Raw genomic sequence first — 449628 nt, 5'->3', positions numbered from 1 at the left:
AGAGGTAGTAAACCTGGCCGCCGCGCAGCACTTCGCGCAGGATCGCCTCGCGCACCACCAGACTGTCGTATTCGCGCACGAAGGTCTTCACCGCCAGCCGGCGCGCCGGCGGAGTGGCGATGATCGACAGATCGCGCATGCCGCTCATCGCCATGTTCAGCGTACGCGGGATCGGCGTGGCGGTCAGCGTCAGGATATCGACGTCGGCGCGCATCGCTTTGATGCGCTCCTTGTGGCGCACGCCAAAGCGGTGTTCTTCATCGACGATCAGCAGCCCCAAATCCTTCCAGCGCAGATCGCTCTGCAGCAGTTTGTGGGTGCCGATGATGATGTCCACTTTGCCCTCAGCCGCGTCGTCCAGCACCTGCTGCTGCTCTTTGGCGCTGCGGAAGCGCGACATCATCTCGATGCGGATCGGCCAGGTGGCGAAGCGATCGCGGAAGTTGTCGAAGTGCTGCTGCGCCAGCAGGGTGGTCGGCACCAGCACCGCCACCTGCTTGCCGTTTTCCACCGCCAGGAAGGCGGCGCGCATCGCCACTTCGGTTTTGCCGAAGCCGACGTCGCCGCACACCAGGCGGTCCATCGCCAGCGGCTGGCACATGTCGCTCAGCACCGCGTTGATCGCCTGTTCCTGATCCGGCGTGGTTTCGAACGGGAAGCTCTGGCAGAACAGCTGGTATTGTTCGCGGTTATGCTTGAAGGCGAAACCGGCCTTGGCGGCGCGCTGGGCGTAAATATCCAGCAGCTCCGCCGCGACGTCGCGCACCCGTTCGGCCGCTTTTTGCCGCGCGCGTGTCCAGGCGTCGCCGCCCAGTTTGTGCAACGGAGCGTTTTCATCCGCGCCGCCGGCGTAGCGGCTGATCAGATGCAGCGAAGACACCGGTACGTACAGCTTGTCCTCACCGGCGTAGGAGAGGATCAGGTATTCAGCCTTGATGCCGCCGGCTTCCAGCGTGGTCAGGCCGACATAGCGGCCAACGCCGTGCTCCAGGTGCACCACCGGCTGGCCGGGATGCAGCTCCGCCAGGTTGCGGATCAGAGTATCGGTGTTGATGGTGCGCCGGTTGTCCTGCCGGCGGCGGCTGACGCGCTCGCCGAGCAGATCGCTTTCGCAGATCAGTGCACGCTGGCGCAGGCCGTCGAGGAAGCCGTGTTCGGCGGCGCCGACCATCATGTAACGGCCCGCGGTTTCCGCCTGATCGAGACGCTGGATCAGCGCCGGCGCCAGCTTGATGCGGCCGAGCAGATCCTGCAGCGTTTCACGCCGCCCCTCGCTCTCGACGGAGAAAATCACGCTGCCGTCGAAGCCTTCGATAAAGCGCCGCAGATTATCCAGCGGGGATTTATGCTGCGCCTGCACCGCCAGATCGGGCAGGGCATGGTAATCCAGATTGGTATTGCCGGCCTTGGCCGGCAGCTCATCGGTTTTCAGCGCGATGCGCGGCCAGGCTTTCAGCTCGCCGAACAGCGCGTCAACGCGCAGCCATAGCGTATCCGGCGCCAGCAGCGGGCGCATCGGATCGACGCGGCGGCTTTCGTAACGCTGGTTGACGTCCTGCCAGAAGCGCTCGGCGGCGCCCTCCAGATCGCCGGTATTGACGATCAGCGTATTGGCCGGCAGGTAGCTGAACAGCGACGGCAGCGGCTGGCTGAAGAACAGCGGCTGCCAGTATTCGATACCGGCGGGCCAGGCGCTTTTGCTGACCTGCTGATAGATGTGCTCGGCGTCGCGACGCACCTCAAACTGCTCGCGCCACTGGCTGCGGAACAGCTCGATGGCGTTCTTGTCGGTGGGAAACTCGTGGGCCGGCAACAGATTGATGGCCTCGACTTCGCTCAGCGTGCGCTGGGTATCGACGTCGAAGATGCGCAGGCTGTCGATTTCGTCATCGAAGAAGTCGATGCGGTAAGGCTCATCGCTGCCCATCGGATAAAGATCGAGCAATGCGCCGCGGGTGGCGAATTCGCCGTGCTCCATCACCTGATCGACGCTGCGGTAACCGGCCTGTTCCAGCTGCGTGCGCAGCTTGTCGCGCGACAGGCGCTGGCCTTTCTTCATCACCAGCGCGTGGCCGTGCAGGAATTCGTGCGGGCAGACGCGCTGCATCAGGGTGTTGACCGGCAGAATGATCACGCCGCGCGCCATGGTCGGCAGGTGATACAGGCTCGACAAACGATCCGAGATGATTTCCTGATGCGGCGAGAAGCTGTCGTACGGCAGGGTTTCCCAGTCGGACAGTGTGGTCACCATCTGATCGGTGAACTGCTGGATCTCGTCGCGCAGCCGCAGGGCGTTTTGCATATCCGGCGCGATCAGCATCACCGGGCCAGGGTGGCGCTCGACGATCTCGGCGCACTCCACGGCGCAGGCCGCGCCGGTCAGTTGCCCCAGCTGGCGCAGATCGCCCGCGCGTTCGGGCAGAGAATAACGGGGGGATGAGGAACGGTTACGGCTATCGGAAGTGCTCATTCAGGTATCTTTAATCAATGTGTTAGAGGGCGTCCCGGCACGGATAACCCAGTGCTTTTATGCTGTTTATAGTAGCCCAGCGGCCGGCAAACTGACACCGATAAAAGTGCCCTATCTCGTTAGTTATCGGGGCGACGATGCACGCAAGCGCGACGCCAACAAGGCGTCGCCGGGAGGAAAGATAGAACGCCAGTCAGCGCAAGATTAGCGCTTTTGATATTCGTCAAAGGACAAGTAATCCGTATTCAGCACAATTGACTCTTTGCGCGAAATAATCTTGGCCGGCATGCCTGCCACGATGCAGTTTGGCTCAATGTCACTGGTGACAACGGAGTTGGCGCCAATCGTAACATTGTCACCGATAGTGACCGGACCAACGATCTTGGCTCCGGCAGCAATGGTGACGTTATCGCCGATAGTGGCGACGTCTTCACGGCTTTTGAAGAGGTTGTTGCCGATGGTCACACCTTGCAGGATGGTGCAATTTTTACCAATCTTCACGTTGGGATGGATAACGATGCCGCCGAAGTGCGGAATAAGCAGGCCTTCACCGATACTGGCCTGATGGGGAATTTCGATGCCATATTTTATCTGCAGGCGCTTGAGATTTTTCACCAGTAGACGAAAACAAATTCTCTCAAAGATATTGCGTTTTTTGGCGTGAAAATCACTGTGCAGCCGCAAGGTGAAAATGTAGTTAAAGCCGACGTAGTTCTGTTGGAAAAGGGACTTGATTAGCCTTGCGATGCCGGACTTTCTGCTCGCGCGAAAGAAGTCGGCATAGATTTTATATTTTGTTTCCGTTCTCATTGATTGCCCTTGCGTTTAACCGATAACTATCATCAACTTTGTCAATGTTGGCAGATAGTAGCATAGGGTGAAATCGCTGGCGATCCTGCGCGCAGAACCTTGAGTGAAACCCGCTTGGCCGGCGGCGTGTTGCAACGGTGGGAAACGGCAATGTGGCCAGTGCCTGGTGAGTTACAGAGGCAAACGCGATATCGCAGGTCTCACTATCATTTTCAGAAGAAACTGAGGCGGAACGCCGCAAGTATTTTGCCGATTCACTAAAAACAGTTAAGTGTAAACAAGGGGTTATCCGAGATGGGAAGGCCGGATTCGTACTGCTGTAAGAATCGTAAAAATCTTTATTTTTCATTTAATTGTTTTCAGGGCGACGATATAATCCATGGTCACTTTGCTTAAGCCACGGCTATCAAACGGATTTCATGTATCAACCTGTCGCGTTATTCATTGGCCTGCGCTACATGCGCGGGCGAGCCTCAGACCGCTTCGGGCGGTTTGTTTCCTGGCTTTCCACCATCGGCATTACGCTGGGGGTGATGGCGTTGGTCACCGTGCTGTCGGTGATGAACGGATTCGAAAAGGATCTGGAAAACAACATTCTCGGCCTGATGCCGCAGGCGTTGGTCACCAGTCCGCAAGGATCGGTCAACCCGCAGCAGTTGCCGGCCTCCGAGGTGCAGAAGCTGCAGGGCGTCACGCGCGTCGCGCCGCTGACCACCGGTGACGTGGTGCTGCAAAGCGCCCGCAGCGTGGCGGTCGGGGTGATGCTCGGCGTCAATCCCGACGAGGCCGATCCGCTGACCCCATATCTGGTCAACGTCAAGCAACAGCAACTGCAGCCGGGCCAGTACAACATCATCATCGGCGAACAGCTGGCGGGGCAACTTGGCGTCAAGCGCGGCGATTCGCTGCGCGTGATGGTGCCGAGCGCCAGCCAGTTTACGCCAATGGGCCGTATTCCCAGCCAGCGCCTGTTCACTCTCATCGGCACCTTCCACGCCAACAGCGAGGTGGACGGCTATCAGCTGCTGGTCAACCAACAGGACGCTTCGCGCCTGATGCGTTACCCGGCCGGCAACATCACCGGCTGGCGCCTGTTCCTGCAACAGCCGCTGACGGTCGATACCCTCAGCCAACAGGCGCTGCCGGCGGGCACCGTCTGGAAAGACTGGCGCGATCGCAAGGGCGAGCTGTTCCAGGCGGTGCGCATGGAGAAGAACATGATGGGGCTGCTGCTCAGTCTGATCGTGGCGGTGGCGGCGTTTAACATCATCACCTCGCTCGGCCTGCTGGTGATGGAGAAGCAGGGCGAAGTCGCCATTCTGCAGACTCAGGGGCTGACCCGCCGCCAGATCATGTCGGTATTTATGGTGCAGGGCGCCAGCGCCGGCATCATCGGTTCGCTGCTCGGCACGCTGCTCGGCGTGCTGCTGGCTACCAATCTGAACAATCTGATGCCGATCCTCGGCGCCTTGATCGACGGCGCTTCGCTGCCGGTGGCGGTCGATCCGCTGCAGGTGACGATCATCGCCGTGGTGGCGATGGCGGTTTCTCTGTTGTCCACGCTTTATCCTTCATGGCGCGCTGCCGCCGTACAACCCGCTGAGGCTTTACGTTATGAGTAACCATCTTTTGCTGCAGTGTGACAACCTGTGCAAGACCTACCAGGAAGGCAATCTGCACACCGACGTGCTGCGCAATGTTAGCTTTGCCATGCAGCAGGGCGAGATGATGGCGATCGTCGGCAGCTCGGGTTCCGGCAAGAGCACCCTATTGCACCTGCTGGGCGGGCTGGACTCGCCGACCTCCGGCGAGGTGATCTTCAAGGGCGAATCGCTGAACGCCATGTCTTCGGCGGCCAAGGCCGAGCTGCGCAACCGCCAGCTGGGCTTCATCTATCAGTTCCACCATCTGTTGCCGGACTTCACCGCGCTGGAAAACGCCGCCATGCCGCTCTTGATCGGCGGCGCCAAGCCGGCGCAGGCGCAGGAGAAGGCGCGGGAGATGCTGGCGGCGGTCGGGCTGGAAAAACGCAGCAAGCACCGCCCGTCCGAGCTCTCCGGCGGCGAACGTCAGCGCGTGGCGATCGCGCGCGCGTTGGTCAACAACCCGGCGTTGGTGCTGGCGGACGAACCGACCGGTAACCTGGATAAACGCACCGCGGACAGCATCTTCGATCTGCTGGGCGAGCTGAACGTGCGCCAGGGCACCGCTTTCCTGGTGGTGACGCACGATCTGCAGCTGGCCAAGCGCCTGAGCCGCCAGCTGGAAATGGCCGACGGCCACCTGCAGGCGCAACTGACCCTGATGGGGGCCGAGTAATGGCGGGAGCCTCACTGTCCTTCCTGACGGCCCTGCGTTTCAGCCGCGGCCGTAAACGCGGCGGCATGGTGTCGCTGATCTCGGTCATCTCCACCATCGGCATTGCGCTGGGGGTGGCGGTGCTGATCGTCGGGCTGAGCGCGATGAACGGCTTTGAGCGTGAGCTGAAGAACCGCATTCTGGCGGTGGTGCCGCACGGCGAGCTTGAGCCGGTCAATCAGCCGTTCAGCGGCTGGCCGTCAATTCTGCAGCGGGTGGAAAAGGTGCCGGGCATCTTGGCCGCCGCGCCGTACATTAACTTTACCGGCCTGATGGAAAACGGCGCGCAGCTGCGCGCGGTGGAAGTCAAAGGCGTGGATCCGCAGCAGGAGAGCCGGCTGAGCGCGCTGCCGCAGTATGTGCAGGGCGACGCCTGGGCCAACTTCAAGCCCGGCGAGCAGCAGGTGATCCTCGGCAAGGGCGTGGCCGACGCGCTGGGCGTCAAGCAGGGCGCCTATGTCACGGTGATGATCCCCAACAGCGACCCGGAAATGAAGCTGCTGCAGCCGAAGCGCATTCGCCTGCACGTGACCGGCATTTTGCAGCTCAGCGGCCAGCTCGATCACAGCCTGGCGCTGGTGCCGCTGGCCGATGCGCAGCAGTATCTCGACATGGGTGACAGCGTCACGGGCATCGCTCTCAAGATGAACGACGTGTTCGCCGCCAACAAGCTGGTGCGCGACGCCGGCGAAGTGACCAACGCTTACATCTACATCAAGAGCTGGATCGGCAAGTACGGCTATATGTACCGCGACATCCAGATGATCCGCGCCATCATGTATCTGGCGATGGTGCTGGTGATCGGCGTGGCCTGCTTCAACATCGTCTCCACGCTGGTGATGGCGGTGAAAGACAAAAGCGCCGACATCGCGGTGCTGCGCACCCTGGGCGCTAAAGACGGCTTTATTCGCGCCATCTTCATCTGGTACGGGCTGTTGGCCGGGCTGCTGGGCAGCCTGAGCGGCGTGGTGATCGGGGTGATCGCTTCGCTGCAGCTGACCAACATCATCCGCGGCATCGAGAAACTGGTCGGTCATTCCTTCCTGTCGGGCGATATCTACTTCATCGACTTCCTGCCTTCCGAGCTGCACTGGCTGGACGTGCTGATCGTACTGGCGACCGCCATCGTGCTGAGCCTGTTGGCCAGTTGGTATCCGGCGAGGCGCGCCAGCCGCATCGATCCGGCGCGGGTGCTGAGCGGACAATAACACCGACGGGGAGGCAGCGATGCCGCCCCGTTTTTTTAGCCTGGGGATGGGTTATGTACTACGGTTTCGATATGGGCGGCACCAAGATTGAGCTGGGGGTGTTCGACGGCAACCTGCAGCGCATTTGGCAAAAGCGGGTGCCGACGCCGCGTGAAGACTACCGGCAACTGCTGGCCACGCTGTGCGATCTGACCCTTGAGGCGGATGCGTTTTGCGGCCGGCGCGGCAGCGTCGGCATCGGCATACCGGGCCTGCCCAACGACGATGACGGCACGTTGTTTACCGCCAACGTGCCGGCGGCGATGGGGCGGCCGCTGCCGCGCGATCTGGCGGCGCTGATCGGGCGCGAGGTGCGCGTCGATAACGACGCCAACTGCTTTGCGCTGTCGGAAGCCTGGGACGACGAGTTCCGCCGCTACCCGACGGTGCTGGGCATCATCCTCGGCACCGGCGTGGGCGGCGGCCTGATCGTCGATGGCAAGACGGTGCCTGGGCGCAACTATATCGCCGGCGAGTTCGGCCATTTGCGCCTGCCGGTGGACGCGCTCGAGGTGCTGGGGCGTGATGTGCCTCGCGTTGCCTGCGGGTGCGGCCATCAGGGTTGCATTGAAAATTACATATCGGGCCGCGGTTTCGAATGGATGTACGCCCATTTCTATGGCCGGCGCTTGCCTGCCACCGAGATCATTGCGCATTATCAGGCGGGCGAGCCGCAGGCCGTGGCGCATGTCGATCGCTTTATGGACGTGCTGGCGATCTGCCTGGGTAACCTGCTGACGGTGCTGGATCCGCACCTGGTGGTGATCGGCGGCGGGCTGTCGAACTTCGACGCTATTTACCAGGCGTTGCCGCAGCGGCTGCCGGCGCACCTGCTGCGGGTGGCTCGGCTGCCGCGCATCGAGAAGGCGCGCTATGGCGACGCCGGCGGCGTGCGCGGCGCAGCGTTCCTCAATTTGGCGCGCCCAACGTAATGGGCGTTGAGGCAAGGCGTGAATGTATGCGGCCAACAACGCCGCAACGTCCAGTAAGAAGGGTAAACAGGGAAAAGTAAGGAGAGAGTTAATGCACACTCGCCATCGGCTGTGTCAGTTTCGCAAGAGTAAGCATGTGCTGCATCAGCGCTTTCGTTCACGCATTTTTCACCGTGACACCATGGCGGCGGCCGAGCTGAAAAAGCCGTTTGTGGTGGTGTTGACCGGGGCCGGCATTTCGGCCGAGTCGGGTATTCGCACCTTCCGCGCCGCGGATGGGCTGTGGGAAGATCACCGGGTGGAGGACGTCGCCACGCCGGAAGGTTTTCAGCGCGATCCGGCGCTGGTGCAGGCGTTTTACAACGAACGCCGCCGCCAGCTGCAGACGGAGGACATTGCCCCGAACGCCGCGCACCGCGCGTTGGCGGATTTGGAAGAGTGGTTGGGGGACAACTTCCTGCTGATCACGCAAAACATTGATAACCTGCATGAGCGCGCCGGCAGCAAGCGGGTGCTGCACATGCACGGCGAACTGCTGAAGGTGCGTTGCACCCAGTCGGGGCAGGTGTTCGAATGGCCCGGCGATCTCAGCGTTGACGATCGTTGCCATTGCTGCCAGTTCCCGGCGTCGCTGCGGCCGCACGTGGTGTGGTTCGGTGAGATGCCGCTGGGCATGGACGACATCTACCAGGCGCTGAGCAAGGCCGATTTCTTCGTCGCCATCGGCACCTCCGGCCATGTCTACCCGGCGGCCGGCTTCGTGCATGAGGCGCGGCTGGGCGGCGCTTACGCCATGGAGCTGAACCTGGAACCGAGCCAGGTAGAGAGCCAGTTCGATGAGAAACACTACGGTCTGGCCAGCGAAGTGGTGCCGCGTTTTGTGCACAAGTTCCTGGTGGGCAAGGTGGCGCGGGCCGACCGGCCCTGAGAAAGGCATCAGGGCGCAATGCGCCCTGATGGGATGGCGGGCGTATTAGCGCCCGGCTTTCAGCTTTTGGAAGTAGCTTTCGTACAGCGTGCTGGCGTCGCCGACGTCGTTTTGCCACTCGCCGTGCTCAATCACCGCCTTATCCGGGTAGAGCGACTTGTCGTTGGCGATCTCCGGCGACAGCAGCTTCTTCGCCGCCAGGTTCGGCGTCGGGTAACCGATGGTTTCCGCCACCTGCACCGCGATTTCCGGCCGCAGCAGGAAGTCGATCAGCTTCAGCGCCCCTTCGACGTTGCGCGCGTTGGCCGGAATGGCCAGGCTGTCCATCCAGAAGATCCCGCCTTCCTTCGGCCAGACGATCTCCAGCGGCGTGCCGGCCTGGCGCGCCACAAAGGCCGAGCCGTTCCACACCATGCCGACGTTGACTTCCCCTTCCATAAACGGGTTGCCCGGGTTGTCGGAGTTGAAGGCCAGCACGTTCGGCATCAATTTCTGCAGTTCGTGATAGGCGGCTTCGATCTCTTTCGGGTCAGTGGTGTTGCCGGAATAGCCCAGCTTGAGCAGCGCCATCTGGAACACTTCACGCGCGTCGTCGGTCAGCAGCAGGCGGCCTTTGTACTGCGGTTGCCACAGATCGGCCCAGGCGGTGACGGTGGACGGATCCTGCGCGTCGCTGTTGACGCCGATGGCGGTGGCACCCCAGATATAAGGAATGGAGTAGTCGTTGTTGGGATCGAACGGCTTGTTCAGCAGGGTGGGATCGAGATCCTTGAAGTGGCTGAGCTTGCTCTTGTCGATTTTTTGCAGCATGCCTTCCTTGCTCATCTTGGCGATGAAGTAGGTGGAAGGCACCACCAGATCGTACGCGCCGTCTTTGTAGGTCTTCAGCTTGGCGTACATGCTTTCGTTGGATTCATAGGTGGAATAGATCACCTTGATGCCGGTTTCTTTAGTGAACTGCTCCAGCAGCCCCGGCGGGACATATTCAGTCCAGTTATAGAAATACAGCGTTTTGCCGTCAGAGGCGTTTGCAGAGCAGAAACTCAGCGCCATCATCCCGGCTGCGAGCAGATGTGACCACTTTTTCATGCAGCGTATCCTTCAGCAGTAGTGAGCCGAACCCGTATGGGCTGCCGTTTTCGGCCGCGCCATACCCCAGAAAGGGGCCATTATAGGGGGCGGGGCGGGGTGGGTAAAGGCGGTTATCCCGCTGGCAAATCAAGGGGTTCAGCGCCTTAAAGCGCATCACAATTTGTGTGTCTCGCGCTGGACAGGCGGTGAAGCGCGTGCGAAACAATAATTTTGTCGAATAAACGAGGGCAGCGATGAATTTCAAACAGGTCTTCAGCCAGGCTGAGCTCAGCAAGACGGATCTGACGATTTTGCACTGCATTCTCGACAACCCGGACGCCTGCATCGACGACGGCATCCGTGCGGTGTCCGCACGCTGCTACAGTTCCCCCTCGACGCTGGTGCGGCTGGCTAAAAAGCTGGGCTTTCGCGGCTATCTCGAACTGGTCTATTTCATCAAATTCAACCTGACGATGGCGCCGGCTTACCAGGCGGAACGCGCTACGTCGGCGGCACCGCCGGCCCAGCAGGCGCAGTTTCTCGATCTGCTCGACAACGGCAAGATCCTGATCCACGGCAGCGGTTTTTCGCAGCTGGTGGCTCAATATATGTACAACAAGTTTATGACGCTGGGTGTAGACAGTTATCTGTCGCTGTGGCCGGATTTCGACATTCTTGACCGTGAGACGCGCTTTCGCTTCGACATGGTGATCGTGATTTCAAAGTCGGGCAACAGCGGCTCGGCGCTGAGCTGGAGCGAGGCGGTGAAGCGTAACCGCATCCTGCTGGCGGCCTTCTGCGGCGACGGCGACAGCCCGCTGGCGCAGCAGGCCGACATGACCTTTCTGTTTGAGGACCGGCAAAAATACGATCACGATATCTACTATCCCAACCCGTTTTTCGGCCACTGTCTGTTGGGATTCGAGAATGTGATCACCGCCTGGTTTGAACGACGCGGCCGCTGACGGCCGCACCGTTTAGCGCCAGTGCCCGGCATACGCGCGGTGGGCCTGCAGGTACTCCTCCACCAGCGTTTTCGCCAGCGAGTAGGAGTTGACCAGCGGGTGCACCATCAGCGCCTTGATGGCCAGTTGGCGGTTGCCGGTCAGGATCGCCGCCACCGCCAGCCGTTCGTACTCTTTCACCTGCGAAATCAGGTTTTTCTGGGTGTCGGGAATATCGCGCATTTTGACCGGCTGAATGCCGGCGCTGCTCAATTCGCAGCTGATTTCGATCACGTCTTCCGGGTGCAGAAAATCGAGCGTGTCGCGGTTTTGCATCGACACCACCACGCGTTTTTGCCGGCCGCTGTTGACCGCCTCCAGAATGTCGATCGCCACCCCGGCATAGCCGCCGCTGTCCGGCTGCTCGATAAACTGTTGCAGCGTCAGCATCTCGCGCGTTTTCACCTTACCCTGGTTGGACTCGCGCTGCATGTAGGAGTTTTCGCGCTGCAGATAATGGCTGAAATAGACAGAGAAGGCGTGTTCCAACTGGTGGGGGATGTCCAGCTCGCCTAACTCTGACAGCATTTGGCGGTTGATCGCCGCGATTTGTTCGCCGCGGGTCTCGCCGCCCGCGACGATGGCGGCGATCGCCTGCTCACGATAGTAGTAATAATAGAGATACTCGTTGAGCATCAAATTGTCCGACAGCGCCACCAACTCCGGCGAGAAGTATTTCATGCAGGTATCACGATACAGGCGCGGATCCGCCAGCAACCGTTCCGTGACCGGTTCGCCGTTGACGCGCGCATTGCGGAACCAGGAAAGATGGTTGAGGCCGAAGCAGTCGACGCTCAGTTGGTCTTCGCGGCAGCCCAGCAGCTCGGCCAGTTCGCGGATAAACTCGCTGGGGGCGTCGCAGATGCCATAGACCCGGCGCTGGAAGCCGGATTTGATGATCGCCTCGGTCACCATGCCGGAAGGATTGGTGAAGTTGAACAGGACCGCGTCCGGTGAGGAAACCTGTTCGATCAGGCGGCAATAGTCGAGGATCGCCGGAATCGAACGCATCGCCATGGCGAAGCCGCCGGCGCCGGTGGTTTCTTGCCCGAGCAACTGGTGATTGAGTGCGATGCGCTCGTCATGGATGCGGCCTTCCTCGCCGCCGATGCGCAGGGTGGTGATGATGTAGTCGGCGCCTTGCAGCGCCTGGCGCGGATCGCTGCTGAGGCTGAAAGCAATGTCGCCGCGAATGCGCTGGAATACGCCCTGCGCGAGGGCGCCGTAGATCGCCAGATGGCGCTCATCGGTATCCATAAACACCACTTCGGTAATGCCGATGCGATGGGCGTTATAGGCGATGGATTTGGCGAGGAACGGGGAACGCACGCCGCCGCCGCCGAGAACGGTTAATTTCATTCGATATCTCCCATTAATAAAGCGTTAGAGTGTCGCTAAATATTTTTCTACCTGATTTTTGACCTTGCCGACCGTGACGCCGTAAATTACCTGCACTTCACGGCGATTCTTCACTACGCCTTTGGCGCCGGTGCTTTTTAACGCGGCTTCATCCACCCGCGTCATATCCTTTAATTCCACCCGCAGTCGGGTAAAACAGTTATCGACGGAAATAATGTTTTCCTTGCCGCCCAGCGCGCGAATAATGATGCCGCTCGGCTCGTCCGGGGTATTTTTGCGGTTCCGGTAATCCTGTTTGGAATAGAGTCTGACGTCCTGATCATCTTCACGGCCCGGCGTCTTCAGATTGAGCTTCAGCACCAGCGTTTTGAACACCAGGTAATACACCGCAAACTGCACCAGGCCGATGACCACGTACAGCGGCCAGCGGGTGAGGGAAACCGGCAGCGGCAGGTTATAGGCCAGGAACTCGACCAGCCCGCTGGCGCCCCAGGGGCGCACCTGGAACAGGTTGCAGACCACCTGCGACAGCGCGGTCAACACGGCGTGGATCACCCACAGCAGCGGAGAGATAAACAGGAAGGTGAACTCTATCGGCTCGGTGATGCCGACCAGGATCGAGGTGGTGATGGCCGGGATTAGAATCGCCTTGGCCAGCATTTTCTTTTCCGGCTTGGCGGTGTGATAGAAAGCCAATGCCGCGCCCGACAGGCCGAAGATGGTCACCATCCCTTGCTGCGAGAAGCGCAGCGCTTCGTTCATCAGCGGCGAGATGCTCGGGTCGCGCATATAGGCCAGGAAAATCGCCTGCGAGCCGGAGACGGTCTGGCCGTCCTGCACGATCGAACCGCCGATGCTGGTGAGCTGGAACGGCGACCAGATAAAGTGGTGCAGCCCGGTAGGGATCAGGAATTTCTCAAAGAAGCCGTAGACGAATACCCCGAGCGAGCCGGCGCTTTTCATAAAGCCGGTCAGCGCGATCAGGCCCTGTGAGATCGCCGGCCACAGGTAGCTGAAGGCGACGGCGTACAGCATGATGATCGGCGTCATGGCAATCAGCACCAGCTTGGCGCCGCCGTAGACCGAGAACACGCCGTTGAGTTCGACGTTGCACAGGCGGTTATGCACCCAGGCGATGGTGACGCCGAGGATAAGACCGAGGAAAATGCCCATATCCACCACGGTAAAACCCAGCAACTCCGTCTGCCCGGTGCCGTAATATTCGCCGTTGATCTTGGCCGCGACATGGCCGCTGAATTGCAGATAAGAGGCGTTGGCGCCGAGGAACATGATAAAGCACATCACGGCGACCAGCGCCGCTTCGCTTTTCTTGTCTTTGGCCAGGCCGTAGGTAATGCCGATGCAGAAAATCAGCCCGAGGTTGCCGAATAATGGCCAGAAGGTATCGCCGATCATTTTACCGATAGAGAAGACGGCGGAATGTTCATTGATTAATGTGGCATTGGTGAGAATAGAACTGAGCGCCAGGATCAGACCGATTACCGGCAGGAAAAATATCGGCCCCATCATGGCTTTGGAGAAAAGCTGCAGCTTGCTTAAGATATTATCGATAATACCTTTCATGGCAGTTCCTTTTTATATTTTAATGGATGACGACGTTGCTGAATAAACTCCCTGGAAGCGAGAAAAAAATAAGGCACCTTGCCTGAGTTCAGTTATAGGGGGAAGTTTTCGCCGCTGCAATCGGCGGGGCGGAAATAGGCACCGATGGTCAGGGAGTGACAACCGGTGCCGGTTGTGAAGGGGATCACAACCGGGCGCCGCAGCGCCCGGCGGGAAGGGTTACTCGGCCTTGGGCGAGCGATCGCGCATCACCCACTGGCTGGCGATCACCAGCACCAGCGACAGCAGCAGCAAAATGGTGGCCAGCGCGTTGACCTCCGGCGAGACGCCGACTTTCACCATCGAGTAGATCTTCAGCGGCAAAATCTCGTAGCTCGGCCCGGTGACGAAGGAGGAGACCACCACGTCGTCCATCGACAGGGTGAAGCTCAGCAGCCAACCGGCCGCCACCGCCGGCAATGCCAGCGGCAGGATGATTTTGCGCAGGATGGTGAACTCGCTTGCGCCGAGATCGCGCGCGGCTTCCAGCATCTTCACGTCGAAGCCTTTCAGGCGCGCGTAGACGGTCACCACCACGAACGGCAGGCAGAAGGTGATGTGCGAGAACAGCAGCGACCAGAAGCCGAGCGAAATGCCCAGCAGCATGAACAGCACCAGCAGCGAGATGGCCATCACGATATCCGGCGACATCATCACCACGAACAGCATGCCGCCGACAAACGGTTTGCCGCGGAAGCGGTAGCGGTACAGCGCCACCGCGGTCAGCGAGCCGATCAGCGTGGCGAAGGTGGCGGAGAGCACCGCCATGGTCAGCGAGTGGCCCGCGGCCTGCAGCAGGCTGTCGTTATTCAGCAGGGTGCTGTACCACTTGGTGGTAAACCCTTGCCAATTGATGCCGAAGCGCGAGGCGTTGAAGGAGTTGACGATCAGGATGACGATCGGGATATACAGATAGGCGTATACCAGCGTCATAAAGCCGCCGCGCAGCAGACGTCCGATCATGCCAGATCCTCCTTCTTGTTCAGCAGGCGTGCGGCCCGGTAATAAACCAGCAGCAACAGCCCCATCACCAGCGTCAGGCAGATGCTGGTGGCCGCGCCGAACGGCCAGTCGCGGATATTGAGGAACTGGCTTTTAATCACGTTGCCGATCAGCAGGTTTTTGGCGCCGCCCATCAGATCGGCGACGAAGAACAGCCCCATCGCCGGCAGCACCACCAGCAGACAGCCGGCGATAATGCCCGGCATGGTCAGCGGCACGATGATGCGGATAAAGGTTTGCAGCTTGCTGGCACCGAGGTCGCGCGCCGCCTCCAGGCAGGACTTATCGAGCTTTTCGATGCTGGAGTAGAGCGGCATCACCATAAACGGCAACAGGATATACACCAGGCCGAGGACGACCGCTTCCGAGGTGTACATGATGCGCAGCGGCTTGTCGATGACGCCGATCCACAGCAGCGCGTCGTTGAGATAGCCGCGGGTGCTGAGAAACAGCTTCAGGCCGTAGATGCGGATCAGCGAGTTGGTCCAGAAGGGCACGATCAGCAGAAACAGCAGCAGCGGCCGCACTTTCTGCGGCAACCGCGCCAGGATAAAGGCGAACGGATAGCCGATCGCCAGGCAGCACAGGGTGGCGATCAGCGCCATGTTCAGCGAGTGCAGCAGCACCTGGGCGTACAACGGATCGAACAAGCGCCGGTAGTTGTCCAGCGTGAACACCATCTGCACCAGGTTGGCGTCGTCGCGGGTCAGGAAGCTGGCGCCGATGATCATCAGGTTCGGCATGAACACGAACAGCAACAGCCAGGCGACGACGCCGACGATCACCACATTCTGGAAGACTTTACGCGATTTCTTCATCGGCCAGCACCACCTCCCAGCTTTCAACCCAGGTTACCGCCATCTTCTGATTGAGCGAGTGATCGACGTCCGGATCGTCTTCGTTGAAGAACTCGCTGACCATCACCGTTTTGCCGCTCTCCAGCTCGACCACCGATTCCAGCGTCATGCCTTTGTAGTTGCGCTCGCGCACGTAGCCGATCAGCCCGTCGTGCTGCGCGCTGTCGTTCACTTCTTCCACCCGCAGATCCTCCGGGCGCAGCAGCACCTTCAGCTTTTGGCCCGGTTCCACCGGCAGATCGGCGTAGATGTCGCACTCGCGGCCCTCGACGTTGGCGCGCACCCGCTGCGGATCGAGGCGTTGCAGGACCACCGCGTCGAAGATGTTGATCTCGCCGATGAAGCTGGCGACGAACAGGTTCTTCGGCTCTTCGTAGATCTCACGCGGCGTGCCGTCCTGCTCAATGCGGCCTTCGCGCATCACCACGATGCGATCCGACATGGTGAGCGCTTCTTCCTGATCGTGGGTGACGAACACGAAGGTGATGCCCAGTTTGCGCTGCAGCGCCTTGAGTTCGTTCTGCATCTGCTTGCGCAGCTTGTAGTCCAGCGCCGACAGCGATTCGTCCAGCAGCAGCACTTTCGGCTTGTTGACCACCGCGCGGGCGATGGCCACGCGCTGCTGTTGGCCGCCGGAGAGCTGGCCTGGCCGCCGCTTGGCAAAGTCGTCCAGCTGCACCATGCGCAGCGCCTCTTCGACGCGCGGCGTCAGTTCCGCCGCCGGCACCTTTTGCATGCGCAAGCCGAAGGCGACGTTGTCGAACACCGACATGTGCGGAAACAGAGCGTAGCTTTGAAACACGGTGTTGACGTGGCGATGTTCGGCCGGAATGGCGGTGATGTCCTGGCCGTCGAGCACGATACGGCCCACATCGGCGTCTTCCAGACCGGCGATCAGGCGCAGCACCGTGGTTTTGCCACAGCCGGAGGGGCCGAGAATGGTGAGGAATTCGCCGTGGTTAATCGTCAGATCCAGATCGGCAATGATGGTTTTGCCATCGAACGCTTTGCTCAGGGCATGCAGTTCAACAAGGGGGGGCGGAGAGGATGTCTCAGTCATTTATCGTATTACTCTATCCCGTGGGCTAATGCAGATAGAACCGCAACTGGAAAAGACTGCCGGAGCTTGCGGGAATGCCCGCTGATCAAATGAAGCTCAAACCAGTTACGCCAATGGAAATTTTTCGAGCGCGCATGATAGACGCTGAATGCCGGAATTGAAAGCCGATCCGGCCCAGATGCCGCGTTTTTCATCATGATAGCGACAAATGACCCTGTGATGACAGCATTATTCCCCTCAGAAATCATCACAAAGATTAATGATATTGGCGAATTCTGGTTAAAAATGACCTGACGCAATATTTGATCCTGATCGGTTCCGCATAATGAAACGCGATATTCTGAGGGGCCGCTACCATGGACAAATTACTTGACCGCTTTTTCAACTACGTCTCTTTCGACACCCAGTCCAAAGCGAACGTAAAGCATGTGCCGAGCACCGACGGGCAGTTGAAGCTGGCACGTGCATTGCAGCAGGAAATGATCGCGCTCGGCTTCGAGCGGGTGTCGCTCAGCGAACACGGCTGCGTGATGGGCACCTGGCCGGGTAACGTCGCCTGGCCGGTGCCGGCGGTCGGTTTCATCGCCCATCTGGATACTTCGCCGGATTTCAGCGGTAAACACGTCAATCCGCAGATCGTCGAGAACTATCGCGGCGGCGACATTGCGCTCGGCATCGGTGATGAAGTGCTGTCGCCGGTGATGTTCCCGATCCTGCACCAGATGCTGGGGCAGACGCTGATCACCACCGACGGCAAAACGCTGCTGGGCGCCGACGACAAGGCGGGCATCGCCGAGATCCTCACCGCCATGGTGCGCCTGCGCGCGCGCAAGATCCCGCACGGCGACATCCGCGTGGCCTTCACTCCGGACGAGGAGGTGGGCAAGGGGGCGCAGCTGTTCGACGTGGCGGCCTTCAATGCGGAATGGGCCTACACGGTGGACGGCGGCGGCGTCGGCGAGCTGGAGTGCGAAAACTTCAACGCCGCCTCGGTGACGATCAAAATCCTCGGCAACAGCGTACACCCCGGCAGCGCCAAGGGGGTGATGGTCAACGCGCTGTCGCTGGCGACCCGCATTCATCAGGCGCTGCCGGCGGACGAAGCGCCGGAGACCACCGAAGGCTACCAGGGCTTTTATCATCTCAGCAGCATCAAGGGCAGCGTAGAGCGAGCCGAAATGCACTATATCCTGCGCGACTTCGAGCGCGAAGGGTTCGAGGCGCGCAAGCGCAAGATGGTGGACATCGCCCGTGAGGTCGGCAAAGGCCTGCCGCGCGATTGCTATATCGAAGTCAGCATCGAAGACAGCTATTACAACATGCGCGAACAGGTGGCGGAGCACCCGCACGTGATCGCGCTGGCGCAGCAGGCGATGCGCGATTGCGACATCGAACCGGTGATGAAGCCGATCCGCGGCGGCACCGACGGCGCGCAGCTGTCGTTCCGCGGCCTGCCGTGCCCGAACCTGTTCACCGGCGGCTACAACTACCACGGCAAGCACGAGTTTGTGACGCTGGAAGGCATGGAGCAAGCGGTGGCGGTGATCATGCGCATCGCGGCGCTGGCCGCCGAGCGGGCGCGGTAAACACTTTCGTTCCTCTGCCGGCTAGCGCCGGCCCGACTATCCTTTTCTGAGCCGCCCGGCGGGGCCCAGCGCGCCCGCCGTTATCTTCTTCTTCTGTTCTCTTTATGGTTCCCAGTCTCATGGTTGTTTCGTTCACTACACAACCCGCGGTGAGGGAATCCCATTATCCTTCGAGATAAAGTGCTGTTTATGCATACAGTGTGGCTGTGTGCTTAACCGGTTTTACAGCTTCGGTGCGGTGAGCCCAGTCGCCAGGGGATGCTGGGGGAATGAGCGCTGTTAACCGCCATCAAACAGGACGTAAGAGGGTAACAATCATGGCAGAAGAAAAGAAAAATGCTCAGGTGATTAACGGCGTTAACGACGATATTACCGAACTGAAATCGCTGTCTACGCTGCGCCAGCGCGTGGTCAGCGACGGTGAAATCGTCTCCAAATCGGCCAATGGTTTTCGGCTGGCAAATGGCAATACCGGCGTGATGCTGCGTAATGATGGCCGCGATTTTTACGCGCTGGCGACGCCGGGCGGCCAAGCGCTTAACGGGCAGTGGAACACCTTGCGCCCGTTCTCATTCAATTTGGCGTCTGGCCGGGTTGCGATGCGCAATGGAGTGGATATTTCCGGCGGTGCGGTGGTGTCGCACAACGCGGGTATCTCCACTTCGACCACCGGCCCGACTCCGCTTATCAATGGTCAGGTTTATGATGCGGCTGCCATGCATACTAATTTTACCAGCGGCAACGTCACTACGGTGATGTTAATGGGCTCGCGGATTGTCGCTGGTAAAGAAAATTATGGATTGCTCTCTTATCGAGACTGGCAGGGTAACTGGAACGAACTGCAGGTAAGGCCCAACGCCGAGCTTTCTGTAGGGCAATTGACTAAACGCAACCCCGATGGATGGATTTGGGCTGCTGGGAACCGTAGTGTTGACAATGATAAGGGACGTATTACCAATGGATTGCATTTGCAGGGGCGATACGACCTGTATGCCAACCTTTATCATCATGAATTTGTCGGCTCTCACCATTCGCTGGTGCTGAATGTCGCCAACGGTGGTGGGCAAGGCTGGTACGAATTCCGTAATGATGGTAACGCCTACACCAACGGCGCCTGGCACAGCAGCTCCGATGCCCGCATGAAAACGGACATCACCCAAATTGCCGGTGCATTGGACAAGCTGGCCAATATTGGCGGCTACACCTACCTCAAACAGGGCGTGCCGGAGGCCGGGGTGATCGCTCAGGAAGTGGAGAGCGTATTGCCGCAGTCGGTGACCCAAACCGAATTGAAACTTAATGACGGCAGCGTGCTGAAAGATGCGCGGGGCATCAATATCAACGGCGTGGTGGCGTTGCTGGTTGAAGCGCTTAAGGAAGAGCGAGCGGCCCGAGAAACGCTGGAATCGCGGTTGGCAGCGTTGGAAAAAGCGATTACGTGCGCCTGAGTAATAACAATTTTTGTGGGTAGCGCAGAGTATTAACCGATAGTGCTGCTGGCGATAAGCACTTAAGAATTTACTCTGCTGCCACATCAACGAAATAAAAGGACTGGCATATGAGTGGCGGAGATGGAAAAGACAGCCGTGGCCCAACTGGTGGAATTAAAGGGGGGGCTTCAGGCCAGGGACCCAATGTAGGGCACGGTGGATCTATGGATATAAATATTCCTGGCATGGGGGATGTGCATATCGATGGAGTACATGGTTTAAATCCCGGTAAAGATAACAGTACCAACTGGGATGATGGTAAAGGGAACGGTAATGGCGGCAGGGACAGTAGCAGCAGTGGAGATTCCCAGGGGGCAGCGATACGGCGGCAGGTTAACGCTATCAAAAATGACCCTAAAGTTAATAATATACTGAAAGATTTACAAAAAAAGGTACGTGCGGTTACAACTTATGCAAAGGTAGCTTTGAAAAGTGTTGAGGCTGACGGAAAAATACAGGTGCAGGTTGGTGAAATTCGTACAACCGATGAAGCCGCCGTCAGCAAGGCTATTACCTCTGTCTCACAAGTTAAAAATGTACTTGGCGGGGGGTTGCCTGCTCAAGGCGGGATCGTGTTCGCCGGTAATATCGATACCCATCATAGAATCGGTAATTATCAGAACATACCCAACGGCAACAATAACGGCAACAATTCTGCCGCAGAGGATAAGGCGTCATTAGCCACCTATTCCGAGGTGCTTAATGGAAAAATCCCACCGGGTTTCTGGCTTGATAATAATAGGGTGATGACTGAAATTACGGAGCAATATGAAATCAACGGCGGCGGCAAAGGGAGCGATCGCACAGGTTACCGGCAACGTAACGCCGAAGTGCCTTCTTTGACATCGGCCTATCAACAATTTAAGCAGGTAGAACGAGAAGTGGCCGAAGAGGCCCGTAAAGCTGAAGAGGCCCGAAAGGCGGAAGAGGCTCGCAGAGCCGAAGAAGCTCGTAAGGCCGAAGAGGCTCGCAAAGCCGAGGAAGCCCGAAAGGCGGAAGATGCACGCAAGGTAGAAGCAGCCAGAAAAGCGTTGTTCGCCAAAGCGGGTATTATGGACGCTCCGGCGTATACGCCGGAAAAGCTAAAAGCGGCCAATGCGGCGCTGGCGGCAGCAGGTGCCATGGTGCTCAACCGTGCGCCCGCGATGCTGCAGACGTCGGTAATCGGGCAAGGCGTGATGACGACCACGAGCGAACTGGCCGGTTGGGCAGCGAGCGCGTCGTGGCGGGCAGCCTCCGAAGTCGGCAGTATACGCGCCGGCACTGTGGTCGCTGCCGGATCGGTGCTGGGGGGCTTTTGCCCTTGGTTTCTACCCGACGGAGGCCGGTGCAGGGAGCGACCGGGTACCCGGGCGGGATGTCAATTTGTTTGCCCTCCAGGCGAGCCTGGCGGCGGCGGGCCGGGCGACCATCCAGCCCGGCATGACCTCGGTCGATTTGCCGGTGCGCGGGTTTATCACCACCGACGACGACGGGAGACAGAGCGTCAACTTCGTCAGAACGGGGGTTGGCGGCGTATCGCCGAGTGTGCCGGTATTCAGACCCGTTCGCGATGAGCTGACAGGACTGGACAAAATCACGCTGCCCGCAATGGCGGGGGTACCGGCCAGGACGATACTGATCAACCCGGTACCGACCGGGCCGGCAGCGCCGGCGCATACCGGCAACGGCTCACCGGGGCCCAAATCGCCAGTGCATACCGGCACCGGCATCAGGCAGGCGGACAGCATCGTGGTCACCACCTTCCCGGCGGATGTGGTGCAGGATCTGCAAGACTTTATCCTGTGGCAGCCGGATGCGCTGGAAACCGGGGTTGAAGCTGTCTATGTGATGGTCAGTGATCCGCTGGACTCGGGGCGTTTTACGCGTCAGCAACTGGATAAAAAGTACAAGCACGCGAGTGATTTTGGTGTTGCGGACACCAGAAAAAACAGAGAGACTCTGACTCAATATCGCGATGCGCTCGAGGCCCATTTGAATGATAAAGATACGGTAGAGAGGGGGACTTACATAAGAGAAAAAGACTCCAAAGTCTTTTTTAACTCAAGGACCAATAATGTTGTTGTAATTAGACGTGATGGATATTTCTCGACGGGAATGAAATTAAGCCTTGGGACGCCACAGTATAAAAACTATATGGAAAAAGGAGTACTGTTATGAGTATGAGGTTGATTGAAATCGCGCAGGAATTACTCGACTCTAAATTAACCGCTGATGAGTATGAGTCACAGTATCTTCATGTGTGGAGAAAAGAACGCGATGACGGGACATTAAGAAATGATAGTAATGATGTTGGGTATTGTGCAGCAGAGCTTTTCAGCTTGGCGGATTGCTATACATCTTCCCCAAATCGGGATGGTAGCGATTTGGATGAGAATGAACTCAAGATAGAGGTAAAAAAAACGCTCGAGAAGTATAATTTTCTCAAAAAAGAGTAAGTTCTATATGTTTTATAAATGAATACGCACACTCTGCCATCACGATGATGAGAAAGAGGGGGTTCTTCGCACCCAGTAAAGAAAGTTTATTGGGTGTTTTTACCTACTCATGTTTGCCTATGGTGAGCATCAGTATTGTAGTCAGATATTCTAATATTGCTGATTTAGATGTGTCGAGACGTTAGCTTATCTGGAAATCTGCTGCGATAGATGCTGTCAGGCCGGAAAGAATGCCCTTTTAACATAGCGCATTTTTTTGCACTAATACCCCCAGTGCATACTGGGGAGGTAGTGACATCACATATCGATAAGGTACAGCGATGCAGACGGCCAGCATCACCTGGTTATTCACACGATGGAGTTTTTTTAGGATACACTTGGCCTTACTTATAACCACTCGAATTTAATGGGGTGGTTAACCGCCTGCTATACAAAATGCAGTAACCAGGTCTGCAACGCTCCACTCTTTGGTATCTGATACCTGGCCATCGCCTATTTCGATTAGGCGCAATTCGCCATTGGCATTTTTGGCGATATCGATCGAATAAAAAGGCGTTTTAATACGCGATGCGATCTGATGAACGATGTCAGGTATTTCACCGTCGGCGGAAAAAACCTGGCCGTTAATCGAAAAGTATCGGCGCTCACTGTCGTCAAACAAGTTTTCAAAGCGTCTTAAGCTAACGCCGCCTTCAAGCTCCCCTCTGTAATGCATAATCAGTTTAAGAACCTCTCTGATTTCAGCGGCATTGTGAGCTACCGAGCCTCGGGATGTGGTCAGCGATTTCACATAATCCTTAACAAAGTAGGCGGGCCAACAAAGTTGGGTGACCAGAGTGTCGAAATCTGTATCAGCCGTGGTAAGCACGGTCTCTGCGGTATATGACTTACATGGCTCATACCAGCCGGTTATATGGTGATTACGCAAATACTCATCCGGGGACTCAAGCATTTCCCCTCCATTAGCCGTTACCGCACGGTGCAACTGGCGATATTCCTCTGCATTCAACATCCAACCACGCCAGATTACCGGTACGCCTGGTTCAAAGCGGCCCGAAAAACGGGTTTTTCCTAATGCTGCGGCTTCTGAGGAAAGTAGAAAACAGCGTATTCCTCTATTTTTGGCGCAGGTAAATTCTTCGGCAAAATTTTCATCCGGTCTGCCTTGGTTTGAATAATCATCAGGATAAATAATTTGCATGGATAACACCTTGTATTAATTAGTATTGTAAGTAATTCAGTGAATGGCCTTAAAAATAACGTCAGTGGGACTGAGAAGCAATGGTTTGTTTGATTTCATGTGGTATGCATTACTTTCAAAATAATAATGATAGGGGCATTTGTGTGGTGGATAAATTGAGGTCTCGATAGAAACATATTGTTGAGGGCGGGCCAGCTTTTTCCACCCTAAAGAAAAGGCCCGCATAAGCGGGCCGGTAGACATGTTCAACAGAGGCCACAGCCCCGAGAACTCAGTCGTTAAAGTACCAATAGCCGCTGTTGACCAGCGCGGTCAGCAGCGCCAGGAACGACGGATCGTCCACCGCGTCGCCGAGCAAAGTGGCATCGACGCTGAAGTGCTGGCACAGGGCGTCTGCGGCCTGCAGCTGGTCGGTGTCGATCAGTTCACCGTTGACGAAGCAGCGATCGCCGATGCGCAGCACGCGCAACCCACCCAGGCGCTGCAGCGCTTCACCCTGTTGCAGCAGTTCGTAGATTTCCCCGGCCTGATACGGCGGCTCCGGCGGCGCCAGATCCAGCTCGTGGCGCGACTGGGAGATAAACTCGCCGAACCAGTGCTGGAAGTGTTCCGGCTGTTGCACCAGATCCAGCATCATCTGCCGTAAGGCGTCCACTTCCTGCGGCAGGATCTCCGCCGGGTGTTCGCGCAGTTTAACGTCCGGATCGCCGTAGCGTTTGCTGCCGAGCTCGCGCGCCAGCACGTAATCGGCGAAGCCGCTCACCAGCTCGCGGCCGTTCGGCGCGCGGAAGCCCACCGAGTAGTTGAGCGCGTTTTCCAGCGCGTAGCCTTCATGCGGGAAGCCCGGCGGAATATAGAGAATGTCGCCCGGCTCCATCTCTTCGTCGATGATGGCGTCGAACGGTTCGACCTGCAGCAGATCCGGGTGCGGGCAGTGCTGTTTCAGCGGCGTTTTTTCCCCAACGCGCCAGCGACGGCGGCCGGTGCCCTGAATGATGAACACGTCGTACTGATCGAGGTGCGGGCCGACGCCGCCGCCCGGCACCGAGAAGGAGATCATCAGGTCATCCATCCGCCAGTCCGGCAGTTGGCGGAACGGGCGCATCAGCGCGGCGGAAGGCTCATGCCAGTGGTCCACTGCCTGCACCAGCAGCGACCAGTTGTTTTCGCTCAGGTGGTCGAAGCTCTCGAAGGGGCCGTGCGCAACCTGCCAACGGCCGTCCTGGTGGCTGACCAGACGGCTGTCCACTTCGTTTTCCATCGCCAGCCCGGCCAGCTCATCCGGGGAGATCGGATCGATAAAGTTTTTGAAGCCGCGCTTCAGAATCACCGGACGCTTTTGCCAATAACGTTGCAAAAAATCGTTCCAGTCCAGATCTAATTGATAATCCATGTTCTATTCCAGGATAGGGGAGTGAGCCTGAGTGCGATTATAACGGAAGTTTGGCCCCGTGGATCGGGGCCGCAGCGGCATAATTTACTCGTTGTGGTGGGTGTCGTGCTGGCGGGCGAAGGTGACCTGCATGCGCGCGCCGCCGAGCGGGCTGTCGCTGATGACGATTTCGCCGTCGTATTGCTCGATGATCTCCGCCGCCACCGACAGGCCAAGGCCCTGACCGGGACGCAGGGTATCCACCCGCTGGCCGCGCTGGAAGATCAGCTGGCGCTTGCTTTCCGGGATGCCCGGGCCGTCGTCGTCGATAACGATGGTGAGGTTTTTCTCGGAGTGCAGCGAGGTGATTTCCACGAACTCGAGGCAGTATTTGCAGGCGTTTTCCAACACGTTGCCCATCACTTCCATAAAGTCGTTCTTCTCGCCCATAAAGGTCACTTCCGGCGAGATGTCCAGCGTGATCACCACCCCTTTGCGCTGGTAAACCTTGTTCAGCGCCACCACCAGGCTGTCGAGCAGCGCCGGCACCGAGTGGATCTCGCGCGTCAACACCGTCTGGCCGGAGTTGATGCTGGCCCGGTGCAGGTAGTAACCGATCTGCTGCGAGATGCGCCCGATCTGATCCAGCATGATCGGCTCGGCTTCTTCGATGGTGGTTTGCTTGCCGCTGCGCAGCGAGCGCAGGGTGCTTTGCAGCACCGCCAGCGGCGTTTTCAGGCTGTGGGTCAGATCCGACAGGGTGGTGCGATATTTGGTGTAGCGCTGGCGCTCGTTGCGCACCAGAATGTTCAGATTGCGCACCAGCCCGCGCAGCTCGCTGGGTGGATTTTCGTCGAGCTGATCGCGCTCGCCGTTCTCCAGCTCGCCCACCTGATTGACCAGCGCCTTGATCGGCCGCAGGCTCCAGTAGGCCGCCAGCCACAGCAGCGGCACCACCAGCAGCAGGTTGGCCAACAGCACGTAGCTGAACCACTCCCACACCACGTCGGAGCGCTGCAGCTCCTGCGGAATGCTGTCGACCACCACGATGGTCAGCGCCGGCAGGCGAGGCGTGGCGGCATAGGTGTTGACCGCCACCGAGTGGGTCAGCGCGTTCTGATCGGTATCGTCGTAATTCTTCAGCTGATCCTGCGCTTTGGGGTTGTCCCCCAGCACTTCGCTACTGACGCGGGTGTCGGTGTCGATTTCGTAGAAGCCGGACTCCTCCAGCCATTCCTTGTTGATCAGCTTCTCGAGCTCCGGCACCTTGCGCTGGCTCCACAGCAGATTGCCTTTATCGTCGTAGATAAATACCAGCGTCGGGAAGTTGAGATCGAGATCGGGGGGAATGGCGATGGTGAGCTTGTTGTCTTTCCACTGCGCCAGGCTGAAGAACAGGTTGCTCTCGCCGCGCAGCAAACGGAAGGCGGTTTTGTCGAAGCTGACGATATAGCCGACGACCGCCACCAAACCGTAAGAGAGCGACAGCGCCAGGATCACCCCGGCGGTCGCCATCAGGAAGCGGGCACGCAGCGAAAACGGTTTTTTATTCTTGTTGAACATCATGTTCACTTCGCGTCAAAACGATAGCCCTGGCCACGTACCGTGGTGATCACTTCATGCGGGTATTCCGCCTGCACTTTCTTGCGCAAGCGGCCCATCAGCACGTCGATGGTGTGGCTTTCACGCAGTTCGGCGTCCGGGTAGAGCTGCAGCATCAACGAATCCTTGCTCACCACCTTGCCGGCGTTGCGGATCAGGGTCTCGATGATGGTGTATTCAAAGGCGGTCAGCTTGATCTGTTGATCGTTGACGCTCAGTTCGCGGCGCGACAGATCGATCTGGAACGGCGGCAGCACGATCACTTGCGAAGCCAGGCCGCTGTTGCGGCGCATCAGCGCCTGCATGCGGGCGATCACTTCTTCCAGGTGGAACGGCTTGGTGACATAGTCGTCGGCGCCGGCTTCCAGCACCGCCACTTTGTCCTGCCAGCTTTCGCGGGCGGTCAGCACCAGGATCGGCAGCTTGGTCTGATGGGCGCGCCAGCGGCGGATCAGGCTCAGGCCGTCTTCACCCGGCAGGCCGAGATCGACGATGGCGATATCCGGCGCGTGTTCCTGCAGGAAATAATCGGCTTCCTTGGCGTCTTCGGCCGCGTCGACCTGATGGCCCATCTCGCGCATCTGAACGGAAAGGTGGTGACGCAGCAAACCATTATCTTCAACAACCAGTACTCGCATGGCGAACTCCTGTGACTATGCGGGTGAACGTCCTGTCACCCACGCGATAAAAGGGAACACGCTCTGCGGCGTGTCAGGGAATAACGCGGCCACCTGAACCATTTTGACAAAAAGTGCTGAGGCTATGGTAGGTATAACCCGCCCGGCTCGCAAGAGAGCCGAAGCAATGTATTAAAATAAGCGTTATCAATTTGTTCGCCGACATTATCGACAAGCTCTGATAAACGTCGGATAAACAGCGGCGGGGCAACATTAAACGCAACTTAAACGCCCCGGGCATTGCCCGCGAAAGGGAAGTGTGAGCCGGGGCGCTTGATAAGCTTTAAAGGTACTAATAAGGTATTATTGAGGCAACGGTACATTTTCTCAGGAGCGACGGATGAAGCAGTTAACCCAGGCAGAACGCATAGCGGGCGCACTTTACGGACAGATGCTGGGCGACGCGCTCGGCATGCCTTCCGAGCTGTGGCCGCGCGAGCGGGTTAAGCGCCATTTCGGCTGGATAGACGGCTTTCTCGATGGGCCGGCGGAGAACACCGCCGCCTGTTACTTCAAGGCCGGGCAATATACCGACGATACCGCGATGGCGTTAGCGCTGGCCGATGCGCTGCGGGAAGCGGAAGGCGAGGTGGTGCCGGAACTGATCGCCCGCAACGTGATCCGCTGGGTGGACAGTTTTGACGCCTTCAACAAGAACATTCTCGGCCCCAGTTCCAAACTGGCGTTGAGCGAGCAGAAAGCGGGCACGCCGATCGCCGAGTTAGAAAACAACGGCATCACCAATGGCGCGGCGATGCGCATTTCGCCTTTGGGCTGCGTGCTGCCGTCCGCGCCGCTGGAGGATTTCTGCCAGCAGGTGTGGCTGGCCTCCAGCCCGACGCACAAATCCGACATCGCCGTCGCCGGTGCGGTGGCGATCGCCTGGGCCGTCGCGCGGGCGGTAGAGGGCGCGGACTGGGCCTCGATTCGTCTGGCGCTGCCGGGCGTGGCGGAGTATGCCCAGCGCCGGCAGGAGACGACGTTCAGCCCCTCGCTGGCGGCGCGCATCGAGTTGGCGTTTCAGGTGGTGGATGAGGCCGCCGATCCCGAGCAGGCCTCTGAGCGGATATATCAACTGATCGGCGCCGGGGTGAGCACCATCGAGTCGGTGCCGGCGGCGCTGGCGATGGTGCAGCTGGCGCAAACCGATCCTACCCGTTGCGCGGTGCTGTGCGCCAACCTGGGCGGCGATACTGACACCATCGGCGCGATGGCCACCGCTGTCTGCGGTGCGCTGCACGGTGCAGAAGCGATCGAACCCGGATTGCTGGCGGAGTTAAAACGGGTGAATCCGCTGGACGTTGAGGCGTATGCCCAGGCGTTCGTGCGTTTTCGCCGCCGCCGGCAGGGCGAGGCGTGAGCCGCCGCAAGGTGCAACGGGTCAGCTTTCGCTGGTAAATTCGTACATGTCGCTGCGGCAGAAGCTTTCGCTGTATTCGACAGGCTTCTTGCGGTGGTCGAACAGCGTCTGGCGCACGATCAGCAGCGGCATCGGTTCTGATAGCTGCAGCGCCTGGCGGATATCGTCGTCGGCCATCGCCGCGCTGACCTGGCTGCGCAGCGAGCCCATCTCCACATTATTGCGCCGGAAGTAATCGTAGAGCGAGATGCCAATCTCGTCGATGTTGGCAATCGCCGCCGCCACCACGTAGGACACCGCCACCGACATCGGCCGCCGATCGATAAAGTGAATGCGTTTGAGTTGGTAGATCGGCGCTCCAACCGCCAGCTGGAGCCTTTCCGCCAGTTCGGCGCTGGCCGGCACCCGCTCGCGGCTGATCCATTGCGTGTCCGGCTGACGCCCCTGTTGCGCCGCCTCGCGCGAGAACCCTTTGATGTCCGCTAAGGAATAGCGCAGCTTCGGCGCGGGCCGTTGCGGCTGGATGAAGGTGCCGTAGCCGCGTGAACGGCCAATGATGCCGTCTTGCTCAAGGCAGGCCAGCGCTTTGCGCACCGTGATGCGCGAGATGCCGAGCCGTTCGGTGAACAGGCGCTCGCTGGGCAGGAAATCCCCCGCGCTCAGCAATCCTTGCTCGATAGCCTGGCGCACCGAGGCGTTAAAGCGCAGATACAACGGCATCGCGCCCGCGCTGGCCAGATCCTGCAGCAGTTTTTCCAGCAGACGCTGGTTGATCTCCTTGCTCATAGCTGACGGAAGTCCTGTAGCCGCAATGCGATGGCTTATTTAAGGGGATTTCGCCGGGCAGCGCAACTGCCGCCGCCGCTGGGAGAAAATGAGGTAGAGTAGTGTGCAATCGCCCCAGGCTCGGAGAAACAGACTGCCCATGAGTGACACCCCACGACACGCGGACGACGCGGCAATCCTGGCAGCCTTCACCCAGCAGCGTCAGCAGGGGCTGACCCGACGTTCGGCGCTGCACCAGGCCCTGTTGCGGCTCATCACCGCCGGGGAACTGCCGTGGCGGGCGAAGCTGCCGCCGAGCCGCGCGTTGGCGGCCCGGCTGGCGGTGGCGCGTGACACGGTGGAACAGACCTACGCGCGGCTGGAGGCGGAGGGGTTCATCAGCCGAACGGTGGGGCGCGGCAGCTTTGTGCGTTATCGCTGCGATACGCTGCTCGGCCGTGAACTGCTGGCGACGCAGGCAGGCCAGGAGGCGCGGCTGGCGGAACGCGAGTTAAGCGATCGCGGCCGGGCGTTGCTGGCGGTCAGCCATACGCCGCACACCAGCCGCCAGGCCTCGTTGACGCCCTCGCTGGCGGATCTGCGGGCGTTTCCCATCGATTCATGGCTGCAGTGGGAAAAGCAGGCGCTGCGGCGGCACGGCGAGCGGCTGTTGGGGTATGCCGATCCGCAGGGCTTGCCGGAGCTGCGTGCGGAGATCGCGCACTATTTGCAGCGGGAGCGGGGCGTCAAGGCGACGGCGGAGCAGGTGATCGTGGTCACCAGCTCTCAGCAGGCGCTGGCGCTGTGCACGCAGGTGCTGTTCGATCCCGGCGATGCGGTATTCGTCGAAGAACCGGGTTACCAGGGGGCGAAAAAGCTGGTGCAGTCGGCGGGGCTGCAGGCGCGGCCGATCGGCATCGATGAACAAGGGCTGGACGTCGGGCAGCTGATGCAGGCTGCGGGCGGCGGGCGGGGCGTTTACATCACGCCGTCCCATCACTACCCGCTGGGATACTCGCTGAGCCTCGAGCGGCGTCTGGCGCTGTTGCAGTGGGCCCAGCGTCGGCGGGCCTGGATCATCGAAGACGATTATGACGCCGAGTTTAACTACGATCGACAAACCAAGGCGGCGCTGCAGGGGCTGGACAGCGGCGGGCGCACGCTGTACATCGGCACCTTCAGCAAGACGCTGTTTCCGGGGCTGCGCATCGGCTTCATGATTGCGCCGCCGCAGCTGGTGCGGCCATTGGTCGCCGCCAGGCAGTTTCAGGACGGCTACACGTCGGCGCTGGCGCAGATGACGCTGTTCCACTGCCTGCACGAGGGCGGCTACGCCGAGCATCTGCGCAATATGCGCACGCTTTACAAGGCGCGGTTGGATGTGCTGTACGACGCGGTGCAACGCCATCTTGCGCCCTGGACGCGCCCGGCCTTGCCGCAGGGCGGGCTGCAGCTGGTTTGCCCGCTGGCGGATGCGGCGACGGAGCGGCGGCTGGTGGTGGCGGCGGCCGAACGGGGCATCCGGCTGTACGGCCTGGCGGACTTCTACACCGGCGCGCCTCAGCGCGGGGCGCTGGTGCTCGGTTTCTCGGCCTATACGCCGGACGAGATCGTGCGCTTTATCGCCACGCTGGCTCAGGTGTTCAGCGCGCTGCCGCAGGAAAACGGCGGTTAAAATTGGTCTGCCCGGCGTTTTGAATTGGTCCGTATTACGCCGTCGCTGCGCGGTGTATTCTGCCGCTATTCGGTTATTTCCCTAATGGAAATAATATCTTAACCCCGTGAGGCGCTATGAACCCATCAAATCGTGAAGTGACCATCCGCAGAATCAATGGCGACGACAGAGCGCAATGGCTGGCGTTGTGGCAGGGCTATCTCGACTTCTACCGCGCCGAGGTGGCGCCGCAGGTGACCGATCGCACCTTCGAACGCTTGGGGCAGGATGAACAGGTGTACGGGCTGGTGGCGGAGGATGCCGACGGCCGGCTGCTGGGGCTGATGAACCTGGTATTCCATCCGTCCACCTGGAGCGCGGTGGGCTATTGTTATATCGAAGATCTCTATGTGTCGCCGCAGGCGCGCGGCCATAAAGTGTCGGAAAAACTGTTCGAACAGGCGTATCGGCTGGCGGAGGCGCGCGGCAGCGATCGGGTCTATTGGATGACCCAGGAGTACAACGCGCCGGCGCGTTCGCTGTACGACAAAATCGGCAGAAGAAGCTCGTTTATCGTGTATACCCGTTAACCGCAGGAGGCGCGTATGGCAATGAATCGTTATGGTCAGCCGATTGGCGAACCGATGCCGGATTGGCAGCCGGCTCGCCGCCCGGGCGGCGCAACGCTCGGCGGGCGTTTCTGTTCACTGGCGCCGCTCGATCCGCAGCGGGATTACGCCGCGCTGTATGACGCTTTCCAGCTGGCGCCGGACGGCCGCGACTGGACCTATCTGTCTATCGAACGGCCCGACACGCCGGCGGCGATGTTGCAGCACCTGGAGACGCTGCAGGCCAACCCGACGCTGGTCAATCTGACGGTGTTCGACGCCGCCAGCGACGCGCCGGTGGGGACGGTGGCGCTGATGCGCATCGACGAGGCCAACGGCGTGCTGGAGATCGGCCACGTCAGCTGGTCGCCGTTGATGAAACAGCGCTCCAGCGCCACCGAAGCCATTGCGCTGCTGCTGCGTTATGCCTTCGACACGCTGGGCTATCGCCGCTGCGAGTGGAAGTGCGACAGCCATAACGCGCCATCGCGCCAGGCCGCGCTGCGCTTCGGCTTCCGTTACGAGGGCAACTTCCGCTTTGCGGTGATCGTCAAGGGGCGCAGCCGGGATACCGACTGGTTCGCCATCACCATTGACCGTTGGCCGGCGGTGCGGCAGGCGCTGGCGCGTTGGCTGAGTGCGGACAACTTCGATGCGCAGGGGCGGCAGATTGCCCGGCTGCAGGTGTTGCGCGGCGAATAATAAGCAAAAAGGCGGCCCGTGGGCCGCCTTGTCGTTGTGGGTCTAACGCGCTTACTTCAGCTCGTCGACCATGGTGGTGGCGCGGCCGATATAGTTGGCCGGGGTCATCGCCTTCAGACGGGTTTTCTCTTCTTCCGGCAGCGCCAGGCCATCGATGAACGCCTGCATGCCGGCAGCGTCTACGCGCTTGCCGCGGGTCAGCTCTTTCAGCTTCTCGTAAGGCTTCTCGATGCCGTAGCGGCGCATCACGGTCTGGATCGGCTCGGCCAGCACTTCCCAGTTGTGATCCAGTTCGTCCAGCAGGTGCGCCTGGTTGACTTCCAGCTTGCTGATGCCCTTCAGGGTGGCCTGATAGGCGATCAGCGCGTAACCCAGGCCCACGCCCAGGTTACGCAGCACGGTGGAGTCGGTCAGGTCGCGCTGCCAGCGGGAAACCGGCAGTTTGCCCGCCAGGTGGCCCAGCACGGCGTTGGCCAGCCCCAGGTTGCCTTCGGAGTTTTCGAAGTCGATCGGGTTGACCTTGTGCGGCATGGTGGAAGAACCGATTTCGCCGGCGATGGTCTTCTGCTTGAAGTGGTTCAGGGCGATGTAGCCCCAGATGTCGCGGTCGAAGTCGATCAGAATGGTGTTGAAACGCGCTACGCAGTCGAACAGTTCGGCGATGTAGTCATGCGGTTCGATCTGGGTGGTGTACGGGTTCCAGGTGATGCCGAGCGAGGTGACGAACGCTTCGCTGAACTGATGCCAGTCCACTTCCGGGTAGGCGACGATGTGGGCGTTGTAGTTGCCGACCGCACCGTTGATTTTACCCATGATCTCCACGCGCTCCAGTTGGCGGTACTGGCGCTCCATGCGGTAAGCCACGTTGGCGAACTCTTTGCCGACGGTCGACGGGGTCGCCGGCTGGCCGTGGGTGCGCGACAGCAGCGGGATATCGCGGTATTCCTGCGCCAGCCCTTTCAGCGCGTCGATGATCTTGCGCCAGTAAGGCAGCACCACGTCCTGACGGGCGCTTTGCAGCATCAGCGCGTGCGACAGGTTGTTGATGTCTTCGGAGGTGCAGGCGAAGTGGATGAACTCGGACACCGCGTGCAGCGCAGGCACCGCCGCCACTTTTTCCTTCAGGAAATACTCGACCGCTTTCACGTCGTGGTTGGTGGTGCGCTCGATGGTTTTGATGCGCTGTGCGTCTTCTTCATTGAATTCCGCGACGATTTTGTCGAGGAAAGCGTTTGCGTCGGCGTCAAAAGCGGGAACTTCCTTGATTTCTGCGCAGGCGGCCAGTTTTTGCAGCCAACGTACTTCAACCTGTACGCGGAATTTCAGCAGACCGTATTCGCTGAAAATGGGGCGCAGTGCGCTGACTTTATCACCGTAGCGTCCATCAACGGGGGAAATGGCGGTCAGTGAGGATAATTCCATCGGTAGCAACTCCTGGGATCGATTAACAATGAGCAACGATATTTTGCGCCTGCTTGAACAGACGATTACGGGAAAACATTAACTGCAGGCGGCTGCCGCCGACCTGTTGCCACAGCACGGCGGCGCGAATGCCGGCCAGCAGCGTGGCGCGAACCTTGGCCTGCACCTGTGGGTTCTGCAGGATGGCCGGCGAGCCGGTCACCTGGATGCGCGGCCCGAGCGGGCTGACCACGTCGACGTAAATGCCGGCCAGCGCGCTGATGATGGTGTCCGATTCAAGATCGAAGTGCGCCAGCTGGCGTTCGAGCTGGCCGAGGCGTTCGCCGAGCGTGTTCATCGCCTGTTTGTTGGCGTTGAGCTTGCGCTCCAGCACCATCAGGCTGATGGTGTAGCGGGTCAGTTCCGCGCCCGGCCCTTTGTTGTTGGCATTCAGCACGCCCATCAGGGTTTCGAGGCCGACCATCAAATTGCGTTCCTCGCCGCCGAACACCGCCAGCGTGGAGGGCGGATCCATCTGCAGCAGGCTTTTCAGCGAGGTCTGAAACGCTTCGCGGTTGCATTGCCCTTCATGGGCCAACTGCTGAACCAAACGCGCCGACTGGCTGATGCCCGCCATGGCCAGCGTGATGTCATAATAATTCTTCGCCACGATGACTCCTGTAAACGCGGTGAACGGTACATGGCTTACTGCATAAGGTTGTGTGTATCGCAGGGGTAACGGCGGCGGCCGCGAACGGTAACGATCGGGCGTGGCTGTAACAACGATGACAACGAATGCCGCGGATCATGCCACAAAATCGAGGGTAAACCCAGCGTCTAATACGTCTGCGGTGAGGCGGAGGCGCCGTGCGGCGCAGAACTGCGCAAATAGGCGACGAAAATCGCCGGCGCGGCGGCGCGAACTTATTGTTGCTGCGGCAAATAAAGTGCGGCGGCTGCATCTATACTGCCAACGTGAACCCTCAAATAAAGACCTTTATATGCACGTAAAAAACAAGCAGCCACTGCCGGCGGTGACGCTGGCGGCCATCGGCGTGGTGTACGGCGATATCGGCACCAGCCCGCTGTATACCCTGCGCGAATGCCTGACGGCGGAGGAGGGCATCACCCTGACGCCGGCCTCGATTTACGGCTTTTTATCGCTGATTTTCTGGCTGCTGACGCTGGTGGTGTCGATTAAATACATTTGTTTCGTGATGCGCGCCGACAACGACGGCGAGGGAGGCATTCTGACGCTGATGTCGCTGGCGATCCGCAAGCTGGATGCGCGCTGGGTGCCGGCGGCGGTGCTGATCGGGCTGGTGGGCGGCAGCTTCTTTTACGGCGATGGGGTGATCACCCCGGCCATTTCGGTGCTCTCGGCCATCGAGGGGCTGCAGATTATCGCCCCCGAGCTGGACAGCTTTATCGTACCGCTGTCGCTGCTGGTGCTGACCGCATTGTTCGCGATCCAAAAACGCGGCACCGGCAGCGTCGGCAAACTGTTCGCCCCGGCGATGGTTATCTGGTTCCTGACGCTGGCGCTGCTGGGCCTCGGCGGCATTTTGCATCACCCCGGCGTGCTGCGGGCGCTGAACCCTTACTGGGCGGTGAATTTCTTCCTCGAATACAAGGCCGTGTCGTTCTTTGCGCTGGGCATGGTGGTGCTGTCGGTCACCGGCGCCGAAGCGCTGTACGCCGATATGGGCCACTTCGGTAAAAAACCGATCCGTCTGGCGTGGTTTACGCTGGTGGCGCCGGCGCTGGTGTTGAACTACTTCGGCCAGGGGGCGCTGCTGCTGGCCAACCCGGCGGCGATCAATAACCCGTTCTTCCTGCTGGCGCCGACCTGGGCGCTGATCCCGCTGCTGGTGATCGCTACGCTGGCGACGGTGATCGCCTCGCAGGCGGTGATCTCCGGCGTGTTCTCGCTGACGCGGCAGGCGGTGCGGCTGGGCTACCTGCCGCCGATGCGTATTATCTATACCTCCGATCAGGAGTCCGGGCAGATCTACATTCCGGTGGTGAACTGGCTGCTGTTCGCGGCGGTACTGATCGTGATCGTCAGCTTCAAACACTCCAGCAACCTGGCCTCGGCCTACGGCATCGTGGTAACCGGCACCATGCTGCTGTCGTCGATTCTGCTGAGCATCGTGGCGGTGAAAAACTGGGGCTGGCCGCGCTATCTGGGCGGGCTGATGCTGCTGGTCATGCTGTGCATCGACGTGCCGCTGTTCGGCGCCAACCTGATCAAGCTGGCGACCGGCGGCTGGCTGCCGGTGGCGCTCGGGCTAATCATTCTGCTGATCATGCTGACCTGGAAGACCGAGCGTTCGCGCCTGATCCGCCGATTGCGCGACAACCAGGAAGGGCTGAGCGCGCTGATCGAGTCGCTGGAGAAGGCGCCGCCGAAGCGGGTGCCGGGCACCGCGGTGTTTATGGAGCGCACGCCGCATGCGGTGCCGCTGGTGCTGTTGCATAACCTGAAGCACAACAAGGTGCTGCACGAGCGCGTGGTGCTGCTGACCATCGTCACCACTGACATGCCGTACGTGCACAACGTGCAGCGGGTGGCGATCGAACAGCTGTCGGCGAGTTTCTGGCGGGTGGTGGCGAGCTACGGCTGGCGCGAGACGCCCAACGTGACGGACATTCTTTACCGTTGCGGGCTGGAGGGGATGAGCTTCACCATGAATGAGACCTCGTTCTTCATGTCGCGCGATACGCTGGTGCTGGGCAAACGGCCCTGGTATCTGCGCGTGCGCGGCAAGGTGTTCCAGCTGTTGCAGCGCAACGCGCTGCGGGCGCCGGACCTGTTCGAAATCCCGCCGAACCGGGTGATCGAGCTGGGGGCGCAGGTGGAATTTTGAATAAAAAACGCTGCGGTAAACGCAGCGTTTTTCTTGGGCGGCAGGCGAATTACGCCAGGCGCTGTTCGATGATGCCGCCGCCGAGGCAGATTTCGCCCTGGTAGAATACCGCCGACTGACCGGGGGTGACGGCGGAGACCGGCTCGTCGAAACGCACTTCGATGCGTTCGTCGTCGAGCGGGGTCACGGTGCAAGGGATATCCTGCTGGCGATAGCGGGTCTTCACCGTGCAGCGGAACGGGCCGCTCAGCGGCAGGCGATCCACCCAGTGCAGCTGCTGCGCGATAAGGCCTACGGACATCAGGCGCGGATGATCGTGCCCCTGCGCGACGACCAGCACGTTGTTGGCCACGTCTTTATCCACCACGTACCACGGATCTTCGCTGCTGTCTTTCAGGCCGCCGATGCCCAGCCCTTTGCGCTGGCCCAGGGTGTGATACATCAGGCCCTGGTGTTCGCCGACGGTCTGGCCGTCAACGCTGACGATCGGGCCCGGCTGCGCCGGCAAGTAGCGGCCGAGGAAGTCGCGGAACTTGCGCTCGCCGATAAAGCAGATGCCGGTAGAGTCTTTCTTCTTGGCGGTGACCAGCTCCAGTTGCTCGGCGATGCGGCGCACCTCCGGCTTCTCCAGCTCGCCGACCGGGAACAGGCTCTGCGCCACCTGCTCGTGGCTCAGGGTGTAGAGGAAGTAGCTCTGATCTTTGTTGCCGTCGACGCCGCGCAGCAGGCGGCTTTTGCCGTCCACGTCCTGGCGGCGCACGTAGTGGCCGGTGGCGATAAAATCGGCCCCCAGATCTTCGGCGGCGAACTCCAGGAAGGCTTTGAATTTGATCTCTTTATTGCACAGGATGTCCGGGTTCGGCGTGCGGCCGGCCTTGTACTCTTCCAGGAACAGCTCAAACACGTTGTCCCAGTATTCCGCCGCAAAGTTCACCGTGTGAAGTTCGATGCCCAGCTTGTCGCAGACCGCTTGCGCGTCGGCCAGATCGGTCGCGGCGGAGCAGTACTCTTCGTCGTCGTCTTCTTCCCAGTTCTTCATGAACAGCCCAGCGACCTGATAGCCCTGTTGCTGTAACAGATAGGCGGTAACGGAAGAGTCGACGCCGCCGGACATACCGACGATTACTTTTTTCTGGCTGTTGTCTGACATGGGGATCTCACGAACTTGAACACGAACCGTGCTGATAAAAACAAGCGCAGGATTTTACCACGTTGGCCGCGCCGGCGCACTGTTCATCTTGTGCTGCCCGGCGCGCTTAATGCGGCCAGGCGAAGCTGCCGACCAGCGACAGCGGGTAACGTTCCGGCTGCTGATAGCTGCGAATGCTCTCCGCCACCAGCGCGGAACGCAGGTTGGGCGCCTGCAAAATCTCGTCGGCGCTCAGCCACAGGCAGCGATCGATGTCGCTGTCGTGCGGCTCGGTCGGCAGCGGCTCTTCCAGCTCGATAACGAAGCAGAAGCGCAGAAACGGCGTGCGATCCGGCGCGATCCACTGGTGCAGGCGCAGGAACGCCTGCGGCGTGGCGCGGATGCCGGTCTCTTCCCACAGCTCGCGCTCGGCGGCCTGCACCAGCGTCTCGTCGGCCTCCAGATGGCCGGCCGGCTGATTCCACAGCGCTTTGCCGTTGATGGTTTCTTCGACAATTAAAAATTTGCCGGCGGCGTGCACCACGCAGGCGACGGTGACGTGCGGTTTGAACATGCGGTCTCCTTACAGCGGTTTGTCGATGCGCCGATAGATATCGTCCAGCTCGGCGATGCGGGTACGGTAGCTTTTGAGCAGACAGGCGGTGTCACCGCCGCACCGCTGGCGTTTTGCCAGCCAGGCCTGCTGGCTGTCCTGCATCGCGCCGCGCGCGCCCATGGCGAACAGGCCGCGCAGGAACTGGTATTTGGTGGCCATTTGCACGTCCAGATCGTTCAGCGTGCGGTCGGCGCAGATGGCGCGTTCATCGCTGCCTGCCGCCTTGGCGCAGTCGAAGCTGGCGGCAGGGGCGGCGAACGGGGCCGCCAGAGCGGCGAGCAGCAGCGCGATCGGGGTAGATTTCATGGCGCCTCCATCAGTTATCGGTCTACAGGGAATCGATGATTTTCCATTCACCGGGCTGCAGTGAACCCAGCGAAAGATTACCCATACTGTAGCGAATCAGGCGCAGGGTAGGGAACCCGATATGCGCCGTCATGCGACGCACCTGGCGGTTTCGCCCTTCGAACAGGGTGATTTTCAACCAGCTGGTGGGGATGGATTTACGCTCGCGGATCGGTGGGTTGCGCGGCCACAGCCACTGCGGCTCGGCGACCAACTCCACCCCGGCGGGCAGCGTGGGCCCGTCTTTCAGCGTGACGCCGCTGCGCAGCGGCGCCAAATCGCTCTCCTGCGGCGCGCCCTCGACCTGCACATAGTAGATTTTGCCGGTGCGCTTGCCCGGCTGGGTGAGCTGCGCCTGCAGCTGGCCGTCGTTGGTCAGCACCAGCAGCCCCTCGCTGTCGCGATCCAGGCGCCCGGCGGCGTAAACGTCGGGGAAGGGGATGTACTCTTTCAGCGTGGCGCGGCCGGCTTCGTCGGTGAATTGCGGCAACACGTCGAAGGGCTTGTTGAATAACACAATGCGGCGCGGCCCCTTCGGCGCGGCGGGTTTGGCGGCATTCGGCTTGCTGAATCGTTTAACTTTGTGATTTCTAACAGAGAATTTTTTCATAACGGTTGAGATTACGGATGATAAGCGCATTATAACCGAATCCGTTTCGGATTGGCGCGGACCGAATATTCAAGTAGTATCTACACGCATCTTACAAAGCATTAACAAAATTGCGCTTGAAGGAGAGGTTGATGGAAAGCAAAGTAGTTGTTCCGGCAGAAGGTAAAAAAATCACGGTTGACGCCCAGGGTAAACTGGTTGTTCCTCATAACCCGATCATTCCGTTCATCGAAGGCGACGGCATCGGCGTTGACGTGACTCCTGCCATGATCCACGTGGTTGATGCGGCCGTTAAAAAGGCTTACCACGGCGAACGTAAAATCTCCTGGATGGAAATCTACACCGGCGAAAAATCTACCCACGTTTACGGTAAAGACGTGTGGCTGCCGGACGAAACTCTGGACCTGATCCGCGACTACCGCGTCGCCATCAAAGGCCCTCTGACCACCCCGGTCGGCGGCGGCATCCGTTCTCTGAACGTGGCCCTGCGCCAGCAGCTGGACCTGTACGTGTGCCTGCGCCCGGTGCGTTACTACCAGGGCACCCCAAGCCCGGTGAAACAGCCTGAGCTGACCGACATGGTGATCTTCCGCGAAAACGCCGAAGACATCTACGCCGGCATCGAGTGGAAAGCCGGCTCCGCCGAAGCGGACAAAGTGATCAAATTCCTGCGCGACGAAATGGGCGTGAAGAAAATCCGCTTCCCGGAGCAGTGCGGTATCGGCGTGAAGCCATGCTCCGAAGAAGGGACCAAGCGTCTGGTGCGTGCGGCGATCGAATACGCCATCACCAACGACCGTGACTCCGTGACCCTGGTTCACAAAGGCAACATCATGAAGTTCACCGAAGGTGCCTTCAAGGATTGGGGCTATGAGCTGGCGCGCGAAGAGTTCGGCGGCGAGCTGATCGACGGCGGCCCATGGCTGAAGATCAAGAACCCGAACACCGGCAAAGAGATCGTGGTTAAAGACGTGATCGCCGACGCCTTCCTGCAGCAGATCCTGCTGCGCCCGGCGGAATACGACGTGATCGCCTGTATGAACCTGAACGGCGACTACATCTCCGACGCCCTGGCGGCCCAGGTCGGCGGCATCGGCATCGCGCCGGGCGCCAACATCGGCTCCGACTGCGCCCTGTTCGAAGCGACTCACGGCACCGCGCCGAAGTACGCCGGCCAGGACAAAGTGAACCCAGGCTCCATCATCCTGTCTGCAGAGATGATGCTGCGCCACATGGGCTGGTTCGAAGCGGCTGACCTGATTGTTAAGGGCATGGAAGGCGCCATCGCTGCCAAGACCGTGACCTATGACTTCGAACGCCTGATGGAAGGCGCTAAGCTGCTGAAATGTTCAGAGTTTGGCGACGCTATCGTTAAACACATGTAAGTGTGTTTTAGCGCTTGAATGAGAGCGGGAGCCTAAGGGCTCCCGTTTTTTATTGTTCCAATTGCATGGGTTATTGCGCTGCCGCAATCCGGCGCCGGAGCCAACAGAGCAGGGCTGTTATGCAATTGCGCGAGATTGATATCAGCTCGAACAAGGGGAGAGTTACCTCATTATTCCCGGACAGACGGCTGATGGAATCGTGGTGAAAACCTCTACATGGCACGCTGTGCGAAGGCTGGATTTGTACTGATCTCAGGAAAGTTGCTGATCGGCGACGTCATCATAATGTCAGTGAGAGCGGATGAACTGAACCATGCCGGTGCGTACTCTCTGGGGGCGTGATGCTCCATCACATGTACGGTCAGCTAAGTAATCGTGTCCCTTACGAGTGATATTGGCAGGAACGAACAATCACGATTTTGCGTTTTAACGGGTGAACTTCTTGACTTCAACTGTTAACATTAAAGGGGATTATTATTCTATAGGAAAAGGATTAAATGAGAGAGTTTGGGTTTTTATTGCTGGCAGTAGGTGTCGTTTGGCTGCTGATAGCTTTTAACATGGACACCTATGTTTTTACTGGGTATGGTGAACGTGTCAATAACATTGGTTTGATCGCATCTAAACAGAATCACTTGCTGATATCATCAGTTATTTCTATTTGCGCCATTTTGATGATCATCTTTGGGAAATCGTCGTCTAAGGCAACCAATGTATATGTAAAATGCCCGTTCTGTGCTGAAGAAATAAATCCTGAAGCAATAAAATGCAAGCATTGTGGTAGTGATGTATCGGTTCAGTTGAAAGTACAGAAAGAAAACAAGTTCTCATTTTATGGATTTGATCATAATTTATTGCTATCAGAAGATGATAGTCCAACACTAAATGACAGTGAGGTGATGGAGTTAGCTAATAAAATCAAGTCAATATCAAAGTCAAGTCGTGATTCTTATATTTTTGGTGAGCATCAATCAGATATCACATACATTAAATACAAACTCCCTAAAGCTGTTCAAGATGAGTTTGTAAAAAGGTTAAAATACTGGCTTGCTAAATAAAAATTATTCGTCAAGAAAGCCGCGCTATGCGCGGTTTTTTTATGGGGCGAGTATGCCTTTTAAGATTCCTGAAATTAAATGTATTTGCCTCTAAGGTATTCTGAAAGCGGGGGCTGGGAGAGTTTGCCGTTTATTCTCCGGAAGTCCAATTTAAACATTAAAAGCCCTTGCTGCAATTCTACCTGATTTACAAAAATTTATGCTGGAAAGCTGGGGGGCAATTATTCTTGGGAGGCTATAGTCTGAAGGAAACCCATGCCGGTATATTCCAGCTTACTCACCACAAGTAAGCTGGAAATTACCTATATGGGTTTATACAAGAGTTCATCACATGTGTTCTGTCGTTGCAAATACCACCAAGTCTGGACACCGAAGTATCGACTTCAAATAATTTGCGACAAGGTGGGGAAAGAGCTCTATTGAACAATTTCCATCCTCTGCAACATGAAGGTCTGTGAGGTTTTGGATCTAAATATTCACCAACTCACGAGCATTTGTCCCACCGAAGTTATCGACTTATACGTTGATGGACGTCCTAAAAGGATGCAGTGCAATCCGCCTTTACAGTCGTTTTCCGCACATACGCAAGAAGCTGTGAGGCAACCATTTTGGGGCAAGGGAATACGGTAAGGATAAACGAGGAAATTATCAGAGATACGTAAAGCATCAGGATGAGAGAGACCAGGAGATCGAACAGCAGATGGAGTTGTAGCAGGATTAACTCGAATATTGCCCCCTTTTAAGGGGCTTCATGTAAAGCCACCTCCTCAGGAGGTGGTCTTTGACTGTCTACTGTCCGAATGCATAAGGTATCGGACAAGATCACCGCGCGGCGTTAGCCGATTCACGCACCACCAGCACCGGGCAATTTGCGTGGCGGACGACGGCGGTGGCATTGGAGCCGAGGAGATAAGTGATCGCAGAAGGGCGGTTGGAACCCATCACGATAATCTCCGCGTTGAGCGCATCGGCGAGCTCCAGGATCTGATCTTTAGGATCGCCGACGGCAACGTGCGTGGTCACTCTATCTTCAGGCACGCTGAATTCTTTGGCCGCTTTTGCCAGCCCCTCGGTTGCTACCGCAATGATTTCGTCTTTGGTTTCTATCGCCGCCGTGGCGGCAAAGCCGAAAGCGGCATAGGTGGCGCGCGACGGGATCACCGCCAGGAAATGGACGTGGGAGTCTTCGAGCCTGGCGAGCGCGTTGACATGCGGGATGACCTGCTGTGTTAATTCCGGTTCGGTAATATCCACGGGAACCAAAATAGTTTTGTACATACTCCCTCCTTATCGTTTTCAAAAAACTCCACTTTTTGGATTATAGCTGCTTAACGCAGGGAAAGGGGAGATCCAGGTGGCAGAACTAAAGAAATTGGCCGCCAACAATCGGAGATAATCGCTACCTTGGTTATAGAGTATAAACAGAGAATATCAGATGAACTAAGGGATAAACAGCAAGAAAAACTAAATAATTATTTTTATTCAATGGGTTATGAGTGCGTCTGGATAGTCAATACAAAAACAGTTTTGCTAAATTAGCAATACTAATCGAAAGCTTGCTACTGGACGATTAGTCTAACACTCTACTACCTGGGGGTGAGGTTTACCTGGACGTTAGAGGCATAGAAGGTGCTAATTTGCTGAAATGTTCAGAGCTTCGTGGTGCTACCTTTAGGCATATTTAATACGTTCGGTGTTTTAATGGAAGACAAATCTCAGCGTGTTCGTCTTGATGCATATGTAATAATCATTGACATAATTCCGTAAGGTGACTTTTTAATGATTCGGAAAAATAATGTACCTGAATATAGGCATTTTTCGGTTGTATTATTTTAACGTTTTTATGATTTTTATTAGTATTGAGGAATCTATTTTTAGGTCAAAATAGACTATCGATCTTCTATGGGTTATGGCTTGCCGATATGGTTTCTATGGCTTTTTTTTGATATAGGTATAGATGATTATGCAGGAACTTAACCCACCATGTTTTTACATTTTCTAATAATACCTAATTGAACTGTTTTGTTTGAAATAATTTGATGGTTTAGTGTTATAGATAATAGTTGCCTTTAACATAAATTTTTAATGACGATCAAGAGGTGCATAATGAATTTTAGTTTGATACTTTACAGATATAATACTGCTCTGGATAGAGGCAGAAAAACAGTACAATTATCAATTGCAATAATGACTATTTGGATGGCGTTATGTGTATTCGTTTTTAAAATTGTTGATCTTTCATTCAATAAGGGTGACTTAAACGCCAGTATTCATGTTGACTTTGACTGGGATGTGTTTTCTTCATGGGGGATCGTGATATTTATTACATTGATTGGTGCCGTGTTCCATGGATTCCATGCGTCTAATGCTGAATTAAAAAATGCGAATGCAATAATAGACGACTTATTTATATCCGAAGATAAAGATATGGACAAAAAGTTAACCAGTCTGAACAATATCGCCAGCGAGCTTGAGCGTTATTGTATCAAAGCATCTGCGCTGAATTTGATTTCATTTATGCTTATTTTCTTCAGTTTCCTTCATGGTTATCTATCAATTGGAGAAATAATCCAAGGGCTTAGGGAGAGTAATTACCTGGCTTTGATAGTCGTGTCTGTATTTATATTGGCTTTTGTTGCATATTATCATGATGTGATTGTTTTTCTTAATGACCGAAAACGAAAACGCAACAAAGAAAAGGTATGAATTATTAATGATTTCAGTATGTTGATTGTTAATGGGGATTGATGTGCCTTATCGCTATATACATTTTTTTCATTTTTTTAAATTGAGAGTGTATTTGACATGTGAAGAAAATATGCGTTTAACCTTAAGGGAGAGGGCTGTTTCATCGAAACTCTCGTCTTCTACGCTGACGGCTGCTTTTTATGAGTCTTACATCACTTTTCGATTGTGAATATTGAGCTGCTATTGTTATTGTTTTTCAACTGACAACATCCATAAGGACAGGGATATGAAAATAACGCATTCAGGCTATAAAACCGGCGTTGCTACAGTATTGGCGGCGATGACCGCGCTGGCATTAACGGGGTGTGCCAAGAGCACGGCCCCCAGCCAAACCGATCCGGTAAATAAAGAGGTTGACGATCTTTTCACCAACCTTGGCGACCCAAAGACGCCGGCACCGGGAAAAGAGAAAGAACACTATATCGCCCAGTTGCAGGCCGCGATTCAAAGCCATTTGAAAGATGCCGAAGCCTACTCAGGCAAGCGTTGCACATTGAGCATCAAGCTGGCGCCGGACGGTATGCTGATCAGCATTCAGGCTGAACAAGGGGAACCGGAACTTTGCCAGGCCGCGATCAAAGCAATCGCCAATGCGCGTCTGCCTAAGCCGCCAACGGCCGCGGTTTACGAAGCGGTCAAAAACAGCACGTTGGAATTTCGCCCGCAGTGAATAAACAATGCTGTTTCCGTGCAACGCTATCCCGGTCAAGGCCGGGATTTTTTATTGCCGTCACCCTGCGTTAATGGGTGAAAATCACTAAAGCCTTTGATGAATGGTGACGATAACCCTTAAAACTCCTGATTATAAAAGAGTGGCCATGCGTTTTTTCTGGGTCAACATCGGTGGCAGCGTCGCGGAAGTTTTGAAGGGCGAATTCTTGTGGGCGCCGCAATATGGAATAAATAAGACTGGGAACATGTTTAAACCTGCCGGGTGGGAAACGGTCAAAAAAGTCAAAGAGGGTGACCTGATTTTTTGCCACAAGGGTAGGAAGATTATCGGCGTGGCGACAGCGGTACGCGATGCTTACTCTGCACCGCGGCCTGAGCATCGGGTCGCGGGACCGCCGCATATTGCGGGTACCCAAGTCGATTTGGAACTGACGCGTCTTGAACTCCCTATTGATGTTTCCCTTTTTAATCAGGCGTTCATACGCATGCACAACCAGGCTTGCCTTCCGCGCGTTTTTAATAAGAAAGGCGGATGCACCGAAAACTATATGTGCGAGATCCCCGTGCCGGCAGCCGCGTTGATCGCCGGTTTTATCTCGGAAAATCTCTCTATCAACCTCCATGCGGATACCGTCGAAATCACCAGAGAGGTCGGTGGTGAGCAAGAAAGGGTGATTCAGGCGCGGATTGGGCATGGTCCCTATCGCGATAAAATGTTTAAGCGGTGGGGAAATCGGTGTGCGGTCACGGGGATTGCTGAGCCGTCCATTCTCATTGCCTCTCACATCGTTGCCTGGTCGATTGCGACCCCAGAAGAGAAAGTGGATCCGCACAATGGTCTGCCGTTAATCCCCAATCTGGACAAGCTGTTCGATCGCGGCACGATCAGTTTTGCCGATGACGGACGTTTGCTGTATCCACAGACGAAGAGCAGCTTGTTAGATGAGTTAAAGATCCCGCTGGATGCGAACATTAGCGGGTTGTCTGAAAAGAACAGAGCTTACCTACGGCGGCATCGAGCGAGATGGGGTTTTGAAGTAGAGCCCTGATGCAGGTTTGCCAAATCAGGACAGGGGCTCTTACCGATACATCATCGCGCTCACGCGCTCGCTTCGGTCTTTAAAACCGTTGCTGCGCATCGTGACCACATAGTAGCGATAGTGATGTTTCTGTGCGTATTCGCGCACCAGATCTTCGGCGAACAGGCCGCTGAAGGTGACGGTGGTGACAAACGTCAGCCCTTTCACTTCGTAGGTGCTGATCTCTTGCGGGGTGCCGATATACGGCGGCGGGAACACGGTTTTGTGGAACTGGCAGCCCGCCAGCAGCAGGGTAAACAGCAGGGCGGCGGGTATTTGCGGTATGCTCATCGGGAAAAGCTTTCCTTCCTTGGCGTGTGTTTTAGTAACTCTATAATAGGATTACAAAATTCGGCGGGGATGTAAAAATTATCCCGCTTCGGTTGCCGTTTCGTTGAAGCGGTGTCGCCGCCCCTCATCAGAATGAAGGGATAAACATGTTTGTTCGTCTTGCCACTGAAACCGATGTCGCAGCCCTGATCGCCCTCGACAGCGTCGCCAAACACGAACCGCAGCGCGCGGCGCAGATCCGGGCCTGGTGCGGGCAGGGGGATTGCTATCTTGCCGAGGAACAGGACGTGGTGATGGGCTATGGCGTACTGCACTATCACTTCTTCGGCTGCGGTTTTATCGAGATGCTAATGGTCGGCGAGCGCTATCGCCGCCGGGGCGTCGGGCAGGCGTTGATTACGGCATTGAAGTCCCATTGCCGACACCCGAAGCTGTTCACTTCCACCAATCGTTCCAACCTGCCGATGCAGCGGCTGCTGCTGAACGCCGGATTTGTCGCCAGCGGCCAGATTGACAATCTCGATGACGGCGATCCGGAGCAGGTCTTTTTTATCCCGCTGCGCTAATACAGTCGGACATCGACCGCCTGCTGTTGCAGCCAGGTGCTGACGTAGCCATAAGCGGCATAGAAGGCCAGCAGCGCGAAGATCAGCACCGAAAGCGAGGCCAAAAATTTGACGTCGCCGTGCTTCGAAAGCTGGTAAGCGCAAGAGATAAAGGCCAGCAGGCACAGCAGGGTGAAGGCGATGGCCAGCGTGGCGTAGAAAATAAGCATAACGAAACCCGTTCTTCCTTGTGAACCTGGCAAGGATACCACAGACAAAAAAAGGGGCCCAAACGGGCCCCTGCGTGATTCGCTGCGGGAGGTTTACTCCACCGCGTCGGGATGGTTTTTGCCTTCCTCGATAAATTCTTCGTCGATCTCTTCGATATTCTCCTCGCTGTCGCGGCCGGACAGGATGTTCCAGCAGGCGATGAACAGCGCGGCGATCAAGGGGCCGATAACGAAGCCGTTGATGCCGTAGATCTCCATGCCACCCAGGGTGGAGATCAGGATCAGGTAGTCCGGCATTTTGGTGTCTTTGCCCACCAGCAGCGGGCGCAGGATGTTGTCCACCAGGCCGATCACCACCACGAAGAACACTACCAGGAAAATGGCTTTCCACAGCATGCCGGTGGCGAAGAAGTAGATCACCGCCGGCACCCAGATGATGGCGGAGCCCACGGCCGGGATGATCGACAGGAACGCCATCAGCGCGCCCCACAGCAGGCTGCCGTCGATGCCGGTAAAGTAAAACGCCAGCCCGCCGAGCGCACCTTGCACCACGGCGACCACCACCGTGCCCTTGACGGTGGCGCGGGAGACGGCGGCGAACTTGACGAACAGATGGTGTTTCACGTGCTGGGAGAGCGGCAGCGCTTCGAGCGCCAGGTTCACCAGATAGGGGCCGTCTTTCAGCAGGAAGAACAGCAGATAGAGCATCACGCCGAAGCCGACGACGAAGTTGAAGGTGCCCTTGCCGATCAGGAACACGCTGCCCGCCAGATATTGCCCGCCCTTGAGCGCCACCTCGGAAAGCTGCTTTTGGATCTCGGCGGCGCTGTTGAGGTTATGCTCCGCCAGGAAGCGCTGCGCCCAGCCGGGCAGGTGGCGCATAAAGTCCGCCAGCATGGTCGGCAATTGGCTGTTGTTGGTCTGCAGCTTGGTGTAGATCACGTTGAATTCCATCGCCAGCGACGAGGCGATGATCGCCAACGGCGTGAACACGATCAGGCAAATCAGCGCCACCGTCAGCAGCGACACCACGCCGTTGCGTTCGCCGACGTACTGCTTCAACTTCTTTTTCACCGGATGGAAAATCACCGCCAGAATAACCGCCCACAGCACCGAGGAGTAATAAGGCCCCAGCACGTCGAGAAAAGCGGCGGTAACGATGAACAGGATCAGAATAAAGAATCCCTTGGAAATGCCTTTAGACATCATAGTCGTCCCTCAAAAGATGAATTTTCAGCATAGATGAACTGAATGAAAACAACACTATCATCACCTTTGCTTAACCGGTAGGGGATTTTTAGTGGCGTATTCCATAGGGTTATTAAGGGCAAGGCGGGCGCCGCACGGTGAACAGGTGGCGGCGTGAGAAAAGAAAGAGGGCTAAATAATTAACAAAATTTATTGATTGTGTTTCATTTTGTGAGCCGCGCTTGCCGCCTGCGCCAGGCTTTCCTAGTTTTTAGGAGGGCGGCCGTTCGCCCGATACCACGAAGGAGTATGCAAATGACTGAACACAAACGACTTGCCGTTATCGAAAAGGTGCTGCTGATCGCTTTCGCCGGTGTGCTGGTTTATCTTGCCGCGACCGGCGCCTTGTCATTATCGGGTCTGGACCATCACTGGCCTTATCCTTCGCGCTGAGCGTGATTGATCTCACCACGCAGACCCGATAACGATAACTAGCAGCTGTACCCTACGACACTGGATCCCCAGAATAAATCGCCCGTCATTCGCCTCGTTCTTTGGCGCGCAGGGCGGTGACGCTCTCTCCGCCGACGCCCCAGTTGTCGGTGGCTACCTCGTCAATCACCACGAAAGTGGTGTGGCGTGGCTTATTCAGCACCTGCTCCAGCAGCGCGGTGGCTCCCTCGATCAGCATGCGCTTTTGCGCGGCGCTGACCCCTTCGTCGGTCACTTTAATGTTGACGTATGGCATGGCGTTTCTCCCCGGTTTCACCAGACGCCGGCGGTGGCGCCGCCGTCAACCGCGAGCGCCGCGCCGGTAACGAAATTGGCGTCGGTCAGATACAGCACCGCATCGACGATGTCCTGCGGCTGGCCGACGCGGCCGGTTGGCGCCAGTTGCCGCATCTGCGCCAGGCTCTGTTCATCATTTTGATGCATCGGCGTGGCGATGATGCCGGGCGCCACGGCGTTGACCATCACGTTGTACGGCGCTAACTCCAATGCCAGCTCGCGCACGGCGTGGTTAAGGCCGCCTTTAATCAGCACCGGCAGCAAAGCGGGCACTTTGCTGTTGGGCTGCATGGCGATCGACGCGGTGATGGCGACGATGTGGCCGGCACCGCGTTGCTGCATATGCCGGGCGGCGGCCTGCGCCGGGTAGAAGAAGCCTTTCAGATTGGTTGCCACCATCGCGTCGACCTCCTCCGGCGTATAGTCGGCGATCGGCTTGGCGATAAATATGCCGGCGTTATTGATGAGAATATCTACCTGACCAAAAGCCTGTATCGCCAGGCTGAACAACCGTTCGGCGGTTTCCGGCAGCGCGATGTCTCCCGGCGCCAGCAGCAGATTGGCCGGGCGGCCGAGTTTGTCCGCCGCCGCCTGCAGCCGTTCAAGCGAACGGGCGTTTGCGACAACCTGATAGCCGCGCGCCAGGTAGGCTTGCGCGATGGCGAAGCCCAAGCCGCTCGATGCGCCCGTGACGATGACCGTTTTTACTTTGCTCATTTTCTCTCCTCGACAGGATAGGGATTGATCGTACGTGAACGGTAATCCATACCTGATGATTGAAAAATGAGGGGGAAAGAACTTTAATTTATACCTTATGTAATGAATTAGCAGGGAGAGACATGCAACGCCATTTTGACGACGTTCAGGTGGGCAGAATCGAGCTGTTTTGCCTGACGGTAGAAACCGGCAGCTTCACCGCAGCGGCCAATGCCGCCGGGATAACCCCTGCGGCGGTCAGCCGCTCGGTCGCGCGTCTGGAGACGCGATTGCAGGCGAAGCTGTTTATCCGCACCACACGCCAGATGCGCGTCACGGATGCCGGCCAGCGTTATTACCTGGAATGTCGCCGGGCGCTGAGCCAGCTGATGGAGGCCGAGGCGAGCATTTCCGGCGAACGGGACAAACCGGTGGGCACGCTCAGCATCAGCGCGCCGACGCTGTACGCGCATTTTAGGTTGTTGCCGCGTTTGCCCGAGTTTGCGCAACGCTATCCCGATCTCAAGCTGAATCTGCACGTCAGCAATCAGAATATCGATTTCTCCGAAGATAAATTCGACGTCGCCATTCGCGGCAGCGAGCTGAACGACTCCGGCCTGGCGGCGCGGCGTCTGGAGGAGGCTGAACTGATCGTGGTGGCGACGCCGGGCTATTTGCAACGCCACCCTGCGCCGCTCACGCCGGCGGATCTGGCCCGGCACGATTGCATTCAGTATGCGTTGCCCAGCACCGGCAGAAAAACCGCCTGGACGTTTAAGGTTCAGGGCGAAAACAGCAAAGTGGAAACTGCCGGGCGCTGGCTTTGCCAGGAAGATTACCTCGCTACGCTGACGCTGGTGAAAAGCGGCGCCGGACTGATGCAGGTGTATCGCTTTACCGTCGAACAAGAGTTGAGCAGCGGGGCGCTGGTCGAGGTATTGAAAGATTACGCCGGCGCCTCGCGTCCCTTCATCCTGCTTTACCCCTATGCGCGCTTTGTCCCGCTGAAGGTGCGGAAATTCATCGACTTCCTGACGGAAGCGTAGCCGCCAGCGCCAATACCGCTCCAGACACCGCCGCCGCCAGCACCAGCCACGCCGGGGCCGCCCAGCCGGCTGCGGCCACGATGGCGCTCAGCGCGACCGGGCCGATCACCTGGCCGAGGTAGTTTCCCTGCATCACCAGCCCGAGGCTCAGCGGCAGCAGCGTCGGTTCCGGCGTCGCCGCCGGCGTGGCGGCCAGAATGGTGGCGGGCAGTATGCCGGCGATGGCGCAGAACAGGAAACACAGCGGGATCAGCAAGCCGTTGGGCGTCATCGGCAGGAAAATTCCGACGCCGAAGACCCCGATCAACAGGCTGGTGGCGGCGAGCAGCGTTCTGGCGGGCAGCCCGCGCGACAGCAGCACGCCGGCGGCGAGGTTGCCGATGATGTTGGCCGCCACCGCCGCCGCGCTGATGCCGCCGGCGGCCGCCAGCGACAGGCCGATGCGCTGCATCAGAAAGATCGGCAAAAAGGTCATTACCGAGAAAAACTGCAGGTTGTAAGCGGTGAACATCAGCGCCAGCAACAGCGGCTGGCGCGCCCGCAGCATCGCGCCCAGCGCTTGTCGCAGCGGCAACGGCGGAACGTGCGCCTTGGCGGCGCGGCGGGACGTGGTCAGCGGCAGCAGCAGGGCGGCCAGCAGCGTCAACGCCGCACCGGCCTGCCAGCTCTGCTGCCAGTCGGCCAGATGCGGGCCGAAAAACAGCGAAATGGCGATGCCCGCCGGCATGAAGGTGCTCCAGATGCCAAAAACCAGGCTGCGCTGCGCCGGGGCGACGATGCGGTTCAGCACCGCCGGCGAGGCAACCACCACGATCACGAAGCCGAGGCCTTCGACAAAGCGGCTGACGATCAGCCCGCTGAAGTCGTGCAGCGTGGCGCCGGCGAAGCTGGCGGCGCTGATGATCAGCAATCCCAGCGCCAGCAGGCGCCGGTCGCCCCAGCGGCGCACCAGCAGCCCGGCGGCGATGCCGCCGAACACCCCGACGAAAGGAAACGCCGAGATGACCCAGCTTAGCGTCTCCAGCGAGCGGCCAAACTCGGCCTGCAGCGCCGGCAAGGCAATGGTGGCCTTGCCCACGTGCAGCGCCGCGGCGATGCCGGCGAACAGCACATTGATGACGGCCAGCCAGGGCGTGGCGGCGGGGGAAACGCGGTCAATGGCGTCCGGTTTAATCGCAGTCATAACACTCTCCAGTGGCGGTAACGCCCTCACTATGCGTCTGCGCTACGACAGAAGTCGTTCAAATGCTGCGCTGTCACGCGGGGAAATTATTCATTTCGAGCTTTATTTTGCGCGCCTCGTTGTTTGGTTCGCCAGCGTGCCGCCCTGCGTGGACGCGGGTGCCCCTGCAACGGTTTACTGTTCCGGCACGCAGCGAGCGTGTCCGATCAATTTTATTTATAAGGAGCAGTGTATGTCAGAGATGATGAATGAAAACGGAGCGCCGGTGATGGAGTGGAGCTACGGTGGCCGTGGTGACGATATCAGCAGCAGCCTGACCTTCGACACGGTTGAGGAGCAGCCGCAGGGTTTCCTGATGACGGTCGATCGGCCGGTGCAGATCTTTACAGAGGCGCTGTCGCCGCTGATGGCCTTTGTCACGCTGCTGCGCCCGCTGTATGCGAAGACGGGCGAGGGATTCCAGTTCGTGCCGGTTTCCAACCCCTGGACCGATGTGCAGCGCCTGCCGCCAAGTGCGGGCTATCTGGGCGTGCAGGTCAACGCCGGGTTGTTCTTCCACGGGGCCAAACCGACGCACTATAAAGATCGCGACGGCCAGATGAAGCCTATCGACGGCGGCACTCTTTTGCAGAACATCACCGTGCTGCATCAGGTGGCCCAGCCGCTGGGGCCTGGCGAAGGCGCGGTCTGAGCCGGCCGTGCTATCACGGGGCCGGACGCGGCCCCTTATCGCGCCTTGAAACCGTGCGCCGGTTGGGTAAAACTGGCTGTCTATTCAAGGAGAAGAGTATGTACAGCGACAACGAGAAAAAGTTTTATATCATCCTCAACCGCAATCACGAACCGGCCACGCTGTTTAACGCCTCTTGCCATCTGACGGCGGGCATCACCGATCTGATCGAGCAGCGCGAGTTTCACCACTATCCGAGCAGCCTCGACGGCGTCAGCGCCAATATGAGCCACTACCCGATCGTCATCCTGCAGGCTAAAAACAGCAGCCAGCTCAGCAACCTGATCCTCAAATGCAAGGAGGAGGGCGTGCTGTCCAACTTCTTCACCACCACCATGCTGTCGCACTCCGCCGAGCAGCAGATCGCCGACACTGCCAATACCCCTTACGAGCAGCTGGATTTCGTGGCGGTGGCGCTCTACGGTGACACCGAGCAGCTTAAGCCGCTGACCAAGAAGTTCTCCGTCTACCGTTAATCGCGAACGGCATCACATCAGGGGCGGCAACGGCTATGATATTTTTCCATCAAATCGTTGATGGAGATGAACATGAGCGGCAAGAAAACCACCATGGCGGCCATCGCCAGAGAGGCGCGGGTCGGCATCGCCACCGTCGATCGGGTAATCAACCAACGCGCGTCGGTGCGGCCCGCCACCCAGCGCCGGGTGATTGAGGCGGCGAAAAAGTTGGGGTTCGCGTTGGAGAAGTCCCACTGCCTGTCGGCGGTGCTGGGCAGGCCGGAACGCCGCCTGAGAATGGGGTTCATCCTGCTGCGGCGCGAACACTCTTTCTATGCGCAACTGGCTGATGAACTGATGGCGCAAGCGGCGCCGTATCATGAGCCGGGTCAGCCGCCGCAGTTCATCTTCCACTCTCTCAATGCCATCGGCGACACCGCAGCCGCCATTAGCCAATTGAGCCGCCAGGTGGAAGCGATCGGCGTGCTGACGCTGGATCACCCCCTGATCCACTATGCCGTAGAAGAAGCCGCCCAGGCGGGCATCAACGTTTTCGCGCTGCTGTCGGATTTATCGGTACCCAGCCGCGCCGGCTACATCGGTCTGGATAATCAAAAAGCGGGCCGCACTGCCGGCTGGGCAGTGGATCGTCTGTGCCGGCGGCAGGGCGACGTCGGCGTGATCATCGGCGACAACCGTTTTACGTGTCAGGAGGCCTGCGAGATCGGTTTCCGCTCTTATCTGCGTGAGCAGATGAGCGGTCAGCGCGTGCTGGAGCCGGTGCGCAGTCATGAGGACGCGGAAACGGCGCGCCGGGTCACGCGTGAACTGCTGGCGAGCCACCCGGAGCTGGCGGCGCTTTACGCGCCGAGCGGCGGTGTGGAAGGCATTATTCAGGCGTTGCGAGAGAGCGGCCGGCAGCATGACATTACGCTGGTGTGCCACGGCCCGGTGCAGGGCGGTGAAATGGCGCTGCTCGACGGCACGGTGGATCTGCTGCTGTGCCACCGCATTCCCGAATTGGCCGCCACGATCGTCGAGACGTTACTCGCCGCCGATGAACAACCGGGATTACGCCACATCATTAATCGCTTCGATGTGATCACCAAAGAAAACCTCTGACGGCCGCTGAGTGGTGTTTGCCGAGGTCAGGGCGCAGCCAGGCGCCGCCTGTATTTGATTAAAAACCATCAAATATTTTATCAAAAATAGCGCGATCTCTATCAAAAAATAAAATTTTCATTATTGATGGTTTTGGAATTTTTGTTTGATACTGCCGGCATTCCCTGCAAAAAAGGAGCCGTCGCCATGACTTTGCCTATCGCCAATGCGCCCTGCAGTTGGGGCGTGGATGATCCGAACAACCCCCATTTGCCGCCCTATGCCACGGTTCTGCAAGAAGCGTCGGCGGCCGGTTACCGCAGCATCGAGCTGGGGCCGTGGGGCTATCTGCCGACGCAGAACGAGGCGCTGTGCGCCGCGCTGGAGCAGCATCGCCTTTCGCTGGTGGCCGGCACGATTTTTGACGATCTGGTCAGCGAGGCCAACATTGAGCGCCTGCTGGATCTGACGCATCGGATATGCCGCAACCTCTCGCGGGCGCCCAGGGCGGGGCCGAGCGAGGGCGATCGCGCCGCGCCGCCGTTCCTGGTGATTATCGATTTCGGCAATCCGCAACGCGCCAGGTTCGCCGGGCGTTCAGATTTAGCGCCGCGTTTGTCGCAGGCGGAGTGGCAGAGGATGATCGGGCACATTACGCGCATCAGCGAACTGGCCTGGCGGGAATACGGCGTGCGGCCGGTGGTGCATCCGCACGCCGGCGGCTGCATCGAGTTCGCCGACGAAATCGACCGGTTGGCGGCGGACATTCCGCATCACACCGCCGGATTGTGTCTGGATACCGGCCATCTGTATTACGCCGGGCTGGACCCGGCTGCCTGGCTGAGCAAGCACTTTGAGCGCCTCGATTATCTGCACTTCAAAGACGTCGATCCGCAGGTGTTCCGCGAGGTGCTGGCGCGCGGCGTCGATTTCTTCACCGCCTGCGCTGAGGGCGTCATGTGCCCGTTGGGCAGCGGGGCGATCGATTATCCGCAACTGCGCGCGCTGTTGGCCGAGCGCGGATACCGGGGCTGGATCACTATCGAGCAGGAGCGCGATCCGCGCAATGTGCAGGGCAGCCTGCAGGACGTCACCGCCAGCTTGCGCTACTTGCGCGGCCTCGGCTTTTAATCAGGAGAAACACGATGATCAACGGCAGCAAACCTTTGGCGAGATCGTTGCGCTGGGGCATGGTCGGCGGCGGCGGCACCAGCCAGATCGGTTACATCCACCGTTCGGCGGCCTTGCGCGACGGCGCGTTTACTCTGTTGGCCGGCGCGTTCGACATTGACGCCGAACGCGGGCGTGATTTTGGCCGGAGTCTGGGCGTGGCGGCGGCGCGCTGTTATGCGGATTATGCCGAGATGTTCCGCGCCGAAGCCGCGCGGGCGGACGGCATCGAAGCGGTCTCGATCGCCACGCCGAACAACACCCATTACGCCATTTGCCGGGCGGCGCTGGAGGCGGGATTGCACGTGGTGTGCGAGAAGCCGCTGTGTTTCAGCGTCGAAGAGGCGCAGGCGCTGGCGGCGCTGTGCGAGCGGCAGCGCAAAGTCATCGGCGTGACCTACGGCTATGCCGGGCACCAGATGATTTTGCAGGCGCGACAGATGATTGCCGATGGCCGGCTGGGGGAAATTCGGCTGGTGAATATGCAGTTCGCCCACGGCTTTCACGCCGCGCCGGTGGAGCAGGATAATCCCAGCACTCGCTGGCGGGTTGATCCTCGCTTTGTCGGCCCCAGCTATGTGCTGGGCGATCTGGCGACCCACACGCTGTTCCTGGCGGAAACCATGGCGCCGCAGCTGAAGATCCGGCGGCTACTCTGCAGCCGACAAAGCTTTGTGCCGTCGCGCGCGCCGTTGGAGGACAACGCCTATGTGCTGATGGAGTATCACAACGGCGCCATCGGCTCCGTGTGGGCTTCGGCGGTCAACTGCGGTTCGATGCACGGCCAAAAGGTGCGCATTGTCGGTGAAAAGGCCAGCCTGGAGTGGTGGGATGAACAACCCAATCAGCTGCGCTTCGAAGTGCAGGGCGAGCCGGTGCGGATCCTGGAGCGCGGCATGCCGTATCTCGCCGCGTCGGCGCTGGCGGACGATCGCATCGGCGGCGGCCATGCGGAGGGGCTGTTTGAAGCCTGGTCGAATCTCTACCGCCGCTTCGCGCTGGCGATGGACGCCACCGATCGGCGCGACGCGGCCTTCCTGGCCGACTTCTGGTACCCGGACGTGCAGGCCGGCGCGCTGGGCGTGAAGTGGGTGGAGCGCTGCGTGCAATCCGCCGAAACCGACGCCGGCTGGGTCGCCTTCGACTGAGCGCGCGATTCGCTCAGACGCTGGCCCCGTCGTAGCTGTGGATCTGTAACGCATCGAGCGCGACGTCAGGCACGCAGCGCAGGTTGACGGCGCACATCGCGGCGCCGTCCGGCGCGGTGCCGTAGGCAAAGGGCTGGGCGCCGCAGACTCGGCAGAACTGATGGCGGATCTTGTGCTGATTGAAGGTGTAGGTGCTGAGCCGGTCTTGGCCGCTGCTGAGCGTGAACGCGCTGATGGGAAAGAACGACAGCAACAGCCCCTTGCGGCGGCAGATCGAGCAGTTGCAGCTGAGGGCTTCGGTCGGCAGTTCGGCGTCTACGGAGAAGGTGACGGCGCCGCAGTGGCAGCTTCCCTGGAATGACATGGCGATGATCCTGTAACAGGGGAGAGTGTTTGCCCAGTATAGTGCAATTTATCGCCATTCGGCCGCACCGGGCGGGGTTTCCTTAATAAATGCGCGGTTTTCTGGTAGGTTAAGGTTTAACGTCATCAAAAGGAGATCGCGATGTTAGAACATTACTATCCGGCCAATATGGGCGCTGAACCGGTCACGGACGAACAGCACAAACGGCTGGTGGCGGTGCAGGCGGCGCTGGAACTTATCAAGGCTACGCTGTCAGACACCAACGATGGCAACGGCGTGGACTTCCAGCTGAAGGCGGCGGAGAAGCACATCGGCCCGATGGCCGATGCCATTCAGGAAGCCCTGAAGTAACGGTTCGCCGTCACGTCAACCGCCCGTCTCGGGCGGTTTTTTTTTGCGCCGATTACTGCGATTTTTTTAGTGGCGCATTGCCTTTTTCCCGGCTGGTGCCATGAGCGGCGCGATCCTACTCTAGCGATCCGAGTCCTCATCAGGGTCATGCTCATGTTCCGCTTCAGCTTCTTTTCTTTCTTATTGCCGTGCCGCCGATGCGTCACCCAGTTGGCCGGCGCTGCGCTGTTGCTCTGCGGCGTTATGCAGGCGCAGGCCACGCAACGCATCGAGTTTTCACCGGACCCCGCCGGCGCCTACCCTGAGGGCATTGCCTGGAATGCACGCGCCGGTGCGTTCCTGATCTCCTCCCTGCGCGGCGGGCAGCTTGGCCTGGTCTACCCGGATGGCCGCTATCGGCGGTTTTCCACCGGCACGGGGCTTATCACCACCTCCGGCATGCTGGTGGACGCCGAGCGCAACCGGGTGCTGGTGTGCAACGAAGACGTGGGCGTGTCCCGCAACTCTGCCGCCGGCACGCGCAATCGCGTGGCGCAGGTGCTGGAGTTCAATCTCGATACCGGCGTGCTGCAGCAGACGTACGACCTTTCATCGCTAAGCCATGGGCCGACGCTGGCCAACGATCTGACGCTCGACGCGCAGGGCAATATCTACGTCACCGACAGCTTCCAGCCGCAGATTTACAAGATCGACCGGGCAACGCACCAGGTATCGATTCTGGTGCGCTCAGCGCGCTTGATGCCGGCCGACGCACCCGCCGCTGCGCAGGGCACGCGGCCCTATCTCAATGGCGTCGTGTATCACCCGGACGGCTTCCTGATTGCGGCGGACTACACCCGCGGGCTGCTGTGGAAGGTGACGCTGGATAACGCGCCTGCGGTAAGTGCAATCAGGTTGCCGCAACGCTTAAAAGGGCCGGACGGGTTGCGGCTCAAAAACGCCCATGAATTGGTGATCGTACAGTCTTTTCCGGGTGAAAAGGGGAGCATGTCCGGTGACGTGACGCTGCTCTCCTCGACCGACGGCTGGGCGAGTGCGCGTATCGCCGCGGTCGCCGCGCCGCCGGGATTGGATGGGCCGACCGGCGCCGCGCTGCGCGATGGCGAGGTGTGGGTCGTCAACTCCCGTTACCCCCGGCTGTTTGCCGACGTCGCTCAGGCGGAAAGTACCAAGACGTTCAGTATCGTCAAGGTAGCGTTCGAACCGGTCGCAGCGGATGGCCGCTGATCGACGGCGATTGCCATCCCTGCCGGAATAGGATTAAATGCGCACTGACTGTATAAATAAACAGGTGCGCTGCGATGAGTCTGATGTTGAAGGGTGAAAAGATTGACCGTAACCGCTTTACCGGCGAGAAGATTGAAAACGGCAGTTTTATGCTGTGCGATTTTTCGGGCGCCGATTTGACCGGCACCGAGTTTATCGGCTGCCAGTTTTACGATCGCGACAGCCGACAGGGCGGCAATTTCAGCCGCGCGATACTGAAAGACGCCAGCTTCAGAAGCTGCGATTTGTCGATGGCCGATTTCCGCCATGCCAGCGCGCTGGGGGTGGAGATCCGCGAATGCCGCGCGCAAGGCGCCGATTTTCGCGGCGCCAGCTTTATGAACATGATCACCAGCCGCACCTGGTTTTGCAGCGCCTATATCACCAAAAGCAACCTGAGCTATGCCAACTTCGCCAAGGTGGTGCTGGAGAAATGCGAGCTGTGGGAAAACCGCTGGCACGGGGCGCAGGTGCTCGGCGCCAGCTTCAGCGGCTCCGATCTGTCCGGCGGCGAATTCTCCGGTTTTGACTGGCGCGCCGCCGATGTCACCCAGTGCGATCTGAGCAACGCGGAACTGGGTGAGTTGGATTTACGCACCACCGATCTGCAGGGCGTTAAAATGGACAGTCACCAGGCCGCTCAACTGCTGGAGCGGCTGGGGATCGCGATCATCGGCTGAGTAACTGCCGCAGTCCCAGTGCGATGATCAAGGTGCCGCAGGCGCGATCGATCCAAGCCTTGCTGCGGCGGTAGGCGCCGGCGACAGGCGCGTGCGACAATACCAGCGCCACCAGCCCGTACCACAAGCTGGCTATCACCGCGACTTCCAGCAGCATGGCGAGAAAAGTCGGTGTAGAAACATGGGCGGGCGCCGCTGATGAGAAGACGGCGGCGTAAAACGCAATGGATTTGGGGTTGGCGATGTTGGTGGCGATACCCTGTAGAAAGGCGGCGCGAAAACCGCTTTTTCCGGTGGCCGCTGGGGTGCCGGAAGAGGGCGCCGCCTGGGCGATAAGCCGATAGCCGAACCACATTAAATAGCCAGCGCCGGCGACTTTAATCGCCATAGCCAACCAGGGGAACAGGGCGAAAACCACGCCGATGCCAAGAAGGGCGCTGCTCGCCCAGAACAGATTGACCAGCACGATGCCGGCCACCAAGGCAAACGCCTCTGTCCGGCGTGCTGAAACGGCTTTGTGAGCGACAGCGACGAAATTGGGGCCGGGGATCACCACGCCGACAATATACACGGTGAAAACGGCGAGTACGGCGGACATATCGATCATGGAAGATTGCCTGTTACAACAAGAGTACCGTTAGTTTTATAACGAATCCCGCACAGAATCCACCCGACCGATCGCGCCGCCGCTCCGATGACGGCCGGGAAGAATTACGCATGCGGCACATTCCGGTGAATGTCTGGGACACCGAGGCGATGGCGCTCGTCGACCGTTTGCCGAGGGGGCAGGCGAGCGGCCCGGCGCTGGGCTAAACTTAAGATGCATAAGAAACATGCGGCAAGGAGCGCCATCCTGTTTACGGATCTGACGAGGAGGGCCGCCATCATGGCTTACCGGCATATCGTTGTCGCCACGGATCTCAGCGAAGACGCCGAGTTCCTGCTGGGCAAGGGCGCCAGACTGGCCGCCGCGCTCAATGCCAAACTTTCCCTGATCTATATCGACATCCACCGCGCCGGCTATTACGTCGATCTGGGCGTGGGCGATTACAACTACACCGATCGCACCTTTTCGGAGCGGGTGAGGAATATGCTCAATGCGATCAAAGGGCAGTCGTCGTATCCGGTGGAAGAGGTGATCGTCAGCCGCGGCGCGTTGACAGAAGAGCTGAACCGGGTGGCGAAGGAAAAAGGGTTCGATCTGGTGATCTTCGGCCATCATCATGATGTCTGGAGCCGACTGGTCTCTTCGGCGCGTCAGGCGATCAACGAGCTGAACGTTGATCTACTGGTTGTTCCCATCGAGAAAAAATAGTCGCGGCCGCCTGCGGGCGGCTGCCGTTTTCCATTCGCATCGCTTATCTCTGGGTGAAGATAACTGCATACCTGCAATAATTCCGCTTGCTGACAATCCGCCCGAAAAATAGTGACTGCCTGGAATTTTATTTTCTCCATCAATATGTTGGCCAAAACCCGATAAAGGTTAATCCAGCGCATTGAAATCACTGTCATACCTCCTTTTGGTTAATAAACCGCACGTTTTGACTGGCTCTCAGGGAGCCTGAGTCTTATCCTCGGAGCAATGAGATTTGTATGACTTATATAAATGCGTTTACATGGAGGAGGTCTCATGCGTTTTGACAATAAAGTCGTGGTTATCACCGGTGCGGGCAATGGCATGGGGGAAGCGGCGGCGCGGCGTTTCTCCGCCGAGGGTGCTATCGTGGTGCTGGCCGACTGGGCCAAGGAAGCGGTGGACAAGGTCGCCGCTTCGCTGCCGAAGGGCCGGGCGATGGCGGTGCATATCGATGTGTCCGATCACGTCGCGGTTGAAAAAATGATGAACGAGGTGGCGGAAAAACTGGGCCGCATCGACGTCCTGCTGAACAACGCCGGCGTACACGTGGCGGGCAGCGTGCTGGAAACCAGCGTCGACGACTGGCGTCGCATCGCCGGGGTTGATATTGACGGCGTGGTGTTCTGCTCCAAATTCGCCTTGCCGCACCTGCTGAAGACCAAGGGCTGCATCGTCAATACCGCGTCAGTGTCCGGCCTGGGCGGTGACTGGGGCGCGGCCTATTACTGCGCGGCGAAAGGCGCGGTGGTCAACCTGACGCGCGCCATGGCGCTCGATCACGGCGGTGACGGCGTGCGCATCAACTCGGTCTGCCCGAGCCTGGTCAAAACCAACATGACCAACGGCTGGCCGCAGGAGATCCGCGATAAGTTCAATGAGCGCATCGCGCTGGGGCGCGCGGCGGAGCCGGAAGAAGTGGCGGCGGTGATGGCGTTCCTGGCCAGCGATGATGCCAGCTTTATCAATGGCGCCAATATTCCGGTCGATGGCGGGGCGACCGCCTCGGACGGCCAACCGAAGATCGTTTAAGCGTTAACGCACAGGCCCGGCCATCATGACCGGGCCTGTTGTTTTAGACGCCGATGCGGTCGCGCAGCGTGTAGTAGGCCGCGCCGATGGCGGTGAACGGGATCTGCAGGTTGCGTCCGCCGAAGAACGGCAGGTGCGGCAGCTTGGCGAAGGCGTCGAAGCGTTCGGCGTCGCCGCGCATCAGCTCGGCGATCAGCTTGCCCGCCAGATGGGTGCAGGTCACGCCGTGGCCGCTGTAGCCCTGCATGTAGTACACGTTATTCTCCAGCCGGCCGAACTGCGGCATGCGCGACAGCGTCAGCAGGAAGTTGCCGGTCCAGCGATAGTCGATACGCACCCCTTTCAGCTGCGGGAAGGTCTTCAGCAGCTTTGGCCGGATCAGGTTGTCGATGTCGTCCGGATCGCGCGCGCCGTACACCACGCCGCCGCCGTACAGCAGGCGATGATCGGCGGTGATGCGGTAGTAATCCAGCAGGTAATTGCAGTCTTCCACGCAGTAGTTCTGCGGGATCAGCGCCTGCGCGATCTCCGGCGCCAGCGGTTCGGTGGTCACCACCTGAGTGCCGCACGGCATGCTGCGCTTGGCCAGCCGCGGCTCCAGCTTGTCGCCCAGGTAGGCGTTGCCGGCGACGATGACGAAGCGCGCCTTCACCTGGCCGTTGGCGGTGCTGATGAGCGCCGGTTCGCCGTGGCGGATGTTCGTCACCGCCGATTGCTCGAAGATGCGTCCGCCCTGCAGGCGAATCGCCTCGGCCTCGCCCAGCGCCAGATTGAGCGGATGGATGTGGCCGCCGCTGTGATCGAGCAGCGCGCCGACATAGCGATCGCTGGCGACCTCCTGGCGCACCCGGTCTGCGTCGAGCAGCTCAAGCTGGGTATTGCCGTAGCGCTCCCAGTTGCGTTTTTGCTCGATCAGGGCATGGAACTGCTTGTTGTTCAGGGCGGCGAAGATGCCGCCGGGGCGGTAGTCGCAGTCGATGGCGTAGCGGCTGATGCGGCTGCGAATGATCTCCGCGCCTTCGAACATCATGCTGCCGAGCAGGCGGGCGCTTTCCGCGCCGTAGCGCTCTTCAATCACATCGATGTCGCGGCTGTAAGAGTTGACCAACTGGCCGCCGTTGCGGCCGCTGGCGCCGAAACCGATGCGCGCCGCTTCCAGCACCACCACGTCGTAACCGGCTTCCACCAGGAACAGCGCGGAGGAGAGGCCGGTATAGCCGCCGCCGATCACGCAGACGTCGCACTCGAGAGATTCATTCAATTGCGGATAGGGCTGATGTGCATTGGCCGTGGCCGCATAATAGCTTTTTACGTGTTCAGTCATGATGTAAGCCCTTATTCCAGCGAGATCCAGGTGGTTTTCAATTCGGTGAATTTGTCCAGCGCGTGCAGCGATTTGTCGCGGCCGTTGCCGCTCTGCTTATAGCCGCCGAACGGCACGGTCATGTCGCCGTCGTTGTAGTTGTTGACGAACACCGTGCCGGCTTTCAGCTGGCGCGCCATGCGGTGCGCCCGCGCCAGATCGCGGGTCCAGACCGCAGCGCCGAGGCCGTAGTCGCTGTCGTTGGCCAGCTGCAGCGCCTGTTGCTCGTCGTCGAAGGCGGTCACCGCCAGCACCGGGCCGAAGATTTCATCGCGCGCCACGCTCATGGCATTGTCCACCTGGGTGAGGATGGTCGGCCCCAGATAGCCTGCGTGGTCGCCCTGTGGATGGTCGCGCCCGTCGAGGAACAGCGCGGCGCCCTGGCTCAGCCCCCGATCGATATAGCCGGCCACTTTCTCGCAGTGGCCGCTGTCGATCAGCGTGCCCATCACCGTGTCGGGATCGAGCGGATCGCCGGGCACGAAAGCCGCCGCGTGTTTGCGCAGCGCCTGCAGGAACGCTTGCTCAATGCTCGCTTCGACCAAAAGGCGAGTGCCGGCGATGCACACCTGACCCTGATTGTAGAAGATGCCGGCGGCGGCGCTGCGGGCGGCCTGATCCAGATCCGGGCAGTCGGCGAAGACGATGTTGGCGCTTTTGCCGCCGGCCTCCAGCCAGACGCGCTTCATGTTCGATTCGCCGGCGTAAATCATCAGCTGTTTCGCCACCAGCGTAGAGCCGGTAAAGGTGAGGGCGTCGACGTCGCGGTGCAGCGCCAGCGCCTTGCCGGCGTCGTGGCCGTAGCCGGGCACCACGTTCAGCACGCCGTCCGGCAGCCCGGCCTGTTGCGCCAGTTTGCCGAGCAGGATGGCGCTCAGCGGCGACTTTTCGGAGGGTTTGAGCAGCACGCTGTTGCCGGCGGCCAGCGCCGGGCCGAGCTTCCAGCAGGCCAGCAGCAACGGGAAGTTCCAGGGCACGATGGCGCCGACCACGCCGATCGGCTCGCGTTCGATCAGCGCCAGCGCCTCGCGACCGGTGGGGGCGATTTCGCCGTACACCTTATCGATCGCTTCGGCGTACCAGCGGATGCAGCGGATAGCGCCCGGCACGTCGTCGCGCAGGCTGTGACGAATCGGTTTGCCGGTGTCCAGCGTTTCCAGCAGCGCCAGCTCTTCGTGATGCTGTTCCATCAGATCGGCGAAGCGCAGCAGCGTGGCTTTGCGCTGCGCCGGCGCGGCCTGCGCCCAGTCGCCGCGTTCAAAGGCGGCGCGCGCCGCGCTGACCGCCCGATCGATGTCGGCGGCTTCACCGCGCGCGACCTGCGCCAGCTCACGGCGGCCGGCGGGATCTTCCACGGCGAAACGCTTCCCCGCGGCGGCCGGTTGGTAGCGGCCGTCGATAAACAGCTGGTGCTCAATCTTCAGGGCCTGCGCCCGTTGTTGCCAATACTGCAAATGGTGAAAGTTCATGCCTGGCTCCGTTGATCAGAATGTCGTCGGCGTATGGGCGCTGATAATCCGGCAAATGCGCGCCGACGTGTTGCTGAAGCTGTGGGGAATGCCGGTATTGATGGCGTAGCTCTGCCCGGCCAGCAGGTGATAGCTCTGGCCGTTGACCTGCAGCACCACTTCGCCCTCCAGCAGCGTGCCGATCTCTTCCCCTTGGTGTTTGATGCGCTCGCCGGTGGTGGTGCCCGGTTCGTAGGTCTCGATCATCATTGCCAGCGTGCGGTTCGGATCGCCGTTGTGGATCAGCTTCATCGAAACGCCCTGGCTGCCGATTTCGATCAGATCGTCACTGCCTATCACGATCTGCGGTTCTGCCGGTTTTTCCGGCTCGGCGAAAAACGCCGACAGCGACAGACCGTATACCGTCAGCAGCTTTTGCAGCGTGCTGATGGCCGGGCTGACCTTGTCCTGCTCGATAGTACTGATGGCGCTGTGGGTTAACCCAGACAGTTCGGCGACCCGGCGCTGCGACAACCCCAATTGTTGACGGATCTGCGACAGACGTTTTCCCGGTGCCAAGCTGACGTCGCTCATGGGCGTTTTTCCTTTTGATAGTTCCGACAGGCGGTGATGAAACCATCAAACAACAGGCGCGACAGGGCGTACTCGTCGCTGTTCCACTCCGGGTGCCACTGCACGCCGAGCGCGAAGGGCTGATCGCGCACGCTGATCGCCTCCACCAGCCCGTCGGCGGCGTGCGCCTCGACGCGAACGCTCGCGCCCAGAGTTTTGGCGCCCTGGCCGTGCAGCGAGTTCACCCAGAATCTGTTGCAATCCGGTATCAGTTGCGAAAGTAGCCCCCCTTCCTGAACGATGACTTCATGGGCGGGGGCGTATTGCTGTTCCAGCGGCAGGTCGTGATCTTCACGATGCTCCAGCAGCTCGGGCAGTTCGTACAGGCGGCGATGCAGGGTGCCTTGGGTGGCGACCACCATCTCCTGCATGCCGCGGCAAATGGCGAAAAGGGGAATGCGCCTGTCGAACGCCTGGCGGAGCAGCGCCAGGCTCAACGCGTCTCGGCCAGGATCGGCGTCAGGCTCATCGCCGTTTTCACCATAAAGGTGCGGCTGCACATTACTGGGGCTGCCCGGCAGCAAAATGCCGTCGAGGCGCGGCAACAGTTCCGCCAGCATTTCCGGCTCCGCCAGCGCGTGCGGCAGGGCGATCGGCAAGCCGCCGGCGGTGATAACGGCATTCAGGTACTTTTCTTGCAAGGTCTGTGTGAGGTGCCCGTTTAACCTATACCTGCACATGACGACGCCGATGACTGGTCTGTTAAATATATTGTCCATGCTATCCCCTTGGTACGTTCGAAATTATGAACGATAAGCTTCTCCACCGCCGATTTCGTTCAATATTCTATAAATCTAGCAGTCGATTGGGCAATATTCAAACCAAAAGTAACACTTGCAAAACAAATTTGTTTCATCTACGTTTCATTTGTGGGCATTATATTGAACAAGACGGTCAATAAGCATCGACGACAGCAAAACACAAACGGCGGGTGAACCATGCAGACCAACATCGTAGAAGTGGAAAACTTTGTTCAGCACAGTGAAGAGAGACGAAGTAGCGCGTTCCAGCGCGAAGTGAAGAAGTATTTGGAACGTTATCCGTTAACCCAACATGTCGACGTACTGCTGACCGATCTGAACGGCAGCTTCCGCGGCAAACGCATCCCGGTCGGCGGCCTGAACAAACTGGAGAAGGGCTGTTATTTCCCTGCGTCGGTATTTGCAATGGATATTCTCGGCAACGTCGTAGAAGAGGCCGGGCTGGGGCAGGAGTTGGGCGAGCCGGATCACGTGTGCGTGCCGGTGCCGGGCACGCTGACGCCGTCGGCGGCGGACCCGCAATATATCGCGCAGGTGCTGCTCACCATGCTGGATGAAGATGGCACTCCCTTTGACGTTGAACCGCGCAATGTGCTGAACCGAGTGTGGCAGCGTTTGCGTCAGCGCGGGCTTTCCCCCGTGGTAGCGGTAGAGTTGGAGTTCTATCTCATCGATCGTCAACGCGATGCGGAGGGCTATCTGCAGCCGCCTTGCGCGCCGGGAACCCAGGAGCGCAACACCCAAAGCCAGGTGTACTCCGTCGATAACCTGAACCATTTCGCCGATGTGCTGAGCGAAATCGACGAGCTGGCCCGTTTGCAGGGCATTCCGGCGGACGGCGCGGTGGCGGAAGCGTCGCCGGGGCAGTTCGAAGTCAACCTGCACCATACCGATGATGTGCTGCAGGCCTGCGACCATGCGCTGGCGCTGAAACGGTTGGTGCGCATGGTGGCCGAGAACCACAACATGCAGGCCACCTTTATGGCCAAGCCGTATGAGGAACACGCCGGCAGCGGCATGCACGTGCACATCAGCATGCTGAATGCGCAAGGCGACAATGTGTTCGCCGATGACGACGGCGAAGATTCGGCGCTGCTGAAACAGGCGCTGGCGGGCATGATCGCCCTGATGCCGTCCTCGATGGCGCTGCTGGCGCCGAACGTCAACGCCTATCGCCGTTTCCAGCCCGGCATGTATGTGCCGACCCAGGCTTCCTGGGGGCATAACAACCGCACCGTGGCGCTGCGCATTCCCTGCGGCGATCGCGACAACCACCGCGTGGAGTATCGCGTGGCGGGCGCCGACGCCAACCCTTATCTGGTGATGGCGACCATTCTGGCCGGCATTGTCTACGGCCTGGAAACCGCATTGCCGCTGCCTGAGCCGGTGACCGGCAACGGGCTGGAGCAGGACGGGCTGCCGTTCCCAATCCGCCAGAGCGACGCGCTGTACGAGTTTGAGCATCAGCCGGTGCTCAATGCATTGCTGGGCGAACGCTTCAGCCATGTCTACCTGGCCTGCAAAACCGACGAGCTGGTGCAGTTCGAGCGCCTGATCACCGAAACCGAAATCGAGTGGATGCTGAAAAACGCCTGATCCCGCTCACCTAACGACTACCGCGCGCGTCCGGCGCATTTCATCGGCTCTCCTGTGGCCGGTGAGGCTGCGCGCTGCGGTACAGAATTTCTTCTATCACGGCGTACAGGACGCCGACGAGGAAATAACCATGACTCAGTCATCCCCATGCGCAGGCGTCTGCCTGTGCCGCAGTGCCTACGGGCCGGTCGCCGGCCGCCCGACAGTGACCCAAAATCGTTTTTCCCGCCGCCTGAACAGCAGTTTCCCCGCGGCCTCTCTGAATGACGTTGCACGGTTGACAGCAGAGGACCAAAAGGGGAACTGCCATGACGATTAAAGCCATCGACAGCGGCCCGGCGGGCAAACCGCAGCTGCGCAAATCCCTCAAGCTGTGGCAGGTGGTGATGATGGGCCTGGCCTATCTGACCCCGATGACAGTGTTCGACACCTTCGGCATTGTCTCCGGCCTCACCGACGGCCATGTGCCGACCTCCTATTTGCTGGCGCTGGCCGGCGTGTTGTTCACCGCCATCAGCTACGGCAAACTGGTGCGCCAGTTTCCTACCGCCGGCTCTGCCTACACCTATGCGCAGAAGGCGATCAACCCGCACGTCGGTTTTCTGGTGGGGTGGTCGTCGCTGCTGGATTATCTGTTCCTGCCGATGATCAACACGCTGCTGGCGAAGATTTACCTGACCGCGCTGTTCCCGGAAGTGCCGCCCTGGGTGTGGGTGGTGGGCTTCGTTATCCTGATCACCGCCATCAACCTGAAAAGCGTCAATCTGGTGGCCAACTTCAATACCCTGTTCGTGCTGGCGCAGGTGGCGATCATTCTGGTATTTATCTACCTGGTGGTGCGCGGCCTGCACAACGGCGAGGGGATGGGCACGGTGTGGAGCCTGCGGCCGTTCCTCAGCGAGAATGCCCACCTGCTGCCGATCATTACCGGCGCGACTATCCTGTGCTTCTCGTTCCTCGGTTTTGACGCGGTCACCACGCTGTGCGAGGAGACGCCCGACGCCGCCAAGGTTATTCCGCGCGCCATCTTCCTGACTGCGCTGTACGGCGGGGTGATCTTTATTAGCGTTTCGTTCTTTATCCAGCTGTTTTTCCCGACCATTCAACGCTTTCACCAACCCGACGCCGCGCTGCCGGAGATCGCGCTGTACGTCGGCGGCAAGCTGTTCCAGTCGATCTTCCTGTGCGTGACCTTTATCAACACGTTGGCCTCCGGCCTGGCGTCGCACGCCAGCGTGTCGCGCTTGCTGTATGTGATGGGGCGTGACAACGTGTTCCCGGAGAAATTCTTCGGCTATATCCACCCCAAATGGCGCACGCCGGCGCTGAACGTACTGATGGTCGGGCTGGTGGCGTTGTCGGCGCTGTCGTTCGATCTGGTGACCGCTACGGCGCTGATCAACTTTGGCGCGCTGGTGGCCTTTACCTTCGTTAACCTGTCGGTGATCAGCCACTTCTTTATTCGCGAAGGGCGCAACAAAAGCTGGAAGGATCGCTTCAACTTCCTGTTCCTGCCGCTGGTGGGGGCGTTGACGGTGGGGGTGCTGTGGCTGAACCTGGAGAAGAGCTCGCTGACCATGGGGCTTATCTGGGCGACGCTGGGTTTCGGCTATTTGGCCTGGCTGACCCGACGTTTTCGTCAGCCGCCGCCGCAGCTGGAGCGGCAACCGCAGCAATAAATTCACAGGCGGGAGTTTCCCGCCTTTCTTTTTAGCGCGTGCGGCAGTAGAGTGAAAAACCTGATAAAAAATAACCTATTGGACCTGCCTTATGCCCGCTTTGCCCTCGCGCACCCGCGCCACGCTGTTCGGTTTGTTGGCCATCGTGCTGTGGAGCAGCGTCGTCGGCCTGATCAGAAGCGTCAGCGAAGGGCTGGGGCCTGTCGGCGGCGCGGCGATGATCTACAGCGTCAGCGCGGCGTTCTTGCTGGTGGCGCTCGGCGTGCCGAAATGGCGCAGCTTTCCGCGGCCTTATCTCATCGTCGGCAGCCTGCTGTTCGTCAGCTACGAGATCTGCCTGTCGCTGTCGCTCGGCTACGCCAATAACCGCCTGCAGGCGATAGAAGTGGGCATGATCAACTACCTGTGGCCCTGTTTCACCGTGCTGATGGCGCTGGCGCTCAACGGGCAAAAGGCGAAATGGTGGCTGCTGCCGGGGCTGTTGCTGTCGCTGTTCGGCATCGGCTGGATCATGAGCGGCGAGGGGGGCTGGTCGCCGGCGCAGATGGTAGCCAACGTGCGCAGCAATCCGCTCAGCTATACGCTGGCGTTCAGCGGCGCGGTGATTTGGGCGCTGTATTGCAACCTGACCAAGAAGATCGCCCGGGGCAGCAACGGCGTGGTGCTGTTTATCGTGCTGACCGCGCTGGCGCTGTGGCTGAAGTATGCCTTCAGCGCGGAAAACGGCATGCAGTTCAGCGTCGGCGTGACCGTGACGCTGCTGTGCGCCGGGGTGGCTATGGGGGCGGGGTATGCCGGCTGGAACGTCGGCATCTTGCACGGCAACATGACGCTGCTGGCCACCGTCTCCTATTTTACCCCGGTGCTGTCGGCGGTGTTCGCCGCGTTGGTGTTGCACACCTCGCTGACCGTCAATTTCTGGCAGGGCGTGGCGATGGTCACTCTCGGTTCGCTGATCTGTTGGCGGGCAACTCGCGGAAATTAACGGAAATTATCCGCTGTCGTCGCAATGTTGAACTAGAATTTAACTAGCCATGTTGCCTGAAGGAACGACGACGATGAGAAGCGACATTCAATTTATTCAACAGCCTGAAATCGACGTGCATCACTATGAGCGCGGCGATACCGTTCGCCTGACCACGGCGAATTTGCGACATGAATATCAGCTCGACGTTTATATTTTGCGTCGCGACGACAAGCTGATTTACGGCTCGGTCGTCGCGGCTGCGCCCAAGACCGATATTCCGGTCGCCAGTTGGGAGGTGAAAAACGGTGAAGAGGTGGCGTTCCGCCAGGAAAACATCGCCAAAGCGGTGCCGGCGGTGAACTGATTTCACGTTCCGTACTTTCTCCTGATGCTGATGAAGGCCGGCGCTGGCGCGTCGGCTTTTTCTTTTCCACCTCGCGATGACGCCCTGATGTCATTTGGCTCAAAAACTGCGCTAAAAAACGCGGTGCATGACAAAAATCACAGCGAATGTGAATTTGCATGAAACATAATTTGACAAATGTGAACGCAATCGATTACCTATTCGCGAAATGCGTAACTGGATCACAGATTCTTACAGTCAGTGGTTTCTATAATGCGCGCGTCATCCGAGTTTCTGTGTGAAGACAACGCCAGGTGTCGGCAGACTCATTGTCATCTTTTCTAAACGGGCAGGAAATGGCCCTTTAAGCATGTGGTAATAAAATGAAAAAAATAGCTCTCGCAGCAGGTGTACTGCTCGCAGCGTCTTACAGTGCATCATCAATGGCTGATAGCAAAGACAGTCAATATGTCTCCGACTGGTGGCACCAGAGCGTTAACGTGGTGGGCAGCTACCACACCCGTTTCGGGCCGCAGCTGAATAACGATGTGTATCTCGAATACGAAGCCTTCGCCAAGAAAGACTGGTTCGATTTCTACGGTTACGTTGACGTGCCGAAGTTCTTCGGCGTAGGCAACACCCCGGATCGCGGTATCTGGGACAAAGGCTCCCCACTGTTTATGGAGATTGAACCACGTTTCTCCATCGACAAACTGACCGGCACCGATCTGAGCTTCGGTCCGTTCAAAGAGTGGTACTTCGCCAACAACTACATCTATGATCTGGGCCACAACGCCGACGGCCGTCAAAACACCTGGTACATGGGTCTGGGCACCGATATCGACACCGGCCTGCCGATGAGCCTGTCGATGAACATCTATGCCAAATACCAGTGGGAAAACTACCAGGCTGCCAACGAGAACAGCTGGGACGGTTACCGCTTCAAGGTGAAATACTTCGTACCGCTGACCCAGGTGTGGGGCGGCAACCTGAGCTACATCGGCTTCACCAACTTCGACTTCGGTTCCGATCTGGGCAAGGACAGTGGTAACGCGATCAACGGCAAACAGGTGCGCACCGGCAACTCTATCGCCTCCAGCCATATTTTGGCGCTGAACTACGATCACTGGCACTATTCTTTCGTGGCGCGTTATTTCCATAACGGCGGTCAGTGGCAGGATGGCGCGGATATCGGCACCCCGCAGGGCCCGATCAAGTCTACCGGTTGGGGTTATTACCTCGTGGTCGGCTATAACTTCTGATTTTCCGTGCTATCAGAAACAGAAAACCCCGCCTGGCGGGGTTTTTTTTTCGTCATCACTGGGCTTGTTCAACCGGGAGATGCTTCACCGGCATAAACAGTCTGCCTTTGATCACGTGACATTCATTATTTATCCAACTAATGATTTGTTCACGGCTGACGCCTTCCGACTGCGCGTACTGATGAAGATCGCCGTTAAAGTGCCGAGTGATGTATTCCATGAGGGTCATTTGCACGTCTTTTGCTCCTGAACGCCCACCCGTTGCCAGCCTGGCCACCGCGGGAGGTTGAGGTTTCTCAGACAGCGAATGTAAATTATCGGCAACGAAATCTCAACATAAAGCACCAGATTGGGGCGACAGCGGCGGGAAAAAGAATCCCGCACGGAGAGGCGGGAAATGTTCGCTATTATCATTATGGATGATAAGAATAAGATTTGAGGTGCGACGAAAAAGAGCACACTAACTCTTTTTTGTTACCTTCCCACGCTAGCGTAAGGCTTATTTTTCTTCAAGAAAAATCTGAGACAAGCATCGGCATTTTCGAGGCGTTTTGCGTTAAAACAAGAGAGTGGCGCGAATGCCGTAAAACCGCACTGTCATCTCGGAGTTTTCCTTATACTTTGTCTGGAAAAGGCCAGCTATAGTCAACAGAGTCATCCACGCAGGAATACACAACATGAACAAACGTCGTACGACTCTCACGGTGTTGGCGCTGATTGCATCGCTGGGGTTGTCATCCGCCCCGGCCTTGGCCGACAAAGGCGGCAATGGTAACGGCAACGGAAACGGCCATGGCAACAGCGGCAATCACGGCAATAACGGTAACCATGGCAACAACGGTAACAACGGCAATCACGGCAACAAAGGCAATAAAGATAAAGGCGGCTATAGGAACGACGATAATCTGGTATCCGTCAGCCTCTCGCGCGACCGCGCCCGTTCGCTGGCGCACAACTATGGCCTGACCGGCTACAGCTCGCTGCCACCGGGCATCGCCAAAAATCTGGCGCGCGGTAAACCGCTGCCGCCGGGCATCGCCAAAAAAGTGGTGCCTTACTCGATGCTGCGTGAGTTGCCGCAGTACCCGGGTTATGAGTGGCGTATCGCCGGCGACGATCTGGTGCTGGTCGCACTCAGCACCGCGATTGTGGCCTCCGTGATCAATGGCGTTTTCGACTAACGTTTGTCGAGCGTTATCGGGCCTCGCTGCGGCGGGGCCTTTTTATTTGCCAGCGCGGGGCGGACGTGATGAACTTTGGGCCTTACGTTTTCACTGCATCATAAGGGAGGCGCCATGTTCAGGGCGTTATTGATAGCCTGCTGTTTGACCAGTTTTCCCGCGTTGGCGGGCGGCGCCGCCGCCATCGGCGAGCTGGTGAACCAACGGCTGTCGTTGATGAAAGACGTTGCCGGTTACAAGGCGCAGCAGCATTTACCGATCGAAGATCTGGCGCAGGAGGCGAAGGTGTTGGCCAGCGCGCAGGCGGAGGCGGGGCGTTTGGGGCTGGAGCCGGCGTCGGTACGGCCTTTTATCACCGCGCAGATGGACGCCGCCAAGGCGATTCAGTACCGCTATCGTGCCGACTGGTTGGCGAACCCGGGATCCGGCTGGAAGCCGCGCCCGTTGGCGCAGGTGCGCCCGCAGATCGCGCAACTGAGCAGCCAGATATTGCAACGGTTGGCGGAGCGGCTGCGTGCCGGCCCGCTCGGCGAGGCGGATCGGGCGGCGTTTATGGCGTCGGTGGATCAGGTGAATCTCAGCGACGCCGACAAACGGCGGCTGGCGGATGCGCTGCTGGCGGTCAAAACCGGCAGCGCACGCTGAGCGTCAGTCGCGGCCGACGGTGCTGCGGCGGAAGGTCAGCATCCGGCTGCGGTTGGCGATGAGATCCACGTTGTAACCGCGGAAATAGAGGCAAAAGCGTTTTAACCACGGGCCGTCCTGGCACTCCACCAGCATGCGGCCCTGGCCGAGCGGGCTGAGTGTGCCGGTCTGCGCCGCCGGGCCGACGCCGATATGCACCCGATTGCCGCGAATTTCAAAGGCAGTGCGATAGTGCGGGTGATACCACAGCCCCTGCACATGCTTCAGGCAGTCGCCGTTGGCCGTCACCGGCAGGAAACGGCGCGCCACATGCCCGACTTCGCCCTCGATCGCTTCACCGGTCCATTTCAATTTGATCGGCATATGGGCGGACAGCGACACCGCGTACCCATCCTCGCCCTGATACAGCGGCTCACCGCTGCCCAGATAGGCCAGATTGCCGTCTTTGACCTCCAGCCAGTGCGGCTCCGCCAGGGTGGCGTAGAGGCCATCGGGGATCGCCGCGCTGCGCTGCGGCAACGGTTCGCCCAGCAGCGTCGCCATCACCTGTAAGACCATGCCGAAGCTGTCGCAGTCTTCGCGGTTGGCCACCAGCGCGACGCCGGCCTGACGGTCGGGCGCCAGCAGGAAATAGGTTTTGTAACCGGCGTGGGAACCGCCGTGGCCGAGCAAGCGGCGGCGGCCCAGCGGGGTTTGCGCCAGACCCAGGCCATAGGCGCTGAGCTGGCCCTGATTAAGGCGGCGCGGTGCGCCGAGTTGCGCCAGCACGCCTTGGCCGGGGCCCTCGTCGGCCAGCAGCGTCTGCAGCCAGCGGGTGAGGGCGTTGAGGCTGCCGGTCAGGCTGCCGGAGGCGGAAAGGTGCAGGCCGGCGCTGGCGTGTTGCCAGCCCTGCGGCGCACGCCAGTAACCCGGCACCAACCCCGGCACTACGTCGAACCAGCTTTCCGGCGCCCGCATCTGCACCTGCAGCGGCCGGGCGATGTGCTGTTGCACCAGTTGGTCGAAATCATACCCTTTGCTGCGCAGCGCGGCCTCCAGCAGCCGATAGCCGGTATTGCTGTAGGCGATCTCGCTGCCGGCTTCGTAGTTCAATTTCTCCAGCCCCTCGACGAACTGCATCACCGGCTGCGCCTCGCTGACGGCGTGCAGCGAGATGCCCAGCAGGCCGAGCGTCTCGCGCACGTCGGGCAGGCCGCCGGTCATGTCCAGCGCCTGGCCGACGGTAACGTCCGCCAACGCGGGCTGCAGGGCGGGGAGCAGTTCACCCAGGCGTTGCTCCAGCCGAATGGCGCGCTCGGTGGCGTTCAGCGCCAGCGCGGCGAAGATATGCTTGGTCACTGAGGCATAACGCACCACGCTGTCGGCGGTGAAGGGGGTGTTCTGCGCCAGATCGGCCAGGCCGGCGCAGGCGGTGGCGCGGCGTTGTTGGGCGTCAAACAGGGTGATGGCGCCGCCGGGTTCGCCATGCCGTTGCCAGCCGGCCAGCAGTTGTTCGGCCAAGGCGCCGGCAGCGCGCCAGTTTAACGGTGTTACAGACATAGGGCCTCCAGAGAGTATTCGAAACGGGCCAGCTCGGCCACACGCGCCCGGCGCTGAGCGCGGGCTTTTGGGCTGATTGTGGCGCAGTGCGTTTTTCGTCGGCCGCCGTTTTGTGCGCTGTTTAGACCAGTTAGCGGGGAATCACGCGAAACTTTGATATAGCGCGCAGATTGCTGCTGGCGTTGCGGTTAGAGGCAGGAGAAAAACAGGCGCCCGGCGGCGCCTGTAAAGGGGGATCAATTCAGTCTGGCGGCACCCTCCAACAGGCTTTCAATCATCTGCTTGAGCAGGCGCTGCAGCGAGGCGGCGCGCTGGGGCTCGAACGCAAAAGGATACTGTTCGGACATGTAGTTGACCTGCGCCAGTTCGAGCTGGATCGCATGCTGTTGCTGCTGCGGTTGACCATAGGCGCGGGTGATATAACCGCCCTTGAAGCGGCCATTCAGCACGTGGGTGTACTGCTGTTGCTGCTCGCAGCAGGCGACCAGCCGATCGCTCAGCGCCTGGGCGCAGCTTTCACCGCCGTTGGTGCCGAGATTGAGATCCGGCAGCTGGCCGTCGAACAGCCGTGGGATCACCGAGGCGATCGAGTGCGCGTCGAACAGCAGCGCATAGCCGTGGCGCGCTTTGAGGCGCGCCAGTTCGTTCTGCAGCTGCTGATGATAAGGTTGCCAAATTTGCTGCAGGTAGAGGGCGCGTTCTTCGTCCGTAGGCGCTTTGCCCGGCAGGAAGCTTGGGCGACCGTCGAACAGCACGTCGGGATACAGGCCGGTGGTGGCGGTGGTGTACAGCGGCTTGTCGTCCGCCGGGCGGTTCAAATCGATGACGAAGCGCGAGTAGTTGCCGACCAGTACGCTGGCGCCCATCGCCCGGGCGAAGTCGTACAGCTGCGGAATGTGCCAGTCGGTATCGGGCAGCGGGCGAGCGTCGTCGGTCAGCCCGGCTTCGACCGCCGGCGTCAGTTGTGTGCCGGCGTGCGGGATGCTGATCAGCAGCGGCAGGCTGCCGGTCTGGAAGCTAAAAGGATCGCGAATGGTCATTGACGTACTTCTCCTCGGAAAATCACCGTACAGGGCAGCTGGCCGCCCAACCAATAAGCCAGTTCCGCCGGCCGCGACAGCGGCCAGTGAACGAAGTCCGCCACCTTGCCGGTTTCCAGCGTGCCGTGGCTGTGCTGCAGCCCCAGCGCTTTGGCGGCGTGGGTGGTGACGCCCGCGAGCGCCTCTTCCGGCGTCAGGCGGAACAGCGTGCAGGCCATGTTGATCATCAGGCGCAGCGACAGTGCCGGCGACGTGCCGGGGTTGGCGTCGCTGGCGATCGCCATCGCCACGTGGTGTTTGCGGAACAGCTCTACCGGCGGGCATTGGGTTTCACGCAGCAGGTAGTAAGCGCCCGGCAGCAGCACCGCCACGGTGCCGGCGTCGCCCATGGCGCGGGCGTCTTGCTCGGTAGCGTATTCGAGATGGTCGGCGGAGAGCGCGTGATGGCGCGCCGCCAGCGTGCTGCCGCCGAGGGCGGAGAGCTGTTCGGCGTGCAGTTTGACCGGCAGACCGGCGGCTTCGGCGGCGGCGAAGACGCGCTCCACCTGCGCCGGTGAGAACGCCAGATGCTCGCAGAAGGCGTCGACCGCATCCGCCAGACCGGCGGCCGCCGCCTGCGGGATGATGGTGTCGCAGACCAGATTGATGTAGTCGTCGGCGCGGTTGGCGTATTCCGGCGGCAGCGCATGGGCCGCCAGACAGGTGGTTTTCACCTCGACCGGCAGCAGCTCGCCCAACTTGCGCGCCACCCGCAGCATTTTCAGTTCGCTCTCCGGGCTGAGGCCATAGCCGGATTTGATCTCCACGCAGGTGACGCCTTCCGCCAGCAGCGGCCGCAGGCGGAACAGCGCCTGCTCCAGCAGCAACGCTTCGTCGGCCTCGCGGGTGGCTTTCACGGTGGAGATGATGCCGCCGCCCTGCGCGGCGATGTCGGCGTAGCTTACGCCGTTCAGCCGCTGTTCGAACTCGCCGCTGCGATTGCCGCCGAACACCAGGTGCGTGTGGCAGTCAACAAAGCCGGGGGTGATGATGCCGCCGTCGAATTTCACCGTTTCGTCCGCGATAAGATCGGGCGGCAGCGCCGCATGTTCGCCAATCCAGACAATCTTGCCGTCGCGTACGGCGATCGCGCCGTCGGTCAGGGTGTGATATTTACCGTCGCGCATGGTGACGATATCGGCGCCGTGCCACAGGCTGTCACAGTGGATCTCAGACGTCATTGCTTTCCTCCGCCGGAGCCGCAGCTCCCACATGGTTGTATATACAATTAAAAATAACCTAACGCATTCACCGGGATGTCACAAGAGGCGGGCGAGATTTTGTTATCAGGATGTGATCGACAGCGGAGATGCGGGCGCAGGGCGCGCCCGCCGGGGTTCAGACTTCGCTGGTGAAGCGGCCGAACAGCTGATAGCGGCTGCCGGGGTACAGCAACCGCGCCGAGGTCACCACGGTTTTGCCGGACCAGGTGCGGCGATGGATCAGCAGGCCGGGTTCGTGATCCTCCAGCTGCAGCAGCTCGCGCTCCCGCCGGGTGGGGATCACCGCTTCGACGATGTGTTCGCCGGCGGTCAGCGGCGCGGCCTGCGTCAGGTAGGTGTAAGGGGTGACGCGGTCGAAATCCTGCTTCAGGTAATCCGGCGCCACCAGCGGGTTGACGCAGCGGTCTTCCACCTGCACCGGCACGTCGTTTTCGTAATGCACGATCTGGGAGTAGAACAGCCGTTGGCCGGGCTGAATGCCCAGCGCCGTCGCTTCTTCCTCGCTGGCCGGGCGGGCCTTCAGCTCGAGGATTTTACTGCTGTGGCGATGGCCGCGCGCGGCGATCTCATCGGCGATGTTGTGCACTTCCAGCAGTGCGGTATGCGCCTTGGCTTCGGCGACGAAGGTGCCGACGCCCTGCATGCGGATCAAAAAACCTTCGCTGGTCAGCTCGCGCAGCGCGCGGTTGATGGTCATGCGGCTGACGCCCAGTTCCGCCACCAGTTCACTTTCGGAGGGCACGCGCTGGTGCGGTTGCCAATGCCCCGCACGGATTTGATTCACGATCGCCTGTTTGACCCGTTGGTAGATCGGGGCGGGGGCATCGCTCATTGCAGCCGCCAGTTGTAACACGGTCTGTTGTTCAGCCACGACGTTAACCTCGTCAAATAAAAAATAATAACACCAGTTTACTGTTGATGTCGGCGTATGTATATGTATATACAACTAGTGGCCGTCGCGCCAGAAACTTGCCGGCGGCCGCCAAAAAATTCCTGAATGCGCGCCATCGCCGCGCCTCATTCACCGTTACATCAACCGTGGAATACTGCCATGCCTGCTTATTTTGCCCCACGCGCTTTGCTCCCTGAGGGCTGGGCGCATAACGTCCGGCTGGACGTCGATGCGCAAGGTTACCTGACTCAAGTTACCGCCGACGCTGAACCGCAAGGCTGCACCCGGCTGCACGGCGACGCGGTGCCGGGCATGCCGAACCTGCACTCCCACGCTTTCCAGCGCGCGATGGCGGGGCTGGCGGAAGTGGCGGGCAACCCGCAGGACAGTTTCTGGACCTGGCGCGATCTGATGTACCGCCTGGTGCAGCGTCTGACGCCGGAGCAGGTGGAGGTGGTCGCCCGTCAACTGTATATCGAAATGCTCAAGGGCGGATACACCCAGGTGGCCGAATTCCACTACCTGCATCACGACGCCGACGGCAAGCCTTACGCCGATCGCGGTGAGATGACCGGCCGGCTCAGCGAGGCGGCGCATCAGGCCGGCATCGGCATGACGATGCTGCCGGTGCTGTACAGCTACGCCGGTTTCGGCGCGCAGCCGGCCCAGCCGGGGCAGAAACGTTTTATCCAGGACACCGAAAGCTATCTGCATCAGCAGCAGGTGATTGCCCGCCAGCTGGCGGATCGCCCGTTGCAGAATCAGGGGCTGTGCTTCCACTCGCTGCGTGCGGTGGAGCTAGGGCAGATGCAGCAGATTTTGGCCGCGTCGGATCGCACCTTGCCGGTGCATATTCATATCGCCGAGCAGCAAAAAGAGGTGAACGATTGCCTGGCGTGGAGCGGGCAGCGCCCGGTGGCCTGGCTGTATGACCATCTGCCGGTGGATCAGCGCTGGTGTCTGGTGCACGCCACCCATCTGGATCGCGACGAGCTGGAAGCGCTGGCGCGCAGCCGCGCGGTGGCCGGCCTGTGTCTGACCACCGAAGCCAACCTCGGCGACGGTATTTTCCCCGGCGACGCGTACCTGCAGCAGCAGGGGCGCTGGGGCATCGGTTCCGACAGCCACGTTTCGCTCAACGTGGTGGAAGAGCTGCGCTGGTTTGAATACGGCCAGCGGCTGCGCGATCAGCGTCGCAATCGCCTGACGACGCCGGAACAGTCGGCGGTGGGCGATGTGCTGTACTCGCAGGCGCTGCAGGGCGGCGCGCAGGCATGCGGCGCGCCGATCGGTCGGCTGCAGAGCGGCTATCGCGCCGACTGGCTGGTGCTGGACGGGGACGATCCGTATCTGGCGGCGGCGCCGGACGCCTCGATCCTTAACCGCTGGCTGTTCGCCGGCGGCAAAGAGCAAATTCGCGACGTATTCGTCGGCGGCCAGCAGGTGATCGAGCAGGGACGGCACGCGCTGCAGCAGCAGAGCAGCGCCGAGTTCCTGCAGGTGCTGAAAGCCTTTCAGCAGGAGGCGTAATGGGCCTGACCCGTTTTAACTTTGCCGCGCTGCCGGTCAGCCCGTGGCGCAACGGCGGTGGGGAAACCCGTGAAATCGTCAGCTGGCCGCCGGGCGCGCAGGATTTTGACTGGCGCGCCAGCATCGCCACCATCGCGCAGGACGGGCCGTTTTCCGCCTTTGCGGGCATCGATCGTTCGATCACCCTGCTGGAAGGCGACGGCGTGCGGCTGTTCAGCGCTGGGCATATCGACCATCAGTTGGCGCGCGTCGGGGAGCCGTTCGCGTTTTCCGGCGACGTGGCGCTGGAAGCGACGCTGCTGGGCGGCGCCAGTCAGGATTTCAACATCATGACGCGCCGCGGTCGGCAGGCGGCCGAGGTGCGGCGCAGCACGGCGCCCGTCACCCTGCTACCCAACCGGGCGGGCGTGCTGTATGTGCTGAGCGGGGTCTGGTCGCTGCCGGGGGGCGGCGAGCTGTGGGCGCGCGAAGGCGTCTGGTGGGCGGCGCAGGCGGTGAGCGGCGAGGTGAAGCCGCTGACGGCCGACGGCGCTATTCTGTGGGCGGACATCACAGCCTGCTAACGCGGAGTAGAGTCCTGCGCCTGGTTATGGGATTATTCACTTTTCCTCATTAATCATAAAGAAGGGCGCATGGCTTCGCTGAAAGACGTCGCAAAACTTGCCGGAGTCTCGTTGATGACGGTGTCCCGCGCCATCAATGAGCCCGGCAAGCTGCGGCCGGAAACCTATCGGCGCGTCAAACAGGCTATCGACCAGTTGGACTATGTGCCGGATCTGTCGGCGCGGCGTATTCGTGGTGACGGAAATCGCGTACAGACGCTCGGCGTGCTGGCGCTGGACACCGCCACGACGCCGTTCTCGGTGGACATGATCCTGTCGATTGAGAAAACCGCCCGCGAGCGCGGCTGGAACAGCTTCGTCGTCAATCTGTTTGCCGACGACAACGCCGAACAGACCGTCGATCTGCTGCTGGCGCATCGCCCGGACGGCGTGATCTTCACCACCATGGGGCTGCGTCAGGTGGATGTGCCGGCCAAACTGTTGGACAAAAGGCTGGTGCTGGCCAACTGCGTCAGCCCGGCGCATGCGATCGCCAGCTACATTCCTGATGACGAGCAAGGTCAGTATGACGCGATACGCACGCTGATCGCCAAAGGCTATCGTACGCCGCTGTGCATTCATTTACCGGCGGATACGCTGGCGGCGGGGCTGCGCCGCCGCGGTCTGGAGCGCGCCTGGCGCGATGCAGGGCGCGATGTTGAACAGCTGCGGCAGTATCATCTCGATCTGAGCGGCGGCGATCAAGGCTATCGCGACTGCGTCGCGCTGCTGGCGCGGCATTTCTCTGCCGGCCGGCGCGATTGCGATGTCGTGGTATGCGGGAACGATCGGATAGCCTTTTTGGTGTATCAGGTGTTGCTGGCGCAAGGATGGCGGATACCGCAACAGGTGGCGGTACTGGGCTACGACAACATGGTTGGCATCGGCGAGCTGTTCCTGCCGGCGTTGACGACGGTGCAATTGCCGCACTACGAGCTGGGCCGCCTTGCGGCGCTGCATGCGATCGAGCAGCGGGAACAGCGTGATACGGTGAAAGTGCCTTGCCCGCTGTTGGAGCGTGGTTCGCTGTAACCGCACCGGGTGCGTCGCTGCGCGCCCGGTGCTCATTCCCACTATCCCCAGATGCTAGCCAACTGCCATCCTGTGATGGGTTCGAACTCTGCCCGTCCGCCCTCGGCAAACAGGCTGAGGCGGCGATCCTCCTCCGTCGGATAAATGCGGCTGGTCAGGCAGGCCAATCCCTGATTAACGAAAATCTCCAGCGATGAACGGTCGATAAAGATCCGCAGCGACAGGATGTCACCCTCCGGCAGCGGCACGCTGCGGCAGGTGCTCAGGGCGGGGTTTTCATGAAAACGTTCCAGTACCAGTCGGTGCGCCTGATTATCGACGAACAGCCGCGCTGCACTCCCGATGGCCAGCCCGTAACGCTCGGCGTCGTTGTCGGCCGGTCTCAATGTCAGAGTGAGTTCCTGCACATCGTTCGCCAGCGGCAAATGCTGATTGGTGAGCGTCTGCGCCAAAAACGAGTGCGATTCTCGGCGCAGCGCCGCCAGTTCACGCGCCGGGTTCATGCGAACGCTGCCGTCGGCGGCCAGCGTCAGCTCGCGCGGTAGGGTGAGGGCGCCGGCCCAACGGTGCGCTTTGCTGGGCATCGGTGATTCCCACATATCCATCCAGGCAAACAGCAGCCGGCGGCCATCGGCGGCGGTGAAGGTCTGCGGCGCATAGAAATCGTGGCCGGCATCCAGCTCGCAGAAGGGCTGCGTTACCGTAAAGTCGCCGTCCGGCCGCCAATGGCCGAGCAGATAGCCGCTCTGGAAGCGATTGCGGTAGCGGTAGCCCTGCGCCGCCAGGCCCTGCGGCGAGAACAGCAGCAGGTGTTGTTCCCCCAACGGGAAGAAATCCGGGCATTCCCACATATACCCTTGATGCGCCGTTTGCGCGCCAGCCAGCACCCGATCGAAGCGCCAGGCGCGCAGGTCTGCAGAACGGTACAGGCGTACCTGGCCCAGGCCGTTTTCTTTAGCGCCGACCACCAGCCACCATTCGCCGTTCTCGCGCCAGACTTTCGGATCGCGGAAATGCTGAATGCCGTCCGGCGGGGCCAGCACCGGCCCGTGCTTGACGAAGCGTAAGCCGTCTTCGCTGGTGGCCAGACATTGCACTTCCCGCACCTGGCTGTCGTCGCCGGGCTCGCCCAGCCACACGTGGCCGGTGTAAATCAGCGTCAGCACGCCGTTGTCATCCACGGCGCAGCCGGAAAAACAACCGTCTTGGTCATAGGACGCATCGGGTGCCAGGGCGATGGGCTGGTGCTGCCAGCGGATCAGATCGCGGCTGGTCGCGTGCCCCCAGTGCATGGGCCCCCAGTGTTCGCTGTAGGGGTGATGCTGGAAGAACGCATGATAGACGCCGTCAATACAGATCAGGCCGTTGGGATCGTTGATCCAGCCGGCGGGCGGCGCGAGATGGAACTGCGGGTAGTAATCATCTCGGCGCTCTGCGCGCAGGGCCTCGACCGCATGGTCGGCTTGAGCTAAGGCAGTGTTCATTGGACAGACTCACTTGATTTAATGGCGGGTGGAAAGGGCACTGCCGTGGCGGAACGTTCGCCGCGCAGCAGGAAACAGGAAACAAGCGTGGTGGCGGCGACCGCGCAGCCCATCAGCAGATAGGTGTCGGCAAAACCGATGCGGTCATAACCGTAGCCCGCCAGCGGCGACAGGAAGCTGGCCATCACCTGGGTGATGAACTGAAAGCCCACCAGGTACAGCGTGGAGGAGAGGCGGCTGTCGAAGCGGCTGGCGATGTATTTGAAGATAGCGATCAGCAGGATCGGCAACTCTACGGCGTGCAGCAGTTTCATGGCGGAGATCATCAAGGCGCCGCTGACCAAGCCGGAGCCGAACATGCGCAGCGCCATCACGCTGCCCGCCAGCAACAGCCCCCGCTTGGCGCCGATGCGGTTCACCAGCAGCGGAGCCAGAAACATACCGCCGGCTTCGAGGAAGACCTGCAGCGAGTTGAGAAAACCGTACATCTCGTTGCCCTGTTCGCGTGACGCGAACTGTGAGGCGAAGTAGACCGAAAATTGCTGATCGAAAACGTTGTATACGCTGATGCCGAGCACAAACACCACCAACGCCCAGAAGCCCGGCATGCGCAGCAGCGCCAGCGCGTCCTGCAGCCGCAGGTTCTCCGGTTTGCCAAACGCCAGGCCGGCCATGGCGTTCGGTTTCAGCTCGCGCACCTGGCTGAGCAGCAACAGAAACACCACGGCGGCGGCGGAGGCCAGCCAGAAATTGATGTTCGGATCGATATTGAAGATAAAACCGGCCAGAAAGGTGGCGCTGGCCCAGCCGAGCGAGCCCCACATGCGGGCGCGGCCGAATTCGAAACCGCTGATGCGGCTGACGCGCTCGGTATAAGATTCCAGCGCGCCGATGCCGGCGAAGAAAGTGGCACCGATGAACAGCCCGCCGACCAACGCACCCAGCGGCAGGCTGCTCGCCAGCAGCGGGGCGTAAACGTAGATAAAGAACGGGCCGGTCAGCAGCAGCATCACGCCGAGAAACTGCAGCAGGTGCTTGCGCAGCCCAAGTTTGTCCTGAATAAACCCGTACAGCGGCTGTGCGCACAGCGCCACCAGCGAGATAGCGGAGAAGATCAGGCCGGTCTCGGCGCCTTTAAGACCGATCTTCTGATTCAGCCAGAGTGAGATCAGTGAAAAGCTGGAAGACCAGGTGAAGAAAAAGAAGAACAGCAGGCCGCTGAGCAGCACGTAATATTTTTTCGTTTCGCGGTTCATGGATAAGGTCCCGGTGAGTGAAATCAGCTTTATTGTTAACGTTAACTCGCGAAGGGATGAAGCTGTCCGATATCACACATGCGATGTTAATCACAAAAGTTAACGTTAACATTACTGATTTGTGATGTTTCTCACGCAGAGACGCGGATTAACGAGCGTGGTTACTCATCCTGCGGGGGGACATGAAACGGCGGCGATTGGCTGGCGGCCGCAAAGCGGGCGATCAAGAAATCCAACAGCAGGCGCACGCGCGGCGGCTGATAGGGCGAGCGGCGAAACACGGCGTAGATCCCGGCTTCATGCGGGGTGAAGTCGGGAAGAATGACGTTCAGACGCCCGCTGCGGATATCGTCCGCCGCATCCCAGATGGTTTTACGCGCGATGCCGTGCCCCGCTAAAGCCCACTGGCGTGCCAGCGCGCCGTCATTGGTCTCCCAGGCGCTCTCCAGCGGCACCGTGTGGCTCCAGGCCTGGCCGTTCAGGGAGAAATGGAACGTATTCAGCGGGCCGGCTGCGGTCACCAGTACGATAAAACGATGGCCGGTGAGATCGGCCGGCGTGCGCGGCTCGCCATATTGCGCCAGATACGCCGGAGAGGCGCACAGCACGCGTCGGCTGGCGGCCAGGCGCCGCGCGATGAGCGTTTCTTCGCGCGGCGCGCCGAAACGAATGGCGATATCCAGATCGTCCTGCAGCAGGTTGGATAGGGAGTCCGACAGTGTCAGCGCGATCTGCAGCCGGGGGTGTTCGGCGCAAAATTCTTCAATCCACTGATTGAGAAGGTTGCGCCCGAAATCGGCGGAGGCCGAGAGGCGAAGTTTACCGCACACGCCGCTTTGGCTGGCCTGCAGAGCCGCCTCGCCGTCGGCAATCGCCTGCAACGCGAGGGTGCAGTGTTGCAGATAAATGCGCCCTTCTTCAGTGAGACGCAGGCGGCGAGTGGTGCGATCGAAGAGTTTACTGTGCAGCGCCGCTTCCAGCTTGAACAACCGCGCGCTGGCGGCGGCGGGGGAAAGGCCGAGTTTGCGGCCGGCGGCAGAAAGGCTGCCCGATACCGCCGCTTCGGCAAATAAACGCATGTCACCCAGTCTGTCCGTTGCCATTTTTATCAATCTGGATTTGAAAATAATTCAAATGGTAGGCCAATTATCAATCCGTATGCAAGGTGAGACGCTGATGACTCTGCAATTGACCATGGGAGTTGTTGGTAATGAATGTTCACTCTGTTTCCACCGATAGCGATAATGCGCATGGCGCGCTGCCGCCGCTGAAAGCATTGCTGGCGCTGACGATGAGCAGCTTCATCGCGACCGCTAATGAGACTGTGCCGGCCGGCATGCTGCCGCAGATAGCCCGAGGCATGAGCATCAGCGAGGCGTGGGCGGGGCAAATGGTGACGTTGTGCGCGCTGGGCGCCGGGGCGGCGGCGATCCCGCTGACGTTGGCGCTGGGCGGGTGGCCGCGTCGCCGACTGCTGCTGTTGGCGATCGGCATCTTTTTGATCTGCAACGCGGTGACGGCGTTGTCACCCTGTTTTGGCGTGACGCTGGGGGCGCGCTTTTTGGTCGGCATCGCTACCGGGGTGACGTGGAGTCTGCTCGCGGGTTACGCGCGCCGCCTGGCCATCGTCTCATTGCAAGGGCGGGCGATGGCAATCGCCATGCTGGGGATCCCGCTGGCGTTGGCCTTGGGCGTACCGATGAGCGCCTGGCTTGGCGAACTGTTGGATTGGCGCTGGATTTTTGCCGTGCTGGCGAGCTTGAGCGCGTTGCTGCTAGTGTGGATCCGGCTGACGCTGCCCGAATTTTACGGTTGCCGAACGCCAGGCAATGCGCGTTTGCGCGAGGTTTTCTGTCTTCCCGGCGTGCGGCCGATCCTTGCCGTATTGGCGTGTTGGATCCTGGCTCATTACACGCTGTATACCTATCTTGCGCCCTATCTTGCCGCGCGCGGCCTGGCGGCCAGGGTGGATTTGGCGCTGTTGGCGTTCGGCATCGCCGCCGTTGCGGGCATTGCGCTGACCGGCTTATGGGTGGATCGCTGGCTGCGTGCGCTGGTGCTGTTCAGCCTGGCGGGCTTCGCGTTGGTGGCGCTGGCGTTTGGCGTGAACGGTTTGCCCGTCGGGGCGGTTTACGTTGGCATGGCGGCATGGGGATTGAGTTTCGGCGGTGCGCCAACGCTGTTGCAGACATCACTGGCGGATGCAGCGGGTGAGTATGCCGATCTCGCCCAGTCGCTGCTGGTCACTTTCTTTAATCTGGCTTTTGCCGTCAGCGGCGCGTTGGGCGGAATTTTGCTGGCAAACGTCGGCGCTAACGCCATACCGTGGATGGCTTTTGTCCTGTTGCTGGTGGGGTGGAGCATTGCCTGGGGCAGTGCAAAGCGCGGCTTCAGCGCCGAACGCCGCGCCGCGGCGCGCTGAGGGGGCGGCGTCGCCCCCTGTAGCGAGATTAACGTTCGTTCAGCGAACGCAGGTGATCGTCACGGCGCAGCGTCATCAGCGCAAACAGGCTGACCACCGACGTGGCGACCACGTAGTAGGCGGGAATATCGATATTGCCGGTCTGTTTGATGAGGCCGGTGATAATCAACCCGGCCGAGCCGGAAAACACCGCATTGGAAAGTGAGTAAGCCAGCCCCAAACCGGTATAACGCACCCGGGTCGGGAACATCTCCGCCAGCATCGCCGGGCCGGGACCGGCCAGCAGGCCGACTACGGCGCCGGCGATCAGCACCGCCAGCCCTTTGACCCACAGTGAACTCTGCGCATCCTGCAACAGGTGCAGCAGCGGAAAGGTGAACAGGATCACCGCCGCCACCGCCGTCAGCATCACCGTTTTTCGTCCCAGCCTGTCGCTGATGATGCCCGCCGGCAGAATGGTCAGGGCGAAACCGACGTTGGCCAGCACCGTCGCCACCAGCGCCTGTTGGAAGGTGGCGTGCAGCGAGGTTTGCAAATAGGAAGGCATCACCACCAGGAAGGTATAACCGGCGGCCGACCAACCCATCATGCGGCCGATGCCGATCAGAATGGTTTTCACCACGCCGCCCAGCTTCGCTTCCGGCGGTGGGGCGGCGTGTTCCGCACGTTGCTGCGCCTGGGTGAACGTGGGCGTTTCCTCGAGCTTGAGCCGCAGCCACAGCGCCACGGCGCCCATCGGCAGCGCCAGCAGGAAGGGAATACGCCAGCCCCAGTCATGCAATTGCTGTGCGCTGAGCAGCGCGGCCAGCAGCGCCACCAGTCCGGCCCCGGCCAGCAGGCCGAGCGCGACGGTCAGCGATTGCCAGGCGCCGAACAGCCCGCGCTTGCCCTTGGGAGCAAACTCGGTCATCAGCGATACCGCGCCGCCGAATTCACCGCCGGCGAACAACCCCTGAAACATGCGCAGCAGCGTCAGCAGCAGTGGGGCGGCGACGCCGATCGAGGCGTAGGTCGGCATGACGCCGATCAGCGCGGTGGCCAGCGTCATCAGCAGCAGAACCGCAATCAGCGTCGGCCGGCGGCCGATGCGATCGCCGATGCGGCCGAAGATCACCGCGCCGATCGGTCGGCAGAAAAACGCCAGCGCAAAGGCGGCGTAGGTGAGGATCAGGCTGGTGATTTCATTTTCACCCTGCAGGGTGAAAAAATTGGCGGCGATAACGGTGGCCAGGAACCCGTATACGCCGAACTCATACCATTCGATAAAGTTGCCGACCGAGCCGGCCAGCAACGCCTGACGCGAGCGGCGCGCGTCTAGAGTCTGTTGAGTCATCCCCGTTCCCATACATTTGAATTATTGTTCGTCAGTTCTAAATTTATACGACAAAACAATCAATTGATTTCAGCGGGAACTGTGAGGCGCGATTCACCAGAGCAACGGCGCCGGCTCACGGCCATTTTCGGCGTAGTACAGCGACGGCAGGAACTGCGCCAGATAGCTGAACTCGTTGTAGCAGTGGCGCATCAGGTTAAACCCGATGTCGTCCGCCAGTTCGTCGTGGGCGTTGGCGCAGGCTTTACCCAGCAGGAAGCGGCTGCGCAGCACGCACCCATAGGGCGTATCACGTACCAGATGCAGCATCTCGCCGTCACAGGGATCGCCGTTGTCATCCAACGCCACCTGGTCGCCGAAGCCGATGCGCGCGCACACGGCGGCGGAGAGCGCCTGCGCATCGCGCGCCTGGCGCAGCGGCTGCGGTGCGAAGAAGTCCTCGGCGGCGTGAAACTTGAGGCGCGCCGCAACCGGCGGCAGCTCCGCCAGCCATTCGACCGCTTCGATGCTGGCGCCGACGTAGCTTTCCCCTTTTTTCCAATGGCGGTCCCAGCCGCGATGTTCGACGTGATCGTGCGGGTGCCACCAGTTGATGTGCTGGGTGTTCTCGAAGAAGGTGAACCACCAGTCCAGCATGCGCCCTTTACAACCGTGCAGATCGGTTCGAACCGCTACGGTGAGCAGGCCGTCGGCGCTGCGGCTCAGCCCCATTTCCAGCCGCAGCGGCTCGGGCCTGAGCAACTCGTTGATATCGTTGACGCCCCAGGGCGCCAGCAGGGAAGGATGTGTCATAATGGGTTCCTGTTTTATTTTGGAAACGAAATTCGTTTCAAAAATAAAGCTATGCCGTTATGCTGAGTCTGTCAACGCTTGTGAGGAACAATTATGGCGAACCCGAATGAAGAACCGCTGCGCGCTCGCGGCCGGCCGGCCACGCCGGAAACGGCGCTGCGCGCCGCGCTGACGCAGGCGACGCTGGCGCTGCTGCTCGACGGCGGATACGCCGCGGCAACGGTGGATGCGGTGGCGAAACGCGCCGGGGTAGCTAAAAAAACCCCTGTATCGCTTTGCCGCCAATCGTGATGAGCTGGTGGCGCAGGCGGTGAGCGGCTGGACCGAGGCGTTTCAGCCGGCCTTCGCACAGGATGCCGGGCGGCGGGAGGCGGTTGCGCCGCTGTTGGAAAAAGGGCTGAAGGCGGTGGCGCAGCAGGTGCTGAGCGCCGAAGCGGTGGGCATGTTTCGGCTGCTGCAGAGCGATTTCCCGGGGCGCGAGGCGCTGCTGGACAGCTATCAGCGCAACGGCATTCAGCGCGGACGGGCGACGGTGGCGGACTGGCTGCGGCGCCAGCAGCAGTGCGGGTGGCTGCGTGAGCGCGACTGGGCGCAAACCAGCGATCTGCTGCTGGCGATGGCCATCGCCGAACCGCTGCGCCAGATGACGTTGGGGCTGCTGCCGCCGGGCAGCGCGATCGACGAACGCATCGCGGCGGCGGTGGCGCTGGTGATGCAGGGGCTGCTGCGCGGCGAAAACGCGGAGTGCGCCACATTGTGAGCCGTGTTCATCTGTGGCATGTTGATTGTTCAATCCATATCACTTTTTCGCGATGCCCACATGAATGCTGCTTACCCGTTCAAGCAGGGCGATCTGTTCGCCTTGACCGTTTTTCTTGCCGTTGCCAGCCATCGCAGCTTTCACGCGGCGGCGGTGGAGCTGGAGGTGACGCCGTCGGCGGTCAGCCACTCGATAAAAAACCTGGAACAGCGGCTCGGGGTGAGGCTGTTCAACCGCACCACGCGCAGCGTGGCGCCGACCGAAGCGGGTGAGCGTTTGGCGGCGCAGCTGCGCCCGGCGCTGTCGTCTATTTCGCAGGCGCTGCATGAAGTGGATGAATGGCGCGCCACGCCGAGCGGCACCGTACGCATCAACGCCAGCGAAGGGGCAGTCAGGCTGGTATTGCGTCCGTTGCTGGCCGATTTCCTGCGCGAGTACCCCCATATCCACCTGGATATCGTCTGCGACGGCAAGCTGAGCGATATCGTCGCCGAGGGGTTTGATGCCGGCATTCGGCTGGCGGAAGCCGTACCGCAGGACATGATCGCGATGCGCGTCAGCCCGCCCGTGCGTTTCGCCGCCATCGCCGCGCCCGGCTATTTCGCCGTCCATGGGCGCCCGGCGACGCCGCAGGATTTGCTGCGTCATAACTGCATCCGCTTTCGCTTCGACAGCGGCACGATTTACCGCTGGGAATTCGAACGTGATGGCGTGAGCGAGTCGATCGGCGTTACCGGCTCGCTGACGCTGACCGATCAGCCTCTGATGGTGGACGCCGCCATCGACGGTATCGGCATCGCTTTCGTTCCTGAACATTTGGCGCTGGAAGCGCTGCACGATGGGCGCCTGGAGCGCGCGCTGGACGCGTGGTGTCCGGCTTATCCGGGGCTGTGCCTCTACTACTCCGGCCATCGCCACGTGTCGGGCGCGCTGAAGGCGTTGATCGAGTATCTGCGCGCGGCGCAGTCCTGATGCGTTCGCGTTCTGCTTTTGGCTACGCCAATTAGTGAGCCGCCTTCATCTCCACAGTGAGGTTCGCCTGCATTGTTGCGGCGTGGAGCCTGCCTTACGCTCATGAGGAGACGCCGGGCAACCGCCGGGCGCCACCCTGCTGCGAGGAGTTGATGATGGAAAAGAAGATGAAAGCGGTGGTTATGACCGGCGCCAATCGGCCCTGGGAAGTCAGGCAGGTGCCGATGCCCCGGGCGGAACCGGGGCAGGTCCTGGTCAAAGTGCACGCCTCGGGCATGTGTTATACCGACGTATGGGCGACGCAAGGATATGGCGGCGATATTTATCCGCAAACGCCCGGCCATGAAGTGGTGGGGGAAGTGGTTGAGGTGGGGGCCGGCGTGCATACGCGGCAGATTGGCGATCGCGTCGGCACCACCTGGGTGCAATCGGCCTGCGGCCGCTGCCCGTACTGCCGCGAGAATCGGCCGCTAACCGGGCAAACGGCGATGAACTGCCCGGCGCCGCGCACCACCGGTTTTGCCGCCCAGGGCGGCCACGCCGAGTATATCGCCATCGCCGCTGAAGGCACGGTGTTGCTGCCGGACGGGCTGTCTTACATCGACGCCGCTCCGATGATGTGTGCGGGGTATACCACCTGGAGCGGCCTGCGCGACGCGGCGCCGCTGCCGCATGAGACGGTGGCGGTGTTAGGCATTGGCGGGCTGGGGCACGTCGCGTTGCAACTGTCGAAAGCCTGCGGTTTCGATACCGTTGCCATCACCCATTCGCCGGACAAGCACGCGCTGGCGAAGCAACTGGGCGCCGATCGCATCGTCGCCTCCGGGCAGGCGCTGCGGGAGAACGGCGGCGCGGACATTCTGCTGGTGACCACCAATGACTTCGACGCCGCGCAGGAGGCGATGAGCGGCTTGCGGGTAGATGGCCGCGTGGTGCTGTGCGGGCTGGACTTCAGTAAACCGTTCGCGATCTCTTCGGAAGGGGTGCCGTTCCATATGATGCGTCAGCGGGTGATCGGATCGACCCACGGCGGGCAGCACTACCTGAGTGAGGTGCTGAACCTGGCGGCGAAAGGCAAAGTGAAGCCGATGGTCGAGACTTTCACGCTGGATCAAGCCACGGAGGCTTATGAGCGGCTTGCCTCCGGCAACATGCGTTTTCGCGGCGTTTTCGTGCCGTCGGCGGCGTGAGAAAAGGGCCGAGGGTTCGGCCCTTGCAGACAGGTATGAAGGGCGCTGCGGCGCCCTGGTTGCTTTACAGCTTAGGCCCGGCCTTCACCAACTTTTCGCCCGCCGGGGTGACGGTATATTTGGCGAAGTTGTCGATAAAGCGCTGCGCCAGATCCTGCGCCTTCTCCTGCCACAGCGATTCGTCGGCGTAGGTTTTGCGCGGATCGAGGATCGACGGATCGACGCCCGGCAGTGCGGTCGGCACGTTCAGCCCGAAGATCGGCAGCGTGAAGGTCTCGGCCTGCTCAATATCGCCATTCAAGATGGCGTCGATGATGCCGCGCGTATCTTTGATCGAGATACGCTTGCCGCTGCCGTTCCAGCCGGTGTTCACCAGGTAAGCCTGGGCGCCGGCGGCCTCCATGCGTTTCACCAGCACTTCGGCGTACTGCGTCGGGTGCAGCGTCAGGAACGCGGCGCCGAAGCAGGCGGAGAAGGTCGGCGTCGGCGCGGTGATGCCGCGTTCGGTGCCGGCCAGCTTGGCGGTGAAGCCGGACAGGAAGTGGTATTGAGTCTGCTCCGGCGTCAGGCGCGATACCGGTGGCAGCACGCCGAAGGCGTCGGCGGTCAGGAAGATGATTTTGCGCGCGTGGCCGGCTTTGGACACCGGCTTGACGATGTTCTCGATGTGATAAATCGGGTAAGAGACGCGGGTGTTCTCGGTTTTGCTGGCGTCGTCGAAGTCGATGCTGCCGTCGGCCAGCACGGTGACGTTTTCGAGCAGCGCATCGCGGCGGATCGCCTGATAGATTTCCGGCTCCGCCTGCGGCGACAGCTTGATGGTTTTGGCGTAGCAGCCGCCTTCGAAGTTGAACACGCCGTCGTCGTCCCAGCCGTGCTCGTCATCGCCGATCAGCTGACGCTTAGGATCGGTGGAGAGGGTGGTTTTGCCGGTGCCGGACAGGCCGAAGAATACCGCCACGTCGCCTTGCTCGCCGACGTTGGCCGAGCAGTGCATCGACGCGATGCCCTGCAGCGGCAGCAGATAGTTCATGATCGAGAACAGGCCTTTCTTCATTTCGCCGCCGTACCAGGTGCCGCCGATCAACTGCATGCGCTCGCTCAGATTGAAGGCGACGAAGTTCTCCGAGTGCAGCCCTTGCTGCTGCCAGTCCGGGTTGGTGCATTTGGCGCCGTTCATCACCACGAAGTCCGGCTCGAAGTCAGCCAGCTCTTCGTCGCTCGGGCGGATAAACATGTTTTTCACGAAGTGCGCCTGCCAAGCCACCTCGGTGATGAAGCGCACTTTCAGACGCGTGTCGGCGTTGGCGCCGCAGAACGCGTCCACCACGAACAGACGCTTGCCGGAGAGCTGATTGCCCACCAGCGTCTTCAGATGCTGCCAGACTTCCGGCGAGAGCGGCTGGTTGTCGTTCTTGCCGGTGCCGTTGTCCGACCACCAGACGGTATCGCGCGTGGTGTCGTCGCGCACGATGTATTTGTCCTTCGGCGAACGGCCGGTAAATTCACCGGTCGCGACGTTGACCGCGCCCAGTTGGGTGAGGGTGCCGCGCTCCAGCGGCGGCAGGTCGGCGCGGGTCTCTTCGGCGAACAGCAATTCATAACTGGGGTTATAGACGATGTCGGCGGCCTGATGGATGCCGTAGCGAGCGAGGGTTTGTGGGGTAACAGCGCGTGAAGACATATTCTACTTCCTTATGAGTCATATTATGCCTCTTTCCCGTGCGGTGCCGCGCGCAGGATTGAGATTCGGATCAAGCTGACCGGATTCAGCTAATGCGTTTCCGGTTCTTTATTAATAAAACAGGGGGCTTTTTCGCCCTCCTATAGCATAGCAGCGAATTTAAGCCTGCTTACTTTAATTACAAAATGCTGACGATAATTAATTAAAACCAACCTTGGCGGAGGGTCACAATATTGAATTTCGCCGGCGTAATTTAGTTTTGCATTTTTATTTTTTATCATATTGTCAGGGCTGTCTACTGTTTTATTTCTTATTAGAAAAAGCGAAATCCACAATAGGATTTTTCGTAATCATTTGTTTTTGCTTGGCTATGGCAGAGTTTTTGCGCCAGGTGAATCTAACCGTACTGTACGCTTGTCAGCAGGGTGAATAATGAAACAGATAAATGCAGAACTGGCCTGTGATAAAAATACGGCATCGTCCGAATCCTCAGGGTTAATTAATCAACTTCGTCAAATGGATATCGGCGCGGTACCGATCGCCTTGTTTATCACGATTTGCGCGATCGTAGCGATTTCCGCCTACGCCAACTTCCTGCCGAAGAATATGATCGGCGGCCTGGCGGTGATAATGACGCTGGGCTTTGCGCTGGCGCAGTTGGGAAAAAGTATTCCCGTGCTGCGCGATATCGGCGGGCCGGCCATTCTGTGTTTGATGGTGCCGTCGGTGCTGGTCTATTTCAATGTCTTCCAGCCTAACGTCATGGGCACCGTCCATCTGCTGATGAAAGACGCCAACCTGCTCTATTTCGTCATCGCCAGTCTGGTGGTCGGCAGCATTCTCGGCATGAACCGGGTGATCCTGATCCAGGGGATGATTCGCATGTTCGTGCCGCTGGTGGTGGGCACGATCACGGCGGTGATCACCGGGCTGCTGGTGGGCAAGCTGTTTGGCTTTACCTTCTATCACACCTTCTTCTTCATCATCGTGCCGATCATCGGCGGCGGCATCGGCGAGGGGATTTTACCGCTGTCGCTGGCCTATTCGGCGATCCTGGGCTCAACGCCGGACGTCTATGTCGCGCAGCTGGCGCCGGCGGCAGTGCTGGGCAACATCTTCGCCATCGTGACCGCCGGGGTGCTGGCGCGCATCGGTATGCAGCGCAAGGCGCTGAGCGGCGACGGCATGCTGATCCGTTCGGCGCAGGAGAACGCGATGTTCGCCATCAAGGAGCAAGGCGGCAACGTCGATTTTCAACTGATGGGCGGCGGGCTGCTGGTGATCTGCGCCTTCTTTATCGTCGGCGGCCTGTTCGAACACATCGTGCATATTCCCGGCCCGGTGCTGATGATTCTGTTCGCGGTGCTGTGCAAGTACTGCCGGGTGATCCCTGCTTCGATGGAAACCGGTGCGCACAGTTTCTACAAGTTCGTTTCCACCGCGCTGGTGTGGCCGCTGATGATCGGTCTGGGCATGCTGTACGTGCCGCTGGAAAGCGTGGTGGCGGTGTTCTCGGTCGGTTATGTGGTGGTCTGCGGCTCGGTAGTGCTGTCGATGGGGCTGGTCAGTTTCCTGATTGCGCCTTACCTGAAGATGTTTCCGGTGGAAGCGGCGATTGTCACCTGTTGTCACAGTGGCCTGGGCGGCACCGGTGACGTGGCGATCCTGTCGGCGTCGAACCGCATGGGGCTGATGCCGTTCGCCCAAATCGCCACGCGCATCGGCGGCGCTTCCACGGTCATCGGCGCGACGCTGCTGCTTGGTTGGTTAGTCTGAGTCCAGAGTATCTTATGGATAACCGGGGTTGGATTGCCCCGGTTTTTTTATGCGTTTTTTTCGCTTATCGTGATAGTGCTGATTATTGCCTTGAAAATCATTCGTGTGGCGCAAATGCATAGCCGTACTTTATCTAAGAAAATTCTGTAATCGGTGAAAATGTGTCTATTCTTTTCTCTTAAGGGATTATCGTTCTCATTCAGAGTGCCGAGGGAAGGCGCCATCGCATTACCGATATCCCCGTATTGATTCAACACCGGGCCGCTGCCGTTCAGGCAATCCGCCAGTTGGGGCATCCCCCCGATTGAATTGACGAATATGGAGATAAGGTTATGTCATCAAGCAATGCTTCCGTTAAGGCCGAAGGCGTATTAGCCCTGCTGGGCGCTTATAAACCCGATGAAGACGACACCATTACCGTGCTTCATCCGTCGAAAACGTTCGAAAACGCCGGCCTGGAGCTGGTGCGCGGCGATCGCAGTTGGCACGACAAGGGCGTGACCGACACGCCGGTCTCTCTGACCTACAGCTTCTGGGAAAAGGCGCCGGGCAACATGTCGAGCATGGGCATCAGCGGCTTCAGCAGCTTTAACCCCGAACAGCGCGAGCAGGCTAAACTGTCGCTGCAGTCATGGTCAGACGTGGCTAACATCACCTTCACTGAAACCAGCAACACCGCCGCCGCCAACATCAAATTCGGCCTGTTCGACTACAGCTCGCGCGGCTCCTATGCCTTCGCGTATAACCCGGACACCTCGCCTTCGGTCGCCGGGCAGACCTGGTATAACGCCAAGAACCACACCTTCGTCAACAACCAGATCCATGAGAACGAGTACGGTCGCCAGACCTTCACCCATGAAATCGGCCATGCGTTGGGGCTGCAGCACCCGGGCGACTATAACGCCGCACCGGGCGTCAGCATCACCTACGCTAAAGACGCGACCTACTTTGAGGACAGCCGCGCGCACAGCCTGATGAGCTATTTCAGCGAAAGCAACACCGGGCAGGACTTTAAAGGCGCGTACTCTTCCGGGCCGTTGCTCAATGACATCACGGCGATCCAGCATTTCTACGGCGCCAACATGACCACCCGCACCGGTGATACGGTTTACGGTTTCAATTCCAACACCGATCGCGACTTCCTCACCGCCACCGGCGCGCAGGACAAAATAATCTTCACCGCCTGGGACGCCGGCGGCAACGACACCTTCGATTTCTCCGGCTTTGGCCAGAATCAGCGCATCAACCTGAATGAAAAGGCGTTCTCGGACGTCGGCGGCCTGAAAGGCAACGTGTCTATCGCTGCAGGCGTAACGATTGAAAACGCCATCGGCGGGTCGGGTAACGATGTGCTGGTGGGCAACGCCGCTGATAACGTGCTCAAGGGCGGCGCGGGCGATGACGTGCTGTACGGCGGTAAGGGGGCGGATCAGCTGTGGGGAGGCGCCGGCAAGGACACCTTCGTCTATTTCGCGGCGGAAGAGTCAACGGCGGCGGCGCCGGATTGGATCCGTGACTTCGTGCGTGGCGAGGACAAGATCGATCTGACGCTGTTCAACACCGGCAGCGCCGACGGCATCCGCTTCGTCGATCAGTTCAGCGGCAAGGCGGGCGAGGCGACGCTGAGCTACGATGCGCAAAATCACGTCAGTGACGTGGCGATCAACCTGGGCGGCGCCTTTGACGGCAGCGATTTCCTGGTGAAAGTGGTGGGACAGCCGCTGGATACGGGTGATTTCGTGCTGGCCTGATGCAGGCAACAAAAATAGGGCACTTTGGGCAAAAACCCGACAATTCCTATTAATTACGTCATATTAGCGTGACATAGTAGCGCGCAGAAGGCCGGGCTTGCATACCTCGGGCTTCTGTCGGATCGCCAACCTTCTTCGGTTGGCGATTCATTTTCCGCCTTTCAGCATGTTGATGGCGGCGCCGAGCAGGATGCGCCGTTCGATATCGTTACTGTCCGCCAGCTGCCGCGCCAGATGTTTTTCCAGCGTTTCCACCGACAGCGCTTCGCCGCGATGACGCAGCTGCATCACGCCGTCGCCGATCAGGCGTGCGACCTCATCCCATACGGGTTTAATCTCCTGTTCCGAGAACGTCATGGTCTACCTCGGCTGGTTGATTTTTGCTCAATGTAGCAGCTGAGCTGCGGCTTCGCTACCCGCCGCCTAAAACAGGAAGCATAAAAAACAAGCCATCAGTATTTCTTCTGGTTTTTACGCTCAATACTTGCGGTGTCGAAAAGCAGGAGAAAACATCATGAACTGGGCCGAAACCTTGGCGGAGTACTACCGCCTGAGCCGCACGGGTGAAACGCAGCATTGGTTGTGTCGCCGCTGGTTGCTTCAGGGGGAGGCGCGTTTGGCCTATTTGCGGGAGTTGCTGGAGCCGACCGCGCCACGGCGGCGGTGAACAGGGCGCCGGCGTTGCCGGCGTCATTTCGCGGGATCAACCGAAGGCGATCGCCGCCCAACGCAACAGCAGCAGCGCCAGGCAGATCAGCAGCAGCACCACCACCATTTTACCGAGCTTGTTGCCCATGCGTTTTGTTGCCACGCTGCCCTCCCTTTTAGCTGAAATACCACCCGCCGGCGAGGAGGATGAGGAAAAGCGTCACTAACGCGACGCCGTTGAGTAAGTCGCTGAACGTATCGTCAGCATCGATGTCATTTTGCCGCATGTTACCGCCTGGCGGACGCCATTGGGTGAATAATGTTCACAGTATGCGCCCCGCAGCGCGACAGGCACAGCGAAGAACGGTAAAAACGCGTAAAGGTGGCGGTGGCGGAACGCGCAGTCGCGCCTGCGACGGATGCAGACGGCCGGCAATACGTTGTACTATCCTGTCTGCATTGAGGCATTTTTCCAAAAGGTATAATCATGGCGACGGCAATTCCACAGAAATACGAACACCTTGAGCGTTGGGCATTCGGCGATACCGAGCAGCAGGCCGATGAAGTGGTGCAATTGATCCTCAATGGCACCAAAACGGCCACCTGTTCCAACCTGGACGGCGAGGGGATCCCGCAGGCCGGCGATCTGTTCCTGGTGGTGGACGGCAAGGGGGAGCCGGTCTGCGCGGTCGAGCTGACCGCGGTGGAAATGAAAACTTACGATCAGGTCGATGAAGCGCACGCCTTTGCCGAAGGCGAGGGCGATCGCTCGCTGGCGCATTGGCGCAAAGAGCTGCAGCGCTTCTTCGAAGCGTACGATCTGTTCTCGCCGGACATGACGCTGGTGTTGATGAATTTCAAAGTCGTCGACAAATTCTAATCTTATGCGCGCCGTTCCCTACGAGTGCCAGTGGGCGAGCCCGGAGTTGGCCGCCGATCTGATAGCCGGCCGCGCGACGCTGGCGCAAGACGAAAATTGGGCGCGCAGCGGCGCCCGCGATCGGGCAGAGTACATCGAGTGGGCCAACCACGTGTGCGGCATGGCCTGCCTGAAAATGGTGCTGGGCCATCGCGACGGCGAAACGCCGCCGCTGCTGGAACTGGCGCGCCGCAGCCTGCCCTACGGCGCCTATGTGCGCGAGGGTGAACGGATAAAGGGCCTGATTTACGCGCCGTTCGTCGAGTACGTGCGCGAGCAGTTCGCGCTGCAAGCGGAGGTGAAGGTGGGGCTGGAAGCTGCCGACGTGCCGGCGCTGCTTAGCGAATGCCGCTACTTTATCGCTTCGGTGCATCCCGCCATTCGCCGGCCGGAGAGCACGCCGCCGCACAGGGGCGGGCATCTGGTGCTGATCACCGCCGCCGATGCGCAAAGCGTGACCTTCCACAACCCTTCGGGCGACAGTCCGGCGACGCGCGAGCGGGTATGCCTGCCGCTCAGCCGCTTCGCCCCTTTCTTTGCCGGCCGCGGCATCGCCATCGCATAAAAAAACGCGCTGTTTCCGATGAAAACAGCGCGTCGTCAGCCGTTCTGATGCACTATCATGCCAGCCGCATCACCCAGGCGTCCGCCTGCCGATCGTAGTGTTGCTTGTACAGCAGCGACTGTTTGCCGTCGAGGATCGCCGGGATGCTGGTGTGTTCATCCCAGCCGTCCAGCTGCATGCACAGATCCGGATCGGACTTGCAGGGAATGCTCAGGGTGCCGGCACGGTCGGCGCCGGCGTGAAGATGCGCGTCATCGACCTCGAAGCTGCCAATTTTTACGACGGTTTTGCTCATGGGAACTCCTTGCTCAATGGTGTGGTAGGAGGTTAGACCAGTTTGGTCATCGGTAAGAGCATAGCCAAATGAGCAAAAAATGCCACATAAAAATTACATTTTGGAAACAATTTCCACGCCGGCAAAACACAACGCCTAGTACTCCACCACAAAACTGAGGTTGTCTTGATAGCTGCCGACCGCCACTTCCGTCTGCGCCGCATTGACCGCCGCCTTATACGGGATGCTTTGCGCCAGCCCGGTGCCGGCGCCGCTCTGTTTGTTGGTGCTATCCCAAACGGTCGTCGTGTTAGGCAAGTAAATCTGGTACTGCATGAAGTTGCTGGTGCCGCTTTTCATGCGCCGCCAACCGGTGACCGGGTTATTGCCGTTGGTGAAATAGGTGTTGTATCCCTCGGTTTTGGTGCAGGTCAAGGTGATGCTTTGATTGACGGGATTGAACTGCCCGACCAACGCCATGCTGCCGAAGTTGACGTTGGGCGCGGTGCCGATCAGGCAATCTTTGGTGATGGTGACGCTGACGCTGACCGTGCTGGGTTTGTCGACGCCGTCCCACCAAACGCACAGGCCGAGCACGCCCAGACCGCAAATATGGTAATTCCAGATCAGGTTGATGCTGTCGGTATAGGTTCCTGCGCGCACGTTGGCGCCGGCGGTGGTTTTGATATACAGCGGAAAGTTGACGTTGGAGGAAATCAGGATCAGCGACAGCAGGTTGAGCGAGCTGTAGTCGATGGTTTGGCCGATGCTGTAAGGATATTGGTAGTTGGCGTCGGGGTAGATCAGGTAAGCGATTTTATCGCCGGAACCGTCGGTGTTGGCAACCGCCATATTGTTGGTGGTGGAGGCGATTTTGACCGTGACGGTGTTTTGCGACAGCAAACTGAGCCCGAGCCCGGTGCAGTTGAGGCCGGCAGTGCCCTGGGCGTTAATCTGCCCGTTGTAGACCACGAAAGAGCTGCTTCCCGGTAAGGTGACGGTGCCGTTGGTGGTGGCGCAGTCGGCGAATGCGCGCTGACAGAGCAGCAGCGAGAGGGTTAGCAATAAGGCTTTCAATCCCCGAAACATAGTGACTCTCCGTCGTTGAATTAGCGGCAGACAACCGGGCCGACGCGCTGGATGCCCTGAGGCTTCGCCAGACTGAATTCCGCCTGACACGGCGGGCCGCCGTCGGCCGGGATCACGCTCAGACGATTGTGTTGTTGCACCGGGTCGATATAGGTCATGCCGTCCCAACCGACATAGCTTTGCTGATTGCCGCCAACCACCGCCACCTGGCTGCCGTTGGCCAGCGGTTTGCCTTGCTCGTCAACCAGTTCGATGTCGGCGGCGGAGATGGGTTGGATGGGGAACTCAACCAGAAAACCGCTGTGATCGCGAATGGCGACGGTTTTTTCGACCGTCGGCAGCGCAACGTCGGCGGGCAGGCTAAGCGGATCAATCTGGAATTTCGCATGGTAGTAAGAGGTGACGGTCGGCACCAGTAAATAGCCCTGGGCATCGGTCTTGCCGATCGGCTGGTTCTCATAGCTCACCGGAATGTCGGCGTATCCTTGCGTGGACACCAGCGCAAAGGCATCGTTGATGGTGTTGGTGGCGTATACGCCGCCGTTCATCGCCACCAGCGAACCGCTGATTTCGCCCCAGTGGTTGGTTTCATCGCGGGTGCCGTATACGCCCGCTCGGGCTTCGAGTCTGCGGGTTCGCCAGGTCAGATCCGCCTGGCGGTAATCGCCGCCGCTCGGGTTATTGGCGTAGGCCAGATTCCAGCCGAAACCGCCATCGGTCGGCGCGGCGCGGCTGTAGCTGACGCGTTCGCTCCAGCGGTTATTGTTGTCGCGCGCGGCGCTGAGGCTGGCCGTGCCCCAGCTGTCAAACGGAATGGAGAGCTGCAGTTGGGCGCTGTAACCGCTGCTGCCGATTTCCCGGTTGAGGGAGGCGTACAGGCTGCTGTTGCGCCAAAGCGACACACTGTAGGACAGGTTCACCAGGCGGGTCCGTTGAGCGATGGCGTCGCGAACGTCAAAATAACCGGCGCCGAGGCTGCCTAGCCGGCCCAGGCTGACGCTGCCGGTCAACTGATCGGTGCGACGGCTCAGACGGTAGTCGCTTTTATACACGGAAATGTCGCCAAAATCGGCGCTGCGCAGGATGCGTTGCGCGTTGAGGCTGAAACGTGGGTTGCTGTAGGTATAGCCAAAGCTGCTTTGATCGCCGTGGTTGCCGGTGTAGCGATAGACGGGCTGAGGATCTGGCTGCTGCAACGGCCTGCCGGTCAGCGGGTCATAATAGGCGGGGGATGGTATCGGCCGGCCGCCGTTAAACGCGTCGTCGCCGGCCTGGCTGACGCTGTAGGACGCGTTGAGAACCCCCCATTGTCCGACGCGAATGTCGGCGCCGCCGCCGCCGACCGCCAACTCGGCTGCGCCTTCGGCGCGTCCTTCCAGGGTTAACCAATCAGTGACGCCGTAACGTAAACTGGCGCTGCCTACCCATTGCCCGTAATCGGCAGAATTCAACCCGTAGTTGCGTCGCAGCAAGCCGGTGGAAATGCTGAAATCGCTCATGCCGGTCTGCAGCAGGTTGCTGGCCACGTAGAACGGTACCGTGGTGCTGACCTGGCGGCCGAGGGCGTCGGTGGTGACGACGGTGGCCTGACCCGCGCCGTTAATGTAGGGCACGCTGTTGAGGGTAAACGGGCCGGGATTAATGTTGGTGGTGCTGTTTTTATAGCTGTTGATGTATAAATCGACGCTGCTGGGCAATGCCGCCTGGCCGGAAAACTGCGGCAACGGGTAGGTGATAAGATCCGGGCGCACCGCGAAATTGCGCGCCAATTGCAAGCCGCCGATGCGCACGGCGCTGCTCCAGGGGAGCGAGCCGGTGGTAAGGTCACCGGCGATCACACTCAGCATCCGTTGATCATCGTTGAAACGCCAGTAGCTGTCGTACCGAATATAGCGGCCGCCATCGTCGTTTGGCCCGCCGTTAAACCCGCTGCGGTAGATGCCGGTGTTGGCGACGACGCCGAACCCGTCGAACAGGCGCTGTTCGCTCCACGCTGACAGGTAGCCCGGCCGGCCATTGCCGTTGCTTTGGCTGGCGTAGATGTCGTAGTTGAACAGCAAACCGAGGCTGCTTTGCGCCGGCAAGCGCTGCAACGGTGAACGGGCGCCGATGGTTTGCTGTGGCAACCAGTCGTTGGGCACGTTGATCAGCAACTGCTGGCTCTCGCCGCTGTAGCTGACATCCACCTTCTCCAGCCGATCGACGGCGATTTCTTTCGCCTGTTTATCCGCTACCGGCAGCCCGGCGTCGAGCAGTTGTTGGGGTGTCATGTAGTAATGGCCGCCGCGGTAGTTGACCGGCACGACGTTGCCGGTTTGGCGCCCGTTGACGACCGGCTCCAGATACAGCGTGGTGTCCGGCATGCTGACGGCACTAGGCGGCGGCGGTAGATCGTCGCCGAGCGCAAACGGCAGCCAGCCGCCGGCCGCCATGCTCAGCATGGCAAACGCCAGCGGCTTAAGGCTGAAGCGCCGCGTCGATAGCCTCCCTGTCGGCTGCACCTGGGCCTCAATAAGACGGAATGGCTATGGGCTGTTTGTTGTCATTGACCGTGGCCATCAGCTTGCCGCTGCTGAAAGCGCCTGCGGGCGGCAAGGCGAAGCGCATCTGTGAACCGGGCAGCACGTATCCCATCAGGCCGGGATTCAGGCTGCGGCCTTGCAGCGTCACTTTCGAGATACGGGCATGCACTGCGCCTTGGTTTCGCACCTCCAGCCAGCGTTCGCTGCTTTGCTGCTGTAGACGATAGCTGAGCTGGGGTTGGCTGGCGGTCGCGTAATCGCGCGGTTTTTCGCTGTCCTGTTTGGTCCAAATGCCTTTGCCGCTGACGAACAGCGGCACTGAGTAGCGCATCTGGAATTTCAGCCCCATCTCCGCGCCGCCGGGAGCGGCGCTCGACGCGGGTTCTTTCACCGGCACTTCATCGACCAAAATGCGGTAGGCGCGCTCCTGTCCCGCCGCCGGGGCCGACTGTTTGATCAGGCGTATCAGTTGGCGTTTGCCTGGCGCGATCGACGCCACCGGCGGGCTGGCGATCACGTCGCTTTGGTTGCTGTAATCGTCTTTGCCGGCGGTTTGCTGCCAACCCAGCACGCGAATTTGCATATAGACCGGTTTGCTGTCGCGATTTTCCAGCCACAGCGCGGTGGCCTGCTGTTGATCTTCAATCACCGGATCGATCGGCCAAATGAGAATGGAAGCCGCGGCCAGGGCGTGCTGTTGGCTTGCCAGGAGCAAGGCTGCCGTTAACGGCAGTCGGAAGGGTATGCGCATAACTCAATCCTTATTGCAAAAAACTTAATAAGTGACCGTCAACAAGACCGTATCGCTGTAAACGCCACTGGTGGGCAGGGTACTGGTCGAAAACAGACGGGCGTAAACCTTGATTTCTTGCGTGCTGCCGGTGGCGGCGACGGTCTGCGCCGCGCCGCCGTTGGCACCATCTCCCCAAAGGGTGGCGTAGTTGCTGTCTTGATAAAGTTGATACAGCAGCGTTTCCGACGTGACGGCATTTTGTAATTTTCTGCCGCCGGCGATGGATCCGGTCACGTTATTGCCGACGCCGAGGGCCAGCGTAACGCTCAGCCCCGGGTTGCAGCGAAACAGCACCGAACCGGCACCGCTGCTGGAGACGATGCTGACTGCGTTGCTCAGCGAGGACAACTGGCCGAAGTTCAGGGTGCCGAAGGTGGTCACGTCACTGACGCCGCTGCCCAATACGCAGCCTTTTACCACGGTTGCATTGACGGTGAACGGCTGGCTTTTGGTCAAATCGTTGACGCCGGTATCGCTTTGGGCCGGGAAAAGCGGCAGGCAGAACAGCAAACCGCAAATGGAAGCGCGCATCGTCATTACCAATTGATCGTGACCTGTACCGTATCAGTGTAGCTGCCTGTCGGGGGTGTGGACTGCGCCGGGATCATGCCATAGACCGGCAGCCAGTTGTCCGTACCGTTGGCGGTTTGTGACACGCCCGTCAGATTATCCCAAATGGTGCTGTGGGCGGCGTTGGTGTACAGGTTGTAATTCACCCGTTGGCCTGCCGCGCTTTGCAGGTAGCGGGCAGCGGTATTGCCGCTTTGCCCGCCGCCAAGCAGAACGCTGTAGCTGGTGCCATTGGTGCATTTCACCCGAATGGCGCCGGCGTTTTGCTGCCCGGCGACGCTGGTTGCGGTGCTGAGAAAATACAGCGTGCCGAAATTCAGCGTGCCGAAGCTGACGTTGCCACCTGAGCTGCTGCCAGCCTCACAGGCGCTGAGCAAGGTCGCGCTGACGCCGAGGGTCGCGGTTTTACTGTCGGCCTGCGCCAACAGACTGCACGCCCATAATCCGCAGCAGCAAAGCGCGCACCGCACCGTTACCAGGTGACCGTCATCGTGACGGTGTCGTTATAGGTGTCCGCCGCCGGGGTAGATCCGGCCGCCGGTACGCGGCCATAGACGATCAGCGGAACGGCGGCGCCGGTGCCGGTGCCGGTCCGCGCGTTGGCGCCGCTGCCCCAGGCGGTGGTGCGTGCGGCATCCTGGTACAGGTTATAACTGATGAATGCGCCTGCCGTGCTGGCCATGCGGCGTTGGGTGCCTGAAGTGACGTGGAGCCCGTTGTCCAGCGCCACCGTGTAGTCTGTGCCGGTGGTGCAGGTCAATGACAGCGTACCGGCCCCCCCTGCGCCGGTGGCGCTGGCGTCGATGATGTTGGCCAGTGAAGAGTAAGTGCCGAAGCTGATGGAGCCGAAGTCGTTGACGGAACCGCTGCTGTTGCCGCCTCCCACGACGCAACCGGCGCCGATGGTCAGCGTCACGCCTAACGTGCCTTGAATGGTGCCTGCTGCGTTAGCCGCGCCGTTGGCGCACAGCAGGGTTGCTACCGAGGTCAATGCCATCAGAGTTTTTTTCATCTTATATTCCTTGCCGTATGAGAGAAAGCCCGCAAAGACGCCACCCAGAGGTGGGTTGAACGTATTCATTTAGCTGCACTTTAATTAATAGAATAAGAATCGGGAATTGTCTTGATGAAAACGAGAAACTTTTTACTCTCATTCCGCGGCTGGCGGGCCTTTCAGGCGAGGTATACCGATAAAGTGAAATGATTAGAATAATAACGAACGGCGATGGGAATATTATTAGCGTTATTTTATCGCCGGGGAGTTTCATTCCCCGGCGCGGTATTGTTTACAGGTGGAAATCCAGGGCGCCATCCCGCACCAGCTCGCGCGGCAGGTTATTCTTGATACGGCTGCCAATGCGTTTGGCGATGCCCAGAGGTTGCCCCTGATAGGTGACGATGCACTCGTCGCCCGCCGGCGGCTGCTCAGGGTAGAGATCGCGGCCGTGATACCACTCTTGGGCCAGCGCGGCGTCCAGCTCGAAATGCTGTTTGCCGTCGGCGCCCGCGAGGGCGATCGCCGCTTCGTGCTGCCAACGGAACCCTTTCGGGAAGCGCTCCGCCAGCTTGAGACCGATACGCGAGAAGCGCACTTTGCCGAACAGCGGCTCCAGCTCGGCCGGGAACAGCCAGATTTCCTTATCGCGCTCCCACAGCCGGCTGTCATCGCCCCAGGTTAAGCCGGATGCGGCGGCGGCTTGGGCGACCAGCGCCGCCTCTTTGCCGGACAGTTGGCTGAACGGAAACTTACCGACTTTATAGGTCGGTTTCGGCAACGGTGCCACGGCGTGCTGTTTGCGCAGACGGGCGACGAAAAACCCTTCGCTGTCGTAAATCTGCGGGAAGACGTGCAGAAAACCTTCGGCGGTCAATGCCTTGTCAGCGCCGGGAAACAGCTCGCCCAGCGGTTCGACGCTGACCGCGTCGCCGTAGCTGTCCAGCAGCCAACGCACCACCTGCTGATTTTCCTGCGCATTGAGGGTACAGGTGGAGTAAACCATCACGCCGCCTGGCGCCAGCGCATGAAACGCGCTGTCGATCAGCTCGCGTTGGGTGGCGGCGATTTCGGTCACGCTTTCCGGCGACCAGTTGCTCATGGCGTCCGGATCCTTGCGTACCACGCCTTCGCCGGAGCAGGGGGCATCGAGCAGAATGGCGTCGAAGCTCTCCGGCAGCGCGGCGCCGAACACCCGGCCGTCGAAGTGGGTCAGTGCGGTGTTCTTCACGCCGCAGCGGCTGATATTGGCGTGCAGCACTTTCACCCGGCTGGCGGAGTATTCGTTGGCGACGATGCCGCCCTGGTTGCCCATCAACGCGGCGATCTGGGTGGTTTTGGATCCCGGCGCCGCCGCCACGTCCAGCACGCGATTCGGTGCCGCGTCGCCGGCGAACAGCGCGCTGACCGGCAACATCGAACTGGCCTCCTGAATGTAGAACAGACCGCTCAGGTGTTCGGCGGCGCTGCCTAATCGCAGCTCTTCATCGTCGCGTTCGATCCAGAACCCTTCCGCGCACCAGGGAATGGGCTCCAGTCGCCAGTCGTAATCCTGCACCAGCGCCAGGAAGTCGGCGACGCTGATTTTCAGCGTGTTGACGCGCAGACTGCGGCGCAGCGGGCGCTGACAGGCGGCGATAAAATCTTCCATCGCCAGCTCGGCGGGCATGATGGCGCGGGTGGCGTCAAGGAAAGCGGGGGGCAGAAAAACGGCGGTGGATTTGGCCACGGGGCGAACTCTCAGGGTGCAATAAAGACAAGGGCGAGAGTTTATCACAAAGCGGAAAAAAACAGGGCCCGGCATTGCCGGGCCCTGAGGGAAACGCGAAAGTTAATCGCGCGGAATGGCGGTGCCCCAGGTTTTCCAGTCCTTCGGCTCTTCCGGATTCAGCAGGAAGTGCTTGTTCGGCGTCGCTTTCGGCGCCAGCGGAATAGTCGGCGGGGTGGCGAAGGCGATACCGCCGCGGATGAACTGCTGGAAGGTGCCGCTCTTGATCACGCCGCCGGTCAGGCCGAACTGCAGGTTGTAACCCGACGCCAGCCAGAACACGCTGTTGTTGCGCACCAGATGCTGATACTTCTTGCTGATGCGCAGCGCGACGTGCACCCGGTCGGACATGGCGCCAAGGTAGAAACCGGTGATGGTGCCGACCTCCACGCCGCGGAACAGCACCGGCGTGCCGATCTGCAGCGAGCCGGTTTCGGCGGCGTCGAGCACCACGCTCAGGCCGTCCAGATAGCGCGAGTCGGTGATGCTGGCCTGCTGCAGCTCGAAGGTGCGCAGCTCGCGGCCGCGCCCCGGCTCCACGTTGATATAAGGCTGGAGCAGGGTATCGAGGTTGCTGACGCCGGCGGCGGAGATCTCCGGCGAGACGATCGAGAAGCGGCTGCCGAGGCGCGCGAAGGTCTGCACGTATTCCGGATACAGCACCGCCTTGGCCAACACTTCGTTGCGCTCCGGCGCCAGCTGCAGCGACTCCACCTGGCCGACGTCGATGCCGAGGTAGCGCAGCGGCATACCCGCCGACAGCTTGCTGGCGTCGTAGGTTTTCAGCGTGATTTGGCTGCCCACCGCGCGGGCGGCGGTTTCGCTGGCGTACAGCACGCGGTTGGCGCCCTTGTTCAGCGTCACGCCCTGTAGATTATCGAAGCTGATGGCACCTTTCAGCGCGCGGTTGAGCGGCGAAGCCTGCACCGTCAGGCCGCTGCCGTTGAGCTGCACCTTGGCGCCGCCTTCGGCCCAGAAGATGCTTTCGCGGGTGAGCAGCTTGCGGTATTCCGGGCTGATGTAGACGTCCACCTCAAACTCGTTGGCCTTCGGCCGAACGTTGACTATCTCGCCCACCTGGAATTTGCGATACAGCACTACCGAGCCGGCCTGCACGTCCGGCAGGCTGGTGGCGCTGAGGGTCAGGGTGGTGGCGGGGGCGTTGCCGACGATGCCTTCCTCGGCTTTTTCGCTGTTGGCGTACAGCGGGTATTGGCCGCCAGGTTCCCCCTTGCTGCCGGGAATAATGCGCACGCCGCCGTCTACCCACTCCTGCGCGCTGGCACCGAGCACTTCCATGCCGTCGATGCCTAGCTTGACGTCGAGGCGGCTGTTGACCACGAATTTGCTGTCTTTGTGCAGCAGGCCGCGATATTGCGCATCAACGGCGGCGGTGAACACCACGCCGCCGGCGGTTAAGGTGCGGCTCAGGATTTGGCCGACTTTCACGCCGTGCACCACCAGCGGCTGCCCGACGTCGATGCCGTAGCTTTGCGGCGCCGTCAGCGTGACGGTCAACACGCCCGGCTGTTGCAACAGCGTTTCGCTGCTGTCCAGCACGTTGAAGCGCTGCTGCGGCTCGCCTTCGCCCGGTACCAGCTCCAGCGTGGTGCCGGTCAGCAACTGGCTAAGCTTGGCGTCGTTGAGGCTGATGCGCGGGCTGCGCATCACGATGCGGGTGCCGCTGCGCATCAGATCGACCACCGAAGGATCGATGGTCAGTTCACCGACCACTTTGCTGTCCTGTTGCAACGTCAGCTTGGTCAGGGTGCCGACCTGCAGCCCCTGGTACATCAGCGGCGTGCGGTTTTCGCTCAGGCTGTTGCCGCTCGGCAGATCCAGCAGGATATTGACGCCGCGCTGGCTGTGGGCCAGATCAGGATACAGGGTATAGCTCTGATCGCCCTTGGCCTGCTGGCCATCGGCCGGAGAATCGAAGGCAATGGCGCCGTTGACCAGCGCCGCCAGGCTCTCCATCTGCACCGTGGCACCGGACAGGCTGAAATCGCCCTTGAAGCCGGAAACGTTCCAGAAGCGGCTGTTGCTCTTCACCAGGTTGGCGAAGCGGCGGTCGATCAGCACGTCGATGGTTACGCCCTTGTTGCCTTCGCTGATGGTGTAGTCATACACCTTGCCGACCGGGATTTTACGGTAATAGACCAGCGAGCCGCTGTTGAGCGAGCCGAGATCGTCGGCGTGCAGGTGAATCATCAGCTCGCCGGTGTTCAGGTGGTACTTCGGCTGGGTATCGAGCGCGGTGAAGTGGGTTTGCTCCTTGCCGCTGCCGGGCATCATGCCGATATAGTTGCCGCCGACCAGCGCATCGAGCCCGGATACCCCGGCCAGCGAGGCCTTGGGCGTCACCAGCCAGAACTGGGTGCCTTCGCGCAGCGAGTCTTCCAGATCGCTCTTGATGCTGGCTTCCACCACGATGCTGCGCAGATCTTTGCTCAGACTGATTTTTTGCACCGTGCCGACCTCCACGCCCTGGTAGCGCACCGGCGTGCGGCCGGCGACGATGCCCGCCGCCGATTGGAAATCGATGGTGACGGTGGTGCCGCGTTCCTGGAAATTGTTATAGACCAGCCACCCGGCGATAAGCAGGGCGATGAACGGCAGTAACCAGAACGGTGAAATGCGGCGCTTGTTCTTGACCCGCGCTTCAGTCGGTGTAGTCGGCGTTTCCTGTTGCATGTGCATCCCAAATCAATCGGCTATCCAGCCACTCTACGGCAAGAATAGTCAAAATGACCGCCGCGCCAAAGTAAAACGCGGCCGGCCCCATAGTAAAAGATAACAGTTGGTCGCGGTTTACCAGCGACATCATCAAGGCGATAACGAACAGATCGAGCATCGACCAGCGACCGATCCAGGTGACCAGGCGCAGCAGGCGAATGCGAGTCTTCAGGCTGTGCGAAGTTTTGAAGTGGATGCTCAGCAACAGCGTGATCAGCACGATCACCTTGGTGAAGGGCACCAGCACGCTGGCAATGAATACGATGGCGGCGATCGGCACGTTGCCGGAGGTGGCCAATGAGACCACGCCGGAGAAAATGGTGTCTTCCAGCCGCGTGCCGTTGGCGTAAATGATGGAAATCGGCAGCAGGTTGGCCGGTATCAGCAGGATCATCGCCGCGATCAGCGCCGCCCAGGTTTTCTGCAGGCTGTAAGGCTGGCGGTGGCACATCGGCACATGGCAACGCGGGCAGCGGCCGCGCGCGTCAGGGTAGCCGGTATAGTGGCAGGACAGGCAAATATGCAGCGCCGTCGGCGGGCCTTCCGGCTGTTCCTGCGGATAGTAACGCTCCCACAGCTGCTCCAGGTTAGCGTGGATCAGCGTCAGGATGCTCAGCACCGTCAGCGACAGGTAAGCGATCAGCGCGCTGCCGGGCTGAATGTCGGCGTAATCCTGCACTTTGATCGCCGCCACCGCCATGCCGATCAGATAAATGTCCAGCATCACCCACTCTTTTAGCCGCTCCAGCATCAGCAACACCGGGCGCAGGTTCATGCCGAGCGCATGGCCGAAGCGCAGGTACAGCAGCGACAGCACCAGCGTCAGCGGGGCGCCGATGGTGCAGAATGCCACCATGCTGGCGGTGAGCGGATCGCCCTGGCGGCTCATCTGCCAGATGCCCTCCAGCAAACTGGCGTCGATGCGCGTGCCGAGCAGGCGGATGCTGATCAGCGGTTCGGTGAAGGCGAACGGCATCAGCAGCAGCATGGTGATCGCCATGGCGGTCAGACGCGTCATCGACCAGTCGCGGCCGTGCACCACCTTGGCGTTGCAGCGCGGACAATAAGCGGCCTGATTGCCGCTGAGCGGCGGCAGCACGAACAATAGATCGCACTCGCAGCAGCGTTGGTGGCGCGCTTTGGAAAGGGGGGCGGTGATCGCGTGTATTTTCATCTTTGACAAGTAGCTGCCCTTGAGCCCGCCGGAACTGTCAGCGTAGCTGAAAAATAAACCGGCCGCGTCACCGGCGGTCGGGCGCCGGACGGTAAAACGAGGTAAACCGGGATTCTGAGCGGCAAACATACCCCGAGCGACGGGGTTTTGTGAAGCAACAGATGATTAACCTTGTGGCTATACGCATTTAATGCTTATTTTATAGGGCCTAAGCTTTGGGCTTCTGGCCATCTTCACTGTTTCAATGGTTATCACATGACAAAAGAACAATTCTACGCGGAATTAAAACGTGACCTGAGCGCGTTGCTCGGCGGGGAGACCAACTTTATCGCGGCGCTGTCCAACGCCAGCGCCTTGCTCAACGAGCGTCTGGATGACGTGAACTGGGTCGGTTTCTATCTGATGGATGGCGACCAACTGGTGCTGGGGCCGTTCCAGGGCAAGATCGCCTGCGTGCGCATTCCGGTGGGCAAGGGCGTGTGCGGCACGGCGGTGGCGGAAAATCGCGTGCAGCGCGTCGGCGACGTGCATGCGTTCCCGGGCCATATCGCCTGCGATGCGGCCAGCAACGCGGAAATCGTGCTGCCGCTGGCGGTTGGCGGCCGAGCGATCGGCGTTTTGGATATCGATAGCACGGTTTATCAACGCTTCGACGAACAGGACGAAGCGGGCCTGAAAGCAGTGGTGGCGGGGCTTTGTGAGCAACTGGAACAGTGTGACAGTGCGAAATATGTGACTGTGGCGGCAAGTTGATCGACGGTTAACGTGGCAATTACCGATGGCGTCATTATAATGACGCCTGTTCATGCCTGTGGCTTGTTGGCAATACCGTTGTAATCAGGAAATTTCATGGAAAATCAACCTAAGTTGAACTCTAGTAAAGAAGTCATTGCTTTTCTTGCCGAGCGTTTTCCGCTCTGCTTTAGCGCCGAAGGCGAAGCTCGTCCGCTGAAAATCGGTATTTTTCAGGATTTGGTAGAGCGCGTGCAGGGGGAAGAGAATCTCAGCAAAACGCAATTGCGTTCTGCCCTGCGCCTGTACACCTCAAGCTGGCGTTATCTGTACGGCGTTAAAGTCGGCGCGCAGCGCGTCGATCTGGACGGCAATCCGTGCGGTGAACTGGAACAGCAGCATGTCGATCATGCTCGCCAGCAGCTTGAAGAAGCCAAAGCGCGCGTTCAGGCACAGCGTGCCGAACAAAACGCCAAAAAACGTGAAGCCGCCGGTGAATCCGCCGATGCCGCTCCTCGCCGTCCGCGTCCAGCCGGTAAAAAGCCCGCTGCGCGTCGCGAAGGCGGAGCCGCGCCGGAAAACCGCAAGCCGCGCCCACAAACTCGCCCACAGCCCGCTCGCCAACCTCGTGCAGCCAAAGAGGAAAGCCAGCCGCGTTATGCGCCAGTCACGGATATCTCTAAACTGCAAATTGGCCAGGAAATCAAAGTCAGAGCAGGCAAGAGCGCGATGGATGCTACCGTACTCGAAATCGCTAAAGATGGCGTACGTGTGCAGCTCTCTTCCGGTCTGGCGATGATTGTGCGCGCAGAACACTTGCAGTTCTGATACGGAGGCCAACCCAGGCATGAACAAATTCGTCAGATTAACAGCGATTGCAGGGCTGCTGTGGGCGGGTGTCAGTTACGGCGCGGAAACAGCCAACATCCGCATCGGCCAACTGCCCCAACTGCAACAGGAACCCCAGCACGCTACGGTGAGTGAGCGCGTTACCTCGCGCTTCACTCGCTCTCATTACCGCCAGTTCGCCCTTGACGCGGAGTTTTCAGGCAAGATCTTCGATCGCTACCTGAACATGCTGGACTACAACCATAACGTATTGCTGGCTGCCGACGTGGCGCAGTTCGCCGGCAAACGCAATCAGGTTGGCGAAGAGCTGAAAACCGGCAAGCTGGACACCTTCTACGCGCTGTTCAATCTGGCGCAGAAACGCCGTTTCGAGCGTTATACCTATGCGTTGTCGTTGCTGGACAAGCCGATGAACTTCACCGGCAACGGCACTATCGATCTCGACCGCAGCAAAGCGCCGTGGCCGAAAGACAAGGCCGAGCTGGATAGCCTGTGGGATGCGAAAGTCACCTATGACGAGCTGAACCTCAAGTTGACCGGCAAGACCGACAAAGAAATCCACGACACGCTGACCAAACGCTATCAGTTCGCCATCAAGCGCCTGACGCAAAGCAACAGCGAAGACGTCTTCCAGCTGGCGATGAATGCCTTTGCGCATGAAATCGATCCGCACACCAACTATCTGTCTCCGCGCAATACCGAGCAGTTCAACACCGAGATGAGCCTGTCGCTGGAAGGCATCGGCGCGGTGCTGCAGATGGATGATGACTACACCCTGATCAACTCGATGGTGCCGGGCGGCCCGGCGGCGAAGAGCAAGGCGATCACCGTAGGCGATCGCATCGTCGGCGTCGGCCAGGCCGGCAAACCGATGGTGGACGTGATCGGCTGGCGTCTGGACGACGTGGTGTCGCTGATCAAAGGGCCGAAGGGCAGCAAGGTGCGCCTGGAGATCCTGCCGGCCGGCAAGGGCACCAAAACCCGCGTGGTCACCTTGACCCGCGAGCGCATCCGCCTGGAAGACCGCGCGGTGAAAATGACCATCAAGACCGTCGGCAAAGAGAAGGTGGCGGTGTTCGACATCCCTGGCTTCTACGTCGGCCTGACCGATGACGTGAAAGTGCAGCTGCAGAAGATGGCCAAGCAGAACGTCAAGAGCGTGATCATCGATCTGCGCACCAACGGCGGCGGCGCGCTGACTGAAGCGGTGTCGCTGTCCGGCCTGTTCATTCCGAGCGGCCCGGTGGTGCAGGTGCGCGACAACAACGGCAAAGTGCGTGAAGACGCCGACACCGACGGCGTGACCTACTACAAAGGCCCGCTGGTGGTGCTGGTCGATCGCTTCAGCGCCTCCGCCTCCGAGATCTTCGCGGCGGCGATGCAGGATTACGGCCGCGCGCTGATCGTCGGCGAACCGACCTTCGGTAAAGGTACCGTGCAGCAGTACCGTTCGCTGAACCGCATCTACGACCAGATGCTGCGCCCTGAGTGGCCGGCGCTGGGGTCGGTGCAGTACACCATACAGAAGTTCTACCGCGTCAACGGCGGCAGCACCCAGCGCAAGGGCGTGACGCCGGATATTCTGATGCCGACCGGCGTCGATCCGGCGGAAACCGGCGAAGCGTTTGAAGACAACGCCATGCCGTGGGACAGCATCAATGCGGCGACCTACAGCAAGACCGGCGATATGGCGCCGTTCGAGCCGGAACTGCTGAAAGATCACCAGCAGCGCATCGCGCAGAATCCGGAGTTCCAGTACATCGCGCAGGATATCGCGCATTACAAGGCGCTGAAGGATAAACGCAACATTGTGTCCCTCAATCTGGCGGTGCGCGAGAAAGAGAACCACGATGACGATGCGACCCGTCTGAAACGCATCAACGAGCGTCTGGAGCGCGCGGGTAAGAAGCCGCTGAAATCGCTCGACGATCTGCCGAAGGATTACCAGGAACCGGATCCGTACCTGGATGAAACCGTGCATATCGCGCTGGACCTGGCTCATCTGGAAAAGGATCAGCCTGCTCAGCAGCCAACGCCGGCTAAGTAAGGCCACGGCTTTGCCTGTGAAAAACGCACCCTCGGGTGCGTTTTTTTTTGGTTGCGGCAAGCCCGGCTTAAGCCGGTTTCTTGCGGTGACGCAGCCCGAGCTGAATGCAGGAAACCACCACCAGCAGGCAGCCGAACAGCGACAGCAGCAGCGGGATCTCATGCCAGAACAGCCAGCCCCAGGCGATGTTGAATACGATGCCGATATAGCGCACCACCGAGACCACGATCAGGTTATCGGAAGAGAAGGCCTGGGTTAAGACGACCTGCCCCAACAGCGACACCAGGGCGATGGCGAGCAGAATGGCGAACTGATAGGCGTTGGGCCAAACGAACGCGTTCCACATCAGCGGCAGCGAGATCAGCGTTGCGATGAACAGGAAGTAGAACACGATCTCGTAGTTGTGGTGGCGCTTGCTGAGTTTGTTGACCGACAGATAGGCGATCGAGGCGAACACCGCGCTCATCACGCCGACCAGCGACGCCAGGGTATAGGCCGAAAAGTGCCACGGCCGCACCAGCAGCACCGCGCCGATGATGACCATCGCCAGCCAAAACGCGGTATTGGCGTTGACCCGTTCACGCAGCACCAGCAAGGAGAGCAAAATGGAGAAAAACGGCGACAGATAGGCCAGCATGCTGGCGTCGGCCAGCGTCAGATGGGCGATGCTGTAAAAATAACAAATGAGATACAGCCCGCCCATGGTGCCGCGCAACACCAGCAGCGGCCGGTCTACGCGGCTGAAGGCGATGCGGTGGCGGTACATCAGCAGCAGAACCAGCAGACAGCCGATGCTGCTGCGAAAAAACACGATTTCACCGGTGGGAATAGCGTCGGAGATGGTTTTAACCAGCGCGTTCATGACGCTGAAAATCAACGAGGCAAAAATGGCCAGTAACGCACCCTGATTCATGCTTGCCTCCGCCATTGTCGGTAAATGATGTCCGCCTGCTCGTCGCAGGTATCGTCCAGCAACGAACGATGGCAATGCTCGGCGCCGTTCCGGGTGACGAAGCGCTGCAGCGCCTGCTGAAAGCGCGCCAACAGACGCTGGGCGGCGGGCATCTCGACGTCAAGCCGCTGCGCCAGCAAGACCAGGACGCGCAGTTTGCGCACGTCCTCTTGCGGCACGCGCGGCAGGCGCCAGCGCCCCTGGGCATCCTGGAAGACGCGGGCGACCCTGACGGCGGAAAAATCATAGTAGCGGCCCTGCGCGTCCGGCTCGGAATAGGGATCGACCAGCAGCGCGGTATAACGCGTAAACAGCGCATAGCATTGCTCCGTCGGCGCGAGCTGCGGGAATTGGTCAATCCAGCGGCGGCTCACCATGCGGGGCGGAACCGGGTAGTTGTCGTCATTCAAAAAGCGCAGCAGGTTAATGGCCTCGATGCCGAGCCGGTTGAGCAACTGCTGGTAATCCTGCGAGAGCGCCAGCATGTCGGCGATCGCCTCGGGACAGATGGGGCCCTCGGGGTGGGTTTTATACAGGTACTGGATCGGCGCCTGCGGCTGGAATATCGCCTGCAGCGTGGTTTCGGCCAGCGCCAGCGGAGGATGAACATAATTGGTGATGCTGAAGCGCTCGGCGGCGAGCAGGCTGTTGCAGCGTTGGGCGTCAATGCCGTGACGCGCCAGCAGCGAGCAAAGCCAGTCGAGTTCGGCGCAGTCTGACCTTGCGCCTGCGCCGGCCAGATAAATCCGCTGCTTGAACGCCTTGGTGTAGGCGCGGTAAGGCTGTTCGGCGTTCTGGTACTTGGTGTCGGCGTAGTAGCTCGACAGGCTGATGACCTCGACGTGGGATTGCCCGGCGTCCTGCAGCAGGCTTTGCGCCATCAGGCCGGAGCCGATGGAGGGAGAGAGCAGGATCAGTGAGCGCAGTTGGGGCAACGCCGCCCATGGCACCTGTCGCAGCACGTCATGGTATTGATCGGCGGGGACGGCAAGGATCAGTCGGTGCCAGTCGCCGCCGACCAGTGACAGATCATCGTAATAGCGATCAATCGTCACTTGCGCATCGTCTTGGGTGCGCTGCGCCTTACCGGCGCCCGTCAGCCACAGGCTGGGCGTGTGCGCCAGATGTTGCTCCAGGCGGCGCCCTTTTTCGCTGGGGCGGTTGTACAGGCCGATGCGCGCATTGGCCGCGGCCTTGATGTCCGCAGCCAGTTGGATCGCCGCCGGGCCGGCGCCGAGGATCAGGGTGGGAAAGGCATTATTCATGGCGGTGGGGCTCCAAAATCAACAGATCGTACAGCGGGGTGGCGAGCGGTTTACCGCTGACACGCCAGGGCGAGCCGGCGGCCTGGTGGTGGTAAGGGCAGTTGAAGATCGACTTGAGGCCGTTGCCATAGCGCACCAGCAATTTGCCGCACTGGGGCAGCAAAGGCCGCAGCGCCTTCAGCAAACCCTGCTTGTCCGCCACCAGAGAGGCGATGATGATGTGATCGATATCGTTGCGCGTCAGGCCGTTCAGCTTGTCGATGCAGGGCATCTGCTGCACCAGCCCCAGGTGGCGCGTGAGCCGGCGGGCAAAACGCTGGGCCGCCGGATCGCAATCGTAGCAAATGACGGTGGCGGAGAGCCTGGCGACCAGCGCCAGCGCCGTGGTGGGTAATGCGCCGCTGCCCACCAGCAGCACCCGTTCGCCGGGTTTAATGTCGGCGGCCGCGATCTCCAGCTGCAGCGCGCGGTCGAAACTGTTCAGGTAGGCGTTGGTTTGCGCCGGTTCCCGGCACAGCGCCGAGACGCGATGTTTCTCGTAGTCGCACAACGCGGCGTTGGCTGTCGCCCGCAGTTGGGCGATCTGCGCCGTGATCAAACGGTCGTTTTCCAGCTTTTGACGATAGGCCTGCAGCTGCGGTTCGTCGTTAAAGGCCTGCAGGCGGCTGAAACGACGTTCCAGCAGGGAAAAATGGCGCCGATCTTGCCGGGCGGAACGGTGAAGCTGGTGAATTTCCTGTTGCAAGCCGGCGAGTTGCGCCAGCATGTCCGCCTTGGTCAGAGTGTACATGGGGATTCTCCGTGTGCGTGTAACAGCTGTGTCGGCAGCAGATAGGGGTAGCCCTGCGGGCTGACGCCGTTTTCGATGCCGATGCCAAATACGCGAGACACCATCGGATGTCCCATCATCTGATGGGTATCGCCGTGGCAAATGACGCGTCCGTGCGCGAGCAGCGTGAGTGAGTGGCAATAGCGCAGCGCCAGCCCCAGATCGTGGATCACCAGCAGCGTGATGCAGCGATGACGCCGGCCGTAGTCGGCGATCTGATTGAGCACGCGCAGCTGGTGGTGGATATCCAGCGCGCTGGTGGGCTCGTCGAGCAAAATGAGCTGCGGCTGAGAGACGAAGGCCTGAGCCAGCATCACCAACTGTCGCTGGCCGCCGCTGAGACGGTTGAAGGGGCGATCGGCGAGCGCGGAAATGCCGCATTCCGCCAGCGCCTGTTCGACCGCATCGGCCTGGGCGGCGCTGACGCGCCAGCTCAACTGCCGTACCTTGCCCAGCAGCACCATGTCAAAAGCGGTCAATGCCGAATCGCAGCGATTAAGCTGCGGCACATAGGCGATACGGCTGGTTTTCGGATCGAGAGGGCGTTCGCGGTAAGCGATCTCGCCGCTGCACGGCACCATGCGGTTAATCGCTTTGAGCAGCGTCGATTTGCCGGCGCCGTTGGGGCCGATGATGCCGCCGAGCTGCGCCTCCGGCCAGCTCAATGAAACGTCTGTCAACAGCGAGCGGCGATGCAGCGAGACGCCGACGCGGGTGAGGGTCAGTTGAGTCATGGGCGTTTAACCTGTCGAGTGACGAAGTAAAACAGCACCGGCACGCCGATCAGGGCGATAACGATGCCGATGGGCACCACGCCGTTCGGCATCACCAGCTTGGCGACGATCGAGGCGCACAGCAGCAGCAGGCTGCCGCAGAGGGCGGAAATGCAGATCAGGTAGCGCTGATCCTCACCCACCAGAAAGCGGGCGAAATGCGGGGCGATCAGCCCGACGAACCCGATGGTGCCGACAAACGAGACCGAGGCGGCCGTCAGCAAGGTCGCCAGCAGAAAGGCCAGCTTGCGCAAGGCGCTGACATTGATGCCCAGCCCCTGGGCCTGCTCTTCGCCGGCGGACAGCACCGTCAGCCGCCAGGCGAGCCGCAGACTGACGAACAGCGCGCACAGCAACACGACGCCGGTGATCGCCACGCCGTGCATATTGGCTTTGAGCAGGCTGCCAAACAGCCAAAAGACAATTTGCTGCATGGCTTCCGGCGAGGCCAGAAACAGCAGCAGCGATTGCAGCGACTGAAAGAAAAACAGCACCACGATGCCGCTCAACACCAATATTTGCGGCGTCATGCCGCGGCGTTGTCCCAGCAGATAGATAGGCACGCAGGCGAGCAACGCCATCAGCGAAGCCAGCAGCGGCGTGCCCAGCGCCAACGCGCCGCCCAGGCTGAAGCCGGTGAGGATCGCCAGCGCCGCGCCGAACCCCGCCGCGGCAGAGATCCCCAGCGTATAGGGGCTGGCGAGGGGATTGGCCAGCACGGTCTGCATCAGCAGGCCCGCCAGCGCCAGGCTGGCGCCGACCACCAGGGCGGTGAGCGTCATCGGCAAGCGAATCGACCAGAAAACCACCTGATGCAGCTCGTTGCCAGGCGCAGAGCCAGGCCAAAGCATCCGCACGATATCCGTGAGGCCAAGTTGCGCGGCGCCGACGGTGAGGTCGATGGCGGTCGCCGCCAGCAGCGCGCCGAGCAGCGCCAGCGTCAATAGCCCGCGGCGCAGCCTGCGCCGTCGCAAAAACGCACGTCCTGTGTGGGTCACGGTTATTCTCCTTGCCAGCGTTGCAAGAAGACGCCGTCCGCCTCTATCGGCAAATATTGATGGTAGAACTGCGCCAGATTGCGCGCGGGATCAACATCGGCAAACGCGGCGGGATAGAGCGCTTTCGCCAGATACTGGACAAAGATAAAATCGTATATCGTGCGCGCGCCGCCATGGTAAAGCGCATAAAGACGCTGATTTTTTACCGCCGGCAGCTGCGGCCATCCCGCCCGCCGGGCGTATTGCGTCAGGCGCGCCTGTAGGGGGGCTGCCTGCGTGCCGTAGCCCATTGGCACGGCGTTCGGCATGTTTTCCCAGTCGCCACCGGCGAGAAAAATCACCTCGGGCCGTTGGGTCAGGACATAGTCGGCGCGCAAGGGGGAAGGGCTGCCGACGACGCCGGCGGCGATATTGTCGGCGCCGGCCAGCTGCAGCAGCGGCCCCCAGATCGAGGCGCCATAGCTGCTGCCGTACTCGCCGGGGCCCTTGTCCCCCAGCTCAATGTAGGTGACCGGCGGCGGCAGCTGCGCCTGGCGGATGCGCCGCCGGGTATCCTCGAGGCTTTGGCGATATTCTTCGGCCAGCCGTTCCGCTCGCTCGGCGTGGCCCATCGCCTGGCCCATCAACCGGATGCTGGCGAGCTTGACTTCAACGCCCTGATTGAAGTCGACGACGATGTAAGGAATGTTGAGCTGTTGCAGCACCGGCAGGAAGTTGGCGAAGCCGTCGAGCTGCCACTTCGCCAGGATCAGTAGGTCTGGTCGCGTGGTCAGCAGGCGTTCAAAATCGAAGCTCTGGTTATAGAGCGAACCGACATCGACCAGCTGAGCGAGCCGTGGCAGCGCCGCCTGATAGCGCGCCCATTGGCTGGCGCGCAACGCCCAGTCGCTTTTGGAGAAGGCGACGACCTGTTGATAACTCTCCGGGCCGTTCACCGCCAGAAAATCTTCGTAGTAAAAGCCGATATAGGCGCGCTGTGCGGGGGCGGCCAGGGTAACCTGGCGTCCTTCAACGTCGGTGAGGTGAATTTCCGCGTGCGCGACCTGGCAGCAAAGCAGCCACGTCGCCAGCATCCAGACGATACGCGATAACATGATTGACATCCCTTTACGATTAATTGTGATGTTATAATGTAACAATTAATCGCGAGATTCAAACTTTCGTCGCCGCTGAATCAGGCGGGGCATGATGAAGCGCGCCGAGCGAATATTGGCCTATAAAGCGTGAGGATAACGTTTCTCGTTGTCATGGCGTGCGGGCAAAGAATTTTTTGTGAGAAATCCCTCCGCCTTGCGCAACAATCGTTTACAATTTGCCAAATCCCGGTCGCGCGCCGTTTTTGTAAAGTTTCGTATTTTTAGTAGGTTAATGACGCGCGACTCTTGAAACTGTGACGAATGCCCATACGATCCAGGGTATCTGGACAGTGTTTTGTTAACATTTATGAGGAAGTAAACATTTTATGATGCGTATAGCTCTGTTCCTGCTCACCAACCTGGCGGTGATGTTGGTTTTCGGGCTGGTGCTCAGCCTGACAGGAATCCAATCCAGTAGCGTTCAGGGCCTGATGATCATGGCCGGTCTGTTCGGCTTCGGCGGCGCTTTCGTGTCGTTGCTGATGTCCAAGTGGATGGCGCTGCGCTCCGTCGGCGGGGAAGTGATTGAACAACCGCGTAACGAAACCGAAAACTGGCTGCTGGAAACGGTGCGCCGTCAGTCGCAGCAGGCGGGCATCGCCATGCCGCAGGTCGCTATCTACCACGCGCCGGACATCAACGCCTTCGCCACCGGCGCACGCCGCGACGCCTCGCTGGTCGCCGTCAGCACCGGCCTGCTGCAGAGCATGAGCCGTGACGAAGCGGAAGCGGTCATCGCGCACGAAATCAGCCACGTCGCCAATGGCGATATGGTGACCATGACCCTGATTCAGGGCATCGTGAACACCTTCGTGATCTTCATTTCGCGCCTCATTGCGCAGGTCGCTGCCGGTTTCCTCGGCAACCGCGACGGTGATGGCGAAGGGGAAGGCAACGGCAACCCGATGATTTACTTCGCCGTGTCGATGGTGCTGGAACTGGTGTTCGGCATCCTGGCGAGCATCATCACCATGTGGTTCTCGCGTCACCGCGAGTTCTATGCCGACGCCGGCTCCGCCAAACTGGTGGGCCGCGAGAAGATGATCGCCGCCTTGCAGCGTCTGAAAACCAGCTATGAACCGCAGGAAGCGGGCAGCATGATGGCGTTCTGCATCAACGGTAAATCCAAGTCGTTCAGCGAGCTGTTCATGTCGCACCCGCCGCTCGACAAGCGTATCGAAGCGCTGCGTACCGGCCAGTACCTGAAGTAATCGGCTGAATGAAATGAAAAACCCCGGCTTGCCGGGGTTTTTTTATGGCATGCCTGAACCGCTTTTTCAGCGTCGGCGGGGGTTAACGCGGTGCAAGAGCCCCCCGAAGTCCATAAAGCCCGCCTTCGAATAACGTCTGTCGGCCTCTCTGTGCGTTTACCGCCGCGGAGCGAGACGACCATGAAAGAGGGTAAGCCGCATCCTGGCTGAGTGACGACCGGCTGTTTGGCTTTGGAAGCGCATGTTATATGCTTTGGCGCAATGACATTTGTCCCTGAGGCCCTATGAAAATCAACCACCTTCCCTTGCTCAACGGTGATGAGCTACCGGCGCGCCTGGCGGAATTGACAGGCGGTATCGCCGATGCGGTTGCGGAACTGTTCAACCGGCATGATGACGATGCTGAACGGCCAGCGATTCGCTGGCATTCAGGCGATCTTCACCTCCCGGCATTTTTCCCCGACGAGCACGACAGCCACGATTACGATTACCTGATCGTGGACGGCGATATGATCGTGGAAGGGTGCCTGGCGGTATCGCCGCAGTGCGAGGACGGCGGCATTGTTGTGCTGGGGCGGCTGCAGGCGGATACGCTGATTTGCTGGGGCGGACTGGTCGTGCGTGATGATGTCCGCATACGCCATGCCTATTGCAGCTCAGGAAACGACGGTGCGTTCGTGGTGGGGGGAGATCTGACCGCGCTCACCCTGGTAGAGACGGGGGAGTTTATCCATGTCCATGGCGATCTCGATGCGCGGTGTCTCGCTTCGTTGCAGAACTTCGTTCAGGTTGACGGAAACACGCGCTGCGATTGCCGCATCGACAGCGCTCAGGCCGAAGATCTGATCAAGCGCATGTTCGCCCCTGGCTTACTGAAGGGCTTCGAGGGGGTGGATAACGACGGCCAACGCATTGTTGGCTGGTATCCGGATGACGACGCCTATTTAGCGTGTCTACGACAGGGCCGCAGCCCTTTGAGGAGCGGCGACTGACGCCAGGCCTGCATCGCACTCGACGTGGCCCGGCTCAGGCAGGCCACATCGGATTGGGGCCCGGCTCTTTCTATGCCCTCTATTTCACCTCGCGGCTGGGCTGCGCCGTTTGCGTCGTCGGTTGAGTGATGCGCAGGCTGCTGACCGCCGCCGCCAGGGTGGCGAACACCCCAGCCAGGATCAGTGAAGCGTGGGTGCCGGAGGCCGGGAACAGGTTGAACATCAGCGCCACCAGCGCGGCTCCCGAGGTTTGCCCCAGCAGGCGAGCGGTGCCCAGCATGCCGCTGGCGCCGCCGCTGCGGTTGCGCGGTGCGGCGGAGATGATGGTGTGGTTGTTGGGCGACTGGAACAGACCGAAACCGGCGCCGCACAGCACCATGCGCCAGATGATGTCCATATTCGACGGCGCCGCGGGCAGCAGCGCCAGCGAGAACAGCCCGAGCGCGAACACCGCCAGGCCAATGCAGCCCAGCAGGCCGGCGTGCACGCGCTCCACCAGCCGGCCGGCGATCGGCGCCATCACCACGATCGCCAGCGGCCACGGCGTCAGCAGCAGCCCGGTCGCCACTTCGTCGCGGCCCAACGCGCTTTGCAGGAAGAACGGCAGCGACACCATCGCCAGCATTTGCGCGGCGAACGAGCAGATTGAGGTGCCCATCGACAGGGCGAAGATCGGGATGCGCAGCAGATCGACCGGCAGCAACGGAAATTCCTGGCGCAGCTGGCGGCGCACGAACACCGCGCCAATCGCCAGCAGCGCGGCAATCTCGCTGAAGATCAGCGTCAGGCTCTGGCCCTGGGCGAAGCCGCTGATGGCGGTGATCAGCAGGCCGAAGGTCAGCGCGTTCAGCACGGCGCTGGTGGGATCGAAACGGCGGTTATCGCTTTTTTGGCCGTTGGCCGGCAGGAACTTCATCCCCAGCAGCAGCGCGACGATGCCGATCGGCAGGTTGATGGCGAACAGCCACTGCCAGGACGCGACCGACAGGATAGCGGCCGCCACCGTCGGCCCGGCCGCCGAGGAGCAGGCGACGATCAGCGAGTTGATGCCCATGCCGCGGCCGAGAAAACGCTGCGGGTAGATGATGCGGATCAGCGCGGTGTTGACGCTCATAATGGCGGCGGCGCCAAAGCCTTGCAATACGCGGGCGATGGTCAGCGTGAGCAGCGAGTCGGACAGGGCGCAAAACAGCGAGGTGATGCTGAACACCAGCAACCCGGCCTGATAGATGCGGCGATAGCCGACCAGATCGCCGAGCGAGGCCAGCGACAGCAGAGAGACGGTGATCGCCAACTGATAGGCGTTGACCACCCAAATGGAGCTGGCCGGGCTGGCGTTAAGATCGCGCGCGATGGTGGGCAGCGCCACGTTGGCTATCGCGCCGTCGAGCACCGATACGGTAATGCCGAGGGCGATGGCGAGGATCGCCCCATAGCGTTGCGGGACGGGGAGGCCGTCGGAACAAGGACGCATGTTGGTCTCAGCGGTATTTATTCAGGGGAGTATTATCATGCTAATCATATTCGCCCGTGATTGCATGCCCGTTGCCCGCTTAATTGTAAATAGCGGTGAGCAGGCCGGGGTTATCCATTTGGCTTCAATCGCTTAGCGTTCAGCCGCGTTGCGCGCCGCGATCTGTTCCGATTATACTGAAACCCTTGTTTAAATTTCCTGAAACAAAACCGTTAAGTAGGGCATTCACCATGGCTAACGCAGATTCAGACAAGCAACCGGATGCCGTCTCATCCGTGATGAAGGTGTTCGGCATTTTGCAGGCGCTTGGCGATGAGCGCGAGATTGGCATTACCGAACTTTCCCAGCGAGTGATGATGTCCAAAAGCACCGTCTACCGTTTTCTGCAAACCATGAAAGCGTTGGGCTACGTCTCGCAGGAAGGCGAGACGGAAAAGTATGCGCTGACGCTCAAGCTGTTCGAACTGGGCGCCAAATCGTTGCAGAACGTCGATCTGATCCGCAGCGCCGACGTGCAGATGCGTGAACTGTCGAACCGCACCCGCGAAACCATCCACCTCGGCGCTCTGGATGAGGACGGCATTGTCTATATCCACAAGATCGACGCGATGTACAACCTGCGCATGTATTCGCGCATCGGTCGCCGCAACCCGCTGCACAGCACCGCCATCGGTAAAGTGCTGCTGGCCTGGCGCGATCGGGAGGAGGTGGCGCAGATCCTGTCGCAGATTGAATTTACCCGCAGCACCGAGCATACCCTGACCAGCGCCGCCGAACTGTTGCCGGTGCTGGAGCGGGTGCGTGAGCAGGGATTCGGCGAAGATGTCGAAGAGCAGGAGGCGGGGATCCGCTGCATCGCGGTGCCGGTCTTTGACAGGTTCGGGGTGGCGATCGCCGGGCTGAGCATCTCTTTCCCGACGCTGCGCTTTTCCGACGCGGCGCGGGAGGAGTACGTGGCGTTGCTGCACGTCGCCGCCCGACGCATTTCCGAACAGCAGGGCTATCACGACTACCCGTTCTGACCGTGGTATCGATGAGCGAGGCGCTGCCATGGCAGCGCCTTGTTGTTATTTCGCGCCGGGCGTCAGCCGCTGAGAAATCCGCTCCAGCACCAACATCAGCAACAGCGTGGCCGCCACCAGGATCATGGTCAGCGTCGCGCCGTTGGCGATGCTGCCGCGATCGGTCAGGCTGAAGATCGTGACCGGCAGCGTCGCCCAGCTCGGTGGGTAGATCATCATGGTCGCGCCCAGCTCCCCCATCGACAGCGACAGGCTGAGTGCGAAGGCGGAGATCATGTAGGGGGCGATCATCGGCAGGGTGACGTGACGCAGGCGGAACAGCGGCGAAGCGCCCAGGCTGGCGGCGACGTTCTCGTAGTCGCCAGGTAGCCGGGTCAGCCCGGCCATCACGTTGCCGAAGGTAAAGGCGGAAATCAGCACGAAGTGGGCGGCGGGCACGATCAGGAAGGTGCCGTTCATCTGCAGCGGCCCCTGGCTGAACGCCACCAGCATCCCCAAACCGATAGAGACCGAAGGCACCGCGCTGGGAATGAAAAACAGCGTGCCCAGCAGCCGCTGGCCGCGCCCCTGATGGTGGCGCAGCGCCAGCGCCGCCCAGGTGCCGCACAGCAGCGCGAACAGGCTGGCGCTGAAACCGATAGCCAGACTGGCGACCAGTGCGTCCCAGGAGGCGCCGCTGAACGCCTGGCGGAAGTGGTTGAGGGTGAAGCCGCTCGGCAGCACGCCGTTCCACTGTTCACTGAGGCTGGACATCAGGATCACCGCCAGCGGCAGGCAGAAGAACAGGGCGAACAGCGTGACCGCCAGCGTGCAGGTCAGGGTGCGGCTGGTGCGAGACCAAATCAACATCGTCAGTTCCTCAGCCCGGCGCGCGCCGCGGCGTAGCGGTAAAGGGAGAACAGCCCGAGCGACAGCGCGATATTCACCACGGCGATGGTGCAGGCGACGGCGTAATCCGCCTCCAGAATCGCTTTGGCGTAGACCATCATCGGCAGCGTGGTGACGCCCTTGGCGCCGATAAACAGCACGATGCCGAACTCATTGGTGGTCAACAGCAGGCACAGGCTGCCGCCGGCCAGCAAGGCCGGCAGCGCGGCCGGTAAAATCACCTGGCGCACCACGCGCCCCGGTCGGGCGCCGAGGATGCTGGCGGCCTCGAGCTGGCTGCGGTCGATCTGCGCCAGCGCCGCCATCAGCGGGCGCATCACCAGCGGCGTAAACACGGTGATTTCCGCCAGGATCACCCCCCAGATGGAGTAAAGAAAGTCCACCGGCGGCAGGGTGAAACCAAAGGTCGCCATCAGCGTGCCGTTCAGCAGGCCGGCGGAGCCGTAGATAAAGGTGAAGGCCAGCGTGATGAGGAAGGTCGGCATGGCGATAAAGGTATCGATCACCCGGGCGATCAGTCGGCTGCCGGGGAACGGCGTGAATACCAGCAGCAGCGACAGCAGGGTGCCGAGCACCAGGCAGCCCAGCGTCGCCAGCAGCGCAATCTGCAGCGTGTTGAGCAGAGCGCCGACAAAGCGGCGGGATTCGAACACCTGTTGCAGCGCGGCGGCGCTGAATAGCCCCTGATCGTCGGTAAACGCCTGTTTGACGATCAGCGCCAACGGGTAGAAAAACAGCGTCGCCAGCACCAGCAGCGGCAACAGGATCCACAGGCGGCGCGGCAAACGCAGCCGCAGGGCCGGGCGAATAAGCGTAGAGTCGGTCATGTCAGTCCTCGATCAGTACCGCATCGTCGGGGGCGAAGTAGAGCGGCACGCGCTCGCCGATCTGTGGCATCCGGCTGCGATGAGTGGTGACCACGCGCAGCGGATGGCCTTCCGCGTCGAACTGCAGGTGCGTCAACTCTCCCTGCCAATGAATATCATGCAGCGTGCCGATGATGCAGTTGCTGCGCTGGGCATCGGCATCGAGCGCAATGTGCTGTGGCCTGATGCACAGCAGCTTGTCGAAGCCGCGTTGTGCGCCGTAAGTGAAACAGCCGATCACTTTGCCGGCGCAGCTGACGGTGGTCATGCCTTGCTGCGCGGTAGTTTCCAGGGCGGTAGCCGGCAGCAGGTTGGCGCGGCCGAGGAACTCGGCGGCGAAGCGGTTCGTCGGATGGTGGTACAGCGCGCGGGTTTCGCCGTGGGCGATGAGATGGCCGTCGCGCATGATGCCGATCTTGTCCGCCAGCGTCAGCGCTTCACCCTGATCGTGGGTGACGTACAGGATGGTCAGATCCGGCAGCTCGCGGTGCAGGCGGGCGATCTCTTCCACCATGCTGTGGCGGATTTGCGCGTCCAGCGCCGACAGCGGCTCATCCAGCAGCAATACTTTGGGGCGCACCGCGATGGCGCGAGCGATCGCCACCCGCTGTTGCTGGCCGCCGGAAAGCTGGTTGGGATAGCGCTTGGCGTAGGCGGACATGCCGACGATGGCCAACGCCTCTTCGACGCGTTCGGCGGTCAGGCCGCTCGGCTTGCCCTGCGCGCGCAGGCCGAACGCCACATTGTCCTCGACGCGCATATGCGGAAACAGCGCGTAGTTCTGTACCACCATGCCCAGGCCGCGCTCATAGGGCGGCACGTCGGTGACATCGACGTCACCGATGGCAATACGCCCGGCGGAGGGCTGCACGAAGCCGGCGATCGCTCGCAGCACGGTGGTTTTACCCGAGCCGGAGGGGCCGATCAGCGCCAGCACTTCGCCGGGGGCGATGGTGAGCGTCAGGGGTTTCAGCACCTCGGTGCCGCGATACGACACGCTGACGCGGTCGAGCTGAATGCCCGACGGCCCGGCGATGTCGAGGCTGCTATCCCGCGCCTCGGCGCGGGAAGTGAGGGTAGAAGGCATGGTCAGCGTCATTCTGTCACCTTGTGCCAGCGGGAGATATCGGCGGACAGGCTGCTCACCACCTGGTTCCAGTCCGGCGCCCAGATCTCTACACCCTGCAGCGCGGCCTGCGACTGCCTGAAGTTATCGTCGGTCGGGGTGACATCCTTACGCACCGGCATGCCGTAGGAAATGGCGCTGACGCTGCTCTGGGCTTCTTTGCTCAGCAGGAAATCGATCAGTTTTTTGCCGTTGGCGCTTTGCGGCGCGCCTTGCACCAGGCCGATGTAGTAAGGCAGCACCAGCGTGCTGCGTTTGCCGTCCGGCCCGGCCGGCCAGAACACCTTCACGTTCGGGTTGCTGCGCATCTGCGCCAGGTTCATCTGCAGATCGCCGTTGGCCACCAGCAGCTCCCCCTTATTGACCAGCGCGGTCAGCTTGCCGGTGGAGGCCGAAGGGCCGACGTTGTTGCTTTGCAGCTTGCCGAGGTAGTCGAAACCGGCATCTTTGCTGCCGAAGCTGTGAAACGCCTGCAGCATCACTGCGGTGCCGTCACCCGCCTGGCCCGGCGTGGAGTACTGCAGCTTATTGCGGAACTGCGCGTCCAGCAGCTGTTGATAGCTGGCAGGCGCCTGCGGCAGCAGTTTGGCGTTATAGATGAAGCTCAGGTAGTTGTTCACCAGTGGCACGAACTGCGGCTGGGCGTCGGCGATCTGCGCCGCATCCTGCGGGGTGAAATCCTGCAGCAGTTTTTCCGCGGCGGCGCGCTGGATGAACGGCGGCAGCGTCACCAGCACGTCGGCCTGCGGGTTGCTGCGCTCCTTCGACAGGCGCTCCACGATGGCGCCGGAGCCGCCTTCGACGTACTGAACTTTGACGCCGGTCGCCTGGGTGAAGGCGTCGAACTGGGTTTGATACCAGCTGTGATCGCCGTCGTGCAGACCATCGGCGGAGTAGACGGTCACCACCGCATCGGCGGCCCAGGCCGGCGCGGCGCCGAGTGCGATGGCGGTCATCACGACCAGACGAGAAAATTTCATAGCTTCAGCCTCACTGTTGCGGGTTAATGCGAAACTGGTATACACCAGATATGCGGCCAAGCTAATCGGCAAATATGACAAAAAAATGAAAGCGGCAAAATATATTTGCCTTAAAAGGGGGATCGAGCGTGGGTGAGGAAGGCGGGGCGGCGGGCGCCGGCCCCGTGATAATCGAGGTTAGAGCGTATCGACTTCGATGCGCAGGCTGTCGTGGCGCCAGTATTCAATATCGAAATCGAGGATGCGGCCGTGTTGATCGTAATTCAGTCGACGCAGCAGCAACGCGGGCAGGCCGACCATGGCACCGAGCGCGTTGGCGGCGCGGTAAGGCAGGGCGGTCGGGTAGAACGACAGGTGCATGTTGCTGTAAATCAAATCGTAATGCTGTTGATAAACCTCGGTCAGGCTGCCGTTGAGATCGTGACTGAGCAGTTCCGGCACCCGCTGCGGCAGGCAGTGGTTCTCGCAATAGCAGATGGCGCGGCCGTCGGCATAGCGCACGCGGCGCAGCAGATACACCTGATCGAACGGTTCGAGCGCCAGCGGCTGCATGACGTCGAGCGGCACCGTGGTTTTTTCGCCGGACAGCAGCGCGGTGCGCGGCGTGCGCCCTTGCTCCTGACAGAGACGGTGGAAGTTGGTGTTCTGCGTCGGATCCAGCCACAGCCGTTCCGGCGTGACGAACCAGCCGCGGCGATCGGCGCGGTAGATGGCACCGGTGGCTTCCAATTGCGCCAGGCTTTCGCGAATGGTGACGCGGGTGGTGGAGAAGATTGCGCACAGCTCGCGCTCCGAAGGCAGCTTATCGCCGGCCTGCAGCGCGCCGCGGGTGATGCGCGCCTGGAGCTGATCCTTGATCTGCAGGTAGTGAGGCATATCGCCCTGATGTTCTTTCATTTCATCTCGCTATGGCATCGGCCCGACATTCCGGCACGCGCTTATTATACATAGCCAGATGAATTTTTTGTTTCACCGCGCTTTGTCGTTTGACCGGGGCAGGAATTTGCCGCCACAATGATCGCAATCTGGTATAGACCAATAGGTGAATAACATGTCCGATCGTAACTACCTGCTGTTGACCCCCGGCCCATTGACCACGTCGAAAACGGTGAAAGAGGCGATGCTGTATGACAGCTGCACCTGGGATGAAGATTACAACCTCGGCGTGGTGCAGCGCATTCGCCAACGGTTGGTGGCGCTGGCGACGCCGTCTGCCGGTTATACCTCGGTGCTGCTGCAAGGCAGCGGCAGCTTCGCGGTAGAGGGCGTGCTGGGCACGGTCATCGGCCCGCACGACAAGCTGCTGATCGTCAACAACGGCGCCTACGGGGCGCGGATGATCGAAATGGCGCGGCTGATGGATATCGACCACCATGCTTTCGACTGCGGTGAGGTGAATGAACCGGACGTGGCGGCGATGGAGGCGGTGCTGAAAAGCGATGCGCGTATCAGCCATATCGCCATGGTGCACTGTGAAACCACCACCGGCATGCTCAATCCGCTGCAGAAGGTCGCCGGTCTGGCGGCGCGCAATGGCAAGACCTTTATCGTCGACGCCATGAGCAGCTTTGGCGGCATCCCGTTGGATGTGGACGCGCTGGGCATCGATTTTCTGATCAGCTCCGCCAACAAATGCATTCAGGGCGTGCCGGGCTTCGCGTTCGTCATCGCCCGCCGCAGCGAACTGGAAAAATGCGCCGGCCGTTCACGCTCGCTGTCGCTGGATCTGTACGCCCAGTGGCGCTGTATGGAAGACCAGGCCGGCAAATGGCGCTTTACGTCGCCGACCCACACCGTGCTGGCCTTCGCGCAGGCGCTGAAAGAGCTGGAACAAGAGGGCGGCATTGCCGCGCGCCACCACCGCTATCAAACCAATCAGCGGCGGCTGGTGGCGGGTATGCGCGAGCTGGGTTTTGAGACCCTGCTGGACGATGCGCTGCACTCGCCGATCATCACCGCGTTCTATTCGCCAAAGGCCGACACATACCGCTTCGCCGAGTTTTATCAGCGTCTCAAGCAACAAGGCTTCGTGATTTATCCCGGTAAAGTGTCGCAAAGCGACTGCTTCCGTATCGGCAACATCGGCGAAATCTATCCGCAAGATATCGAACGTTTGCTGGCGGCCGTCGGGCAGGCGATGTACTGGAATCAATAAGGATTGACCATGAAACAGATCAACGCAGTGATCCTCGACTGGGCGGGCACCACGGTGGACTTCGGCTCCTTTGCGCCAACGCAGATTTTCGTCGAGGCGTTCAAGCAAACCTTCGATATCGACATCAGCCTGGCGGAGGCGCGCATTCCGATGGGGCTGGGCAAATGGCAGCACATCGAGGCGCTGGGCAAGCTGCCGGCGGTTGACGCGCGCTGGCGGCAGAAGCTGGGACGCTCGATGAGCCATCAGGACATTGACGCGCTGTATCAGGCGTTTATGCCGCTGCAAATCGCCAAAGTGATCGACTTCGCCGATCCCATCGAGGGTGTGCCGCAGGTGATTGCCGGGCTGCGCGAACAGGGCATTAAAATCGGTTCCTGCTCCGGCTATCCGCGCGCGGTGATGGAGGTGCTGGTGCCCGCCGCCGCGCAGCGCGGCTACGCGCCGGATTACTGGGTCGCCACCGACGATCTTGCAGCCGGCGGCCGACCGGGGCCGTGGATGGCGTTGCAGAACGCGATCGCGCTGGGCATCGATGCGGTGGCGCATTGCGTGAAGGTGGATGACGCGGTGCCGGGCATTGCCGAAGGGCTGAACGCCGGGATGTGGAGCGTCGGGCTGGCGCTGTCCGGCAACGAGTTCGGCGCCACCTGGCAGGAGTATCGCCGGATGACGGCGGGCGAGATAGAGCGCCGCCGCGCGGCGGCCGCCGATAAGCTGTACGCGGCGGGCGCGCACTATGTGATAGACACGCTGGCGCAATTGCCGGCAGCGATCGCCGACATCAACCGGCGGTTGGCCAACGGCGAGCGGCCGTAACGACCGAACGCGGGGCATAAAAAAACCGGGGATCATCCCCGGTTTTTTCGTTCGCGGAAGGCGTTAACGGTGAGCCAATTCGACTTCGTCTTCGCTGTCCATCACGGCTTTGTCGGTTTGCTTCATCAGCTGGCTGGTGATGGTGCCCGCCGCCATGGAACCGTTGACGTTCAGCGCAGTACGGCCCATGTCGATCAGCGGTTCGACCGAGATCAGCAGCGCGACCAGCGTCACCGGCAGGCCCATCGCCGGCAGCACGATCAGCGCAGCGAAGGTGGCGCCACCGCCCACGCCCGCCACGCCGGCGGAGCTGATGGTGACGATGCCGACCAGGGTGGCGATCCACAGCGGATCCAGCGGGTTGATGCCGACGGTCGGCGCCACCATCACCGCCAGCATCGCCGGGTAGAGGCCCGCACAGCCGTTCTGGCCGATGGTGGCGCCGAACGATGCCGAGAAGCTGGCGATGGATTCCGGCACGCCCAGGCGACGGGTCTGCGCTTCCACGTTCAGCGGAATGCTGGCGGCGCTGGAGCGGCTGGTGAACGCGAAGGTGATCACCGGCCACACCTTGCGGAAGAACCTCATCGGGTTAACGCCGGTGAAGGCCAGCAGGACAGCGTGAACCACAAACATGATGGCCAGGCCGATGTACGAGGCCACCACGAAGCTGCCGAGCTTGACGATATCGTGAATGTTGGAACCGGCGACCACTTTGGTCATCAGCGCCAGCACGCCGTACGGCGTCAGCTTCATGACCAGACGCACCAGCTTCATCACCCAGGCCTGCAGGGTGTCGATAGCCACCAGCACGCGCTCGCCTTTCGGCTTGTCGTCTTTCAGCAGCTGCAGCGCCGCCACGCCGAGGAAGGTGGCGAAAATCACCACGCTGATGATCGAGGTCGGGCTGGCGCCGGTCAGATCGGCGAACGGGTTTTTCGGGATGAACGACAGCACCATCTGCGGCACGGTCAGATCGGCCAGTTTACCCACGTAGTTGGTCTGGATCGCCGTCAGGCGCGCGCTTTCCTGCGCGCCCTGCACCAGGCCTTCGGCGGTCAGGCCGAACAGGTTGGTGACCAGCACGCCCACCAGCGCCGAGATCAGCGTGGTGAACAGCAGCGTGCCGATAGTGAGGACGCTGATTTTGCCCAGCGAAGAGGCGTTATGCAGCTTGGCCACCGCGCTCAGGATCGAGGCGAACACCAGCGGCATGACGATCATTTGCAGCAGTTGCACATAGCCGTTACCGACGATGTTGAACCAGCTGATGGATTCTTTCAGTACCGGGTTATCGGAGCCGTACACCAGCTGCAGGCCCAGACCGAACACCACGCCGACCACCAGGCCGACCAGCACTTTTTTCGCCAGGCTCCATTGCTTGTGGCGGGTTTGCGCCAGCAGCAAAAGGAGCGCGACAAACACCAGCACGTTAATCACGAGCGGAAGATTCATCCCCAATGTCTCCAATAATCTTTCTTATAAAAACGACTACGCATCACGTATGTCGCGATGTAAATATCGTAACAGTTTGCTGAGTGGCCTACTTATATCCAAATGGAATTTGATATAGCTTTTTGTGTGTTTTTGTTCGTTTTATATACTTCAAGGTGATAGGTTAGGCGGTTTTTTGTGATCAGAGTCTGATATTTCTGATTTGCTCGACATAGGATTGCACCGGCAGGGTGAAATCACCTTGCCAGCAGATGGCAAACGCCACCAGGCACAGACACAGCACCCGCTCCAGCTGGTTGCCTTTTTGCGAGTTGAGCAGCGGCAGGCGAAAACGCCAGCGGCATGGCCACAACAGCGGCACGCCGGCGGGGGTGAGCATATCGGCCAACAGATGGCTGAAGTAGCCGATGATCATGGCGTGCAGCGCATCGGCCGGGATCGGCCAGCTGCGCGGTACGTCCAGTTGGAACAGCGCCATGCCGCCGGCGATCGCCAGCAGGCTGTGGGTGAAACCACGGTGGCCGAAGGCGCGGGCGATGGGCAGGGCAATCCAGCGCAGGCGCTGGCCCAGCACCGACTTGGGGTGATCGATGTCCGGCAGCAGCGAGGTCAGCAGCGCGGCGGGTATGATGTGCCACCAGTCGCCGGTAGCCAGCTCTGGCGTCACTTCCGCCTTCTTGGCGAAGATCGCGCAAGCGACAGAGAATATAAGGTGTCCTTCCGCGGTCATGCTGTTGCGATTCCGGCTGGTAAACTGTTAATTTATCCAGTATATGGGAAAATTCCCAGTAGTGGAAGCAGTTACCCTGTAACCAATTGTTTATTTTCCCCTGTTTTACAACGGCTTGTTACGGCAATGGGTAACAAATCATCGATTTTGACGGGCGAGAACAAAAAGCGGGCAATGGGGGGAGTGAAACGGAAAGCAACGAGCGCGGTTTTACGGTGTGTGGCGGGAGGAAGCGGCGGCCTTGAATCGCGCTGCGTGGCAGTGACAACGCGCCGCGGGCCGTCGCTTTCCCTGCCATGCAGCATAATGAGAACGTCACGCCAATTCAATAAAATGAAACGGTGTTTCGTTTATTCCGCGGTGCGGATCCCTTTTATGACGCAGAGCGGCAAACCCAGGGCGCCGATGGCCGGCGCCGCAGGTCAGGCAAAGTGGGCGGCGGTGAGCTGTTCCAGGGTGTCCAGCTTGTGGTCCGCCAGCGCCCAGCGCGGATCGTGGCGGTATTCGGCGGCCGGGATCACGATGGAACGCATGCGTGCGGCCTTGGTAGCGATCATGCCGTTAAACGAGTCTTCCAGCGTGATGCAGCGCAGCGGATCGCTGCCCAGTCGTTCGGCGGCGATCAGGTAGACCTCCGGGTGCGGCTTGCTGTACGGCAGGTATTCGGCGGAAACCAATTGATCGAAGTAGCCTTCAAGATCGAACATCTTCAGCACCTGCCGTTGCATGTGCAGCGGCGAGGCGGAGGCGAGACCGATGTTCAGTCCCTGGCTGCGGCACAGCTCCAGCGCCTGCCGGACGCCAGGCAGCAGCGGGCGCGTCTCGTGCACCAGCTCGATGGCGCGCTCGATAATCCGCGCCGACACCTCTTCAAGCGTAACCCCTTGCCACGGCATCGCCTGGTACCACATTTTCACCACCAGATCGATGCGCAGCCCCAGCGTGTCCGGCAGCTTGTGACGGTCGGACAGATCCAAGCCCAGCGCGCCGAAGATATCCAGCTCGGCCTGCAGCCACAGCGGTTCTGAGTCGATCAACAAGCCGTCCATATCAAAAATTGCGGTTTCAATGCGTTGCGAATAAGCCATTAGCGGTTAACTCCTGCCGGCGCGGGTGAATGTGCCCGACACTTTATCATCGCCGGTGACGAGACTAAAACCTTTGCCTGCGCGTTTGGCTTTTGCCAAAACGCAGGATATTCCACACTTCGCGCAGTTTTAGCCACCAACGCTGGTGTTGACGCTCGGTGACCTGTTGCAACATGCGCGCATAGTCCAGCACCAACCCCGGCGTCCAGGTCATGCTTTCACCGCGGCTGCGCAGTACCGCCAGCATCCACAGGTTGGGATCCAGCACCAGCAGCAGAAAACGGCGCCACAGATGTTTATCGCCCAGCACGCCTTCCAACGCGCTGTCGAGCGCGCCGATGACCGTGGTGGAGCAGTTGCGCCGGGTCAGATTGTAGGTGGCGTCCTGCCGATAACGCAGCCAGAATGCGCGCAGCGCCGCCGGGTTATAGCGGTAGAATTGAATTTTCTTGTCCGGTGGGCACCAGGCGGCGATCTCGCCCGCCAGGTCGGGCAGGAAACGCCCGTCGACGTTGTTCTGTTCGCCTGCATGCAGCAACTGACGGAAATCCTGAACGGAATGGCTGATGTCGTTGAGCGGGTAGTGGCTGATATACACGTCCGGCGCGAGCGCCAGGGCGGCGTGACCGGTGGAGATATTGCCGCCGCCGTCGACCGCCGCGATGTATCGGTCGACGATGTAACGCCGGCGCGGATCTTTAGCCGCGCCAATCGGTGTCCAGACATACACCGTGAGCGGCGTGGTTTCATCCGCCGTGGAGGATGGCTGCCGCGCGGGGTGCTGATTCAGAGAGAAGTTTGTCAGTCTGCGGGCGATACGCAATAGAGCCCAGCCGGAAAGCACCATCATCACGCCGAGGCAAAAGGGCACCGTCATCCGGTGCGGCGCCGGCCAGCCGACAAAAATCATCAACGAAAGCAGGATCTCGCCGCCGCCCGCCAGCGCTACGGCTTTCCATCGACTGTGCTGAATCACCGTGGAGGAGGCGATGCGCACGGCGCCGTCAAGCAGCAGCGCGCTGCCAAACACCACGGTGGCGACGATGTTATCGTCTGCGGGCACGTCCAACGTTAAAAAGGCCATAAACACGAAGCCCAGCCCCTTCAGCAGCACCGGCCTGCTGGCCGAAGAGCCGATCACCAGCGCGGCGGATATCGCCACCAGCCCCTCCAGCGCCAGGATGACCGCCAGCGCATCCAGCGCCAGCACGGACCGGCCATCCTGCAGTATGTCGAACAGCATCAGCGCCCCTGCGGCTATCCACAGCCAACCGAACAGCACCAGCAGGCGGCGCTGGCCGTGCAGCGCCTGCGCGCCCAGCAATAAGATAATCAGTCGAATCATGGCGGCCTCTGGCTAAACGGATAACGTTATCTCTTCAATGATAGTGCCCGGATGTCGTTAAGCAGTTGATTTCGGCGAATTCGGCTAAGCTTGTAGCACAGCGGGAATGAAGAAAACGGTGGGCGAGTTTCGCCAACTGCAGGTAGACTTAGCCGATTCGGTTACGTCGCTAACAAGGGGAACACATGACGTATCAACAGGCCGGGCGTATCGCCATTTTGAAACGCATTCTCGGATGGGTGGTTTTTATCCCGGCGTTGCTGTCGACGCTGATTTCCGTGCTGGGCTTTATCTATCAGCACAGTGAAAAAACCAAGGGCATCAACGCAGTGATGCTGGATTTTGTCCACGTGATGGTGGACATGGTGCGTTTCAATACGCCGTTCCTGAACCTTTTCTGGTACAACTCGCCGGTGCCGGACGTGGATAAAAGCCTGTTCAGCGGCGCCAATTTGATGTTCATCATCATCTATATATTGATCTTCGTCGGGCTGGCATTGCAGGCTTCCGGCGCGCGCATGTCGCGTCAGGTCAAGTTCATTCGCGAAGGGCTGGAAGATCAGATGATCCTGGAGCAGGCCAAAGGCAGCGAAGGGCACACGCGTCAGCAACTGGAGGAACGCATCACGCTGCCGCACCACACCATTTTCCTGCAGTACTTTCCGCTGTACATCCTGCCGATCGTGATTGCGGTGATCGCCTGGTTCGTGATCCGCCTGTTGGGGCAGTTGGCCGGCGCGGCCTGAACCATGAACGGGGCGCCGAGCGGCGCCCCGGAACGTTATGACGCTTCCGGCTGCAACAGCGCCTCCACCGCACGTTGCGCAGCCACCAAATGCTGGCCGCCGAACAGGTTGCTGCGGTTGAGCAGGTAGTACAGCTGATACAGCGGCTGGCGCTCGATAAATCCGGCCCCCAGCGGCCACACGCTCTGATAGCCGTCGTAGATCTGCGGCGGCAGCTCCGGATACAGCGGCAGCATCGCCAAATCGCACTCTCGGTCGCCCCAGTAGCTGGCCGGATCGAACAGTATCGGCCCGTGGGCGGTCATCGCGCAGTTGCCCGGCCACAGGTTGCCGTGCAGCAGGGAAGGCTGCGGTTGGTGGTGCTGCAAGCGCAGATACACCCGATCGACGATGTCGTCGATGTCGCCGAAGGTCATGCCTTTTTCCGCCGCCAGCTGCAGCTGCCAGCCGATGCGCTGCTCGGCGAAGAATTCCGACCAGCGGCGTTGCCAGGCGTTGGGTTGCGGGGTGGTGGTCAGATCGCTGTCGAAGTCGAGACCGAACTGCGGTTGCTCGCTCCACTGGTGCAAATGCGCCAGCTGCTGGCCCAGGCAGTAGGCGCCGTGAGCATCGAGGGGTTTCAGCTGCTGATACTCCAGCAGCAGGAAGCTGTAATCGCGATCGCTGCCGACGCCGTACACTTCCGGCACCCGCACGCTTTTGCTGCGCGCCAGCAACGCCAGCTGATCGGCCTCGGCGGTGAATATCGGCAGTTGTTCACGGGCGTCGCATTTCACGAACACCTCGTTGTCACCGTAACTCACGCGCCACGCCGGGTGAATGTCGCCCCCGGGCAGTTCAATCCTTTCGCGTATCTCTGCGCTGCCAAGATGTTCACTTAACAGACGGCTAACGGCTTGCCACATGGTATGTCCCCCTCTGTGCTGCCTGATAATTCATTAGGTTAGCGTCTTTCCCGTGGTGAAAACACGACGCGGCGCACAGCCGGCGTCAAAGGCGGCGATTTTTTCAGCGCCTCGCCAGCTCAAAGTATATACCCTATTGATTAATTTAAGCGCAATACCGATTGCAACTTGATGACAACGACGGAATGAGCGGGGGGAATGTGATGCGGCGAGTAAAAGGCTTCGCCGCATCGGGGGAATTAACCGCCGGTGAGCGCGCTTTGGTTACGCTGTAACGGGCGTAATTTACTGTACAACAAGGCGATCACGAACAGCACGGCCTGCACGATGACGATGCAGGGCCCGGTGGCGCCGTCGATGTGGAAGCTGATCAGGGTGCCGAGCACGCAGGAGAACACCGACACCACCGTCGCCACCATCAGCATGCGGTCGAAGCGGCGGCACAGCATAAAGGCGATGATGCCGGGGGCGATCAGCATGGCGATCACCAGGATCACCCCCACGGCCTGCAGCGAGGCGACGATGGTCATCGCCAGCAGGCACAGCAATCCGTAGTGCAGCAGCTTGACCGGCAGGCCAATCACCCGCGCATGGTGCGGATCGAAGCAGTACAGCATGAAGTCTTTGCGCTTGAGCAGCACCACCGCCAGGGTGATGCCGGCGATCAGCAGGGTTTGCTTCAGTTCGCCGTCGGTAATGCCCAGCATGTTGCCGAACAGAATGTGGCTCAGGTGCTGGTCGGTATCGATGCGCGAGAACAGCACCAGGCCGAAGGCGAACATGCCGGAAAAGACGATGCCCATCACCGTGTCCTCTTTCACCCGGCTGTTCTCTTTCAGGTAGCCGGTGGCTACCGCGCAAAAGATGCCGGAGAGGAAGGCGCCGATCGCCAGCGGGATGCCGACCACGAACGCCACTACGATGCCGGGCAAGACGGCGTGCGAGATGGCGTCGCCCATCAGCGACCAGCCCTTGAGCACCAGATAGCAGGAGAGCACGGCGCACACCACGCCGGTAACGATGGCGGCGACGATCGCCCGCTGCATGAACGGGTAGGCGAAGGGTTCGCTGAGCAGTTGATACAGGGTGTCCATCAGCGGCCTCCGGTTTGCGAATGTGCCACGCGGCGCCGGGATGCCAGCAGGCCGTGTTTCGGCGCGAAGAAGAACGCAGCCAGGAATACCAGCGTTTGCAGGGTGACGATCACCCCGCCGGTGGCGCCGTCGAGGAAGAAACTCAGGTAGGCGCCGATGCCGCTGGTCAATGCGCCGATGATGATGGCGATGATCACCAGCCGGCTGAAGCGGTCGGTCAGCAGGTAGGCGGTGGCGCCCGGCGTGATCACCATGGCGATCACCAGAATGGCGCCGACGGTTTGCAGCGCGGCGACGGTGCAGGCGCTGAGCAGGGTGAAGAACAGGATCTTCAGCTTCAGCGGCGACAGGCCGATCGACACCGCGTGGCTTTCGTCGAAGAACACCGCCAGCAGATCTTTCCACACCAGGCACAGGATCAGCAGCGAAACGCCGATGATGATTTCCACCTGCAGAACGTCTTCGTCGGCGATGCCGAGGATATTGCCGAAGATGATCGACTGTACGTTGACCGAGGTGGGGTTGAGCGACACGATCAGCAGGCCGACGGCGAAGAAGGTGGAGAAGATAAAGCCGATGATGGCGTCTTCGCGCAGCCGGGTGATGTGGCGCACCAGCGTCATCGCCAGCGCCGCCAGCATGCCGGTGAAGAAGGCACCGGCGGCGTAGGGCAGGCCGAGGGCGTAGGCGCCGGCCACGCCGGGCACCACCGAGTGCGACAGCGCATCGCCCATCAGCGACCACCCTTTCAGCATCAGGTAGGCGGACAGGAACGCGCAGGCGGCGCCGACGATGGCGCTGACCCAGATGGCCTTCACCATGTAGTTGTAACTGAAAGGTTGCAGCAGAAGGTCCAGCATCAGGATTGTTTCTCCCTGGCCTGGCTGTTGGCCGGCGGATCGCTTTTGGTGTGGCCGTAGAACACCGCCGGGCGTTCATCGTCGGTCAACACCGTGACGGTGCGCGGATCGTTGTCGTCGTGCAGATCCGGGCCGGAAAGGTTGATATGGCGCAGCACGCCGCCGAACGCCTGCTCCAGGTTGCTCTGGGTGAAGGTGGTCTCGGTCGGGCCGGCGGCCAGCACCGTGCGGTTGATGAGGATCACCCGATCGCAAAATTCCGGCACGCTGCCGAGGTTGTGGGTGGAGACCAAAATGAGATGGCCCTCGTCGCGCAGCGCGCGCAGCAGCTCGATAATCGCATTCTCGGTTTTCACATCCACGCCGGTGAAAGGCTCATCCAGCAGCAGCACCGTGCCCTGTTGCGCCAGCGCGCGCGCCAGAAATACGCGCTTCTTCTGGCCGCCGGACAGCTCGCCGATCTGCCGGCCGCGCAGCTCGCTCAGGCCGACGCGCTCCAGCGCCTTGTCGACCCGCAACCTGTCCACACGCGACGGAATGCGCAGGAAGTTCATCTTGCCGTAGCGGCCCATCATCACCACGTCTTCCACCAGCACCGGGAAGTTCCAGTCGACGTCTTCGGTCTGCGGCACGTAGGCGATCAGGTTCTTTTTCAGCGCGTCCGCCACCGGCTTGTCGCTCAGCGACACCTGGCCGGCGGTGGGCCTGACCAGGCCCATGATGCTTTTGAACAGCGTCGATTTGCCGCTGCCGTTGACGCCGACCAATGCGCAGATCGAACCGCCGCTCAGGGTGAAGCTGGCGTTGTGAATGGCGGTGTGCCCGTTGTTGTAGGTTACGGTGACGTCGTCCACGTTCAATTCAGGGCGGACAAACGGTTCATGGGTCATTGATCGAATCCTTTGGCGATGGTTTGCACGGTGGTGTTAAGCAGGTCGATGTAGGTTGGCACCGGGCCATCGCGGGTGGACAGCGAGTCCACGTACAGCACGCCGCCGTATTTGGCGCCGGTTTCTTTCGCCACCTGCCTGGCCGGCTTGTCGGAAATGGTGCTCTCGCTGAACACCACCGGAATATGGTGGGCGCGCACGGCGTCGATCACCCGGCGCACCTGCTGCGGCGAGCCTTGCTCATCGGCGTTGATCGGCCACAGATAAACCTCTTTCAACTGATAGTCCTGCGCCAGGTAGCTGAAGGCACCTTCACTGGTCACCAGCCAGCGCTGTGCGGCCGGAATGCGCGCCAGGCGTTCGCGCAGCGGGGCGTCCAGCGCGCCGATTTTCTCTGCGTAGGCCTTGGCGTTGCGGTTATAGGTTTCCGCATTGGCCGGATCGTGCTCCACCAGCGCCTTGCGGATATTCTCGATATACACCAGCGCGTTGCTTGGCGACATCCAGGCATGCGGGTTCGGGTTGCCGTTATATGGCCCTTCGCGGATCGGCAGCGGGGTAATGCCTTCGGTGACTACCGCCGCCGGCACCTGTTTGATGTTTTCGAAGAAACGCTGGAACCAGCGCTCCAGGTTCATGCCGTTCCACAGGATCAGGTCGGCGTGCTGTGCCTTGACGATGTCGCGCGGAGTCGGTTGATAGTCGTGGATCTCGGCGCCCGGCTTGGTGATGGATTCCACCACGGCGGCGTCACCGGCCACGTTCTGGGCGATATCCTGAATGATGGTGAAGGTGGTCACCACGCGCAGCTTTTTTTCCGCCAGCGCGTTTTGGCTGACCAAGGCGGCGCCGAGCAGCAGGCAGGCGAGCATGAAAGGGCGTAACAATGCGGCAGAGCGGGAAGGGCGACTGCGACGAAAAGCGCAACTTATCAATGGCATGATGACGTCTCCTGGTTCAAATGAAAATGATTATCAATATCAATTGAAGCGAAGTCAAGCGCCACTTGCCCACCGCCGGCGGGGTATTTCTCCAACTGAAAAAATAATACCGTCCGGGGAGTTATAGCATTTTATGTATCAGTATGTAACCGCTGAAGGTAGTCCTCACAGCTGCATATCGCCACCTCCGGCTGTTTTCCCAATGCCAACTGCCCGAACCCCTGCGCCAGGCGCAGTACATCCTCTTGATCCAGCACGGTTATGAACGCAAAACTGTTGCTGCCGAGTTCGTGGTGAACGCCATTTTCGTCTGTCACCGACGTGACAAAACCCTCGCGCGTCAATTGCCCGGTCAGCTTCGCCAGGTCGGTTAATCCCTCTTCCTGATAGCGAAAAGTCACCACAAAGCAGCTTGTTGCAGATTGACTCATAAATCACCTCTTGGTATATGGATAGCTTGAGATTAGCCCAAAAAATTACTGCAGGTGTCCTTACAAGTTGTATATGCTACGCAACTCATTGAAAGGAGTGAGGGATTCTGTGAAAACAAAAATAGGTTGCCTTACGGCAATTTTACTTTTGTCGGGGTGCGCCAAAGACCCGCAAACGGCAAGCAATATTTCAGGCAGTGGCACAACGCGCGGCGGTTGGTTAAAACCCCCTCCGCAGGCACCGGTAAACCGCACGGGCACCCCGGTTGCTTATAACGATTACATTCGTCAGGCGGCCAGCAACTATGGTGTTGACGAAACGCTGATTAAAGCGATTATTCAGGTGGAGTCCGGGTTTAACCCGAACGTGGTCAGCACCTCGAACGCAGTGGGATTGATGCAGCTTAAGGCTTCTACCGCCGGCCGCGACGCCTATCGCATGAAGGGACGAAGCGGGCAACCCAGCTCGCGTGAGCTGAAGGATCCGGCGGTCAATATTGATCTGGGAACGGCCTATATCAATATTCTTCAAAGCCAGCAGCTAGCCGGGATCAACAATCCACAGACTTTGCGTTACGCCACTATCGTTTCGTACGTGAATGGGGCGGGCGCCATGTTGCGCACTTTCTCCTCGGACAAGCGCGTGGCGGTTAATCGCATCAATCAGATGAGCCCGGATGAGTTTTATCAGCACATCCAGAAAAAACACCCGGCACCGCAGGCGCCGCGCTATTTATGGAAAGTGACCACCGCCTATCAGGCGATGTCGCAGTAATCCTCTCTTTTGTCGAATCGGCCGCTGAACGCGGCCGATTTTGTTTTCGGCACCGTTCCAGCGCGCGACCCACCTCTCATTTTTCGTTATTTCCTCACCGCTTATCGGAAAAACCGCACAAAAAGTTAAATTTACGTTAGCAGATAAATCTTTACGTTCATTCAATAAGTTACCGGTAACATTTTTGCTTTTGTACGCATTCTGGCCTTCAATAAATATACAAATAAGTAACAAATTATTTTAAAAACCCGTATCGAACGCAAGGTTGCGGTTAAATAGTTGTGACTATCTTTGGATGGAATGTGACATGTCGAATCATAAAACCAACAATTCGCGGCGCGATTTCTTGTTGAAATCGATGACCTTAATTCCTGCGGCGGTAATTGGTGGCAGCGGCGTTGGCGCGCTGACGGCACCGACACCGGCGGTCGCAGCCTCGAACACCTCAACGCAGAACGATTACCAACCGAGCTTTTTCACCCCGGAAGAGTGGGCCTTCATCAAGGCCGCCGTCGCGCGCCTGATCCCGGCCGACGATCGCGGCCCCGGCGCGCTGGAAGCCGGCGTGCCGGAGTTTATCGATCGCCAGATGAATACCCCGTACGCCACCGGCTCCATCTGGTACATGCAGGGGCCGTTCAACCCCGATGTGCCGAAGGAGATGGGCTATCAGCTGCCGCTGGTGCCCAAGCAAATCTACAACCTCGGCATCGCAGACGCCGACGCCTACAGCAAGAAAACCGCCGGCAAACCCTTCGCTGAACTGGATGGCGCGCAGCAGGACGCTCTGCTGCAAAAGTTCGAGTCCGGCGAGGCGGAGTTCCAGCAGCTGCCGTCGAAACTGTTCTTCTCCTATCTGCTGCAAAACACCCGCGAAGGTTTCTTCAGCGATCCTATCCATGGCGGCAACAAAGACATGGTGGGTTGGAAGCTGATTAATTTTCCGGGCGCGCGCGCCGATTTTATGGACTGGGTTGAGCGAGGGGAGCGTTATCCCTTCCCGCCGGTCTCGATTCGTGGGGAGAGGGGCTAACCATGGCAACGGTAATGAAAAAAGTAGACGCGGTGATCGTCGGCTTCGGCTGGGTGGGCGCGATCATGGCCAAAGAGCTGACCGAGGCCGGCCTCAACGTGGTGGCGCTGGAGCGCGGCCCGATGCGCGACACCTATCCGGACGGTTCTTACCCGCAGGTGATCGACGAGCTGACCTATAACATTCGGCGCAAGCTGTTCCAGGATCTGTCGAAAAGCACCGTCACCATTCGCCATAACAGCAGCCAGACCGCGGTGCCTTACCGCCAGCTGGCGGCGTTCCTGCCGGGCACCGGCGTCGGCGGCGCCGGCCTGCACTGGTCGGGCGTGCATTTCCGCGTCGATCCGATCGAACTGCGTATGCGCAGCCATTATGAAGAGCGTTACGGCAAAAACTTCATTCCGAAGGACATGACCATCCAGGACTTCGGCGTGACTTACGACGAGCTGGAGCCGTTCTTCGACAAGGCGGAGAAAGTGTTCGGCACCTCCGGCACCGCCTGGACCATCAAAGGGCAGAAAGTGGCGCAGAAGGGCGGTAACCGCTTTGCGCCGGATCGCTCCGACGACTTCCCGCTGCCGGCGCAGAAAAATACCTACTCCGCTCAGCTGTTCGAGAAAGCGGCGCTGGAGGTGGGTTACCACCCTTATAACCTGCCGTCCGCCAACACCTCGGACTCTTACACCAACCCGTACGGCGCGCAGATGGGTCCGTGCAACTTCTGCGGTTTCTGCAGCGGCTACGCCTGCTACATGTATTCCAAGGCCTCGCCGAACGTCAACATCTTGCCGGCGCTGCGCATGGAGAAACGCTTCGAGCTGCGCACCAACGCCAACGTGCTGAAGGTCAACCTGACCGATGACAAGTCCCGCGCCACCGGCGTGAACTACGTCGATGCGCAGGGCCGCGAGATTGAACAGCCGGCCGATCTGGTGATCCTGGGCGCGTTCCAGTTCCACAACGTGCACCTGATGCTGCTGTCCGGCATCGGCAAGCCTTACGATCCGGTGACCGGCGAAGGCGTGGTCGGGCGCAACTTCGCCTACCAGAACATGACCACCATCAAGGCGTTCTTTGATAAAGACGTGTTCACCAACCCATTCATCGGTGCCGGCGGCAACGGCGTGGGCGTGGATGACTTCAACGCCGACAACTTCGATCACGCCAAAGAAGGTTTCGTCGGCGGTTCGCCGTTCTGGGTCAACCAGGCGGGCACCAAGCCGATCTCGGGCCTGCCGACCCCGCCGGGCACCCCGGCCTGGGGCAGCAAGTGGAAAGCGGCGGTGGCGGATGCCTACACCCATCACGTCTCGATGGACGCCCACGGCGCGCACCAGTCGTACCGCAATAACTATCTGGATCTCGATCCCAACTACAAGAACGTGTTCGGCCAGCCGCTGCTGCGCATGACGTTCGACTGGCAGGAAAACGACATCAAGATGGCGCAGTTCATGTACGACAAGATGGCGCCGATCGCCAAGGCGATGAACCCGAAACTGATCGCCGGCAGCCCGAAAAACGCCAACAGCCACTTCGATACCACCAGCTACCAGACCACCCACATGAACGGCGGTGCGGTGATGGGGGAAGATCCGAAGACCAGCGCGGTCAACCGCTATCTGCAGAGCTGGGACGTGCACAACGTGTTCTCGATCGGCGCATCGGCCTTCCCGCAAGGGCTGGGCTACAACCCGACCGGCACCGTGGCGGCGCTGGCTTACTGGTCTGCCCGCGCCATTCGCGAGCAGTATCTGAAAAACCCAGGCCCATTGGTGCAGGCATAAGGACGGCGAACGATGAAAGCATTTGTACCGGCACTGGTTCTCAGTGCAGTGAGTTTTTCCGTTTGGGCGCAGGACGCCACCGTCAGCAGCGAGCTGATCAAGCGCGGCGAGTACCTGGCGCGCGCCGGTGACTGCGTGGCCTGCCATACCGATGGCAAGAACGGCAAAACCTTCGCCGGCGGCCTGGCGATGGAGACGCCGATCGGCACCATCTACTCGACCAACATCACGCCGGACAAGAAAACCGGCATCGGCGATTACAGCTTCGAGGATTTCGACAACGCGGTGCGTAAGGGCGTAGCCAAAAACGGCAGCACCCTGTACCCGGCGATGCCGTACCCGTCGTTCGCGCTGGTGAAAGAGGACGACATGCGCGCCATGTATGCCTATTTCATGCACGGCGTGCAGCCGGTGGAGCAGGCCAACAAGGACTCTGACATCCCGTGGCCGCTGTCGATGCGTTGGCCGCTGAGCATCTGGCGCGGCATGTTTGCGCCGTCGCCGGCGGACTTCGTTGCCGACGCCAAGGCCGATCCGGTGATTGAACGCGGACGTTACCTGGTGGAAGGCCTGGGCCACTGCGGCGCTTGCCATACCCCGCGCAGCATCACCATGCAGGAAAAAGCGTTGAGCAACAGCGAAAGCGACGACTACCTGTCCGGCAGCAATGCGCCGATCGACGGGTGGGTGGCTTCCAGCCTGCGCGGCGACCGCAAGGATGGCCTGGGCAGCTGGAGCGAAGCCGAGCTGACCGAGTTCCTGAAAACCGGCCGTAACGACAAGGCGATCGTGTTCGGCGGCATGAGCGACGTTGTGGAGCACAGCCTGCAATACCTGAGCGACGACGATCTGACCGCCATCGCGCGCTACCTGAAATCGCTGCCGCCGAAAGACGGCAAGCAGCAGGCGGCGCCGGTCGAAGACAGCGTGGCCAAGGATCTGTGGCGCGGCGACGACAGCAAGCCCGGCGCGGCGCTGTATGTCGATAACTGCGCGGCCTGCCACCGCACCGACGGCGTGGGCTACAAGCGCGCCTTCCCGTCGCTGAAGGGCAATCCGGTGGTGCAGACCGAGGACGCGACCTCGCTGATCCACATCGTGCTGACCGGCAACACCACGCCGGCGGTGCAGGGCGCGGTGTCCAACATCACCATGCCGCCGTTTGGCTGGCGTTTGAACGATCAGCAGGTGGCGGACGTGGTGAACTTCATCCGCTCCAGCTGGGGCAACAGCGCCAAACCGGTGAGCGCCTCCGATGTGGCCGACGTGCGTAAAGATCGCTCGATGATCCGCGATGAGAAGGAGATGGGCAGCGCCGAGGTGCCGGACCATCCGGACGCGAAGAAGTAAACCGTTTAAGGGCTCCGCAAGGGGCCCTTAGTTTTCTGCTGTCGCCTGCTTTTTCAGCAGATTGTGTTCGCAAATCGTTCATTCAGCCGATAAAACATAGACCCGCAGCGGATTTTTCATTATCCTTTGCCGTCCTTTCATCAGGCGTAAGTATGAAATATCGCTTTAATTCACTGATTATTATTAAAAAACTCGCGGAGAAGGATATCCCGTTAGGCGCAATCGTTGTCGCCGCAGATTAAGGTAGACTGTCTCATGAGTACGATTTCTCCCGATTCAGGCACGCTGACGGCCGCTCAGCCTGCCAAATGGAACAAAACCGACACCGTCTGGATGTTCGGTCTCTATGCGACTGCGGTGGGCGCCGGTACGTTGTTCTTGCCGATCAACGCCGGCCTGAACGGCCCGCTGGTGTTGCTGTTGATGGCGCTGTTCGCTTTCCCGCTGACTTATTTGCCGCACCGCGCGCTCAGCCGCTTCGTGCTTTCCGGCTCCAGCCGCGACGGCAACATTCACGATGTGGTGGTGGAACACTTCGGCGTGCTGGCCGGCAAAATCATCATGATGCTGTATCTGATGGCGTTCTTCCCGATCGTGCTGGTGTACAGCATTTCGATCACCAACGCGCTGGACAGCTTCCTGATCCATCAGTTCCACGTGGCCCCGCTGCCGCGCATCTGGCTGAGCCTGGCGGTGGTGGTGGTACTCAATCTGGTGCTGCTGCGCGGCAAAGACAGCATCGTGGCGGCGATGGGCATGCTGGTGTTCCCACTGCTGGTGTTCCTGATGGGCATTTCGCTCTATCTGATGCCGAGCTGGAATACCGCCAACTTCGTGCACGGCCTGGCCGCCACCCGCTTCGACACGCCGGGGTTGTGGCATTCGCTGTGGCTGGCGGTGCCGGTGATGGTGTTCTCCTTCAGCCATGCGCCGATCATCTCTTCCTTCGCCTCGACCCAGAAGAGCCTGTACGGCGACAAGGCGGAACGCCGCTGCGCGCGCATCATGCGCTATAGCTATGTGCTGATCTGCGTTACCGTGCTGTTCTTCGTGTTCAGCTGCGTGCTGAGCCTGTCTCATGAAGACATGCTGCAGGCGAAAGAGCAGAACATCACGGTGCTGACTACGCTGGCCAACAAGTTCTCCAACCCGCTGATCGCCTACCTTGGCCCGGTGATGGCGATGCTGGCGATGGCCAAATCCTATCTCGGCACTTCGCTGGGGGTGACGGAAGGGGCGACCAGCCTGATCGACGGCGTCACGCGCGCGGTCGGCAAGCCGCTCAGTTCGCGCATGACGCACCGCATCTCGGCGGCGTCGCTGTTCCTGCTCACCTGGGCGGCGACGGTGTGGAACCCCAGCGCGCTGCACATCATCGAAACCATCAGCGGCCCGCTGATTGCCGCCATCCTGTTCATTCTGCCGATGTACGCCGTGCGTGCGGTGCCGGCCATGCGCCAGTACCGCGCGGCGAGCAACGTATTCGTGCTGGTGATGGGCCTGATTGCGCTGTCGGCGTTGATCTACGGCCTGATGTGATCCCCTGGGCGCGCCGTTTCGGCGCGCCTCTTATCCTTCCTTTACACATCCCTTTGCAATTAATCGCCGACATGCCGGGCGTTATCTTTGATAATGCAAGCCATTCTCATTAGTATTTTCTGAATGTATTCATGACTAAGGAGTTTTTCGTGCACCGTCGAATCATTTTGCCGGCGCTGGTTTGCGCCGCCTTGCTCGCCTCTCCGGCGATGGCCACTACCTATCCGTTGACCCTGACCGACACCTCCGGCCAGACGGTTACCCTCCAGCAGGAGCCGAAACGCATCGTTGTGCAGGACGGGCGCGACATTCTTACGCTGGCGCTGCTCGATCGCGCTAACCCGTTCGGCCGGCTGGTGGCCTGGAATAACCTGCTGAAGAAAAGCGATGCGGCGACCTGGGATATCTTGCAGAGCAAATGGCCGGGGGCGAAAAACATCATCGATATGGGATTCAGCGATAAGGGTGAAGTGAACCTGGAGAGCGTGATCGCCAAGCGGCCCGATCTGATGATCGCCCAGCTGCGCTCCAAGCCTTCGCTGAGCCAAACCGGCGTGCTGGATAAGCTGAAGGCGCTGAACGTGCCGGTGCTGTTCATCGATACCATGCTCAAGCCGGTGGAAAACACGCCGAAAAGCGTGACGCTGCTGGGGGAAACCCTCAACCGCGAAAGCGAAGCCAAGCAATATACCGATTATTATCAGCAGCATTATCAGGCCATTCTGGCCAAAACGCAGGAGGTGGAACCCAAACCGCTGGTGTTTTTCGAAGCCAAGGCTGGCCTGAATGGGCTGGAGTCCTGCTGCTTCACCCATGCGCACGTCGGCTGGGGCGCGCTGGTCGAGGCGGTCGGCGCGCGCAACATCGGCTCTGCGCTGTTGCCGGGGGCGACCGGCGACGTGGCGCTGGAAAAAGTGATCGCCATGAAACCGGACGCCTACATCGTTTCCGGCTCACAGTGGGCCAGCAAGACCAACGCCGCGGTGCCGTTCGGCTATGGCGTGACGCAGCAACAGGTGGATGAGGCTTTCAACCGCATGAAACAGCGCCCGGGCTTCGCGCAGGTGTCGGCGGTGAAAGAGTGGCGGTTCTACGGCATCTACCATAATTTCTACAACCATCCGTACAACATCGTGGGGCTGGAGTATCTGGCGAAGTTTATCTACCCGGCGCAGTTCCCGGATCTGGATCCGGCCAAGACCTACAGCGAGATCCTCAGCCGCTTTACCGAAGTGCCGGAAGGCAAGGGCATTTTGGGCGCGCAGGCGCCGATGGGGAAATAACGGCAACGGGCGCGACAATCGCGCCCGTTTTGTGTGATCAGGCGGCCGGCGTATAGGTGGAGATGATCTCCAGCACGCCGTTGATAATGAACTGTACCCCCATGCACACCAGCAGGAAGCCCATCAGGCGCGAGATCGCCTCGATGCCGCTTTTCCCCACCAGGCGCATGATGGCGCCGGAGCTGAGCAGGCAGCCCCACAGGATCACCGCGACCGTCAGGAAGATGGCGACCGGCGCCACGGCCAGCACCCAGGGTTCAAAACCCAGCGTGTTCGCTTTGACGCTCGACGCCGAGCTGATGATCATCGCGATGGTGCCCGGCCCGGCGGTGCTCGGCATGGCCAACGGCACGAAGGCGATGTTGGCCGATGTCTTGTGGCGCAGCTCGTGCGACTTGCTCTCCACCTCCGGCGCCTCATCGGCGCTTTGTTGCGGGAACAGCATGCGGAAACCGATGAAGGCGACGATCAGGCCGCCGGCGATGCGCAGGCCGGGGATCGAAATACCGAAAGTGTTCATCACCACCTGCCCGGCGTAAAACGCCACCGTCATGATGCAGAACACATAAACCGAGGCCATCAGCGACTGCTGATTGCGCTCTTCGCGCGTCATATTGCCGGACAAGCCGAGCAGCAACGCCACCGTGGTCAGCGGGTTGGCCAGCGGCAACAGCAGCACCAAACCCAGTCCGATGGCCTGGAATAACTGCAAAATACCCGTCATAAAGTAGACTCCCTGTGCAACGTTCAGGCCGCCAGGCGGCGGCCTACGAGCTAAACAGCCTAGCCTGCCGCGTGCCTGGCGGCAATGGGGATAGCTCGTAACGTTAATTAACCGTCGGCCGGCGTTTCATCATTGCCGTTGCACTCGCCGGCGAGCTCAGGTTCATCCTCACATCCCAACGGGGCGTCGTTGACCGCAATCGCCCGCGGCGCCGAACGCGCACCAAAATGCATCAGCCTCTATAACGTCGTTAATACCGCGTACCCATGATGAGCGCAGGCTGAAAAACGAGCGGCGCTCAGAAAAAATGCACAATTTTTGTGTTTTATGGCCTTTTTCGCCGCAATTGGCCGGTAAAGGCCGACGTTCAGCACCAATTGCTACACCCCGCAGGCTCAGCTGCCTACCATAGGCGCGCTTTAAAACGATAATGAGATTGATTATGCAAGACGAGTTGAAACTTTTACTGGGGAAAATCAGCGCATTCGCGCTTTCCGCCGCCTTCATGGCGGCATTGGTCGGCCTGGTGTTTATCGATGTGCACTGGTTGCATAACTTCGTGCATGAAACCTCGCTGACCGAAGCGGCGCAGGAACTGTTGCTGCTCGCCATCGCCGGCGGTTTTTTTCGCCGCGGCCTGGCGGCAGGCGGAACGCCGCTCCGCCTGGATGCTGGTCGGCGGCTTCTTTCTCTGCATGCTGATCCGCGAGATGGACTTCGCTTTCGATGCGTTGTGGCACGGCGCCTGGGTGTGGTTCGCGCTGGCGGTCGCCTTGGTCTGTCTGTACCATGCCGCCAGGCACATTGCGGCGACGGTGCGCGGCCTGGCCGATTTCGTGACGCATCCCGGCTACGGCATGATGTGCGCCGGTCTGCTGTGCATTCTGGTGTTTTCACGCCTGTTCGGCATGAGCGCGCTGTGGCAAACGCTGATGCTGGACGGCTATAACCGGGTAGTGAAAAACATGGTGGAAGAGGGCTGCGAACTGTTGGGCTACGGCCTGTGCCTGCTGGCCACCCTCAGCTACATGAAGACCGTTTTTGCGTCGAATGAAGCGAAAGTGTGAGGGCGACGGCGCTTTATTTATCCGGAACAATTTTAGTGATACTATTCGCTTAGCCGAATGCGGCTGAGAAGGTATGCGTTCCATTCTGTATACCCAGTGAGGTTTCAATCTGGCAATTGTGGGCGAGATCTGAAACCTGGCTGACCAAACCCAAAATCCAATTTTCGTACTGCATGTGATCTGTCGTGTGGGTCACCACTGTAGATAAGGAATTATTAATGCCTGTTATTACTCTTCCTGACGGTAGTCAGCGTCATTTCGACCACCCCGTTTCCCCGATGGATGTCGCGCGCGATATCGGCCCTGGCCTGGCGAAAGCCTGTATCGCCGGTCGCGTCAATGGCGAACTGGTTGATGCCAGCGATCTGATCGAATCGGATGCGCAGCTGGCCATCATCACCATCAAAGACGAAGACGGTCTGGAAATCATGCGCCACTCCTGCGCGCACCTGCTGGGTCATGCGATCAAGCAGCTGTGGCCGGATACCAAAATGGCGATCGGTCCTGTTATCGACAACGGTTTCTATTATGACGTGGATATCGACCGCACCCTGACGCAGGAAGACCTGGATCTGCTGGAAAAGCGGATGCACGAGTTGGCCGATAAGGATTACGACGTCATCAAGAAGAAGGTCAGCTGGCAAGAAGCCCGCGACACCTTCGCTGAGCGGGGCGAAATCTATAAAGTGGCGATCCTGGATGAGAACATCAGCCATGACGATCGTCCTGGCCTGTATCACCACGAAGAATACATCGACATGTGCCGCGGCCCGCACGTGCCGAACATGCGTTTCTGCCACCATTTCAAGCTGCAGAAAACCTCCGGCGCTTACTGGCGCGGTGACAGCAAAAACAAAATGCTGCAGCGTATCTACGGCACCGCCTGGGCAGACAAGAAGCAGCTGAACGCCTACCTGCAACGCCTGGAAGAGGCGGCCAAGCGCGATCACCGCAAGATCGGCAAACAGCTCGATCTGTATCACATGCAGGAAGAAGCGCCGGGCATGGTGTTCTGGCACAACGACGGTTGGACTATCTTCCGCGAGCTGGAAGCCTTCGTGCGCATGAAGCTCAAAGAGTACCAGTACCAGGAAGTGAAAGGTCCGTTTATGATGGACCGCGTGCTGTGGGAAAAAACCGGCCACTGGGAAAACTACAAAGACGCCATGTTCACCACCGCGTCGGAAAACCGCGAATACTGCATCAAGCCGATGAACTGCCCGGGTCACGTGCAGATCTTCAACCAGGGCCTGAAGTCGTACCGCGATTTGCCGCTGCGCATGGGCGAATTCGGCAGCTGCCACCGCAACGAGCCGTCGGGTTCCCTGCACGGCCTGATGCGCGTGCGCGGCTTCACGCAGGATGACGCCCACATCTTCTGTACCGAAGAGCAGGTGCGCGCCGAAGTGAACGAATGCATTCGCATGGTCTATGACGTGTACGGTACCTTCGGCTTCGACAAGATCGCCGTCAAGCTGTCCACTCGTCCGGAAAAACGCATCGGTACCGACGACATGTGGACCCGTGCGGAAGAAGACCTGGCCGCCGCGCTGACCGAGAACGGCATTCCGTTCGAGTACCAGCCGGGCGAGGGCGCCTTCTACGGACCGAAAATTGAATTTACCCTGCATGATTGTTTGGATCGCGCATGGCAATGTGGTACCGTGCAGCTCGATTTCTTCTTGCCGGGCCGTTTGGGCGCCTCGTACGTTGGCGAAAACAACGATCGCGTCGTGCCGGTAATGATTCACCGCGCCATTTTGGGCTCCATGGAACGCTTCATCGGTATCCTTACCGAAGAATACGCCGGGTTCTACCCGACCTGGATCGCTCCGGTGCAGGTGGTGGTGATGAATATCACCGACAGCCAGTCTGATTACGTCCAGCAATTGACCAAAAAACTGCAGGATGCAGGTATTCGCGTGAAAGCGGACTTGAGAAATGAGAAGATTGGCTTTAAAATTCGCGAACATACTTTACGTCGAGTCCCTTACATGTTGGTGTGCGGCGACAAAGAGGTCGAAGCCGGCAAAGTTGCCGTTCGTACCCGCCGTGGCAAAGACCTGGGAAGCCTGGACGTAAACGAAGTCGTAGACAAGCTGCTGAAAGAGATTCGCAGCCGTAGTCTTCATCAACTGGAGGAATAAAGTATTAAAGGCGGAAAACGAGTTCAACCGGCGCGTCCTAATCGCATTAACAGAGAAATTCGCGCGCAAGAAGTTCGCCTAACCGGCGTCGATGGCGAGCAGATTGGTATTGTCAGTCTGAATGAAGCTCTTGAAAAAGCTGAGGAAGCGGGCGTTGATTTAGTAGAAATCAGCCCAAATGCCGAACCGCCAGTTTGCCGAATCATGGATTACGGCAAATTCCTCTACGAGAAGAGCAAGTCGACGAAAGAACAGAAGAAGAAGCAAAAAGTTATTCAGGTCAAGGAAATCAAATTCCGTCCTGGCACCGATGATGGCGACTATCAGGTCAAACTACGCAACCTGATTCGCTTTCTGGAAGATGGCGATAAAGCCAAAATCACCCTGCGTTTCCGTGGGCGTGAGATGGCGCACCAGCAGATCGGTATGGAAGTGCTTAACCGCGTCCGTAAAGACCTGTGTGAAGATATGGATCTGGCAGTGGTCGAATCCTTCCCTACGAAGATCGAAGGCCGCCAGATGATTATGGTGCTCGCTCCTAAGAAGAAACAGTAAGGCTTACAAGTAATGGAACCCGCGCGGCGCTTGCGCTGTGTGGGTTTTATTCGCCCAACTGATTCGTTGTTTAACAATGCGAAGTGGATTTAATTAAAATGCCAAAGATTAAAACTGTACGTGGTGCAGCCAAGCGCTTCAAAAAAACCGGCAGCGGTGGTTTTAAGCGTAAACATGCCAACCTGCGTCATATTCTGACCAAAAAAGCAACCAAGCGTAAACGTCACCTGCGTCCGAAAGGCATGGTGTCTAAAAACGATCTGGTCCTGGTTACCGCGTGCCTGCCGTACGCATAAGCCATTTTTTTTGAATTTAGAATAAGACTTTAGGAGAGAGCATATGGCTCGCGTAAAACGTGGTGTAATTGCACGCGCACGTCACAAGAAAATCATGAAGCAGGCGAAAGGTTACTACGGTGCCCGTTCGCGCGTATATCGTGTTGCCTTCCAGGCAGTAATCAAAGCAGGTCAGTATGCTTATCGTGACCGTCGTCAACGTAAGCGTCAGTTCCGTCAGCTGTGGATTGCACGTATCAACGCAGCTGCTCGTCAGAACGGTCTGTCTTACAGCAAGTTCATCAACGGCCTGAAAAAAGCCTCGATTGAAATTGACCGTAAGATCCTGGCTGACATCGCAGTCTTCGACAAAGTGGCCTTCGGCGCACTGGTTGAGAAAGCGAAAGCAGCTCTGGCGTAAGTCAGTAGAAGAGGGAGCTTGCTCCCTCTTTTAATCTTTGTTTTCAGCGACAAATATTGACTTTCATTGGCCGCCGCTATATCACTGGTGGACAATCATCGACAAGGTACCGCAATCATGCACGCAGCTCTTTTTCGTTTCTTTTTTACTTTAGCGCCTGATTTCAGGAGGCTTTGCGCGTAAGAAAAGAAACGAAAAGTAGCGCCTAAGCCTCCCTCGTGGAGGCTTTTTTGTTTTTGGCCATCGTCTCGCCTTGCCAGGCGTTGCGGTGAGGGCGGCAGACGCAACGCGGGCCATGCGCCGCGCAGGCGAGCCGGCCGGCCGGCAACGTATTGAAAAGTCTTTGAATAATGGTCAAAGGCGTGTTCGAATAATAGATAACAATTACTTAGGGCCATCCCGGCCAGAGGAAGAGGAAAGCAATGCCACATCTCGCAGAGCTGGTTGCCAATGCCAAGGCAGCCGTAGAAGATGCCCAGGATGTTGCCGCGTTAGATTTGGTGCGCGTCGAATATTTTGGCAAGAAAGGTCATTTCACCTTGCAGATGCAGTCTCTGCGCGACGTACCGGCGGAAGACCGTCCGGCGGCCGGCGCGGTGATCAACCAGGCCAAGCAAGAAGTACAGGACGCCCTGAACGCGCGTAAGAACGCGCTGGAAAGCGCCGCGCTGAACGCGCGCCTGGCGGCTGAAACCATCGATGTTTCCCTGCCGGGCCGTCGCATGGAGAACGGCGGCCTGCATCCGGTGACCCGCACCATCGACCGTATCGAAACCTTCTTCGGCGAGTTGGGCTTTTCCGTTGCCACCGGCCCGGAGATTGAAGACGATTACCATAACTTCGACGCGCTGAACATTCCAGGGCACCACCCGGCGCGCGCCGATCACGATACCTTCTGGTTCGACGCCACACGCCTGCTGCGCACCCAGACTTCCGGCGTGCAGATCCGCACCATGAAGAACCAACAGCCGCCGATCCGTATCATTGCGCCGGGCCGCGTTTACCGTAACGACTACGATCAGACTCACACCCCGATGTTCCACCAGATGGAAGGGCTGATCGTCGATAAAGACATCAGCTTCACCAACCTGAAGGGCACGCTGCACGATTTCCTGAACAACTTCTTTGAAGAAGACCTGCAGGTTCGTTTCCGTCCGTCCTACTTCCCATTCACCGAGCCGTCCGCTGAAGTGGACGTGATGGGCAAGAACGGCAAGTGGCTGGAAGTGCTGGGCTGCGGCATGGTGCATCCGAACGTGCTGCGCAACGTCGGCATCGATCCGGAAGTTTACTCCGGCTTCGCCTTCGGCATGGGCATGGAGCGCCTGACGATGCTGCGTTACGGCGTCACCGACCTGCGCGCATTCTTCGAAAACGATCTGCGTTTCCTCAAACAGTTTAAGTAAGGCGGGAATATCACATGAAATTCAGTGAACTCTGGTTGCGCGAGTGGGTAAACCCGGCCATCAGCAGCGAAGCATTATCCGATCAAATCACCATGGCCGGCTTGGAAGTGGACGGCGTGGATCCGGTTGCCGGCGCGTTTAACGGCGTTGTGGTGGGTGAAGTGGTCGAGTGCGGTCAGCACCCGAACGCCGACAAACTGCGCGTCACTAAAGTTAACGTGGGCGGCGATCGCTTGCTCGACATCGTTTGCGGCGCGCCGAACTGCCGTACCGGCCTGAAAGTGGCGGTCGCCACCGTGGGCGCGGTGCTGCCGGGCGATTTCAAAATCAAAGCCGCCAAGCTGCGCGGCGAGCCTTCGGAAGGCATGCTGTGCTCGTTCTCCGAGCTGGGCATTTCCGACGATCATGACGGCATCATCGAGCTGCCGCTGGATGCGCCGATCGGCACCGACATCCGTGACTATCTGAAACTGAACGACAACACCATCGAGATCAGCGTTACCCCGAACCGCGCCGACTGCCTGGGTATCATCGGCGTCGCGCGCGACGTGGGCGTACTCAACCAGGTGGCGCTGACCGAGCCAGACATGAGCCCGGTGGCCGCTGCGATTGACGCCACGCTGCCGATCCGCGTTGACGCGCCGCAGGCGTGCCCGCGCTATCTGGGCCGTGTGGTGAAAGGCATCGACGTCAAGGCGCCAAGCCCGCTGTGGATGCGTGAAAAGCTGCGTCGCTGCGGCATCCGCTCCATCGATGCGGTGGTTGACGTCACCAACTATGTGCTGCTGGAGCTTGGCCAGCCGATGCACGCTTTCGATCTGAGCCGCATCGACGGCGGCATCGTGGTGCGCATGGCGGAAGAAGGCGAAACGCTGAGGCTGCTGGACGGCAGTGAAGCCAAACTGAACGCCGACACCTTAGTGATCGCCGATCATCAAAAAGCGTTGGCGATGGGCGGCATCTTCGGTGGCGAGCATTCTGGCGTCAACGGGGAAACTCAGGACGTGCTGCTGGAATGCGCCTTCTTCAGCCCGCTGTCGATCACCGGCCGCGCGCGTCGTCACGGCCTGCACACCGACGCTTCTCACCGCTATGAGCGCGGTGTCGATCCGGCGCTGCAGTACAAAGCGATGGAACGCGCTACGCGCCTGCTGCTCGATATTTGCGGCGGTCAGGCCGGCCCGATTATCGACGTGACCCACGAGAACGAACTGCCGAAGCGCGCCACCATCACGCTGCGCCGCGAGAAACTGGATCGCCTGATCGGCCACGTGGTGCCGAGCGATCAGGTCAGCGACATTCTACGCCGCCTGGGTTGCCAGGTGACCGAGCAGGGCGACAGCTGGCAAGCGGTCGCGCCAAGCTGGCGTTTCGATATGGAGATCGAAGAGGATCTGGTGGAAGAAGTGGCGCGCGTTTACGGCTACGACAACATCCCGGATGTGCCGGTGCGCGCCGATCTGGTGATGACCCAGCATCGCGAAGCCGATCTGACGCTGAAGCGCGTGAAGACCATGCTGGTCGATCACGGTTATCAGGAAGCGATCACCTACAGCTTCGTCGATCCGAAGGTGCAGGCGCTGCTGCACCCGAATGAAGAAGCGCTGATCCTGCCAAGCCCGATTTCGGTAGAAATGTCGGCGATGCGCCTGTCGCTGTGGACCGGCCTGCTGTCTGCGGTGGTGTACAACCAGAACCGCCAGCAGACGCGTCTGCGTCTGTTCGAAAGCGGCCTGCGCTTTGTGCCTGATAGTGCGGCAGATCTGGGTATCCGTCAGGATGTCATGCTGGCGGGCGTGATCGCCGGCCATACGCACGATGAACATTGGGATCTGGCGCGCAAGCCCGTCGACTTCTATGATTTAAAAGGGGATCTGGAGTCCGTCCTCGAGCTGACCGGTAAATTATCCGAAATTCAGTTCCGGGCGGAAGCCAATCCGGCCCTGCATCCAGGGCAAAGTGCGGCGATTTATTTGCACGGCGAACGCGTAGGTTTCATCGGTGTGGTTCACCCGGAACTTGAACGTAAACTGGATCTTAACGGCCGCACCGTGGTGTTTGAACTGGAGTGGAACAAGCTTGCGAGCCGCGCCGTGCCTCAGGCGCGGGAGATTTCGCGCTTCCCGGCAAACCGCCGTGATATCGCCATTGTGGTGGCTGAAAACGTCCCCGCAGAAGATATTTTGGCCGAGTGTAAGAAAGTTGGCGCAAATCAGGTAGTTGGCGTAAACTTGTTTGACGTGTACCGTGGCAAGGGCGTGGCAGAAGGTGACAAGAGCCTGGCTATCAGTCTGGTATTGCAGGATACCGCTCGTACACTGGAAGAAGAGGAGATAGCCGCTACCGTTGCAAAATGCGTAGAGGCTCTAAAACAGCGATTCCAAGCATCCTTGAGGGATTGAACCTATGGCGCTTACTAAAGCTGAAATGTCAGAACACCTGTTTGAGAAGCTTGGGCTTAGCAAACGGGACGCCAAAGACCTGGTGGAACTGTTCTTTGAAGAGGTCCGTCGGGCTCTTGAAAATGGCGAACAGGTAAAACTGTCGGGTTTTGGCAACTTTGATCTGCGTGACAAGAACCAACGTCCGGGGCGTAACCCGAAGACCGGCGAAGACATTCCGATTACGGCGCGCCGTGTGGTGACCTTCCGTCCGGGGCAGAAGCTGAAAAGCCGGGTAGAAAACGCCAGCCCGAAAGGGTGAGTGACGTGACATCAAAAAAGGCCGCTTGCGCGGCCTTTTTCTTTTCTGAGACAAAATTCAGTTTATTCCTAATAGGCAATGCATGAATTAAAATTATTCATTAAATCACCTCGGTGAAAATTTATTTAATCTCAATTACGGAGTATTCTTATATCTTATTTTGTGTGGTGAGCAGCCATATTTGTTGTTTCAATAACGGCCGTAATAATGGCCAGGGCCGTCGCCGCGGTGGCCACCGCCCCCGTGCGGGCCCCAGCAGCAGGCGCTCAGGGTTGAGGCCAGGGCTACAACGGTTAGCAGCATACCAATACGTTTAATCATCTTATAATCCTCCGGTGGAAATCCATTTAACTATAATTGCCGCGCCGCTTGAGAGACGTCAGTTATTCGTTAAATCTTGTCAGTGGTTATGATAATTAAAGGTGGCGGCAAACAGTGTAGGGATTGTGTAAGGCCGTCGAAAACAATCTGAAAATAGGCATCGGTGAGATAGTCGTTAAATAAGCACGCTGATATAACCACTGCAGCAAGAAAATAGAGTGAGAAGGTGAAATGAAAAAGATCCTGTTGCTGGTGTGTTTTCCGCTGTTGCTGCCGCTGGCGGCACAGGCCGATGTCTCCGTCGATATCAACGTGCCGGGCGTTTCCCTGCATTTGGGGGATCAGGACCGCCGTGGTTACTACTGGGATGGCTACGACTGGCGTCCCCCGCAATGGTGGCATGCACACCAGGGCCGCGGTTTGGGGGAGCGCAATGCGCGCGGCCTGTACTGGGACGGCGGGCGCTGGCAGCCTTCGCCGCCGCGCGGCTATGAGCATCGCGAGCCGGCGCGCAGCGGCAATCCTTTCCACGGCGATCGCGATAATCGTGATCATGATGGCCGCCATGAGGATCGCGGCGACCATGACCGGCGCGATGACGGCCGCGGCCGGCCCTATCCGCAGGGCAACCCCGGTCAGCATCGTTAACCCCTGAGTTTATCGGCGGCTGGTTTTGCCATCATCCTGGCGATGACGGGCAGGGCCAGCCGCTGCTTTCCTGTGCCATCGCTTACGCAAGGCTTCCCCTTGCGGCGTTAACCCCCTAATATTTGACTCAGACGTCAATTATCCGGCCACGACAGCGGCCGGCAGGGAATCGCCGCGCCATGCCAACCAGCCGTACCTTCACCTTACTGTTGCAACATCAACGCTACCGCGATAAACGCCAGCTCAGTCTGTTGGCGCTGGGCGTGGCGGTGGCGTTGCTGGTCAGCCTTTGCGCCGGCGACCAATGGATATGGCCGTCAGAGTGGTTCAGCGATCGAGCGCAACTGTTTGTTTGGCAACTGCGTTTGCCGCGCGCGCTGGCGGTGATGCTGGTCGGCGCCGCCCTGGCGGTGGCGGGCGCGGTGATGCAGGCGCTGTTTGAAAATCCTCTGGCGGAGCCCGGTCTGCTGGGCATCGCTAACGGCGCCGGCGTAGCGCTGGTGCTGACGGTGTTGTTGGGGCACGGTTTGTTGCCGGTGGCGCTGATGAGCGCCGCCGCGATAGCCGGTGCGCTGGCGATGACCTTCTTATTGTTGGGCTTCGCTCGCCGGCGACGTCTGACCAATGCTCGGCTGTTGCTGGTCGGCGTAGCGCTGGGCATCGTGTGCAGCGCGCTGATGACCTGGGCGGTCTATTTCAGCACCAGCCTCGATCTGCGGCAGCTGATGTACTGGATGATGGGCGGTTTCGGCGGCGTCGACTGGCGCCAAAAGTGGCTGGTGCTGGCGCTGCTGCCGGTGTTGCTGTGGCTGTGTGGCCAGGGCCGAGCGCTCAACCTGATGGCACTGGGCGAGGTGCAGGCGCGCCAGCTCGGGCTGTCGCTGCATGTGTGGCGTAACCTGCTGGTGCTGGCGATCGGCTGGCTGGTTGGCGTCAGCGTGGCGCTCGCCGGGGTGATCGGCTTCGTTGGGCTGGTGATCCCGCATATTTTGCGGCTCACCGGCCTGACAGACCAGCGCTATCTGCTGCCGGCCTGCGCGCTGGCGGGAGCCGGGGTGTTGCTGGTGGCCGATGTGATCGCCCGCGTTGCGCTGCTGGCGGCCGAGCTGCCGATCGGCGTGGTGACAGCCACGCTGGGGGCGCCGCTATTTATCTGGTTACTGACCCGGACAAAAGGCGTAAGGTAGTTTTCTTCATTCACCTGCCATTAAAAAACCAAAGGATGACAACCGATGAGCAAGCCAATCGACAACCTGCCGTTACAAACCATCGAAAATCAGACGACCACGCTGGGTGCCTATCAGGGCAAGGTGCTGCTGGTGGTCAACGTGGCCTCGGAGTGCGGCCTGACCAAGCAGTACGAAGGGCTGGAAGCGCTGTACGAAACCTATCGCGAGCGGGGGCTGGAAGTGCTGGGGTTCCCGTCCAATGAATTTCTGGGCCAGGAGCCGGGCAGCAACGAAGAGATCCTGGCGTTTTGCCGCGGCACCTTCGGCGTGCAATTCCCAATGTTTGCCAAGATTGAGGTGAACGGCGAACACCGTCATCCACTGTACCAAGCGTTGATTGCCGCACAGCCGGAGGCCGTCGCGCCGGAAGGCAGCGAGTTCCTGGCGCGGATGACCAGCAAAGGGCGTGCGCCGAAGCATCCCGGCGATATTCTGTGGAACTTTGAGAAATTCCTTATCGCGCGCGACGGCACGGTGATCCAGCGCTTCTCGCCTGACACCACACCTGAGGATCCGGCGCTGGTGGCGGCGGTGAAACAGGCGCTGGCAGGGTAATACGGATGCTGCAACTCGTTGAGGTTGGGGTGGCGGGGCGCCTGGCGCCTTTTTCGGCACAGATTGACGGCGGGTTGCAGGTTCACCTGATCGGCCCAAATGGCGCAGGGAAGAGTACCCTGCTGGCGCGGGTGGCGGGTATGCTGCCGGGGCGGGGCGAAGTCTGCCTGGACGGACGCGCGCTCTCCGATTATCCGGGGAGCGAGCTGGCGCGCCGACGCGGTTATCTCAGCCAGCAACAGCCGCCGGTGTCGCTGATGCCGGTGTTTCAGTATTTGGCGTTGCACCGGCCTGCCGGCGCGGCGCAAACCGAGGTGGAACACACCATCCTCTATCTGTGCCAGCGGTTGAAGCTGGTGGATAAACTGTCACGCATGCTGACACAGCTTTCTGGTGGAGAATGGCAACGGGTGCGGCTGGCGGCGGTATTGCTGCAGGTGTGGCCCAGCGTTAACCCGCACAGCCGATTGTTGTTGCTGGATGAACCAACCAATAGCCTGGATGTGGCGCAAAAGGTCGCGCTGGATCGCCTGCTGCGCGAATTCTGCCAAAGTGGGCGCAGCGCGCTGGTGTGCGCACACGATCTGAATCATACCCTGCAGCAGGCCGATCGGGTTTGGTTGCTGCACGCTGGGCAGTTGGTCGCGCAGGGCATCACCCGTGAGGTGATGGCGCCCGCACTGTTGTCGCAGATCTATGAAGTGGATTTCCACCTGCAATGGGTGGGGAACCAGCGTTGGATCATGACCCGCACGGCTTAATTCGCCCTGGGGTATAAATATAAACGAAAACTAAACGTAGTGAATATAAATAGCCGGGTAATCATCGGCTATTATTGTGCTGCCTCTCATTTTCTCGTGAGTTTTCTTGAAAAACGCCAATGACGTGCTACGCTTGATTCGGCAAAAATAAAATACGTAAGTAATTATTAAAAAATATAAGAAATTGATTTGCATAATAAAATTAAATTAATGATGACGGCGCCTTCCTATCAGTTCTCCCACTGATGACAAGTCTCGTCTTAAGGTTTAGTTAAGCTTGCGGCCTTACATTGGCAGTTAATCCACGGAAACGATTCTTCTCTGGCGTTTAATATTCGTTAAACGAAAGGGATTTACAGTGTCATCAAAAGCAGTCCGATACGTTTGGGGTTAACTATGGATCAATTTTTGCCTTTCTCTCGTCCAGCCATCGGCGACGAAGAAATCGCCGCGGTAGAGAAAGTGTTGCGTTCCGGTTGGATCACCACCGGCCCGCAAAATCAGCAACTGGAAAGCGACTTCTGTTCCACCTTCGGCTGTAAGCACGCCATCGCCGTCAGTTCCGCCACAGCGGGCATGCACATCACTTTGATGGCGCTGGGCGTGGGGCCCGGCGATGAAGTCATCACCCCTTCGCAAACCTGGGTTTCCACCCTCAACATGATCGAACTGCTGGGCGCTACGCCGGTGATGATCGACGTTGACCGTGAGACCTTGATGGTCAGCGCCGCCGATGTCGAGGCTGCCATCACCCCCAAAACCAAAGCGATTGTTCCGGTGCATTATGCCGGTGCTCCCCTGCAGATGGATGCGCTGCGCGCCGTGGCCGAACGCCACCGCTTACCGCTGATCGAAGACGCCGCCCACGCGGTCGGCACGCGCTACAACGGCGAATGGGTCGGCGCACGCGGGACGGCGATTTTCTCTTTCCATGCGATTAAAAACGTGACCTGCGCCGAAGGCGGTCTGATCGCCACCGATGACGATGCGCTGGCGGATCGCCTGCGTTGTCTGAAGTTCCATGGTCTGGCCGTCGATGCCTTCGATCGCCAGCAGCTAGGCCGCAAACCGCAGGCCGAAGTGGTGGAGCCGGGTTACAAGTACAACCTGTCCGACATTCACGCGGCGATCGCCGTGGTGCAACTGTCGCGCTTCGCCGAGCTGAACGCACGGCGTAAGGCGCTGGCGCAGCGCTACCTGAGCGCGCTGGAAGGCTCGCCGTTCCAGCCGTTGGGCGTGCCGGATTATCCGCATGACCACGCCTGGCACCTGTTTATGGTGCGCGTCGATCCCGAGCGCTGCGGCCTCGATCGCGACCAGCTGATGGAGCGCCTGAAAGAGGTTGGCATCGGCACCGGGCTGCATTTCCGTGCCGCGCACACCCAGAAATTCTACCGTGAGCGCTATCCGCAGCTGTCGTTGCCGAATACCGAATGGAACTCGGCGCGGCTGTGCACCTTACCGCTATTCCCTGATATGACCGACGCCGATGTGGATCGCGTGGTCAATGCCTTGTCTTCTGTTGTGGAGTCTTTACGTGTCTCGCGTTGAACCGATCAAAAAAGTGTCGATAGTCATCCCGGTATACAATGAGCAGGAAAGCCTGCCTGCGTTGCTGGAGCGCACTACCGCCGCCTGTAAGCAGTTATCCCAACCTTATGAAATCATTCTCGTCGACGATGGCAGCAGCGACAACTCCGCTGACATGCTGACCGCGGCGGCCGAAAAGCCGGACAGTCACGTGATTGCCGTCCTGCTTAACCGCAACTATGGCCAACATTCGGCGATCATGGCCGGTTTCAATCAGGTGACCGGCGATCTGGTGATTACCCTTGACGCCGATCTGCAGAACCCGCCGGAGGAAATCCCTCGGCTGGTCAGCGTGGCGGAAGAGGGCTATGACGTGGTGGGCACCGTGCGCGCCAACCGTCAGGACTCCTGGTTCCGCAAAAGCGCTTCGCGCGTGATCAACATGATGATTCAACGCGCCACCGGCAAATCGATGGGGGACTACGGCTGCATGCTGCGCGCCTACCGTCGTCATATCGTTGAGGCGATGCTGCACTGTCATGAGCGCAGCACCTTCATCCCGATTCTGGCGAACACCTTCGCCCGTCGCACGACCGAGATCGACGTGCGTCACGCCGAGCGCGAGTTCGGCGACTCCAAATACAGCCTGATGAAGCTGATCAACCTGATGTATGACCTGATCACCTGTCTGACCACTACGCCGCTGCGTTTGCTCAGCGTGGTCGGCAGCATCGTGGCGCTGTCCGGGTTCGTGTTGGCGCTGGTGCTGATCGCGCTGCGTCTGCTGCTCGGTCCTGAATGGGCCGCCGGCGGCGTGTTCACGCTTTTCGCCGTCCTGTTCACCTTTATCGGCGCCCAGTTTGTCGGCATGGGGCTGCTGGGTGAATACATCGGCCGCATCTATACCGACGTGCGCGCACGTCCTCGCTATTTTGTTCAGAAAGTGGTCGGCGTACAGCAAGACCACAATACTCAGGAAGAAGAATGATGAAAGCTATTGTATTTGCTTACCATGATATTGGCTGCGCAGGTCTGAAAGCGCTGACTGAGGCGGGTTATGACGTGCAGGCTGTGTTCACGCACACCGACGACCCAGGTGAGAACAACTTCTTCTCCTCCGTGGCCCGTTTGGGCGCCGAATTGGATCTGCCGGTCTATGCGCCGGAAGACGTGAATCACCCGCTGTGGGTTGATCGCATTCGCGAACTGCAGCCGGACGTGATCTTCTCGTTCTACTACCGTCACATGCTGAGCGACGAGATCTTGTCGCTGGCCCCGTTGGGCGGTTTCAACCTGCATGGTTCGCTGTTGCCGCGCTACCGTGGCCGCGCGCCGGTGAACTGGGCGCTGGTGAATGGCGAAACCGAAACCGGCGCCACCCTGCACAAAATGGTGAAACGCCCGGACGCCGGTGACATCGTCGGTCAGCAGAAAGTGACCATTGCCGACAACGACACCGCGCTGACGCTGCACAAAAAAGTGCTGGAAGCCGCGCAGGCCGTGTTGAAAGAGCAGCTGCCGAAGCTGAAGAACGGCACCGCCACCTTCACCAAACAGGATGAGTCTCAGGCCAGCTACTTCGGGCGCCGCACCGCGGCGGACGGCGAGATTTTGTGGCACAAGTCCGCCAAAGAGATCAACAACCTGGTGCGCGCCGTCACTGAACCGTACCCGGGGGCATTCAGCTACCTCGGCCAGCGCAAGCTGATCGTCTGGCGTTCCCGCGTGCTGGATACCCAACACGATAAACAACCGGGCACCGTGCTGAGCACCGCCCCGCTGGTCATCGCCTGTGGCGAAGGCGCGCTGGAAATCGTCGCCGGGCAGAACGAAAGTGGCCTGTACGTGCAGGGCAGCCGCCTGGCGCAGGAAATGGGCATCGTCACCGACGTGCGTCTGGCCGCCAAGCCCAACGCCGTGATGAAACGCCGCACCCGCGTGCTGATCCTCGGGGTTAACGGCTTCATCGGCAACCACCTGACCGAGCGCCTGCTGCGCGATGACCGTTACGACATCTACGGTCTGGATATCGGTTCCGACGCCATCAGCCGCTTCCTCGACAACCCGCGTTTCCACTTTGTGGAAGGCGACATCAGCATCCACTCCGAGTGGATCGAGTATCACATCAAGAAATGCGACGTGGTGCTGCCGCTGGTGGCGATCGCGACGCCGATCGAATACACCCGTAACCCGCTGCGCGTGTTCGAGCTGGACTTCGAAGAGAACCTGAAGATCGTTCGCGACTGCGTGAAATACAACAAGCGCATCATCTTCCCGTCCACATCTGAAGTGTACGGCATGTGCGACGATAAAGAGTTCGACGAAGACCATTCGCGTCTGATCGTCGGGCCAATCAACAAGCAGCGCTGGATCTATTCGGTCTCCAAACAGCTGCTGGATCGTGTGATCTGGGCTTACGGCGCCAAAGAAGGCCTGAAGTTCACGCTGTTCCGTCCGTTCAACTGGATGGGGCCGCGTCTGGATAACCTGGACGCCGCGCGCATCGGTTCTTCCCGCGCCATCACCCAGCTGATCCTCAACCTGGTAGAAGGTTCGCCGATCAAACTGATGGACGGCGGCGCGCAGAAACGTTGCTTCACCGACATCAACGACGGCATCGAAGCGCTGTTCCGCATCATTGAGAACCGCGACGGCCTGTGCGACGGCCAGATCGTCAACATCGGCAACCCGACCAACGAAGCGAGCATTCGCGAGCTGGCGGAAATGCTGCTGGAAAGCTTCAACAACCACCCGTTGCGCGATCGCTTCCCGCCGTTTGCCGGCTTCAAGGACGTAGAGAGCAGCAGCTACTACGGCAAAGGTTACCAGGACGTCGAGCACCGCACGCCGAGCATCAAAAACGCTCACCGCCTGCTGGGTTGGCAGCCGACCATTGAGATGAAGCAAACCGTCGCCGATACGCTGGACTACTTCCTGCGCACAACCGTTCAGGAAGGGAACGGTGCATGAAGAAAGTCGGTCTGCGGGTTGATGTAGATACCTTCAGCGGCACCCGTGAAGGGGTGCCGCAGTTGCTGGACCTGTTCGAAAAGTACGACATTCAGGCCAGCTTCTTCTTCAGCGTGGGACCGGACAACATGGGGCGCCATCTTTGGCGCCTTTTGCGTCCGAAATTTCTGTGGAAAATGCTGCGCTCGAACGCCGCTTCGCTGTACGGCCTGGATATTCTGCTGGCCGGCACCGCGTGGCCGGGGCGCAACATTTCACGCGCGCTGGGGCCGCTGATGAAGCGCACCGCCGAAGCCGGCCATGAAGTCGGGCTGCATGCCTGGGATCACCAGGGATGGCAGGCCAACGTTGGCAAGTGGAGCGAGGCGCAGCTGACCGAACAGGTGCAGCGAGGCGTCGATGCCCTGAGCGCCAGCACCGGCCAGCCGGTGAAATGCTCCGCCGTGGCGGGGTGGCGTGCCGACACGCGCGTGCTGGAGGTCAAGCAGCGCTTTGGCTTCCATTACAACAGCGATTGCCGCGGCACCCATCCGTTCCGTCCGGTGTTGAGCGACGGGCGTCACGGTACGGTGCAGATCCCGGTGACGTTGCCGACCTTCGACGAAGTGATCGGCAGCGAAGTCAGCATGGCCGACTTCAACGACTATATTCTGCGCGCCATCGAGAACGATCGCGGCGTACCGGTGTACACCATTCACACCGAAGTGGAAGGCATGTCGCAAGCGGCGATGTTCGAACAGTTATTGCAACGCGCACGGCAGCAGGGCATCGAATTCTGCCCGCTGAGCGCGCTGTTACCGCAAGATTTGGCGTCACTGCCGTTGGGCCGCATCAAGCGCGCTCCTTTCCCCGGCCGCGAAGGTTGGCTGGGCTGTCAAACCGATGTGAAGGACGTTACATGAAGGCGCTAAAAGGATCCTGGGCCATTCTGCTGGCCGTTTTTTTTGCTCTGGTCTATCTGATCCCGCTTAACGGTCGCCTGCTGTGGCAGCCGGATGAAACGCGTTATGCCGAGATCAGCCGTGAGATGCTGCAACGCGGCGATTGGGTGGTGCCGCACCTGCTGGGGCTGCGCTATTTCGAGAAGCCGGTAGCGGGTTACTGGTTCAATAACATCAGCCAATGGCTGTTCGGCGAAAACAACTTTGCGGTGCGCTTCGGCTCGGTGTTCAGCACCGGCATGACCGCGCTGCTGGTGTTCGCGCTGGCGATGCTGATGTGGCGCAATGCGCGGCGCGCCAGCCTGGCGGCGCTGATGTTCCTGTCGATGGTGCTGGTGTTCAGCATCGGCACTTACAGCGTGTTGGATCCGATGATTTCGCTGTGGCTGGCGGCGGCGATGGTCAGCTATTACCTGACGCTGAAGGCCTCCTCGGTCAAGGGCAAGCTGGGCGCTTACGCCTTGCTGGGCCTGGCCTGCGGCATGGGCTTTATGACCAAGGGCTTCCTGGCGCTGGCGGTGCCGGTGATCGCGGTGATCCCGATTGTCATTCAGCAACGTCGCATCAAGGATCTGCTGTGCTACGGCCCGGTGGCGATCGTTACCGCCACGTTGCTCAGCCTGCCGTGGGCGCTGGCGATCGCGCAACGTGAGCCCGATTTCTGGAATTACTTCTTCTGGGTCGAACACATTCAGCGCTTCGCCGAAGATAACGCCCAGCACAAGGCGCCGTTCTGGTATTACCTGCCGGTTCTGCTGGCGGCGGTGCTGCCTTGGCTGGCGCTGCTGCCCGGCGCGCTGCTCAAAGGTTGGCGCGAGCGCGTACAGCGTCCGGAGCTGTTCTTCCTGCTGAGCTGGGCGCTGATGCCGCTGATCTTCTTCAGCATCGCCAAAGGCAAGCTGCCGACCTACATTCTGCCGTGCATGGCGCCGCTGGCGCTGCTGATGACCGCCTATGCGGAAGACTATGCCGCCACGCTGCGCGCCAGGCTGTTCAAGGCCAACGCCTGGTTGAACGGCCTGTTCGGGCTGATTGGCATCGTGGCGCTGGTGGTGTTGAGCTCCGGTCTGCTGCCGAAAGCGCATCTGTTTACTCCCCAGGAGTGGCCGAAAGTGGTGCTCGGCCTGATCGCCTTCGGCGGCTGGCTGCTGTTCGCATTGGTTTCTGCGCGCGATAACGGCCGCCAATGGCGCTGGGCGGCGGCTTGCCCGGTGCTGCTGTGCCTGGTGATCGGTTACGCCATTCCGCAACAGGTGACCGATTCCAAACTGCCGCAAAACTTCGCCCGCGCCACGATGGCCGAACTGAGCGACAGCCGCTATGTGTTGAGCGACAGCGTCGGATTGGCGGCCGGCTTGGCCTGGGAACTGAAGCGCAGCGACGTGCTGATGTACAGCCAGAAAGGCGAGGTGGCCTATGGTCTGGAGTATCCGGACGCCAAGGGGCACCTGATCAGCGATGCCGACTTCCCGCAGTGGCTGGCGCAGGCGCGCAAGCAGGGCAATGTGTCGCTGGTGTTGCAGCTGTCCCGTGATGAAGCGCTGCCGCAGGAGCTGCCGGCCGCAGACAAGGTGGATCGTATGAACCGCTTGGTGCTGATGTGGTATAAACAGCAACCATGATCGGTTTTTTGTTGGTGATAGTGGTCAGCCTGCTCACCTGTGGTGGGCAGCTGTGCCAGAAACAGGCGGCGCACTGCTGGGAACGGGCAGACGAGGCGCGGCTGAAACAGACGCTGCGCTGGTTGGCGCTGGCGGTGTTGCTGTTGGGGCTGGGCATGGCGGTGTGGCTCAATGTGTTGCAACGCCTGCCGCTCAGCCTGGCTTACCCGATGCTCAGCCTGAACTTCGTAATGGTGACGCTGGCGGCGCGCTGGCTGTTTCATGAGCCGACAACCGTTCGCCACTGGTGCGGCGTGGCGTCGATTATGCTGGGGATCCTGCTGATGAGCGTGCATTCATGAGGGGTTATGCCTGGGGCGCCGCCAGCGTGTTGCTGGTGACGCTGGCGCAGTTGCTGATGAAGTGGGGCATGGTGCAAATCCCGCTGATGTCGTTCGCCGACGTCTCGTTGGCGCTGATCGGCGACTACTGGCTGCCGCTGCTGGCGGTGGGCGGTGGCATCTTCGGTTATGCGCTGTCGATGCTGTGTTGGTTCTTTGCGCTGCGCCATCTGCCGTTAAACCGCGCTTATCCTCTGCTGAGCGTCAGCTATGCGTTGGTTTACCTGGCGGCGGTGATCCTGCCGTGGTTTAACGAATCCGCTACGCTGCTGAAAACGTTGGGCACGCTGTTTATTCTGTTCGGCGTCTGGCTGATTAACAGCAAATCCGAGACCAAATCGCCGCAATAGGGCCAAAACCGGCGATCCTGCTATTATCTCCCTCATGGCGCTTGCCTTTTTCACCGTGCGGGAGATAAATTAACGCCAAATGGCGCTCTCCTTACGTGATGCCGACTTTGCCTCGCAGGCGGTGTGGTGGTGTACCGGATGGCATAATGCGGCGACGTGTTCAATGAAGGGATATTATGCGGATGCGTGTGTGGTTTTTATTAGCCAGTTTAATCCTCGCCGGTTGCAGCAGCCATGCGCCGCCACCCAGCGGCCGCCTGGCGGATTCTATCGTGGTGGTAGCCCAGCTCAATGAACAACTGCGCCAGTGGTACGGCACGCCATACCGTTACGGCGGCCTGGATCGTGGCGGCGTGGATTGCTCCGGGTTTGTTTACCGCACGTTCCGCGATCGCTTCGACATGCAACTGCCGCGTTCGACCGAAGAGCAAACCTCGCTGGGCACCAAGGTCTCGCGCGATGAGCTGATGCCGGGCGATCTGGTGTTTTTCAAAACCGGCGGCGGTGAGAACGGTCTGCACGTCGGCATTTACGATACCAACGACCAATTTATCCACGCGTCGACCAGCCGCGGGGTGATCCGCTCCTCGCTCGATAACGTCTACTGGAAGCGGGTGTACTGGCAGGCGCGGCGCATTTAGCCTTAACCCGTTGATTTGGTGTATCATGGCGGCATCACGTGTTTTGAACGGTGCCTGCCATGAACAGTTTGCGTTTACTGATCTCCGACTCCTACGATCCCTGGTTCAACCTGGCGGTGGAAGAGTGCATCTTCCGCGAAATGACCACGCAAAAAATCCTCTTCCTGTGGCGCAATGCCGAAACGGTGGTGATTGGCCAGTCGCAGAACCCCTGGAAAGAGTGCAACACCCGGCGTATGGAACAGGATGGCATTCGGCTGGCGCGGCGCAGCAGCGGCGGCGGGGCGGTATTTCACGATGTGGGCAATACCTGCTTCACCTTTATGGCCGGCAAACCGGGCTACGACAAGAGCGTCTCGACCGACATCATTCTGCAAGCGCTGCGGCAGTTGGGCGTCACAGCCGGCGCGTCGGGGCGCAACGATCTGGTGATGGAAACCGCCGACGGGCCGCGCAAAATATCCGGCTCGGCCTATCGAGAAACGCAGGATCGCGGTTTCCACCATGGCACGCTGCTGCTGAATGCCGATCTGGAACGGTTGGCGGACTACCTTAACCCGGATCCCAAAAAGCTGCAGGCCAAGGGTATCACTTCGGTGCGTTCGCGCGTCGCCAACCTGGCGGAGTTTTTGCCGGGCATCAGCCATGAGCAGGTATGCGACGCCATCGTGCAGGCCTTCTTCGCCCACTATGGCGAAACGGCCGAGCCGGAGATCATTTCGCCGGATGTATTCCCCGATCTGCCCGATTTTGCCGCGCAGTTCGCCAAACAGAGCAGTTGGGAATGGAATTTTGGCAAGGCGCCGGCGTTCAGCCACTTGCTCAACGAGCGCTTTGTCTGGGGCGGCGTAGACCTGTTCTTCGATGTGGAGAAGGGGGCGATCGTTCGCGCGCAGGTGTTCACCGACAGCCTGAATCCCGCCCCGCTGCAGCGGTTGGCGGAGATGCTGGTGGGCTGCGCGTATCGAAGCGAGCCCGTTGCCGCTTGCTGTGACCGGCTGATGGCGGACTATCCTCAGCAGGCGGCCGAATTAGCCGAGCTGCGGCAATGGCTGAGCGAAACAATCCGCTAGCGCAGGCCTGGTGATGAAGGGATGAGCGTGCTCATCCCTTTTTTTATCGCTGAAATCGACGTTTTGCATGGTGGTAGCGCAGATTTTCTGAAAATCAAGGTGGGCATTTTTTTACGTTTTCAATGCCACGAATAACGGGCGGAATTGATGCGTTATTAAATTTAATCAGTCGTCGTTAACGGCAGGGAAAATTGGCGTTAAGAATGAAAGATTATTTTACTTTATTTGGGATTTTTCTTAAATAAAACAAAGGAGATAAGTCAAATTTAGCCATAAATCCATTCAACTTAAGTCAAATACCTTTTCGCATAACGCGTTTGACGGCTACCTTGGCATAAGTCTGGCTGCTTTTCTTTGCGCCTTTTACGATTGTCGTATAGCTTTAATCTATCAATTAAATGATATTTCATGGGTATTTACATTGATATTTCCGATTAATCCCAGAGGGATTGATCGATAAAATGTATTGATATACGATGATACGCTAGCCATTCATCCTGTGGCATTAAAATGAACATCCAACTCGAAGCTGACTTTATTAGTAGCTATGTTTTTCAACCTGTTTACTCAATGGAGGGCGGGCTGTTGGCGGTGGAAATGTTGAGCCGTTTCAACAGTCTCGACGGTGATTTAGCCATGCCGGCCGAAATTGGGATTAATTTATTGGCGCCTGAACAAAGGATTGAGTTATTTAATGAGCAACTGAAACTTGCGGAGCAGCATGCGGCTTGGTTTACCGATAACAACGTACAGTTGACCATCAATATCGAAGAAACCATCGTTGAGCTTATTCTTTCCGATTCGGCGTTGTGCCAAAGGATCGGGCAATATCCTTTTATTGCATTTGAAATGAGTGAGAGTTTTCCGAATCTTTCGGCCGGTAAGAACAACCCGAGCGTGCGGCGATTAAGCGAAATGTTTACGCTGTGGCTCGATGATTTCGGTTCCGGTAAGGCCACGTTGACCGCGTTGTACGATGGTTTGTTTGACTACGTAAAGATAGACAAACGTTTTTACTGGCAGCTGTTTACCCATCAGGGGTATGACGTGGTCATTGACTCGTTGTTAAAGAATATCAACCTGTTATGTAACGGCGTGATCGTCGGAGGAATAGAGAAAAAAGAGTATTTTAATAAACTCAGATACGCCGGTGTTTTAGGCCTGCAAGGTTTTTTATGGCCCAGCGTTGGTGTGGATAATCTGCAAGCTTTGCTGACGATGCCCAGCGAGTTCAATAATTAAGAAGTGATACAAAAAAACTACACACAATGAGGTAAATAAGCGACGGGGTGATGTTTAGCGTGATTCAGTCGCCGTTATTCCCCCACGTTTTGCTGATAACCGCGTTTGTCAGCTGACGTTCAGCGCGTTTCCTCACGCGAAACCTCCCGCATCCGTTCTGGCGACAGGCGGATGCGTTCTCCCTGCATTCCTTCGGTGTTAATCCGCCCGTTCACGCTCTACACTACGCTGAAACGGAGGGCCTATGCCGCAGTTCGATAACGCTTACTACCAACAGTTACCTGGTTTCTACACCGCTCTGAATCCGACGCCGCTCAAGGATACGCGCCTGCTGTACCATAGCGAGCCGCTGGCGCGCGAGCTGGGGCTGGATGAAAGTTGGTTTACTCAGGATAAAACCCCGATTTGGGCGGGAGAAACGCTGCTGCCGGGCATGCAGCCGCTGGCGCAGGTGTACAGTGGCCACCAGTTCGGCGTGTGGGCCGGGCAACTGGGCGATGGCCGCGGCATTTTGCTGGGCGAACAGGTCATGGCGGACGGCAGTCACCGCGACTGGCACCTGAAGGGCGCCGGGCTGACGCCGTATTCACGCATGGGGGATGGCCGCGCGGTGCTGCGTTCGGTTGTCCGCGAGTTTCTGGCCTCTGAGGCGTTGCACCATCTGGGGATCCCCACCACGCGTGCGTTAACTATTGTCACCAGTCAACAACCGGTATACCGCGAGCAGACGGAACGCGGCGCGATGCTGCTGCGGGTGGCGGAAAGCCATGTGCGCTTCGGTCACTTCGAACACTTTTACTACCGCAAACAGCCGGAGCAGGTGCGGCAGCTGGCGGATTTCGTCATCGCCCGTCACTGGCCGCAGTTGCAGGATCAGGCCGATCGTTACCTGTTGTGGTTTACCGACGTGGTCGAACGCACGGCGCGCCTGATCGCCCATTGGCAAACCGTCGGATTCGCCCACGGCGTGATGAACACCGACAACATGTCGATTCTCGGCATCACCATCGATTACGGCCCTTACGGCTTCCTCGATGACTATCAGCCCGGCTATATCTGTAACCATTCCGACCATCAAGGGCGTTATGCCTTTGATAATCAGCCGGCGGTGGCGCTGTGGAACCTGCATCGCCTGGCGCAAACCTTGTCTGGGCTGATGACCACCGAACAGTTGCAGCAGGCGCTGGCGGCGTATGAACCGGCGCTGATGCGCGCTTACGGTGAACAGATGCGCGCCAAACTGGGCTTCTTCACGCCGACGGCGCAGGATAATGACGTGCTCACCGGTCTGTTGAGCCTGATGGCGCAGGAAGGGCGGGACTATACCCGCACGTTCCGCCTGTTGAGCGAGACCGAACAGCAGCAGGCGCAGTCGCCGCTGCGCGACGAGTTTATTGACCGTGCGGCGTTCGATGCCTGGTATCAGCAGTATCGTCAGCGTCTGCAGCAGGAGCAGGTCAGCGATGCGGAGCGGCAACGGGCGATGAAGGCGGTGAACCCGCGGCTGATCCTGCGCAACTACCTGGCGCAGCAGGCGATTGAGGATGCGGAGAAAGACGACGTCGGCCGTTTGCGGCGGTTGCATCAGGCTCTGCTGCGGCCGTTCGACGATGCGCCGGAGTATGACGATCTCGCCGCGCTGCCGCCGGACTGGGGTAAACATCTGGAGATTTCCTGCTCCAGCTGAGATGAAAAAAGGGCGCCTCATGGCGCCCTTGAACGTTTCATTGTCGCAGATAGACCTGCGGCAACGACACTTCGGGATGATGAACCACGCCGAGATCGGCCTGGTACCAGCGGGTGAGGATTTCCGTCTGCAACACTTCCTGCGGTGTGCCGCTCGCCACCAGGCGCCCCTGATGCAACAGCAGGATACGATCGGCGTACAGCGCCGCCAGATTGAGATCGTGCAGCACACAGCAGACGCCCAGCGGCTGTTGGCGCGTCAACGAGCGCAGCAGGCGCAGGGTATGCTGCTGGTGGTAAAGATCCAACGCCGACGTCGGCTCGTCGAGGAACAGCCAGGCGGGGGACGGCTGCGGCTGCCACAGCTGCGCCAATACCCGCGCCAGTTGCACTCGCTGCTGTTCGCCGCCGGACAGCTGACGATAGTCGCGTTGCGCCAGCGCCAGGCAATCGGTCTGCGCCATCACCTGTTGGATCGCCTGGTGCTCGTCGCGTTTGCCGTGCGGCGCCCGCCCCATGCTGACCACTTCTTCCACGCTGAAGGGAAACGCCAGATCGCTGTACTGGCGCATCACGGCCCGGACTTTGGCCAACTGTTGCGGCGCCCAGTGTTCCAGCGGGCGGTCAAGCAGCCGGCATTCGCCGCAGTCCGGCGTCAAATAGCCGGTCAGCAAGCGCAGCAGCGTCGATTTTCCGGCGCCGTTAGGGCCGATAATCGCCACCATTTCACCGCCGGCGAGGCTGAGCGAAACGTCGTTGATCAGGCGGCGCGTACCGAGGCTGTAGCGCAGCTCCCGGGCCGTGAGGTTGGCGGCGTTATCCACCGGTTCGCTCCCGCTGGCGCATCACCAGCCACAAGAAGTAAGGACCGCCGATCAGGCTGGTCATCAACCCCACCGGCATTTCGGCCGGCGCCACCAGCGTGCGCGCCAGCGTATCGCTGACCAGCAACAGGCAGGCGCCGCCCAGCGCGGAGCAGGGCAGCAGCCAGCGGTGATCGCCGCCGAGGCGCATGCGCACCAGATGGGGCACCACCAGACCGACGAAGCCGATCACGCCGCTCATCGCCACCGCCGCGCCGATCAGCAGGGCGCTCAGCAACAGCAGCTGCAGCTTGGCGCGCTGGACGTTCACCCCGAGGTAGTGGGCCTCTTCATCCCCCAGCTGCAACAGGTTCAGCCGGCGTGCCTGCAGCAGCGTCAGCAGCGCCGTAGGCAGGATCAGCGAGGCGGAAACGGCCAGTGTCGGCCATTGCGACTGGCTGAGGCTGCCCATCATCCACAGCGAGAATTGGCGCAGCTGTTGATCGCTGCTGATGTAGGAGAGCACGCCGATGGCCGCCATGCACAGGGCGTTGATCGCGATGCCCGCCAGCAGCAGTCGCGAAAGATTGCCGTGCCCGCTGCGGCTGATGCCGTAGATCAGCAGCGATACCAGCAGGCTGCCGAGGAACGCCGCCAGCATGTGTCCATACAACGCGATCGTCACCGGCAACGCCAGCGGCATCACGATGAACAGCGCGACAAACAGCGCGCCGCCGCTGCTGATGCCCAGCAGGCTCGGATCCGCCAGCGGATTGCGGAACAGCCCCTGCATTACCGCGCCGGATACCGCCAGCGCACAGCCGATCACTACCGCCAACAGCACGCGCGGCAGACGAATGTTGAGCCAGATGTGCCAGGCGGCGTCGCTAAAGGGTTCGCGCCACAGGGTGCCAAACGACAGCGTCAGCGCGCCCAGGTTAGCGGCGACCAGCGCCAGCAGCGTCAGCAGCACCAGCAGGCCGATGATGGCTAACTGAGGCGAGGTGCGACAGCGCATTACTTTTGCTCCGCCGCGTGGCGCAGCTTGGCCAGCGCCGCCGGCGTTTCCAGACCGAAGCCCAGCAGCGCCATGTCATCGACGATCAGCACGCGACGCTGCTTGCCTGCCGGCGTCAACGCCAGACCCGGCAACGTCCACAGCTGCTTTTCGCCGCCGAGGGTGCGCACGCCGTCGGTGGTGACCAGCAACAGGTCCGGCGCGCTGGCGATGACGCCTTCCTGCGACAGCGGACGGTAGCGGTCAAAGCCTTGCATGGCGTTTTTCAGTCCGGCGGCGGCGATCACCGCGTCGGCGGCGGTGTGTTGCCCGGCCGCCATCGGCGTAATGCCGCCGTGGCTCATCACAAACAGCACCTTGACCGGCAGCGGAGTGGTATCGACCGCCGCCAGCTGCTGTTGATAGCGCTCGCTCAACTGCTTGCCTTGCTCATCACGCTGCAGCGCGGCGGCGATCGCGGCGATCTTCTGCGGCACCGCCTGCAGGGTGGTGTCACCCGGCACGCTGACGACCTTGACGCCGCTGTCCGCCAGTTGTTTGAGCACCAGCGCCGGCTGCGCCAGCTCGGTTGTCAGCACCAGCGTCGGTTTCAACGCCAGAATGCCTTCGGCGTTCAGATGGCGCATGTAGCCGACGTCCGGCAGCTTTTTCACCGCTTCAGGATGCAGACTGGTGCTGTCGCGGGCGATCACGTCGTCGCCGGCGCCGAGCGCAAAGGCGATTTCCGTCACGTCGCCGCCGATCGAGACGATGCGCTGCGCCGCGGCGGCGGTGAGCGGCAGCGTCAGCGTCACCATCAACGCCAGGCGGCGGATCAAGGAGGATTTCATGCGGCGATGTCCTTGGCGGCGAGCGCGGCGACCTGCTCGCGCCACTGGGTTTGTTCCGGTTGGCCTTCGGTGCGCTGGCCATACAGCTGCGCGATCTGCGTGCCATCTGCGGCGAACAGCTCCAGGCTGGTGACGATGCCGTCTTTGGTCGGTTTACGGGTGATCCAGCTCTCGGCGATGGCGCCTTCAATCAGATGCAGCGTGAAGCGGCGGTTGAACACGTTGATCCAGCCTTCCTGCGGCATCAGACGTTCGATCTGGCCGGTGAAGATCTGCACGCAGCCGCGGTTGCCGACGAAGATCATGATCTCGTTTTGCTGCTGCTGCGCCGCTTCCAGCAGTTGCGACAGCGCGCTGTTGTCTACCTGATAGGCCAGATCGTCGCCGACGGCGCGGAAGGCCTGTTGGCGCGTGAGCTTATTGCGGCTCAGCAGCTGGAAGAACTGGTGAACGTCGGTCATCGCACGCCATTCAGCGTCGATTTTGGCATGATCCTGCGTCGTTTCATCCGCGGTGCTCGCCTCGGCGGGCTGCAGGGCCAGCGCCGGGTTTTCTTCGCTCAGATGGCGCTCCACCAGCGCCATCCAGGCCGGCAGATCGGTTTCTTCGGTGGTATAGACCTTGTGCAGCGCATCGCCCTGTTGGTCGAAGAACTGAATGCTGTGGCGCACGCCGCGCTTGTTGGTTTCGCTCATGGCGAAGACGCTGGTCCAGTGGTTGAGGAACAGGCGCAGATCCAGCTCGCGCGGGTTGAGGATCAGCCCGGCGTGGCCGTTTAGGTGCTGGTTGCGGTAGCGGCCCATCTGCTCATGTACCGCATAGCTGTTGCGGGTGATGGACTTGGTGACGCCCACTTGCTCGAGTTCGGTCAGCAACGTGCGGGCGTCGGCCTGCAGGCGGCGGGCGTCGTGGCCAACGCGGGCGTGCGTTAGTTCCGCTTCGCTGACGCCGAGGATCGCCGCCAGATCGCGGGCGTATTTGCCGGGGTGGTCGATTTTGGCCTGTTGGTAGCGTTCGTATAGGGTGTTGCTCATGCGGGATTCTCCTGCGCTGTAATGCGAACGGCGGACAACCGGGTTGTCCGCCAGATAGTCAAATGATTACCACTGGTAGCTGACCAGCAGTTTGGCGTTGCGGCCATCCTGCGGGATGCCCGGCGGCGAGTAATATTCTTTGTCGAAGGCGTTGCCCAGCACCACGGTTGTGGTGACGCCCTGCAGGCGGTCGCGGCCCTTATAGCTCAGATAGAAGTCGTTGACGCCGTATCCGCCTTGTTCCGAGTAGGTGGCGGGCACTCGCTTGGCGCGCTCGGCGAAGGTGGCGACCCAGCCGACGGACAGACCGGTTTCGCCCAGTGGCACGTCCAGCGAGCTGGTGACGGTATCCGGGTTGATGTCGGCCAGCCATTCACCGGTCGCTTCATTTTTGCCACGGGTGCGGTTATAGACCAAGTCCCAGCCAAACCACGGTGTTTTATAACTGAGTGCCGCGTCCCATCCCCAGATCTTGGCGCGATCGACGTTGGTTGAAAATGTGGTGCAGCTGATGCAGTAAGGCCCGCGTGGCCCACGTCCTATCTCCATGGTGTAATCGGGAGTGATGTAATCCTTAGCCTTGGTATCGAAGTAGCTGGCTTTGAACTGCAGGCTATCATCGGCCAGCATCAAATCATCGAAACGCAGACCAAATCCGTACTCTTGGGTTTCGTTGGTTTCTGGTTTCAAATTTGGGTTAGGCACCCAATAGTTGGTGAGGGTGGTAGGCCCCATGGGTATCGAAAAGTGTTTGGAGTCGTTGTACATCTCACCCATCGTCGGCGCGCGGAACGCCTGAGAGTAGGAGCCGAACAGCATCAACCAATCGGTGGGGGTAATGCTGACTGCGCCGCGTGACGACCACTTGTCAGCATTGACATCGGCATAACCGTCGCTTGAACCTTTGTAATTGTCATAGCGGGTGCCGGCGAGCAGCGTGATGGGCAGATCGCGCAGCGTAATTTCATCCTGCAGCCAGCCGGAGGCGAAGTTGATCTTGGCTTGCGGGAAGCTGGTGGTGGCGCCTCCCGGCTGCTGTTTCTGTTCATACACCTCGGAGCCGTAGGTCAGCAGGTGTGACGCAAAGCTGTCGGCGAACAGGCGCGTGCGATTTTCCAGCTTGCCGCCGTTGGTGGTCTGCTTGCGGAATTCGTCGGTCGCGCCGGCGTTGTGCGCATTGATTTTGACTTCCGAGGTGTACAGCTTGACGGTGGCGTCCAGCCAATCCTGGCCGACCGGCTTGAGCTTATAGCTCAGAGCGGCGTCGCGCTGAATGGTGGAACGGTTGGTCTTCGGGTTGCTGCTCGAGCTGTCCGGCGTCTGCGGGTTTTTCGGCTCTTGGGCGTCGTTGTTGTAATAACGCAGATCGCCGCTCAGCGACTGATTGTCGTCGATCTTCCAGGTGCCTTTGGCCAGCACGTTGCTGATGGTTTCGTCGTTAGGCGCATCGAAACCGTTGCCCTGACGCAGGTTGCCGACATCGCGGGTGCCGAACGACAGCAGGCCGTCGAGGTTATCGGTCTTGCCGTAAGCGCTGGCGCCCATGCCCAAACTGTGATCGCCGGTGCCGGCAGTGCCGTAGACGCGGAACCCGCTATCGCGGCCCGGCAGCAGCAGATCGGCGGCATCGACGGTCTCGTAAGCGATAACGCCGCCCAGCGCGCCGCTGCCATACAGCAGCGCAGAAGGGCCGCGCACGATTTCAATGCGTTTGACCAGCGCCGGATCGAGGAAGGTGCCGCCGATGTGGCCGGTATCGGTCCCCTGGCGAATGCCGTCGACCAGCGTCAGCACGCCGTTCTTGCCATAGCCGCGCATCGTCACATCCTGGCCGTTGCTGCGCCCGGTGCCGTTGACGGTGATGCCCGGCACGCGCCGCAGCATATCGGCGGCGGAGGTGGCGGTCTGGCTTTCCGGCGAATTGCCTTCGATGACCGTGACCATCATCGGCGCTTCAAAGCTGCTGCGTTGGTTGCCGGTGGCGACCACGGTCATGGTCTCGTCGGCGGCTTTGGCTTTTTTCGCCTGCGCCGCGTTGGAAGGGGATGTTGTGCTGGTGTTTTGTGCCAAGGCCACCGTAGGCAGAGCGCAGGCAATCGCCAGACTCAAAGCGGAAAAACGCAGCCGGGTGGAAAATGTCAGAGGCATGGTGCAACTCTCCGTATGTAATAAAACATATCAATAGATTTGCTGGCTGCCTGGATCAAACGATCGGGGTGGCTGGCGTTTGAGGATTCTGTGGTTATTTGGTCAGGATCAATTTCCCGGCTTTGGTCTGCCGCAGTTGATAGCGCTGGCCCTGATGGGTAATGAACGCGATGCCGTCGGCGCCGAGCAGCTGTGCGCTGTCGTAGCTGGGCGGCGCGTTTGCGCTGTGCTCGTTCGGGGCCGCGGCGGCGGGGGTTGGCGTGTTGGCAGTATCCATCATCATTGTGCTTAAAAAACAGATCATTAAATGGTAATTAATATCAAACTGATAATCATTATCATGTGAAGGAAAGGTTACATCAAGGAAAATTTTCTTACCGATGGAACCTTTTTGTCGAACGGGCATCCGGCGGCGGGCCGAGCGCACTCGGCCCGTAAAAAAGGGGCGTTATTTCAGCAGGGTTTCGATGCGGTCAAACAGGCGTTCGGGTTTGGTGAGCGGCGCAAAACGCGTGACGCGCTGGCCGTCGGCGGTGAGCAGGAATTTGGTGAAGTTCCATTTGATGCGGCGGCTGCCGAGAATGCCGGGCGCCAGGCGTTTCAGCTCATTGAACAGCGGGTGGGCGCCGGGGCCGTTGACCTCTATCTTGCTGAACAGCGGGAAACTGACGCCGTAGTTAAGGCTGCAAAAATTGGCGATCTCCAGCGGGCTGCCCGGTTCCTGAGAACCAAACTGGTTGCAGGGGAAGCCGAGCACCATCAGGCCACGTTCGCGATAGTATTGCCACAGATTTTCCAGCCCGCGATATTGCGGGGTGAAGCCGCACTTGCTGGCGGTGTTGACCACCAGGTAAGCGCGCGCCGGGAAATCGCCCAGCGTTTTTTGCTCGCCCTGCAGCGTGACGCAGGGAATGGATAACAGAGAGTGAATCATGCCGGGGCTCCCAGTGCATTTCGGCGGGTGCTAAAGCGTTGCAATCAGTATAGATGAGCAGGGCGGGATGAATAAAGCCGGGGCAAGGCCCCGGCCTGTGCTGCGTCAGAAACGGCTATCGACCGCATCCGCCAGCATCGCCAGCAGCTGTTCGCTGTCGGACCAGCTCAGGCAAGGATCGGTGATCGACTGGCCATAGGTCAGCGGCTGGCCGGCGACGATCTTCTGCGTGCCTTCCACCAGGAAGCTTTCGGCCATCACGCCGGTGATGGCGGCGGAGCCGGCGCGGATCTGCTGGCAAACGTTGTCGGCCACTTCCAACTGGCGGCGGTGCATTTTCTGGCAGTTGCCGTGGCTGAAGTCGATCACCAGGTGTTCAGGCAGATCGAACTCGCGCAGGCTGTCACAGGCGGCGGCGATATCGCTGGCGTGGTAGTTTGGCGTCTTGCCGCCGCGCATGATGATGTGGCCGTACGGGTTGCCGCTGGTCTGGTAGATGGTCATCTGGCCATGTTTGTCCGGCGACAGGAACATGTGCCCGGCGCGCGCCGCGCGAATGGCGTCGATGGCGATGCGGGTATTGCCGTCGGTGCCGTTTTTGAAGCCGACCGGGCAGGAGAGCGCCGAGGCCATTTCACGGTGGATCTGGCTTTCGGTGGTGCGCGCGCCGATGGCGCCCCAGCTGATCAGGTCGGCGATATATTGGCCAACCACCATGTCCAGGAATTCGGTGGCGGTCGGCAGGCCGAGCTGGTTCACTTCCAGCAGCAGGCGGCGCGCCATTTCGATGCCGCGGTTCACCTGGAAGGTGCCGTCCAGCGCCGGATCGGAGATCAGGCCTTTCCAGCCGACGACGGTGCGCGGTTTTTCGAAGTAGGTGCGCATCACGATCTCCAGGCGATCCTGGTAACGTTCGCGCAGGGCGTTCAACCGGCCGGCGTAATCGACGGCGGCGTCGAGATCGTGAATGGAGCAGGGGCCGATCACCACCAGCAGGCGGCGGTCTTCGCCGGTGAGGATTTTTTCAATGCGTTTTCGTGACGCTGTCACGTTATCGGCGACGGCCGCCGAGATCGGCAGTTTGTCCGCCAACACTTGCGGCGTGACGAGGCTGTCGATGCGCGCGGTCCGCAGTTCATCTGTTTTGTACATGTTGTTCCCTGGAAACTGTTCTTCTCTGCGGCAGGAGTGCCGGGAAGTGATGGCGATCACAATAACGCAAAAAGCGCTGAATTCAACCGTAGAGATTGCGTTCTGTTGATCAAAGCCGCGAAAAAAAGCACAAAAAAATCAGCTGCTGCTGAAATAAACGGCAGACGGCGGGGCACAGCGGCCCCGCGAGGAAAAGATCAAAACATGCGGCGGCTCATGCCAAGGATGTCGAGGATTTTGGTGGAGATCTCTTCGACCGAATAGTTGGTGGTATTGAGGTAGCGGATCTGATTTTTGCGGAACAGCGCCTCGACCTCGGCGATCTCCATGCGGCACTGGCGCAATGAAGCGTAGCGGCTGTTTTCGCGCCGCTCTTCGCGGATCGCCGCCAGGCGCTCCGGATCGATGGTCAGGCCGAATAATTTATGCTGAAACGGTTTCAGCGAGGCCGGCAGGTGCAAATTGTCCATATCGTCGGCGATAAACGGGTAGTTGGCGGCGCGGATGCCGAACTGCATCGCCAGATAAAGGCTGGTGGGGGTTTTGCCGCAGCGCGACACGCCGAGCAGGATCACCTGCGCCTGATCGAGGTTGCGCAGCGAAATGCCGTCGTCATGCGCCAGGGTATAGTCGATGGCGGCAATGCGCGCGTCGTACTTGCCGAGGTTGCTGGCGGTCAGGCCGTGGGTGCGGTTCGGCACCGGCGTCGGCTCCACCTCCAGCTCACCCTGCAGCGGGCCGACCAGCGCCTGCACGATATCCTGACAGAAGCCTTGGCTCTGAACGATCACGTCGCGCACTTCCGGCGAGATGATGGAGTAAAACACCAGCGGCCGTACACCGGTTTCATTATAGATATCATCGATTTGTTGGCGAACTGCGCGTGCGCGCGCCTCGGTTTCGACAAACGGCAAGGTGTACGTGGTCGCCGTGACCGGGAACTGCGACAGCACCGCGTGTCCCAGCACTTCGGCGGTGATCGCCGTACCATCCGAAATATAAAAAACGCTTCTTTCCACCCGAGGCTCCTTACCTGAAAACGGTGTTCCTGCTGTCATCACTGCCAATATCATGAGCCGCAGACGATCCGCCGGTAAAGGGGCGAGGGAAAAAATTGTGACGGCGGGGCGGTAAACCGCCTTGCGGCGGCGCGCGAAGAAAAGCGCGCTTTGGCGGCGGCAGAAATCGCGGCGCAGCGACGCTGTTCGAGCCGAAACGTAAATTTGCCGCTATTTTCACCAAAAACGATAGCGTTTGCGTGGTCATTAAAACAGAATTTTAAAAAGAGCGTAATTTGTTGAGAACTAAGCTTTTCGTGCGATTGGGAACGGTTCCCAGGCAAATCAGCCGGTTAGGACATTCTCTTAAAAACCACTTTCTTCAGTGGGTTGATCGATTCACCTTTCCATTTTCCCCGGATCAGTGTGCTAGTCTGATTCGGCTCCGTGTTAACGGTGCCGTAAAGCAAGCGAATTAAATCCGTCTTTACCCTACTGATAGCAATAAGGATTGTCTCGATGTCCAACAATGGCCCAGACTTGCGTAATGTGCTTTGGTACAACCAGCTTGGCATGCACGACGTTGACCGTGTCGGCGGCAAAAATGCCTCCCTCGGTGAAATGATCACCAATCTTTCCGATTTGGGCGTGGCCGTGCCTAACGGTTTTGCCACCACCGCACAGGCGTTTAACGATTTCCTCGAACAAAGCGGTGTTAACCAGCGCATCTATCAGTTACTGGATCAGACTGACGTTGACGACGTTGCCCAACTGGCCAAGGCCGGCGCCCAGATCCGCCAATGGGTGATCGACACGCCGTTCCACGCCGAGTTCGAGCGTGAAATTCATCAGGCTTACCAACAGCTCGCCGACGGCGAACCGGAAGCTTCCTTTGCGGTGCGCTCCTCCGCCACGGCGGAAGACATGCCGGACGCCTCCTTTGCCGGTCAGCAGGAAACCTTCCTCAACGTGCAGGGCATCGACGCCGTAATGGTGGCGATCAAGCACGTGTTCGCGTCGCTGTTCAACGATCGCGCCATCTCTTATCGCGTGCACCAGGGCTACGATCACCGCGGCGTGGCGTTGTCGGCCGGCGTACAGCGCATGGTGCGCTCGGATCTGGCCTCCTCGGGCGTGATGTTCACCATCGACACCGAGTCCGGCTTTGATCAGGTGGTATTCATCACCTCCGCTTTCGGCTTGGGTGAAATGGTGGTGCAGGGCGCGGTGAACCCGGATGAGTTCTACGTGCACAAACCGACGCTGCAAAACGGCAAGCCGGCGATCGTGCGCCGCAACCTGGGTTCGAAAAAGATCCGCATGGTATACGCGCCGTCGCAGGATCACGGCAAGCAGGTGCGCATCGAAGACGTGCCGGAAGCGCAGCGCAGCCGTTTCTCGCTGACGGATGAAGAAGTGCAGGCGCTGGCGCAGCAGGCGATCCTGATCGAAAAACATTATGGCCGCCCGATGGATATCGAGTGGGCGAAAGACGGCCATACCGGCAAGCTGCTGATCGTGCAGGCGCGCCCGGAGACCGTACGCTCCAACGAGCAGACCATGGAACGCTACCAGCTGAACGGCACCAGCCCGGTGCTGGTGGAAGGCCGCGCCATCGGCCACCGCATCGGCGCCGGTCCGGTGAAAGTGATCCACGACATCAGCGAAATGGATCGCATCCAGCCGGGCGACGTGCTGGTGACCGACATGACCGACCCGGACTGGGAGCCGATCATGAAGAAGGCCGCCGCGATCGTCACCAACCGCGGCGGGCGCACCTGTCACGCGGCGATCATCGCGCGTGAGCTGGGCATTCCGGCGGTGGTGGGCTGTGGCCACGCCACCGACGTGTTGAAAGACGGCCAGAAAGTCACCGTCTCCTGCGCGGAAGGCGACACCGGCTTCGTTTACAGCGACATGCTGGACTTCAGCGTGCAGAGCTCCGAAGTGACCGAGCTGCCGGATCTGCCGCTGAAGATCATGATGAACGTCGGCAACCCGGATCGCGCTTTCGACTTCGCGCGTTTGCCGAACGAAGGCGTGGGCCTGGCTCGGCTGGAATTTATCATCAACCGCATGATCGGCGTGCACCCGCGCGCGCTGCTGGAGTTCGACCAGCAGACGCCGGCGCTGCAAAATGAAATTCGCGCGCTGATGCAGGGTTACGATCACCCGGTCGAGTTCTACGTCGGTCGCCTGACCGAAGGCATCGCGACGCTGGGCGCCGCCTTCTGGCCGAAGCGCGTGATCGTGCGTCTGTCCGACTTCAAATCCAACGAGTACGCCAACCTGGTGGGTGGCGACAAGTATGAACCGCACGAAGAGAACCCGATGTTGGGCTTCCGCGGCGCCGGCCGTTACGTGGCCGACAGTTTCCGCGATTGCTTCGCGCTGGAGTGCGAGGCGGTGAAACGCGTGCGTAACGATATGGGGCTGACCAACGTCGAAATCATGGTGCCGTTCGTGCGCACCGTGGCGCAGGCGGAAGCGGTGGTGGCCGAGTTGGCGCGTCAGGGGCTGAAACGCGGCGAAAACGGGTTGAAAGTGATCATGATGTGCGAAATCCCGTCCAATGCGCTGTTGGCGGATCAGTTCCTCGAGCACTTCGACGGCTTCTCCATCGGCTCCAACGACATGACTCAGCTGGCGCTGGGGCTGGATCGCGATTCCGGCGTAGTGTCGGAACTGTTCGACGAGCGCAACGAGGCGGTGAAAGCGCTGCTGTCGATGGCGATTCAGGCGGCCAAGCGCCACGGCAAATACGTCGGCATCTGCGGCCAGGGCCCGTCTGACCATGAAGACTTTGCCGAGTGGCTGATGGAGCAGGGCATCGACAGCCTGTCGCTTAACCCGGACACTGTGGTGCAGACCTGGATCAATTTGTCGAAAAAGAAATAATGTCTCGGCCTCACTGAGGCATTAACGTCGGGCCGCAGTTAACGCTGCGGCCTTTTTATTTCCGAATGTAAATAACGGCGCGTAAAATAATCAATTCGACGAAAAAAGAATAAAAAAAGCCCACCGTAGGAGATGGGCAAAGACTACACACAGCAATTCACATGTATGGCATTACATTGTTCAGAAAGGTTGCTTTAAAATCAGTGATTTGAAGCAATAGATGGCCATAATACTAGATTTTTGAACGCGACTAGTCATTAAGAATCATCCTAATCGATAGCGGCATCACATTTTATTTGCGGGAGTTATCTCTTTTTTCCGTTTGCAACAAACAGGGATTTACATTGCACCTTTCATTCGCCGTACCGTAATCAATATAGGGCGGCATTATATTGGGCGGAGATATTACTCGAATGAGGTAGGAATAATGACGGGCGCGAAAAGTTCCGCCCGACGGTGCGGGCGGAAGGGGGAATTAGCGTTTTTCCAGATCGTCGATGACTTGCTCCGGCGCGGAGGTCGGCTCCGGCGCTTCATCCATCCAGGCGGTCAGCAGGCGATAAGACACCGCCAACACCACCGGGCCGATGAACAGGCCAATCATGCCGAAGGCCAGCAAACCGCCGATAACGCCGGACAGGATCAGCAGCAGCGGCAGATCGGCGCCCATGCGGATCAGCACCGGGCGCAGCACGTTATCCAGCGTGGCCACCACGCAGCTCCAGACCAGCAGCACGGTGCCCCAGGTGGTGTCGCCGTGCCAGTACAGCCAGATGATGGCCGGCACCAGCACCAACAGCGGCCCCAATTGCGCCACACAGCAGATGAAGATCAGCATCGTCAGCAGGGTGGCGGCCGGAATGCCGCTTACTGCCAGACCGATGCCGCCCAGCACCGACTGCACCAGCGCCGTCACCACCACGCCCAGCGCGACGGCGCGGATCGCCTGGCCGCCCAGCAGCACCGCCGCATCGCCGCGCGCGGAACCGAGGCGCACCGCAAAGTGGCGGATACCCAGCGCCACCTGCTCGCCGCGTGCATACAACAAGGCGCTGAACAGCAGCATCAGCGCGCAGTGCAGCAGCAGACGGCCGATATGCGCCGCCTGCGCCACGAACCAGGTGGCGGTTTGGCCAAAGTACGGCTGCACCTTCGCCAGCAGCGCGGCGCCGCCGGCGTTAACCAGCGTGTGGTAGCTGGTATAGAGTTTGTCGCCGATCATCGGCACGGACTGCAGCCAGGCGAGATCGGGAATATGCAGTTTGCCCGGCGAACTGGCCCAGGCGATCAGCGGCGCGCTGTTATCCACCACGCTGCTGATCAGCAGTGAGATAGGCAGAATGAACAGCAGGATCAGCAGCAAGGTCATGACCAGCACCGCCAGCGAACGGCGGCCCCACAGCAGCTTTTGCAGTTTGAGCAGCAGCGGCCAGGTGGCGATCACCACCATGCCCGCCCAGGCGAAGCCGAGAATAAACGGTTGGATCACCCAAAAACAGGCGACGATCATGATGGCGATAAACAGCACGCCGAAAATAATTCGCGGTAAGTCGTAACGCGATTGCGGGAGTGGCATCAGTGGGTTCTCATCCTGGTCAATTAAATCCCTGGCACCGGCGAATCGGGGTGCCTGTCGGTCGGTTTCTCACCGCCGGGCGGCCGCCTGTGGCGGCGCTCGCAGGGCGGTAATAATGTGAATGCCTTCACTAAACGAGTATGTTAGTTTTTAGTGTCACTAAAAAATAGGGTGGGTCTGAATTAAAGGCCCGATTCAGCGTACATCAGCGCATAAAAAATAGACGGACAGGGTCAAAAAAGCGAATGATCCCACAGATTTCTCAGGCGCCCGGCCTGGTTCAACGGGTGCTCGACTTTTTGGAAGCACTGAAGCAAAACGGATTCAACGGCGATACCGCCACCAGCTATGCCGACCGGCTGACGATGGCCACCGACAACAGTATCTATCAGCTGCTGCCCGATGCGGTGGTGTTCCCCCGTTCCACCGCCGACGTGGCGCTGATCGCCCGTCTGGCCGGAGAAGAGCGCTTCAATACGCTGACCTTCAGCCCGCGCGGCGGCGGCACCGGCACCAACGGCCAGTCGCTCAATACCGGCATCGTGGTCGATATGTCGCGCCATATGAACCGCATTCTGGAGATCAACGTCGAACAGGGCTGGGTGAAAGTCGAAGCCGGGGTGATCAAGGACCAGTTGAATCAATACCTGCGGCCGTTCGGCTACTTCTTCTCGCCGGAACTGTCCACCAGCAACCGCGCCACGCTGGGGGGAATGATCAACACCGATGCCTCCGGCCAGGGCTCGCTGGTGTACGGCAAAACCTCCGATCACGTGTTGGGGCTGCGGGCGGTGCTGCTGGGCGGCGAGATGATCGATACCCGCGCCATGCCGACGGCGCTGGCGGAAACGATTGCTCTGGAAGAGACCGCCGAAGGGCGCATCTACCGCACGGTGCTCAACCGCTGCCGCGAGCAGCGCGCGCTGATCCTGGAGAAATTCCCCAAGCTCAACCGCTTCCTCACCGGTTACGATCTGCGCCACGTGCTGAGCGACGATCTGCAAACCTTCGATTTGACGCGTATTCTGACCGGCGCCGAGGGCACGCTGGCGTTTATCACCGAGGCGCGGCTGGACATCACGCCGCTGCCGAAAGTGCGCCGCCTGGTCAACGTGAAGTACGATTCCTTCGACTCGGCGCTGCGCAATGCGCCCTTTATGGTCGAGGCCAAGGCGCTGTCGGTGGAAACCATCGATTCCAAGGTGTTGAACCTGGCGCGTGAAGACATCGTTTGGCACTCGGTGAACGAACTGATCGCCGACGTGCCGGATAAAGAGATGCTCGGGCTGAACATCGTCGAGTTCGCCGGCGACGATCGGGCGCTGATCGACGGCCAGATGGAGGCCCTGTGCCAACGGCTGGACGAATTGATCGCGCAGCGGCAGGGCGGCGTGATCGGGTACCAGATCTGCGGCGATCTGGCTGGCATCGAGCGCATTTACAACATGCGCAAGAAGGCGGTCGGGCTGCTGGGCAACGCCAAAGGGCGCGCCAAGCCGATTCCGTTCGCCGAGGACACCTGTGTGCCGCCGCAACATCTGGCGGACTATATCGTCGAATTTCGGCAACTGCTCGATGACCACAATCTGAGCTATGGCATGTTTGGCCACGTCGACGCCGGGGTGCTGCACGTGCGCCCGGCGCTCGACATGTGCGACCCGCAGCAGGAAGTGCTGATGAAGCAGATCTCCGATCGGGTGGTGGCGCTGACCGCCAAATACGGCGGCCTGCTGTGGGGGGAGCACGGCAAGGGGTTCCGCGCGGAATACAGCCCTGAATTCTTCGGAGAAACGCTGTATGAAGAGCTGCGCCGCATCAAGGCGGCGTTCGATCCGGATAACCGCCTGAACCCAGGCAAGATCTGTTCGCCGCTGGCGGTGGATGCGCCTATGATGCAGGTGGATGCGGTCAAACGCGGCACCTTCGATCGCCAGATCCCGGTCGAGGTGCGCACCTCGTTCCGTGGCGCGCTGGAGTGTAACGGCAACGGCCTGTGCTTCAACTTCGACGTGCGCAGCCCGATGTGCCCGTCGATGAAGATCAGCGGCAACCGCATTCATTCGCCGAAAGGGCGGGCGACGCTGGTGCGCGAGTGGCTGCGTCTGTTGGCCGAGCAGGGGGTCGATCCGCTGGCGCTGGAGAAACAGCTGCCGCAGCAGCGCCTCAGCTTGCGCGGCCTGATCGAGAAAACCCGCAACAGCTGGCACGCCGGCAAGGGTGAGTATGACTTCTCGCACGAAGTGAAAGAGGCGATGTCCGGCTGCCTGGCCTGTAAGGCCTGTTCAACCCAGTGTCCCATCAAGATTGACGTGCCGGGATTCCGTTCGCGCTTCCTGCAGCTTTACCACACTCGCTATCTGCGCCCGGTAAGCGACTATATGGTCGCCGGCGTGGAGAGCTATACCCCGTTGATGGCCCGCGCGCCGAAGGTGTTCAACTTCTTCTTCCGCCAGCCGTGGCTGCGGGAGATGAGCCGCAACGCCATCGGCATGGTCGATCTGCCGCTGTTGTCCAGCCCGACGCTGCGTCAGCAGCTGTCCGGCCACCGCGCGATCACGCTGACGCTGGAGCAGTTGGAAGGGCTGAACGCCGAGCAGCGCGCAGAACACGTGTTGATCGTCCAGGATCCGTTCACCAGCTATTACGACGCCAAAGTGGTGGCGGACTTTGTTCGGCTGGTGGAGAAGCTCGGCTATAAACCGGTGCTGCTGCCGTTCTCGCCGAACGGCAAGGCGCAGCATGTGAAGGGCTTCCTGACGCGGTTCGCCCGCACCGCGCGCAAAACCGCCGATTTCCTCAACCGCGTGGCGCAGCTAGGCATGCCGCTGGTGGGCGTCGATCCGGCGCTGGTGCTGTGTTACCGCGACGAATACCGCGAGATCCTTGGCGCCGAGCGCGGCGATTTCCAGGTGCAGCTGGTGCATGAATGGCTGCAGCAGCGGATCGCGGATCGCGTCGAACAGCCGGCGACCGGCGAACCCTGGTATCTGTTCGGCCACTGCACCGAAACCACCGCGCTGCCGGCCAGCGGCCAACAGTGGGCGGCGATCTTCGCCCGTTTCGGCGCCAAACTGGAGAACGTCAGCGTCGGCTGCTGCGGCATGGCGGGCACCTACGGCCATGAAGCCAGGAACCTGCAAAACTCGCTCGGCATTTATGAGCTATCATGGCATCCGACGCTACAGCGTTTGCCGCGGCAGCGCTGCCTGGCGACCGGCTATTCCTGCCGCAGCCAGGTGAAACGCATCGAGGGCAATGGCGTGCGCCACCCATTACAGGCACTTCTGGAGATGATTGAGTGAAATTGTGGAAACGTGAAACATCGCTGGAGCAGCTGAACCGCGCCGGTGACGGCTGCATGGTCAGCCATGTGGGCATCGAGTTTACCCAACTGGGCGAGGATTTCCTCGAGGCCACCATGCCGGTCGATGGCCGTACCCGGCAGCCGTTCGGGCTGTTGCACGGCGGGGCGTCGGTGGTGCTGGCGGAATCGATGGGATCGATGGCCGGCTATCTGTGCAGTGAGGGCGAGCAGAAAGTGGTGGGGCTGGAGATCAACGCCAACCACCTGCGCGCGGTGTTCGATGGCCAGGTGCGCGGGGTGTGCCGCGCACTGCACGTCGGCCGTCGTCATCAGGTGTGGCAAATCGAGATCTTCGACGCGCGCGATCGGCTGTGCTGCACCTCGCGTCTGACTACGGCGGTCATCGACTGATCCCCGCCGCTTTCCGCAGGCGCTCGGCCTGCGGAGCCTTTCGCTTTACAGCTGAAACGGCACGCGTTTGACGAAGTCCTTCTGAAACGCGTTCGCCTTCTCCCAGGTGCCTTCCATTGCATATTTTTGGCAGATCAGCGTCAGCGTATGGCGGGCGAAGTGGTAGCTTTGCACCCGAAACAGCTGGCAACGCTGTGGGTTGTTGATCTCGACGATCAGCCGGTTGTGCAGCTTGCTGAGCGCGTGCAGGTAGCTGTCGTCGTCGCCGTTCTCCAGACACAAATTGGCCATGGTCAGGCTGACGCTGTTGTACCGCTTCAGGTGGTCGATATTGCATTCCGGGCGCCGTAGCGCCGCTTCGGCCATGTAAAAGTCCACCGTGGCGTCGCGCACGCTGAATTTGTAGTCATCAATCTTGCCCAGCAACCATGCGTTGATCGAAAGAGTCATTGGCTTCGCGCTCAAATTCAAATTGAATGATAATCATTATCATATAAACTGCCGCGTTGCCGATCAATCCCCGGCGTGGCGTTTTTTCATTGCGCGGGGTGTAAAAGGCCGCCGACGACCCAACTTGATGCTGAGCGACTAAACTTTAACCTGAGGGCGCGCGCTTGCGCTGCGCCACGAAATGCCGATAAACGCACATTTACGACAGACAGAATGCAGAAATAGGTATTTTCTATGAATGTTTAGATCGGCAACGTACCGCGGCGCTGTAACGCTGACGGGCCACCGGGGAGTGCGGTACGGTGATGCAGGATAAATAACAAATTCATAGGGATAGCATGCACACCTTGCCGCCAGACGCCGCAAGCCGCCACGGATGTCCCGCTGGCTTGCCGCACGCCGCAGCGAAAAACCGCGCTTGCGGCGGATACCCCCGCAAAACAAACGGTTGAAGTGATAATCGTTATCACTAACATATAAGCAACCCAGATTGGCTGTGGCCAAACACGAGTGTGAGGTAGACCCTATGCAAACGGAAAATGTCGGCACTTTTTCTCTGGATGAAAATGTCTGGCAAGGCATTTCGCTCAGCGACAGCGCCGTACGACAAATAACCAAACTGATGCAGCAGGATCCGCAGGTGAAAGGGCTGCAGCTAGGGGTGAAACAATCCGGCTGCGCCGGCTTTGCCTATGTGCTGGATCTGACCCGCGAACCCGCCGATGACGATCTGCTGTTTGAGCGCGACGGCGCCAAACTGTATGTGCCGCTGAAGGCCATGCCGTTCATCGATGGCACCACGGTAGATTACGTCCGCGAAGGGCTGAATCAAATATTCAAATTCAACAACCCTAAAGCTCAGCATGCCTGCGGGTGCGGCGAGAGCTTTGGCGTTTGAGCGATGCAATCAACATGACACGAAGCAATGTAGAAATGCCTAATGAAGTGCAGGCTTGGGTCAGCGAAGGTCGCTACAAAGAAGGTTTCTTCACCCAGCTGGCAACCGATGAGTTGGCCAAGGGCATCAACGAAGAGGTGGTGCGCGCCATCTCGGCCAAGCGCAACGAACCCGAGTGGATGCTGGAATTCCGCCTCGAGGCTTATCGCGCCTGGCTGCAGATGGAAGAGCCGCACTGGCTGAAGGCCAATTACGAACGCCTGAACTACCAGGACTACAGTTACTATTCGGCGCCGTCCTGCGGCAGCTGCGACGATGCATGCGGTTCGCAACCCGGCGCCGAGCAGCAACCGGGCGCGGCGACGGAAAAAGATTACCTGACCAGCGAAGTGGAGCTGGCGTTTAACCAGCTCGGTGTGCCGGTGCGCGAGGGCAGCGAGGTGGCGGTGGACGCCATCTTCGACTCGGTCTCGGTCGCCACCACCTACCGTGAAAAACTGGCGGAGAGCGGGGTGATCTTCTGTTCGTTCGGCGAAGCGATCCAGGAATACCCGGATCTGGTGCGTCAATACCTGGGGCGCGTGGTGCCGTCCAACGATAACTTCTTCGCTGCGCTGAACGCCGCGGTGGCCTCCGACGGCACCTTCGTCTATGTGCCCAAAGGGGTGCGCTGCCCGATGGAGCTGTCGACCTACTTCCGCATCAACGCCGCCAAAACCGGCCAGTTCGAGCGCACCATCCTGATCGCCGACGAAGGCAGCTACGTCAGCTATATCGAAGGCTGTTCCGCCCCGGTGCGCGACAGCTACCAGCTGCACGCGGCGGTGGTGGAAGTGATCCTGCATAAAGACGCCGAAGTGAAATACTCGACGGTGCAGAACTGGTTCTCCGGCGGCGAGAGCAAGGGCGGTATCCTCAACTTCGTCACCAAGCGCGCGCTGTGCGAAGGCGCCGGTTCGAAAATGTCCTGGACCCAGTCGGAAACCGGCTCGGCCATCACCTGGAAATACCCGAGCGTGATTTTGCAGGGCGACAACTCGATCGGCGAATTCTTCTCGGTGGCGCTGACCAGCGGCCATCAGCAGGCGGATACCGGCACCAAGATGATCCACATCGGCAAAAACACCAGGTCGACCATCATCGCCAAAGGCATCTCCGCCGGCCACAGCGAGAACACCTATCGCGGCCTGGTGAAAATCCTGCCGGGGGCGGAAAACGCCCGTAATTTTACCCAGTGCGACTCGATGCTGATCGGGCCGGACAGCGGTGCCCACACGTTCCCTTACGTTGAAGCGCGCAACAACAGCGCTCAGCTGGAGCACGAAGCCACTACCTCGAAGATCGGCGATGACCAGCTGTTCTACTGCCTGCAGCGCGGCATCAGCGAGGATGACGCCATTTCGATGATCGTCAACGGTTTCTGCAAGGACGTTTTCTCCGAGCTGCCGCTGGAGTTCGCCGTCGAGGCGCAAAAACTCCTGGCCATCAGCCTGGAACACAGCGTGGGTTAATCGCCGCATTTTTAGCGCCGTCGGCGCTATCTGAGGACACAGCATGTTAAGCATCAAGAATTTGAAAGTCAGCGTGGAAGGCAACGAGATCCTCAAGGGATTGGATCTGGAGATCAAACCGGGCGAAGTGCACGCCATCATGGGGCCGAACGGCTCGGGCAAGAGCACGCTGTCCGCCACGCTGGCCGGGCGTGAAGAGTACGAAGTGACCGAAGGGGAAGTCACCTTCAAGGGCAAGGATCTGCTGGAGCTGGATCCGGAAGATCGCGCCGGCGAGGGCGTGTTCCTGGCCTTCCAGTACCCGGTGGAGATCCCCGGCGTCAGCAACCACTTCTTCCTGCAGACGTCGGTCAACGCGGTGCGCAAATACCGCGAGCAGGAGCCGCTGGATCGCTTTGACTTCGCCGATTTCATCGAAGAGAAAATCGCGCTGCTGGATATGCCGGCCGATCTGCTGACCCGTTCGGTCAACGTCGGCTTCTCCGGTGGTGAGAAAAAGCGCAACGACATTCTGCAGATGGCGGCGCTGGAGCCGGATCTGTGCATTCTCGATGAAACCGATTCGGGCCTGGACATCGATGCGCTCAAAATCGTCGCCAACGGCGTCAACTCGCTGCGGGACGGCAAGCGCGCCTTTATCATCGTCACCCACTATCAGCGCATTCTGGACTACATCCAGCCGGATTACGTACACGTGCTGTCCCAGGGGCGCATCGTCAAATCCGGCGATTTCTCGCTGGTGAAACAGTTGGAGGAGCAGGGCTATGGCTGGCTTACCGACCAACAGTAATTCAAACGCGCTGCAGCAGCTGTATCGCCTGTTCGAAGGGCGCGGCGGCGAGCGTTCGCCGCATGCGCTGGCGCACTGGCAGCAGGCGCTGCGCCTCGGCTGGCCGACGCGCAAGCATGAAAACTGGAAATACACGCCGCTGGAGAGCCTGCTGGAGCAGCAATTCCTCGAGCCGCAGCCCGCCCCGGTGAGCGCAGAGCAGCTCGATGCGCTGGCGCTCGGCATCGATGCCTGTCGGCTGGTGTTTATCGATGGCCGCTACAGCGCCGCGCTGAGCGATGGCGACCTGGGCGACTACCAGTTCGAATTGACCGCCTATGGCACGCCTCAGGCGTTGCCGGAGCCGATCCAGCCGGAGATTTTTCTGCACCTGACCGAAAGCCTGGCGCAGGAAACCAGCCTGATTCGCTTGCCGGCCGGCAAGATCCCTGCACGCCCGCTGTATCTGCTGCACATCAGCAGCGGACGCGCCGCCGCCGGGGAAGTGAACACCGTGCATCACCGCCATCATCTGGAGATCGGGCGCGGGGCTGAGGCGGAAGTGATCGAGCACTACGTCAGCCTGGGCGAGGCCGCACACTTCACCGGCGCGCGCCTGACCGCCAATGTGGCGGACAATGCCGGGCTGTTGCACTGCAAGCTGGCGTTTGAGAGCCAGCCAAGCTACCACTTTGCTCACAACGATCTGGTTATCGGCCGCGACGCGCGGGTGAAAAGCGACAGCTTCCTGCTGGGCGCCGGCCTGACGCGGCACAACACCAGCGCGCAGTTGAACGGCGAAGGCGCGAATCTGGTGATCAACAGCCTGGTGCTGCCGGTGGGCAAAGAGATTTGCGACACCCGCACCTATCTGGAGCACAACAAGGGCTATTGCGAAAGCCGACAGCTGCATAAAACCGTGGTCAGCGATCGCGGCAAGGCGGTGTTCAACGGCATGATCAAAGTGGCCAAGCACGCGATCAAAACCGACGGCCAGATGACCAACCATAACCTGCTGTTGGGTAAGGTGGCGGAAGTGGATACCAAGCCGCAGCTGGAGATCTACGCCGATGACGTCAAGTGCAGCCACGGCGCTACCGTGGGGCGCATCGATGAAGAGCAGCTGTTCTATCTGCAGTCGCGCGGCATCGACAAGCACGCGGCGCAGCAGATGATCATCTTCGCCTTCGCCGCCGAGCTGACCGAAGGCATCGCCAACGACACCATCCGGGAACGGGTGCTGGCGCGCATCGCCCAGCGCCTGCCGGGGGAGGCTGCATGAGTTATCCGATTGAACGCGTACGCGGCGATTTCCCGCTGTTGGCGCGTGAGGTGAACGGCCAACCGCTGGCCTATCTCGACAGCGCCGCCAGCGCGCAGAAACCGCAGGCGGTGATCGACCGCGAGCTGGAGTTCTACCGCCACGGGTATGCGGCGGTGCATCGCGGTATCCACACCCTGAGCGCCGAGGCGACTCAGCAGATGGAAGCGGTGCGGGAACAGGCGGCGCGCTTTATCAATGCTGCCTCGGCGGAAGAGATGGTGTTCGTCAAGGGCACCACCGAAGGCATCAATCTGGTGGCCAACAGCTTTGGCCGCCACCTGCTGCAGCCGGGCGATGCGATTCTCATCACCGAGATGGAGCACCACGCCAACATCGTGCCGTGGCAGATGCTGGCGCAGGAGCGCGGGTTGCAGCTGCGGGTGTGGCCGCTGCAGCCGGACGGCACGCTGGATCTGGCTCGGTTGCCGGAACTGGTCGACGCGTCCTGTAAACTGCTGGCGCTGACCGAGGTCTCCAACGTGCTGGGCACCGTCAACCCGGTGCGCGAGATCATCGCCCGTGCCAGAACCCTGTCACCGGATCTGACGGTGCTGGTGGACGGCGCGCAGGCGGTGATGCACCAGCGCGTCGATGTCCAGGGGCTGGACTGCGATTTCTACGTGTTTTCCGGCCATAAGCTGTATGGCCCTTCCGGCATCGGCATGCTGTATGGCCGCCAGGCGTTGTTGCAGCAGATGCCGCCGTGGGAAGGGGCGGCTCGATGATCCGGCAGGTCAGCCTGACGGCGGGCACCACCTTCGCCGATCCGCCGTGGCGCTTCGAGGCCGGTTCGCCGAACACCGCCGGCATCATAGGGCTGGGCGCGGCGTTTGATTACGTCGAAGCCTTGAGCCTGAATGCGATCCACGATTATGAACAGTCGCTGATGCATTACGCGCTCGAGGCGCTCAAGCAGGTGCCGACGCTGAAAATCTATGGTCCGGCGCATCGCGCCGGGGTGATAGCCTTCAATCTGGGAGAGCACCACGCCTATGACGTCGGCAGCTTCCTCGATCAGTACGGTATCGCCATTCGCACCGGCCATCACTGCGCGATGCCGCTGATGGCGTTTTATCAGGTGCCGAGCATGTGCCGTGCTTCGCTGGCGTTATATAATACCCGCGAAGAGGTGGACCGGCTGGTGGCCGGGCTGCAACGCATTCATCAGTTATTAGGTTAGGCTGGGGCGTGTCCCCGGCGGTACAAAAGGATCCCCATGGCGAATTTGCCGGACAAAGATAAATTGGTGCGTAATTTCTCCCGCTGTCTGAACTGGGAGGAGAAATACCTGTACGTGATTGAACTCGGCGCTAAATTGCCGCCGCTGTACGAGGCGGAGCGGCAGGCCGCCAACCTGCTCTCCGGCTGTCAGAGCCAGGTGTGGATCGTGATGCGCCGCGATGAGCAGGGGCAGGTCGAGTTTCACGGCGACAGCGACGCGGCGATCGTCAAAGGGTTGCTGGCGGTGGTGTTCATTCTTTATCGCCAATTGACGCCGCAGCAGATCGTCGATCTCGATGTGCGGCCGTTTTTCACCGAGCTGGCGCTCAGCCAACATCTGACGCCTTCGCGCTCGCAGGGGCTGGAGGCGATGATCCGCGCCATTCGCAGTAAAGCGGCGCAGCTGGCCTGATCCATAACGCCTTCATCCTCAAGACTCATTGATACCTTTGCTTTGTCAATGAGTCTTTACAATTCACAATTTTCCTCCGGGCAACGCGCCCAATTCAGTGATATTTCAGCAGCTTAACTGTTGACGTTTCGTTGACAATCAATGACGGCGATTACGTTATAACGTGTTGATTTTTAGAGGACTTATTGCCTTTGATACCAGCGTTGCTAGTATTAATCAGGTATTGTCTGATTTACCCTCCACCTGGCGCTCGTTAGCCTTGTGGGCGAACCGTCATAAAAAATATAGGGATGATAATGAAACGTGCGTTGAGTTTAATGGGCATGGTCTTCGCCACCGTATTGGCCGGCACGCAGGCCGCCAGTGCGACCGAGTACCCGCTGCCGCCGCCGGACAGCCGTCTGATCGGCGAAAACACCACTTATACCGTGCCAAACGACGGCCGCCCGCTGGAAGCCATCGCCGCTGACTACAAGATCGGCCTGCTGGGCATGCTGGAAGCCAACCCCGGCACGGATCCGTTCCTGCCCAAGCCGGGTACGGTGCTGACCATTCCGACCCAAATGCTGCTGCCTGACACCAAGCGTGAAGGGATCATCGTCAACCTGGCCGAGCTGCGCCTTTATTACTACCCGAAAGGCGAGAAAAAAGTGATCGTCTATCCGATCGGCATCGGCCAGACCGGGATGCACACGCCGCTGGAGGTGACCTCCATCAGCCAGAAGATCCCTAACCCGACCTGGACGCCCACCGCCAACATCCGCAAGCGCTATCAATCCCAGGGCGTGACGCTGCCTGCGGTGGTGCCGGCCGGCCCTGAGAACCCGATGGGGCTGTTCGCCCTGCGTCTGGCGATGGGGCGCGGTGAATACCTGATCCACGGCACCAACGCCAACTTCGGTATCGGCATGCGCGTCAGCTCCGGCTGCATTCGCCTGCGTCCGACGGATATCGAGGCGCTGTTCAACATGGTGCCGCGCGGTACGCGGGTGCAAGTGATCAACGATCCGGTGAAGATTTCCGTTGAGCCGGACGGCAAACGCTATGTGGAAGTGCACCAACCGCTGTCGCGGGTGGAAAGCGACGATCCGCAGACCATGCCGATCGCGTTGTCTAAAGCGGAGAAAGCCTTTGCGGCCGATGGTCAGACCGATCGCGCCGTGTTCGATAGCGCGGTTGTACGCCGTTCTGGCATGCCGGTGCTGGTCAACGTAGGGGAGAGTCCGTCTGCGGTGAGTTTGACGCCTGCGGCGGCTCCTGCGGCGAATAAGAGCCCATTCAAGGCAGCGCCAATCAGTTCGGTGAACTAAGTTTGCAGGATTGAGCGGTCGAAGAGGGGTTCAGCGTGCTGAACCTCTTTTTTTTGCCTGCCGTGCAGGAACCCCCCTGGCTGGCGAACAGACAAAAAAAAACGGCGCACAATGTGCGCCGTTTTCAATAACCAAAGCTATCTTACTTTTTGTAAGCGTGAGCTTGGTTGTCCAGACGCTGGTTAGCGCGTGCTGCGTCGTCTTTAGCAGCTTGAACGTCAGAACGCATTGCGTTCACGTCGTTGCTCAGCTGATCAACTTTAGCGTTCAGAGTCTGAACGTCAGAAGACAGTTGATCGATTTTAGCGTTGCTAGAGCAGCCAGCCAGCAGAGTGGAACCCAGGATTACCGCGCCCAGTACCAGTTTAGTACGATTCATTATAACACCCTCTAGATTGAGTTAATCTCCATGTAGCGTTACAAGTATTACACAAACTTTTTTCGAAAGAGAATAATTTTTTAGTGTTGAGGTGCTTTATTTTGATCGTTCGCTCAAACTTGCATCTGGTTTTACAAATTAGTTAAAAAAACGAGGGAAAACAGCCGGCTTCCATGGGACTACTCCGATTCTTTATTAGCTAAATAATGAGCGGATCGCGGTTGCGTTTTGAGAAAAATAGTTTACTGCTGATAAAAAAAACGCCGCAAAGCGGCGTTTTGATCAAGACAATTATGTCACGTTTTATATTACAGCACGTGTACCGAGGCCGTGTTGGTGGTGCCGCTCGGCACCAGCGCGCCAGAGACCATCACCACGACGTCGCCTTTCTGCGCCAGGCCGCTGGCCAGGGCGGCTTCTTTACCGATGCGGTAGAAGTCGTCGGTGGAGGCGATTTCCTTGACCATCTGCGGGATGACGCCCTTGCTCAGCACCAGCTGATGCGCGGTAGTCTCATTGGTGGTCAGCGCCAGGATCACCGCGTTCGGGAAGTATTTACGCACGGATTTTGCCGACTTGCCGCCGCTGGTGGCGACCACGATCAGCGGCGCGTCCAGTTTCTCGGCGGTTTCAACCGCGCCGCGGCACACCGCTTCGGTGATGCGCAGCTTGCGACGATCGTTCAGGGTGTCGATACGGCTTGGCATCACGCGATCGGTACGCTCGCAGATGGTCGCCATGATGTTGACCGCTTCCAGCGGGTATTTGCCCTTGGCGCTCTCGCCGGACAGCATGACGGCATCGGTGCCGTCCAGGATGGCGTTGGCAACGTCGCCGGCTTCCGCGCGGGTAGGGCGCGGGTTTTTGATCATGGAATCGAGCATCTGGGTGGCGGTGATGACCACTTTACGCGCACGGTTGCATTTCTCGATCATCATCTTCTGGGCGAAGATCACTTCTTCTACCGGGATTTCAACGCCCAGATCGCCACGGGCAACCATGATGCCGTCGGACGCTTCGAGGATTTCGTCGAAGTTGTTCAGGCCTTCCTGGTTTTCAATCTTGGAGATGATCTGGATCTGCTCGCCGCCGTGGGCTTTCAGGTGCTCGCGGATCTCCAACACGTCGGAGCGTTTACGGATGAAGGACGCTGCCACGAAGTCGACGCCTTGCTCGCAGCCGAAGATCAGGTCGCGTTTGTCTTTCTCGGCCAGCGCAGGCAGCTGGATGGACACGCCCGGCAGGTTAACGCCTTTGTTCTCGCCCAGGTCGCCGTTGTTCAGCACCTTACAGATGACTTCGTTCTCGGTCACGTTGGTGACTTCCATGCCGATCAGGCCGTCGTCAACCAGCACGGTGTTGCCGATCTTCAGGTCGGCGGCGAAGCCGGCGTAGGTGACCGCCACGCGCTCGCTGTTGCCGATCACGCTCTGGTCAGTGGTGAAGGTGAAGGTTTGGCCGGCGACCAGCGAGGCGTCTTTGCCGCCTTCCAGCTTCATGGTGCGAATTTCCGGGCCTTTGGTATCCAGCAGGATGCCGGCGTTGATACCGGTTTTCGCCATCACGGCGCGCATGTTCTTGATGCGGTTGCCGTGCTCTTCATAGTCGCCGTGAGAGAAGTTGAGACGCATCACGTTCATGCCCGCATTGAGCAGGTTGGTCAGCATTTCTTCCGATTCGGTTTTTGGACCGATGGTACAAACAATTTTGGTCTTTTTCATGGCGGAGTTTTCTACAAGTTGTGATGGATAAAAAAACGAATTTGACCGGCGCGGTTTACGCCGGTAGGGAATTTGGGCCGTGCCTGGTGGTGAAAAACATAGTTAAGGATAGGTGACGACAGTTGAAGTGGGGCGGAAAAATTCAGCCCGCGCGGGGGCGCGGGGATGCTGCGCAACGGGGTAAGATCACATCGTGTTGTTATTGCGTTTTCGCAGATCAAGGGCTGAAACCATTCAACTGATAGACGTTGCGCATTATAAAGGCTAAGCGGCGGGAAACAAAATAAAAAACCGCGGCGGTGCGGCGGATAGAGCAAAACGGGGCTAAATGTGGCGCAAATGCAACGCGTTGCGGGCCGCTTGTTGCGCAAATAACCTTGCTGTAAATGCAGGTTTAACGCGTTTGGGGAATTTCCAGCAGCGTGCCGGCGCTCAGGCAGAAGCAGCCGCTGGCGACGTTGGCCGGCAGGGTAAGGCTCTCACCGGCACGTACTATCCGGGTGTCGCCGCCGAGGGTGAACTCGAATTCGCCGGATATCACCCGGGTTTGCAGCGCGTGCGCGGGCTTTTGCAGCTGGCCGAAGGCGCCGGCCTCGAAACGCACTTCCGCCGCCGGCGAACCGTCGCTCATCACGCCTTCACGGCGGGCAAGGCCATTGTCGAGCGGCAAAAAGGCGGTTTTGGCGGTGAAGGTGGTCATGTGGCGTTCCTGATGGCTGATGGCGGTAGTTCGGCGCAATCGACATGAAAAATCGAACGGTCGGGCAGAGACGATACAACGGGAAGTATAACGTGACAGGGAGAGATGAATCAGCAATATGGTGCGTCCGAGTGGACTCGAACCACCGACCCCCACCATGTCAAGGTGGTGCTCTAACCAACTGAGCTACGGACGCACTGCGCTGCTTCAGGAATTTGGTGCGTCCGAGTGGACTCGAACCACCGACCCCCACCATGTCAAGGTGGTGCTCTAACCAACTGAGCTACGGACGCATCTTTTCCTGTCTGTCATGGCTGACAGCGGGGACGAATATTAACGAGCTACCCGCGCGCTGGCAAGGGGAAAAGCGCAATTTTATTCGGTATTTCACGCGATTGCTGAGGTTGTGCGCAGTCCGGCGTTTTTTTCCGCAAACCGCAGCCCGGCCGGGGAGGAAACCGGCCGGGCTGCGGGTTCAGCGCGTGGATCGCTGCAGGATGACGGTGGTCGGCTGTTTCTGCAGCCAGCGCATGCGCAGCGCCATCATGATGGCGGCGAAGGTCAGTCCGATGATAAAGCCGATCCAGAAACCGCTTGGCCCCATCGCCGGCACCAGCGCATCGGTTAACGCCAGCAGATAGCCGCTCGGCAGGCCCAACACCCAATAAGCGATAAAGGTGATGAAGAAGATCGCGCGGGTATCTTTATAACCGCGCAGCACGCCGCTGCCGATCACCTGGACCGAATCCGAGATCTGGTACAGCGCCGCCAGCAGCATCAACTGCGAGGCCATCGCCACCACCGCCGGGCTGTCGTTGTACAGCAGGGCGATCGGTTCGCGGAAGGTGGCGGTAAACAGCGCGGTGCAGACGGCCATGGTGATGCCGACGCCGATGGCGGAGTAAGCGGCGACGCGCGCGCCTTCGACCGAACCTTCCCCCAGACGATAACCGACGCGGATGGTGGCGCCGACGCCCAGCGACAGCGGCAGCACGAACATCAGCGCGCTGAAGTTAAGTGCGATCTGGTGGCCGGCGACCGCGACGATCCCCAGCGGTGAAACCAGCAGCGCCACCACCGCGAACAGCGTGACTTCGAAGAACAGCGCCAGCGCCACCGGCATGCCGATGCCGATCAGGCGCCTTAGCGCCGCCCAGTCCGGGCCGCCGAGATCGCCGGCCTGGCGTTTGATGTCGCGCTGCGACGGCGCGCGCTTCACGTACCAGCGCATCATCAGGAACATGATCCAGTAGACGCTGCCGGTGGCGACGCCGCAGCCGACGCCGCCCAACTCCGGCATGCCGAACTTGCCGTAGATAAAGATGTAGTTGATCGGGATATTCACCAGCAGGCCGAGGAAGCCGATCACCATGCCGGGTTTGGTTTTGGACAGCCCCTCGCACTGGTTGCGCATCACCTGGAAGAACAGGTAACCCGGCGCCCCCCACATGATGGCGTGCAGATAGCCGACGGCTTTATCCGCCAACTGCGGATCGATGTTGTGCATCATGTCGATGACGAACTTGCAGTTATACAGCACGACGATCAGCAGCACAGAGACGCCGAAGGCCAGCCAGAAGCCCTGACGCACCTGATGGGCGATGCGATCGCGACGGCCGGCGCCGTTGAGCTGGGCGATAACCGGGGTCAGCGCCAGCAGCAGGCCGTGGCCGAACAAAATGGCCGGCAACCAGATCGAGGTGCCGACCGCCACCGCCGCCATGTCGGTGGCGCTGTAAGCGCCGGCCATGATGGTATCCACCACGCCCATGGCGGTTTGTGATATTTGCGCGATGATGACCGGGATAGCGAGAGCCAATAAACTACGCGCTTCAATTAAGTACTTCTGCACGCATACACCTTTTCTATTTATATATGTGGGAGGGAGGGCTGCCGCGAGAGGACAACAATTAAAATAGCGGAATTTTGTCAAAAAGATTGTACCTGCTCGGCGTCGTTAAGCAAACGCCGCAGATAAATAGTTATTAAATGCGCAGCCATTCTTTTTTTACCGTCGCGGATTTGGTTTTCAGCGCCAACTGGGGCAAACTGCCGGTAGAGTTTTAACCTATTTAGCAAGAAGAGGCACATATGTTCACCGGTATCGTACAAGGCACCGCGCCGCTGGTCGCCATTGATGAGAAACCCAATTTCCGCACCCACGTGATCGAAATGCCTGCCGAGCTGCTGCCGGGGCTGGAGCTGGGCGCGTCGGTGGCCCATAACGGCTGCTGCCTGACCGTCACCGCGGTGGAAGGCAACCGCGTCAGCTTCGATTTGATCAAAGAAACGTTGCGCCTGACCAACCTCGGCGATCTGGTGCTGGGCGACATCGTCAATATCGAGCGCGCGGCGAAGTTCAATGACGAAATTGGCGGCCATTTGATGTCCGGCCATATTATCTGCACGGCGGAAGTGGCCAAGATTTATACCTCGGAAAATAACCGCCAGGTATGGCTGCGCATGCCGGATGCGGAATTGATGAAATATGTGCTGCACAAAGGTTTCATCGGCATCGACGGCATTAGCCTGACCATCGGCGAAGTGGTGAATAACCGTTTCTGCGTGCACCTGATCCCGGAAACGCTGGATCGCACCACGCTGGGTAAAAAACGCCTCGGCGACAAGGTGAACATCGAGATCGATCCGCAAACGCAGGCGGTGGTGGACACCGTAGAGCGCGTGCTGGCCAATCGGGAAGCGACGTTGGCCGCGGCGATGGCGCCGGCGCACAAAGACTGACAGCGATTCTGGCGTGACCGCCGGCATCGAATCATAAGCAGAGAGGAGAAACGCGTGAAGTTTTATGGGAAAACGTTGTTGTTAACCGCGTTGCTGGCGCTGAGCGCTTGCAGCAGTTCGCCTGAGCAGGGCGCGGGCGCGCAAATGGCCGATGCGGACGATACCTGCGGCGCTTCGCAGTATCAAAATTTTGTCGGCAAACCGATGACCTCGCTGGAAGGCGTGCGGATCGACGGCAAGGTGCGAGCCATTCCGTACAACTCTGCCGTCACCATGGATTTCAACCTGCGCCGTCTGAACTTCCTTGGCGACAGCGACGATAAAATTATTCGCGTTTATTGCGGTTAACCCGCAGGGTTTCGAAAGAGCAAAAAAAAGCCCCGGCGAAGATGTTGCCGGGGCTTTTTTATCGGGAAAGCGTTCAGCGGGCGACGCGAATGCCGCCTTCAACGCCTTTCGGGCTGAACACCACCTGCCATAACTGCAGATCGCGCGCCCGGAACGCGCCGGCGCAGGCGTTCAGGTAATAGCTGAACATCCGTTCGAAGCGTTCGGAATAGCGCTCGGCGAGCTGCGGCCACGCCTGTTTGAAGCGCTCGAACCAGGCCATCAGCGTGCGATCGTAGTCGGCGCCGATGTTGTGCCAGTCTTCCATCACGAAATGGCCTTCGCTGGCCTCGGCGATATGCCTCACGGAGGGCAGGCAACCGTTCGGGAAGATATATTTGTTGATCCAGGGATCGACGTTCATGTCGGTCTTGTTGGAGCCGATGGTGTGCAGCAGGAACAGGCCGTGCGGCGCCAGATTGCGCTCCACCACGTCGAAATAGGTGCGGTAGTTTTTCGGCCCGACGTGCTCGAACATGCCGACCGAGACAATGCGATCGAACTGCTGGTGCAAATCGCGGTAATCCTGCAACAGGATCTGCACATCCAGCCCGGCGCAGCGCGCCTGAGCCAGCTTCTGCTGTTCGGCGGAAATGGTCACGCCGACCACCGACACGCCGTAATTTTTCGCCGCATAGGCGGAAAGGCCGCCCCAGCCGCAGCCGATGTCCAGCAAACGCATGCCCGGCTGCAGCTGCAGTTTCTCGCAGATCATCCGCAGCTTGGCTTCCTGCGCTTCCTCCAGCGTGGTGGCGTCTTTCCAGTAGCCGCAGGAATACTGCATGTAAGGATCGAGCATCAGGGTAAACAGATCGTTGCCGAGATCGTAATGTTCTTTGCCGACGATCCAGGCGCGCTTTTTCGATTGCAGATTGGTCAGGCGCGCGGCGGCGATACGCAGGGTATCTTTCAGGTGGTGGGGGAGTTTCTTCTCCAGCCCGGCGCTGACCACGCGCTGGAAGAACATATCCAGCCGCTCGCACTCCCACCAACCGTCCATATAGCTTTCGCCCAGGCCCAGTGACCCTTGCTGCAAAACGCGTTTAAAGAATTCGGGATTTTTAACCTGAATATCGAAAGGGCGCGATCCGTTGATTTCGATACCGGCCAGACCGAGCATTTCGTGCGCGATACGGTACCACTGGTTATCCTGGATGCTCAGATCTTCTATACACGATGAACTCATAGCTTCTCCATCACCTTCTTCTGACTGATGACCCGTTAGGAAACAGCTTAGACAATTTCTGCGGGTGCATACCTATACCAACGGGAAATAAGCCCGCGGCGTCTGATATCCGACTATGAACAGAGGAAATTTAAAGAAACGGCCCGACGCAAACGGCGCAGGATAAACGCCCCTTTAAAAAAAGAGTGTGACGCAAGGCGCGTACACAATAGCTGATTGAGATATAGAGATTATAAGGTGTTACTTTACAAGGTTGTTTTTGAGTATAGGCGTGCCGAGGCGTTGACTCAACTGTAAATCGCACTCGGCACACATATTCTTTAAGTGATTATTAATCTTGGCAATTATGACGCTGAGTTAGCATGTTCCCGCTGTGCCTTTTGCTGCGCATCAGCCGCTTTTCCCCGCTGCAGGAAATAACCCAGCGCGGCCAGGACTACCGTAGATACCATCACCGTCACCGTCGCCAACAGCGGCTGGGCAATAAACGCCGACACCAGCATGCTTGCCACAAAACACAGCCCCAGTTGCAGCGTATTTTGCAGCGCGGCGGCTTTGCCGCTGCTTTCCGGGAACGGCATCAGCGCATTCGCCACCATGATCGGGTAGCCGGCGCCGTTGACCAGCGCCATCACGCAGAATGGGATCAGCAGCGTGGTGAGCGTCGGATTGGTCAGGGTCGCCACCAGATACAGCGCCACCATGCTGACACCATAAGCTACCAGCAGCCACGGCAGCAGAGTTTTGCCATTGATGCGCTTAAGCGCGGCGCGGCAGCCGTAGCCGCCCAGCAGGAAGGCCAGCGTTTGCGGCACATAGCTCAGACCGATGTCGCTCGGGCTATAGCCCATATCGCCGAGGATGAACGGCGAACCGGTCAGCCAGGCGAAGAAACCGGCCGAGCAGGCGGCGTACATAGCGACGTTGCCGCTGAACACCGGAGATTTCAACAGTTGCCAGAAGCTGACGCCGTTTTTCGGCGCGTCGGCGGCGGGGTGCGTTTTGGCGCGCTCTTTGAGCAGCAGCGTCGGCAGCAGCAGCAGCGCGGTGATCACCAACAGCGCGGCGAAGATCGCACGCCAGCTGGCGTGGTTCAGCAGCCAGGCGCCAAGCAGCGGCGCCAGCGCCGGTGACAGCGCCACCAGCGGCATGATGGTGGCGAACACGCGGTTGGCCTGGCCTTCGCGATAGCGGTCGACCACCAGCGCTTGCCAGATGGCGGTGGCGGAACAGACGCCGACGGCCTGAATAAAGCGCAGTATCCAGAGCTGCACGGCATTTTCTACCCACAGCATGCCCAGGCAGCCGAGCGCGAACAGCGTCAGGCCAATCAATAATACCGGTTTGCGGCCCAGTCGGTCGGAGAGGGGCCCCCACAGCAGTTGCGCGAAGGCGAAGCCGGCCAGAAAGATGCTCAGGCTGGCGCTGACCGCGCCGGCGGAAATTTGCAGTTCCTCCCGCATGGCGCCGAAGGCGGGCAGGTACATATCGGTCGCCAGATAACCCAGCATGCTCAGGCCGGCGAGGTAGAACATAAAGCCAAAAGAATTTCGCATGGTATTTCTCGTTAATATTTTAGTGTCGCAGGTTTTTAGCGCCGGCCAGTGTATCCGGCTGGATCTCTGCTTGTGAAACGGTAATATTTGCAAAGTGCTGTTAAAAAAATTGAAGGCAAAGCGATGTGGTCTGAATATTCTCTTGAAGTTGTTGACGCGGTCGCGCGCACCGGCAGTTTCAGCGCGGCGGCGCAGGAGCTGCACCGGGTGCCGTCGGCGGTGAGCTATACCGTGCGGCAACTGGAACAATGGCTGGCGGTGCCGCTGTTTGAGCGGCGTCACCGTGATGTGGAGTTGACGCCGGCCGGCGCGCTGTTTATCAAGGATGCGAGAGTTGTTATCAAAAAAATGCTCGACACCCGTCGCCACTGTCAGCAGGTGGCCAACGGGTGGCGCGGCCAGCTGAATATCGCAGTCGACATCATCGTCAAACCCCAGCGCAGCCGCCAGCTGGTGCTGGATTTCTACCGCCATTTCCCCGATGTTGAACTGATGCTGCAACCCGAAGTGTTCAACGGCGTTTGGGATGCGTTGGTGGACGGCAGGGTGGACATGGCGATCGGCGCCACGCGCGCGGTGCCGGTCGGCGGCGGCTTTGCCTTCCGCGATATGGGCTACATGAACTGGCTGTGCGTAGTCAGCCCACAGCATCCGCTGGCGCAGCTGGCAGGGCCGTTAAATGACGATCGGTTGAGGCCGTACCCTGCGCTTTGTCTGGAAGACACCTCGCGCAATCTGCCCAAGCGCGTCACCTGGACGCTGGATAACCAGCGGCGGCTGGTGGTGCCGGACTGGACATCGGCGCTCGACTGTCTGTGCGCCGGGCTGTGCGTCGGCATGATGCCGGCGCATCGGGCGCTGCCGCTGGTGCAGCGCGGTGAGCTGAAGGCGTTGCAGCTGCAGCAGCCGTTTCCCGCCAGCCCTTGCTGCCTGACCTGGCAGCAGGATAAACCGTCGCCGGCGATGAGTTGGCTGCTGGCGTATCTGGGCGATGGCGAGACGCTGAATCAGGAGTGGCTGAGCGAGGCGGCGCCGGAAGCCGTGCAGGCTTCCGGCTCAGGGGATTAGCGGCGGTAGTCGATGAACGGACCGTCGGCGACCGAACGGCGTTCCACCAGCTTCGGATGCACTTCGATCACCTGCGATTCTTCGCGCTTGCTGATGATGCGATCCAGCAGCATGGTGAAGGCCATTTCTCCCAGGCGCTCTTTAGGCTGGTGAATGGTGGTCAGCGCCGGGGTGAAGTAGCGGGCGTTGCGCACGTTGTCATAGCCGATCACGGAAATATCCTGCGGCACTCGCAGCCCCAGCTCGTCAGCGGCGCAGATGGCGCCCATCGCCATGATGTCGCCGCCGCAAAATACCGCGGTCGGCCGCTGTTTTTGCGACAGGATTTGGTGCATCGCCTTGTAGCCGGACTCCGGCTCGAAGTCACCCTGGACGATCCACTCTTCGCGAATGTCGATATGCGCTTCCTGCAGCGCCTTCATAAAGCCCTGATGACGGCCGCCGCCGGTGTTGCGCGACAGCTGGCCCGGGATGGCACCGATATCGCGGTGACCGCGCTCGATCAGGTAACGGCCGGCCAGATAGCCGCCTTCGAACGCGTTATCGATGATGGTGTCGGTGAAGTCGCCGCGCGCGGCGCCCCAGTCCATCACCACCATCGGGATATTACGGTAGTCCTCCAGCATGCCCAGCAGTTGATCCGGGTATTCGGAACACATGACCAGCAGGCCGTCGACGCGCTTTTGCGCCAGCATCGCCAGGTAGGCGCGCTGCTTGTCCAGATTGTTGTGCGAGTTGCACAGGATCAGGGTGTAACCTTTGCTGTAGCAGCTGTTTTCCACCGCCTCGATCACTTCGGCAAAATAGGGTGCTTCGCTCGAGGTGGCCAGCAGACCGATAGACTTGGTGTGATTGACTTTCAGGCTGCGCGCCACGGCGCTCGGCGAGTAGTGCAGCTCTTTGATCGCGGCCCACACGGCCGCTTTGGTCTCTTCGGCGACGAAACGAGTCTTATTGATGACGTGCGAAACGGTGGTGGTGGAAACGCCCGCGCGTTTGGCCACATCTTTAATCGTTGCCATGTAAGGAATGACTCCTGAACTCACATGTTTACAGCATGTAAGTGTGATGTTAATCGTTTGCCTACGTAGATCCTTCTCCAGAGAAGCGAAAACTGAGTTTTTAGTGTGTTGAAGTCTTCAGCGCTTAATCAGGAGGGGCATGGATGCCGGTACGCAGTTGTGAACTGCGAATTTTGTCGCATATTGAACAAAAGTGGAAGAGGTAATCGAGATTATAAACCGGGAAATGATAACAAGATTTTATCGGCGAACTGTGGGAAAATGATTTGACGTACTAATTGTGCGCCTTTTATCCTTAGGAAAGCCCATTTTAAAGGAGTTGTCATGGATACCGATCTGAAGATGTCTCTGTTCACTACCGTCGGCGCGTTGGCGATGATCATCGCTTTCAGCTTTGTCGCCGCGTTGAACTGATTTCCCGCCAGTTATAAAAAAGGCGCAGCCTGGCTGCGCCTCATCACTTAGGCAAGGCCTGCGTTTACGCCAGGTTTTCCGCCGCAAATGTCCAGTTGACCAACGCCCAGAAGTTTTCCAGGTATTTTGGACGCGCATTGCGGTAATCGATGTAATACGCGTGTTCCCACACGTCAACGGTCAGCAGCGGTTTATCTTCACCGGTCAGCGGAGTTGCCGCGTTGGAGGTGTTGACGATCGCCAGCGCGCCGTCCGGTTTTTTCACCAGCCAGGTCCAGCCGGCGCCGAAGTTTTTCACGGCGGCATCGGTGAACTGCTCTTTGAACGCAGCGAAAGAGCCGAAGGATTTGACGATCGCCGCCGCCAGTTCGCCCTGCGGTTCACCGCCGCCCTGTGGCGACAGGCAGTGCCAGTAGAAGGTGTGGTTCCACACCTGCGCGGCGTTGTTGAACACGCCGCCGTTGGAGGTCTTGATGATCTCTTCGAGCGATTTGCCCTCGAACTCGCTGCCTTTCACCAGGTTGTTCAGGTTAACCACGTAGGTATTGTGGTGTTTGCCGTAGTGGTATTCCAGGGTCTCGGCGGAGATGTGCGGCTCGAGCGCGTTTTTCTCATACGGTAATGCAGGTAATTCAAACGACATTGCTTCCTCCTTTACAGCGCCACTTTCTTCCCGCCCAGGCGGGAGCCAGATGGGCCGTTTTTTATTGTGGTCATTCAATCTTAACAATTTTCATCATAAAAAACAGGAGGAAAAGCGAGAAATGCGCGTGGGGGAGTGCGATGGGCGATAGCTTGAGCAGGCGGTTGTGACCGGGGCCGCAACCGCGCAGAACAGGGAATTAACGAATGGTTTTCGGCGTCACTACGCGGCGTGCGCCGATGTAATGGTTTTGCCAATAGTCGTTGTCGAGCTGGCTGATGCGGATCTCTTCGCCGGTGCGCGGCGACTGGATGAATTTGCCGTTACCGAGATAGACGCCGACATGGTCCGCCACGCCGCGGTTGTTGATGCGGAAGAACACCAAATCGCCGCTTTCCAGTTCGCTTTTCTTGATCGGCGCCGCGTCGCGCAGGTGATACATTTCGTTGGCGGTGCGCGGCATCTTGATTTTCACCACGTCCTTATAGGCGTAATAGATAAGGCCGCTGCAGTCGAAGCCGGTGCGCGGCGAGCTGCCGCCCCAGCGGTAAGGCTTGCCCATCTGATCCATCAGCTTGGCCATCGCGGTCTGTTTGGCATGCTGGTAACGTTTTTTGTGCGCCGGGCTGAGTTTTAACGGCTTTTCTTCACGCGCCAGTTTGGCGGTGGCCATACCGGCGTCGCGGTGGCGGCCATAGCCTTTTTTATAGCCCTTTTTCGGCGGGGTGACTTTAATCTTGGCGGTTTTCTGCGCTTTGGCCTTGGGTTTGGCGCTGACGATCTTTTTCGCGCTTTTCTCGCTTTTGGCCTTGGCGGTCTTGGTTTTTTTCTCGGGGGCCGTCACTTTGGCTTTTTTGGCGGCTTTATCCGCTTTCTTTTTTCTGCGGTCATCGGGCCGCGCTTCATTAGCATGGCTTTTACGCTGCTCGGCGGCAACGCGCGCCTGTGGCGCAGCGTGCGCCAAATTGAAGAAGAGCTGCGTAAACAGCAGCGCAAAGAGCGTAAGAATTAAACGCATGTCGACGTCACCAACCTTGGCCCCGAAACGGATATCGAAAGAGTTACAGTATTCCCGAACTTCACCATATAAAACAGCGAAGAACTCATAAATAATAATCCATATTGTGAGAAAACGTTAATGACATTTTTTTTGGTTTAAAATCAGCCTGTTGATGTATAAAAAAGCGCCAGGCGACGGTGGCGGATATAATTAAGCCGCGCCGGCATCGCGGCGCAATATATTAGTGAAATGGTCGGATTAAAAATGTTATTCTCAACGTATGTTTTGACCGGAATGACGTGGCCGGTGAAACGCGATCGGCGGCGGGCGAATATCCTTGCAAAAGATGGCGTTTTCTTGCGACTGTTCCAGCCGCTACAATAGCCCGCGTGATGCATGTTGTAGCCATGAAATGTGGCTTGAGGAAGCAATAAATGACGACGACACTTGAAAAAATTCAGCACCAGATCGCTGAAAACCCGATTCTGCTGTACATGAAAGGTTCGCCAAAGCTGCCGAGCTGCGGCTTTTCCGCGCAGGCTGTGCAAGCGCTGTCCGCCTGCGGCGAGCGTTTCGCCTATGTGGACATTTTGCAGAACCCGGATATCCGCGCCGAGCTGCCAAAATACGCCAACTGGCCGACGTTCCCGCAGCTGTGGGTAGATGGTGAGCTGGTCGGCGGTTGCGATATCATCATCGAGATGTATCAGCGCGGCGAACTGCAGCAACTGATCAAAGAAACGGCAGAAAAGTATAAAGCGCAGGAAGACCAGCAGTCTTAATCGACGGGCTTGCGATTATCGCGTAACGGGCGGCGCCAGTGCAAACTGGGCCGCCTTTTTTGTTGGTTTTATTCGGCGAGATCGCCGGCGGGCAGCGGCCAGCCGCCGAGACGTTTCCAGCGGTTAACCAGCTCGCAAAACAGCAGGGCGGTTTGCTCGGTGTCGTACAGCGCGGAGTGAGCCTGGCTGCTGTCGAACGGCATGCCGGCGGTGATGCAGGCTTTGGCCAGCACCGTTTGCCCCAGCACCAGGCCGCTCAGCGCGGCGGTGTCGAAGGTGGCGAACGGATGGAACGGGTTGCGCTTCAGGCCGGCGCGTTCGGCCGCGGCCATCAAAAAGCTGTGATCGAAGTTGGCGTTGTGCGCCACGATAATGGCGCGATTGCAACCGCGATCCTTGAGCCCTTTGCGCACCGCTTTGAAAATGGCGTGCAGCGCGTCATATTCGCTGACCGCGCCGCGCAGCGGATTGTGCGGATCGATGCCGTTAAACGCCAGCGCTTCCGGCTGCAGGTTGGCGCCCTCGAAAGGCTCCACGTGGAAGTGCAGGGTTTCGTCCCGCTGCAGCCAGCCGTCCTCATCCATTTTCAGCGTGACGGCGGCGATCTCCAGCAACGCATCGGTATTGGCGTTGAAGCCGGCGGTTTCAACATCTATTACTACGGGATAAAACCCACGAAAACGACCACTCAGGGCGTTAAGATCACTTTTCTCGGCCATCAGTTTCTTATCTTCATCGAATGCAGCGCGCATTATGGCAAATTTTGCGCCCGGTTGCAGGCGCTATCGCGCGGAGAATCAGCAGGGCGCCAACGCGCCCTGAAGGGGAGGCTTAGTGGCCGAGGCCCTGACCGGCGTGTTTGTTTTCGATCAGCTCGATTTTGTAGCCGTCCGGATCTTCGACGAAGGCGATAACCGTGGTACCGCCTTTCACCGGGCCGGCTTCGCGGGTGACTTTGCCGCCGGCGCGACGGATGCTGTCGCAGGTGGCGGCAACGTCATCCACGCCCAGCGCCAGGTGGCCGAAGGCGGTGCCCATATCGTAGCTGTCGGTGCCCCAGTTATAGGTCAGTTCGATAACTGCGCCTTCGCTCTCTTCCGTATAGCCGACGAAAGCCAGGGAGTATTTGTACTCCGGGTTTTCGCTGGTGCGCAGCAGGCGCATGCCTAATACCTTGGTGTAGAAGTCGATGGCGCGTTGCAGGTCACCGACGCGGATCATGGTATGGAGTAAGCGCATAATTCCTCTGAATTGACTGTGCCGTGGCAGACGGCGGGTGGATTGAAGCACAAGCGAGTATAGCCTTGTCCCGCAAGGGAATTCAACGTGACGAGCTGGTGACAATGTCACTTTGTGGTCTCGCGTTGCGGGTGTCTAAATATTGATCGAGTGTACCGATCGATACAGAGTAATTGATCTGCACAATCAATTATCTATTCCAGCGGCGATCGTGTAAAAATCGAACGGTAATAAAGATCAACACCAGGGAACAGCGGCCCGCCTCGTGCGGGCCTTTTTGCTTTGCGCGCGACGCATAAAAAACGGCCATGCGATTGCGTGGCCGTTGGGGTCAGGACAGATTACTTCGCCAGAAACGGATAGTCGGTATAGCCTTCGGCGCCGCCGCCGTAGAAGGTTTCCGGCTTAGGTTCGTTCAGCGGGGCGTGCTGGCGGAAACGCTCTACCAGATCCGGGTTGGCGATGTAGCTGCGGCCGAAGGCCACCGCGTCGATGAAACCTTTATCGATCAATGCTTCGGCTTTTTCGGCGGTGTAGGCGCCGGCACCGACAATCACCCCTTTAAAGTGGGCGCGCACCGAGTCGCGGAAGGCGTCGGAATACGGTTTGCCGCCGGCCCAGTCAGGTTCGGAGATGTGCAGGTAAGCGATATTGCGCTTATTCAGCTCTTCCACCAGATACAGCGCTGCTTCTTCCTGATCTTCGCCGTTGTCCAGCCCGTTGAACGGCCCCAGCGGCGAGATACGGATACCGATGTGTTCGGCACCCCATTCGGCGATGGTGGCGTCGACCACTTCCAGCGTCAGGCGGGTGCGATTCTCAATGCTGCCACCGTATTGATCGGTACGTTGGTTGGAAGCCGGTGACATGAACTGGTGCAGCAGATAGCCATGGGCAGCATGCAGTTCGATGAAGTCGAAACCGGCTTCGCGCGCGTTGGCGGTTGCCTGGCGGAAATCGTTGATGATGCCCGGGATCTCGCTGGTTTCCAGCGCGCGCGGCGTGGAGGTCGGCACGCGCACCCAGGCGCCGGTTTCATCACGCACGGTGGTGCGGGTTTCGGCGTTGATGGCCGAAGGTGCGACCGGCGCTTGCCCGCCTGGCTGCAGGCTGGCGTGGGAAATGCGGCCTACGTGCCACAGCTGCACGGCGATGTGGCCGTTGTTGTCATGCACTGCCTGCGTGATGTTTTTCCATGCGGCGATCTGCTCCGGCGTATGCAAACCGGGCGCGCCGGCGTAGCCTTTCGCCTGGAAGGAAACCTGGGTCGCTTCGGTCACGATCAGGCCGGCGCTGGCGCGCTGTGCGTAATATTCCGCCATCAGCGGCGTAGGAATATCGCCCGGCTCGATGCTGCGCAAACGCGTCAGCGGAGCCATAAACACGCGGTTGGGCAGGGTGATGGCGCCAACCTTCAGCGGAGAGAGCAATTTTTCAGTCTTCATAGTGCATCCTGTATTTAATAGACCGGTCGTCTAGTAATGGGCGATAAAAAACCATGAACTGCATTTTTTCAATAAAATAAGTTGTTACCGTTACGGTTGCGGCGGGCGCAGCAGCAACTCGATGCTTTCCAGCGCGCTGGTCAACGGCGCCAGCGAGTGACGGATCTTGGCGCGCAGCGTGGCGCCGAGCCACAGTGAATACAGCGTTTCTGCGGTTGCCGCCGGGCTCATGGCTACCGACAGCGAGCCCTCGGCGATACCGCGCTCGATGGCCTCCTGAAGGTGGCCGATCACGCGAGCGGTGCCCGTTTCCAGCGCATGGCGCATCGGTTCCGACAGATCGCTCACCTCGGCGGAAAGCTTCACCGCCAGGCAGGCGTTGTGGCATTCGCTGCGGCAGTGGTAGCTGATAGCCTGGGCGTAATAGCCGAGCAGCTGGTGGCGGGCATCACCGCGTCTGTCGGCAAACAGCGCCTGCATTTCTGCATCATAATGCGCGAAATAGCGCTGCAGCATCGCTTCGCCGAAGGCTTCCTTCGAGCGAAAATAGTGGTAGAACGAGCCTTTCGGCACGCCCGCGGTGGCCAGCAGTTCGCTCAGCCCCATGCCGGTAAAGCCCAGGCGCAGGCTGAGGGTTTCGCCGGTGGCGAGCAGATGTTCACGTGTATCCACGTTGCAATGCGTTGATTTGGTCATCATGGTGCCGAGCATAATAGACCGATTGGTCTAGGTCAATGGGAATAAAAAAACCGGCGCACAAAACGCCGGTTGTCTGCAAACTATTGTGCCCCAGCGGCACGCGGAAGTTAAGCGCTACGCCGCGTTGCGGCAGCGTTGCAGGATATCCAACTGGGATTGATATTCGCGGGTTTGTACGTTCAGCATACCCAACAGGGTGTGGAACAGGTTGTCCTGCGAAACCTCGTCCTTTTCTGCCAGCGTATTCAGACACTGGCGATCGATGCCGAAATTGCGCTGATAGTCGGCCGACATCCACATCAGGAAAGGCACGTGCGTTTGCTGGCTCGGTGCGAAGACATAAGGCGTGCCGTGCAGATACATGCCGTTTTCCCCCAGCGATTCGCCATGATCGGACAAATAGACCAGCGCGGTATTGAAACGGTCGTCATACTGCCGCAGCAGCTTGATGGTGGCATCGAGCATCGCGTCGGTATACAGGATTGAGTTGTCGTAGGTGTTCACCAATTGTTCATGGCTGCAATCCTGGATCTGATTGCTGTTGCAGGTCGGCGAAAACGCCTGGAATTCTGGCGTGCTGCGGCGGTAGTAAGCCGGGCCGTGGCTGCCCATCTGGTGCAGCACGATCACGCCGTCGTCTTTCAGGCTATTGATGTAGTCGTTCAGCTTGTACAACAGCACGTTGTCCATGCAAACCTCGCCGTCGCAGTCCTGCTGCGGTTTCAGCTTGGTCATGTCGATGTGCGGCACCCGGTCGCAGGCGCCTTTGCAGCCGCCGTCGTTATCGCGCCACAGCACATTGACACCGGCATGCGCCAGCACGTCGAGCATGCCTTCCTGGTGCGTCGCCTGAGTCGCGTCGTACTCCTTGCGTGGCATGTTGGAGAACATGCAGGGCACGGAGATCGCCGTTTCGGTGCCGCAGGAGCTGGCGTTTTTGAAGTAGACCACGTCGTCCTGCTTCAGGCGCGGGTTGGTTTCGCGTTCATAGCCGCCTAGGGAGAGGTTTTCGGCGCGGGCGGTTTCTCCCACGACCAGGATCACCAGCGTTTTCTTGGCCTGCCTGGCGATCAGCGGCCCTTTACGCGCATCTTCGCCGATCTTGACCAGCGGCAGATTGCGGGTGAAGTAACGCTGTTCGGTAAACTTGATGGTGCCGGCCACGAAGTTGGAAGGCGTCAACATCTTCACCACGCTTTTATTGTTGCGGATCAGCGAAGCGTAGTCTTTGTAGAACAGCGCGGCGACGATCAGGATCACCACCAACGACAGCATGACGTTGGCGGCGCGCAGTCCGACCATGTACCACCAGGGGCGAGTCTGGCGAATTTGGGTGAAGCAGACCGCCACCGCCGGCAGAATGCCGAGCAGCGTCAGCCACAATCCCATGCGCGGCGTCAGCAGCGCGGTCGCCTCCTGAGGGTTGGTTTCGAAGGCGTTTTGCATCATGTTGCCGTCGATCACCACACCATAGCTGAACATGAAATAGTTGGCTGCGGCGCTGCCGAGCAAGAAAAAGACGATCAGCGGTTTGCGCAGGTAGGGCACGGTCAACACGCTGAAGATAATATTCAGCGAACAGAAGATCACCACCGGCATGCTGGCGGCGAATATCACGCTGTGGACGCTATCGAAGGTGATATACGACCAGGCGCGATGCAGGAATAACGCGTTTTGGAACAGAGTGAAGAACAGGGCGGTGGCGAGGATAAAACCGAGGCTGTTGCACCGTAAGCGTTGACGTAACCACATTGCCAAATCTGGATCCTGAGAGTAGATAATGCCTTGAAATCTACCGGATGAAACTTAAGAAAACCTTAGAAACTCAGATTACTGGCGGCGAAGAATACGCGGAAAACGCCAGGCCGAGCGGCCTGGCGGCGGGGCGGTTTAGTAGGCGGCGGTGAATTGCGCACGAATAAACTGAGGCTTTTCAATCTCATCAACGATAGCGACCGCCAGGTCTTCCACCGAAATGCTGGCCGGCGCTTCGCCGTTCATCAGCAGTTGCGTGGTGCCGAGGCGGAACTGGCCGGTGCGTTTGCCCGGCTCCAGCAGGGCGGCCGGCGAAAGATAGGTCCAGTCGAGTGCCGACTCGTTACGCAGTTTGTTGCGCAGATCGCGCACCGCCTGCGCGCCGGGGCGGATATTTTCCGGGAACTGCGGCGTATCCACCAGTTCAACGCCCGGCGCCACTTCCAGGCTGCCGGCTCCGCCGACCACCAACAGGCGTTTGACGCCGGCCTGCTCGACCGCGGTGAGGATCTGCTGGGCGCCGCGGGTGGTTTTCTCATACAGGTTGTCTTCGCCCCAGCCGGGGTTGTAGGCGCTGATCACCGCGTCCTGGCCGCGCAATTGTCCCGCCAGCCAAGCCGTATCGGCGACGTCGCCCAGTGCGACGGTCAGATTGGCGTGCTCCGGCAACTCTTTTTTCTGGCGCGCGATTGCCGTCACCTGAATACCGCGAGCCAGCGCTTCATCCACCACGCGGCGGCCAACAAAACCGGTTGCTCCAATAATGGCTACTTTCATCTGTATGCTCCTTCGGGGATAGGTTCAGTATCGTGAGGCAGGCCGAGGTGCCTGCCGCGTGGTTTCTACTCTAGTCCTTAACAATAGCCGTGATTAGTGCCATATTCATGCTTTCTTGATTAAGTAAAACTTCATAATCGTGGATAAACTCAATCGAATGGCGGTATTCGCCACCGTGGTGGCGGAGGGCTCGCTGGCCGGTGCGGCACGGCGGCTGGGCATGACGCCGTCGGCGGTCAGCCAGCACATGCGCTCGCTGGAGAAGGCGCTTGGGGTGCCGTTGCTGCATCGTTCCACCCGCCGTCTGGCGCTGACCGAGGCAGGAGCGGCGTTCTATCCCGGCTGCGAGGCGATGCTGCAACAGGCGCTGCAGGCGGAGCAGCGGTTGGCGGAGCTGCGGGATACGCTGGTGGGGGAGCTGCGCATCGCCACCCCGGTCGGCATCGGCGGCCGATCGCTTGCGGAGGCGTTGTCGCCGCTGTTGCAGGCGCATCCCAAGCTGACGCTGCGAGTGCTGGCGGACGATCGCATCGTCGATATGATAGAACAGCGGGTCGACATTGCGCTGCGGGCCAACCGGCAGCTGGCGGACGCCAATATGATTGCGCATCCGCTGACGGCGTGGCCGATGGTGCTGTGCGCCGCACCGCGTTACCTCAGCCAGCATGGGGTGCCGGAAAAACCGCAGGATTTGGTACAGCACCGCTGGATCTCCAGCGGCTACAGCGGGGCGCATCTGGATTTGCAGCACCAGTCCGGCCAGCAGGTCAAGCTGCGGCTGGCGGAAGGACAGATCGTCAGCGAGAGCATGAACGTGATGCGCGCCTTTACCCGCGCCGGGCTAGGCATTTCCGTTCAGCCGCTGTATGAAATTGGCGACGAACTGCAGCGCGGCGAGCTGTTGCTGCTGTTGCCGGAGTGGCGGCCGGCGCCGCTGCGGCTGCACGCGCTGACGCTGGAACGCACTATGCCGGAGAAAAGCCGCCAGGCGCTGCGCTATTTGCGTGACTATTTTCGCCGCAAAGGAGAAAAGGGACTTGCCAGCGGCGGCGATGGCGTCTTCAATTAGCAAGAGAACGCAGGAGGAGCCCCGTGGCGCAGCAGCTTGAGTTTTTCGACATCCCCAGCCCGTGTCGCGGCATTTGTCAGGCCGACGATCGTGGGTTCTGCCGTGGCTGCCTGCGCAGCCGCGAGGAGCGTTTCGGCTGGATGAACATGAGCGATGCGCAAAAGCGCGAGGTGTTGCGCCTGTGCCGTCAACGCTTCCTGCGGCTGCAGCGCGCCAATAAAGCGCCTGACGAGCCGCTGCCGGAGCAGCCGTCGTTGTTTTAACCTTTCCTGATCTGCCGCACGTTCGTGTGGCTTACCGCTTCCCTGTGCCTCACCGGCTTGTGTATGCTGGCTGACAACTAATGTCATGAGGTTTTCGCAATGGTAGAACGTATTCGTCTCGCGCCGCAGGGGCCTGAATTTTCCCGCATGATTTGCGGTTACTGGCGGTTGATGGAGTGGGGCATGTCACCGCAGCAGCTGCTGACGTTCATCGAACAGCATGTCGAACTGGGCGTCACCACCGCCGATCACGCCGATATCTACGGTGGCTATGCCTGCGAACAGGCGTTCGGCGACGCGCTGCGTCTGAAGCCGGCGCTACGCCAGTCGCTGGAATTGGTGACCAAGTGCGGCATCGCCACCACCGCCAAGCCCGGTAACCCGATTGGGCATTACATCACCGACCGCGATCATATCGTGCAGAGTGCGGAACAGTCACTGCGCCATCTGCATACCGATTACCTCGATCTGCTGCTGATCCACCGCCCGGATCCGTTGATGGACGCTGACGACGTAGCCGAAGCCTTCGTTGCGTTGCACAAAAGCGGCAAGGTGCGCCATTTCGGCGTATCCAACTTTACGCCCGCGCAGTTCCAACTGCTGCAGTCGCGTCTGCCGTTCACGCTGGCGACCAACCAGGTGGAGATCTCGCCGATTCACCAACCGGCCATTCTCGACGGCACGCTCGACCAGTGCCAGCAACTGCGCATCAAGCCGATGGCCTGGTCCTGCCTGGGCGGCGGGCGCCTGTTCAACGACGCCGAGTTTCAGCCGCTGCGCGACGAGTTGCAGCGGGTGGCGCAAGAGATCGGCGCGGAGACCATCGAGCAGGTGGTGTACGCCTGGGTGATGCGCCTGCCGTCGTCGCCGTTGCCAATCATCGGCTCCGGCAAGATTGAGCGGGTGCGTTCGGCGCTGAAGGCGCAGAAACTGGTGCTGAGCCGCCAGCAGTGGTTCCGCATTCGCAAGGCGGCGCTGGGGTATGACGTGCCTTAAGGCGGGCAGAAAGAGGAAAGCCGGGCGGCGAAAGCGCCCGGCTTTTTTTATGCCGATCTTTAGGCCAACACCACCTGATCGGTGCTGATGTGATCGAGCGAGACGCCGATCAGCGTGACCTGGCTGTGGCCGAAGGCCAGCACCAGATCGTCGTTTTGCTGCGTGGCGTAGTCGCGGATATTGCCGCTGGCGCCTTCGGTGCCGATAAATACCAGTTTATCGCTGGCGTTGAAGCCATACAGCTGGTCGCGGCCGAAATCGCCGCTGAACAGGAAGGTGTTGCCGTTGCCGACGCCCTTCAGGATGTCATCGCCGCTGCCGCCGACGAAGGTCAGGTTGCCGCCGGCGTGGCCGATCAGCGTGTCGTTGCCGGCGTTGCCGAACAGCCAGGCGTCGTGGCTGCGAGCCTGCAGCACGTCATCGCCGTCGCCGCCGGTGGCGGCGGCGGCATAGGCTTTGAGGCCTGAGTCCGATTTCAATCCGGCGGCGGTTACCTGATGATCCACTTCTTTGTTGAAGATAAGCCAGGAGGTTTCTTTGCTGCGCAGGGTGCTGATGTCGTCCGCCAGCGTAATGCCGCCCTTGGCGTCGCGCAGGTAAAGCGTGTTGCCGTCGTAGGCGACCTCGGTATTCTTCAACGCCTGCTGGGTATCGAAGATATTGTGGCCTTTGCCGCCGGCGATCAGGTTATAGCCGCCGGCGTCGCGGAAGATATCGTCGCCGTCGCGGCCCTCGAGATAATCGTTGCCTTTGCCGCCCTTGATCAAATCATTGCCGTCGCTGCCGATGATAAACGTCGGCCCGCTGTGCGTTTCCGCGTTGCGGTTCAGGTCTTCCACCCAGGTACTGCCGCGCGTCACGTTCGACAGGTTGGAGACGATGATGGTCGAGTCTTTGTCGGTCAGCGAATAAAACTCGGAGTTCAGCACCCGCATCAGGCCATCCTGATAGAAGAACGGCAGGTGGGATAGCCAGGTCGGAATGTTGAGAATGGAGAACGGCAACAGATTCCAGGCGTCCGACGCGTAGTGGTCGTTGAAGTTGACGATATTGTTGGTGGCGGAGGTATGCGGCGCATCGTGAACGCCCAATGACGGCAGGGTCAGCGAGGTGCCGTCGAGCGCGCGAAACACCGGATCGTTCTCATAACCGATGTTGATCACCTTGCCGCCGGCTTCGTACTGGGTCGGCGAGGCGAAGGCGACATAGTTGGACTGCGCGTAGAAGCCGCCCCAGTTGGCGTCGCTCTGCGCCGCCATGCTGTTGACCGCCAGCCCGCCGAGGCTGTGGCCGCTGACCACCACGTCCTCGCCGCTCAGCCCGTGGGCCTGCGCGAATTTCGCCACGTCGCCCAGCAAGTTGCCGAACGCCTTCAGCGTGTAGCCGTCGGCGTAGCCTTTCGGCCCAAACCCGGCCAGCAGATCGTTAATCACATCGCCGATGGTATCGCCGATCAACGACTCGCGCGGGCCGCTGGTGCCGCGAAATGAGATGCCAATGGCGGTGAGATTGCCTTCGCTGTCATATTTGCCCAGCACCTCGGCCTGCGCGGTGGTGTAACCGGCGGTCTCGCCGTAGTAGGTGCCGCGCGCATCGGTTTTGCCGGCGTAACCCAACTGCGTGGCATCGATCACCGACCAGCCGGCATTATTTACCGCTTCCTGCGCGGCCTGTTCGGAGTCGGGGTTCCAGGGCAGGCCGGGCAGGCCGCCCTGCGACTGGGTGCTGCCGATGAGCGCCGTGATCAGCGTCAGCGGCAGACCGAGCCCGAAACCGGTCTGGTGATAGCCTTCATCGAAGCCGTTATCGATATTGTGGTAAGCGTAGGTAGAGATGGCCAAGGCGTCGGAAAACAGCGCCTTTGACGCGTTTTCGTCCAGATCCTTATAGCTAAAGATGCCCATATCAGTTCCTTATGAAGTATGCCGCCTGGCCGGGAAGTGAACTCTCGCGCGTCGGCGGTGGAAACAGGGAAACAACGTTAGCCGAACGACAGCTGGTCAGAGGACCAACATCGGTAGAATTATTATTGGTGCTAAATATTAGGCCCGCGAATCAAATTGGCGAGATTGTGCGTTGGTTAACAGTGCTGGCGTTGGCTCTCCTATACTGATAACTCGATATAGTCATTAAGGAGACTGATTGATGAAACGTTATTGGTATGCGGCGCTTGGCCTGATGGCCTGCGGGGTCGCTCAGGCGGCGACGGTCGACGTTGAGATGAATTTGGTGACCGGGCAGGGTATCGGTCAGGATATCGGCAAAGTGGCCATCAGCGAAACGCCTTACGGCTTACTGTTCACGCCGAGCCTGAAAGCCTTGCCGGCCGGGGTGCACGGTTTCCATGTGCATGAGAAAGGCAGCTGCGAGCCGGGCATGAAGGACGGCAAGGCGGTGGCGGCGCTGGCGGCTGGCGGGCATTTTGATCCGCAAAAAACCGGGAAACACCTCGGACCCTATGCCGACGGGCATCTGGGCGATTTGCCGGCCATCTATGTGACCGCCGACGGCATGGCGAACGATCCGGTGTTGGCGCCGCGGCTGAAAAAAATCAGCGAAATTGAGGGCAAGGCGCTGATGGTGCACGCCGGCGGCGATAACCACTCGGATCATCCACAGCCGCTCGGCGGCGGCGGTGCGCGCTTCGCCTGCGGCGTGATCAAGTGATCACCCGCCGCTAACGGCCGGTGCGGCGGTGGGCTGGCCCATCGCCTGTTGCAACTGCTGCAGCGAGCAGTAGAGCCGCCAAATCAGGCCGGCCAGATCGCGCGCCGCCTGTTCCGGGTGGTGCGCCAGCGCGTTGCTCATGCGCAGCAATTCCTGCAGCGTGGCGTCCAGCGAACTGTGCTGCACGCCTTTCTCCGTCATGATGCCGCGCAGGCAGTGGATACAGACGTTGCGCACCGCCGACAGCGGATCTGATCGGGTTTGCCAGTCGCGCAGTTGCCAGACGATATGGCTGCAGTTGAGCAGCACCACGCCCCAGCGCAGTAACCAGGTGCGCGCCTCCTGATCCTGACTTTGATTGAGCTGGCTGATGCGATGGTAGATCAGCGATTCAAACTGGCTTTCGCTCTGCTGCGGCCGTTTGCTCAACTGATCGATAAAGTCGCGCCGCAGCGCGCGGATAATGCGGCGGCTTTTGCGTTTGTCCGAGCTGGGGCGCAGGATCTGAAACGCCAGCCCGGCCAGCAGCACGCCGACGACTTTAGCGATGTTGTCATTGATAAAGGACTGGTAGTCATAGCTCGGCGGATTGCTGACGGTCAGAAACGAGCCCATAAAGACGATCAGCTGCCCCCAAAGCGCGGCATAAGGCGGGTTCTGCAGCTTGAGCATCTGCATGGTCACCAGGATCGGGAACAGGAAGGCGCAGAACACCCAGAAATCGTCAATCTGGATCATCAAACCGAATTTCACCACGAAGCAGGCGACCGAGAGCAGCAGCACCGCCTTGAGCAAGGTGCTGACGCTGTTGATCGGCGAAGGCGTGGAGGAGTAGAGCACGCAGCTGATGGCGGTGAGCGTCAGCGCCGCGCTGCCGGCGTCCCATTGCGTGTTGATCCAGTAGGCGCAGCCGATCACGATGCACAAAAAGGTGCGCAGGCCATTGTAGGCGGCTTCATAGCTGTCGGTATGGCGCGCCAGCGAAGTGGCGCGCGGCGGTTGGAGATCGCTGACCGCCGTGGCGCTTTCCAACCGCCGCAGCCAGCGGCTGCAGCGCAGGTAAAGCCAACAGAAATCGCGCAACCGCAGCCAGAAGGCGCGATGGCGATAGTCCGCGGGATCGTGCGGCGCGATCTGCTGGAGCAGGCGCGCCAAGCGATATTTATCGGTGGCGGGGTCGCGCAGCTCGTCCAGCAGTTGCGTCAGCACCGGCATCAGATTGACGGGGCGATCCGGCCAGTTCAGCAGCATGCGGCGCAGGCTGGAGATGACGCTGGTAATGCGCAGCTGCTGGTGCAGCAGATAGTTGAGCAGGTTATTTTGCCGCCGCAGCCGGTAGTGGCTCCAGAATGCCTGAATGCGCAGCAGGTTCATGGTCAGGATCTGGCCGATGACCCCTTCGTGCGAGGTGCGCATCTGCGCGGTGACCTCCGGCTGCCACAGCATGGCGGCGTGCTCCAGCAGGCGCAGTTGCATGCGCCGCAGCGAGGTCATCAGGGCTTCGCCGTCGGAGGTGCTGGGCAGGATCATCATCATCAACCCGCCGCACAGAATGCCGGTGATCACTTCGCAAACTCGCGCCTGGGCGATGTCGAAGATCTGCTGGGTATCGGTGACGTTGACCGTGCCGAAGGCGATGATGGCGGCGGTATAGCCCGCCAGCGCGAAGGCATAAGAGACGTTGTTTTGGTAATGGTTGGAGACGTAGGTGCACAACCCGATCCAGGCGGCGATGAACAGCGTAAACAGCCAGGGATCGTTCAGGCAGTGGCCGGCGATCGCCACCGAGGCGGCGGCGCCCACCAGGCTGCCGAAGATGCGGCCGATGCTTTTGCTGATCACGCCGCCGATGGTGGGGAAGCTCACCACCGCGGCGGAGGTAAGCGCCCAATAGGGTTCGTCGAGTTCGAGCACGAACGCGACCCACAGCGCCAGACACATCGCCAGCGAGTTGCGCAGCGCATAGCGCCATTGGCCGCCGGTCGCCTTACCCCAGGGGGCACGGCTCCACTCCAGAAAGGGCAGGTTCACACTTTAGTTCCGCTGATGAATCGAAATGGTGCAGGTGGTGCCGGCAACCAGCGTCAAATCGGCGGGCACGTTGAGCAATTTTATCCGCACCGGCACGCGCTGAGCCAAACGCACCCAGGGAACATTGGGCTTAACGTCCATTAATAGATCGTTGTTGCTGTCAACGCTCTGATCGTAAATGGCGCGGCCGATACTCTCTACTTCTCCCTGCAGCGGGGTGTTGCCGTTATATAAGACAATATCGGCTTTATTGCCTTCTTTTATATGTTTCAGCTTGGTTTCTTCGAAATAACCGAGTACATAAAACGAATGGACATCCACCAACGCGACCAAAGGCGTGCCGGCGTTGGCGTAGTTCCCGACCCGCGCCTGCAGATTGGTGATATAACCGTCGGTCGGCGCGTAAATTTTAGTTTTGCTCAAATTCCATTTGGCCTGTTCCAGGTTGGCCAGGGCGGCTTTATAGGCGGCCTTCATTGCCTGAGCGGCTAAATTGGACTCGTCCAAATCTTCAGCGGAAATAACGTTGCGCGGCAACCCGCGGCGTCGGGCGGCTTCGTGGTCTGCCTTGGCCAGATCCGATTGCGCTTTTGCCACCGCGGCCTCGGCATTGTCCAGCGCGATCTGGTAGGGCACCGGGTCGAGGGTAAAAATCAGACTTCCCGCAGGTACGAACTGATTGTCATTCGCGCTTATTTTCTCTAATCTTCCAGAGACTTCAGGGGTGATATTGACGAGTTCGGCGCGCACTTTTCCATCACGGGTCCATGGGGATTGCATATAATAATTCCAGAGCCACCAACCGGCGCAGACGGCAATGGCGCAGACGATCACCGTAGAGAAGTATTTTAATGTTTTATGCTGCATGGGTTACCAACTCGCTAAAATCCATAAGGAACCGCTGACGGTCAGAACGAAAATGGACAGGTCCATCAACATGGGATGCCAGATTTCACCGGAATACATCCAGTCTCTCAGCAGTTGATGAATCAGCAGCCATAAGACCAGTCCTAGTAAAAAAGCTTTAAATATAGGTGGAAAATAAAGCGATGCCCCCAGGACCAAATCGGGTAAGGGGGATGAGGTGTGTAACCATGATGTATTCACATTAACAATCCCTAAGGGTGAATATGTTGAATGTTTGCATAACGATTAAACGATAACGGCCGAAAATAGTGGCTATTTCCACAATATACATTATATACATTTGTGTTTTTAATGTGAGTTACCCAAAATAGTCTAAACTCTGGGAGGTAATGTTAGCATGCTAATTATAAGGAGGGGGAAGTGGAGTCAACATTAGGTTCAGATTTAGCACGATTAGTTCGTGTTTGGCGCGCGCTCATCGATCATCGGCTCAAGCCGTTGGAGCTGACCCAAACGCACTGGGTCACTTTGCACAATATCAATCGTTTGCCGCCGGAGCAGTCGCAAATCCAGTTGGCCAAGGCGATCGGTATCGAGCAACCGTCACTGGTTCGCACGCTGGACCAATTGGAGGAGAAGGGGCTGATCACGCGTCACACCTGTGCCAACGATCGCCGCGCGAAGCGCATCAAGCTGACCGAAGCGGCCGATCCGATCATCAGGGAAGTGGACAGTGTGATCACGTCTACACGCAGTGAGATTTTAAGCGGCATTACCGCCGACGAAGTGCATCTGTTGGTAGGGCTGATTGGCAAGTTAGAACAAAATATCACCGAACTGCAGAACAAATAATAATATTCTTATTTTTCTACGATTACAGTTTCACAGCATCAGAAATAAAACCGGAGGCGATTGCCTCCGGTTTGCCGTGTGCCGCCTGCTGACTTACAGCGGAGAGACGGTGATGGTGTCGCCCATGCGCGCCATGCGCACGCGCTGACCCGGGCTGAACTTGGTGTCACCTGCTTTCTGCACCACCACGATGTTCTCTTTCTGGTCGGTTTTGATTTCCAGCTCGTAGCCTGAGGTACGACCGGCCACTTCACCGATGCTGTTGCCCGCCGCGCCGCCGGCGATAGCGCCCGCCGCGGTAGCCAACGTACGGCCGGTGCCGCCGCCAACGGTGTTGCCCAACAACCCACCAATTACCGCGCCGCCGATCATCCCCAAGGCGTTGGAGCCTTCGCCGCCCTGAATTTTAACCGGACGCACGGAAACCAGCGTCCCGTAAGTGACGTTCTGCACCTGCTTGGCCTGCGAGGACGAGTAGACATCGCCGGACATGGATTCATTGGCACACCCAGCCAACGTAACGGCGGCGACGGCAACGACGAGAAGACGCTTGATCATATAAAACTCCTGATGGTAGTAGTCCATAACCTGGCAATGCTCACCAGGCAAGATTCAGTGAAAATGATAGACAAAGTATGGCTGAAAGTTGATACAGCGCCATGCCTCATCGCTGCACGCAGCTTAACTTTTCTCTGTTCAACCAATAATAAACCGCGGTTTACCTTTATGACAGCCTCACCGACATTCCGTTGCCGGTTAACGCACGGTTTAACACATAAAATGTGCCACAGAGACGCATCTGGCTCACGGTGCGTAAAAAAAGCATCATAATTCATGGCGTTAATTCGTCAATTCTGGTTTATTTGTCAGGATAAAATTTGCTTACCGTGCGGGTTAGAGGATGTTGCTATGAAGTCAGGCCGCTATATAGGCGTCATGTCCGGCACCAGTCTGGACGGAATCGATGTGGTATTGGCCGCGATTGACGATCGCATGGTGGCGCAGCAGGCCAGCTATAGTCATCCGATGCCGATCGCGCTGAAAAAAGAGATCCTGGGGATGTGCCAGGGGCAGCAAACCACGCTGGCCGCCGTCGGCCGGTTGGACGCACAGCTGGGCACGCTGTTTGGCGAGGCGGTGCTCGGCCTGCTGAAGCAAACCGGCATTGACGCGGATCATATCACCGCTATCGGCTGCCACGGCCAGACGGTATGGCACGAACCGGAAGGCGACGTGCGTTTCTCGATGCAGCTCGGCGATAACAACCGCATCGCCGCGCTGACCAATATCACCACCGTCGGCGATTTCCGCCGGCGCGACATGGCGTACGGCGGGCAGGGCGCCCCGCTGGTGCCGGCGTTTCATCAGGCGCTGCTGGGGCATCCCGTCGAGCGGCGTATGGTGCTGAACGTCGGCGGCATTGCTAACCTCTCTCTGCTGTTGCCCGGTGCGCCGGTGCGCGGTTTCGACACCGGGCCGGGCAACATGCTGATGGACGCCTGGATCTGGCGCCACCGCGCGCAACCTTACGATCAGGACGGCGGCTGGGCCATGCAGGGGCGCGTCTGTTTGCCGCTGTTGCAGCAGATGCTGGCGGACCCTTACTTCGCGCTGCCTGCGCCGAAAAGCACCGGCCGCGAGTATTTCAACATCGCCTGGCTGGAGCGTCAGCTGGCCGGACTACCGGCGATTGCGCCGGTCGACGTGCAGGCCACGCTGACGGAGCTGACCGCCGTCAGCATTAGCGAACAGGTGCAGCTGGCCGGCGGGTGTGAGCGCCTGCTGGTCTGCGGCGGCGGGGCGCGCAACACGCTGCTGATGGCGCGCCTGTCGGCGCTGCTGCCGGGCACTGAGGTCGGCCTGACCGACGATTGCGGCGTCAGCGGCGACGACATGGAAGCGCTGGCCTTCGCCTGGCTGGCGTTTCGCACGCTGTCCGGCCAGGCCGGCAACCTACCTTCGGTGACAGGCGCCAGCCGTGAAACGGTGCTGGGTGGGATTTATCCGGTTTTGCCATTGGGGGGCCGTTAGCTCTGTTAGGATAGCCTGTGAAGGATTTTTCTAAGGAGCAACAGCATGAAAAAAGTCATTTTCGTCGCCGGCGCGCTGGCGCTGTCCGGCTGCAGCTACATCCTGCCGCAGAGCAGCCAGACGATGCACTACCAGTGCGGCACTACGCCGCTGACGGTGGCGCTCGACGGCAAGGCGAGCGAAGTCAGCCTGCTGATGGATGGCGAGCAGCTGCATCTCAAGCAGGTGCTGGCGCTGACCGGCGCCAAATACAGCGACGGCAAATACACTTTTTGGTCGAAAGACCGTAACGCCTATCTTGAGCGCAACGGCAAGGTAGTCATGAGCGACTGCGTGTTGACGGAGTGACGGTCAGCGGCGGCGTCGGAGCGATTGAGTTCCTGGCGCCGCAGGCGCAGAATGTAACGACGGATTTTTCAGTTGGTCGATAACCCAGATGATTGAAAAGAATGAGTTTGATGTTGCGGACCTGCGCCGTGAATATACCCGGGGCGGCCTGCGCCGCAACGATCTGACCGCCAATCCGCTCGAGCTGTTCGAGCGTTGGCTGAAACAGGCCTGCGACGCGCGCCTGGCCGATCCGACCGCCATGTGCGTCGCCACCGTCGACGAACGCGGCCAGCCGTATCAGCGCATCGTGCTGCTCAAGCATTTCGATGAGCAGGGGTTGGTGTTCTACACCAACCTCGGCAGCCGCAAGGCGCAGCAGCTGGCGCAAAACCCGCATATCAGCCTGCTGTTCCCCTGGCACATGCTCGATCGTCAGGTGATTTTCCTCGGTCAGGCGGAGCGCCTGTCGACCCTCGACGTGCTGAAGTATTTCCATAGCCGGCCGAAGGACAGCCAAATCGGCGCCTGGGTGTCGCAGCAGTCGTCACGCATTTCCGCGCGCGGCGTGCTGGAAAGCAAATTCCTCGAGTTGAAGCAAAAGTTCCAGCAGGGCGAGGTGCCGTTGCCGAGTTTCTGGGGCGGATTCCGCGTGAAATTCGACTCCGTCGAGTTCTGGCAGGGTGGCGCCCACCGCCTGCATGACCGTTTCCTGTATCAGCGGGACGGGAATGACTGGAAAATTGACCGACTGGCACCCTGAAGGCGGAAAATCCTCTCTAAGCGCTGGTGCTGATGCCGCCGGCGCTTTATTCTATGCGTTACCCTGAATTTTTATTTCGCCACTGGGCGAAAGGCCGTGTACCGGTAAAGGTGCATTCGTTTATACATGGAGTCATTGATGGCAAGCAGCAACTTGATTAAACAACTGCAAGAGCGGGGCCTCGTTGCCCAGGTTACGGATGAGGAAGCGTTAGCGGAGCGACTGGCGCAAGGGCCAATTGCACTGTATTGCGGTTTCGATCCGACCGCTGACAGCTTGCATTTGGGCCATCTGGTTCCTCTGTTGTGCCTGAAGCGCTTCCAGCTGGCCGGCCACAAGCCGGTAGCGCTGGTGGGCGGCGCCACCGGCCTCATCGGCGATCCGAGCTTCAAAGCGGCGGAGCGCAAGCTGAACACCACCGATACGGTGAACGAGTGGGTCGAGAAGATCCGCAAACAGGTTTCCCCGTTCCTCGATTTCGACTGCGGCAGCAACAGCGCTATCGCGGCCAACAACTACGACTGGTTCGGCGGCATGAACGTGTTGACCTTCCTGCGTGACATCGGCAAGCACTTCTCCGTTAACCAGATGATCAACAAGGAAGCGGTCAAGCAGCGTCTGAATCGCGACGACTCCGGCATCTCCTTCACCGAGTTCTCTTATAACCTGCTGCAGGGCTACGATTTTTCCGAGCTGTATAACCGCCACCAGGTGGAGCTGCAGATCGGCGGTTCCGATCAGTGGGGCAACATCACCTCGGGTATCGATCTGACGCGCCGTCAGCACCAAAAGCAGGTGTTCGGCCTGACCGTGCCGTTGATCACCAAAGCCGACGGCACCAAGTTCGGTAAAACCGAGGGCGGCGCGGTCTGGCTGGCGCCGGAAAAAACCAGCCCGTACAAGTTCTACCAGTTCTGGATCAACACCGCCGACGCCGACGTCTACCGCTTCCTGAAGTTCTTCACCTTCATGAGCCTGGAAGACATCAACGCGCTGGAAGAAGAAGACAAGAACAGCGGTAAGGCGCCGCGCGCCCAATACGTGCTGGCGGAAGAAGTGACCGGCATGGTGCACGGTGCGGAAGGCCTGGCGGCCGCCAAGCGCATCACCCAGAGTCTGTTCTCCGGAGCGCTGCACGACATGACCGAAGCGGACTTCGCCCAGCTGGCGCAGGACGGCATGCCGACCATCAAACTGGACCGCGACGCCGATCTGCAGCAGGCGCTGGTGAATGCCGAGCTGGTGCCGTCACGCGGCCAGGCGCGCACCATGATCGGCTCCAACGCGGTAACCATCAACGGCGAGAAGCAGTCCGATGCCGAATACCGCTTCAGCGATGCGGATCGTCTGTTTGGCCGTTACACGCTGTTGCGTCGCGGCAAAAAGCATTACTGCCTGGTGGATTGGCAGTAAATAAAATAGTCCCATATGAATGGCCCGAAATATTTCCGGGCCATTTTTTTAAGCAAAATAGTCCGGCGCAAAACCGTTAAGATCAATTGTAGGAGCTTGATAATGAAGAGTATTTGCTAATGAATAGATATTTTCATTTGCGATAGAAAAAACAGTATCATTTTCGTCGAATTTCTGATTGTGGTTTTTGTCGATAATAACATAGATGTTGTCACCCATTCCCACTGCGCCCACCTCAGCTAAACTATTTTCACTGGCACCTTTGGTGATTTTTGACATTGCCTTGGCTAAAACATCAAACGCACGATCAGTGTTATTTATTGCCAATGAATTAAATAACGTATTAATTTGATTAGGTTGACTAATGTTACCATAAATTTCAATGTTACCTTTTTCATTCGGCCCAAAATTCCACTTTCTATCAGCTGACCCAGCATGTATTTGATCGTAACTGTATCTATTTAAGGTGACTAAATCATCTATTTTACTATTTTCGAAGGATACGTTTCGCACGCCAGTTGTTGAGTTTCCAATGATTGTATTGCCATGTACCGTAAAGTTACCGCCGTTGAAGGTTTCTATATCCAATAAGTTACCAAAAAGACTGCTAATGACATGCTCGTAAGGGGATGTGTTGTTTAGAGAAGACAGAAGCGAATAGAAAGCGCCACCACCACTACCACCTTTCTCGAGGAAAAGATCAATGACGGCATTGTGGCGTGGATCATTTTCAGGTAATTCTATGGATTGCAGCGTATCACTAAAATCCTCTTTAATGGTTAGGTATAGTCGTGTACTGGCGGTAACTGTGATATTTGATATATTGTTATCGCTTCCCCCGAGTGAAATTGTATTTATTGTGTTTCCACTTGACTCTAATTTCAGGCTTTCTTGAGTCGTTTTATCTTGGCTAATTATATTTATTTTCCCTGCATTAATCCATCCGCCATTATTAGCGCCTATGTTGATTTTGAAAGCATCATCGACGAGGTGTTTTGCCATTTCAAGCGTCAATTTACTGCTAGCAGAGGCATCCCCATTTATCGTAAGCATACTGGACCAACTGGTATTAATTACCTTTACATCATCAGTCATACCGGACAAGATTAATCCCGAAGAGCCAGTGGCTTTACCTCCATCGGTAGGTGTTTTCGGTAGTTCACCTTGAGCCAGAATCTTTATTGGTTGAGGATAAGTGCCATAGACCTTGGCAGTTTGGTTTAATAGACCGAAATCAAAAATATTTTTTCCCTCGGTTGATATTAACTCACCGTTAAGATAGATGTTTCCTGTACCACGATAACCACCAAGTTCTATACCGCCAAAATACAAAAACTGATTTATATTACTTATAATTTCGGCGTCATATCCATTGCCGCCGTTAGATGTCAAGTATACGTTTTTGCTGATAAAATTAGCAGAAATACTGCTCTGCGAAGAAGAAGACTTGGCTAAAAACGTTGCCAGAAACTCTTTATCGATAGCGTTTGCTCCCCCTGCAATACTGTTGCCATTCCATAGCAATCGAGTGAGTTCGTTTCCACTGAGACTCATATTTATTTTCGAGTCGGCAATATTGAGTTGATCGGCTATCAATCGGCTACTGGCAAGTTCGGTGAGCTCAATGATATTGTCTGCATTTAACAGATTGTTTTTGTTGAGGTAAAGAGTTATCGACCTTCCACTCAATGAGTTAATAACAATGGCATTGGCGGCGTAATCGCCTTGTAATGTTAAGTTTTTTAATGATTTTGCAAATCTAAGATCGATTGCGCTGGCATAATTAACATCCAGAGAAGCAGAGTTAAGGACGCCAATTTCGGCATGTGATAATCTATGAATGCTCCCTGAGTTAATATCGCCAATCAATGCGCCGTCTCGATCCAGTGTGATTTTTCCATTCTCCTGGTAACCTAATTTTTCGCCTATCTGTTGTTCAAGTGTGGCAATGTCTTTGGTTAGCGGGAGAGGGCCATCATTCAATGGTGATTTCCCATTGCGATATGCCTCTATAATATTTAATGTCGCCTGTAAGGCGTTGTTCTCCGCTTGTTGCAATATAACGTTTTTTTGCTCATTAGTTAAAGCTTGGCCATATAGTTTGATATAAAGTGAACTAAAGTCTGAGGCGGAACTAAAATGTGAGGTAGACTGCGTAAGAAGTGTCAATAATGCTAGTTCAGATTTTCCGCTGTCTAACATTCTACTAAAACTGTCAAGTCCTCTGGCATCTAATCCGGTAGTTGTCGTCAGTAGCTGGAATAATACCGCTACATTTTCTTGCATCTTTAATGGCGTAAATTCTCCAGAGCCATAGACGTGCGTGGCTTTTAGAAAGTTTTGTTTGGCAATACTGTTATCTACATCATTGCGAACGTCGGTCATTAAACGGATGATGACGTCACCTCGTGTTTCGCTATTGTTATTTAGACCTGAGCTGTATTTAGCTACGGTTGTAGTATCGGGGTTTAAGTCGTAAATGCACTTGTATATTCTCTTGACGAATTCGTCATTATTCAATGAAAGCAACCATGCTCGTGATTCTACAAAGTTATTAGCGACATAATTGACACTAACCCGTCCATCCGCAATAGCCTTGCTCCAATAATTGACGCCATCAGCATTAAATAGACTGCCAATAGTATAATAAATCCCTTGTACGTCAGCTGCAGCACTAGTAGCCGAGGTCGCTGGTGTTGGATATAGCGTAGCGTTAATAGTCTCGAACATGTGTTTTTGCTGAGCGGTTGTAGTGGGGTCGTTGCCGATGTAATGACGAGTGTCGTTGATTAAGTTACTGACTAACTGACCTAAAGAGAGTCCCGCGTTGACTTGATTGACTAACAAGTCCAACTTGGTAGGTGAAGGAGATTGGCCGGTCGCATTATGATAGATATATTCTACTTTTTGCACAGTAGTTAAGCCGTTATAGCGAAGATGGCCACTGGGAGAGTCAATAAGCTGGTTAGCCAAATATACATTGTCGTATAACGCTTTCTCGATTTGCCTTGTAAAGTATGTCAATTCTTGGTTATCTGCATATCGGCCCATGATTGCATAGAAAATAATGGCTGTATCTTGTTGTAATGAAATGAAATTCATTTTTGCTCCCCAAATGCAAGACTCAGTGAACTTTAAGTACAGCCAAGAATGACAAAAAAGCAAATCGGTTGTTTTGAGTGCACATACGCCGTTGGTACGGTTACCTGTAGGATATGCGCTTTTTTTGCCGATGTGTTTTCGCTACAATATGCCGCCGTCGAAAGCATAAAAATTCCTCTTATTTCTTGTTTTTAACAGCGCCGGCATGACGTTTTCGCGTTGTGCACCCATTATCATTTCGCCGCGGGCTGATGCACACGGCATGGCGAGGTCAGTTGTTCCGATGAAAAACATTCTTTCTATCCAGTCGCACGTGGTGTTTGGTCACGCCGGCAACAGTGCGGCTGAATTTCCGATGCGCCGTATGGGCGTCAACGTCTGGCCGCTGAATACGGTACAGTTCTCCAACCATACGCAATACGGCCAGTGGACCGGCTGCGTCATGCCGGCCAATCACCTGACCGAGATCGCGCAGGGCATCGCCAATATCGATCAACTGAAGCGCTGTGATGCGGTGTTGAGTGGCTATATCGGTTCGCCGGAGCAGGGCGACCATATTCTGGCGATCGTGCGCCAGGTTAAGCAGGCGAACCCGAATGCCTGGTATTTCTGCGATCCGGTGATGGGACATCCGGAAAAAGGCTGCATCGTGGCACCGGGCGTGGCCGAGTTTCACTGCCGCCAGGCGTTGCCGTGCAGCGACATGATGGCGCCGAACCTGCTGGAGTTGGAGATGCTGAGCCAGATGGCCGTCGCCAACGTGGCCGATGCGGTGCAGGCCGCCCGCGCGCTGATCGCCAAAGGGCCGCGGCTGGTGCTGGTCAAGCATCTGGCCCGGGCCGGCTATCACGCCGACTGTTTTGAAATGCTGCTGGTGACGGCGGAGGAGGCCTGGCACATCAGCCGGCCGCTGGTGGACTTCGGCGCGCGTCAACCGGTCGGCGTCGGCGATTTGACCAGTGGTCTGCTGCTGGTGGATCTGCTGAAGGGCGAGGCGCTGGATAAAGCGCTGGAGCACGTGACCGCCGCCGTGTATGAGGTGATGCTGACCACGCAGGCGATGGGCGAGTACGAACTGCAGGTAGTGGCGGCGCAGGATCGGATCGTGCAACCGCGCAGCGAGTTCAAAGCGGTAAAACTGTAAGTGCAACGGGCCCCGGCGATAGCCACCGGGGCCGAATGTTTACTTCAATCCTTCGGCGTTCAGCGCCGCATCCACCGCCGGGCGCGCCGCCACGCGATCGAACCAGGCCGCCAGATGGGCGTGTTTGCGCACGTCGAACTGCAGGGCGAACGCCCAACGCAACACGGTGAACAGATAGGCGTCGGCCACGCTGAAACGGTTTCCCAACAGGAAGTGCTGCTTCGCCAGCACCGAATCCAGATAGCTGAACTGTTGCTCCAGCCTGGCGCGCGCGATGGTTTTGTATTCCTCGGGCGTTTTCGGGTTGAACAGCGGGCTGAATCCTTTGTGCAGCTCGGTGGCGATGTAGTTCAGCCATTCGATCGCGTGGTAGCGCGACAGAGTGCCCGCCGCCGGGATTAGGTTGCGATCCGGCACACGGTCCGCCAGGTATTGCACGATCGCCACGCCTTCGGTCAGCAGGCTGCCGTCATCCAGCAGCAGCGCCGGGACCTGTCCCTTGGGGTTGATGGCGAGGTAATCGGCGCCGCTCTCGGTTTTCTTCTGCGCCAGATCGACCTTCTCCGCCGTAAAATCCAGCCCTGCCTCACGCAGCACGATATGCGGGGACAGCGAACAGGCGCCGGCTTTATAGAACAGTTTCATCGGAAGCTCCTTGTTGATGACGAATGACGGGCATGCTTAACCTCTCATCGTAGTCCCATAGCACCAAAATTACAGCGGCTTAGCTAACAAATTTAACCGACGATCGCCTCGGCGGGCTGCAGCTGCGCCAGCGTCGCGGCGATCTGCTGCTGCAGCGCCGGCGGCGCCACCTGCATCGGCGAACGCAACTCGTTGGCGATCAGCCCCTGCTGGGCCAGCACCGTCTTGACCGGCGCCGGATTCGGGAAGCTGAACATCTGGTGGATCATCGGCAGCAGCTCATAGAAGTTGCTGCGCGCCGCAGCCAGATCGCCGGCGGCGACCTGCTGCACCAACTGGACGAAACGTTCCGGGTGAACATGCGCGGCGGCGGAGATGGCGCCGGTGCCACCGAGGCACAGCGTGGTGAGGATCAGATTGTCTTCCCCGGTCATCATATCGATTTCGCCATCGGCGATCAGCGCCATGGTGGTGTCAGGGTTGCCGCCGCAGTCCTTGATGGCGGTGATGCGCGGATGGCGTGCGAGCCGGCGCAGCGTGGCCAGCTCCATGGCGATGCCGGTGCGCTGCGGAATGTTGTACAGGATCACCGGCACGGTGGAGGCGTCGGCCAACTGGGTAAAATAGTCGATCAGGCCGCATTGCGAAGGGCGGATGTAGTAAGGCGCCGGGATCAGCACGCCGGCGATGTCGCGCAGCTGAATGGCCTGCTGCATCTGCAGCGTGGCGGCCATGTTATTGCCGGAAAGGCCCATCACCACCTGGCGTGCAGGCGCCACTTCCAATACGGCGTCGAGCACCGCCAGCTGTTCTTCTTTGCTCAGCGCGGCGGCTTCACCGGTGGAGCCGCAGACCACCAGACCATCGATGCCGGCGTCGAGCAGGTGCCGCGCCAGGCGTTGCACCGCCGGCAGGTCGACGGCGTCGTGATTGAAAGGGGTAACCATCGCCACCCAAATACCCGAAAATGAGGCCATAAAATATTCCTTCTGTGTGACCGACAGAGAAGCCAGATGAGAAAATTGAAGGCGGGGCGTTGCGTGCCATCCAGTCAGCTCATCTGACGGGACAGCGCGCCCCGGTCAAATGAGCGTCTGTTTCTTTGATGTAACCGCCGCCAAACCGCCAAGGGGCAACGCAGGCGTCATCAGAATATCAGCGTTGCGTGGGTAGGCCATGGCAGTCTCGCGAAAAGGGGAAGTGGGGTGATAATGAATATTCTTCATCAGGCTGTCAATTTACAACAGATTGATAACATTGTTATTCATGATTCGCCGGTGAGGATGAGTTTGGCTAATAAATAAAAATCCCCGCCGCGGCGGGGAGGGTTGGCTCAGCGCGGCGGGCGGGAGCCGATGGTGGCAGACCAACTGAAAGTGTCGCCACTTGGCCGGTAGCGGTTGGCTTTGCGTTCTGCACGCTCCGCCTTGGCGAGCTTCGCTCTGGCGGCCATGATGCGCGCCACCGCCTCATCCTTGACCTTGTGCTGTTCGGCGTTGGTCAGCGGCCTGCCATGGCTTTTACGCGCCTTGTCCAATTCGGTTTTCACTTCCCGCTGTTCGCTTTCCGTCATCTCTTTCAACGTCAACTTTTTCATCTGTGCCGCCCGTTCGGTGAAGTTGACTTACAGTTTAGCGGCGTTATATGACCGAAAATGTTATGGGCATAACGAAAATGCCCCGTAGGCCGGCATTACACCTCCTCCAGCAGATCGTCGACAAAGCGCCGCATGCGTTCGGTGCGCTGTTCGGCCATCTGCCGCCCGGCGGCGGTCTGGAAGCCGTCTTGCAGCTTGAACAGTTTGGTTTCGAAGTGGTCGAGGCAGAAACGCTTGTCGTCGTATTGACGATGTTCGGCCCGCGGATCGGCGGCGTCATACAGCGCGCTGCGCATACGGCCGCCGATATAGAAGCAGCGCGCCACGCCGATAAGGCCGATAGCGTCGAGGCGATCGGCATCCTGCAGGATCTTCGCCTCCAGCGTTTGCGGCGGGATGCCGGCGGAAAAACTGTGCGCTTCAATGGCGTGAGCCACCGCCGCGATGTCCGCCGGCGCCCATTCCAGCCGGGCCAGCGTCAGCGTGGCTTGCTCTGCCGCCATGCGCGAGGCCAGATGGCGCTGCGGCGAATTCTTTTCCACCGCGACGGCGTCGTGCAGCAGCACCGCCGCGCAGAGAATGCGCCGGTCGCCGCCTTCCAGCTTGCTGATCCGACGGCAGTTCTTCCAGATCCGGTGCAGGTGCGCGACGTCATGCGAACCGTCGTCCGACTCGAGGGTGAGCGGCAGCAACGTTTGTGCCAGCGCCTGGTAGGGGGAAAACGGTTGTAACAGCTCTTGCGTCAGCGAGGGTAAAGACACGTTCAGCTCCTGTTGGGGGAAATCGGTCAATCAGCATAGCCGTGCCGGATGCCGGGAGAATGACAGTAAAACGGCTATTGTTTACTAAAGTGCAACCCACTATTGTCATAACTGCGGTTTTTGCAGCGAAACAAGCAACCTAGAATAGCCGAATTCCGCCGTCTCCGCCTGGTGAGAGCCTGTGTCCGCGGGGATGGCCGGAATATCCTCATCAGCCATGGGAGAAGAGACATGCCAACCCCTCTTGAAATAGTGCGCGCAACCTATGAAGGCAGCTCCGAAGAAAACGGCCGCAATCTGCTGGCGGCGCTGGCCCCCGATGCCGAGTGGACCGAAGCCGCCGGTTTCCCTTACGCCGGTACCTATATCGGCCCGGAGAACATCATCAAGAACGTGCATCAGCGCCTGGGCAGCGAATGGCAAGGTTACCGCGCCGACGTCGATCACTTTTACGACGCCGGCGACAACGTGATCGCTCAGGGTTTTTATCACGGCACCTACCGGGCCACCGGCAAATCCTTCAGCGCCTCTTTTGCGCATATTTATACGCTGCGCGCCGGAAAAATCGTGAAGTTCGTGCAGATCGTCGACAGTGCTAAAGTGCTGGAGGCGATGCAGCCTTAATCGCCGCTGCGCTTGCCGAATTTGCGGTCAAACTCGCGCCGGTAACCCCGGGCCTTGTTGCGATCGCGGATCCACAAATAGCCGCACACCAGCGCAACCGCTCCCGAGAAGGTGACGTTGCGCATATCCCGGTCATACCAAAACACCAACAGCGCATCCAGCGCCGCAATCAGCGCGATCCATTTGTACATATGGGATTGGCGCCGCGTGGCGGCGTTGAGTCGTTTTAACTGTCTGGCTTCGTCCAACACCGGTTTTTGCTGCATAGCGTTTCGTTATCGTCAGGCTGTTCACGCTAAATTAGCAGAATTTCCCTCACCGTCGCAAAGATTAACGCGCGGCGTCATGCGGTTTTCACCGCCCCTGGCGCGGCGCAGAAAATTTATGCGTGGGCGCTTGAATTGTTCATTGGGTGTGATAGGTTATTTATTCGTTATTTTTGGGTTTTTATTCATAATTCGCCGTGTCATCAAGCTGTAGCACTGGGCGGTTAACGTGATGGGTTCGACGCATGCGGCGGTTAACTTCGGCAGGAGGATGTGATGAACGATAAAACGGCACGCCCGCAGGATGTGGTTCAACAACAGCTTGACGCCTATAACGCCCGCGACATCGAGGCCTTTATGGCCTGCTGGGCGGACGATGCCCAGTATTACGAGCATCCAGACACGCTGCTGGCCAGCGGCAAGGCGGCGATCCGTGAACGGCATCTGGTGCGTTTCCAGGAGCCGAGTCTGTATGGCGAACGGATAAAACGCATGGCGGTAGGCAATATGGTGGTCGATCAGGAAGTGGTGACGCGCAATTTCCCGCAGGGGCGCGGCAAAATGGATGTCATCGCCATCTATGAAGTGGAACAGGGGCGGATCGCCAAAGCCTGGTTCAAGATCGGCCCCTGCGTGCCGGATGAGGGCGCGCTCTAGCCGCGCATTACTGCAACGCCATCACCGCCTCTATTTCCACACACACCGCGGGTGAGAACAACGCGCTGACCGCCATCAGTGAACAGGCCGGCAGCGCGCCATCGAAATAGTCAAACAGCACCGGGCGCACGCCCGCCAGATCGGCGATGTCGGTCAGGAACACGCTGATTTTAATCAATGCCTTGAGGTTGACGCCTTCGCTGGCGGCAATGGTGGCCAGCTGTTCGAGGATCTCCTGCGTTTGATCCGGCGCGCTTAACCCCTGAGCGTCGGTGGCGAAGGCCGTCAATCCGGAAACGTATAAGCGATCGCCGTGGCGCACCGCATGCACATAGGGGCCGCCCGGCGTCGGCAACTGCGGATAATTCGTGCGTTTTAATGATGTCATGGTCAAACCCCGCGCAAGACCGGTTAATAAAATCGACAAACTTGGTTAGGATACTGAAGAAACGGCGGCCAGGCGCCGCGCACCGATGATATTTGAGAGTATCATCCCTCTTTATTTTATACGTCGTCTTCACCCGAATGTGACAGTGCGGCGCAGCTCGGCCACAAGGACGCATGAGACGATGAACCCGATTTTTACTCCCTACCTGCAACGCTGGCAACTGGAACAGGATGGCAAAGCCTTCGAAACCCACAGCAGTCTGCTGATGCCGGTGCGTTACCGGGGCGAGGCCGCCATGCTGAAGATCGCCCGCGAGCAGGAGGAGCGCTTCGGTGGCCGGCTCATGTGCTGGTGGCGCGGGGAAGGCGCCGCGCTGGTGCTGGCGTGGCACGACGACGGCATTCTGCTGGAGCGCGCGCAGGGCGAAGGTTCGTTGGCGCAGCTGGTGCGTGATGGCAACGATGAGCAGGCCACGCAGATCCTGTGCCGGGCGATCGCCGCCTTGCATGCGCCGCGAGAGGCACCGCTGCCCGAATTGATCCCGCTGCAGGAGTGGTTCAGCTCGCTGTGGCCGGCGGCGCAGGCGCACGGCGGCATGCTGCGCCTCAGCGCCACAACGGCGGCGGAATTGCTGAGCAGCCCGCGAGAAGAAAGCGTGCTGCACGGCGATATCCACCATGACAATGTGCTCGACTTCGGCGAACGCGGCTGGCTGGCGATCGACCCCAAGCGTTTGTACGGTGAACGGGGCTTCGATTACGCCAATATCTTTTGCAATCCCAACTACGGTATCGCTACCGATCCGGCCATTTTCCAGCGCCGCGTGGAACAGGTGTGCCGGTTGGCCGGGTTGGATCGCCGGCGCTTGCTGCAATGGATCCTGGCCTGGTCGGGGCTCTCCGCCGCCTGGTTCATGGAAGACGGGCAGGCGGCTGACATTGACTTTCGCGTGGCCGAACTGGCGGCGCGCGCGTTGGATATCCCGTTGCCGGACGGCGATTCAGGGTTCATCCTGCCAATAATCGAGCGAGGTTGAAGGGCGCTGCAGGTAGCGCACCTGCTCGCCGTCTGCGCTGCGCGCCATCGCCTGGTATTTGCCGGAATCCGGGTACATCACCAGCTCCGGCTGTTCGCGCGTGCTGACGGACAGGTACTTCAGCGGCGCATCGGAAGTGTTGATGATCTGGTGCGGGTATTCTGGGCCCGGCGGAATGAAAATGACATCCCCGCTGACGATCGGCAGCATTTCTCCGGCCACTCGCAGCGTACCGCTGCCCTCCAGAATGATGAACATTTCCTCCTGAGCGTAGTGAAAATGGTAGGGGCAGGAACGCATGCCCGGCGCCACACAATCGAAAGAGGCGCCCAGCTTGTCGGCGGCGGTGCCGGTGCCGAGACGGGCGCCGACGCTGTCATACAACGGCGGCCGCCGGTCATGTTTCATCTCTACCTGTTCGACATTGCGTATCAGGCGCTGAGCCAACAGCGCGGCTTTCTCAGTCATAAGCTTCCTTGGTGACGGCGTCACTTATTAGGTGAATTGACAGTCAGACGACAGAGAAAGTGAAGGCGCCACGGCGTCGCTTGTCAATGTAGACCGCCCGTTACGCCTCGGAGGTTCGCCGCGGCAGCGACAGCAGCAGATGAGCGATGGCGCCGCCGACAATGCCCCAGAATGCCGAACCGATGCCGAGCAGCGTGACGCCGGAGGCGGTGATGAGGAAGGCGATCAGCGCCGCGTCGCGCTGTTTTTCATCATGCAGCGCGCGTTGCAGGCTGCCGCCGATGGTGCCGAGCAACGCCAGCCCGGCGATGGTGTGGATCAGGGCGACCGGCAACGCACTGAACAGCAGGCCGATGGCGCCGCCGAACAATCCGGCCAGCAGGTAAAAGCCGCCGGCGGCCACCGCGCCCATATAGCGCCGCTGCGGGTCGGGATGCACGTCCGGCCCCATGCAAATGGCGGCGGTAATGGCGGCGATGCACACCGAGAAACCGCCGAATGGCGCCAGCAGCAGCGCGGTCAGCGCCGTCCAGGCGATCAGCGGTGAGGTGGGGACACGGTAACCCGCCGCCTGCAGCGTAGCGATCCCGGGGGCGTTCTGTGAAGCCATGGTCACCACGAAGAAGGGCACGCCGATGCCGAGCAGCGTCGGCCAGCTGAAATGCGGCGCGATAAATTCCGGCACGGCGAACGCCGGCGTCTGTTGCGTCAGCTGGATATCGCCCTGCAGCACGGCGATCGCCAGCCCAATCGCCAGCGTCAATACGATGGCGTAGCGCGGCAGGTAACGGCGGCTGAGCAAATAGGTCAGCCCCATACCGGCGCTGAGGAGGAAATTGAGCTGCAGCGAAGCGAAGGCGTCCAGCCCGAAACGCAGCAGGATCCCCGCCAGCATCGCGGCGGAAATCGCCTGCGGAATATAATCCATCAGGCGAGCGAACAGCCCGGTGACGCCGCACAGCAGGATCAGTCCCGATGCGAAGATAAACACCCCGATCGCGTCGTTGATCGGCGTGCCGGGCAGGCTGGTGACCAGCAGCGCCGCGCCGGGCGTTGACCAGGCGGTGAGGATCGGGGTGCGGTAGTAAAGCGACAGCCCGAGGGAAGTGACGCCCATTGCGATCCCAAGTGTGCTCAGCCAGCCGCCGATCTGCGCCGGCGTAGCGCCTGCGGCGGCGGCGGCCTGGAAAATGATGGCGGCAGAGCTGGTGTAACCGACCAGAACGGCGACGAAGCCGGCCATGACGGCGGGCAGGGTCAGATGACGCAGGGTGACGGCAGGGCGCATGAGCAGCTCCAATTGGTGGTTGTGCGTTATAACGCACGGCAAGAAATCAGCATAGCACCGTGCGCTATAGCGCACAAGCGGGTATAATCGGGCTCGACACGCAGAGGAGAACTGGATGCAGGAACTTGCCGGCCATTTGGCGCACACCCTTCGCACGCTGCGCGCACAGCGCGGCTGGAGCCTGACGCAGGCGGCGGAATACACCGGCGTCAGCAAGGCGATGCTCGGGCAGATTGAACGCGGCGAGTCCAGCCCGACGGTGGCGACACTGTGGAAGATCGCCACCGGTTTCAACGTGGCGTTTTCCGCCTTTCTTGAGGCCTCACCCGCGCAGCAGCAGGCGACGTTGCACCGCTATGGCGATCTGCCGGTGTACGATCAGGACAACGCCGACATGCGCGTGGTGCCGCTGTTTCCCTACGATCGCCAGCTGGGTTTCGATATGTTCGTCATCGATCTCGCGCCGGGTGCGCTCAGCGAATCGTCGCCGCATGAGCCGGGCGTGATCGAACATGTGATCGTGATCAGCGGCCGGTTGGAATTGGCGATAGACGGCGCGTGGCACAGCCTGGCGGCCGGCGAGGCGATGCGCTTTCAGGCCGATCGGCCGCATGCCTACCGCAACGCCGGTTCACAAACGGTGCGTATCCACGATCTGATCCACTATCCTCAATCCTGACTCAACGCGGCGGCCGTGGGCTTTGACTCCGCGCCGCCAAACGCCTACCTTGTTGAAAATGACTCTTATTTCACAGGCTGTCGCCCATGACGGGGCGGCGTTGCAGCCGACTCAAAAGGAGCTTGATTTTGCCGGTCACCAATCGACGTCAGTTCATTAAACTCAGTGCGCAAACCGCAGGAGCCGTATTCGCGATGACTTCATTACCCAACAGTATCCGCCTGGCGATGGCGGCGGAGGGCGGCGCGGCCGCCGGCGATGAATTCCTGTGGCTGGAAGAGCTGCAGGGTAAAAAAGCGCTGCAATGGGTGCAGCAGGAAAATCAGCGCACCGTGGCACGTTTCGGTCAGGGCGAAGACTTTCAGCGCATTGAGCGCGAAGTCCTGGATATCCTCAATAAAGACACCCAGATCCCGTGGGTGAGCAAACGCGGCAAGTACTATTACAACTTCTGGCAGGATCAGGCCAACCCGCGTGGCCTGCTGCGGCGCACCACGCTGGACGAGTACCGCAAGGCCAAACCGGCCTGGGAGACGGTGCTGGATATCGATGCGTTGGGCAAAGCCGAGGGCAAGGATTGGGTTTATCAGGGCTCGCAACCGCTGGCGCCGGAATACCGTTATTGCCTGATGCAGCTGTCGCCGGACGGCGGTGACGCCACCGAAATCCGCGAATTCGATCTGGTTGCCAAACGTTTCGTCAAAGACGGTTTCAACGTGCCGGTGGCGAAAAGCCGGGTTTCCTGGGTCGATCGGGACACGCTGTTCATCGCCACCGACTTCGGCCCCGGCTCGATGACCCAGTCCGGCTATGCGCGCATCGCCAAACGCTGGCGGCGCGGCACGCCGCTGAGCGCCGCCGAAACGCTGTACGAAGCGCAGCCCGAGGACATGGCGGTCTTCGCCTATCACGATCGCACGCCGGGCTTTGAGCGCGATTTCGTCGGCCGCAGCCTGGACTTCTATCGCCGTGACTATTTCTTGCTGGCTCAGGATGGTCGGCAGAAAAAAATCGACATCCCGGCCGACGCCGAGCTGGACACACATCGGGAATGGCTGCTGATCAAACCGAGCAGCGACTGGGAAGTGGGCGGCAAGCGTTATCCGTCCGGCGCGCTGCTGGCGGCCAACTTCGATGACTATCTGGCGGGCAAGCGCGAGCTGCAGCTGCTGTTTACCCCGACGGCGGAGCAGGCGCTGAGCGGCTACAGCGGCACCCGCGATCACCTGATCCTCAGCATCATGGATAACGTGGTCAACCGGCTGGAGGTGCTGACGCCGCAGGGCGACAGCTGGCAGCGTCGTCCGCTGGGCAACCCCGGCGCCATCAGCACCCTTTCCGCCGGCGGCATCGACGAAGAGAGCAACGCCTATTTCCTGACCGTCAGCGGGTTCCTGCAGCCGACCTCGCTGTATATGGGCAATCTCGACGGCGGTGAGGCGACGTTGTTGAAACAGGCGCCGCAGGACTTTGACGCCGCCGGCTATCAGGTCAGCCAGCATTTCGCGCGCTCCAAGGACGGCACCCGCGTGCCGTATTTCCAGATCGCCGCCAAAGATCTCAAGCTGGACGGCAGCACGCCGACGCTGCTGTATGGCTACGGCGGATTTGAAGTGCCGCTGTTGCCGGGCTATCTCGGCGGCAAGGCGCCGGCCTGGCTGGAGCGCGGCGGGGTGTACGTGGTGGCCAACATCCGCGGCGGCGGCGAATATGGCCCGGCCTGGCATCAGGCGGCGCTCAAGCAGAACCGCCATCGCGCCTATGAGGATTTCGCCGCCGTGGCCGAAGATCTCATCGCACGCAAGGTGACCTCGGCGCCGCATCTCGGCGCACGCGGCGGCAGCAACGGCGGCCTGCTGGTGGGCAATATGCTGACGCTGTATCCGCAGCTGTTCGGCTGCATCGTCTGCGAAGTGCCGCTGCTGGACATGCAGCGCTATACCCAGCTTTCCGCCGGCGCGTCGTGGATCGCCGAATACGGCGATCCGAGCAAGCCGGAGGAGTGGACCTACATCAAGACCTTCTCGCCATACCACAACATTCAGGCGCAGACGGCCTACCCGCCGGTGCTGTTCTATACCGCGACCAGCGACGATCGGGTCAACCCGGCTCACGCCCGCAAAATGGCGGCGCGCATGCAGGCGATGGGGTATCAGCAGGCCTATTTCTATGAAAATACCGAAGGCGGGCACAGCGCCGCCGCCGACAAGCAGCAGGCGGCGTTCCATAGCGCACTGGTAAGCGAATTCATGTGGGCCAACCTGAGCGGCAAACCCAAGTCAGCGTAAGCCTTTTTCTTGCGGCATAAAAAACACCGGGGCGTTAACCCCGGTGTTTTATTTACGCTCAATCCGCCGGCGGTCAGCGAGCCGCAGTGGCTTCCTGCGCTTGCTGATTGGCGTCTTCGGTGGTGTCCAGCGTCATGCGGTACAGCTTCGGCGCAGTCAGCATCATCAGGATAGCGATGACGGCGGTGACGATGCCGATCTGCATAAACACATGGCTGTAGATGGCCAGCGAAGCGTGCGCGTCGTTGATGTCGCTTGGCACGGCGGTCAGACCGGCAACCTTACCGGCGATCAGCGCGGCGGCGGCGGTAGTCAGGAACCAGGAGCCCATGATGAAGCCCATCAGACGCTGTGGCACCAGCTGTGCCACCATCGCCAGACCCAGGCCGGAAATCATCAGCTCGCCGATGCTCTGCAGAGCGTAGCTCAGGATCAGCCAGTTGACCGACACGATGCCCTGTTCGTTGGCGAAGCTGGCGCCCCATGGCAGCACCAGGAAGGCGCAGGAGCAGAGGATCATGCCGAAAGCGAACTTGTGCGGCATCGGCAGGCGATCGCCCATTTTGTTATACAGCGCGGCCAGAATCGGGCTGGCGAGCATGATCCAGAACGGGTTCAGCGCCTGATACTGCTCCGGCTCGAAGGCGACGCCGAAGATGCTGTGTTCCACGTTATGGATGGCGAAGAAGTTCAGCGAGGTTGGCATCTGGCTGTACAGCACGAAGAACACCACCGCTTCCAGCATCAGCAGGAAGGCGACGATCATCTTGCGGCGTGCGGCGCCGTGCAGGGCGAAGGTTTCCTTGGCGAACACCAGAACGATACCGGCGGAAACGAGGGCCAACGCCCAGCGCGCGATCACCTGGTTGTGCAGCAGCCAGCTGGACACGGCGATCAACGCCACGATGCCGACCAGCACCATCAGCAGCTTCGGCAGATGCAGCGGCTTGAAGTCAGGTCTGGAGCCGTTTTCCTTCACCCACTTGTGGCACATCATAAAGTTGACCAGGGTGATCAGCATGCCGACCACGCTCAGGGAGAACGCCACGCTCCAGCCGTATTTCGCCGCCAGCCACGGGGTGGCCAGCATGGAGAAGAAGGAACCGATGTTCACCGACATGTAGTACATGGTGAAAGCGCCGTCGATGCGCGGGTCATCTTTCTCATAGCAGGTGGACAGCAGGGAGGACGGGTTAGCCTTGAACAGGCCGCTGCCCACGGCGATGGTCGCCATGCCCATGTAAACCCAGAAGATGTCGTGGCCGGAGTAGGCCACCATGGCGTAACCGGCGGCCAGCACCAGTGCGCCGAGCACGATCACGCGTTTGGCGCCCAGCACCTTGTCGCCCAGCCAGCCGCCGATGGCGACGAAGCCGTATACCAGGGCGCTGAAAGAAGAGAACAGGGTGATGGAATCGGCTTCGCTCATGCCGAGCATCTTGACCAGATAAACCGCCATGATGCCCTGCAGGCCGTAATAGCCGAAACGCTCCCACAGTTCGATCGAGAAGATCAGGTAGAACGCTTTCGGTTGTTTGAACGCGTTAAGGCTAACGCTCTCCGGGTGTTGGTTGTTTGCTGTTGACACTGGTACCTCTGTTTTTTCGCAGCCCGTCTTTGGAGGACGGGAAAGTACAAAAGTTGATGCGGAACGGCATCCTTTTGCGTTGTTATAGGATGGGGACGGCGGTTAATGTTCACTATCTTTGTCAACGTGGCAAGCAGTTTGTCATATTCGGTTACATTTAACGCTCGCAGGATTATGCTGCGATGTTGCAAATGTTATGCAGTATTAACTTTCGAGTTTTAATGGTTTGCCGATTTTTTGTTTTGATTAAAAGCTATACGAATTTTAAACAGTGATATATTCTGCTGAATTGCTATTTTTTAGCGCATCAGTGTATGTGTGGTTGTTAATCCATTGGAATGTTGTGCATATGCGGCATTTTGTAAAATTATAGAAATTTAGGAAAACGGGGCTGGCATTTGTGAACGCCTTGTGATCCTGAAAGCGTGACGTTCACCGCAATTTTTGACTAATTTTTCGCTTGAAAATAACGCGGCACTGAGTTTTTCACTGAAAACCGTGATAACGCCGGGGTTACTGCTGCGCGATATCACATTTCCGATAAAAAAGAGGCGCTGGCGGGGGGAAGTGGCGGCGACGGGGGCGGTTTGCCGCACCCGTCAGATTCAGGATTCCGGATAAACCTTCTCTTTATACTCGCACAGGTCTTCGATGATGCAGGAGCCGCAGCGCGGTTTGCGCGCGATGCAGGTGTAGCGCCCGTGCAGGATCAGCCAGTGGTGGCAATCGACCTTGAATTCGGCGGGCACCACCTTCAACAGCTTCTCTTCCACCTGATCGACGTTCTTGCCCGGCGCGAAGTGGGTGCGGTTGCACACCCGGAAGATGTGGGTGTCCACGGCGATGGTCGCCCAGCCGAAGGCGGTATTGAGCACCACGTTGGCGGTCTTGCGGCCGACGCCCGGCAGCGCTTCCAGCGCGGCGCGATCTTCCGGCACTTCGCCGCCGTGCAGCTCCAGCAGCATACGGCAGGTTTTGATCACGTTTTCGGCCTTGCTGTTGAACAGGCCGATGGTCTTGATGTACTCCTTGACGCCATCAACCCCCAGCGCCAGCATGGCGGCGGGGGTGTTGGCGACCGGGTAAAGTCTGGCGGTCGCCTTGTTGACGCTCACGTCGGTGGCCTGCGCAGACAGCAGCACGGCAATCAGCAGTTCAAACGGCGTGGTGTACACCAGCTCGGTGGTCGGGTGCGGGTTGTTGTCGCGCAGCCGGGTCAGAATTTCCAGTCGCTTCTGCTTGTTCATCAGGCCTTCTCAGCACGTCCTTGTTCCAGCAGCGGTTCCGCCGCCACGGCGCGGACTTTGCGCGCCTTCATTTTTTCGTCGATCAGATATTTGACCGCCAGCAGCAGCCCCAGGCCGATAAAGGCGCCCGGCGGCAGCATCGCCAGCAGGAATGGGCTGTCGAAATGCACCACTTCGATGCGCAGCGACTTGGCCCAGCCGCCCAGCAGTTGGTCGGCGCCGTCGAACAGCGTACCGTTGCCCAGCAGTTCGCGCATCGAGCCCAGCGTCACCATGACGCCGGTGGCGCCAAGGCCGATGGCCATGCCGTCCAGCGCCGAGAGGCCGACCGGCTTCTTGGCGGCCACCGCTTCGGCGCGGCCGACCACGATGCAGTTGGTCACGATCAATGGAATAAAGATGCCGAGCGACTGATACAGGCCGAAGGCATAGGCGTTGATCAGCATCTGCACGATGCTCACCACCGCGGCGATGATCATCACGTAGATCGGAATACGCACTTCGCTCGGCACCCAGCGGCGCACCGCGGAGATGGAGGCGTTGGTCAGCGTCAGCACCAGCGTGGTGGCCAGCCCCAGGCCCAGCGCGTTGGTGACGGTGGAGGTCACCGCCAGCAACGGACACATGCCCAGTAACTGCACCAGGGCGGAGTTGTTTTTCCACAACCCCTGAACGATCAATTCTTTGGCTTCACTCATTCGGCGGCTCCACACGCAGGTAAGCTTTCAAGTTTAGGCGGCAGCGTTTCCATATACAACGCCGTGCGGCGCACCGCATTGACCACCGCCCGCGGGGTAATGGTGGCGCCGGTGAATTGGTCGAACATGCCGCCGTCTTTCTTCACCGCCCAGCGCTTATCGTCCGGGCCTTCGATTTTCTTGCCGCTGAAGAAGGAAATCCAGTCGGAAATGCGCAGTTCGATCTTGTCGCCCAGCCCCGGGGTTTCATGGTGTTCAATCACCCGGGTGCCGAGTACCGTGCCGTTGAAATCGGCGCCGACCAGCAGCTTGATGGCGCCGGAGTAACCGTCCGGCGCGGTGGTTTCCAGCGCCGCGGCGGTCGGTTGCCCGTTTTTGCGCGCCAGATATAAACGGTGTGGCGCGCCGTCGCCCAGCGCCGGATCGCTGACCAGGAAGCATTCGTTCTGCATGACGTTGTCGTAATTTTCCGGCGGCACCACCTGATCGAGCAGCGCTTTTTGCTGCAGCGCCGCCTGATGGGCGATGGTGGTTTTCGTCAGGGCGTAAACCACGGCGGTCAGGCCGGTGGTGACCGCCGCAAACACCGCCAGCGTGGTGCCGTGCTTTCTCATGGAATTCAGCATGGCGGCTCCTTAGCGATGGCCGTACACGCGCGGCTGCGTGTAGTGGTCGATTAACGGGACGGTGATGTTGGCGAGCAGCACGGCGAAGGCCACACCATCAGGGTAGCCGCCATAGACGCGGATCAGCCAGACCAGCACGCCGATCAGCGCGCCGTAGATTAAGCGGCCCTTCGGTGTGGTGGAGGCGCTGACCGGATCGGTGGCGATAAAGAACGTACCCAGCATGCTGGCGCCGGAGAACAGGTGGATCAGCGGTGAAGCCTGATGCGCCGGATCGATCCACCAGGCCAGACCGGAACAGAAGGCGATGGCGGCCAACATGCTGAAAGGGATTTGCCAATGGATCAGGCGGCGCGCCAGCATAAACAGGCCGCCGGCCAGGAAACCGAGGTTGACCCACTGCCAGCCGATACCGGCCAGCGCGCCGCCGAACAGCGGCTGCTGCAATACCTGTTCCACGCTGTGGCCGCTGCGCAGGCCGGTTTTGAAGCCGTCGAGCGGCGTGGCCTGGCTGATGCCGTCCACGCCCATCTGCAGTTCATGCAGCGTCGCGCCCTGTGCGGTATGGCCGCTGAAAATCGCCAGCAGCGTGTCGTGGAGCGACAGCGCGGTGGCGCGCAGTTCATCCGGCGGCAGCCAGCTGGTCATCTGCACCGGGAAGGAGATCAGCAGCACTACGTAACCGACCATCGCCGGGTTGAACGGGTTCTGCCCGAGGCCGCCATACAGCTGTTTGGCGATAACGATGGCGAAGAAGGTGCCGATGACGATCATCCACCACGGCGCCAGCGGCGGCAGGCTGATGCCGAGCAGCAGTGCGGTCAGCAGGGCGGAGTTATCCGCCAGCCGGCTGCGCACCTGCAGCTTGCGCAGCCTGAGGATCGCGCCTTCTGCAGCCAGCGCGACGATCGCCGCCAGCGCCACCTGAATCAGCACGCCGTAGCCGAAAAACCAAATCTGCGCCGCAATGCCGGGAATGCACGCCAACATGACCCACAGCATAATGCGGCTGGTGCTTTGCTGGTTGTGGGTGAAAGGCGAGCTGGCGATGTGTAAGCCTTTGGCGGCTGTGGGTGATACCGGCCTGAACTTCATAGATTAACGATACCTTCTGCGCCGCGCCTGCGGCAGTTTCGATGCGCCATACTGCGGGCGCGGCAAAAATGATAGCCGAGCATTCTACCTGATTCGATGCGAGGGTAATACGCCTTAATGATAGGGGTATTCGGCTTTCCGCACATCTGGCGATCGGGGTGGCGCGATTTGATTTTTTTTGGCCGGGAAATGGGCTAACGTGAGGAATTGTCAGTGGAACTTGTGCCGCCATCGACCGCGGGAAATGGGGTAAACGTCTGAATGAGATATCATTTCTCTCCAGATTTCCGCACAAAATAACAACTTTCACATAATCCGTGTAGGTTACTATCGCGAACATTATTGAGTCAGTGAACCCATAATAATGACAAATGAAGACATTTTTTTTATTGAAGAGCTAATTGAGTGGGTGGAGATACATCTGGAGAAACGGCCAAACCTGGATGAAGTCGCGCGTATTTCGGGCTATTCCAAGTGGCACCTGCAGCGTAAATTCAAGCGTATTACCGGCATTCAACTCGCCACCTATATCCGTTCGCGCATCCTGACGCGCGCCGCGGTGGCGTTGCGCATTACTCGTCGCTCCATCATCGACATCTCCGATGAGCTGGGTTTCGACTCTCAGCAGACCTTTACCCGCATGTTCAAGCAGCGCTTCGGCACCACCCCCAATCGCTACCGCTCGATGGAGCACTGGGACGTGAAAAACCTGATGCCGCGCTTTAACTTCGAAGCCAGCTACGGCGCCGGTTATTACCCGGAAGTGAAGCGGCTGACGCTGCCCGACATGCAGCTGGTCGGCTTCACGCGCCGGCTGGATTTCGCCTCCGAACAGGAGCTGGAGTACTCTTCCTGCATGGCGATGAAGGACGAGATTTTCAACGACTTCTTCAAGGGGCTGCACGTCGACTGTCGGCGGATTTACAGCATCTACTCCCCTCATGCCGGGGAGGGCGACGAGCTCTCATCCACGCTGGTGATGGCAGTTGATCCTGAACACAGAAAGGATATTCTTTCCAACCATCAGATAGACACCTTCCATTTGCCGAGCCGCGAGTTTATCTCTATCAACCATAAGGGGTCGGCGAAAGAGTGTTTGCAGTTTTTCGGCTATCTGATGTCGCATGTGATGCCGGGGTTGAAGGATAAAGTGCGCGGAAGTATGGAAATGGAGATCATTCAAACCAAAGAGTGGAATCCTGAATCCAAACTGCGTCAGATTGAAGTGGATTACACCTACCTGATTTCTATCGATTAAATGGCGCCTGGCGTCAGCCAGGCGCCGCTATCATTATTTGTCTTCCGTTTCCGTCGCCAGCGATTCTCTGGCGGCTTTTTTTGGCTTTGGCGCGGGCGATAGCCGCCGCGACCGCCGCCTTGCGCGGATCTTCTTCGGCTGCAGCCGGCGCCGTTTCCGTCGGTGCAGGGTCATCCGCCTGCTGCGCCGCTTTCTTGGCCTTGGCGCGGGCGATAGCCGCCGCGACCGCCGCTTTGCGCGGATCTTCTTCGGCTACAGCCGGCGCCGGTTCCACCGATGCAGGAGCATCCGCCTGCTGCGCCGCTTTCTTGGCTTTTACGCGCGCCAGTGCCGCCGCGACTGCCGCCTTGCGCGGATCTTCTTCGGCTGCAGCCGGCGCCGGTTCCATCGGTGCAGGGGCATCCGCTTGCTGCGCCGCTTTCTTGGCTTTTACGCGCGCCAGTGCCGCCGCGACCGCCGTTTTGCGCGGATCTTCTTCGGCGGCAGCCGGCGTCGTTTCCGCCGGCGCAGGGGCATCAGCCTGCTGCACTGCCTTTTTGGCCTTCACGCGCGCCAGGGCGGCCGCAACGGCCGCTTTACGCGGATCGTCCTCTGTTGCCGCCGGGGCGGAGCTGTCTGCTGCCGACGCCTCTTTGCGCGCTTTCACGCGGGCCAGCGCCGCGGCCACGGCGGCTTTACGCGCGTCGTCGCCGGCGGTCGCCGGTGGCGCTTCCGTTTCCACCTCGGCAGCCAGCTGGGCACGACGTTCGCGCGCCTGCGCTTTACGTGCTTCGCGGGCAGCGATCATCTCGCTGTTATCCGGCTGCTGGCCGTTGACCGGCGTTACCGCCGCTTCGGCATTCTTGCTGCGCACGCGCGCCAGCGCGGCCTGCACTGCGCCCTGATCGTCGTCGGTCAGTTTGACGGCGGCCTTTTTATGTCGCTCTTCACGCGCCAGTTTTTCACGCTCCAGACGCGCCAGCTTGGCCTCGTAACGCGCCTTGGCCTCGGCGGTGCGCGCCGCTTCCAGATCGATAGCCTTGATTTCGGCCTTTTCCTGCCGGTAGTACTGTACCAGCGGGATATTGCTGGGGCAGACGAACGCGCAGGCACCGCATTCGATGCAGTCGAACAGGTTATGGTTGCGCGCCTTGTCGTGCTCCTGCCCGCGGCTGAACCAATACAGCTGTTGTGGCAGCAGCCCGGCAGGGCAAGCGTCTACGCACAGGCCGCAGCGGATGCAGGACTGCTCCGGTTCCTGTGGCGTCATTTCATCCACCGTCGGTGCCAGAATGCAGTTGCTGATCTTGACGATCGGCACGTTCAGCGCGGGCAGGGTGAAGCCCATCAGCGGGCCGCCCATGACCACCATCTGCTGCGCCTGCGGGCGGAAACCGACGAAGTCGAGCAGGTGCTGCACCGGCGTGCCGATGCGAGCCCACAGATTGCCGGGGCGCTCGATCGCCTCGCCGGTCAGGGTCACTACGCGCTCAATCAGCGGTTCGCCGTCGACGATCGCTCGCTTGATGGCGAAGGCGGTGCCGACGTTTTGCATCAATACGCCGATAGCGGAGGAGTGCTTACCGTGCGGCACTTCCTTACCGGTCAAAATTTTGGTCAGCTGCTTGGCGCCGCCGGACGGGTATTTGGTCGGGATGACGCGCAGCGCAATGCCGGGCTGGCCGCGCAACGCCTGTTTCAGCGCCGCGATTGCCTCCGGTTTATTGTCTTCGATGCCGATCAACGTGAGCTTGGGTTGCAGAATGTGTTGCAGGATCTGCGTGCCTTCAATGATCTGATCGGCATGTTCCTGCATCAGACGGTCGTCGGCGGTAATGTAAGGCTCACACTCGGCGGCGTTGAGGATCAGCGTTTCCACGCCGTTCATGCCGCCTTGCAGTTTGCTGGCGGTCGGAAAACCTGCGCCGCCCAGACCGGCGATGCCGGCCTGATGAATACGCTGAATCAGCTCCGCGGCGGGCGATTGGCGGTAATCCGCCACCGGCTCGCGCTCGCACCAGCGGTCTTCGCCGTCTGCCTCGATAATCACGCACAGTTCCGACAGCCCGGAAGGGTGAGCGGTGATGTGCGGCGTGATGGCGCTAACGGTGCCCGAGGTCGGGGCGTGCACCGGTACGGTGCGCCCGCGGCCGACGGTCAGCGGCTGGCCTTTCAACACCCGATCGCCGGCGTTGACGCACAGCTCGCCTTCCGGCCCCAGATGCTGCTGCAGCGGAATGATAAAGGTCTTGGGCAGAGGGGCGACACGCAGCGGCGCGCCGCTCGACTGAGTCTTCATTTCCGGTGGATGGATCCCGCCGTCGAAATCCCAGATCCGGTCTTTTTTAAAGGCGGCGAACAGATTAAGCATGTTGCTCCACGTGGATCACTTGCACCGGGATCGTCTTCATGTCCCACTTCCAGTTGGCGGTGGTGGTGGCGACCGGTCTCATTTCAATACAATCGGTAGGGCAAGGGGCGACGCACAGATCGCAGCCGGTACAGAGGTCGGTAATGACGGTATGCATGGCGCGGGTGGCGCCGACGATGGCGTCAACCGGGCAAGCCTGAATGCACTTGGTGCAGCCGATGCAGTTGGCCTCGTCGATATAGGCCACTTTACGCTCCGGCTCGGCGGCGGCTTCGCTGCCCAGCGGCTGCGGCTCCACGTTGAGCAGCTCCGCCAGTTTCAGCATCACCTGTTCGCCGCCCGGCGCGCATTTATTGATCATCTCGCCGTTGGCCACCGCCTCGGCATAGGGGCGACAGCCGGGGTAGCCGCACTGGCCGCACTGGCTCTGCGGCAGGATTGCGTCGACCTGCTCGGCGACCGGATCCTCTTCCACCTCAAAACGGCGCGCGGCGTAGCCCAGCACCAGTCCGAACAGCAGCCCGAGCGCGCTCAAAGCCGCGATAGCTATCCACAACGCAGTCATTAGAATTTCACCAGCCCGGTAAAGCCCATAAAGGCCAGCGACATCAGCCCGGCGGTGATCAGCGCGATCGAGGAGCCGCGGAACGGCGCCGGCACGTCGGCCACCGCCAGACGTTCGCGAATGGCGGCGAACAGCACCATCACCAGCGAGAAACCGGCGGCGGCGCTAAAGCCGTAAACGGCGGACTGCAGGAAGTTGTAGCCGAGGTTGACGTTAAGCAGCGCCACGCCCAGCACCGCACAGTTGGTGGTGATCAGCGGCAGGAAGATGCCCAGCAGGCGGTAGAGCGCCGGGCTGGTTTTGCGCACGACCATCTCGGTGAACTGCACGACGACGGCGATCACCAGAATGAAGGAGAGCGTGCGCAGGTACACCAGATCCAGCGGAACCAGAATAAAGGTGTTGATCACCCAGGCGCTGACGGAGGCCAGCGTCATGACGAAGGTGGTGGCCATTCCCATGCCGATGGCGCTTTCCAGCTTCTTGGAAACGCCGAGGAACGGGCACAGGCCAAGAAACTTCACCAGAACGAAGTTGTTCACCAGTACGGTGCCGACAAACAGGAGCAGGTATTCGGTCATTGCGATGCCTAAAAAATAAAAGCCGCCTATTATCGGGAATCGGCGGCCGGACGACAACATATGAATCGCAGGGGTATTGCCTTTTTTGGCGAAAATTTACACAAAATACCCGATAAAACGTGCTGCAACCGCCTTTAACGTTCGGTAAAGGTGCCTTTGACCCGCTGCGAGCGCTTGATGTAAGGCACCAGCAGCGCCGCCATCAGCAGCGGCCAGCCGAGGCTGCGCACCGCCACTTCATCCGGCACCGGCGCGAAGGCGAAGGCTTTCACCGCCAGGATCACCGTGATCAGCAGCCATAACAAGAACAGTTTAGGGAAGCGCTGCGACCGCTGGCAGAACAGAAACACCAGCCACAGGGTAAAGCCCCACATCAAGAGCGTGGTCAGCACCGAAAAGTACCATTGCAGGGTAAACGCCTGGGCGTTGGTCAACAGATAGTCGCGCGACTCGGGCATGAAGATCGCCATGGCGTACAGGAGCAGCATCAGGCTGGCGCTGAGCAGGGTAACGATCAGATAGGCCAGCGGGGCCAGCAACCAACCGCCGATACGAGAGTATTCAGCTTGAGACATAAAACGGCTTCCTGATTGAATCGGGGATCACAGGCGGCATAGCTTAGCGGGTAATATAGGCTTCGTCATCTCTATCAAGCGGATAGCTCGGCATCGCGACGCCGGGCCGCACGTTTGGCTACTCCGGCCTCGCTTTGAATTAACATCTCATTTACTTCTTGTTCCATCCGGCCGCATGGTGTCAAATCGAAAGGGTCTGTCGTGAGCGTGCAAGAGGAAATCCCATGGCTGAAAAAATTCGTGTCGGGCTGGTCGGTTACGGCTACGCCGGTAAAACCTTTCATGCGCCGCTAATCGCCGGTACGCCGGGGCTGGAACTGGCCGCCGTTTCCAGCAGCGATGCCGGCAAAGTGCACGCCGACTGGCCATCGATGACGGTGGTGGGGGATGCGCAAGCGCTGTTCGCCGATCCGACCCTCGATCTGATCGTGATTCCCACCCCTAATGACACTCATTTCCCGCTGGCGCAACAGGCGCTGGCCGCCGGCAAGCACGTGGTGGTGGATAAACCCTTCACCGTGACGCTGTCACAAGCTCGGGCGCTGCAACAGCAGGCGCAGCAGAGCGGTTTACTGCTGTCGGTGTTCCACAACCGTCGCTGGGACAGCGATTTCCTTACCCTTAAGGCGCTGCTGAACGACGGTTCGTTGGGCGAGGTGGTGTATTTCGAGTCGCATTTCGATCGCTACCGGCCACAGGTGCGCCAGCGCTGGCGCGAACAGGGCGGCGCCGGCAGCGGCATCTGGTTCGATTTGGGGCCGCATCTGCTCGATCAGGCGCTGCAACTCTTCGGCAAACCCGACCGACTGTTTGTCGATCTGGGTGAGCTGCGGCCGGGGGCACAGGCGGTGGACTATTTTCACGCGCTGCTGAGCTATGGCGATCGCCGCGTGGTGCTGCACGCCAGCATGCTGGCGGCGGCGGAGAGCCCGCGCTACGTGGTGCACGGCACCCGCGGCAGCTATGTCAAATACGGCCTCGATCCGCAGGAGGACCGGCTGAAGGCCGGCGAGCGCTTGCCGCAGGCCGATTGGGGTTATGACATGCGCGATGGCGTGGTGACGCTGTCACGTGACGATCTGCTGGCGGAGCAACCGCTGCTCAACATTCCCGGCAATTATCCGGCTTATTACGCGGCGGTGCGCGACGCCATCGCCGGCATCGCTGAAAACCCGGTGCCGGCCGCCGACGCCATCGCGGTGATGGCATTGATTGAACTGGGGCTGGAATCGGCCCGGCTGCAGCAGGCGCTGCCGGTGGTTTGATACCGCCCATTTCTCTGTGCCCGGCGCAACGTCGGGCCTTTTTACGACTTTACGTGCAAGGAAATTCGTTTCATGTCCTGGTTGCAGCGTTTGCGCATTGATAAATTTTTGCTGGTTCTGATTTTGGTGGTGATCGTCGCCTCGCTGTTCCCCTGCGAAGGCATCTGGAAAACCTTCTTTGAACACCTGACCACCGCCGCCATCGCACTGCTGTTCTTTATGCACGGCGCCAAGCTGTCGCGCGAGGCGATCGTCGCCGGCATGAGCCACTGGAAGCTGCATCTGCTGGTGTTCCTCAGCACCTTTGCGCTGTTCCCGCTGCTCGGGCTGGCGATGAACCTGCTGGTGCCGGGCATCATGACGCCGACGGTCTATCTCGGCTTCCTCTATCTGTGCGCGCTGCCGGCCACGGTGCAGTCGGCCATCGCTTTTACCTCGGCGGCGGGCGGCAACGTGGCGGCGGCGATCTGCAGCGCCTCAGCGTCCAGCATTCTTGGCGTGTTCCTGTCGCCGCTGCTGGTGGGGGCGTTGATGCATACCCAGGGCGGCAATACCGACGTGCTGCACGCCATTGGCTCAATCATTCTGCAACTGATGGTGCCGTTCGTGATCGGCCATCTGGCGCGGCCGCTGATCGGCAAGTGGATCGACCGCCATCGCAAACTGATTAACCTGACCGACCGTTCGTCGATCCTGCTGGTGGTGTATACCGCGTTCAGTGCGGCGGTGGTGGAAGGGATTTGGCACCGTATCGACGGCTGGTCGCTGCTGACCATCCTGGTGATGTCGCTGGTGCTGCTGACGGTGGTGCTGGTGATCAACACCTACGCGGCGCGCTGGCTGGGCTTCAACACCGCCGATGAAATCACCATCGTCTTCTGCGGTTCGAAAAAGAGCCTGGCGAACGGCATCCCGATGGCCAACGTGCTGTTCCCGGCCGCGGCGGTGGGCGCCATGGTGCTGCCGCTGATGATTTTCCACCAGGTGCAACTGATGGTGTGCGCGGTGCTGGCGCAGCGCTATGCGCGTAAAACCGCCAAACAGCGGGCCGAGGCGGAGGCGCTGGCGGCCAAATAGGTAGCAGGCCGCTAGCGGCGGCCCAGCGCGTCGAGCAGAAAGTCGGCGCGCTCATCGGGTGAGGCGCGCGGCAGCTCTTGCAGCCGATAGCCATAACGGCGATAGATGGCCACCATCGCCCGATAGGTTTGCTCGGCTTCGGCGAAAGACTGTTTTCTCTCGCTGTCCTGCGCATAAATCGCTCGCCACGGCGGGGCGATGAACACCGTATCGGCATAGCGAAAGGCGTCGATCGCCGCCGTTAAGGGGGCGGGGATCGATAATCCGCACAGCGTCAGGTAACCGGCGATATCCGGCAGGCCGCGATCGAAGAACCAGCATGTTGCGCCCGTCGCTTCGCGCCATGAACGCAGTTCCCAATCGAGCATCCGCTCGGCGAAAGCCTGGCGATCGCCCCACGGCAGCGCATTGCCGCCAATACTCACCTGATCCTGAATAATCGCCCGGCCCGCCTCCTGCGAATGCGGGTAACCGCGGCGATGAAGAACGTCGATGAGCGTGCTTTTGCCCGAACCCGGGCCGCCGGTCAGCACGATACGGCGTAGTTTGTCAGACATACGGATCTCCTCTCTTGCAACAGAGTGATGGGGTGAAAACAGCGATAAAGACGAGCAGGCGGAAGAAGACGGGGGATGAGAAGAAGGCGCCGTTTGGCGCCTGGGGAGATTAGCCCTGAACTTTGGCGCGTAGCGCCTGTTTTTCCTGCTCGCTGAGGAAGGCCAGCTTCAGGCCGTTTTCCTGCGCGGTGCGGATTTCTTCCGGCGTCAGCCCGGCCTGCGGCGCGGCGACGCGGTATTCATGCTCGATCTCGATGCCCTGAACCGCCGGATCGTCGGTGTTGATCGACGCCAGCACGCCGTGGCGCAGGAAGGTGGCCAGCGGATGCTGCGCCAGCGACGGCACGGTGCTGGTTTGGATGTTGGAGGTCAGGCAGGACTCGATGCCGATGCCGTGTTCCGCCAGGAAGTCCATCAGCGCCGGATCTTCAACCGCTTTTACCCCGTGGCCGATACGTTCGGCGCCCAGCTCGCGGATCGCCTGCCAGATGCTTTCCGGGCCGGCGGCTTCGCCCGCGTGCACGGTGATGCGCAGGCCGGCGTCGCGCGCACGGTTGAAGTGACTGAGGAACAGGCTGCCGGGGAAGCCCAGCTCATCGCCCGCCAAATCCAGTGCGGTAATGCCGTCGCGGTGCGCCAGCAACCCTTCCAGCTCCTGCAAACAGGCGGCCTCGCCAAAGGTGCGGCTCATGATGCCGATCAGGCGAATGTCGATATCGCGATCGCGGCAGCCCGAGCGGATCCCGTCGATCACCGCTTCCACCACGCCGGCGACCGGCAGCTGATGCTTCATCGCCATGTAGTAAGGGGAAAAACGCAGCTCGGCGTAGTGCAGGCCGGCGTTGGCGGCGTCCTCGACGTTTTCGTAGGCCACCCGGCGGCAGGCGTCCAGATCGCCCAGCACCGCTACGCCCCAGTCCAGTTTCTGCAGGAAGCTGACCAGATCCGGTTCGGCGTGGGTGATCTGCACGTGCGGGCGCAGGCTCTCCAAATCGTTGGCCGGCAGGGCGAGATTGAACTGGCGACCGAGGTCGAGAATGGTCTGCGCGCGGATGTTGCCGTCGAGATGGCGGTGAATGTCGGTAAGCGGTAGGCGGGGATCGATCATGCTGGGCACTCGCTAATTATCGTAGGTAAAGTGCAGAACAGTATAAAAACAAATGAATGAAACTTGCCATCTCGTTGCATAAAAAAGTGACTTGCATCACAAATAATGCGAGGAGTATCGCATTATCGTCGTGAATCAGGCTTTCAACACGCTGACGCCCGCCTGCTGCAACGGTGCGATCAATGCGTCGTCGGTGGCGCGTTCAACGATGATGGTATGCGCCAGCGTAATGTCACCGATCGCATACTGCGAGGCGGCGTTAAGCTTGGCGGCGGAGGCCAGCACTACGGTTTCCGCCGCGCGGGCCGCCAGCGCGCGCTTGATGTAGGCCTCTTCCAGATCGCCGGTGCTCAGCCCCGCAGTGGGGTGCACGCCGGTCACGCCCATAAAATAGATATCGGCGCGAATATGCGACATCGCTTCCACCGCGGCGGCGCCGACGCTGACGATCGAATGCTTGTACAACCGGCCGCCGATCAGGATCACCTCCACCGTGGGATGATCGGCCAGGCCCACGGCGACGCTGGGGCTGTGGGTGACGATGGTGGCGTTCAGGCTGAGCGGCAGCTGCCTGACCAGCTCGGCGGAGGTGGTGCCGCCGTCGATGATCACCACCTGGCCGGGGGCGATCAGCGCCGCCGCCACTTTGGCGATCGCGCGTTTGGCGCCGGATTCCAACTGATTGCGTTCGGCGAAGCTGGCGATGGCGGATGAAACCGGCAGGGCGCCGCCGTGCACCCGCTGCAGCAACCCCTCGGCGTCCAGTTCGCGCAGGTCGCGCCGGACAGTGTCTTCCGACAGCCCGAACAGCTCGCTGAGCTGCTTGGCCAACACCTGGCCGTCCTGAGCCAGTTTCTCCAGGATGATTTTCTTGCGCTGGCTGGTCAACATGGCCATTTTTCCCTCAAATTTGTTTTGCACGAAATATCTTGATCATACACGAAACTGCACGATAGTATCAATTTCCTTCCTCTGGCGGAGTAAACCGATGATAGCCACCAAAGACAGGGTTCGCATTGTCGAAACCCGGGTGTTGTCCGATGACTGGTACCTGCTGAAAAAAACCACCTTTGATTTTCTGCGGCGCGACGGCGTCTGGCAGCGGCAAAGCCGTGAGACTTACGATCGCGGTGACGGCGCGGTGATTTTGCTGTTCAACCGGCAGGCGCAGACGGTGATCCTGACGCGCCAGTTCCGCTTTCCGGTGTTCGTCAACGGTCATGACGGCATGCTGATTGAGGCCGCCGCCGGGCTGCTGGACAACGCGTCGCCGGAGGCGCGCATCAGAGCCGAAGCGGAAGAGGAAACCGGCTATTTCGTGCAGAACGTGGAGAAAGTGTTCGAGGCGTACATGAGCCCAGGTTCGGTCACCGAGAAGCTGCACTTTTTCGTCGGTGAATATCAGGCGGGCGATCGCGTCAACGAGGGCGGCGGGGTGGCGGCGGAGGGCGAGGATCTGGAGGTGATCGAGCTGCCGCTGGCGCAGGCCCTGCAGGCGATTCGTCAGGGCGCGATCGTTGACGCCAAGACCATCATGCTGCTGCAGTTTGTCGCCTTGAACCGGACGTTGGAGGAAGAACGATGAAAGCACAACAAATCCTGATCGCCGGCCCCTATCGCAGCGGCACCGATGGCGATCCGCAGCGTATCGCCGCCAATCTGGCGCGCCTGGAACAGGCGGCGCTGGCGGTTTACCTGCGGGGACACGTGCCGGTGATCGGCGAATGGCTGGCGCTGCCTTTGGCGGCGGCGGCAGGCTCCACTCAGGTTGGCGATGCGGTGAGCGAGGCGTTTCTTTACCCGGTGGCCCATCGGCTGATTGCGCAGTGTCAGGCGGTGTATCGCATCGAAGGGGCATCTGCGGGAGCCGATAACGACGTGCGGTTGGCTAACGAATGGGGATTGACGGTCTATCGTCATCTGGAGGAAATTCCGTCTGTTCAGGCGTAACCGAGGGGCGGGCAGAGGCTCGCCCCCTCGCGTTATTGCTCGCCCAGCACCATCCTCAACCCGGCGATCAGCTTGTCCATTCCGGCCTCCAGCTTGCCGCGCGGGCAGCCGACGTTGAGACGCAGGAACCCGCGGCCTTCCTCGCCGTAGGTAAAGCCCGGCATGATCGCCACCTTTTCGCGCTCGATCAGCGCCTGCTGCAGCGCCCGATCGTCTACGGCCAGCGGCCGCAGATCGATCCAGGCCAGGTAGGTGGCCTGCGGCGGGCGCCAGCCCAGCGCGGGAAACGCCTGCTCCAGCCGTTCGGCGACGTAGCTCAGATTATCCTGCAGATAGTCGCGCAGGGCGTCCAGCCAGGGTTCGCCGTGGCGATAGGCAGCCACGTGCGCCGCCACCGCCAGCACCGCCGGCGAGGAGAGGCCGTCGCGGGATTTGAGCTGCTGGAAGTAGGCTTCGCGGCTGGCGTCATCGCTGATAAAGCCGTAGGCGCCGGTCAGCGCCGGGATATTGAAACTCTTGGAGCCGGAGGTCAGCAAGGCCCAGGCGCCGGTCGCCACCTGGCTCCACGGCGTATGGCGGTGTTCCCCCCATGCCATATCCATGTGGATTTCGTCGCTGATGACGCGCACGTCGTGGCGCTCGCACAGTTCGGCCATCTGCTGCAACTCGTCGCGGCGCCACACTTTGCCGGTGGGATTATGCGGGCTGCACAGCAGCAGGATCTTGGTTTGCGGCCGCGCCAGCAACGCCTCAAGGTGCGCCATGTCGCAGCGCCAGTCGTCGCCGGCCTTGTGCAGCGGGCAGGCCAACAGCTGGCGTTGGTTGGCGAGGATCAACTTGTAGAAGGCGTCGTAGGCCGGGGTATGGGTCACCACATAATCGCCCGGTACGGACCATTGGCGGATCAGCTGCGCCGCCATGTAGATAACGGAAGGGCCGTACACCGCCGTTGCGGTGTCGATGGCGACGTTGAAACGTTGCTGATACCAGTGGCGCAGCGCGCCGAGAAAATCCTCGTGCTGCCAGCGGCTGTAGCCCAGCACGCCGTGCTGCAGGCGTTGCTGCAACGCCTCGAGAATGCACGGTGCGGTGGCGAAATCCATATCGGAGATGGTGAACGGCAGCAGGTCGTCGCTGCCGAAACGATCGGCGATATAGTCCCACTGGGTGCACCAGGTGCCGTGGCGGTCGATCGGGGTGGAGAAATCAAACATGGGTGGCTCCCTGCAGCGCCGCGGCAGGTTGCGCCGTGGCTATCAGTGAGTCTAATTCATCTTTCACCGATTGCACCTGCGGGCCGATCACCACCTGCAGATTATGGTCGTTGAGATGCACTACGCCGATGGCGCGGTTGGCCTTCAGCGCCGCGTCGTCCACCCGGCTCATGTCGTTGACCGACAGGCGCAGGCGGGTGATGCAGTTGTCCAGCGTGATAACGTTGCCCGGGCCGCCGAGGGCCGCCAGAATCGCCGGCACGTTGTAGCCGGATTTGCCCACCGCGCCGCTCGGCGCGCTTTGGCTGACGGCGCTGTCGCTCTCACGACCCGGCGTTTTGATGTTAAAGCGCTGGATGGCGAAGCGGAAAATGGCGTAATAGCCGACGAACCAGACGGCGGCCACCACCGGCACCAGATACCACTTGGTGGCGGTGCCGTGCAGAATGCCGAACACCACGAAGTCGATGATGTTGCCGTCGGTGTTGCCGATGGTCACGCCCAGCAGCGCCATCACGGTAAAGCCCAACCCGGTGAGCAGCGCGTGGATCAGATACAGGAACGGCGCGACGAACAGGAACAGGAACTCGATCGGTTCGGTGGTGCCGCCGACCACGCAGGCTACCACGCCGGAAATCAACAGCCCTTTGATTTTGTGACGATTCTCCGGTTTAGCGCAGTGGTACATCGCCAGCGCCGCGCCCGGCAGGCCGCCGAGGAACGCCGGCATTTTACCCTGTGACAGGAAGCGGGTGGCGCTCTCGGCGAAGCCGGTGGTGGTCGGGCAGGAGAGCTGCGCCTGGAAGATGGTCAGGGCGCCGCTGACGCTGTGGCCGCACACCTCCATCGTACCGCCCGCCTCGGTAAAGCGGATCAGCGCCACCAGAATGTGCTGCAGGCCGAACGGCAGCAGCAAGCGTTCGCCGGTGCCGAACAGCATCGGGCCAAAGGCGCCGGCGCTGTTGATCACCCAGCCCAGCCCGGTGATGCCGGCGGCGAACCACGGCCAGATCAGTGGGATCACCAAGCCGCACAGGCCCAGCACCACGGTGGTGACGATTGGCACGAAGCGCGTGCCGCCGAAAAACGCCAGCGCGTCCGGCAGGCGGATGGTGTGGAAGCGTTCATGCAGGCGATAGACGATGATGCCGACGATCACCGCGCCGAGGATGCCGGTATCGATCGACTGAATGCCGAGGATGTTCTGGATATTGTTGGCTTTCAGCACCAGCGGATCGCTGGTGGGCAGCACGCCGGCGGCGGTCAGATAGAAGTTGGTGCCCAGATTCAGCACAGCGAAGCCGACGAAACCGGAGAACGCGGCGACGCCTTTGTTTTCGCGCGCCATGCCCAGCGGAATGGCGATGGCGAACATCACCGGCAGGAAGCTGAAGGCGAAGGAGCCTACCTTGCTCATCCAGGTGAAGATCAGCTGGAAGATCGGGTGGCCGATAAACGGCATCAGGGTGATCACGTCGCGGCTGCTCAGCGAGCTGCCGATCCCCAGCATGATGCCGCAGAAAGAGAGCAAGGCGACGGGCAACATGAACGTTTTGCCCAGGCTCTGGAAGAACTCCCAGAGGGTGATTTTGGGTTTGTTGGCTGCTGACATAACCGACTTCTCCTGGCGAAAAGACGAGCAAAAAGGGGACTGCTGATTAGGTAAAAAGAAGATAAAACGTTTTACCTAGCAAAAATGCGCCACCAATCACAAATCTGCCGCCCGGTTTTTGGCGACAATGCGGCTGGCAGTAAAACGTTTTACTGAGTTAACGGATTCGGTATACCCTTGATCATTACGGCGCGGGTTGCCCAGGAACGGGTTCGCAGAGACTATGAGCATCAAAAAAATCACCATCACCGATGTGGCGCAGCAGGCGGGCGTGTCGGTCACCACGGTTTCCCTGGTGTTGAGCGGCAAGGGGCGGATTTCGCCGACCACCGTCGAGAAGGTCAATCAGGCGATAGAGCAGCTGGGCTACGTGCGCAATCGTCAGGCGGCGACGCTGCGCGGCGGTGAATCTGGGGTGATCGGCCTCGTTCTGCGCGACATTTGCGAACCCTTCTATGCCGAAATGACCGCCGGGCTGAGCGAAGCGCTGGAGGCGCACGACAAACTGCTGTTTTTTAACCCAGAGCGGGCGCGACGGCCAGGGCTTGCAGCGGGCGTTTGACGCGCTGCTGGCGCAGGGCGTCGACGGTATCGTGCTGGCCGGCGGCATTCGCGCGGCGGCTGGGTTGAAGGAGAAGGCGGCCGAGCAGGGCGTACCGCTGGTCTGCGTGGCGCGCTCCAGCGGTCTCGATGGGGTGGACGTGGTGCGGCCGGACAACATGCAGGCCGCCAAACTGGCCACCGAATTTTTGATCAAACGCGGCCACAGCCAAATCGCCTACCTTGGCGGCCAGAGCGACTCATTGACGCGTGCCGAGCGGTTGGGGGGCTTTTGCGCCACGCTGGTGCAGTACGGCCTGCCGTTTCGCAGCGAATGGATCGTCGAGTGCGATTGCCGGCAGCGTGAGGCGGCGCAAGCGGCGGAACAGCTGCTGCGCCACTATCCGAACATTACCGCTGTCGTTTGCCACAAGGCTTCGGTGGCGCTGGGCGCCTATTTTGGCCTGACGCGCAGCGGCCGCAGCATCGGCTCGGATGGGGTTGACGCTTACTACGGGCGGCAGGTGGCGCTGATCGGCTTCGGCGACGTGCCGGAGGCCGAGCTGACCGAGCCGCCGCTGACCTTCGTCTCCAGCTCGGCGCGGGAAGTGGGGCGCAGCGCCGCCGCGCGCCTGCTGCAGCGCATCGGTGACGCCGACCTGCCGGCGCAGAACGTCATTCTGCCGCCGACGCTGATCCGGCGCGGCTCCGCCTAATCCCGCCGCAGTTCCTCTTCCGCCTCCCGGCGGATCCAGCCGATAAAGGTTTTCATCGCCGGCGTCAGGTCCCGCGACTTCAAATGGGTCAGCCAATAGGCGCCAAGCGCGGCCTCGGCGGCGAACGGCCGCTGCAGCACGCCGGCGGCCAGTTCGCGGCGGAACATGCTGACCGGCGCCAGCGCCACACCGTCGCACTGGATCGCGCCTTCCACCATCAGTCTTGACGAGTCGAACACCGGGCCGTTGATCCGCCACGGCGTCACCTGCGCAGCCGTGAACCAGCGCTCCCATTCATCCTTGCGGTAGGTGCGCATCAGCTGCTCGTGCTGCAGATCCTGCGGCGTGCGCAGGCGCGCGGCGACCGCCGGCGGGCAGAGCACCGTCAGCGGCGCGTCGAACAGCTTGATATTGCAGGTGGCGGGCCAGAGGCCTTCGCCGAAGCGGATGGCGAAATCCATGCCGTCGGCCGACAGATTGACCAGGTTGTTGTGGGTCAGCACCCGTAGATCGATAAACGGGTGCGCCGTGCGGAACGCCGCCAGCCTCGGCATCAGCCAGCCGACGGCGAAGGTGCCGACCACCGCCACCGTCAGCACCTCGTGGAAATGCCCGCCTTCGAACTGCTGCAGCACCGCCTCGATGCGGTCGAAGGCGTCGTTCAACACCGGCAGCAGCGCCTGGCCTTCTTCGGTCAGATCCAGGCCGCGCGGCAGGCGGCGGAACAGCTGAATGCCCAGCTGTTCTTCCAGCATGCGCACCTGCTGGCTGACGGCGGCCTGGGTGACGCGCAGCTCCAGGCCGGCGCGGGTGAAGTTCAGGTGGCGGGCGGAGGATTCGAACGCCCGCAGGGCATTGAGGGGAAGTCGATTGCGCATCGTCGATAGCCATAAGTTTTTCTTTATGCTGGCTGAAATTATTATCGCTTGTCAACCCGGCGGCAAAATCCGATATTTGGCGCGGCTGCTGAGAGCGTCGCGGCAGCCGTAAAGGAATGACATCATCAACCAGGGAAAGCGCCGTGCATAACGCCAATAAAAACTTTTGGCCGCGGCCGATGCCCTGCAACCTGAGAGCTTCTATCATGACGAAAATGAACCGCCTGGCGACCGCGTTGATCGCCGCGCTGATCCTGCCGACCGCACAGGCCGCACAGCAGCAGGATATCGACGCCGTTATTCAGCCGCTGATGAAAAAATATGGCGTGCCGGGCATGGCGATCGCCGTGTCGGTTGACGGCAAACAGCAGATTTACCCGTATGGCGTGGCCTCGAAGCAGACCGGCAAACCGATCACCGAGCAGACGCTGTTCGAAGTGGGCTCGCTGAGCAAAACCTTCACCGCGACGCTGGCGGTCTATGCGCAGCAGCAGGGTAAGCTGTCGTTCAACGATCCGGCCAGCCGCTACCTGCCCGAGCTGCGCGGCAGCGCCTTCGACGGCGTCAGCCTGCTGAATCTGGCGACGCATACCTCCGGCCTGCCGCTGTTCGTGCCGGACGACGTGACCGACAACGCCCAACTGATGGCCTACTACCGGGCCTGGCAGCCGAAACACCCGGCGGGCAGCTACCGCGTCTATTCCAATCTCGGTATCGGCATGCTGGGCATGATCGCCGCCAAAAGCCTCGACCAGCCGTTTATCCAGGCGATGGAACAGGGGATGTTGCCGGCGCTGGGCATGAGCCACACCTACGTTCAGGTGCCGGCGGCGCAGATGGCCAACTATGCGCAGGGTTACAACAAGGACGATAAGCCGGTGCGGGTCAATCCCGGCCCACTGGACGCCGAGTCTTACGGCATCAAGTCCAACGCTCGCGATCTGATTCGCTATCTGGACGCCAACCTGCAGCAGGTGAAGGTCGCACAGCCGTGGCGCGACGCGCTGGCCGGGACGCACGTCGGCTATTATAAGGCGGGCGCGTTCACGCAGGATCTGATGTGGGAGAACTACCCGTATCCGGTGAAACTGTCGCGTTTGATCGAGGGCAACAACGCCGGGATGATCATGAACGGCACGCCGGCTACCGCCATCACGCCGCCGCAGCCGGAATTGCGCGCCGGCTGGTATAACAAAACCGGCTCTACCGGCGGTTTCTCCACCTACGCGGTGTTCATCCCGGCGAAGAATATCGCCGTGGTGATGCTGGCCAACAAATGGTTCCCGAACGACGATCGGGTCGAGGCGACTTATCGCATCATCCAGGCGCTGGAGAAGCGCTGACAATCAAGGGCGCCGGCGGGGCGCCCCTACCACCGATGCTGCCGTTCACGTTGCTCGCGCATGAAATCGATAAAGGCGCGCAGTTTGAGCGGCAGATGTCTGCCGGCGGGGAAGTAGATGAAAAATCCCGATGCTTCGCTGGCGTAACCCGGCAGCACTTCCACCAGTTGCCCCTGGGCCAGCTCCTGCAACACCGTGCCCTGAAAACGCTGTGCGATACCCAGCCCCGCCAACGCCGCATCCTTGATCAGCCTGTCTTCGTTAAAAATCAAACTGCCGCTGACGTCCAGCGCGCGTTCATCGTCGCCCAGGCTGAAATACCAGGGTTCCAGTTTGCCGCTGCCGGGAAAACGGTAGCGCAGGCAATGGTGCGCGAGCAGATCGTCCGGCGTGGCCGGCGCGCCGCAGCGCGCCAGATAGTCAGGCGAAGCGACCAGCACCCGGCGCTGGCCGTTATCGATCGGCACGGCGATCATGTCCTTTTGCAGCATGGCGTGCATGCGAATGCCGGCATCGAAACTGCCCAGCACCAGATCGGAAAAGCGGTCTTCGGTAAACAGCTCCAGCTGCACCTCGGGATAGCGTCGCTGAAACGCCGCCAGATGCGGCATTACCAGCAGCGAAGCGGCCAGCTGCGGCAGCGTAATGCGCAGCAGGCCTGCCGGCTGTGCGCCCAGGGCGCGCACATCGTCCGCTGCCACATCGATCTGGCCCATAGCCGGCGACACCTTCTGATAGAACAACCGGCCTTCGTCGCTGAGGCGCACCGAGCGGCTGGTGCGGTGAAATAACCGCACTCCCAGCTGATTCTCCAGCGCCTGAATGTTTTGCGACACCGCCGGCGGCGTGACGCCCAGTTGGCTGGCCGCGCGGGTAAAGTTGCCCAGGCGTGCCACGGCTTCGAAATAGGGCAGCAGTTGCAGGAGTGAACTCATCTATCAATAACCTCTGCTTAATGATTCATTAAATTATGCCTTATTTTAATTTATGAAGAACGTTTTAGACTGGTTTTACTTTCCCTCAGAGAGATTAAAATCATGTCGGCAATACAACAGGCGTTAACAGAACGGATCGCGGCGATCGATCAACAGGCGATGGCCGAAGGGCGCATCGTCGGCAGCGTGGTGCTGGTGGCGCGGCGGGGCGAAATTTGCTACGCCGGGGCGGCCGGCTATGCCGATCGCGAAGCGCGGCAACCGATGCGGCGGGAAACGCAGTTTCGGCTGTCGTCGGTTTCCAAACCCTATACCACGCTGGCGGCGTTGCGTTTGATTGAGCAAGGCAAGCTGAGCCTGGACGATGCGGTCAGCGACTGGCTGCCGTGGTTTACCCCGGCACTGGCGGACGGCCGGCGCCCGACGATCAAGATCCGTCATTTGCTGAGCCATACCGCCGGGTTGGACTATCGGTTGAACCAACCGCCGGCGGGCGTTTACCATCAGTTGGGGATCCAGGACGGCGTGGAGCTGTCGACGCTGACGCTGGAGCAAAACCTGCGGCTGTTGGCGCAGGCGCCGTTGCTGTCGGCGCCGGGGGAGCGCTTCAATTATTCGCTGGCGATCGATGTGCTTGGCGCGGTGCTGGAGCGGGTGACGGGCATGTCGCTGCCGCAACTGTTTGTCGAATGGGTGGCGCAGCCGCTGGGGCTTGGCAACACCGCATTCCATGCGACGGACGCCGCGAACCTGGCGACGCCGTATTACAACACCCCGCAAGGGCCACTGCGCATGTATGAAGGCCTGCGGGTGGCGCTGCCGGAGGAGATGGCGGGGGGCGAGGTGCTGTTTTCACCCGCGCGGGCGCTTAACGCGGAGGCTTATCCTTCCGGCGGCGCGGGCATGGTCGGCGATGCCGACGACGTGCTGAAGCTGGTGGAAGCGCTGCGCAGCGGCGGGCAGGGCATGTTGCAGCCGGACACGGTGGCGTTGCTGCGCAGCCCGCACGTGGGCGCGCAGGCGCAAACGCAAGGGCCGGGCTGGGGCTTCGGCTTTGGCGGCGCGCTGCTGGTGGATCCAGACGCCGCGCAGACGCCGCAGCACGCCGGCACGCTGACCTGGGGCGGCGTTTACGGCCACAGCTGGTTCTTTGATCCACAGGCGCAGCTGAGCGTGGTGATACTGACCAACACCGCGTTTGAAGGCATGTGCGGCCGCTACCCGCAGCAGATCCGCGATGCGGTTTATGCAGCGTAAATAAAAAGGGCCCCGCAGGGGGCCCTTGTTAGGTTTTCAGGCGATTACTGCGCCGGTGCCGGAGCGGGTTCCGCTTCCTGCGCCGGTTCAGCGTCTTCCGCCGGGGCGCCCAGCATGGCGAACTGGCCGATGAACTCCTGCAGCGACATCTTGTTGCCGTTCAGGTCAACCTGATTGTCAGCGTAGTGGAACTTGCTCGCGATCACGCCGTCTTTCTGGGTGGTCAGCTTGAACATCTGGCCCATAGCCGCCAGGCCCTGCACTTGCTGCTGCGCCAGTTTCTGCGCGTCTTCCGCATTATAGCCCTGCAACAAGGCGGTCTTCGCGGTCACTTCGGTAGCCATCGCTTCCGGAATGGTCAGGTTGATATCCAGCTTTTTAACCGCCTGAGCGATCACTTGATCCGGCGACTGTGCCGGGGAGGCGGCCTTGCTCGGATCGGTCATCGCCAGATCCAGCGTGAAGACGCTCTCACCCTTGCTGTTTTTCCAGCTCAGCGGGGCGATGCTGAGGCTCGGGTTGCCTTTCAGCAGCAGCGGCAGGTTCTTTTGCAGCATCTCGGAGGTCTGCTGTTCGTAGACGTCCGGATCCAGGTTCTCGCCCTGCTGCAGCAGCGCCATGGTTTGGCGGTTGTAGCTGTCGGAGAAGTCTTTCAGCGCCTTGCCGTCGACGTTGTCGATTTTCAGCGTCAGTTTACCGGCACCGAAGTCGTTGCCCTGCACCTTGAGCGCGTCCATGGTGTAGTCGATCTGGCCGCCGATATTGCTGCTGCCTTGCTCGCCAAACTTGCTCACCAGATTGAAACCGTCCAACGCCACGGTATCTTTACCGTCGATCGTCAGTTTGAACTGCTTCAGCGTCATTGTCTGATCGCCGAGCTTCACGCCGAACTTGCTTTCGTTGCTGTTGCCTTTCAGGTTGAAGCCCTGGAAGGTGATCTGCTCGTTTTGGCCGAATTCATTCGGGCTGGCGAACACGATAGTGTCGCTATTGGCGTCCAGCGCGAATTTTTTCAGATCGCGTGACACATCGGCGTCAATGGTAGCGCCGCTGAATTTCAGCGAAGATTTATCCTTCTGGTAGTCCAGCGGGATAAAGTCGATGGTGGACGCGGTATCGCCGCTGTACGAGATGCGCGAATCGGCGGTAAACAGCGATTTGCCTTTGGTGGTTTCAAACAGGCCTTTCACCGCCGGGGTGTTTTCCAGCTCGGTATGCACCGACGCCATGCTCGGCAGCAGGTTGAATTTTTTCAGCTGCGCGAACGGGAACGGACCGTGATCGATGGTTTCCAGGAACGCCACTTCTTCACCGGCTTTCAGCGCCGCATTTTCACTGGTATCCGTGCCGTCGGAACGCAGCACATAACGCACTTTACTGCTGAACAGGCCGCGCTGGTAATTTTCATAGCTCAGCTTGACGCCGGCTTTCGGCAGGTAGGCTTTCAGTTGGCCGTTGGCGTTGTCGACGACTTCGCCCATGTGCTGCTCGATCTGTTTCCCGGTGTACCAGGATGCCCCGGTCCATGCTGCGCCAAGAACGACAATGACGCTGACAGCGACTAACGATTTTTTCATAGCTCTGTTTCATCCTTTTTTCTTATCACCCTCCGTTGCATGGGAGGGGCAAATAGGGGCCGACAAAAAACGCCCGCAGGCGTTTAATTGTGGGGGTAGCTCTCGCTTTCAGCAAGCAATTTGCTGAAATTTATCAACGGTTAGGCCAGCTGGTTATAAACCCGGGCGATGCGGCCGCTGCCGCTGACGTTGACCGGGGATTCGAACGCCCCGATAAAGCAGGATTCGCCCGGTTTGAGCGTCAGGCGTTGCCCGGATTTCTCCAGCGTCGCTTCGCCGGCGACGCAGAACACGATGGCGGCGCTTCGCTGTGCCAGCGCCTGTGGTGCGGCGGTCAAATCGTGCAGTGAGAAGGCGAAATCCTCCACCGGGATCGGGAAGAACAGCTCGTTGCCGCGTTGCTCCGGTTGGGTCAGCAGGCCGGAAGCCGGTTGCGGGCGGAACTGCAGGTTGGCCAGCAGCTCGGGCACGTCGATGAATTTCGGCGTCAGGCCCGCGCGCAGCACGTTATCCGAGTTGGCCATCACCTCCAGCGCCACGCCTTTCAGGTAGGCGTGCGGCGTTTCGGCATACAGGAACATCGCCTCGCCCGGCGCGAGCTGCACCACGTTCAGCAGCAGCGGTGAGAACAGACCGCTGTCGTCCGGATAGAAGCCGGCGATAAAGCGCACGGTATCCCAGGGTTCCCCCTGCTGGTTGTTGAGCGCGGCTTTCAGCACGCCGAGCGCCAGCGATTTTTGTTCGCCACTCATCGTCAACAGGCTGGCGAACAGGGTCGCGAGGTGCGCGGTGTCCGGCTGTTGCAGGAAGGCGGCGATGTCGTGGTGCGCGCCCGCGATCGGTTGCAGCAGGGAAACGATATCGGCCAGTTCGCGAAAGCCGTTCATCGCCAGGAACGGCGTCAGGGCAAACACCAGCTCGGGCTTGTGGTTGGGATCTTTATAGTTGCGTTCGGCGGCGCTCAGCGGGATGCCGGCGGCATTCTCTTTCGCGAAGCCGATCTCGGCCGCCGCTTTACTCGGGTGAACCTGGATCGACAGCGGCTGATCGGCGCACAGCACTTTAAACAGGAACGGCAACTCGCCAAAACGGCTGGCGACGTCGGCGCCCAGCTGTTTTGGCTGGTCTTCATCGATAAGAAAGCGCAGCGAACGCAGTTCGCCGTCGGCGCCCGGCACGCGGGAAGGGCTCTTGGGATGGGCGCCCATCCACAGTTCGGCCATCGGCTGATTATCCGGGTTGGCGATGCCGTAAAGACGGGTCAGCGCATCGTGGCTGCCCCAGGCGTAATTCTGTACCGCGTTGGTCATTTTTTGCATGTCGATAAACGTCCTTAACGTCATTGTCACACTGGATGACAATAACCTACTGATTTTATACGGTTAACTAAATCTGTGCCGACGACTATCCTACGCCCGCGTCGGCAGGAAAAATCATGGGCGCGATCAAAAAAACGCCGGATAACGTCGCGCCCGGCAATGGGGCCATAGTATAACGTGATAACGATCGGCGTCTCAATTGGCGCGCAGGTCCCAAGGCGACCCGGAAAACCCGCCGATCGATTATTCTTTGGCACAGCGGAATTATTGCCGTTAGCCTGGTCATTCAACGTCATTATTTATTTTTTCAGCATGTCAAACTATGTCGGCTGAATTTATTTTTTACCGTCTGAGCCATTCCCTTATTATTATTCTCGCGCTGCACCGGGCTATCACACGCTGAGCTTAAACCTGGGCGTCAGACCCCTTTACCGTAACGGCTAACACGTCGATTTAACGAAACAAGAGGTCTGTTGCATGAAAACACTGTTGTTGCTGTTGGGGTTTTGCACCGGCGCAGCCCAGGCGGCGGTGATTGTCGCCTATCCCTACGCGGCGCCGCGCGCCGTGGTGATCGCGCCGGCACCGATCGTCGTTACACCCGCGCCGGTCGCGGCTGTGGCGCATCCGCTGGCACTCACCGCCGGTGCGGCGGCGACCGGGGCGTATCGGCATCATGAACGGCAGGACGCCTACGACGAGATCAATCATCTGCAGCAGCAACGGATCGATGAGCTCAATCATTTACAGGCGCAGCGCATCAATAATTTTAATACGCGTCATCCGCGTTAATGGTTATCCAGATTTTTATTCTCCAGGCTCATTCCCGGCCGTTTATTTCACCGCGGGTTAACCGGCGGAAAATAACCGCGTCGCTAATGGGTAAAAGAGATGAAACGTGCTGTGAGATAACTCTCTTAATGCGAATAGTTATTATGTCACTATACTGGGAGTGCATGCCGACGGGGGGTAGCGCGTCGGCCTAACCCTACAATTTTAGGAATTATGCTAAGGAGATCGTGATGGCAGGCGTTCGTATCGAAAAAGACTCTATGGGCCCCATCGAAGTACCGGCCGACAAGCTATGGGGCGCGCAAACCCAGCGTTCGTTGGCGCATTTCCGTATTTCCTCCGAAAAGATGCCGACCGCGCTGATCCACGCGCTGGCGTTGACCAAGCGCGCCGCCGCGCAGGTGAACGTGGATCTGGGGCTGCTGCCGGCCGAACGGGGCGCCGCCATCATCAACGCCGCCGACGAAGTGCTGGCGGACAGCCATGCCGACCAGTTCCCGTTATCAATCTGGCAAACCGGCTCCGGCACCCAGACCAACATGAACATGAACGAAGTGTTGGCCAACCGCGCCAGCGAGCTGCTGGGCGGCGTGCGCGGTGAAGAGCGCAAGGTGCACCCGAACGACGACGTCAATAAAAGTCAGAGCTCCAACGACGTGTTTCCCACCGCGATGCACGTGGCGGCGGTGATTGCGCTGCGCGAGCACCTGATCCCCGAGCTGAAAGTGCTGCACAAGACGCTGAGCGACAAGGCCGAAGCCTACCGCGACATCGTCAAAATCGGCCGCACCCATCTGCAGGACGCCACGCCGCTGACCCTGGGGCAAGAGATATCCGGTTGGGCGGCGATGCTGGCGCACAATCTGAAACACATCGAGGACAGTATCCCGCACATTGCCGAGCTGGCGCTGGGCGGCACGGCGGTCGGCACCGGCCTGAACACCCATCCGGAGTACGCGGTGCGCGTCGCTAAAGCGTTGGCGGAATTGACCCATCAGCCGTTCGTCACGGCGCCGAACAAGTTCGAAGCGCTGGCGACTTGCGATGCGCTGGTGCAAGGGCATGGCGCGCTGAAAGGGCTGGCGGCTTCGCTGATGAAGATCGCCAACGACGTGCGTTGGCTGGCGTCCGGCCCGCGCTGCGGCATTGGTGAGATTTCGATCCCGGAGAACGAGCCGGGCAGCTCCATTATGCCGGGCAAGGTCAACCCGACCCAGTGCGAAGCGATGACCATGCTGTGCGCTCAGGTGCTGGGTAACGACGTGGCGGTGAACATTGGCGGCGCTTCCGGCAACTTCGAGTTGAACGTGTTCCGCCCGATGGTGATCCACAACTACCTGCAGTCGATTCGCCTGCTGGCCGACGGCATGCAGGGCTTTAACGAGCACTGCGCAGTGGGAATTGAACCGAACCGCGATCGCATCTCCCAATTGCTGAACGAATCGCTGATGCTGGTGACGGCGCTCAATACCCATATCGGTTATGACAAGGCGGCGGAAATCGCCAAGAAAGCGCACAAGGAAGGGCTGACGCTGAAAGCCGCGGCGCTGAAGCTCGGCTACCTGACCGAAGCGCAGTTCGACGAGTGGGTGCGGCCGGAAGCGATGGTTGGCAGCATGCAGAAATAATGACGTCATGCCTAAATGGGGCGCGGTTGCGCCCCGTCTTTTCAAGCCAACATCTCTAGCACCGATAACAGCGCCTGCGGCTCCGGCCGCTGGGTGTAATCGGCGTGCGCTTCGGCGTAGACAATACGGCCATCGCGGGCGATGACGAATCGCGCTGGCAGCGGCAGCGTCCAGCTGTCATCCTGGTTGAACTGCGCCAGATCGAGGCCGAGCCGCTGTTGATACAGGGCGATCAGCGCGTCCGGCAGGCGGTAACGCAGGCCGAACTGGGCCGCCAGACGGTTGCCTGCATCGCTGAGCAACGGAAAGGTGAGATCGTGATCGCGCGCGGCCTGGCGGTTATGCACCGCGCTCTGCGGCGAGACGGCCAACAACTGCGCGCCGTACTGCGTGATGGCGGGCAATGCGGCCTGCAGCGCCTGCAGATCGAGCGTACAGTAAGGGCACCAGATCCCGCGATAGAAACTGACGACCAGCGGCCCTTTTGCCAACAGCGCCGTGGAAGAGCATGGTCGGTTTTCGCTGTCCGACAGTGTAAAGCCGGGCGCGGCGTCGCCGACCTTCAGGGCGCGTTCGGCCACGCCCGACGCGATCTGCGCCTGGATCGCCTCACGCATCAGCGCGTGATCTTGCACCGCGAGTTTGAACGGCAGTTGGTCGGCCTCGAATGCCGCTTTGAAGGCATCGAGTTTGTCTTGCAGTGTCATGCGTTCTCCTGACGGGAATGAGGGGGAGCGCTTATCTTGCCCATTCCAAAATGGCGCGTGTAGACTGCGATAAATGCTAACAGTTATTCCAACAAGGAATGCCATGGGTAAATTTGCCGATTACGAAACCTATGCCTGCGTTTACGAGAGCGGCTCCTTTACCGCGGCGGCGCGGCGGCTGCACGTGGGGCAGCCGGCGGTCTCAAAAGCGGTGGCGCGGCTAGAACAGCAGCTCGGCACGCGCCTGATGCTGCGCTCGACCCACGGCCTGCAGCCGACGGATGCGGGACAGCAGCTGTATCAACGCACCCGGCGTATCCTGAACGAGCTGGCGGAGACGGAAGCGCTGGTGCAGAGCGCCGGCGAGACCCTGAGCGGCCGGTTGCGGGTCGCTTCGGCGGCGGTGTTCGCCCGCATCGTTCCCTTGCCTGATTTGACGGCGTTTATGCGCGCCAATCCACGGTTACACGTTGATTTGCTGCTGGATGACGGCAATCTGTCGCTGATTGAAGAAGGCATCGATATTGCCCTGTGTGTTGGCGAGTTGGAGGATTCCGGTTTTACCGCCCGCAAGCTGGGTGAGGTAAAGCAATGCGTGATCGGCACGCCCGGCTATTTTGCCGCTGCCGGTATGCCGCAGCGGCCGGAAGATCTGTTGCAGCACGAGATGGTGATTTACCATCGCCGTGGCGGCGGCGAGCAGTGGCGCTTCAGCCGCGGAGAAGAGCAGCGCGCGCTGCGGTTGCCGGGGCGCATGCGGGTTAACGCGGCGGAGTGCGTGCGCGAGTTGGTGCTGGCGGGCTTTGGCGCCACCGTCGCCAGCGAAGGCCTGTTTCGCAGCGAGCTGCAAAGCGGGGCGGCGATTGCGGCTTTAGCGGACTGGCAACTGCCGCCGCTGGCGCTGTGGGCGGTGTTCCCCGGCGGCCATTTCGTCTCGGCCAAGGCGCGAACCTTTGCTGATTTTGTCCAAACCGCGCTATGCAGGGAGCCGTGATATGTCGCGCGCACAACGTTTACTCGATCTGATGCAGCTGCTGCGCAACCACCGTTATCCGGTGGCGGGCCATGCGCTGGCGCAGACGCTGGGCATCAGCATGCGCACCCTGTACCGCGATATCGCCACGCTGCAGCAGCAGGGGGCGGAAATCGCCGGTGAGGCGGGCGTTGGCTATGTGCTGCGCCCCGGCTTTATGCTGCCGCCGCTGATGTTCTCGCCGGCGGAGACAGAAGCGCTGGTGCTGGGGATGCGCTGGGTCAGCCGCCGCGGCGACAGCCAACTGGCGAGCGCGGCGGGTCAGGCGCTGGCCAAGATCGCCGCGGTGCTGCCGCCGACGCTGCGGGAGGAGCTGGAGGCCAATACGCTGCTTATCGCGCCGGTTCAGGCGCCGCCGGTGGCGGATGAGATGCGGGTGCTGATCCGAGACACCATCCGCTGCGAGCGCAAACTGCATATCGACTACCTCGATCTGGCGGGGCAGCGCAGCGAACGCCTGCTGTGGCCCTTTGCGCTGGGTTTTTTCGATCAGTTTCAGATGTTGGTCGCCTGGTGCGAGCTGCGTCAGGCCTTTCGCCATTTTCGTCTCGATCGCATTCAGGCCGCCACGCCGCTTGAACAGCGCTATCCGCGTGGCCGGCGGCGGCTGCTGAAAGAGTGGCGCCTCAGCGAGGGCATTGCGGAGCAATAGCGGCACGCTGCTGCCATAAACTGTCAGTCGCGCGCCTTAGTCTGTGCCTATCGGGAACCGGCCGGTTCCCATTACCCAAAGGATAGACCGATGACCCTTCCCAGCATGACCCTGCTTTACGTCGACAACCCGCTCAACAGCGCCGCCTTTTATCAACGCCTGCTGGGGCAGGCGCCGGTGGAGCTTTCGCCCGGCTTTGCCCTGTTCGTGCTCAACAACGGCTTCAAGCTGGGGATGTGGGCCAAACAGGGGGTAAAACCCGCCGCCACGCTGCCCGGGGGCGGCGGTGAACTGGGCTTCTTGTGCCAGGATCCGCAAGAGGTTGAGGTGCGCTATAACCAGTGGCGCGAACTTGGGCTGACTATCGAGCAAACGCCGACCGAGATGGAGTTCGGTTACACCTTCGTGGCGCGAGATCCGGACGGCCATCGCCTGCGGGTGTATGCCCTCAGCGAGTAGCGTCGTCGGTATACAGGTGCAGACGCGGCACCAGCCGCCGCAGCGGCCTGGCGTCGGGTTTGTAACGGTGTTTCACCGCCTCGGCGTCGTAGTTGAGCAGTTCGCCGATCTTCGGCACCGCGGCGCCGCTTTCAACCTGACACAGGGCGATCAGCGGTAGCGGGCAGGGGTGCTGCACCTGTTTTTGCTGCTGCTGATACCACACCCGGGCGATCGGCTGCACTTTTACCGGCCGTTTGATCTTCAGCGTCGCCTGCTGCGGCAGCCGGCTGACGTCGTCGATCTCACGGCTGACCAGGGCGGCCCACTGTTCACGGCTGTGCGGCGGCACCGCGCGGCCGGCTTTCAGGCTTTTCTCCAGCTGCGCCAGAATGTCGTCCCGCTTGACGTTTTTGATGATGTGCTTGTTGGCCCAGCCGAAGCGCACGGAGTCGGGATTGGTCAGGGCGGTGAGGGTGCGATAGGCGCTGAGGGTAATCAGCCCGTGCAGATGGGTGTGCACGAACTCGAAACGCTGCTCCGGCGCCAGGCCGGAATCGACGGTGATAATCTGCTCCAGTTCGCCCTTCAGGCGGTTGATCAGCGCCAGCTGCGTTTGCAGCGCCTGATACTCCGGTTGCTCCACCGCCAGACAGATGACGCCGGGCAGGCGCACGGCGGCCTTGCTGCTGACATTCTCCCGGTTGTGGTGAATGAACAGCCGCTGATAATGCTCCAGCGCCAGATCGCGCGCCGCTTGCCCCACATGCTGCTCGACCGCGATATGCGAAATGGCCTGATGTTCCTGGCCTTTTTCAACCTCCGGCAGGCTGAACACCCGCGCCGCCAGCAACCGCAGTGGGGCGATCTGCTGCTGCAACGCGCCGAGCGCCTGCTCCAGCTCGTTAAAGCAGGCGTTCATTCGGCCAATCACATCGTATCTGCTCATCGCACACCCCCATATTAGTTACAACATACTATAGAAGAGTGGCCGACTGGGGGCAACATCGGCAAACGAAGAGGGAGCGGCTTCACTGGCCACCCGGCTTGCCAGCGAAAAATACGCCAGAGGGCCTTCTACAGCAGGGCGCGAAATAGACTTTGCATTGGTATGGGTTTGATTCATTGATGGATTTTTTCTGTTGGTTGATATTTTGTTTGATCCATTTTCCGTTTGCCGTTGTCCAATCGCTGGAACAAACAGAATGGCAGGACGCTATGAGCCCCTCGGGTTATCTTTTCTTCTGTCATTAACGGGTGCTTTAAACGGAGGTTTACTGTGGATATTAAACAGAAAGTCAAAAACATGACGCTGGAAGAGAAGATCGGGCAAAAAATCATGCTGGATTTTCGCTACTGGGATCAGAACGGTAGCAGCAATCAGGATATGACCGTTCCCGATGCAGCCATTGGCAAGCTGATCACCGATAACCACATCGGCGGGGTGATCCTGTTTGCCAATAATCTGAAAGACAAGCAGCAGATCAAAACGTTGACGGCCTGGTATGCCGCGCTGAAAACCCACGCGGGCGTTCGTTTGTTTATTGGCACGGATAACGAAGGCGGTAACGTTTTCCGGCTGCCGCGCGGCGACTACGCCTCATTCCCCGGCAATATGGCGCTGGCGGCGGCGATCGAGGGCGGTGCGGATAAACAGCTCGCCGTTGAACAGGGCAAACTGATGGCCCAGGATATGCGCGCGTTGCATATCAATACCAACTTTGCCCCGGTCGTGGACGTCAACACCAACCCGTTCAACCCGGTGATTAACGTTCGCGCCTTCAGCGATGATAAGAACACCGTTGCCCGCCTGGCGGAAAACATGGTGGCGGGCATGAAACAGCAGGGGCTGATCACCGCGTACAAACACTTCCCCGGCCATGGCAGCACCTCCACCGACTCGCATACCGGTTTGCCGCGCGTCGATCGTACGCGGGAAGAAGCTTTTGCCATTGATATCGCCCCTTATAAACAGGCCATCGATCGCTGCGCGGCGCCGGATATGGTGATGACTGCGCATATTCAGTACCCCGCACTGGATAACAGCCAGATCGACACCCGCAACGGTGAAAAAATCACGGTGCCGGCCACCATGTCGCGCGAAATCCAGACCCAGATCCTGCGCAATGAGCTGGGTTATGCCGGCGTAACGATTTCAGACGCGCTGGATATGGGCGCGATTGCCGAGCATTTCAGCCAGCAAGCGGCGGCTGAAAACGTCTTTACCGCCGGAGTGGATATCGCCCTGATGCCTGTCAGCATCGCCTCGCCGGCGCAGGCGAGCCTGCTGCCCGAGCTTATCCGCTACATTGCGCAGCGGGTGAAAACCGGGCATCTCAGCGAGGCCGATATTGATGCCTCTGTCGAGCGCATTTTGCGCCTCAAATTGCGCCATCACCTGATGGGCCATAGCGATAAACCCTGTTCCCACGACGTTTCGTCCTCCGCGCATCAGCTAGAGAAACGGATTGCCGATCGTTCCATTACCGTGGTTATCAACCGTCAATGTCTGCTGCCGTTAAAGGACAAAGCGCTGCGCTACTTTATTCTGACTCCGTGGGGCGAGCAGGCCAAAGGCATTGCGAACGTGATGGCGCAGGAGGGCTATCAGAACGTCGTGGCCGCGAAGGAAACGGAACTGAGCGACGCCCAGGTCAGGGAACATATTGCCGGCTGCGACGTGTTCTTGCTTGGAACCCTCTCAACCCGCTTTACGCCTGCCGAGCAGGATGGGGTCGTGACCGCCGCAACCGGGGCGGCTAATGACAGCAGCCCTTACCCGGGCTGGCTGAAATACGCCGCCGAGCAGGGGAAAAAATGCGTTCACCTCTCATTGCGCGCGCCTTACGATATCGTGAACTATGCCGCAGACGTGGATGCGGCTGTCGCCACCTATTCTTACTACGGGTATGACAGCGGCGTATGGCGTGGCCCTTCGATGATATCGCTGGCACAGGTGCTGACGGGGAAAATCAGACCGCGCGGAAAACTGCCGGTTAATACCTGGCATGACTACGATGAGCAAACCAATACCGGCAAGGTGGCGTTCCCTCGCGGGACGGGGCTGAGCTGGTGATGGGATAAGGAGAGGCGTCGTCTGAGAAGGGCGGCGCCGGTCGCTGGATGGCGTTGATAAAGCGGGCGGTTTCTTGCTCCGCACGCCGCGACATGGGATAACCGTCACTCACGGAAGGAGAACATTTATGCCGACAGGCGCAACAAAACTAGGCGGATGGCTGTTGATGGCCGCCATGCTGGGCGTGAGCGGATGCGCCAAACCCCCTGAGCCGGAAAAGCCTCCGCAGCCTGTACCGCCGGCAACGCCGATGCGGGGCATCTGGCTGGCCACGGTCATTGGCTTGGACTGGCCGCCGGCGGCCTCGCTGAAAGCGGAATCCACGCAAGAGCGGGTGCGTCTGCAGAAGCAGGGGCTGACGGACGCGCTGGACGACATGGTGAAAACCGGGATTAACACGGTGTATTTTCAGGTTAAACCGGACGGCACGGCCCTGTGGCGTTCTGACATCTTGCCCTGGTCGGAGGTATTGACCGGCACCGTGGGCCAGGATCCGGGTTATGATCCGCTGGCCTTTATGCTGACAGAAGCGCACCGACGCGGCATCAAAGTGCATGCCTGGCTGAACCCTTATCGGGTTTCCATGAATACCCGACAGCAAACGATTGATGCACTCAATCATACGCTGCAGTCGCCGCCGGCCAGCGTCTATGCGCTGCATCCCGACTGGATACGCACCGCCAGCGATCGCTTCGTGCTCGACCCCGGCCTGCCCGAGGTGCGCAACTGGATCACCGGCGTGGTGGCTGAAGTCGTCAAAAACTACGATGTCGACGGCATTCAGTTTGACGATTATTTCTATTACGAAACGCCGCAATCGCCGCTGGATGATGAAAAGACGTATCGCGCATACGGCAAAGGGTTTGCAGACAAGGCCGACTGGCGAAGAGACAACACGCTGCAATTGATAAAACAGGTTTCCGCCACCGTCAAAGCACTGAAGCCCGCGGTCGCGTTTGGCGTCAGCCCGGCGGGCGTATGGCGAAACAAAGCGGACGATCCTGCCGGTTCGGCGACGCGGGCCGGCGCGCCGTCGTACGATACGGCCTATGCCGATACGCGCCAGTGGGTCAAACTGGGGCTGCTCGACTATATCGCACCGCAGCTGTATTGGCCTTTCGATCGTGAAATTGTTCGCTACGACGTGCTGGCCAACTGGTGGGCCGAGGTGGTGAAAGACACGCCGGTTCGGCTCTATGCCGGGGTGGCGCTGTATAAAGTGGGCACGCCATCGGCCAGCGAGCCGGCCTGGACCGTCGACGGCGGCGTCCCCGAGCTGAAAAGGCAGTTGGATCTCAACGAGAGCCTGCCGGGGATGGGGGGAACCATCCTGTTCCGGCAACGTTATCTGACCGAGCCGCAAACGGACAAGGCGGTGGAGTACCTGCAAACTCGCTGGAAACCCGGTCAATAATCACGGGCTCTGGCATGACGAGCCGCGGCTAACCACCGCGGCTTTTTCCATTCACAGGCGCGCCGCTTCCGGCAGCCGTTTCAGGTAATGCACCACCAGCAGCGCCAGCAATAGCATCAGGCTGATAAACGCCGCCACGCCATTCCAGCCGAAGCTGTGCCAGAACACGCCGCCCAGGGTGCCGGCCACGCTGGAGCCGACGTAATAGCAGAACAGATACAGCGACGACGCCTGGCCTTTGGCGCGGCGCGCACGGCGGCCGATCCAGCTGCTGGCCACCGAGTGGGCGGCGAAGAAACCGGCGGTGAACAGCATCATGCCGATAAAGATCGCCGGCACCTGCGGCAGCGCGGTAATCAGGATCCCGATCAGCATAATCACGATCGACGCCAGCAGCACCGGGCCGCGCCCGAAGCGCGAGGTGAGCGCGCCGGCCTTGGGCGAACTGTAGGAGCCGGTGAGGTACACCACCGACAGCAGGCCGACGATCGCCTGGCTCAGGTGATAAGGATCCGCCAGCAGGCGATAACCGATGTAGTTGAACAGGGTGACGAAGCTGCCCATCAGCAGGAAACCTTCCGCGAACAGCAGCGGCAGGCCCTTATCGTGCCAATGCAGTTTGAAGTTGATCAGCAGGGTGCGCGGGCGCAGCGAGCTGGCGCGAAAATGCCGCGAGGCGGGCAGGATGCGCCAGAACATGCAGGCGGCGGCGAGGGCGAACAGACCGATGACCCCGAGCGAGACGCGCCAGGAGAAGAAGTCGGTCAGCACCCCGGTCACCAGGCGGCCGCTCATGCCGCCGATCGAGTTGCCGCTGATATACAGCCCCATCGAGAAGGCGACGAAGCTGGGGTGGATCTCTTCGCTGAGGTAGGTCATGCCGACCGCGGCGACGCCGCTCAGCGACAGGCCGATCAATGCGCGCATCAGTAAAATGCCGTGCCAGCTGGTCATAAAGGCGCAAATCAGCGTGCAAACCGCCGCCAGCAGCAGCGCCACCACCATCACCGACTTGCGGCCGATGGCGTCGGACAGCGGCCCGGTAAACATCAGGCCGATCGCCAGCAGGCCGGTGGAGACCGAGAGCGACAGGCTGCTTTCCGCCGGCGAGACGCCGAAGTCTTGCGACAGCACCGGCAGGATCGGCTGCACGCAGTAAAGCAACGCGAAGGTCGCCAGCCCGGCGGAAAACAGCGCCAGCGTGACGCGCATAAACTGCGGCGTGCCGCGTTCGATATAGGGGAGTTTATTGTTGAGGGTGGAGCGTTTTACTTTTGGCGCAGCGGCCGCGTCATCATTGGCGGCCAGCGTCGACGGCATCACGGCCGCAGAACGCACAGGGGTTGTCACAGCGTTTCCTTACCGAACTTCGGGGAGATAAACAGACACTTTGCAGATAACAAAATGATAGGTAGCGGCGATTTTTTTGTCTAATATATTAATAATTACAATTAAGACTTTTTAAATATGAATATCGAGTTGAGACACCTGCGTTACTTTATCGCCGTGGCCGAAGAGCTGCATTTTGGCCGCGCCGCCGAGCGGTTGCGCATCTCCCAGCCGCCGCTCAGCCAGCAAATTCAGGCGCTGGAAGAGATGGTCGGCGCGCGGCTGCTGGCGCGCAACAACCGCAACGTCAGTTTGACCCAGGCCGGGGAGATGTTTCTCAAAGAAGCCTATCAGGTGCTCGATCAGGTCGGGCGCGCGGCGGAAAAGGCGGCGCGCCTGGATCGCGGCGAACTGGGGGAAATGACCATCGGGTTTACCTCCTCCGCGCCCTTTATCGGCGTGGTGGCGCGCAGCCTGCGCGCCTTTCGCCAGCAGTCCCCGCAGGTGCACATCAAGATGCGCGAAATCAACACCAAACAGCAGATCGAACCGCTGCTGAACGGCGAACTGGATCTGGGGGTGATGCGCAACACGCGGCTGCCGGAAGCGCTGCACTATCAGCTGCTGCTGCGTGAACCGCTGGTGGCGGTGGTGCCGGAGGGGCATCCGCTGGCGGAAACGCCCGGCGGCGCGCTGCGGTTTCAACATTTGGCGCAGGAGCCGTTCGTGTTCTTCTCGCGCGAAGTGGGCACCGCGCTGTACGACGAAATTCTGCTGCTGCTCGGCAAGGCCGGTATCACCCCGTATATCACCCAGGAAGTGGGGGAAGCGATGACTATCATCGGGCTGGTCTCCGCCGGGTTGGGAGTCTCGATTCTGCCGGCGTCTTTCGCCCGGGTGCGGGTGGACGGCGTGCGCTATTTGCCGCTGGCGGAGCCGGACGCCACCACCGAAGTATGGCTGGTGCACCACCGCCGGCGGCCGTTGACCGCGGCGGCGCAGTCGCTGATGGCGTTGATGCTGAAATGACGTTGAGCTTGGGCAAATAAAAATCAATTCACGCTGAAATTGCGAGGAATTTGTGCAGCAAATCACATAACGAATCAAATAGTTGACGCTGTATGACAAAAGCCCCACCATAACCCCTAGTCTTTATTTAGAAGCGCGAAAAATAGTAGGAGCCGGTTTGTGATTGCGGTTGGGCAGCCTGGGCATATCGATCAAATCAAACAGACCAATGCGGGGGCGGTTTATCGGCTAATCGATCAACTGGGTCCGATTTCGCGCATCGAACTGTCAAAACGCGCGCAGCTGGCGCCCGCCAGCATCACCAAGATCGTGCGCGAGCTGCTGGAAGCCCATCTGGTCAAGGAAACCGAGTACCAGGAGATCGGTAGCCGGGGCCGCCCGGCGGTAGGGCTGGTGCTGGACACCGAAGCCTGGCACTACCTGTCCGCCCGCATCAGCCGCGGCAGCATCACGCTGGCGCTGCGCGATCTCAGCAGCAAGCTGGTGGTGGAGGAACAGCTGCCGCTGGCGGCCGAACATCCCGAACCGCTGCTGAAACGCATCCTGACCGAAGTCGATCAGTTCTTTATCCGCCACCAAAGCAAGCTGGAACGGCTGACGGCGATCGCCATCACGCTGCCGGGCATGATCGATGTCCAGTCCGGCGTGGTGCACCGCATGCCGTTTTACGACGTGCTGGAGATGCCGCTCGGCCCGGCGCTGGAAACCCGGACCGGTCTGCCCGTCTATTTGCAACACGACATCAGCGCCTGGACCATGGCCGAGGCGTTGTACGGCGCCTCGCGCGGCAGCCAGAACGTGATTCAGGTGGTGATCGACCACAACGTCGGCGCCGGCGTGATCACCGGCGGCCATGTGTTGCACGCCGGCAGCCACAGCGTGGTGGAGATCGGCCACACCCAGGTCGATCCCTACGGCAAACGCTGTTACTGCGGCAACCACGGCTGTCTCGAAACCGTGGCCAGCATTGAGAACATGCTGGAGATCGCCCAGCAGCGGCTGAGCGGCTCGATGAGCTCCAGCCTGCACGGCGCGCCGCTGACCGTCGAATCGCTGTGCGACGCCGCGCTGGCGGGCGATCAGCTGGCGCGGGACATCATTCTCGGCGTCGGCCACAGCGTGGGGCGCATTCTGGCTATCATGGTCAACCTGTTCAATCCCGAGAAGATCCTGGTGGGCTCGCCGCTCAACCGCGCGGCGGAGATCCTGCACCCGGCCATCGCCTCCTGCATTCGCCAGCAGGCGCTGCCGGCCTACAGCGAGCAGGTCAAGGTCGAATCCACGCAGTTCTTCAATCAGGGCACCATGCCCGGCGCGGCGCTGGTGAAAGAGGCGCTGTATAACGGTTCATTGCTGGTGCAGCTGCTGCAAGGCTAACATCAGAACCTCTTATTAATTCCGCAAAAGATTGAGCTACCTCAAGCCCCTACGCGGCAGCATCCCCTAGAATTTTTCCGAAAGACTTCTTCGCCGCCGGTGCGGCGATACATTGTTAACGGGGCATTCTGGGGCATTTTATTCATGTTGAAGCGTTTATTTGTGACAGGCACGGATACCGACGTCGGTAAAACCGTGGTTTCCCGCGGGTTGATGCAGGCGCTGGCCGCCGAAGGCCGTTCGGTGGCCGGCTACAAGCCGATCGCCGCGCGCTGCCAGGAAACCAGCGAGGGCATCCGCAATAAAGACGCTTTGGTATTGCAGGCATCTTCAACCCTGCCGCTGTCCTACGAGGAGATCAATCCCATCACCTGCCTGGATGAGGTGTTTCACGCGCATGCGACCGAGGACATCAACTATGGCGTGATGAGCAGCGGTCTGCGGGATCTGTCGGCCAAAGCCGATACGGTGGTGGTGGAAGGCAGCGGCGGTTGGCGGGTGCTGATGAACGATCTGCGGCCTTACGCCGAGTGGGTGGTGCAGGAACAGCTGCCGGTGGTACTGGTGGTGGGCATCAAGCTGGGCTGCGTCAGCCACGCGTTGCTGACCGCACAGTCGATTATCAACGACGGCCTGCCGTTGCTGGGCTGGGTCGCCAACCGCATCAACCCGGGGTTGGCGCACTATGCCGAAACCATCGCGGCGCTGCAGCAGCGCATTTCCGCGCCGCTGCTGGGTGAAATTCCGTATCTGCCGCGCGCGGAGCAGCGCGAACTGGCGCACTACCTCGACATCTCCACGCTGCTGCGCTAGCGCGCTCAGGCCAGCAAAGGGGCCAGCAAACGGGCGGAGACAAACAGCCCCAGGCCGTACACCGTATGCACCAGCAGGCTGATGATGCGGCTACGCGTCGGATTGGGGGTGTTCGCCGCCGCCACGCCAAAGCCCAACGCCGGCTGCATCACGAAGAAGGGCGCCGCCAGGCTCAGCCAGCCGCTCAACAGCGCGACCAGCGGCGTCGGCGCGGCGTACCACGCGATGCCCGCCAAGCCGAGCGAGATAAAGGCGAAGGCGACGCCGATCGCGTAGTGCAGCAGCCATCCCATCGCTTTTTCTCCCCGCCGCACCGGCGCCGCCATGATCGGAGCGTGATAAAACCGGCCGTCGAACAGGCCGATAAACCAGCGGCCGACCAGCGCGTAGTTAAGGGGCGGGATGCCCAGCACGCGCTTTTGCACGATGGCCCACAGATCGGTGCACAGCGTGGCGCCCACCCCGGTCAGCACAATCATCAGTAAAATTTCTGTCGTCATTTTCGTGTCCTTAAAGTCACTCATGGTGTAATGTGCGCACAGTCTGCAACTTAAAGTCGACTTCAAGTCAATGGAAAAAGAACTGGATATTGGCGAGGTGGCGCGTTTGAGCGGCATCGCGCCCTCGGCGCTGCGGCATTACGAGAAAAAGGGGCTGATCGCCTCGATAGGCCGCAACGGTTTACGTCGCCAATACGCCGCCGGCGTGCTGGAGCAACTGAAGCTGATCGCCCTTGGGCGGCTGGCGGGATTCACGCTGGATGAGATCGCCTCGCTGTTTGACGAGCGGGGGCGCATCGCCCTCGATCGCCGGCTGCTGGCGGCGCGGATTGAAGAACTGGATCGCACCCTGCGGCGTCTGGGGCAGGTGCGCGCCGGTTTGCAGCACATGGTCGATTGCCCTGAACCGGAGCACCTGCAGTGCCCGCAGTTCAGGAAGCTGCTGCAGCAGGGCGAGTTTTAAGCCTCGCGTTTGGGCGGCGGCGCGGTGTGGTAGACCGATACCGGCCGCAGGCCGCGCGACACGGTGGTGGCGATCACGCAGGCCAGCAGAATGCCGGGCAGCAGCGCGTATTCGCCGGTCATTTCAAACACCATCAGCGCCGCCATGATCGGCGCATGGGTGGTGGCGGCCAGCAGGGTAGCCATGCCGGTCAGCGCCAGCAGCAGCGGCACCGCCGCATCCATCCCCGGCCACAGGCCGAACAGCTGGCCGATCATCGAACCGAGCGCGGCGCCGACGAACAGCGTCGGGGTGAAGACCCCGCCGGGCGCGCCCGACCCGCTGCTGGCGAGGATCGCCAACAGCTTGCATACCAGGATCGCCCCCAGCAGCAACACCCCCGGCGGCGCGATCAGCAGCGCCTGCACCACGCTGTAGCCATTGCCCCATACCTGCGGGAACAACAGCGAAAGCAGCCCAACGATCAGGCCGCCCAGCGCCAGCTGCAGCGGCGGCTTCAGGCGCAGCGATCGGAACGCGCGGCCGGTGGCGGTCATCAACCATAAAAACAGCGGCCCGCCGGCGCCGGCCACCACGCCGACCAGCGCCATCAGCAGGTATTGCGTCGGCAAGGGGGCGGCGAGCGGCGTCACCAGGTAGAGCGGCGCCTGGCCGCCGTTGAGCAGGTTGGTCATCAGCAGGGCGCTGACCGCGGCGATCACCACCGGGCCGAGCGAGGCCAGCATCAGGGTGCCGAACAGGATCTCGGCGATAAACAGGCTGCCTGCCAGCGGCGCATGATAGGCGCTGGCCATCCCGGCGGCGGCGGCGCAGGCCACCCACAGTTTCCATTCTTTCTCGTGCGTAAAGCGCTGGGCAAACAGCGAGCCCACCAGCGCTGCCAGCAGGATCATCGCGCCTTCTCGGCCGATGGCGCTGCCGCTCGACACCACCAGCAGCGACGCCAGACACTTCACCAGGCTGGCGCCGGTGTCCAGCTTGCCGTTGCCGGTCTCGATCGCTTCCATATAGTCGGTGGGCGCCGCCGGGCGCTGGTGGCGGTAGCGCTGGTGAACATACAGCAGCAGGCCCGCCGCCAGCCCGCCCAACGCAGGCGTCAGGGCGCGCCGCCAGCCGGGCAGCGCGGCGGCGGCGGCCACCAGACTGCCGTCGGCATTGCCGAGCAACAGCCACTCGAGGCCAATCATCGAACGGTGGAACAGCCACACCGCCAGGGCGGCGGCGACGCCGATGAACACGGCGATAAACAGGCTGCGCAGCAGGGCGCGATAGTGGTGCAGGTGGACCAATCTTTTCATGCGTGGGCGGCGTCGTGAGAAAAATCAAAGGGTCATCAGCGCATTGTGCTTGGCGCTCCGGCCGATGACCAGTGAATCTTTATCAAACTGCGGCATGGGCGGGGCGGTCGGCGCCCCGGCGGGGGTTATTGCGGCGTCAGCACCCGGCGCGTGCGGCCGGAGCTGAGGTAGTCGGCGATATAATCCTGCGAGATTTCGCCGCTGTAGCGGCCGTCTTCATCGACGATCGGCATCCAGGACGTATTGTGCTCATACAGCTTCGACAGCACCACGCGCAGGTTCTCTTCCGCGCGGGCGGTGACGCGAAAGCGGTGCAGGCTGTCGGCGCATACCCCCGGCGCACCGCGCGCCTCGCGGCGTTTGACGTAACCCAGCGGTTTGCCGTCGGCGTCCACTACCGTCACCGAACGTGCATCGATATCGTCCATCAATCCGAATGCCTCTGTCAGTGGCGTTTCCCGGCGTACCGTCACCGTCTCTTGTTGGTCTGCCACGTCGCCGGCCTGCACCAGCAGCAGGCGCTTCAGCGTCCGATCCTGGCCGACAAAGGAGGCGACGAAGTCGTTCGCCGGGCGCGCCAGCAGCTCATCGGCGCTGGCGTTCTGCACGATCTTGCCCTGGCGGAACACCGCGATGCGATCGCCGAGCTTCAGCGCTTCATCGATGTCGTGGCTCACCAGCATCACGGTCTTTTTCAGCTGGCGCTGCATGTCGAGAAACTCGTTCTGGATGGTTTCGCGGTTGATCGGATCCACCGCGCCGAAGGGTTCATCCATCAGCAGCACCGGCGGATCGGCCGCCAGCGCGCGGATCACGCCGATGCGCTGCTGCTGCCCGCCGGACATCTCTTTCGGGTAGCGGTGCAAAAAGCGCTTGGGATCCAGCGCCACCATGCTCATCAGCTCCTCGGCGCGATCGTGGCAGCGTTTTTTGTCCCAGCCCAGCATGCGCGGCACCACGGTGATGTTCTCCTCGATGGTCATGTTGGGGAACAGGCCGATCTGCTGGATGACGTAGCCGATTTTGCGGCGCAGGCTGACGGTATCCAGCGCGCTGGTGTCTTCGCCGTTGATCAGAATGGTGCCGCCGGTGGGTTCGATCAGGCGGTTGATCATCTTCAGCGTGGTGGTTTTGCCGCAGCCGGAAGGGCCGAGCAGCACGCAAATTTCACCTTCCGGCACGTCCAGATTGATGTTGTCGACGGCGTTGAACGGCGTGCCGTTCTTTTGCATGAACTGTTTGGTCAGATTTTCCAATTTAATCATGAGCGGATCCCCTTGGGCGTGAGCGCAATTTGCAAACGGTGCAATAACCAATCGAGGACGATCGCCAGCAGGCTGATCATCACGGCGCCGGTAATCAACTGGCGGATGTCGCTGCTGCTGATGCCGTTGAGCAGCAGCAGGCCGAGGCCGCCGGCGCCGATCACGGCGGCTATCGCCATCACGCCGATATTCATCACCACGGCGGTGCGAATGCCGCCGAAAATGACCGGCAGCGCTACCGGGATCTCCACCCAGCGCAGGCGTTGCCAGAACGTCATGCCGATGCCGCGGCCGGCTTCGCGCAGCCCGCCGGGCAGGTTGTCGAGCGCGGTGTGAGTATTGCGCACGATCGGCAGCAGCGAATAGAGGAACACCGCGGTGATCGCCGGCACGTAGCCGATGCCGTGGCCGATTAAGGAAAACAGCGGGATCATCAGCCCGAACAGGGCGATGGAGGGCACGGTCAGCACCAGCGTGGCCAGGCTCAGCACCGGCGTCGCCAGCCATTTGTGGCGGACGATCAGCACACCGAGCGGCACGCCGATCAGGATCGCCAGGCCGACGGCGATGCCGACCAGCAGCAGGTGTTCCAGCGTCAATCCGGCGATATAGGCCCAGTTTTGCCAGGCGTAAAGTAAGGTATTCATCATGCCTCCTAAATCAGGCCGCGCTGCTTGAGGAACGCGTCGGCGACCTGTTGCGGCGTCTGGTAGTCGATATCCACTCTGGCGTTAAGCTCGGTGATCACCTGATTGTTGAACTGTTTCGACAGCGTGTTCAGCGCCGCTTCCAGCCCCGGCGTGTTTTGCAACACGTCGGCGCGCACCACCGGCGTGACTGCATAGCTCGGGAAATAGCCTTTGTCGTCTTCCAGCACCTGCAGATCGAAGCCTTTCACCCGGCCATCGGTGGTGTATACCAGCCCGGCGTCGACGAAGCCGTCGCGGATGGCGTTGTAGACCAGGCCGGGATCCATCTGGCGGATTTGCGGGCGATCCAGCGGCATGTCGTACAGCGCCTGCATCGGCTTCAGGCCGTCCGAGCGGCCGGCAAATTCCAGATCCAGCCCCAGCAGCCAGTTGTGTTTCGGGTCGGTTTTACGCACCTGTTCCACTTTGGCCACCAGCTGCGACATCGTGCGGATCTGCTCTTTTTCCGCGCGTCGGCGCTGCATGGCGAAGGCGTAGGTGTTGTTCATGTCCGCCGGCTGCAGCCACACCAGGCCGAGTTTGGCGTCGAGCTTTTTCACCGTGTCGTAGGTTTCCTGCGGTGACATGCGCTTATTGATGTGGTTAAAGATGATCAGCGAGGTGCCGGTGTATTCCCAGGTCATGTCGATCTGCTTGTTGATCATCGCGTTGCGGGTGATCACCGTAGCCAGATTGGTCTTGGGTTCGACCTGAAAACCCTTGGCCCGCAGGTATTGCACGGTGATCGCCGACAGAATGCGCTGTTCGGTAAAGTTCTTGCTCGCCAGCGTCAGCGGGGCGGCCCAGGCGGCCGCGCCGGTCATCAGCAAGGAGAACAGCAGCGCGTGGCGGAGTCGTTGTAACCATCGAGTCATCGCGTTTCTCCCATCAGGATGCGGTGTGCGGGCTGAGCCGGCGGCCGAGACCGGCCAGCGCCAGATCGAGCAGCAGGGCGATCAGCGCGGTGGCGGCGGCGCCGAGGATCAGCGTCGGGAAGTCGTTCAGGTAGATGCCGGGGAAGATCAGCTCGCCATAGCTGCTGGCGCCGATCAAAAACGCCAGCGGCGCGGTGCCGACGTTAATCGCCATCGCGATGCGCACCCCGGCGAAGATCACCGGCAGGGCATTGGGCAGTTCGACCTGGCGCAGCCGCTGCCCGGCGGTCATGCCAATACCGTTGGCGGCCTCGACCAGCGCCGGCGGCACCGAACGCAGGCCGGCATAGGTATTGCGCACGATAGGCAGCAGCGAGGCGAGGAACAACGCCACCACCGCCGGCCGGTCGCCGATGCCGATGATCACCATCGCCAATGCCAACACTGCCAGCGGCGGCAGGGTGTTGCCGACGTTAAAGATCTGCATCACGTGCTCCGCCCAGCGGCGGGCGAAAGGGCGGCTCAGCAGGATACCGCTGGGAATGCCGACCAGCAGCGACAGCAGCATCGAACACACCACCAGGAACATGTGCTGCTGACCGAGGTAAATCAAATCTTCCCGGCGCGACTTGAGGGTTTCCCAACCGATGCCGTAAACCAGCAGCGCGATGACGGCGATAAACAGCAGGCTCCCGAGGAGCAGGCGCCGGTATGGCGCTGACTTGTGCATGATGTTGCGTCCTCCGTTGCGCGGAGCGGCCGACAAGACGGCGCATTCCGCTCTGATTGTTACCCACGGCCCGGCGGGCGTGGCGGTACAAAACGGGCGTTTCGCATGAGGTTAGCGACATTGAGCGAAGGGTGCGTTCGGCACAGCGTGCTGAACGTAGGCTCAATACGTGAGTTAATCAGCATAAGATACTGATATTTAAACCCGAGAAAGCACGAAGCCCAAAGGCGCCGGCTAGGGAAGGTATAGCACCCTGTCGTTGACCGTGCCAAGTTTTATGAACAAAATCAGCTGATTGAGTTTGCCCGTATTGGCGCCGCAGCCCGCGTCAGCGCTGGGATGAGGGTAAAGTGAAAAAAATCCACGGCAAAACGTTACGCCGTAACAGTTAGTCCAAATGGTGCGATTCGCCTCCGGCAAAGGCAGGATGTGAGGGCGGATAGACTTGGCGCTGGCGCTTGCTGATATACTCAGGGAAAATAAAAACGCCTGGAAACCTGCATAACGCCATGACAAATAACGTTTCACCCGCACCCATTGCCCACCGCCCGCTGATCCTGATCGCCTGCATGCTGGCGATGTTCATGTCGGCGATCGAAGCCACCATCGTCGCCACCGCCATGCCGACCATCATCGGCGATCTCGGCGGCTTCTCGCTGCTGGGCTGGGTGTTCGCGGTCTATTTGCTGGCGCAGGCGATCACCATTCCCATCTACGGCCGGCTGGCGGATCTCTACGGCCGCAAGCGGGTGTTTTTCTTCGGCGCGACGCTGTTCCTGCTGGGATCGGTGCTGTGCGGCTTCGCCCCCGACATGTATTGGCTGATCGGCTTCCGCTTATTGCAGGGATTGGGCGCCGGCGCCATCATGCCGATCGCGTCCACCATCATCGGCGACATCTACAGCGCCACCGAGCGGCCGAAGGTGATGGGTTACCTGTCGAGCGTGTGGGGCGTATCGGCGATCATCGGCCCGCTGCTGGGCGCGTTTATCGTGCAACACCTGCCGTGGGCGCTGGTGTTCTGGGTCAACCTGCCGATCGGCCTGTTGGCGATGCTCTTCCTCTGGCGCTATCTGCCGGCGCATCAGCAACTGCGGCGGCACGCGCTGGATCTGGCGGGCACCGCCTGGTTGACGCTGTTCGTTTCGGCGCTGCTGCTGGCGCTGTTGCAGATGGAAAGTCTCGGATGGTGGGTGGCGCCGTTGCTGGCGCTGGCGGCGGCGTCGCTGGCGCTGCTGATCCGCCAGGAGCGGCGCGCGGTTGAGCCGCTGTTCCCGCTGGCGCTGTGGCAAAGCCGGGTGATCGTCGCCGGTAACATCGGCGGGCTGGTGATCGGCGCGGCGATGATGGGCATCAGCGCCTTTCTGCCCACCTTCATTCAGGGCGTGATGGGGGGCTCACCGCTGGAGGCGGGCACCACGCTGGCGCTGATGTCGATTGGTTGGCCGCTGGCCAGCACGCTGAGCGGCCGTTTGATGCTGATGACTTCGTATCGCGCCACGGCGCTGTTGGGCGCGCTGCTGCTGGTGGCGGGCGGCCTGATCCTGCTGATGTTGCAGCCGGACGGCGGTCTGCTGTGGGGCCGGGTGGCGGCGTTTATGGTCGGCGCCGGCATGGGATTGTGCAACACGACGTTTTTAGTGTCGGTGCAGAACGCGGCGCATTACAGCATTCGCGGCATCGCCACCGCCTGTACGGTGTTTACCCGCATGGTGGGCTCGGCCATCGGCACCGCGATTTTGGGCGCCACGCTGAACCTCAACCTGCAGTGGCGTTTGCCGGAGATTGACGATCCGGTGCAGCGGCTGATGGAGCCGGCGGTGCGGCACAGCATGGGGAGCGAAGCGCTGGCGCAGCTTATCCAGCAGGTGGCGGCTTCGCTGCATTGGGTGTTCCTGGTATCGGCGTTGGTGTCGTTGCTGGCGCTGGCGGCGGCGATGCTGATCCCGGCGCGTTGTCGGCCGCAAGGCGAAGAGGAAGAGGCGGAGCAGGCGTAAAGGAAAAGGAAAGGGCGCGGCTGTTGCGCGCCCAGGGTAGCCGATGCGGCTTACTGCGCGTTGGAGGTGTCCTGGCTGGTGCCGGTCTGCGCCGCGTCACCGCGATCGTCGCCGTTGTTCAGGCGGGTATAAACGATCTTCTGGGTGTCGTTTTCGCAGTGGCCGACCACCTGGCCGCCCGCTTGATCGGCCTGATCGTTAGGCACGATCTCCAGTTTGAAGCCGGACTCCGGAACGCCGTTATTGACGATTTTTTGCGAAATGTCCGCTTTCACGCTTTCACAGGAGGCCAGAGCCGCCAATGGGGCGCCGGCCAGCAAGACAGCGGTTAATATCAGCGTTTTCTTCATCACGTCATCCTTTTAGACAATGAACTTCCTGTAACAGGATAGCAGCAACGGCGGCCGGGTTTCACGCTTGCCCGCCCGCCGCAGGCGGATTAAGGATTAATCCGACGCCCGGTCTGGCGATCCAGACATTTACGGGTGTCCGGTTCCCAGTACGCGTTGACGTTGTTGCTGTCGTTGCAGCGGTCTTCGTCATCCGCCGCGCGATCGGCCTTGTCGAACTCTTTCTCGACGCGAGTGTTGACCTTGTGGCGCAGGGATTTGGTATCATTCCACTGCTCTTTGCTTTGGCGCGCTTCTTCGGTGCTCATCGCGCCGCTGCCTTTGCCATCGACGGTGACGCAGGTACTGCCCTGCGTGCAGGTGGCGGCCAGCGCCGGCGCCTGCCAGGCGCCCATAACGGCCAGCATGGCGACCGGCAGCATCCCGCGCAGCAGTCGTTGGGTCGAAAATGTTTTCATCGTTTCATCCTTATGAGTGAGTGCGCCTGATGATGGCGACACTGGCGTTACCTCGCCCGCAGGCGTGGTGATAAATATACCACTGCGCTCCTGGAATTCACCAGCCAAGCGCCGATTCGTTTACTTTACCGAGAGAAAACTGCGACCGATGTTAAAAACCACGCTGTTGTTTTTCGCCACCGCCCTGGCTGAAATTATCGGCTGTTTCCTGCCTTACCTGTGGCTGAAGAAGCAGGGCAGCGCCTGGCTGCTGCTGCCGGCGGCATTAAGCCTGATGCTGTTTGTCTGGCTGTTGACGCTGCATCCGGCGGCCAGCGGGCGGGTCTATGCGGCCTACGGCGGTGTGTATGTGGCGACGGCGCTGCTGTGGCTGCGGGTGGTGGACGGGGTGAAGCTGTCTGCGCTGGATTGGGTCGGCGCCGGCGTGGCGCTGGCGGGCATGCTGATTATCGTTTCCGGCTGGCGCGCGGCCTGAGGAAACGCGGCGGGAGTTGCCTCCCGCCGTCGCGGCTCAGGCGCCGCGGTGGATGTTCAGCCCGGCGAAGGACTGGCTGACCGGCATCATTTCCAGCGTGTTGATGTTGACGCGCGCCGGCAACGTGGCGACCCAGAATACCGACTCGGCGATGTCTTCCGGCGTCAGCGCATCGGCGCCTTCGTAGGTTTTGTTGACCTTGCCGTCATCGCCCTTGAAGCGCACGTTGGAGAACTCGGTGCCGCCCACCAGGCCCGGTTCGATATCGGTCACGCGGATGCGCGTGCCGTGCAGATCGGCGCGCAGGCCCAGGCTGAACTGTTTGACGAATGCCTTGGTGGCGCCGTACACGTTGCCGCCGGCGTAAGGCCAGTTGGCGGCGGTGGAGCCGATGTTGATCACGTGGCCGACGTTGCGCTCGACCATGGCCGGCAACAGCGCGCGCGTCATGTTCACCAGCCCCTTGGCGTTGGTGTCGATCATGGTTTCCCAGTCATCGGCGTTGGCCTTGTGCGCCGGCTCCAGCCCCAGCGCCAGCCCGGCGTTGTTCACCAGCACGTCGATCTGGCGCAGCTCGGCCGGCAGTGCTTCGATCGCCTGTTGAATGGCGGCGCGGTTGCGCACGTCGAGCCGCACGATGTGCAGCGCTTGGCCGAGTTCTTCCTGCAGCTCTTCAAGACGCTCAAGGCGGCGCCCGGCGGCGATCACCTGATGGCCTTCACGGATAAAACGGCGCGCGATCGCCTCGCCGAAACCGGAGGTGGCGCCGGTAACAAAAATAATCATGTTGCTGTTCCTCAACTGTTTTTACCCTACATGCCTCTATCATTAGCACAAACCCGCAGGCAGTGGCAGGGGTTATCACGGCGGAAAGCAAAAAAGATGACACCGGGCCGGCGGCCCGATGCTGACTAGCGCTGAGGCGGCAGGTGATACACCACGGCGTCATACTTGATGCGCTCGCAACGGCCGGCCAGCACGCCGCCCAGCGACTCGACGAGGCGGCGACTGGCGGTATTCTGCTCGGCCACCGGGTAGAGAAAGTGCGGCGGCTGAAAGCGCTCGCTGGCCCAGCGCGCGATGCCCTGCACGATTTCGCGGCCGTAGCCCTGGCCATGCAGGCTCTCTTTAACCCAGATGCCCAGCTCCGGGGTGTGGCTGCGCAGATTATGCGCGCCGCCGACGCCGACGAACTGCCGGTCTTCGCGCCGACGGGCGACGAAGATCACTTCTTCGCCTTCGCGCATCAGCGGCAGCCAGCTTTGCCAGACGTTGGCGAAGTCTTCCAGCGACGCTTCCGGTTCAAAGGTCATAAAGCGCGTCAGAGTGGGGGTGATCGCCTGGTAAACATCGTCGGCGTCTGCTGCGGTAAAGGGGGCAATCAACAAACGGTCGGTGTCAACGCGGCACTGCGAAAGGTCATTATGATTCATCTTATTCCCTCGCTTTTCAGGCCAGAATGGCAAAAAAATCCGCGCCCATAAGTTGGGGCGGATCGTCGATATTACGCGCATTGGCGTCAGAAGCGACTTATTTTTCGCCGCTGCGGCGGCGCGGAGGAACGGCTTTATGTGACGGCGTCACGTTGATGAGAAAGACGGCGAGCACGGTTAACCGCGCCCGCCGCTGCGGATTAGAACTTCACCGAACCTTGCAGATAAATCGTGCGCGGCTGGCCGATGTACAGACCCTTGTTGTTGTCGTCATAGGCGCGGGTGAAATACTCGTGGTTGAACAGGTTTTTCACGCCGACGCCCAGATTCAGGCCGGCCATTTCCGGGCCGAAATCATAGGCGGCGCGCACGCCCCACAGCATGTAGCCGGGAATGCGGCCGGTGCTGCCGTCGGCGCTTTCCGCCACGGTGTTGGCGTTGTCGGCGAACTGGCTGGACTGGAACTCGCCGTTAAGGTTAAACGCCCAGTTGCCCGGCGTGTAGTCCAGCCCCAGCGTGCCTTTATGCTTCGGCGAGAAAGGCACCTGGTTGCCCTTGTAGCCGCCGTCTTCACGAATGGTGGCGTTGACGTAGGCGTAGCTGGCGTAGGCGGTCAGGTCGTCCAGTTTCGGCGTCAGCTGCGACAGATCGTAACGCAGGCTGCCTTCCAGCCCGGCGTGGCGGGTTTTGCCGCGCGCGGTCACGCTGTCGGTCACCTGGTTGGAGTCGTACTGGTTGTTGAAGTTGATCAGGAACAGCCCGATTTCGCCGGTCAGCGCATCGCCGGCGTAGCGGGTGCCCAGCTCCCAGGTGCGCGCCTTCTCCGGTTCGATCTTGCCGCTGTCCACCGCTTTGCCCATCTGGCTGTATTGCACGGTGCCGAAGGAGCCTTCGGTGTTGGCGTACAGGTTCCAGTATTCGTTCAGGTGATACATCACGTTCAACGCTGGCAGCGGCGCGTTATAGCTGACGTCGAGGCGGTTGTTCTTGATGTAGTTGTTCTGATACGACTTGATGTATTCGTAGCGCATGCCCGGCGTGATGGTCCAGTCGCCGATGTCGATGCGATCGTCGATATAAAACGCGTGCGCCTCGGTGCCGGACTGGGTGTCGCGATCGTACGGGCTGGCGGTGGACGGCAGCCTGCCGGTGCTGGCTTTGCTGGTGTAGCGCAGTTCGTGGGTGGATTCGCTGACGTAGCGGTAGCCGACGCCGACCTCATGCGCCGAGTCGCCCCAGCGGAAGCTTTGGCTGTAGCGCGGTTCCACGCCGCGCACCCAGTATTCGCGCGGCGACAGCGTCAGGTTTTTACCCTGATCCAGATAGCCGCTGCGCAGGGTGTAGGTGTAGAAACTCTGCACGTCGAACTTGTGCTGCCGATCCGGCTGATACTGGTAGCCGAAGTTCGCCAACTGGCGGCGGCCCCAGAACTTGTCGTACGGGCGCGTCGACTGGAACGGGTTGGCGTTGTAGTCGGCCCGGCTCAGGCCGCCCGGCATGTTCGCTTCGCCTTCGTAGTATTGCAGCAGGCTGTTGAAGGTGTGCACCTCGTTCGGTGCGTATCGGCTTTTCAGCATCACGTCGTCGATCTTGGTCGCGCTGTGCTCGCGCCAGTCGCTGCCGCGGGTGCCGGAGTAAAGCAGCGCCGCGCCGAAGCCGTTGTCGGCGGTGCCGCCGATCATCAGGTTACCGGTGCCTTTCGGGTGATCCTGGCGCGAGGTCGGGCTGAGCTGCCCCTGCATGCCGGCCGTCATGCCGAAGGTTTTCGGGATGGCGCGGGTGACGAAGTTGACCACGCCGCCGACGCTCTGCGGCCCGTAGCGCACCGCGCCGCCGCCGCGCACCACGTCAATCGCGTCCATATTGCCGAGCGAGACCGGCGCCAGCGACAGCTGCGGCTGGCCGTAAGGGGCGAAGGGCACCGGAATGCCGTCCATCAGCACGGTGGAGCGGCTGGCGAGGCGCGGGTTGAGGCCGCGAATGCCGAAGTTCAGCGCCATATCGTGGCTGCCGGTGCCGTTGTTCTCCGGGGCCACCACGCCCGGCACGCGGTTCAACGCTTCGCGCACGGTGGTGGTGCCGGTTTTGGCGAACTCTTCGCGGCGCACCACGTCGCGCGCGCCGGGGTGTTCGAACACGTCGATCTGGCGGCCTTCCGCCAGCCAGTCACCGACTACCGTGATGTCTTCTTCTTTCTGCGGCTGCGGCAGTTTGGCCAGCGTGTAGCCGTTGTTGCCGAGCGCTCGGGCCTGCAGGCCGCTGCCCGCCAGCAGGGCATTCAGGCCGTCATCGACGCCGTAGCTGCCGTTCAGGCCAGGCGAACTTTTACCGGCGGTTAACGCGCCGTCTACCGAAAGCGCGATGCCGGCGCGAGCGGCGAAAGCGTTCAGCGCGCCGTCCAGCTCACCGGCCGGAATGTGATAGGTGGCCGCGGCGCTGGCGGCGCTCGCCATCAGCGGTGCGGCGAAGGCCAGGCCAATGGCCACGGCCAGCGGTTTGGCCCGTTTTCCCCAAAGCGAAGCCGGAGCGACCTTTCCCCAAGCGTTGTTCATACCTTCTCCTGAATCATTTTTATTTATTGCTGCAGTGTTTTCCTGGGAGTCGGATGAGCAAGGCAAAAGGGATAATCAAAAATGCGATTTTTTATCATTTTCATTTAAAAAGTTCAGGCGGGGACGATCTGCAGCCAATAGCGGGTAAAGCTCTGCAGACGTATCGGCAGGGTCTGGCTGAGCAGGGCGAGGGCGCGATCGGTATCGTTGAGCGGGAAACTGCCGCTGACGCGCAGGCCGGCGACGGCCGGATCGCAGCTCAGATGGCCGCGCCGGTAGCGCGCCAGTTCGGCGATCACCCGGTCCAGCCGCCACTGGCTGACGCTCAGCACGCCGCGTAGCCAGCCGTCCTCTTGCGCGGCGGGGTGTTTGTCGCCGAAGGCCGTGGCGCTGAAGCTGATCTGTTCGCCGGCATTCACCCGGCGCGTTTGCCGCGCGTCCTGCGCCAGTTGCGCTTCAACCGCATGCTCCAGCACCGTCAGACGCGTCTCGCCGCCGCTCTCGCGCACTAAAAAACGGGTGCCGAGCGCGCGCATCGCCCCCTGCGGGCTTTGCACCCACAGCGGCCGGGGGTCGCGTCCGGTAATCAGGCTGATTTCCCCAGCGTGCAAGCGGATCAGGCGTTGACGATCGTCGTAATGCACGTCCACCGCGCTGGCGGTGTTCAGCACCAGCTGGGTGCCGTCGCTTAACACAATGGGTTTGATCTCTCCGGTGGCGGTGCGGTAGTCGGCGCGTAGCTCCCGGCCGAACGGCGACTGGTAAAGGAAGCCGCCGCCGCCCACGCCGAGCAACAGCAGCAGGCTTTTCAGCAGGGTGCGGCGATCGATCGCCGTCTGGCGGCCGGCGCGGTCGAGCGCACGGTAGCTGAACTTGCCCGGCACGCCCTGCAGCTGGCTCTGCAGCGCTTCGACGCGCTGCCAGGCCCAGCGGTGATCGTCATGCTGCTGATGCCAGGCTTGCCACTGTTGGCGCTGGCGCTCGGTAACGTGCTCGTCGCACAGCAGCGCATACCAGTGTGCGGCCATTTTCAGCGCCTGGCGCTGCTCGGGGGTGATGGCGTTGCTCATGAGAAAACGTCGTTTTCCAGGCTGAACAGCAGGCAATGTTCGGTGGCTTTGGCCATGTATTTTTTAACTGAGCTGACCGAGACACCGAGGCGCGCGGCGATGTCCGTATAGCCCAGGCCTTCGAGCTGCGACAACAGAAAGGCCTGTTTTACCTTCGGCCCGAGGCCGTCGAGCATGGCGTCGATCTGCTGCAGGCTGTCCAGCAGGCTCTGGCGCTGCTCCGGCGACGGGGCATGGCCTTCCGGGATCAGCGCCAGCATCTCCAGATAGGCGCGCTCCAGCGTTCTGCGGCGGAACAGATCGACCATCACCCGTTTGGCGACGGTGACCAAAAAGTCTTTCGGTTCGCGCAGGGTTGCCGCGGCGTCGCTTTTCAGCAGGCGCATAAAGGTGTCCTGCGCCACATCGTCCGCATCGAACGCGCAGCCCAGCCGCCGACGCAACCATCCCTGCAACCAGGCGTGGTGGGTGGCGTAAAGGCGCGACAGCGCGGCGTGCGGGGCAGAGGCGGTGGCGGACATGGTTTTCGCATTGCTGGTCAAAAAGATGCGCGGATGATAATTGAGAATAGTTATCGTTTCAAGTTTGGCCGTTGCCTCCAGGCTGGGGTTCCGCCCCCGGACGCGGCGTTGAAATAAAGCGGACGGTCGTAAAGAGCGTCGTTTGCCCATTAAAGGTGCAGCGGCGCGGTGTTATTTCGGCAAGCAAACGGTTGCTATTTATCCGCCGTCGAAGACTGAGCGTGGATCTTATTCTCTTTCGCCGGTCTATGCGTTTAGGTTAATTACTAATTAATTGTTTTTATTTAAAAATGTATTTTATCGCCGCCTGTTGGCATACGGCTTGCTATGCTTAAGCCGGTCTTTGCGTTTGGGCAAAAAAGCCTTGTTTCATCGGCGCAGGTTATTTCGCGGGTGAGCTTGGTCGGTCGTCACAAGGAAGAAAATAATGGCACTGCAATTCACCACGGCTATTCGTGGCAATTTTTTTGATATCGCAGCCTGTGTGGAGGCGCCGCAACAGCTCGAGGAACGCCTGCGGCATATTCCCGACGGTTTACTGCTGCTGAACGACGGCGTCATCGTCTGGTTCGGCAGCTGGCGGCAGGGCGAGGCGCTGCTGCCGCCGGGCTTCACGGTCACGGAGTATCGCGACAAGCTGATCGTGCCGGGTTTTATCGATACCCATATCCACTATCCGCAAACCGAAATGATTGGCGCCTATGGCGATCAACTGCTGGACTGGTTAAACAATTACACCTTCCCGACCGAAAGCCGTTATGACTGTGAGCAGCACGCCGATGCGATGTCGGCCTTCTTTTTGCAGCAGTTGCTGAGTAACGGCACCACCACCGCGCTGGTGTTCGGCACCGTGCATCCACAGTCGGTCGATGCGCTGTTCAGCCAGGCGGCAGCGCTGAACATGCGCCTGATCGCCGGCAAGGTGATGATGGATCGCCATGCGCCGGAGGCGCTGCTGGAAACGCCGGCGCAGAGTTATCACCAGACGCGTGAGCTGATTGAACGCTGGCACGGCAAAGGCCGCCTCGGTTACGCCATTACGCCGCGCTTTGCGCCCACCAGTACGCCGGCGCTGCTGGCGCAGGTGCAGCGGCTGCGCGAAGAGTATCCCGACGTTTGGCTGCAGACGCACCTGAGCGAGAACCCGCAGGAAGTGGCCTGGGTAAAAGCGCTGTTTCCGCAGCACCGCAGCTATCTGGATGTTTACCACCGTTATGGCATGACCGGCGATAAAAGCGTGTTCGCTCACTGCCTGCACCTGGAGGAGCAGGAGTGGGACTGCCTGTGCGATACCCGCTCGGCGATCGCCTTTTGCCCCACCTCCAACCTGTTTCTCGGCAGCGGGCTGTTTGACCTGCAGCAGGCCTGGCGCAAGCGGGTGAAGCTCGGCATCGGCACCGACGTGGGGGCCGGCACCACCTTCAATATGCTGCGCACGTTAGGCGAGGCGTACAAGGTCGGCCAGCTGCAGCATTACCGGCTCTCCGCCGTAGAAGCGTTCTATCATGCCACCCTGGGCGGCGCCCGCGCGCTGGCGCTGGACGACAAAATCGGCAACTTCAACGTCGGCAAAGAGGCGGATTTCGTGGTGCTCGATCCGGCGGTGACGCCGCTGCAGCAGCTGCGTCACGCCAACAGCGCCACGCTGATGGCGCAAGGGTTTGTGCTGATGACGCTGGGGGACGATCGCAACATTTATCGCACCTATGTGGACGGTAAGGTGGTTTATCAGGCGGCGCGCTGACGCAGCCGCGCCTGCAGCCAAACGCTGAGCGGCGCGACGGCGACGGCGCTCAGTGCGCACAGCCACAGCAGGCGTTGCAAACTGAGCGGGGTGAGGCCGCCGCTCAGCAGCGCGGAAGAGAGCAAGAAGGCCACCGTGGCGCTCAGGTGTATCAGGGCGGTTTGCAGCGTGCCGAAGGCGGCGCGTTGCCGATTGTCCGGCCAGCGCATGCTCAGGGAAGAAATCGCCACCAGCCGCGCGTAGGCCGCTGCAAGAAACGCAATCATGAACAGTTCGCCGCGATCGCCACCCCACGCCGCCAACCACAGGCTGCCCAACAGCAACAGCGTGGCGCTCACCGTCAGCGTCACGGCGCCAAAGCGTTGCAGCCAGCGGCCCGCCAGCACGGTCGCCAGATAGCCGGCTACGCCGCCGATGAGAAACAGCCAGGCCAAATGCGCGTCGGCCACCTGTAGCCGCTGGGTGAGCAGCGGCGCCAGTACCGGGATCAGCAGCATCGGGCTGAACTGCGTCAGACCGGCGGCGGAGGCGAACAGCAACAAACGGCGATCGAGCGTGACGGGGGCGGCGGCCTGCGGCTGCGGCGCATCCCTGGGAACGAACAGCGCCACCAACACCGCCGCCAGCAGACACAGCCCGCCGATCGCCACCAGCGCAACGCGCCAATTCGCTACCTCGCACAGGTACAACATGCCCGGCATGCCGACGATGCTCACCAGTGAAAAAGATGCGATCACCGTTGCCAACATTCGGCCGTGCAGCGCGGCCGGCGCGGCGTTGAGCAGCAAGCCGATCCCCACGCCCATCGTGGTGCCTCCCAGCAGACCGGCCAGCAGCCGCAGCGCCAACAGCCAATAAAACTGCTGAGTTACGGCGATCAGTAAGGTCGTCACCCCCAGCAGCGCGACGTTGAGCAGCAGAAAACGCCGCTTCTCAACGCCGCCGATCCAATAGAACGCGCCGATACCGGAAATCACCGCCGCCAGCGTATAGGCCGCGCTGACATAACCGGCGTAGCTGACGGGCACGGAAAAGTCGGCGGCCATATAGAGAAATATCGGGTTGAACACCATGTATTCCAGGGCATTGGTGAATTGAATAAAGGCGATGACCAGCGCTATCGCCGTCAGCTTTCTCGTGGGTGTCATAAGCATCCATCGGTTGCAGAATCAGGCCGGCAGTGTAGCGCTTGGCGTTGAGCGGGATTAGGTGGTAGAAATGGCATGGTTTGTTATCAAATGTGGGATAATCATGCGCGCCAAATTGGATTTAAACCTGTTACGCATTTTCGTGGCGGTGGTGGAGCAAGGCAGCTTCGTCGGGGCCGCCCGGGCGCTGGCGATGCCGACCTCCAACGTCAGCCGCGCTATCTCGCAGCTGGAGCGCCAGCTCGACCAGCGCTTAATCGAGCGCAGCACCCGCTCAATGCGGCTGACGCCGAACGGCCAGCTGTTGCATGAGCGGGTTCAGCCGTTGCTGGCGTCGCTCGATCATACCGCGCAAACGCTCAGCGAACGGCAGCAACAGCTGCGTGGGCCGCTGCGCCTGTGCGTGCCGAATGAAGTGGGGCCATATCTGTTGGGCGAGCCGCTGGCGGCGTTCGCCGTGCAGCATCCGCAGATCGAAATCAGCTGCGTCACCAATCTGGCGGGAATGGCGTCCCTGCTTGACGATGTCGATCTGGCGGTGATGATCAGCCGGGGCATGCTGGACGACAGCGACTATGTCGCGCAGCCGCTGGCGTCTTTCCCCTGCATCGTGGTGGCCGCGCCGGCGCTGCTGGCGCAGTGGCCGCCGACGGCGGAGATTGAGCAATTCACGCAATTGCCCTGTATCAGTACGGTGGATGCGCTGAAGGGCATGCCGTGGCAGTTCGTGCGCCCGGACGGCAAGTTCGTTACCGTCCCGGTCAATGCGCGCTATCGCGTCAATAGCGGGGAGATGGCGCTGAAGGCGGCCCTGGCCGGCGTGGGGTTCGCCATGCTCTCCGAGCTCGGTTGCCGGCCGTTTCTGGCCGACGGACGTTTGGTTGAGATACCGCTGGCCTTGCCGCCGGCGCCGCTGCAGCTGTATGCCGTGTATCCCGGCCGCCGCTATCTGCCGGCCAAAACACGCGCGCTGCTGACCTTTCTGATACAGCAGGTTGGCGAGGCGACTAACTTCTAATCACTTGTTTTTGCTCAAACTGCCAACTGCGCCTAAGCTAGGTGATGACTCAGAGGGAGCCATTCCCCGAGACCTTATTCCGTGAACATGGAGGAGTTTCGATTTGATGCGTTTATCCACATTGGTGCTGGCGATCGGCATGGCGCTGGGCTCGCAGGCACAGGCAGCAGAAACCCAACCTCACGCCGACCATAGCGCGCTGCCCAGCGGCCAGGCGAAGGAGGCTACCGTGACCGGTGAAGCCAATCAGCACGACAAGCAAAAGACCCAAAACCCGTTCTTCTATCAAAGCCGTCTGCCGTTCCAGGCGCCGCCGTTCAACCTGATCAAGGAGAGCGACTACGCGCCGGCGATCGCAGCGGGCATCAAGCAAAAGCGGGAAGAGGTGGAGAAGATCGCCAACAACCCGGCCAAGCCCAACTTTAAAAATACCTTCGTGGCGCTGGAGCAGGCCGGTTCGCTGCTGACGCGGGTGATGAACGTGTTCGGCGCCATGACCTCGGCCAACACCAGCGACGCGCTGCAGAAGCTGGATGAAGAGACCTCGCCGAAGCTGGCGGCGCTGAACGACGACATCATGCTCAACGGCAAATTGTTCGCGCGCATCAAGGCCATTTATCAGGATCGCGATGCGCTGAAGCTGGATCCGGAATCGCGCCGGCTGGTGGAAGTGACCTACAAGAACTTCGAGCTGGCGGGCGCCAACCTGTCGGACGCCGACAAGGCCAAGCTGAAAGCGCTGAACCAGGAAGCGGCGACGCTGAGCACCCAGTTCACCAACAAACTGCTGGCGGCGAGCAAAAACGGCGCGCTGGCGATAACCGACCAGGCGAAGCTGGACGGTCTGTCCGAAGGCGAACTGGCCGCGGCAGCGCAGGCGGCCGCCGAACGCAAGCTGGAGAAAAAGTGGCTGCTGGTGCTGCAGAACACCACGCAACAGCCGTTGCTGCAGAGCCTGAAAGATCGCGACACCCGCAAAGCGCTGTTCGACGCCTCCTGGACGCGTGCGGAGAAGGGCGACGGCAACGATACCCGTCAGACCATTTCGCGTCTGGCCAAGGTGCGCGCCGAGCAGGCCAAACTGCTGGGCTACCCGAACTACGCCGCCTGGAAGCTGCAGAACCAGATGGCCAAGACGCCGGATGCCGCGCTGAGCTTTATGCGCAACATCGTGCCGGCGGCCACCGCGCGCGCCGAGCGTGAAGCCAAAGACATACAGGCGGTGATCGATCAGCAGAAAGGCGACTTCAAGGTGCAGGCCTGGGACTGGCAGTTCTACGCCGAACAGGTGCGCAAGGCCAAGTACGATCTGGACGAATCGCAGATCAAACCTTACTTCGAGCTGAACAACGTGCTGAACAACGGCGTGTTCTACGCCGCCAACCTGCTGTACGGCATCAGCTTCAAAGAGCGCAAGGACATCCCGGTCTATCAGCCGGACGTCAAGGTGTATGAAGTGTTCGACAAGGACGGCAAATCGCTGGCGCTGTTCTACACCGACTACTTCAAGTGCGACAACAAGGGCGGCGGCGCCTGGATGAGCAACTTCGTCGATCAGTCGAAGCTCAATGGCACCAAGCCGGTGATCTACAACGTCGCCAACTTCACCAAACCGGCGCCGGGGCAGCCGGCGTTGCTGTCGTATGACGACGTGATCACGATGTTCCACGAGTTCGGCCACGCGCTGCACGGCATGTTCGCCGATCAGGAATACCCGAGCCTGTCGGGCACCAACACCGCGCGCGACTTCGTCGAGTTCCCGTCGCAGTTCAACGAGCACTGGGTCAGCGATCCGAAAGTGTTCAGCCACTTCGCTAAGCACTACCAGACCGGCGAGGCGATGCCGCAGGAACTGGTCGACAAGATCAAGAAGGCCGACAAGTTCAACAAGGGCTACAGCATGACCGAGTTGCTGTCCGCCGCGCTGCTGGACATGCACTGGCATATGCTGACCGCCGATCAGCCGCAGCAGGACGTGGACAAGTTCGAGGCCGAGTCGCTGCAAAAAGACAAGGTGGATCTCAGCTATGTGCCGCCGCGCTACCGCTCCAGCTACTTCCAGCACATCTGGGGTAACGGCTACGCCGCGGGCTACTACGCCTATCTGTGGACGGAAATGCTGGCGGACGACGCCTTCCAGTGGTTCACCGAACACGGGGGCCTGACCGCCGAAAACGGCCAGCGCTTCCGCGACATGATCCTGTCGCGCGGCAACAGCCAGGATCTGGAGAAGCTGTACATCGATTGGCGCGGCAAAGAGCCGAGCATCGAGCCGATGCTGATCAACCGTGGGCTGAAGGACGAGTAAGTTCGGCCATTCCCGGTAAGCAAACAAAAGGGCGCGTTATGCGCCCTTCGTCTTTCTGGCTTGGCCGACAGTCAGCGGTTCACCACCTTGGCCGGCAGGGCCACCACCAGCAGCGAGCTGAGCAGCAGGCAGCCGGCGAAGGCCCAGAGCGCGCCGCCGCTCTTGCCGGTCAGATCCAGCGCCAGCCCCATCAGCGAATTGCTCACCAGCCCGGCGATGTTGGCCAGCGAACAGGCCAGCGCGAAGCCGGTCGCCGCCGCCGTGCCGCGCAGGAAGGTGGCCGGCAGGCTGAAGAACACCGGCACCGCGCCGATGATCGCCGCCTGGGCGATGGAGAACAGCAGCACCGTGGCCAGCGCATTGTGGGTGAAGAAGGTGCTGCCGGCCATCGCCAACGCGCCGACGATAAACGGCACGATGATGTGCCAGCGCCGTTCGCGCAGCCGGTCCGAACTGCTGCCGATCAGCAGCATGCCGAGCAGGGCGGCTACGCTGGGGATCGCCGTCAGGTAGCCGATGGTGGTGATGTCGGTGACGCCGGCGGTTTTGATGAAGGTCGGCATCCAAAAGCCCATGGCGTAGGCGCTGAGCAGAATGGCGAAGTCGATGCCGCCGAGCATCCACACCTTCAGGTTGAAGAAGCCGTCGCGGAAGCTGTGCTTGCCGTGATCGGCCTCGGCGTCGTCGCGCGCCAGATCGTCGGCAATGCGCTGTTTTTCCTCGGGCGTCAGCCACTTGGCCTGCTGATAAGTGTTAGGCAACAGCCAGAAGGTCAGCACGCCCAACAGCACGCTGGGAATGCCCTCCAGCAGAAACAGCCACTGCCAGCCGTGCAGCCCGTGGCGCATGTCGAAATGACCCATGATCCAGCCGGAGAGCGGCCCGCCGATCACGCTGGAGAGCGGCAGGCCGATCATGAACAGCGCGATGATGCGGCCGCGGCGATAGGTCGGGAACCACAGCGTCAGATAAAAGAGCACGCCGGGCAGGAAACCGGCCTCCGCCACGCCGAGCAGGAAGCGAATGACGTAGAACTGCGTCGGCGTGGTGACGAACATGGTGGCGGTGGACAGCAGCCCCCAGGTGATCATGATGCGGGCGATCCACATCTTGGCGCCGACGCGCTGCAGGATCAGGTTGCTCGGCACCTCGAACAGAATATAGCCGACGAAGAACAGCCCGGCGCCCAGGCCGAAGGCCGCTTCGCTCAGCTGCAGCGCGTCGGCCATCTGCAGCTTGGCCAGCCCGACGTTGATGCGATCGAGGTAGGCCGCCAGATAACACAGGCAAAGAAACGGGATCAGTTTCCAGGTGATTTTGCGGTACAGCAGCAGCGATTCTGCGTCCGCTTTCCCCGCCAGCGGGGTGTCGACAATGGCCATGATGTTGTCTCCAGGTGGTGCGTGTTGGCCTCCGCAGGAGGCGCCTGTTGTGTTTGCGTTGCATGGACGCCGCCCTGTTTCGGGCGGTCGCCTGAGGCGCTGTCTGCGCCTTCGTTATTGTCGTTGCAGGTGAATCGTTGATTCATAACCGGTTCAGATAGTCGAGCGCCTCCCGTTTGTGCACTACGTCGCCGTATTTGCTGTCGATGTCGAACAGGTTGGCTTCGTGCGGGCCGGGGTGACGATCGCCGACGCACTCGCGCACCACCATGGCGCGAAAGCCGTGCTGCACCGCGTCCACTGCGCTGGCGCGGATGCAGCCACTGGTGGAGCAGCCGATCATCAGCAGCGTGTCGATCCCTTGCGCCACCAGCAGCGGCGCCAGCGCGGTACCGAAGAAGGCGCTGGCGTATTGCTTGCTCAGCACCACCTCATCGCCCAGCGGCGCCACCGGCGGGCAGAACGCCGCCAGCGGGTTGCCTTCCACCATGTCCTTCATCACCGGCGCTTTCTTGACCCACAGGCCGCCATCGGCAAAATGGCCTGCATGATAGCGGATATGGGTGTGGATCACCGGAATTCCCGTTCGGCGCGCACAGGCCAGCAGCTCGCGGCTTTCCTCGACTGCGCTTACTACGCCCGGCGCGAACAGCGGCGCGCCTTCGGTGGTGTAGGCCTGCATAAAGTCGATCGCCAGCAGCGCCGGGCGCCGGCCGAAGCCGATGCGCTGGCCCCAGACGCCGCGATAGTTGTCGCTGAGGGTGTCGTTCATTCTGCCTCCTCAATAGGCGCCGGAGAGCAGGGCGCCGGCGCCGGGGACGATCGGCTCCAGCTCCAGCGCGGTCAGCATCGCGTAAGTGGTGGCGATGGCGGCGGTGATCACCGGTTTGCCGGTTTGGGCCTCCACCGTCGGGACGGCCGGCAGCGAAGGCATCTGCACGCAGGCGGACAGCACGATAGCATCGACCTCGCGTAAGTCCATCTCGGCGACGATCCCCGGCAGCCTGGCCGGATCGTGCCTGCCGACTTCGAGGTTGTCCGGGATCTCCAGCGCGCGCCATACCTTGACCTCGATGCCTTCGTGCTGGATGTAGTCCACCACCAGCTGGGTCAGCGGTTTCATGTAGGGCGCCACCAGCGCGATGCGTTTGGCGCCGATCACCTTCAGGCCGTTGACCAGCGCGCCGGCGCTGCTGATAACCGGCGCGGCGGCCTGATTGTCTTTCGTCACCTGCGCCAGCCGGGCCTGCGATTCGCGGTGGTAGCCCAGCCCCATCGCCATGATGGCCACCAGGCAGGCGTAGCCGAGCACGTCGACCCGCGCGTCGGACAGCTCCAGCGCGCAGCGATCGGACTCGGCGTCCATCGCCGCCAATTCTTCTTTATTGACGTGTTTCATGCGCATGCGGCTGGAGTGAAAGGTGAAACGCTCCGGGCGTATCAGCTGGCGCGCGCCCAGCATCGCTGGGATCTCGGTTTCCATCGTGGTGTTGGAGCTGGGCACGATCTGGCCGATGCGGTAGTGGTTGCTCATGTCGGTGTTCCTCAGTTAATCCAGAAAATCGCCCAGGGCGCGGAAGAAGCCGTCGAAATCGTCCCACGGGATCATGTGTCCGGCGTTCTCGACCTCGACGATGGCGATCTCCGGCTGCAGCGCGCGGATCTCCGCCCGATCTTCGGGCTGAATGACGCCGCCTTTGCCCGCGGCCATCAGCAGCGTCGGCATGGTCAGCTGCGGGTAGTCGCGGTGGCTGTCCACCTGATGAAAATCGTCGTAGGCGCGTTGGATCGCCGGCTCGTAGCAGGTATGCAGCCATTCGGCGCGCAGCTGGCGCTGTTCTTCGCTCCAGGTTGGGCAAAAGGCGCGCATCTGCTCGGCGCTCATGCCCGGCTGCGACTGCCGGATGGAGTCGGCGTACCACGGCCATTGGCCGGGATAGGCGCGGCGGCCGGGACCGGAAACCGGCGGATCGACCAGCACCAGCCGCCGCACGCCGGCGGGCCGCAAAGCGGCGGCGCGCAGGGCGAAGCGGGCGCCCATCGAATGGCCGAGCAGGGCGTAACTGTCTAGGTTCAGCGCGGCGGCGAAGGCGCTGACGTCCTGTGCGCAGGTCTCTGCGTCATAAGCCAGTTCCGGGCCGCTGGACGACAAACCGCGGCCGCGCACGTCGAGCACGTAGACGTCGTATTTTTCCCCCAGCCGCTCGGCGACGAAGCCCCAGGTGATCGCCGGGCTGGTGATGCCGGGCACCAGGATCAGCGCCGGGCCGTGGCCGCCGTAGCGCAGATAGTGTTGGCGAATGTCGTTGGCGTGAGCGTGGGCGCCGTAGAGGAAGGTGCTCATGCGGCGTTCTCCGATTTCAGCGCTTGCGCATACAGGTCATAGCCGTAAACCCAGGCCGGATCTTCCTGGGTGCGCAGGAAGGTGTTGGCGTTGGACACCGCCTGCACCCTGGAGGCGCGCTCCTTGCGGTTGGCCTCATACAGCTGGAAAGCGGTGCGGTAGTCGCCGAGGCCGGTTTCCTGCAGGCAGCGGGTCAGCATGGCGGCGTCTTCGATCGCCATCGCCGCGCCCTGCGCCATGTGCGGTTTCATCGGGTGGCAGGCATCGCCGAGCAGCACCAGACGGCCTTCGCTCCACAGCGGCAGCGGTTTGCGGTTCAGCAATGGCCATTTGGTGACCTGTTCGCTGGATTCGATCAGCGCCTGCACGATCGGATGGTAGCCGGCGAAGGTCTCGAACATCTCTTCGCGGCTGCTGTCGATGAAGCTGCCCTGGAAATCCCAGGCCGGGTGCGGCACGCCGCTGACGTAGTAATATTCGTCGCGCCGTTGGGTGGTGTAGTAGACCATCAGATGGCGATCCGCCGACCACCACTTCACGCAGTCTTCGAACGTCAGGTTGTATTTCGCCAGCTTCTCGCCGCGGATCAGCGCGCGGTGGGCCACCCAGCCGCTGTAGGTCGGCGCTTCGGCGCCCAGCAGATGCTCGCGGATGCGCGAGTTGATGCCGTCGGCGCCGATCACGATATCAGCGTGGGCCGAGGTGCCATCGACGAAGTTCAGCACCACCTCGTCACCGCGATCTTCAATCTTGCTCAGGCATTTGCCGAAGTGCAGGGTGCCGGGCTGCAGCGCGGAGAGCTGCAACGCCTGCAAATCGCCGCGGTGCACCGTCACATAGGCGGCGCCGTACTCCCGGCGGGCGAAGGCGCCCAGTTCGATGCGCGACAGGTAGTCGCCGCTTTCGGCGTCGCGGCTGAACCAGAAATCGGGATGAGACGCCATCTGCTCCAACCGTTGCTCAATACCGAGACGGCGGAAAATCTTCAGCACGTTCGGCCCCATGTGAATGCCGGCGCCGAGGCGCGAGAACGCCGGGCTCTGCTCATACAGATCGACGGTAAAGCCGGCTTTTTGCAGCAGCCCGGCGGCGGCGGCGCCTCCCAGCCCGGCGCCGACGACGGCGATGCGTGGTTGTTTGCTCATCATGTTTCCCCTGTCTGTTGGCTTTTTTCAGCGTAGGCCCAACGCGTGGTTGGACGATTGATTTATAGTGTATGCACTAGATAACGCAAAGTTGCAAAAGTGTTAAATCAGATCTCGCTCACGCTAATTGACAGCACATTACTGTTAAACTCATGTTAATCACAGGATTGATAAGGCATGAAATAGGACTTTCTTATGATGGCCATCTGTGGCTTGCTTTCTCTTCCTTTTTTGACTTAGATAAAATGAGTGTGTTCACTTTAAATTGTTTGAAAAGTAACCGTCGCCTTGCGGGCGTCGGATACCCTTGACGTGACAGGAGACAGGCCATGGCGGTCAATGAAACCCAGTTGGTACAGCTGTTCGAGCAGGTGCTTACGCTGTCGAAGGTCGATGCTTCGCAGAGCGTGGCGATTTTGAAAAGCCATTATTCCGATGCGCGCACGGTGCGCGCCGCGACCGACGCGGCGCTGCGGCTGGGCGCCAGGGTGTATGCCGTCGAACTGCCGGCGTTCAACCATCCGCGGGCGATGGGCAACGACATGACCGCCTATTGCGGCGATACCGCGCTGACCGGCAACCTGGCGGCGCAGCGTGCGCTGGAGGCCGCCGACCTGATCGTCGATACCATGATGCTGCTGCATTCGCCGGAGCAGGAACAGATCCTGAAAACCGGCACCCGCATCCTGCTGGCGGTGGAGCCGCCGGAGGTGCTGGCGCGCATGTTGCCCAACGCGGAGGACAAAGCGCGGGTGCTGGCCGCCGCCGCCGTGCTGGAGCAGGCGAAGCTGATGCAGGTGACCTCCGCCGCCGGCAGCGATTTCCGCGCGCCGCTCGGGCAATATCCGACGGTGACCGAGTACGGCTATGCCGATGAGCCGGGGCGCTGGGATCACTGGCCGAGCGGTTTCCTGTTCACCTGGCCGAATGAGGAGCAGGCGGAGGGCGTGTTGGTGCTGGAGGTTGGCGATATCTTGCTGCCGTTCAAAAGCTATGCGCGCGAACGCATCACGCTGGAGATCGAACAAGGGTTCGTCACCCGCATTCACGGCGGTTTTGAGGCGGAATACCTGCGCGAATACATGAAATACTTCGACGATCCGGAAGTGTACGGCATCTCGCACATCGGCTGGGGCCTGCAGCCGCGCGCCCAGTGGACGGCGATGGGCCTGCACGATAAGAACGACGGCATGTGCATGGACGCGCGCGCGTTCTACGGCAACTTCCTGTTCTCCACCGGGCCGAATACCGAAGTGGGCGGCACGCGCAAAACGCCTTGCCATATGGACATCGCGCTGCGCCGCTGCGACATTCGTCTCGATGGGCAAACGGTGGTGGCGGACGGGGAAGTGGTGGCGCCGGAGGCGTCGCGCGTGCGCCGGGCGTAATCGTTGCTGCCAACGGCGGGGGTTTGTACTATTCTCGTGGATTCCATAGATGGTGAGAGTAACGCAATGACGCCCCCCGAATACCCGTCAGCCGTGAGCGGCCAACCCGAAAATTATCATTTTACCGAGCAAGTCGGGCACCTGCTGCGCAAGGTTTATCAGCGCCACGTGGCGATTTTCCAGCAAAACGTCGGCGATTCGCAGCTGACGGCGGTGCAGTTCATCACCCTGTGCGCGGTGCGCGATATGGGGCCGAGCTCGCTGACCGAGCTGGTGCAGGTGACGGCGGTGGATCAAGCCACCATCCGTGGCATCGTCGAGCGGCTGAAGGCGCGCGATCTGATCACGGTGACGCCGGATCCGGTGGATCGGCGCAAGGTGGTGGTCGGCCTGACCGACGCCGGCGGCGCGCTGCTGGCGGAAACGGTGCCGCAGGCGGCGAAAATCACAGAATTGACGTTCGGCACGCTGAACCCGGCCGAACGGATAGCGCTGATATTCCTGCTGAATAAAATGCTGGAAGACCCTGCCACCGGCTGATTCGCCCGCGCAACGTCGGTTGCCTGGTGGTCGGTGGCGAGAGGCCAGCCCATAAGACCATCAAGTGCAGGCGGAGACGCAAACAATGGCGATATCTGAAGTGCAATCGCCCAGGGAAGGCGCGAAAACCACGCTGACGGAGCATCCGCTGATGCTGTCGGTGAACGGCGAACAGCTTCATGCGCAGGTGATGGCGGATACGCCGCTCTTGCTGGTACTGCGCAACGATCTGGCGCTCAACGGCCCAAAATACGGCTGCGGCCTGGGCGAATGCGGCGCGTGCACCGTGCTGATCGACGGCGTGGCGGCGCGCTCCTGCGTGATCCCGGCCCTCGGCGTGTCCGGCCGGGCGATCGTGACCCTGGAAGGTCTCGGCACTCGCCAGCGCCCGCATCCGGTGCAGCGCGCCTTTATCGAAGAGCAGGCGGCGCAATGCGGCTACTGTCTCAATGGCATGATCATGACCACCAAAGCCCTGTTGGATCGCAATCCCGCCCCGAGTGAGGCGGAGATCCGTCAGGCGCTGTCCGGCAATCTGTGCCGCTGCGGCACCCATCTTGAAATCCTGCGTGCGGTTCAGCGCGCCATCATTCTCTGCCGCGATGAGGACGCCCACGATCATGACTGATTCCCGTACCCCATCGCCGAGCCAGGCCGAATTGCTGCAGCGCGACGGCGTTCTGTTGATCGTCGACAGCGTGCAACCGCCGCCGGGGCTGGTGCCCAAGGGGCAAACGCCGGTGCTGAAGCCCAAGGAGCAAGGGCTGTTTATCGCCCTGTGCGGCAGCGGTGAAATCTATGCCTTTAACGGCCATGTCGATCTCGGCACCGGCGTGCGCACCGCGCTCGGCCAGATTGTCGCCGAAGAGCTGTACCTGCGCATGGATCAGGTGCAAATGGTGTTGGGCGATACCGAGCGCGCGCCGAATCAGGGCGCCACCATCGCCAGCGCCACGCTGCAGATCTCCGCCGTGCCGCTGCGCAACGCCGCCGCCGAAGCGCGCCGTTGGCTGCTGCGCCAGGCGGCGCAACGTTTCGATGCGCCGGTGGAACAACTGACGCTGGAGGAGGGCATGATCCGCAGCCCGCAGGGGCAGGCGCTCAGCTACGCCGAATTGGTGGCCGGCGGTCATGTCGAGCTGTCGATTTCCGGCGACGCGCCGCTGAAACCGCAGGCGGAATACCGTCTGGTGGGCACCAGCGCCGCGCGCGTCGATATTCCGGCCAAGGCGACCGGCGAAACCACTTACGTACACGATATGCGGTTGCCGAATATGCTGCACGGCCGGGTAGTGCGGCCACCCTATGCCGGTTACGACAGCGGCGAATTTGTCGGCACCAGCCTGCTGGCGGTGGATGAAACCTCGATCGCGCATATTCCCGGCATCGTCAAACTGGTGGTGATCGGCGATTTCATCGGCATTGTCGCCGAGCGCGAAGAGCAGGCGGTCAAGGCGGCGCAGGCGCTGCAAGTCAGTTGGAAAGACTGGCGGCGCAATTTGCCGCAGATGACCGACGTGGCGCAGGCGCTGCGCGACAACCCGCATTCGACCCGGGTGGTGCACGATACCGGCGACGTGGACGCGGCGCTGGCGGCGGCCGACAGGCGTTTCACCCGCAGCTACCTGTGGCCGTATCAGCTTCATGCCTCGATTGGCCCTTCCTGCGCGCTGGCGGACTACCGGCCGGAGCGTCTGCAGGTCTGGTCAGGCAGCCAGAACCCGCACCTGCTGCGCGCCGATCTGGCCTGGCTGCTGGAGTACCCGGAAACGCAGATCGAGATCGTTCGCATGGAAGCGGCCGGCTGCTATGGCCGCAATTGCGCCGATGACGTCTGCGCCGACGCGGCGCTGCTGTCGCGCGCGGTGGGCAGGCCGGTGCGGGTGCAGCTGACCCGCGAGCAAGAGCATGTGTGGGAACCGAAGGGCACGGCGCAACTGATGGAGGTGGACGGCGGGCTGGACGCCGCCGGGCACCCGGTCGCCTACGATTTTCGCACCTATTATCCTTCCAACGGCGCGCCGACGCTGGCGCTGCTGCTGACCGGCCGGGTCGAGCCGCTGCCGGTGGCCTATGAAATGGGCGATCGCACTTCGGTGCCGCCTTATGAGTATCCGGCGCTGCGCGTCAGCATCGAGGACATGGCGCCGATCGTGCGTGCCTCCTGGATGCGCGGCGTTTCCGCCTTGCCCAACACCTTCGCCCACGAGTCTTATATCGATGAGCTGGCCCACGCCGCCGGCGTCGATCCGCTGGAGTATCGGCTGCGCTACATCAATGATGAACGCGCCAGTGAACTGATGCGCAGCACCGCAGAACGCGCCGGCTGGACGCCGCATACCGAACCGATGCAGACCCCGGCGGAAGACGGCGTGCTGCGCGGGCGCGGCTTTGCCTATGCCCGTTACATCCACAGCAAGTTTCCCGGCTTTGGCGCGGCCTGGGCCGCCTGGGTGGCCGACGTGGCGATCGACAAAGCCAGCGGCGAAGTGGCGGTGACGCGCATCGTGGTCGGCCACGACGCGGGCATGATGGTTAACCCGGACGGCGTGCGCCACCAAATTCACGGCAATGTATTGCAATCGACCAGCCGGGTATTGAAAGAGCGCGTGACCTTTGAGGAATCGACGGTCTCCGCCAAAGAATGGGGGGCCTACCCGATCCTGACCTTCCCGGAGGTGCCGGAGGTGGACGTGGTGATGATGCCGCGCCCTTACGATCCGCCGCTGGGCGCCGGGGAGTCGGCGTCGGTGCCCAGCGCGGCGGCCATCGCCAACGCGGTGTTCGACGCCACCGGCATTCGTTTTCGCGAGCTGCCGATCACCTCGGACAAGCTGCGTGAGGCGCTGAACGGGCCGGATGCCGAACGGCAGGCCGCGCCGCCCAAGAAAAAGAAGCGTGGCAAATGGTGGTTCGGCGGCGCGGCGGGGCTGTTCGGCGCCGTGCTGGGCATCGCCGGCAGCGCCTTGCCGTGGCGGGCGGAGATCGCGCCGGTGGCGACGCCCGGCGCCGGCACCTGGTCGGCCGCCACGCTGGAGCGCGGCCGTCAGCTGGCCGCCGCCGGAGACTGCGCGGTTTGCCATACCGCATCGGAAGGGGCGACCAACGCCGGCGGGCTGGCGATGGCGACGCCGTTCGGCACGCTCTACAGCACCAATATTACCCCGGACGTGGCAACCGGCATCGGCAACTGGTCGTTTACCGCGTTCGATCGGGCGATGCGCCAGGGTATCGCCCGCGACGGCCGCCACCTCTATCCGGCATTTCCTTACACCGCCTTCAGCAAAATGACCGACGGCGACATGCAGGCGCTGTACGCTTATCTGATGTCGCAACCGGCGGTGCGCCAGAGCAACCCGGCCAATCAGATGCGTTTCCCGTTTAACCTGCGGCCGCTGATGGCCGGCTGGAACGCGCTGTTCCTGCGCCAGGGGGAATATCAACCCGATCCGCAACAAAGCGCGCAATGGAACCGCGGCGCTTATCTGGTCAACGGGCTTGGCCATTGCGCTGCCTGCCATTCGCCGCGCAACCTGCTGGGGGCGGAAAAGGGCGGTGCGGCTTTCCTGGCGGGGGGGATGGTGGACGGGTGGGAAGCGCCGGCGCTGAATCAATTGGCCAACGCGGACAAACCCTGGACCGAGGAACAGCTGTTTCAGTATTTCCGCAGCGGGCATTCCGCCGAGCACGGCGTGGCGGCCGGGCCGATGGGGCCGGTGGTGAGCGAGCTGGCGACGTTGCCGCAGAGCGATCTGCGGGCGATGGCCAATTATGTGATGTCGCTGAGCGCCAAGTCGACGCTGAACGTGGAACCGCAGGCGCAGTTGGCGGCTCGCGCATTGCCGGCGGTGGGGCAACTTGCCGGTGAGCGGTTGTTTCAGGGCGCTTGCCAGGCCTGCCATAGCGCCGCCGCCGGCGGGCCGCAGCTGTTCGGCGTCAGCCCGGATCTGGCCAATAACACCAACATCTTCAGCGATCGCCCCGATAACCTGATCAAGGTGATTCTGCAAGGGATCCCCAAACCGGCCACCGCCGAATTGGGCTTTATGCCGGGCTTTAAGGACAGTTTTTCCGATCGGCAGGTAGCGGCGCTGGTGAATTATTTACGCCAACGCTATGCCGGCGACAAACCGGCCTGGCGCGACGTGGAGGCGCAGGTTGCGCGGCTGCGCGCAGAGCCGGGCACGCACTGAGCCGCCTCAGGCATGGCGCAGGAACGCCACCAGCCGCTGCGCCGGCAGCGGCAACTGCGCCGGGTCACGCACCGCGATCGACAGGCGCCGGGTCGCCCAATCGTCCGTCAGCGGCAGTGCGCTGTGCCGAATTTCCGGCTGGCGTTGTGCGCTCTCTTCCGGCACCACCGCCAGCCCGGCGCCGCGCAGCACCATGCGGCAGATGGCGTCGAAATGAGCGGCACGCGCCCGCAGCCGCATCGGGCCGCCGCTGCGTATCGCCAATTGCTCAAGATGCTGTTGCAGCGCGCTCTCTTCCGGCAGGCCGATGAAATCAAAAGGCAGGGCGTCCGCAAAGCTGACCTGCCGGCGGCCGCTGAGCGCATGCCCCGGCGGCAGCGCCAGCACCAGACGATCCTGGCGAAAAGGGTAACTTGTCAGCCCGCGCAGATCGGCGTGATCCGCGACGATGCCGATATCCGCCGCTCGTTCGGCGATTGCCTGCGCGATGGCCGGGCTGGGCAGCTCTTCCAGCGCGATATCGGTGTGCGGGTGCAGCATCAGAAAATCCGCCAACAGCTCCGGCAAAAAGGCGTCGGCGGCGACGGTATTGGCGACGATGCGCAGCTGGCTGCGCTGGCCCGGCGCGAACTCGGCCATATCACCGCGCAGCCGGTCGCGCTGCTGCAATAGCACTCGCGCGTGATGCAACAGGCGCTCACCGGCGGGCGTCGCCTGGACGCCGCGCGGATTGCGCGTCAGCAGCGCTACGCCGGCCTGTTGCTCCAGCCCGCGCATGCGGGCGCTGGCGGCGGCCAGCGACAGCCCGACGCGCTCGGCGCCGGCGGTGATGCTGCCGGTCTCGAGCACCGCCGCCAACAGCCGCAGATCGATAAAGTCAAAATGCATGCGTTTTCCCTCTGTCTTTGCCGCAGGCAGGCTCTGTCATTGCCGCATTGTGCCGCGGCGCGGCGCTGGCCACAATCGAGCCGTTGATTCGCCATAAGGATAGACGCATGTCGCTGACGTTACTCGAAATTGTCGCCCTGACGGGCATTTTTACGCTGGCCGGCACGGTCAAAGGGGCGATCGGTCTGGGGTTGCCGACGGTGTCGATGGGGTTGCTCAGCCTGATGATGCCGCCGGGACAGGCCGCCGCGCTGCTGCTGTTGCCCTCGCTGATCACCAACCTGTGGCAACTGCTGTGCGGGCCGACGCTGTGGGTGCTGTGGCGGCGGCTCTGGCCGATGATGCTGTGCGTCACGCTGGGCACATTGTTGAGCGCGGGGGCGCTCACTGCCGGCGACGGCCGCCTGGCGCCGCTGGCGCTGGGCATGTGTCTGATCGGCTATGCGCTGCTGGGATTCACCCGTTTTGATTGGCGCATTTCCGCCGTGGCAGAGCCTTGGCTGGGGCCGCTGTGCGGCCTGGTGACCGGTACGCTGACCGGCGCCACCGGGGTATTCGTCATTCCGGCGGTGCCTTACCTGAATGCGTTGGGCCTGGCGCGCGATGAGCTGGTGCAGGCGCTGGGGCTGTCGTTCAGCGTCTCGACGCTGGCGCTGGCCGCCGGTTTAGCCTGGCACCAGGCGCTGCCCGCCACGCTGCTCGGCGGTTCGCTGTTGGCGCTGTTACCGGCGTTGGGCGGCATGTGGCTGGGGGAGAGGGTGCGTCGTCATTGTCGCCCGCAGCTGTTCCGCCGCCTCTTCTTTATTGGGTTATTAATCTTGGGCGTTGAGATTATTTGGCGATTCAATTAATTGAATCGATAGCATCTGCGTGTAATTAGGTTCGGTATATTATTCTTGTTTTTATTCTAATATGATTGTTTTCAATGTTTAAAATAGACTTTCTTATTGGATTTTTTATGAAATACAGAGTGGTTATGTATTGTTATTAGTGTGTTTTACTTTTTCAACTATAACCCTTTTAAAATGGGATAACCCCAGTGAATGCATAGGGGAACCTTGATGAAGGAAATTTTAAGCAGCCAATTCGATGCGGTGTCGGGGGGATGGCAGGATCGAGATAGGAGTGGAAAAAGAGCGTCTGATAACGGAGATGGGGTATATGATGAATAGATATGTTGTTTTTATAAAGAGTGATGAATCAAAAGTGCTAAGAAAGGAAGTGGTTACACGAGAAATAATTAAAGACATGAAGCAGAAGGGGTTCAGAAAGCATCATATCGAAGTAGAGGCTGATAACGAAAGCGATGCCATTAAAAAATTAAATAAGAACAGCAATGATTATTTGGATTCATTGAGAAATTTTTCAGGTGATTTATTGTTCTGTTCTATTTTTGTTATTGTTATGACGATAGTCTATTTTACCACGATGAAAATGAGTTAGAAGTAGATACTGTAGGATTTAAAAATAAAAAGGCTTGTCGAACTGGATCTCTCTGATTTTTCTCTGGATATGATACTGCCATTGGGTGAAATATACGTTCATAAAAATTTATTGGCGCCAAGATCACTCAGAAGATTTAAAGGTGTTTATTCTAATGGTTTCATATCCTCTCACCAAAATTAACTGACCTTCTGCTTATTTTATTGTCAATACAGTAGCCTGTGAATTTGAATGTTAGCTATCACTAAGGGACGCTGCTCATGTTTCGCCAGGAAGCGATCGAGAATCAGAAAATGAAATGGCGTGGCAGGGCGCTCCTGCTACCCGGTATTCCCGTTTGGGGCACGGCAGGGCTCTGCCTGTTTTTCTTCATCGCCTTTCTCACCTTCGCGATCGCCGGTACCTATACCCGGCGGGTCAACGTGACCGGTGAGATCAGCACCTATCCCCGCGCCGCGAACGTTTACTCCACGGTTCAAGGGGTAGTGGTCAAACAATTTGTCACCGAAGGGCAGGTGATTGCCGCCGGTGCCCCCATTTACCAGATTGACGTCAGTAAAAGCACCCGCAGCGGAGTGGTCAGCGATAACCAGCAGCGGGATATCGATGACCAGCTGGCACGCATTGCGCAAATCATCAACCGACTGGAAAGCAGCAAGCAGGCCACGCTTACCATGCTGGAGAAACAGAAGGCGCAATACACCGCTGCGTTCACCCGCTCCACCGATATCCTCAAACGCGCCCAGGAAGGGATACGCATCATGAAGGAAAACATGGAGAACTACCGGCACTATCAGACCCAGGGGCTGATCAATAAGGATCAGCTCACCAATCAGGTGGCGCTGTATTACCAGCAGCAGAACAACCTGCTGGGCCTGTCCGGCCAGAACGAACAGAATGCGTTGCAGATCACCGCGCTGGAAAGCCAGATCCATACCCAGGCTGCCGAATTCGACAACCAGATCTACCAGATGGAGCTGCAGCGCTACGAGCTGCAAAAGGAGCGGCAAAACATCGATGCCACTGGCGATATTATCGTTCGCGCGCTGGCCGGCGGCCGCATCGATTCGCTGAGCGTCACGGTTGGCCAGATGGTCAACATTGGCGACAGTCTGCTGCAGATTATTCCGCAAAACATCGATCGCTATGCCCTGGTACTGTGGGTGCCCAACGACGCCATCCCCTACATTGCCGCCGGCGATAAGGTCAATGTGCGCTATGACGCCTTTCCGGCGGAGAAGTTCGGCCAGTTCGCCGGCACAGTGTCCGTCATCTCCAAAGCCCCGGCCTCACCGCAGGAAATGCTGACCTACCAGGGGGCGCCCAAAGCGGCGCTGACCGCCGCCGTGCCGTACTACAAAGTGATCGTCATGCCGGAGAAACAGGCCATTGCCTATGACGGTAAACGTCTGAGCCTGGAAAACGGCATGAAAGCGCAAAGCACCCTGTTTCTGGAAAAAAGGAAGATTTATCAATGGATGCTGTCGCCGTTCTACGACATGAAACACAGCGCGACGGGGCCGGTCAATGAGTAAGACCACATTCAAACAACGGGTCAGCCAGCTGGATCTGCGGCTGCGCCACCGGGTTCCGATGGTACACCAGACCGAGTCGTCAGAATGCGGGCTGGCCTGTCTGGCGATGATTTGCGGCTACTACGGCAAAAACATCGACCTGATTGCGCTGCGCCGGCAGTTCAATCTGTCGGCCCGCGGTGCAACGCTGGTTGGGCTGACCGGTATCGCCGAACAGCTGGGGTTGAGCACTCGCCCCTTGTCACTGGAGCTGGACGAACTTGGCGCGCTAAAACTGCCCTGCATTCTGCACTGGGAATTCAACCATTTTGTGGTGCTGGTCAGCGTCAAAGGCCGCCGCGCAGTGCTGCACGATCCGGCGCGCGGGCGGCGGGCGGTCAGCCTGGCGGAGCTGTCGCACAGTTTCACCGGCGTAGCGCTTGAGGCCTGGCCCGGCAGCACCTTTACCGCCGACAGCGTTCGCCACCGCATTCACCTGCGCACGCTGATTGGCAGCGTGCATGGCCTCAAGGGGGCGCTCGGCAAAATCTTTTGCCTGTCTCTGGTATTCGAAACCATCAACCTGGTGATGCCCATCGGCACGCAGCTGGTGATGGATCACGCTATTCCTGCCGGAGATCGCGGGTTACTGTCGCTCATCTGCGCCGGATTGATGCTGTTTATCTTGTTGCGGGCTGCCATCGGCATGGTGCGGGCATGGTCCGGACTGGTTATGTCGACGCTTATCAACGTTCAGTGGCAATCCGGTCTGTTTACTCACCTGCTGCGACTGCCGCTCGGTTACTTTGAACGGCGTAAGCTGGGTGACATTCAGTCACGCTTCGGTTCACTGGATACGCTGCGCAGCACTTTCACCACCAGTATCGTCGGCGCCATCATGGACGGCATCATGGTGATCGGTGTGTTGGTGATGATGGTGCTGTATGGCGGCTGGCTGACCTGGGTAGTGCTCAGTTTCACTGCGCTTTATGTGTTGATGCGGCTGCTGACCTATGGATATTACCGTCAGCTGTCCGAGGAGGCGCTGGTGAGAGAGGCGCGGGCCGGCTCGTATTTTATGGAAACGCTATACGGTATCGCTACCGTCAAGATGCAGGGTATGGCAGAACGCCGCATCGCCCACTGGCTAAACCTTGAAATTGACACTATCAACACGGGTATCCGCGTCACCCGAATGGACATGCTGTTTGGCGGGATCAACACCTTCATAGCGGCGTGCGACCAGATCGTCATTCTGTGGTTGGGAACCAGCCTGGTGATCGATAACCAGATGACCCTCGGCATGTTCGTGGCGTTCGGCGCCTTTCGGGGCCAGTTCTCCGACCGCATCGGGTCGCTGACGGAATTTTTGCTGCAGTTGCGCATGATGAGCCTGCATAACGAGCGCATTGCCGATATCGCCCTGCATCCGCGGGAGGCGCGTAAACCCGATCACCCTTACACGGCGGGGCTGCAACCTTTGGGATTGACGACCCATGCCCTGAGCTATCGTTACGACAGCCAGTCACCGGCTATCTTTGATGGCCTGGACATCAGCGTTGCGCCGGGCGAAAGCGTGGCCATTGTGGGTCCGTCCGGGGCAGGGAAGACCACGCTGATGAAGGTGCTGTGCGGGCTGTTTCCCCCAGATTCAGGGCGGGTTGAGGTGAACGGCGTCGATATCCGGCAGCTCGGCATCAACAACTACCACAAAATGATTGCCTGCGTGATGCAGGACGACAAACTGTTCTCCGGCTCGATCCGGGAAAATATCTGCGGGTTCGCGGACGAGATGGATGATGCCTGGATGAAAGTCTGTGCCCGTGCCAGCTATCTGCATGAGGTGATCATGCGCATGCCGATGGGGTATGAAACCCCGATCGGCGAGTTGGGGGAAGGATTGTCCGGCGGGCAGAAACAACGCCTGTTTATTGCCCGGGCTATTTATAAGAAACCGGCTATTTTGTTCCTGGATGAGGCCACCAGTGCGCTGGATAAGGAGAGCGAAGCTGCCGTGAATCAGGCAATTAAGAGACTCAATATCACTAAGCTGATCATTGCCCACCGTGAAACGACCATTGCGTCGGCAGATCGGGTTATACATTTGGGATAAGGGGGGATATCACCCGCGGCACCGGCCATTTTCACTGTTCCCCCCTAAAAACCCACTAAATGGCGATGGGGCAAGGCTATTTTTGCTGCTCGCTTCGGCTTTCAATTTACGGCGAGGCGCATTGCGCGATATTCTGGTTTTCTGATGGGCTGACGGCGGATGAGGGAACCATGACAGACAGCCAGGCGTTTGAACAACAAAGCCTCGACAATCTGCTGAGCTATTGGCGGCGCCATCGCCGCCTGCCGGGCGCGCGCTATCCGGCCGGCCCGACCGACACCCTGTGCGACGTGCCGGGCGTCAGCGTCGGGCATCACACGCTGGCCGACGGCGAATGCCAGACCGGCGTTACCGCCATCGTGCCGCCGGGCGATCTGTTTAACCAGCCGCTGCCGTGCGGCAGCGCGGTGCTCAACGGCTTCGCCAAGCCTCTGGGGCTGGTGCAGCTGAACGAGCTGGGGGTGCTGCAAACGCCTATTCTGCTGAGCAACACCTTCGCCGTCGGCACGCTGTTCAACGCCATGGTGCGGCGCAGCTGTCTGCGTTACCCGCAGATCGGCCGCGGCAGCGCCACCATCAACCCGCTGGTGCTGGAGTGCAACGACGGCTACCTCAACGATATTCAGGCGATGGCGGTGCGTGAGGAGCACGTCTTCAGCGCGCTGGATAACCATTCCACCCGCTTTGCGCGCGGCAGCGTCGGCGCCGGGCGCGGCATGAGCAGCTTCGGCTTGAAAGGGGGCATCGGCACCGCCTCGCGCTATTGCCCAGGGCTTGGCACCACGCTCGGCGTGCTGGTGTTGGCCAACTTCGGCACCCTCGACTCGCTGACGCTGAGCGGCGTGCGCGTTGGCCAGGCGCTGGGCAAACTGTTGGCGGATCCGCCGCCGCAGGTGGACGCCGGTTCGGTCATTATCATCATCGCCTGCGATCGGGCGCTGGACAGCCGCCAGCTGAACCGCATCGCCCGCCGCGCGGGCGCCGGTTTGGGGCGGGTGGGCAGCCATTGGGGGCACGGCTCCGGCGATATCGCGCTGGCGTTTTCCACCCGGTTGCTGGGGGCGACGTTGCCGGACGAGCGGCTGGAGCCGCTGTTTGCGGCCGCCGCGGACGCCACCGAATACGCGGTGTTGGATGCCTTGCTGAGCGCGGAAGGCGTCAGCGGTTTCCAGCAGCACGATCGTATGGCGTTGGGCCCGCTGCTCGATCGGCTGGCGGCAAATTAAATAACGGGAGTGTGATGTGAAAGTCTTTATCTCTGCGGATATTGAGGGTATTGCCGGCGTGATGCGGCCGGAGCAGTGCAACCCGGCTCATGCTGACTATGCAGCGGCGCGCGAGCTGATGGAGCAGGAGGTCAACGCCGCCATCGACGGCGCTTTTGCCGGCGGCGCCACCGAGGTGACGGTGGCCGACAGCCACGCCATGATGCAGAACCTGCGCGCCGATCGCATCGATGCGCGGGCGCGCCTGGTGCAGGGCAAACCGCGCGGGCTATCGATGGTGGAAGGGCTGCAGCATCAACGTTACGACGGCCTGATGTGTATCGGTTATCACAGCGCCGCCGGCGAACGCGGCGTGCTGGCGCATACCATCAATGGCCGGGCCTTTTACCGCGTCAGCCTGAACGGCGAGGTGGTAGGCGAAAGCGATCTGTATGCGGCGGCGGCGGCCGAGTTGAACGTCCCGCTGTGGCTGGTGAGCGGTGACGACGAGCTGCAACGCTGGATCGCTGAACGTTATCCGCAATCTGGCTATGTTTGCGTGAAACGCGCCATCTCGCAAACCGCCGCCGAATCGCTCAGCCCTCAGCGGGCGCGGGCGGAGATCCGCGAGCGGGCGATGCAGCAGGTGCGCCAGGGCGCCAGACTGCCGGTGGAGCGCCGCTTCATGCCACCTTACCGGTTGACGCTGATGGCGGCCAAACCGGTGCTGGCGGATCTGTTCAGCCTGGTGCCCGGCGTGCAGCGCCAGGACGCGCTCACCGTGGCCTTCGACAGCGACAACATGGCGGCGCAAATCCGCCTGCTCAGCGTCTTCTCCTCTCTGGCGACGACGCAGAGCTGACTCCCGGTGCGGGTTCCCGCCCGCACCGCACGATTCTCCAACAGAAAATCCCTTATCAAGATTAGGCCTGCTGAATAATAGGCTACGCTAATTATTGCTCTGTTGCGCTATGTCACCTGACCGGCGCGGCAAGCCATTCCCATAACAAGAGTTGTTTCGCCGAAGGCAGTGACGCCTTCGGTTTTTTTGGAGTCATGAGCAATGAGCATATCCCAAGTTCCGCTTTCGCGGCGGCGGTTTATCGTCGGCGCCGGGGCGTTGGTGATCGGCGCCTATCTGCCGTCCACCGGCGCGCTGGCGCGCTCGAACGCCCCGGCCGCCTCCGGCACGGCGGCGTTAGACGCCAACGCCTTCGTTCAGATCGGCGCCGACGGCGTCGTCACCGTCATCAGTAAACACACCGAAGTGGGCCAGGGGGTCTATACCGGCATGGCGACGCTGGTCGCCGAAGAGCTTGATGCCGACTGGGCGCAGGTGCGGGTCGTGGCCGCGCCGGTGGATACCGCCGTCTACAAAAACCTGGCCTTCGGATTCCAGGGGACCGGCGGTTCCAGCTCGGTGGCCAATGCCTATGAGCAAATGCGGCGCATGGGCGCCATGGCGCGCGCGCTGCTGGTGCAGGCCGCCGCGCAGAGCTGGAAAACCTTGGCGCAGGAAATCACCGTGCAGGCGGGCAAGATCCGCCATGCCGCCAGCGGGCGAGAAGCGGGCTTCGGCGAATTCGCCGCGCTGGCCGCCACGTTGCCGCCGCCCGATCCCGCCAGCCTGACGCTGAAGGACCCGGCCAATTTCATCCTGATCGGCAAAACGCGCGGTTTGCACCGCGTCGATTCGCTGGCGAAAACCAACGGCAGCGCGCAGTTCTCGCAGGATATCCACGAGCCGGACATGCTGACCGTCACCATCAAGAAACCGCCGCGTTTCGGCGGCAAAGTGGCGACCTTCGACGCCGAGCGGGCGCTGGCGGTGCCGGGCGTGGTGGCGGTGAAACAGGTTGCCACCGGCGTGGCGGTTTACGCCAAAAACACCTGGGCGGCGATCCAGGGGCGGGAACGGCTGAGGGTCACCTGGGACGATGCGCAGGCCGAACGGCGCAACACCGAGGAGATCTACGCCGAGTTCCGCCAGGTGGCGCAGAAAACCGGCGTGGTGGCGAAGAGCCACGGCAAGCCGGACGAGGTGTTCGATAAGGCCGACAAGGTGATCGAGGCTGAATACACCTTCCCGTACGTCGCCCACGCGCCGATGGAGCCGCTGGACGGCTATCTGTTCTGGGACGGCGAGAGCGTTAAGGCGCGCTACGGCTGCCAAATCCAGACGCTTGACCATAAGCAGCTGTGCGATCTGTTCGAGCTGCCGCCGGAGAAGGTGCAGATTGAAACCATTCTGGCGGGCGGCAGCTTCGGCCGGCGCATCGATTTAGGCAACCCGACGCTGGGGCCGGATCTGGCGGCCGACATGGCGGCGGCGGCCAAGGGCATCGGCCCCGGTCACGGCGTGAAGGTGGTATGGACGCGCGAGGACGACATCCGCAACGGCTGGTATCGCCCGATGATCCTGCACCGCCTGCGCGGCGCCATTCGCGGCGGCAAGGTGGTGGGCTGGACCGATACCGTGGTCGGCCACTCCTGGACGCGCCACAGCGCGATGGATGCGCTGGTGGTCAACGGGCTCGATCAAATGATGGTCGAGGGCGCCAGCGAGGTGTCATACACCTTCGAAGCCTTCCGCTGCGATGCGCACATCGTGCCCGGCAAGGTGCCGACCACCTCGCTGCGGTCGGTCGCCAGCACCCACACCGGCCACGCGGTGGAGAGCTTTATCGATCAGCTGTTGCAGGAAACCGGGCAGGATCCGGTTGAAGGGCGGCTGGCGCTGATGGGCGATGCGCCGCGCGCGGCGGGCGTGCTGCGGGCGGTGGCCAAAGCCGCCGGCTGGCAGGGCGCCAAGGTGGTGGACGGGCGCGCGCGCGGCGTGGGCGTCGCTAAGGCGTTCGATACCTATGTGGCGCAGGTGGCCGAGGTGTCGATCGGCGAGGGCGGCATCCCGAAAGTGCATAAAGTGTGGTGTGCGGTGGATTGCGGCGTGGCGGTGAACCCCGACGTGATCCACGCGCAGATCGAGGGCGGCATTGGTTACGGCCTCAGCATGGCGCTATACGGCAATATCACGCTGAAAGACGGCGTGGTCGAACAGTCCAATTTCAATAACTTCCGCCCGCTGCGTATCGATGAGATGCCGGAGATCGAGGTGATCATCGTGCCCTCGACCGAGAAACCGACCGGCGTGGGCGAGCTGGGGGTGCCGACCATCGCCCCGGCGGTCGGCAACGCGCTGGCGCTGCTCGGGCGGCCGCGCACTTCGCTGAGCCTGCCGCTGCATAATCCCACTGCGAATCCGGCGTCTGACAAGGAGAGAACCTGATGATTCATTTAACCGTAAACGATCAGCCGCTGACCTTTGAGGGCGATCCGCACATGCCGCTGCTGTGGTTTTTGCGTGACGAAGCCGGCCTGACCGGCACCAAGTTCGGCTGCGGCATCGCCATGTGCGGCGCCTGTACCGTGCATCTGGACGGCGTGCCGGTGCGTTCGTGCATGACGCCGGTCTCCGCCGCCGTCGGCAAGAAAATCACCACCATCGAAGCCGTGGGCGCCACGCCGGAAGGCAAGACGGTGCAGGAAGCCTGGCTTGATCTGGACGTGGTGCAGTGCGGTTACTGCCAGTCCGGCCAGATCATGAGCGCCAGCGCGCTGTTGGCGCAAAGCAAGGATCCGAGCGATGCGGACATTGACGCGGCGATGGGCGGCAACGTCTGCCGCTGCGCCACCTATGTGCGCATTCGCGCCGCCATCCACCAGGCCGCCAAGGCGTTGGGTTAGGGAGAGATGCGATGAGCAATGCCTTGAAAGGGCTGTTATGGCTGATTATCGCCGTGGTGGTGTTGGCGGGAGGGTACGCGCTGTATACCCTGCTGCGGCCCACAGGCGCGGAACCCGCGGCGCCGGCCGGCATGACCGACAAACTGGCGCGCGGCGAGTACCTGGCGCGCGCCGCCGACTGCGTGGCGTGCCATACCGCGCCGGGCGGCGCGCCTTATGCGGGTGGCTTCGCTTTCAAATTGCCGTTCGGCACCATTTACGGCACCAATATTACCGCCGACAAGGAGACCGGCATCGGCAACTGGAGCGACGATCAGTTTGTGCGCGCGGTGCGTGAGGGCATCGGCCCGCAGGGCAACCTGTATCCGGCGATGCCTTATACCTCGTACACCGGGCTGAGCCGCGACGACGTGCTGGCGATCAAGGATTATCTGTTCAGCCTGCCGCCGGTGAAACAGGCCAACCCGCAAAACGAGCTGTCGTTCCCGTTCAACCAGCGCTGGGGTATGAAATTCTGGAACCTGGCGTTCTTCCAGGAGCAGCGCTTCGCGCCGGATCTCAACAAGGATGAACAGTGGAATCGCGGCGCCTATCTGGCGACGGCGCTGGGCCACTGCGGCGAGTGCCATACGCCGCGCAATCTGGGGTTTGGTCTTAACCAGAGCAAGCACCTGAGCGGTGAAGTGGTGCAGGGCTGGTTCGCCGCCAACATCACGCCGGACAAACAGACCGGCATCGGCGGCTGGAGCGACCAGCAGCTGTCGCAATATCTGGCTACCGGCCATGCGCCAGGGCGCAGCAGCGCCGCCGGCCCGATGGCGGAGGCGGTGGAAAACAGCCTGCAGTTCCTGACGCCGGAAGATAATCTGGCGCTGGTGAAATACCTGCGCGACATCGAGCCTATCGCCGGCGACGGCGCGGCGGCGGTGAACCTGCAGCCGAAGGGCGCGGGGGCTTCCACGCCGATCCTGCCGGGCGGGCAAGACAGTTCGCTTGGGCGCCGGGTGTTCGCCAACGACTGCAGTGGTTGCCACCAGTGGAACGGGCCGGGCCGCCAAAGCGAGTACGCATCGCTGGTCGGCAGCACGGCGGTGAACGATCCGCAGGGGCGCAGCGTGGTGCAGGCCATTCTGAAGGGGACGAGCATCAGCGTCGGCGAGCGGCATGAGATGATGCCGGCGTTCGGCAGCGCCTATTCCGACGAGGAAGTGGCGGCGGTCGCCAACTTTGTGGTCGGCCATTTCGGCGACAAGCAGGGCAAAGTCGCCGCCAAACAGGTGGCGGAGCAGCGTAAGCAGTAAAGAAAAGCGGCGAGGGAGCGCCTCCCTCGCCGTGGCGTCAGCGGCTGCGCCGCGACATCACCCGTTTGTCTTTCGGCCGATCCTGCCAGTCCTCAACCTGATTGTTGAAGTTATCCGCCAGCAGGTAGGCCGGGGTTTTCGCCAGCCAGTCGGACAACGAAATATCCTGATAAATGCCGTTGTCCATCACGATCAAGACCTTCAAATCCTCATCGCCGATGTTCTCGATGTAATGGCCGAAGCCCTGCGGCACGTAACCGACGTCTGAAGGGGCGTACTCTTCCGTCTGCGCGTGGCCGTGCGAGCTGAACACCGTCATTCGGCCTTTGCCGGAAATATAGTATTGCCATTCGTTGGCATTGGGGTGCCAGTGCAATTCCCTGATCGCGCCAGGTTTCACGATCTCGATGATGCCGGTCATGGTGGTGGAGATGGGGAACTCTTTCGACGACACCAAATGGACGCTGCCCGCGTCATTTTCAAAGAACGGTTTTTGCTTCATTAATTCATAACGGTGGGTCAGCGGGGCGTTATTTAATCCGCCGTCGTTTTTCGGCAATGGCAAGGCGGGCGGAACGGCGCCGCCGACAATATAAGCTTCACCCTGTTTGGCCTTGGAAAATACCGCCGCCGGCATGTTGACGCTTTTTTCCAATACCTCTTTCGGCATATGCGCCACCCAATCGGTGATGCTGAAGGTGCCGAATTCGGAGAAATGGCCGTTATCGAACGCCAAAATAAAATGCGCGCCGTCCGCCAACGCCTGAATGGAATGGCCGTAGCCTTTTGGGAAATACCAGACGTCGCCTGGCCCGAAATCCGCCACTTCGCATTTGCCTTCGGGATCGAGGATGGTGATGCGCGCATGGCCCTCCAGCATAAACGCCCATTCGGCGGCGATAGCATGCCAGTGCAGTTCGCGCACGCCGCCCGGCTCCAGCGTCATGTCGACGCCGGCCACGCCCTCGGAGATCGGGAATTGCTCGACGGTGGCTTCGCGCGCCCAGCCGCTGGGCAGGCTGCGCTTTTTGCTGTCGGTGAATTTGTATTTATAGAGATGCTGCGCATCGGCAGGCGGCTGATAGCTGCTGGGGGGCACGATATTGCGATGGTCGTCAGCAGCGGCATTTTTGGCGATGCCGCCAATCATGCCGGCGGCGGCCGCGCTGACGGCGGAGACTTTTAATATATCACGACGCGATAGCATAGCATTTTCTCCAATATAAAGCCGTGCGCCTGCAGAAGCAGGCGACAGGGAAGGCGCGATCGCCATTGAAATGATTTTTGTCATCGGCGGAAATAGGCTGTGACCCTTAAATCCTAGCGGCTGGAAGGTATTGCGTAGGCGCTTATTTGTTTGCGTTTGTTACTAAGTGAGAGCGGGTTTAATTAACCGGAAGTTGAATAGTCATTGGGTGGAATTAATTTTAGTCGCCGGCTAATTTAAATAAATAATAAACGAACGTCATTTTTTATTGGCCGTTCGGGCTATTTTTATGACTGCCCCACGGTCTCCAGCACCAGTTGCCGAAAGCGCTCGACGATCGGCGAGGCCGGACTGCGCCGTAGCGCCAGGTAAAGCGGGGCGCTGAGCTGCGCTTCTTCGGCGAGAGTGCGGTAGACGATGCCGTCGCCGCCCAGCCGCCGCATGGAACCGGGCACGATGGATACCCCCAATCCGGCACCGACCAGGCTGAGGGTGGCCGGCAGGCGCGGCGCTTCCTGCACGATGCGCGGGCTGAAGCCGGCACGGTGGCAGGCGGCCAGAATGGCGTCGTACAGCCCCTGGCCGGCCGGGCGGCGATAGAGAATAAACGCCTCGTGGGCCAGTTCGGCCAACGGCAGCGGCTGCTGCGTCTCATGCGCCAGCCGATGGCCCAGCGGCAGAGCGACGATCATTGGTTCGCTGAGCACCGGCTCGACGCTCAGGCCGGGAATGCCGTTGGCCGGCGAGCGCACGAAGGCGGCGTCGAGGCGCTGTTCCAGCAACGCCTCCATCAGTTCGCCGCTGCCGGCCTCTTCCAACTGAGTCGTGATGCCCGGCAGGATGTCGCGGTAGCGGCGCAGCAGGTTGGGCACGAACGGGTGCAGCGCGGCGGAACTGGTGAAACCGATAGCTATGTGGCCCTGCTCGCCGCGGGCGGCGCGCTGCACCGCTTCGCGCAGGCGTTCGGCGCGCGCCAGCAGGGCGCGGGCTTCTTCGAACAGCACACCGCCCGCTTCGGTGACGCGCACGCCGCGCGGCAATCGCTGCAACAATTTCACGCCCAATTCGTCTTCCAACCCCTGCAACAGGCGGGTCAGCGGCGGCTGCTGGATAAAAAGCCGCTCGGCGGCGCGGGTGATGTTGCCTTCTTCCACCACGGTGACGAACGCCCGCAGGCGACGCAGTTCAATCATAGCCATACCTCAAAGGTATCTTTCGTTGTTCCGGAATGCATTAGACATCATGGCACGGCGGCGCGCATGATACCAGACATCAAAACAAGCGATGTGGAACGGCAATGTCATGTCAGATATCAATACGATAAAACCGCACCCGGCGGCAGCGCCGGGCAACGCGGCGCTGTTTTTGGGCTTTCTGTGGCTGGGGTTGATCGGCTTCGGCGGCGTGCTGCCGATGGCGCGCAGCATGTTGGTGGAGCGGCGGCGCTGGCTGAGCGGCGAACAGTTCACCGAGCTGCTCGGGCTGTGTCAGTTTCTGCCCGGCGGCAACGTGATCAACCTGTCGGTGGCGGTGGGCATGGAGTTTCGCGGGCTGCGCGGCGCGCTGTGCGCCTTGTTGGGCCTCATCAGCGCGCCGACGGCGATTGTGGTGGGGCTGGGCGTGGTGTACGCCCGCTTCCAAAACGATCCTCATGTGCAGCATGTGTTCGCCGGTCTGGCCGCCGCCGCCGCCGGGTTGCTGCTCTCGACCGGGATTAAGATGCTGCTGCCGCTGCGCGGCAAGTGGGCGGCGCTGGCGATTGTGGCGCTGGCGCTGATCGCCATTGCCTGGCTGCGCCTGCCGCTGCTGCCGACCATGCTGGTGCTGGCGCCGCTGAGCATTCTGCTGATGTGGCGGTGGCCGTCATGAGCGGGGTGTTGATGGCGTTGGCGCTGATCTTTACCGAGCTCTCTCTGCTGGCGTTCGGCGGCGGCATGACCATTCTGCCGGAGATGCAGCGGCAGGTGGTGGAAGTGCATCAGTGGATGAGCGCCCAGGAGTTCAGCGCGCTGTTCGCCATGGCGCAGGCCGCGCCGGGGCCGAACATGATGATCGTGCCGCTGGTCGGTTGGCACGTCGCCGGTTGGGCGGGGCTGCTGGTGTCTTCGGTCGCCAAGTTCGGGCCGTCTTCCATCGTTACGCTATTGGTGATGGGGGCCTGGCGGCGCTTTAAGGATCGCCCGTGGCGCCGCATCGTGCAGGCCGGGCTGGTGCCGCTGACCGTGGGGCTGGTGGTGGCCAGCGGCCTTTTGATCGCCGAGGCTTCCGCGCCCAATTGGCGGCTGGCGGCGATCGTGGCGCTGGCGACGGGCTTGAGCATGAGCAAGCGCCTCCATCCGCTGTGGGTGCTGGCCGGTGGCGCGCTGCTTGGCTTGCTGTTCGCCTGAAGGATTAGCGCGGGATCAGCACAAAGCGCGAAGGGCCGTTGCGGTCGATCAGCTCATAGCGCTTCGGCGCGGTCAGGGCCAGAAACGCCACCATGCTCCCTTCGGCGTCGGTCAGCGTCATGCCGTCCGGCGTTGGCCGCCAGGCGACCGGCAGCGCGTGCAGCGCCAGCGGCTGCAGGCATTCGGCTGAGGCGCTGAAACGGAAGGCGTTGGTATTGGCTACCGCTTCGTCGCTCAGCTGCACCTCGCAGACGGTTTTACCGTCGCCGATGGCGGCGAGCTGCCAGTCGCCCTTCAGCGCGGCGGGTTCCAGCAACGGCAGTGAACTGCCCAGGGCACTGCTGCACAATACGCTCATAATGACTCCTGTCAGGCTGGCGCGGCGCAAGGCGCGCATAAGGAAATGGGTTGGCATCGGGTCACTCCTTTCGGCTGTCCGTTCACACCTTAGCACGTTCCCGGCAGGATGATGAGGCAAGGATTAGGTTTTTTAATCCTCGATAATTCTGATCTAACCGGCGATAACATGCCCAAAAAGACGAGTCATTAGCCCGCCGATACGCTTATCTTTCTCATTAATACTGCGCTAATACAAATCGTTATGATTATTTCCGCCTTAACGCCCGGCGCGGTGATGCGCGGCGGCGTGGGCTCGCGCCGTCGGGGTTAATTACTATACTGGTCAATCCTAAGCCTTGGCTTAGATTAGAACGACTGATGAATAGTCTTACAAAGCGAGTGGATTCCTACTGTGTAAAAGGAGAATGCAATGAGCAGTCGCCACAACGACATTTTGCAAGATGACGATGAGTTCACCAGCCTGGCCGCCACATCCCCCAACGATCACAACTATCAGTTTTACTATCACCAGCCCGGCAGCCCCTATGACGGATTGGGCTACGGCGCGCTGTTCACGCTGGACAACGCTAACCTGTACAGCAACCAGCGCGGCGGGGCGGCGATTAATAATTTGGGTAAAATCCGCGATAACTTCAGCTTCGATCGCGCCGCCGATCAATTGACGCGGCCGGGCCTGACGCACAACGGCGACCAGGTGTATCACCAGCCGGTCGCGCTGACCTATTCCTTCCTGACGCAGAGCGTGCTGAACCGCATCGGCCAGACCGGCGACGGCGACAAGGGGCTGCAGCCGTTGACCCAGGCGGCGCAGGCTCAGGCGCTGAAATCGATGCAGGCGTGGGCCGACGTGGCGAACGTAACCTTTACCGAGGCGGCGTCCACCGATATCAACCACCGCGCGGATATTACCTTCGCGTACTTCACCCAGCGCGCCGACGGCAGCACCGCCGCCGGCAGCGGCCCGAATGCCATCAACGCGTACGCCTATTACCCGCCGAGTTCCAAATCGGGCAGCGATAACGCCTTTGCAGGCACGGTGTGGTTCAACAAAAACTTCGCCACCCATAAGGCGCCGGTTAGCGGCGACTTCAGCAGCCAGACCTTTACCCACGAGCTGGGCCATGCCCTGGGGCTGGCGCACCCGGGATCTTATGACGCGTCGCTGGGTAACCCGAGCTACCAGAACGATGCCGCCTATTATCAGGATTCGTTGCAATACTCGATCATGAGCTATTTCAACGCCGGTTACACCGGCGCCGACACCAAAGGGGTGTACGGCTATGGCCCGATGGTGGATGACATCGCCGCGATCCAAAAATTGTACGGCGCCAACATGAGCACCCGCACCGGCGACACGGTGTACGGCTTCAACTCCAACACCGGGCGCGATTTCCTGACCGCCACGGCGGACAACGGCAAACCGGTCAACTTCGCGGTGTGGGACGCCGGCGGCAACGACACGCTGGACTTCTCCGGCTACAGCCAGCAGCAGATGATCAACCTGAACGACGGCGCGTTCTCCAGCGTCGGCGGAGGCACGCAGAACGTCGCCATCGCGCGCGGGGCGATCATCGAGAACGCCATCGGCGGCAGCGGGCGCGATCTGATCATCGGCAACGATCAGGACAACCTGCTGGCGGGCAACGCCGGTTCCGATATCCTGTACGGTGGGCTGGGGGCGGATCATCTGTGGGGCGGCAAAGACGCCAACAACTTCACCGACTATTTCGTCTATCTCAACGCCAAAGAGTCGACGGTGGCGGCGTTCGACGTGATTGAAGACTTCGAGCACGGCATCGACAAGATCGATCTCTCAGGCCTGCGCTTCAACAACAGCCTGAGCGAGCTGCGCTTTATCGACAGCGGCAGCGCCTTCAGCGGCCAGAAAGGCGAGATCCAACTCAACTTCGACGCCTTCAACGGCACTACCGATCTGTTGATGAACACCCAGAGCAACAGCTACGCCGCCGACTTCAAGATCCACGTGGTCGGGCAGGTGGAGCAGAGCGATATTCTGTTTGCCTGAGGGCGAGGAAGGAAAAGAGAAAAGGGCCGAACGGCCCTTTTTTTACGGCTGGGCCGCTGCGCTTTCCACCGTGAAGTCGCCGGTGGCCACCTCGCCGGCGCGGCGGTAGTGGGCCACGATCACGCCGCCGGGCGAGACCACCGATTGGGCCAGCGTGAAGGCCGCCGGCGCGGCGTTGTCATCGAACAGCCGCTTGCCTGCGCCGAGCAGCACCGGGTAGGTGAGCAGGCGCAGTTCGTCCACCAGATCGTTGGCCAGCAGCTGTTGCATCAGGGTGCTGCTGCCCTGCACCAGCAGCACCGGCCCCTGACCGCGCTTCAGCTCGCGCAGCCGGGCGATGATGTCCCGCCCCAGCCACTGGCTGTTCTGCCACGCCAGCGTCTCGCCGTGGTGGGTGGCGACGTATTTGACCGCCTGATTGAACGTGCGGGCGATATCGGCCGAAAACGGGTCGGCCTCGTCGGTGATCTGCGGCCAGTAACCGGCGAAGATATCGTAGGTGCGCCGCCCGAGCAGCAGATCGAATGGCGCTGAGAAAAGATCGCCCATCGTTTCCGCGACGGCGTCATCCCAGTAGGGGGCGGTCCAGCCGCCGAAGCGAAAGCCGCCGCTGCGGTCTTCGTCCTGCCCGCCCGGCGCCTGCATCACGCCGTCGAGGCTGATGAAGGCGCTGGCAATAATCTGTCGCATGGCTGTCTCCTGCAATTGAGTGCCAGCTGAAAGTTTAGCCGCCGTGCAGCGGCCGCGCCAACCGGCCGCTCAGGGTTGCAGCGCCTTGAGCAGCGCCTGATGGAAACGCTCCGGCTCCTCCATCTGCGGCGCATGGCCGAGCCCGGCGAACTCGATCAGCGTGGCGTGCGGGATCAGTTTCGCCGCCTGTTTGCCTAACACGTCATAATGCCCGATCGCGGCCTTGACCGCCGGCGGGGCGATATCGCTGCCGATGGCGGTGGTGTCGGCGGTGCCGATCATCAGCGTGGTGGGCGTTTGCAGATCCTTGAACTCGTAATACACCGGCTGGGTGAAGATCATGTCGTAGATCAGCGCCGAGTTCCACGCCACCAGGCGATGGCCCGGCCCGTTGTTCAGCCCGGCCAGCATGTCCACCCAGCGATCGTACTCCGGCTTCCAGCGGCCGCCGTAGTAAGTGTGCTGCTCATAATTGCGGATGCTCTCAGCGGAGGTGTTCAGCTCGCGCGCGAACCACTGATCGATGCTGCGCCACGGCACGCCTTTCGCCTTCCAGTCCTCAAGGCCGATCGGGTTGACCATCACCAGCCGTTCCACCGCCTGCGGGTACATCAGGCTGTAGCGCGTGGCCAGCATGCCGCCGGTGGAGTGGCCGATGACGATGGCCTTGCTGATTTTAAGATTCTGCAGCAGGCCGTGGGTATTTTGCGCCAGCTGCTGGAAGCTGTACTGGTAATGCGCCGGCTTGGTGGAGGAGCAAAAGCCGATTTGATCGGGCGCGATGACGCGGTAACCGGCCTTGCTCAGCTCCTTGATGGTGTCCTGCCAGGTGGCGGCGCAGAAGTTTTTACCGTGCAGCAACAGCGCGGTGCGGCCGTTGGCGGCGCCTTCCGGCGGCACGTCCATATAGCCCATTTTTAACGGCTGCCCCTGCGAGGTGAAGCTGAACTGTTGCAACGGGTAGGGGTAGTGAAAGCCCTGCAGCTCCGGGCCGAACGTCGGCGTTTCGGCGGCGCCGGCGGCGAACGCGGCCAGCGCGGCGCACAGCAGCGCGCTACGGGTGAATCTCAGCATCCTGATCTCCTGAAAAACGGACGAAAGCCGAGTATAGCCATAATCGGCGCGGCGGCGCGCCGGTGGATTCAGATAATTCTGTAATATGACGGTTTGACTCCCGGCCAGATTCCGGCACCGTTCTTTTGCACAGTGAACGCGGTCACGCCGCGCAACATTCGCCGTATCTGATGGTTTTATTTCAAGGCTAAGTTATGCGATGCTTAAGCATTATTTATGCAAAAGGATCCTCGCATGTCCGCTTTATCCCGCTGCGCTTTCAGCGAAGGCAGCGTCGCTTTGCCGGAAGGCTATGCCGATCGCACGGTCAACGTCCTGTTGGCCGGCGATGATGTTTCCCCCTCAGTCAATATTTCCCGCGATGCGCTGCAGCCGGCGGAGAACCTGGAAAGTTACGTCACCCGCCAGCTCGATGCGCTGGCGCAGGGGCTGAAAGGCTGGGCGTTCAAAAGCCGCGAACCGGCGACGTTGGGCGATGGGCTGGCCGCCGGTGAGTGGGTGCGCGCCAGCTACCTGCGCGACGGCAAACGCATCTGGCAGAACCAGGCGGTGTTCGCGCTGGCGGAGGGGCGGGTGCTGGTATTCACTCTGGCGATGGCGCGCAAGCTGACGCCGCAAGACGACGCGCTGCTGCAGCAGGTGCTGAGCAGCTACCGGGCGGCCTAACGATGAACTCTTTGCGTAAAAGGAACTTACGATGACCGAAGCGGCTCGCGTCGGCGATACCATCGGGCATTCCCATGCCCTGGCCGGCATGATTGCCGGCACCATTGTTGGCGGCCTGATCGCCGCCGCAGGCGCGGTGGCGGCGGGCGCGCTGTTCGTCGCCGGCCTGGCGGCTTCCTGTATCGGCGTCGGCGTGCTGCTTATCGGCGCCAGCCTGGCGGTGGGGTATCTCACCGGGGAGGCAGCCACCGCGGCGCGCGACGGCATTGCCGACGCCGGTGCCGGTAGCCTGACCCCCAAAGGCAATATCGTCACCGGCTCCCCCAACGTCTTCATCAACGGCAAACCCGCCGCGCTCGCCACCAACAGCCAGGTGGCCTGCAGCGACGACGGCCCGAGCATGCAGATGGCGCAGGGCTCCGACAAGGTCAGCATCAACGGCCAGCCCGCCTCGCGCGTGGGGGACAAAACCAACTGCGACGCGCAGGTGATGGAAGGCTCGCCCAACGTATTTATCGGCGGCGGCACCGTCACCACCTTGCCGATCAAGCCCGAAGTGCCGGATTGGCTGTACAAGGTCTCTGACCTGACGCTGCTGTTCGCCGGCCTGGTGGGCGGCGTGGGCGGTGCTGCCGGCAAGCTGGGGGCGCTTGGCAAACTGCTGGGCAAGCTGCCCGGCATCAACAAACTGGCGCGCATCGCCTGCCGCGCCGGCACCCTGATGACCGCCACCGCCGCCGTGGGCATTATCGCCCGGCCGGTGGATATCGTCAGCGGCCAGAAATTCCTCGACGGCGAAGACGATCTCGATTTCGTGCTGCCATCGCGCCTGCCGGTCGCCTGGCAGCGCTATTGGCGCAGCGGCAACCCCGGCGACAGCGTACTGGGCCGTGGCTGGAACCTGTTTTGGGAGAGCAGCCTGCAGCCGTATCAGGACGGCCTGGTGTGGCGTGCGCCTTCCGGCGACTTCGTCGCTTTCCCCATGGTGCCGCGCGGCCACAAAACCTACTGCGAAGCCGAAAAATGCTGGCTGATGCACAACGACGACGGCAGCTGGCAGCTGTTTGACGTCGGCGAACAGATTTTCCACTACCCGCCGCTGGCGGGTGACCAGCCGAGCCGGCTCAGCATGATCACCGACGCCATCGGCAACGCCACCTCGCTGTTCTACGACGACGAGGGGCTGCTGAGCGAACTGGTGGACAGCGCCGGGCAGCGCCTGATGTGCCGCTATGCGCAGGGCCGCCTGCGCGAAGTGGCGCTGCAAACCGCCGAAGGCGAACGGACGCTGGCGCGCTACGGCTACGATGAGCAGGGCCAACTGACGACGGTGAGCAACCGCGCCGGTGAGGTAACGCGCCGCTTCGGCTGGCGCGACGGCCTGATGATCAGCCACCAGGACGCCGCCGGGCTGCTGAACGAATACCAATGGCAAGAGCTCGACGGCGTGCCGCGCGTGACGGCCTATCGCAACAGCGCCGGGGAATCCCTTGAGTTCGGCTACGACTTCGCCGGCGGGCGCCGCAGCGCGGTGCGCGGCGACGGCAAGCGGGCGGAGTGGCGGCTGGATGACGACGACAACGTGGCGCAGTACACCGATTTCGACCAGCGCCGCTACGGCTTTATCTACCAACGCGGCGAGCTGTGCAGCGTGCTGCTGCCCGGCGGCGCACAGCGCCGGAGCGAATGGGATCCTTACGGCCGTCTGCTGTCGGAGACCGATCCGCTAGGCCGCGTGACGCGCTATCAATATTCGCGCAACAGCGGCCGGCTGTTCGCCGTCGCCTACCCGGACGGCAGCAGTGAGGCGCAGCATTGGGACACGCTGGGGCGCCCGACGCGCTATGTCGATGCGCTGGGCAATGCCACGCTGTACCGCTATCCGGATGACGAAGAGAGCCTGCCGGCCGGCGTGATCGACGCACTGGGCGGGGAAGTGAAGCTGGAGTGGGACGCCCGCGGCCAGCTGACGCGCTACACCGACTGTTCCGGCAGCGTCACGGCTTATACCTACGATGCGCTGGGGCAACTGACGACGCAGACCGATGCCGAAGGCCATCAGACGCGCTACCTGTGGGATAACGGCGGCCGCCTGCATACCCTGATCCACCCGGACGGCGGCGAAGAGCGCTTTAACTGGAACGCGCACGGCCAGCTGGCCGAACATCAGGACGCGCTGGGCAGCCTGACCCGCTGGCAGTACAACGCCCTGGGGCTGCCGGTCAGCATCACCGATCGCATCAACCGCACCCGGCGCTATCACTACAGCCCGCAGGGCTGGCTGACGCGCCTGGAGAACGGCAACGGCGGCGACTACCGCTTCAGCTACGATGCGGTGGGCCGCGTGCTGACCGAAGAGCGCCCGGACGACACCCGCCACTATTATCGCTACGGCGCGGCCGGGCTGCTGGAGGAGCACCGCGAGGTCGGCTTGCCGGGCAGCGGGGGCGAGCTGACGCAGCGCGAACAGCGCTTCCGCTTCGACGAGGCCGGGCAGCTGGTCTGGCGCGGCAACGCCAGCGCGGAATGGCATTACCGTTTCGACGCCATGGGGCGGCTGCGCGAGCTGAACCGCCTGCCGACGGCGAGCGGCGCGGCGCTGGGCATCGAGCCGGACAGCGTGCAGATGCGCTATGACGCCGCCGGGCGGCTGCTCGGCGAACAGGGCGTGAACGGCGAGCTGCAATACCAGTGGGATGCGCTGGCCAACCTGCAGGCGCTGACGCTGCCGCAGGGCGATCGCCTGCAGTGGCTGTATTACGGCTCCGGCCACGCCAGCGCCATCAAATTCAACCAGCAGGTGGTGAGCGAATTCACCCGCGATCGCCTGCACCGGGAAACCGGCCGCAGCCAGGGCGCGCTGCAGCAGCAGCGGCGTTACGACGCCCTGGGCCGCCGCAGCTGGCAGAGCAGCGCCTTCGGCCACGATAAACTGACCCGGCCGGAAGACGGCGTGCTGTGGCGCGCCTATCGCTACACCGGCCGCGGCGAGCTGGCCGGGGTGAGCGACGCGCTGCGCGGCGAAGTGCACTACGGTTACGACGCCGAAGGCCGCCTGCTGCAACACCGCGAACCCAATCAGGGCAAACCGGGCGCGCGGCTGGTGTACGATCTGGCGGATAACCTGCTGGGCGAACGCAGCCCGCAGAGCGACATCGACGCGCACCTGCCGCTGGCGCCGATCGCCGACAACCGCCTGACGCACTGGCAAAAACTGTTTTACCGTTACGACGCCTGGGGCAACCTGATCAGCCGGCGCAACGGCCTGTACGAACAGCACTACCGCTACGACGCCGACAACCGGCTGGTGCAGGCGCACGGCCGCGGCCCGCAGGGCGAGTTCGAGGCGCAGTATCATTACGACGCGCTGGGCCGCCGCAGCCGCAAGGCGGTGCGCTACAAGGGCAAAACCGAACAGACAACCCGTTTCCTGTGGCAGGGTTACCGGTTGCTGCAGGAGCAGCGCGACGACGGCAGCCGCCGCAGCTGGAGCTACGATCCGGCCAGCCCGTGGAGCCCGCTGGCGGCGCTGGAGCAGGCGGGCGACAGCCGCTCGGCGGATATTTACTGGTATCACACCGATCTGAACAGCGCGCCGCTGGAGGTGACCGACGCGGCGGGCAACCTGTGCTGGTCCGGGCAATACGACACCTTCGGCAAGCTGCAGGGCCAGACGGTGGCCGGCGCGGCGAAGCGGCAGGGCGCGCAATATCAGCAGCCGCTGCGCTACGCCGGGCAATATCAGGACGACGAAAGCGGCCTGCACTACAACCTGTTCCGCTACTACGAACCCGAGGTGGGGCGTTTCACCACGCAGGATCCGATAGGGTTGCGCGGCGGGTTGAACCTGTATCAGTATGCGCCGAACCCGCTGATGTGGGTGGATCCGCTGGGGTTGACATGTAGCCATTCTGCTAAAAATCCTAAGCAGGCACATGCGGTCATTAAAGATAAATGGGGGCACGCAATGTCTAAAAGAGATATGCGTGAGCTACAAAACACAGTTGATAGAATTAAATTAAACAAACCTCATTATTCAAATGATGGAACAACATTTAGCAATACGCACTCTATTGGTAACTCTAATAGCCAGCGTCTTAACACTGGTAGTGGACCATATAAAGAATGGACTGTTAAGACACCAGATGTAGGTGGGAATGGAGCGAGGCGTGTGGTAGTTGATACGAAGACAGGTAAAGCTTATTATACTCATGATCATTATGATTCGTTTATAGAGATCGATCTTGGAGGGTGGAAATAATGGAAATAGGGCGGAAAGTCAAAATAGATTTTGCCAAGATAAAAACGCTGGATGATTTTTATACTGAGTTATCTGGTTTATTTGGGTTTCCTGGTTTTTTTGGTAGGAATATCAATGCATTAATTGATTGTTTTTTCAGCTTGCGCTATCCACAAGATGAAATGACGAAGATTCATGTAGCAGCTTCTGAGTATTTATTAATGGAGCTTCATCATTTCTCTTTAGCATCAGCGGAAATAAAGGAAACATTAATATTCACTATTGAAAATGTAAGCTTAAAATGCAAAGAAAAAGGCCAGGAGCCTTCGATTGTTTTATTGTTGAGGTAGCTTGATATAGTCGAAAAGGCTTCACGGCTTCTCGAGTATTACTTAGCGATTAAACGCTAGATATATCTAGATAAAGTGGATTTCATAGGGATGATGAAGCCAGAACGTTCATAGGAATCCTTTATTTGATTAATTAAATTGTGAAAAAATAATACCCTGCTCTTTAAAAAATATATGAAATTAAATATTCCAAGTATTTATTGTAGAGCAGGCAGTCTGCTGTAACACCGCGAACCCAATCAGGGCAAACCGGGCGCGCGGCTGGTGTACGATCTGGCGGATAACCTGCTGGGCGAACGCAGCCCGCAGAGCGACATCGACGCGCACCTGCCGCTGGCGCCGATCGCCGACAACCGCCTGACGCACTGGCAAAAACTGTTTTACCGTTACGACGCCTGGGGCAACCTGATCAGCCGGCGCAACGGCCTGTACGAACAGCACTACCGCTACGACGCCGACAACCGGCTGGTGCGGGCGCACGGCCGCGGCCCGCAGGGCAAGTTCGAGGCGCAGTACCATTACGACGCGCTGGGCCGCCGCAGCCGCAAGGTGGTGCGTTACAAGGGCAAAATCGAACAGACGACCCGTTTCCTGTGGCAGGGTTACCGGTTGCTGCAGGAGCAGCGCGACGACGGCAGCCGCCGCAGCTGGAGCTACGATCCGGCCAGCCCGTGGAGCCCGCTGGCGGCGCTGGAGCAGGCGGGCGACAGCCGCTCGGCGGATATTTACTGGTATCACACCGATCTGAACAGCGCGCCGCTGGAAGTGACCGACGCGGCGGGCAACCTGTGCTGGTCCGGGCAATACGACACCTTCGGCAAGCTGCAGGGCCAGACGGTGGCCGGCGCGGCGAAGCGGCAGGGCGCGCAATACCAGCAGCCGCTGCGTTACGCCGGGCAATATCAGGACGACGAAAGCGGCCTGCACTACAACCTGTTCCGCTACTACGAACCCGAGGTGGGGCGTTTCACCACGCAGGATCCGATAGGGCTACGCGGCGGGTTGAACCTTTATCAGTATGCGCCGAACCCGCTGATGTGGGTGGATCCGCTGGGGTTATCTGTAGAAGGAGTTCCACATGGCTTTAATAGTTTCGGCCAATTTAAACAGTTCGGTGAAGCATTACAGGCAGGAATGAGTAAATTAGGATATCCCGGCACAGTTTCATATATGCAAGGAAGCTCCGTATCGGGGGTAAGTTTCTCTACAGGTCAACCATTTGATGTTGGCCGTGTTAGTGATTTTGACGTTGCTATTTCACATCCTGAGCTATATCAAAAAGCAGAGCAGCTGGGAATAGGAAAAGGAGGGCGCACTGGACCAATTGATATGGGTAGTGAAATGGCTAAGAAATTAGGTATTGATGATACATTGCAAAAATTATCCAAAATGTCAGGAGGTAGACCTGTGAACGCAATGGTCTTTGAGTCTGCTGCTGAAGTTAAGGCTAAAGGAAAGGGAACTAGAATACCTGGTAAATGTGGTGGATAAATTATGAAAAAATTATATTTTTTAAAATATGGTAGTATTATATCAAAAAAAGAAGCGAGCAAATTACTGGACGATAAATGGGATATAACTTGTTCGGAGTATGACAGCTCCTATTTTGGAGTTTACTTTGCATATACTGGCCTTTATGCGGACAAGTTAACCATTACTGATAATTATATTCCTCACTCTAATGAGTGGTTAGAGGAAGATAACAAAGAGTTTAGCACGATAATTAAGGTGTCTTTCACTAATGGGAAGAATCCAGAAAAACTCAGCAGGTACAAATTCTTGAAGAATGCGTTTAATCAACTTGATGGATTATCGATCATAAGTGATGAGTGCATCGAAGAAGAGTGACCGACAAGCTGCGAAAGGATCCTTTCTTTGGGGCTCTTTAGTGTGCAGTATTAAATATGAGATATAAGATCAAAGCTTGAAAAGGAGATATTAGGTTCTTTAAAAATAAAAAGGAAGAGTAAAAACATTAGATTGTTAGTTGCATCAAAGGCCCCCTGCTGCAACACCGCGAACCCAATCAGGGTAAACCGGGCGCGCGGCTGGTGTACAATCTGGCGGATAACCTGCTGGGCGAACGCAGCCCGCAGAACGACATCGACGCGCACCTGCCGCTGGCGCCGATCGCCGACAACCGTCTGACGCACTGGCAAAAACTGTTTTACCGTTACGACGCCTGGGGCAACCTGATCAGCCGGCGTAACGGCCTGTACGAACAGCACTACCGCTACGACGCAGACAACCGGCTGGTGCAGGCGCACGGCCGCGGCCCGCAGGGCGAGTTCGAGGCGCAGTACCATTACGACGCGCTGGGCCGCCGCAGCCGCAAAACGGTGCGCTACCGGGGCAAAACCGAACAGACGACCCGTTTCCTGTGGCAGGGCTACCGGTTGCTGCAGGAGCAGCGCGACGACGGCAGCCGCCGCAGCTGGAGCTACGATCCGGCCAGCCCGTGGAGCCCGCTGGCGGCGCTGGAGCAGGCGGGCGACAGCCGCTCGGCAGATATTTACTGGTACCACACCGCTCTGAACAGCGCGCCGCTGGAAGTGACCGATGCAGCGGGCAACCTGTGCTGGTCCGGGCAATACGACACCTTCGGCAAGCTGCAGGGCCAGACGGTGGCCGGCGCGGCGAAGCGGCAGGGCGCGCAATACCAGCAGGCGCTGCGCTACGCCGGGCAATATCAGGACGACGAAAGCGGCCTGCACTACAACCTGTTCCGCTACTACGAACCCGAGGTGGGGCGTTTCACCACGCAGGATCCGATAGGGCTGCGCGGTGGGTTGAACCTTTATCAGTATGCGCCGAACCCGCTGATGTGGGTGGATCCGCTGGGGTTGAGTGGTGAAAGTGTCTTTATACATTATACGGATAAAAGCGGTTTTGAGAGTATAATGAAAACAGGAGTTCTCGAGGCTAATGCCAAGGGGAAGGTTTATATAACAGATATACTTATGTCACCTAACGATGTCATGCGGGACATTCTTATTAATGATCCTAAGCATGTAGGAAGAGGTGATTATGCTATTATCTTTAAAGCAGATCCTGTGCAAATGAGTAACATAAAACAGGCATCTGCCCTTGAATACATTCATAATGGAAGGTTGAAGTTAAAAGATGTCCTTTACTCTGGGGGGAATCCTTATTCCATAGTATCTAAAATGAATTATGAAACGAGAAGTAAATTAACCTTTAATCAGATTAAGGCAAGGGGGAACTGTGGTGGATGAAAATGAAAAGAAAACAATTGTTACTCAGGCTGAAATTAGTGCGCTGAAGAAGCTTATAATGTATGTTAAGTTTTCTTGTGATGATGTTGAGTCATTAGAGTATGCTGGTAGTTATGCAATCAATAGTTTCTTTGATAAGTTGATTGCTATTGATTATCTTGGAGAGTTTGAGCGAAAATTTTATGACATACCAAACCCGGATAATGAGATTGCAGTAACGAACAAAATTAATAAATATCAACATGATTCTTTAAATAAAATGAGTGACGAGACTATGAGGGAAGTCTTTAAACAATGTCTTCATCCATTTAAACCAAGATAAAGTATCTTAATAGGAGGGTAATACTCTCTCTCTTACTAACCACATAGTTCGAAGGGTTTATAAGCCTCCTGTGGCAGCACCGTCGGTTGTCGCAGGAGTGATGTGACAACGGCGACTTTTCGACGAATATATTCTGGTGTTACATTGATCGGATTAGTGCGTTATTGGAAGTAAGTGACACGGTGTATAATCTAGGTGGGTAATGATTAATATGTTTGAAAATAATAGGTTAATTGACAATCTGGTATTTTTGAATGAATCCAATAAAAATGAAAGTGTCATTATGAATTTTTATTCTTGGGTCCATATTATTTATGGAGTAATTGTTTTTATGGAAGAAAAAGTGAAGAGGAAGCCAGTTACATAATTAACAATACACCTATGTTTACAACACCACCCAAGAATTTCATGGAGGCCTGTATGTTAGGTCATGAGGATGAATATTATTGGGGTATGGTAATGTCACATGGTGATAGATATTTTGAGAAGGGTTTTCCTCGTACAGCACCGGATGATTATTTTGAATGGGAGGATGGCTATATAAAAGATCACAATCTTGAGAGAAATACTCTAGTTTTTAATGATTAAAGTAAGTGATGTTGTTAGAGCCGATAATTCTCAGTCGGTTCTGAATGTTTAGAATGAAAAGTATCGAAACGAGCAGATTTGATAATTTTCAAATATCCATCCGTACACATTGATAAATGATTTAATATTACGGTATCTAACATGATTGATTTTAACGCTAGAATTGTTTCGGGTACTTCTATAGGGAATGTCGTTCTAAATGAAAATATTTCATTATATATTAATGAGATGCACTCCAGATTTAGCGTTAAGATTAAAAACCACTCCCTACCTGACGGGAGTTAGCGAAAGTCATATACGGCCGATAATATCTTATCCGTCATAACTGATAAAGACGGTGTCATTTTGTCACTTGGATGTAATGCTCATTACCAAGGGGGCTACAATGGAATCATATTCCCCGGAATGGAAATAAAAGATATAATCAAGCTGACGATATCACAGAAAATATACAATGGTTCAATAGTTATTAATGATGACTTTGGTATTTCATTTATCCTCCCATGCCCATATGATGAGATTGCTGATGCGATAAACGATATTCCTGGCGGGGTGATAATAAAAGAAATTTTCGTATCTGATTTTTCATTCTGGCGTTAGCTTATGGAACATATGAGTGAATTTAGTGAGAATATAATTAAATATGGGGTGGTGATATAATTGTTACTGGCTACATAAATTCGGATACACAACCGGTTTTTCACCCGATGTATGACAGGGTTTACTTTATATCAGGTGAGGTTATATTTGAATTTTACCTTGATGATGATGGGGTTGTTAATTCACATTTAGTTGAAAACATCTCTCCGTGGTTTGAAGTAGATGTGGATGATCAATTTTACATGATGTCAATCTATTCACAAGCTTTTAAAACTGAACGGGAAGTTAAAATAATTGCAGTGAATTATAGTGAAGAACCGTTCTCAGTGTTCATCGTCAGGTATAAAGATGGTGACAATGAAAATTCACTGTATTTAGAGCCAAAGAGTTTTTTGGCTTTTTGATTTCATAGAAAAAACCATGGAATGATTAGGAGTTCAATGTGAGCAAGGAATTAAAGCTTGATGTTATGAATAACAAAAATGACTTGATTGAAGGGACTTTTTGCTACTCGCTTTTTGAGAGGTCGTTCTTTGATGAAAATCTGTTAAGTGACTTAATAAATAATTCAGGGGCGTTTTTAAAAGAAAACGAATGTGATAAGGATGTTTTAAATTTGCTATCATGGGTTGTCAATGGTGTTGATCAGTGTTTTACTTCCCATAGTGATGAAAATGACTATTATTTAATTGAAAACTACTCTGTGGCATTGGAAAATAGGTGGGTGCTTTTGTGGCGGTCAAAAATTGATAAAATAATTGGCGGGAAGTAAAATGGATATCAAGAAAATACAAGAGAAATGGGTGCGTGGTCAGTTAATTGGAGTGGACCTCATTGCAAGTGAAAACAATACAGCAAGAGAGATAAATATTTACTCTGAAGAAAGTGATGGTTTCAAAAATACTTTTAATAAGGAGTATGGCATTTCATATGGGAGTGTTATTTCGTTAAGCTCACTCATTAAGAAATGTGATGATTTGTGGTCTGAAATTCAAATAAACAACAAGGTATTGCTTCCTGATGGTGACGTTTTATTTTGCGGGGAGGGCGAAATGGGGAGTGATGGTTTTATTGTCAGAGCAGATAAGTATAATAAATTGAAATGGTTCATGTACTCTACGACCTCTAACCCATTTCTTGATGTTATAAGGTTAAACGGTCGGCTGCATATAAAATCCACGTTGGGTTTTTATCTTGACTTCGGTATCGCTGACAATGATATTTTTCTGAGAAATAAATGAGTGATATTTTTCTAATTGACATCATTAGTATTAAGCCTAATAATAAATGAATTTTTAATTTGATGGAGGTTACCAATGATTAACAAATCTAGTCTGGTTGATGGTATCCTTTTTCGGGATGAGAATGACTCGAATGAAACTGTAGTTTTCAATTTTTATACTTGGATGGAAATGCTCAAAGCGATCATTGTTAAATATGCGCAAAAGTCTGAAAGTGACGCGGAGTTATTGGTTTTATCATCGAGCTTAGTGTGCAAGCCTATCAACAGTTATACGGCTGTCTGTCTCAGGAGCCATGAAATTGAATATCATTGGGCAATGCTGATAGCTTATGGTGAACAGTATTGGCTGAAAGGCGTAGAATCCAAACAGCCTGATGGCTACTTTGACTGGGATGTGCAACATAGGAAAGAACATAACTTAGCAGAGGAAAGCTTTGTTTTTAGCAATTCATGAATCGCGACCCGATAGGGTCAAACATCCCTCCAAATGTCCAACGCCTTCCTTATCCTACATCCCCCAAACTAAATACCCAATGTGCCATTAATCAGGGTGCAGCACTGCCCGCCGATCCAGGGCTCGCCGTCAATAAAGCGCACGCTCACGCGGCCATCTCGATTCAGTTGGGTGCCCTGGCGCACCTGGTAACCCTGTGCGGTCTGGCCGCCGTCGGGGAAGCGGCTGGCCTTCAATAAGCGCGCCAGGCAGGCGTTGGCGCTGCCGGTCACCGGATCTTCAATCAAGGCGCCACATTCCACCATAAACGCGCGCATTTCGTAATCGGCCGGTTCGGTTGCGGAGCAGGCGCCATAGATCACTACGCCATCCACATCACAGGCGGTTTGCAGCTGTTTAATCGTGGCCTGATCCGGCGTTACCGCCAGGCAGGACTGCGCGTCCGGCAGGCGCACCATCAGCCAGCGAATGCCCATCTCGGCAATCACCGGCGGGGTGCCTGCTGCAATCACTGCAGGCCGTAAAGCGGCCGTCAGCCGTTCGGTTTCCTCGGCCGCCATGGGGCGGAACTCTACTTCGGGCGCGGCGAACGCCAATGTGCCTTCCGGCTGGATATTGACCGCCACCAGGCCGACGCCGCATTCCTGCATCACCGTTCCAGGGCGTTTAGGCGTCAACCCGGCTTTCAGCAAGGCGTGGGCGGTGCCCAGCGTTGGGTGGCCGGCGAAGGGCAGCTCTTTTTCGGTGGTGAAAATGCGCACCTTATAATCCGCCGCCGGGTGCGTCGGTTTAAGCACAAAGGTGGTTTCCGACAGGTTGGTCCAACGGGCCAATGCCAGCATCTGCTCGTCGTTCAGCCCTTCGGCTTCCAGCACCACCGCCACGGGGTTGCCCTGCAGCGGCGTACGGGTAAACACGTCCACCTGTTGGTAGGCGCGGGGTGTCACATCATCACTTCTGAGCATTTGCCATCATCCGTTATCAACAAAACCTGATAATAACGATATTTGCAATAGCTTCAAAGGGTTGAGTTTTGTTTTGAGATACCCGCCCGTCGCCACTTCAGCCCCGGCTTGGCGAACATCACCAGGTTGCCCAGCAAAATCAGGCACAGGCCCAGCACGGCGTTGAAGTGCCACTGGTAGCCTTCGTAGATCGTTGAGATGGTCAGCGCCACCAGCGGGAACAGTAGGGTGCTGTAGGCCGCCGCGCCGGCGCCGATGCGGCCGAGCAGGCTGAAGTAGGCGGCGAAGGCGATCACCGATCCGAAGATCGCCAGATACAACAGGGATCCGATATAGCGGCTGCTGTACTCCATCTGGAACGATGCGCCCTGCGCCAGGGCGATCAGCGCCATCAGCATCGCGCCGTAGGTCATGGCATAGGTATTGGTGGAAAAAATATCCAGCCCGCGGCGCTGATGGCGCGCGCTGATCATATTGCCCAGCGAGAAGCCGTAGGTGCCGAGCGCGCTCAGGCCGATGCCTTTAAGCAGCTCCGGCGCCATGCGGGTGGCGGCCAGATCTTGCCAGAACAGCGCCACGATGCCGGTCAACCCCAGCAGCGCCGCCGGCAGCAGGTTGGGGCTGGGGCGCTGGCGGAAGAACAGCAGGCTGTTGAGGGCGTTGAACAGCACCGCCATCGAGAAGATCACCGATTCCAGCCCGCTGCTGATATAAGCCGCCGCATGGTAGAAGCAGAAGAAGTTGAAACCGAACACGCAGCAGCCCTGCAGCACGCAGAACAGATGATCGCGCGGGGCGATGCGGCGCAGGCGGCGCGTTAGCAACAGCACGGCGAACATCACCGCGGCGGAAATGGCGAAACGGTAAGCGATCGATACGGGAATGGCCACCGGGCCTTCCTGTTGCAGGGTAATCGCTATCCAGGTGGTGCCCCAAATCAGCACCACGGCGAGGTACAACAGCGCATTCATTCTATTCACTCCGAAAAAACCGATGGCGCAGTATCCGCTTTGGCGCGCGGCGGCGCTTGCAGCGCTTTGCGCCCAGTTGCATATTCTTGCGCTTTTTTTGCCAAAAGCGCGGGGCGGCCGCTGGCATGCCGCGGCGCCACTCTTTACACTGTCAGCATGTCGAACAACGGGGCCGGCGATGTCCAACTATCAGGCGTTTGAAACACTGCGTGAGCACAAGGCGCGGCTGCACGGCAGCGTGCTGCTGGGCACCGGCGTGGAGCTGGCGGCCTGGTCTAACTGCAACGATCGCGTCACGCAGGAAAGCGCCGACCACCATACCCTGAGCCTGTACGTCGCCGACGGCTACGAGTGCTACCAGCAGGTGCCGGGCGGCTGGCGCAACGGCGGCGGGCCGGATCGCTTCTGCATCATGCCGCGCCAGTACGCTTCCACCTGGGATGTGCGCAGCGATCTGTCGTTCGTGCATCTGTATTGCACCGACGGGCATCTGCGCCGGCTGACGGAGCAAACCTGGGATCGCAGCCCGGCGGCGATCAACGTGGAGCCGCGCAGCTTCGGCGAAGATCCGCAGATCACGCTGCTGTATCGCCAGTTTTTGCTCAACTGCGACTGGCGGGACAGCGCCAACCTGCTGGCGCTCAGCAGCGCCTCGAACCTGCTGATGTCGCACCTGATCCAGCGCTACAGCCAGCTGCAGTGGAAGCTGCCGGCGGCGCGCGGCGGCCTGGATCCCGCGGCAGCCAGGCGGGTGCGGGAATATATCGCAAGCCACCTGGATCGGCCTTTGTTGTTGGCCGATCTGGCGGCGCAGGCCGGGTTGAGCGAATACCATTTTGCCCGCATGTTCAAACATTCGACCGGCCTGGCGCCGCACCAGTTTGTGATGCGCGCGCGTCTGCAGCGGGCGGAACAGCTGTTGCGGCATAGCCAACAGCCGATCACCGAGATCGCGCTGGCGTGCGGCTTCAGCTCCGCCAGCCATTTCAGCAACCGCTTCAAGGCGGCCTATGGACTTGCTCCGCTGCAGGTGCGGCAGGGGCGCTAACCGGAAGGGAGTGCAAGCATGGATCAACCATTTGCCGGGCTGGGCGTGTTGTTCGTCGCCGGATTCGGGCCGATCACGCGTGAGAGCGACGAGAGCAAGGCGTTTTATGTCGAGGCGCTGGGGCTGCCGCTCAAGCCGATGCCGGGCAACGAAACCTATCTGCTGGCCGAGCAGGGCGCGCTGGACGGGGTGAAGCACTTCGCCCTGTGGCCGCTGGCGCAGGCGACGCAGTCCTGCTTTGGCGACGATCGCTGGCCGGCGGATCTCGCGGTGCCGCAAGCATGGATCGAGTTCGACGTGGCCGACATGGCGATAGCCACCCAAGTGCTAATCGATCGCGGTTATCGGCTGCTGGTCGCCAATCGTGAAGAGCCGTGGGGGCAAAGCGTTACCCGTTTGCTCAGCCCGGAAGGGTTGCTGGTTGGCGTCACCTATACGCCCTGGCTGCGTTAAACGCCACGCCGTTCGCCGCCGTTTCCCTGCGGCGGGCGGCTTAAGAATAAATACGCATTAGCTTAAAGCGATCTGCGCTATAGACCCATCAAATCCCCGAGTGGTTTCCCTTCCTGAAAGCAGTAATTCCGTTCATTGCGTAAAAACCAATGGCCAGAACGCGCTATTGCCATGCCATTTTACGGCGATTTTTCGCCCGCTTTTTTCGCCGCCAGGTGCCTGATAGGAATAGAGATTATTCTTATATTTCCGCCAATCGTTAAGAAATAATAATGATTCTCGTTTTCAACCACGGAAAGGAGAAGGAACGATGAAAACAGTGAAACGAACGGGCATCGCGCTGGCGATAGCCCTGACTTTCCCCCTGGCATTGCCTGCCGCTTTGGCGGCGCAAACCCCCCCTGACAAACAGTAAGGCGGCGACGATGACGGAAAAACACGGGCAGTTTATTGCGGTTGGTAAAGTGGTGCAGGTGACCTTCGGCGATTTCGCCTTCAAGCTGGATTTTACCGATGACAAGACCATGACCTTCACCGGTATCGGCGAAGCGTCGCAGGGCATCACCGATACCGTGCAGTACACCGCGGTGGAGATTCGGCCGAAGGTCTACATGGTCTATTGGCATGAACCGCAGTCCGGCGACAACGTGACGCATGTCGAGGACTTTGAGCGCGGCGAGGTGTACACCAACATCGCCGCCAGGGACGGCAGCTTCACCCATCTGAAAGGGCAGCTGAAAATCGTAGGTCACTCAGGAAACTAAGGAGCAGTTATGAAAAAGGCATTGATCACCTGTGCGATCGTCGGCGGTTTGCTGGCGAGTTACCCGGCGCTGTCAACGGATCAGGCGGCGTCTTACAAATCGGCCGGCAAGGGCGGTTATCATCATGCCCAGCAGAAGCTGAAGGTGTTGGAAGATCTGTATGCAGGCTTTTTCAACCGTCATGACATCAGCGTGGCGCAAAAGCTGATTGTGGAGAACTACAAGCAGCATAACCCGTTCGTCGGCGACGGCATCAAGCCGTTCCTGGATTTCTTCAGCCAGACCTTCAAAGACAATCCGCAGTACAGCGCCAAAATATACCGCAGCGCGGTCAACGGCGATCTGGTCTACGTTCACGTCCAATACCAAAATAACCCGCAGGATCGCGGCACCGCCAGCGTGGATATTTATCGGGTGAACGATCAGGGTAAAATCACCGAGCATTGGGACGTCAATCAGGATGTGCCGGAAAAATCGGCCAACGACAATACCATGTTCTGATCCAAAAGGGCCGCTGCGGCGGCCCTCCACACGCCCGCAACACTTTATTTACTTACATAAATACCAAACGTTCATCGTGTCGAGTAGGCTACGGCCGCCTTTGGCAGTGGTGGTACGGTTGATGGGCGTCATTGTCCCGCCACTGCTTGAGGCGTTTCCCCACATTCCTCGTTATCCCGCGCGTTTATTTTCCACTTTTTTGAACTGATGCCGCAGCTGCAGCGCATTGCAAAGCACCAATACCGCCGTGACGGCGAACACCCAGCGGAACCCCATCATCGCCGAAATGCCCGATCCCAGCAGCGGGCCAACCACGTTGCCCAGGTACATAAAGGATTGGTTATAGCCGAAGATGCGCCCGGTCACCTGATCGGAGGAATACTTCAGCAGCAGCGCCTGCACCGCCGGCATCAGCGCGCCGTCGGCGAACCCCAGCAGGAAGCGCAGAATGCCCAGCTGCAGCGGCGTATTCACCCAGGCCATCACGGCGAACAGGCCGGTGGTGAACAGCAGCGCGGCGATCAGGATGCGCGCGGTGCCGATGCGATCGCCGAGCCGCCCGAGGCGTGGCGCCGAGATCAGCGCCGCAATGCCGGGCACGGCGGCAATCATACCGCTGACAAAGGCGATATTGCTGACGTCGCCCGACAGTTCGCGGATGAACAGCGTCAGGATCGGGCTGATGGAGGAGTTAGCCAGCTGGATCATCAGGGTACAAACGAACAGCGTGACGATCAGCGTTGGATAAGGCAGCGAACGGAATACCGCCTTGCCGCTTAGCTGATCCGCTTTTTTCACCGTGATGCGCCGTTCTTTAATCAGGAACAGCGTCACCAGGAAGCTGACGAACATCAGCCCGGCGGTGACGAAAAACACCACCCGCAGCCCCAGATGGTCGGCCATCAACCCGCCCAGCAGCGGCCCGGCGATCACGCCGGAGATCTGCCCGGTAGAGAGTGTGCCCAGCGCCCAGCCGCTTTTATCGCGCGGCGCCTGCGAGGCGACCAGCGCCATGGCGTTGGGAATATAGCCGGACGTCAGCCCCATCAGGGCGCGCAGCGCGAACAGCTGCCAGACGTTGGTGGCCAGCCCCTGCAGGGCGATGACGATCGCCATGCCCAGCGAGGCGCGCAGCAGCATCAGCTTGCGGCCTTTGCGGTCGGCGAGGCTGCCCCACAGCGGCGACACCACCGCCGAGACCAAAAAGGTGCCGCTGAACACCAGCCCGGACCACAGGCTGAGGGACTGATGATCGCTGACGCCGAGCTGTTCGACGTACAGCGGCAGAAAAGGGAGGATTTGGCTCATCGCCAGCCCGGTGAAGAAACACCCGAGCCAGACCGAGATCAGATTGACTTTCCACGCTTCCATCGACTTGTCGTACCACTTTGAATTTGGAGGGATTTGTTAAGCAAGATAATAATAACACCGCGAACTGGCCGGCGCGGGGGAAATGCGTGAGAAAACGTAAAGCTCGTCGGCGGCGTTGTTACATTTCGCTATAAATTAATAGCTATATTATCATAGGTATTTATTTTAAGCTACTCCACCAAGCCGCTCAACAATTCGGCGGCGCCACACTCTCTCTACCCATTTCGCCGTGTCGGCGGCAAGGAGACGCTTTCTATGAATACCGCACTGATCGCTCTGGATTACATCGTGGATATCTCCCACCCGGAAGGAAAAATTGCGCGCTCGGCGCAGCAGGTCATTGAGCGCGATGCTATCGCGCGGGCAAATAGCGCATTGTCTCTCGCGCAGCGCAAGGATTGGCTGCGCATATTGGTTAAAGTCGGTTTCGCGACCGGCTATGTCGATCAACCCAAATACTCGCGGATGTTTGGGCAGGCGCATCAATTTGGCGCTATCGCACTGGGCCAGCCGGGCACGGATTTTCATCCTGATTTAGCGTCTGATTTGGGGGAGTTAACCATCGTAAAACCGCGCGTCAGCGCGTTTTATGGCACTAATCTGGATGCGACGCTGCGCGCCCGCCGCATTGAACGGTTGGTGATCTGTGGGGTCAGCAGCACCTGGGCGGTACAGGCGACGGCGCGCGACGCGCACGATCGCGATTATCAGGTGCTGATACTGGAAGAGGCTTGCGCGGCGGCCACGGCGGAAGAGCACCGGATCTCGATGGAAACGCTTGCCACTATTGCCGATATTGTCACGCTGGAACAGCTGAGCGCATTGTGAAGCTGCTGCGTGAAGAAATCGCCTGGCGTCAGCTGCGACGGGGAGCATGGGTGTTGGCGCCGTTGCTGGCCCTGAGCCTGGCGACAGGCAATGCCAACTGGCTGAAGGCTTCGGTGGTCACCATATCGCTGTTTGTCGTTTGTGAGCGCCTTGAACTGGCGCCGCTCGGCGTGGCGCTGCATGCGGCGGCATTGCTGCTGCTCTTTATGGCGCTGCTGTGCGCCATGCACACGCCGGTAATCTTCATTTTGGCGTGCGTGTTGGCAGCGGCGGCGGCGGTTGGGATCTCCGCGTTCGGCGGCAAGCTGCGATCCCTGGGGAATTTTATTTTTATTCCGGCTCTTTATCTGGCGTGTGAAACCGCTGAAGGTGGCGCCGGCGCGCCATTAGCCCAATGCGGCTGGGCGCAGCTCCCTTTTCTGGGGGCAGCCGTCTTGCCGGTGCTGATGCTTGCACTGGCAGAGCATCGGCGGCTAGCGCGGCTGTCGACGAGTGACAGCCTGCATCATTATCTCCAGCTGCGCCGCAGCGATGAGCTTGGCGCTCGCGTGGCCTGCGGCGAGGCTTTGCTCGCCGTAAGTTGTGCCGTTGCACTGTCGGCGGCGATCGTTGAGTGGCAACACCTCGATTACGGGCAATGGGTGATCTGGTCGGCCGTCAGCGTGATCAGCGGCGATATGGCCGCTACGCGCAACAAACTCCGCCAGCGTGCGTCAGGCGCATTGCTGGGCGTGCCCGTCGGTATTTTGCTGGGCAGCCTCATGCCGCATGGCAATGTGGGTTATGAACTGCTGAGCGTGGTGACGATGCTCACTCTGGTGTCTTTTCATCGTTATACCTTGGGGTTTGGCGCCCGTTGCGCCTGCATCGCCTGCGCGTTGGTGATTGCCGGAAAAGCGCCGTCGATCGCCGCAGAAAGGGTGGTCAATGTGTTGCTGGGCGGTGGCATCGGTCTGCTGTTCGCTTTGGCGGTGCATGCGGTGTTGCCGCTCAACGCCGGCACCCGCCAATAGCGAGCTGGCATATTTCGTCCGCCAATTTCGGTTGACCGTTTCCGGTCTCGGTGTGAAAGTACGGACAAATCTATCGTTATCTATTGATGCCAATGAAAAAAGATCATCCTGAAGACGTGACGCTGCTGCGCACGCAATTAATGTCGCTGGTGCGCCGTTTGCGGCGCGAGTCGCGCAGCGACGAAAAATCCTGGGCCCAGCTGATGCTGCTGGGAGCTATCGATCGTCACGGCGGCGAGGCGACGCCGTCGCTGCTGGCGGAGTCGGAGCGCATGCGTTCCTCTAACCTGGCGGCCGCCTTACGGGAGCTGGAGGCCGATGGGCTGCTGGTGCGCACGCCGGATGCTGAAGACAAACGCCGGGTGCGGGTGCGCCTGACGCCCGCCGGGCTGGGGCTGCTGCAGCAAAGCCGCAGCCGGCGCGAGGCGTGGCTGCTGGCGGCGATGGAAAGCTGTTTAACGGAGCAAGAACAGGCGCAGCTGATCGAAGCGGGGGCGTTGATGGCGCGGCTGGCGGCGGCGCCGTCAACGGACGCGGAATAATCGGCGGGGCGGCAGATGCGCCGCCCGTGCAGCGAGGTTACGGCATCGGCCAATCGGCCGGCATGGTGCTGACGACGTCCACGTAGCGATCCCAGGCCGATGACCAGAATTGGGTGAAGGCTTCCAGGGTGAGGTGGATGCCCATCAGGCCCATCACGAACCAGCAGGTGGTAAACAGGCCCAGGCTGCTGAACATGAACGCCATGCCGTTGCGGCTGGTTTTACGGCAAACGACGTTTAACTGGCTGGCGAAGAACATCATCACGGCGCTCAGCAACTCCCAGCGCATCATGACTAAACCGGTGGCAATGGTACTCATCGAACTCGATCCTATGTAACAAAAAAGCCGCATCCGGCAGGGCGCCGACAGGGAAATGCGGGGGAATAACGGGAATAATGTGATTCAGATCACATTGTAGCATTGGGGCGAACGGCGGCTCAATGGGCAGCGCGGTGAAAAAATCGCCGACGGTAACATTCCAATATGCTGAAACAGTTATGCCATTTCATTAGCAACCTTTTCATGGGGCGGTGCGCCCGATAACGCTATGCTTGCCGGCTTTTCAGTTCCCTGATTTTGCGGGGAAATGTGACGCAAAAGGTATCGGCACCGCATGGCCCTGTTAAAAGAAAAAATTCGCGACCACTCTGCGGAAGAGAGGCTGTTTATCCGCCGGGCAGGCGTAGCGCTGGCGCTGGTGGTGGTCTGCTTCGGCGCGCTGATCGTTAACCTCTACCGGCTGCAAATCCGCCAGCACGGCTTTTACCAGACGCGTTCCAACCAGAACGACATCAAAATGCTGCCGCTCGCGCCCAGCCGCGGGTTAATCTTCGATCGCAATGGCACTCCGCTGGTGCGAAACGTGACACTGTATCGTGTCGAAATCACGCCCAGCAAAATCACCGACATGGCGGCGCTGCTGCAGGCGCTGACGCCGATCGTCGATCTGACGCCGGAAGACATCAGCGCGTTTCGCGACGATATGCACCACAACAGCCGCTACAAGCCGGTGACGCTAAAAACCGGGCTGAGCGACACTGAGGTGGCGCGCTTTGCCGTCAATCAATACCGTTTCGACGGGGTGACCATCGATACCTATCAGCAGCGTGAATATCCTTACGGCGCCCAGCTGGCGCACGTGCTGGGCTATGTGTCGAAGATCAACGACAGCGATCTCAAGCGCCTGGACAAGGCCGGCCTGAGCGAGAACTATGCCGCCGACCGCAACATCGGCAAACAGGGCATCGAAGCCTATTACGAATCCGAACTGCACGGCACCACCGGCTATCAGGAGGTGGAGGTGGATAACCATGGGCGGGTGATCCGCTTGCTGAAGGAACAGCCGCCGAAGGCCGGCAAAAACATTTACCTGACGCTGGATCTGCCGCTGCAGCAGTACATCGAATCGGTGCTGAAGGGGCAACGCGCCGCGGTGGTGGTGGAAGATCCGCGCGACGGCGGCATTCTGGCGATGGTCTCCAGCCCCAGTTACGATCCCAATCCCTTCGTCAAAGGCATCGGCTATCAGGCCTATAAGGCGCTGCTGGGCAACCCGGATCTGCCGCTCATCAACCGCGTTACCCAGGGGTTGTACCCGCCGGCTTCCACGGTGAAGCCCTACATGGCCGTTTCGGCGCTGTTCGCCGGGGTGATCACGCCCACCACCACCTTTTTCGGCGCGCCGACCTGGACGCTGCCCGGCACCGAGCGGCGCTACCGCGACTGGCTGAAAACCGGCCACGGCATGCTCAACGTCACCAAAGCGATTGAAGAGTCCGCCGATACCTTCTTTTATCAGGTGGCCTATGAGATGGGCATCGATCGCATTCACCACTGGCTGAGCCAGTTCGGTTATGGCCAGTCCACCGGCATCGATCTGAACGAAGAGTACCGCGGCGTGCTGCCGAGCCGCGACTGGAAACTGAAGGTGCACAAAAAGGGCTGGTATCAGGGGGATACGGTCTCGGTGGGCATCGGCCAGGGGTATTGGGTGGCGACGCCGATCCAGATGGTGAAAGCCTTGAGCACGCTGCTCAACAACGGCCGGGTGAAAACGCCGCATCTGTTATATTCGCTGCAGCAGGGCAACCGGGTGACTCGCTACCAGCCGCCGGCGCAAACGGCGCAGATCGGCGATCCCAACTCGCCTTACTGGGGCATCGTGCGCAACGGCATGTACGGCATGGCCAACTTGCCGAACGGCACCGGTTACAAGCTGTTCCACACCGCGCCGTATCAGATCGCCGCCAAATCCGGCACCTCGCAAGTGTTCAGCCTGAAGCAAAACCAGACTTACAACGCCAAAATGATCCCGGTGCGGCTGCGCGATCACATCTTTTATACGCTGTTTGCGCCCTACAAAAATCCCCGGGTGGCGATGGCGCTGATCCTGGAAAACGGCGGTGGCGACGGCGTGGTGGCGGGGCCGACCGCGCGCGCGATCCTCGACCACATTTTTGACCCGGCCAACGCGCCACAGCCCGGCGATACGCCGCAAAGTAAACCGCAGTTAAACGACAGTGCGGATGTGCAACGGTGATGCGGTTTGTTTTTACTTTCTTACAAACTGCAATCTCCTGACCATTTCCGGCAAGGTAGACTGAAATAACACCATAAACTGAATAAAAACGTAGGGTTAACACAACAGTGGCGCCATCGACCAAAAAGAGCGGTAAAACCTATTCCACAGTTCGTTTCGGCTGGATTTGCGCCGGCATGCTGGTCTGTTTTTTTCTGTTGGCGTTCAGGGTCGGCTACCTGCAACTGCTGGAACACCAGCAGTTGGCCAACCAGGCTGACCAGCGTTCGATCCGCACCCAGGTGGTGCCGACCAACCGCGCCATGATCACCGATCGCAACGATGAGGCGCTGGCGGTCAGCGTGTCGTCCAAAGACATCGTGCTGGATCCGAAGCATATTCTCGATACCCAGACCGATACCGGCAACGAACGCTGGCAGAGCATGGCCAACGTGCTGAAGATCCCGCTGGCGGACATCCAGCACCTGATCCAGAGCAACGCGCGCAAACGCTTCGTTTATCTGGCGCGCAAGGTGGAGGACGATAACGCCGCCTACATCAGCAAACTGCATCTGACCGGCGTCAGCACCGAGCAGGATTTCAGCCGCTTTTATCCGATGAGCCAGGACGCCGCCGGGCTGATCGGCATCGTCGGCCAGGACAATCAGGGGCTGGAGGGTATTGAGCTGGGTTTCAACCCGCTGTTGCAGGGCAAAAACGGCCTGCGGGTCTATCAGAAGGACGGCAGCGGCGCGGTGATCGGCGTGCTTAAAAGCGTGGATCCGGTGCCGCCGCCGAACGTGACGCTCAGCATCGATAAATTTATTCAGTACGTGCTCTATGCGCAGATCCGCGACGGCGTGGTGGCTAACCAGGCCGACTCCGGCTGTGCGGTGCTGGTCAAGATCGACACCGGCGAGGTCCTCGGCATGGCCAGCTACCCGTCGTTCAACCCGAACAACTATGGCAGCACCCCGGCGAAGGATATTCGCAACGTGTGCAGCAGCGACAGCTTCGAACCGGGCTCGACGGTGAAACCGGTGGTGGTAATGGTGGGGCTGGAGCATAAGCTGATCCGGCCGGATACGGTGCTGGACACTACGCCGTATCGGGTGAACGGTCACCTGATCAAAGACGTCGGCCATTGGTCGAAACTGACCATCACCGGCGTGCTGCAAAAATCGAGCGACATCGCGGTATCGCACATTGCGCTGGCGCTGCCGGCCACGGTGCTGCCGGCGGTCTACCGCAGCTTTGGCCTGGGGCGACCGACCGAGCTCGGCATCGGCAACGAGAGCAGCGGCTACTTGCCGCAGCATCGCGAACGCTGGGCCGATATCGAACGCGCTACCTTCTCCTTCGGCTATGGGCTGCGCGTGACGCCGCTGCAGATGGCGCGCGAGTATGCCGCGATCGGTTCCTTCGGCATTTATCGGCCGCTGTCGATCACCAAGGTGACGCCGCCGGTGATGGGGCAACGTATTCTGCCGGAGGATACGGTTCGGGCCGTGGTGCATATGATGGAGAGCGACGCCTTGCCGGGCGGCAGCGGGGTGAGCGCCGCAGTGCCGGGCTACCGGCTGGCGATCAAAACCGGTACCGCCGAGAAAATGGGCCCGAGCGGCAAATACGACGGCGGCTACATCAACTACACCGCCGGCGTGGCGCCGGCCAGCGATCCGCAGGTGGCGCTGGTGGTGATGGTCAACAACCCGAAAGCCGGCAAGCACTTCGGCGGTTCGGTGGCCGGGCCGGTGTTCGGCAAGATCATGGCCCAGGTGCTGGAGCACATGAATATTCTGCCGGATGCCCAGCCGCTTAACGTGGTGTCGTCGGTCAAGGGGTAAGGGGGATTAGCGCAATTCCAGCAGGCGCTTCAGCGCCTGCAGATCGGCGTTCACCAGCCCGACGTCGCGGGCGAACAGCGCGTCGTCCATGTCCGGCTGGCGGAACAGGGTGAAGATCACCTCGGCACCTTGTCGGTTGGCGAGCGCGCGCAGCGGCACGTAGACTACGCCGCCGTCCGGCAGCGTCACCCAATGATCCAGCACGCCGAAGGCATTGGGCGCGCTAAATCGAATGCGGATCCGCCCCTGCGGGGTCTCCGCCATCCAATCTTCACCTTCCCGCCGTAAGCTATTGGCTAATCCTTTGGCCCACAACGGGAAGTTTTCCGGGCGGCTGAGAAAGGCGTACACCTCGTCACAGGGGCGGTTGATGGCGACATGCAGCGTTTGCGCGCTCAGCATCATGATTTCTCCGGTTGACGGCGATACTTCAGTGTAGATCCCGCCGCGCTCAGAAGTAGTAACCGATGTTTACGTTGGTGCGAAAATACCATTTATTGCTGCCGGAGGACTGGGTGCCGGTCCAGCCGGTGGCGTTTTCCACGCCGCCCCACGGATTGGCGTTCTGCGCCCAGGTCAGATCCACCCACAGCATCACCGGCATGGCGAACACCTGCACCCCGAGCGTATTCATTTTGGAGTCGGAGCCGCCGTGCCTGTCCTTCCAGAGCACGCTGTAGTCGTTGTAGAAGCGCAGCTTTTTCACCGGTCCCCAGGGCACCTCGACGTCGCGCGCCAGGTTGATGGCGGCAGTGGTGGCCTGCGACGGGATCAGATAGGCCGGCGTCAGGCCGTTGCCGCCCATCAGGATCACCGAATTGCTGGCGCCGGCCGGGCCTTTGGCGTCGTAACCGTAGCGGATCACCTGGCCGGACAGATGCCAGGCATCCCGATTCACCAGCGTATGCAGGCCCGCCGCCCAGAAGCTGCCGTTATCACCGGTCGCCTGGTTGTAGAGCCGCGAGGCCGCCAGCGAACCGCCGAGCTCATTGTCCCAGCCTCCCTGGTGGAAAGCCCGCGTCAGCCGCAGGTTTACCTGATCGCGTTTTTCGTTGCGCTGCAGATGCTGTGAGGCAAAGTTGGTGTTCTTCAGATCGTCGTAGCTGGCGACGTCGGGGGCGTAACGCACGCCGGTCGGCATCATGCGCGGGTAGTAGGCGGCGTCAAAGGCCCAATCGCCCCGTTGGTATTGGTATTTGGCGCCGAGCCCGGTGTTGACGCCAAAGCCGAGGTAAAACGGAATGCCGTACGACCAGCCGAACTGCGGATAGGGCATCAGGCCGAACGGTTTGAACGGCGCGCCCAGCTGCACGGTGGAGCGCTCAGACAGGTGGTAGCCGACATAGGCGCGGTCGATGGCGTATTTGCGCCGATCCTGAAACCAGAATCCGCTATCGAAAAACGCGTCGTTTATCTGGCCGGCGGCATCGATGCGAAAGGCGTCAAAGCGTAAATGCGGCGGATGCCGATAATTGCTGCTGTGCCAGTCTTCATAGCGATAATTGGCGCGCAGCGCGCCGCCGATATCAATATTCTTTTTATTATCCTCGTTTTGCCAATGAATATGCGGAAAGGCCGGGCGGTTTTTTTTTACCGGCGCCACGGTGGCAGCAGCGTCGCTGGGCAATGCGACGGTAGTCGAGTAACTCACTGGTGAAACAAGAAAAAAACAAAGAGTGATCTTGCGCATGCCTGGCCCCTGGTGAATGTTTGGTTTTTATTAAGACGAGCGGGGTTTACCTGTGAATAAGGCGCTGTTGCTCGTTTGTTTTATATTTGAGACGTTTCATTGTGCGTTTCATATATTAAATTCATTTCCGGTTAATATATGAAACTTTGTTTCTTGTTTAATGGGAAAACTATAAATCCGGTATTGAACAAGTCAAGAAATAAAAATTAGCGTTGACGAGAAATTCCGATTATTGGGTCGCCCTGGTTTGCGGGGGCGACACCAAGCAGGCTGAAATAGTCGTGTCATAAATGCGCGTTAGACTCGCGGCATTCTGGCATTACTGACTAAAAATCATGAACATAAAACTGACACTTGGCCGCCGGGTAAAACCTGCGGCAGCGCTGCCGCACGCGTTTGGCATCGGCAAGAGCATGGGCTTATTAGGCGGCGTAATTTGCGTTATTGCGCTATTTTCTCTGCTGCAATTGTTTTCCACCGTATTTATTTCCACTATTCTGCACGACGCCAAGGTTAACCTGGTGACGGGAGACGGGTTGCATCGCCAGCAGGCGACGATGGATCGCGCCAGACTGTCGCTGCTGACGGCCAGCGACACCCTGAACCGTGCGGGCATCTATTATCTGCAGGACAAAGTCACCGGCTCCGACGGCAGTTGGCATAGCCTGCTGGATGAATCGTTGGCGGCGTTGGAGGCTTCAAAGCAGGCCTTTGCCCGGTTCGAGCGCTTGAGCGCGGCTGCGCCCGAAGCGGCGGGCGCCCTGAAAGACAGTTATCGCCTGTTCTATGACGGCCTGAAGGAACAGGCGCAAGGGTTGCAAAGCAGCGCCAGCATCGATGCGTTTTTCGCCGTGCCGATCCAGGCGTTTCAGGCGGATTTCAACGAAAAGTACCTCGCTTATCAGGCGCTGAACGAACAGCATGGCAATGACGTCAACGTGCGGCAATTGGCGGCGCTGGAGCAGGCCAATACCTTTGCGCTTGGCGCATTGGCCGCGCTGGCGCTGATCGCCGTGGGGGTGTGGTTCGGCGTCGCCCGCTGGGTGATAGCACCGCTGCAGCGGGCAATTGTCCACCTCAACGTGCTGGCCGCCGGCGATCTTTCCCGGCCGCTGCCGCCTGAGCGGGCGTTGAACCGCGAGATGCGTCAGCTGCAAACCAGCATTGGCCACATGCAGGGCGGTCTGCAGCGCCTGGTAAGCGAGGTGCGCGATGCGGCGAGCGGGATCCTGAACGGCGTCGAGCGGCTGGCGGACGGCAATCGACAGTTGACGGCACAGTCGGCGAAGCAGGACGGGGAACTGCAGTTGGCGACCGAGCACGTGCAGCAGTTGGCGGCGCGGGTGGAAGAAAACGGCCAATACGCGCTGCAGGCCAGCCAACGAACCGAACAGGCCCGGCAGTGCGCCGGCGCCGGTGAGCAGATGATGCAAACCGTCAATGTTTCGATGCACGGGATCGTCAACCAATCGGCCGAGATGCGCGGCATTGTCGCGCTGATCGACAGCGTGGCGTTTCAGACCCATATTCTGGCGTTGAATGCGGCGATCGAGGCCGCGCACGCCGGCGTTCACGGCCGCGGTTTCGCCATCGTGGCTAAAGAAGTGGGCTTGCTGGCGCAAAAGAGCAGCCATTCGACGCGCGATATTCAGCAGTTGATCGGCCGCTCATTGCAGCAAATCGATCAAGGTTCGCAGGCGGTCGAAAGGCTGACGGGCAACCTGCGCAAAATTATCGATCTGGTGAACAAATGCAGTGCGCTGATGGGGGAAATCTCGCTGGCGTCGTTCAATCAAGGGGAGAGCATCCAGGACGTGACGGCGCGCATCACCGCGCTGAATCAGGTGGCGCAGCAAACCGGCGCCGTGGTGAGCGCGGTGACCGAGGCTTCGCAGTTGCTGCAGGGGGAGTCGGAACGATTGGATAAAGCGATGGCGCGCTTCAGGCTGCCGGTGCAATAAATAACCCTGACGCGGGTTAATGAATAATAAAGCTGCGCTTAATGTTATTCATTATTTCCCTGTGCTGAGGGACGTTATTTCGATAAATAAAAACAGGCCGGCGCTTATGGATTAAAAAAGCGCCGGCCTGCAGAGATTATTTTAACGGGAGGATTAACGGCTGGTCTGGTGGCCGATAATGCCGCCCAACGCTGCGCCGCCGAGGGTGCCCAGCGTGCTGCCGTCGGTCAGCACTGCGCCGCCGACCGCGCCGACGCCTGCGCCGATCGCCGTGTTGCGATCGCGATTGGACATATGCCCACATGCGGTAACGGAAAGCGTTGCCATCACCACCACCAACACACCTGTGGCACGTTTAATATTCATAATCAGTTCCTGGTAAATTGGCTGATTAATGGATTAAAAATAATCCGATTAACCCACCGGTAGAAGTTGGGATGAATGTATTCCTCCGAAAGAAAATCGAACAGGTAAAAATTCTTAATTTTGCGGCGGTGAAAAGCGATTGCTCGCCGAATGTGCGGCCACCGACAAAACCGCTGGTCTATACTGGGAAGACGCCTCGCGGGGGCGGGGCACACACTCTGGAGGCCGCCATGTCCGATCTCGTTTCCGCGTCCGGCAAACCGGTGAAAATCCCCGGCCCGGATCACCCGATCACCTTGACTCGTCATCCGACGCGGGTCGTGGTGCGTGCTGCCGGGAAAACCCTGGCCGACAGTCGCAATGCGCTCATCCTGCAGGAAGCCACCTATCCGCCGGTGTTTTACTTTCCGCGTGAGGACGTGAAGATGGCGCTGTTGCAGAAAAACGAGCACGTCAGCTACTGCCCGTATAAGGGCGACTGCAGTTATTTCACCTTCGCGCTGAACGGCGCACAGGGGGCCAATACGGCCTGGAGCTATGAAATGCCTTACAACGCCGTGGTGGCGATCAAGGATTATCTGGCATTTTATCCCGACAAAGTGACAGAAATCAGTACTGAAGCCTGACCTGCCGCCGCCGCCGGGCGGGGGCAGGTTGACATTCCGCTTATCCCTACTCATTATGTGTATTACTGGAAACTGATACGCTTTCCTTATGTTTTAATCCGACATAAACGAAACTCTGAGCAGGTGCCAAGGTGTCTACCTCTACGCGATTTGCCGTTGCCATCCATATCCTGACCAACATCACGCTGTGTCGTGGCCAGACGGTGCGTTCCGAAGATATCGCGCGCAGCGTCAACACCAACCCGACGGTGGTGCGGCGGATCCTCGGCGCGCTGGCGGAGGCCGGGCTGACCTATTCGCAGATGGGGCAAGGCGGCGGGGCGCTGCTGGCGCGGCCGGCAGAAGCGATCTCGCTGCTGGACGTGTATCGCGCGGTGGAGGAGCAACCCTATTTCATGCTGCACCGCGCCCGGCCTAACGATGCGTGTTATATCGGCCACGCGATTACCCCGGTGCTGGAGCAAGAGTTTGCGCGCGTTGGTCACGCGCTGGAGGCCAGCCTGGCGCAAACCAGCATCGCCGAAATGGCCGGGCAGGTCGAGCGGCAAGCCGGCTATCCTTTTGTCCCTTGTTCAGCGCAATATCAAGCGGATACGCAATAAAAACCCACGCCAATTCCGTCTTCCCGCAGAGCATTTTTTGCATTGCGTTAATGTAATTGTGTAAGTTACATTAGCTCGCATCAAGTGTGATGTGGCTCACGTTTTAGACTGCCTCCCCACGATAATCGATCGATTGGCCGGAAACCTTTTCTTCCGGCGCAGATTCGCTGTGCTTATAAACCAGGAGAGAACGATGTTAGAAATGCTTGAAAGCTTGGCCACCGTGGTGGTCCTGGTGCCGGTAATGGTGGCCGTCTTGCTCGGCGCGATTTACGGCTTGGGTGAAGTGTTCAACGTCTTTTCCGCTATCGGCCGCAAAAATAACGGCTGAATCTATACGCCAGGGGCTATCGGCCCCGGCTATTCACAGTTTCCTTCTTCTCTCATGCTCATGATGATGGATGCGCCGCGGCGGCGGTCATGGTCATCAGCCCGTTGTAACCCATGTCGATACGGCGCATCCCTACGCTATGGTTTTGCGTACGGCGACCAGCGGCAAACTTTCCGACAGAAAATCGATCAGCGCTCGCACGGAAGGCAACATGCCCCGACGCGTCAGAAAAGCCAGATGAAATAGCAGCTCCACTGCTCCCCACTCCGGCAATACCACGCAAAGCTCATGCTTGGCCAAGGCTTTCAGGCAGGCAACGTCCGGCAGCATCGCCACACCGAGATTCTGAATTGCCGCCTGCAGCAGGGTTTCATAATCGCTGCTTATCAGGATCGGCTCATGCACGATGATCTTCTCTTCGCCGCTAACCCTGTGTTTCATCACCCAATTTGGCGAAGCGGCATTGGCGTCATAATGCAAGGTCGCATGCTGCCGCAGATCCTCCGGCGTGGCGATCGGCGCACGACGAGCGAGATACTCTGGGCTGGCGACCAAAATGCGACGGCTGATACCGAGCGGTTTGGAAATCAAATCGGGGTCCTGCAGGATCGGTTCCCTGAGCCGCAGCGCAATATCGATATTCTCGATGCGCAAATCGACAGGGCGGTCCTGTGCGAGAACCTGTACGGATACGTGTGGATAGCGCGCCATAAACTGCGGCAGATAGGGCGCGATATAAACCTGAGTAGCCAGAACGGGGCAACTGATGCGAACCCGTCCGCGCGGCGTTCCGCTGGCCATATCTATTGTTTCTTGCGCCGCCAGAGCCTCGGCCAGCAGCCCGCGGCAGTGCGCGTAAAACTGCGTTCCCACATCCGTCAGCGAAACATGACGAGTAGTCCTTTGCAGCAAGCGCACGCCCAGGCGCTGTTCCAACACTTTTATTCTGGCGCTTAAACGGGATTTAGGGATCGCGGCCGCGCGTTCAGCGGCGGAAAAACCGCCATGCTCCACCACCAGGGCGAAATAGCGCAGATCGTTCAAGTCATCAAAAACCGCCGCCTGTCCATGCATGCCTATTGTCCGAATTTGATTAACAGTGATTTCCAAATTAGCACATAGACGCTTTATTGTCCGATATATAGCCTTAATTCGGACAGCAATCATTCGTTATGAGGTGAAAAAAATGCAAGCAATCGCGGTGGAATCGTTCGGGGCAACGCCGACGTTAATGACAGTTCCTACTCCCCAGCCGGCGCACGGGCAGCTGCTGGTCAAGCTGGAAGCCAGCGGCATCAATCCCATTGATTGGCGGATCGCGCAGGGCATGTTGAAAGATCGCCTGCCTCATGTCTTTCCCCTGATTATGGGGGTGGACGGCGTTGGCACCGTAACGGCGGTCGGCACAGGCGTTCAGCGATTTCGCGTTGGGGACCAGGTGGTTGGCCAATTCTTGTTTGGCCAGGCTGGCAACGGCAGCCATGCCGGCTATGCCGTGCTGAATGAAGAAGCCACGCTGGTGTTGTGCCCTGAAACGGTAGAGGCCGTTCAGGCCGCTGCGCTGCCTACGGCGGGCATTACGGCATTGCAGCTTAGCCAGCGGCTCGATATCGCGCCGGGCGGAACCGTGTTGATTATCGGGGCGACCGGCGGTGTCGGCACATTTCTGACCCAGTGGGCGGTGATGAAGGGGTTGCGAGTCATCGCCACCGCCAATCAGGATGCGCAGGCACATATGCGGGCGCTGGGGGCGGTGGAGACGCTTGACTATCATCAGACGCCGATCGACGCGTGGCTGGCGGCTCATTATCGGCAAGGCGTTGATGCCTTGGTCGATCTGGTCAGCGACAGCGCCGATTTTGCGCTCTACGCCACCCATGTTCGCCGCGGGGGCGTTGCCTTGAGCAGCGTGTGGGCGGCGCAGGAACAAAGCCTGGCCGCGCGTGAGATTCGCGGCGGCAACTTTGAAGTGCGGGCTACTGCCAACGATCTCGGCATCGTCTTGACGGCGGCCGCTTCAGGCAAGCTCAAGGTCACCATCGACCAGACGATTCCTTTGGCGCAGGGGGCCAAGGCGCTCCTGGCCAACCGCGCCGGCGGCGCCCGTGGAAAAACGATTCTGGTGCGCTAGCGCACCATCTTCTTGCCTGGCTGGCAACGCCTTTTCGCCAGCACACCATGACAGACATAAAGGGGAACACGATGAAAATTATCGCCGCCGTGGCTGAACGGCCAAAAGAAGCGTTTATCGTCCGGCCGTTGGAACTGGATACGCCGCGTGATGATGAGTTGTTGGTGAAAATTGTCGCTACGGGCATTTGTCATACCGATCTGGTGGTGCGCGATCAGATTTTGCCGGTACCGATGCCGGTGGTGCTCGGGCATGAGGGCGCCGGTATCGTCGAACGGGTGGGGAAAAACGTCAGTCACCTGAAGCCCGGCGACAAGGTGATTCTTTCTGTGGGGTACTGCGGCCATTGCGCGCCGTGCGCTACCGGCATGCCGGTCTATTGTCACGATCATCAGGCCATCAACTGGGCGGGCAGCCGCCTGGATGGTTCGGTGAGCCTGCATGACGGCGCGCGAGCGGTGCATAGCCACTTCTTCGGGCAGTCGTCGTTCGCCAACTATGCGGTCGTCAATCAAAGCAGCGCCGTCAAGGTCGCCGATGATGCGCCGCTGGCCGCACTTGGCCCGTTCGCCTGCGGCATCATGACCGGCGCCGGCGCGGTGATGAACAGCCTGAAGCCGGAGCCCGGCTCATCGATCGCTATCTTCGGCATCGGCGCGGTGGGGATCGCCGCCGTCGCCGCCGCGCGCGTCATGGGCTGCACCACCATTATTGCCGTGGATGTGCAGGAGGGCCGCCTGGAGCTCGCCAAACGTGTGGGCGCTACACATACCGTCAACAGCCGTGAGCAAGATCCGCTCGAAGCCATTCGGCAAATCACGCAGGGAGAAGGGGTGCGCCACGCGGTGGAATGCTCGGGGATCGCCAGCGTCATGAAAGACGCCGTGAACGCGCTGCAGGAAATCGGGTCGTGCGTGTTGACGGGCGTGCCTGCCCTCGGTACGGAATTGCCGCTGGATATCTTGCATTTGCTGCGTGGTCGCATGGTGCGCGGCAGCATCATGGGGGATGCCGCGCCGAGCGTCTTCTTGCCGAAGCTGGTCGAGCTGTTCCTGGCGGGGCGCTTTCCGGTGGACGAAATGTATCGCTTCTATCCGCTGGAAGAGATCAATCAGGCGATTGCCGATACCCACGCCGGCACCACCATCAAAGCGATTCTAAAAATGCCGCACGTTTAATGCGCTGCGCAACCAACCCAAGGAGAATACTCATGACAACAGCATCGCAACGTTACGATCATATTGTTATCGGCGCCGGATCTTCCGGCTGTGTATTAACCCGACGCCTGTTGGATGCCGGGCGCCGCGTCTTGTTGCTGGAGGCGGGGCCGAGCGATGACAAACCGGAAATTCATGACCCGATGGGTTCCATCGCGCTGTGGAATTCGGACGTCGACTGGGCGTTTACCACCGAACCGCAGATTTACGCCAATGGTCAGCGTTTGCCGTTTCCACGCGGCAAAACGCTGGGTGGCAGCAGCGCCTTCAATGGCATGATTTATGTGCGCGGCGCCCAGCAAGATTTCGACACCTGGTCTTACCTCGGCAATGTGGGTTGGGATTATCAAAGCGTGTTGCCGCATTTCAAACGGTTTGAACAGTTTGCCGACGACAATGATGACGTGCACGGCGTCGCAGGCGAACTGCCCGTCACGCTGAATCCGCGTCCCACGCCGGTCACGCTGGCGCTGCTGGCGGCCGCACAAGCGGCGGGCGTGCCGCTGAATCGCAATTACAATGACGGCCATAACATGTGGGGGGCTTATCACACCTGGATCACCGTCAAAAACAACCGGAGAATGAGCGCCTGGGTCGCCTTCCTGGAGAAGTATCGCCATCATCCCGGCTTGACCGCCATAACCGGCGCGCATGTCACCGACATTGAATTTGACGGCGAATGTGCAGTTGGGGTGCGCTATGTTCAGCAAGGCGAAGTTCACCTGGCTCATGCGGATCGCGACATAGTGCTGAGCGCCGGTTCGCTGTGCACCCCGCAGCTGTTGATGCTGTCGGGCATTGGGCCGGCGACGCACTTGCATGAGATGGGGATCCGCGTGCGTGTCGATCTGCCCGGTGTCGGACAAAATTTACAGGATCACGTGAATGTGCCGCTGGTTTGGCAATCGCCGCAGCCGGTTCCGCTTTCGGGCGCGCAGGGGTTGGAGGCGACACTATTCTGGAAAAGTCATCCGGAGATGATCGTCCCGGATATGCAGCCCATCTTAATCACGTTCCCGTATCCCGGCGCAAATGCGCCTGAGCACGGTTTCACCATCGTGCCGACCTTGCTGCACCCTTATAGCCGCGGCGTGGTTAAATTGCGTTCCGCCGATCCTTTTACGCCGCCGTCTATCGATCCCTGTTTTTTGAAGGATCCGCGCGATCTCGAGCTGCTGGTCAAGCAGGTCGCCTTTATTCGCGACATTGTCGAACGTCCGGAAATGGATGACTGGCGTTTGCGTGAGACGGCGCCGGGCGCGGAGTGCGTCTCGGACGAGGCGGTGGCGGAATTCATTCGCCGCAATGCCGTCAGCGATCACCATCAGGTGGGCACCGCCAAGATGGGCGTCGATGCGATGGCGGTGGTCGATCCCGAACTGCGGGTCTATGGCGTGCGTAATCTGCGCGTGGCCGACGGCTCTATTATGCCGCTGATCGTCAGCGGCAATACCAATGCGGCTTGCATCATGATCGGCGAGAAAGCGGCCTCGTTGATTCTCGGCGGTGAGCGATGAACCGCCAGGCGCCGATCCTGGGGCATCGGCTGCACGGCCACGGCGATCGCGGCGTGATCATGCTGCACGGGTGGTTCGGCGATCATACCGTCTATGAGCCGATGATACCTTACCTCGACGTGGCTTCTTTCACCTATGTCTTCGCTGATTTCCGCGGCTATGGGGCGTCGCGAGAGTTGACCGGCGCCTACACCACGGACGAGATGGTCGGCGATGTCGTGGCGCTGGCCGATGCGTTGGGTTGGCGGCGTTTCGACGTCGTCGGCCACTCGATGGGGGGGGAAGATCGCGCAACTGATCGCCGCGCGCCATCCCGGGCGCGTGCGCAGCGCCATCGGATTAACCCCGGTGCCGGCCAGCGGGCTGGAGGTCGACGCCCAGGCCTGGCGCATCTTCGAACGGGCGACGACCGATGACGAGCATCGCAGAATGCTGGTCGATTTTTCAACCGGCGGTCGGCTGTCGCCGCGTTGGGTCGATATGATCGTGCAACGTTCGCGGGCGGCGTGCGATCAGGCGGTGTTCGCTCGCTATCTCCAAAGCTGGGCGCAGGATGACCGCGCGGCAGAAACTCACGGTTGCCCGGTGCCGTTACTGCTGCTGATTGGGCAACACGATCCCGCACAGACGCTACCCATCATGGAACGCACCTGTCTGACGTGGTTCGACAACGTGCAGTGCACGTTGCTGGAGGGCAGCGGGCACTACCCCATGCAGGAAATGCCAGTCTATCTGACCCAGGTGATCGAGAGCTATTTACGCCATCAGCTCGCCTGACCCAAATGGAGCCGCCGCCTTGCGCGGCGCTCTCTTACTGGAGGTTCATCATGCAAACTGACCATTCATTAGCGTCAGACGTTGACGACAGCGCTAAACCCATCCACGGATTGCATCATTTCGCCTGGCGCTGCCGGGACGCGGAGGAGACGCGGCGTTTTTACGAAGACCTGCTCGGATTGCCGTTGGTGCACGTCATCAGAAACGATCATGTTCCCAGTACCGGTGAATATTGCCCCTATGTGCATATCTTTTTTCGCATGAACGACGGTTCACATATCGCTTTCTTTGACCTTGGTGATGACACCGCCGCGTTGCCGAGCGCCAATACGCCGGCATGGGTCAACCATATTGCGCTGCGTGTCGGCAGCCGGGCGGCGCTGGACGCCATGCACCGCCGCCTGGAAAAATCTGGCGTAGAGGTGTTGGGGGTGACCGATCACGATGGATATCTCGAGTCGATCTACTTTTTTGACCCGAACGGCTTTCGTCTGGAACTGACAACCGAAGTCGCGCCGGCGGCGGCGATCGAGGCGTTTGCACGAAAAGCCCACGATGAGCTGGCAAGATGGCATGCGGAGCGAACCGCACCAACAGCGAAGCGGGAGTAAGGACATGACAACCCATGTTAAGCCCTCTTTACGTTTGGCGACGCGTGACAACGGTCGTCGTGATGGTGAGTTGGTTCTGGTGTCGGCCGACCAACGGCGCTGTCGGGCAATGCCTGACATTGCGGCCACGCTGCAAGATGCGCTGGATGATTGGCGGGCAGTGGCGCCACGCTTGGTGCAGATGACGCATGAACTGGAAGCGACAGGGTGGGCGTCCGGAGACCGTTTTGATGCCGCTGCCTGCCTGGCGCCGCTGCCGCGCGCCTATCAATGGGTGGATGCATCGGTCTACCGACACCATGCGCAGCTGATGTATCGCTGGCGTAATGAACCGATACCTGCGGGGTATGAAGACACTCCGCTGGTTTATCAGGGAGGCTCCGACGTTATGTTGGCGGGGACCGCGCCGATCGAAGCTACGGACACGGCGTTCGACGTCGATTTTGAAGCGGAGATCGCGGTGATCACGACCGATGTGCCGCTGGGGGCCACGCTGCAGCAGGCGATTGACAGTATCGCCCTGGTCGTCTTGTTGAACGACGTATCCTTACGCGGCTTGATCCCCAGTGAGCTGGCGCGTGGGTTTGGTTTCTACCAAAGCAAGCCGGCGACCAGCTTTGCGCCTATTGCGGTCACGCCGGCGGCGTTAGGGGCAGCGTGGCGAGGCGAGATGCTGCACTTGCCGGTGCGTATCGAACTGAACGGTAAATGGTTCGGTTCGCCTGAGGCGGGTGAGGACACGGTGTTTAATTTTGGGCAAATCATCGTGCACCTCGCGCGGACTCGAGCGCTGTCCGCCGGCAGCATTATCGGCGCTGGAACCATCAGCAACGCCGATCCGGCCGCCGGCAGCGCCTGCGTGACGGAAGCGCGTATCCGTCAGTCGCTGGCCGGTATGAGCAAACTGCAACCGTATCTGTCGCACGGTGACCGGGTGAGCATCGAAGTGCTGGATCCACACGGATATTCGCCCTTCGGTGCCATCCACCAGCGGGTGATAATTCGGGATAAGGCGTCGCCAAATACTCCCGATATCGCCATTGTTTGATCGCTGTGCGCCCGGCATGACGCTGGGCGCAGAGACACCCTCACATCAATCGCCTAACCCCGGCGTCCACTTTTGGCCGTAGTGGCCGCCAGGCCTTTTCCCAGGGCATCAATCAACGGACAACTCTCCAGAGTAGGGATGCCCTCGACAGGGCCGGTCAACAGATCGAGAGCCTGTCGCATAGCTATCAGAACCGCGATTTTCTTATCGACCTGCTCTATCTGATCCGCTAAACGGGTGCGAGTTTCGGTACACACGCAAACGCCCGTGAAGCGCAATAATTCAATCACTTCCTCCAGAGAAAATCCCAGCGCCTGTACACGTTTGATAAAGCGGATGCGTTCAACCGTTTCAATCGGGTAGCGCCGTACGCCAATCGGCGGTTTTTCCGGCAAAACCAGCAGTCCACGTCTTTGATAATAGCGAATGGTTTCCACATTCACCTCCGCCTCGCGGGCCAGCTGGCTTATCGTCAATGCTGCGGTCATAAAATCCCCCTTGACTCCGTACTTAGGTACGGAAATATAGTCCAATGCACGGGAAATATTCAACGTGCCGCCCATCGTCGACGTCAACATCGATACTCGATTTTAGGCGGTAACGATCCGGGCGGTTTATGCCGCCGCGTATTTGGAGGTCTACCCATGCAAGCAAAACCATTGGCAGGCAAGATCGCCTTGATTACCGGAAGTGCACAAGGTCTGGGAGCCGTGATAGCTAAGTCACTGGCGCTCGAGGGAGCCGCGGTCATTCTGCACGATCGAGACGAAGCGCGCCTTCAAGCCATTGCCGCAGAAATAGCGCAGGCAGGAGGTACGGTTCAGGAGCTCATCGGCGCCGATCTGTCGCTTGCCGATGCGCCTGAAGACATTGCCAGGCGCCTGAAAGCGCCATCATTGGATATTCTGGTCAACAATGCCGGCATTGCGCCAGTAAAACCCTTCGCCGACGTCGATGAGTCGTTATTCGATACTATGATTGCCGTAAATCTGCGCGCCGTTTTCTTCCTGTCGCAAAAGTTACTGCCGAAAATCAATAATGGTGGACGCATCATCAATGTCTCCTCGTCGCTGAAAAAGACTTATGCCGACGGTTTTATTACGTACGTTGCCATTAAAGGATTCATCGAGGCCTTTACCAAATATCTGGCAGGCGAATTGGGGGGGCGTAGTATTACCGTCAATGCCATTTCTCCTGGCGCCATCAATACCGGCTTGAACCCTTGGTTTGAAAGTGAAGAAGGGCGGAACGCCTTGCTGAAAAATCAGGCGTTGAAGACGCTGGGAGCACCGAAGAATATTGCCGACGCCATGACTTTTCTTGCCGGCCCCAAGGCGGCATGGCTCACCGGCGCCATTGTTGATGTCGATGGCGGTTTTCAATTAACGCCCTGAACCGAGTTTCCTCTTCATTAATCTCTCGCTTATTAACACAATGAGGTGTGACGATGTCTCAAGACGATACGATTTATTCCGGCTCTGATAACCCACGGCAGGTCGCTGAGTTTGTTTGCCATGCGGTCAACGGCTGGACGGAAGACCCGACGCGAATGCTCCCTTATTTTACCAAGGATGGTGGATGGGACTTTCCTTTCGCTCCCGAAGAATTTGGCTTGTTCTTTAAGCAGCTCAGGGGGGCAGAAGCGATGAAAACCTATTTTTCATCACTAACGCCGTATATGGAAAAACTGGATGTAGGGCCTGCGGAAAACTGGGGGGCTCATAAAATCAATGCCCCCTGGACCTATCTCTTTACTTATTCTGGAACCGCAATCATCAAACCGAGCGGTAAGCTTTACAAGCAAGATTATATTTCTGTGGTGACGCTGGAGCACGGGAAGATAAAGAATTACCGGGAGTATTGGAATCCTTATGTCGCCTTGGTTGATTTCGGTTTGGCGGCCCCGGTTGGTCACCCCTGAAATACTTGCTACTTACCGTCTGGTTATCGAGCTTCGTGTGAATAAATTCAAATAAGGTGGTCATGATGAATGCAAAAGAAGTTGTTGCCGCAATGTGGGATACGTTAATGACGGCGGGGGATCCCAATGCTATCGATACTTACGTGGACCCTCATTACCGGCAGCATAGCCCCTATGTAAAAGATGGTCCGGAAGGATTGCGCGATCTCCTCGCCACATTACGGCCGGATTATCGCTACGAGCAGGTGCGCATTATCGGCAACCAGGAGTTCGCAGTGATGCACGGCATACACCATAACTGGTTGAATGGCGTATTTACTGGCGGTGAGGCGGTCGTTGGTTTTGATATGTTCCGGGTTAAAGACGATAAAATTGCGGAACACTGGGATGCCTCCATCCCCAGATTGCATGTCAGCGCGTCTGGACGCAGTCAACTGGACGGGCCGACGACAGTAGATCAGCCGCAACTGATCAACGCCAGTCAATCCGCCGGTGAGGCCTACGTGCAAACGGTGCTCATTGATGGCCACAGAGATAAGCTGTCCATTTTGGTGCGAAGCGACGTCAAACAACATCGCCCAGAGGTCGATGATGGCCTTGAGGCGTTGCAGAACGCGTTGGCGGAAAGCCATCAACATTACGACAAGATCCTGCATGTTATCGCTGAAGGTGAGTTTGTGGCCGTGCACTCCAGTGGTAACGTTCGGCAACAGCCGTACTCTTTCTGGGATCTGCTGCGTGTCGACGATCAGGGATTGATTGCCGAACAATGGCAGGTGGCGGCGGTCTACCCGGACGTTGTCGCTCATGACAACGGCCCCTATTAATCACTGCAGCGGGGCAACGGTGAAGTGCCGGGGCTAAGGGAGATGATTAAACGCCCGATGAGGTTCATCGGGCGTTTCTATTCCAGCGGCCAACTCGGCCGCGTTACGTCGACTCTCCATGCTAATTTTGAAAAAGTCGAGCGCTCAGCGTATCGATAAACACGCGGAGCTTCGGCGTCAGATGCTTGCTTGAAGGCCACAGGACTTTGAAGCTGCCGCTGTGGTGACAATGCTCGCGCAATATCTGCTGCAATCGCCGCTGTTTCAGTGCGCGCTTCACGGCAAAATCCGGCAAACAGGCGATGCCCTGGCCACTTTCCGCCAGATAGAGCAGGGTATCGACGGTGTTGCACACCACGCGGGTCACCAGTTGATCGGCAAGCAGCTTGTCCCATCCTTCGAGTGGCCAGGGCTCCACTTTGCCGGTAGAGGGGAATTTGTACAGCAGGCCGGCGTGCCCTTGCAGATCTGCCGGTTGATGTGGGATCCCGACGCGGTGCAGGTAATCTGGCGCGGCCACCAGCTGCAGATGAAACGAGCCCAGTTGGCGGCTCATCAGCCGTGAATCTTCGGTCTCGCCGACCCGGATCACCGCGTCAAAACCCTCTTCTACGACATCGACCCGCCGATCGGAAAAATCGGTTTCCAGCTCAATCTCCGGGTAACGCCGGACAAATTCCGCCAGCACCGGATTCAGCAGGCCGCCCACCAGCGGCAAACTGACACGCAGCTTGCCGCGCGGCGCGCTGTGCGTATCGCTGATTTCCCGTTCCGCCGCCGCCAATTCCCCGAGAATGCGCTGGCAGCGGTGCAGAAACAGCCGGCCTTCTGCGGTCAGCGTCATGCTGCGCGTGCTGCGGTGGAACAGACGCGCGCCCAGCCGATTTTCCAGGCGGGCGATGCTTTTCCCCACCGCGGAAGCGGAAATGCCGAGCACGCGCCCGGCCTCTACGAAACTCAGCGTCTCTGCGGCCTGCACAAAGACGTTCACCCCAGACAGATTATCCATTGCTTGCCCCATTGCGGACTTGAGTGTCCGCTATGAAAGGAAATCTAGCCTGTTTTTTCGTTAATCACCACGCTCTATGCTCGGTGGCGACAGCATGGGCTGACTACCTGGAGTAATAAAGATGAATGAATACGGATCCTCTGCCAACGCGATTGACGGCGCGATAGAGCAAGCCTTGCGTGAAAAACGATTGGTTGGCGCGGTCGTTTTGGTGGCGCAGGGCGGTGAGATCGTTTATCACCGCGCGGCGGGCATGGCAGATCGCGAAGCGGACAAGCCGATGGCGCTCAATACGCTGTTTCGTCTGGCCTCGGTATCCAAACCGATCGTGTCCACGGCGGCGCTGGCATTGATGGCGCAAGGCGCCATGCGGTTAGACGATCCGATCACCCGTTGGCTGCCGAATTTTCGCCCGCGGCTGGCGGACGGCACCACTCCGTTGATGACGCTACGGCATCTCATGACCCACACCGCCGGACTAAGCTACCGTTTTTTCCAGCCGGAAGGGGGATTCTATGCCCAGCTGGGCGTCTCCGACGGCATGGATGAAGCGTCTGTCAGCCTGCAGGAGAACGTGCGGCGTATTGCCTGCGCCCCTTTGCTGGCTCCGCCCGGCGCGGCGTGGCGCTATTCCATCGCCACCGATATCCTGGGCGCGGCGATCGAACAGGCGAGCGGCCTGCCGCTGGCGCAGGCAGTAAAAAAATGGGTGACCGGGCCGCTGGCGATGACGGATACCGATTTCCTGGCGGTGGATCCCGCACGTTTGGCGGCCGCTTACGCCGATCATCCCGGCGAGCCGCGCCGTTTGCGCCAACCGGATCATTTACCCTTTATCGATGGCAGCGCCGGTTTTCATCTGTCGCCGGCGCGAGCGTTGGATCCGTTGGCTTACGCCTCCGGCGGCGCCGGCATGGTCGGTTCGGCGGAGGATTTCCTGCGCCTGCTGGAAACGTTGCGCCAGGGGGGCGGGCAGGTGCTGCCGGCCGAATGGGTGACGGCACTGACCACCAACCAAATCGGCGATCTGCCGATGCCGTTTTGGCCGGGGCGCGGTTTCGGCCTCGGCATTACCGTACTGAAAGACCCCATCGCCGCGCAAACGCCGGAGTCCGTTGGCAGCTGGCGAATGGGCGGCACCTATGGCCACTCGTGGTTCGTCGATCCCGCCCGGCAACTGAGCGTGGTGGCGTTTACCAACACGGCGCTGGAGGGCATGTCCGGCGCCTTTGTCGGCGAGATTTGTCAGGCGGTCTATGCCGCGACGGGAGCGATGTCATGCGTCTGATGCCACCGATTTTCTTCATCGCGCTGGGGCTGTTCGGCGTTTACTGCATCGAGTTTGGCGTGGTGGGCATTTTGCCGCAGATCATCGCGCGGTATGGCATCTCCACGGCGCAGGCCGGCTGGCTGGTCGGGATCTTCGCCCTGACCATCGCGCTGCTCGGGCCGCTGTTGGTGCTGCTGGCGTCGCGATTCAATCGCAAACGCATGTTGTTGATCGCGTTGACCGTGTTCGCGGCGGCCAGCGCGCTGTCCGCTCAGACGGACAGCTTCGCCATGCTCATGTTGCTGCGCATTGTGCCGGCGCTGTTTCATCCGATCTATTTTTCGCTGGCCATGGTGGCGGCCGCGGCGCTTTATCCCCCGCATCTGGCCACCAAAGCAACCGCCTATGCGTTTATCGGTACCAGCATGGGCATGGTGTTGGGGATACCGTTGACGCAATGGATCGCCGGGCAGTTCAGCTATGAAGCCTCGTTCCGGTTCTGTGCCTGGGTCAATCTCCTCGCGGCGGCGGGATTGCTGATGCGGTTGCCCGACGTCGCCGTTCAACGCCTCAGTTATGGCAAACAGCTGATGATCCTGCGCAGTGGGACGCTGTGGCTGAATATCATCACCTGCGTGCTGATCTTTGCCGCCATGTTCGCCGTCTACGCTTATGCGGCCGAGTACCTCAGCCGTGAAGTCGGCATTGGCGCCGCCGCCATCGGCTTTCTTCTGGTGGTGTTCGGCGTGGGCGGTGTCGCGGGCAATCTGTTGGCCGGCAAGGGGTTGAGCCGCCATCGTGCAGTGACGGTGCTGCTGCACCCGCTAGCCTTGATTGCGGCTTATGCGCTGCTGTATCGCTACGGTAGCGCGAATATCGGTTCGATGACGGCGCTTTGTCTGTATTGGGGAGCGGCGCACACCAGCGGTTTGATCGTGACGCAGATCTGGCTGACATCCGAAGCGCCGCAGGCGCCGGCGTTCGCCACCGGGCTGTATATCGCCTTTATCAATTTGGGCGTGGCGCTGGGCTCACTGGCGGGCGGCTGGTTCATCACCGCGTGGGGGCTACAGGGCAGCCTGCTGTGCGGAGCCTTGTTCGCCGCGCTGGCGGTGATTACGATCGCCGCCAGGCTGCGGTTGCAGCGGCAGACTACCGTTGCGTTGCGTCGATCATCGCCATCACCTGCCGAAACATCGCGCTTTCCGCATCGGCCAGCTCGTTGACCAGCGTAAAGTGATTGCAGTGGCGGTCGGCCAGCAACTGAACGTCGAGGCCGCGCGCCAGACAGGCGTCATAATAGGCCTGCGTCTGGTTTTTGAAGCCTTGCGTTTCCCGCTGGCCGACGTCGAGCAGGATCTGCGGCGCATGCTCTTTCGCTGGCAGCAGAAACAGCGGGCTGAGGGTTTGCGCCTGTTCGGGCGTCAGGTGCAGCCAGTCGTTGATGTAGATATCGCACAGCGGGCGTAGATCGTAGAGGCCACTCAGCGCCAGCGCGCCTTTGATCGCGTCGGGCGGCAGGCGATAGCGTTGCTGCCAGCCGTCGGCGATCAGCATGCCGCACAGGTGGCCGCCGGCCGAACTGCCGCTGACGAAAATGCGCGCCGGATCGATGCCGAAAGGCACCCCATGATGATAAAGCCAGGCGACGGCGCTACGCACCTCGTGCACGATCTCCGCCAGCGTCGCTTCTGGCGCCAGCGTGTATTCCAGCGTGGCGACGGCCACGCCGCGCTGGGCAAACGCGGCGGCCATCGAACAGGCTTCCTCTTTGCGCTGCGAATGCCAGTAGCCGCCATGAATAAAGATCAGCAGCGGGGCGGGCTGCGTGCAAGCCGGGAACAGATCGAGGCGCTCGGCGGCGCTCATGCCGTAACGCAGATCGTAAATGCCGGGCGTCTGTGCCTTGGCGCGCTGGGCCAGCGCGGCGTATTCCGCCATGCAGGCGTCAAAATCCTCCACCGACGCGCGGGCGTTGTATTGCACGGCGCGCGCGTTCAGGTTTTCAAACGTCAGATCGATGTTCATGCCTTTCTCCTGATTGTTATGCGTTCTGCCTCCATCATTGTCCTGGCGGCGAAAAGATGTTTGATCTCCTGTGCGCGCAAATGCGTCTTCTCTGATGCTGTTATCTGCTGTATATTGCTGCTTTATGCTTTTTACTGCGGGAGTGACCCCATGCACAAAGCGGCACGACAGCGCCATTTACTGGATTTGCTCAGCGAACGCGGGCAGGCGGCGGTGGCGGAATTGGCCAGCGCCAGCGGTGTTTCGGTCGATACCGTGCGCCGCGACTTGGCCGATCTCGAGCGGCAGGGGTTGGCGCAGAAACATCACGGCGGCGCGATAGCGCTCGAACCGTCCGGCATGCCGCGCCAGGCGCGCGCTGCGCTGTTGCCGCAGGTCAAGCAGCGGCTTGGCCGCGCGGTGGCCGCGCAGATCCCGCCCGGCAGCACCCTGATGCTGGATGCGGGCAGTACGCTGTTGGCGGTGGCGCAGGCGTTGCGCGGCCCGGCGACGGTGATCACCGCTTCGCTGGATATCGCGCAGTGCCTGAGCGACAGGCCGGAGATCAACCTGATCTTGCTCGGCGGCCAGTGGGATGCGCGCCAGCGGCTGTTCGCCGGCAGCGCCACGCTGGCGTTGCTGGAACGCTACCGCGCGGACATCGCTTTGCTGGGCGCCTGCGCGGTGCATCCTCAGCTGGGGCTGAGCGCCGGCGAAGAGGCCGATGCAGAGGTCAAACGCGCCATGCTGGCCAACAGCGGCGAGCGCTGGCTGGTGGCCGACCATATGAAGCTGGATCGCTGCGAGCCGCATCACGTGGCGGATCTGCCGCAGATCCAACGCCTGTTTACCGATCGCCCGTGGGATAACCTGGACGAGCAATCAATGATTGAACTTTGTGTCGCCGACGACGACCGCTAGAGGAGAACACTGATGAACGATAACGCTCAACCGTTGCAGGTGGCGCTGATTGGCTACGGCTTTGTCGGCAAGGCGTTTCACGCGCCGCTGATCAACGCCGTGCCGGGGCTGGAACTCAGCGTGGTGGCTTCGCGCGATGCCGCCAAGGTACATGCCGATCTGCCGCACGCGCAGGTGATCGCCGATCCGCTGGAGGCCATCCGCCGGCCGGAGGTGGATTTGGTGGTGATCGCATCGCCGAACGACACCCATGCGCCGCTGGCGCTGGCCGCGCTGGAGGCGGGCAAGCATGTGGTGGTGGATAAGCCGTTTACGCTGGATTTGGCGCAGGCGCGCGCGCTGATTGCCGCGGCGGAGAAGCACGGCCGCCTGCTGTCGGTGTTCCAGAACCGTCGCTGGGACAGCGATTTCCTGGGGGTGAAACAGGTGATCGAGCAGGGGCTGATCGGTAAGGTGACGCACTTTGAGTCCCATATCGACCGCTATCGCCCTGAAGTACGGGTGCGCTGGCGTGAACAAAACCTCCCAGGCAGCGGGCTGTGGTTCGATCTGGGGCCGCACATGGTCGATCAGGCGCTGCAGCTGTTCGGTTTGCCGCACAGCGTGCAGGCCAACATCGCCACGTTGCGCCCCAACGCGCAGATTAACGACTGGGCCCACGTGGTGCTGAACTATCCGACGCACCGCGTGATCCTGCACGGCAGCATGCTGGTGGCGGGCGGCGTCTCACGCTTTATCGTGCACGGCGAGAAAGGCAGCGTGGTCAAAGCGCGCGCCGACGGGCAGGAGAGCCAGCTGCTGGCCGGCGTGACGCCGGGTTCGGCGGAGTGGGGCAAAGACGACGACGCGATGAGCCTGTTTATCGGTACGGAGCCGGTGCGCACGCTGCCGACGCCGGATGGCGATCAGCGCCAGTATTACTTCCAGGTGCGCGATGCGTTGCGCGGCACAGGCGCCAACCCGGTTACCGCGGCGCAGGCGTTGGCGGTGATGGCGGTGCTGGAAGCGGCCACCCTGGCGGCGGAAACCGGTGTGACTCAGCCGTTGCCGCTCACCGAGGCGGAAATCGCCGCCTGGTAACGGCTCGCGTCAGATAAGGCGTCAGGCGCATGGATACAGTGCATGCCATGCGTCTTCCGCCATGCTAACCCCTGACATAGGCTTACCGGCAGTCTATGTCAGGAGTGTTCATCATGTTATCCCACCCTTCGCCGCAAGGCGTCCGCGGCATACTGGCCGCTCTTTCTCTGAGCATGCTGCTGTCATCGCTTGGCATCAGCATTGCCAACGTCGGGCTGCCGGCGCTCGCCACTGCGTTCCATGCCTCGTTCCAGGCGGTGCAGTGGGTGTTGCTCTGCTATTTGCTGGCCGTCACCACTTGCATTATCGGCATCGGCCGTTTGGGCGACAGCCTCAATCGTCGCCGCCTGCTGCTGGCGGGCATTGCGCTGTTTACCGCCGCTTCGCTGGCTTGCGCGCTGGCTCCGCAACTGTGGCTGTTGCTGGCGGCGCGCCTGGTGCAGGGGCTGGGGGGCGCAGTCATGATGTCGATCGCCATGGCGCTGGCGGGCGAGGTTCTGGGGAAGGAAAAAATCGGCCGCGCGATGGGGCTGCTCGGCACTATGTCAGCCGTGGGCACCGCGCTGGGGCCGTCGTTGGGCGGCGCGCTGATCGCCGGTTTCGGCTGGCGGGCGATGTTCCTGATCAACCTGCCGCTGGGGCTGCTGGCGCTGTGGCTTGCCTGGCGATACTTGCCGAATGGGCCGCGCGCGGCAACGCGCGCGGAACTGTTCGATCGCGCCGGCACGTTGCTGCTGGGCGGCGCATTGCTCTGCTATTCGCTGGCGATGACCCTCGGGCGCGGCGACTTCGGCGCGCTTTAACCTGGCGTTGATGTTGGGGGCACTGTTGGCGGGGGCACTGTTTATCCCGCCGTGGAACCGCCGCGCCGCATCGCCGCTGCTTGCGCCGTCGATGTTCCGCCATCCGGCCCTGACGGCGGGGCTGGCGGCCAGTGCGCTGGTGATGACGGTGATGACCGCCACGCTGGTGGTCGGGCCGTTCTATCTGTCGCGGGCGCTGGGCTTAAGCGCCGCGCAGGTCGGGCTGGTGATGTCGGCGGGACCGGCGGTGGCGATCCTGACCGGCATACCGGCCGGCTATCTGGTGGATCGCTTCGGATCGCAGCGCATCGCCCAGTTTGGGCTGACGGCGGTGGCCGCAGGCGCGGCGTTACTGTCGCTGTTTAACCGTTGGGGCGTGCTCGGCTATATCGCCCCCATCGCGCTGTTGACCGCCGGCTATGCGCTATTTCAGGTGGCCAACAACACCATGCTGATGAAGGATCTATTTCCTGAACGGCGCGGGCTGATCGCCGGCATGGTGAACCTGTCGCGCAATCTGGGGGCGATCACCGGCGCGTCGGCGATGGGGGCGCTGTTTTATCTGGCTTCGCAGCAGGTCGCGGGCACTGCGACCGCAGCTGCTTACGGCATGCGGGTGACCTACGGCGTGGCGGCGCTGTTGGCATTGGCGGCGTTGCTCATCGCCTTCGGCGGCCGCCACCTGATGCTGCGTTACGGCGCGCGCTGAACCGCGTAGCGTTCTTGCACGAAACCGTTGTCCGATGAAGTGACGGCAAGCAGGCGCAGGCGCTGCTCCTGGCCATCGGCGCCGAATAAGGGGATACCGCCGCCCAGCAGCAGCGGCACGCGCGTAATCGTCAGTTCGTCGATCAAGCCTGCCTGCAGGAAGCGCTGCACGGTCTGGCCGCCGTCGATATACAGGTGACGGCAGCCTTGCTCGGCCAACTGCGCCACGATGGCCGCCGGTTCGCCATTCATCCAGCGAACGTGGCCCGTTGCGTGCGGCGCGGGCGGCTGCGTCGACAGCACCACCACCGGCAGTGCGCCATAGGGCCACTCGGGAAAGGCGCGGACTTTATCATAGGTATGGCGGCCCATCACCAGCGCGTCGATGTCGGCGACAAACGCTTCAAAACTCAACCCATTGAGCAGCGAAACCGCATATTCGGGCCGCAGCAGCCAGTCGATGTCGCCGTCCGGTCCGGCAATGAATCCGTCTACGCTGGTGGCGATGTAAACCGAGCATTTCATCAGGCGAGATCTCCCCGATAAACCACATGCACCTTGTTGCCGTCGGGATCGCGCAGGTAAGCGCCGAAATAGCCTTTGCCGTAGTGCGCGCGCTCGCCGGGCTCGCCTTCACTGCTGCCGCCCGCCAGCAGACCGGCGGCGTAGGCGCGTTTAACCGCCAGCTCGTCGGCGGCGAGGAAGGCCAGCATGCTGCCGTTGCCGGCGCTGGCGGGCTGTCTGTCGAAGGGTTGGTAGGCGTAAAAACGCGGCAGCGTTTGGCCTGGCATCACCCAGCAGCGGGCGGCGGGGCCGCCGTCCGGCGTCACTTCCCGCCGTTGTAAGCCCAATGGCAACAGAATGGCGTCGTAGAACGCGGCGGCGGCATCCAGATCGCTGACGCCGACGGTAATATGGCTGAACATGGCGCGTTTCCTTCCCCAAGAGAGAATAATGAACGCCTAAAACAGTAGCAGCGATATCGCAGGATGGACAGACCGCCGTGGAGGATTCGGATTAGGGACGCGCGCAGGTGTAGCGCGCTTCACGGTTCGCGGGGCAGGCCGCCGTTCAATTGCTCTCGACGCGCGGATTGGCGTGGGTCGGCTGGCTGGGATAATCCACCTGATGCTTGTGCAGATAATCGCGGATCAGCTGACGCACCACCTGAGAAGGGGTGACGTCCTGCTGCAGGCACAGCTCTTCCAGAGCTTTCTTCTTGTCCGGGTCAATCAGCACCGTTAGCCGCGCCGTTTTCTTTTCCATCAGGATCCTCCAGAGAATGATGACTGAATGATAATACCATGTGGACGAAGCGGCCAGCCAGACCGCGTCGCCGCTCGTTCTTAGCGGAAATGCAGCCGTTCTATTTTGCGTGACAGGTAGCCGAGTTCGCAGTTGAACAGCTCGCCGCTGCCGGCGGCCAGCGTGCGCAGCGTGCTGAGCGGCAACGTCACCTGCGCCGGCGTGGCGTAAATGATCACGTTGCCGCTGGGGGCGACGCAAAATAATACGGTGCCGAATATCCGGTGCAGGCTGTGGTACAGCAGGCTGTTTTCATCGGGCAGATCGTGGTAATTGAGCACCAGCCAGCCCCCGTCGTTCAGCCGCGCGGCGCAGTTTTCCAGGAATGTCTGGGTGCCTTGCTGCGGATCCATGGCGAACGCCGAATAGAGATCGGAGAAAATCAGATCGTAACGCGTCTCGGCGGGCGGGCGCACAAAGTCCATGGCGTCGGCGGTACGCAGGCTGATGGTGTCGGTGGCCGGCAGCGTAAAATAGCGGCGCGCGACGGCGATCACCGCGGCGCGCAGTTCAACCACGTCCAGACGCATGGCCGGATCGAGCGCGTGCAGCGCACGCAGCAAGCTGCCGCCGCCTAACCCCAGGATCAGCGCCGAGGTCGGCGGCTGCCAGGCCACCGCCATCAGCATCGCTTTGATGTAGTTGTGGATCGGCTGCGCGGGGTTGCTGAGGCTCATCTTGCTTTGCTCGCAGATGCCGTCAAACCGCAGCGTGCGGTAGTCCTTGTGATCGGAAACGATGATTTCGCCCCAGGCGTCGGTTTCGCGAGCGATCACCTGGCCGCGCGGGGAAAAATCGAGGGTTCTGAGTAAGCTGTCAACCAGAGACATGGTATTCGCAGGTTTCCTTTGGCAAGCGGCCTATTTACGGGCGCACATGAAATCGGCGGTGCAAATGCGCCGGCCATCGATGCTGGCGCGGCCGGTGAAGCGGGCGATCGCGCCCCGCCGGCGTACAAAGGCGACCTCCATCAACACCTGGTCGCCGGGACGGGCGGCGCGATAAAACCGCGCCCGCTGAATGGAAGCGAAGTAGTAATGTTCCCCTTCATTCAACGCCCCGAGATAATAATGCGCCAGCAGCCCGGTGCTTTGCGCCAGCGCTTCCACCAACAGCACGCCGGGAAAACCGGCGAAGTGCGCATGGCCGTTCCAGAACGTCGGCTCATTGGCGGTGATGTTCTTGATGGCGCTCAGCCGGCCTTCGGCAATGCAGGTGCCGGCGGGCAGCACGCGATCGACCAACAGGCAGGGATAACGATGAGGCAGAATCGCCTGAATATCGTTGAATTGCAGGGGGTGACCGTTTAATGGCATGGAAGTGCGTGATCCTGTCTGCGGCGAATCCGGTGCGGTGGCCGGCGTTCGGTCCATAATGAGTGTAATGACATTATAATAAAATTATCATCAGATGTGCCAGATGAAAGACATGACGGCGGTGACGGTTGGGGAACCGCGAAGGAGGGGAAGACACCCGATCCTGACGATCGGGCGTGGTGGCGCGTTTAGTGCTTGGAGCGGGTCACCTTGTCCAAATAACCCATCACGAAGGCGGAGAGCACGAAGGTGAGGTGGATGATCACATACCACATCAGCTTGTTGTCGGGCACGTTCTTGGCGTCCATAAACACCCGCAGCAGGTGAATGGAGGAGATGGCGACGATAGATGCGGCGACCTTGTTTTTCAGCGAGGTGGCGTCCATTTTGCCCAGCCAGCTCAGTTTCTCTTTCCCTTCGGTGATATCCAATTGCGAGACGAAGTTTTCATAGCCGGAGAACATCACCATCACCAACAGACCGCCGACCAGCGCCATGTCGATCAGCGACAGCAAGGTCAACACCAGATCGGCTTCGGTAACGGCAAAAATATTTGGCAGGACGTGGAGAATTTCCTGAAAAAACTTGATCGACAGGGCGACCAGAGTGAGCGAAAGGCCGAAATAAACCGGCGCGAGCAGCCAGCGGGAGGCGTACATCGCGTTTTCTAGCAAGCGTTCCATCATAAAATTGTTTTAAATGCGTAGCAAAAAGGGCGCTCAGTATAGCGCAAGAGGCCTGGGTGAAATCAACCGCTTGCGCCAGCAGAGGGCGCTATCAGGCCACTACGCGCGCCGTTTTGCGCCCGCTGCGGATCCACAGCGCCACGGCCCCCGCCGCCGTCGCCAGCGCCACGACGCCCGGCCAGCCCGCGCTTGCCAGAATGCGGCTGCCGAGGGCGGCGCCGGTCGCCATACCGATGAACACGCCGGTGAACAAGAGGGCGTTCAATCGGCTGCGGGCTGCCGGATCGAGACCGTAAACGATGGTTTGGTGCGCGATCAGCGTAGCCTGGATGCCCAGGTCGAATCCGACGGCGCTCAGCGCAATGAGCGCCAGTTGCGCCGGGAGCGGCAACAGCGGCAGCAGAAACATCAAGGCGAAGGAGGCCAGAACCAGTCCCGCGCCGATACGGGTCACGACGTAAGGGCCGTGCCGATCGGCCAGACTGCCCGCCAACGGCGCCGCCAGCGCACCCGCCGCCCCCGCCAGGCCAAACGCGCCGGCGGCCGCGCTGCCGATCTGGTAGCGCTCCGCCAGCATCAACGCCAGCGTTGACCAGAAAGCGCTGAAGCCCAATGACAGAAAGCCTTGCGCCAGCGTTGCGCGCCGCAGCGCGGGATACTCGGCCCACAGATGTCCCAGCGAGCGCAGCAGCGCGGGGTAACTCAGCGTGTTATGAGGGCGAAGACGCGGCAACATGCGCCAGATCGCCAGCGTGATCGGCAAAACGCCCAGCGCCGCGAGTGCGTAGACGCTGCGCCAGCCGGCGTACTCGGCGAGCGCGCCGCTGAACACCCGCGACAGCAAAATGCCGGCCAATAGCCCGGTCATCACTGCGCCGACGGTTTTGCCGCGGCTGGTCTCCGGCGCCAGCGTGGCGGCGGCGGGGATAATGTCCTGCGCGACGGTGGCGGTCAGGCCTATCGCCAGGCTGCTGAGCAACAACAGCGGGAACGAGGCAGCAAAAGCGCAGAGTAACAGCGTCAGCGTCAGCAGCGCGCCTTTTACCAGAATGATCCGCCGGCGATCGTACCGGTCGCCGAGCGGCGCCAACAGTAAAATGCCCAGCGCATAGCCTAACTGGGTCAGCGTCGGCACCATGCCGGCATCGGCGACGCCGGCGTGGAAATCGGCGCCCATCATGCCAAGCATGGGCTGGCTGTAATAGATTGACGCGACGCTGAGGCCGGCGCCGGCGGCCAGCAAAAATACGACGTTGGCGGACGGTGCGCCGTGGGTGGTGGCGGTGCTCATGGCAAAAATTCCTGTAAGGTGAATGTGCGGTCATTTTTACCGCTTGCTTCATGCCGCTGTAGCCCCCTCGCAGGTAAAACTGTTATACACTCAACGTATGAATAAAATTAACTTACCTAACGGCGACCGCATAACTTTGCTGCATACGCTGGTGCGCATCGTCGAAAGCGGCAGCCTGTCGGCGGCGGCGCAGCAGCTGGGCACTTCGCAGCCGACGATCAGCCGACGTCTGCAGGCATTGGAACAGCTGCTGGGCGCCAAACTGATCCAGCGGACCACCCACGCCCTCAAACTGACCGACGACGGCGAGCGCTGTTACCGCCAGGCGCGGGGGCTGATCGAACAATGGCAAAGCCTGGAAGAAGGGCTTGGCGGCGCGCGCGACGAACCGGTCGGCGTGTTGCGCGTGCGGGCGCCGCACGCATTCGGCCAGGATCAGCTGATCGGTCCGTTGGGCGAGTACTTGCGGCGCTACCCGCAAACTTACGTTGAGTGGACGCTGAACGATCATTCTCCGGACTTTATTCCCGAGGGGGTGGATTGCGCCATTCACGTCGGTGCGGTGACCGATCCGTCGGTCGTGGCGGTGTTGCTGGCGGAGGTGCCGCGCAGCACGGTGGCGTCACCGGCGCTGTTGGCTGAACGACCGGCGATCGTCGATCTCGACGATTTGGCCTCATTGCCGTGGCTGGCGGTAAACAGTTTTTATCGTAATGAGGTCGTCTTGACCCACGCGACCAGCGGTGAACAGCGGCGTTTCGACATCGCGCCGAGGTTGAGCACCGACAGCCTTTATGCGGCGCGCAAGGCGGCGCTGGAAGGGCTGGGCGTCGCGATCGTGTCGTCTTGGGTGGTGAAAGAAGAATTGGCGCAAGGTGCTCTGCAGACGCTGTTACCCCTGTGGCGAGCTGAGCCACTGCCTATTTACCTGTTGTATCCCTACGCCAGCTATTATCCCGCGCGTTTACGCAAATTCATGGAAATGATGAAAGAAACGATGCCGCGCATTCTCGGCGCGCAGCCGCCGACGGGGCGCTGACGGCCTTCAGTGTCTGGCTTTTTTACCGTCGCTGTGGCCGAGAGAACGATCGGGGAAGCTGTGATCGCGCAGCCGCTGCTTTAACTGCGCCGCATCGGGGAAGCCGCCGTCAATCTTGCGATCCCAAATCATCACGCCATCGACGCTGATTTGGTAGACCCCGCCGGTGCCCGGCATCAGGGTGACGGAGGCGAGATCGTCGCCGAAGGTGTTCAGCAGCTCTTGCGCCATCCAGCCGGCGCGCAGCAGCCAGTTGCATTGTGAACAGTAGTGAATCGTAACGGCGGGTGCGTTTTTCATCGTTGATCGACCGGTTAGTGGTGACGGCTTGCATCAGCCTGCGGGCTCGCAAGCGATGGTGGCTGTGTATCGCCAAATAGTCAAGCGCCTGCTGCGGCCAGAGCGACAAGGGGAGCCGAGTGTGCATCACGGCCGCTTGCTTCCGGCAAACCATTCAACCCCGCGCAGCATGCCAGCCCAGTAAAACCGGGGTAAAAACCAGGCTTTCAGCCACCAGGCCATACGGCTGGGCTGGGTTGCGTCGAGCAGTGGAAACGTGGGCAGCAATTTACCGTCATAGCCAAACTCCGCCAGCACAACTTTGCCTTTCTCGACCGTCAATGGACAGGAACCATAACCATCATAATGGGCTGTGAGAGGCGTGCCATGAATACGTGCCGCGACGTTTTCCGCCACCACCACCACCTGCTTTCGCGCTGCCGCCAGGGTTTTGGCGTTTGGCGTTGAGCAACAGTCGCCTACCGCAAAAATATCCGGCCAATGCTTATGTTGCAGCGTCAATTTATCCACATCGCACCAGCCGGCGCCATCCGCGAGTCCGCTTTGCGAAATAAACGCCGGGGCTGATTGAGGCGGCACCACGTGAAGCATATCGAAGGGCAGGGTTAACTCGCGTTTTTCTTCTTCATTTGTCTCCACGGCAAATATCGCTTGCCGATTTTCGCTATCTATACGGATTAAATTATGATTGAAGTTGACCTGTGCACGGTATTTTTCCAAATAGCCGCTCAGCGGGGGGACAAATTGCGGAATGCCGAAAACCGCCGTGCCCGCAAGGCAGAAATTGACGTTAATATTATTCAGAACGCCTTGCCGCCGCCAATGATCGCATGAAAGATATAAGGCTTTTTGCGGCGCGCCGGCGCATTTTATGGGAAGCGTGGGTTGGGAAAATATCGCCTTGCCGCCTTGCATCTCCCGGACCAGTTGCCAGGTGTATTCTGCAAGATCAAAGCGATAATTAGAGGTGATGCCGTTAAATCCTAACGTCTCTTCAAGGCCTTCTATTTTATCCCAACGTAAAACAAGGCCGCAGGCAACAATAAGGAAATCATAGCTTACGCGTTTACCCTGACGGGTATCGATATATTTTTCATTGGGATCAACCCTGACAACGCTGTCCTGGAGCCATGAGACGCCAGAAGGAATAACATCGCGCATGGCGCGCTGCGTTTTATTGATATCAAAGAGCCCGCCGCCCACCAGGGTCCATGCCGGCTGGTAATAATGACAGTCATTGGGTTCAACGACAGTTATATCCGCATCTTTAACTCGCTTCCTTATGCTTGCGATGACGCCGATGCCAGATGAACCACCGCCAATAACAACAACTTTCTTCAGGGTGTTTATTTTTTCTGGTTTCATGCAGGTCTCCTTTCATAAGAAAGTAGGGGGTTGCAGCTCAGATTTAAAGATAATTTATAGAACTTATGGTTATATTAAAAATTTCATATTCGATTTGGCTATATGTAATATCTAAATGTAATAAGTTATTTGACAATCAACGCAAGCTGATCGTTAATAAATGCCATAAATATCGAAAGGGAATTAATGCATTGGATTTTTTCCATTTTACTTTTTATACCCTGACGCTGTTGGTGATAACCGGGGGAATAGTCGGATTTCTCCTGGCTCTGACCGGGGGAGGCGGATCCATCGTCTGCGTGCCCTTGCTGCTGTATATGGTGAAAATCCCGGATACGCACTTGGTTATAGGCACCAGTGCCATGTCCGTTGCCATTAGCGCGCTGATCAATCTTTTTGTTCATGCCGCCAAAGGAAACGTCCGGTGGCAAACCGGCGTTACCGTTTCGCTGGTGGCGGTGGTGGGAACGCTGGCGGGCTCTCAGGTGGGAAAAATGACGGACGGGCACCATTTAACCCTGCCTTTCTCTCTGCTGATGCTGGTTGTCGCCGGATTGACGCTGAAAAGAAATCATCGGGCAGGCAACGGATTACCGTCCTCCCATCCGACATTTCATCCCGCCATCGTGTGGCCCAGCGTGCTGGCGCTGGGCGCGGTGGCCGGTTTTTTGGGCATCGGCGGCGGATTTTTGGTGGTGCCGGCGCTGCTCTGGTTCTTCCGCTTTTCGCTGGTTGAAGCGGTGGCGACCTCACTGGTCGTGGTTTCCGCCATGGGATTATCGACAAGCGCAAGCTATGCCATGTCCGGCAAGGTGTCGCTGGTCATTACCTACTGGCTCATCGTCGGCGGCGTTCTGGGGGGCGTCGTGGGGGTGGCGCTCACCGAGCGCCTGAAAAAACGCGAGGACATTATCCGTGTGCTCTATGCCGGCATGTTGTTGGCGCTGGCCCTTTATATGCTTTTTAAAAGCCTATAAAACAAAAGGAAAAAATATGCACATCCGTACTTACCATCATCAGCTCTCCTTTTCGGGGGCGCCCGCAGCGAATGATTTCGCCGTCCTGCATCAACAAGGCTATCGGTTTATCGTCAACAATCGGCCAGATGAAGAGCCGGGCGAGTACCTTAACCATCAACAAGAAAAAGCGTTGGCTGAGCAATGGGGAATGGGCTACGTCTATCTGCCTTACACATTCGACACGCTGACCTGGGAGACCGTTTATACCTTCCATTACCTGTTGCGGCGGGGTGAGAAGACCCTGGCGCATTGCAGGAGCGGAGCGCGTTCTGCCTGCCTTTCCCTGCTGTATGCGCTGCGCGAAGGCCAGATAGACGAAGCGCAATTTCGCAGCCAGTGCGCAGAGTATGGCGCCGATGCCGATAAGGCGCTGGGCTGGTATGGCCGGCATCAGGACGTTCAGCCTCACGCGCAAGTGCACGCGTTTTATGAGCCGGAAAGCGGCAGCCTGCAGTATGTCGTCGCCGATCCCGCAGCGCGTCGCTGCGCCATCATCGACCCGGTGCTGGATTTTGATCGCCGATCGGGCACGGTCTCGCATCAGCAGGCCCGCACCATTTTAAGCTTTATCCAGCAGCAAGGATGGGGAGTGGCCTGGGTGCTGGATACGCACCCGCATGCCGACCATTTTTCTGCCGCCACCTGGCTGGCGCAGAAAACCGGCGCCCTCACCGGCATAGGCGAAAAAATTACCGCTGTGCAGGGGCTGTGGCAAGACATCTATAATTTGAAGGAACTGCCTCCCGCCGAGACCCTGTGGGATGCGCTGTTTGCGGATGGGGACGTCTTTTTTATCGGCAACCTGCGTGCTGAAGTCTTGCTGTCTCCTGGCCACACCCTGGCGTCCGTCACTTATCACATCGCCGATGCGGCGTTTATTCACGATACGTTTTTCATGCCGGACAGCGGCACCGCAAGGGCCGATTTCCCCGGCGGAAATGCGGAAGCCCTGTGGGATTCGTTGCAGCGGATCTTGAGCCTGCCAGCGGATACCCGCCTGTTTACCGGCCATGATTATCGCCCGGCGGGGCGTGAGGCCCGCTGGGAAAGCACCGTGCGAGAGCAGCGCGAGAACAACCCCTGGGTGGCCAACATGGATAAAGCCCAATTTATCGCGCAAAGAAAGCAGCGAGACGCCACGTTGCCGCATCCGGAATTGATGCTGATGGCGCTGCAGGTCAATATTCGCGGCGGCGTTCTGCCAGATTGCGAAGATGATGGGCGGCACTACCTCAAAATCCCTGTTAATCGCTTCAAGGGGTAAATCAAGCCGTGGAGGCGCGATCGTTCAGATTGCCAACCTCAAGGCGATCGCGCCGTCTGTTAATGGTTTTTTATGAAATAAGCAGACTGATTCATATTTAATTATTTGTTTTTACACAAAACAGGTGGCACTTGCCCTCACCGAATACAGTCACTACATTAACAACTGTACTTCCCACTCTGCTAAGGAAAACACCATGAAAGCTGCCGTAGTGACGAAAAACCATACCGTAGACATTCAGGATAAAGTGCTGCGCCCGCTGAAGCACGGCGAAGCGGCGTTGAAAATGGAGTGTTGCGGGGTGTGCCACACCGATTTGCACGTGAAAAATGGCGATTTCGGTGAGGTGCCGGGCATTACGTTGGGGCATGAGGGCATCGGCGTGGTCTCCGCCGTCGGTGAGGGCGTCACCTCGTTAAAAGTGGGTGACCGCGCCAGCGTCGCCTGGTTTTACCAGGGGTGCGGCCATTGCGAATACTGCGTCAGCGGCAACGAGACCCTGTGCCGCTCGGTGAAAAACGCCGGCTATAGCGTTGACGGCGGCATGGCGGAAGAGTGCATCGTGGTGGCGGACTACGCGGTGAAAGTGCCGGATGGGCTCGATTCTTTCGCCGCCAGCAGCATCACCTGCGCCGGCGTCACCACCTACAAGGCGGTGAAGATTTCCGATATCAAACCGGGGCAGTGGATCGCCATCTACGGCCTGGGCGGGCTGGGTAACCTGGCGCTGCAGTATGCCAAGAACGTGTTTAACGCCAAAGTGATCGCCATCGATGTCAACGACGGTCAGCTGGAGTTCGCCAAACAGATCGGCGCCGATCTGACCATCAACTCCAAAACGCAAAACGCGGAGGAGATCATTCAGCAGCAAACCGGCGGCGCTCACGCGGCGGTGGTGACGGCGGTGGCGAAAGCCGCCTTCAACTCGGCGGTGAATGCGGTGCGCGCCGGCGGTAAAGTGGTGGCCGTGGGGCTGCCGCCTGAGAGCATGGATCTGAGCATTCCGCGCCTGGTGCTGGACGGCATTCAGGTGGTGGGTTCGCTGGTGGGCACGCGCGAAGATCTGAAGGAGGCGTTCCAGTTCGCCGCCGAAGGCAAGGTGACGCCGAAAGTGACCAAGCGGCCGCTGGGGGATATCAACGCCATCTTCGACGAGATGAAGGCGGGCACCATTCGCGGTCGCATGGTGATCGATCTCGGCATGGCGAAGTAGGCCACGCGAAAAAAGAAGGCCACCTGCGGGTGGCCTTCTTGTCATTACGCCGGATTCAGAACAGGCCCAGCGGCTTGGCGTCGTAGCTGACCAGCAGGTTTTTCACCTGTTGATAGTGCGACAGCGCCGCCTTGTGGGTTTCGCGCCCGATGCCGGAGTTCTTGTAGCCGCCGAACGCGGCGTGCGCCGGGTACAGGTGGTAGCAGTTGGTCCACACGCGGCCGGCCTTGATCGCGCGGCCCATGCGGTAAGCGCGGTTGATGTCGCGGGTCCACAGCCCGGCGCCCAGCCCAAACTCGGTGTCGTTGGCCAGCGCCAGGGCTTCGGCCTCATCCTTGAAGGTGGTGACGCCAATCACCGGCCCGAAGATCTCCTCGCGGAAGAAACGCATGCTGTTGTTGCCGGTAATCAGCGTCGGCTGCAGGTAGAAACCGTTTTGCACTTCGTCGCCGCGCTGAGCAGGCTCGCCGCCCGCAACGATTTTGCCTCCCTCGTTTTTAGCGATCTCGATATAGGACAGGATCTTGTCGTACTGCTGTTTTGACGCCTGGGCGCCGATCATGGTCTCGGTGTCGAAGGGATCGCCCTGGCGGATGGTAGCGATACGCGCCAGCACTTTCTCCATAAACTGCGGGTAGATGGATTCCTGGATCAGCGCGCGTGAAGGGCAGGTGCACACCTCTCCCTGGTTGAAGAAGCCCAGCACCAGCCCCTCAACCGCTTTGTCGATAAACTCCGGTTCCGCCTGCATGATGTCTTCAAAATAAATGTTCGGCGATTTGCCGCCCAGCTCGACGGTGCTGGGGATGATGTTCTCCGCCGCACAGGCGAGGATGTGGCGGCCGACCGGCGTGGAGCCGGTGAAGGCGATTTTTTCGATGCGCTTGCTGCGCGCCAGCGCTTCGCCGGCCTCGGCGCCGAAACCTTGTACCACGTTGAGCACGCCCGGCGGCAGCAGATCGCCGATCTCTTCCATCAGCACGCTGATGCCGAGCGGCGTTTGTTCCGCCGGTTTCAGCACCACACAGTTACCGCCCGCCAGCGCCGGCGCCAGTTTCCAGGCGGCCATCAGCAGCGGGAAGTTCCACGGAATGATCTGGCCGACCACGCCCAGCGGTTCATAGATATGGTAGGCCACGGTGTTCTGGTCGATCTCAGCCGCGGTGCCTTCCTGCGCGCGCAGGCAACCGGCAAAGTAACGGAAATGGTCGACCGCCAACGGCAGATCGGCATTCAGGGTTTCGCGGATCGGTTTGCCGTTGTCCCAGGTTTCGGTCAGCGCCAGCATCTCCAGCCGCGATTCGATGCGATCGGCGATCGCCAGCAACACGTTGGAACGCTCCTGCACGCTGGTTTTACCCCAGGCGTCCGCCGCCGCATGCGCCGCGTCAAGCGCCAGCTCGATGTCTTTGGCGTCGGAACGCGGGAATTCGGCGATCGGCTGGCCGGTCACCGGCGAGGTGTTGGTGAAGTAGTTGCCGGATACCGGTTCGACGAATTTGCCGCCAATGTAGTTGCCATAGCGTTTGCGGAACGAAACCAGCGAGCCAGGCAAACCGGGGTGGACATATTTCATGTTAAGCACCTCTCTGCAGATGAAAAGCGGCGCTATTGGGCTGCGCCTGTGAATGCGGCATGTCGCCGCAGCACAGAGAAGCACGGCGCGTGCCAGATTAGCGACAGAGGTAGCATCCGTAAAAAAAGAACGAGTTATTAAAACCTTAAGCATTGAGAGGGCTGAGAACTTCGGGCGGCGCCGCCGTCGCCGATGATTTTTTGTGTCCCGTGTCGCAACGCCTGGTACACATTTATGATACACATTTGCAACACTCGCGAACGGGGGAGAAACGCATGTTGTCTGACGACCGCTTGCCCGCAGAGGGCGCCAGCTTGCTGACCCAGCCGTTGGCGGAATCCTGGCAACGCAGCCAGGGTTATGGCTTGACGCGCACCGATCAACATATCCCGTTTATCAAAGCCGGATTGCTCGAAGAGCTGCGCAGCCGCAACGATTGGGTGCCGCAGCGGGTACAGCCGCTGATCGAGCAGCTGGGCGCGCAAATTACGCGCCAGCCCGCCATTGTGGTGATCGCCGACGCCGCCGGGCTGGTGCTGGAAACTCGCGGCAATACCGACTTTCTGCATAAGGCGTCGCGCTTTGCGCTGGCGCCGGGCAACCAGTGGGGAGAAGCGGAGCGGGGCACCAACGCCATCGGCACCGCGCTGGCGCTGGGCGCGTTCTGCGAAGTGCGCGGCGACCAGCATTTTCTCAACCAAAATGCCGGATTGAACTGCACCGCCGCACCGATCTATCGGCCGGATGGCCGCATTGCCGGCATACTGGATCTCTCCGCACCCGCGCAGCGCCCGTACCGCGATGCACAGCGCCTGATCATGCAGGCGGTGCGGCATATCGAACACCGCTGGGTCAGAAGCGCGATCGCCGACCGCCACTGGACGCTGCGTTTGCACGCCGATGCCCGCTGCCTGGGCAGCGCGCAAGAGCTGCTGCTGGTGTTTCACGACGAAGTGCTGATCGCCGCCAATCGACTGGCGATGATGGAGTTCCAGCTCTCATCGGCCTCATTCGGCTCCGTTGAGTTCACCCAGCTGTTTCCCGACCTGTTGCGACAGCCTTCCGGGGCACCGCGCCAGACGCTGGCCGGCAATCAACAGCACTATTATTCGTTGCTTGAGGCGCCGCAGCGCCGCGTCAGCGCTCTGCGTTCTGCGCCGCCGGCGGAACGGCACGACGAGCAGCATCAGAAAGCGCTGCGCATTCTCAACGCCGGCCTTTCGCTGTGCGTGACCGGCGAAACCGGCTGCGGTAAAGAGCATTTCAGCCGCCGCCTGTTTCAAGAGAGCCGCTGGCGCAACGGCAACTTCGTGGCGATCAACTGCGCGGCGCTGCCTGAGCCGCTGATCGAATCCGAACTGTTTGGCTATGCGCCGGGGGCGTTTACCGGCGCCAATCCGAAAGGGTACATCGGCAAGATCCGCGAGGCGGACGGCGGCGTGCTGTTTCTCGATGAAATCGGCGACATGCCGGCGGGCGTGCAAACGCGCCTGCTGCGGGTGTTACAGGAAAAAACGGTCACCCCGCTCGGCAGCCGCAGCGCTTATCCGGTCGAATTCGCGCTGGTCTGCGCCACGCACCACGATCTGCATCGGCAGGTGGAAACGGGGGCGTTTCGCGAGGATTTGCTGTACCGCATACAGGAATACAGCCTGCGCATTCCGCCGCTCAGAGAGCGGGCGCAGCTGGAGGCCTTCATTTTGCAGCTGTGGCGAGAGCTGGGCGGCGAGCGGCGCGACATTCGTCTGTTGCCGGAGGCGCTGGCGATGCTGGCGCGCTATCCGTGGCCCGGCAACGTGCGGCAACTGTTGAGCACGCTCAAGGTGCTGCTGGCGCTGGCGGACGATCATGCGGTACTTACCCTGGACGATCTTCCTCAGTCCATCGCGGTGCTGGCGCCACGGCAAGAGAACGCCGATACCGATCTGGGGGCGCTGCAGGCGGCGATCGACAGGGCGGGCGGCAATCTCAGCCGGGCGGCGAAGGCGCTCGGCGTTTCACGCAGCACGCTGTACCGCAAGCTGGGGAGGCAGAAAACGGCGGCGGAATAAGGCGGCGCGATTGAGCGGCGATAAGGCCCCGCTGCGCGGGGCCTGTTGCTCTCTCAATCCCCCAGCCCCGGCGGGTTAATCTCGGAATGGGCAATCTTCTCGTCGCTCTCCGCCCAGCGATCCAGCACCTGCAGATAGCTGCCGTTGGCGATGGCGCTGTTGAGCGAAGCCTGCACCGCGTCCACCAGGCCGTTGCCTTTCTTCAGCGTGACGGCGATGTTGGCGGTCTTCGGCCAGCCGCCGGGCACGATGCCCACCAGCCGGGTTTTGCCGGTCAGCCGCGCCTGATAAGCGCCGGAAACGTTGGGCCCGAAGGTGGCGTCGGCGCGGCCGGACTGAATAGCCAGCGTGGAGGCGGCCTTGTCGGTGACATACACCGGCTGCAGCGGCGCGAGCCCCTTGGCGCGGTTCTCTTTGTCCCAGGCCAGCAGCACCGCTTCCTGATTGGTGCCGGAGTCGACGATGATCTTTTTACCGGCGATATCCGGCGCGGTTTTGATCTGGGTGATTTTACTGTCGGATTTGACGTAGAAACCCAGCGTATCCTGCCGATAGGTGGCGAAATCGAATTTGGTTTTGCGTTCGTTGGTCACGGTGATGTTGTAAACCGCGGCGTCATATTTGCCGGAGGCCACCCCCAGCGGCCAGTCCTCCCACGAGGTGGGCACCAGCTTGAGTTTTAACCCCAAACCGTCGGCCACCAGGCGCGCAATGTCCGCCTCGCTGCCAATCACCGTTTTATTGTCGCGGGCGTACAGGCCGAACGGCGGGCCGCTGCCCAGCAGAGAAATGGCGACCGTCAGCGTGCCGGGTTCCACGAACCGGAAGCCGGCGGGGATTTTGGCCACGGCTTCGGCGCTCTTCACCGTGTGGATCGGCGTTTCGTTGGCGACGAGATCCACGCCTGGTGCGGCGGCGGCGGAAAAACTCAGCAGCGCCGCAATCACTATCATCTTTTTGCTATATATCATTATGTTAATTACCTTCATTATTATGGGTGTCACACGGTCGTTGCACTATCTCTAAAGGCGGCAGATCTGTGAACGAACAAAATCAACTAACCAATCTTGGAAAAATCATGAGGCGCCTCTGGCGGCGCTGAATCGATCGAGGATGCACCATGTCGTCGCGTTTCGCTACGTTGGGCCGCATACCGCGCGGCGTGTGGGTATTGGGTGGCGTGAGCCTGCTGATGGACGTTTCCTCGGAGATGATCCATAGCCTGTTGCCGCTGTTTATGGCGACGACGCTCGGTGCCAGCGTGATCGTCATCGGGTTGATCGAAGGGCTGGCGGAGGCGACGGCGTTGATCGTCAAGGTGTTCTCCGGCGTGCTCAGCGATTACCTCGGCAAACGCAAGGGGCTGGCGCTGCTGGGCTACGGGCTGGGCGCCATCAGCAAACCCTTTTTCGCCATCGCGTCGTCGTCCGGCATGGTGATGAGCGCGCGCCTGCTGGATCGCGTGGGCAAAGGCATCCGCGGGGCGCCGCGCGATGCCCTGGTGGCCGACGTGACGCCGCCGGAGATCCGCGGCGCGGCTTTCGGGCTGCGCCAGTCGCTGGATACCGTCGGCGCTTTTTTAGGGCCGCTGCTGGCCGTCGGCCTGATGCTGCTGTGGCACAATGATTTTCGCGCCATCTTCTGGGTGGCGGCGATCCCGGCGGCGCTGGCGATTGCGCTGCTGTTTTTCGGCCTGAAAGAGCCGGCCGCCGCGATAATCCACAAGCGCACCAACCCGATCACCCGCGTCAACCTGCGGCTGTTGGGGCGCAGCTATTGGTGGGTGGTGAGCATCGGCGCGATCTTTACGCTGGCGCGCTTCAGTGAAGCGTTCCTGGTGTTGAAGGCGCAGCAGGGCGGCACGCCGCTGGCGTTGATCCCGCTGGTGATGGTCGCCATGAATCTGGTCTACGCCTGTTTGGCCTATCCGTTCGGTAAATTGTCCGACCGCATGAGCCATGAAGGATTGCTGAAAGCCGGGCTGCTGGTGCTGATCGCCGCCGACCTGGTATTGGCGCTGAGCGATCATTGGGGCGGGGTGCTGTTTGGCGTGGCGCTGTGGGGCGTGCACATGGGCATGACGCAGGGACTGTTGGCGGCGATGGTGGCGCACACTGCGCCGGCGCACCTGCGCGGCACCGCGTTCGGCATGTTCAATCTGATCAGCGGCGTGGCATTGCTGCTGGCCAGTCTCGGGGCCGGAACCCTGTGGGAACTGTTCGGTTCCGCCTCCACCTTTTACGCCGGGGCGATCATCTGCGTGGTGACGCTGCTCGGCATGAAGCTGGCACCGTTCGGCGAACGGCGGCCGTGAAAGCGGCGGCGCTCAACGCCGCCGCGCGGTTTACGCCGGATGGGCGTCATTCTCGTTGCCGCCAATCGCCAGGTAATCCGTGTAGATTTGCGGCGCGCCGGAGAACGACGCCAGTGTTTTCCACTCGTCGTACATGCGTTCGGTGTCCTGATGCTCGGCCACGAACCTGAGCGCTTGCTCGGTTGAAACATCGAGCTCCGGATGGAACGCGTTGAGCGACGCCAGACTTTCAATGATCAGCATCACCGCGTATTGGTCCAGCCGGTTGCCGCTCTGGCCCTTCAGCAGGTGAAACTTCCAGCCCGGGTAGTCTTCCACGCGGTGGATGTTGTCGATAATGAACCGTTCAAACTGCTCGGGCGAGACCCCCGCTTTAAGCGCCAGGTTATGAATGCCGATGACACGCTGAATGCTTTCCTTCCCCGGTTCGCTGCGGTAATTGGGGCCGGGCGGCAATGAACTGCGGCTATTCTCGGCCACCAGACGGTAACAGGTGTAAAGGGTCGGCAGTTCGGCGAAGGTCGCGAAGGTTTTCCACTCCTCAATCAGCGCGGCGGCCTCCGGACGCTGCCGCCAAAAGGCGTGCGCCTCGTCGGTCAGCTCGCCGTTGCCGTCGATATAGCGCGCGTAGGTGGCGGCGTCTTTAGCCTGATAAACCATCAGGTACTGATTTTCACGCTCGCCGCGCAGGCCGCGCAGCAGCGTCCATCGCCAGCCGGGATAGGCCGGGATGGCGACGCCTTTACGGCGAACGAACGCTTCGAAACGATCCGAGGCGACGCCCCGTTTCAGGTTGATTCCCACGTAGTGCAGGGAGAAAACCGGCGTGGTTGATGCATGCATTAAACGATCCTCGCAAGTTAAGTTAGTGAGATGTGTTCGTCACGGCTTTGGCGCTGATGCTGACCAGCAACAGGCACAGCAGCGTGCAGCCGAACGCCAGGGCCAGGCTGGTGTAATTGGCGATAAAACCGATCAGCGCCGGGCCGGTTAATAAGCCGAGATAGCCGACCAGCGTCACGGCCGGAAACGCCTGGCCAGGCGGCACCTGTTTTTGATTGCCGACGGCGTTGAACAGAATGGGAACGATGTTGGCGATGCCCAGGCCGGCGAGCATCAACCCGCCAAAGGCGGCCGATGCCAGAGGGACGGTGACGGTCAACAGCACGCCTGCCGCAGCGCACAGGCTGCCGAGCAGCAGAGTGCGGAAGCGCCCGACGGCGCCGATCAGCCTGTCGCCATACAGCCGCCCGCAGGCCACGGCGACGGCGTACAGCGTGAACCCGATCCCCGCCTGCGATTTGGCCACGCCGCGCTCGGCATGCAGGAATAATGCCGACCAGTCGAGCATCGCCCCCTCGGTCAGGAACACGAAGAAACAGAGCAGGGCGATAAACAGGATCTTGCCGTGGGCCAGCGCCCACCGCGCGCCGCCCCGTCGCCGCTCGCCGATGCCGCCGTGCGCCAGTAAATCGCCGGCGACGATCAGCAGCAGGATCGCGATGAGGAGGGCGATCAGGCCGATGGCCTGGGCCGGGGCGAGGCCCGCCAGCAGCAACAGACTGACGCCGCCGGCGCCGGCAATGCCGCCAAGGCTGTAGAAGCCATGAAAACCGGACATTTTCGCCTGGCCGCTCTCCCGCTCGACGATTATCGCCTGTGAGTTCATCGCCACATCCATGATGCCGTTGACGGCGCCAAATACCCCCAATGCCGCCCCCATCAACAGCGGAGCATCGAGTAACGCCAACAGCGGCAAGTCGATGCACAGCAAGGCGCCTGCGCCCAGCAACACGGCACGGCACCCCAGTTTGGCGATCAGATAACCGGCGAAGGGCATGATCGCCATGGAGCCGGCGGCGAGGCAAAACAGCAGCAAACCGAGCGCGCCGTCATCGATGCCCAATCGCGCTTTCACGAAAGGGATCAACGGTGCCCAGGCAGCCATGCCCAACCCGGCGAGGAAGAAGATCGCTCGGGTGGCGATTTGCCGGCGATGATTCTCTGCGGCCTCGCCGGTTAGCCAAGGCAGCATCATGACGATCGGCTCTGTGCGACGGACAGATAATCGGTATAAATCTGCGGTGAACCGGAAAATGACGCCAGTTGCTTCCACTCTTCATACATTTGCTTGGTGTCGCGATGCGCTTTGGCGAAGGTTGCCGCTTCGGCGGTGGCGATATCGGGCTCCGGATAGAACACGTCCAGCGCCGCCAGGCTGACGATTTCCATCATCACCGCGTACTGGTCGAGCCGATTGCCGCGCTCTCCCTTCAGCAAGTGAAACTTCCAGCCCGGATAATCCTCAATGCGATGGTGATTTTCGGCGATAAAGCGTTCGAATTGCGCCGGGGTCACGCTTTCGCGCAGCGCCAGATTGTGGATGCCGATAATGCGCGCCTCAGGCGGTTCGCCCGGCCGTTCCCGGTAGCGCGGGCCGGGCGGCACGTCGCTTTTTCTGTTCTCAGCCAGCAGGCGATAATCGCTGAACAGCGTCGGTAGCAGGCTGTAGGTGCCCAGTTTTCGCCACTCGGCGAGGATTTCCTGCGCGGCGGCATGCCGCCGCCAGAATTCGTGCGCGTGCGCCGTTCTCTGCCCGGTGGCGGTGACGTAACGATCGCGCTGCTCGGCGCTGTCAATCTCGTACAGCATCAGGTATTGCCCGACGCGTTCGCCGCGCAGGCCGCGCAGCAACGTCCAGCGCCAGCCGGGATAACAGGGGATATGTACGCCTTGTTCGCGCACGAAGGTTTCAAACTGTTGTGGCGTGACGCCGGCTTCGGTATCGATGCCGATGTAATAGAAGCTGAATACCGGTTTGGGATCGGAGACTGTCGTCGTCATCTTTCACTCCTGATTGGCGAATGCGGCGGAAAATTGGGTATTGATAATGGCTTCGACCAGCGTGACGCCGATGGGCGTGAGCGTCACGCACGGGCCATCGACGGTGACCAGCGCTTTATCTACCAGGATTTTCAACGTGCGGCGGATGACCGGGTTGGCAAACAGGCTGTTGCCGTCAAAGCGCCGTTTAAACACCCGATCGTCCACCGGCAGCAAGGTGGAGAGCGCCATTTTGAAGGCGTTCACTTCACGCTGGATCGGGGAGAAACCGCGGCTTTCCTCGATGGGCAGGCGGTCTTGGTTGAGCGCTTCCTTGTACTTCTTGTAACCGGTGATGTTGATGGCTTCGGATCGCGTCGATTTGGAGCTGCCGCCCAAACCGATCGCCACTTCCGGATACTGCTTGTCGAGATCGGTGATGAGCGCTTTCCACTTTTCCGGCTGTTGATCATTGCGGTGAAAATACATGGTGGGGTGTTCGGTATAGCCGCCATTCAGGTAGTTCTCGACCAGCTCGCGCATTTGGTACTGTTTGCCCAGCCCAGGGAAGCGCAGGTTGTTGATGCTGAGCAGCCCCTTTTTCTGCCACAGGCTTTCGCGCTCGCCCGAGACGCCGGTGCGATTTTTAATAAACTCATCCATGTGCAGCTTGGTGCAGACGACGTGCGACAGATTCAGCTCGAGGGTTTTTTCCATGTCGTATTTCACGTCGTCCACGCTTTGGCCCAGCATGCCGTAAATGAGATCCACGCTGACCCAATCAATGCCGAGCGCGCGCGCGTGATGAATGGTCTCCACGCACTCTTCGGCCGAGTGCATGCGCCCGCAGGCGGTGATGATGTCGTCATTGAAGGATTGGGTGCCGAAACTGATTTTGCTGAAGCCGAGCTCTTTCAGCAGCGCCAGATAGGCTTTGTTCAGGGTGCCGGGCTCCCCTTCGAAGCGCAGGGTGGCGTTGGTGAAGTTAAAGTGGCTGAAGTAGAAGGCCATCATGCGGCGCAGTTCCGGCTCCGGCAGCAAGGACGGCGTGCCGCCAAAGACGTTGAATTCGCCGATCTCCACTTCGGCCAGGCTGGGCACGCGCGCCAGCCACATTTGCGCCTCCTTGATGTTGAAATCGACCAAATCGCGAAATACCGCCTGAGAGGCGGGCGCCTTGGGATTGAGGATCACCGTGGGGTACTGACAAAAATGGCAACGATAGCGGCAGGTCGGGATATAGGCCCAGAGGTGGATTTTGCCCGCCTGGCGAATGTCGGCCTCCATATCGGCAAAAAACGCGGCCAGCGGGTAGTCGACGAGATCGCCGGGGAACACGTGACAGCCGAACGGATCCTTATGGACGTACTCCAGAAAGGCCCGGTTTTCCGGTTGCGCCAGGAACGCGTTCACCCGCGGCGTGGGATAGTTTTCATCGATATCCAGCAATGAGTGCAAGGCTTCGTCGTTCATCAGAATACGCCTCCGTTGCCGAAATAGTTGTGGGCTTCGCCGGACTCGCGGTCTTCACAGAAGTAATAAACAAAGCGGGTGAAATCCTCGTCTTTGATCGTATCGAAGCAGGCCGGCAATGCGGGCGGGAAGCCGATATCGTCACCGACGGCGCGCCGCATGGCGGCAAACAGCGCATCGCGAAATTCGAGGTAGAGCCGATAGGCGGGGGTTTTGTAGGCATGGATCGGTTTGAAATCGATGATGCGCATCTCGTGTTTCAGCTCGTGAATGCGGCGGTAGAGGCTGTCGGCCAGCGAACCGGAGAAGAAATCGCGCACTTCGCTGTTTTCCAACAGCAGATACGGATTGAGCAGCACCGGCAGTAAGATATTCTTTGGCGTGTAGTCCTTGACCGAGTAGTCCCAGGCCAGTTTCGCCTCCGCCGGCGTGGCGTCCGCCAGCGCGGTTTTCTGCCGCTCAACGTCCGGCCGGACGTCCTTCATGATAATGATGCCGTCCTTACCGTAGGCGATGCCGTTGATCACCTCATCGAGAATGGTGTCCACCCGGCGGCTGTTGATCTCAACGTAAGCATGGCGAGCGTAAACCGGCTTGCCGCCGTAGGCGATGACCTTAATGCCGAAGTCCCAGTCGTCGGACAGGTGTTCGACAAAGCGGCCATGGTTGAGCTGGTAGAAGATTTCGATGCCGCCTACCGCGTCATACAGGCTGCGCTCCACCCCGAACCCTTTGCCGTCGGGGAAGCCGCCGAACAGGGAGAACGAAAATTCGCGCAGACGCAGCGTTTTTTGGATCTCGCGGAACAGGTTGGGGCGGTGCTCAAACTCTGCGGGAGGGTAGTAATAGTTGCAGGTGCCCAGGTCGCCTTGTTGCTCGATCATGGTATTCACCAGCTCGTAAAGCCAAAATGCATCCACGGTGCAATCGGCATCGGCGGAAACGATATAGTGCTTGCGTTTATTTCCCAGCCGGCTGTCGCGGGCTTTAGAACGCAGCGACGCATAGTCCATGCCGCGTTTTCTGGCCGAGGAGACACCCTGCACCGTTTCGGCGATAACATGAATGGCCATAGCCGGATGCCTTTCACTAAACGCGTTTATTTTAGCGACGGAATCATCGGTGGAGTTGTTATCAACGACAATCAGTTCGTAAGTGTCGTGGGTGATTAATTCATTCTTGGTGTGCTGATTGAACAGCGAAAGTAAAACCGCCTCAATACGGTCGCTTTCATTATAAACTGGCAGTACGACAGACACAAAAACAGTATCACGCATAGATCCTCCAAGGGCTAATGAAAGTCCACAGTTAGAAATGGCTTGTCTGAAAATGAAATGTCACGTTATTCGATGGTTAGCTGATATTTAAGAACTCCATGACGTTGTTGGATAAAATTCGCTTGCCCAGCGCGTAATTCTTTTCCGCCACGCGCTTCATCTGCTCCTTGTTATTAATGAACCGGTAGACTTCCTGGATGAATTCGTCGTTCGGCGGCCCATCCTGTAACTCGGAGATCGGCATGACGGGCGCTTCAAACCCATGCCGGCCGTAGACTTCGTGATAATATTCGTAGCGAGTGGTGATATAGCAACGGCGGCAACTGATCGCTTCACCGATAGGATTGCCATAGCTATCATAATCATACGAGGTGAGAAAAGAGACCAGGTCGCAAGAGTGATAGAGGTCCTCTATGCAAAACGCGTCGTTTTCCGAGCGCATATCGACATGGGGAAGCATGCCGACGAATTTGACATAGGGGAGAACATTCAGTTCCTGTGCCAATTTGGCGAGTTGCAGATAACATGACGGGTTTTCATATTCATTGCCGGCGATCGCCAAATAGGCGCGTCGAGTGTTGTGGTCGCGGATAAATAAATCATTAAGCCGGCTGATCAGCATAATATCGCGGTCCAATCTTTTCTGAGGGATGATGCGGGTGGTTCTGGCAATGAGAAGATCATTATCGCGAATATTCATCTGCTTTCTGACATTCGTTCTTTCGTGACTGTCCGAGAAGTCATAGGTATTTTTCTTTACCTCGACATGGACATCATGATTGCACCAGGCCTCCAGCTTTTGCTTCAGATCGTGATTGAGCGTGACATAGGTAATGTATTTTGAAGGGATAGGTTTGATGGCGTGAGAATAAGGTGGCGGGCCGTATTTGAGCACCTTTTTTTCGCTGTTCCACATCAGGTCATGATCGCGCCAGATGACGAAACGCGTCAGTCGATAACGTCGGCCATAATCTTCGATCGCCAGATACAGCGCTTTGGTATAGATGATGTTTTCCGGCAGCGTGCCGTTTTCCACCACCACATGGCTGACTGCGAGCGCTTCCCATTGGGCGACGAGGCGATCCGCCAGCTGCCGCGCCGTCAACGCGATGGTATGCAACAAAGCGGCTTTTTCTTGCTCGTCAATGGGCGTTTTCTGGCCGATCAACGCCGCGTGTGCGTAGTCGAGAAAGGCGGGGTGGTAATCTGGAATCGACGTGATGTCGTCCAGGCGGACCAGCGTAAAGACATCGCGGTAGATGTCATGCTCATGCTGATAGGGTTTATTAAAGTTTCCCTTATCAATCTTGATGTCGTATCCCAGATCAAGATAAGAGCGAAATCCACAGGCTTGCAGTCGTTTGGCAATCTTCATTGCTTCCACCGTGATCCCCGAGACCGAGACGGCATCGAACGAAATGAACATTGCATTCTTCTCTTGCCTTTCGTGCATCGCAGTACCTCCTGCTATTATTTGTAGTGCATTGATTTAAATTAACTATTTCTTAACAAGTCTCCGGTAACGTTCCCAATTGAGTGGAAAAAGAATCGTTTTGACGCTCTGGAATACACTCAAATCTGACAGAACGGAAGCTTAACCGTTCAAAAATGTAAAGATACGTTTATGCTTTGTGAGGGCTCTCACAAATATTCCGGTGCGGGAGGCGTGAAACAAGCAGAGGAAAAGAGGGGGGATCAACCCCCCGAATGTGGGGCATGCGATGCCGATTTAACGATTCGCCATGCCGCCTTCGGCAGGCTGAAGTATCGCCTGCAGCAGCGTCGGCACCTGCTGGGACTCCACCGCCCGGCTGAACAGAAAACCCTGGCCGATATGGAAACCGGCTTCGCACAGCGTTTGGCGCTGCTGCTCGGTTTCCACGCCTTCGGCGATGATATCGATCGACAGTTTTTGACCGAGAATGCCGATGCTTTCCACGATCGCCAGGATCGCCGGTTCGGTGTTCATGCGTTGAATAAAGTCGCAGTCCAGCTTAATGCAGTCCAGCGGGTAATCCATGATATGGCTGAATGAGGAGTGGCCGGTGCCAAAGTCGTCCAGCGCGATGCGGATACCCATCTCTTTGAGCATTTGCAGCGCGCGCAGTACGTATTTCGAACCGTGCTTGTTGAACGCGTGTTCGGTCACTTCCAGTTCGATCAGGTGATGGGGAATGCGGAACTTCAGCAGACGTTGCAGGAAGGTTTCGGCATAGTTGTCGCGTAAAAACTCGATCGGCGACACATTCAGCGAAATAGGCCGCACCGCCACGCCGGCCGCGCGCCAGCGGGCGATATCGGCGAAGACTTTCAGCTGCATGGCTTCGCTGATCTTGGTTGCCAATTCGTAGTCGTTAAACGCCTCGCTTACCGTCGCCGGCAGCTGTACGCCGTTTTGCGGGCAGTGCCAGCGCAGCAGCGCTTCAAAGCCGACGATGCTGCCGTCGATCAGGCAGACTTTCGGTTGGTAGCTGGGGCGGATGCAGTTGTCGCGTACGATCTGGCGCGCGTAGTTGAGCTGGCTGGCGCGGGCGCGGGCTTTGTCCATCATCTTGCGATCGAACATGTAGACGCCGCCGCGGCCGCCGTCTTTCAGTTCATACAACGCGGTATCGGCGCATTTCATCAGCTCCGAAGCGTCGCGAGCGTCTTTGGGATAGATGGCGCCGCCGATGCTCATGCCGCAATGCAGCGTCTTGCCGCCGTGGGTGATCGGCGTCTCCAACTGCAGCAGAAACTTGTTGGCGATGCGGAAAATATCCTGCTCGTTTTCGACATCGCTGATCACCACGGCGAACTCGTCGCCGCCGAGGCGGGAGACGAACGAATGCGCATTCATGCAGGCGCTGAGCCTTTTACCCAAGATCCGCAGCAGATGGTCGCCCGCCGCGTGGCCCAGCGTGTCGTTCACCAGCTTGAAGTGGTCAAGATCCAGCAGCATCAGCCCAAGCGACTTTTTGCCGTGCAGGGCGCGCTTCATCTCTTGCTTCAGCTTTTTCTTGAATAAGCGCCGGTTGGGCAGGCCGGTCAATTCGTCATATTCGCTGGCGAGCAACAGACGTTGTTCCATCACGCGTTGCGACGTCACGTCGCGCGAGACGCACAAGATCTCGGCCACGGCGCCGTGTTCATCACTGACCGGTGTGAGAATGTTGTCCCAGTGCTGTTTTTTACCCTGCGGCGTCACGCTCAATCCGGTGAAGCGCGCATTTTTTCCGGCTCTGACGTTGCGCAGCGCCTTGCTGCCGCGGCGACGGATCTCGGGGGACAGCAGCCCCAGCCAGGGCATGCCAAACTCTTTTTGCGCCGGATCAAGACCGAGCGCCAGGCTGCCGGAGCGATTCATGTGGCGCAGCGTGCCGTCGTGATTGATCACTTTGATGCAGTCGACGCTGGCGTCCAGCATGTCTTGCTGGATAGAGAGCGCCTGAACGTTTTGCTGGCGTTGCAGCATTTGCGGATGGATGTCGGTGGCGGTGAGGTACCAGCTGGGCTCCTGCGCCATGCCGTCCTGACGGGCGTTAAACGCCAGCATAAACCACCGGTAGGCGCCGCTGCGCTCGCGCAGACGGGCTTCGCCGGCGAACGAGGAGAGGGCAACGATCGCCTGGCGCCATTGCGCGGCCAGGCGATCGCGGTCGTCGGGATGCAGTGCATCGATCCAGTCTGCGGCGGCGTGCTCACCGGCGATGGCGCCGGTATAGTCGCGCCACTGCTTATTGAAGTAACCGCCAAGGCGGTTGCCGAAGCAAATCAGACCCGGCAAGTCGTCTACGATTTCGCTATAGAGATCAATAGGATTTTTGTTATTACTCTGCTTGGGCAACAGGGTCATGCGGTATTTCCTCGGAAAATTACCCATATTCTTGCTCTATAGCAGAGCCTCTTTCAATATAGTCATTGCCAATGAAAATGGGAATAGCCAGCGGGCGCGGCTAAGAACCAGCCTGGTAGCATGAAATAGATTACGCAAGAACGCATTAGGAATACTCCTGTTATTTATAAGCCCCTCTTATATTGCATCGAAAAATAAGTGCTCCGACCACGATGTTTTACTGTCTGAAAAAGTAATCAATATTGATGTTTCAATGTGGCGAAATGTTTAGCTGCCATGCTGTTGTTGCGCTCGGCATTTTGCTTGCGCTATGCACCAATACTGAAGAAATCCTCGCTTATGGCGGTGATGCTCACCATTTTATGCACGTTTCAACAGGCGCCAAAGCACGGTTCCCGGGCGATGACGAGAAAAGTGATGATATAAATCAAGAAATGTTTTGTTTCATCTGTTGACACTTTGCTGACGTGTGAGATAGCCTCGCGAATGATAATCATTAGCAAAACTGGATGGTGTCGCAAATGCATTCACGTAATGATCCCCAGGTAGCGGTTCGGATGACAGGCAACGTTCATCACACGAGACCACGTCTGCTGTGGTCTCTGGCAACGAGACAATGTATCGAACGGCAGTTGTCATCAGGCCTCTTGGGCGGCATCTTCACTTAGCCTCAACCAGCAGATCTCAGTATTAAGCCATGGCCGGATCAAGGCGGTCTATTATTTCCACGCATTTTTCGCGGATATATCGCGATCTCACGGAGTTGCATACGTTCTCAATCATGGGTAAGGAGGCCTCGGGCGGTTAAAATTAAATTTACTCTCTGGGTGTAAAGGAATTGGCAAAAAGAATGGGGCGTATCGGGTTACCGCTATTCTAAGGACTTTGATTAACCCCAAGAGACATTTCGGATGTCATATTAATACTAGCTTCTTTGTGGAGAAAGCTATGGGTAATACCATGAATGGAAACAAAACAGGTTGGGACAGTGTTAACGATCTTATTCACTACCATGAGCGCGGGAATGGTTTGACGATCAATAATAAACCGTCCTATGACATAAATGATGCGGGGTTGCAGATAGCGCGCAGCGATAAAACCTGGAATGGCGTTCACGTCACGGGCAAAGATGCGACGGTGACCTATTCCTTCCCGGATTGGGAATATAACGAACTGAACCTGGGCCACCGCTCCTCAGAACGCGATACGGGGCTAAGTGCGTTCACGCAACATCAACAAGAACAGGCGAAGTTATCTTTGCAATCCTGGGCCGATGTTGCCAACTTAAAGTTTGTCGAAGTGGCATCGGATCAACCTTCCAATATTACTTTTGGGAATTATGAGGGGAAAGGGCAAGCGTATGCCTTGAAACCATTCTCATATAATGGCAATGACTACAGAGGATACAATTCTGATGGGCAAAGTTGGTATAATATTAAGAACCATTCTGAAAACTTGCACCCTGAGCTGGGTAATTACGGCCGTTTAACCATTACCCACGAAGTTGGCCATACTCTCGGGTTAGATCATCCGGGAACGTATAATGCGGGGCAAGGAAGCCCAAATTATACCAAGGCAGTTTACGCCGAAGATACCCGGCAGTTTAGCGTAATGAGTTACTGGAATGAATCCATTACCGATGCGGATCATGGCCACTACTATGCCGCTGCACCGCTGGTTGATGATATCGCGGCCATCCAACATCTTTACGGTGCCAACATGACCACCCGAACCGGCGACACCGTTTACGGGTTTAATTCAAATACAGGCCGAGACTTCTATACACTCAAGGGCAGCCACGACAAGCTGGTGATGTCTGTCTGGGATGCAGGTGGTAATGATACCCTTGATTTCTCGGGGTATAGCCAAAATCAACGTATCAACTTGAACGAAGGCGCTTTCTCCGACGTCGGGGGATTAAAAGGGAATGTTTCCATCGCTGCCGGTGTCACCATCGAAAACGCGATAGGGGGCTCAGGTAATGACATCATCGTTGGGAATCACGCAGACAATACGCTCAAAGGCGGCGCCGGCAATGATGTTATTTACGGCGGGGCTGGTCAGGATCAATTATGGGGAGGAGACGGTAATGACATTTTTGTCTTCTCTGATCTTAATGACTCGCCTGTTCAGGCACCTGATACAATTTGGGACTTTGAGTCAGGCAAGGACAAGATCGATCTGTCCTTCTTCAACCAAGGCGATAAAGGCAGTGATTTCATTCAGTTCGTCGATCATTTCAGCGGGCAGGCCGGTGAGGCGCTATTGTCCTATGATATCCAGAACAATCTGAGTGAATTGGCCTTCAACATCCAGGGCGGTGCAAATCCAGACTTCCTGGTGCACATCGTTGGACAGGCTGACGTCGCTGTTGATTTTATCGTTTAAAATGGCAACGGTGGGCGATGATGCCCACCGTTTCACATGGGCCACCTATGTATAAATTTATTCTTGTCGGAATAATATTCTTGTTTTCAGGAGTCTCTATGGCAAGCAGCCTGGTTTTACCTTCCGCCGAAACGCTATCCGGGCAGTGGACGGTCAGTGATAAATCAAAATCTTGTGTTGTGCAGCTCAACACGGAGAGTGTGGATTCGGCTGGCGGCTATAGCCTGAAATTCTTGTCTGATTGCACGCCCGACGTATTGCCGCAAGAGCCTGCCGCATGGCGTCCCGCCCCCGATGGCATTGCGCTGTTGGACAAGGATGGGCTAACCGTACTTTTCTTCTCTCAGGAAGACGATCATTACCGTAGTCAAATCTGGGCTGAGACAGGAAAAATCTTGAAGAGAAATAACTAGCCAACAACGCCTTCTTATCCCTCGGCCTCGGCCGGCGCTTCTGAACGCGGTCATCAGGTTTCACGTCGCTCCGCTCACGATTTTCTGAGATATCGTTCCCTTGCTGCGTTTATATTGCGTCGGGTGGACACCGGCGCAATATCAGCCGGCAACGAACAGCCGCTGCTGCCAGTGCAACAGTTGTGTCAGCGTGATTGGCGCAGCGGCAGCAATGGTCGCGCGATTTTCCAACGCAATCTCCCGCGCGCGTTGCAACGGCTCGGCGCTGAGGCGTTGCAAGTTTTGTTGCAGCGCCTGTTGCGTTTGCTCCAGCTCACCAACGCTAACGTGCGTCAGCTCATGATGCATCTGCTGCAAGAATTCGTCGGTTAACTGCCGCAGCTGTTCCGCGGTGAACGTCGGGGATTGCAGCGCGAACAGCAGGCCTTCGACATGGGTGCAGCGGTGGAAGGTGCATTGCACCACGTAGCCCACGTTGCGTTCCACGCGCAGCCGCTGAAAATAGCGCGGCGCGTAAAGCCGGGCCAGCACGCGCAGCGCCCAGCGGCCTTCGGCTTCATCGCTTTGCAGCGGGTAAAACTGCAGCAAAGCGTGTTCGGCGCCGCTTTCCGTCAGCGTGACAGGAGGATGTAAACGCGGCGGCGTTTGCGGCTCAGCCGTTATGGCGTAGGGGAAGTCATACAGCAAATGTGACAGCCGCCGTTTTAACTCGCCATCGCCGCCGACCAGGGTGGCATGCCAGTATGGCGCGGTTGCCGTAGAGACGTTCAACGCCGCCGGCAATTGGGCTAACAGGCGGCGAATGGCGATATCGTTTTGTTGTTTTAACTGCGCGTGGCGCAGGTTTCTCGCCGCTTCGTTGATGATGGCCGGCGGCTGCGCCGTCAGGGCCCGGTTCACGACGTTCAGGCCGTGGCAGATCAGCCCGTGGCTGCCCGCCAGCTGCAACAGCCACACACCCTGGTGGCGTTCGACGCTTAAATGTCCCTCCCGATGCGCTAACTCGGCCGCTTCGGGGCGCAATGCCGCCTGCAAACCACAGGCCTGTTCTTCGCTGAGTGCGCCATGCGACGATGGGCGCAGCAACAGCACCGGCTGCGCTTCGTCGGGGTGCAGATGCCGCAGCGGCGCCTGGCCGGCCGGCAGGGGCGGGATCGGCAGCGCCGCCGAAGCGGAGAAAAAGCGGAAAGGCTCCACTGTAGGCGTCAGTGCGGCGCCGACGAAGGGGCCAAGGGTCAGCGGCAGCCCTTGGATTTCGCGCGTTTCACCGCCCCCCTCGGGCAGCACGGCCAGGCGGCGGCGCGGCGCTGCCATCAGCATAGCGAGTTGCCGTGTCCAGTCGTCATGCTGTTCCGTCGGCGGCAGCCCCAATGCCCTGGCCCGCAGCTGATCGAGCGGCGCCAAACGGTGAAAATCGCGGTTCGCCAGTTGCCCGAAATGCGCAAGCTGGCCCGGTGTCAGCGCGTTCAGCGCCTGCAGCCATGCCAGCAAGGCGCTTTCGATATGGGCGGCCTCAGACGCCGAGCCGTGATTGACGGTGAAAATAAAACTCAGCAGGGCGCTGTTTTCGCCGCAGCGGGCATAACCCAGACGAACGGCGTCGCCCCACGCGTGCGCGCGCAGCCGTGCCAGCAGCCCGCCTGGGGCATCGTCCAGCAATAAACGCTCAAGCCGTCGCAGCCAGCCGCGTGAACGGCAGTGCGGCAGGGTAAACACCAGCCGCAGCTGCGGCGCGCCGGGAAGAGACAGCGTGTAATCTTGTCCGGCGGCCAGCGGCGGCAATGTCTCGGGCGGCGTGGCGCTGCCCGACGGCAAGCCGCCACCGTAGCGCTGTGCCAGCGCATGCAGCTGTTCGAGTGATTGCGGGCCTTGCAGCCACAGCGTCATGTTCGGTGCGCGGTAATAGTGGTGGTGAAACTGCCGCAACGCCTGCTGCAATGCGGAAATATCGCTGCCGAAAGCGGCGCGGCTGCCGATATGAAAGCGATGCAGCGCGTCAAATCCGCTGAACATCTGCCGCTGCGCCGCTTCGCAGCGGGTTTCACCGTCGGCGCGCAACAGGCGGTATTCGGCGTCGATGACCTCGATCTCCTGGGCGATTGCCTCAGCCGCCAGCTGCGGGGCGGCGAGCATATCGCTCAGCCGAGCCAACCCCTCCGCCAGAGGGTCAGCGCCCACTTCAAAGAAAAACGCGGTTTGCGTGGCCTGGGTGGTGGCGTTTAGCCGGCCGCCGGCCGCCTGCGTCCAGCCCATCAGCCCATCTTGCGCGCTGAAGTTCGCGCTGCCGCGAAACAGCATATGCTCCAGCAGATGCGCCAGGCCGGGCCAGGCGGCAGGCGCCTGAAAGCTGCCCGCCTCGATGCGCACCAGCGCGGCGGCGGCCTCGGCGCCAGGGGTGCTTATCGCCCTGACGGCCAAACCGTTATCGAGCTGCCACGAAGCGGCGAGTGTCATCGTCAGCCCTTGAAGATCAGTCGGGAGTTGGTCTGATTGCGAAAGCGCAGCTGATCGATACCGATCTGCGAGCGATTCGCCGCTTCACGCGCCGCCAGAATGGTGCCGTGGTGCGGCGATTTGCCGCACACCGGATCGGCGTTGTCGGCGTTGCCGGTCAGCATGAACGCCTGGCAGCGGCAGCCGCCGTAGTCTTGCTCTTTCTCCGAACAGGACCGGCAGGGCTCCGGCATCCAGTCATAGCCGCGATAGCGGTTAAAGCCGAAGGAGTGGTACCAGATATGCTGCAGATCGTGCTCCAGCACCGACGGAAACGTAATCGGTAACTGACGGGCGCTGTGGCAGGGTAACGCCATGCCTTCCGGCGTCACGCTCATGAAGATGGCCCCCCAGCCGCCCATGCAGCCTTTAGGCCGCTCCTCGTAGTAATCCGGCGTGACGAACAGCAGGTTGGCCAGTTTGCCGTCGGCGGCCATGCGCTCGCGATAGCGTTTCACCACCGCTTCTGCCTCGGCGATCTGTTCGCGGGTCGGCAGCAGCCCTTCGCGGTTCAGGTGCGCCCAGCCGTAAAACTGGCAGGTCGCCAGCTCGACGTCGTCGGCATCCAGCTGGATCGCCAGTTCGATGATGCGGTCGATCTGGCCGATATTATGGCGATGCAACACGAAGTTGAGCACCATCGGATAGCCGAGCGCCTTGACCGCCCTGGCCATCGCCAGCTTCTGCTGAAACGCCCTGGCGGAGCCCGCCAGCGCGGCGTTCAACGTTTCGTCGCTGGCCTGAAAACTGATCTGAATATGATCCAGCCCGGCGTCGGCGAAGGTTTGCAGTTTCTTCTCGGTCAGGCCGATGCCGGAGGTGATCAGGTTGGTGTAAAACCCGAGATCGCGCGCGGCGGCGATCAGCTCGGGCAGGTCTTTACGCACCAGCGGCTCGCCGCCGGAGAAGCCGAGCTGCACGCTGCCCATCGCCCGCGCCTGGCGAAACACCTCTATCCACTGCGCGGTGGTCAGCTCTTTTTCCTGTGCGGCAAAATCGAGCGGGTTGGAGCAGTACGGACACTGCAGCGGGCAGCGGTAGGTCAGCTCCGCCAGCAGCCAGAGCGGCGGATTCACCGCCGGCGCACGTGGTTCAGTCACGGAAGGTCACCCATTTTTGTTCGTAGGCGCGCTGGAAAAACTCCAGCACGTCGTCCGCCAAGCCTTCGGCGCCGGGGAAGCGGGCGTTCAACTGCGCGATGATGCCGTTCAGCGTGGTGTGGCCGTCGACCAGCTGTAAAATGGCGGCGGCGCTGTCGTTCAGTTTGGCCATGCCTTCCGGGTAGAGGATCACGTGGCTGTTTTGCACCGGCTCCCATTGCAGGCGGTAGCCGCGGCGGAAGACGGGGGTGTGTTCAGGATTCAGCGTCATTACACCAGCCTCTGATTGTGCCATACCCGCGCGGTGGTCACGCTGTGGTAAGGCGGGCGGTTCAGGGTATAGGCCATGCTCATGGCGTCCAGCATGCTCCACAGAATGTCCAGCTTGAACTGCAGGATTTCCAGCATGCGCTGCTGCTTTTCTACGGTATCGCAATAGTCCAGCGCCAGCGCCAGGCCGTGTTCCACGTCGCGGTTGGCCTGGCCGAGGCGGCTGCGGAAATAGTCGTAACCGGCGGCGTCGATCCACGGGTAGTGTTGCGGCCAGCTGTCGAGGCGCGACTGGTGGATCTGCGGCGCGAACAGTTCGGTCAGCGAGCTGCAGGCGGCTTCCTGCCAGCAGGCGCGGCGCGCGAAGTTGACGTAGGCGTCCACCGCAAAGCGCACGCCGGGCAGCACCAGCTGTTCAGAAAGCAGGGCGTCGCGCTGCAGCCCAACCGCCTCGCCGAGGCGCAGCCAGGCCTCGATGCCGCCTTCGCTGCCGCCGTAGCCGTCGTGATCCAGAATGCGCTGCACCCATTTACGGCGGGTGTCCGGCTGCGGGCAGTTGGCCATGATCGCCGCATCCTTGATCGGAATGCTGGTCTGGTAGTAGAAGCGGTTGGCCACCCAGCCCTGGATCTGCTCACGGGTCGCTTCGCCGTTGTGCATTGCGATGTGGTACGGGTGGTGAATGTGGTAATAAGCGCCTTTGGCGCGCAGCGCCGCTTCAAATGCCTGCGGCGTCAGGGGGCGTGGTTGCGTCATGGCGATTCCCTACAGTTCGATGTTCATGCCGTCCCAGCTCACTTCGACGCCGGCGGCGGTCAGACTTTGCCGCTCTGCCGAGTCTTCATTGAGGATCGGGTTGGTATTGTTAATGTGGATCAGGATCTTGCGTTTGGCGGGCAAGGTGCTGAGCAGGGCAGCCAGCCCGTGCTCTTCCGCCAGCGCCAGGTGCCCCATATCCTTGCCGGTGTTGCGCCCCACGCCGGCGTTGGCCAGCTCATTGTCGCGCCAGAGCGTGCCGTCGATCAGCAGGCAGTCGGCGCGGCGCAGCCAGGGCATCAAGGTCTCGTCCGGCTCACCCAGGCCCGGTGCGTACAGCAGACCGACCCCGCGCGCGGTATCTTCGATAAACAGCGCCACATTGTGGCCCGGCAGCGGGCGATCGCGGTACGGCGAATAGGGCGGCGCGTTGCTGAGCAATGGAATGGCGGTAAAGCGTACGTTTGGGCAGACCGCCGTGCGGAAAGGTTCACCGGGCGTTACCGGGTGGTGAATCAACCCGCCGTTCCAGTGGGAGAGCATGGGAAACACCGGGAAACCGGTGCTGAGATCGTCATGCACTTCAGGGGTGCACCAGACGTGGTGCGGGCAGCCCTCACGCAGATTGAGCAAGCCCGCGCTGTGATCGATCTGGCTGTCGGTCAGCACGATCGCGCCGATGCCGGTGCCGCGCAGCACGTCGGGATTGTTCAATTCGGGCGAGGCCAGCAGCTGATGGCAAATGTCCGGGGAAACGTTGCACAGTACCCAGTTTTTACCGTCGTCGCTGACGGCGATGGAAGACTGCGTGCGGCGCGTGGCGTTGATGCTGTGGCTGCGAACACCCCGGCAGTTGTCGCAGTTGCAATTCCACTGGGGAAAGCCGCCGCCCGCTGCCGAGCCGAGAACTTTTATCTGCATGTCTGAACCAGAAAAAGAGGGAAAGAAATGCCCGCGCGAAAGGCGGGCAGACGGGCGATTAACGGTTGGAAATGTACAGCGTCACTTCCAGCCCCAGACGCAGGTCAACAAACTCAGGTTTAGTCCAGGTAGTCATAGCGGTGCTCCTTTACATGCATCGTGATAGTTCGAGCCCAATGAGAAATTTTCGCATTAGGCCGGCCCAATGTTGGCGAAATGTGACGAAGATCGCAACCTTTAAAGCGTAACCGGGTTATTCACCCCAGGTGGCGGCGAGCGCGTTCAGCCAGTTGCGCCAGGTCAGCTTCTCCAGCAGCCGGTTATCGAACCCGGCCTGCGCCAGCGCTTGCGTCAGGCGCGGCAGGCCGGCGGCGTCCTCCAACGATTGCGGTACGTTGACCCCATCAAAATCAGAGCCAAATCCCACGCGATCTTCACCAAGTTTAGCGATCAAATACTCAACGTGTTTAACAATTTCTGTTAGGTCGGTCGTTGCACTGTCACGTTTACCGTCAGCGCGCAGGAAGGCGGTGCCGAAATTGACGCCGACTATCCCGCCGCTCTGGGCGATGGCCTCCAGCTGTGCGTCGGTCAGGTTGCGCGGCTGCGGGCAGAGGGCGTGGACGTTGGAGTGGGTGGCGACCAGCGGTGCGCGGCTCAGCGCGGCGGTTTGCCAGAAGGTTTTCTCGTTCATGTGCGAGACGTCGATCATGATGCGGCGCTGGTTGCAGGCGCGGATCAGCGCCTCGCCGGCCGGCGTCAGGCCGGGGCCGGTATCGGGGGTGCCGGGGAACGGCCCGCTGACGCCGGTGCCGAAGGCGTTCGGCAGATTCCAGAATGGCCCGATGCTGCGCACGCCCAGCCGGTAGAAGGCCTCCAACTGCGTCAGCTCCGCATCGATCATGCCGGCGCCTTCGATATGCAGCACCGCGGCCATTTGCCGGTTGAGGCGGCACTGTTCTATCTCGGCGGCGGTGCGGCAGATGCGCAGCCGCCCCTGGGAAGCCTGTTCCAGCTGATAAAGGATAGCGATCTGCCGTTCGGCGATCGCCAGCGGATCGAAGGCGGCCTGCGCCTCCTCCGGCGTTTGATTACGCATCTGGGCGATATAGCTGACCGGGGGAATAAATACCGCAAACAGCCCGCCGCAGAATCCGCCGCGCTGCATGCGGGAGAAATCGAGGTGGCCCGGCGTGACGCGGGAATAAAAGGCGGCGACCGGATCGTCGTCATGCTGTAGCCACAGGTTGAGCAGCAGATCGTTATGGCCGTCGAACACCGGCCAGAGAGGGGGAAGCGTCATGGGCATTTCACTGAGTCAGGCATCGTGAATGCTATGTTCTCCCATCGCGCGAGGGGGAACAACCCTCAGGCTATGGGGGTTTTGCCGTCGGCTGGAGCACTCGACATCAGCAGGGCAAAATTTAGTGACATCGTCACTATTCGCAAAGCGGTTCCTGCACGCGTTGGCGGCAGACCGTCAGCAGTAGCTGCCGCAGCCAGCGGTGATCCGCCTCGGCGTCCAGGCGCGGATGCCACATCTGCGAGACGGTGATGGGCGGCGTTCTTACCGGCAGCTCGAAGACGCGCAGCGGGCCATCGGCAGGTTGAGCCTGCAGGAAAGAGGCGGGCAGCAATGCCAACAGGTTCGAGGCTTGCGCTACCGCCAGCGCGGCGGGAAAGCTCGGCACCACGGCGGCGATATGCCGTGCCAGCCCCAGCTCCGCCAGCGCGGCGTCTACCGGCCCGAGGATGCGCCCGCTGCGCGAGGCCACCACGTGGCCGCAGGCGGCGTAGTCGGCGGCGCCGATCTCGCGCTGCTGCGCCAGCGGATGTGCGGTTCTCATCACGCCGACGAAGCGATCGCGGAACAGCGCCTGCAGGCGAATTTCCGGCCCCATGTCACCCAGCACACCGATCTCCAGATCGACCAGCCCTTCACGCAGGGGGCGGTCGCTTTTCTCCGGCTTGGGCGCAAAGCGCAGCCGCGCCCGCGGCGCCTGTTCGGCAGCAGCGGCGATCAGCGCCGGGCCGAAGGCCTCGACGAAGCCGTCGTTGGCGCGCAGCGTGAAGGTACGATCCAGCGCGGCGGGATCCAATGCTCCCTGCGCCGGGCGCAACACAGCGCGCGCTTCGAACGTCGCGTGCCGCGCCCGCTCGCACAGCGTTTCGGCATAGGGCGTCAGCACCATATGACGGCCGGCGCGCACCAACAGCGGATCGCCGGTGGCCGCGCGCAGTCGGCTGAGGGTACGGCTCATCGCCGAGGGGCTTAAACCGAGACGGCGGGCCGCGCCGGCAACGCTGCCCGCCGTCAGCAGCGCGTCGAGCGCGATCAGCAGGTTGAAATCCGGGTCGGTCATGCGTTTATCCTGTGGCGCTGGAAATAAGGGAAGGCGTTTGCTGCAGTATATCAGCGTAAGCGCTGCGCCACTTGTTCTCTGATGGGCAATAAAAAAGCCGATAACAAACGTTATCGGCTTTACAGGCAGGGGGACGACGTTACGCCGGCAGCTGCTGCGCGGTTTTCTCGACCAGCGCCAGCAACAGCTTGATGTCTTCCAGCGTCACGATCGGGTTCAGCAGCGTCATTTTCAGGCAGGTCACGCCATCGAACTCGGTCACGCCGACGTTGGCGCGGCCCGATTCCAGCAAGGCGTCACCGATGCGCTGGTTGAACAGGGCGACCGCTGCGTCGCCTTTCGCCGCCAGCTGCGCCGGACGGTAACGGAACAGCACGCTGGCCAGCTGCGGCTGCATCACCAGTTCCAGAGATTCCTGGTCGGCGATGTAACGCGCCACCTGTTGCGCCAGCGTGACGCCGTGATCGATGATCTCGGCGTATTGCTTCTGCCCCAGCGCTTCCAGCCCCATCCACAGCTTCAACGCATCGAAGCGGCGGGTGGTCTGCAGCGATTTGGAGACCAGGTTCGGCACGCCTTGCGCTTCGTCGAATTCGGAGTTCAGGTAGGCAGCCTGATAGCGCATCAGCTCGTAGTGGCGCGCGTCTTTCAGCAGGAAGGCGCCGCAGCTGATGGTCTGGAAGAACTGCTTGTGGAAGTCCAGGGTGATGGAGTCCACCAACTCCAGGCCGTCCAGGTAGTCGCGGTACTGCTCGGAGAGCAGCAGCGCGCCGCCCCAGGCCGCATCCACGTGCACCCAAATTTTCTGCTCCGCCGCCAGCCGCGCGATATCGCGCAGCGGGTCGATCGCGCCGGCGTCGGTGGTGCCGGCGGTGGCGACGATCGCCATCACCTGCTCGCCGTTGGCCTTGGCCTGCGCCAGTTTTTCCGCCAGATCGGTCACGTCCATGCGGGCGAAGCGATCGGTTTTCACCAGGGTGACGGACTGGTAGCCGAGGCCCATCAGCGCCATGTTCTTCTGCACCGAGAAGTGGGCGTTTTCAGAACAGAACACTTTCAGCTTGCGCAGATCGCCCACCAGACCGTCCTGCTGCACGGAGTGGCCCTGACGCGCGAAGAACGCATCGCGCGCCAGCATCAGCCCCATCAGGTTGCTCTGGGTGCCGCCGCTGGTGAACACCCCGGCGTCGCCGGGCTGGTAACCGACCTGGGCGCGCAGCCACTCGATCAATTTCATTTCGATCAGCGTGGCCGACGGGCTCTGATCCCAGGAGTCCATGCTTTGGTTGGTGGCGTTGATCAGCACTTCGGCGGCCTGGCTAATCACCAGGCTCGGGCAGTGCAGGTGCGCCACGCATTGCGGGTGGTGCACCGACAGGCTGTCTTTCAAAAAGTACTCGATGGCGCGCTCGATCGCCGCCTGGTTGCCCAGGCCTTGCGGGGTGAAGTCGAGCTGGATGCGCTCGCGCAGTTCGGCAACGCTTTTGCCCTGATACATCTCGGGCTGTTGCAGCCACTGCACGACGGCTTCACTGCTCTGTGCGATCGCCTGGCGGTAAGCCTCGGCGCTGTGCGCCGAGGAAGCCAGAATCGGGTTTAACTTGGACATCGCGGTTATTCGCTCCACTCAGACTGGCTTGACGCCGGCGGCCAACAGCGCCTGCTCAAATTTATCCAGGAAAATACCCAGCTCATCGTTGGTGATCAGCAGCGAAGGCAGCAGACGCAGCACGCAGCCGTTGCGCCCACCGCGCTCCAGGATCAGACCGGATTCGAAGCATTTCTTCTGCAGCAGCGCGGACAGCTCGCCATCGGCCGGGTAGCAGCCCATGTGATCCTGCGCTTCGTTCGGCTTGACGATCTCGATGCCGATCATCAGGCCCAGACCGCGGACGTGGCCGATCACCGGATAACGTTTCTGCAGCTCGGCCAGCTTGCCTTTCAGCCACTCGCCCTGAGCGGCCACTTTGTCGGCGACCTTATGCTCTTTCAGGTACTGCAGGGTGGTCAGGCCGGTGGCCATCGCCAGCTGGTTGCCGCGGAAGGTGCCGGTGTGGTGGCCCGGTTCCCAGGCGTCGAACTCTTTTTTGATGCCCAGCACCGCGAGCGGCAAGCCGCCGCCGACCGCTTTCGACATCACGATGATGTCCGGCTCGATGCCCGCGTGTTCGAAGGCGAACAGCTTGCCCGTACGGGCGAAACCGGCCTGAACTTCGTCGATGATCAGCAGAATGCCGTGTTCCTGGGTCACTTTGCGGATGCGCTGCAGCCACTCGGCCGGCGCCGGGTTAACCCCGCCTTCGCCCTGAACGGCTTCCAGGATCACCGCCGCCGGTTTACGCACGCCGCTTTCCACGTCGTTGATCAGGTTGTCGAAGTAGTAGGTCAGCGCCTTGACGCCGGCTTCACCGCCGATGCCCAGCGGGCAGCGGTATTCATGCGGATAAGGCATGAACTGCACTTCCGGCATCATGCCGTTGATCGCCGCCTTCGGCGACAGGTTGCCGGTGACCGACAGCGCGCCGTGGGTCATGCCATGATAACCGCCGGAGAAGCTGATCACGCCGGAACGGCCGGTGTGCTTTTTCGCCAGCTTCAGCGCGGCTTCCACCGCATCGGCGCCGGACGGGCCGCAGAACTGCAGGCAATACTCTTTGCCTTCGCCAGGCAACAGAGAGAGCAGGTAATCGGAGAAACGATCTTTCAACGGGGTCGTGAGATCGAGAGTATGTAACGGCAAGCCGCTGGTAATGACATTTTGGATGCTTTGCAGGACGTCGGGGTGATTATGTCCAAGAGCCAACGTTCCCGCCCCGGCCAGGCAATCAAGATATTGATTATTCTCAACATCAGTGATCCAAACGCCCTGGGCTTTCGCAATTGCCAACGGCAATTTGCGCGGATAACTCCTAACATTCGACTCAAATTCGGCTTGACGCGCCAAATAGGTTTCATTGTTTCCGTTTAATGAGTTTGCAACTAAAGTATCAATACGGACTTTATCCGTCATCATATCTCTCCTACAACCGAAGGTCTCAAGACGCAACGATTGAATTAATGAATTAGAAAAGTAACTGCCTTGTGAAAAGCGCGACCAATATATGGCTTTTTCGCCTGGGACTCAATAGCCGATTTTGTTTTGAATTGTTTAGTTTTTCTTAGGCTCATCAATATGTTGTTGATTTGTTGACCGTTGGTTTTGCCGGCAGAAAACAACATTTCTTTAACATTGCGTAAAAATCCTTTTCTGCTTTCCTTTGGCTGCTTCTTTAATGCATTTATTATTAAGGTGAATTTCCGATTAATAACATAAATAGAAAATAGCGGCTTATTTTCATCTATTCACCACCTTAAGTCCTATAGCGGTTATATACACAAAATTTGTGATGAATATAAGCGGTCGAGCGTTAAAAGCGCAGTATCCAGAGTGGTGATTTCTTGCAGATTTTACGTAGCGCGATCAAAACAGCGGGATTTTTGTGCGGTGCCGGCATGTCTGCCGGCGCCGCGGTCATTAACGTTGCTGTAACCAGGCATGATAGCGCCGCAGAGTGCGGCGGGTGCGCCACCGATCGATGAGCAGCGACCACAGCGGGGAGTAACGCACGTTACGCGTCCGATCGCGGCTCAGAGCGTGCATGCGGCGCTTGATCAGCGCCATGCGGGCGAGCAGCGTCAGCGTTTTGTCGCGCCATTTTACCGGCGCGGGCAGCGCATGAGGGGCTTCGCCGGTTTGCCAGCGGCGCGGCAGATCGGGAATTTCCGCCATGGCGGTGGCGATGCCGACCACCGCGACGCCGCTGTTCAGCACCCGTTGCGCCACCGTCGGGCGGGTGATGCCGCCGGTGGTCATCACCGGCATGCGGGCTACTGCGGCGAGATCGCGGGCGAAGGTCAGAAAATAAGCTTCACGCGCCAGGGTACTGTCGTCTGCCGTTTCGCCCTGCATCGCCGGGCTTTCATAGCTCCCGCCCGATAACTCCACCAGATCGACCGGCAGTTCGTTGAGCATCAGCAACACCTGCCGGGCTTCGTCCGGCGAAAAGCCGCCGCGCTGAAAATCGGCGGAATTGAGCTTTACCGCCACGCAAAAACCTGGCGAGACCCGCTTGCGCACCGCGCGCACCACCTCCAGCAGCAGGCGGGCGCGATTTGCCAGCTCGCCCCCCCAACGATCGCTGCGCTGGTTGGCCAACGGCGACAAAAACTGAGAGATCAGGTAGCCATGCGCCGCGTGGATCTGCACGCCGGTAAACCCGGCCCGTTCGGCGGCGTGCGCGCTGGCGGCAAAGCGGGCGATCACCTCGGCAATCTGCGCTTCGCTCATGGCTTCCGGCTGCGCGAACGCTTTGCTGTACTTACCCATGGCCATCGGAATGGCGGAGGGCGCCCAGGCGTTGCCGCCCATGTCGGCCATTACCTGGCGGCCCGGGTGGCTGAGCTGCATCCAAACCTGCGCGCCTTCCTGGCGCGCGGCCTTGGCCCAGGTTTCGAACGAGGCGAGCGGCGTATCCTGTTCCAGCACCACGCCGCCGGGGCCGGTCATGGCACGGCCGTCGATCATCACGTTGCCGGTGATGATAAGACCGGCGCCGCCGATACCCCAGTGGCGATACAAGCGCCATAGCGCGGGGCCGGGCAGTTGGCCTTCATCGGCCAAATTTTCTTCCAACGCGGCTTTGGCCAAACGGTTGGTCAGGCGGCTGCCGTTGGGCAGTGTCAGTGGGGTAAACATCGGGTTTGCGCTCCTGTCGCAGGGGGAATGGCGCTATACTAGGTTTAAAGTTAACTTTAAGGTCAATAGGGCATGAAGATCGGAGAATTGGCGGAACGGGCCGGCGTGGCCGCCTCGGCGATACGCTACTACGAGCAGCAGGGTCTGCTGCCCAAAGCGGTGCGCGGCGTCAACGGTTATCGGGTGTATAGCGAAAGCGCGCTGGAACGGCTGCATCTGATCCAAATTGGCCAGAATCTGGGCTTTTCGCTGCAGGCGATCCAACGCGTGCTGGCGCTGCAGGGCAGCGCTTATGAGGATGGGTTGATACAGGGCGTCGAGACCCGTCTGGCGGAAATCGAGCGGATGTTGGTCACGCTGAATGAGCAGCGAGAAGCATTGCTGGCGACCCGACTTACCTTGCTGGAATCCGGCGTGGCGGGGTTATGCCAGGTCAAAAATGAAAAGTTGGCCGGTGCGTGGCCGGCCTGCACAGATTAGCGGCGTTTAAAGGCGGAGCGCCCGGCATATACCGCCGCGGTGCCCAATTGGTCCTCAATGCGCATCAGCTGATTGTATTTTTCGATGCGCTCGCCGCGGCACGGCGCGCCGGTTTTCACATGGCCGGCTCGCATCGCAACCGTCATATCGGCGATAAAGCTGTCGACGGTTTCGCCGCTGCGGTGCGAGATAAAGGCGCCCCAGCCGTTTGCCTGGCAAAGCTGCACGGCGGCGAAGGTTTCGCTCAGCGTGCCGATCTGGTTCAGCTTGATCAGCGCGGCATTAGCCAACCGTTCATCAATCCCGCGCTGGATGTATTTCACATTGGTGACGAACAGATCGTCGCCGACCAGCTCCACCTGGTCGCCCAGGGCGTCGCTCAGAATACGCCAGCCGGCCCAGTCGTCCTCGGCCAAGCCATCTTCAATCAGCACAATGGGGAAATCCTGTACCAGCCGCTGGTAATAGGCCGTCATCTGGGTTGCGTCCAACTCGAGGTTCTCGCTGCGCAGGCGGTATTTGCCGTCGGCGTAGAATTCACTCGAGGCCGGATCCATGCAGATAGCGATATCTTCTCCCGGTCGGTAGCCGGCTTTCTCTATCGCCTGCACGATCAGCTCCAGCGGCTGGCGGTTTGAGGCGACCGCCGGCGCGAAACCGCCTTCGTCGCCGACGCCGACCGACAGGCCTTGTTCCAACAGGATTTGGCGCAGCGCCTGATAGACTTCACTGCCCCAGCGCACGGCCTCGCGCAGCGACGGCGCGCCCAGAGGGGCTATCATAAACTCCTGAAAGTCCGCCCCTTGCCAACGGGCGTGCACGCCGCCGTTGATGATATTCATGCAGGGCACCGGCAGCAGGTTGGCGCCGATGCCGCCCAGATAACGATACAGCGGCAACTGAGACAATTGCGCCGCGAGGCGGGCGGCGGCCAGAGAAACGCCGAGCAGGGCGTTGGCCCCCAATCGGCTCTTGTTCTCGCTGCCGTCCAGCGCGATCAGCCGGCGGTCAATCTCCTGTTGTTGGCGCACATCCACCCCGCGCAGCGCCTCATTGATCGCCGTTTTGACGCTGTGCACCGCCTCCAGTACGCCTTTGCCGCCGAAACGGTGCGGATCGCCGTCGCGGTGCTCCACCGCCTCGCGCGACCCGGTGCTGGCGCCGGAGGGGACCGAAGCCCGGGCCACGACGCCCGCCGCGCTCATTTCGACTTCGACGGTCGGGTTGCCGCGCGAATCCAGGATTTCTCTGGCGGTTACGCTTTCAATCTCATAGCTCATGGGTAGTCACCTCATTCTAGGGAGTTGGCACATGCTTTATCAGCACGTCGATGGACAAATGGTTAATGAACTCGAAGCCGAAGGAGGAAAAGACGCCGAACGGACGGTTCTGATGGCCTAACAGCAACAGATCGACGCCTTCGCGGGCAATCAGGGCTTCGACGTCTTTGAAGCGATGGATACTGACAATTGCGCGCACTTCCAGGGGGATTGAGCAGTCCTCCACCAGACGGCTGAGCATGGCCTTGGCGGCGATCACCTCACTGGACTGGCGATCTTTGGTCAGCGAATCGCTGAGGTAGTCCAGCTCGGCATAGTCGGCGCTGATGTGCGCCACGGTAATGCGCGTATTCATCTGCTGATTGAGGCGTTCGGCATGATGCAACAGCAGCCGGCCGTCGCGTTCATCCTGCACCAGCAGTAAAGCATGTTGGTAGAGCGGCATGACTTATCTCCCTGCGTTAGCGATCTGGCGGGTTAACCACGGTAAAACCTCTTTTTTCCGGCTCGTCATGCCGGGCAGAGACACCTGACGAATGTCGAGCACCCGGTTCGGCGAGAAATATAGGGTGGAGCGACGGCAGGTGATATCGGTGACCAATAGCGCGGCCATCTCCAGCCCGGCTTCCTGCTTCGCATGTTCAAGCGCCTGTTGCAGTGCGGGCAACAGCGGATCGATGTCGCTCATGGTCCGCACTTCTATCTGCGACAGCAGCAGCGAGACGCTATGGATGCGGTAATTCTTGGCGTCGCGGTGCAGCAACTGCGCGGCGGATTGCCCCGAGAGATCGGTTTTGGCGGCGAGCAGCCCGGCGGTGAAGGCGTCATAGTCGACATGAGCAATTGCGCGCAACCGCGAGACCGCCAGCCGATCCTGTTCGGTGGCGGTCGGCGCGCTCAGCGCGACGGTATCGCTCAAAATGGCGCCCAGCAGCAGCGTGGCCTGGGCGGAAGAAAGCGGCATCGGCCTTTCCGCCACCAGGATCTGCAGGATCACGGTGGCGCAACAGCCGACGGCGCGAACCCAGACATCGGGCGGGTTGCGAGTGACTAACGTGCCCAGCCGGTGATGGTCGATAACGCCGACCACATCGCTGTCGGGCAATGAGGCCGGCCCTTGTTCGACGTCGGTAAAATCGACCAGCCAGACTTTACGGTCACGGAGATCTTCTGTCAGCAGCGCAGGCGCTTGTACGCCGGCGGCGGCCAGTATGTAGCGGGTTTCCGGCGTCAGTTCGCCAAGGCGGAAAGCGACGGCCGGTTTGCCAAGGTGATTGAGCCAGTCCGCGACCACCAGCGCGCTGCAGATGCTGTCGCTGTCGGGATTTTTATGGCCGAAAACGTAAAGCGGCATTTCCCGCACGGCGAGATCAGGCTGGGGCAGAAAAGGGGTAAAACGTGAGATTTCATTCATAGCGACTCCTGACATACCTGCCTAAAAAATAAAGCGAAGTTGTATATCAGGCGTCATCATCCGGTTCGAGCGAACGCGGCGGTTGGGAAAGGTGGAACACCATCACCTTGTGAACGACTGTAGCGCAGCGCGGTGACAAACGCAACGCCCGGTATCGGCTTTGAGTCTCATCAGATTATTGCGCCGTAATCATTTAATTGTGTCAAACCAACTTTTAATATAATTAACAATCTCACCATTTTGGTTCGAATTAAAAATAAATTCGGTAAAAAAACGACATTGTAAAAAAAGAGGCTAGAATTTATCTGATACTTATTGCCGTTTAACGAATATATCGTTAAACATCATTCCTGAAAGGAAGTGCAATGAAATCCAAGCAGCCTGTAGCCAATGCGCCGAGCGTTAGCGAATTGAGTGCGAAAATTGAAAATAATCTTAAATATCAACTCTGTGTGACCTTGCCTGCGGCAACTGAAAGCGACGTTTTCAATGCGGTGGCGCTGACCGTTCGTCATTATCAATATGATGATTTTCTAATTTCACAACAAAGACAGCGGGCGGAGAAAAAGAAACGCCTTTATTATTTGTCGATGGAGTTTTTATTAGGCCAGTCATTGCGCAATAACCTGATCAATACCGGCTTGTTGACGAATATGCAGCGTGCGGTCACCGAACTGGGATTCGATTTCGAGCGCATTGTGGATGAGGAACCCGACGCGGCTTTAGGCAATGGCGGTCTGGGGCGTTTGGCCGCCTGTTTCATCGACTCGATGGCCACATTGGATATCGCCGCCTCCGGACACGGCATCAAATACGAGTATGGGCTTTTCAAACAGGCAATCCACGACGGCAGGCAAATAGAACAGCCGGATGACTGGCACTCTACGCGCTCGCCGTGGCTGGTAGAGCATCATGCCCAACAAATGCTGATCCCGATCGGCGGCCTTGCGCGATGTAGACCAGGCTTTCCAATATCAGGGCATTGGTATTAGCGCCGATCACCCGGCTCTGCTGCCCATTGGCGGCGATGATGCCGTCATACCAGCCACGTCCCGGCTCGAACAGGACGCCGGCGCGCCGACGCATTTCGTCACTCCACGACGTACGAAACAGCGCGTACCAACCGAATGCCGACTTGGTCGACAGCTGCAGCGCCGCCTCTTTGATTTCCCCACGCGACTTGTCGATCTGCGCCGGGAATCGACTGATGACCGCGTCGTCGATAAAACGTGGCAATTGCTCTTCATTGTCGGTATTCACATAGGCGTCACCGCCGCGGCTGCGATAGCGGCTTTCCTGTACTTTCATCACTCGCCAGCTGATTTCCGCCGACCGGATGTCGAACCCGACCTCCAGACCGGTCAGTAAATAGGGCATGGTAGTGACGACCGGGTGATCGACCTTGCCGATTTTGGCCTGGCTGTCGTAGGGAATACGCAGGCCGTCAATGCTGATGGTGCGAGGTGATGGCAGTTGGGTGCCGAGAACGATGCCGGCCAGAGGGCTGACGCGGCGCAGTCCGTTGGCGGCGTAAAGCTGGTAACCATAGCTGTCACGATTGCTTTGAGTGACGAGCTGCCATTTTTTTGCCGCCCGGAAATTCAGCGGCTGTCGCTGCTCCTGCTGCATGAACAGGGCGTCGAACTGCCAGGGGGCGATTAAGCGGGCGATCGCGCCGGTCTGTTCCGGGTACAGCCAGGCGACGATATCCAGCGCCATCAACAGACGGCTGAGGTCGACGGCAGACCAATCGGATTGGCTTTCGTTTTGGCCCAGGCTATTCAGCCTGATAGGGCGCTGAGTATGGTAATACAGCGACGGCAACTGACCGTCGGCCAGCGGTAACGAAGACAACGCTGTCAAAACGGCATTCACTCGCGCATTCAGCTCGTCCTGCGTAATGATCCCGAGGCGTTGCGCGCTGATCGTCGCCATCAGATAACTGCCGGTGTCCCACATGGTGGTGTAAGGCTGGTTGTCGATGGCATTCGCCAGCCCGCTGGATTGGGTGTTGTTGACAAAATATTGCCAGGCGATGCGCGCCCAGACGGCCTCGTCGAAGGTCAGCGCACGTGGCGCGGGCAGCGTGGGGAAATCGGCGCTCAGCGTCAACTCGGCGCTTTCCGCCGGGGCGGGGGGCATCTTCATCTCAACATACACTACGACGCCGAAGGCCAGCAGGAAGCCGAGGATGACCGCAATATAGCTGCGCGCCTGCAACAGTGAGTGTTTCCACGCCATGTCTATCCGGCCTCCTGCTGTTCGGAAGGGGGCTCCGACTCAGGGCGCCACAGCGCGGCGAACACCATCGGCAACATGGCCATCACGTTTACGCCGCCCCAGAAGATATTGATCACATAGCCGGCCGGATCGTCCACCTTGCCGAGATACAGCTGCGCGCCGCCCCATAACAGCCCCAACAGCGTCAGGGCGATGATGGCCAACTGCGGTTTGACCAGCGTCAGAAAGTTGCCTTGCTGGCGCTCTTTGGGCGTAACGTGGAACTTGATCTTTTCACCGCGCAGCACCGTATCCAGCGCGCGCAGATTCATCGAGAAAAGCGAGAGGTAGGACGCCTTTCCGTCCCAGGCGGAGATCCCCCAGGTGCCGAACATGAAAGCCAGCTCAGACAGCAGGAAAAACGGTAAAAAGTGCAGGTAAAAGGGCAACGAGTAAGCGGATACCGGCGGAATGCCGGTAAACAGATAGATCAACGGCGAGATCAGGAACACCGTATTCCACAGGCAGGCAAGATATGACCAGAACGTGGTGCCGTACATCAGCTTTTGCGCCAGACTCAGCCTGAAGTTTTTCGCGCTGAAGACTGCATCATGCAGCGCAATGTCCAGCGACCCCGCCGCATATTTGAAACGCTGAATCATCCAGGTCAACAAATCCTGCGGCGACAGCATTTTCGATTCCACCTCGGGATGCATGACGGAACGCCAGCGTCGCTCGGGATCGCCGTGCAGCACGATCGAGGTGTAAATATCTTCCGATACGTGGAATTTATACGGCGTCAATTCGGTATCGAACGCAATCTGGGGTTTCATCGCCTGGCCAAGATCGTCGCGCAGGCCGGCATCCGTGACGTCGCGGGTATAGCGATCGATTTCATTTTCGACGGCGCGCGAATAGCTGCGCAATGCGCTCTGCATGATAGCCTCGCGCCGATGAATTGACGCCGCGCCGCAACAGAAGGCGGCGTTGGCCGCATTGCGGCGGCGCAATATCACGTCGTAAAACATCTTGGGATCGTTGAAAAAGGGATCTTGGCCGACGGTGAGGGGCCCAACCACCCCTTCAAACGCGCGCCCGACGACATAGCCCGGCCGCCCCAGCTTGTCCTTCAGCCAGTGCGGCAAACGCTTTCCGGCGGGCAGATCGTAAAACCATTGCGGCGTTTGCACCCAGGCCACCAGGGGATCGCGAAAATAACCCAGCGTGTCGGTCAAGATGGACGGGAATTTCCTTTCCTGGCGTGGCAATTGATCTACATACTTGGCCTGTGCTGCGGATGGTACAAAGAGGAGATCGCGTCGTTGGCCCGCACTCAGGCAGGCAAGATTGCGCGCTATGGCATGGCGGCGGTGGCGCTGATAATGCTGTTCGTCGCGCAAAACCATACCAATCCCTTTATGCCGCCGGCGTTAATGCTGCACGTGATCCCGGCGGCGGAATTCAATGGGTTTTATCAACACCTGGCCGCCAAGAATGCGTTGGGGCCCGTGCGCATTCTGAATGATTTTTGTCTGATCGCCAGCGTCTATTGGCTGCTGACCGTCTGCTGGCGGCCCATCAACAAAGCCATCGGCTGGTTCCTGATCGTGCTTGGGCAAAACTCATTGTATACCTTCATCATTCACGTCTATCTGGTGCTGTTTATCAGCCAGTTCGTGACCTTCGATCTCTGGACGCAACATTGGCTCTTCAGTACGGCGGTGCATGTGACCGGGCTGCTTGCGCTCTGGGTAATGGCGCGTTACGGCCTGTTGAAGAAGATTGTTCCCAACTAAACGAGCCCGAAGAACGCGGTGGCCAAGGCAATGACCGGCCTGGCGCTCCACGGTCAGGCCTGGTAAGTGCGTAGCCAGGCGGCGAATTTTCTCACGACCTCATCGTCCCGATCGCGCAGCAGCAGGGAGTAAACGCCGGTTCGGATAGTCAACGCCGGGAAAGGCGACACCAGCCGACCGGACGACAGCTGTTTGGCGCAGAACAGGTAAGGTACGACGGCCAGCCCCAGGCCGTCTTCGGCCGCCTGAATGGCGGCGAAGGTATGGTCGAGCGTGAGCGGCGGCGGTGAGGCGTCCAGCGCCGTCGGGTAGGTATTCAGCCAGCTGCGCCATAAATCTTCCCGGGCGCGAATGCGGATGGCGGTATGCTCGCCAAGCTTGTCCGGCGCACTGACCGGCATGGCGCGCAAATAGCTCTGGCTGCAGACCAGCAAGCTGTCTTCCTGCAGGAAAGGGATCGCCTTCAGCCCGGAGAAGTGCGCGGGATCGCGCCGGATCGCCACGTCAAACGGCGTATTGCGATCGACGGCGCCGGTGCTGGTGGTGATATCAACCGCGATCCCCGGATGTATTTCATTGAATGCCGCCAGCTTTGGCATCAGCCAGTGCATGGTAAACGTCGGCAGGCTGTGCACTACCAGCCGCTGCCGGCCGGCGCTCGCTTTCAGCGCGCTTTCCGCTGCAAACAATTCGCTTATCACCCGAGACGCGGTGCGCGAAAAATTCTCACCGGCCGGCGTCAGCCGCACGGACTTGTGTGCGCGATAAAACAGCGTGATCCCCAGCTGTTCTTCCAGGCTGCGAATATGGCGGCTAATTGCGCCGGTGGTGAGAAACAGCTCATCCGCAGCGGCGCTGAAGCTGCCCAGACGGGCGGCGGCTTCGAATGCGGACAGGTGTGGCAGGGAGTGAACTTTTTTCATAGGTTGAGTTTAGCTCAACCAAATGAGGGACGAAAGATCGTTTGTCAGCCGTTGATTTTGCTCACTATTATGGCGCATCCTTCCCGCGTTGCCGAGTGCGCCATGTTAAGTTTCGTCCCGTCAGTTATCCGTGTTAGTCGAGTCATCCTCACCCATCGATGGACTGGGAGGCGGCGCTGAGATGCGAGCTTTCTTTCTGCTTTGCGTAAGCCGGGCAGGCCTCTGCCTGGGCACCATGATGTTCGCCGGCGCGCTGCCGACCATCAGGAGCGAGTGGCAGCTCGACGCCGCTTCGGCCGGCACGGTGCAGACGGTGTTCAGCCTGACCAACGCCCTGGCGTTGCTGGTGGCCTCCTGGTGGTGTGATTCGTTGGGCGCCCGCCGGGTTTATCTGCTGTTCTCCTGGTTGGGCGCCGCTGCGTTGATGCTGTTCGCCGTATTTGCCCATTCTTATCTCGGCGCGTTGGTGTTGATGGCCTTCGTCGGTTTGACGCAGGGCGGGGCTTATACGCCGGCGCTGCTGTTGGCGATGGGGATGAACGGTCCGGCGCGGCGCGGTTATGCCATCGGCATGGTGCTGGCGGCCAGTTCGCTGGGGTATTTTCTGTCGGTTTTCATCGCCGGTTGGAGCGCCATGCGCTGGGGCGCCGGCGTGGCGTTTTCTCTGTGCGCCGCCGGTGCGTTACTGGGAGCGCTGGCGGGATCGTTGGCCCTGGTCGGTTATCGGGAACCGCAACCGCGCACGCTGGGGAGGAAGACGAAACGTGAGAGCTATGCTATCACCTATGCGACCTTGCTGTTGCTGATCGGGTATATCGCCCACAGCTGGGAGCTGCTCGGCAACTGGGCCTGGGCGCCCAGCCTGGTCAGCGAGGCGTTGAGCGGCTTCTCTCTGGATCCGCTCAGCGCCGGATTGATCGTCGCGGCGGTGATCCACCTGGCCGGCATGGTGGCTACATTGATTGTCGGCACCGTTTCGGACTATTTCAATCGCGCGTCGGTGCTGATGTTTATGGGCGCCGCCGGCGCGTTGGGTTCGCTGTTGATGGGATGGTCGGCGAACTGGGGGCCGGGCTGGACGCTGCTGCTCGTCAGCATCGGCAGTTTCTTCATCCTCGGCGACTCCGGCGTGCTGTCGGCTGCGATGGCGGACAACGTGCCGCCGCAACAGCTTGGCAGCGTGATGGGCTGGCGATCGTTGCTGGGGTTCGGCATCGGTTCGTTCGCCCCGTTATCCTTTGGCGTGGTGATGGATACCACCCACAGTTGGGGCGCGTCTTACGCCGTGCTGGCCTGCGGCGGCGGGGTAGCCTGTCTGGCGGCATGGCTGCTTTGGCGACAACATTTGAAATGAGGCACGGGCATCATTAAATGAATGGAACATCATCACGCATTGTTATCGTGGGCGCCGGGATTGTCGGGGCATCGATCGCCTATCATCTTGCGCGTCAGGGGCAGCGCGTTATCGTCGTTGAGCAGGCGTATCCTGCGGCGGGGGCCACAGGCAGCTCGTTCGGCTGGATCAGCGAAGGCGTGCCAGAGGGCGCTCCCGATGCGTTTCTGCGACGCGAGATCGTGGCTGACTGGATGCGCCTGACGCAGGAGATCCCGGAATTGTGGGTGAATTGGTCCGGCGCGCTCAGCTATGGTCAGGCGCCGGCTACGCAAAACCCCGACAATCGGCGTCTGTCCTTAGTCGAGGTGATGGCGCTGGAGCCGGCGCTCGGGCGGCCCGATAGCCAGGCCTATTTTGCAGCGCGCGATGGCGCGGTCGATCCGCAAGAGGTGACACAGCGGCTGCTCGAACGGGTAGGCGCGTTGGGCGGCGAGTTGCTTCTGGGACGTGCGGTCAGCGGATTTCTGCGCGACGCCGGTGGGCAGATAACCGGCATCGTTACCGATGAGGGCGCGATCGCCGCCGAACGGGTCGTGCTCGCCTGTGGTACGGGGATCTCGGCGCTGCTGGACGGCAGCGAATTCTCGTTGCCGATCGAGGCGTCGCCGGCAATTTTGTTGCGCTATCACGCGGCGGCGCAGGCGGTGAACACGCTGATTGCGGGCGACGACATCGAAGTGCGTCATGCACAAAATGGCGATCTGCTCGCGGCGGAGGATTATCCCGCTGGCGGCAATGTCAAACACGTGGAAGAGGACGCGCGATCGGCGATTCAAAACCGCCTGCACGGCTCGGCGCCATTGCAGCTGCAGACGTGTTCGGTGGGGCTGCGCCCCAGGCCGCGCGACGGTTATCCCATCCTCGGGCCGCTGGGCGCCACCTGTCTCTATGTGGCGGTGATGCATCCGGCCGTGATGTGCGCTCCGACGCTGGGTCGGCTGGTCAGCGACGAGCTGCTGCACGGCGTTAATCCCGCCATTCCTCGCGGCTACCGCCCGGCGCGATTCACTGATCGGGCTGCTGGATAATCTTTCCGGCTACGGATTCACACCGTAATGCGCTCAACGTTGCAGCGGTTTTTTGCGCCGTCGGCGAGGCTCTTATATATTTATTAGCATGCCTGAGGCAGGTTAGGCATGAAACGGCGGTCGATCGGGCCGCTGCAAGTACGACAGTTAATCCGTTCGCCAAGAGGCTGCGAGCCTGTGCTTTCGGTAGGGACAGCCGCCAATCGTTTCTACGGCGACCGAAGGCGGAGCAGCTACTCACCGGTCACGAGGACACTTACCATGCATAAGAGAACACTGGCGTCACTGCATTACGAAAACATGCCTTACGATGGGGTACACTTTCACATTTTGAAACGGGAGACGCCTGGCCATACGGCGTTGCTGAAGCTGGATGCGGGCAGCCGGCAACCGGCGCGTTTTCATCCGGGCTGGGTGAAACTGATGGTGCTGAGCGGTGAACTGAAGGTTGACGATCAGACGTTGCACCCCCATGAGATGTTGATCATTCCTGCCAATACCGCTTATACGGTACAGGCCATCACGGAAGTGATTTGTCTGGCGATTTCCGAGCTGGACGGCGCCGAGTTGGCCCGTTGATGAGATAACAACGTTGGATGGAGGAGAGCCTAGGCGCTCTCCCTATCCCTTCAGCAGTAAGCCGTCCCCCAGGCCGAGCTACCTGCTGATTGATGCGTACACCTCCTGATTATGCCACCGCGCTTTCCCTCTCCATCACTTTCGGCCGCGTCGCCCCCGCAACGAGCCGCCATCGCGCAGCGCATGCGCAACGTCATCGCCTCCGTTTTACGCAGAACGATGAAATTTTGGTGTAAATAGTGAGTTTCTTCGCATAAGGCCCCTGGTGTGGCTTGCGAGAACGTCACTATATGGAGGATCATGCGCTCCCTCTATCAAATAAAAGACATTCGCGTTATCAAAAGGGACAAACGATCATGGGATTCGAAGTCGACAACGCCGAAACGAAACGCATTGACCTCAGCAGCCACGAAAATTCCTCGTTCGAGGTGACGGGGCTGGTGAAACACTATCCGGCGGGCTTCGTCATTCCTTACCACTCGCATAAACGCTGTCATTTGCTCTATTCGCAACAGGGCGTTATGGCGGTCGAGGCGAGCAGCGGTCGCTGGATCGTGCCGCCCACCACCGCGGTTTGGTTGCGGCCGGGGGTAGAACATCAGATCGTCATGCAGAGCAACATCTGCGTTTACGGGATTTTGGTCGATGAAATCACCGCCGCGCGTTTGCCGCTGCGCGACGGCGTATTACAGGTTTCACCGCTGTTGCGAGAACTGATCGCCCAGTTGGCGACGCTGGCGCCTGAAGGGGCGGAGACCAAACGCAATGCGCTGCTCAGAGCGTTGTTCCTGGAGGAGCTGAGCCTGCAGCCGCAGCTGGCGCTGCATCTGCCTTGGCCGGTAGAGGCGAGAATGGCCGAAATTTGCCGGCAGTTGGTCATCACGCCGGCCGACGAACGCGGTATTGAGGCCTGGGCCGATTCACTGTCGATCAGCGTAAAGACCTTTCAACGCCATTTCAGCCAACAAACCGGCATCACCTTCGGCCAGTGGAAACAACGCCTGCGGCTGCTGTCGTCCATTCCGCTGCTGCTGGCCGGCAACTCGATCATCCACGCCGCCTTCGAAAGCGGTTACGAGAGTCACAGCGCCTATTCGGTGGCGTTCAAAAAACTGTTTGGCGTTTCGCCTTCGCGCTTTACGCTATAGCCTTATGGCATAGCGCGCTTCTCCTATAGATTGAAGCAACCTAATGACGTATAAAGCAAAGCAGTCAACTTCAGAGGCCGCGTCCCGTGATAAAAATTGTCGTGTATCTGATTCTCGCCGTGACGATCGCCATTATTGCGGCAAGAGTCCTCTTTCGTTTGCCGGATATTTCGCAGCGTCTGCCGCAGGCGGCGTTGCCGGCGGATCCTGCCGCGCTATTGCCGGCGCGAGCCGCCGAACTGATGGCGGCGCATCCCGGCCTGAGCGGCGTGGTGCCGCTGGTCAGCGGCCACGATGCATTCGCCAGCCGCCTGGCGCTGGCGCGAATGGCGGAAAGGTCGATCGACGCCCAGTATTACATCTGGCATAACGATACCTCCGGGCAGATCCTGCTGAAAACCCTGTATGACGCCGCCCAGCGCGGCGTGCGCGTGCGGCTGCTCTTGGACGATAACGGCGTCGCCATGGATGAGACCCTGGCGGCGCTGAACGCCCAGGAAAACGTCGAGATCCGTCTGTTCAACCCATCAACCGTGCGCACGCCGAAGTTGGCCGGCTACGCCTTTGACTTTATGCGCATGAACCGGCGCATGCATAACAAGTCTTATATCGTCGATGGCGCTGTGGCGATCATCGGTGGCCGCAACATCGGCGACGAGTATTTCCAGGTCGGCGACGAAAACTATTTCCTCGATCTCGACGTGTTGAGCGTCGGTAACGTGGTGGCGGAAACCGCCGAGGTCTTCGATCGCTACTGGAACAGCGCTTCGGTGTTTGGCGTTGAGCAAATTATCCGAGGCAAAGGCAATCTTTCTGTTTTCCTGACGCAGGCCACCGCGACTGAAAGCAGTGACCGGGCCCGCAAACTGGCGGTGCAGCTGGAAACCAGTGCGGTGCGCTTTCGCGATGGCGCCGTGCAGCCTGAATTCACCCAGGTCGAGCTGGTGGCCGACGATCCGGCGAAGGGATTGGGCAAAGCGTCGCGCGATCGTTTGATGGTGACGCAGCTCAGCAAGATCATCGGCGGCGTCAACCAGCAGTTGGAGCTGGTCTCCGCCTATTTCGTGCCGGGCCGGGAAGGGGCGAGCTTTTTTGAATCGCTTGCCAAACAGGGGAAATCCATCCGTGTGCTGACCAACGCGATGAACACCACCGACGTGCTGGTGGTCCATGCCGGCTACGCCAAATACCGACGTGAGCTGCTGCAGGCGGGCGTCGAGCTGTTCGAGCTGAAATTGCGCGCCGGCCAACCGACGGGGCGCAAGGAACTCAAACCGCTGGGGCTGTCCGGCGCGGCGCTGCACGCGAAAACCTTCGCCATCGATGACAAACGGGTGTTTATCGGTTCGTTCAATTTCGATCCGCGCTCGGCGCACCTGAACTGCGAAATGGGCTTTTTGATCGACAGCCCGACGCTGGCGGCCGACACCCGCCAACTGTTTGATGGCCCGCTCGAGTATGCCGCCTACCGGCCGACATTGACGCCCAAGGGTAAAATGGTGTGGAACGAAGCCTTCGAAGACGGCCACACCGAGGTGCACCAGCAAGAACCCGGCGCCGGCTGGGTAAAACGCATCGTTCTCACCGTGGCCGGCTGGCTGCCGATCGAGTGGATGTTGTAACGGCGTGGCGGCAGGGGGAAAAGGAGGGTACGCCGGTTTTGGCCGGCGAGCCTTACGAGGTTCAGTAGGCAAGCCTGTCGCGGTGCTTGCGGATAAACGCCCTTAGCCGCATCGGCTCTCTCCCCGCTATCTGAAATATTTTTAACAATTCCTTAGTAATAATCGTCATCTCGTTCGTCAATAAATGCGAGACTTAGCCTATCACCCTCAACAAATTTATTAATCAAACGCTGAATATTATTTCTTTCTGAAATTGGTCTATGTTTTGCCATTTCATATAGAGCCTTAGATGTCGAGGTGATATTATCATGTTTCATATAATACTCTTCTAATAAAAATGTAAAGTTACAACTTTGAGCATAAAGACATAGAGCACCAATCCACCAATCTCTACATAACAATGGTAATAAATCTATACTTCGATTTTCTTTTAGCTCTAATGCAGCCAAGAAAAGGTTAGCAGCCTGATAAAGCCTTGAAGGTGAGGTGAGAAAGGACGGGCAGGATAACCCCGGTGCGTATCCAGTAATTCAATTTAACATAATATACATTATGCGCACCTAGATGCAGGTATGTGGATTATGCCGTCCAGGCCATGATTCATGGGTTTTCACCTGCGGCCAACCAGGCCAGCGCCAACTGCTCGTGCCGTTGAATGAATTCGTTTTTCAACCGGCCATAAGCCGCTGGATTTTGCCGGCAGTCTTCTGCTGCCTGGTATTTGATTGCCCTGAATTGCTGAGCAACATCATAATGCTTGCGCAGATAATCTCTGAACGCCAAATGTCAGATCGCCTGTTCACTTCCTGCTGATGCGTGCGTTTGCCGTTTCCCTTGATGTCGTAACGCCTGCCGGCAATGCCGTTCTCGCCACGCGGCGTATATCTCATGTCACGCATCCTGTCATTCAAGCTATCCAACGCCGGCAGACTTTCAACCTCCAGCAATATATCAATCGTTGGGATCGTGATGATGCGCGCTGACATTTTCCACTCTAATAATGATGACCGGGCATGGTTTCCAATGGCGCATACCTGCCGATATTAGCCAAAAACCCCCTGCTTTTTTGATCGCGCTACGTGAAATCTGATAAAACGTGGCGGCTACGATACTGCAGATTTCTCCCAGACACGTCATTTAAGCGGGCAGTATTTGCACGCCAAATGCGCATTGGCGCGCGCTTCATTGCTTTCGGCGCCCACCACGGCGTTGGCTATACTGAATGGAAACATTCTTCCTCGCTCCAGGAGCCTCTCCATGTTTGATCATGTGAAATTTGGCGTCAGCGACTTTGCCCTAAGCAAAGCGTTTTTCCTCAATGCGCTGGCGCCGCTGGGCGTAAAAATCGTTGCTGAAGGCGAGCCCGGCTATGGCGTCGAACTCTGTCCCGATCGGGGTAATGTGTCATTGTGCCTGTTTCAAACCGACGAAAAGCCGGCGCACTTACACCTGGCATTTGTCGCAAGCAGCCGTGAGCAGGTCGATGCGTTCTACCACGCCGCGCTAAACGCCGGCGGCAAAGACAATGGCGGGCCCGGTTTACGGCCCAATTACCATGCCCACTACTATGCGGCATTTGTGATCGCCCCGGATGGCCATAATATCGAGGCAGTTTGCCACAATCCGATGGAATAGTGTTTTTTCCAGTTAAAACAGCATGTTAATCGCGAGGTAACGCATTGGATTTAACATAACACAATTGTGACATCGTCACTTAAAGTTACCCCGTCACTTCAATCCATTCTGCTCCGGTGATGCTGGCCAGCCGCTGCGGCGCAATTCTCACGCCTGAGTTATCGCTGCCGCCTGCCGGAAGCACTTCACTGTAGCTGCACAGGCTGCGATCGCAGTAAACTCTCACCGTTGCCGGTACGGCAAAGGGGCAAACGCCGCCGGGCAGATAGCCGGTCAGCGCCTCCACCTCCTCCGTCGGCAGCATGCGTGCCTTTACGCCAAAGAATTGCTTGTACTTCTTGTTGTCGATTCTGGCGGTTCCCGCCATCACCAACAACACCACGCCGTCGTTTACACGAAACGAAAGCGTCTTGGCGATCTGCCCGCCCTCCACGCCAAAGGCTTCCGCCGCCAGCGCCACCGTTGCGGTGTTCTTTGCCAGCACCGTCACCGCCGTTTCCGGTGCGTGCTCGGCCAGAAAACGCTGAACGCGTTCTATGCTCATGCCCTGCCTCCTGATATTGCTAAGCCATTGATAATGCCGTAGTGACGGTTTCGGTTTTAACATCGCATGCTAAAAATGAGAATCAAAATTGTTCAAATCGATGAATCTGAACAAAGCTTTAAGGGGCCAACGCCTTTTTTATCTATCATTTTTCATGGAGATAACCGTATGACCACGCAAACGACAGCAAGGCCTTCAGCGGCCGCGGTGGCCGTCTATGAATGGCTCAATCCGATACCCTATGGATTTTTTACCGCAGCGCTCATTTTCGACATCATCTATGCCTGCACGGCGAATATTCAATGGGTCAATGGCGCCAGTTGGCTGATCGCCATCGGCCTGATTTTTGCCATTATTCCCCGGCTGATTAACCTGGTGCAGGTGTGGTTCGGCAGCGGCCGGCTACAGGGCTCATCGGTCAAGCTCCATTTCTGGCTGAATCTGTTGGCCATCGTTCTCGCCATTATCAACGCTTTCGTGCATAGCCGGGATGCGTATGCCGTGGTGCCGCAAGGTCTGGTGCTGTCTGCGATCGTGGTCGCGCTGCTGAGCTTCGCCAACATTCTGCTGGCCGTGAGCGCCCGCGCAAAATAAGGAGGTTTTCATGAAGCTATCATCCATCGCGATTGCGCTTTCGGCCGTGTTGGCGCTGGCCGGCTGCGATAACAGCGCCGTCATTTCTCCGGAACAACAAATGGGGCCGGATCCGGCGTTGCCGGCGGCGCAAGACTTCCTGATGCCGCCGATGCAGGTGCCAAAGGGCGTAGGCTGGCAGCAAAACCAGATGCCGAAAGTCGCCGAAGGCTTGAAAATTGACAAGGTGGCAGACGGTTTGCTGCACCCGCGTCAGTTGCTTACCCTGCCCAACGGCGATGTTTTGGTGGTGGAGGCCAACGGGCCGGGCACCGAAGCGGTCAGCACCCCCAAGCAGCTGATCGCCGGGCTGGTTAAGGGCAAGTCAGGTAAAGGGGGAAAAGGCGGTAACCGCATCACCCTGCTGCGCCCAACCGCCGACGGCAGTTGGGAAAAGCATGTCTTCCTCGAGGGGCTCGATTCTCCGTTCGGCGTTCAGCTGATTGGCAACACCCTGTATGTAGCCAACACCGGCAATATCATGCAGTACGCCTATCAGCCGGGCGAAACGCGCATCAGCGATCCGGGTAAAGAGCTGGCCGATCTGCCGGACACCATCAATCATCATTGGACCAAGGCCCTGCTGGCCAGCCCGGACGGTAAAAAGCTGTATGTCGGCGTTGGATCCAACAGCAACATCACCGAAAATGGCCTGGCCGTAGAGTACCGGCGCGCCGCCGTGTTGGAAGTGGACACCGCCTCCGGCGCCAGCCGCATCTTCGCCAGCGGCCTGCGCAATCCGACCGGGCTGCAGTGGGAGCCGCACAGCGGCAAGCTGTGGGCCATCGTCAACGAGCGTGACGAGATCGGCGCCGATCTGGTGCCGGACTACCTGACCTCGGTGCAGGACGGCGGCTTCTACGGCTGGCCTTACAGCTATTTCGGCCAGCACGTCGATCGTCGGGTACAGCCGGCGCGGCCGGATCTGGTGGCGAAGGCCATCAAGCCGGACTACGCCCTCAGCTCGCACGTCGCGCCGCTGGGGCTGCTGTTCTACACCGCGAGCGCTCTGCCGGCCGATTATCGCGGCGGCGCCT

Annotated in this window: 425 protein-coding genes, 2 tRNA genes, 11 pseudogenes, 1 riboswitch and 1 other annotated feature (2 of these 440 only partly in view); of the genes and pseudogenes, 221 read left to right on the top strand and 217 right to left on the bottom strand. The window is 59.8% G+C overall.

From position 1 onward, the window contains the following. Nucleotides 1-2470 carry the 5' portion of a transcription-repair coupling factor gene (gene mfd, locus L085_RS18525; protein WP_044031427.1) on the bottom strand. 1004 nt of this gene lie to the left of the window's left edge, so 2470 of the gene's 3474 nt are visible here — the first part of the coding sequence; its start codon is at nucleotides 2468-2470; its stop codon lies beyond the left edge, outside the window. Nucleotides 2471-2674: 204 nt separating this feature from the next. Continuing rightward, nucleotides 2675-3280, bottom strand: coding sequence for a serine acetyltransferase (locus L085_RS18520; protein WP_044031426.1), 606 nt, complete (start codon nucleotides 3278-3280; stop codon nucleotides 2675-2677). 419 nt (nucleotides 3281-3699) lie between these two features. Between L085_RS18520 and lolC the strand changes: the two genes are divergently transcribed. The 5 genes from lolC (at nucleotide 3700) to cobB (ending at nucleotide 8745) form a co-directional block, all read left to right on the top strand. Next, nucleotides 3700-4902, top strand: a complete 1203-nt coding sequence (lolC, locus tag L085_RS18515; RefSeq protein WP_004941116.1) for a lipoprotein-releasing ABC transporter permease subunit LolC — start codon at nucleotides 3700-3702, stop codon at nucleotides 4900-4902. After that, a complete protein-coding gene (gene lolD, locus L085_RS18510; RefSeq protein WP_004941120.1) occupies nucleotides 4895-5599 on the top strand; it encodes a lipoprotein-releasing ABC transporter ATP-binding protein LolD in 705 nt (234 codons plus the stop codon). Before lolC ends, lolD begins: the two co-directional genes overlap by 8 nt. Further along, nucleotides 5599-6846 (top strand): lipoprotein-releasing ABC transporter permease subunit LolE, encoded by a 1248-nt coding sequence (gene lolE, locus L085_RS18505; protein WP_004941124.1) that lies wholly within the window; start codon nucleotides 5599-5601, stop codon nucleotides 6844-6846. Before lolD ends, lolE begins: the two co-directional genes overlap by 1 nt. Nucleotides 6847-6899: 53 nt before the next feature. Next, the gene (gene nagK, locus L085_RS18500; protein WP_004941127.1) at nucleotides 6900-7817 is read left to right on the top strand and encodes an N-acetylglucosamine kinase; all 918 of its coding nucleotides are present in this window, start codon (nucleotides 6900-6902) and stop codon (nucleotides 7815-7817) included. Nucleotides 7818-7908: 91 nt separating this feature from the next. Next, on the top strand, nucleotides 7909-8745 hold the full coding sequence (gene cobB, locus L085_RS18495; protein ID WP_044031425.1) for a Sir2 family NAD+-dependent deacetylase: 837 nt from the start codon (nucleotides 7909-7911) through the stop codon (nucleotides 8743-8745). 45 nt (nucleotides 8746-8790) lie between these two features. Here cobB and potD read toward each other — a convergent pair whose 3' ends face one another. Both potD and L085_RS25440 read right to left on the bottom strand, forming a co-directional pair. Further along, nucleotides 8791-9834: a spermidine/putrescine ABC transporter substrate-binding protein PotD gene (gene potD / locus L085_RS18490; protein WP_033633291.1), complete on the bottom strand. Its 1044-nt coding sequence runs from the start codon at nucleotides 9832-9834 to the stop codon at nucleotides 8791-8793. Continuing rightward, nucleotides 9764-10081 carry a hypothetical protein gene (locus L085_RS25440; protein WP_144240706.1) on the bottom strand — a complete coding sequence of 106 codons (318 nt, stop codon included), beginning with the start codon at nucleotides 10079-10081 and terminating at the stop codon, nucleotides 9764-9766. Before L085_RS25440 ends, potD begins: the two co-directional genes overlap by 71 nt. On the opposite strand from L085_RS25440, the gene L085_RS18485 reads away from it, so the two are divergent. Then, nucleotides 10071-10781, top strand: coding sequence for a MurR/RpiR family transcriptional regulator (locus L085_RS18485; protein WP_044031424.1), 711 nt, complete (start codon nucleotides 10071-10073; stop codon nucleotides 10779-10781). The genes L085_RS25440 and L085_RS18485 overlap by 11 nt on opposite strands. A 12-nt stretch (nucleotides 10782-10793) precedes the next feature. Here the strand turns inward: L085_RS18485 and L085_RS18480 are convergent, their stop codons facing one another. The 6 genes from L085_RS18480 to L085_RS25435 form a co-directional block, all read right to left on the bottom strand. Further along, a complete protein-coding gene (locus L085_RS18480) occupies nucleotides 10794-12179 on the bottom strand; it encodes a glycoside hydrolase (protein ID WP_044031423.1) in 1386 nt (461 codons plus the stop codon). Between the two features lie 24 nt (nucleotides 12180-12203). Next, nucleotides 12204-13763: a PTS transporter subunit EIIC gene (locus L085_RS18475; protein WP_015377586.1), complete on the bottom strand. Its 1560-nt coding sequence runs from the start codon at nucleotides 13761-13763 to the stop codon at nucleotides 12204-12206. Nucleotides 13764-13982: 219 nt separating this feature from the next. After that, nucleotides 13983-14765, bottom strand: coding sequence for a spermidine/putrescine ABC transporter permease PotC (gene potC, locus L085_RS18470; protein ID WP_021504822.1), 783 nt, complete (start codon nucleotides 14763-14765; stop codon nucleotides 13983-13985). Then, nucleotides 14762-15622, bottom strand: a complete 861-nt coding sequence (gene potB, locus L085_RS18465; RefSeq protein WP_004941149.1) for a spermidine/putrescine ABC transporter permease PotB — start codon at nucleotides 15620-15622, stop codon at nucleotides 14762-14764. Before potB ends, potC begins: the two co-directional genes overlap by 4 nt. Then, the gene (gene potA, locus L085_RS18460; RefSeq protein WP_044031422.1) at nucleotides 15606-16721 is read right to left on the bottom strand and encodes a spermidine/putrescine ABC transporter ATP-binding protein PotA; all 1116 of its coding nucleotides are present in this window, start codon (nucleotides 16719-16721) and stop codon (nucleotides 15606-15608) included. Before potA ends, potB begins: the two co-directional genes overlap by 17 nt. Nucleotides 16722-16729: 8 nt before the next feature. Continuing rightward, a complete protein-coding gene (locus L085_RS25435; RefSeq protein ID WP_144240705.1) occupies nucleotides 16730-17020 on the bottom strand; it encodes a hypothetical protein in 291 nt (96 codons plus the stop codon). Nucleotides 17021-17077: 57 nt separating this feature from the next. Between L085_RS25435 and pepT the strand changes: the two genes are divergently transcribed. From pepT to L085_RS18440, 5 genes are all read left to right on the top strand, one after another. Continuing rightward, the gene (gene pepT, locus L085_RS18455) at nucleotides 17078-18307 is read left to right on the top strand and encodes a peptidase T (RefSeq protein ID WP_004941154.1); all 1230 of its coding nucleotides are present in this window, start codon (nucleotides 17078-17080) and stop codon (nucleotides 18305-18307) included. Between the two features lie 317 nt (nucleotides 18308-18624). Beyond that, complete coding sequence (locus tag L085_RS18450) at nucleotides 18625-19755, top strand: tail fiber domain-containing protein (protein ID WP_044031421.1); 1131 nt, start codon at nucleotides 18625-18627, stop codon at nucleotides 19753-19755. A gap of 206 nt (nucleotides 19756-19961) precedes the next feature. Further along, nucleotides 19962-21353: a hypothetical protein gene (locus L085_RS25800; protein WP_049870687.1), complete on the top strand. Its 1392-nt coding sequence runs from the start codon at nucleotides 19962-19964 to the stop codon at nucleotides 21351-21353. Then, complete coding sequence (locus tag L085_RS25635; protein ID WP_255347258.1) at nucleotides 21241-21957, top strand: S-type pyocin domain-containing protein; 717 nt, start codon at nucleotides 21241-21243, stop codon at nucleotides 21955-21957. The genes L085_RS25800 and L085_RS25635 overlap by 113 nt, the downstream gene beginning before the upstream one ends. Then, nucleotides 21954-22235 carry a colicin immunity domain-containing protein gene (locus tag L085_RS18440; RefSeq protein WP_044031420.1) on the top strand — a complete coding sequence of 94 codons (282 nt, stop codon included), beginning with the start codon at nucleotides 21954-21956 and terminating at the stop codon, nucleotides 22233-22235. Before L085_RS25635 ends, L085_RS18440 begins: the two co-directional genes overlap by 4 nt. A gap of 415 nt (nucleotides 22236-22650) precedes the next feature. On the opposite strand, the gene L085_RS18435 is transcribed toward L085_RS18440, so the two are convergent. The 4 genes from L085_RS18435 to phoP all read right to left on the bottom strand — a co-directional run bounded on the left by L085_RS18435 (nucleotide 22651) and on the right by phoP (nucleotide 27048). Then, nucleotides 22651-23436, bottom strand: a complete 786-nt coding sequence (locus tag L085_RS18435; RefSeq protein ID WP_049870686.1) for an ATP-grasp domain-containing protein — start codon at nucleotides 23434-23436, stop codon at nucleotides 22651-22653. A 271-nt stretch (nucleotides 23437-23707) separates the two neighbouring features. After that, a complete protein-coding gene (locus L085_RS18430; RefSeq protein ID WP_044031419.1) occupies nucleotides 23708-24829 on the bottom strand; it encodes a cupin domain-containing protein in 1122 nt (373 codons plus the stop codon). An 84-nt stretch (nucleotides 24830-24913) separates the two neighbouring features. Further along, nucleotides 24914-26371, bottom strand: a complete 1458-nt coding sequence (phoQ, locus tag L085_RS18425; protein ID WP_004941164.1) for a two-component system sensor histidine kinase PhoQ — start codon at nucleotides 26369-26371, stop codon at nucleotides 24914-24916. Nucleotides 26372-26376: 5 nt separating this feature from the next. Beyond that, nucleotides 26377-27048 carry a two-component system response regulator PhoP gene (phoP, locus tag L085_RS18420; protein ID WP_004941169.1) on the bottom strand — a complete coding sequence of 224 codons (672 nt, stop codon included), beginning with the start codon at nucleotides 27046-27048 and terminating at the stop codon, nucleotides 26377-26379. Nucleotides 27049-27427: 379 nt separating this feature from the next. Here phoP and L085_RS18415 point away from each other — a divergent pair, with 379 nt between their 5' ends. Beyond that, nucleotides 27428-28447, top strand: coding sequence for an ADP-ribosylglycohydrolase family protein (locus L085_RS18415; protein WP_033645924.1), 1020 nt, complete (start codon nucleotides 27428-27430; stop codon nucleotides 28445-28447). 21 nt (nucleotides 28448-28468) lie between these two features. Here L085_RS18415 and L085_RS18410 read toward each other — a convergent pair whose 3' ends face one another. Further along, nucleotides 28469-29233, bottom strand: a complete 765-nt coding sequence (locus tag L085_RS18410) for a GntR family transcriptional regulator (protein WP_044031418.1) — start codon at nucleotides 29231-29233, stop codon at nucleotides 28469-28471. Nucleotides 29234-29372: 139 nt separating this feature from the next. Here L085_RS18410 and L085_RS18405 point away from each other — a divergent pair, with 139 nt between their 5' ends. From L085_RS18405 to L085_RS18395, 3 genes are all read left to right on the top strand, one after another. Next, on the top strand, nucleotides 29373-30887 hold the full coding sequence (locus L085_RS18405) for a PLP-dependent aminotransferase family protein (protein WP_044031417.1): 1515 nt from the start codon (nucleotides 29373-29375) through the stop codon (nucleotides 30885-30887). 116 nt (nucleotides 30888-31003) lie between these two features. Beyond that, entirely contained in the window at nucleotides 31004-31456 is a 453-nt protein-coding gene (locus L085_RS18400; protein ID WP_015377605.1) for a GNAT family N-acetyltransferase, read from the top strand. A 15-nt stretch (nucleotides 31457-31471) separates the two neighbouring features. Then, nucleotides 31472-32176, top strand: coding sequence for a GNAT family protein (locus tag L085_RS18395; protein ID WP_033633284.1), 705 nt, complete (start codon nucleotides 31472-31474; stop codon nucleotides 32174-32176). A 51-nt stretch (nucleotides 32177-32227) separates the two neighbouring features. On the opposite strand, the gene purB is transcribed toward L085_RS18395, so the two are convergent. Continuing rightward, the gene (gene purB, locus L085_RS18390; RefSeq protein WP_044031416.1) at nucleotides 32228-33598 is read right to left on the bottom strand and encodes an adenylosuccinate lyase; all 1371 of its coding nucleotides are present in this window, start codon (nucleotides 33596-33598) and stop codon (nucleotides 32228-32230) included. Between the two features lie 22 nt (nucleotides 33599-33620). Then, nucleotides 33621-34247, bottom strand: a complete 627-nt coding sequence (gene hflD / locus L085_RS18385) for a high frequency lysogenization protein HflD (protein WP_004941196.1) — start codon at nucleotides 34245-34247, stop codon at nucleotides 33621-33623. A 331-nt stretch (nucleotides 34248-34578) separates the two neighbouring features. Between hflD and kup the strand changes: the two genes are divergently transcribed. Beyond that, the gene (kup, locus tag L085_RS18380) at nucleotides 34579-36447 is read left to right on the top strand and encodes a low affinity potassium transporter Kup (protein ID WP_015377607.1); all 1869 of its coding nucleotides are present in this window, start codon (nucleotides 34579-34581) and stop codon (nucleotides 36445-36447) included. 49 nt (nucleotides 36448-36496) lie between these two features. Here kup and mnmA read toward each other — a convergent pair whose 3' ends face one another. From mnmA to rluE, 4 genes are all read right to left on the bottom strand, one after another. Next, on the bottom strand, nucleotides 36497-37597 hold the full coding sequence (gene mnmA / locus L085_RS18375) for a tRNA 2-thiouridine(34) synthase MnmA (RefSeq protein WP_015377608.1): 1101 nt from the start codon (nucleotides 37595-37597) through the stop codon (nucleotides 36497-36499). 106 nt (nucleotides 37598-37703) lie between these two features. Further along, entirely contained in the window at nucleotides 37704-38150 is a 447-nt protein-coding gene (locus L085_RS18370) for an NUDIX hydrolase (protein ID WP_044031415.1), read from the bottom strand. Between the two features lie 9 nt (nucleotides 38151-38159). Beyond that, nucleotides 38160-38498, bottom strand: coding sequence for a lysozyme inhibitor LprI family protein (locus L085_RS18365; protein WP_004941208.1), 339 nt, complete (start codon nucleotides 38496-38498; stop codon nucleotides 38160-38162). A 22-nt stretch (nucleotides 38499-38520) separates the two neighbouring features. Next, entirely contained in the window at nucleotides 38521-39147 is a 627-nt protein-coding gene (rluE, locus tag L085_RS18360) for a 23S rRNA pseudouridine(2457) synthase RluE (RefSeq protein ID WP_044031414.1), read from the bottom strand. A gap of 131 nt (nucleotides 39148-39278) precedes the next feature. On the opposite strand from rluE, the gene icd reads away from it, so the two are divergent. The 3 genes and pseudogenes from icd (at nucleotide 39279) to tnpA (ending at nucleotide 42302) form a co-directional block, all read left to right on the top strand. Continuing rightward, entirely contained in the window at nucleotides 39279-40532 is a 1254-nt protein-coding gene (gene icd, locus L085_RS18355) for an NADP-dependent isocitrate dehydrogenase (RefSeq protein WP_015377612.1), read from the top strand. Nucleotides 40533-41029: 497 nt separating this feature from the next. Next, complete coding sequence (locus L085_RS24215; protein WP_049870685.1) at nucleotides 41030-41590, top strand: zinc ribbon domain-containing protein; 561 nt, start codon at nucleotides 41030-41032, stop codon at nucleotides 41588-41590. Nucleotides 41591-41896: 306 nt separating this feature from the next. Continuing rightward, nucleotides 41897-42302, top strand: a pseudogene (tnpA, locus tag L085_RS25555) (IS200/IS605 family transposase). A 110-nt stretch (nucleotides 42303-42412) separates the two neighbouring features. On the opposite strand, the gene uspF reads toward tnpA, so the two are convergent. Further along, on the bottom strand, nucleotides 42413-42868 hold the full coding sequence (gene uspF / locus L085_RS18335; protein ID WP_033633280.1) for a universal stress protein UspF: 456 nt from the start codon (nucleotides 42866-42868) through the stop codon (nucleotides 42413-42415). Between the two features lie 828 nt (nucleotides 42869-43696). On the opposite strand from uspF, the gene L085_RS18330 reads away from it, so the two are divergent. The 3 genes from L085_RS18330 to L085_RS18320 all read left to right on the top strand — a co-directional run bounded on the left by L085_RS18330 (nucleotide 43697) and on the right by L085_RS18320 (nucleotide 46059). Then, a complete protein-coding gene (locus L085_RS18330) occupies nucleotides 43697-44296 on the top strand; it encodes a hypothetical protein (protein ID WP_015377613.1) in 600 nt (199 codons plus the stop codon). A gap of 322 nt (nucleotides 44297-44618) precedes the next feature. Then, the gene (gene tolA / locus L085_RS18325) at nucleotides 44619-45008 is read left to right on the top strand and encodes a cell envelope integrity protein TolA (protein ID WP_226988551.1); all 390 of its coding nucleotides are present in this window, start codon (nucleotides 44619-44621) and stop codon (nucleotides 45006-45008) included. Nucleotides 45009-45156: 148 nt separating this feature from the next. Further along, entirely contained in the window at nucleotides 45157-46059 is a 903-nt protein-coding gene (locus tag L085_RS18320) for an HNH endonuclease (protein WP_044031413.1), read from the top strand. A 30-nt stretch (nucleotides 46060-46089) separates the two neighbouring features. Here L085_RS18320 and L085_RS18315 read toward each other — a convergent pair whose 3' ends face one another. After that, nucleotides 46090-46380 carry a hypothetical protein gene (locus tag L085_RS18315; RefSeq protein ID WP_015377616.1) on the bottom strand — a complete coding sequence of 97 codons (291 nt, stop codon included), beginning with the start codon at nucleotides 46378-46380 and terminating at the stop codon, nucleotides 46090-46092. Between the two features lie 146 nt (nucleotides 46381-46526). Here L085_RS18315 and L085_RS18310 point away from each other — a divergent pair, with 146 nt between their 5' ends. Beyond that, complete coding sequence (locus L085_RS18310; protein ID WP_044031412.1) at nucleotides 46527-46946, top strand: GNAT family N-acetyltransferase; 420 nt, start codon at nucleotides 46527-46529, stop codon at nucleotides 46944-46946. Here L085_RS18310 and L085_RS18305 read toward each other — a convergent pair. Both L085_RS18305 and L085_RS18300 read right to left on the bottom strand, forming a co-directional pair. Beyond that, nucleotides 46943-47155: a hypothetical protein gene (locus L085_RS18305; RefSeq protein ID WP_004941224.1), complete on the bottom strand. Its 213-nt coding sequence runs from the start codon at nucleotides 47153-47155 to the stop codon at nucleotides 46943-46945. The genes L085_RS18310 and L085_RS18305 overlap by 4 nt on opposite strands. A 93-nt stretch (nucleotides 47156-47248) precedes the next feature. Continuing rightward, on the bottom strand, nucleotides 47249-48364 hold the full coding sequence (locus L085_RS18300; RefSeq protein ID WP_033640590.1) for an AI-2E family transporter: 1116 nt from the start codon (nucleotides 48362-48364) through the stop codon (nucleotides 47249-47251). Nucleotides 48365-48658: 294 nt separating this feature from the next. Between L085_RS18300 and L085_RS25630 the strand changes: the two genes are divergently transcribed. Further along, a complete protein-coding gene (locus L085_RS25630) occupies nucleotides 48659-48796 on the top strand; it encodes a hypothetical protein (protein WP_004941229.1) in 138 nt (45 codons plus the stop codon). A gap of 85 nt (nucleotides 48797-48881) precedes the next feature. Here the strand turns inward: L085_RS25630 and L085_RS18295 are convergent, their stop codons facing one another. Together L085_RS18295 and L085_RS18290 are read right to left on the bottom strand one after the other, a co-directional pair. Further along, on the bottom strand, nucleotides 48882-49091 hold the full coding sequence (locus L085_RS18295; protein WP_004941231.1) for a 4-oxalocrotonate tautomerase family protein: 210 nt from the start codon (nucleotides 49089-49091) through the stop codon (nucleotides 48882-48884). 17 nt (nucleotides 49092-49108) lie between these two features. Continuing rightward, the gene (locus tag L085_RS18290; RefSeq protein WP_044031410.1) at nucleotides 49109-49849 is read right to left on the bottom strand and encodes an SDR family oxidoreductase; all 741 of its coding nucleotides are present in this window, start codon (nucleotides 49847-49849) and stop codon (nucleotides 49109-49111) included. A 122-nt stretch (nucleotides 49850-49971) separates the two neighbouring features. Here L085_RS18290 and L085_RS18285 point away from each other — a divergent pair, with 122 nt between their 5' ends. Continuing rightward, nucleotides 49972-50874 carry a LysR family transcriptional regulator gene (locus tag L085_RS18285; RefSeq protein ID WP_044031409.1) on the top strand — a complete coding sequence of 301 codons (903 nt, stop codon included), beginning with the start codon at nucleotides 49972-49974 and terminating at the stop codon, nucleotides 50872-50874. Here L085_RS18285 and L085_RS18280 read toward each other — a convergent pair. Then, nucleotides 50849-52057: an MFS transporter gene (locus L085_RS18280; protein WP_044031408.1), complete on the bottom strand. Its 1209-nt coding sequence runs from the start codon at nucleotides 52055-52057 to the stop codon at nucleotides 50849-50851. The genes L085_RS18285 and L085_RS18280 overlap by 26 nt on opposite strands. 232 nt (nucleotides 52058-52289) lie before the next feature. Here L085_RS18280 and L085_RS18275 point away from each other — a divergent pair, with 232 nt between their 5' ends. The 5 genes from L085_RS18275 to L085_RS18255 all read left to right on the top strand — a co-directional run bounded on the left by L085_RS18275 (nucleotide 52290) and on the right by L085_RS18255 (nucleotide 56664). Next, complete coding sequence (locus tag L085_RS18275) at nucleotides 52290-52748, top strand: hypothetical protein (RefSeq protein ID WP_044031407.1); 459 nt, start codon at nucleotides 52290-52292, stop codon at nucleotides 52746-52748. Between the two features lie 98 nt (nucleotides 52749-52846). Further along, nucleotides 52847-53263 carry a DUF2000 domain-containing protein gene (locus L085_RS18270; RefSeq protein ID WP_004941246.1) on the top strand — a complete coding sequence of 139 codons (417 nt, stop codon included), beginning with the start codon at nucleotides 52847-52849 and terminating at the stop codon, nucleotides 53261-53263. Between the two features lie 72 nt (nucleotides 53264-53335). Beyond that, nucleotides 53336-54367, top strand: a complete 1032-nt coding sequence (locus L085_RS18265; protein WP_044031405.1) for a LacI family DNA-binding transcriptional regulator — start codon at nucleotides 53336-53338, stop codon at nucleotides 54365-54367. A gap of 186 nt (nucleotides 54368-54553) precedes the next feature. After that, complete coding sequence (locus tag L085_RS18260) at nucleotides 54554-55477, top strand: TIM barrel protein (RefSeq protein ID WP_044031404.1); 924 nt, start codon at nucleotides 54554-54556, stop codon at nucleotides 55475-55477. 14 nt (nucleotides 55478-55491) lie between these two features. Beyond that, complete coding sequence (locus tag L085_RS18255; RefSeq protein ID WP_044031403.1) at nucleotides 55492-56664, top strand: Gfo/Idh/MocA family oxidoreductase; 1173 nt, start codon at nucleotides 55492-55494, stop codon at nucleotides 56662-56664. Between the two features lie 13 nt (nucleotides 56665-56677). Here L085_RS18255 and L085_RS18250 read toward each other — a convergent pair whose 3' ends face one another. Next, a complete protein-coding gene (locus L085_RS18250; protein WP_044031402.1) occupies nucleotides 56678-57028 on the bottom strand; it encodes a GFA family protein in 351 nt (116 codons plus the stop codon). Between the two features lie 141 nt (nucleotides 57029-57169). On the opposite strand from L085_RS18250, the gene L085_RS18245 reads away from it, so the two are divergent. The 3 genes from L085_RS18245 to L085_RS18235 all read left to right on the top strand — a co-directional run bounded on the left by L085_RS18245 (nucleotide 57170) and on the right by L085_RS18235 (nucleotide 59325). Beyond that, the gene (locus L085_RS18245) at nucleotides 57170-57379 is read left to right on the top strand and encodes a hypothetical protein (RefSeq protein WP_004941260.1); all 210 of its coding nucleotides are present in this window, start codon (nucleotides 57170-57172) and stop codon (nucleotides 57377-57379) included. Between the two features lie 147 nt (nucleotides 57380-57526). Beyond that, nucleotides 57527-58606, top strand: a complete 1080-nt coding sequence (locus L085_RS18240) for an SMP-30/gluconolactonase/LRE family protein (RefSeq protein WP_044031401.1) — start codon at nucleotides 57527-57529, stop codon at nucleotides 58604-58606. 74 nt (nucleotides 58607-58680) lie between these two features. Then, nucleotides 58681-59325, top strand: coding sequence for a Qnr family pentapeptide repeat protein (locus tag L085_RS18235; protein WP_015377630.1), 645 nt, complete (start codon nucleotides 58681-58683; stop codon nucleotides 59323-59325). Here the strand turns inward: L085_RS18235 and L085_RS18230 are convergent. Next, a complete protein-coding gene (locus L085_RS18230) occupies nucleotides 59315-59932 on the bottom strand; it encodes a LysE family translocator (RefSeq protein WP_021505532.1) in 618 nt (205 codons plus the stop codon). The genes L085_RS18235 and L085_RS18230 overlap by 11 nt on opposite strands. 279 nt (nucleotides 59933-60211) lie before the next feature. On the opposite strand from L085_RS18230, the gene L085_RS18225 reads away from it, so the two are divergent. Together L085_RS18225 and L085_RS18220 are read left to right on the top strand one after the other, a co-directional pair. Next, a complete protein-coding gene (locus L085_RS18225; RefSeq protein WP_044031400.1) occupies nucleotides 60212-60640 on the top strand; it encodes a universal stress protein in 429 nt (142 codons plus the stop codon). 315 nt (nucleotides 60641-60955) lie between these two features. Continuing rightward, a complete protein-coding gene (locus tag L085_RS18220) occupies nucleotides 60956-61711 on the top strand; it encodes an SDR family oxidoreductase (RefSeq protein ID WP_025302549.1) in 756 nt (251 codons plus the stop codon). A 43-nt stretch (nucleotides 61712-61754) separates the two neighbouring features. Here the strand turns inward: L085_RS18220 and L085_RS18215 are convergent, their stop codons facing one another. Genes L085_RS18215 through puuD form a run of 4 tightly spaced genes read right to left on the bottom strand, consistent with a single transcriptional unit; the run spans nucleotide 61755 to nucleotide 65874 of the window. After that, nucleotides 61755-63035 carry an FAD-binding oxidoreductase gene (locus L085_RS18215; protein ID WP_004941279.1) on the bottom strand — a complete coding sequence of 427 codons (1281 nt, stop codon included), beginning with the start codon at nucleotides 63033-63035 and terminating at the stop codon, nucleotides 61755-61757. An 11-nt stretch (nucleotides 63036-63046) separates the two neighbouring features. Next, a complete protein-coding gene (gene puuC, locus L085_RS18210) occupies nucleotides 63047-64543 on the bottom strand; it encodes an aldehyde dehydrogenase PuuC (RefSeq protein ID WP_044031399.1) in 1497 nt (498 codons plus the stop codon). A gap of 15 nt (nucleotides 64544-64558) precedes the next feature. Next, complete coding sequence (gene puuR / locus L085_RS18205) at nucleotides 64559-65116, bottom strand: HTH-type transcriptional regulator PuuR (RefSeq protein WP_033638246.1); 558 nt, start codon at nucleotides 65114-65116, stop codon at nucleotides 64559-64561. Beyond that, a complete protein-coding gene (puuD, locus tag L085_RS18200) occupies nucleotides 65113-65874 on the bottom strand; it encodes a gamma-glutamyl-gamma-aminobutyrate hydrolase (protein ID WP_044031398.1) in 762 nt (253 codons plus the stop codon). Before puuD ends, puuR begins: the two co-directional genes overlap by 4 nt. Nucleotides 65875-66093: 219 nt before the next feature. On the opposite strand from puuD, the gene L085_RS18195 reads away from it, so the two are divergent. From L085_RS18195 to L085_RS18175, 5 genes are all read left to right on the top strand, one after another. Continuing rightward, entirely contained in the window at nucleotides 66094-67512 is a 1419-nt protein-coding gene (locus L085_RS18195) for a glutamine synthetase family protein (protein WP_015377637.1), read from the top strand. A gap of 308 nt (nucleotides 67513-67820) precedes the next feature. Beyond that, a complete protein-coding gene (locus L085_RS18190) occupies nucleotides 67821-69191 on the top strand; it encodes an APC family permease (RefSeq protein ID WP_004941289.1) in 1371 nt (456 codons plus the stop codon). Between the two features lie 91 nt (nucleotides 69192-69282). After that, nucleotides 69283-70176, top strand: a complete 894-nt coding sequence (yddG, locus tag L085_RS18185) for an aromatic amino acid DMT transporter YddG (protein WP_044031397.1) — start codon at nucleotides 69283-69285, stop codon at nucleotides 70174-70176. Between the two features lie 73 nt (nucleotides 70177-70249). Continuing rightward, the gene (locus L085_RS18180; RefSeq protein WP_004941292.1) at nucleotides 70250-70522 is read left to right on the top strand and encodes a hypothetical protein; all 273 of its coding nucleotides are present in this window, start codon (nucleotides 70250-70252) and stop codon (nucleotides 70520-70522) included. A 362-nt stretch (nucleotides 70523-70884) separates the two neighbouring features. Further along, nucleotides 70885-71763, top strand: a complete 879-nt coding sequence (locus L085_RS18175) for a nucleoside-specific channel-forming protein Tsx (RefSeq protein ID WP_031300510.1) — start codon at nucleotides 70885-70887, stop codon at nucleotides 71761-71763. A gap of 55 nt (nucleotides 71764-71818) precedes the next feature. Here L085_RS18175 and L085_RS18170 read toward each other — a convergent pair whose 3' ends face one another. Then, a complete protein-coding gene (locus L085_RS18170; protein ID WP_031300509.1) occupies nucleotides 71819-71998 on the bottom strand; it encodes a hypothetical protein in 180 nt (59 codons plus the stop codon). 442 nt (nucleotides 71999-72440) lie between these two features. On the opposite strand from L085_RS18170, the gene L085_RS18165 reads away from it, so the two are divergent. Both L085_RS18165 and L085_RS18160 read left to right on the top strand, forming a co-directional pair. Then, nucleotides 72441-72944 carry an anti-virulence regulator CigR family protein gene (locus L085_RS18165; RefSeq protein WP_004941297.1) on the top strand — a complete coding sequence of 168 codons (504 nt, stop codon included), beginning with the start codon at nucleotides 72441-72443 and terminating at the stop codon, nucleotides 72942-72944. Nucleotides 72945-73058: 114 nt separating this feature from the next. Further along, nucleotides 73059-73589, top strand: coding sequence for a chorismate mutase (locus L085_RS18160; protein ID WP_044031396.1), 531 nt, complete (start codon nucleotides 73059-73061; stop codon nucleotides 73587-73589). 3 nt (nucleotides 73590-73592) lie between these two features. Here the strand turns inward: L085_RS18160 and L085_RS18155 are convergent, their stop codons facing one another. The 4 genes from L085_RS18155 to hutC form a co-directional block, all read right to left on the bottom strand. Continuing rightward, a complete protein-coding gene (locus L085_RS18155) occupies nucleotides 73593-75128 on the bottom strand; it encodes a serine hydrolase domain-containing protein (RefSeq protein ID WP_015377642.1) in 1536 nt (511 codons plus the stop codon). 236 nt (nucleotides 75129-75364) lie between these two features. Next, nucleotides 75365-76168 (bottom strand): N-formylglutamate deformylase, encoded by an 804-nt coding sequence (hutG, locus tag L085_RS18150; RefSeq protein ID WP_044031395.1) that lies wholly within the window; start codon nucleotides 76166-76168, stop codon nucleotides 75365-75367. Further along, nucleotides 76165-77388, bottom strand: a complete 1224-nt coding sequence (gene hutI, locus L085_RS18145; protein WP_004941304.1) for an imidazolonepropionase — start codon at nucleotides 77386-77388, stop codon at nucleotides 76165-76167. The genes hutG and hutI overlap by 4 nt, the downstream gene beginning before the upstream one ends. Before the next feature lie 157 nt (nucleotides 77389-77545). After that, nucleotides 77546-78301, bottom strand: coding sequence for a histidine utilization repressor (hutC, locus tag L085_RS18140; RefSeq protein ID WP_015377644.1), 756 nt, complete (start codon nucleotides 78299-78301; stop codon nucleotides 77546-77548). 180 nt (nucleotides 78302-78481) lie between these two features. On the opposite strand from hutC, the gene L085_RS18135 reads away from it, so the two are divergent. The 3 genes from L085_RS18135 (at nucleotide 78482) to L085_RS18125 (ending at nucleotide 81486) form a co-directional block, all read left to right on the top strand. Continuing rightward, nucleotides 78482-79852: a formimidoylglutamate deiminase gene (locus L085_RS18135; RefSeq protein ID WP_044031394.1), complete on the top strand. Its 1371-nt coding sequence runs from the start codon at nucleotides 78482-78484 to the stop codon at nucleotides 79850-79852. Continuing rightward, nucleotides 79852-80415, top strand: coding sequence for a HutD family protein (locus tag L085_RS18130; protein WP_044031393.1), 564 nt, complete (start codon nucleotides 79852-79854; stop codon nucleotides 80413-80415). The genes L085_RS18135 and L085_RS18130 overlap by 1 nt, the downstream gene beginning before the upstream one ends. A 69-nt stretch (nucleotides 80416-80484) precedes the next feature. Next, nucleotides 80485-81486, top strand: coding sequence for a LacI family DNA-binding transcriptional regulator (locus tag L085_RS18125; RefSeq protein WP_044031392.1), 1002 nt, complete (start codon nucleotides 80485-80487; stop codon nucleotides 81484-81486). A gap of 41 nt (nucleotides 81487-81527) precedes the next feature. Here L085_RS18125 and L085_RS18120 read toward each other — a convergent pair whose 3' ends face one another. The 3 genes from L085_RS18120 to L085_RS18110 form a co-directional block, all read right to left on the bottom strand. Continuing rightward, nucleotides 81528-82970 (bottom strand): glycoside hydrolase family 32 protein, encoded by a 1443-nt coding sequence (locus L085_RS18120; protein ID WP_044031391.1) that lies wholly within the window; start codon nucleotides 82968-82970, stop codon nucleotides 81528-81530. Beyond that, nucleotides 82967-84226 (bottom strand): MFS transporter, encoded by a 1260-nt coding sequence (locus L085_RS18115; RefSeq protein WP_044031390.1) that lies wholly within the window; start codon nucleotides 84224-84226, stop codon nucleotides 82967-82969. The genes L085_RS18120 and L085_RS18115 overlap by 4 nt, the downstream gene beginning before the upstream one ends. A 161-nt stretch (nucleotides 84227-84387) precedes the next feature. Then, complete coding sequence (locus tag L085_RS18110) at nucleotides 84388-85329, bottom strand: LysR family transcriptional regulator (protein ID WP_044031389.1); 942 nt, start codon at nucleotides 85327-85329, stop codon at nucleotides 84388-84390. Nucleotides 85330-85436: 107 nt separating this feature from the next. On the opposite strand from L085_RS18110, the gene L085_RS18105 reads away from it, so the two are divergent. Next, nucleotides 85437-86648, top strand: a complete 1212-nt coding sequence (locus tag L085_RS18105) for an MFS transporter (protein ID WP_044031388.1) — start codon at nucleotides 85437-85439, stop codon at nucleotides 86646-86648. 28 nt (nucleotides 86649-86676) lie between these two features. On the opposite strand, the gene L085_RS18100 is transcribed toward L085_RS18105, so the two are convergent. Beyond that, nucleotides 86677-87981, bottom strand: a complete 1305-nt coding sequence (locus L085_RS18100) for an MFS transporter (RefSeq protein ID WP_044031387.1) — start codon at nucleotides 87979-87981, stop codon at nucleotides 86677-86679. A gap of 93 nt (nucleotides 87982-88074) precedes the next feature. Next, entirely contained in the window at nucleotides 88075-88773 is a 699-nt protein-coding gene (locus L085_RS18095; protein WP_015377652.1) for a hypothetical protein, read from the bottom strand. A gap of 93 nt (nucleotides 88774-88866) precedes the next feature. On the opposite strand from L085_RS18095, the pseudogene L085_RS18090 reads away from it, so the two are divergent. The 3 genes and pseudogenes from L085_RS18090 (at nucleotide 88867) to L085_RS18080 (ending at nucleotide 91695) form a co-directional block, all read left to right on the top strand. Further along, nucleotides 88867-89533 (top strand): annotated as a pseudogene (locus tag L085_RS18090) (TetR/AcrR family transcriptional regulator). Between the two features lie 60 nt (nucleotides 89534-89593). Continuing rightward, nucleotides 89594-90505 (top strand): LysR family transcriptional regulator, encoded by a 912-nt coding sequence (locus L085_RS18085; protein WP_044031386.1) that lies wholly within the window; start codon nucleotides 89594-89596, stop codon nucleotides 90503-90505. 167 nt (nucleotides 90506-90672) lie between these two features. Next, the gene (locus tag L085_RS18080) at nucleotides 90673-91695 is read left to right on the top strand and encodes an alcohol dehydrogenase catalytic domain-containing protein (RefSeq protein WP_088382051.1); all 1023 of its coding nucleotides are present in this window, start codon (nucleotides 90673-90675) and stop codon (nucleotides 91693-91695) included. A gap of 64 nt (nucleotides 91696-91759) precedes the next feature. On the opposite strand, the gene pckA is transcribed toward L085_RS18080, so the two are convergent. Next, complete coding sequence (gene pckA, locus L085_RS18075) at nucleotides 91760-93379, bottom strand: phosphoenolpyruvate carboxykinase (ATP) (protein ID WP_015377656.1); 1620 nt, start codon at nucleotides 93377-93379, stop codon at nucleotides 91760-91762. 432 nt (nucleotides 93380-93811) lie between these two features. Here pckA and L085_RS18070 point away from each other — a divergent pair, with 432 nt between their 5' ends. Further along, nucleotides 93812-95155: a 2-hydroxycarboxylate transporter family protein gene (locus L085_RS18070; RefSeq protein ID WP_015377657.1), complete on the top strand. Its 1344-nt coding sequence runs from the start codon at nucleotides 93812-93814 to the stop codon at nucleotides 95153-95155. Between the two features lie 332 nt (nucleotides 95156-95487). Further along, nucleotides 95488-96906, top strand: coding sequence for a serralysin family metalloprotease (locus L085_RS18060; RefSeq protein WP_044031383.1), 1419 nt, complete (start codon nucleotides 95488-95490; stop codon nucleotides 96904-96906). 147 nt (nucleotides 96907-97053) lie between these two features. Here the strand turns inward: L085_RS18060 and L085_RS18055 are convergent, their stop codons facing one another. Then, nucleotides 97054-97263 (bottom strand): hypothetical protein, encoded by a 210-nt coding sequence (locus tag L085_RS18055; protein WP_004931526.1) that lies wholly within the window; start codon nucleotides 97261-97263, stop codon nucleotides 97054-97056. Nucleotides 97264-97420: 157 nt separating this feature from the next. Here L085_RS18055 and L085_RS25625 point away from each other — a divergent pair, with 157 nt between their 5' ends. Further along, on the top strand, nucleotides 97421-97573 hold the full coding sequence (locus tag L085_RS25625; protein ID WP_193378772.1) for a hypothetical protein: 153 nt from the start codon (nucleotides 97421-97423) through the stop codon (nucleotides 97571-97573). A gap of 36 nt (nucleotides 97574-97609) precedes the next feature. Here L085_RS25625 and yniD read toward each other — a convergent pair whose 3' ends face one another. After that, entirely contained in the window at nucleotides 97610-97702 is a 93-nt protein-coding gene (yniD, locus tag L085_RS25790) for a small membrane protein YniD (protein WP_021505513.1), read from the bottom strand. A 339-nt stretch (nucleotides 97703-98041) separates the two neighbouring features. On the opposite strand from yniD, the gene L085_RS18050 reads away from it, so the two are divergent. Continuing rightward, the gene (locus L085_RS18050; RefSeq protein ID WP_044031382.1) at nucleotides 98042-98434 is read left to right on the top strand and encodes an ASCH domain-containing protein; all 393 of its coding nucleotides are present in this window, start codon (nucleotides 98042-98044) and stop codon (nucleotides 98432-98434) included. Between the two features lie 4 nt (nucleotides 98435-98438). Further along, the gene (locus L085_RS18045) at nucleotides 98439-99038 is read left to right on the top strand and encodes a C39 family peptidase (protein ID WP_044031381.1); all 600 of its coding nucleotides are present in this window, start codon (nucleotides 98439-98441) and stop codon (nucleotides 99036-99038) included. Nucleotides 99039-99093: 55 nt separating this feature from the next. Here L085_RS18045 and L085_RS18040 read toward each other — a convergent pair whose 3' ends face one another. From L085_RS18040 to yebS, 10 genes are all read right to left on the bottom strand, one after another. Further along, complete coding sequence (locus L085_RS18040; RefSeq protein WP_004931517.1) at nucleotides 99094-99333, bottom strand: DUF1480 family protein; 240 nt, start codon at nucleotides 99331-99333, stop codon at nucleotides 99094-99096. 135 nt (nucleotides 99334-99468) lie between these two features. Then, on the bottom strand, nucleotides 99469-100401 hold the full coding sequence (locus L085_RS18035) for a spore coat protein U domain-containing protein (protein ID WP_004931514.1): 933 nt from the start codon (nucleotides 100399-100401) through the stop codon (nucleotides 99469-99471). Between the two features lie 20 nt (nucleotides 100402-100421). Then, nucleotides 100422-102842 carry a fimbria/pilus outer membrane usher protein gene (locus L085_RS18030; protein WP_193378786.1) on the bottom strand — a complete coding sequence of 807 codons (2421 nt, stop codon included), beginning with the start codon at nucleotides 102840-102842 and terminating at the stop codon, nucleotides 100422-100424. A 67-nt stretch (nucleotides 102843-102909) separates the two neighbouring features. Next, a complete protein-coding gene (locus L085_RS18025; protein WP_004931510.1) occupies nucleotides 102910-103674 on the bottom strand; it encodes a molecular chaperone in 765 nt (254 codons plus the stop codon). 24 nt (nucleotides 103675-103698) lie between these two features. After that, nucleotides 103699-104247 carry a spore coat U domain-containing protein gene (locus tag L085_RS18020; protein ID WP_180295556.1) on the bottom strand — a complete coding sequence of 183 codons (549 nt, stop codon included), beginning with the start codon at nucleotides 104245-104247 and terminating at the stop codon, nucleotides 103699-103701. A gap of 5 nt (nucleotides 104248-104252) precedes the next feature. Beyond that, on the bottom strand, nucleotides 104253-104756 hold the full coding sequence (locus L085_RS18015) for a spore coat U domain-containing protein (protein WP_044031379.1): 504 nt from the start codon (nucleotides 104754-104756) through the stop codon (nucleotides 104253-104255). Between the two features lie 2 nt (nucleotides 104757-104758). Beyond that, nucleotides 104759-105298: a spore coat U domain-containing protein gene (locus tag L085_RS18010; RefSeq protein ID WP_015377665.1), complete on the bottom strand. Its 540-nt coding sequence runs from the start codon at nucleotides 105296-105298 to the stop codon at nucleotides 104759-104761. 274 nt (nucleotides 105299-105572) lie between these two features. After that, complete coding sequence (gene rsmF / locus L085_RS18005; protein WP_044031378.1) at nucleotides 105573-107009, bottom strand: 16S rRNA (cytosine(1407)-C(5))-methyltransferase RsmF; 1437 nt, start codon at nucleotides 107007-107009, stop codon at nucleotides 105573-105575. A 102-nt stretch (nucleotides 107010-107111) separates the two neighbouring features. Then, entirely contained in the window at nucleotides 107112-109742 is a 2631-nt protein-coding gene (locus L085_RS18000) for a PqiB family protein (RefSeq protein ID WP_044031377.1), read from the bottom strand. Then, entirely contained in the window at nucleotides 109711-110958 is a 1248-nt protein-coding gene (yebS, locus tag L085_RS17995; protein WP_044032085.1) for a membrane integrity lipid transport subunit YebS, read from the bottom strand. Before yebS ends, L085_RS18000 begins: the two co-directional genes overlap by 32 nt. Nucleotides 110959-111213: 255 nt before the next feature. On the opposite strand from yebS, the gene L085_RS17990 reads away from it, so the two are divergent. The 3 genes from L085_RS17990 to prc all read left to right on the top strand — a co-directional run bounded on the left by L085_RS17990 (nucleotide 111214) and on the right by prc (nucleotide 114586). Next, nucleotides 111214-111711, top strand: a complete 498-nt coding sequence (locus tag L085_RS17990; RefSeq protein ID WP_015377669.1) for a GAF domain-containing protein — start codon at nucleotides 111214-111216, stop codon at nucleotides 111709-111711. A 96-nt stretch (nucleotides 111712-111807) separates the two neighbouring features. Further along, nucleotides 111808-112518 carry an RNA chaperone ProQ gene (gene proQ, locus L085_RS17985; RefSeq protein WP_004931497.1) on the top strand — a complete coding sequence of 237 codons (711 nt, stop codon included), beginning with the start codon at nucleotides 111808-111810 and terminating at the stop codon, nucleotides 112516-112518. A gap of 19 nt (nucleotides 112519-112537) precedes the next feature. Further along, on the top strand, nucleotides 112538-114586 hold the full coding sequence (gene prc, locus L085_RS17980; RefSeq protein ID WP_015377670.1) for a carboxy terminal-processing peptidase: 2049 nt from the start codon (nucleotides 112538-112540) through the stop codon (nucleotides 114584-114586). Nucleotides 114587-114653: 67 nt separating this feature from the next. Here prc and L085_RS17975 read toward each other — a convergent pair whose 3' ends face one another. The 6 genes from L085_RS17975 to L085_RS17950 are packed head-to-tail and all read right to left on the bottom strand — an operon-like array spanning nucleotide 114654 to nucleotide 120497. After that, the gene (locus L085_RS17975) at nucleotides 114654-115499 is read right to left on the bottom strand and encodes a DMT family transporter (RefSeq protein ID WP_004931494.1); all 846 of its coding nucleotides are present in this window, start codon (nucleotides 115497-115499) and stop codon (nucleotides 114654-114656) included. Continuing rightward, nucleotides 115496-116803 carry an opine metallophore biosynthesis dehydrogenase gene (locus tag L085_RS17970; RefSeq protein ID WP_044031376.1) on the bottom strand — a complete coding sequence of 436 codons (1308 nt, stop codon included), beginning with the start codon at nucleotides 116801-116803 and terminating at the stop codon, nucleotides 115496-115498. The genes L085_RS17975 and L085_RS17970 overlap by 4 nt, the downstream gene beginning before the upstream one ends. Then, nucleotides 116796-117593 (bottom strand): nicotianamine synthase family protein, encoded by a 798-nt coding sequence (locus L085_RS17965; RefSeq protein WP_044031375.1) that lies wholly within the window; start codon nucleotides 117591-117593, stop codon nucleotides 116796-116798. Before L085_RS17965 ends, L085_RS17970 begins: the two co-directional genes overlap by 8 nt. After that, nucleotides 117581-118366, bottom strand: coding sequence for an ABC transporter ATP-binding protein (locus tag L085_RS17960; RefSeq protein ID WP_044031374.1), 786 nt, complete (start codon nucleotides 118364-118366; stop codon nucleotides 117581-117583). Before L085_RS17960 ends, L085_RS17965 begins: the two co-directional genes overlap by 13 nt. Continuing rightward, nucleotides 118363-119403, bottom strand: a complete 1041-nt coding sequence (locus L085_RS17955) for an iron ABC transporter permease (RefSeq protein ID WP_049870684.1) — start codon at nucleotides 119401-119403, stop codon at nucleotides 118363-118365. Before L085_RS17955 ends, L085_RS17960 begins: the two co-directional genes overlap by 4 nt. Before the next feature lie 2 nt (nucleotides 119404-119405). After that, nucleotides 119406-120497: an ABC transporter substrate-binding protein gene (locus tag L085_RS17950; protein WP_044031372.1), complete on the bottom strand. Its 1092-nt coding sequence runs from the start codon at nucleotides 120495-120497 to the stop codon at nucleotides 119406-119408. 368 nt (nucleotides 120498-120865) lie between these two features. Between L085_RS17950 and htpX the strand changes: the two genes are divergently transcribed. Together htpX and L085_RS17940 are read left to right on the top strand one after the other, a co-directional pair. Next, nucleotides 120866-121750 (top strand): protease HtpX, encoded by an 885-nt coding sequence (gene htpX / locus L085_RS17945; protein ID WP_004931482.1) that lies wholly within the window; start codon nucleotides 120866-120868, stop codon nucleotides 121748-121750. 284 nt (nucleotides 121751-122034) lie between these two features. Beyond that, nucleotides 122035-122742, top strand: coding sequence for a hypothetical protein (locus L085_RS17940; protein WP_044031371.1), 708 nt, complete (start codon nucleotides 122035-122037; stop codon nucleotides 122740-122742). 79 nt (nucleotides 122743-122821) lie between these two features. Here the strand turns inward: L085_RS17940 and L085_RS17935 are convergent, their stop codons facing one another. Beyond that, nucleotides 122822-124216 (bottom strand): MFS transporter, encoded by a 1395-nt coding sequence (locus tag L085_RS17935; RefSeq protein ID WP_015377676.1) that lies wholly within the window; start codon nucleotides 124214-124216, stop codon nucleotides 122822-122824. 230 nt (nucleotides 124217-124446) lie between these two features. Between L085_RS17935 and kdgR the strand changes: the two genes are divergently transcribed. After that, nucleotides 124447-125238: a DNA-binding transcriptional regulator KdgR gene (gene kdgR / locus L085_RS17930; RefSeq protein WP_044031370.1), complete on the top strand. Its 792-nt coding sequence runs from the start codon at nucleotides 124447-124449 to the stop codon at nucleotides 125236-125238. Nucleotides 125239-125283: 45 nt separating this feature from the next. Here the strand turns inward: kdgR and L085_RS17925 are convergent, their stop codons facing one another. The 5 genes from L085_RS17925 to phnR all read right to left on the bottom strand — a co-directional run bounded on the left by L085_RS17925 (nucleotide 125284) and on the right by phnR (nucleotide 129995). Then, nucleotides 125284-126087 (bottom strand): ABC transporter permease, encoded by an 804-nt coding sequence (locus L085_RS17925; protein WP_044031369.1) that lies wholly within the window; start codon nucleotides 126085-126087, stop codon nucleotides 125284-125286. Between the two features lie 2 nt (nucleotides 126088-126089). After that, a complete protein-coding gene (phnU, locus tag L085_RS17920) occupies nucleotides 126090-126953 on the bottom strand; it encodes a 2-aminoethylphosphonate ABC transporter permease subunit (RefSeq protein WP_021505496.1) in 864 nt (287 codons plus the stop codon). Nucleotide 126954: 1 nt separating this feature from the next. Next, complete coding sequence (phnT, locus tag L085_RS17915; RefSeq protein WP_049870715.1) at nucleotides 126955-128079, bottom strand: 2-aminoethylphosphonate ABC transport system ATP-binding subunit PhnT; 1125 nt, start codon at nucleotides 128077-128079, stop codon at nucleotides 126955-126957. An 8-nt stretch (nucleotides 128080-128087) separates the two neighbouring features. Beyond that, complete coding sequence (locus L085_RS17910) at nucleotides 128088-129098, bottom strand: 2-aminoethylphosphonate ABC transporter substrate-binding protein (RefSeq protein WP_004931467.1); 1011 nt, start codon at nucleotides 129096-129098, stop codon at nucleotides 128088-128090. A 177-nt stretch (nucleotides 129099-129275) separates the two neighbouring features. Further along, a complete protein-coding gene (gene phnR / locus L085_RS17905; protein ID WP_004931465.1) occupies nucleotides 129276-129995 on the bottom strand; it encodes a phosphonate utilization transcriptional regulator PhnR in 720 nt (239 codons plus the stop codon). Between the two features lie 154 nt (nucleotides 129996-130149). Between phnR and phnW the strand changes: the two genes are divergently transcribed. Both phnW and phnX read left to right on the top strand, forming a co-directional pair. Further along, nucleotides 130150-131253, top strand: a complete 1104-nt coding sequence (gene phnW, locus L085_RS17900) for a 2-aminoethylphosphonate--pyruvate transaminase (protein WP_004931463.1) — start codon at nucleotides 130150-130152, stop codon at nucleotides 131251-131253. Nucleotides 131254-131262: 9 nt separating this feature from the next. Next, complete coding sequence (gene phnX, locus L085_RS17895) at nucleotides 131263-132072, top strand: phosphonoacetaldehyde hydrolase (protein ID WP_044031367.1); 810 nt, start codon at nucleotides 131263-131265, stop codon at nucleotides 132070-132072. A 63-nt stretch (nucleotides 132073-132135) separates the two neighbouring features. On the opposite strand, the gene L085_RS17890 is transcribed toward phnX, so the two are convergent. The 4 genes from L085_RS17890 to L085_RS17875 all read right to left on the bottom strand — a co-directional run bounded on the left by L085_RS17890 (nucleotide 132136) and on the right by L085_RS17875 (nucleotide 136690). Beyond that, on the bottom strand, nucleotides 132136-133527 hold the full coding sequence (locus L085_RS17890; RefSeq protein WP_044031366.1) for an L-cystine transporter: 1392 nt from the start codon (nucleotides 133525-133527) through the stop codon (nucleotides 132136-132138). A gap of 181 nt (nucleotides 133528-133708) precedes the next feature. Continuing rightward, complete coding sequence (locus tag L085_RS17885; protein WP_004931456.1) at nucleotides 133709-134257, bottom strand: metal-dependent hydrolase; 549 nt, start codon at nucleotides 134255-134257, stop codon at nucleotides 133709-133711. 422 nt (nucleotides 134258-134679) lie between these two features. Beyond that, complete coding sequence (gene hxpB / locus L085_RS17880) at nucleotides 134680-135345, bottom strand: hexitol phosphatase HxpB (RefSeq protein WP_044031365.1); 666 nt, start codon at nucleotides 135343-135345, stop codon at nucleotides 134680-134682. Between the two features lie 64 nt (nucleotides 135346-135409). Next, nucleotides 135410-136690 carry a hypothetical protein gene (locus tag L085_RS17875; RefSeq protein WP_044031364.1) on the bottom strand — a complete coding sequence of 427 codons (1281 nt, stop codon included), beginning with the start codon at nucleotides 136688-136690 and terminating at the stop codon, nucleotides 135410-135412. A 185-nt stretch (nucleotides 136691-136875) separates the two neighbouring features. Here L085_RS17875 and L085_RS17870 point away from each other — a divergent pair, with 185 nt between their 5' ends. Next, nucleotides 136876-137436 carry a YniB family protein gene (locus L085_RS17870; protein ID WP_004931453.1) on the top strand — a complete coding sequence of 187 codons (561 nt, stop codon included), beginning with the start codon at nucleotides 136876-136878 and terminating at the stop codon, nucleotides 137434-137436. Nucleotides 137437-137471: 35 nt separating this feature from the next. Here the strand turns inward: L085_RS17870 and L085_RS17865 are convergent, their stop codons facing one another. The 6 genes from L085_RS17865 to ghoS all read right to left on the bottom strand — a co-directional run bounded on the left by L085_RS17865 (nucleotide 137472) and on the right by ghoS (nucleotide 142557). Next, nucleotides 137472-138341, bottom strand: coding sequence for a fructosamine kinase family protein (locus L085_RS17865; RefSeq protein ID WP_004931452.1), 870 nt, complete (start codon nucleotides 138339-138341; stop codon nucleotides 137472-137474). A gap of 239 nt (nucleotides 138342-138580) precedes the next feature. Further along, entirely contained in the window at nucleotides 138581-139435 is an 855-nt protein-coding gene (locus L085_RS17860) for a metal ABC transporter permease (RefSeq protein ID WP_044031363.1), read from the bottom strand. Further along, a complete protein-coding gene (gene yfeC / locus L085_RS17855; protein WP_015377686.1) occupies nucleotides 139435-140295 on the bottom strand; it encodes an iron/manganese ABC transporter permease subunit YfeC in 861 nt (286 codons plus the stop codon). Before yfeC ends, L085_RS17860 begins: the two co-directional genes overlap by 1 nt. After that, nucleotides 140295-141185 (bottom strand): manganese/iron ABC transporter ATP-binding protein, encoded by an 891-nt coding sequence (locus L085_RS17850; RefSeq protein WP_044031362.1) that lies wholly within the window; start codon nucleotides 141183-141185, stop codon nucleotides 140295-140297. The genes yfeC and L085_RS17850 overlap by 1 nt, the downstream gene beginning before the upstream one ends. After that, nucleotides 141182-142126, bottom strand: coding sequence for a metal ABC transporter substrate-binding protein (locus L085_RS17845; RefSeq protein ID WP_031300483.1), 945 nt, complete (start codon nucleotides 142124-142126; stop codon nucleotides 141182-141184). The genes L085_RS17850 and L085_RS17845 overlap by 4 nt, the downstream gene beginning before the upstream one ends. A gap of 131 nt (nucleotides 142127-142257) precedes the next feature. After that, entirely contained in the window at nucleotides 142258-142557 is a 300-nt protein-coding gene (gene ghoS, locus L085_RS17840) for a type V toxin-antitoxin system endoribonuclease antitoxin GhoS (protein ID WP_015377688.1), read from the bottom strand. A 109-nt stretch (nucleotides 142558-142666) separates the two neighbouring features. On the opposite strand from ghoS, the gene L085_RS17835 reads away from it, so the two are divergent. The 6 genes from L085_RS17835 to L085_RS17810 all read left to right on the top strand — a co-directional run bounded on the left by L085_RS17835 (nucleotide 142667) and on the right by L085_RS17810 (nucleotide 150321). Then, nucleotides 142667-143332, top strand: a complete 666-nt coding sequence (locus tag L085_RS17835) for a transglycosylase SLT domain-containing protein (RefSeq protein WP_004931439.1) — start codon at nucleotides 142667-142669, stop codon at nucleotides 143330-143332. 307 nt (nucleotides 143333-143639) lie between these two features. Beyond that, nucleotides 143640-144365, top strand: coding sequence for a gluconate 2-dehydrogenase subunit 3 family protein (locus tag L085_RS17830; protein ID WP_044031361.1), 726 nt, complete (start codon nucleotides 143640-143642; stop codon nucleotides 144363-144365). Nucleotides 144366-144367: 2 nt separating this feature from the next. Then, nucleotides 144368-146149 carry a GMC family oxidoreductase gene (locus tag L085_RS17825; RefSeq protein ID WP_004931432.1) on the top strand — a complete coding sequence of 594 codons (1782 nt, stop codon included), beginning with the start codon at nucleotides 144368-144370 and terminating at the stop codon, nucleotides 146147-146149. A gap of 12 nt (nucleotides 146150-146161) precedes the next feature. Continuing rightward, on the top strand, nucleotides 146162-147499 hold the full coding sequence (locus L085_RS17820; RefSeq protein WP_004931431.1) for a cytochrome c: 1338 nt from the start codon (nucleotides 146162-146164) through the stop codon (nucleotides 147497-147499). A 255-nt stretch (nucleotides 147500-147754) separates the two neighbouring features. Beyond that, nucleotides 147755-149038, top strand: a complete 1284-nt coding sequence (locus L085_RS17815; RefSeq protein WP_015377691.1) for a serine transporter — start codon at nucleotides 147755-147757, stop codon at nucleotides 149036-149038. 149 nt (nucleotides 149039-149187) lie between these two features. After that, nucleotides 149188-150321, top strand: a complete 1134-nt coding sequence (locus L085_RS17810) for an ABC transporter substrate-binding protein (protein ID WP_044031360.1) — start codon at nucleotides 149188-149190, stop codon at nucleotides 150319-150321. A gap of 37 nt (nucleotides 150322-150358) precedes the next feature. On the opposite strand, the gene L085_RS17805 is transcribed toward L085_RS17810, so the two are convergent. Beyond that, complete coding sequence (locus L085_RS17805) at nucleotides 150359-151045, bottom strand: MarC family NAAT transporter (protein WP_004931428.1); 687 nt, start codon at nucleotides 151043-151045, stop codon at nucleotides 150359-150361. 442 nt (nucleotides 151046-151487) lie between these two features. Between L085_RS17805 and L085_RS17800 the strand changes: the two are divergent. The 23 genes and pseudogenes from L085_RS17800 (at nucleotide 151488) to L085_RS17685 (ending at nucleotide 175569) form a co-directional block, all read left to right on the top strand. Next, nucleotides 151488-152112, top strand: a pseudogene (locus L085_RS17800) (hypothetical protein). A gap of 218 nt (nucleotides 152113-152330) precedes the next feature. Next, entirely contained in the window at nucleotides 152331-154259 is a 1929-nt protein-coding gene (gene thrS, locus L085_RS17795; RefSeq protein WP_015377696.1) for a threonine--tRNA ligase, read from the top strand. A gap of 3 nt (nucleotides 154260-154262) precedes the next feature. Continuing rightward, nucleotides 154263-154814: a translation initiation factor IF-3 gene (infC, locus tag L085_RS24820; RefSeq protein WP_048233542.1), complete on the top strand. Its 552-nt coding sequence runs from the start codon at nucleotides 154263-154265 to the stop codon at nucleotides 154812-154814. A gap of 98 nt (nucleotides 154815-154912) precedes the next feature. Next, a complete protein-coding gene (gene rpmI / locus L085_RS17785; RefSeq protein ID WP_004931418.1) occupies nucleotides 154913-155110 on the top strand; it encodes a 50S ribosomal protein L35 in 198 nt (65 codons plus the stop codon). Nucleotides 155111-155153: 43 nt separating this feature from the next. Next, entirely contained in the window at nucleotides 155154-155510 is a 357-nt protein-coding gene (gene rplT / locus L085_RS17780; protein ID WP_004931417.1) for a 50S ribosomal protein L20, read from the top strand. Between the two features lie 113 nt (nucleotides 155511-155623). Next, nucleotides 155624-155745: a sequence feature (Phe leader region), on the top strand. Nucleotides 155746-155932: 187 nt separating this feature from the next. Further along, entirely contained in the window at nucleotides 155933-156916 is a 984-nt protein-coding gene (gene pheS / locus L085_RS17775) for a phenylalanine--tRNA ligase subunit alpha (RefSeq protein WP_004931416.1), read from the top strand. Between the two features lie 14 nt (nucleotides 156917-156930). After that, nucleotides 156931-159318 carry a phenylalanine--tRNA ligase subunit beta gene (gene pheT, locus L085_RS17770; protein ID WP_044031359.1) on the top strand — a complete coding sequence of 796 codons (2388 nt, stop codon included), beginning with the start codon at nucleotides 156931-156933 and terminating at the stop codon, nucleotides 159316-159318. A gap of 4 nt (nucleotides 159319-159322) precedes the next feature. Beyond that, nucleotides 159323-159619 (top strand): integration host factor subunit alpha, encoded by a 297-nt coding sequence (ihfA, locus tag L085_RS17765; protein WP_004931414.1) that lies wholly within the window; start codon nucleotides 159323-159325, stop codon nucleotides 159617-159619. A 552-nt stretch (nucleotides 159620-160171) separates the two neighbouring features. Continuing rightward, on the top strand, nucleotides 160172-160588 hold the full coding sequence (locus tag L085_RS17755) for a DUF2502 domain-containing protein (RefSeq protein ID WP_044031358.1): 417 nt from the start codon (nucleotides 160172-160174) through the stop codon (nucleotides 160586-160588). 179 nt (nucleotides 160589-160767) lie between these two features. Next, nucleotides 160768-161775, top strand: coding sequence for a vitamin B12 ABC transporter permease BtuC (gene btuC / locus L085_RS17750; RefSeq protein ID WP_044031357.1), 1008 nt, complete (start codon nucleotides 160768-160770; stop codon nucleotides 161773-161775). 45 nt (nucleotides 161776-161820) lie between these two features. Then, nucleotides 161821-162372 carry a glutathione peroxidase gene (locus L085_RS17745; RefSeq protein WP_004931411.1) on the top strand — a complete coding sequence of 184 codons (552 nt, stop codon included), beginning with the start codon at nucleotides 161821-161823 and terminating at the stop codon, nucleotides 162370-162372. Nucleotides 162373-162377: 5 nt separating this feature from the next. After that, nucleotides 162378-163133, top strand: a complete 756-nt coding sequence (btuD, locus tag L085_RS17740) for a vitamin B12 ABC transporter ATP-binding protein BtuD (RefSeq protein WP_021505482.1) — start codon at nucleotides 162378-162380, stop codon at nucleotides 163131-163133. A gap of 396 nt (nucleotides 163134-163529) precedes the next feature. After that, a complete protein-coding gene (gene arnB, locus L085_RS17735; RefSeq protein ID WP_033652454.1) occupies nucleotides 163530-164684 on the top strand; it encodes a UDP-4-amino-4-deoxy-L-arabinose aminotransferase in 1155 nt (384 codons plus the stop codon). Continuing rightward, nucleotides 164671-165651 carry an undecaprenyl-phosphate 4-deoxy-4-formamido-L-arabinose transferase gene (gene arnC, locus L085_RS17730; RefSeq protein WP_033642884.1) on the top strand — a complete coding sequence of 327 codons (981 nt, stop codon included), beginning with the start codon at nucleotides 164671-164673 and terminating at the stop codon, nucleotides 165649-165651. The genes arnB and arnC overlap by 14 nt, the downstream gene beginning before the upstream one ends. Beyond that, the gene (gene arnA, locus L085_RS17725; RefSeq protein WP_044032083.1) at nucleotides 165651-167633 is read left to right on the top strand and encodes a bifunctional UDP-4-amino-4-deoxy-L-arabinose formyltransferase/UDP-glucuronic acid oxidase ArnA; all 1983 of its coding nucleotides are present in this window, start codon (nucleotides 165651-165653) and stop codon (nucleotides 167631-167633) included. Before arnC ends, arnA begins: the two co-directional genes overlap by 1 nt. Continuing rightward, on the top strand, nucleotides 167630-168535 hold the full coding sequence (gene arnD / locus L085_RS17720) for a 4-deoxy-4-formamido-L-arabinose-phosphoundecaprenol deformylase (RefSeq protein ID WP_033652453.1): 906 nt from the start codon (nucleotides 167630-167632) through the stop codon (nucleotides 168533-168535). Before arnA ends, arnD begins: the two co-directional genes overlap by 4 nt. After that, on the top strand, nucleotides 168532-170196 hold the full coding sequence (gene arnT / locus L085_RS17715) for a lipid IV(A) 4-amino-4-deoxy-L-arabinosyltransferase (RefSeq protein ID WP_021505478.1): 1665 nt from the start codon (nucleotides 168532-168534) through the stop codon (nucleotides 170194-170196). The genes arnD and arnT overlap by 4 nt, the downstream gene beginning before the upstream one ends. After that, entirely contained in the window at nucleotides 170193-170537 is a 345-nt protein-coding gene (arnE, locus tag L085_RS17710) for a 4-amino-4-deoxy-L-arabinose-phosphoundecaprenol flippase subunit ArnE (protein ID WP_004931404.1), read from the top strand. The genes arnT and arnE overlap by 4 nt, the downstream gene beginning before the upstream one ends. Continuing rightward, nucleotides 170534-170926 (top strand): 4-amino-4-deoxy-L-arabinose-phosphoundecaprenol flippase subunit ArnF, encoded by a 393-nt coding sequence (gene arnF / locus L085_RS17705; protein ID WP_044031356.1) that lies wholly within the window; start codon nucleotides 170534-170536, stop codon nucleotides 170924-170926. Before arnE ends, arnF begins: the two co-directional genes overlap by 4 nt. A gap of 176 nt (nucleotides 170927-171102) precedes the next feature. Next, nucleotides 171103-171567, top strand: a complete 465-nt coding sequence (locus L085_RS17700; RefSeq protein WP_016927954.1) for an NlpC/P60 family protein — start codon at nucleotides 171103-171105, stop codon at nucleotides 171565-171567. Nucleotides 171568-171626: 59 nt separating this feature from the next. Beyond that, complete coding sequence (locus tag L085_RS17695) at nucleotides 171627-172640, top strand: lipoate--protein ligase A (RefSeq protein WP_044031355.1); 1014 nt, start codon at nucleotides 171627-171629, stop codon at nucleotides 172638-172640. A gap of 510 nt (nucleotides 172641-173150) precedes the next feature. Further along, a complete protein-coding gene (locus L085_RS17690; RefSeq protein WP_004931399.1) occupies nucleotides 173151-173882 on the top strand; it encodes an EAL domain-containing protein in 732 nt (243 codons plus the stop codon). 244 nt (nucleotides 173883-174126) lie between these two features. Then, the gene (locus tag L085_RS17685; RefSeq protein ID WP_044031354.1) at nucleotides 174127-175569 is read left to right on the top strand and encodes a YdiU family protein; all 1443 of its coding nucleotides are present in this window, start codon (nucleotides 174127-174129) and stop codon (nucleotides 175567-175569) included. Nucleotides 175570-175606: 37 nt separating this feature from the next. Here the strand turns inward: L085_RS17685 and L085_RS17680 are convergent, their stop codons facing one another. The 9 genes from L085_RS17680 to L085_RS17640 form a co-directional block, all read right to left on the bottom strand. Beyond that, the gene (locus L085_RS17680; RefSeq protein ID WP_044031353.1) at nucleotides 175607-176392 is read right to left on the bottom strand and encodes a heme ABC transporter ATP-binding protein; all 786 of its coding nucleotides are present in this window, start codon (nucleotides 176390-176392) and stop codon (nucleotides 175607-175609) included. Beyond that, nucleotides 176385-177389 (bottom strand): iron ABC transporter permease, encoded by a 1005-nt coding sequence (locus L085_RS17675; RefSeq protein WP_044031352.1) that lies wholly within the window; start codon nucleotides 177387-177389, stop codon nucleotides 176385-176387. The genes L085_RS17680 and L085_RS17675 overlap by 8 nt, the downstream gene beginning before the upstream one ends. Beyond that, nucleotides 177389-178219: an ABC transporter substrate-binding protein gene (locus tag L085_RS17670; protein WP_044031351.1), complete on the bottom strand. Its 831-nt coding sequence runs from the start codon at nucleotides 178217-178219 to the stop codon at nucleotides 177389-177391. The genes L085_RS17675 and L085_RS17670 overlap by 1 nt, the downstream gene beginning before the upstream one ends. After that, nucleotides 178216-179253 (bottom strand): hemin-degrading factor, encoded by a 1038-nt coding sequence (locus tag L085_RS17665; RefSeq protein WP_019456012.1) that lies wholly within the window; start codon nucleotides 179251-179253, stop codon nucleotides 178216-178218. Before L085_RS17665 ends, L085_RS17670 begins: the two co-directional genes overlap by 4 nt. A 66-nt stretch (nucleotides 179254-179319) precedes the next feature. Continuing rightward, entirely contained in the window at nucleotides 179320-181401 is a 2082-nt protein-coding gene (locus L085_RS17660) for a TonB-dependent hemoglobin/transferrin/lactoferrin family receptor (protein WP_044031350.1), read from the bottom strand. 94 nt (nucleotides 181402-181495) lie between these two features. Further along, complete coding sequence (locus L085_RS17655) at nucleotides 181496-181678, bottom strand: hemin uptake protein HemP (protein WP_004931384.1); 183 nt, start codon at nucleotides 181676-181678, stop codon at nucleotides 181496-181498. A gap of 171 nt (nucleotides 181679-181849) precedes the next feature. After that, a complete protein-coding gene (locus L085_RS17650; protein ID WP_044031349.1) occupies nucleotides 181850-182335 on the bottom strand; it encodes a glutathione peroxidase in 486 nt (161 codons plus the stop codon). A gap of 105 nt (nucleotides 182336-182440) precedes the next feature. After that, nucleotides 182441-183487 (bottom strand): 3-deoxy-7-phosphoheptulonate synthase, encoded by a 1047-nt coding sequence (locus L085_RS17645; protein ID WP_044031348.1) that lies wholly within the window; start codon nucleotides 183485-183487, stop codon nucleotides 182441-182443. Between the two features lie 197 nt (nucleotides 183488-183684). Then, entirely contained in the window at nucleotides 183685-184545 is an 861-nt protein-coding gene (locus L085_RS17640) for a pyruvate, water dikinase regulatory protein (RefSeq protein ID WP_049239973.1), read from the bottom strand. Nucleotides 184546-185004: 459 nt separating this feature from the next. On the opposite strand from L085_RS17640, the gene ppsA reads away from it, so the two are divergent. Beyond that, nucleotides 185005-187383: a phosphoenolpyruvate synthase gene (gene ppsA / locus L085_RS17630; protein WP_004931376.1), complete on the top strand. Its 2379-nt coding sequence runs from the start codon at nucleotides 185005-185007 to the stop codon at nucleotides 187381-187383. A gap of 475 nt (nucleotides 187384-187858) precedes the next feature. On the opposite strand, the gene ydiK is transcribed toward ppsA, so the two are convergent. Beyond that, nucleotides 187859-188959: an AI-2E family transporter YdiK gene (gene ydiK, locus L085_RS17625; RefSeq protein ID WP_033633195.1), complete on the bottom strand. Its 1101-nt coding sequence runs from the start codon at nucleotides 188957-188959 to the stop codon at nucleotides 187859-187861. 245 nt (nucleotides 188960-189204) lie between these two features. Here ydiK and L085_RS17620 point away from each other — a divergent pair, with 245 nt between their 5' ends. Together L085_RS17620 and menI are read left to right on the top strand one after the other, a co-directional pair. Then, entirely contained in the window at nucleotides 189205-192261 is a 3057-nt protein-coding gene (locus tag L085_RS17620) for an FAD-binding and (Fe-S)-binding domain-containing protein (protein ID WP_044031347.1), read from the top strand. Next, entirely contained in the window at nucleotides 192258-192674 is a 417-nt protein-coding gene (gene menI / locus L085_RS17615; RefSeq protein WP_016927938.1) for a 1,4-dihydroxy-2-naphthoyl-CoA hydrolase, read from the top strand. The genes L085_RS17620 and menI overlap by 4 nt, the downstream gene beginning before the upstream one ends. Before the next feature lie 45 nt (nucleotides 192675-192719). Here the strand turns inward: menI and L085_RS17610 are convergent, their stop codons facing one another. Next, nucleotides 192720-193124, bottom strand: a complete 405-nt coding sequence (locus L085_RS17610) for a hypothetical protein (protein WP_004931369.1) — start codon at nucleotides 193122-193124, stop codon at nucleotides 192720-192722. A 526-nt stretch (nucleotides 193125-193650) separates the two neighbouring features. Here L085_RS17610 and sufA point away from each other — a divergent pair. The 7 genes and pseudogenes from sufA to L085_RS17575 all read left to right on the top strand — a co-directional run bounded on the left by sufA (nucleotide 193651) and on the right by L085_RS17575 (nucleotide 200569). After that, nucleotides 193651-194022: a Fe-S cluster assembly scaffold SufA gene (gene sufA, locus L085_RS17605; protein ID WP_004931368.1), complete on the top strand. Its 372-nt coding sequence runs from the start codon at nucleotides 193651-193653 to the stop codon at nucleotides 194020-194022. Nucleotides 194023-194036: 14 nt separating this feature from the next. Beyond that, complete coding sequence (sufB, locus tag L085_RS17600; RefSeq protein WP_004931367.1) at nucleotides 194037-195533, top strand: Fe-S cluster assembly protein SufB; 1497 nt, start codon at nucleotides 194037-194039, stop codon at nucleotides 195531-195533. Between the two features lie 43 nt (nucleotides 195534-195576). Further along, complete coding sequence (sufC, locus tag L085_RS17595) at nucleotides 195577-196323, top strand: Fe-S cluster assembly ATPase SufC (RefSeq protein ID WP_016927936.1); 747 nt, start codon at nucleotides 195577-195579, stop codon at nucleotides 196321-196323. Beyond that, a complete protein-coding gene (sufD, locus tag L085_RS17590; RefSeq protein WP_044031346.1) occupies nucleotides 196298-197584 on the top strand; it encodes a Fe-S cluster assembly protein SufD in 1287 nt (428 codons plus the stop codon). The genes sufC and sufD overlap by 26 nt, the downstream gene beginning before the upstream one ends. Further along, nucleotides 197581-198806 (top strand): annotated as a pseudogene (gene sufS, locus L085_RS17585) (cysteine desulfurase SufS). Before sufD ends, sufS begins: the two are co-directional and overlap by 4 nt. A gap of 36 nt (nucleotides 198807-198842) precedes the next feature. Then, entirely contained in the window at nucleotides 198843-199259 is a 417-nt protein-coding gene (gene sufE, locus L085_RS17580) for a cysteine desulfuration protein SufE (protein WP_044031345.1), read from the top strand. Nucleotides 199260-199555: 296 nt separating this feature from the next. Next, the gene (locus L085_RS17575; RefSeq protein ID WP_044031344.1) at nucleotides 199556-200569 is read left to right on the top strand and encodes a L,D-transpeptidase family protein; all 1014 of its coding nucleotides are present in this window, start codon (nucleotides 199556-199558) and stop codon (nucleotides 200567-200569) included. 142 nt (nucleotides 200570-200711) lie between these two features. On the opposite strand, the gene L085_RS17570 is transcribed toward L085_RS17575, so the two are convergent. The 6 genes from L085_RS17570 to L085_RS17545 all read right to left on the bottom strand — a co-directional run bounded on the left by L085_RS17570 (nucleotide 200712) and on the right by L085_RS17545 (nucleotide 205221). Next, nucleotides 200712-200948 (bottom strand): major outer membrane lipoprotein, encoded by a 237-nt coding sequence (locus tag L085_RS17570; protein ID WP_004931354.1) that lies wholly within the window; start codon nucleotides 200946-200948, stop codon nucleotides 200712-200714. A gap of 308 nt (nucleotides 200949-201256) precedes the next feature. Then, nucleotides 201257-202669, bottom strand: coding sequence for a pyruvate kinase PykF (gene pykF / locus L085_RS17565; protein ID WP_004931353.1), 1413 nt, complete (start codon nucleotides 202667-202669; stop codon nucleotides 201257-201259). A gap of 394 nt (nucleotides 202670-203063) precedes the next feature. Next, nucleotides 203064-203369, bottom strand: coding sequence for a cupin (locus L085_RS17560; RefSeq protein WP_015377721.1), 306 nt, complete (start codon nucleotides 203367-203369; stop codon nucleotides 203064-203066). A 119-nt stretch (nucleotides 203370-203488) separates the two neighbouring features. Continuing rightward, nucleotides 203489-203565, bottom strand: a tRNA-Val gene (locus L085_RS17555). 20 nt (nucleotides 203566-203585) lie between these two features. After that, nucleotides 203586-203662: transfer RNA gene (locus L085_RS17550), tRNA-Val, on the bottom strand. A 182-nt stretch (nucleotides 203663-203844) separates the two neighbouring features. After that, a complete protein-coding gene (locus tag L085_RS17545) occupies nucleotides 203845-205221 on the bottom strand; it encodes an MATE family efflux transporter (RefSeq protein ID WP_015377722.1) in 1377 nt (458 codons plus the stop codon). A gap of 239 nt (nucleotides 205222-205460) precedes the next feature. Here L085_RS17545 and L085_RS17540 point away from each other — a divergent pair, with 239 nt between their 5' ends. Both L085_RS17540 and L085_RS17535 read left to right on the top strand, forming a co-directional pair. Then, a complete protein-coding gene (locus L085_RS17540; RefSeq protein ID WP_044031343.1) occupies nucleotides 205461-206111 on the top strand; it encodes a riboflavin synthase in 651 nt (216 codons plus the stop codon). A gap of 54 nt (nucleotides 206112-206165) precedes the next feature. Continuing rightward, nucleotides 206166-206459: an I78 family peptidase inhibitor gene (locus tag L085_RS17535; protein WP_004931344.1), complete on the top strand. Its 294-nt coding sequence runs from the start codon at nucleotides 206166-206168 to the stop codon at nucleotides 206457-206459. Between the two features lie 73 nt (nucleotides 206460-206532). On the opposite strand, the gene cfa is transcribed toward L085_RS17535, so the two are convergent. Next, entirely contained in the window at nucleotides 206533-207684 is a 1152-nt protein-coding gene (cfa, locus tag L085_RS17530) for a cyclopropane fatty acyl phospholipid synthase (protein ID WP_004931341.1), read from the bottom strand. Between the two features lie 344 nt (nucleotides 207685-208028). Continuing rightward, nucleotides 208029-209240 carry a purine nucleoside transporter PunC gene (gene punC / locus L085_RS17525; protein ID WP_044031342.1) on the bottom strand — a complete coding sequence of 404 codons (1212 nt, stop codon included), beginning with the start codon at nucleotides 209238-209240 and terminating at the stop codon, nucleotides 208029-208031. 123 nt (nucleotides 209241-209363) lie between these two features. Here punC and punR point away from each other — a divergent pair, with 123 nt between their 5' ends. Continuing rightward, nucleotides 209364-210308, top strand: coding sequence for a DNA-binding transcriptional activator PunR (punR, locus tag L085_RS17520; protein WP_004931338.1), 945 nt, complete (start codon nucleotides 209364-209366; stop codon nucleotides 210306-210308). Here punR and purR read toward each other — a convergent pair. Continuing rightward, entirely contained in the window at nucleotides 210305-211330 is a 1026-nt protein-coding gene (purR, locus tag L085_RS17515) for an HTH-type transcriptional repressor PurR (RefSeq protein WP_004931336.1), read from the bottom strand. The two genes, punR and purR, sit on opposite strands and share 4 nt — an antisense overlap. A gap of 324 nt (nucleotides 211331-211654) precedes the next feature. On the opposite strand from purR, the gene L085_RS25420 reads away from it, so the two are divergent. Then, on the top strand, nucleotides 211655-211744 hold the full coding sequence (locus L085_RS25420; RefSeq protein ID WP_004931335.1) for a YnhF family membrane protein: 90 nt from the start codon (nucleotides 211655-211657) through the stop codon (nucleotides 211742-211744). 64 nt (nucleotides 211745-211808) lie between these two features. On the opposite strand, the gene sodB is transcribed toward L085_RS25420, so the two are convergent. Together sodB and L085_RS17505 are read right to left on the bottom strand one after the other, a co-directional pair. Continuing rightward, the gene (sodB, locus tag L085_RS17510; RefSeq protein WP_004931333.1) at nucleotides 211809-212387 is read right to left on the bottom strand and encodes a superoxide dismutase [Fe]; all 579 of its coding nucleotides are present in this window, start codon (nucleotides 212385-212387) and stop codon (nucleotides 211809-211811) included. A gap of 199 nt (nucleotides 212388-212586) precedes the next feature. Beyond that, a complete protein-coding gene (locus L085_RS17505) occupies nucleotides 212587-213405 on the bottom strand; it encodes a C40 family peptidase (RefSeq protein WP_004931330.1) in 819 nt (272 codons plus the stop codon). 416 nt (nucleotides 213406-213821) lie between these two features. On the opposite strand from L085_RS17505, the gene L085_RS17500 reads away from it, so the two are divergent. Next, nucleotides 213822-214169 (top strand): Grx4 family monothiol glutaredoxin, encoded by a 348-nt coding sequence (locus tag L085_RS17500; protein WP_004931329.1) that lies wholly within the window; start codon nucleotides 213822-213824, stop codon nucleotides 214167-214169. 68 nt (nucleotides 214170-214237) lie between these two features. Here the strand turns inward: L085_RS17500 and rnt are convergent, their stop codons facing one another. The 6 genes from rnt to L085_RS17470 form a co-directional block, all read right to left on the bottom strand. After that, nucleotides 214238-214921 (bottom strand): ribonuclease T, encoded by a 684-nt coding sequence (gene rnt, locus L085_RS17495; protein ID WP_044031341.1) that lies wholly within the window; start codon nucleotides 214919-214921, stop codon nucleotides 214238-214240. Between the two features lie 79 nt (nucleotides 214922-215000). Continuing rightward, nucleotides 215001-215408 carry a lactoylglutathione lyase gene (gene gloA / locus L085_RS17490; RefSeq protein WP_004931325.1) on the bottom strand — a complete coding sequence of 136 codons (408 nt, stop codon included), beginning with the start codon at nucleotides 215406-215408 and terminating at the stop codon, nucleotides 215001-215003. Between the two features lie 341 nt (nucleotides 215409-215749). After that, on the bottom strand, nucleotides 215750-216853 hold the full coding sequence (locus L085_RS17485; protein ID WP_044031340.1) for an alkene reductase: 1104 nt from the start codon (nucleotides 216851-216853) through the stop codon (nucleotides 215750-215752). A 90-nt stretch (nucleotides 216854-216943) separates the two neighbouring features. Then, nucleotides 216944-217549, bottom strand: a complete 606-nt coding sequence (locus L085_RS17480; protein WP_004931320.1) for a TetR/AcrR family transcriptional regulator — start codon at nucleotides 217547-217549, stop codon at nucleotides 216944-216946. Nucleotides 217550-217666: 117 nt separating this feature from the next. Further along, on the bottom strand, nucleotides 217667-219304 hold the full coding sequence (gene eptA / locus L085_RS17475; RefSeq protein ID WP_044031339.1) for a phosphoethanolamine transferase EptA: 1638 nt from the start codon (nucleotides 219302-219304) through the stop codon (nucleotides 217667-217669). 138 nt (nucleotides 219305-219442) lie between these two features. After that, nucleotides 219443-220084 (bottom strand): NAD(P)-dependent oxidoreductase, encoded by a 642-nt coding sequence (locus L085_RS17470; protein WP_004931317.1) that lies wholly within the window; start codon nucleotides 220082-220084, stop codon nucleotides 219443-219445. Nucleotides 220085-220223: 139 nt separating this feature from the next. Between L085_RS17470 and L085_RS17465 the strand changes: the two genes are divergently transcribed. The 3 genes from L085_RS17465 to L085_RS17455 all read left to right on the top strand — a co-directional run bounded on the left by L085_RS17465 (nucleotide 220224) and on the right by L085_RS17455 (nucleotide 222412). After that, nucleotides 220224-221153 carry a LysR substrate-binding domain-containing protein gene (locus L085_RS17465; RefSeq protein ID WP_193378552.1) on the top strand — a complete coding sequence of 310 codons (930 nt, stop codon included), beginning with the start codon at nucleotides 220224-220226 and terminating at the stop codon, nucleotides 221151-221153. Between the two features lie 23 nt (nucleotides 221154-221176). Then, nucleotides 221177-221416, top strand: coding sequence for a DUF1289 domain-containing protein (locus tag L085_RS17460; RefSeq protein WP_015377731.1), 240 nt, complete (start codon nucleotides 221177-221179; stop codon nucleotides 221414-221416). A 99-nt stretch (nucleotides 221417-221515) separates the two neighbouring features. Then, on the top strand, nucleotides 221516-222412 hold the full coding sequence (locus L085_RS17455) for an aldo/keto reductase family oxidoreductase (RefSeq protein ID WP_004931312.1): 897 nt from the start codon (nucleotides 221516-221518) through the stop codon (nucleotides 222410-222412). 59 nt (nucleotides 222413-222471) lie between these two features. On the opposite strand, the gene L085_RS17450 is transcribed toward L085_RS17455, so the two are convergent. Further along, nucleotides 222472-224316, bottom strand: coding sequence for a polyurethanase (locus L085_RS17450; RefSeq protein ID WP_044031338.1), 1845 nt, complete (start codon nucleotides 224314-224316; stop codon nucleotides 222472-222474). A 241-nt stretch (nucleotides 224317-224557) separates the two neighbouring features. On the opposite strand from L085_RS17450, the gene sodC reads away from it, so the two are divergent. Beyond that, entirely contained in the window at nucleotides 224558-225079 is a 522-nt protein-coding gene (sodC, locus tag L085_RS17445) for a superoxide dismutase family protein (protein WP_044031337.1), read from the top strand. Here the strand turns inward: sodC and L085_RS17440 are convergent, their stop codons facing one another. From L085_RS17440 to L085_RS24815, 3 genes are read right to left on the bottom strand one after another with little or no spacing between them, the layout of a single operon-like run. After that, nucleotides 225080-227110: an FUSC family protein gene (locus L085_RS17440; RefSeq protein WP_044031336.1), complete on the bottom strand. Its 2031-nt coding sequence runs from the start codon at nucleotides 227108-227110 to the stop codon at nucleotides 225080-225082. Between the two features lie 3 nt (nucleotides 227111-227113). Next, complete coding sequence (locus L085_RS17435) at nucleotides 227114-227977, bottom strand: HlyD family secretion protein (RefSeq protein ID WP_015377735.1); 864 nt, start codon at nucleotides 227975-227977, stop codon at nucleotides 227114-227116. A 3-nt stretch (nucleotides 227978-227980) separates the two neighbouring features. Then, a complete protein-coding gene (locus L085_RS24815) occupies nucleotides 227981-228217 on the bottom strand; it encodes a DUF1656 domain-containing protein (protein WP_004931303.1) in 237 nt (78 codons plus the stop codon). Between the two features lie 180 nt (nucleotides 228218-228397). Between L085_RS24815 and slyA the strand changes: the two genes are divergently transcribed. Continuing rightward, the gene (slyA, locus tag L085_RS17430) at nucleotides 228398-228829 is read left to right on the top strand and encodes a transcriptional regulator SlyA (protein ID WP_004931301.1); all 432 of its coding nucleotides are present in this window, start codon (nucleotides 228398-228400) and stop codon (nucleotides 228827-228829) included. 93 nt (nucleotides 228830-228922) lie between these two features. Here the strand turns inward: slyA and L085_RS17425 are convergent, their stop codons facing one another. Then, the gene (locus tag L085_RS17425) at nucleotides 228923-229387 is read right to left on the bottom strand and encodes a glycine zipper 2TM domain-containing protein (protein WP_025159710.1); all 465 of its coding nucleotides are present in this window, start codon (nucleotides 229385-229387) and stop codon (nucleotides 228923-228925) included. Between the two features lie 351 nt (nucleotides 229388-229738). On the opposite strand from L085_RS17425, the gene anmK reads away from it, so the two are divergent. From anmK to tyrS, 4 genes are all read left to right on the top strand, one after another. Then, the gene (gene anmK, locus L085_RS17420) at nucleotides 229739-230860 is read left to right on the top strand and encodes an anhydro-N-acetylmuramic acid kinase (RefSeq protein ID WP_044031335.1); all 1122 of its coding nucleotides are present in this window, start codon (nucleotides 229739-229741) and stop codon (nucleotides 230858-230860) included. Nucleotides 230861-230905: 45 nt separating this feature from the next. Next, the gene (locus L085_RS17415) at nucleotides 230906-231208 is read left to right on the top strand and encodes an MliC family protein (RefSeq protein WP_004931294.1); all 303 of its coding nucleotides are present in this window, start codon (nucleotides 230906-230908) and stop codon (nucleotides 231206-231208) included. 88 nt (nucleotides 231209-231296) lie between these two features. Then, complete coding sequence (pdxH, locus tag L085_RS17410) at nucleotides 231297-231950, top strand: pyridoxamine 5'-phosphate oxidase (protein ID WP_044031334.1); 654 nt, start codon at nucleotides 231297-231299, stop codon at nucleotides 231948-231950. Between the two features lie 138 nt (nucleotides 231951-232088). Beyond that, nucleotides 232089-233363 carry a tyrosine--tRNA ligase gene (gene tyrS, locus L085_RS17405; RefSeq protein ID WP_044031333.1) on the top strand — a complete coding sequence of 425 codons (1275 nt, stop codon included), beginning with the start codon at nucleotides 232089-232091 and terminating at the stop codon, nucleotides 233361-233363. 48 nt (nucleotides 233364-233411) lie between these two features. Here the strand turns inward: tyrS and L085_RS17400 are convergent, their stop codons facing one another. Continuing rightward, nucleotides 233412-236465 (bottom strand): hypothetical protein, encoded by a 3054-nt coding sequence (locus L085_RS17400; RefSeq protein ID WP_044031332.1) that lies wholly within the window; start codon nucleotides 236463-236465, stop codon nucleotides 233412-233414. A 283-nt stretch (nucleotides 236466-236748) separates the two neighbouring features. Here L085_RS17400 and pdxY point away from each other — a divergent pair, with 283 nt between their 5' ends. Next, nucleotides 236749-237609, top strand: coding sequence for a pyridoxal kinase PdxY (gene pdxY, locus L085_RS17395; protein ID WP_044031331.1), 861 nt, complete (start codon nucleotides 236749-236751; stop codon nucleotides 237607-237609). Between the two features lie 39 nt (nucleotides 237610-237648). Here the strand turns inward: pdxY and gstA are convergent, their stop codons facing one another. From gstA to L085_RS17375, 4 genes are all read right to left on the bottom strand, one after another. Beyond that, entirely contained in the window at nucleotides 237649-238254 is a 606-nt protein-coding gene (gene gstA / locus L085_RS17390; RefSeq protein WP_004938367.1) for a glutathione transferase GstA, read from the bottom strand. Nucleotides 238255-238346: 92 nt separating this feature from the next. Next, on the bottom strand, nucleotides 238347-239231 hold the full coding sequence (dapA, locus tag L085_RS17385; protein WP_044031330.1) for a 4-hydroxy-tetrahydrodipicolinate synthase: 885 nt from the start codon (nucleotides 239229-239231) through the stop codon (nucleotides 238347-238349). Between the two features lie 356 nt (nucleotides 239232-239587). Beyond that, nucleotides 239588-239851, bottom strand: coding sequence for a DUF3811 domain-containing protein (locus L085_RS17380; protein WP_019455965.1), 264 nt, complete (start codon nucleotides 239849-239851; stop codon nucleotides 239588-239590). A 95-nt stretch (nucleotides 239852-239946) separates the two neighbouring features. Then, nucleotides 239947-240612, bottom strand: coding sequence for an HD domain-containing protein (locus tag L085_RS17375; RefSeq protein ID WP_044032080.1), 666 nt, complete (start codon nucleotides 240610-240612; stop codon nucleotides 239947-239949). A gap of 231 nt (nucleotides 240613-240843) precedes the next feature. On the opposite strand from L085_RS17375, the gene L085_RS17370 reads away from it, so the two are divergent. After that, complete coding sequence (locus tag L085_RS17370) at nucleotides 240844-241236, top strand: nuclear transport factor 2 family protein (protein WP_004938379.1); 393 nt, start codon at nucleotides 240844-240846, stop codon at nucleotides 241234-241236. Here L085_RS17370 and L085_RS17365 read toward each other — a convergent pair. Next, nucleotides 241233-241502 carry a hypothetical protein gene (locus L085_RS17365; protein ID WP_004938382.1) on the bottom strand — a complete coding sequence of 90 codons (270 nt, stop codon included), beginning with the start codon at nucleotides 241500-241502 and terminating at the stop codon, nucleotides 241233-241235. The two genes, L085_RS17370 and L085_RS17365, sit on opposite strands and share 4 nt — an antisense overlap. A gap of 276 nt (nucleotides 241503-241778) precedes the next feature. On the opposite strand from L085_RS17365, the gene L085_RS17360 reads away from it, so the two are divergent. Continuing rightward, nucleotides 241779-242159, top strand: coding sequence for a nuclear transport factor 2 family protein (locus L085_RS17360; RefSeq protein WP_015377744.1), 381 nt, complete (start codon nucleotides 241779-241781; stop codon nucleotides 242157-242159). A 7-nt stretch (nucleotides 242160-242166) separates the two neighbouring features. On the opposite strand, the gene L085_RS17355 is transcribed toward L085_RS17360, so the two are convergent. After that, nucleotides 242167-242547, bottom strand: a complete 381-nt coding sequence (locus tag L085_RS17355; RefSeq protein ID WP_044032078.1) for a RidA family protein — start codon at nucleotides 242545-242547, stop codon at nucleotides 242167-242169. A gap of 181 nt (nucleotides 242548-242728) precedes the next feature. Here L085_RS17355 and L085_RS17350 point away from each other — a divergent pair, with 181 nt between their 5' ends. Continuing rightward, nucleotides 242729-243583 carry an aminoglycoside phosphotransferase family protein gene (locus L085_RS17350; RefSeq protein WP_044031329.1) on the top strand — a complete coding sequence of 285 codons (855 nt, stop codon included), beginning with the start codon at nucleotides 242729-242731 and terminating at the stop codon, nucleotides 243581-243583. Here the strand turns inward: L085_RS17350 and L085_RS17345 are convergent. Both L085_RS17345 and L085_RS17340 read right to left on the bottom strand, forming a co-directional pair. After that, nucleotides 243548-244051, bottom strand: coding sequence for a cupin domain-containing protein (locus L085_RS17345; protein WP_004938395.1), 504 nt, complete (start codon nucleotides 244049-244051; stop codon nucleotides 243548-243550). The two genes, L085_RS17350 and L085_RS17345, sit on opposite strands and share 36 nt — an antisense overlap. Before the next feature lie 100 nt (nucleotides 244052-244151). Continuing rightward, entirely contained in the window at nucleotides 244152-245339 is a 1188-nt protein-coding gene (locus L085_RS17340; protein ID WP_044031328.1) for a benzoate/H(+) symporter BenE family transporter, read from the bottom strand. Nucleotides 245340-245454: 115 nt separating this feature from the next. On the opposite strand from L085_RS17340, the gene L085_RS17335 reads away from it, so the two are divergent. Beyond that, nucleotides 245455-246018 (top strand): XRE family transcriptional regulator, encoded by a 564-nt coding sequence (locus tag L085_RS17335; protein WP_015377747.1) that lies wholly within the window; start codon nucleotides 245455-245457, stop codon nucleotides 246016-246018. Nucleotides 246019-246212: 194 nt separating this feature from the next. After that, a complete protein-coding gene (locus L085_RS17330; protein ID WP_044031327.1) occupies nucleotides 246213-248306 on the top strand; it encodes a prolyl oligopeptidase family serine peptidase in 2094 nt (697 codons plus the stop codon). Nucleotides 248307-248379: 73 nt separating this feature from the next. Here L085_RS17330 and dtpA read toward each other — a convergent pair whose 3' ends face one another. From dtpA to rsxD, 5 genes are all read right to left on the bottom strand, one after another. Then, the gene (gene dtpA / locus L085_RS17325) at nucleotides 248380-249894 is read right to left on the bottom strand and encodes a dipeptide/tripeptide permease DtpA (RefSeq protein ID WP_016927896.1); all 1515 of its coding nucleotides are present in this window, start codon (nucleotides 249892-249894) and stop codon (nucleotides 248380-248382) included. 605 nt (nucleotides 249895-250499) lie between these two features. Further along, a complete protein-coding gene (gene nth, locus L085_RS17320; protein WP_004938407.1) occupies nucleotides 250500-251141 on the bottom strand; it encodes an endonuclease III in 642 nt (213 codons plus the stop codon). Next, a complete protein-coding gene (locus L085_RS17315) occupies nucleotides 251141-251839 on the bottom strand; it encodes an electron transport complex subunit E (RefSeq protein WP_044031326.1) in 699 nt (232 codons plus the stop codon). Before L085_RS17315 ends, nth begins: the two co-directional genes overlap by 1 nt. After that, nucleotides 251836-252465, bottom strand: coding sequence for an electron transport complex subunit RsxG (gene rsxG / locus L085_RS17310; protein ID WP_044031325.1), 630 nt, complete (start codon nucleotides 252463-252465; stop codon nucleotides 251836-251838). Before rsxG ends, L085_RS17315 begins: the two co-directional genes overlap by 4 nt. 9 nt (nucleotides 252466-252474) lie before the next feature. Further along, nucleotides 252475-253560: an electron transport complex subunit RsxD gene (gene rsxD, locus L085_RS17305; RefSeq protein ID WP_044031324.1), complete on the bottom strand. Its 1086-nt coding sequence runs from the start codon at nucleotides 253558-253560 to the stop codon at nucleotides 252475-252477. A gap of 364 nt (nucleotides 253561-253924) precedes the next feature. Here rsxD and L085_RS17300 point away from each other — a divergent pair, with 364 nt between their 5' ends. Beyond that, a complete protein-coding gene (locus tag L085_RS17300) occupies nucleotides 253925-254818 on the top strand; it encodes a helix-turn-helix domain-containing protein (RefSeq protein WP_004938420.1) in 894 nt (297 codons plus the stop codon). 13 nt (nucleotides 254819-254831) lie between these two features. Here the strand turns inward: L085_RS17300 and rsxC are convergent, their stop codons facing one another. The 4 genes from rsxC to L085_RS17280 form a co-directional block, all read right to left on the bottom strand. Further along, a complete protein-coding gene (gene rsxC, locus L085_RS17295) occupies nucleotides 254832-257168 on the bottom strand; it encodes an electron transport complex subunit RsxC (protein ID WP_049870683.1) in 2337 nt (778 codons plus the stop codon). Further along, nucleotides 257161-257733, bottom strand: coding sequence for an electron transport complex subunit RsxB (gene rsxB / locus L085_RS17290; protein ID WP_004938428.1), 573 nt, complete (start codon nucleotides 257731-257733; stop codon nucleotides 257161-257163). The genes rsxC and rsxB overlap by 8 nt, the downstream gene beginning before the upstream one ends. After that, nucleotides 257733-258314 (bottom strand): electron transport complex subunit RsxA, encoded by a 582-nt coding sequence (gene rsxA, locus L085_RS17285; RefSeq protein WP_004938443.1) that lies wholly within the window; start codon nucleotides 258312-258314, stop codon nucleotides 257733-257735. Before rsxA ends, rsxB begins: the two co-directional genes overlap by 1 nt. A 134-nt stretch (nucleotides 258315-258448) precedes the next feature. Then, nucleotides 258449-258889, bottom strand: coding sequence for a DUF2569 domain-containing protein (locus tag L085_RS17280; RefSeq protein ID WP_004938446.1), 441 nt, complete (start codon nucleotides 258887-258889; stop codon nucleotides 258449-258451). A gap of 224 nt (nucleotides 258890-259113) precedes the next feature. Here L085_RS17280 and L085_RS17275 point away from each other — a divergent pair, with 224 nt between their 5' ends. Next, nucleotides 259114-260154: an oxidoreductase gene (locus L085_RS17275; RefSeq protein ID WP_044031323.1), complete on the top strand. Its 1041-nt coding sequence runs from the start codon at nucleotides 259114-259116 to the stop codon at nucleotides 260152-260154. A 72-nt stretch (nucleotides 260155-260226) separates the two neighbouring features. Further along, on the top strand, nucleotides 260227-261231 hold the full coding sequence (locus L085_RS17270; protein WP_004938453.1) for a bile acid:sodium symporter family protein: 1005 nt from the start codon (nucleotides 260227-260229) through the stop codon (nucleotides 261229-261231). 11 nt (nucleotides 261232-261242) lie between these two features. On the opposite strand, the gene L085_RS17265 is transcribed toward L085_RS17270, so the two are convergent. From L085_RS17265 to L085_RS17255, 3 genes are all read right to left on the bottom strand, one after another. Next, nucleotides 261243-261788 (bottom strand): AAA family ATPase, encoded by a 546-nt coding sequence (locus L085_RS17265; RefSeq protein WP_044031322.1) that lies wholly within the window; start codon nucleotides 261786-261788, stop codon nucleotides 261243-261245. Nucleotides 261789-261897: 109 nt separating this feature from the next. Then, nucleotides 261898-262896 (bottom strand): adenosine deaminase, encoded by a 999-nt coding sequence (gene add / locus L085_RS17260; protein WP_016927887.1) that lies wholly within the window; start codon nucleotides 262894-262896, stop codon nucleotides 261898-261900. A gap of 135 nt (nucleotides 262897-263031) precedes the next feature. Beyond that, a complete protein-coding gene (locus tag L085_RS17255; RefSeq protein WP_021505440.1) occupies nucleotides 263032-263787 on the bottom strand; it encodes a DeoR/GlpR family DNA-binding transcription regulator in 756 nt (251 codons plus the stop codon). Between the two features lie 97 nt (nucleotides 263788-263884). Here L085_RS17255 and L085_RS17250 point away from each other — a divergent pair, with 97 nt between their 5' ends. Both L085_RS17250 and L085_RS17245 read left to right on the top strand, forming a co-directional pair. Beyond that, entirely contained in the window at nucleotides 263885-264481 is a 597-nt protein-coding gene (locus tag L085_RS17250) for an NUDIX domain-containing protein (RefSeq protein ID WP_015377759.1), read from the top strand. Beyond that, complete coding sequence (locus L085_RS17245) at nucleotides 264478-264846, top strand: hypothetical protein (RefSeq protein WP_015377760.1); 369 nt, start codon at nucleotides 264478-264480, stop codon at nucleotides 264844-264846. Before L085_RS17250 ends, L085_RS17245 begins: the two co-directional genes overlap by 4 nt. Before the next feature lie 32 nt (nucleotides 264847-264878). Here L085_RS17245 and L085_RS17240 read toward each other — a convergent pair whose 3' ends face one another. Together L085_RS17240 and malX are read right to left on the bottom strand one after the other, a co-directional pair. Next, nucleotides 264879-266060, bottom strand: coding sequence for a MalY/PatB family protein (locus L085_RS17240; protein ID WP_044031321.1), 1182 nt, complete (start codon nucleotides 266058-266060; stop codon nucleotides 264879-264881). Continuing rightward, nucleotides 266053-267672: a maltose/glucose-specific PTS transporter subunit IIBC gene (gene malX, locus L085_RS17235; RefSeq protein WP_015377762.1), complete on the bottom strand. Its 1620-nt coding sequence runs from the start codon at nucleotides 267670-267672 to the stop codon at nucleotides 266053-266055. Before malX ends, L085_RS17240 begins: the two co-directional genes overlap by 8 nt. A 223-nt stretch (nucleotides 267673-267895) precedes the next feature. Between malX and L085_RS17230 the strand changes: the two are divergent. Further along, a pseudogene (locus L085_RS17230) lies at nucleotides 267896-268928 on the top strand (Mal regulon transcriptional regulator MalI). On the opposite strand, the gene L085_RS17225 reads toward L085_RS17230, so the two are convergent. Next, nucleotides 268925-269806: a LysR family transcriptional regulator gene (locus L085_RS17225; RefSeq protein ID WP_021505437.1), complete on the bottom strand. Its 882-nt coding sequence runs from the start codon at nucleotides 269804-269806 to the stop codon at nucleotides 268925-268927. The pseudogene L085_RS17230 and the gene L085_RS17225 sit on opposite strands and share 4 nt — an antisense overlap. Before the next feature lie 206 nt (nucleotides 269807-270012). On the opposite strand from L085_RS17225, the gene blaSRT reads away from it, so the two are divergent. After that, complete coding sequence (gene blaSRT, locus L085_RS17220; RefSeq protein ID WP_044032075.1) at nucleotides 270013-271149, top strand: SRT/SST family class C beta-lactamase; 1137 nt, start codon at nucleotides 270013-270015, stop codon at nucleotides 271147-271149. 26 nt (nucleotides 271150-271175) lie between these two features. Here blaSRT and L085_RS17215 read toward each other — a convergent pair whose 3' ends face one another. Next, a complete protein-coding gene (locus L085_RS17215; RefSeq protein WP_021505436.1) occupies nucleotides 271176-272084 on the bottom strand; it encodes a LysR family transcriptional regulator in 909 nt (302 codons plus the stop codon). Nucleotides 272085-272186: 102 nt separating this feature from the next. Between L085_RS17215 and L085_RS17210 the strand changes: the two genes are divergently transcribed. Then, nucleotides 272187-273341 carry a serine hydrolase domain-containing protein gene (locus tag L085_RS17210; RefSeq protein ID WP_015377767.1) on the top strand — a complete coding sequence of 385 codons (1155 nt, stop codon included), beginning with the start codon at nucleotides 272187-272189 and terminating at the stop codon, nucleotides 273339-273341. A gap of 44 nt (nucleotides 273342-273385) precedes the next feature. Here L085_RS17210 and L085_RS17205 read toward each other — a convergent pair whose 3' ends face one another. Together L085_RS17205 and manA are read right to left on the bottom strand one after the other, a co-directional pair. After that, nucleotides 273386-274918, bottom strand: coding sequence for a YdgA family protein (locus L085_RS17205; RefSeq protein ID WP_044031320.1), 1533 nt, complete (start codon nucleotides 274916-274918; stop codon nucleotides 273386-273388). A gap of 140 nt (nucleotides 274919-275058) precedes the next feature. After that, nucleotides 275059-276237: a mannose-6-phosphate isomerase gene (gene manA / locus L085_RS17200; protein WP_015377769.1), complete on the bottom strand. Its 1179-nt coding sequence runs from the start codon at nucleotides 276235-276237 to the stop codon at nucleotides 275059-275061. Nucleotides 276238-276714: 477 nt separating this feature from the next. Here manA and L085_RS17195 point away from each other — a divergent pair, with 477 nt between their 5' ends. Together L085_RS17195 and fumC are read left to right on the top strand one after the other, a co-directional pair. Beyond that, nucleotides 276715-277029 carry a hypothetical protein gene (locus tag L085_RS17195; protein ID WP_044031319.1) on the top strand — a complete coding sequence of 105 codons (315 nt, stop codon included), beginning with the start codon at nucleotides 276715-276717 and terminating at the stop codon, nucleotides 277027-277029. Nucleotides 277030-277259: 230 nt separating this feature from the next. Next, nucleotides 277260-278657 (top strand): class II fumarate hydratase, encoded by a 1398-nt coding sequence (gene fumC, locus L085_RS17190; protein WP_004938497.1) that lies wholly within the window; start codon nucleotides 277260-277262, stop codon nucleotides 278655-278657. Nucleotides 278658-278698: 41 nt separating this feature from the next. Here the strand turns inward: fumC and L085_RS17185 are convergent, their stop codons facing one another. After that, the gene (locus tag L085_RS17185; RefSeq protein WP_044031318.1) at nucleotides 278699-279364 is read right to left on the bottom strand and encodes a peroxiredoxin-like family protein; all 666 of its coding nucleotides are present in this window, start codon (nucleotides 279362-279364) and stop codon (nucleotides 278699-278701) included. Nucleotides 279365-279467: 103 nt separating this feature from the next. Between L085_RS17185 and L085_RS17180 the strand changes: the two genes are divergently transcribed. From L085_RS17180 to L085_RS17170, 3 genes are all read left to right on the top strand, one after another. Continuing rightward, a complete protein-coding gene (locus tag L085_RS17180) occupies nucleotides 279468-280358 on the top strand; it encodes a LysR family transcriptional regulator (RefSeq protein WP_044031317.1) in 891 nt (296 codons plus the stop codon). Between the two features lies 1 nt (nucleotide 280359). Next, nucleotides 280360-281049 carry a YafY family protein gene (locus L085_RS17175; RefSeq protein WP_044031316.1) on the top strand — a complete coding sequence of 230 codons (690 nt, stop codon included), beginning with the start codon at nucleotides 280360-280362 and terminating at the stop codon, nucleotides 281047-281049. 90 nt (nucleotides 281050-281139) lie between these two features. Further along, the gene (locus L085_RS17170) at nucleotides 281140-281508 is read left to right on the top strand and encodes a VOC family protein (RefSeq protein ID WP_044031315.1); all 369 of its coding nucleotides are present in this window, start codon (nucleotides 281140-281142) and stop codon (nucleotides 281506-281508) included. Here the strand turns inward: L085_RS17170 and tus are convergent. Next, entirely contained in the window at nucleotides 281498-282436 is a 939-nt protein-coding gene (tus, locus tag L085_RS17165; protein WP_044031314.1) for a DNA replication terminus site-binding protein, read from the bottom strand. The two genes, L085_RS17170 and tus, sit on opposite strands and share 11 nt — an antisense overlap. A 330-nt stretch (nucleotides 282437-282766) precedes the next feature. Here tus and L085_RS17160 point away from each other — a divergent pair, with 330 nt between their 5' ends. Together L085_RS17160 and L085_RS17155 are read left to right on the top strand one after the other, a co-directional pair. Further along, the gene (locus L085_RS17160) at nucleotides 282767-284563 is read left to right on the top strand and encodes a glycoside hydrolase family 3 protein (RefSeq protein WP_044031313.1); all 1797 of its coding nucleotides are present in this window, start codon (nucleotides 282767-282769) and stop codon (nucleotides 284561-284563) included. A gap of 166 nt (nucleotides 284564-284729) precedes the next feature. Then, nucleotides 284730-285977, top strand: a complete 1248-nt coding sequence (locus L085_RS17155; RefSeq protein WP_021505426.1) for a glycoside hydrolase family 10 protein — start codon at nucleotides 284730-284732, stop codon at nucleotides 285975-285977. A 51-nt stretch (nucleotides 285978-286028) separates the two neighbouring features. Here L085_RS17155 and L085_RS17150 read toward each other — a convergent pair whose 3' ends face one another. Next, nucleotides 286029-287297, bottom strand: coding sequence for an MFS transporter (locus tag L085_RS17150; RefSeq protein ID WP_031300458.1), 1269 nt, complete (start codon nucleotides 287295-287297; stop codon nucleotides 286029-286031). 147 nt (nucleotides 287298-287444) lie between these two features. Here L085_RS17150 and L085_RS17145 point away from each other — a divergent pair, with 147 nt between their 5' ends. The 3 genes from L085_RS17145 to bioD all read left to right on the top strand — a co-directional run bounded on the left by L085_RS17145 (nucleotide 287445) and on the right by bioD (nucleotide 290525). Beyond that, on the top strand, nucleotides 287445-288335 hold the full coding sequence (locus L085_RS17145; RefSeq protein WP_044031312.1) for a LysR family transcriptional regulator: 891 nt from the start codon (nucleotides 287445-287447) through the stop codon (nucleotides 288333-288335). A 159-nt stretch (nucleotides 288336-288494) separates the two neighbouring features. Next, nucleotides 288495-289712: an ROK family transcriptional regulator gene (locus L085_RS17140; RefSeq protein WP_004938526.1), complete on the top strand. Its 1218-nt coding sequence runs from the start codon at nucleotides 288495-288497 to the stop codon at nucleotides 289710-289712. 144 nt (nucleotides 289713-289856) lie between these two features. Next, nucleotides 289857-290525, top strand: coding sequence for a dethiobiotin synthase (gene bioD / locus L085_RS17135; RefSeq protein ID WP_004938529.1), 669 nt, complete (start codon nucleotides 289857-289859; stop codon nucleotides 290523-290525). A 5-nt stretch (nucleotides 290526-290530) separates the two neighbouring features. On the opposite strand, the gene L085_RS17130 is transcribed toward bioD, so the two are convergent. Further along, complete coding sequence (locus tag L085_RS17130) at nucleotides 290531-291025, bottom strand: DUF2938 domain-containing protein (RefSeq protein WP_044031311.1); 495 nt, start codon at nucleotides 291023-291025, stop codon at nucleotides 290531-290533. A gap of 70 nt (nucleotides 291026-291095) precedes the next feature. Here L085_RS17130 and L085_RS17125 point away from each other — a divergent pair, with 70 nt between their 5' ends. After that, nucleotides 291096-291488 (top strand): helix-turn-helix domain-containing protein, encoded by a 393-nt coding sequence (locus tag L085_RS17125; RefSeq protein ID WP_044031310.1) that lies wholly within the window; start codon nucleotides 291096-291098, stop codon nucleotides 291486-291488. Here L085_RS17125 and clcB read toward each other — a convergent pair. The 5 genes from clcB to L085_RS17100 all read right to left on the bottom strand — a co-directional run bounded on the left by clcB (nucleotide 291485) and on the right by L085_RS17100 (nucleotide 296345). Then, the gene (gene clcB / locus L085_RS17120) at nucleotides 291485-292786 is read right to left on the bottom strand and encodes a voltage-gated ClC-type chloride channel ClcB (protein ID WP_033633138.1); all 1302 of its coding nucleotides are present in this window, start codon (nucleotides 292784-292786) and stop codon (nucleotides 291485-291487) included. The genes L085_RS17125 and clcB overlap by 4 nt on opposite strands. Nucleotides 292787-292911: 125 nt before the next feature. Next, the gene (gene osmV / locus L085_RS17115) at nucleotides 292912-294051 is read right to left on the bottom strand and encodes an osmoprotectant ABC transporter ATP-binding protein OsmV (protein WP_021505258.1); all 1140 of its coding nucleotides are present in this window, start codon (nucleotides 294049-294051) and stop codon (nucleotides 292912-292914) included. Next, nucleotides 294048-294698 carry an osmoprotectant ABC transporter permease OsmW gene (gene osmW, locus L085_RS17110; protein ID WP_004938544.1) on the bottom strand — a complete coding sequence of 217 codons (651 nt, stop codon included), beginning with the start codon at nucleotides 294696-294698 and terminating at the stop codon, nucleotides 294048-294050. The genes osmV and osmW overlap by 4 nt, the downstream gene beginning before the upstream one ends. Nucleotides 294699-294706: 8 nt before the next feature. Then, the gene (locus L085_RS17105; RefSeq protein ID WP_198509697.1) at nucleotides 294707-295564 is read right to left on the bottom strand and encodes a glycine betaine ABC transporter substrate-binding protein; all 858 of its coding nucleotides are present in this window, start codon (nucleotides 295562-295564) and stop codon (nucleotides 294707-294709) included. A 64-nt stretch (nucleotides 295565-295628) separates the two neighbouring features. Beyond that, on the bottom strand, nucleotides 295629-296345 hold the full coding sequence (locus tag L085_RS17100; protein WP_004938551.1) for an ABC transporter permease: 717 nt from the start codon (nucleotides 296343-296345) through the stop codon (nucleotides 295629-295631). Nucleotides 296346-296854: 509 nt separating this feature from the next. On the opposite strand from L085_RS17100, the gene L085_RS17095 reads away from it, so the two are divergent. After that, nucleotides 296855-298342, top strand: a complete 1488-nt coding sequence (locus L085_RS17095) for an MDR family MFS transporter (protein WP_015377784.1) — start codon at nucleotides 296855-296857, stop codon at nucleotides 298340-298342. 50 nt (nucleotides 298343-298392) lie between these two features. Here the strand turns inward: L085_RS17095 and L085_RS17090 are convergent, their stop codons facing one another. Both L085_RS17090 and L085_RS17085 read right to left on the bottom strand, forming a co-directional pair. Further along, nucleotides 298393-298692, bottom strand: coding sequence for a DUF1161 domain-containing protein (locus L085_RS17090; RefSeq protein ID WP_044031309.1), 300 nt, complete (start codon nucleotides 298690-298692; stop codon nucleotides 298393-298395). A gap of 89 nt (nucleotides 298693-298781) precedes the next feature. Next, complete coding sequence (locus tag L085_RS17085; RefSeq protein WP_004938560.1) at nucleotides 298782-299150, bottom strand: DUF1283 family protein; 369 nt, start codon at nucleotides 299148-299150, stop codon at nucleotides 298782-298784. 148 nt (nucleotides 299151-299298) lie between these two features. On the opposite strand from L085_RS17085, the gene L085_RS17080 reads away from it, so the two are divergent. Further along, nucleotides 299299-299625, top strand: a complete 327-nt coding sequence (locus L085_RS17080) for a YnfA family protein (RefSeq protein WP_004938563.1) — start codon at nucleotides 299299-299301, stop codon at nucleotides 299623-299625. Nucleotides 299626-299661: 36 nt separating this feature from the next. Here L085_RS17080 and ydfG read toward each other — a convergent pair whose 3' ends face one another. The 5 genes from ydfG to fecI form a co-directional block, all read right to left on the bottom strand. Next, the gene (ydfG, locus tag L085_RS17075; protein ID WP_016927858.1) at nucleotides 299662-300411 is read right to left on the bottom strand and encodes a bifunctional NADP-dependent 3-hydroxy acid dehydrogenase/3-hydroxypropionate dehydrogenase YdfG; all 750 of its coding nucleotides are present in this window, start codon (nucleotides 300409-300411) and stop codon (nucleotides 299662-299664) included. A 125-nt stretch (nucleotides 300412-300536) separates the two neighbouring features. Beyond that, on the bottom strand, nucleotides 300537-301058 hold the full coding sequence (locus L085_RS17070; protein ID WP_044031308.1) for a GNAT family N-acetyltransferase: 522 nt from the start codon (nucleotides 301056-301058) through the stop codon (nucleotides 300537-300539). 200 nt (nucleotides 301059-301258) lie between these two features. Then, entirely contained in the window at nucleotides 301259-303610 is a 2352-nt protein-coding gene (gene fecA / locus L085_RS17065) for a TonB-dependent Fe(3+) dicitrate receptor FecA (protein ID WP_044031307.1), read from the bottom strand. A 113-nt stretch (nucleotides 303611-303723) separates the two neighbouring features. After that, the gene (fecR, locus tag L085_RS17060) at nucleotides 303724-304680 is read right to left on the bottom strand and encodes a ferric citrate uptake sigma factor regulator FecR (RefSeq protein WP_044031306.1); all 957 of its coding nucleotides are present in this window, start codon (nucleotides 304678-304680) and stop codon (nucleotides 303724-303726) included. Beyond that, on the bottom strand, nucleotides 304677-305201 hold the full coding sequence (fecI, locus tag L085_RS17055; protein ID WP_044031305.1) for a ferric citrate uptake sigma factor FecI: 525 nt from the start codon (nucleotides 305199-305201) through the stop codon (nucleotides 304677-304679). The genes fecR and fecI overlap by 4 nt, the downstream gene beginning before the upstream one ends. 427 nt (nucleotides 305202-305628) lie before the next feature. On the opposite strand from fecI, the gene guaD reads away from it, so the two are divergent. Continuing rightward, the gene (gene guaD, locus L085_RS17050) at nucleotides 305629-306945 is read left to right on the top strand and encodes a guanine deaminase (protein WP_044031304.1); all 1317 of its coding nucleotides are present in this window, start codon (nucleotides 305629-305631) and stop codon (nucleotides 306943-306945) included. On the opposite strand, the gene L085_RS17045 is transcribed toward guaD, so the two are convergent. After that, nucleotides 306930-308093, bottom strand: coding sequence for an MFS transporter (locus tag L085_RS17045; RefSeq protein WP_044031303.1), 1164 nt, complete (start codon nucleotides 308091-308093; stop codon nucleotides 306930-306932). The genes guaD and L085_RS17045 overlap by 16 nt on opposite strands. Nucleotides 308094-308196: 103 nt before the next feature. Between L085_RS17045 and L085_RS17040 the strand changes: the two genes are divergently transcribed. Together L085_RS17040 and dcp are read left to right on the top strand one after the other, a co-directional pair. Then, on the top strand, nucleotides 308197-309111 hold the full coding sequence (locus L085_RS17040; protein ID WP_044031302.1) for a LysR family transcriptional regulator: 915 nt from the start codon (nucleotides 308197-308199) through the stop codon (nucleotides 309109-309111). A gap of 106 nt (nucleotides 309112-309217) precedes the next feature. Continuing rightward, nucleotides 309218-311419, top strand: a complete 2202-nt coding sequence (gene dcp / locus L085_RS17035; RefSeq protein WP_044031301.1) for a peptidyl-dipeptidase Dcp — start codon at nucleotides 309218-309220, stop codon at nucleotides 311417-311419. Between the two features lie 71 nt (nucleotides 311420-311490). Here the strand turns inward: dcp and L085_RS17030 are convergent, their stop codons facing one another. From L085_RS17030 to L085_RS17010, 5 genes are all read right to left on the bottom strand, one after another. Continuing rightward, nucleotides 311491-312801, bottom strand: coding sequence for an MFS transporter (locus L085_RS17030; RefSeq protein WP_004938595.1), 1311 nt, complete (start codon nucleotides 312799-312801; stop codon nucleotides 311491-311493). A gap of 142 nt (nucleotides 312802-312943) precedes the next feature. Next, nucleotides 312944-313573, bottom strand: a complete 630-nt coding sequence (locus L085_RS17025) for an N-carbamoylsarcosine amidohydrolase (RefSeq protein WP_015377792.1) — start codon at nucleotides 313571-313573, stop codon at nucleotides 312944-312946. A gap of 9 nt (nucleotides 313574-313582) precedes the next feature. Beyond that, nucleotides 313583-314284 (bottom strand): Asp/Glu racemase, encoded by a 702-nt coding sequence (locus L085_RS17020; RefSeq protein WP_169541415.1) that lies wholly within the window; start codon nucleotides 314282-314284, stop codon nucleotides 313583-313585. Nucleotides 314285-314350: 66 nt separating this feature from the next. Continuing rightward, on the bottom strand, nucleotides 314351-315145 hold the full coding sequence (locus tag L085_RS17015) for an alpha/beta hydrolase (RefSeq protein ID WP_044031300.1): 795 nt from the start codon (nucleotides 315143-315145) through the stop codon (nucleotides 314351-314353). Beyond that, nucleotides 315142-316293 carry an FAD-dependent monooxygenase gene (locus tag L085_RS17010; RefSeq protein WP_033645813.1) on the bottom strand — a complete coding sequence of 384 codons (1152 nt, stop codon included), beginning with the start codon at nucleotides 316291-316293 and terminating at the stop codon, nucleotides 315142-315144. Before L085_RS17010 ends, L085_RS17015 begins: the two co-directional genes overlap by 4 nt. A gap of 326 nt (nucleotides 316294-316619) precedes the next feature. Here L085_RS17010 and L085_RS17005 point away from each other — a divergent pair, with 326 nt between their 5' ends. From L085_RS17005 to L085_RS16990, 4 genes are all read left to right on the top strand, one after another. Further along, nucleotides 316620-317678, top strand: a complete 1059-nt coding sequence (locus L085_RS17005) for a 2,5-dihydroxypyridine 5,6-dioxygenase (protein WP_015377796.1) — start codon at nucleotides 316620-316622, stop codon at nucleotides 317676-317678. Nucleotides 317679-317744: 66 nt separating this feature from the next. Beyond that, nucleotides 317745-318218 (top strand): MarR family winged helix-turn-helix transcriptional regulator, encoded by a 474-nt coding sequence (locus tag L085_RS17000; protein WP_004938613.1) that lies wholly within the window; start codon nucleotides 317745-317747, stop codon nucleotides 318216-318218. A gap of 85 nt (nucleotides 318219-318303) precedes the next feature. Continuing rightward, entirely contained in the window at nucleotides 318304-318846 is a 543-nt protein-coding gene (locus L085_RS16995; RefSeq protein WP_004938615.1) for a (2Fe-2S)-binding protein, read from the top strand. Then, on the top strand, nucleotides 318839-322411 hold the full coding sequence (locus L085_RS16990; RefSeq protein ID WP_044031299.1) for a molybdopterin cofactor-binding domain-containing protein: 3573 nt from the start codon (nucleotides 318839-318841) through the stop codon (nucleotides 322409-322411). The genes L085_RS16995 and L085_RS16990 overlap by 8 nt, the downstream gene beginning before the upstream one ends. 6 nt (nucleotides 322412-322417) lie before the next feature. On the opposite strand, the gene L085_RS16985 is transcribed toward L085_RS16990, so the two are convergent. Next, nucleotides 322418-323299 carry a LysR substrate-binding domain-containing protein gene (locus tag L085_RS16985; protein ID WP_004940783.1) on the bottom strand — a complete coding sequence of 294 codons (882 nt, stop codon included), beginning with the start codon at nucleotides 323297-323299 and terminating at the stop codon, nucleotides 322418-322420. A gap of 107 nt (nucleotides 323300-323406) precedes the next feature. On the opposite strand from L085_RS16985, the gene L085_RS16980 reads away from it, so the two are divergent. From L085_RS16980 to L085_RS16940, 9 genes are all read left to right on the top strand, one after another. Continuing rightward, entirely contained in the window at nucleotides 323407-324150 is a 744-nt protein-coding gene (locus L085_RS16980; RefSeq protein WP_044031298.1) for a sulfite exporter TauE/SafE family protein, read from the top strand. A 313-nt stretch (nucleotides 324151-324463) separates the two neighbouring features. Beyond that, nucleotides 324464-324742, top strand: a complete 279-nt coding sequence (locus L085_RS16975; protein ID WP_031299959.1) for a hypothetical protein — start codon at nucleotides 324464-324466, stop codon at nucleotides 324740-324742. A gap of 260 nt (nucleotides 324743-325002) precedes the next feature. After that, the gene (locus L085_RS16970) at nucleotides 325003-326277 is read left to right on the top strand and encodes an HlyD family secretion protein (protein ID WP_044031297.1); all 1275 of its coding nucleotides are present in this window, start codon (nucleotides 325003-325005) and stop codon (nucleotides 326275-326277) included. Further along, nucleotides 326270-328369, top strand: a complete 2100-nt coding sequence (locus L085_RS16965; RefSeq protein WP_044031296.1) for a peptidase domain-containing ABC transporter — start codon at nucleotides 326270-326272, stop codon at nucleotides 328367-328369. The genes L085_RS16970 and L085_RS16965 overlap by 8 nt, the downstream gene beginning before the upstream one ends. A 170-nt stretch (nucleotides 328370-328539) precedes the next feature. Next, nucleotides 328540-329595, top strand: a complete 1056-nt coding sequence (locus tag L085_RS16960) for a P1 family peptidase (RefSeq protein ID WP_021504539.1) — start codon at nucleotides 328540-328542, stop codon at nucleotides 329593-329595. 16 nt (nucleotides 329596-329611) lie between these two features. Beyond that, nucleotides 329612-330436 (top strand): M55 family metallopeptidase, encoded by an 825-nt coding sequence (locus tag L085_RS16955; protein ID WP_015377804.1) that lies wholly within the window; start codon nucleotides 329612-329614, stop codon nucleotides 330434-330436. Nucleotides 330437-330637: 201 nt separating this feature from the next. Further along, on the top strand, nucleotides 330638-332860 hold the full coding sequence (locus L085_RS16950; protein ID WP_044031295.1) for a molybdopterin cofactor-binding domain-containing protein: 2223 nt from the start codon (nucleotides 330638-330640) through the stop codon (nucleotides 332858-332860). Next, nucleotides 332860-333318: a (2Fe-2S)-binding protein gene (locus L085_RS16945; protein ID WP_044031294.1), complete on the top strand. Its 459-nt coding sequence runs from the start codon at nucleotides 332860-332862 to the stop codon at nucleotides 333316-333318. The genes L085_RS16950 and L085_RS16945 overlap by 1 nt, the downstream gene beginning before the upstream one ends. 11 nt (nucleotides 333319-333329) lie before the next feature. Continuing rightward, nucleotides 333330-334619, top strand: a complete 1290-nt coding sequence (locus L085_RS16940; protein WP_044031293.1) for a c-type cytochrome — start codon at nucleotides 333330-333332, stop codon at nucleotides 334617-334619. Between the two features lie 37 nt (nucleotides 334620-334656). Here the strand turns inward: L085_RS16940 and L085_RS16935 are convergent, their stop codons facing one another. Together L085_RS16935 and L085_RS16930 are read right to left on the bottom strand one after the other, a co-directional pair. Beyond that, a complete protein-coding gene (locus tag L085_RS16935) occupies nucleotides 334657-335826 on the bottom strand; it encodes a cupin domain-containing protein (protein ID WP_015377808.1) in 1170 nt (389 codons plus the stop codon). A 287-nt stretch (nucleotides 335827-336113) separates the two neighbouring features. Further along, nucleotides 336114-337025 carry a LysR family transcriptional regulator gene (locus tag L085_RS16930; RefSeq protein ID WP_004940755.1) on the bottom strand — a complete coding sequence of 304 codons (912 nt, stop codon included), beginning with the start codon at nucleotides 337023-337025 and terminating at the stop codon, nucleotides 336114-336116. 103 nt (nucleotides 337026-337128) lie between these two features. Between L085_RS16930 and L085_RS16925 the strand changes: the two genes are divergently transcribed. Then, nucleotides 337129-337695 (top strand): chromate transporter, encoded by a 567-nt coding sequence (locus L085_RS16925; protein WP_015377810.1) that lies wholly within the window; start codon nucleotides 337129-337131, stop codon nucleotides 337693-337695. Further along, nucleotides 337692-338213 carry a chromate transporter gene (locus L085_RS16920; protein WP_041922337.1) on the top strand — a complete coding sequence of 174 codons (522 nt, stop codon included), beginning with the start codon at nucleotides 337692-337694 and terminating at the stop codon, nucleotides 338211-338213. The genes L085_RS16925 and L085_RS16920 overlap by 4 nt, the downstream gene beginning before the upstream one ends. Nucleotides 338214-338217: 4 nt before the next feature. Here the strand turns inward: L085_RS16920 and L085_RS16915 are convergent, their stop codons facing one another. Further along, a complete protein-coding gene (locus tag L085_RS16915; RefSeq protein WP_004940750.1) occupies nucleotides 338218-338571 on the bottom strand; it encodes an AprI/Inh family metalloprotease inhibitor in 354 nt (117 codons plus the stop codon). Nucleotides 338572-338982: 411 nt separating this feature from the next. Between L085_RS16915 and L085_RS16910 the strand changes: the two genes are divergently transcribed. After that, nucleotides 338983-340599: a serralysin family metalloprotease gene (locus tag L085_RS16910; RefSeq protein WP_004940748.1), complete on the top strand. Its 1617-nt coding sequence runs from the start codon at nucleotides 338983-338985 to the stop codon at nucleotides 340597-340599. A 42-nt stretch (nucleotides 340600-340641) separates the two neighbouring features. Here L085_RS16910 and L085_RS16905 read toward each other — a convergent pair whose 3' ends face one another. After that, entirely contained in the window at nucleotides 340642-341289 is a 648-nt protein-coding gene (locus L085_RS16905; RefSeq protein ID WP_044031292.1) for a dihydrofolate reductase family protein, read from the bottom strand. A 69-nt stretch (nucleotides 341290-341358) separates the two neighbouring features. After that, nucleotides 341359-342363 (bottom strand): alpha/beta hydrolase, encoded by a 1005-nt coding sequence (locus tag L085_RS16900; protein ID WP_044031291.1) that lies wholly within the window; start codon nucleotides 342361-342363, stop codon nucleotides 341359-341361. A gap of 234 nt (nucleotides 342364-342597) precedes the next feature. Between L085_RS16900 and L085_RS16895 the strand changes: the two genes are divergently transcribed. The 12 genes and pseudogenes from L085_RS16895 to L085_RS16840 all read left to right on the top strand — a co-directional run bounded on the left by L085_RS16895 (nucleotide 342598) and on the right by L085_RS16840 (nucleotide 354062). Continuing rightward, a complete protein-coding gene (locus L085_RS16895; RefSeq protein WP_044031290.1) occupies nucleotides 342598-343029 on the top strand; it encodes a DUF1795 domain-containing protein in 432 nt (143 codons plus the stop codon). Nucleotides 343030-343060: 31 nt separating this feature from the next. Further along, nucleotides 343061-347290 carry an RHS repeat-associated core domain-containing protein gene (locus tag L085_RS16890; protein ID WP_071841643.1) on the top strand — a complete coding sequence of 1410 codons (4230 nt, stop codon included), beginning with the start codon at nucleotides 343061-343063 and terminating at the stop codon, nucleotides 347288-347290. Continuing rightward, on the top strand, nucleotides 347290-347619 hold the full coding sequence (locus L085_RS16885; protein WP_044031289.1) for a barstar family protein: 330 nt from the start codon (nucleotides 347290-347292) through the stop codon (nucleotides 347617-347619). Before L085_RS16890 ends, L085_RS16885 begins: the two co-directional genes overlap by 1 nt. 210 nt (nucleotides 347620-347829) lie before the next feature. After that, nucleotides 347830-349110, top strand: a pseudogene (locus L085_RS16880) (RHS repeat-associated core domain-containing protein); the annotation flags it as partial. 3 nt (nucleotides 349111-349113) lie between these two features. Then, nucleotides 349114-349467: a hypothetical protein gene (locus L085_RS16875; RefSeq protein ID WP_033633100.1), complete on the top strand. Its 354-nt coding sequence runs from the start codon at nucleotides 349114-349116 to the stop codon at nucleotides 349465-349467. 146 nt (nucleotides 349468-349613) lie between these two features. Beyond that, nucleotides 349614-350855 (top strand): annotated as a pseudogene (locus L085_RS16870) (RHS repeat-associated core domain-containing protein); the annotation flags it as partial. Further along, nucleotides 350848-351177, top strand: a complete 330-nt coding sequence (locus L085_RS16865) for a hypothetical protein (RefSeq protein WP_226988548.1) — start codon at nucleotides 350848-350850, stop codon at nucleotides 351175-351177. The pseudogene L085_RS16870 and the gene L085_RS16865, both read left to right, overlap by 8 nt. 420 nt (nucleotides 351178-351597) lie before the next feature. Then, nucleotides 351598-351765 carry a hypothetical protein gene (locus L085_RS25515; protein ID WP_158499088.1) on the top strand — a complete coding sequence of 56 codons (168 nt, stop codon included), beginning with the start codon at nucleotides 351598-351600 and terminating at the stop codon, nucleotides 351763-351765. 707 nt (nucleotides 351766-352472) lie between these two features. Continuing rightward, nucleotides 352473-352769 (top strand): hypothetical protein, encoded by a 297-nt coding sequence (locus L085_RS16855; protein WP_044031286.1) that lies wholly within the window; start codon nucleotides 352473-352475, stop codon nucleotides 352767-352769. 38 nt (nucleotides 352770-352807) lie between these two features. Next, nucleotides 352808-353137 carry a hypothetical protein gene (locus tag L085_RS16850; protein ID WP_044031285.1) on the top strand — a complete coding sequence of 110 codons (330 nt, stop codon included), beginning with the start codon at nucleotides 352808-352810 and terminating at the stop codon, nucleotides 353135-353137. A 1-nt stretch (nucleotide 353138) separates the two neighbouring features. Then, nucleotides 353139-353606 (top strand): hypothetical protein, encoded by a 468-nt coding sequence (locus tag L085_RS16845; protein ID WP_044031284.1) that lies wholly within the window; start codon nucleotides 353139-353141, stop codon nucleotides 353604-353606. 75 nt (nucleotides 353607-353681) lie between these two features. Then, nucleotides 353682-354062, top strand: a complete 381-nt coding sequence (locus L085_RS16840) for a hypothetical protein (protein ID WP_044031283.1) — start codon at nucleotides 353682-353684, stop codon at nucleotides 354060-354062. Between the two features lie 68 nt (nucleotides 354063-354130). Here the strand turns inward: L085_RS16840 and L085_RS16835 are convergent, their stop codons facing one another. Then, nucleotides 354131-355027: a PhzF family phenazine biosynthesis protein gene (locus L085_RS16835; RefSeq protein WP_044031282.1), complete on the bottom strand. Its 897-nt coding sequence runs from the start codon at nucleotides 355025-355027 to the stop codon at nucleotides 354131-354133. 53 nt (nucleotides 355028-355080) lie between these two features. Further along, complete coding sequence (locus L085_RS16830; RefSeq protein ID WP_033633096.1) at nucleotides 355081-355998, bottom strand: DMT family transporter; 918 nt, start codon at nucleotides 355996-355998, stop codon at nucleotides 355081-355083. A gap of 178 nt (nucleotides 355999-356176) precedes the next feature. Between L085_RS16830 and L085_RS16825 the strand changes: the two genes are divergently transcribed. The 4 genes from L085_RS16825 to L085_RS16810 all read left to right on the top strand — a co-directional run bounded on the left by L085_RS16825 (nucleotide 356177) and on the right by L085_RS16810 (nucleotide 358764). After that, nucleotides 356177-357046 carry an AraC family transcriptional regulator gene (locus L085_RS16825; RefSeq protein ID WP_044031281.1) on the top strand — a complete coding sequence of 290 codons (870 nt, stop codon included), beginning with the start codon at nucleotides 356177-356179 and terminating at the stop codon, nucleotides 357044-357046. Nucleotides 357047-357064: 18 nt separating this feature from the next. Continuing rightward, complete coding sequence (locus tag L085_RS16820) at nucleotides 357065-357499, top strand: glyoxalase/bleomycin resistance/dioxygenase family protein (protein WP_044031280.1); 435 nt, start codon at nucleotides 357065-357067, stop codon at nucleotides 357497-357499. 425 nt (nucleotides 357500-357924) lie between these two features. After that, nucleotides 357925-358263: a MoaF N-terminal domain-containing protein gene (locus L085_RS16815; RefSeq protein ID WP_044031279.1), complete on the top strand. Its 339-nt coding sequence runs from the start codon at nucleotides 357925-357927 to the stop codon at nucleotides 358261-358263. Between the two features lie 9 nt (nucleotides 358264-358272). Beyond that, on the top strand, nucleotides 358273-358764 hold the full coding sequence (locus L085_RS16810) for a nuclear transport factor 2 family protein (RefSeq protein WP_044031278.1): 492 nt from the start codon (nucleotides 358273-358275) through the stop codon (nucleotides 358762-358764). Between the two features lie 171 nt (nucleotides 358765-358935). Here the strand turns inward: L085_RS16810 and L085_RS16805 are convergent, their stop codons facing one another. Then, complete coding sequence (locus tag L085_RS16805) at nucleotides 358936-360135, bottom strand: multidrug efflux MFS transporter (protein WP_015377824.1); 1200 nt, start codon at nucleotides 360133-360135, stop codon at nucleotides 358936-358938. A gap of 255 nt (nucleotides 360136-360390) precedes the next feature. On the opposite strand from L085_RS16805, the gene L085_RS16800 reads away from it, so the two are divergent. The 3 genes from L085_RS16800 to L085_RS16790 all read left to right on the top strand — a co-directional run bounded on the left by L085_RS16800 (nucleotide 360391) and on the right by L085_RS16790 (nucleotide 362518). After that, complete coding sequence (locus L085_RS16800; protein ID WP_015377825.1) at nucleotides 360391-360963, top strand: isochorismatase family cysteine hydrolase; 573 nt, start codon at nucleotides 360391-360393, stop codon at nucleotides 360961-360963. Continuing rightward, nucleotides 360960-361976 carry an FUSC family protein gene (locus L085_RS16795; RefSeq protein WP_021504561.1) on the top strand — a complete coding sequence of 339 codons (1017 nt, stop codon included), beginning with the start codon at nucleotides 360960-360962 and terminating at the stop codon, nucleotides 361974-361976. Before L085_RS16800 ends, L085_RS16795 begins: the two co-directional genes overlap by 4 nt. Nucleotides 361977-362068: 92 nt before the next feature. Further along, nucleotides 362069-362518, top strand: a complete 450-nt coding sequence (locus L085_RS16790) for a MarR family transcriptional regulator (protein WP_004940714.1) — start codon at nucleotides 362069-362071, stop codon at nucleotides 362516-362518. A 37-nt stretch (nucleotides 362519-362555) separates the two neighbouring features. On the opposite strand, the gene L085_RS16785 is transcribed toward L085_RS16790, so the two are convergent. Continuing rightward, nucleotides 362556-362837, bottom strand: coding sequence for a YjcB family protein (locus L085_RS16785; RefSeq protein WP_044031277.1), 282 nt, complete (start codon nucleotides 362835-362837; stop codon nucleotides 362556-362558). Between the two features lie 295 nt (nucleotides 362838-363132). On the opposite strand from L085_RS16785, the gene mrdA reads away from it, so the two are divergent. Together mrdA and L085_RS16775 are read left to right on the top strand one after the other, a co-directional pair. Further along, nucleotides 363133-365058, top strand: coding sequence for a penicillin-binding protein 2 (gene mrdA / locus L085_RS16780; protein WP_044031276.1), 1926 nt, complete (start codon nucleotides 363133-363135; stop codon nucleotides 365056-365058). Nucleotides 365059-365165: 107 nt separating this feature from the next. Continuing rightward, entirely contained in the window at nucleotides 365166-366884 is a 1719-nt protein-coding gene (locus L085_RS16775) for a penicillin-binding transpeptidase domain-containing protein (protein WP_044031275.1), read from the top strand. A 6-nt stretch (nucleotides 366885-366890) separates the two neighbouring features. Here the strand turns inward: L085_RS16775 and L085_RS16770 are convergent, their stop codons facing one another. Together L085_RS16770 and L085_RS16765 are read right to left on the bottom strand one after the other, a co-directional pair. Next, nucleotides 366891-367289 (bottom strand): polyketide cyclase, encoded by a 399-nt coding sequence (locus L085_RS16770; protein WP_044031274.1) that lies wholly within the window; start codon nucleotides 367287-367289, stop codon nucleotides 366891-366893. A 46-nt stretch (nucleotides 367290-367335) separates the two neighbouring features. Next, nucleotides 367336-368574 carry a hypothetical protein gene (locus L085_RS16765; protein WP_044031273.1) on the bottom strand — a complete coding sequence of 413 codons (1239 nt, stop codon included), beginning with the start codon at nucleotides 368572-368574 and terminating at the stop codon, nucleotides 367336-367338. Nucleotides 368575-368987: 413 nt separating this feature from the next. On the opposite strand from L085_RS16765, the gene L085_RS16760 reads away from it, so the two are divergent. Beyond that, entirely contained in the window at nucleotides 368988-370535 is a 1548-nt protein-coding gene (locus tag L085_RS16760) for a methyl-accepting chemotaxis protein (RefSeq protein ID WP_049870713.1), read from the top strand. Between the two features lie 153 nt (nucleotides 370536-370688). On the opposite strand, the gene osmB is transcribed toward L085_RS16760, so the two are convergent. After that, nucleotides 370689-370901, bottom strand: a complete 213-nt coding sequence (osmB, locus tag L085_RS16755; RefSeq protein WP_044031272.1) for an osmotically-inducible lipoprotein OsmB — start codon at nucleotides 370899-370901, stop codon at nucleotides 370689-370691. Nucleotides 370902-371131: 230 nt separating this feature from the next. Here osmB and L085_RS16750 point away from each other — a divergent pair, with 230 nt between their 5' ends. The 3 genes from L085_RS16750 (at nucleotide 371132) to L085_RS24810 (ending at nucleotide 372460) form a co-directional block, all read left to right on the top strand. Beyond that, complete coding sequence (locus L085_RS16750) at nucleotides 371132-371527, top strand: DUF427 domain-containing protein (RefSeq protein WP_004940699.1); 396 nt, start codon at nucleotides 371132-371134, stop codon at nucleotides 371525-371527. 131 nt (nucleotides 371528-371658) lie between these two features. Then, entirely contained in the window at nucleotides 371659-372129 is a 471-nt protein-coding gene (locus L085_RS16745) for an Rrf2 family transcriptional regulator (protein ID WP_044031271.1), read from the top strand. Between the two features lie 193 nt (nucleotides 372130-372322). Further along, nucleotides 372323-372460 (top strand): AcrZ family multidrug efflux pump-associated protein, encoded by a 138-nt coding sequence (locus L085_RS24810; RefSeq protein ID WP_004940695.1) that lies wholly within the window; start codon nucleotides 372323-372325, stop codon nucleotides 372458-372460. Between the two features lie 132 nt (nucleotides 372461-372592). On the opposite strand, the gene L085_RS16735 is transcribed toward L085_RS24810, so the two are convergent. Beyond that, on the bottom strand, nucleotides 372593-373570 hold the full coding sequence (locus tag L085_RS16735) for a LysR family transcriptional regulator (protein WP_226988547.1): 978 nt from the start codon (nucleotides 373568-373570) through the stop codon (nucleotides 372593-372595). A gap of 76 nt (nucleotides 373571-373646) precedes the next feature. On the opposite strand from L085_RS16735, the gene L085_RS16730 reads away from it, so the two are divergent. The 7 genes from L085_RS16730 (at nucleotide 373647) to L085_RS16705 (ending at nucleotide 379761) form a co-directional block, all read left to right on the top strand. After that, entirely contained in the window at nucleotides 373647-374591 is a 945-nt protein-coding gene (locus L085_RS16730) for an NADP-dependent oxidoreductase (RefSeq protein WP_044031269.1), read from the top strand. Nucleotides 374592-374662: 71 nt separating this feature from the next. Beyond that, nucleotides 374663-375769 carry an NAD(P)-dependent alcohol dehydrogenase gene (locus L085_RS16725; protein WP_044031268.1) on the top strand — a complete coding sequence of 369 codons (1107 nt, stop codon included), beginning with the start codon at nucleotides 374663-374665 and terminating at the stop codon, nucleotides 375767-375769. Between the two features lie 32 nt (nucleotides 375770-375801). Next, a complete protein-coding gene (locus tag L085_RS16720) occupies nucleotides 375802-377325 on the top strand; it encodes a GMC family oxidoreductase N-terminal domain-containing protein (protein WP_044031267.1) in 1524 nt (507 codons plus the stop codon). Continuing rightward, nucleotides 377322-377741 (top strand): alpha/beta fold hydrolase, encoded by a 420-nt coding sequence (locus L085_RS25890; protein WP_049870681.1) that lies wholly within the window; start codon nucleotides 377322-377324, stop codon nucleotides 377739-377741. Before L085_RS16720 ends, L085_RS25890 begins: the two co-directional genes overlap by 4 nt. Continuing rightward, the gene (locus L085_RS25885; RefSeq protein WP_343309657.1) at nucleotides 377674-378102 is read left to right on the top strand and encodes an alpha/beta hydrolase; all 429 of its coding nucleotides are present in this window, start codon (nucleotides 377674-377676) and stop codon (nucleotides 378100-378102) included. Before L085_RS25890 ends, L085_RS25885 begins: the two co-directional genes overlap by 68 nt. A 50-nt stretch (nucleotides 378103-378152) precedes the next feature. Next, nucleotides 378153-378713, top strand: a complete 561-nt coding sequence (locus L085_RS16710; protein ID WP_044031266.1) for a VOC family protein — start codon at nucleotides 378153-378155, stop codon at nucleotides 378711-378713. Then, a complete protein-coding gene (locus L085_RS16705; RefSeq protein WP_343309656.1) occupies nucleotides 378658-379761 on the top strand; it encodes a fumarylacetoacetate hydrolase family protein in 1104 nt (367 codons plus the stop codon). Before L085_RS16710 ends, L085_RS16705 begins: the two co-directional genes overlap by 56 nt. A gap of 53 nt (nucleotides 379762-379814) precedes the next feature. Here the strand turns inward: L085_RS16705 and L085_RS16700 are convergent, their stop codons facing one another. Beyond that, nucleotides 379815-380249 (bottom strand): MerR family transcriptional regulator, encoded by a 435-nt coding sequence (locus L085_RS16700; protein ID WP_049870712.1) that lies wholly within the window; start codon nucleotides 380247-380249, stop codon nucleotides 379815-379817. Nucleotides 380250-380405: 156 nt separating this feature from the next. Between L085_RS16700 and L085_RS16695 the strand changes: the two genes are divergently transcribed. From L085_RS16695 to L085_RS16685, 3 genes are all read left to right on the top strand, one after another. After that, complete coding sequence (locus L085_RS16695) at nucleotides 380406-381155, top strand: SDR family oxidoreductase (RefSeq protein WP_044031264.1); 750 nt, start codon at nucleotides 380406-380408, stop codon at nucleotides 381153-381155. 53 nt (nucleotides 381156-381208) lie between these two features. Next, complete coding sequence (locus L085_RS16690) at nucleotides 381209-381682, top strand: nuclear transport factor 2 family protein (RefSeq protein WP_044031263.1); 474 nt, start codon at nucleotides 381209-381211, stop codon at nucleotides 381680-381682. Nucleotides 381683-381744: 62 nt separating this feature from the next. Beyond that, the gene (locus L085_RS16685; RefSeq protein ID WP_044031262.1) at nucleotides 381745-382509 is read left to right on the top strand and encodes a nuclear transport factor 2 family protein; all 765 of its coding nucleotides are present in this window, start codon (nucleotides 381745-381747) and stop codon (nucleotides 382507-382509) included. A 121-nt stretch (nucleotides 382510-382630) separates the two neighbouring features. Here the strand turns inward: L085_RS16685 and L085_RS16680 are convergent, their stop codons facing one another. Beyond that, on the bottom strand, nucleotides 382631-383518 hold the full coding sequence (locus tag L085_RS16680) for a LysR family transcriptional regulator (RefSeq protein ID WP_044031261.1): 888 nt from the start codon (nucleotides 383516-383518) through the stop codon (nucleotides 382631-382633). 121 nt (nucleotides 383519-383639) lie between these two features. Here L085_RS16680 and L085_RS16675 point away from each other — a divergent pair, with 121 nt between their 5' ends. Both L085_RS16675 and L085_RS16670 read left to right on the top strand, forming a co-directional pair. Further along, nucleotides 383640-384806, top strand: a complete 1167-nt coding sequence (locus L085_RS16675; protein WP_044031260.1) for a serine hydrolase domain-containing protein — start codon at nucleotides 383640-383642, stop codon at nucleotides 384804-384806. Next, a complete protein-coding gene (locus L085_RS16670; RefSeq protein ID WP_044031259.1) occupies nucleotides 384797-386014 on the top strand; it encodes an MFS transporter in 1218 nt (405 codons plus the stop codon). Before L085_RS16675 ends, L085_RS16670 begins: the two co-directional genes overlap by 10 nt. On the opposite strand, the gene L085_RS16665 is transcribed toward L085_RS16670, so the two are convergent. Then, nucleotides 385941-386816 (bottom strand): alpha/beta hydrolase, encoded by an 876-nt coding sequence (locus L085_RS16665; RefSeq protein WP_044031258.1) that lies wholly within the window; start codon nucleotides 386814-386816, stop codon nucleotides 385941-385943. The two genes, L085_RS16670 and L085_RS16665, sit on opposite strands and share 74 nt — an antisense overlap. Nucleotides 386817-386966: 150 nt before the next feature. Here L085_RS16665 and L085_RS16660 point away from each other — a divergent pair, with 150 nt between their 5' ends. The 3 genes and pseudogenes from L085_RS16660 (at nucleotide 386967) to L085_RS16650 (ending at nucleotide 390308) form a co-directional block, all read left to right on the top strand. Next, nucleotides 386967-387716 carry a DeoR/GlpR family DNA-binding transcription regulator gene (locus L085_RS16660; RefSeq protein ID WP_044031257.1) on the top strand — a complete coding sequence of 250 codons (750 nt, stop codon included), beginning with the start codon at nucleotides 386967-386969 and terminating at the stop codon, nucleotides 387714-387716. Nucleotides 387717-387728: 12 nt separating this feature from the next. Beyond that, on the top strand, nucleotides 387729-388796 hold the full coding sequence (locus L085_RS16655; protein WP_044031256.1) for an oxidoreductase: 1068 nt from the start codon (nucleotides 387729-387731) through the stop codon (nucleotides 388794-388796). A 113-nt stretch (nucleotides 388797-388909) separates the two neighbouring features. Next, nucleotides 388910-390308 (top strand): annotated as a pseudogene (locus tag L085_RS16650) (MFS transporter). On the opposite strand, the gene L085_RS16645 reads toward L085_RS16650, so the two are convergent. The 7 genes from L085_RS16645 to L085_RS16615 form a co-directional block, all read right to left on the bottom strand. After that, nucleotides 390293-390832 (bottom strand): dihydrofolate reductase family protein, encoded by a 540-nt coding sequence (locus L085_RS16645; protein WP_021504579.1) that lies wholly within the window; start codon nucleotides 390830-390832, stop codon nucleotides 390293-390295. The pseudogene L085_RS16650 and the gene L085_RS16645 sit on opposite strands and share 16 nt — an antisense overlap. Beyond that, complete coding sequence (locus L085_RS16640) at nucleotides 390832-391233, bottom strand: VOC family protein (RefSeq protein WP_015377846.1); 402 nt, start codon at nucleotides 391231-391233, stop codon at nucleotides 390832-390834. Before L085_RS16640 ends, L085_RS16645 begins: the two co-directional genes overlap by 1 nt. 145 nt (nucleotides 391234-391378) lie before the next feature. Beyond that, nucleotides 391379-391573: a ribbon-helix-helix protein, CopG family gene (locus L085_RS16635; RefSeq protein WP_004928567.1), complete on the bottom strand. Its 195-nt coding sequence runs from the start codon at nucleotides 391571-391573 to the stop codon at nucleotides 391379-391381. An 80-nt stretch (nucleotides 391574-391653) separates the two neighbouring features. Further along, on the bottom strand, nucleotides 391654-392442 hold the full coding sequence (locus tag L085_RS16630) for a fused MFS/spermidine synthase (RefSeq protein WP_004928565.1): 789 nt from the start codon (nucleotides 392440-392442) through the stop codon (nucleotides 391654-391656). 30 nt (nucleotides 392443-392472) lie between these two features. Beyond that, a complete protein-coding gene (fabZ, locus tag L085_RS16625; RefSeq protein ID WP_004928563.1) occupies nucleotides 392473-392928 on the bottom strand; it encodes a 3-hydroxyacyl-ACP dehydratase FabZ in 456 nt (151 codons plus the stop codon). A 188-nt stretch (nucleotides 392929-393116) separates the two neighbouring features. After that, nucleotides 393117-393611, bottom strand: a complete 495-nt coding sequence (locus tag L085_RS16620; protein ID WP_004928561.1) for a TIGR00645 family protein — start codon at nucleotides 393609-393611, stop codon at nucleotides 393117-393119. A gap of 94 nt (nucleotides 393612-393705) precedes the next feature. Then, nucleotides 393706-394905 (bottom strand): MFS transporter, encoded by a 1200-nt coding sequence (locus L085_RS16615; RefSeq protein WP_044031255.1) that lies wholly within the window; start codon nucleotides 394903-394905, stop codon nucleotides 393706-393708. Between the two features lie 97 nt (nucleotides 394906-395002). On the opposite strand from L085_RS16615, the gene L085_RS16610 reads away from it, so the two are divergent. Then, nucleotides 395003-395944, top strand: a complete 942-nt coding sequence (locus tag L085_RS16610) for a LysR family transcriptional regulator (protein ID WP_015377850.1) — start codon at nucleotides 395003-395005, stop codon at nucleotides 395942-395944. 6 nt (nucleotides 395945-395950) lie between these two features. Here the strand turns inward: L085_RS16610 and L085_RS16605 are convergent, their stop codons facing one another. Together L085_RS16605 and L085_RS16600 are read right to left on the bottom strand one after the other, a co-directional pair. Continuing rightward, nucleotides 395951-396244, bottom strand: coding sequence for a SelT/SelW/SelH family protein (locus L085_RS16605; RefSeq protein WP_004928553.1), 294 nt, complete (start codon nucleotides 396242-396244; stop codon nucleotides 395951-395953). Between the two features lie 126 nt (nucleotides 396245-396370). After that, nucleotides 396371-397609 carry an FAD/NAD(P)-binding oxidoreductase gene (locus L085_RS16600; protein WP_044031254.1) on the bottom strand — a complete coding sequence of 413 codons (1239 nt, stop codon included), beginning with the start codon at nucleotides 397607-397609 and terminating at the stop codon, nucleotides 396371-396373. Nucleotides 397610-397674: 65 nt separating this feature from the next. On the opposite strand from L085_RS16600, the gene L085_RS16595 reads away from it, so the two are divergent. The 3 genes from L085_RS16595 to adhP all read left to right on the top strand — a co-directional run bounded on the left by L085_RS16595 (nucleotide 397675) and on the right by adhP (nucleotide 401105). Further along, nucleotides 397675-398586: a sulfite exporter TauE/SafE family protein gene (locus L085_RS16595; RefSeq protein ID WP_226988546.1), complete on the top strand. Its 912-nt coding sequence runs from the start codon at nucleotides 397675-397677 to the stop codon at nucleotides 398584-398586. Between the two features lie 16 nt (nucleotides 398587-398602). Further along, nucleotides 398603-399892 (top strand): bifunctional sulfur transferase/dioxygenase Blh, encoded by a 1290-nt coding sequence (gene blh / locus L085_RS16590; RefSeq protein WP_044031252.1) that lies wholly within the window; start codon nucleotides 398603-398605, stop codon nucleotides 399890-399892. Nucleotides 399893-400088: 196 nt separating this feature from the next. Then, nucleotides 400089-401105: an alcohol dehydrogenase AdhP gene (adhP, locus tag L085_RS16585; protein WP_004928541.1), complete on the top strand. Its 1017-nt coding sequence runs from the start codon at nucleotides 400089-400091 to the stop codon at nucleotides 401103-401105. A gap of 55 nt (nucleotides 401106-401160) precedes the next feature. Here the strand turns inward: adhP and L085_RS16580 are convergent, their stop codons facing one another. Further along, complete coding sequence (locus L085_RS16580) at nucleotides 401161-402681, bottom strand: aldehyde dehydrogenase family protein (protein WP_015377854.1); 1521 nt, start codon at nucleotides 402679-402681, stop codon at nucleotides 401161-401163. A 275-nt stretch (nucleotides 402682-402956) separates the two neighbouring features. On the opposite strand from L085_RS16580, the gene L085_RS16575 reads away from it, so the two are divergent. Next, nucleotides 402957-404732: a sigma-54-dependent Fis family transcriptional regulator gene (locus L085_RS16575; protein WP_044031251.1), complete on the top strand. Its 1776-nt coding sequence runs from the start codon at nucleotides 402957-402959 to the stop codon at nucleotides 404730-404732. Between the two features lie 53 nt (nucleotides 404733-404785). Here the strand turns inward: L085_RS16575 and L085_RS16570 are convergent, their stop codons facing one another. Next, nucleotides 404786-405703, bottom strand: a complete 918-nt coding sequence (locus L085_RS16570; RefSeq protein ID WP_021504584.1) for an ABC transporter substrate-binding protein — start codon at nucleotides 405701-405703, stop codon at nucleotides 404786-404788. Nucleotides 405704-405852: 149 nt separating this feature from the next. On the opposite strand from L085_RS16570, the gene L085_RS16565 reads away from it, so the two are divergent. After that, nucleotides 405853-407046: an MFS transporter gene (locus L085_RS16565; protein ID WP_044031250.1), complete on the top strand. Its 1194-nt coding sequence runs from the start codon at nucleotides 405853-405855 to the stop codon at nucleotides 407044-407046. A 30-nt stretch (nucleotides 407047-407076) separates the two neighbouring features. Here the strand turns inward: L085_RS16565 and L085_RS16560 are convergent, their stop codons facing one another. From L085_RS16560 to L085_RS16530, 7 genes are all read right to left on the bottom strand, one after another. After that, nucleotides 407077-407889 (bottom strand): hypothetical protein, encoded by an 813-nt coding sequence (locus tag L085_RS16560; protein WP_044031249.1) that lies wholly within the window; start codon nucleotides 407887-407889, stop codon nucleotides 407077-407079. A gap of 22 nt (nucleotides 407890-407911) precedes the next feature. Further along, nucleotides 407912-409084 carry an MFS transporter gene (locus tag L085_RS16555; protein WP_044031248.1) on the bottom strand — a complete coding sequence of 391 codons (1173 nt, stop codon included), beginning with the start codon at nucleotides 409082-409084 and terminating at the stop codon, nucleotides 407912-407914. Beyond that, a complete protein-coding gene (locus L085_RS16550; protein WP_044031247.1) occupies nucleotides 409081-409890 on the bottom strand; it encodes a hypothetical protein in 810 nt (269 codons plus the stop codon). The genes L085_RS16555 and L085_RS16550 overlap by 4 nt, the downstream gene beginning before the upstream one ends. 3 nt (nucleotides 409891-409893) lie before the next feature. Then, nucleotides 409894-411342 (bottom strand): radical SAM protein, encoded by a 1449-nt coding sequence (locus L085_RS16545; RefSeq protein ID WP_044031246.1) that lies wholly within the window; start codon nucleotides 411340-411342, stop codon nucleotides 409894-409896. Then, nucleotides 411342-412619, bottom strand: a complete 1278-nt coding sequence (locus L085_RS16540; RefSeq protein WP_031299974.1) for a glycosyltransferase family 2 protein — start codon at nucleotides 412617-412619, stop codon at nucleotides 411342-411344. Before L085_RS16540 ends, L085_RS16545 begins: the two co-directional genes overlap by 1 nt. 76 nt (nucleotides 412620-412695) lie before the next feature. Further along, entirely contained in the window at nucleotides 412696-414072 is a 1377-nt protein-coding gene (locus L085_RS16535; protein WP_033645489.1) for a glycosyl transferase family 2, read from the bottom strand. Between the two features lie 276 nt (nucleotides 414073-414348). Next, a complete protein-coding gene (locus L085_RS16530) occupies nucleotides 414349-416454 on the bottom strand; it encodes an EAL domain-containing protein (protein WP_044031245.1) in 2106 nt (701 codons plus the stop codon). Between the two features lie 948 nt (nucleotides 416455-417402). On the opposite strand from L085_RS16530, the gene L085_RS16525 reads away from it, so the two are divergent. After that, nucleotides 417403-418842, top strand: a complete 1440-nt coding sequence (locus L085_RS16525; protein WP_044031244.1) for a serralysin family metalloprotease — start codon at nucleotides 417403-417405, stop codon at nucleotides 418840-418842. Between the two features lie 98 nt (nucleotides 418843-418940). Beyond that, entirely contained in the window at nucleotides 418941-419255 is a 315-nt protein-coding gene (locus L085_RS16520) for an AprI/Inh family metalloprotease inhibitor (RefSeq protein ID WP_004928502.1), read from the top strand. 141 nt (nucleotides 419256-419396) lie between these two features. Here L085_RS16520 and pqqF read toward each other — a convergent pair whose 3' ends face one another. The 11 genes from pqqF to L085_RS16470 all read right to left on the bottom strand — a co-directional run bounded on the left by pqqF (nucleotide 419397) and on the right by L085_RS16470 (nucleotide 431893). Beyond that, nucleotides 419397-421709, bottom strand: coding sequence for a pyrroloquinoline quinone biosynthesis protein PqqF (gene pqqF, locus L085_RS16515; RefSeq protein WP_044031243.1), 2313 nt, complete (start codon nucleotides 421707-421709; stop codon nucleotides 419397-419399). A 2-nt stretch (nucleotides 421710-421711) separates the two neighbouring features. Next, a complete protein-coding gene (pqqE, locus tag L085_RS16510) occupies nucleotides 421712-422848 on the bottom strand; it encodes a pyrroloquinoline quinone biosynthesis protein PqqE (protein WP_033634064.1) in 1137 nt (378 codons plus the stop codon). Then, nucleotides 422841-423119, bottom strand: coding sequence for a pyrroloquinoline quinone biosynthesis peptide chaperone PqqD (pqqD, locus tag L085_RS16505; protein ID WP_004929309.1), 279 nt, complete (start codon nucleotides 423117-423119; stop codon nucleotides 422841-422843). Before pqqD ends, pqqE begins: the two co-directional genes overlap by 8 nt. Beyond that, nucleotides 423119-423874 (bottom strand): pyrroloquinoline-quinone synthase PqqC, encoded by a 756-nt coding sequence (gene pqqC / locus L085_RS16500; protein WP_044031242.1) that lies wholly within the window; start codon nucleotides 423872-423874, stop codon nucleotides 423119-423121. Before pqqC ends, pqqD begins: the two co-directional genes overlap by 1 nt. Before the next feature lie 9 nt (nucleotides 423875-423883). Further along, the gene (gene pqqB, locus L085_RS16495) at nucleotides 423884-424795 is read right to left on the bottom strand and encodes a pyrroloquinoline quinone biosynthesis protein PqqB (protein WP_044031241.1); all 912 of its coding nucleotides are present in this window, start codon (nucleotides 424793-424795) and stop codon (nucleotides 423884-423886) included. A 58-nt stretch (nucleotides 424796-424853) separates the two neighbouring features. Continuing rightward, nucleotides 424854-424931 carry a pyrroloquinoline quinone precursor peptide PqqA gene (pqqA, locus tag L085_RS24800; RefSeq protein WP_004937827.1) on the bottom strand — a complete coding sequence of 26 codons (78 nt, stop codon included), beginning with the start codon at nucleotides 424929-424931 and terminating at the stop codon, nucleotides 424854-424856. Between the two features lie 117 nt (nucleotides 424932-425048). Then, on the bottom strand, nucleotides 425049-426098 hold the full coding sequence (locus L085_RS16490; protein ID WP_044031240.1) for a dipeptidase: 1050 nt from the start codon (nucleotides 426096-426098) through the stop codon (nucleotides 425049-425051). 136 nt (nucleotides 426099-426234) lie between these two features. Then, complete coding sequence (locus L085_RS16485; RefSeq protein ID WP_044031239.1) at nucleotides 426235-427158, bottom strand: LysR family transcriptional regulator; 924 nt, start codon at nucleotides 427156-427158, stop codon at nucleotides 426235-426237. Between the two features lie 139 nt (nucleotides 427159-427297). Beyond that, complete coding sequence (locus L085_RS16480; RefSeq protein ID WP_044031238.1) at nucleotides 427298-428767, bottom strand: aspartate aminotransferase family protein; 1470 nt, start codon at nucleotides 428765-428767, stop codon at nucleotides 427298-427300. 18 nt (nucleotides 428768-428785) lie between these two features. After that, nucleotides 428786-430168, bottom strand: coding sequence for a diaminobutyrate--2-oxoglutarate transaminase (locus tag L085_RS16475; RefSeq protein WP_004937838.1), 1383 nt, complete (start codon nucleotides 430166-430168; stop codon nucleotides 428786-428788). A gap of 504 nt (nucleotides 430169-430672) precedes the next feature. After that, the gene (locus L085_RS16470) at nucleotides 430673-431893 is read right to left on the bottom strand and encodes an NADH:flavin oxidoreductase/NADH oxidase family protein (RefSeq protein WP_004937842.1); all 1221 of its coding nucleotides are present in this window, start codon (nucleotides 431891-431893) and stop codon (nucleotides 430673-430675) included. 72 nt (nucleotides 431894-431965) lie between these two features. Here L085_RS16470 and L085_RS16465 point away from each other — a divergent pair, with 72 nt between their 5' ends. Beyond that, nucleotides 431966-432373, top strand: coding sequence for a MerR family transcriptional regulator (locus L085_RS16465; protein ID WP_004937845.1), 408 nt, complete (start codon nucleotides 431966-431968; stop codon nucleotides 432371-432373). On the opposite strand, the gene eno is transcribed toward L085_RS16465, so the two are convergent. From eno to L085_RS16450, 3 genes are read right to left on the bottom strand one after another with little or no spacing between them, the layout of a single operon-like run. Continuing rightward, nucleotides 432370-433653 (bottom strand): phosphopyruvate hydratase, encoded by a 1284-nt coding sequence (eno, locus tag L085_RS16460; RefSeq protein ID WP_044031237.1) that lies wholly within the window; start codon nucleotides 433651-433653, stop codon nucleotides 432370-432372. The genes L085_RS16465 and eno overlap by 4 nt on opposite strands. Nucleotides 433654-433669: 16 nt before the next feature. Then, nucleotides 433670-434098 carry a hypothetical protein gene (locus tag L085_RS16455; RefSeq protein ID WP_004937850.1) on the bottom strand — a complete coding sequence of 143 codons (429 nt, stop codon included), beginning with the start codon at nucleotides 434096-434098 and terminating at the stop codon, nucleotides 433670-433672. 3 nt (nucleotides 434099-434101) lie between these two features. Next, the gene (locus tag L085_RS16450; protein WP_081835532.1) at nucleotides 434102-435067 is read right to left on the bottom strand and encodes a DHHA2 domain-containing protein; all 966 of its coding nucleotides are present in this window, start codon (nucleotides 435065-435067) and stop codon (nucleotides 434102-434104) included. A gap of 40 nt (nucleotides 435068-435107) precedes the next feature. Then, nucleotides 435108-435183, bottom strand: a riboswitch (Fluoride riboswitch). Between the two features lie 249 nt (nucleotides 435184-435432). Here L085_RS16450 and L085_RS24795 point away from each other — a divergent pair. After that, nucleotides 435433-436011 (top strand): annotated as a pseudogene (locus L085_RS24795) (glycogen/starch/alpha-glucan phosphorylase); the annotation flags it as partial. On the opposite strand, the gene L085_RS16445 reads toward L085_RS24795, so the two are convergent. Both L085_RS16445 and L085_RS16440 read right to left on the bottom strand, forming a co-directional pair. After that, a complete protein-coding gene (locus L085_RS16445; RefSeq protein WP_044031236.1) occupies nucleotides 435950-437308 on the bottom strand; it encodes a DUF3131 domain-containing protein in 1359 nt (452 codons plus the stop codon). The pseudogene L085_RS24795 and the gene L085_RS16445 sit on opposite strands and share 62 nt — an antisense overlap. Before the next feature lie 2 nt (nucleotides 437309-437310). Further along, nucleotides 437311-438540, bottom strand: a pseudogene (locus L085_RS16440) (glycosyltransferase); the annotation flags it as partial. Between L085_RS16440 and opgC the strand changes: the two are divergent. Next, nucleotides 438535-439083 (top strand): annotated as a pseudogene (opgC, locus tag L085_RS16435) (OpgC domain-containing protein); the annotation flags it as partial. The pseudogenes L085_RS16440 and opgC sit on opposite strands and share 6 nt — an antisense overlap. Before the next feature lie 53 nt (nucleotides 439084-439136). On the opposite strand, the gene L085_RS16430 reads toward opgC, so the two are convergent. Continuing rightward, nucleotides 439137-440006 carry a LysR substrate-binding domain-containing protein gene (locus L085_RS16430; RefSeq protein ID WP_044031235.1) on the bottom strand — a complete coding sequence of 290 codons (870 nt, stop codon included), beginning with the start codon at nucleotides 440004-440006 and terminating at the stop codon, nucleotides 439137-439139. A gap of 181 nt (nucleotides 440007-440187) precedes the next feature. Here L085_RS16430 and L085_RS16425 point away from each other — a divergent pair, with 181 nt between their 5' ends. From L085_RS16425 to L085_RS16405, 5 genes are all read left to right on the top strand, one after another. Next, a complete protein-coding gene (locus tag L085_RS16425) occupies nucleotides 440188-441360 on the top strand; it encodes an MFS transporter (RefSeq protein ID WP_226988545.1) in 1173 nt (390 codons plus the stop codon). A 17-nt stretch (nucleotides 441361-441377) separates the two neighbouring features. Further along, nucleotides 441378-442430 (top strand): FAD-binding oxidoreductase, encoded by a 1053-nt coding sequence (locus tag L085_RS16420; protein ID WP_044031233.1) that lies wholly within the window; start codon nucleotides 441378-441380, stop codon nucleotides 442428-442430. 261 nt (nucleotides 442431-442691) lie between these two features. Continuing rightward, nucleotides 442692-443009 carry a cupin domain-containing protein gene (locus L085_RS16415; protein WP_044031232.1) on the top strand — a complete coding sequence of 106 codons (318 nt, stop codon included), beginning with the start codon at nucleotides 442692-442694 and terminating at the stop codon, nucleotides 443007-443009. 356 nt (nucleotides 443010-443365) lie between these two features. Then, nucleotides 443366-444157, top strand: coding sequence for a helix-turn-helix transcriptional regulator (locus L085_RS16410; protein WP_004937878.1), 792 nt, complete (start codon nucleotides 443366-443368; stop codon nucleotides 444155-444157). Nucleotides 444158-444243: 86 nt separating this feature from the next. Then, nucleotides 444244-445779: a phospholipase D family protein gene (locus L085_RS16405; protein WP_044031231.1), complete on the top strand. Its 1536-nt coding sequence runs from the start codon at nucleotides 444244-444246 to the stop codon at nucleotides 445777-445779. Nucleotides 445780-445931: 152 nt separating this feature from the next. Here the strand turns inward: L085_RS16405 and L085_RS25415 are convergent, their stop codons facing one another. Further along, nucleotides 445932-446228, bottom strand: coding sequence for a hypothetical protein (locus L085_RS25415; protein ID WP_144240702.1), 297 nt, complete (start codon nucleotides 446226-446228; stop codon nucleotides 445932-445934). A gap of 219 nt (nucleotides 446229-446447) precedes the next feature. After that, nucleotides 446448-446765, bottom strand: coding sequence for a GrpB family protein (locus L085_RS25880; protein WP_049870678.1), 318 nt, complete (start codon nucleotides 446763-446765; stop codon nucleotides 446448-446450). Nucleotides 446766-447036: 271 nt separating this feature from the next. On the opposite strand from L085_RS25880, the gene L085_RS16395 reads away from it, so the two are divergent. Further along, nucleotides 447037-447414, top strand: coding sequence for a VOC family protein (locus L085_RS16395; protein WP_044031230.1), 378 nt, complete (start codon nucleotides 447037-447039; stop codon nucleotides 447412-447414). Nucleotides 447415-447499: 85 nt separating this feature from the next. Here L085_RS16395 and L085_RS16390 read toward each other — a convergent pair whose 3' ends face one another. Next, a complete protein-coding gene (locus L085_RS16390) occupies nucleotides 447500-447958 on the bottom strand; it encodes a YbaK/EbsC family protein (RefSeq protein ID WP_044031229.1) in 459 nt (152 codons plus the stop codon). Between the two features lie 168 nt (nucleotides 447959-448126). Here L085_RS16390 and L085_RS16385 point away from each other — a divergent pair, with 168 nt between their 5' ends. Then, nucleotides 448127-448552, top strand: coding sequence for a DUF2231 domain-containing protein (locus tag L085_RS16385; RefSeq protein ID WP_021503704.1), 426 nt, complete (start codon nucleotides 448127-448129; stop codon nucleotides 448550-448552). A gap of 10 nt (nucleotides 448553-448562) precedes the next feature. Continuing rightward, on the top strand, nucleotides 448563-449628 hold the 5' portion of the coding sequence (locus L085_RS16380; protein WP_044031228.1) for a sorbosone dehydrogenase family protein. The gene runs 236 nt beyond the window's last position; only the first 1066 of its 1302 coding nucleotides appear in the window; the start codon lies at nucleotides 448563-448565; the stop codon falls past the right edge of the window.

This window comes from Serratia sp. FS14 (genome assembly GCF_000695995.1).
Lineage (GTDB): Bacteria > Pseudomonadota > Gammaproteobacteria > Enterobacterales > Enterobacteriaceae > Serratia > Serratia nematodiphila.
This window is presented reverse-complemented; position numbering and strand designations above follow the sequence as displayed.

What these genes read in the sequence shown, in the direction of transcription:
- L085_RS18060 (WP_044031383.1), top strand. Translation starts at nt 95,488, where the DNA reads ATGTCATCAAGCAATGCTTCCGTTAAGGCCGAAGGCGTATTAGCCCTG.
- L085_RS17090 (WP_044031309.1), bottom strand. Translation starts at nt 298,692, where the DNA reads ATGAAGAAAACGCTGATATTAACCGCTGTCTTGCTGGCCGGCGCCCCA.
- osmW (WP_004938544.1), bottom strand. Translation starts at nt 294,698, where the DNA reads ATGAATACCTTACTTTACGCCTGGCAAAACTGGGCCTATATCGCCGGA.
- L085_RS16915 (WP_004940750.1), bottom strand. Translation starts at nt 338,571, where the DNA reads ATGAGCGTATTGTGCAGCAGTGCCCTGGGCAGTTCACTGCCGTTGCTG.
- L085_RS16815 (WP_044031279.1), top strand. Translation starts at nt 357,925, where the DNA reads ATGACGGAAAAACACGGGCAGTTTATTGCGGTTGGTAAAGTGGTGCAG.
- pdxY (WP_044031331.1), top strand. Translation starts at nt 236,749, where the DNA reads ATGAAAAACATTCTTTCTATCCAGTCGCACGTGGTGTTTGGTCACGCC.
- L085_RS18135 (WP_044031394.1), top strand. Translation starts at nt 78,482, where the DNA reads ATGCCTGCTTATTTTGCCCCACGCGCTTTGCTCCCTGAGGGCTGGGCG.
- L085_RS18195 (WP_015377637.1), top strand. Translation starts at nt 66,094, where the DNA reads ATGCAGACCAACATCGTAGAAGTGGAAAACTTTGTTCAGCACAGTGAA.
- L085_RS17990 (WP_015377669.1), top strand. Translation starts at nt 111,214, where the DNA reads ATGACAAAAGAACAATTCTACGCGGAATTAAAACGTGACCTGAGCGCG.
- L085_RS16830 (WP_033633096.1), bottom strand. Translation starts at nt 355,998, where the DNA reads ATGAATGCGCTGTTGTACCTCGCCGTGGTGCTGATTTGGGGCACCACC.
- L085_RS17040 (WP_044031302.1), top strand. Translation starts at nt 308,197, where the DNA reads ATGCGCGCCAAATTGGATTTAAACCTGTTACGCATTTTCGTGGCGGTG.
- L085_RS18480 (WP_044031423.1), bottom strand. Translation starts at nt 12,179, where the DNA reads ATGAAATTAACCGTTCTCGGCGGCGGCGGCGTGCGTTCCCCGTTCCTC.
- L085_RS18475 (WP_015377586.1), bottom strand. Translation starts at nt 13,763, where the DNA reads ATGAAAGGTATTATCGATAATATCTTAAGCAAGCTGCAGCTTTTCTCC.
- L085_RS16810 (WP_044031278.1), top strand. Translation starts at nt 358,273, where the DNA reads ATGAAAAAGGCATTGATCACCTGTGCGATCGTCGGCGGTTTGCTGGCG.
- rpmI (WP_004931418.1), top strand. Translation starts at nt 154,913, where the DNA reads ATGCCAAAGATTAAAACTGTACGTGGTGCAGCCAAGCGCTTCAAAAAA.
- L085_RS17020 (WP_169541415.1), bottom strand. Translation starts at nt 314,284, where the DNA reads ATGGAAACCGAGATCCCAGCGATGCTGGGCGCGCGCCAGCTGATACGC.
- rsxD (WP_044031324.1), bottom strand. Translation starts at nt 253,560, where the DNA reads ATGAAGTTCAGGCCGGTATCACCCACAGCCGCCAAAGGCTTACACATC.
- L085_RS17845 (WP_031300483.1), bottom strand. Translation starts at nt 142,126, where the DNA reads ATGCCATTGATAAGTTGCGCTTTTCGTCGCAGTCGCCCTTCCCGCTCT.
- L085_RS17155 (WP_021505426.1), top strand. Translation starts at nt 284,730, where the DNA reads ATGGCCGCCATGCTGGGCGTGAGCGGATGCGCCAAACCCCCTGAGCCG.
- arnB (WP_033652454.1), top strand. Translation starts at nt 163,530, where the DNA reads ATGGATCAATTTTTGCCTTTCTCTCGTCCAGCCATCGGCGACGAAGAA.
- L085_RS16820 (WP_044031280.1), top strand. Translation starts at nt 357,065, where the DNA reads ATGGATCAACCATTTGCCGGGCTGGGCGTGTTGTTCGTCGCCGGATTC.
- pqqF (WP_044031243.1), bottom strand. Translation starts at nt 421,709, where the DNA reads ATGACACTCGCCGCTTCGTGGCAGCTCGATAACGGTTTGGCCGTCAGG.
- L085_RS17575 (WP_044031344.1), top strand. Translation starts at nt 199,556, where the DNA reads ATGAAACGTGCGTTGAGTTTAATGGGCATGGTCTTCGCCACCGTATTG.
- yfeC (WP_015377686.1), bottom strand. Translation starts at nt 140,295, where the DNA reads ATGCTGGACCTTCTGCTGCAACCTTTCAGTTACAACTACATGGTGAAG.
- btuD (WP_021505482.1), top strand. Translation starts at nt 162,378, where the DNA reads ATGCTGCAACTCGTTGAGGTTGGGGTGGCGGGGCGCCTGGCGCCTTTT.
- rluE (WP_044031414.1), bottom strand. Translation starts at nt 39,147, where the DNA reads ATGAAAAAATTCTCTGTTAGAAATCACAAAGTTAAACGATTCAGCAAG.
- L085_RS16540 (WP_031299974.1), bottom strand. Translation starts at nt 412,619, where the DNA reads ATGCGTGATACTGTTTTTGTGTCTGTCGTACTGCCAGTTTATAATGAA.
- ppsA (WP_004931376.1), top strand. Translation starts at nt 185,005, where the DNA reads ATGTCCAACAATGGCCCAGACTTGCGTAATGTGCTTTGGTACAACCAG.
- L085_RS17210 (WP_015377767.1), top strand. Translation starts at nt 272,187, where the DNA reads ATGTCGGCAATACAACAGGCGTTAACAGAACGGATCGCGGCGATCGAT.
- fumC (WP_004938497.1), top strand. Translation starts at nt 277,260, where the DNA reads ATGGCAGGCGTTCGTATCGAAAAAGACTCTATGGGCCCCATCGAAGTA.
- L085_RS18365 (WP_004941208.1), bottom strand. Translation starts at nt 38,498, where the DNA reads ATGAAATCTACCCCGATCGCGCTGCTGCTCGCCGCTCTGGCGGCCCCG.
- phoQ (WP_004941164.1), bottom strand. Translation starts at nt 26,371, where the DNA reads ATGTTCAACAAGAATAAAAAACCGTTTTCGCTGCGTGCCCGCTTCCTG.
- tyrS (WP_044031333.1), top strand. Translation starts at nt 232,089, where the DNA reads ATGGCAAGCAGCAACTTGATTAAACAACTGCAAGAGCGGGGCCTCGTT.
- pheT (WP_044031359.1), top strand. Translation starts at nt 156,931, where the DNA reads ATGAAATTCAGTGAACTCTGGTTGCGCGAGTGGGTAAACCCGGCCATC.
- L085_RS25800 (WP_049870687.1), top strand. Translation starts at nt 19,962, where the DNA reads ATGGATATAAATATTCCTGGCATGGGGGATGTGCATATCGATGGAGTA.
- L085_RS18130 (WP_044031393.1), top strand. Translation starts at nt 79,852, where the DNA reads ATGGGCCTGACCCGTTTTAACTTTGCCGCGCTGCCGGTCAGCCCGTGG.
- L085_RS17650 (WP_044031349.1), bottom strand. Translation starts at nt 182,335, where the DNA reads ATGATTCACTCTCTGTTATCCATTCCCTGCGTCACGCTGCAGGGCGAG.
- L085_RS17540 (WP_044031343.1), top strand. Translation starts at nt 205,461, where the DNA reads ATGTTCACCGGTATCGTACAAGGCACCGCGCCGCTGGTCGCCATTGAT.
- L085_RS17685 (WP_044031354.1), top strand. Translation starts at nt 174,127, where the DNA reads ATGCCGCAGTTCGATAACGCTTACTACCAACAGTTACCTGGTTTCTAC.
- L085_RS16890 (WP_071841643.1), top strand. Translation starts at nt 343,061, where the DNA reads ATGACCGAAGCGGCTCGCGTCGGCGATACCATCGGGCATTCCCATGCC.
- L085_RS18240 (WP_044031401.1), top strand. Translation starts at nt 57,527, where the DNA reads ATGCTCATGTTCCGCTTCAGCTTCTTTTCTTTCTTATTGCCGTGCCGC.
- potA (WP_044031422.1), bottom strand. Translation starts at nt 16,721, where the DNA reads ATGACTGAGACATCCTCTCCGCCCCCCCTTGTTGAACTGCATGCCCTG.
- L085_RS16390 (WP_044031229.1), bottom strand. Translation starts at nt 447,958, where the DNA reads ATGAGCATAGAACGCGTTCAGCGTTTTCTGGCCGAGCACGCACCGGAA.
- L085_RS17670 (WP_044031351.1), bottom strand. Translation starts at nt 178,219, where the DNA reads ATGAAATCCTCCTTGATCCGCCGCCTGGCGTTGATGGTGACGCTGACG.
- L085_RS18045 (WP_044031381.1), top strand. Translation starts at nt 98,439, where the DNA reads ATGCGCGCCGTTCCCTACGAGTGCCAGTGGGCGAGCCCGGAGTTGGCC.
- L085_RS16965 (WP_044031296.1), top strand. Translation starts at nt 326,270, where the DNA reads ATGAGTAAGACCACATTCAAACAACGGGTCAGCCAGCTGGATCTGCGG.
- L085_RS17640 (WP_049239973.1), bottom strand. Translation starts at nt 184,545, where the DNA reads ATGACAGCAGGAACACCGTTTTCAGGTAAGGAGCCTCGGGTGGAAAGA.
- potD (WP_033633291.1), bottom strand. Translation starts at nt 9,834, where the DNA reads ATGAAAAAGTGGTCACATCTGCTCGCAGCCGGGATGATGGCGCTGAGT.
- L085_RS16605 (WP_004928553.1), bottom strand. Translation starts at nt 396,244, where the DNA reads ATGAAAAACGCACCCGCCGTTACGATTCACTACTGTTCACAATGCAAC.
- L085_RS17675 (WP_044031352.1), bottom strand. Translation starts at nt 177,389, where the DNA reads ATGCGCTGTCGCACCTCGCCTCAGTTAGCCATCATCGGCCTGCTGGTG.
- puuR (WP_033638246.1), bottom strand. Translation starts at nt 65,116, where the DNA reads ATGAGCGACGTCAGCTTGGCACCGGGAAAACGTCTGTCGCAGATCCGT.
- L085_RS18370 (WP_044031415.1), bottom strand. Translation starts at nt 38,150, where the DNA reads ATGTTCAAACCGCACGTCACCGTCGCCTGCGTGGTGCACGCCGCCGGC.
- prc (WP_015377670.1), top strand. Translation starts at nt 112,538, where the DNA reads ATGAACAAATTCGTCAGATTAACAGCGATTGCAGGGCTGCTGTGGGCG.
- L085_RS17870 (WP_004931453.1), top strand. Translation starts at nt 136,876, where the DNA reads ATGACGTATCAACAGGCCGGGCGTATCGCCATTTTGAAACGCATTCTC.
- pheS (WP_004931416.1), top strand. Translation starts at nt 155,933, where the DNA reads ATGCCACATCTCGCAGAGCTGGTTGCCAATGCCAAGGCAGCCGTAGAA.
- L085_RS17380 (WP_019455965.1), bottom strand. Translation starts at nt 239,851, where the DNA reads ATGAAAAAGTTGACGTTGAAAGAGATGACGGAAAGCGAACAGCGGGAA.
- L085_RS17425 (WP_025159710.1), bottom strand. Translation starts at nt 229,387, where the DNA reads ATGATCAAGCGTCTTCTCGTCGTTGCCGTCGCCGCCGTTACGTTGGCT.
- purB (WP_044031416.1), bottom strand. Translation starts at nt 33,598, where the DNA reads ATGGAATTATCCTCACTGACCGCCATTTCCCCCGTTGATGGACGCTAC.
- L085_RS18040 (WP_004931517.1), bottom strand. Translation starts at nt 99,333, where the DNA reads ATGAGCAAAACCGTCGTAAAAATTGGCAGCTTCGAGGTCGATGACGCG.
- L085_RS17015 (WP_044031300.1), bottom strand. Translation starts at nt 315,145, where the DNA reads ATGAGCACCTTCCTCTACGGCGCCCACGCTCACGCCAACGACATTCGC.
- L085_RS17690 (WP_004931399.1), top strand. Translation starts at nt 173,151, where the DNA reads ATGAACATCCAACTCGAAGCTGACTTTATTAGTAGCTATGTTTTTCAA.
- L085_RS16415 (WP_044031232.1), top strand. Translation starts at nt 442,692, where the DNA reads ATGCATAAGAGAACACTGGCGTCACTGCATTACGAAAACATGCCTTAC.
- sodB (WP_004931333.1), bottom strand. Translation starts at nt 212,387, where the DNA reads ATGTCGTTTGAATTACCTGCATTACCGTATGAGAAAAACGCGCTCGAG.
- L085_RS18035 (WP_004931514.1), bottom strand. Translation starts at nt 100,401, where the DNA reads ATGTTTCGGGGATTGAAAGCCTTATTGCTAACCCTCTCGCTGCTGCTC.
- arnA (WP_044032083.1), top strand. Translation starts at nt 165,651, where the DNA reads ATGAAAGCTATTGTATTTGCTTACCATGATATTGGCTGCGCAGGTCTG.
- L085_RS16665 (WP_044031258.1), bottom strand. Translation starts at nt 386,816, where the DNA reads ATGAACATCGATCTGACGTTTGAAAACCTGAACGCGCGCGCCGTGCAA.
- L085_RS17660 (WP_044031350.1), bottom strand. Translation starts at nt 181,401, where the DNA reads ATGCCTCTGACATTTTCCACCCGGCTGCGTTTTTCCGCTTTGAGTCTG.
- L085_RS17620 (WP_044031347.1), top strand. Translation starts at nt 189,205, where the DNA reads ATGATCCCACAGATTTCTCAGGCGCCCGGCCTGGTTCAACGGGTGCTC.
- L085_RS17400 (WP_044031332.1), bottom strand. Translation starts at nt 236,465, where the DNA reads ATGAATTTCATTTCATTACAACAAGATACAGCCATTATTTTCTATGCA.
- L085_RS17755 (WP_044031358.1), top strand. Translation starts at nt 160,172, where the DNA reads ATGAAAAAGATCCTGTTGCTGGTGTGTTTTCCGCTGTTGCTGCCGCTG.
- cobB (WP_044031425.1), top strand. Translation starts at nt 7,909, where the DNA reads ATGCACACTCGCCATCGGCTGTGTCAGTTTCGCAAGAGTAAGCATGTG.
- L085_RS18085 (WP_044031386.1), top strand. Translation starts at nt 89,594, where the DNA reads ATGAATGCTGCTTACCCGTTCAAGCAGGGCGATCTGTTCGCCTTGACC.
- L085_RS16615 (WP_044031255.1), bottom strand. Translation starts at nt 394,905, where the DNA reads ATGAGCACCGCCACCACCCACGGCGCACCGTCCGCCAACGTCGTATTT.
- L085_RS17450 (WP_044031338.1), bottom strand. Translation starts at nt 224,316, where the DNA reads ATGGGCATCTTTAGCTATAAGGATCTGGACGAAAACGCGTCAAAGGCG.
- yddG (WP_044031397.1), top strand. Translation starts at nt 69,283, where the DNA reads ATGCCCGCTTTGCCCTCGCGCACCCGCGCCACGCTGTTCGGTTTGTTG.
- L085_RS17340 (WP_044031328.1), bottom strand. Translation starts at nt 245,339, where the DNA reads ATGCGCCCTGCCGTCACCCTGCGTCATCTGACCCTGCCCGCCGTCATG.
- L085_RS16750 (WP_004940699.1), top strand. Translation starts at nt 371,132, where the DNA reads ATGTCCGATCTCGTTTCCGCGTCCGGCAAACCGGTGAAAATCCCCGGC.
- lolC (WP_004941116.1), top strand. Translation starts at nt 3,700, where the DNA reads ATGTATCAACCTGTCGCGTTATTCATTGGCCTGCGCTACATGCGCGGG.
- L085_RS18270 (WP_004941246.1), top strand. Translation starts at nt 52,847, where the DNA reads ATGTACAGCGACAACGAGAAAAAGTTTTATATCATCCTCAACCGCAAT.
- L085_RS17010 (WP_033645813.1), bottom strand. Translation starts at nt 316,293, where the DNA reads ATGATGAGCAAACAACCACGCATCGCCGTCGTCGGCGCCGGGCTGGGA.
- L085_RS17300 (WP_004938420.1), top strand. Translation starts at nt 253,925, where the DNA reads ATGACAAATGAAGACATTTTTTTTATTGAAGAGCTAATTGAGTGGGTG.
- arnF (WP_044031356.1), top strand. Translation starts at nt 170,534, where the DNA reads ATGAGGGGTTATGCCTGGGGCGCCGCCAGCGTGTTGCTGGTGACGCTG.
- L085_RS16595 (WP_226988546.1), top strand. Translation starts at nt 397,675, where the DNA reads ATGGTTATATTAAAAATTTCATATTCGATTTGGCTATATGTAATATCT.
- rsxG (WP_044031325.1), bottom strand. Translation starts at nt 252,465, where the DNA reads ATGCTGAATTCCATGAGAAAGCACGGCACCACGCTGGCGGTGTTTGCG.
- L085_RS16930 (WP_004940755.1), bottom strand. Translation starts at nt 337,025, where the DNA reads ATGGCTATGATTGAACTGCGTCGCCTGCGGGCGTTCGTCACCGTGGTG.
- L085_RS17205 (WP_044031320.1), bottom strand. Translation starts at nt 274,918, where the DNA reads ATGAAAAAATCGTTAGTCGCTGTCAGCGTCATTGTCGTTCTTGGCGCA.
- L085_RS16470 (WP_004937842.1), bottom strand. Translation starts at nt 431,893, where the DNA reads ATGTTTACCCCACTGACACTGCCCAACGGCAGCCGCCTGACCAACCGT.
- L085_RS17505 (WP_004931330.1), bottom strand. Translation starts at nt 213,405, where the DNA reads ATGCGTTTAATTCTTACGCTCTTTGCGCTGCTGTTTACGCAGCTCTTC.
- L085_RS16905 (WP_044031292.1), bottom strand. Translation starts at nt 341,289, where the DNA reads ATGCGACAGATTATTGCCAGCGCCTTCATCAGCCTCGACGGCGTGATG.
- L085_RS17885 (WP_004931456.1), bottom strand. Translation starts at nt 134,257, where the DNA reads ATGACCGCGGAAGGACACCTTATATTCTCTGTCGCTTGCGCGATCTTC.
- ydfG (WP_016927858.1), bottom strand. Translation starts at nt 300,411, where the DNA reads ATGATTATTTTTGTTACCGGCGCCACCTCCGGTTTCGGCGAGGCGATC.
- L085_RS16410 (WP_004937878.1), top strand. Translation starts at nt 443,366, where the DNA reads ATGGGATTCGAAGTCGACAACGCCGAAACGAAACGCATTGACCTCAGC.
- L085_RS16445 (WP_044031236.1), bottom strand. Translation starts at nt 437,308, where the DNA reads ATGGCGTGGAAACACTCACTGTTGCAGGCGCGCAGCTATATTGCGGTC.
- L085_RS16960 (WP_021504539.1), top strand. Translation starts at nt 328,540, where the DNA reads ATGACAGACAGCCAGGCGTTTGAACAACAAAGCCTCGACAATCTGCTG.
- L085_RS16655 (WP_044031256.1), top strand. Translation starts at nt 387,729, where the DNA reads ATGAACGATAACGCTCAACCGTTGCAGGTGGCGCTGATTGGCTACGGC.
- L085_RS16700 (WP_049870712.1), bottom strand. Translation starts at nt 380,249, where the DNA reads ATGACCGCAGCATTGACGATAAGCCAGCTGGCCCGCGAGGCGGAGGTG.
- L085_RS17865 (WP_004931452.1), bottom strand. Translation starts at nt 138,341, where the DNA reads ATGTGGCAAGCCGTTAGCCGTCTGTTAAGTGAACATCTTGGCAGCGCA.
- L085_RS18055 (WP_004931526.1), bottom strand. Translation starts at nt 97,263, where the DNA reads ATGACGTTCTCGGAACAGGAGATTAAACCCGTATGGGATGAGGTCGCA.
- L085_RS18160 (WP_044031396.1), top strand. Translation starts at nt 73,059, where the DNA reads ATGTTCAGGGCGTTATTGATAGCCTGCTGTTTGACCAGTTTTCCCGCG.
- eptA (WP_044031339.1), bottom strand. Translation starts at nt 219,304, where the DNA reads ATGTGGTTACGTCAACGCTTACGGTGCAACAGCCTCGGTTTTATCCTC.
- L085_RS17455 (WP_004931312.1), top strand. Translation starts at nt 221,516, where the DNA reads ATGGTAGAACGTATTCGTCTCGCGCCGCAGGGGCCTGAATTTTCCCGC.
- L085_RS17145 (WP_044031312.1), top strand. Translation starts at nt 287,445, where the DNA reads ATGAATATCGAGTTGAGACACCTGCGTTACTTTATCGCCGTGGCCGAA.
- L085_RS16805 (WP_015377824.1), bottom strand. Translation starts at nt 360,135, where the DNA reads ATGGAAGCGTGGAAAGTCAATCTGATCTCGGTCTGGCTCGGGTGTTTC.
- L085_RS17170 (WP_044031315.1), top strand. Translation starts at nt 281,140, where the DNA reads ATGACCCTTCCCAGCATGACCCTGCTTTACGTCGACAACCCGCTCAAC.
- L085_RS16920 (WP_041922337.1), top strand. Translation starts at nt 337,692, where the DNA reads ATGAGCGGGGTGTTGATGGCGTTGGCGCTGATCTTTACCGAGCTCTCT.
- L085_RS17975 (WP_004931494.1), bottom strand. Translation starts at nt 115,499, where the DNA reads ATGAATCAGGGTGCGTTACTGGCCATTTTTGCCTCGTTGATTTTCAGC.
- L085_RS17415 (WP_004931294.1), top strand. Translation starts at nt 230,906, where the DNA reads ATGAAAAAAGTCATTTTCGTCGCCGGCGCGCTGGCGCTGTCCGGCTGC.
- L085_RS18070 (WP_015377657.1), top strand. Translation starts at nt 93,812, where the DNA reads ATGAAACAGATAAATGCAGAACTGGCCTGTGATAAAAATACGGCATCG.
- pqqB (WP_044031241.1), bottom strand. Translation starts at nt 424,795, where the DNA reads ATGCAGATAAAAGTTCTCGGCTCGGCAGCGGGCGGCGGCTTTCCCCAG.
- nth (WP_004938407.1), bottom strand. Translation starts at nt 251,141, where the DNA reads ATGAACAAGCAGAAGCGACTGGAAATTCTGACCCGGCTGCGCGACAAC.
- rsxB (WP_004938428.1), bottom strand. Translation starts at nt 257,733, where the DNA reads ATGACTGCGTTGTGGATAGCTATCGCGGCTTTGAGCGCGCTCGGGCTG.
- L085_RS18225 (WP_044031400.1), top strand. Translation starts at nt 60,212, where the DNA reads ATGGCTTACCGGCATATCGTTGTCGCCACGGATCTCAGCGAAGACGCC.
- L085_RS16630 (WP_004928565.1), bottom strand. Translation starts at nt 392,442, where the DNA reads ATGTCTCTGGTTGACAGCTTACTCAGAACCCTCGATTTTTCCCCGCGC.
- L085_RS18215 (WP_004941279.1), bottom strand. Translation starts at nt 63,035, where the DNA reads ATGACTGAACACGTAAAAAGCTATTATGCGGCCACGGCCAATGCACAT.
- puuD (WP_044031398.1), bottom strand. Translation starts at nt 65,874, where the DNA reads ATGGACAATATATTTAACAGACCAGTCATCGGCGTCGTCATGTGCAGG.
- L085_RS16875 (WP_033633100.1), top strand. Translation starts at nt 349,114, where the DNA reads ATGAAAAAATTATATTTTTTAAAATATGGTAGTATTATATCAAAAAAA.
- L085_RS16480 (WP_044031238.1), bottom strand. Translation starts at nt 428,767, where the DNA reads ATGTCCAAGTTAAACCCGATTCTGGCTTCCTCGGCGCACAGCGCCGAG.
- L085_RS16680 (WP_044031261.1), bottom strand. Translation starts at nt 383,518, where the DNA reads ATGGATAATCTGTCTGGGGTGAACGTCTTTGTGCAGGCCGCAGAGACG.
- L085_RS16575 (WP_044031251.1), top strand. Translation starts at nt 402,957, where the DNA reads ATGTTGTCTGACGACCGCTTGCCCGCAGAGGGCGCCAGCTTGCTGACC.
- L085_RS16670 (WP_044031259.1), top strand. Translation starts at nt 384,797, where the DNA reads ATGCGTCTGATGCCACCGATTTTCTTCATCGCGCTGGGGCTGTTCGGC.
- sufC (WP_016927936.1), top strand. Translation starts at nt 195,577, where the DNA reads ATGTTAAGCATCAAGAATTTGAAAGTCAGCGTGGAAGGCAACGAGATC.
- pykF (WP_004931353.1), bottom strand. Translation starts at nt 202,669, where the DNA reads ATGAAAAAGACCAAAATTGTTTGTACCATCGGTCCAAAAACCGAATCG.
- L085_RS16620 (WP_004928561.1), bottom strand. Translation starts at nt 393,611, where the DNA reads ATGGAACGCTTGCTAGAAAACGCGATGTACGCCTCCCGCTGGCTGCTC.
- L085_RS18440 (WP_044031420.1), top strand. Translation starts at nt 21,954, where the DNA reads ATGAGTATGAGGTTGATTGAAATCGCGCAGGAATTACTCGACTCTAAA.
- L085_RS16450 (WP_081835532.1), bottom strand. Translation starts at nt 435,067, where the DNA reads ATGAATGAAATCTCACGTTTTACCCCTTTTCTGCCCCAGCCTGATCTC.
- L085_RS16385 (WP_021503704.1), top strand. Translation starts at nt 448,127, where the DNA reads ATGACCACGCAAACGACAGCAAGGCCTTCAGCGGCCGCGGTGGCCGTC.
- L085_RS16530 (WP_044031245.1), bottom strand. Translation starts at nt 416,454, where the DNA reads ATGACCCTGTTGCCCAAGCAGAGTAATAACAAAAATCCTATTGATCTC.
- L085_RS25630 (WP_004941229.1), top strand. Translation starts at nt 48,659, where the DNA reads ATGACTGAACACAAACGACTTGCCGTTATCGAAAAGGTGCTGCTGATC.
- L085_RS17335 (WP_015377747.1), top strand. Translation starts at nt 245,455, where the DNA reads ATGCAGGAACTTGCCGGCCATTTGGCGCACACCCTTCGCACGCTGCGC.
- L085_RS16895 (WP_044031290.1), top strand. Translation starts at nt 342,598, where the DNA reads ATGTCCGCTTTATCCCGCTGCGCTTTCAGCGAAGGCAGCGTCGCTTTG.
- kup (WP_015377607.1), top strand. Translation starts at nt 34,579, where the DNA reads ATGCACGTAAAAAACAAGCAGCCACTGCCGGCGGTGACGCTGGCGGCC.
- icd (WP_015377612.1), top strand. Translation starts at nt 39,279, where the DNA reads ATGGAAAGCAAAGTAGTTGTTCCGGCAGAAGGTAAAAAAATCACGGTT.
- phnR (WP_004931465.1), bottom strand. Translation starts at nt 129,995, where the DNA reads ATGAAAGAACATCAGGGCGATATGCCTCACTACCTGCAGATCAAGGAT.
- arnT (WP_021505478.1), top strand. Translation starts at nt 168,532, where the DNA reads ATGAAGGCGCTAAAAGGATCCTGGGCCATTCTGCTGGCCGTTTTTTTT.
- L085_RS16535 (WP_033645489.1), bottom strand. Translation starts at nt 414,072, where the DNA reads ATGCACGAAAGGCAAGAGAAGAATGCAATGTTCATTTCGTTCGATGCC.
- sodC (WP_044031337.1), top strand. Translation starts at nt 224,558, where the DNA reads ATGAAACGTTATTGGTATGCGGCGCTTGGCCTGATGGCCTGCGGGGTC.
- L085_RS16490 (WP_044031240.1), bottom strand. Translation starts at nt 426,098, where the DNA reads ATGACGCTTCCCCCTCTCTGGCCGGTGTTCGACGGCCATAACGATCTG.
- L085_RS17025 (WP_015377792.1), bottom strand. Translation starts at nt 313,573, where the DNA reads ATGAACGACACCCTCAGCGACAACTATCGCGGCGTCTGGGGCCAGCGC.
- htpX (WP_004931482.1), top strand. Translation starts at nt 120,866, where the DNA reads ATGATGCGTATAGCTCTGTTCCTGCTCACCAACCTGGCGGTGATGTTG.
- L085_RS17255 (WP_021505440.1), bottom strand. Translation starts at nt 263,787, where the DNA reads ATGTTGACCAGCCAGCGCAAGAAAATCATCCTGGAGAAACTGGCTCAG.
- L085_RS17860 (WP_044031363.1), bottom strand. Translation starts at nt 139,435, where the DNA reads ATGGACACCCTGTATCAACTGCTCAGCGAACCCTTCGCCTACCCGTTC.
- L085_RS16420 (WP_044031233.1), top strand. Translation starts at nt 441,378, where the DNA reads ATGAATGGAACATCATCACGCATTGTTATCGTGGGCGCCGGGATTGTC.
- L085_RS16570 (WP_021504584.1), bottom strand. Translation starts at nt 405,703, where the DNA reads ATGATATATAGCAAAAAGATGATAGTGATTGCGGCGCTGCTGAGTTTT.
- L085_RS16995 (WP_004938615.1), top strand. Translation starts at nt 318,304, where the DNA reads ATGGCGATATCTGAAGTGCAATCGCCCAGGGAAGGCGCGAAAACCACG.
- L085_RS17045 (WP_044031303.1), bottom strand. Translation starts at nt 308,093, where the DNA reads ATGACACCCACGAGAAAGCTGACGGCGATAGCGCTGGTCATCGCCTTT.
- L085_RS18095 (WP_015377652.1), bottom strand. Translation starts at nt 88,773, where the DNA reads ATGACACATCCTTCCCTGCTGGCGCCCTGGGGCGTCAACGATATCAAC.
- L085_RS17645 (WP_044031348.1), bottom strand. Translation starts at nt 183,487, where the DNA reads ATGTACAAAACAGATGAACTGCGGACCGCGCGCATCGACAGCCTCGTC.
- L085_RS17830 (WP_044031361.1), top strand. Translation starts at nt 143,640, where the DNA reads ATGTCGAATCATAAAACCAACAATTCGCGGCGCGATTTCTTGTTGAAA.
- L085_RS17875 (WP_044031364.1), bottom strand. Translation starts at nt 136,690, where the DNA reads ATGATTCGACTGATTATCTTATTGCTGGGCGCGCAGGCGCTGCACGGC.
- L085_RS17130 (WP_044031311.1), bottom strand. Translation starts at nt 291,025, where the DNA reads ATGACGACAGAAATTTTACTGATGATTGTGCTGACCGGGGTGGGCGCC.
- L085_RS16690 (WP_044031263.1), top strand. Translation starts at nt 381,209, where the DNA reads ATGTCTCAAGACGATACGATTTATTCCGGCTCTGATAACCCACGGCAG.
- L085_RS17700 (WP_016927954.1), top strand. Translation starts at nt 171,103, where the DNA reads ATGCGGATGCGTGTGTGGTTTTTATTAGCCAGTTTAATCCTCGCCGGT.
- add (WP_016927887.1), bottom strand. Translation starts at nt 262,896, where the DNA reads ATGATCGATCCCCGCCTACCGCTTACCGACATTCACCGCCATCTCGAC.
- L085_RS17030 (WP_004938595.1), bottom strand. Translation starts at nt 312,801, where the DNA reads ATGGCCATTGTCGACACCCCGCTGGCGGGGAAAGCGGACGCAGAATCG.
- L085_RS16425 (WP_226988545.1), top strand. Translation starts at nt 440,188, where the DNA reads ATGCGAGCTTTCTTTCTGCTTTGCGTAAGCCGGGCAGGCCTCTGCCTG.
- L085_RS16485 (WP_044031239.1), bottom strand. Translation starts at nt 427,158, where the DNA reads ATGACCGACCCGGATTTCAACCTGCTGATCGCGCTCGACGCGCTGCTG.
- phnX (WP_044031367.1), top strand. Translation starts at nt 131,263, where the DNA reads ATGAAACAGATCAACGCAGTGATCCTCGACTGGGCGGGCACCACGGTG.
- L085_RS18190 (WP_004941289.1), top strand. Translation starts at nt 67,821, where the DNA reads ATGACGATTAAAGCCATCGACAGCGGCCCGGCGGGCAAACCGCAGCTG.
- L085_RS17100 (WP_004938551.1), bottom strand. Translation starts at nt 296,345, where the DNA reads ATGCACAAGTCAGCGCCATACCGGCGCCTGCTCCTCGGGAGCCTGCTG.
- L085_RS16455 (WP_004937850.1), bottom strand. Translation starts at nt 434,098, where the DNA reads ATGCCGCTCTACCAACATGCTTTACTGCTGGTGCAGGATGAACGCGAC.
- rsxC (WP_049870683.1), bottom strand. Translation starts at nt 257,168, where the DNA reads ATGCTTAATCTGTTCGCCGCCTTTAAAAAAGACCGGATCTGGGATTTC.
- L085_RS18105 (WP_044031388.1), top strand. Translation starts at nt 85,437, where the DNA reads ATGAATGTTCACTCTGTTTCCACCGATAGCGATAATGCGCATGGCGCG.
- L085_RS17815 (WP_015377691.1), top strand. Translation starts at nt 147,755, where the DNA reads ATGAGTACGATTTCTCCCGATTCAGGCACGCTGACGGCCGCTCAGCCT.
- L085_RS16720 (WP_044031267.1), top strand. Translation starts at nt 375,802, where the DNA reads ATGACAACAGCATCGCAACGTTACGATCATATTGTTATCGGCGCCGGA.
- potB (WP_004941149.1), bottom strand. Translation starts at nt 15,622, where the DNA reads ATGAAGAAATCGCGTAAAGTCTTCCAGAATGTGGTGATCGTCGGCGTC.
- L085_RS16565 (WP_044031250.1), top strand. Translation starts at nt 405,853, where the DNA reads ATGTCGTCGCGTTTCGCTACGTTGGGCCGCATACCGCGCGGCGTGTGG.
- L085_RS17805 (WP_004931428.1), bottom strand. Translation starts at nt 151,045, where the DNA reads ATGACGGGTATTTTGCAGTTATTCCAGGCCATCGGACTGGGTTTGGTG.
- L085_RS17150 (WP_031300458.1), bottom strand. Translation starts at nt 287,297, where the DNA reads ATGCCGTCGACGCTGGCCGCCAATGATGACGCGGCCGCTGCGCCAAAA.
- L085_RS18245 (WP_004941260.1), top strand. Translation starts at nt 57,170, where the DNA reads ATGTTAGAACATTACTATCCGGCCAATATGGGCGCTGAACCGGTCACG.
- L085_RS17655 (WP_004931384.1), bottom strand. Translation starts at nt 181,678, where the DNA reads ATGGATACTGCCAACACGCCAACCCCCGCCGCCGCGGCCCCGAACGAG.
- L085_RS17070 (WP_044031308.1), bottom strand. Translation starts at nt 301,058, where the DNA reads ATGAATCATAATGACCTTTCGCAGTGCCGCGTTGACACCGACCGTTTG.
- rsxA (WP_004938443.1), bottom strand. Translation starts at nt 258,314, where the DNA reads ATGACCGAATACCTGCTCCTGTTTGTCGGCACCGTACTGGTGAACAAC.
- L085_RS16550 (WP_044031247.1), bottom strand. Translation starts at nt 409,890, where the DNA reads ATGACGACGACAGTCTCCGATCCCAAACCGGTATTCAGCTTCTATTAC.
- L085_RS17350 (WP_044031329.1), top strand. Translation starts at nt 242,729, where the DNA reads ATGAACCCGATTTTTACTCCCTACCTGCAACGCTGGCAACTGGAACAG.
- punR (WP_004931338.1), top strand. Translation starts at nt 209,364, where the DNA reads ATGTGGTCTGAATATTCTCTTGAAGTTGTTGACGCGGTCGCGCGCACC.
- L085_RS16525 (WP_044031244.1), top strand. Translation starts at nt 417,403, where the DNA reads ATGGGTAATACCATGAATGGAAACAAAACAGGTTGGGACAGTGTTAAC.
- L085_RS18110 (WP_044031389.1), bottom strand. Translation starts at nt 85,329, where the DNA reads ATGGCAACGGACAGACTGGGTGACATGCGTTTATTTGCCGAAGCGGCG.
- uspF (WP_033633280.1), bottom strand. Translation starts at nt 42,868, where the DNA reads ATGTACAAAACTATTTTGGTTCCCGTGGATATTACCGAACCGGAATTA.
- L085_RS18155 (WP_015377642.1), bottom strand. Translation starts at nt 75,128, where the DNA reads ATGTCTGTAACACCGTTAAACTGGCGCGCTGCCGGCGCCTTGGCCGAA.
- L085_RS18230 (WP_021505532.1), bottom strand. Translation starts at nt 59,932, where the DNA reads ATGATCGATATGTCCGCCGTACTCGCCGTTTTCACCGTGTATATTGTC.
- L085_RS17910 (WP_004931467.1), bottom strand. Translation starts at nt 129,098, where the DNA reads ATGAAATTTTCTCGTCTGGTCGTGATGACCGCCATCGCACTCGGCGCC.
- lolE (WP_004941124.1), top strand. Translation starts at nt 5,599, where the DNA reads ATGGCGGGAGCCTCACTGTCCTTCCTGACGGCCCTGCGTTTCAGCCGC.
- L085_RS18280 (WP_044031408.1), bottom strand. Translation starts at nt 52,057, where the DNA reads ATGACTGCGATTAAACCGGACGCCATTGACCGCGTTTCCCCCGCCGCC.
- L085_RS18260 (WP_044031404.1), top strand. Translation starts at nt 54,554, where the DNA reads ATGACTTTGCCTATCGCCAATGCGCCCTGCAGTTGGGGCGTGGATGAT.
- L085_RS16600 (WP_044031254.1), bottom strand. Translation starts at nt 397,609, where the DNA reads ATGAAACCAGAAAAAATAAACACCCTGAAGAAAGTTGTTGTTATTGGC.
- dcp (WP_044031301.1), top strand. Translation starts at nt 309,218, where the DNA reads ATGCGTTTATCCACATTGGTGCTGGCGATCGGCATGGCGCTGGGCTCG.
- L085_RS17125 (WP_044031310.1), top strand. Translation starts at nt 291,096, where the DNA reads ATGGAAAAAGAACTGGATATTGGCGAGGTGGCGCGTTTGAGCGGCATC.
- L085_RS17185 (WP_044031318.1), bottom strand. Translation starts at nt 279,364, where the DNA reads ATGACACTGCAAGACAAACTCGATGCCTTCAAAGCGGCATTCGAGGCC.
- pdxH (WP_044031334.1), top strand. Translation starts at nt 231,297, where the DNA reads ATGATTGAAAAGAATGAGTTTGATGTTGCGGACCTGCGCCGTGAATAT.
- L085_RS16900 (WP_044031291.1), bottom strand. Translation starts at nt 342,363, where the DNA reads ATGCTGAGATTCACCCGTAGCGCGCTGCTGTGCGCCGCGCTGGCCGCG.
- osmV (WP_021505258.1), bottom strand. Translation starts at nt 294,051, where the DNA reads ATGATTAAATTGGAAAATCTGACCAAACAGTTCATGCAAAAGAACGGC.
- L085_RS18295 (WP_004941231.1), bottom strand. Translation starts at nt 49,091, where the DNA reads ATGCCATACGTCAACATTAAAGTGACCGACGAAGGGGTCAGCGCCGCG.
- L085_RS17890 (WP_044031366.1), bottom strand. Translation starts at nt 133,527, where the DNA reads ATGAATCTTCCGCTCGTGATTAACGTGCTGGTGTTTGTCGCGCTCCTT.
- L085_RS17820 (WP_004931431.1), top strand. Translation starts at nt 146,162, where the DNA reads ATGAAAGCATTTGTACCGGCACTGGTTCTCAGTGCAGTGAGTTTTTCC.
- L085_RS16560 (WP_044031249.1), bottom strand. Translation starts at nt 407,889, where the DNA reads ATGCATGCATCAACCACGCCGGTTTTCTCCCTGCACTACGTGGGAATC.
- L085_RS17970 (WP_044031376.1), bottom strand. Translation starts at nt 116,803, where the DNA reads ATGAATAATGCCTTTCCCACCCTGATCCTCGGCGCCGGCCCGGCGGCG.
- L085_RS18000 (WP_044031377.1), bottom strand. Translation starts at nt 109,742, where the DNA reads ATGCAACAGGAAACGCCGACTACACCGACTGAAGCGCGGGTCAAGAAC.
- L085_RS17825 (WP_004931432.1), top strand. Translation starts at nt 144,368, where the DNA reads ATGGCAACGGTAATGAAAAAAGTAGACGCGGTGATCGTCGGCTTCGGC.
- L085_RS17265 (WP_044031322.1), bottom strand. Translation starts at nt 261,788, where the DNA reads ATGTCTGACAAACTACGCCGTATCGTGCTGACCGGCGGCCCGGGTTCG.
- clcB (WP_033633138.1), bottom strand. Translation starts at nt 292,786, where the DNA reads ATGAAAAGATTGGTCCACCTGCACCACTATCGCGCCCTGCTGCGCAGC.
- L085_RS16695 (WP_044031264.1), top strand. Translation starts at nt 380,406, where the DNA reads ATGCAAGCAAAACCATTGGCAGGCAAGATCGCCTTGATTACCGGAAGT.
- hutI (WP_004941304.1), bottom strand. Translation starts at nt 77,388, where the DNA reads ATGACGTCTGAGATCCACTGTGACAGCCTGTGGCACGGCGCCGATATC.
- L085_RS18030 (WP_193378786.1), bottom strand. Translation starts at nt 102,842, where the DNA reads ATGCTGAGCATGGCGGCCGGCGGCTGGCTGCCGTTTGCGCTCGGCGAC.
- L085_RS24810 (WP_004940695.1), top strand. Translation starts at nt 372,323, where the DNA reads ATGTTAGAAATGCTTGAAAGCTTGGCCACCGTGGTGGTCCTGGTGCCG.
- L085_RS17935 (WP_015377676.1), bottom strand. Translation starts at nt 124,216, where the DNA reads ATGCGTCCTTGTTCCGACGGCCTCCCCGTCCCGCAACGCTATGGGGCG.
- blh (WP_044031252.1), top strand. Translation starts at nt 398,603, where the DNA reads ATGCACATCCGTACTTACCATCATCAGCTCTCCTTTTCGGGGGCGCCC.
- L085_RS17345 (WP_004938395.1), bottom strand. Translation starts at nt 244,051, where the DNA reads ATGACTGAGAAAGCCGCGCTGTTGGCTCAGCGCCTGATACGCAATGTC.
- fecR (WP_044031306.1), bottom strand. Translation starts at nt 304,680, where the DNA reads ATGAGCAACGCCATCACCCCCGAGCAGCGCCAGGCGCTGAAAATGGCC.
- pepT (WP_004941154.1), top strand. Translation starts at nt 17,078, where the DNA reads ATGGACAAATTACTTGACCGCTTTTTCAACTACGTCTCTTTCGACACC.
- L085_RS17610 (WP_004931369.1), bottom strand. Translation starts at nt 193,124, where the DNA reads ATGACTCTTTCGATCAACGCATGGTTGCTGGGCAAGATTGATGACTAC.
- L085_RS17275 (WP_044031323.1), top strand. Translation starts at nt 259,114, where the DNA reads ATGGCTGAAAAAATTCGTGTCGGGCTGGTCGGTTACGGCTACGCCGGT.
- L085_RS17940 (WP_044031371.1), top strand. Translation starts at nt 122,035, where the DNA reads ATGAAAATCAACCACCTTCCCTTGCTCAACGGTGATGAGCTACCGGCG.
- L085_RS17485 (WP_044031340.1), bottom strand. Translation starts at nt 216,853, where the DNA reads ATGAAGACTGAAAAATTGCTCTCTCCGCTGAAGGTTGGCGCCATCACC.
- guaD (WP_044031304.1), top strand. Translation starts at nt 305,629, where the DNA reads ATGGCACTGCAATTCACCACGGCTATTCGTGGCAATTTTTTTGATATC.
- btuC (WP_044031357.1), top strand. Translation starts at nt 160,768, where the DNA reads ATGCCAACCAGCCGTACCTTCACCTTACTGTTGCAACATCAACGCTAC.
- eno (WP_044031237.1), bottom strand. Translation starts at nt 433,653, where the DNA reads ATGAGCTATGAGATTGAAAGCGTAACCGCCAGAGAAATCCTGGATTCG.
- L085_RS17095 (WP_015377784.1), top strand. Translation starts at nt 296,855, where the DNA reads ATGACAAATAACGTTTCACCCGCACCCATTGCCCACCGCCCGCTGATC.
- L085_RS16395 (WP_044031230.1), top strand. Translation starts at nt 447,037, where the DNA reads ATGTTTGATCATGTGAAATTTGGCGTCAGCGACTTTGCCCTAAGCAAA.
- yebS (WP_044032085.1), bottom strand. Translation starts at nt 110,958, where the DNA reads ATGAAAATACACGCGATCACCGCCCCCCTTTCCAAAGCGCGCCACCAA.
- L085_RS17330 (WP_044031327.1), top strand. Translation starts at nt 246,213, where the DNA reads ATGACTTCATTACCCAACAGTATCCGCCTGGCGATGGCGGCGGAGGGC.
- L085_RS17280 (WP_004938446.1), bottom strand. Translation starts at nt 258,889, where the DNA reads ATGTCTCAAGCTGAATACTCTCGTATCGGCGGTTGGTTGCTGGCCCCG.
- L085_RS17250 (WP_015377759.1), top strand. Translation starts at nt 263,885, where the DNA reads ATGATAGCCACCAAAGACAGGGTTCGCATTGTCGAAACCCGGGTGTTG.
- L085_RS18300 (WP_033640590.1), bottom strand. Translation starts at nt 48,364, where the DNA reads ATGATGTCTAAAGGCATTTCCAAGGGATTCTTTATTCTGATCCTGTTC.
- L085_RS17360 (WP_015377744.1), top strand. Translation starts at nt 241,779, where the DNA reads ATGAACGATAAAACGGCACGCCCGCAGGATGTGGTTCAACAACAGCTT.
- gloA (WP_004931325.1), bottom strand. Translation starts at nt 215,408, where the DNA reads ATGCGCTTACTCCATACCATGATCCGCGTCGGTGACCTGCAACGCGCC.
- L085_RS18395 (WP_033633284.1), top strand. Translation starts at nt 31,472, where the DNA reads ATGGCAATGAATCGTTATGGTCAGCCGATTGGCGAACCGATGCCGGAT.
- adhP (WP_004928541.1), top strand. Translation starts at nt 400,089, where the DNA reads ATGAAAGCTGCCGTAGTGACGAAAAACCATACCGTAGACATTCAGGAT.
- L085_RS16790 (WP_004940714.1), top strand. Translation starts at nt 362,069, where the DNA reads ATGAAAAAAGATCATCCTGAAGACGTGACGCTGCTGCGCACGCAATTA.
- rplT (WP_004931417.1), top strand. Translation starts at nt 155,154, where the DNA reads ATGGCTCGCGTAAAACGTGGTGTAATTGCACGCGCACGTCACAAGAAA.
- arnE (WP_004931404.1), top strand. Translation starts at nt 170,193, where the DNA reads ATGATCGGTTTTTTGTTGGTGATAGTGGTCAGCCTGCTCACCTGTGGT.
- phoP (WP_004941169.1), bottom strand. Translation starts at nt 27,048, where the DNA reads ATGCGAGTACTGGTTGTTGAAGATAATGGTTTGCTGCGTCACCACCTT.
- fecI (WP_044031305.1), bottom strand. Translation starts at nt 305,201, where the DNA reads ATGTCCGCCACCGCCTCTGCCCCGCACGCCGCGCTGTCGCGCCTTTAC.
- L085_RS16800 (WP_015377825.1), top strand. Translation starts at nt 360,391, where the DNA reads ATGAATACCGCACTGATCGCTCTGGATTACATCGTGGATATCTCCCAC.
- L085_RS25625 (WP_193378772.1), top strand. Translation starts at nt 97,421, where the DNA reads ATGAACTGGGCCGAAACCTTGGCGGAGTACTACCGCCTGAGCCGCACG.
- L085_RS16705 (WP_343309656.1), top strand. Translation starts at nt 378,658, where the DNA reads ATGAGCTGGCAAGATGGCATGCGGAGCGAACCGCACCAACAGCGAAGC.
- L085_RS16885 (WP_044031289.1), top strand. Translation starts at nt 347,290, where the DNA reads ATGGAAATAGGGCGGAAAGTCAAAATAGATTTTGCCAAGATAAAAACG.
- ihfA (WP_004931414.1), top strand. Translation starts at nt 159,323, where the DNA reads ATGGCGCTTACTAAAGCTGAAATGTCAGAACACCTGTTTGAGAAGCTT.
- L085_RS17080 (WP_004938563.1), top strand. Translation starts at nt 299,299, where the DNA reads ATGTTAAAAACCACGCTGTTGTTTTTCGCCACCGCCCTGGCTGAAATT.
- L085_RS16685 (WP_044031262.1), top strand. Translation starts at nt 381,745, where the DNA reads ATGATGAATGCAAAAGAAGTTGTTGCCGCAATGTGGGATACGTTAATG.
- L085_RS24215 (WP_049870685.1), top strand. Translation starts at nt 41,030, where the DNA reads ATGAGAGAGTTTGGGTTTTTATTGCTGGCAGTAGGTGTCGTTTGGCTG.
- L085_RS18435 (WP_049870686.1), bottom strand. Translation starts at nt 23,436, where the DNA reads ATGCAAATTATTTATCCTGATGATTATTCAAACCAAGGCAGACCGGAT.
- L085_RS17665 (WP_019456012.1), bottom strand. Translation starts at nt 179,253, where the DNA reads ATGAGCAACACCCTATACGAACGCTACCAACAGGCCAAAATCGACCAC.
- phnT (WP_049870715.1), bottom strand. Translation starts at nt 128,079, where the DNA reads ATGCCTTCTACCCTCACTTCCCGCGCCGAGGCGCGGGATAGCAGCCTC.
- fecA (WP_044031307.1), bottom strand. Translation starts at nt 303,610, where the DNA reads ATGAACAACGCTTGGGGAAAGGTCGCTCCGGCTTCGCTTTGGGGAAAA.
- L085_RS16940 (WP_044031293.1), top strand. Translation starts at nt 333,330, where the DNA reads ATGAGCAATGCCTTGAAAGGGCTGTTATGGCTGATTATCGCCGTGGTG.
- dapA (WP_044031330.1), bottom strand. Translation starts at nt 239,231, where the DNA reads ATGGCCTCATTTTCGGGTATTTGGGTGGCGATGGTTACCCCTTTCAAT.
- L085_RS16985 (WP_004940783.1), bottom strand. Translation starts at nt 323,299, where the DNA reads ATGCATTTTGACTTTATCGATCTGCGGCTGTTGGCGGCGGTGCTCGAG.
- L085_RS18050 (WP_044031382.1), top strand. Translation starts at nt 98,042, where the DNA reads ATGGCGACGGCAATTCCACAGAAATACGAACACCTTGAGCGTTGGGCA.
- L085_RS18520 (WP_044031426.1), bottom strand. Translation starts at nt 3,280, where the DNA reads ATGAGAACGGAAACAAAATATAAAATCTATGCCGACTTCTTTCGCGCG.
- L085_RS18275 (WP_044031407.1), top strand. Translation starts at nt 52,290, where the DNA reads ATGTCAGAGATGATGAATGAAAACGGAGCGCCGGTGATGGAGTGGAGC.
- ghoS (WP_015377688.1), bottom strand. Translation starts at nt 142,557, where the DNA reads ATGAGTCAATCTGCAACAAGCTGCTTTGTGGTGACTTTTCGCTATCAG.
- L085_RS17365 (WP_004938382.1), bottom strand. Translation starts at nt 241,502, where the DNA reads ATGCAGCAAAAACCGGTGTTGGACGAAGCCAGACAGTTAAAACGACTC.
- hutG (WP_044031395.1), bottom strand. Translation starts at nt 76,168, where the DNA reads ATGACCATTCGCGATCCTTTTAGCTTCCAGACCGGCAGCCTGCCGCTG.
- L085_RS18080 (WP_088382051.1), top strand. Translation starts at nt 90,673, where the DNA reads ATGAAAGCGGTGGTTATGACCGGCGCCAATCGGCCCTGGGAAGTCAGG.
- anmK (WP_044031335.1), top strand. Translation starts at nt 229,739, where the DNA reads ATGAAGTCAGGCCGCTATATAGGCGTCATGTCCGGCACCAGTCTGGAC.
- L085_RS17245 (WP_015377760.1), top strand. Translation starts at nt 264,478, where the DNA reads ATGAAAGCACAACAAATCCTGATCGCCGGCCCCTATCGCAGCGGCACC.
- L085_RS18175 (WP_031300510.1), top strand. Translation starts at nt 70,885, where the DNA reads ATGAAAAAAATAGCTCTCGCAGCAGGTGTACTGCTCGCAGCGTCTTAC.
- L085_RS18265 (WP_044031405.1), top strand. Translation starts at nt 53,336, where the DNA reads ATGAGCGGCAAGAAAACCACCATGGCGGCCATCGCCAGAGAGGCGCGG.
- L085_RS25420 (WP_004931335.1), top strand. Translation starts at nt 211,655, where the DNA reads ATGGATACCGATCTGAAGATGTCTCTGTTCACTACCGTCGGCGCGTTG.
- L085_RS18020 (WP_180295556.1), bottom strand. Translation starts at nt 104,247, where the DNA reads ATGCGCGCTTCCATTTGCGGTTTGCTGTTCTGCCTGCCGCTTTTCCCG.
- L085_RS16945 (WP_044031294.1), top strand. Translation starts at nt 332,860, where the DNA reads ATGATTCATTTAACCGTAAACGATCAGCCGCTGACCTTTGAGGGCGAT.
- L085_RS17435 (WP_015377735.1), bottom strand. Translation starts at nt 227,977, where the DNA reads ATGCAGCATAAAACATTAAAATACTTCTCTACGGTGATCGTCTGCGCC.
- L085_RS17500 (WP_004931329.1), top strand. Translation starts at nt 213,822, where the DNA reads ATGACGACGACACTTGAAAAAATTCAGCACCAGATCGCTGAAAACCCG.
- L085_RS18125 (WP_044031392.1), top strand. Translation starts at nt 80,485, where the DNA reads ATGGCTTCGCTGAAAGACGTCGCAAAACTTGCCGGAGTCTCGTTGATG.
- rnt (WP_044031341.1), bottom strand. Translation starts at nt 214,921, where the DNA reads ATGCGCGCTGCATTCGATGAAGATAAGAAACTGATGGCCGAGAAAAGT.
- malX (WP_015377762.1), bottom strand. Translation starts at nt 267,672, where the DNA reads ATGTCAGCAGCCAACAAACCCAAAATCACCCTCTGGGAGTTCTTCCAG.
- pqqA (WP_004937827.1), bottom strand. Translation starts at nt 424,931, where the DNA reads ATGACTACCTGGACTAAACCTGAGTTTGTTGACCTGCGTCTGGGGCTG.
- L085_RS16935 (WP_015377808.1), bottom strand. Translation starts at nt 335,826, where the DNA reads ATGCTATCGCGTCGTGATATATTAAAAGTCTCCGCCGTCAGCGCGGCC.
- L085_RS16635 (WP_004928567.1), bottom strand. Translation starts at nt 391,573, where the DNA reads ATGGAAAAGAAAACGGCGCGGCTAACGGTGCTGATTGACCCGGACAAG.
- punC (WP_044031342.1), bottom strand. Translation starts at nt 209,240, where the DNA reads ATGCGAAATTCTTTTGGCTTTATGTTCTACCTCGCCGGCCTGAGCATG.
- L085_RS16430 (WP_044031235.1), bottom strand. Translation starts at nt 440,006, where the DNA reads ATGAAAAAAGTTCACTCCCTGCCACACCTGTCCGCATTCGAAGCCGCC.
- nagK (WP_004941127.1), top strand. Translation starts at nt 6,900, where the DNA reads ATGTACTACGGTTTCGATATGGGCGGCACCAAGATTGAGCTGGGGGTG.
- L085_RS17215 (WP_021505436.1), bottom strand. Translation starts at nt 272,084, where the DNA reads ATGAGTTCACTCCTGCAACTGCTGCCCTATTTCGAAGCCGTGGCACGC.
- arnD (WP_033652453.1), top strand. Translation starts at nt 167,630, where the DNA reads ATGAAGAAAGTCGGTCTGCGGGTTGATGTAGATACCTTCAGCGGCACC.
- L085_RS16835 (WP_044031282.1), bottom strand. Translation starts at nt 355,027, where the DNA reads ATGCTCAGAAGTGATGATGTGACACCCCGCGCCTACCAACAGGTGGAC.
- L085_RS17085 (WP_004938560.1), bottom strand. Translation starts at nt 299,150, where the DNA reads ATGAAAACATTTTCGACCCAACGACTGCTGCGCGGGATGCTGCCGGTC.
- yniD (WP_021505513.1), bottom strand. Translation starts at nt 97,702, where the DNA reads ATGGGCAACAAGCTCGGTAAAATGGTGGTGGTGCTGCTGCTGATCTGC.
- L085_RS16975 (WP_031299959.1), top strand. Translation starts at nt 324,464, where the DNA reads ATGAATAGATATGTTGTTTTTATAAAGAGTGATGAATCAAAAGTGCTA.
- L085_RS18250 (WP_044031402.1), bottom strand. Translation starts at nt 57,028, where the DNA reads ATGTCATTCCAGGGAAGCTGCCACTGCGGCGCCGTCACCTTCTCCGTA.
- L085_RS18290 (WP_044031410.1), bottom strand. Translation starts at nt 49,849, where the DNA reads ATGAGCAAAGTAAAAACGGTCATCGTCACGGGCGCATCGAGCGGCTTG.
- L085_RS16990 (WP_044031299.1), top strand. Translation starts at nt 318,839, where the DNA reads ATGACTGATTCCCGTACCCCATCGCCGAGCCAGGCCGAATTGCTGCAG.
- L085_RS16725 (WP_044031268.1), top strand. Translation starts at nt 374,663, where the DNA reads ATGAAAATTATCGCCGCCGTGGCTGAACGGCCAAAAGAAGCGTTTATC.
- L085_RS17960 (WP_044031374.1), bottom strand. Translation starts at nt 118,366, where the DNA reads ATGACTCAACTGACCCTCACCCGCGTCGGCGTCTCGCTGCATCGCCGC.
- proQ (WP_004931497.1), top strand. Translation starts at nt 111,808, where the DNA reads ATGGAAAATCAACCTAAGTTGAACTCTAGTAAAGAAGTCATTGCTTTT.
- manA (WP_015377769.1), bottom strand. Translation starts at nt 276,237, where the DNA reads ATGCAAAAAATGACCAACGCGGTACAGAATTACGCCTGGGGCAGCCAC.
- pqqC (WP_044031242.1), bottom strand. Translation starts at nt 423,874, where the DNA reads ATGACGCAACCACGCCCCCTGACGCCGCAGGCATTTGAAGCGGCGCTG.
- L085_RS16610 (WP_015377850.1), top strand. Translation starts at nt 395,003, where the DNA reads ATGAATAAAATTAACTTACCTAACGGCGACCGCATAACTTTGCTGCAT.
- L085_RS17180 (WP_044031317.1), top strand. Translation starts at nt 279,468, where the DNA reads ATGGGTAAATTTGCCGATTACGAAACCTATGCCTGCGTTTACGAGAGC.
- L085_RS16645 (WP_021504579.1), bottom strand. Translation starts at nt 390,832, where the DNA reads ATGAAATGCTCGGTTTACATCGCCACCAGCGTAGACGGATTCATTGCC.
- L085_RS16845 (WP_044031284.1), top strand. Translation starts at nt 353,139, where the DNA reads ATGGATATCAAGAAAATACAAGAGAAATGGGTGCGTGGTCAGTTAATT.
- mrdA (WP_044031276.1), top strand. Translation starts at nt 363,133, where the DNA reads ATGGCCCTGTTAAAAGAAAAAATTCGCGACCACTCTGCGGAAGAGAGG.
- fabZ (WP_004928563.1), bottom strand. Translation starts at nt 392,928, where the DNA reads ATGCCATTAAACGGTCACCCCCTGCAATTCAACGATATTCAGGCGATT.
- L085_RS16555 (WP_044031248.1), bottom strand. Translation starts at nt 409,084, where the DNA reads ATGATGCTGCCTTGGCTAACCGGCGAGGCCGCAGAGAATCATCGCCGG.
- L085_RS18165 (WP_004941297.1), top strand. Translation starts at nt 72,441, where the DNA reads ATGAACAAACGTCGTACGACTCTCACGGTGTTGGCGCTGATTGCATCG.
- L085_RS17370 (WP_004938379.1), top strand. Translation starts at nt 240,844, where the DNA reads ATGCCAACCCCTCTTGAAATAGTGCGCGCAACCTATGAAGGCAGCTCC.
- pckA (WP_015377656.1), bottom strand. Translation starts at nt 93,379, where the DNA reads ATGTCTTCACGCGCTGTTACCCCACAAACCCTCGCTCGCTACGGCATC.
- L085_RS17925 (WP_044031369.1), bottom strand. Translation starts at nt 126,087, where the DNA reads ATGTTGATTTGGTCTCGCACCAGCCGCACCCTGACCTGCACGCTGGCG.
- L085_RS16660 (WP_044031257.1), top strand. Translation starts at nt 386,967, where the DNA reads ATGCACAAAGCGGCACGACAGCGCCATTTACTGGATTTGCTCAGCGAA.
- L085_RS18180 (WP_004941292.1), top strand. Translation starts at nt 70,250, where the DNA reads ATGAGAAGCGACATTCAATTTATTCAACAGCCTGAAATCGACGTGCAT.
- L085_RS18450 (WP_044031421.1), top strand. Translation starts at nt 18,625, where the DNA reads ATGGCAGAAGAAAAGAAAAATGCTCAGGTGATTAACGGCGTTAACGAC.
- tus (WP_044031314.1), bottom strand. Translation starts at nt 282,436, where the DNA reads ATGAGCAGATACGATGTGATTGGCCGAATGAACGCCTGCTTTAACGAG.
- L085_RS25880 (WP_049870678.1), bottom strand. Translation starts at nt 446,765, where the DNA reads ATGTCAGCGCGCATCATCACGATCCCAACGATTGATATATTGCTGGAG.
- gstA (WP_004938367.1), bottom strand. Translation starts at nt 238,254, where the DNA reads ATGAAACTGTTCTATAAAGCCGGCGCCTGTTCGCTGTCCCCGCATATC.
- kdgR (WP_044031370.1), top strand. Translation starts at nt 124,447, where the DNA reads ATGGCTAACGCAGATTCAGACAAGCAACCGGATGCCGTCTCATCCGTG.
- blaSRT (WP_044032075.1), top strand. Translation starts at nt 270,013, where the DNA reads ATGACGAAAATGAACCGCCTGGCGACCGCGTTGATCGCCGCGCTGATC.
- L085_RS17850 (WP_044031362.1), bottom strand. Translation starts at nt 141,185, where the DNA reads ATGACCCATGAACCGTTTGTCCGCCCTGAATTGAACGTGGACGACGTC.
- L085_RS18330 (WP_015377613.1), top strand. Translation starts at nt 43,697, where the DNA reads ATGAATTTTAGTTTGATACTTTACAGATATAATACTGCTCTGGATAGA.
- cfa (WP_004931341.1), bottom strand. Translation starts at nt 207,684, where the DNA reads ATGAGTTCATCGTGTATAGAAGATCTGAGCATCCAGGATAACCAGTGG.
- L085_RS18485 (WP_044031424.1), top strand. Translation starts at nt 10,071, where the DNA reads ATGAATTTCAAACAGGTCTTCAGCCAGGCTGAGCTCAGCAAGACGGAT.
- L085_RS18410 (WP_044031418.1), bottom strand. Translation starts at nt 29,233, where the DNA reads ATGAGCAAGGAGATCAACCAGCGTCTGCTGGAAAAACTGCTGCAGGAT.
- phnW (WP_004931463.1), top strand. Translation starts at nt 130,150, where the DNA reads ATGTCCGATCGTAACTACCTGCTGTTGACCCCCGGCCCATTGACCACG.
- L085_RS18405 (WP_044031417.1), top strand. Translation starts at nt 29,373, where the DNA reads ATGAGTGACACCCCACGACACGCGGACGACGCGGCAATCCTGGCAGCC.
- L085_RS16545 (WP_044031246.1), bottom strand. Translation starts at nt 411,342, where the DNA reads ATGAACGACGAAGCCTTGCACTCATTGCTGGATATCGATGAAAACTAT.
- mnmA (WP_015377608.1), bottom strand. Translation starts at nt 37,597, where the DNA reads ATGTCAGACAACAGCCAGAAAAAAGTAATCGTCGGTATGTCCGGCGGC.
- L085_RS17470 (WP_004931317.1), bottom strand. Translation starts at nt 220,084, where the DNA reads ATGAAAGTAGCCATTATTGGAGCAACCGGTTTTGTTGGCCGCCGCGTG.
- L085_RS18115 (WP_044031390.1), bottom strand. Translation starts at nt 84,226, where the DNA reads ATGAACCGCGAAACGAAAAAATATTACGTGCTGCTCAGCGGCCTGCTG.
- L085_RS17270 (WP_004938453.1), top strand. Translation starts at nt 260,227, where the DNA reads ATGTCCTGGTTGCAGCGTTTGCGCATTGATAAATTTTTGCTGGTTCTG.
- L085_RS16760 (WP_049870713.1), top strand. Translation starts at nt 368,988, where the DNA reads ATGGGCTTATTAGGCGGCGTAATTTGCGTTATTGCGCTATTTTCTCTG.
- L085_RS16765 (WP_044031273.1), bottom strand. Translation starts at nt 368,574, where the DNA reads ATGCGCAAGATCACTCTTTGTTTTTTTCTTGTTTCACCAGTGAGTTAC.
- L085_RS17560 (WP_015377721.1), bottom strand. Translation starts at nt 203,369, where the DNA reads ATGACCACCTTCACCGCCAAAACCGCCTTTTTGCCGCTCGACAATGGC.
- L085_RS18220 (WP_025302549.1), top strand. Translation starts at nt 60,956, where the DNA reads ATGCGTTTTGACAATAAAGTCGTGGTTATCACCGGTGCGGGCAATGGC.
- L085_RS16855 (WP_044031286.1), top strand. Translation starts at nt 352,473, where the DNA reads ATGTATGACAGGGTTTACTTTATATCAGGTGAGGTTATATTTGAATTT.
- L085_RS17005 (WP_015377796.1), top strand. Translation starts at nt 316,620, where the DNA reads ATGGCGGTCAATGAAACCCAGTTGGTACAGCTGTTCGAGCAGGTGCTT.
- L085_RS17950 (WP_044031372.1), bottom strand. Translation starts at nt 120,497, where the DNA reads ATGTTATCGCGTATCGTCTGGATGCTGGCGACGTGGCTGCTTTGCTGC.
- L085_RS16580 (WP_015377854.1), bottom strand. Translation starts at nt 402,681, where the DNA reads ATGAAATATGTCCACCCCGGTTTGCCTGGCTCGCTGGTTTCGTTCCGC.
- tolA (WP_226988551.1), top strand. Translation starts at nt 44,619, where the DNA reads ATGACCGCGCTGGCATTAACGGGGTGTGCCAAGAGCACGGCCCCCAGC.
- sufA (WP_004931368.1), top strand. Translation starts at nt 193,651, where the DNA reads ATGCAAACGGAAAATGTCGGCACTTTTTCTCTGGATGAAAATGTCTGG.
- L085_RS18025 (WP_004931510.1), bottom strand. Translation starts at nt 103,674, where the DNA reads ATGCGCATACCCTTCCGACTGCCGTTAACGGCAGCCTTGCTCCTGGCA.
- L085_RS25515 (WP_158499088.1), top strand. Translation starts at nt 351,598, where the DNA reads ATGTTAGGTCATGAGGATGAATATTATTGGGGTATGGTAATGTCACAT.
- L085_RS17105 (WP_198509697.1), bottom strand. Translation starts at nt 295,564, where the DNA reads ATGACCGGCGCGGCCGCCTGGGCCGCCCCGCTGACGCTGGCGAGCAAG.
- phnU (WP_021505496.1), bottom strand. Translation starts at nt 126,953, where the DNA reads ATGACCGACTCTACGCTTATTCGCCCGGCCCTGCGGCTGCGTTTGCCG.
- L085_RS16825 (WP_044031281.1), top strand. Translation starts at nt 356,177, where the DNA reads ATGTCCAACTATCAGGCGTTTGAAACACTGCGTGAGCACAAGGCGCGG.
- L085_RS17225 (WP_021505437.1), bottom strand. Translation starts at nt 269,806, where the DNA reads ATGCGCAATCGACTTCCCCTCAATGCCCTGCGGGCGTTCGAATCCTCC.
- L085_RS17195 (WP_044031319.1), top strand. Translation starts at nt 276,715, where the DNA reads ATGAAAACACTGTTGTTGCTGTTGGGGTTTTGCACCGGCGCAGCCCAG.
- L085_RS18315 (WP_015377616.1), bottom strand. Translation starts at nt 46,380, where the DNA reads ATGAGCATACCGCAAATACCCGCCGCCCTGCTGTTTACCCTGCTGCTG.
- L085_RS17175 (WP_044031316.1), top strand. Translation starts at nt 280,360, where the DNA reads ATGTCGCGCGCACAACGTTTACTCGATCTGATGCAGCTGCTGCGCAAC.
- L085_RS16925 (WP_015377810.1), top strand. Translation starts at nt 337,129, where the DNA reads ATGTCAGATATCAATACGATAAAACCGCACCCGGCGGCAGCGCCGGGC.
- puuC (WP_044031399.1), bottom strand. Translation starts at nt 64,543, where the DNA reads ATGAACTTTCACCATTTGCAGTATTGGCAACAACGGGCGCAGGCCCTG.
- L085_RS17315 (WP_044031326.1), bottom strand. Translation starts at nt 251,839, where the DNA reads ATGAGTGAAGCCAAAGAATTGATCGTTCAGGGGTTGTGGAAAAACAAC.
- L085_RS17355 (WP_044032078.1), bottom strand. Translation starts at nt 242,547, where the DNA reads ATGACATCATTAAAACGCACGAATTATCCGCAGTTGCCGACGCCGGGC.
- L085_RS18010 (WP_015377665.1), bottom strand. Translation starts at nt 105,298, where the DNA reads ATGAAAAAAACTCTGATGGCATTGACCTCGGTAGCAACCCTGCTGTGC.
- L085_RS17965 (WP_044031375.1), bottom strand. Translation starts at nt 117,593, where the DNA reads ATGTACACTCTGACCAAGGCGGACATGCTGGCGCAACTCGCCGGCTTG.
- L085_RS25890 (WP_049870681.1), top strand. Translation starts at nt 377,322, where the DNA reads ATGAACCGCCAGGCGCCGATCCTGGGGCATCGGCTGCACGGCCACGGC.
- L085_RS18430 (WP_044031419.1), bottom strand. Translation starts at nt 24,829, where the DNA reads ATGGATTATCAATTAGATCTGGACTGGAACGATTTTTTGCAACGTTAT.
- thrS (WP_015377696.1), top strand. Translation starts at nt 152,331, where the DNA reads ATGCCTGTTATTACTCTTCCTGACGGTAGTCAGCGTCATTTCGACCAC.
- L085_RS16465 (WP_004937845.1), top strand. Translation starts at nt 431,966, where the DNA reads ATGAAGATCGGAGAATTGGCGGAACGGGCCGGCGTGGCCGCCTCGGCG.
- sufB (WP_004931367.1), top strand. Translation starts at nt 194,037, where the DNA reads ATGACACGAAGCAATGTAGAAATGCCTAATGAAGTGCAGGCTTGGGTC.
- L085_RS18320 (WP_044031413.1), top strand. Translation starts at nt 45,157, where the DNA reads ATGCGTTTTTTCTGGGTCAACATCGGTGGCAGCGTCGCGGAAGTTTTG.
- bioD (WP_004938529.1), top strand. Translation starts at nt 289,857, where the DNA reads ATGTTGAAGCGTTTATTTGTGACAGGCACGGATACCGACGTCGGTAAA.
- L085_RS17240 (WP_044031321.1), bottom strand. Translation starts at nt 266,060, where the DNA reads ATGTTTGATTTCTCCACCCCGATCGACCGCCACGGCACCTGGTGCACC.
- sufD (WP_044031346.1), top strand. Translation starts at nt 196,298, where the DNA reads ATGGCTGGCTTACCGACCAACAGTAATTCAAACGCGCTGCAGCAGCTG.
- L085_RS18310 (WP_044031412.1), top strand. Translation starts at nt 46,527, where the DNA reads ATGTTTGTTCGTCTTGCCACTGAAACCGATGTCGCAGCCCTGATCGCC.
- hxpB (WP_044031365.1), bottom strand. Translation starts at nt 135,345, where the DNA reads ATGGCTTATTCGCAACGCATTGAAACCGCAATTTTTGATATGGACGGC.
- L085_RS16950 (WP_044031295.1), top strand. Translation starts at nt 330,638, where the DNA reads ATGAGCATATCCCAAGTTCCGCTTTCGCGGCGGCGGTTTATCGTCGGC.
- L085_RS16910 (WP_004940748.1), top strand. Translation starts at nt 338,983, where the DNA reads ATGAGCAGTCGCCACAACGACATTTTGCAAGATGACGATGAGTTCACC.
- L085_RS18100 (WP_044031387.1), bottom strand. Translation starts at nt 87,981, where the DNA reads ATGACTCAACAGACTCTAGACGCGCGCCGCTCGCGTCAGGCGTTGCTG.
- L085_RS16770 (WP_044031274.1), bottom strand. Translation starts at nt 367,289, where the DNA reads ATGATGCTGAGCGCGCAAACGCTGCATGTCGCCATCAACCGCCCCTGT.
- L085_RS16640 (WP_015377846.1), bottom strand. Translation starts at nt 391,233, where the DNA reads ATGTTCAGCCATATTACCGTCGGCGTCAGCGATCTGGATGCCGCCGCC.
- L085_RS16730 (WP_044031269.1), top strand. Translation starts at nt 373,647, where the DNA reads ATGCAAGCAATCGCGGTGGAATCGTTCGGGGCAACGCCGACGTTAATG.
- potC (WP_021504822.1), bottom strand. Translation starts at nt 14,765, where the DNA reads ATGATCGGACGTCTGCTGCGCGGCGGCTTTATGACGCTGGTATACGCC.
- L085_RS18235 (WP_015377630.1), top strand. Translation starts at nt 58,681, where the DNA reads ATGAGTCTGATGTTGAAGGGTGAAAAGATTGACCGTAACCGCTTTACC.
- osmB (WP_044031272.1), bottom strand. Translation starts at nt 370,901, where the DNA reads ATGAATATTAAACGTGCCACAGGTGTGTTGGTGGTGGTGATGGCAACG.
- L085_RS17695 (WP_044031355.1), top strand. Translation starts at nt 171,627, where the DNA reads ATGAACAGTTTGCGTTTACTGATCTCCGACTCCTACGATCCCTGGTTC.
- sufE (WP_044031345.1), top strand. Translation starts at nt 198,843, where the DNA reads ATGGCGAATTTGCCGGACAAAGATAAATTGGTGCGTAATTTCTCCCGC.
- L085_RS18255 (WP_044031403.1), top strand. Translation starts at nt 55,492, where the DNA reads ATGATCAACGGCAGCAAACCTTTGGCGAGATCGTTGCGCTGGGGCATG.
- lolD (WP_004941120.1), top strand. Translation starts at nt 4,895, where the DNA reads ATGAGTAACCATCTTTTGCTGCAGTGTGACAACCTGTGCAAGACCTAC.
- L085_RS16840 (WP_044031283.1), top strand. Translation starts at nt 353,682, where the DNA reads ATGATTAACAAATCTAGTCTGGTTGATGGTATCCTTTTTCGGGATGAG.
- L085_RS16785 (WP_044031277.1), bottom strand. Translation starts at nt 362,837, where the DNA reads ATGAGTACCATTGCCACCGGTTTAGTCATGATGCGCTGGGAGTTGCTG.
- L085_RS17000 (WP_004938613.1), top strand. Translation starts at nt 317,745, where the DNA reads ATGACGCCCCCCGAATACCCGTCAGCCGTGAGCGGCCAACCCGAAAAT.
- L085_RS16710 (WP_044031266.1), top strand. Translation starts at nt 378,153, where the DNA reads ATGCAAACTGACCATTCATTAGCGTCAGACGTTGACGACAGCGCTAAA.
- purR (WP_004931336.1), bottom strand. Translation starts at nt 211,330, where the DNA reads ATGGCAACGATTAAAGATGTGGCCAAACGCGCGGGCGTTTCCACCACC.
- ydiK (WP_033633195.1), bottom strand. Translation starts at nt 188,959, where the DNA reads ATGCCACTCCCGCAATCGCGTTACGACTTACCGCGAATTATTTTCGGC.
- L085_RS17745 (WP_004931411.1), top strand. Translation starts at nt 161,821, where the DNA reads ATGAGCAAGCCAATCGACAACCTGCCGTTACAAACCATCGAAAATCAG.
- L085_RS18400 (WP_015377605.1), top strand. Translation starts at nt 31,004, where the DNA reads ATGAACCCATCAAATCGTGAAGTGACCATCCGCAGAATCAATGGCGAC.
- pqqD (WP_004929309.1), bottom strand. Translation starts at nt 423,119, where the DNA reads ATGACGCTGAATCCTGAACACACCCCCGTCTTCCGCCGCGGCTACCGC.
- L085_RS16520 (WP_004928502.1), top strand. Translation starts at nt 418,941, where the DNA reads ATGGCAAGCAGCCTGGTTTTACCTTCCGCCGAAACGCTATCCGGGCAG.
- L085_RS18285 (WP_044031409.1), top strand. Translation starts at nt 49,972, where the DNA reads ATGCAACGCCATTTTGACGACGTTCAGGTGGGCAGAATCGAGCTGTTT.
- L085_RS16970 (WP_044031297.1), top strand. Translation starts at nt 325,003, where the DNA reads ATGTTTCGCCAGGAAGCGATCGAGAATCAGAAAATGAAATGGCGTGGC.
- L085_RS16675 (WP_044031260.1), top strand. Translation starts at nt 383,640, where the DNA reads ATGAATGAATACGGATCCTCTGCCAACGCGATTGACGGCGCGATAGAG.
- L085_RS18415 (WP_033645924.1), top strand. Translation starts at nt 27,428, where the DNA reads ATGAAGCAGTTAACCCAGGCAGAACGCATAGCGGGCGCACTTTACGGA.
- L085_RS17480 (WP_004931320.1), bottom strand. Translation starts at nt 217,549, where the DNA reads ATGACCAAATCAACGCATTGCAACGTGGATACACGTGAACATCTGCTC.
- L085_RS17570 (WP_004931354.1), bottom strand. Translation starts at nt 200,948, where the DNA reads ATGAATCGTACTAAACTGGTACTGGGCGCGGTAATCCTGGGTTCCACT.
- L085_RS18120 (WP_044031391.1), bottom strand. Translation starts at nt 82,970, where the DNA reads ATGAACACTGCCTTAGCTCAAGCCGACCATGCGGTCGAGGCCCTGCGC.
- L085_RS16475 (WP_004937838.1), bottom strand. Translation starts at nt 430,168, where the DNA reads ATGACGGATAAAGTCCGTATTGATACTTTAGTTGCAAACTCATTAAAC.
- L085_RS16980 (WP_044031298.1), top strand. Translation starts at nt 323,407, where the DNA reads ATGTCGCTGACGTTACTCGAAATTGTCGCCCTGACGGGCATTTTTACG.
- L085_RS18305 (WP_004941224.1), bottom strand. Translation starts at nt 47,155, where the DNA reads ATGCTTATTTTCTACGCCACGCTGGCCATCGCCTTCACCCTGCTGTGC.